423 protein-coding genes, 2 tRNA genes, 1 other RNA gene, 2 pseudogenes and 3 riboswitches (2 of these 431 cut by a window edge) are annotated in these 442,354 nt (G+C 66.5%); of the genes and pseudogenes, 192 read left to right on the forward strand and 236 right to left on the reverse strand.

Annotated features, from left to right (window positions below):
- Positions 1-1,422, reverse strand: partial view of a MocR-like pyridoxine biosynthesis transcription factor PdxR gene (gene pdxR, locus AC2IR1_RS18290; RefSeq protein WP_486473405.1) — the 5' portion only. The gene continues 54 nt to the left of window position 1, outside the view; the window shows 1,422 of its 1,476 coding nt (coding positions 1-1,422); it begins with the start codon at positions 1,420-1,422; its stop codon lies off the left edge, out of view.
- 56 nt (positions 1,423-1,478) lie between these two features.
- Here pdxR and AC2IR1_RS18295 point away from each other — a divergent pair, with 56 nt between their 5' ends.
- A complete protein-coding gene (locus AC2IR1_RS18295; RefSeq protein ID WP_486473406.1) occupies positions 1,479-2,147 on the forward strand; it encodes a pyridoxamine 5'-phosphate oxidase family protein in 669 nt (222 codons plus the stop codon).
- A gap of 85 nt (positions 2,148-2,232) precedes the next feature.
- Here the strand turns inward: AC2IR1_RS18295 and AC2IR1_RS18300 are convergent, their stop codons facing one another.
- From AC2IR1_RS18300 to ccrA, 4 genes are all read right to left on the reverse strand, one after another.
- Positions 2,233-2,952: an SDR family oxidoreductase gene (locus tag AC2IR1_RS18300; protein ID WP_486473407.1), complete on the reverse strand. Its 720-nt coding sequence runs from the start codon at positions 2,950-2,952 to the stop codon at positions 2,233-2,235.
- Positions 2,949-4,493 (reverse strand): ATP-dependent DNA helicase, encoded by a 1,545-nt coding sequence (locus tag AC2IR1_RS18305; RefSeq protein ID WP_486473408.1) that lies wholly within the window; start codon positions 4,491-4,493, stop codon positions 2,949-2,951. Before AC2IR1_RS18305 ends, AC2IR1_RS18300 begins: the two co-directional genes overlap by 4 nt.
- A 256-nt stretch (positions 4,494-4,749) precedes the next feature.
- On the reverse strand, positions 4,750-5,022 hold the full coding sequence (locus tag AC2IR1_RS18310) for a hypothetical protein (protein WP_486473409.1): 273 nt from the start codon (positions 5,020-5,022) through the stop codon (positions 4,750-4,752).
- Between the two features lie 98 nt (positions 5,023-5,120).
- Complete coding sequence (gene ccrA / locus AC2IR1_RS18315; protein WP_486473410.1) at positions 5,121-6,410, reverse strand: crotonyl-CoA carboxylase/reductase; 1,290 nt, start codon at positions 6,408-6,410, stop codon at positions 5,121-5,123.
- 393 nt (positions 6,411-6,803) lie between these two features.
- On the opposite strand from ccrA, the gene AC2IR1_RS18320 reads away from it, so the two are divergent.
- The 4 genes from AC2IR1_RS18320 (at position 6,804) to AC2IR1_RS18335 (ending at position 11,813) form a co-directional block, all read left to right on the forward strand.
- Positions 6,804-8,834, forward strand: coding sequence for a methylmalonyl-CoA mutase family protein (locus AC2IR1_RS18320; protein ID WP_486473411.1), 2,031 nt, complete (start codon positions 6,804-6,806; stop codon positions 8,832-8,834).
- Positions 8,835-8,982: 148 nt separating this feature from the next.
- Complete coding sequence (locus AC2IR1_RS18325) at positions 8,983-9,981, forward strand: hypothetical protein (protein ID WP_486473412.1); 999 nt, start codon at positions 8,983-8,985, stop codon at positions 9,979-9,981.
- 138 nt (positions 9,982-10,119) lie between these two features.
- Entirely contained in the window at positions 10,120-10,824 is a 705-nt protein-coding gene (deoD, locus tag AC2IR1_RS18330; protein WP_486473413.1) for a purine-nucleoside phosphorylase, read from the forward strand.
- On the forward strand, positions 10,821-11,813 hold the full coding sequence (locus AC2IR1_RS18335; protein WP_486473414.1) for an aldo/keto reductase: 993 nt from the start codon (positions 10,821-10,823) through the stop codon (positions 11,811-11,813). Before deoD ends, AC2IR1_RS18335 begins: the two co-directional genes overlap by 4 nt.
- Positions 11,814-11,829: 16 nt before the next feature.
- Here the strand turns inward: AC2IR1_RS18335 and AC2IR1_RS18340 are convergent, their stop codons facing one another.
- The 5 genes from AC2IR1_RS18340 to AC2IR1_RS18360 all read right to left on the reverse strand — a co-directional run bounded on the left by AC2IR1_RS18340 (position 11,830) and on the right by AC2IR1_RS18360 (position 16,167).
- Positions 11,830-12,672: an urea carboxylase-associated family protein gene (locus AC2IR1_RS18340; RefSeq protein ID WP_486473415.1), complete on the reverse strand. Its 843-nt coding sequence runs from the start codon at positions 12,670-12,672 to the stop codon at positions 11,830-11,832.
- Positions 12,673-13,064: 392 nt separating this feature from the next.
- The gene (locus AC2IR1_RS18345) at positions 13,065-14,243 is read right to left on the reverse strand and encodes a type III PLP-dependent enzyme (RefSeq protein ID WP_486473416.1); all 1,179 of its coding nucleotides are present in this window, start codon (positions 14,241-14,243) and stop codon (positions 13,065-13,067) included.
- A 397-nt stretch (positions 14,244-14,640) separates the two neighbouring features.
- Entirely contained in the window at positions 14,641-14,856 is a 216-nt protein-coding gene (locus tag AC2IR1_RS18350) for a hypothetical protein (protein ID WP_486473417.1), read from the reverse strand.
- Positions 14,857-15,066: 210 nt separating this feature from the next.
- A complete protein-coding gene (locus AC2IR1_RS18355) occupies positions 15,067-15,222 on the reverse strand; it encodes a hypothetical protein (RefSeq protein ID WP_486473418.1) in 156 nt (51 codons plus the stop codon).
- A 141-nt stretch (positions 15,223-15,363) separates the two neighbouring features.
- Complete coding sequence (locus AC2IR1_RS18360) at positions 15,364-16,167, reverse strand: hypothetical protein (protein ID WP_486473419.1); 804 nt, start codon at positions 16,165-16,167, stop codon at positions 15,364-15,366.
- Positions 16,168-16,408: 241 nt separating this feature from the next.
- Between AC2IR1_RS18360 and AC2IR1_RS18365 the strand changes: the two genes are divergently transcribed.
- Positions 16,409-17,896, forward strand: coding sequence for an inorganic phosphate transporter (locus tag AC2IR1_RS18365; RefSeq protein WP_486473420.1), 1,488 nt, complete (start codon positions 16,409-16,411; stop codon positions 17,894-17,896).
- Positions 17,897-18,018: 122 nt separating this feature from the next.
- Here the strand turns inward: AC2IR1_RS18365 and AC2IR1_RS18370 are convergent, their stop codons facing one another.
- The 10 genes from AC2IR1_RS18370 to AC2IR1_RS18415 all read right to left on the reverse strand — a co-directional run bounded on the left by AC2IR1_RS18370 (position 18,019) and on the right by AC2IR1_RS18415 (position 26,505).
- Positions 18,019-19,260 carry an aminopeptidase gene (locus AC2IR1_RS18370; RefSeq protein ID WP_486473421.1) on the reverse strand — a complete coding sequence of 414 codons (1,242 nt, stop codon included), beginning with the start codon at positions 19,258-19,260 and terminating at the stop codon, positions 18,019-18,021.
- Between the two features lie 286 nt (positions 19,261-19,546).
- The gene (locus AC2IR1_RS18375) at positions 19,547-20,326 is read right to left on the reverse strand and encodes a succinate dehydrogenase iron-sulfur subunit (RefSeq protein WP_486473422.1); all 780 of its coding nucleotides are present in this window, start codon (positions 20,324-20,326) and stop codon (positions 19,547-19,549) included.
- 12 nt (positions 20,327-20,338) lie between these two features.
- On the reverse strand, positions 20,339-22,144 hold the full coding sequence (gene sdhA / locus AC2IR1_RS18380) for a succinate dehydrogenase flavoprotein subunit (RefSeq protein ID WP_486473423.1): 1,806 nt from the start codon (positions 22,142-22,144) through the stop codon (positions 20,339-20,341).
- Positions 22,145-22,159: 15 nt separating this feature from the next.
- Positions 22,160-22,564 carry a succinate dehydrogenase, hydrophobic membrane anchor protein gene (gene sdhD, locus AC2IR1_RS18385; protein WP_486473424.1) on the reverse strand — a complete coding sequence of 135 codons (405 nt, stop codon included), beginning with the start codon at positions 22,562-22,564 and terminating at the stop codon, positions 22,160-22,162.
- Positions 22,565-22,578: 14 nt separating this feature from the next.
- Positions 22,579-22,968 (reverse strand): succinate dehydrogenase, cytochrome b556 subunit, encoded by a 390-nt coding sequence (sdhC, locus tag AC2IR1_RS18390; RefSeq protein ID WP_486473425.1) that lies wholly within the window; start codon positions 22,966-22,968, stop codon positions 22,579-22,581.
- A 356-nt stretch (positions 22,969-23,324) separates the two neighbouring features.
- Positions 23,325-23,726, reverse strand: coding sequence for a VOC family protein (locus AC2IR1_RS18395; RefSeq protein WP_486473426.1), 402 nt, complete (start codon positions 23,724-23,726; stop codon positions 23,325-23,327).
- Positions 23,727-23,783: 57 nt separating this feature from the next.
- Entirely contained in the window at positions 23,784-24,812 is a 1,029-nt protein-coding gene (locus AC2IR1_RS18400; protein ID WP_486473427.1) for a MaoC family dehydratase, read from the reverse strand.
- Position 24,813: 1 nt separating this feature from the next.
- Positions 24,814-25,017 (reverse strand): DUF1737 domain-containing protein, encoded by a 204-nt coding sequence (locus AC2IR1_RS18405; RefSeq protein ID WP_486473428.1) that lies wholly within the window; start codon positions 25,015-25,017, stop codon positions 24,814-24,816.
- Between the two features lie 6 nt (positions 25,018-25,023).
- The gene (locus AC2IR1_RS18410) at positions 25,024-25,575 is read right to left on the reverse strand and encodes an NnrU family protein (RefSeq protein WP_486473429.1); all 552 of its coding nucleotides are present in this window, start codon (positions 25,573-25,575) and stop codon (positions 25,024-25,026) included.
- Between the two features lie 78 nt (positions 25,576-25,653).
- On the reverse strand, positions 25,654-26,505 hold the full coding sequence (locus AC2IR1_RS18415; protein ID WP_486473430.1) for an HpcH/HpaI aldolase/citrate lyase family protein: 852 nt from the start codon (positions 26,503-26,505) through the stop codon (positions 25,654-25,656).
- Between the two features lie 448 nt (positions 26,506-26,953).
- Here AC2IR1_RS18415 and AC2IR1_RS18420 point away from each other — a divergent pair, with 448 nt between their 5' ends.
- Together AC2IR1_RS18420 and mdh are read left to right on the forward strand one after the other, a co-directional pair.
- A complete protein-coding gene (locus tag AC2IR1_RS18420; RefSeq protein ID WP_486473431.1) occupies positions 26,954-27,286 on the forward strand; it encodes a hypothetical protein in 333 nt (110 codons plus the stop codon).
- A gap of 511 nt (positions 27,287-27,797) precedes the next feature.
- A complete protein-coding gene (gene mdh / locus AC2IR1_RS18425; protein ID WP_486473432.1) occupies positions 27,798-28,760 on the forward strand; it encodes a malate dehydrogenase in 963 nt (320 codons plus the stop codon).
- Between the two features lie 90 nt (positions 28,761-28,850).
- On the opposite strand, the gene AC2IR1_RS18430 is transcribed toward mdh, so the two are convergent.
- Positions 28,851-29,687 (reverse strand): glycosyltransferase family 2 protein, encoded by an 837-nt coding sequence (locus AC2IR1_RS18430; protein ID WP_486473433.1) that lies wholly within the window; start codon positions 29,685-29,687, stop codon positions 28,851-28,853.
- A 270-nt stretch (positions 29,688-29,957) separates the two neighbouring features.
- Between AC2IR1_RS18430 and sucC the strand changes: the two genes are divergently transcribed.
- The 10 genes from sucC to AC2IR1_RS18480 all read left to right on the forward strand — a co-directional run bounded on the left by sucC (position 29,958) and on the right by AC2IR1_RS18480 (position 41,140).
- Positions 29,958-31,151, forward strand: coding sequence for an ADP-forming succinate--CoA ligase subunit beta (gene sucC, locus AC2IR1_RS18435; protein ID WP_486473434.1), 1,194 nt, complete (start codon positions 29,958-29,960; stop codon positions 31,149-31,151).
- Positions 31,152-31,155: 4 nt separating this feature from the next.
- Complete coding sequence (sucD, locus tag AC2IR1_RS18440) at positions 31,156-32,040, forward strand: succinate--CoA ligase subunit alpha (RefSeq protein ID WP_486473435.1); 885 nt, start codon at positions 31,156-31,158, stop codon at positions 32,038-32,040.
- Positions 32,041-32,218: 178 nt separating this feature from the next.
- Positions 32,219-32,728 (forward strand): DUF805 domain-containing protein, encoded by a 510-nt coding sequence (locus AC2IR1_RS18445; protein ID WP_486473436.1) that lies wholly within the window; start codon positions 32,219-32,221, stop codon positions 32,726-32,728.
- A 124-nt stretch (positions 32,729-32,852) separates the two neighbouring features.
- Positions 32,853-35,813, forward strand: a complete 2,961-nt coding sequence (locus AC2IR1_RS18450; RefSeq protein ID WP_486473437.1) for a 2-oxoglutarate dehydrogenase E1 component — start codon at positions 32,853-32,855, stop codon at positions 35,811-35,813.
- Between the two features lie 6 nt (positions 35,814-35,819).
- Positions 35,820-37,331 (forward strand): 2-oxoglutarate dehydrogenase complex dihydrolipoyllysine-residue succinyltransferase, encoded by a 1,512-nt coding sequence (odhB, locus tag AC2IR1_RS18455; protein ID WP_486473438.1) that lies wholly within the window; start codon positions 35,820-35,822, stop codon positions 37,329-37,331.
- 69 nt (positions 37,332-37,400) lie between these two features.
- The gene (locus AC2IR1_RS18460; protein ID WP_486473439.1) at positions 37,401-37,772 is read left to right on the forward strand and encodes a hypothetical protein; all 372 of its coding nucleotides are present in this window, start codon (positions 37,401-37,403) and stop codon (positions 37,770-37,772) included.
- Positions 37,762-38,151, forward strand: a complete 390-nt coding sequence (locus AC2IR1_RS18465; RefSeq protein ID WP_486473440.1) for an MAPEG family protein — start codon at positions 37,762-37,764, stop codon at positions 38,149-38,151. The genes AC2IR1_RS18460 and AC2IR1_RS18465 overlap by 11 nt, the downstream gene beginning before the upstream one ends.
- A 22-nt stretch (positions 38,152-38,173) precedes the next feature.
- Complete coding sequence (locus AC2IR1_RS18470) at positions 38,174-38,599, forward strand: MAPEG family protein (RefSeq protein ID WP_486473441.1); 426 nt, start codon at positions 38,174-38,176, stop codon at positions 38,597-38,599.
- 121 nt (positions 38,600-38,720) lie between these two features.
- Positions 38,721-40,115 (forward strand): dihydrolipoyl dehydrogenase, encoded by a 1,395-nt coding sequence (gene lpdA / locus AC2IR1_RS18475; RefSeq protein ID WP_486473442.1) that lies wholly within the window; start codon positions 38,721-38,723, stop codon positions 40,113-40,115.
- Positions 40,116-40,303: 188 nt separating this feature from the next.
- The gene (locus AC2IR1_RS18480; RefSeq protein ID WP_486473443.1) at positions 40,304-41,140 is read left to right on the forward strand and encodes a glycosyltransferase family 2 protein; all 837 of its coding nucleotides are present in this window, start codon (positions 40,304-40,306) and stop codon (positions 41,138-41,140) included.
- Here the strand turns inward: AC2IR1_RS18480 and AC2IR1_RS18485 are convergent.
- From AC2IR1_RS18485 to AC2IR1_RS18505, 5 genes are all read right to left on the reverse strand, one after another.
- Complete coding sequence (locus AC2IR1_RS18485) at positions 41,091-41,870, reverse strand: peptidase associated/transthyretin-like domain-containing protein (RefSeq protein WP_486473444.1); 780 nt, start codon at positions 41,868-41,870, stop codon at positions 41,091-41,093. The two genes, AC2IR1_RS18480 and AC2IR1_RS18485, sit on opposite strands and share 50 nt — an antisense overlap.
- A 171-nt stretch (positions 41,871-42,041) precedes the next feature.
- The gene (locus tag AC2IR1_RS18490; RefSeq protein ID WP_486473445.1) at positions 42,042-42,647 is read right to left on the reverse strand and encodes a pyridoxamine 5'-phosphate oxidase family protein; all 606 of its coding nucleotides are present in this window, start codon (positions 42,645-42,647) and stop codon (positions 42,042-42,044) included.
- On the reverse strand, positions 42,625-43,374 hold the full coding sequence (locus AC2IR1_RS18495) for a lysophospholipid acyltransferase family protein (protein ID WP_486473446.1): 750 nt from the start codon (positions 43,372-43,374) through the stop codon (positions 42,625-42,627). The genes AC2IR1_RS18490 and AC2IR1_RS18495 overlap by 23 nt, the downstream gene beginning before the upstream one ends.
- Positions 43,371-44,252 carry a cell division protein FtsX gene (locus AC2IR1_RS18500; RefSeq protein ID WP_486473447.1) on the reverse strand — a complete coding sequence of 294 codons (882 nt, stop codon included), beginning with the start codon at positions 44,250-44,252 and terminating at the stop codon, positions 43,371-43,373. The genes AC2IR1_RS18495 and AC2IR1_RS18500 overlap by 4 nt, the downstream gene beginning before the upstream one ends.
- A gap of 17 nt (positions 44,253-44,269) precedes the next feature.
- Positions 44,270-44,947, reverse strand: coding sequence for a cell division ATP-binding protein FtsE (locus AC2IR1_RS18505; RefSeq protein WP_486473448.1), 678 nt, complete (start codon positions 44,945-44,947; stop codon positions 44,270-44,272).
- Between the two features lie 170 nt (positions 44,948-45,117).
- On the opposite strand from AC2IR1_RS18505, the pseudogene AC2IR1_RS18510 reads away from it, so the two are divergent.
- Together AC2IR1_RS18510 and AC2IR1_RS18515 are read left to right on the forward strand one after the other, a co-directional pair.
- Positions 45,118-45,174 (forward strand): annotated as a pseudogene (locus tag AC2IR1_RS18510) (MJ0042-type zinc finger domain-containing protein); the annotation flags it as partial.
- Between the two features lie 189 nt (positions 45,175-45,363).
- A complete protein-coding gene (locus tag AC2IR1_RS18515; protein WP_486476463.1) occupies positions 45,364-46,083 on the forward strand; it encodes a zinc-ribbon domain-containing protein in 720 nt (239 codons plus the stop codon).
- Between the two features lie 123 nt (positions 46,084-46,206).
- On the opposite strand, the gene AC2IR1_RS18520 is transcribed toward AC2IR1_RS18515, so the two are convergent.
- Genes AC2IR1_RS18520 through argH form a run of 5 tightly spaced genes read right to left on the reverse strand, consistent with a single transcriptional unit; the run spans position 46,207 to position 52,037 of the window.
- Entirely contained in the window at positions 46,207-48,831 is a 2,625-nt protein-coding gene (locus tag AC2IR1_RS18520; RefSeq protein ID WP_486473449.1) for a TIGR02302 family protein, read from the reverse strand.
- Between the two features lie 33 nt (positions 48,832-48,864).
- On the reverse strand, positions 48,865-50,130 hold the full coding sequence (gene lysA, locus AC2IR1_RS18525; protein ID WP_486473450.1) for a diaminopimelate decarboxylase: 1,266 nt from the start codon (positions 50,128-50,130) through the stop codon (positions 48,865-48,867).
- 56 nt (positions 50,131-50,186) lie between these two features.
- Positions 50,187-50,501, reverse strand: coding sequence for a DUF2834 domain-containing protein (locus tag AC2IR1_RS18530; protein WP_486473451.1), 315 nt, complete (start codon positions 50,499-50,501; stop codon positions 50,187-50,189).
- 4 nt (positions 50,502-50,505) lie between these two features.
- On the reverse strand, positions 50,506-50,667 hold the full coding sequence (locus AC2IR1_RS18535; RefSeq protein WP_486473452.1) for a hypothetical protein: 162 nt from the start codon (positions 50,665-50,667) through the stop codon (positions 50,506-50,508).
- Complete coding sequence (argH, locus tag AC2IR1_RS18540; protein WP_486473453.1) at positions 50,646-52,037, reverse strand: argininosuccinate lyase; 1,392 nt, start codon at positions 52,035-52,037, stop codon at positions 50,646-50,648. Before argH ends, AC2IR1_RS18535 begins: the two co-directional genes overlap by 22 nt.
- Before the next feature lie 21 nt (positions 52,038-52,058).
- Between argH and AC2IR1_RS18545 the strand changes: the two genes are divergently transcribed.
- Complete coding sequence (locus tag AC2IR1_RS18545) at positions 52,059-52,682, forward strand: TlpA disulfide reductase family protein (protein ID WP_486473454.1); 624 nt, start codon at positions 52,059-52,061, stop codon at positions 52,680-52,682.
- Here AC2IR1_RS18545 and AC2IR1_RS18550 read toward each other — a convergent pair.
- From AC2IR1_RS18550 to AC2IR1_RS18560, 3 genes are all read right to left on the reverse strand, one after another.
- Positions 52,643-53,518 carry a transglutaminase family protein gene (locus tag AC2IR1_RS18550; protein ID WP_486473455.1) on the reverse strand — a complete coding sequence of 292 codons (876 nt, stop codon included), beginning with the start codon at positions 53,516-53,518 and terminating at the stop codon, positions 52,643-52,645. The genes AC2IR1_RS18545 and AC2IR1_RS18550 overlap by 40 nt on opposite strands.
- A gap of 3 nt (positions 53,519-53,521) precedes the next feature.
- Entirely contained in the window at positions 53,522-55,999 is a 2,478-nt protein-coding gene (locus AC2IR1_RS18555) for a circularly permuted type 2 ATP-grasp protein (RefSeq protein ID WP_486473456.1), read from the reverse strand.
- Between the two features lie 194 nt (positions 56,000-56,193).
- Complete coding sequence (locus AC2IR1_RS18560; protein WP_486473457.1) at positions 56,194-59,616, reverse strand: transglutaminase family protein; 3,423 nt, start codon at positions 59,614-59,616, stop codon at positions 56,194-56,196.
- A gap of 234 nt (positions 59,617-59,850) precedes the next feature.
- On the opposite strand from AC2IR1_RS18560, the gene AC2IR1_RS18565 reads away from it, so the two are divergent.
- Positions 59,851-62,202 (forward strand): Tex family protein, encoded by a 2,352-nt coding sequence (locus tag AC2IR1_RS18565; RefSeq protein WP_486473458.1) that lies wholly within the window; start codon positions 59,851-59,853, stop codon positions 62,200-62,202.
- 7 nt (positions 62,203-62,209) lie between these two features.
- On the opposite strand, the gene AC2IR1_RS18570 is transcribed toward AC2IR1_RS18565, so the two are convergent.
- The 10 genes from AC2IR1_RS18570 to AC2IR1_RS18615 all read right to left on the reverse strand — a co-directional run bounded on the left by AC2IR1_RS18570 (position 62,210) and on the right by AC2IR1_RS18615 (position 77,727).
- Positions 62,210-63,457 (reverse strand): TetR/AcrR family transcriptional regulator, encoded by a 1,248-nt coding sequence (locus AC2IR1_RS18570; RefSeq protein WP_486473459.1) that lies wholly within the window; start codon positions 63,455-63,457, stop codon positions 62,210-62,212.
- Between the two features lie 130 nt (positions 63,458-63,587).
- Positions 63,588-63,917: a hypothetical protein gene (locus AC2IR1_RS18575; RefSeq protein ID WP_486473460.1), complete on the reverse strand. Its 330-nt coding sequence runs from the start codon at positions 63,915-63,917 to the stop codon at positions 63,588-63,590.
- 175 nt (positions 63,918-64,092) lie between these two features.
- Positions 64,093-67,194, reverse strand: a complete 3,102-nt coding sequence (locus AC2IR1_RS18580; protein WP_486473461.1) for an efflux RND transporter permease subunit — start codon at positions 67,192-67,194, stop codon at positions 64,093-64,095.
- Between the two features lie 3 nt (positions 67,195-67,197).
- Positions 67,198-68,532, reverse strand: a complete 1,335-nt coding sequence (locus tag AC2IR1_RS18585; protein WP_486473462.1) for an efflux RND transporter periplasmic adaptor subunit — start codon at positions 68,530-68,532, stop codon at positions 67,198-67,200.
- Complete coding sequence (locus AC2IR1_RS18590) at positions 68,504-69,013, reverse strand: GbsR/MarR family transcriptional regulator (RefSeq protein WP_486473463.1); 510 nt, start codon at positions 69,011-69,013, stop codon at positions 68,504-68,506. Before AC2IR1_RS18590 ends, AC2IR1_RS18585 begins: the two co-directional genes overlap by 29 nt.
- Positions 69,014-69,169: 156 nt before the next feature.
- Complete coding sequence (locus AC2IR1_RS18595) at positions 69,170-69,862, reverse strand: TetR/AcrR family transcriptional regulator (RefSeq protein ID WP_486473464.1); 693 nt, start codon at positions 69,860-69,862, stop codon at positions 69,170-69,172.
- A gap of 44 nt (positions 69,863-69,906) precedes the next feature.
- Positions 69,907-72,978 (reverse strand): efflux RND transporter permease subunit, encoded by a 3,072-nt coding sequence (locus AC2IR1_RS18600; RefSeq protein WP_486473465.1) that lies wholly within the window; start codon positions 72,976-72,978, stop codon positions 69,907-69,909.
- On the reverse strand, positions 72,975-74,087 hold the full coding sequence (locus AC2IR1_RS18605; RefSeq protein WP_486473466.1) for an efflux RND transporter periplasmic adaptor subunit: 1,113 nt from the start codon (positions 74,085-74,087) through the stop codon (positions 72,975-72,977). Before AC2IR1_RS18605 ends, AC2IR1_RS18600 begins: the two co-directional genes overlap by 4 nt.
- Complete coding sequence (locus tag AC2IR1_RS18610; RefSeq protein WP_486473467.1) at positions 74,084-75,196, reverse strand: efflux RND transporter periplasmic adaptor subunit; 1,113 nt, start codon at positions 75,194-75,196, stop codon at positions 74,084-74,086. Before AC2IR1_RS18610 ends, AC2IR1_RS18605 begins: the two co-directional genes overlap by 4 nt.
- A gap of 560 nt (positions 75,197-75,756) precedes the next feature.
- Entirely contained in the window at positions 75,757-77,727 is a 1,971-nt protein-coding gene (locus AC2IR1_RS18615; RefSeq protein WP_486473468.1) for a TonB-dependent receptor plug domain-containing protein, read from the reverse strand.
- Between the two features lie 209 nt (positions 77,728-77,936).
- On the opposite strand from AC2IR1_RS18615, the gene AC2IR1_RS18620 reads away from it, so the two are divergent.
- The 5 genes from AC2IR1_RS18620 to AC2IR1_RS18640 all read left to right on the forward strand — a co-directional run bounded on the left by AC2IR1_RS18620 (position 77,937) and on the right by AC2IR1_RS18640 (position 84,175).
- Entirely contained in the window at positions 77,937-79,046 is a 1,110-nt protein-coding gene (locus AC2IR1_RS18620; protein WP_486473469.1) for a hemin-degrading factor, read from the forward strand.
- Positions 79,043-79,954 carry a heme/hemin ABC transporter substrate-binding protein gene (locus AC2IR1_RS18625; RefSeq protein WP_486473470.1) on the forward strand — a complete coding sequence of 304 codons (912 nt, stop codon included), beginning with the start codon at positions 79,043-79,045 and terminating at the stop codon, positions 79,952-79,954. Before AC2IR1_RS18620 ends, AC2IR1_RS18625 begins: the two co-directional genes overlap by 4 nt.
- A gap of 1 nt (position 79,955) precedes the next feature.
- Positions 79,956-81,059, forward strand: a complete 1,104-nt coding sequence (locus tag AC2IR1_RS18630; protein ID WP_486473471.1) for a FecCD family ABC transporter permease — start codon at positions 79,956-79,958, stop codon at positions 81,057-81,059.
- Positions 81,060-81,066: 7 nt separating this feature from the next.
- Entirely contained in the window at positions 81,067-81,855 is a 789-nt protein-coding gene (locus AC2IR1_RS18635) for a heme ABC transporter ATP-binding protein (RefSeq protein ID WP_486473472.1), read from the forward strand.
- A 175-nt stretch (positions 81,856-82,030) separates the two neighbouring features.
- Positions 82,031-84,175, forward strand: a complete 2,145-nt coding sequence (locus tag AC2IR1_RS18640; RefSeq protein WP_486473473.1) for a hybrid sensor histidine kinase/response regulator — start codon at positions 82,031-82,033, stop codon at positions 84,173-84,175.
- A 102-nt stretch (positions 84,176-84,277) separates the two neighbouring features.
- On the opposite strand, the gene AC2IR1_RS18645 is transcribed toward AC2IR1_RS18640, so the two are convergent.
- The 8 genes from AC2IR1_RS18645 to AC2IR1_RS18680 all read right to left on the reverse strand — a co-directional run bounded on the left by AC2IR1_RS18645 (position 84,278) and on the right by AC2IR1_RS18680 (position 92,816).
- Positions 84,278-84,712 (reverse strand): response regulator, encoded by a 435-nt coding sequence (locus AC2IR1_RS18645; RefSeq protein WP_486473474.1) that lies wholly within the window; start codon positions 84,710-84,712, stop codon positions 84,278-84,280.
- A gap of 169 nt (positions 84,713-84,881) precedes the next feature.
- Positions 84,882-86,633 (reverse strand): SulP family inorganic anion transporter, encoded by a 1,752-nt coding sequence (locus AC2IR1_RS18650; protein WP_486473475.1) that lies wholly within the window; start codon positions 86,631-86,633, stop codon positions 84,882-84,884.
- A gap of 211 nt (positions 86,634-86,844) precedes the next feature.
- Positions 86,845-88,524, reverse strand: a complete 1,680-nt coding sequence (locus AC2IR1_RS18655; protein ID WP_486473476.1) for a bifunctional protein tyrosine phosphatase family protein/NAD(P)/FAD-dependent oxidoreductase — start codon at positions 88,522-88,524, stop codon at positions 86,845-86,847.
- 244 nt (positions 88,525-88,768) lie between these two features.
- The gene (locus tag AC2IR1_RS18660) at positions 88,769-89,653 is read right to left on the reverse strand and encodes an MBL fold metallo-hydrolase (RefSeq protein WP_486473477.1); all 885 of its coding nucleotides are present in this window, start codon (positions 89,651-89,653) and stop codon (positions 88,769-88,771) included.
- 137 nt (positions 89,654-89,790) lie between these two features.
- Positions 89,791-90,225, reverse strand: coding sequence for a DUF6691 family protein (locus AC2IR1_RS18665; RefSeq protein WP_486473478.1), 435 nt, complete (start codon positions 90,223-90,225; stop codon positions 89,791-89,793).
- A gap of 3 nt (positions 90,226-90,228) precedes the next feature.
- Positions 90,229-90,660, reverse strand: a complete 432-nt coding sequence (locus AC2IR1_RS18670; protein WP_486473479.1) for a YeeE/YedE family protein — start codon at positions 90,658-90,660, stop codon at positions 90,229-90,231.
- A 237-nt stretch (positions 90,661-90,897) separates the two neighbouring features.
- Positions 90,898-91,578, reverse strand: coding sequence for a Crp/Fnr family transcriptional regulator (locus AC2IR1_RS18675; RefSeq protein ID WP_486473480.1), 681 nt, complete (start codon positions 91,576-91,578; stop codon positions 90,898-90,900).
- 212 nt (positions 91,579-91,790) lie between these two features.
- Positions 91,791-92,816, reverse strand: a complete 1,026-nt coding sequence (locus AC2IR1_RS18680) for a helix-turn-helix transcriptional regulator (protein ID WP_486473481.1) — start codon at positions 92,814-92,816, stop codon at positions 91,791-91,793.
- 273 nt (positions 92,817-93,089) lie between these two features.
- On the opposite strand from AC2IR1_RS18680, the gene AC2IR1_RS18685 reads away from it, so the two are divergent.
- Genes AC2IR1_RS18685 through AC2IR1_RS18695 form a run of 3 tightly spaced genes read left to right on the forward strand, consistent with a single transcriptional unit; the run spans position 93,090 to position 96,186 of the window.
- Positions 93,090-93,554 (forward strand): (2Fe-2S)-binding protein, encoded by a 465-nt coding sequence (locus AC2IR1_RS18685; RefSeq protein ID WP_486473482.1) that lies wholly within the window; start codon positions 93,090-93,092, stop codon positions 93,552-93,554.
- Between the two features lie 3 nt (positions 93,555-93,557).
- Positions 93,558-95,795 (forward strand): xanthine dehydrogenase family protein molybdopterin-binding subunit, encoded by a 2,238-nt coding sequence (locus tag AC2IR1_RS18690; RefSeq protein ID WP_486473483.1) that lies wholly within the window; start codon positions 93,558-93,560, stop codon positions 95,793-95,795.
- 19 nt (positions 95,796-95,814) lie between these two features.
- Positions 95,815-96,186 carry a hypothetical protein gene (locus AC2IR1_RS18695; RefSeq protein WP_486473484.1) on the forward strand — a complete coding sequence of 124 codons (372 nt, stop codon included), beginning with the start codon at positions 95,815-95,817 and terminating at the stop codon, positions 96,184-96,186.
- Between the two features lie 191 nt (positions 96,187-96,377).
- Here the strand turns inward: AC2IR1_RS18695 and AC2IR1_RS18700 are convergent, their stop codons facing one another.
- From AC2IR1_RS18700 to AC2IR1_RS18730, 7 genes are all read right to left on the reverse strand, one after another.
- Complete coding sequence (locus AC2IR1_RS18700; RefSeq protein WP_486473485.1) at positions 96,378-97,742, reverse strand: hypothetical protein; 1,365 nt, start codon at positions 97,740-97,742, stop codon at positions 96,378-96,380.
- Positions 97,743-98,369: 627 nt separating this feature from the next.
- On the reverse strand, positions 98,370-99,425 hold the full coding sequence (gene ugpC, locus AC2IR1_RS18705; RefSeq protein ID WP_486473486.1) for a sn-glycerol-3-phosphate ABC transporter ATP-binding protein UgpC: 1,056 nt from the start codon (positions 99,423-99,425) through the stop codon (positions 98,370-98,372).
- Positions 99,426-99,427: 2 nt separating this feature from the next.
- Entirely contained in the window at positions 99,428-100,276 is an 849-nt protein-coding gene (ugpE, locus tag AC2IR1_RS18710) for a sn-glycerol-3-phosphate ABC transporter permease UgpE (protein ID WP_486473487.1), read from the reverse strand.
- Between the two features lie 10 nt (positions 100,277-100,286).
- Positions 100,287-101,171 (reverse strand): sn-glycerol-3-phosphate ABC transporter permease UgpA, encoded by an 885-nt coding sequence (gene ugpA, locus AC2IR1_RS18715; protein ID WP_486473488.1) that lies wholly within the window; start codon positions 101,169-101,171, stop codon positions 100,287-100,289.
- A gap of 73 nt (positions 101,172-101,244) precedes the next feature.
- Entirely contained in the window at positions 101,245-102,567 is a 1,323-nt protein-coding gene (ugpB, locus tag AC2IR1_RS18720) for a sn-glycerol-3-phosphate ABC transporter substrate-binding protein UgpB (RefSeq protein WP_486473489.1), read from the reverse strand.
- A 314-nt stretch (positions 102,568-102,881) separates the two neighbouring features.
- Positions 102,882-103,469 carry a cupin domain-containing protein gene (locus AC2IR1_RS18725; RefSeq protein ID WP_486473490.1) on the reverse strand — a complete coding sequence of 196 codons (588 nt, stop codon included), beginning with the start codon at positions 103,467-103,469 and terminating at the stop codon, positions 102,882-102,884.
- 162 nt (positions 103,470-103,631) lie between these two features.
- Positions 103,632-104,249, reverse strand: a complete 618-nt coding sequence (locus tag AC2IR1_RS18730) for a response regulator (RefSeq protein ID WP_486476436.1) — start codon at positions 104,247-104,249, stop codon at positions 103,632-103,634.
- 579 nt (positions 104,250-104,828) lie between these two features.
- Between AC2IR1_RS18730 and AC2IR1_RS18735 the strand changes: the two genes are divergently transcribed.
- The 6 genes from AC2IR1_RS18735 (at position 104,829) to AC2IR1_RS18760 (ending at position 112,327) form a co-directional block, all read left to right on the forward strand.
- Positions 104,829-105,326, forward strand: a complete 498-nt coding sequence (locus tag AC2IR1_RS18735) for a putative pterin-binding protein (RefSeq protein WP_486473491.1) — start codon at positions 104,829-104,831, stop codon at positions 105,324-105,326.
- 27 nt (positions 105,327-105,353) lie between these two features.
- Positions 105,354-107,951 (forward strand): hybrid sensor histidine kinase/response regulator, encoded by a 2,598-nt coding sequence (locus AC2IR1_RS18740; RefSeq protein WP_486473492.1) that lies wholly within the window; start codon positions 105,354-105,356, stop codon positions 107,949-107,951.
- A gap of 414 nt (positions 107,952-108,365) precedes the next feature.
- Positions 108,366-108,656, forward strand: coding sequence for a hypothetical protein (locus AC2IR1_RS18745; RefSeq protein WP_486473493.1), 291 nt, complete (start codon positions 108,366-108,368; stop codon positions 108,654-108,656).
- Positions 108,656-109,567 (forward strand): glycosyltransferase family 2 protein, encoded by a 912-nt coding sequence (locus AC2IR1_RS18750; protein WP_486473494.1) that lies wholly within the window; start codon positions 108,656-108,658, stop codon positions 109,565-109,567. The genes AC2IR1_RS18745 and AC2IR1_RS18750 overlap by 1 nt, the downstream gene beginning before the upstream one ends.
- 192 nt (positions 109,568-109,759) lie before the next feature.
- Entirely contained in the window at positions 109,760-110,719 is a 960-nt protein-coding gene (locus AC2IR1_RS18755) for a glycosyltransferase family 4 protein (protein ID WP_486473495.1), read from the forward strand.
- Positions 110,720-110,887: 168 nt separating this feature from the next.
- Positions 110,888-112,327 carry an amidase gene (locus AC2IR1_RS18760; protein ID WP_486473496.1) on the forward strand — a complete coding sequence of 480 codons (1,440 nt, stop codon included), beginning with the start codon at positions 110,888-110,890 and terminating at the stop codon, positions 112,325-112,327.
- 108 nt (positions 112,328-112,435) lie between these two features.
- Here the strand turns inward: AC2IR1_RS18760 and AC2IR1_RS18765 are convergent, their stop codons facing one another.
- The 5 genes from AC2IR1_RS18765 to AC2IR1_RS18785 all read right to left on the reverse strand — a co-directional run bounded on the left by AC2IR1_RS18765 (position 112,436) and on the right by AC2IR1_RS18785 (position 118,125).
- A complete protein-coding gene (locus AC2IR1_RS18765) occupies positions 112,436-113,917 on the reverse strand; it encodes a tripartite tricarboxylate transporter permease (RefSeq protein WP_486473497.1) in 1,482 nt (493 codons plus the stop codon).
- A 9-nt stretch (positions 113,918-113,926) separates the two neighbouring features.
- A complete protein-coding gene (locus AC2IR1_RS18770; RefSeq protein ID WP_486473498.1) occupies positions 113,927-114,547 on the reverse strand; it encodes a tripartite tricarboxylate transporter TctB family protein in 621 nt (206 codons plus the stop codon).
- Positions 114,544-115,506 (reverse strand): tripartite tricarboxylate transporter substrate binding protein, encoded by a 963-nt coding sequence (locus AC2IR1_RS18775; protein WP_486473499.1) that lies wholly within the window; start codon positions 115,504-115,506, stop codon positions 114,544-114,546. Before AC2IR1_RS18775 ends, AC2IR1_RS18770 begins: the two co-directional genes overlap by 4 nt.
- Positions 115,507-115,603: 97 nt before the next feature.
- Positions 115,604-116,140, reverse strand: coding sequence for a hypothetical protein (locus AC2IR1_RS18780; RefSeq protein ID WP_486473500.1), 537 nt, complete (start codon positions 116,138-116,140; stop codon positions 115,604-115,606).
- The gene (locus AC2IR1_RS18785; RefSeq protein ID WP_486473501.1) at positions 116,137-118,125 is read right to left on the reverse strand and encodes a primary-amine oxidase; all 1,989 of its coding nucleotides are present in this window, start codon (positions 118,123-118,125) and stop codon (positions 116,137-116,139) included. Before AC2IR1_RS18785 ends, AC2IR1_RS18780 begins: the two co-directional genes overlap by 4 nt.
- Positions 118,126-118,264: 139 nt before the next feature.
- Between AC2IR1_RS18785 and AC2IR1_RS18790 the strand changes: the two genes are divergently transcribed.
- Complete coding sequence (locus AC2IR1_RS18790; protein ID WP_486473502.1) at positions 118,265-119,311, forward strand: AraC family transcriptional regulator; 1,047 nt, start codon at positions 118,265-118,267, stop codon at positions 119,309-119,311.
- Between the two features lie 323 nt (positions 119,312-119,634).
- Here the strand turns inward: AC2IR1_RS18790 and AC2IR1_RS18795 are convergent, their stop codons facing one another.
- The 6 genes from AC2IR1_RS18795 to AC2IR1_RS18820 all read right to left on the reverse strand — a co-directional run bounded on the left by AC2IR1_RS18795 (position 119,635) and on the right by AC2IR1_RS18820 (position 125,580).
- Positions 119,635-120,498 (reverse strand): MurR/RpiR family transcriptional regulator, encoded by an 864-nt coding sequence (locus tag AC2IR1_RS18795; RefSeq protein WP_486473503.1) that lies wholly within the window; start codon positions 120,496-120,498, stop codon positions 119,635-119,637.
- Positions 120,499-120,613: 115 nt separating this feature from the next.
- On the reverse strand, positions 120,614-121,636 hold the full coding sequence (locus AC2IR1_RS18800) for an ABC transporter ATP-binding protein (protein WP_486473504.1): 1,023 nt from the start codon (positions 121,634-121,636) through the stop codon (positions 120,614-120,616).
- The gene (locus AC2IR1_RS18805; protein ID WP_486473505.1) at positions 121,633-122,406 is read right to left on the reverse strand and encodes a glycerophosphodiester phosphodiesterase family protein; all 774 of its coding nucleotides are present in this window, start codon (positions 122,404-122,406) and stop codon (positions 121,633-121,635) included. The genes AC2IR1_RS18800 and AC2IR1_RS18805 overlap by 4 nt, the downstream gene beginning before the upstream one ends.
- Before the next feature lie 98 nt (positions 122,407-122,504).
- Complete coding sequence (locus tag AC2IR1_RS18810; protein WP_486473506.1) at positions 122,505-123,317, reverse strand: carbohydrate ABC transporter permease; 813 nt, start codon at positions 123,315-123,317, stop codon at positions 122,505-122,507.
- Positions 123,307-124,176 carry a carbohydrate ABC transporter permease gene (locus AC2IR1_RS18815; RefSeq protein WP_486473507.1) on the reverse strand — a complete coding sequence of 290 codons (870 nt, stop codon included), beginning with the start codon at positions 124,174-124,176 and terminating at the stop codon, positions 123,307-123,309. Before AC2IR1_RS18815 ends, AC2IR1_RS18810 begins: the two co-directional genes overlap by 11 nt.
- 144 nt (positions 124,177-124,320) lie before the next feature.
- Positions 124,321-125,580, reverse strand: coding sequence for an ABC transporter substrate-binding protein (locus AC2IR1_RS18820; protein ID WP_486473508.1), 1,260 nt, complete (start codon positions 125,578-125,580; stop codon positions 124,321-124,323).
- A 310-nt stretch (positions 125,581-125,890) separates the two neighbouring features.
- Here AC2IR1_RS18820 and AC2IR1_RS18825 point away from each other — a divergent pair, with 310 nt between their 5' ends.
- Entirely contained in the window at positions 125,891-126,967 is a 1,077-nt protein-coding gene (locus AC2IR1_RS18825; protein WP_486473509.1) for an endonuclease/exonuclease/phosphatase family protein, read from the forward strand.
- A gap of 523 nt (positions 126,968-127,490) precedes the next feature.
- Positions 127,491-128,348, forward strand: a complete 858-nt coding sequence (locus tag AC2IR1_RS18830; RefSeq protein WP_486473510.1) for a fumarylacetoacetate hydrolase family protein — start codon at positions 127,491-127,493, stop codon at positions 128,346-128,348.
- Between the two features lie 365 nt (positions 128,349-128,713).
- Here the strand turns inward: AC2IR1_RS18830 and AC2IR1_RS18835 are convergent, their stop codons facing one another.
- The 5 genes from AC2IR1_RS18835 to AC2IR1_RS18855 form a co-directional block, all read right to left on the reverse strand.
- Positions 128,714-129,565, reverse strand: a complete 852-nt coding sequence (locus AC2IR1_RS18835; RefSeq protein ID WP_486473511.1) for a formate/nitrite transporter family protein — start codon at positions 129,563-129,565, stop codon at positions 128,714-128,716.
- 58 nt (positions 129,566-129,623) lie between these two features.
- Positions 129,624-130,466, reverse strand: a complete 843-nt coding sequence (locus AC2IR1_RS18840; RefSeq protein ID WP_486473512.1) for an NAD(P)/FAD-dependent oxidoreductase — start codon at positions 130,464-130,466, stop codon at positions 129,624-129,626.
- 468 nt (positions 130,467-130,934) lie between these two features.
- On the reverse strand, positions 130,935-131,369 hold the full coding sequence (locus tag AC2IR1_RS18845) for an RrF2 family transcriptional regulator (RefSeq protein ID WP_486473513.1): 435 nt from the start codon (positions 131,367-131,369) through the stop codon (positions 130,935-130,937).
- 179 nt (positions 131,370-131,548) lie between these two features.
- Complete coding sequence (locus AC2IR1_RS18850) at positions 131,549-132,832, reverse strand: nucleotide disphospho-sugar-binding domain-containing protein (RefSeq protein WP_486473514.1); 1,284 nt, start codon at positions 132,830-132,832, stop codon at positions 131,549-131,551.
- The gene (locus AC2IR1_RS18855; RefSeq protein ID WP_486473515.1) at positions 132,832-133,761 is read right to left on the reverse strand and encodes a GntR family transcriptional regulator; all 930 of its coding nucleotides are present in this window, start codon (positions 133,759-133,761) and stop codon (positions 132,832-132,834) included. Before AC2IR1_RS18855 ends, AC2IR1_RS18850 begins: the two co-directional genes overlap by 1 nt.
- 197 nt (positions 133,762-133,958) lie before the next feature.
- On the opposite strand from AC2IR1_RS18855, the gene AC2IR1_RS18860 reads away from it, so the two are divergent.
- The 9 genes from AC2IR1_RS18860 (at position 133,959) to AC2IR1_RS18900 (ending at position 143,216) form a co-directional block, all read left to right on the forward strand.
- The gene (locus AC2IR1_RS18860; RefSeq protein ID WP_486473516.1) at positions 133,959-135,014 is read left to right on the forward strand and encodes a polyamine ABC transporter substrate-binding protein; all 1,056 of its coding nucleotides are present in this window, start codon (positions 133,959-133,961) and stop codon (positions 135,012-135,014) included.
- A 46-nt stretch (positions 135,015-135,060) separates the two neighbouring features.
- Positions 135,061-135,912 carry an ABC transporter permease gene (locus AC2IR1_RS18865; protein ID WP_486473517.1) on the forward strand — a complete coding sequence of 284 codons (852 nt, stop codon included), beginning with the start codon at positions 135,061-135,063 and terminating at the stop codon, positions 135,910-135,912.
- Positions 135,909-136,700 (forward strand): ABC transporter permease, encoded by a 792-nt coding sequence (locus tag AC2IR1_RS18870; RefSeq protein ID WP_486473518.1) that lies wholly within the window; start codon positions 135,909-135,911, stop codon positions 136,698-136,700. Before AC2IR1_RS18865 ends, AC2IR1_RS18870 begins: the two co-directional genes overlap by 4 nt.
- Entirely contained in the window at positions 136,697-137,779 is a 1,083-nt protein-coding gene (locus AC2IR1_RS18875) for an ABC transporter ATP-binding protein (RefSeq protein ID WP_486473519.1), read from the forward strand. The genes AC2IR1_RS18870 and AC2IR1_RS18875 overlap by 4 nt, the downstream gene beginning before the upstream one ends.
- A gap of 61 nt (positions 137,780-137,840) precedes the next feature.
- Complete coding sequence (locus AC2IR1_RS18880; protein WP_486473520.1) at positions 137,841-139,118, forward strand: nucleotide disphospho-sugar-binding domain-containing protein; 1,278 nt, start codon at positions 137,841-137,843, stop codon at positions 139,116-139,118.
- The gene (locus tag AC2IR1_RS18885) at positions 139,115-139,471 is read left to right on the forward strand and encodes a cupin domain-containing protein (RefSeq protein WP_486473521.1); all 357 of its coding nucleotides are present in this window, start codon (positions 139,115-139,117) and stop codon (positions 139,469-139,471) included. The genes AC2IR1_RS18880 and AC2IR1_RS18885 overlap by 4 nt, the downstream gene beginning before the upstream one ends.
- A gap of 12 nt (positions 139,472-139,483) precedes the next feature.
- Complete coding sequence (locus tag AC2IR1_RS18890; RefSeq protein ID WP_486473522.1) at positions 139,484-139,840, forward strand: cupin domain-containing protein; 357 nt, start codon at positions 139,484-139,486, stop codon at positions 139,838-139,840.
- Between the two features lie 59 nt (positions 139,841-139,899).
- Entirely contained in the window at positions 139,900-141,417 is a 1,518-nt protein-coding gene (locus tag AC2IR1_RS18895; RefSeq protein ID WP_486473523.1) for an aldehyde dehydrogenase family protein, read from the forward strand.
- Positions 141,418-141,905: 488 nt separating this feature from the next.
- Positions 141,906-143,216, forward strand: a complete 1,311-nt coding sequence (locus tag AC2IR1_RS18900; protein WP_486473524.1) for an SIP domain-containing protein — start codon at positions 141,906-141,908, stop codon at positions 143,214-143,216.
- Between the two features lie 115 nt (positions 143,217-143,331).
- On the opposite strand, the gene AC2IR1_RS18905 is transcribed toward AC2IR1_RS18900, so the two are convergent.
- The 16 genes from AC2IR1_RS18905 to AC2IR1_RS18980 all read right to left on the reverse strand — a co-directional run bounded on the left by AC2IR1_RS18905 (position 143,332) and on the right by AC2IR1_RS18980 (position 160,196).
- A complete protein-coding gene (locus AC2IR1_RS18905) occupies positions 143,332-144,006 on the reverse strand; it encodes an HAD family hydrolase (protein ID WP_486473525.1) in 675 nt (224 codons plus the stop codon).
- 66 nt (positions 144,007-144,072) lie between these two features.
- On the reverse strand, positions 144,073-144,726 hold the full coding sequence (gene fsa, locus AC2IR1_RS18910) for a fructose-6-phosphate aldolase (RefSeq protein WP_486473526.1): 654 nt from the start codon (positions 144,724-144,726) through the stop codon (positions 144,073-144,075).
- Between the two features lie 36 nt (positions 144,727-144,762).
- Entirely contained in the window at positions 144,763-145,488 is a 726-nt protein-coding gene (locus tag AC2IR1_RS18915) for an SDR family oxidoreductase (protein ID WP_486473527.1), read from the reverse strand.
- Positions 145,489-145,532: 44 nt separating this feature from the next.
- Complete coding sequence (locus AC2IR1_RS18920) at positions 145,533-147,146, reverse strand: FGGY-family carbohydrate kinase (RefSeq protein WP_486473528.1); 1,614 nt, start codon at positions 147,144-147,146, stop codon at positions 145,533-145,535.
- Between the two features lie 58 nt (positions 147,147-147,204).
- Positions 147,205-147,936: an SDR family oxidoreductase gene (locus AC2IR1_RS18925; RefSeq protein WP_486473529.1), complete on the reverse strand. Its 732-nt coding sequence runs from the start codon at positions 147,934-147,936 to the stop codon at positions 147,205-147,207.
- 71 nt (positions 147,937-148,007) lie between these two features.
- Positions 148,008-148,985 carry an ABC transporter permease gene (locus AC2IR1_RS18930; RefSeq protein WP_486473530.1) on the reverse strand — a complete coding sequence of 326 codons (978 nt, stop codon included), beginning with the start codon at positions 148,983-148,985 and terminating at the stop codon, positions 148,008-148,010.
- Positions 148,975-150,477, reverse strand: a complete 1,503-nt coding sequence (locus tag AC2IR1_RS18935; RefSeq protein ID WP_486473531.1) for a sugar ABC transporter ATP-binding protein — start codon at positions 150,475-150,477, stop codon at positions 148,975-148,977. Before AC2IR1_RS18935 ends, AC2IR1_RS18930 begins: the two co-directional genes overlap by 11 nt.
- Before the next feature lie 86 nt (positions 150,478-150,563).
- Entirely contained in the window at positions 150,564-151,475 is a 912-nt protein-coding gene (locus AC2IR1_RS18940) for an ABC transporter substrate-binding protein (protein WP_486473532.1), read from the reverse strand.
- A gap of 94 nt (positions 151,476-151,569) precedes the next feature.
- Positions 151,570-152,454 (reverse strand): AraC family transcriptional regulator, encoded by an 885-nt coding sequence (locus AC2IR1_RS18945; RefSeq protein WP_486473533.1) that lies wholly within the window; start codon positions 152,452-152,454, stop codon positions 151,570-151,572.
- Between the two features lie 248 nt (positions 152,455-152,702).
- Positions 152,703-154,154: a xylulokinase gene (gene xylB / locus AC2IR1_RS18950; RefSeq protein WP_486473534.1), complete on the reverse strand. Its 1,452-nt coding sequence runs from the start codon at positions 154,152-154,154 to the stop codon at positions 152,703-152,705.
- A 3-nt stretch (positions 154,155-154,157) separates the two neighbouring features.
- Complete coding sequence (locus tag AC2IR1_RS18955; protein WP_486473535.1) at positions 154,158-155,195, reverse strand: NAD(P)-dependent alcohol dehydrogenase; 1,038 nt, start codon at positions 155,193-155,195, stop codon at positions 154,158-154,160.
- A gap of 536 nt (positions 155,196-155,731) precedes the next feature.
- Positions 155,732-156,502 (reverse strand): ABC transporter ATP-binding protein, encoded by a 771-nt coding sequence (locus AC2IR1_RS18960; RefSeq protein WP_486473536.1) that lies wholly within the window; start codon positions 156,500-156,502, stop codon positions 155,732-155,734.
- A complete protein-coding gene (locus tag AC2IR1_RS18965; protein ID WP_486473537.1) occupies positions 156,499-157,506 on the reverse strand; it encodes a FecCD family ABC transporter permease in 1,008 nt (335 codons plus the stop codon). The genes AC2IR1_RS18960 and AC2IR1_RS18965 overlap by 4 nt, the downstream gene beginning before the upstream one ends.
- A gap of 189 nt (positions 157,507-157,695) precedes the next feature.
- The gene (locus AC2IR1_RS18970; protein ID WP_486473538.1) at positions 157,696-158,670 is read right to left on the reverse strand and encodes an ABC transporter substrate-binding protein; all 975 of its coding nucleotides are present in this window, start codon (positions 158,668-158,670) and stop codon (positions 157,696-157,698) included.
- Positions 158,667-159,731 (reverse strand): LLM class flavin-dependent oxidoreductase, encoded by a 1,065-nt coding sequence (locus tag AC2IR1_RS18975; protein WP_486473539.1) that lies wholly within the window; start codon positions 159,729-159,731, stop codon positions 158,667-158,669. Before AC2IR1_RS18975 ends, AC2IR1_RS18970 begins: the two co-directional genes overlap by 4 nt.
- Positions 159,732-160,108: 377 nt before the next feature.
- A tRNA-Ser gene (locus tag AC2IR1_RS18980) sits at positions 160,109-160,196 on the reverse strand.
- 228 nt (positions 160,197-160,424) lie between these two features.
- Here AC2IR1_RS18980 and AC2IR1_RS18985 point away from each other — a divergent pair.
- From AC2IR1_RS18985 to AC2IR1_RS19025, 9 genes are all read left to right on the forward strand, one after another.
- Entirely contained in the window at positions 160,425-161,456 is a 1,032-nt protein-coding gene (locus AC2IR1_RS18985) for an SPOR domain-containing protein (protein ID WP_486473540.1), read from the forward strand.
- Positions 161,457-161,558: 102 nt separating this feature from the next.
- Positions 161,559-162,767 carry a D-alanyl-D-alanine carboxypeptidase family protein gene (locus AC2IR1_RS18990; RefSeq protein WP_486473541.1) on the forward strand — a complete coding sequence of 403 codons (1,209 nt, stop codon included), beginning with the start codon at positions 161,559-161,561 and terminating at the stop codon, positions 162,765-162,767.
- Positions 162,764-163,414 (forward strand): dTMP kinase, encoded by a 651-nt coding sequence (tmk, locus tag AC2IR1_RS18995; RefSeq protein WP_486473542.1) that lies wholly within the window; start codon positions 162,764-162,766, stop codon positions 163,412-163,414. The genes AC2IR1_RS18990 and tmk overlap by 4 nt, the downstream gene beginning before the upstream one ends.
- A complete protein-coding gene (locus AC2IR1_RS19000; RefSeq protein ID WP_486473543.1) occupies positions 163,411-164,547 on the forward strand; it encodes a DNA polymerase III subunit delta' in 1,137 nt (378 codons plus the stop codon). Before tmk ends, AC2IR1_RS19000 begins: the two co-directional genes overlap by 4 nt.
- Positions 164,548-164,576: 29 nt before the next feature.
- Positions 164,577-165,386 carry a TatD family hydrolase gene (locus tag AC2IR1_RS19005; RefSeq protein WP_486473544.1) on the forward strand — a complete coding sequence of 270 codons (810 nt, stop codon included), beginning with the start codon at positions 164,577-164,579 and terminating at the stop codon, positions 165,384-165,386.
- Positions 165,386-166,183, forward strand: coding sequence for an MBL fold metallo-hydrolase (locus AC2IR1_RS19010; RefSeq protein ID WP_486473545.1), 798 nt, complete (start codon positions 165,386-165,388; stop codon positions 166,181-166,183). The genes AC2IR1_RS19005 and AC2IR1_RS19010 overlap by 1 nt, the downstream gene beginning before the upstream one ends.
- A gap of 15 nt (positions 166,184-166,198) precedes the next feature.
- Positions 166,199-167,131: an AEC family transporter gene (locus AC2IR1_RS19015; RefSeq protein ID WP_486473546.1), complete on the forward strand. Its 933-nt coding sequence runs from the start codon at positions 166,199-166,201 to the stop codon at positions 167,129-167,131.
- 89 nt (positions 167,132-167,220) lie between these two features.
- Positions 167,221-167,991 carry a hypothetical protein gene (locus AC2IR1_RS19020; RefSeq protein ID WP_486473547.1) on the forward strand — a complete coding sequence of 257 codons (771 nt, stop codon included), beginning with the start codon at positions 167,221-167,223 and terminating at the stop codon, positions 167,989-167,991.
- Positions 167,988-169,964: a sulfotransferase gene (locus AC2IR1_RS19025; protein ID WP_486473548.1), complete on the forward strand. Its 1,977-nt coding sequence runs from the start codon at positions 167,988-167,990 to the stop codon at positions 169,962-169,964. Before AC2IR1_RS19020 ends, AC2IR1_RS19025 begins: the two co-directional genes overlap by 4 nt.
- Positions 169,965-169,977: 13 nt before the next feature.
- On the opposite strand, the gene AC2IR1_RS19030 is transcribed toward AC2IR1_RS19025, so the two are convergent.
- Entirely contained in the window at positions 169,978-170,871 is an 894-nt protein-coding gene (locus tag AC2IR1_RS19030; protein ID WP_486473549.1) for a Hint domain-containing protein, read from the reverse strand.
- A gap of 296 nt (positions 170,872-171,167) precedes the next feature.
- On the opposite strand from AC2IR1_RS19030, the gene aroQ reads away from it, so the two are divergent.
- Positions 171,168-171,608, forward strand: a complete 441-nt coding sequence (gene aroQ, locus AC2IR1_RS19035; RefSeq protein ID WP_486473550.1) for a type II 3-dehydroquinate dehydratase — start codon at positions 171,168-171,170, stop codon at positions 171,606-171,608.
- Between the two features lie 34 nt (positions 171,609-171,642).
- On the opposite strand, the gene AC2IR1_RS19040 is transcribed toward aroQ, so the two are convergent.
- Positions 171,643-172,515, reverse strand: a complete 873-nt coding sequence (locus tag AC2IR1_RS19040) for a MurR/RpiR family transcriptional regulator (RefSeq protein ID WP_486473551.1) — start codon at positions 172,513-172,515, stop codon at positions 171,643-171,645.
- A gap of 136 nt (positions 172,516-172,651) precedes the next feature.
- Between AC2IR1_RS19040 and AC2IR1_RS19045 the strand changes: the two genes are divergently transcribed.
- The 8 genes from AC2IR1_RS19045 (at position 172,652) to AC2IR1_RS19080 (ending at position 181,226) form a co-directional block, all read left to right on the forward strand.
- Positions 172,652-173,443 (forward strand): N-formylglutamate amidohydrolase, encoded by a 792-nt coding sequence (locus tag AC2IR1_RS19045; RefSeq protein WP_486473552.1) that lies wholly within the window; start codon positions 172,652-172,654, stop codon positions 173,441-173,443.
- A complete protein-coding gene (locus AC2IR1_RS19050; protein WP_486473553.1) occupies positions 173,440-174,033 on the forward strand; it encodes a TRAP transporter small permease subunit in 594 nt (197 codons plus the stop codon). The genes AC2IR1_RS19045 and AC2IR1_RS19050 overlap by 4 nt, the downstream gene beginning before the upstream one ends.
- A 1-nt stretch (position 174,034) precedes the next feature.
- Entirely contained in the window at positions 174,035-175,360 is a 1,326-nt protein-coding gene (locus AC2IR1_RS19055) for a TRAP transporter large permease (RefSeq protein WP_486473554.1), read from the forward strand.
- A 60-nt stretch (positions 175,361-175,420) separates the two neighbouring features.
- Positions 175,421-176,458, forward strand: a complete 1,038-nt coding sequence (locus AC2IR1_RS19060; protein WP_486473555.1) for a TRAP transporter substrate-binding protein — start codon at positions 175,421-175,423, stop codon at positions 176,456-176,458.
- A gap of 72 nt (positions 176,459-176,530) precedes the next feature.
- Positions 176,531-177,892, forward strand: a complete 1,362-nt coding sequence (locus tag AC2IR1_RS19065; protein ID WP_486473556.1) for a glutamine synthetase family protein — start codon at positions 176,531-176,533, stop codon at positions 177,890-177,892.
- 2 nt (positions 177,893-177,894) lie between these two features.
- Positions 177,895-179,268, forward strand: coding sequence for an aldehyde dehydrogenase family protein (locus AC2IR1_RS19070; RefSeq protein WP_486473557.1), 1,374 nt, complete (start codon positions 177,895-177,897; stop codon positions 179,266-179,268).
- A gap of 16 nt (positions 179,269-179,284) precedes the next feature.
- Entirely contained in the window at positions 179,285-180,430 is a 1,146-nt protein-coding gene (locus AC2IR1_RS19075; RefSeq protein ID WP_486473558.1) for an iron-containing alcohol dehydrogenase, read from the forward strand.
- A gap of 187 nt (positions 180,431-180,617) precedes the next feature.
- Positions 180,618-181,226, forward strand: a complete 609-nt coding sequence (locus tag AC2IR1_RS19080) for a DUF4136 domain-containing protein (protein ID WP_486473559.1) — start codon at positions 180,618-180,620, stop codon at positions 181,224-181,226.
- Between the two features lie 96 nt (positions 181,227-181,322).
- On the opposite strand, the gene AC2IR1_RS19085 is transcribed toward AC2IR1_RS19080, so the two are convergent.
- A complete protein-coding gene (locus tag AC2IR1_RS19085; RefSeq protein WP_486473560.1) occupies positions 181,323-181,568 on the reverse strand; it encodes an accessory factor UbiK family protein in 246 nt (81 codons plus the stop codon).
- Positions 181,569-181,701: 133 nt separating this feature from the next.
- Here AC2IR1_RS19085 and lgt point away from each other — a divergent pair, with 133 nt between their 5' ends.
- From lgt to pgeF, 3 genes are read left to right on the forward strand one after another with little or no spacing between them, the layout of a single operon-like run.
- On the forward strand, positions 181,702-182,601 hold the full coding sequence (gene lgt / locus AC2IR1_RS19090) for a prolipoprotein diacylglyceryl transferase (protein ID WP_486473561.1): 900 nt from the start codon (positions 181,702-181,704) through the stop codon (positions 182,599-182,601).
- Positions 182,598-183,677, forward strand: a complete 1,080-nt coding sequence (locus tag AC2IR1_RS19095; protein WP_486473562.1) for a class I SAM-dependent methyltransferase — start codon at positions 182,598-182,600, stop codon at positions 183,675-183,677. The genes lgt and AC2IR1_RS19095 overlap by 4 nt, the downstream gene beginning before the upstream one ends.
- A gap of 40 nt (positions 183,678-183,717) precedes the next feature.
- On the forward strand, positions 183,718-184,473 hold the full coding sequence (pgeF, locus tag AC2IR1_RS19100) for a peptidoglycan editing factor PgeF (RefSeq protein WP_486473563.1): 756 nt from the start codon (positions 183,718-183,720) through the stop codon (positions 184,471-184,473).
- 126 nt (positions 184,474-184,599) lie between these two features.
- Here pgeF and AC2IR1_RS19105 read toward each other — a convergent pair whose 3' ends face one another.
- A complete protein-coding gene (locus AC2IR1_RS19105) occupies positions 184,600-185,100 on the reverse strand; it encodes an Lrp/AsnC family transcriptional regulator (protein ID WP_486473564.1) in 501 nt (166 codons plus the stop codon).
- A 208-nt stretch (positions 185,101-185,308) separates the two neighbouring features.
- On the opposite strand from AC2IR1_RS19105, the gene trxB reads away from it, so the two are divergent.
- From trxB to AC2IR1_RS19120, 3 genes are all read left to right on the forward strand, one after another.
- Entirely contained in the window at positions 185,309-186,250 is a 942-nt protein-coding gene (gene trxB / locus AC2IR1_RS19110) for a thioredoxin-disulfide reductase (RefSeq protein ID WP_486473565.1), read from the forward strand.
- A gap of 4 nt (positions 186,251-186,254) precedes the next feature.
- A complete protein-coding gene (locus AC2IR1_RS19115; protein WP_486473566.1) occupies positions 186,255-186,587 on the forward strand; it encodes a ribonuclease E inhibitor RraB in 333 nt (110 codons plus the stop codon).
- 342 nt (positions 186,588-186,929) lie between these two features.
- Entirely contained in the window at positions 186,930-188,642 is a 1,713-nt protein-coding gene (locus AC2IR1_RS19120; RefSeq protein WP_486473567.1) for a bifunctional sulfate adenylyltransferase/adenylylsulfate kinase, read from the forward strand.
- Between the two features lie 190 nt (positions 188,643-188,832).
- Here the strand turns inward: AC2IR1_RS19120 and AC2IR1_RS19125 are convergent, their stop codons facing one another.
- Entirely contained in the window at positions 188,833-189,072 is a 240-nt protein-coding gene (locus AC2IR1_RS19125; RefSeq protein ID WP_486473568.1) for a DUF1150 family protein, read from the reverse strand.
- A 26-nt stretch (positions 189,073-189,098) separates the two neighbouring features.
- Positions 189,099-189,512: an Hsp20 family protein gene (locus tag AC2IR1_RS19130; RefSeq protein ID WP_486473569.1), complete on the reverse strand. Its 414-nt coding sequence runs from the start codon at positions 189,510-189,512 to the stop codon at positions 189,099-189,101.
- Positions 189,513-189,675: 163 nt separating this feature from the next.
- On the opposite strand from AC2IR1_RS19130, the gene AC2IR1_RS19135 reads away from it, so the two are divergent.
- Positions 189,676-189,900 carry a YdcH family protein gene (locus AC2IR1_RS19135; protein ID WP_486473570.1) on the forward strand — a complete coding sequence of 75 codons (225 nt, stop codon included), beginning with the start codon at positions 189,676-189,678 and terminating at the stop codon, positions 189,898-189,900.
- A gap of 88 nt (positions 189,901-189,988) precedes the next feature.
- On the opposite strand, the gene AC2IR1_RS19140 is transcribed toward AC2IR1_RS19135, so the two are convergent.
- The 7 genes from AC2IR1_RS19140 to AC2IR1_RS19170 form a co-directional block, all read right to left on the reverse strand.
- A complete protein-coding gene (locus AC2IR1_RS19140) occupies positions 189,989-191,062 on the reverse strand; it encodes a 5-(carboxyamino)imidazole ribonucleotide synthase (RefSeq protein ID WP_486473571.1) in 1,074 nt (357 codons plus the stop codon).
- The gene (purE, locus tag AC2IR1_RS19145; RefSeq protein WP_486473572.1) at positions 191,055-191,543 is read right to left on the reverse strand and encodes a 5-(carboxyamino)imidazole ribonucleotide mutase; all 489 of its coding nucleotides are present in this window, start codon (positions 191,541-191,543) and stop codon (positions 191,055-191,057) included. Before purE ends, AC2IR1_RS19140 begins: the two co-directional genes overlap by 8 nt.
- A 423-nt stretch (positions 191,544-191,966) precedes the next feature.
- The gene (locus tag AC2IR1_RS19150) at positions 191,967-193,115 is read right to left on the reverse strand and encodes an alpha-D-ribose 1-methylphosphonate 5-triphosphate diphosphatase (protein WP_486473573.1); all 1,149 of its coding nucleotides are present in this window, start codon (positions 193,113-193,115) and stop codon (positions 191,967-191,969) included.
- A gap of 40 nt (positions 193,116-193,155) precedes the next feature.
- Positions 193,156-193,677, reverse strand: a complete 522-nt coding sequence (locus AC2IR1_RS19155; protein ID WP_486473574.1) for a GNAT family N-acetyltransferase — start codon at positions 193,675-193,677, stop codon at positions 193,156-193,158.
- Positions 193,678-194,039: 362 nt separating this feature from the next.
- Positions 194,040-195,689, reverse strand: a complete 1,650-nt coding sequence (gene groL, locus AC2IR1_RS19160) for a chaperonin GroEL (protein ID WP_486473575.1) — start codon at positions 195,687-195,689, stop codon at positions 194,040-194,042.
- Between the two features lie 65 nt (positions 195,690-195,754).
- Entirely contained in the window at positions 195,755-196,042 is a 288-nt protein-coding gene (groES, locus tag AC2IR1_RS19165; protein WP_486473576.1) for a co-chaperone GroES, read from the reverse strand.
- Between the two features lie 340 nt (positions 196,043-196,382).
- Positions 196,383-197,039, reverse strand: a complete 657-nt coding sequence (locus tag AC2IR1_RS19170) for a DUF2161 domain-containing phosphodiesterase (RefSeq protein ID WP_486473577.1) — start codon at positions 197,037-197,039, stop codon at positions 196,383-196,385.
- Between the two features lie 132 nt (positions 197,040-197,171).
- Between AC2IR1_RS19170 and AC2IR1_RS19175 the strand changes: the two genes are divergently transcribed.
- Positions 197,172-198,092, forward strand: a complete 921-nt coding sequence (locus AC2IR1_RS19175; protein ID WP_486473578.1) for a manganese-dependent inorganic pyrophosphatase — start codon at positions 197,172-197,174, stop codon at positions 198,090-198,092.
- Positions 198,093-198,207: 115 nt separating this feature from the next.
- Here the strand turns inward: AC2IR1_RS19175 and AC2IR1_RS19180 are convergent, their stop codons facing one another.
- A complete protein-coding gene (locus tag AC2IR1_RS19180) occupies positions 198,208-199,395 on the reverse strand; it encodes an MFS transporter (RefSeq protein WP_486473579.1) in 1,188 nt (395 codons plus the stop codon).
- 135 nt (positions 199,396-199,530) lie between these two features.
- On the opposite strand from AC2IR1_RS19180, the gene AC2IR1_RS19185 reads away from it, so the two are divergent.
- A complete protein-coding gene (locus AC2IR1_RS19185; protein ID WP_486473580.1) occupies positions 199,531-200,145 on the forward strand; it encodes a TetR/AcrR family transcriptional regulator in 615 nt (204 codons plus the stop codon).
- An 82-nt stretch (positions 200,146-200,227) separates the two neighbouring features.
- Positions 200,228-201,508: an O-acetylhomoserine aminocarboxypropyltransferase/cysteine synthase family protein gene (locus tag AC2IR1_RS19190; RefSeq protein WP_486473581.1), complete on the forward strand. Its 1,281-nt coding sequence runs from the start codon at positions 200,228-200,230 to the stop codon at positions 201,506-201,508.
- Between the two features lie 61 nt (positions 201,509-201,569).
- On the opposite strand, the gene AC2IR1_RS19195 is transcribed toward AC2IR1_RS19190, so the two are convergent.
- Positions 201,570-202,145, reverse strand: a complete 576-nt coding sequence (locus AC2IR1_RS19195) for a TetR/AcrR family transcriptional regulator (RefSeq protein WP_486473582.1) — start codon at positions 202,143-202,145, stop codon at positions 201,570-201,572.
- A gap of 428 nt (positions 202,146-202,573) precedes the next feature.
- Here AC2IR1_RS19195 and AC2IR1_RS19200 point away from each other — a divergent pair, with 428 nt between their 5' ends.
- The 3 genes from AC2IR1_RS19200 to AC2IR1_RS19210 all read left to right on the forward strand — a co-directional run bounded on the left by AC2IR1_RS19200 (position 202,574) and on the right by AC2IR1_RS19210 (position 205,229).
- On the forward strand, positions 202,574-203,446 hold the full coding sequence (locus AC2IR1_RS19200) for a TIGR01459 family HAD-type hydrolase (protein ID WP_486473583.1): 873 nt from the start codon (positions 202,574-202,576) through the stop codon (positions 203,444-203,446).
- A 237-nt stretch (positions 203,447-203,683) separates the two neighbouring features.
- Complete coding sequence (locus AC2IR1_RS19205) at positions 203,684-204,127, forward strand: MaoC family dehydratase (RefSeq protein WP_486473584.1); 444 nt, start codon at positions 203,684-203,686, stop codon at positions 204,125-204,127.
- Positions 204,128-204,344: 217 nt separating this feature from the next.
- Positions 204,345-205,229 carry a DUF817 domain-containing protein gene (locus AC2IR1_RS19210; protein WP_486473585.1) on the forward strand — a complete coding sequence of 295 codons (885 nt, stop codon included), beginning with the start codon at positions 204,345-204,347 and terminating at the stop codon, positions 205,227-205,229.
- On the opposite strand, the gene AC2IR1_RS19215 is transcribed toward AC2IR1_RS19210, so the two are convergent.
- Positions 205,180-205,557: a hypothetical protein gene (locus AC2IR1_RS19215; RefSeq protein WP_486473586.1), complete on the reverse strand. Its 378-nt coding sequence runs from the start codon at positions 205,555-205,557 to the stop codon at positions 205,180-205,182. The genes AC2IR1_RS19210 and AC2IR1_RS19215 overlap by 50 nt on opposite strands.
- Before the next feature lie 161 nt (positions 205,558-205,718).
- On the opposite strand from AC2IR1_RS19215, the gene AC2IR1_RS19220 reads away from it, so the two are divergent.
- From AC2IR1_RS19220 to AC2IR1_RS19230, 3 genes are all read left to right on the forward strand, one after another.
- Positions 205,719-206,483, forward strand: a complete 765-nt coding sequence (locus tag AC2IR1_RS19220) for an alpha/beta fold hydrolase (protein WP_486473587.1) — start codon at positions 205,719-205,721, stop codon at positions 206,481-206,483.
- 106 nt (positions 206,484-206,589) lie between these two features.
- Entirely contained in the window at positions 206,590-206,742 is a 153-nt protein-coding gene (locus AC2IR1_RS19225) for an entericidin A/B family lipoprotein (RefSeq protein WP_486473588.1), read from the forward strand.
- 74 nt (positions 206,743-206,816) lie between these two features.
- Positions 206,817-206,954 carry an entericidin A/B family lipoprotein gene (locus AC2IR1_RS19230; RefSeq protein WP_486473589.1) on the forward strand — a complete coding sequence of 46 codons (138 nt, stop codon included), beginning with the start codon at positions 206,817-206,819 and terminating at the stop codon, positions 206,952-206,954.
- Between the two features lie 360 nt (positions 206,955-207,314).
- On the opposite strand, the gene AC2IR1_RS19235 is transcribed toward AC2IR1_RS19230, so the two are convergent.
- On the reverse strand, positions 207,315-207,812 hold the full coding sequence (locus tag AC2IR1_RS19235; RefSeq protein ID WP_486473590.1) for a cytochrome b: 498 nt from the start codon (positions 207,810-207,812) through the stop codon (positions 207,315-207,317).
- 201 nt (positions 207,813-208,013) lie between these two features.
- On the opposite strand from AC2IR1_RS19235, the gene AC2IR1_RS19240 reads away from it, so the two are divergent.
- Complete coding sequence (locus AC2IR1_RS19240; RefSeq protein WP_486473591.1) at positions 208,014-208,565, forward strand: REP-associated tyrosine transposase; 552 nt, start codon at positions 208,014-208,016, stop codon at positions 208,563-208,565.
- Positions 208,566-208,619: 54 nt separating this feature from the next.
- Here AC2IR1_RS19240 and AC2IR1_RS19245 read toward each other — a convergent pair whose 3' ends face one another.
- Both AC2IR1_RS19245 and lepA read right to left on the reverse strand, forming a co-directional pair.
- Positions 208,620-209,741, reverse strand: coding sequence for a hypothetical protein (locus tag AC2IR1_RS19245; protein ID WP_486473592.1), 1,122 nt, complete (start codon positions 209,739-209,741; stop codon positions 208,620-208,622).
- A gap of 174 nt (positions 209,742-209,915) precedes the next feature.
- Positions 209,916-211,715, reverse strand: coding sequence for a translation elongation factor 4 (gene lepA, locus AC2IR1_RS19250; protein ID WP_486473593.1), 1,800 nt, complete (start codon positions 211,713-211,715; stop codon positions 209,916-209,918).
- An 821-nt stretch (positions 211,716-212,536) separates the two neighbouring features.
- On the opposite strand from lepA, the gene AC2IR1_RS19255 reads away from it, so the two are divergent.
- The 5 genes from AC2IR1_RS19255 (at position 212,537) to AC2IR1_RS19275 (ending at position 218,002) form a co-directional block, all read left to right on the forward strand.
- Positions 212,537-213,448: a hypothetical protein gene (locus AC2IR1_RS19255; RefSeq protein WP_486473594.1), complete on the forward strand. Its 912-nt coding sequence runs from the start codon at positions 212,537-212,539 to the stop codon at positions 213,446-213,448.
- Between the two features lie 415 nt (positions 213,449-213,863).
- A riboswitch (FMN riboswitch) is annotated at positions 213,864-213,994 on the forward strand.
- Positions 213,995-214,088: 94 nt separating this feature from the next.
- Entirely contained in the window at positions 214,089-215,003 is a 915-nt protein-coding gene (locus AC2IR1_RS19260) for a DMT family transporter (protein WP_486473595.1), read from the forward strand.
- 141 nt (positions 215,004-215,144) lie between these two features.
- The gene (locus AC2IR1_RS19265) at positions 215,145-215,684 is read left to right on the forward strand and encodes a hypothetical protein (RefSeq protein WP_486473596.1); all 540 of its coding nucleotides are present in this window, start codon (positions 215,145-215,147) and stop codon (positions 215,682-215,684) included.
- A gap of 237 nt (positions 215,685-215,921) precedes the next feature.
- Positions 215,922-216,962: a cytochrome-c peroxidase gene (locus tag AC2IR1_RS19270; protein WP_486473597.1), complete on the forward strand. Its 1,041-nt coding sequence runs from the start codon at positions 215,922-215,924 to the stop codon at positions 216,960-216,962.
- A gap of 263 nt (positions 216,963-217,225) precedes the next feature.
- Positions 217,226-218,002 carry an MBL fold metallo-hydrolase gene (locus tag AC2IR1_RS19275; protein WP_486473598.1) on the forward strand — a complete coding sequence of 259 codons (777 nt, stop codon included), beginning with the start codon at positions 217,226-217,228 and terminating at the stop codon, positions 218,000-218,002.
- A gap of 18 nt (positions 218,003-218,020) precedes the next feature.
- Here the strand turns inward: AC2IR1_RS19275 and AC2IR1_RS19280 are convergent, their stop codons facing one another.
- The gene (locus AC2IR1_RS19280) at positions 218,021-219,217 is read right to left on the reverse strand and encodes a Hint domain-containing protein (protein WP_486473599.1); all 1,197 of its coding nucleotides are present in this window, start codon (positions 219,215-219,217) and stop codon (positions 218,021-218,023) included.
- A 443-nt stretch (positions 219,218-219,660) separates the two neighbouring features.
- Between AC2IR1_RS19280 and AC2IR1_RS19285 the strand changes: the two genes are divergently transcribed.
- Complete coding sequence (locus tag AC2IR1_RS19285; protein WP_486473600.1) at positions 219,661-219,981, forward strand: hypothetical protein; 321 nt, start codon at positions 219,661-219,663, stop codon at positions 219,979-219,981.
- Positions 219,982-220,106: 125 nt separating this feature from the next.
- On the opposite strand, the gene AC2IR1_RS19290 is transcribed toward AC2IR1_RS19285, so the two are convergent.
- The 3 genes from AC2IR1_RS19290 to AC2IR1_RS19300 form a co-directional block, all read right to left on the reverse strand.
- Positions 220,107-220,508, reverse strand: coding sequence for a GFA family protein (locus tag AC2IR1_RS19290; protein ID WP_486473601.1), 402 nt, complete (start codon positions 220,506-220,508; stop codon positions 220,107-220,109).
- Positions 220,501-221,049, reverse strand: coding sequence for a DUF2087 domain-containing protein (locus AC2IR1_RS19295; RefSeq protein ID WP_486473602.1), 549 nt, complete (start codon positions 221,047-221,049; stop codon positions 220,501-220,503). Before AC2IR1_RS19295 ends, AC2IR1_RS19290 begins: the two co-directional genes overlap by 8 nt.
- A gap of 199 nt (positions 221,050-221,248) precedes the next feature.
- Entirely contained in the window at positions 221,249-221,701 is a 453-nt protein-coding gene (locus AC2IR1_RS19300) for a low molecular weight protein-tyrosine-phosphatase (RefSeq protein ID WP_486473603.1), read from the reverse strand.
- A 76-nt stretch (positions 221,702-221,777) separates the two neighbouring features.
- Between AC2IR1_RS19300 and AC2IR1_RS19305 the strand changes: the two genes are divergently transcribed.
- Positions 221,778-222,473 (forward strand): NAD-dependent deacylase, encoded by a 696-nt coding sequence (locus AC2IR1_RS19305; protein WP_486473604.1) that lies wholly within the window; start codon positions 221,778-221,780, stop codon positions 222,471-222,473.
- Positions 222,474-222,688: 215 nt separating this feature from the next.
- On the opposite strand, the gene rpmB is transcribed toward AC2IR1_RS19305, so the two are convergent.
- Positions 222,689-222,976, reverse strand: a complete 288-nt coding sequence (gene rpmB, locus AC2IR1_RS19310; RefSeq protein ID WP_486473605.1) for a 50S ribosomal protein L28 — start codon at positions 222,974-222,976, stop codon at positions 222,689-222,691.
- 243 nt (positions 222,977-223,219) lie between these two features.
- Complete coding sequence (gene hrpB / locus AC2IR1_RS19315) at positions 223,220-225,655, reverse strand: ATP-dependent helicase HrpB (protein ID WP_486473606.1); 2,436 nt, start codon at positions 225,653-225,655, stop codon at positions 223,220-223,222.
- A 99-nt stretch (positions 225,656-225,754) separates the two neighbouring features.
- Here hrpB and meaB point away from each other — a divergent pair, with 99 nt between their 5' ends.
- The 4 genes from meaB (at position 225,755) to AC2IR1_RS19335 (ending at position 230,141) form a co-directional block, all read left to right on the forward strand.
- Entirely contained in the window at positions 225,755-226,732 is a 978-nt protein-coding gene (gene meaB, locus AC2IR1_RS19320; RefSeq protein ID WP_486473607.1) for a methylmalonyl Co-A mutase-associated GTPase MeaB, read from the forward strand.
- Positions 226,733-227,206: 474 nt separating this feature from the next.
- Positions 227,207-228,394, forward strand: a complete 1,188-nt coding sequence (locus AC2IR1_RS19325) for an acetylornithine transaminase (protein WP_486473608.1) — start codon at positions 227,207-227,209, stop codon at positions 228,392-228,394.
- Positions 228,395-228,446: 52 nt separating this feature from the next.
- Positions 228,447-229,373, forward strand: coding sequence for an ornithine carbamoyltransferase (gene argF / locus AC2IR1_RS19330; RefSeq protein WP_486473609.1), 927 nt, complete (start codon positions 228,447-228,449; stop codon positions 229,371-229,373).
- Positions 229,374-229,565: 192 nt separating this feature from the next.
- A complete protein-coding gene (locus AC2IR1_RS19335) occupies positions 229,566-230,141 on the forward strand; it encodes a GcrA family cell cycle regulator (RefSeq protein WP_486473610.1) in 576 nt (191 codons plus the stop codon).
- Positions 230,142-230,249: 108 nt separating this feature from the next.
- Here the strand turns inward: AC2IR1_RS19335 and AC2IR1_RS19340 are convergent, their stop codons facing one another.
- Positions 230,250-231,425: a mechanosensitive ion channel family protein gene (locus AC2IR1_RS19340; protein WP_486473611.1), complete on the reverse strand. Its 1,176-nt coding sequence runs from the start codon at positions 231,423-231,425 to the stop codon at positions 230,250-230,252.
- Between the two features lie 169 nt (positions 231,426-231,594).
- Between AC2IR1_RS19340 and rimO the strand changes: the two genes are divergently transcribed.
- A complete protein-coding gene (rimO, locus tag AC2IR1_RS19345; RefSeq protein WP_486476437.1) occupies positions 231,595-233,001 on the forward strand; it encodes a 30S ribosomal protein S12 methylthiotransferase RimO in 1,407 nt (468 codons plus the stop codon).
- Between the two features lie 273 nt (positions 233,002-233,274).
- Here the strand turns inward: rimO and AC2IR1_RS19350 are convergent, their stop codons facing one another.
- The 6 genes from AC2IR1_RS19350 to AC2IR1_RS19375 form a co-directional block, all read right to left on the reverse strand.
- Positions 233,275-234,846, reverse strand: coding sequence for a cryptochrome/photolyase family protein (locus tag AC2IR1_RS19350; protein WP_486476438.1), 1,572 nt, complete (start codon positions 234,844-234,846; stop codon positions 233,275-233,277).
- A 398-nt stretch (positions 234,847-235,244) separates the two neighbouring features.
- Complete coding sequence (locus tag AC2IR1_RS19355) at positions 235,245-235,496, reverse strand: DUF6455 family protein (RefSeq protein WP_486473612.1); 252 nt, start codon at positions 235,494-235,496, stop codon at positions 235,245-235,247.
- 92 nt (positions 235,497-235,588) lie between these two features.
- Positions 235,589-235,846: a DUF6455 family protein gene (locus tag AC2IR1_RS19360; protein WP_486473613.1), complete on the reverse strand. Its 258-nt coding sequence runs from the start codon at positions 235,844-235,846 to the stop codon at positions 235,589-235,591.
- 155 nt (positions 235,847-236,001) lie between these two features.
- On the reverse strand, positions 236,002-237,774 hold the full coding sequence (locus AC2IR1_RS19365) for an SLC13 family permease (protein ID WP_486473614.1): 1,773 nt from the start codon (positions 237,772-237,774) through the stop codon (positions 236,002-236,004).
- 168 nt (positions 237,775-237,942) lie between these two features.
- Positions 237,943-238,707 (reverse strand): hypothetical protein, encoded by a 765-nt coding sequence (locus tag AC2IR1_RS19370; protein ID WP_486473615.1) that lies wholly within the window; start codon positions 238,705-238,707, stop codon positions 237,943-237,945.
- Positions 238,708-238,878: 171 nt separating this feature from the next.
- On the reverse strand, positions 238,879-239,505 hold the full coding sequence (locus AC2IR1_RS19375) for a MarC family protein (RefSeq protein WP_486473616.1): 627 nt from the start codon (positions 239,503-239,505) through the stop codon (positions 238,879-238,881).
- Between the two features lie 257 nt (positions 239,506-239,762).
- Here AC2IR1_RS19375 and AC2IR1_RS19380 point away from each other — a divergent pair, with 257 nt between their 5' ends.
- Complete coding sequence (locus AC2IR1_RS19380) at positions 239,763-240,503, forward strand: YebC/PmpR family DNA-binding transcriptional regulator (protein ID WP_486473617.1); 741 nt, start codon at positions 239,763-239,765, stop codon at positions 240,501-240,503.
- Positions 240,504-240,600: 97 nt separating this feature from the next.
- Here the strand turns inward: AC2IR1_RS19380 and AC2IR1_RS19385 are convergent, their stop codons facing one another.
- The 4 genes from AC2IR1_RS19385 to AC2IR1_RS19400 all read right to left on the reverse strand — a co-directional run bounded on the left by AC2IR1_RS19385 (position 240,601) and on the right by AC2IR1_RS19400 (position 244,455).
- Positions 240,601-241,134 carry a hypothetical protein gene (locus AC2IR1_RS19385; protein ID WP_486473618.1) on the reverse strand — a complete coding sequence of 178 codons (534 nt, stop codon included), beginning with the start codon at positions 241,132-241,134 and terminating at the stop codon, positions 240,601-240,603.
- Between the two features lie 132 nt (positions 241,135-241,266).
- On the reverse strand, positions 241,267-242,067 hold the full coding sequence (locus AC2IR1_RS19390; RefSeq protein WP_486473619.1) for a hypothetical protein: 801 nt from the start codon (positions 242,065-242,067) through the stop codon (positions 241,267-241,269).
- A 157-nt stretch (positions 242,068-242,224) separates the two neighbouring features.
- Positions 242,225-242,932, reverse strand: a complete 708-nt coding sequence (locus tag AC2IR1_RS19395) for a dienelactone hydrolase family protein (protein WP_486473620.1) — start codon at positions 242,930-242,932, stop codon at positions 242,225-242,227.
- Between the two features lie 23 nt (positions 242,933-242,955).
- Positions 242,956-244,455: an MORN repeat-containing protein gene (locus AC2IR1_RS19400; protein WP_486473621.1), complete on the reverse strand. Its 1,500-nt coding sequence runs from the start codon at positions 244,453-244,455 to the stop codon at positions 242,956-242,958.
- Between the two features lie 203 nt (positions 244,456-244,658).
- On the opposite strand from AC2IR1_RS19400, the gene AC2IR1_RS19405 reads away from it, so the two are divergent.
- From AC2IR1_RS19405 to AC2IR1_RS19420, 4 genes are all read left to right on the forward strand, one after another.
- The gene (locus AC2IR1_RS19405) at positions 244,659-246,317 is read left to right on the forward strand and encodes an NAD+ synthase (protein ID WP_486473622.1); all 1,659 of its coding nucleotides are present in this window, start codon (positions 244,659-244,661) and stop codon (positions 246,315-246,317) included.
- Positions 246,318-246,450: 133 nt separating this feature from the next.
- On the forward strand, positions 246,451-246,801 hold the full coding sequence (locus tag AC2IR1_RS19410) for a ScoMcrA-related endonuclease (protein WP_486473623.1): 351 nt from the start codon (positions 246,451-246,453) through the stop codon (positions 246,799-246,801).
- 123 nt (positions 246,802-246,924) lie between these two features.
- Complete coding sequence (locus AC2IR1_RS19415; protein WP_486473624.1) at positions 246,925-247,476, forward strand: 2OG-Fe(II) oxygenase; 552 nt, start codon at positions 246,925-246,927, stop codon at positions 247,474-247,476.
- Positions 247,477-247,684: 208 nt separating this feature from the next.
- A complete protein-coding gene (locus tag AC2IR1_RS19420) occupies positions 247,685-248,302 on the forward strand; it encodes an NAD(P)H-dependent oxidoreductase (protein WP_486473625.1) in 618 nt (205 codons plus the stop codon).
- An 896-nt stretch (positions 248,303-249,198) separates the two neighbouring features.
- Here AC2IR1_RS19420 and AC2IR1_RS19425 read toward each other — a convergent pair.
- Positions 249,199-249,906 (reverse strand): response regulator, encoded by a 708-nt coding sequence (locus AC2IR1_RS19425; RefSeq protein WP_486473626.1) that lies wholly within the window; start codon positions 249,904-249,906, stop codon positions 249,199-249,201.
- 181 nt (positions 249,907-250,087) lie between these two features.
- On the opposite strand from AC2IR1_RS19425, the gene mce reads away from it, so the two are divergent.
- Together mce and AC2IR1_RS19435 are read left to right on the forward strand one after the other, a co-directional pair.
- Positions 250,088-250,492, forward strand: coding sequence for a methylmalonyl-CoA epimerase (gene mce / locus AC2IR1_RS19430; RefSeq protein ID WP_486473627.1), 405 nt, complete (start codon positions 250,088-250,090; stop codon positions 250,490-250,492).
- Entirely contained in the window at positions 250,492-250,779 is a 288-nt protein-coding gene (locus AC2IR1_RS19435; RefSeq protein ID WP_486473628.1) for a DUF1467 family protein, read from the forward strand. Before mce ends, AC2IR1_RS19435 begins: the two co-directional genes overlap by 1 nt.
- A 161-nt stretch (positions 250,780-250,940) precedes the next feature.
- Here AC2IR1_RS19435 and AC2IR1_RS19440 read toward each other — a convergent pair whose 3' ends face one another.
- The 4 genes from AC2IR1_RS19440 to AC2IR1_RS19455 all read right to left on the reverse strand — a co-directional run bounded on the left by AC2IR1_RS19440 (position 250,941) and on the right by AC2IR1_RS19455 (position 254,446).
- Positions 250,941-251,648, reverse strand: coding sequence for an EI24 domain-containing protein (locus AC2IR1_RS19440; protein WP_486473629.1), 708 nt, complete (start codon positions 251,646-251,648; stop codon positions 250,941-250,943).
- Positions 251,633-252,211 (reverse strand): nitroreductase family protein, encoded by a 579-nt coding sequence (locus AC2IR1_RS19445; RefSeq protein WP_486473630.1) that lies wholly within the window; start codon positions 252,209-252,211, stop codon positions 251,633-251,635. The genes AC2IR1_RS19440 and AC2IR1_RS19445 overlap by 16 nt, the downstream gene beginning before the upstream one ends.
- Positions 252,212-252,683: 472 nt before the next feature.
- Positions 252,684-253,136 carry a hypothetical protein gene (locus AC2IR1_RS19450; RefSeq protein WP_486473631.1) on the reverse strand — a complete coding sequence of 151 codons (453 nt, stop codon included), beginning with the start codon at positions 253,134-253,136 and terminating at the stop codon, positions 252,684-252,686.
- A 173-nt stretch (positions 253,137-253,309) separates the two neighbouring features.
- Entirely contained in the window at positions 253,310-254,446 is a 1,137-nt protein-coding gene (locus tag AC2IR1_RS19455) for a class II histone deacetylase (RefSeq protein WP_486473632.1), read from the reverse strand.
- Between the two features lie 201 nt (positions 254,447-254,647).
- Between AC2IR1_RS19455 and AC2IR1_RS19460 the strand changes: the two genes are divergently transcribed.
- The gene (locus tag AC2IR1_RS19460) at positions 254,648-254,920 is read left to right on the forward strand and encodes a DUF167 domain-containing protein (protein WP_486473633.1); all 273 of its coding nucleotides are present in this window, start codon (positions 254,648-254,650) and stop codon (positions 254,918-254,920) included.
- A gap of 5 nt (positions 254,921-254,925) precedes the next feature.
- Here AC2IR1_RS19460 and AC2IR1_RS19465 read toward each other — a convergent pair whose 3' ends face one another.
- Positions 254,926-255,174, reverse strand: coding sequence for a hypothetical protein (locus AC2IR1_RS19465; RefSeq protein ID WP_486473634.1), 249 nt, complete (start codon positions 255,172-255,174; stop codon positions 254,926-254,928).
- 133 nt (positions 255,175-255,307) lie between these two features.
- On the opposite strand from AC2IR1_RS19465, the gene AC2IR1_RS19470 reads away from it, so the two are divergent.
- On the forward strand, positions 255,308-256,048 hold the full coding sequence (locus AC2IR1_RS19470) for a M48 family metalloprotease (protein WP_486473635.1): 741 nt from the start codon (positions 255,308-255,310) through the stop codon (positions 256,046-256,048).
- A gap of 213 nt (positions 256,049-256,261) precedes the next feature.
- On the opposite strand, the gene AC2IR1_RS19475 is transcribed toward AC2IR1_RS19470, so the two are convergent.
- Together AC2IR1_RS19475 and AC2IR1_RS19480 are read right to left on the reverse strand one after the other, a co-directional pair.
- Complete coding sequence (locus AC2IR1_RS19475) at positions 256,262-258,040, reverse strand: SLC13 family permease (protein ID WP_486473636.1); 1,779 nt, start codon at positions 258,038-258,040, stop codon at positions 256,262-256,264.
- A gap of 248 nt (positions 258,041-258,288) precedes the next feature.
- On the reverse strand, positions 258,289-259,110 hold the full coding sequence (locus tag AC2IR1_RS19480; RefSeq protein ID WP_486473637.1) for a TIGR00282 family metallophosphoesterase: 822 nt from the start codon (positions 259,108-259,110) through the stop codon (positions 258,289-258,291).
- Positions 259,111-259,326: 216 nt separating this feature from the next.
- Between AC2IR1_RS19480 and AC2IR1_RS19485 the strand changes: the two genes are divergently transcribed.
- Positions 259,327-259,998 carry a hypothetical protein gene (locus AC2IR1_RS19485; RefSeq protein ID WP_486473638.1) on the forward strand — a complete coding sequence of 224 codons (672 nt, stop codon included), beginning with the start codon at positions 259,327-259,329 and terminating at the stop codon, positions 259,996-259,998.
- 287 nt (positions 259,999-260,285) lie between these two features.
- On the opposite strand, the gene AC2IR1_RS19490 is transcribed toward AC2IR1_RS19485, so the two are convergent.
- The 5 genes from AC2IR1_RS19490 to AC2IR1_RS19510 all read right to left on the reverse strand — a co-directional run bounded on the left by AC2IR1_RS19490 (position 260,286) and on the right by AC2IR1_RS19510 (position 264,407).
- The gene (locus AC2IR1_RS19490) at positions 260,286-261,002 is read right to left on the reverse strand and encodes an N-acetylmuramoyl-L-alanine amidase (RefSeq protein ID WP_486473639.1); all 717 of its coding nucleotides are present in this window, start codon (positions 261,000-261,002) and stop codon (positions 260,286-260,288) included.
- Positions 260,986-261,762, reverse strand: a complete 777-nt coding sequence (locus tag AC2IR1_RS19495) for a hypothetical protein (RefSeq protein ID WP_486473640.1) — start codon at positions 261,760-261,762, stop codon at positions 260,986-260,988. The genes AC2IR1_RS19490 and AC2IR1_RS19495 overlap by 17 nt, the downstream gene beginning before the upstream one ends.
- A 112-nt stretch (positions 261,763-261,874) precedes the next feature.
- On the reverse strand, positions 261,875-263,362 hold the full coding sequence (gatA, locus tag AC2IR1_RS19500; protein WP_486473641.1) for an Asp-tRNA(Asn)/Glu-tRNA(Gln) amidotransferase subunit GatA: 1,488 nt from the start codon (positions 263,360-263,362) through the stop codon (positions 261,875-261,877).
- A 37-nt stretch (positions 263,363-263,399) separates the two neighbouring features.
- Complete coding sequence (gene gatC, locus AC2IR1_RS19505) at positions 263,400-263,687, reverse strand: Asp-tRNA(Asn)/Glu-tRNA(Gln) amidotransferase subunit GatC (RefSeq protein ID WP_486473642.1); 288 nt, start codon at positions 263,685-263,687, stop codon at positions 263,400-263,402.
- Between the two features lie 33 nt (positions 263,688-263,720).
- Positions 263,721-264,407 (reverse strand): ceramidase domain-containing protein, encoded by a 687-nt coding sequence (locus tag AC2IR1_RS19510; RefSeq protein ID WP_486473643.1) that lies wholly within the window; start codon positions 264,405-264,407, stop codon positions 263,721-263,723.
- Positions 264,408-264,495: 88 nt separating this feature from the next.
- On the opposite strand from AC2IR1_RS19510, the gene AC2IR1_RS19515 reads away from it, so the two are divergent.
- The gene (locus AC2IR1_RS19515; RefSeq protein ID WP_486473644.1) at positions 264,496-265,191 is read left to right on the forward strand and encodes a metal-dependent hydrolase; all 696 of its coding nucleotides are present in this window, start codon (positions 264,496-264,498) and stop codon (positions 265,189-265,191) included.
- A 46-nt stretch (positions 265,192-265,237) separates the two neighbouring features.
- Here the strand turns inward: AC2IR1_RS19515 and AC2IR1_RS19520 are convergent, their stop codons facing one another.
- From AC2IR1_RS19520 to AC2IR1_RS19545, 6 genes are all read right to left on the reverse strand, one after another.
- On the reverse strand, positions 265,238-265,585 hold the full coding sequence (locus AC2IR1_RS19520; protein ID WP_486473645.1) for an H-type lectin domain-containing protein: 348 nt from the start codon (positions 265,583-265,585) through the stop codon (positions 265,238-265,240).
- Between the two features lie 239 nt (positions 265,586-265,824).
- Positions 265,825-266,253 (reverse strand): F0F1 ATP synthase subunit epsilon, encoded by a 429-nt coding sequence (locus AC2IR1_RS19525; protein ID WP_486473646.1) that lies wholly within the window; start codon positions 266,251-266,253, stop codon positions 265,825-265,827.
- A gap of 12 nt (positions 266,254-266,265) precedes the next feature.
- Positions 266,266-267,687 carry a F0F1 ATP synthase subunit beta gene (gene atpD / locus AC2IR1_RS19530; protein ID WP_486473647.1) on the reverse strand — a complete coding sequence of 474 codons (1,422 nt, stop codon included), beginning with the start codon at positions 267,685-267,687 and terminating at the stop codon, positions 266,266-266,268.
- Positions 267,688-267,706: 19 nt separating this feature from the next.
- Positions 267,707-268,576, reverse strand: a complete 870-nt coding sequence (locus AC2IR1_RS19535) for a F0F1 ATP synthase subunit gamma (protein WP_486473648.1) — start codon at positions 268,574-268,576, stop codon at positions 267,707-267,709.
- Between the two features lie 17 nt (positions 268,577-268,593).
- Entirely contained in the window at positions 268,594-270,132 is a 1,539-nt protein-coding gene (gene atpA, locus AC2IR1_RS19540) for a F0F1 ATP synthase subunit alpha (protein WP_486473649.1), read from the reverse strand.
- Positions 270,133-270,693 carry a F0F1 ATP synthase subunit delta gene (locus tag AC2IR1_RS19545; RefSeq protein WP_486473650.1) on the reverse strand — a complete coding sequence of 187 codons (561 nt, stop codon included), beginning with the start codon at positions 270,691-270,693 and terminating at the stop codon, positions 270,133-270,135.
- Between the two features lie 536 nt (positions 270,694-271,229).
- Between AC2IR1_RS19545 and AC2IR1_RS19550 the strand changes: the two genes are divergently transcribed.
- Positions 271,230-272,981, forward strand: coding sequence for a hypothetical protein (locus AC2IR1_RS19550; protein ID WP_486473651.1), 1,752 nt, complete (start codon positions 271,230-271,232; stop codon positions 272,979-272,981).
- On the opposite strand, the gene AC2IR1_RS19555 is transcribed toward AC2IR1_RS19550, so the two are convergent.
- The gene (locus AC2IR1_RS19555) at positions 272,978-273,739 is read right to left on the reverse strand and encodes a class I SAM-dependent methyltransferase (RefSeq protein WP_486473652.1); all 762 of its coding nucleotides are present in this window, start codon (positions 273,737-273,739) and stop codon (positions 272,978-272,980) included. The genes AC2IR1_RS19550 and AC2IR1_RS19555 overlap by 4 nt on opposite strands.
- 59 nt (positions 273,740-273,798) lie before the next feature.
- Between AC2IR1_RS19555 and gloB the strand changes: the two genes are divergently transcribed.
- The 4 genes from gloB to AC2IR1_RS19575 all read left to right on the forward strand — a co-directional run bounded on the left by gloB (position 273,799) and on the right by AC2IR1_RS19575 (position 279,053).
- A complete protein-coding gene (gene gloB, locus AC2IR1_RS19560; protein ID WP_486473653.1) occupies positions 273,799-274,569 on the forward strand; it encodes a hydroxyacylglutathione hydrolase in 771 nt (256 codons plus the stop codon).
- A 167-nt stretch (positions 274,570-274,736) separates the two neighbouring features.
- Positions 274,737-277,070, forward strand: coding sequence for an ATP-dependent Clp protease ATP-binding subunit ClpA (gene clpA / locus AC2IR1_RS19565; RefSeq protein ID WP_486473654.1), 2,334 nt, complete (start codon positions 274,737-274,739; stop codon positions 277,068-277,070).
- Positions 277,071-277,254: 184 nt separating this feature from the next.
- Positions 277,255-278,079, forward strand: a complete 825-nt coding sequence (locus tag AC2IR1_RS19570) for an AAC(3) family N-acetyltransferase (RefSeq protein ID WP_486473655.1) — start codon at positions 277,255-277,257, stop codon at positions 278,077-278,079.
- The gene (locus tag AC2IR1_RS19575) at positions 278,076-279,053 is read left to right on the forward strand and encodes a M23 family metallopeptidase (protein ID WP_486473656.1); all 978 of its coding nucleotides are present in this window, start codon (positions 278,076-278,078) and stop codon (positions 279,051-279,053) included. The genes AC2IR1_RS19570 and AC2IR1_RS19575 overlap by 4 nt, the downstream gene beginning before the upstream one ends.
- A 28-nt stretch (positions 279,054-279,081) precedes the next feature.
- On the opposite strand, the gene AC2IR1_RS19580 is transcribed toward AC2IR1_RS19575, so the two are convergent.
- From AC2IR1_RS19580 to AC2IR1_RS19590, 3 genes are all read right to left on the reverse strand, one after another.
- On the reverse strand, positions 279,082-281,658 hold the full coding sequence (locus tag AC2IR1_RS19580) for a peptidoglycan -binding protein (RefSeq protein WP_486473657.1): 2,577 nt from the start codon (positions 281,656-281,658) through the stop codon (positions 279,082-279,084).
- A 3-nt stretch (positions 281,659-281,661) separates the two neighbouring features.
- Positions 281,662-282,876 (reverse strand): biopolymer transporter ExbB, encoded by a 1,215-nt coding sequence (locus AC2IR1_RS19585; RefSeq protein WP_486473658.1) that lies wholly within the window; start codon positions 282,874-282,876, stop codon positions 281,662-281,664.
- Between the two features lie 67 nt (positions 282,877-282,943).
- Positions 282,944-283,468 (reverse strand): gamma-glutamylcyclotransferase, encoded by a 525-nt coding sequence (locus AC2IR1_RS19590; RefSeq protein ID WP_486476439.1) that lies wholly within the window; start codon positions 283,466-283,468, stop codon positions 282,944-282,946.
- A 73-nt stretch (positions 283,469-283,541) separates the two neighbouring features.
- Between AC2IR1_RS19590 and AC2IR1_RS19595 the strand changes: the two genes are divergently transcribed.
- Entirely contained in the window at positions 283,542-284,537 is a 996-nt protein-coding gene (locus AC2IR1_RS19595; RefSeq protein ID WP_486473659.1) for a DUF2125 domain-containing protein, read from the forward strand.
- A gap of 6 nt (positions 284,538-284,543) precedes the next feature.
- Here AC2IR1_RS19595 and AC2IR1_RS19600 read toward each other — a convergent pair whose 3' ends face one another.
- The 10 genes from AC2IR1_RS19600 to uvrB all read right to left on the reverse strand — a co-directional run bounded on the left by AC2IR1_RS19600 (position 284,544) and on the right by uvrB (position 293,946).
- Positions 284,544-285,416 (reverse strand): extensin-like domain-containing protein, encoded by an 873-nt coding sequence (locus tag AC2IR1_RS19600; protein ID WP_486473660.1) that lies wholly within the window; start codon positions 285,414-285,416, stop codon positions 284,544-284,546.
- Complete coding sequence (locus tag AC2IR1_RS19605; RefSeq protein WP_486473661.1) at positions 285,413-286,327, reverse strand: prephenate/arogenate dehydrogenase family protein; 915 nt, start codon at positions 286,325-286,327, stop codon at positions 285,413-285,415. Before AC2IR1_RS19605 ends, AC2IR1_RS19600 begins: the two co-directional genes overlap by 4 nt.
- Positions 286,324-287,415: a histidinol-phosphate transaminase gene (gene hisC / locus AC2IR1_RS19610; protein WP_486473662.1), complete on the reverse strand. Its 1,092-nt coding sequence runs from the start codon at positions 287,413-287,415 to the stop codon at positions 286,324-286,326. Before hisC ends, AC2IR1_RS19605 begins: the two co-directional genes overlap by 4 nt.
- A 388-nt stretch (positions 287,416-287,803) precedes the next feature.
- Entirely contained in the window at positions 287,804-288,424 is a 621-nt protein-coding gene (gene rpsD / locus AC2IR1_RS19615) for a 30S ribosomal protein S4 (RefSeq protein ID WP_486473663.1), read from the reverse strand.
- 246 nt (positions 288,425-288,670) lie between these two features.
- Positions 288,671-289,738: a Hint domain-containing protein gene (locus AC2IR1_RS19620; RefSeq protein ID WP_486473664.1), complete on the reverse strand. Its 1,068-nt coding sequence runs from the start codon at positions 289,736-289,738 to the stop codon at positions 288,671-288,673.
- 246 nt (positions 289,739-289,984) lie between these two features.
- Positions 289,985-290,251, reverse strand: coding sequence for a hypothetical protein (locus AC2IR1_RS19625; protein ID WP_486473665.1), 267 nt, complete (start codon positions 290,249-290,251; stop codon positions 289,985-289,987).
- 2 nt (positions 290,252-290,253) lie between these two features.
- Positions 290,254-290,649 carry a RidA family protein gene (locus AC2IR1_RS19630; RefSeq protein ID WP_486473666.1) on the reverse strand — a complete coding sequence of 132 codons (396 nt, stop codon included), beginning with the start codon at positions 290,647-290,649 and terminating at the stop codon, positions 290,254-290,256.
- A gap of 247 nt (positions 290,650-290,896) precedes the next feature.
- Positions 290,897-291,085: a PLDc N-terminal domain-containing protein gene (locus tag AC2IR1_RS19635; RefSeq protein WP_486473667.1), complete on the reverse strand. Its 189-nt coding sequence runs from the start codon at positions 291,083-291,085 to the stop codon at positions 290,897-290,899.
- Between the two features lie 109 nt (positions 291,086-291,194).
- Positions 291,195-291,692: a YdcF family protein gene (locus AC2IR1_RS19640; RefSeq protein WP_486473668.1), complete on the reverse strand. Its 498-nt coding sequence runs from the start codon at positions 291,690-291,692 to the stop codon at positions 291,195-291,197.
- A gap of 55 nt (positions 291,693-291,747) precedes the next feature.
- The gene (gene uvrB / locus AC2IR1_RS19645) at positions 291,748-293,946 is read right to left on the reverse strand and encodes an excinuclease ABC subunit UvrB (protein WP_486473669.1); all 2,199 of its coding nucleotides are present in this window, start codon (positions 293,944-293,946) and stop codon (positions 291,748-291,750) included.
- A 156-nt stretch (positions 293,947-294,102) separates the two neighbouring features.
- Between uvrB and AC2IR1_RS19650 the strand changes: the two genes are divergently transcribed.
- Positions 294,103-294,414 (forward strand): ETC complex I subunit, encoded by a 312-nt coding sequence (locus AC2IR1_RS19650; protein ID WP_486473670.1) that lies wholly within the window; start codon positions 294,103-294,105, stop codon positions 294,412-294,414.
- 625 nt (positions 294,415-295,039) lie between these two features.
- A tRNA-Arg gene (locus tag AC2IR1_RS19655) sits at positions 295,040-295,116 on the forward strand.
- Between the two features lie 280 nt (positions 295,117-295,396).
- Here AC2IR1_RS19655 and AC2IR1_RS19660 read toward each other — a convergent pair.
- Positions 295,397-296,059, reverse strand: a complete 663-nt coding sequence (locus AC2IR1_RS19660; protein WP_486473671.1) for an ABC transporter ATP-binding protein — start codon at positions 296,057-296,059, stop codon at positions 295,397-295,399.
- Positions 296,060-296,062: 3 nt separating this feature from the next.
- Entirely contained in the window at positions 296,063-297,160 is a 1,098-nt protein-coding gene (locus AC2IR1_RS19665; protein ID WP_486473672.1) for a KpsE/RkpR family capsule polysaccharide export protein, read from the reverse strand.
- Positions 297,161-297,367: 207 nt separating this feature from the next.
- Between AC2IR1_RS19665 and AC2IR1_RS19670 the strand changes: the two genes are divergently transcribed.
- Entirely contained in the window at positions 297,368-298,180 is an 813-nt protein-coding gene (locus AC2IR1_RS19670) for an ABC transporter permease (RefSeq protein WP_486473673.1), read from the forward strand.
- Between the two features lie 7 nt (positions 298,181-298,187).
- Here AC2IR1_RS19670 and AC2IR1_RS19675 read toward each other — a convergent pair whose 3' ends face one another.
- The 6 genes from AC2IR1_RS19675 to rfbC all read right to left on the reverse strand — a co-directional run bounded on the left by AC2IR1_RS19675 (position 298,188) and on the right by rfbC (position 303,223).
- Positions 298,188-298,493: a hypothetical protein gene (locus AC2IR1_RS19675; protein WP_486473674.1), complete on the reverse strand. Its 306-nt coding sequence runs from the start codon at positions 298,491-298,493 to the stop codon at positions 298,188-298,190.
- A 10-nt stretch (positions 298,494-298,503) separates the two neighbouring features.
- On the reverse strand, positions 298,504-299,658 hold the full coding sequence (locus AC2IR1_RS19680; RefSeq protein ID WP_486473675.1) for a DUF2793 domain-containing protein: 1,155 nt from the start codon (positions 299,656-299,658) through the stop codon (positions 298,504-298,506).
- 154 nt (positions 299,659-299,812) lie between these two features.
- Entirely contained in the window at positions 299,813-300,742 is a 930-nt protein-coding gene (gene rfbA, locus AC2IR1_RS19685) for a glucose-1-phosphate thymidylyltransferase RfbA (protein ID WP_486473676.1), read from the reverse strand.
- Complete coding sequence (gene rfbD, locus AC2IR1_RS19690) at positions 300,739-301,623, reverse strand: dTDP-4-dehydrorhamnose reductase (protein WP_486473677.1); 885 nt, start codon at positions 301,621-301,623, stop codon at positions 300,739-300,741. The genes rfbA and rfbD overlap by 4 nt, the downstream gene beginning before the upstream one ends.
- Positions 301,620-302,663 (reverse strand): dTDP-glucose 4,6-dehydratase, encoded by a 1,044-nt coding sequence (gene rfbB, locus AC2IR1_RS19695; RefSeq protein WP_486473678.1) that lies wholly within the window; start codon positions 302,661-302,663, stop codon positions 301,620-301,622. The genes rfbD and rfbB overlap by 4 nt, the downstream gene beginning before the upstream one ends.
- A complete protein-coding gene (gene rfbC, locus AC2IR1_RS19700; RefSeq protein ID WP_486473679.1) occupies positions 302,660-303,223 on the reverse strand; it encodes a dTDP-4-dehydrorhamnose 3,5-epimerase in 564 nt (187 codons plus the stop codon). The genes rfbB and rfbC overlap by 4 nt, the downstream gene beginning before the upstream one ends.
- Before the next feature lie 417 nt (positions 303,224-303,640).
- Between rfbC and AC2IR1_RS19705 the strand changes: the two genes are divergently transcribed.
- The 4 genes from AC2IR1_RS19705 (at position 303,641) to AC2IR1_RS19720 (ending at position 306,786) form a co-directional block, all read left to right on the forward strand.
- Entirely contained in the window at positions 303,641-304,204 is a 564-nt protein-coding gene (locus AC2IR1_RS19705; protein WP_486473680.1) for a L,D-transpeptidase, read from the forward strand.
- A gap of 8 nt (positions 304,205-304,212) precedes the next feature.
- Positions 304,213-305,130, forward strand: a complete 918-nt coding sequence (locus AC2IR1_RS19710) for an alpha/beta fold hydrolase (RefSeq protein WP_486473681.1) — start codon at positions 304,213-304,215, stop codon at positions 305,128-305,130.
- A 1-nt stretch (position 305,131) separates the two neighbouring features.
- Positions 305,132-306,412, forward strand: a complete 1,281-nt coding sequence (locus tag AC2IR1_RS19715; RefSeq protein WP_486473682.1) for a geranylgeranyl reductase family protein — start codon at positions 305,132-305,134, stop codon at positions 306,410-306,412.
- A 167-nt stretch (positions 306,413-306,579) separates the two neighbouring features.
- On the forward strand, positions 306,580-306,786 hold the full coding sequence (locus tag AC2IR1_RS19720; protein WP_486473683.1) for a cold-shock protein: 207 nt from the start codon (positions 306,580-306,582) through the stop codon (positions 306,784-306,786).
- A gap of 60 nt (positions 306,787-306,846) precedes the next feature.
- On the opposite strand, the gene AC2IR1_RS19725 is transcribed toward AC2IR1_RS19720, so the two are convergent.
- Complete coding sequence (locus AC2IR1_RS19725) at positions 306,847-307,467, reverse strand: arylesterase (protein ID WP_486476440.1); 621 nt, start codon at positions 307,465-307,467, stop codon at positions 306,847-306,849.
- Positions 307,468-307,588: 121 nt separating this feature from the next.
- On the opposite strand from AC2IR1_RS19725, the gene AC2IR1_RS19730 reads away from it, so the two are divergent.
- From AC2IR1_RS19730 to AC2IR1_RS19745, 4 genes are all read left to right on the forward strand, one after another.
- The gene (locus tag AC2IR1_RS19730; RefSeq protein ID WP_486473684.1) at positions 307,589-308,314 is read left to right on the forward strand and encodes an ABC transporter ATP-binding protein; all 726 of its coding nucleotides are present in this window, start codon (positions 307,589-307,591) and stop codon (positions 308,312-308,314) included.
- Positions 308,311-310,830 carry an ABC transporter permease gene (locus AC2IR1_RS19735; RefSeq protein WP_486473685.1) on the forward strand — a complete coding sequence of 840 codons (2,520 nt, stop codon included), beginning with the start codon at positions 308,311-308,313 and terminating at the stop codon, positions 310,828-310,830. The genes AC2IR1_RS19730 and AC2IR1_RS19735 overlap by 4 nt, the downstream gene beginning before the upstream one ends.
- Positions 310,831-310,969: 139 nt before the next feature.
- Complete coding sequence (locus tag AC2IR1_RS19740) at positions 310,970-311,179, forward strand: hypothetical protein (RefSeq protein WP_486473686.1); 210 nt, start codon at positions 310,970-310,972, stop codon at positions 311,177-311,179.
- Positions 311,180-311,270: 91 nt separating this feature from the next.
- A complete protein-coding gene (locus AC2IR1_RS19745) occupies positions 311,271-312,275 on the forward strand; it encodes a DUF6976 family protein (RefSeq protein WP_486473687.1) in 1,005 nt (334 codons plus the stop codon).
- Between the two features lie 545 nt (positions 312,276-312,820).
- Here the strand turns inward: AC2IR1_RS19745 and gcvP are convergent.
- The 5 genes from gcvP to AC2IR1_RS19770 form a co-directional block, all read right to left on the reverse strand.
- A complete protein-coding gene (gene gcvP / locus AC2IR1_RS19750; protein WP_486473688.1) occupies positions 312,821-315,670 on the reverse strand; it encodes an aminomethyl-transferring glycine dehydrogenase in 2,850 nt (949 codons plus the stop codon).
- A 47-nt stretch (positions 315,671-315,717) separates the two neighbouring features.
- Positions 315,718-316,083, reverse strand: coding sequence for a VOC family protein (locus AC2IR1_RS19755; protein ID WP_486473689.1), 366 nt, complete (start codon positions 316,081-316,083; stop codon positions 315,718-315,720).
- 4 nt (positions 316,084-316,087) lie between these two features.
- Positions 316,088-316,447 carry a glycine cleavage system protein GcvH gene (gcvH, locus tag AC2IR1_RS19760; RefSeq protein ID WP_486473690.1) on the reverse strand — a complete coding sequence of 120 codons (360 nt, stop codon included), beginning with the start codon at positions 316,445-316,447 and terminating at the stop codon, positions 316,088-316,090.
- Between the two features lie 18 nt (positions 316,448-316,465).
- On the reverse strand, positions 316,466-317,599 hold the full coding sequence (gene gcvT, locus AC2IR1_RS19765) for a glycine cleavage system aminomethyltransferase GcvT (protein ID WP_486473691.1): 1,134 nt from the start codon (positions 317,597-317,599) through the stop codon (positions 316,466-316,468).
- Positions 317,600-317,675: 76 nt separating this feature from the next.
- A riboswitch (glycine riboswitch) is annotated at positions 317,676-317,738 on the reverse strand.
- Between the two features lie 3 nt (positions 317,739-317,741).
- A riboswitch (glycine riboswitch) is annotated at positions 317,742-317,830 on the reverse strand.
- A gap of 91 nt (positions 317,831-317,921) precedes the next feature.
- The gene (locus AC2IR1_RS19770; RefSeq protein ID WP_486473692.1) at positions 317,922-318,368 is read right to left on the reverse strand and encodes an RrF2 family transcriptional regulator; all 447 of its coding nucleotides are present in this window, start codon (positions 318,366-318,368) and stop codon (positions 317,922-317,924) included.
- Between the two features lie 148 nt (positions 318,369-318,516).
- On the opposite strand from AC2IR1_RS19770, the gene AC2IR1_RS19775 reads away from it, so the two are divergent.
- Positions 318,517-319,080: a gamma-glutamylcyclotransferase family protein gene (locus tag AC2IR1_RS19775; RefSeq protein ID WP_486473693.1), complete on the forward strand. Its 564-nt coding sequence runs from the start codon at positions 318,517-318,519 to the stop codon at positions 319,078-319,080.
- An 8-nt stretch (positions 319,081-319,088) separates the two neighbouring features.
- Here the strand turns inward: AC2IR1_RS19775 and AC2IR1_RS19780 are convergent, their stop codons facing one another.
- The gene (locus AC2IR1_RS19780) at positions 319,089-319,532 is read right to left on the reverse strand and encodes an ion channel (RefSeq protein WP_486473694.1); all 444 of its coding nucleotides are present in this window, start codon (positions 319,530-319,532) and stop codon (positions 319,089-319,091) included.
- Between the two features lie 46 nt (positions 319,533-319,578).
- Entirely contained in the window at positions 319,579-320,871 is a 1,293-nt protein-coding gene (gene guaD, locus AC2IR1_RS19785) for a guanine deaminase (RefSeq protein ID WP_486473695.1), read from the reverse strand.
- A 146-nt stretch (positions 320,872-321,017) separates the two neighbouring features.
- Here guaD and mgtE point away from each other — a divergent pair, with 146 nt between their 5' ends.
- The 3 genes from mgtE (at position 321,018) to gltX (ending at position 324,594) form a co-directional block, all read left to right on the forward strand.
- Positions 321,018-322,412 carry a magnesium transporter gene (mgtE, locus tag AC2IR1_RS19790; protein ID WP_486473696.1) on the forward strand — a complete coding sequence of 465 codons (1,395 nt, stop codon included), beginning with the start codon at positions 321,018-321,020 and terminating at the stop codon, positions 322,410-322,412.
- Entirely contained in the window at positions 322,409-322,978 is a 570-nt protein-coding gene (locus AC2IR1_RS19795) for a 5-formyltetrahydrofolate cyclo-ligase (RefSeq protein ID WP_486473697.1), read from the forward strand. Before mgtE ends, AC2IR1_RS19795 begins: the two co-directional genes overlap by 4 nt.
- Positions 322,979-323,268: 290 nt before the next feature.
- Complete coding sequence (gene gltX, locus AC2IR1_RS19800) at positions 323,269-324,594, forward strand: glutamate--tRNA ligase (protein ID WP_486473698.1); 1,326 nt, start codon at positions 323,269-323,271, stop codon at positions 324,592-324,594.
- Between the two features lie 105 nt (positions 324,595-324,699).
- Here gltX and AC2IR1_RS19805 read toward each other — a convergent pair whose 3' ends face one another.
- From AC2IR1_RS19805 to AC2IR1_RS19820, 4 genes are all read right to left on the reverse strand, one after another.
- Entirely contained in the window at positions 324,700-325,167 is a 468-nt protein-coding gene (locus AC2IR1_RS19805; protein WP_486473699.1) for a CAP domain-containing protein, read from the reverse strand.
- Between the two features lie 8 nt (positions 325,168-325,175).
- Complete coding sequence (locus AC2IR1_RS19810; RefSeq protein WP_486473700.1) at positions 325,176-326,531, reverse strand: 8-oxoguanine deaminase; 1,356 nt, start codon at positions 326,529-326,531, stop codon at positions 325,176-325,178.
- Positions 326,532-326,555: 24 nt separating this feature from the next.
- Positions 326,556-327,356: a histidinol-phosphatase gene (gene hisN, locus AC2IR1_RS19815; protein ID WP_486473701.1), complete on the reverse strand. Its 801-nt coding sequence runs from the start codon at positions 327,354-327,356 to the stop codon at positions 326,556-326,558.
- Between the two features lie 203 nt (positions 327,357-327,559).
- Positions 327,560-327,931 carry a helix-turn-helix domain-containing protein gene (locus AC2IR1_RS19820; protein ID WP_486473702.1) on the reverse strand — a complete coding sequence of 124 codons (372 nt, stop codon included), beginning with the start codon at positions 327,929-327,931 and terminating at the stop codon, positions 327,560-327,562.
- 325 nt (positions 327,932-328,256) lie between these two features.
- Here AC2IR1_RS19820 and AC2IR1_RS19825 point away from each other — a divergent pair, with 325 nt between their 5' ends.
- On the forward strand, positions 328,257-329,213 hold the full coding sequence (locus tag AC2IR1_RS19825) for an NADPH:quinone oxidoreductase family protein (protein ID WP_486473703.1): 957 nt from the start codon (positions 328,257-328,259) through the stop codon (positions 329,211-329,213).
- 33 nt (positions 329,214-329,246) lie between these two features.
- Here the strand turns inward: AC2IR1_RS19825 and AC2IR1_RS19830 are convergent, their stop codons facing one another.
- Positions 329,247-330,218, reverse strand: a complete 972-nt coding sequence (locus tag AC2IR1_RS19830; RefSeq protein ID WP_486473704.1) for a LysR family transcriptional regulator — start codon at positions 330,216-330,218, stop codon at positions 329,247-329,249.
- A 126-nt stretch (positions 330,219-330,344) separates the two neighbouring features.
- Between AC2IR1_RS19830 and AC2IR1_RS19835 the strand changes: the two genes are divergently transcribed.
- Both AC2IR1_RS19835 and AC2IR1_RS19840 read left to right on the forward strand, forming a co-directional pair.
- Complete coding sequence (locus tag AC2IR1_RS19835; protein ID WP_486473705.1) at positions 330,345-330,560, forward strand: DUF1127 domain-containing protein; 216 nt, start codon at positions 330,345-330,347, stop codon at positions 330,558-330,560.
- 465 nt (positions 330,561-331,025) lie between these two features.
- Positions 331,026-331,766: a Bax inhibitor-1/YccA family protein gene (locus AC2IR1_RS19840; protein ID WP_486473706.1), complete on the forward strand. Its 741-nt coding sequence runs from the start codon at positions 331,026-331,028 to the stop codon at positions 331,764-331,766.
- 158 nt (positions 331,767-331,924) lie between these two features.
- On the opposite strand, the gene AC2IR1_RS19845 is transcribed toward AC2IR1_RS19840, so the two are convergent.
- The 4 genes from AC2IR1_RS19845 to rnpB all read right to left on the reverse strand — a co-directional run bounded on the left by AC2IR1_RS19845 (position 331,925) and on the right by rnpB (position 334,401).
- Entirely contained in the window at positions 331,925-332,587 is a 663-nt protein-coding gene (locus AC2IR1_RS19845) for a GNAT family N-acetyltransferase (RefSeq protein WP_486473707.1), read from the reverse strand.
- A gap of 140 nt (positions 332,588-332,727) precedes the next feature.
- On the reverse strand, positions 332,728-332,895 hold the full coding sequence (gene rpmG / locus AC2IR1_RS19850) for a 50S ribosomal protein L33 (RefSeq protein WP_007799108.1): 168 nt from the start codon (positions 332,893-332,895) through the stop codon (positions 332,728-332,730).
- Positions 332,896-333,108: 213 nt separating this feature from the next.
- The gene (locus tag AC2IR1_RS19855; protein ID WP_486473708.1) at positions 333,109-333,804 is read right to left on the reverse strand and encodes a PRC-barrel domain-containing protein; all 696 of its coding nucleotides are present in this window, start codon (positions 333,802-333,804) and stop codon (positions 333,109-333,111) included.
- 184 nt (positions 333,805-333,988) lie between these two features.
- An RNA gene (gene rnpB, locus AC2IR1_RS19860) (RNase P RNA component class A) lies at positions 333,989-334,401 on the reverse strand.
- 180 nt (positions 334,402-334,581) lie between these two features.
- Between rnpB and AC2IR1_RS19865 the strand changes: the two genes are divergently transcribed.
- The 11 genes from AC2IR1_RS19865 (at position 334,582) to AC2IR1_RS19915 (ending at position 344,419) form a co-directional block, all read left to right on the forward strand.
- Positions 334,582-335,037: a universal stress protein gene (locus AC2IR1_RS19865; RefSeq protein WP_486473709.1), complete on the forward strand. Its 456-nt coding sequence runs from the start codon at positions 334,582-334,584 to the stop codon at positions 335,035-335,037.
- A gap of 240 nt (positions 335,038-335,277) precedes the next feature.
- Positions 335,278-335,838: a NifU family protein gene (locus tag AC2IR1_RS19870; RefSeq protein ID WP_486473710.1), complete on the forward strand. Its 561-nt coding sequence runs from the start codon at positions 335,278-335,280 to the stop codon at positions 335,836-335,838.
- Between the two features lie 7 nt (positions 335,839-335,845).
- Positions 335,846-336,469 carry a tRNA (adenosine(37)-N6)-threonylcarbamoyltransferase complex dimerization subunit type 1 TsaB gene (gene tsaB, locus AC2IR1_RS19875; protein ID WP_486473711.1) on the forward strand — a complete coding sequence of 208 codons (624 nt, stop codon included), beginning with the start codon at positions 335,846-335,848 and terminating at the stop codon, positions 336,467-336,469.
- A complete protein-coding gene (gene rimI, locus AC2IR1_RS19880; RefSeq protein ID WP_486473712.1) occupies positions 336,466-336,897 on the forward strand; it encodes a ribosomal protein S18-alanine N-acetyltransferase in 432 nt (143 codons plus the stop codon). Before tsaB ends, rimI begins: the two co-directional genes overlap by 4 nt.
- 156 nt (positions 336,898-337,053) lie before the next feature.
- Positions 337,054-338,061, forward strand: coding sequence for a BMP family lipoprotein (locus tag AC2IR1_RS19885; protein WP_486473713.1), 1,008 nt, complete (start codon positions 337,054-337,056; stop codon positions 338,059-338,061).
- Between the two features lie 88 nt (positions 338,062-338,149).
- On the forward strand, positions 338,150-339,769 hold the full coding sequence (locus tag AC2IR1_RS19890; RefSeq protein ID WP_486473714.1) for an ABC transporter ATP-binding protein: 1,620 nt from the start codon (positions 338,150-338,152) through the stop codon (positions 339,767-339,769).
- The gene (locus AC2IR1_RS19895) at positions 339,762-340,853 is read left to right on the forward strand and encodes an ABC transporter permease (protein WP_486473715.1); all 1,092 of its coding nucleotides are present in this window, start codon (positions 339,762-339,764) and stop codon (positions 340,851-340,853) included. Before AC2IR1_RS19890 ends, AC2IR1_RS19895 begins: the two co-directional genes overlap by 8 nt.
- Before the next feature lie 3 nt (positions 340,854-340,856).
- On the forward strand, positions 340,857-341,492 hold the full coding sequence (locus tag AC2IR1_RS19900; protein WP_486473716.1) for a LysE family translocator: 636 nt from the start codon (positions 340,857-340,859) through the stop codon (positions 341,490-341,492).
- A 3-nt stretch (positions 341,493-341,495) separates the two neighbouring features.
- Complete coding sequence (locus tag AC2IR1_RS19905; protein ID WP_486473717.1) at positions 341,496-342,458, forward strand: ABC transporter permease; 963 nt, start codon at positions 341,496-341,498, stop codon at positions 342,456-342,458.
- A 246-nt stretch (positions 342,459-342,704) separates the two neighbouring features.
- Positions 342,705-343,619 carry a sulfite exporter TauE/SafE family protein gene (locus AC2IR1_RS19910; RefSeq protein ID WP_486473718.1) on the forward strand — a complete coding sequence of 305 codons (915 nt, stop codon included), beginning with the start codon at positions 342,705-342,707 and terminating at the stop codon, positions 343,617-343,619.
- On the forward strand, positions 343,616-344,419 hold the full coding sequence (locus AC2IR1_RS19915; protein ID WP_486473719.1) for a TIGR02186 family protein: 804 nt from the start codon (positions 343,616-343,618) through the stop codon (positions 344,417-344,419). Before AC2IR1_RS19910 ends, AC2IR1_RS19915 begins: the two co-directional genes overlap by 4 nt.
- A 65-nt stretch (positions 344,420-344,484) precedes the next feature.
- Here AC2IR1_RS19915 and AC2IR1_RS19920 read toward each other — a convergent pair whose 3' ends face one another.
- From AC2IR1_RS19920 to AC2IR1_RS19950, 7 genes are all read right to left on the reverse strand, one after another.
- On the reverse strand, positions 344,485-345,372 hold the full coding sequence (locus AC2IR1_RS19920; RefSeq protein ID WP_486473720.1) for a lysophospholipid acyltransferase family protein: 888 nt from the start codon (positions 345,370-345,372) through the stop codon (positions 344,485-344,487).
- A gap of 70 nt (positions 345,373-345,442) precedes the next feature.
- Positions 345,443-345,721, reverse strand: a complete 279-nt coding sequence (locus tag AC2IR1_RS19925; protein ID WP_486473721.1) for an HPr family phosphocarrier protein — start codon at positions 345,719-345,721, stop codon at positions 345,443-345,445.
- Between the two features lie 30 nt (positions 345,722-345,751).
- Positions 345,752-346,150, reverse strand: coding sequence for a PTS sugar transporter subunit IIA (locus tag AC2IR1_RS19930; protein ID WP_486476441.1), 399 nt, complete (start codon positions 346,148-346,150; stop codon positions 345,752-345,754).
- 56 nt (positions 346,151-346,206) lie between these two features.
- Complete coding sequence (gene rapZ, locus AC2IR1_RS19935; protein WP_486473722.1) at positions 346,207-347,088, reverse strand: RNase adapter RapZ; 882 nt, start codon at positions 347,086-347,088, stop codon at positions 346,207-346,209.
- A 69-nt stretch (positions 347,089-347,157) separates the two neighbouring features.
- Positions 347,158-347,592 (reverse strand): HPr kinase/phosphorylase, encoded by a 435-nt coding sequence (locus tag AC2IR1_RS19940; protein WP_486473723.1) that lies wholly within the window; start codon positions 347,590-347,592, stop codon positions 347,158-347,160.
- A gap of 1 nt (position 347,593) precedes the next feature.
- Positions 347,594-349,321 (reverse strand): sensor histidine kinase, encoded by a 1,728-nt coding sequence (locus tag AC2IR1_RS19945; RefSeq protein WP_486473724.1) that lies wholly within the window; start codon positions 349,319-349,321, stop codon positions 347,594-347,596.
- A gap of 12 nt (positions 349,322-349,333) precedes the next feature.
- Positions 349,334-350,035, reverse strand: a complete 702-nt coding sequence (locus AC2IR1_RS19950; RefSeq protein ID WP_486473725.1) for a response regulator transcription factor — start codon at positions 350,033-350,035, stop codon at positions 349,334-349,336.
- A 449-nt stretch (positions 350,036-350,484) separates the two neighbouring features.
- Between AC2IR1_RS19950 and AC2IR1_RS19955 the strand changes: the two genes are divergently transcribed.
- The 3 genes from AC2IR1_RS19955 to rimK all read left to right on the forward strand — a co-directional run bounded on the left by AC2IR1_RS19955 (position 350,485) and on the right by rimK (position 354,272).
- Positions 350,485-352,083, forward strand: coding sequence for a phosphoenolpyruvate carboxykinase (locus AC2IR1_RS19955; protein WP_486473726.1), 1,599 nt, complete (start codon positions 350,485-350,487; stop codon positions 352,081-352,083).
- A 59-nt stretch (positions 352,084-352,142) separates the two neighbouring features.
- Positions 352,143-352,745 carry a DUF3859 domain-containing protein gene (locus tag AC2IR1_RS19960; protein WP_486473727.1) on the forward strand — a complete coding sequence of 201 codons (603 nt, stop codon included), beginning with the start codon at positions 352,143-352,145 and terminating at the stop codon, positions 352,743-352,745.
- Between the two features lie 144 nt (positions 352,746-352,889).
- Positions 352,890-354,272, forward strand: coding sequence for a 30S ribosomal protein S6--L-glutamate ligase (gene rimK / locus AC2IR1_RS19965; RefSeq protein ID WP_486473728.1), 1,383 nt, complete (start codon positions 352,890-352,892; stop codon positions 354,270-354,272).
- Between the two features lie 3 nt (positions 354,273-354,275).
- On the opposite strand, the gene AC2IR1_RS19970 is transcribed toward rimK, so the two are convergent.
- Positions 354,276-355,061, reverse strand: coding sequence for a sulfite exporter TauE/SafE family protein (locus AC2IR1_RS19970; protein WP_486473729.1), 786 nt, complete (start codon positions 355,059-355,061; stop codon positions 354,276-354,278).
- A 157-nt stretch (positions 355,062-355,218) separates the two neighbouring features.
- On the opposite strand from AC2IR1_RS19970, the gene AC2IR1_RS19975 reads away from it, so the two are divergent.
- Both AC2IR1_RS19975 and AC2IR1_RS19980 read left to right on the forward strand, forming a co-directional pair.
- Positions 355,219-356,907, forward strand: a complete 1,689-nt coding sequence (locus AC2IR1_RS19975) for an acyl-CoA dehydrogenase family protein (protein ID WP_486473730.1) — start codon at positions 355,219-355,221, stop codon at positions 356,905-356,907.
- A gap of 126 nt (positions 356,908-357,033) precedes the next feature.
- Positions 357,034-357,447, forward strand: coding sequence for an SH3 domain-containing protein (locus AC2IR1_RS19980; protein WP_486473731.1), 414 nt, complete (start codon positions 357,034-357,036; stop codon positions 357,445-357,447).
- Positions 357,448-357,542: 95 nt separating this feature from the next.
- Here AC2IR1_RS19980 and AC2IR1_RS19985 read toward each other — a convergent pair whose 3' ends face one another.
- Positions 357,543-358,118, reverse strand: a complete 576-nt coding sequence (locus AC2IR1_RS19985; protein WP_486473732.1) for a fasciclin domain-containing protein — start codon at positions 358,116-358,118, stop codon at positions 357,543-357,545.
- A 199-nt stretch (positions 358,119-358,317) separates the two neighbouring features.
- On the opposite strand from AC2IR1_RS19985, the gene AC2IR1_RS19990 reads away from it, so the two are divergent.
- Positions 358,318-359,154 (forward strand): 3-oxoadipate:acetyl-CoA acetyltransferase, encoded by an 837-nt coding sequence (locus AC2IR1_RS19990; protein WP_486473733.1) that lies wholly within the window; start codon positions 358,318-358,320, stop codon positions 359,152-359,154.
- Positions 359,155-359,270: 116 nt separating this feature from the next.
- On the opposite strand, the gene AC2IR1_RS19995 is transcribed toward AC2IR1_RS19990, so the two are convergent.
- The 6 genes from AC2IR1_RS19995 to AC2IR1_RS20020 form a co-directional block, all read right to left on the reverse strand.
- Positions 359,271-359,714, reverse strand: coding sequence for a MarR family winged helix-turn-helix transcriptional regulator (locus tag AC2IR1_RS19995; RefSeq protein WP_486473734.1), 444 nt, complete (start codon positions 359,712-359,714; stop codon positions 359,271-359,273).
- Positions 359,715-359,863: 149 nt separating this feature from the next.
- On the reverse strand, positions 359,864-361,186 hold the full coding sequence (locus tag AC2IR1_RS20000; RefSeq protein ID WP_486473735.1) for a TRAP transporter large permease: 1,323 nt from the start codon (positions 361,184-361,186) through the stop codon (positions 359,864-359,866).
- A complete protein-coding gene (locus AC2IR1_RS20005; RefSeq protein ID WP_486473736.1) occupies positions 361,183-361,773 on the reverse strand; it encodes a TRAP transporter small permease in 591 nt (196 codons plus the stop codon). The genes AC2IR1_RS20000 and AC2IR1_RS20005 overlap by 4 nt, the downstream gene beginning before the upstream one ends.
- A gap of 73 nt (positions 361,774-361,846) precedes the next feature.
- Positions 361,847-362,884, reverse strand: a complete 1,038-nt coding sequence (locus tag AC2IR1_RS20010; protein ID WP_486473737.1) for a TRAP transporter substrate-binding protein — start codon at positions 362,882-362,884, stop codon at positions 361,847-361,849.
- A 311-nt stretch (positions 362,885-363,195) separates the two neighbouring features.
- The gene (locus AC2IR1_RS20015; protein ID WP_486473738.1) at positions 363,196-363,549 is read right to left on the reverse strand and encodes a hypothetical protein; all 354 of its coding nucleotides are present in this window, start codon (positions 363,547-363,549) and stop codon (positions 363,196-363,198) included.
- A 180-nt stretch (positions 363,550-363,729) separates the two neighbouring features.
- Positions 363,730-363,978 (reverse strand): DUF6732 family protein, encoded by a 249-nt coding sequence (locus tag AC2IR1_RS20020; RefSeq protein WP_486473739.1) that lies wholly within the window; start codon positions 363,976-363,978, stop codon positions 363,730-363,732.
- Between the two features lie 268 nt (positions 363,979-364,246).
- Here AC2IR1_RS20020 and AC2IR1_RS20025 point away from each other — a divergent pair, with 268 nt between their 5' ends.
- Positions 364,247-365,221, forward strand: coding sequence for a glutathione S-transferase family protein (locus AC2IR1_RS20025; RefSeq protein WP_486473740.1), 975 nt, complete (start codon positions 364,247-364,249; stop codon positions 365,219-365,221).
- Between the two features lie 45 nt (positions 365,222-365,266).
- Here the strand turns inward: AC2IR1_RS20025 and AC2IR1_RS20030 are convergent, their stop codons facing one another.
- Positions 365,267-365,767, reverse strand: a complete 501-nt coding sequence (locus AC2IR1_RS20030; RefSeq protein WP_486473741.1) for a hypothetical protein — start codon at positions 365,765-365,767, stop codon at positions 365,267-365,269.
- Between the two features lie 320 nt (positions 365,768-366,087).
- On the opposite strand from AC2IR1_RS20030, the gene AC2IR1_RS20035 reads away from it, so the two are divergent.
- The 3 genes from AC2IR1_RS20035 to AC2IR1_RS20045 all read left to right on the forward strand — a co-directional run bounded on the left by AC2IR1_RS20035 (position 366,088) and on the right by AC2IR1_RS20045 (position 369,184).
- Positions 366,088-367,029 (forward strand): threonine-phosphate decarboxylase, encoded by a 942-nt coding sequence (locus AC2IR1_RS20035; RefSeq protein WP_486473742.1) that lies wholly within the window; start codon positions 366,088-366,090, stop codon positions 367,027-367,029.
- A complete protein-coding gene (gene cbiB / locus AC2IR1_RS20040) occupies positions 367,026-367,949 on the forward strand; it encodes an adenosylcobinamide-phosphate synthase CbiB (RefSeq protein ID WP_486473743.1) in 924 nt (307 codons plus the stop codon). The genes AC2IR1_RS20035 and cbiB overlap by 4 nt, the downstream gene beginning before the upstream one ends.
- Positions 367,950-368,014: 65 nt before the next feature.
- Positions 368,015-369,184, forward strand: a complete 1,170-nt coding sequence (locus tag AC2IR1_RS20045; RefSeq protein ID WP_486473744.1) for a lytic murein transglycosylase — start codon at positions 368,015-368,017, stop codon at positions 369,182-369,184.
- Positions 369,185-369,526: 342 nt separating this feature from the next.
- On the opposite strand, the gene smc is transcribed toward AC2IR1_RS20045, so the two are convergent.
- Positions 369,527-372,982: a chromosome segregation protein SMC gene (gene smc / locus AC2IR1_RS20050; protein WP_486473745.1), complete on the reverse strand. Its 3,456-nt coding sequence runs from the start codon at positions 372,980-372,982 to the stop codon at positions 369,527-369,529.
- Positions 372,983-373,255: 273 nt separating this feature from the next.
- Between smc and AC2IR1_RS20055 the strand changes: the two genes are divergently transcribed.
- On the forward strand, positions 373,256-373,726 hold the full coding sequence (locus tag AC2IR1_RS20055) for a GNAT family N-acetyltransferase (protein WP_486473746.1): 471 nt from the start codon (positions 373,256-373,258) through the stop codon (positions 373,724-373,726).
- Positions 373,727-373,748: 22 nt separating this feature from the next.
- Entirely contained in the window at positions 373,749-374,231 is a 483-nt protein-coding gene (locus AC2IR1_RS20060) for a GNAT family N-acetyltransferase (RefSeq protein WP_486473747.1), read from the forward strand.
- 13 nt (positions 374,232-374,244) lie between these two features.
- On the opposite strand, the gene AC2IR1_RS20065 is transcribed toward AC2IR1_RS20060, so the two are convergent.
- Positions 374,245-374,661 carry a hypothetical protein gene (locus tag AC2IR1_RS20065; protein ID WP_486473748.1) on the reverse strand — a complete coding sequence of 139 codons (417 nt, stop codon included), beginning with the start codon at positions 374,659-374,661 and terminating at the stop codon, positions 374,245-374,247.
- A gap of 135 nt (positions 374,662-374,796) precedes the next feature.
- On the opposite strand from AC2IR1_RS20065, the gene AC2IR1_RS20070 reads away from it, so the two are divergent.
- A complete protein-coding gene (locus AC2IR1_RS20070; RefSeq protein WP_486473749.1) occupies positions 374,797-375,567 on the forward strand; it encodes a FadR/GntR family transcriptional regulator in 771 nt (256 codons plus the stop codon).
- A 202-nt stretch (positions 375,568-375,769) separates the two neighbouring features.
- Here the strand turns inward: AC2IR1_RS20070 and AC2IR1_RS20075 are convergent, their stop codons facing one another.
- From AC2IR1_RS20075 to AC2IR1_RS20095, 5 genes are all read right to left on the reverse strand, one after another.
- Entirely contained in the window at positions 375,770-376,330 is a 561-nt protein-coding gene (locus tag AC2IR1_RS20075) for a F0F1 ATP synthase subunit B (protein WP_486473750.1), read from the reverse strand.
- A 5-nt stretch (positions 376,331-376,335) separates the two neighbouring features.
- On the reverse strand, positions 376,336-376,875 hold the full coding sequence (locus tag AC2IR1_RS20080) for a F0F1 ATP synthase subunit B' (RefSeq protein WP_486473751.1): 540 nt from the start codon (positions 376,873-376,875) through the stop codon (positions 376,336-376,338).
- Between the two features lie 92 nt (positions 376,876-376,967).
- Positions 376,968-377,204 (reverse strand): F0F1 ATP synthase subunit C, encoded by a 237-nt coding sequence (locus AC2IR1_RS20085; RefSeq protein WP_010142019.1) that lies wholly within the window; start codon positions 377,202-377,204, stop codon positions 376,968-376,970.
- 73 nt (positions 377,205-377,277) lie between these two features.
- On the reverse strand, positions 377,278-378,039 hold the full coding sequence (locus tag AC2IR1_RS20090) for a F0F1 ATP synthase subunit A (RefSeq protein WP_486473752.1): 762 nt from the start codon (positions 378,037-378,039) through the stop codon (positions 377,278-377,280).
- Positions 378,040-378,041: 2 nt separating this feature from the next.
- Positions 378,042-378,377: an AtpZ/AtpI family protein gene (locus tag AC2IR1_RS20095; RefSeq protein ID WP_486473753.1), complete on the reverse strand. Its 336-nt coding sequence runs from the start codon at positions 378,375-378,377 to the stop codon at positions 378,042-378,044.
- A 319-nt stretch (positions 378,378-378,696) separates the two neighbouring features.
- On the opposite strand from AC2IR1_RS20095, the gene AC2IR1_RS20100 reads away from it, so the two are divergent.
- Positions 378,697-379,044: an ArsR/SmtB family transcription factor gene (locus AC2IR1_RS20100; protein ID WP_486473754.1), complete on the forward strand. Its 348-nt coding sequence runs from the start codon at positions 378,697-378,699 to the stop codon at positions 379,042-379,044.
- A gap of 44 nt (positions 379,045-379,088) precedes the next feature.
- Here AC2IR1_RS20100 and AC2IR1_RS20105 read toward each other — a convergent pair whose 3' ends face one another.
- Positions 379,089-379,976, reverse strand: coding sequence for a DMT family transporter (locus tag AC2IR1_RS20105; protein WP_486476442.1), 888 nt, complete (start codon positions 379,974-379,976; stop codon positions 379,089-379,091).
- A 245-nt stretch (positions 379,977-380,221) separates the two neighbouring features.
- On the reverse strand, positions 380,222-381,109 hold the full coding sequence (locus AC2IR1_RS20110) for a LysR family transcriptional regulator (protein WP_486473755.1): 888 nt from the start codon (positions 381,107-381,109) through the stop codon (positions 380,222-380,224).
- A 224-nt stretch (positions 381,110-381,333) separates the two neighbouring features.
- Between AC2IR1_RS20110 and AC2IR1_RS20115 the strand changes: the two genes are divergently transcribed.
- From AC2IR1_RS20115 to AC2IR1_RS20185, 15 genes and pseudogenes are all read left to right on the forward strand, one after another.
- Complete coding sequence (locus AC2IR1_RS20115; RefSeq protein ID WP_486473756.1) at positions 381,334-381,507, forward strand: hypothetical protein; 174 nt, start codon at positions 381,334-381,336, stop codon at positions 381,505-381,507.
- A gap of 502 nt (positions 381,508-382,009) precedes the next feature.
- Positions 382,010-383,536, forward strand: a complete 1,527-nt coding sequence (gene ffh / locus AC2IR1_RS20120; protein WP_486473757.1) for a signal recognition particle protein — start codon at positions 382,010-382,012, stop codon at positions 383,534-383,536.
- A gap of 1 nt (position 383,537) precedes the next feature.
- Positions 383,538-383,738, forward strand: a complete 201-nt coding sequence (locus tag AC2IR1_RS20125; RefSeq protein ID WP_486473758.1) for a hypothetical protein — start codon at positions 383,538-383,540, stop codon at positions 383,736-383,738.
- On the forward strand, positions 383,735-384,292 hold the full coding sequence (locus AC2IR1_RS20130) for a GNAT family N-acetyltransferase (protein ID WP_486473759.1): 558 nt from the start codon (positions 383,735-383,737) through the stop codon (positions 384,290-384,292). Before AC2IR1_RS20125 ends, AC2IR1_RS20130 begins: the two co-directional genes overlap by 4 nt.
- Positions 384,289-384,837, forward strand: a complete 549-nt coding sequence (locus AC2IR1_RS20135) for a GNAT family N-acetyltransferase (RefSeq protein ID WP_486473760.1) — start codon at positions 384,289-384,291, stop codon at positions 384,835-384,837. Before AC2IR1_RS20130 ends, AC2IR1_RS20135 begins: the two co-directional genes overlap by 4 nt.
- The gene (locus AC2IR1_RS20140) at positions 384,834-385,388 is read left to right on the forward strand and encodes a GNAT family N-acetyltransferase (protein ID WP_486473761.1); all 555 of its coding nucleotides are present in this window, start codon (positions 384,834-384,836) and stop codon (positions 385,386-385,388) included. The genes AC2IR1_RS20135 and AC2IR1_RS20140 overlap by 4 nt, the downstream gene beginning before the upstream one ends.
- Complete coding sequence (locus tag AC2IR1_RS20145; protein ID WP_486473762.1) at positions 385,385-385,999, forward strand: GNAT family N-acetyltransferase; 615 nt, start codon at positions 385,385-385,387, stop codon at positions 385,997-385,999. The genes AC2IR1_RS20140 and AC2IR1_RS20145 overlap by 4 nt, the downstream gene beginning before the upstream one ends.
- Positions 385,992-386,291: a chorismate mutase gene (locus AC2IR1_RS20150; protein WP_486473763.1), complete on the forward strand. Its 300-nt coding sequence runs from the start codon at positions 385,992-385,994 to the stop codon at positions 386,289-386,291. Before AC2IR1_RS20145 ends, AC2IR1_RS20150 begins: the two co-directional genes overlap by 8 nt.
- A 240-nt stretch (positions 386,292-386,531) precedes the next feature.
- Positions 386,532-386,897 carry a 30S ribosomal protein S16 gene (rpsP, locus tag AC2IR1_RS20155; protein WP_486473764.1) on the forward strand — a complete coding sequence of 122 codons (366 nt, stop codon included), beginning with the start codon at positions 386,532-386,534 and terminating at the stop codon, positions 386,895-386,897.
- 285 nt (positions 386,898-387,182) lie between these two features.
- Positions 387,183-388,280: a tRNA-dihydrouridine synthase gene (locus tag AC2IR1_RS20160; protein WP_486473765.1), complete on the forward strand. Its 1,098-nt coding sequence runs from the start codon at positions 387,183-387,185 to the stop codon at positions 388,278-388,280.
- Positions 388,281-388,569: 289 nt separating this feature from the next.
- A complete protein-coding gene (locus AC2IR1_RS20165) occupies positions 388,570-388,704 on the forward strand; it encodes a hypothetical protein (protein ID WP_486473766.1) in 135 nt (44 codons plus the stop codon).
- A gap of 117 nt (positions 388,705-388,821) precedes the next feature.
- Positions 388,822-389,346: a ribosome maturation factor RimM gene (gene rimM, locus AC2IR1_RS20170; protein ID WP_486473767.1), complete on the forward strand. Its 525-nt coding sequence runs from the start codon at positions 388,822-388,824 to the stop codon at positions 389,344-389,346.
- 211 nt (positions 389,347-389,557) lie between these two features.
- Positions 389,558-390,385, forward strand: a complete 828-nt coding sequence (locus AC2IR1_RS20175; RefSeq protein WP_486473768.1) for a hypothetical protein — start codon at positions 389,558-389,560, stop codon at positions 390,383-390,385.
- A gap of 95 nt (positions 390,386-390,480) precedes the next feature.
- Positions 390,481-391,272: pseudogene (gene trmD / locus AC2IR1_RS20180) on the forward strand (tRNA (guanosine(37)-N1)-methyltransferase TrmD); the annotation flags it as partial.
- Between the two features lie 319 nt (positions 391,273-391,591).
- A complete protein-coding gene (locus AC2IR1_RS20185; protein WP_486473769.1) occupies positions 391,592-392,536 on the forward strand; it encodes a 2-hydroxyacid dehydrogenase in 945 nt (314 codons plus the stop codon).
- Here AC2IR1_RS20185 and AC2IR1_RS20190 read toward each other — a convergent pair.
- Positions 392,530-392,973, reverse strand: coding sequence for a bleomycin resistance protein (locus AC2IR1_RS20190; protein ID WP_486473770.1), 444 nt, complete (start codon positions 392,971-392,973; stop codon positions 392,530-392,532). The two genes, AC2IR1_RS20185 and AC2IR1_RS20190, sit on opposite strands and share 7 nt — an antisense overlap.
- A 272-nt stretch (positions 392,974-393,245) precedes the next feature.
- Positions 393,246-394,583 carry a proline--tRNA ligase gene (proS, locus tag AC2IR1_RS20195; RefSeq protein ID WP_486473771.1) on the reverse strand — a complete coding sequence of 446 codons (1,338 nt, stop codon included), beginning with the start codon at positions 394,581-394,583 and terminating at the stop codon, positions 393,246-393,248.
- Positions 394,584-394,736: 153 nt separating this feature from the next.
- Between proS and AC2IR1_RS20200 the strand changes: the two genes are divergently transcribed.
- The 4 genes from AC2IR1_RS20200 to AC2IR1_RS20215 all read left to right on the forward strand — a co-directional run bounded on the left by AC2IR1_RS20200 (position 394,737) and on the right by AC2IR1_RS20215 (position 400,397).
- Entirely contained in the window at positions 394,737-395,828 is a 1,092-nt protein-coding gene (locus tag AC2IR1_RS20200) for an AI-2E family transporter (protein ID WP_486473772.1), read from the forward strand.
- Between the two features lie 4 nt (positions 395,829-395,832).
- Entirely contained in the window at positions 395,833-396,531 is a 699-nt protein-coding gene (locus tag AC2IR1_RS20205; protein WP_486473773.1) for a DnaA/Hda family protein, read from the forward strand.
- A gap of 76 nt (positions 396,532-396,607) precedes the next feature.
- A complete protein-coding gene (locus AC2IR1_RS20210) occupies positions 396,608-398,788 on the forward strand; it encodes an RNA degradosome polyphosphate kinase (protein WP_486473774.1) in 2,181 nt (726 codons plus the stop codon).
- A 55-nt stretch (positions 398,789-398,843) separates the two neighbouring features.
- The gene (locus tag AC2IR1_RS20215; RefSeq protein WP_486473775.1) at positions 398,844-400,397 is read left to right on the forward strand and encodes a Ppx/GppA family phosphatase; all 1,554 of its coding nucleotides are present in this window, start codon (positions 398,844-398,846) and stop codon (positions 400,395-400,397) included.
- A gap of 144 nt (positions 400,398-400,541) precedes the next feature.
- Here AC2IR1_RS20215 and AC2IR1_RS20220 read toward each other — a convergent pair whose 3' ends face one another.
- From AC2IR1_RS20220 to AC2IR1_RS20235, 4 genes are all read right to left on the reverse strand, one after another.
- Complete coding sequence (locus tag AC2IR1_RS20220) at positions 400,542-400,958, reverse strand: hypothetical protein (RefSeq protein WP_486473776.1); 417 nt, start codon at positions 400,956-400,958, stop codon at positions 400,542-400,544.
- Between the two features lie 55 nt (positions 400,959-401,013).
- Positions 401,014-401,700, reverse strand: a complete 687-nt coding sequence (locus AC2IR1_RS20225; RefSeq protein ID WP_486473777.1) for a TerB family tellurite resistance protein — start codon at positions 401,698-401,700, stop codon at positions 401,014-401,016.
- A gap of 54 nt (positions 401,701-401,754) precedes the next feature.
- Positions 401,755-402,549, reverse strand: a complete 795-nt coding sequence (locus AC2IR1_RS20230) for a glycosyltransferase family 25 protein (RefSeq protein ID WP_486473778.1) — start codon at positions 402,547-402,549, stop codon at positions 401,755-401,757.
- A gap of 109 nt (positions 402,550-402,658) precedes the next feature.
- A complete protein-coding gene (locus tag AC2IR1_RS20235; protein ID WP_486473779.1) occupies positions 402,659-403,153 on the reverse strand; it encodes a GNAT family N-acetyltransferase in 495 nt (164 codons plus the stop codon).
- Positions 403,154-403,412: 259 nt separating this feature from the next.
- Here AC2IR1_RS20235 and AC2IR1_RS20240 point away from each other — a divergent pair, with 259 nt between their 5' ends.
- On the forward strand, positions 403,413-403,850 hold the full coding sequence (locus tag AC2IR1_RS20240) for a cupin domain-containing protein (protein ID WP_486473780.1): 438 nt from the start codon (positions 403,413-403,415) through the stop codon (positions 403,848-403,850).
- 29 nt (positions 403,851-403,879) lie between these two features.
- Here the strand turns inward: AC2IR1_RS20240 and scpA are convergent, their stop codons facing one another.
- The 9 genes from scpA to AC2IR1_RS20285 form a co-directional block, all read right to left on the reverse strand.
- On the reverse strand, positions 403,880-406,009 hold the full coding sequence (gene scpA / locus AC2IR1_RS20245) for a methylmalonyl-CoA mutase (RefSeq protein ID WP_486473781.1): 2,130 nt from the start codon (positions 406,007-406,009) through the stop codon (positions 403,880-403,882).
- Complete coding sequence (locus tag AC2IR1_RS20250) at positions 405,972-406,997, reverse strand: hypothetical protein (protein ID WP_486473782.1); 1,026 nt, start codon at positions 406,995-406,997, stop codon at positions 405,972-405,974. Before AC2IR1_RS20250 ends, scpA begins: the two co-directional genes overlap by 38 nt.
- A 303-nt stretch (positions 406,998-407,300) precedes the next feature.
- Positions 407,301-408,200, reverse strand: a complete 900-nt coding sequence (locus tag AC2IR1_RS20255; protein WP_486473783.1) for a hypothetical protein — start codon at positions 408,198-408,200, stop codon at positions 407,301-407,303.
- A gap of 3 nt (positions 408,201-408,203) precedes the next feature.
- Positions 408,204-410,249 (reverse strand): ATP-binding protein, encoded by a 2,046-nt coding sequence (locus AC2IR1_RS20260; RefSeq protein WP_486473784.1) that lies wholly within the window; start codon positions 410,247-410,249, stop codon positions 408,204-408,206.
- 168 nt (positions 410,250-410,417) lie between these two features.
- Positions 410,418-410,624 carry a hypothetical protein gene (locus tag AC2IR1_RS20265; RefSeq protein ID WP_486473785.1) on the reverse strand — a complete coding sequence of 69 codons (207 nt, stop codon included), beginning with the start codon at positions 410,622-410,624 and terminating at the stop codon, positions 410,418-410,420.
- Positions 410,625-411,048: 424 nt separating this feature from the next.
- Entirely contained in the window at positions 411,049-411,408 is a 360-nt protein-coding gene (locus AC2IR1_RS20270; RefSeq protein ID WP_486473786.1) for a hypothetical protein, read from the reverse strand.
- A 126-nt stretch (positions 411,409-411,534) separates the two neighbouring features.
- Positions 411,535-411,678, reverse strand: coding sequence for a hypothetical protein (locus AC2IR1_RS20275; protein WP_486473787.1), 144 nt, complete (start codon positions 411,676-411,678; stop codon positions 411,535-411,537).
- Between the two features lie 327 nt (positions 411,679-412,005).
- Positions 412,006-412,374 (reverse strand): hypothetical protein, encoded by a 369-nt coding sequence (locus AC2IR1_RS20280; RefSeq protein ID WP_486473788.1) that lies wholly within the window; start codon positions 412,372-412,374, stop codon positions 412,006-412,008.
- A gap of 24 nt (positions 412,375-412,398) precedes the next feature.
- Entirely contained in the window at positions 412,399-413,931 is a 1,533-nt protein-coding gene (locus tag AC2IR1_RS20285) for an acyl-CoA carboxylase subunit beta (RefSeq protein ID WP_486473789.1), read from the reverse strand.
- 284 nt (positions 413,932-414,215) lie between these two features.
- Here AC2IR1_RS20285 and AC2IR1_RS20290 point away from each other — a divergent pair, with 284 nt between their 5' ends.
- Positions 414,216-415,433, forward strand: a complete 1,218-nt coding sequence (locus AC2IR1_RS20290; protein ID WP_486473790.1) for a multidrug effflux MFS transporter — start codon at positions 414,216-414,218, stop codon at positions 415,431-415,433.
- Between the two features lie 63 nt (positions 415,434-415,496).
- Here the strand turns inward: AC2IR1_RS20290 and trxC are convergent, their stop codons facing one another.
- The 5 genes from trxC to AC2IR1_RS20315 form a co-directional block, all read right to left on the reverse strand.
- Entirely contained in the window at positions 415,497-415,925 is a 429-nt protein-coding gene (trxC, locus tag AC2IR1_RS20295; protein WP_486473791.1) for a thioredoxin TrxC, read from the reverse strand.
- A 126-nt stretch (positions 415,926-416,051) separates the two neighbouring features.
- The gene (locus AC2IR1_RS20300; protein WP_486473792.1) at positions 416,052-417,176 is read right to left on the reverse strand and encodes a sugar phosphate isomerase/epimerase family protein; all 1,125 of its coding nucleotides are present in this window, start codon (positions 417,174-417,176) and stop codon (positions 416,052-416,054) included.
- A gap of 23 nt (positions 417,177-417,199) precedes the next feature.
- Complete coding sequence (locus AC2IR1_RS20305; protein WP_486473793.1) at positions 417,200-418,021, reverse strand: amino acid ABC transporter permease; 822 nt, start codon at positions 418,019-418,021, stop codon at positions 417,200-417,202.
- Between the two features lie 5 nt (positions 418,022-418,026).
- Positions 418,027-418,965: an ABC transporter substrate-binding protein gene (locus tag AC2IR1_RS20310; protein ID WP_486473794.1), complete on the reverse strand. Its 939-nt coding sequence runs from the start codon at positions 418,963-418,965 to the stop codon at positions 418,027-418,029.
- A gap of 231 nt (positions 418,966-419,196) precedes the next feature.
- Positions 419,197-419,889: a GntR family transcriptional regulator gene (locus AC2IR1_RS20315; RefSeq protein ID WP_486473795.1), complete on the reverse strand. Its 693-nt coding sequence runs from the start codon at positions 419,887-419,889 to the stop codon at positions 419,197-419,199.
- 239 nt (positions 419,890-420,128) lie between these two features.
- Between AC2IR1_RS20315 and AC2IR1_RS20320 the strand changes: the two genes are divergently transcribed.
- From AC2IR1_RS20320 to AC2IR1_RS20345, 6 genes are read left to right on the forward strand one after another with little or no spacing between them, the layout of a single operon-like run.
- Positions 420,129-421,196, forward strand: a complete 1,068-nt coding sequence (locus AC2IR1_RS20320; RefSeq protein ID WP_486473796.1) for an ABC transporter ATP-binding protein — start codon at positions 420,129-420,131, stop codon at positions 421,194-421,196.
- Between the two features lie 3 nt (positions 421,197-421,199).
- The gene (locus AC2IR1_RS20325) at positions 421,200-422,234 is read left to right on the forward strand and encodes an ABC transporter substrate-binding protein (RefSeq protein ID WP_486473797.1); all 1,035 of its coding nucleotides are present in this window, start codon (positions 421,200-421,202) and stop codon (positions 422,232-422,234) included.
- 15 nt (positions 422,235-422,249) lie between these two features.
- A complete protein-coding gene (locus AC2IR1_RS20330) occupies positions 422,250-423,080 on the forward strand; it encodes an ABC transporter permease (RefSeq protein ID WP_486473798.1) in 831 nt (276 codons plus the stop codon).
- A complete protein-coding gene (locus AC2IR1_RS20335) occupies positions 423,073-423,888 on the forward strand; it encodes an ABC transporter permease (RefSeq protein WP_486473799.1) in 816 nt (271 codons plus the stop codon). Before AC2IR1_RS20330 ends, AC2IR1_RS20335 begins: the two co-directional genes overlap by 8 nt.
- A gap of 45 nt (positions 423,889-423,933) precedes the next feature.
- Positions 423,934-425,343: a M24 family metallopeptidase gene (locus tag AC2IR1_RS20340; RefSeq protein WP_486473800.1), complete on the forward strand. Its 1,410-nt coding sequence runs from the start codon at positions 423,934-423,936 to the stop codon at positions 425,341-425,343.
- On the forward strand, positions 425,340-425,996 hold the full coding sequence (locus AC2IR1_RS20345) for a flavin reductase family protein (RefSeq protein ID WP_486473801.1): 657 nt from the start codon (positions 425,340-425,342) through the stop codon (positions 425,994-425,996). The genes AC2IR1_RS20340 and AC2IR1_RS20345 overlap by 4 nt, the downstream gene beginning before the upstream one ends.
- 340 nt (positions 425,997-426,336) lie before the next feature.
- Here the strand turns inward: AC2IR1_RS20345 and AC2IR1_RS20350 are convergent, their stop codons facing one another.
- Both AC2IR1_RS20350 and AC2IR1_RS20355 read right to left on the reverse strand, forming a co-directional pair.
- Complete coding sequence (locus AC2IR1_RS20350) at positions 426,337-427,095, reverse strand: hypothetical protein (RefSeq protein WP_486473802.1); 759 nt, start codon at positions 427,093-427,095, stop codon at positions 426,337-426,339.
- 235 nt (positions 427,096-427,330) lie between these two features.
- Positions 427,331-429,799 carry a hypothetical protein gene (locus AC2IR1_RS20355; protein WP_486473803.1) on the reverse strand — a complete coding sequence of 823 codons (2,469 nt, stop codon included), beginning with the start codon at positions 429,797-429,799 and terminating at the stop codon, positions 427,331-427,333.
- A 409-nt stretch (positions 429,800-430,208) separates the two neighbouring features.
- Here AC2IR1_RS20355 and AC2IR1_RS20360 point away from each other — a divergent pair, with 409 nt between their 5' ends.
- Complete coding sequence (locus tag AC2IR1_RS20360) at positions 430,209-431,609, forward strand: helix-turn-helix domain-containing protein (RefSeq protein WP_486473804.1); 1,401 nt, start codon at positions 430,209-430,211, stop codon at positions 431,607-431,609.
- A gap of 39 nt (positions 431,610-431,648) precedes the next feature.
- Here the strand turns inward: AC2IR1_RS20360 and AC2IR1_RS20365 are convergent, their stop codons facing one another.
- Positions 431,649-431,897: an HP1242/YdcH family protein gene (locus AC2IR1_RS20365; RefSeq protein WP_486473805.1), complete on the reverse strand. Its 249-nt coding sequence runs from the start codon at positions 431,895-431,897 to the stop codon at positions 431,649-431,651.
- 129 nt (positions 431,898-432,026) lie between these two features.
- On the opposite strand from AC2IR1_RS20365, the gene AC2IR1_RS20370 reads away from it, so the two are divergent.
- Positions 432,027-432,464, forward strand: a complete 438-nt coding sequence (locus AC2IR1_RS20370) for a hypothetical protein (protein WP_486473806.1) — start codon at positions 432,027-432,029, stop codon at positions 432,462-432,464.
- Here the strand turns inward: AC2IR1_RS20370 and AC2IR1_RS20375 are convergent.
- Entirely contained in the window at positions 432,448-433,065 is a 618-nt protein-coding gene (locus AC2IR1_RS20375; protein WP_486473807.1) for a LysE/ArgO family amino acid transporter, read from the reverse strand. The two genes, AC2IR1_RS20370 and AC2IR1_RS20375, sit on opposite strands and share 17 nt — an antisense overlap.
- An 88-nt stretch (positions 433,066-433,153) precedes the next feature.
- On the opposite strand from AC2IR1_RS20375, the gene AC2IR1_RS20380 reads away from it, so the two are divergent.
- On the forward strand, positions 433,154-434,056 hold the full coding sequence (locus AC2IR1_RS20380) for a LysR family transcriptional regulator ArgP (RefSeq protein ID WP_486473808.1): 903 nt from the start codon (positions 433,154-433,156) through the stop codon (positions 434,054-434,056).
- A gap of 158 nt (positions 434,057-434,214) precedes the next feature.
- On the opposite strand, the gene AC2IR1_RS20385 is transcribed toward AC2IR1_RS20380, so the two are convergent.
- The gene (locus tag AC2IR1_RS20385; protein ID WP_486473809.1) at positions 434,215-435,081 is read right to left on the reverse strand and encodes a glycosyltransferase family 2 protein; all 867 of its coding nucleotides are present in this window, start codon (positions 435,079-435,081) and stop codon (positions 434,215-434,217) included.
- Positions 435,082-435,202: 121 nt separating this feature from the next.
- Between AC2IR1_RS20385 and miaB the strand changes: the two genes are divergently transcribed.
- The 4 genes from miaB to AC2IR1_RS20405 all read left to right on the forward strand — a co-directional run bounded on the left by miaB (position 435,203) and on the right by AC2IR1_RS20405 (position 438,892).
- The gene (gene miaB / locus AC2IR1_RS20390) at positions 435,203-436,528 is read left to right on the forward strand and encodes a tRNA (N6-isopentenyl adenosine(37)-C2)-methylthiotransferase MiaB (RefSeq protein WP_486473810.1); all 1,326 of its coding nucleotides are present in this window, start codon (positions 435,203-435,205) and stop codon (positions 436,526-436,528) included.
- Positions 436,529-436,755: 227 nt separating this feature from the next.
- Positions 436,756-437,343: an OmpA family protein gene (locus AC2IR1_RS20395; RefSeq protein ID WP_486473811.1), complete on the forward strand. Its 588-nt coding sequence runs from the start codon at positions 436,756-436,758 to the stop codon at positions 437,341-437,343.
- A 12-nt stretch (positions 437,344-437,355) separates the two neighbouring features.
- Positions 437,356-437,679 carry a hypothetical protein gene (locus AC2IR1_RS20400; RefSeq protein WP_486473812.1) on the forward strand — a complete coding sequence of 108 codons (324 nt, stop codon included), beginning with the start codon at positions 437,356-437,358 and terminating at the stop codon, positions 437,677-437,679.
- 184 nt (positions 437,680-437,863) lie between these two features.
- The gene (locus tag AC2IR1_RS20405) at positions 437,864-438,892 is read left to right on the forward strand and encodes a PhoH family protein (RefSeq protein WP_486473813.1); all 1,029 of its coding nucleotides are present in this window, start codon (positions 437,864-437,866) and stop codon (positions 438,890-438,892) included.
- On the opposite strand, the gene AC2IR1_RS20410 is transcribed toward AC2IR1_RS20405, so the two are convergent.
- Positions 438,868-439,248 (reverse strand): hypothetical protein, encoded by a 381-nt coding sequence (locus tag AC2IR1_RS20410; RefSeq protein WP_486473814.1) that lies wholly within the window; start codon positions 439,246-439,248, stop codon positions 438,868-438,870. The genes AC2IR1_RS20405 and AC2IR1_RS20410 overlap by 25 nt on opposite strands.
- 77 nt (positions 439,249-439,325) lie before the next feature.
- Between AC2IR1_RS20410 and ybeY the strand changes: the two genes are divergently transcribed.
- The 3 genes from ybeY to lnt form a co-directional block, all read left to right on the forward strand.
- Positions 439,326-439,859, forward strand: a complete 534-nt coding sequence (gene ybeY / locus AC2IR1_RS20415) for an rRNA maturation RNase YbeY (protein ID WP_486473815.1) — start codon at positions 439,326-439,328, stop codon at positions 439,857-439,859.
- 408 nt (positions 439,860-440,267) lie between these two features.
- The gene (locus tag AC2IR1_RS20420; protein WP_486476443.1) at positions 440,268-441,212 is read left to right on the forward strand and encodes a hemolysin family protein; all 945 of its coding nucleotides are present in this window, start codon (positions 440,268-440,270) and stop codon (positions 441,210-441,212) included.
- Positions 441,213-441,286: 74 nt separating this feature from the next.
- Positions 441,287-442,354, forward strand: the 5' portion of a protein-coding gene (lnt, locus tag AC2IR1_RS20425; protein WP_486473816.1) for an apolipoprotein N-acyltransferase. 450 nt of this gene lie beyond the right edge of the window; the window shows 1,068 of its 1,518 coding nt (coding positions 1-1,068); its start codon is at positions 441,287-441,289; its stop codon lies beyond the right edge, outside the window.

Genomic DNA, 442,354 nt, shown 5'->3' on the forward strand with positions numbered 1-442,354 from the left:
GGCAACGCCCGCGTCCAGCGCAGCCTCCGCAAAGGCGGCATGACCCAGGACCAGGCCGGAGAGCGTCGCGGGCGCCTCCGGGTAGGTCGAGAGGGCGCGCAGGCCGAGGCCTGCGGCACGGGCCATGGCCGCGACCTCCCGGTCCGGGGGCGTGCCAGGGCCCAGATCACAGACCAGATGCATGCCGGAAGCGATGTCGCGCGGGATCACGACCCCGGGCAGCGCCGCGTTCAGCGCAGCCATCAGGTGGCGTCGCCGCTGGCCGTAGAGCCTGCGCATGCGGCGCAGGTGGGTGGAGAAATCCCCCCGTTCCATGAAGCGTGCCAGTGCCGGTTGCGGCAGCAGCGACGCCTGCGGGGTGCTGCGCCGGATCAGCCTGGTCATGGGCGTGACCAGTGCCGGGGGCAGCACGATGTAGCCCAGCCGCAGCGAGGGCGTGAGAAGTTTCGAGAAGCTGCCGACATAGGCCACGCGGTCGGGCGCCAGCGCCGCGAGCGCGGGCAGCGGCGTGCCTTCGAAGCGGAATTCGCTGTCGTAGTCGTCTTCGATCACCAGCCGGTCGCCCTGCGCGGCCCAATCCAGCAGCGCAAGGCGGCGGGCGAGCGGCAGGGTCATGCCCTGCGGGTAATTGCGCGAGGGCGTGGTGATCGCGGCAGCGGCACGGCCCAGCCGGGCGGTATCCAGCCCGTCGGCATCGGTCGGCAGGGGCACGGGGGTATGTCCAGCGGCGCGCAGCCGGTCGAGGACGGGACCGTAGCAGGGTGCCTCGACATGGACCGGGCTGGCCCTGGGCAGCAGCCGGGCGAGCAGGTCGAAGGCCTCTGACGAGCCGGAGGTGATGATGATCTGCCCCGGCGCGGCAGAGAGCCCGCGCCAGGCGGAGAGGTGGGCCGCGATGGCGGCGCGCAGCGGCGGCCAGCCCAGCGGATCGGGCATTTGCAGCAAGGCGGGATCGGGGTGGCGCCAGGCGGCATCGAGGTGGCGGGCCCATTTCGCATGGGGAAAGGCCGCGAGATCAGGGAGGCCTGGGTGGAAGACCGGCACCGGCTGCGGCCCGGCAGGTTCGGGCCTGTCAGGTTCGGGCCTGCCAGTTTCCGCCCCGGGGACCTGCGCGGCCTGTTCCGGGCGCGGCGGCAGATCGGCCGCAACCCAGGTGCCAGCGCCCCGCCGTGCCTCCAGATAGCCTTCTGCCAGCAGCTGATCATAGGCCGTCAGCGTGGTGACGCGGGAAACCCCCAGCTCCTGCGCCAGCGCGCGGGAGGCGGGCAGCGGCGTACCCGAGGTCGCCCGCCCGTCGAGGATGAGCCCGCGCAGCGCTTCGGTCAGCTGGGCGTGGAGCGACACCGCCCCCGCCCGGTCGAGCGAGAGACCAAGCAGGGCGGCATCCAGATTGGCCTTATGTTTTTTCGGAGCATTGGTCATTTCAGGGAAGCCAATAGGCAGCGAGAAGGAGACAGACAAGATGAAAGGACAGTTCCATGGATGGCGCCCCCTCCTCCGCCCCGCTTCTGAAGACCGACCGCACGCGGCTGCGGCGCAGCCATACGCGCGGGTTCTTCGACCGCGAAACGGCCTATGCGATCCTCGATGCGCAGCCGATGTGCTCCGTCGGATACGTGATCGACGGCAAGCCCTATGTCACGCCGACGCTGCAGTGGCGCGAGGGCAACCACATCTACTGGCACGGATCCTCTGCCAGCCGGGCGCTGAAGGCACAGCGCGGGGTGGAGGTCTGCATGACCGTCTCGATCCTCGACGGGTTCGTCATGGCACGGTCGGGGATGCACCACTCCGTCAACTCACGGTCGGTCATGCTGTTCGGGGAGGCCTTCGTGGTGCCAGAGGAAGACAAGGAGCAGAAGCTTTGCACCTTCGTCGACACGCTCTGGCCCGGGCGGGCGGCGGCGTTGCGGCCCAATTCGGAGCAGGAGCGCAAGGCGACGATGATCCTCGGGATGGAGATCAAGGAAGGCAGCGCCAAGGTGCGCACCGGCGGGCCGAAGGACGACGAGGAGGATTACGCGCTGCCGATCTGGGCCGGGGTGATCCCGGTGCGGACGGTGGTCGGCCCGCTGGAAGCCGATCCTCGGAACCTGGATGGCCTGGAGCCGCCGGAGCATCTGACGGGGTTCCGCTATCCCGGGTGACGGGGTTGTCGGGGTTGGGAAGGATGGTGGGGGATGGCGGGCTGAAGCCCGCCTTACGGGGTCGCGCGCAGGGGGGGCGCGCGGCTTAGCCCCGGCCGATGTAGGGCATCTTGGTGGCCATCAGGGTCATGAACTGCACGTTGGCCGAAAGCGGCAGCTCCGCCATGTGGAAAACCGCCTTCGCGACCTCCTCCACCTCCATCACTGGGGGCGGGTTGTCGGGGGTGCGGGCGATGATGCCGTCCAGCAGGTCGGTGCGGGCATTTCCGATGTCGATCTGCCCGCAGGCGATGTCGAAGGGGCGGCCGTCGAGGCTGAGGCTCTTCGTCATGCCGGTGATCGCATGTTTGGTCGCGGTGTAGGAAATGGAGCCTTCGCGCGGGACATGCGCCGAGATGGAGCCGTTGTTGACGATCCGCCCGCCCATGGGCGACTGCCGCCGCATCTGGGCGAAGGCTGCGCGGGCACAGAGGAACATGCCGGTCAGGTTCACCTCGACGATACGGCGCCATTCGGCGACCTCGATCTCGTCTATGGAGGCCTGGGTGCCGAAGATGCCGGCGTTGTTGAAGAGCACATCGAGCCGCCCGGCCTGGGCGGCGAAACGGGCCACCGCCTCGTTCACCTGCGCTTCATCGGTCACGTCGGCGGGCAGGACGTGGGCGCGATCGTGATCGCCCGCCAGCTCTGCCAGCTTGTCGGCGCTGCGGGCCAGCAGGCCCACCGTCCAGCCCCGCGCCAGGAAGTGCCGCGCTGTGGCAGCGCCGATGCCGGCACTGGCGCCGGTGATCAGGATCGTGCTCATCGGAAATCGCTTTCTGCCTGGGCCTCCAGCTCCAGCTTGGGGGCGGCGGTGATGCGCAGGTCTTCGATGCCCAGCGGCTCCGTCGGTTTGGCCAGCCGGTTGCGGGTGACCCAGAGAAGCCGTTCCTCCGCTCGGGTGATCGCCACGTAGGCGAGGCGTTTCCACAGCGGCTGCCCGGCCTCGACCCGACCCATGCGCGAGGCGATCTCGATATCCGGGGCGAAGACCTGCACGTCGCGCCATTGCGAGCCCTGCGCCTTGTGGATCGTCACCGCCGCGCCATGCAGGAAGGTGGCGCCCATGCGGGCGGCATAGGGGATGAAGGGTTCTTCCTCGTCCGGTTTCTCGATCTTGACGATGGAGGCGGCGGAGACCTGCGGGTTCTCGGCCCCCACCACGTGCAGGCGGGAGAAGCCGCCGCGCTTGCCCGGCCCGAGGTAGATGACCTGTGCGCCCTTGATCAGGCCGCGCGCTTCGAGGTCGAGGCGCTTCTTGCGGTGCTTGAGCGGCAGTTCCAGGCCATCGCAGATCAGCGGTTCACCGGGCAGGAGCGCATCCTCCGGCGCACCGTGAACCTGGCGGAAGGCATTGATCAGACGGATCCGGGTCACGTTGCGCCAGACCAGCACGGGAGAGCGTGCCATGAGCTCCGCCTCGACCCGGCCGGCGAAGACGACGCGCTCATCCTGGCGGGCCTTTTCCTCCACCATGCGTTCGAAGGCGTAGAAGTCGACCATGGGATCGGCCAGGGCATGGGCGAGGTCGAGGATCGGGTTGTCCGCATCCTGCCGGTGGATCCGGGCGAGGTTCAGCAGCGCCGGTTCGGGCAGGCTTTCGAAGACCATCTTGCCGGACTGGCCGACGGGGGCCAGCTGCGCGGGATCGCCGAAGAGGATGAGGTTCGGGAAGATCTCCCTCAGGTCGTCGTACTGGCGTTCGTCCAGCATCGAGGCCTCGTCGATGAAACCCACGTCGAGCGGATCGTCGCGGCGCTTCCAGCCAGTGATGAAGTCGGAGCCACGCAGCCCCGCGACGGCAAGCGCCGCAGGGATCGATTTATTGATCTCGTAGCTGGCCTTGGCCCGTTCGAGGGCCTCGGGCGTGGCACCCTCGATCTCCGGCATCTCTCCCTGGCCTTCGAGCCATTCGGCGATGCTTTCGTAGACCGGATCGTAGACAGGCTTGTAGAGGATGCGGTGGATCGTGGTGGCAGGCACGCCGCGCAGACGCAGGACGGAGGCCGCCTTGTTGGTGGGCGCGAGGATCGCCAGCGTCCGGGCGTCGCGGTCACGCTTGGGTTCGTAATCGCCCGAGACGATCGACACGCCCGCCTCTTCGCAGGCCTTGTAGAGCTGGGCCAGAAGCATGGTCTTGCCCGAGCCGGCCTTGCCCAGGACGGCCAGCGAGCGCTGGCGTCCTTCCATCGGCGGTTCGGTGGTGCCGTTGACGAGGTCGATGCCCGCGCCCTTGAGGGTCTCGGCAATGCGATCCCAGGCCTCGGCCTGGTCGTCGGAGAAGGTAAGCGCGGGGGTCTGGGTCATGCGCGCAAGGCTATCCCGCGCCGCGACAGAGCGCCAGAGGCGGCAGCCGGTCGAAGGCGCCGTCAGCGCAGATTTCCGGGGAGGCTTCGTAGGGTGGGTGCAACCCACCTTCGGCCGGCGGGGCGGGGCGCGGAGGGACGTCAGCGCATGGCGCCCGGTTTGGTAACGGCCCGGTTTGGTGGGCGGGTTTTATGGGCCGCCATCCCGCGCGGGCAGGATCGGCAGGGATGGTGGATTTCATCCACCCTACGGGGCCTCAGTGCTTGCGCAGGGAGGGCATCTTGCCCTGATCGTAGGACGTCTGGAAGGCCGAGCGCATGCGGTCGATGCGCTTGCGCGTGATCTCGTTCTGCAGGGTCCGGCTGACCTGGGCGATCTTTTCCGCCGAGGTGTAGAGCTCCCTGTCGCGGGCCGCTTCGTGCAGATCCGCGAGCACGTCGATCATCCACTGGTCCGCATTCATCTTCGACAACAGGTATTCCGCCTCTCGCGGGTTGCCTGTCGGGTTTCCTCTGACCTGTCCTTGCATGCTGTTACTCCCGGTTTGGCTTCGGGCGGCAGGCACGAAAAGGCCGGCGCACCCGAAGGACTCGCCGGCCAGTATCCGTTCGGGACACTAAGAAGGTGTTAAGACCGCCCTGCCTCCAGCACGTCCTCGACCGTGCGCAGACCGACCCGGGGGGACTGGACGAGGACCGCCATATTGCCCGGCTTGTGCTGGTTCCGCAGCATCTTGGTGTGGGCCTGGGGAATGTCCGCCCAGGGGAAGACCTCTGACATGCAGGGATCGAGGCGCCGTTCCAGCATCAGCCGGTTGGCCGAGGCCGCCTGCTTCAGGTTGGCGAAGTGAGAGCCTTGCAGGCGCTTCTGGTGCATCCACATGTAACGGACGTCGAAGGTGCAGTTGAAGCCGGAGGTGCCGGCGCAGATCACGACCATCCCGCCCTTCTTGACCACCAGGGTGGAGACCGGGAAGGTCGCCTCGCCCGGGTGTTCGAAGACCATGTCGACGTTCACGCCCTTGCCGGTGATGTCCCAGATTGCCTTGCCGAACTTCCGGGCTTCCTTCACCCAGTCGTTGTATTCGGGCGTGTTGACCTTGGGCAGCTGGCCCCAGCACTTGAATTCCTTGCGGTTGATGACGCCCTTGGCGCCCTGATCCAGCACGAACTGGCGCTTGCTTTCATCCGAGATGACGCCGATGGCATTGGCGCCCGCCGTGTTGGCCAGCTGGATCGCGTAAGAGCCCAAGCCCCCGCTCGCACCCCAGACCAGGACGTTCTGCCCCGGCTTCAGTTCATGCGGGTGATGGCCGAAGAGCATCCGGTAGGCGGTGGCAAGCGTCAGGGTGTAGCAGGCGCTTTCTTCCCAGGTCAGGTGCTTCGGGCGCGGCATCAGCTGCTGCGCCTGGACGCGGGTGAACTGCGAGAAGGAACCATCCGGCGTCTCGTAGCCCCAGATCCGCTGGGTGGGAGAGAACATCGGGTCGCCGCCGTTGCATTCCTCGTCGTCGCCATCGTCCTGGTTGCAGTGGATGACGACCTCATCCCCGACCTTCCAGTTCTTCACCGCCGAGCCGACGGCCCAGACGATGCCCGAGGCGTCCGATCCGGCAATGTGATAGGGCTGCTTGTGCCCGTCGAAGGGCGAGATCGGCTGACCGAGGCCGGCCCAGACACCGTTGTAGTTCACCCCTGCGGCCATGACGAGGACCAGCACCTCGTGGCTGTCGATCTGCCAGGTATCGACGACTTCCTGCTGGAAGCTCTGCTCGGGCTCGCCGTGACGTTCGCGCCGGATTGCCCAAGCGTACATCTTCTTGGGGACATGGCCCAGCGGCGGCAGCTCGCCGATCTCGTAGAGGTCCTTCTCCGGCGCGTCGTAAGGTGCGATGCCGTTCTCAGTATCCAAAGCCATCACGGGGCCTCCTCCTTGACTACGTGCCGCGATGCAGAATCGCGGGGTGTGGAGGGAGAGATACATTTCGGCGCGCAACTTTTCAATGCCTGAAGTATGTTTTGGGTAATTTTCTGTCGCGCAAGATTATTGCCGTCGTGCGCCACCCAGGAAAATGGGCCTGTCGTACCAAGAAGATAGCCGGGGCTTTCGGGCGGGGAGCTGAGGAAGGCGCCGTTGCGTCACTTTGCAGATAGCTGGCGGATGTCTGGCAGAGCTGGAAAATCCATCACTTCGCCGCGACGCGGCGAATTGACACCGCCATATTGTTTCGCATATTTACGCATGAACGTAATTTAATTGCCGACACGATTCACCGCCCCGAAGGGGCCGTTCCGCCAGGGGGAGGCCATCATGACCGACCAGACGCAAATCAACCAGACGCATGTCAGGACGAAACCGGTTCAGGACGGACCTACGAAAAAGGATCGACCCTGGCTGTTCCGCACCTATTCGGGCCATTCGACCGCAGCGGCATCCAACGCCTTGTACCGGAGCAACCTTAAGAAAGGGCAAACGGGTCTCTCCGTTGCCTTCGACCTGCCGACCCAGACGGGATATGACAGCGATCACGTGCTGGCGCGGGGCGAGGTGGGCAAGGTCGGCGTGCCGGTCTGCCACCTGGGCGACATGCGCACCCTCTTCGACCAGATCCCGCTGGCGGAGATGAACACCTCCATGACGATCAACGCCACGGCGCCCTGGCTGCTGTCGCTCTATATCGCGGTGGCGGAAGAACAGGGGGCGGACCGTGCGGTGCTGCAGGGCACCGTGCAGAACGACCTGATCAAGGAATACCTGAGCCGGGGGACCTATATCTGCCCGCCGGAGCCCAGCCTGCGGATGATCGCGGATGTGGCCGAGTATTGTTATCGCGAGGTTCCCAAGTGGAACCCGATGAACGTCTGCAGCTATCACCTGCAGGAGGCGGGTGCGACGCCGGAGCAGGAGCTGGCCTATGCGCTGGCCACCGGCATCGCCGTGCTGGATGCCCTGCGCCCCCGCGTGCCGGCAGAGGATTTCCCCACCGTCGTCGGCCGCATCAGCTTCTTCGTCAATGCGGGCATCCGTTTCGTCACCGAGATGTGCAAGATGCGCGCCTTCGTCGACCTGTGGGACGAGATCTGCGAGACCCGCTACGGTGTCGAGGATCCGAAGATGCGGCGGTTCCGCTATGGGGTTCAGGTGAACTCGCTCGGCCTGACCGAACAGCAGCCGGAAAACAACGTCTACCGCATCCTGATCGAGGTGCTGGCGGTGACGCTCAGCAAGAAGGCCCGCGCGCGCGCCGTGCAGCTTCCGGCGTGGAACGAGGCGCTTGGCCTGCCCCGCCCCTGGGATCAGCAGTGGTCGCTGCGGATGCAGCAGATCCTGGCCTATGAAACCGACCTGCTGGAATATGGTGACCTGTTCGACGGCAACCCGGCGGTGGATGCCAAGGTCGAGGCGCTGAAGCAGGGCGCGCGGGAGGAGCTGAAGGTGCTGGAGGGCATGGGCGGCGCGATCGGGTCGATCGACTACATGAAGGCCCGGCTGGTGGAGAGCAATGCCGAGCGCGTGGGCCGGATCGAGCGGGAGGAGACCGTGGTCGTCGGCGTGAACCGCTGGACCGAGGCGGAACCTTCGCCCCTGCTGGGCGAGGACGGGGGCATCATGACGGTCGATCCGGCTGTCGAGGCGGACCAGGTGACGCGCCTCGGCCAGTGGCGGGCGGCGCGCGACGCCGACGCGGTTCGCGCGGCCCTCGATGGGCTGCGCGAAGCGGCCCGCCGGGGCGACAACATCATGCCGACCTCGATCATCGCCGCCAAGGCGGGCGTCACCACAGGGGAATGGGCCGAGACGATGCGCGAGGTGCATGGCCAGTATCGCGGCCCGACCGGCGTCGCGACCGGCATCTCCAACCGGGCGCAGGGGCTGGAAGGCTTGCGGGAGGAGGTCGATGCGGTCTCTGCCCGGCTGGGCCGCCGCCTGTCCTTCATGATCGGCAAGCCGGGCCTCGACGGCCATTCCAACGGGGCGGAGCAGATCGCCTGCCGCGCCCGCGACTGCGGGATGGAGATCCACTACGCCGGCATCCGCCTGACCCCGGAAGAGATCGTGACCCGCGCCCGCGACGAGAAGGTGCACGTGCTGGGCCTGTCGATCCTCTCGGGCAGCCATATGCCTCTGGTGGAGGAGGTGCTGCAGCGGATGCGCGATACGGGGCTGGGCCATATCCCGCTGATCCTGGGGGGTATCATCCCCGATGCCGATGCCGCCCGGCTGCTGGAAATGGGCGTCGCGCGGATCTACACCCCCAAGGATTTCGCCCTGAATGTCATCATGAAGGACGTTGTGACACTGGCGGATCCGGGCTCCACCTCGGGCGACGCGGCCGCCTGAAGACGGCCCGGGCCCGCACCGCCGGGCAGGATCAGCGGGCAAATATCAGCCGGTCTGATCGGGGGGAGGGGCTCGACGGAACTCTCTGGCCGCGCGATCATTGGGTCCCATGACCCGCTGGCCTTTCCTCCCCCCGAGGCGCGGCAGGATGCGCCGCCCGGCGCTGACCCTTTGCGCCCTTGCGGCCCTTGCCCCCCTGACCAGCCCTCGCCCCGCCTGGAGCGAGACCACGCTGTTGCGACCGCTGACCGGCTCCTACGCCGCCAGCGGATCCTACGGGATCGCGGCAAGCGACGACTGGCTGGACCTGAGCTTTTCGCTGTTCCGGCCCGACCGGGTGGCGCGCGACGGCGCCCGCTTCACCGAGCTGACCTTTGCCGGGGCGGGCGATGACGATGACCAGATGCTGCGCATGACCATCGGGCGCGCCTGGCGCCGCAACCTGGGCAAGGGCGAGGTGCTCGGCTTCAGCTCCTACCTGGATTTCGGCAAGCAGGCCGGGCTGCCGGACATGATGGGCCAGGCCAGTTTCGGGGTTGAATACGAACGCGCGCGGCAGGGGATCCTGACGAACTACCGTCTGAACCTGGGCAGCAACATCTACCTGCCCTTCGCCGATTACACCGACGACCGCTTCGGCACCGACGATGCCTATGTGCCCCGCGCCGGGCTGGATGGCTACATGGCCTGGACGCGCGAATTCGGCACCGGGCTGGAGCTGGGCGGGAGGCTGAGCCTGTTCCACTATCCCTCCACGCAGACCCGGCAATCCCAGGGGATCGGCACCATTTCCGTCACCGGGCGAATGACGCGCTACCTGCCGCCCGGCAGCGCGCTGGAAGCCGCCCTGGCCACCCGCTACCAGCGGGGGGAGGCCCCCGTGCCCAGCGTGAGCCTGACCTACAGCCGCGCCATTCCCCATGCCGGCAGTTCCGCCGCCGCACCGGTGGGGCCGATGAAGCCCGCCTCTGCCTGCCGGATCGTCCCCGATGCCGAGAACCAGAAGCGGCTGGATTGCGGGCCAAGCAACTATACCCCGCAGCGCCGGTACGAGGTTTACGGCCCGACCGGCGAGGCGCCGGAGGTCGCGGCCACGGTGCCTGCGCCGGAACGCAACCTGGGGTTCGGCACGCTTTGGGTGCCCTGACGGGGACGGGCGGTGTCCGCATGGCCGGTCGCACCCAGGCCAGCCCCGCCCCCGCCCTGCCCTCTTGTCCCTGCCGCTCAGGTGCTTAGTCTGGCGCGCGACGCGCATCCCGCGCCCTTCCCATCGCGAGGACCTTTCATGACCATCCATATCGGAGCCGCCCCCGGCCAGATCGCCGAAACCGTTCTGATGCCCGGCGACCCCTACCGTGCCCGCTGGGCCGCTGAGACCTTCCTGGACGACGCCGTCCTGGTGAACGAGGTCCGCGGCATGCTGGGCTTCACCGGCACCTGGAAAGGCAACCCGGTGACGATCCAGGGGTCCGGCATGGGCATGCCGTCGCTGTCGATCTACGCAAACGAGCTGATCCGCGACTACGGCGCCAAGACCCTGATCCGCATCGGTTCCTGCGGGGCGATGCAGGAAAAGGTGAAGATCCGCGACGTGATCCTGGGCGTTTCCGCCTCCTCGATCTCCACCCCGTCCACGGGGATCTTCAAGGAATTCAACTTCGCCGCCAGCGCCGATTTCGGCCTTCTTCACAAGGCCTTCCACGCTGCAGAGGCAAAGGGCACCCCGGTGCATGCGGGCGGCATCTACTCCGCCGATGTCTTCTACGACGAACGCCCCGACCTGAACGAACAGATGACCCGCCACGGCATCCTGGGCGTCGAGATGGAGGCGGCAGAGCTTTACAATCTGGCGGCCCGCTACGGCGTGCGCGCCCTGGCGATCCTGACCGTGTCGGACCACCTGATCACCCATGAGGCCCTGCCCTCGGAAGACCGCGAGAAGAGCTTTGGCGACATGGTGGAAATCGCGCTGGAGGCCGCATTCGCATGACTTTCAAACAGGTTGAACTGGGCCGCACCGGCATCATGGTGCCGCAGCTGGCCTTTGGCGCCATGTCCTTTGGCGGCATGTTCGGGCCGACGGACGAAGAGACCTCCTTTGCCTGCCTCGATGCGGCCGTGGCATCGGGGATCACCTTCTGGGACACCGCCAATATCTACGGCATGGGTGTCAGCGAAACGGTGATCGGTCGCTACCTGGCGGACCGCAAGCCCGAGGGCATCCGGATCGCCACCAAGGCCTCGATCATCGGCGGCGCGAACCGGCGGATCGACAACAGCTATGGCCACCTGAAAAGCGAGCTGGAACAGTCCCTTGGACGGCTGGGCCTGGACAGTGTCGACCTGTTCTATGCCCACCGGCACAACCAGGAGACCCCGATCGAGGAGGTGGCCGAAACCATGGGCCGCCTGATCGAGGAGGGGCTGATCCGCAGCTACGGACTGTCGGAGATCGCCCCCTACACGCTGCGCCGCGCCCATGCGGTGCTGCCCCCGGCGGCGGTGCAGAACGAATACTCGCTCTGGACCCGGCTGCCGGAACTGGGGCTGATCCAGGCCTGCGCGGAACTGGGCGTCAGCTTCGTCGCCTTCTCCCCCGTCGCACGCGGCATGTTCGGCGAGGTGCCGCTGAGCCGTGACGTGATGAAGGAGGGCGACTTCCGCCTGACCAACCCGCGTTTCTCGGAGCCGAATTTCTCCCACAATCTCAAGATGGTCGGTGCGTTCCGGGAGTATTGCCAAGGCAAGGGCTGGACCGTGGCGGGCACCGCGCTGGCCTGGGTCATGGCGCAGGGCGAGCATGTGATCCCGATCCCCGGCACCCGCACGGCGGCCCACCTGAGCGAATGGCTGGACGCCGCCCGGATCGAACTGGGCGCAAAGGAGATGGCCGAGATCGCGGAGATCCTGCCGGTGGGCTTCGCCTGGGGCGACCGTTACGGCGACCACCAGACGATTGCCATCGAGCGTTACTGCTGAAAACGGGCCGCGGGCGTCAGAGCCCGTGGCCCCCTTCGTAGCCGGAGCGGGCGGGGGAAACCCAGCCCGACAGCGCGCCCTCCGCCGGGGTCAGCACGTCGATCTCCAGCGGGTAGCAGGCGGCCGCATCCGAGCTGTGCTCGGACGAGCAATCGCCGCCCGGGCAGGCCGAAAGCGCCCCCAGAATATTGATTTCACTGAAGAATGTCAGGTAGTCGCCGGGCCGCACCGGGCTGGCCTTCATGAAGTATTGCCCGGTGTCGCGGGTGAAGCCGGTGCACATGAAGACGTTGAGCACGTCATGGACATGGGGCTCTGCCTCCGCCGCCGTCAGGCCGAGGTGCCGGGCCAGCGCCCGGGTCAGGTTGGAATGGCAGCAATGGTGGTACTGCCCGCCCGAGAGCAGGTTGTGCGTGTAGGGATCGCAGCGGGTGCCGATAACGTCATGCACCGAGCCGCCGTGTTCATCCATGCCGTACCAGCCGAGGCTGTCCTCCACGATCGTGGCCATGGGCCGGAAGGCGGGGAAGGAGGACCAGAGCTGCTGCCCCGCCGTGACGTGGGTGCCATGCAGGGCGCGCGTCTTGCCGGAGTAGAAGCGTTCCGAAATGTCGTTTGCATTCCAGAGGTTGAGATCCCCCACCTGCGGCCCGTCGACGGAGCGGATGCGGAAGAAGGAGCCTGCGGGGACCTCGAACACCGCCGCTTCGCGCGGGGCGGCGACGGTGGTGGAGGTGACTTGCGCCGTGGTCAGGGCGGCGGCATAGAGCGCCATGTCGGGCTTCGGCAGGGTCTCTGTCGGGTAGCAGATCACAGGCGGGATGGCACGGCGGGCGGCGGCATCGGGGGGCATGGTCATGGCGGTCTCCTTTCGCCGCAGGGAAACCGAGAACGGGGGGCGGAGGCAAGGACAATGAGAGAGGTGGGATCGGGGCGGGGTTAACCCCGCCCTACGGCGCCGTGCCCGACGTCGGTACTGCGGTGCAGCGACTCACACCGCCGGAGCCTTGGTTAACAGGGGTTTGGGGGCGAAATCGCAACGTCGGTATCACGTCGGTATTGCGTCGGTATCGCGGCGGTGCAGCATGGCCGGGAGGGCGCGGGTTAACGGGGCGCGCGGTGGGGGCTTGGTGGGGGGGCATGGTGGGGGGCATGGTGGATTTCATCCACCCTACGGGCGATGGCAACAGACGCAAAAGGGGGCCGCATCGCGGCCCCCTTTCGGATCATTGGAGATGAAGTTCGGCGGGATCAGTCCTGCAGGACGACCACATCCAGCGGGGGGAAGCCGTTGAAGCCGATCGACGCATAGGTCGAGGTATAGGCGCCGCAGTTGCGGATGATGAACTTGTCACCGGAGCGCAGGCCCAGCGGCAGGTCGACCGGGCGCTTTTCGTAGAGCACGTCGGCGCTGTCGCAGGAGGGGCCTGCGAGGATGCAGGGGCCGTGACCTTCGTGATCCCGCTCGGTCAGGAACTGGTAACGGATCGCCTCGTCCATGGTTTCTGCCAGGCCGGAGAACTTGCCGATGTCCAGGTAGACCCAGCGGTGCAGGTCGTTTTCCGACTTGCGGGAGACCAGCAGGACCTCTGCCGCGATGGCGCCGGCTTCGGCTACCAGGCCGCGGCCCGGCTCCGCCATGACATGGGCCACGTCGCCGAAACGTTCGGTGATGAGTTCCATGACGCGGGCGGCATAGGGGGTCGGGCCCTGGATCTCTTCGCCGTAGAAGGCCGGGAAGCCACCGCCGATGTTGAGCAGGGTCAGGTCGTGGCCGGCCTCGATGGCGGCGTGCCAGACGGCTGCAACCTGGTCCAGGGTGGCGGTCCACATTTCGGCGCGGCGGGTCTGGGAGCCGACGTGGAAGGAGATGCCGACCGGGGTCAGGCCCAGTTCCACGGCGCGGTCCATCAGGCCGATGGCGCCTTCACGGGCGATGCCGAACTTGCGCGACAGCGGCCAGTCCGCTTCGGAGGCATCCACGATCAGGCGGATGTAGACCGAGGCGCCGGGCGCGTTTTCGGCAATCTTTTCCAGCTCTTCCGGCGCATCGGCGGCGAAGAGGGTGACACCGGCATGCCAGGCAAAGGCGATGTCGCGCGGCTTCTTCACGGTGTTGCCGAAGGAAATGTGGGAGGGTTCCGCGCCCTGGGACAGGCACAGTTCGATTTCCGCGCGGGAGGCGGCGTCGAAGCCGGAGCCGAGGGCGACGAGGCGCTCGATGATCTCACGCTGGGGGTTGGCCTTCACAGCGTAGTGGATGCGGGCGCGGCCCAGGCCGGCGGAGAGCGCATTGTACTGTGCTTCCACGCGGGCAATGTCGAGGACCAGGGTCGGGCGCTCGAAATCATTCTGGCGGATGAAGGCTTCAACACGGTTTTGAGGGCGCACGGAGGCGCGGGCCGAGAAATCGGCGACGAAAGCGTTCATGGTCATCTCCAATAGACCGGGGCCTGGTTAGGGCGTCTGTTCCAAGTGGAGACGTTACCGTCGCTACATAACCTTAGAGGTTTCGCCTAGGTTCGGGACCGGTTTCGGCCCAGCGACCCAGAGGCTGCCCTTTCGACAGAGGCGCGTGCGTTGGCGTCTGAGCGGGCATATCGGGCCAAAAGAGGATTCGTGCAAGAGGGTTTTTCGGCGCTTGGCAAAAAAATTCTGACCGCCGCAGGTCGGTGCAAACCCCTGTAAATTTGAGCAAATTCCCAAGAGTCTGATCATGCTCGTTTTTTGGGTTTGGAGGGGGTCGCCCCTGCCCCCGAAGCCGGTGCGGCCTGGCCCGGCAGCAAGCGCAGCACAGCGGATATGGGCCGCGCCACTGGCCCGTAGATCAAGGTTGCGGCGCTTCCGTGCGGGCGCAGACCCGTGGCGATTTGCCATCGGCGGTGTAGCGCTGCGCCCCGCAGAGCGGACAGTGATAGAAGGTTTCGCCATTGCGATCGCGGGACCGGTCCATGCGCCAGCGGCACAGGCGCGTTTCCGACGGGCCCTTGAAATACATCCAGACCAGAAAGATCACGAAAGCGATGGGTACAAGTACGATCATGTATGGGGAATGGACCCGGAGGACGGGAAGTGCAAGCCCCTGACAAGTCAGGAATTCACCGGAAGGATCAAAAGAGCGGGATCACATGATCGGGGGGCGTTGCGGGGTCGCCCAGGGCGTCGCCGGGACAGTCCCTTAGATCAGAAACGAGAAACGCGCGGCCCGAGGGTGAGCCGCGCGTTTCGCTGCACCTTGCTGCGGGCCTGGGCCTCAGGCAGCGGCGGTGTAGGGCTCGTAGTCCCGGTTTTCCTCGCGGGTCGCGGAGACCAGGCGGGGCGCCGGGGTAAAGTATTCATAGGCCACGTTCAGAGCGTCCAGCGCTTCCTGGGCCTTGCGAAGCTCTGCGGAGCTCGGTGCGTTCTTCATCGGAGTGCCTCTTCGTCATCTGATGCGGCTCTCCTCCCTGCGGAGGTTATGGCACAGTTACGCATGCGGAAGGTCTGGCAGTTGCGAAGATGCGCTATGCTGCAGGTGCAAAGGTGACGCTGCGTTGCAGCTTTCGCGGGATCAGCCGGTGGCGGCGGGGAAGATCGCGGCGACCTCTGCCAGGAACCTGTCCCAGGAGAATGCGGCGCGATTGCCGGCGAGACCGTGGTAATGCGAGCGGCCGGAGGCATTGGGCAGACCCGCCCAGATGCGGGCGAGGTTGTTCATGAAGGCGGTCCGGGTGATCGCCCCTTCGAGGAAGGCGCCATAACCGGCATCGGAGAGCAGGACATGGGCCATGCGGTCCTGCAGATCGGGGCCGAAGCGGGCGTTGCCCGGCAGGGACATCCGCGATTGCAGGGCGCGCAGGGTCGCCGGCACGATCTGGTAGCGGCCGATCGCATGCTGCTGCCCCGGCGTGGCGGCGATCCAGGCGTGGATTTCGGAGAGGGTCATCGCGGTGGGGGCACGGGGCGGGGGCACCATCGCCTGGAACTGCACCGAGTCGTAGCCACGGGCCGGATCGGCCTCCACGCTGGCGATGAGATGCAGGAGCCTGTCGGTGGCGCCGCCGGGCCCGGCGTAGGGCGGCAGGCCCGCAGGGGCGGAGGAAGAGGGCCTGGGCAGGACCGGATCGAAGAGCGAGCCCGCGGCGCGGCCCCGGAACAGGCTGGGGGGAGACAGGCTGGAGGGGGACAGGCTGGGGGCTGCCGGGCCGCTGGCGGAGACCTGCAGCAGTGGCGCACCGGCGCCTGCAAGGGCAGGACGCGCCCCGCCTTCGGGCAGCAGGGTATAGGCGAAGGCCGCCTGCCCCCAGAAGGCCCCCTGCCCCCAGGGCACGGACAGGAAAAGAAGGAACAGGAGGGGCTTCTGCCACCGGGTCATGCGCAGCCTTTCGCAGCGAAGGTGAGCCGCAGACTGTCAGCCGGGGGTTAAGATGGGGTTCGCGACGCAGGGACGCGCAGGGCTGGCCGGGGGCGCGTGAGACGGGGCGGAGGGGCCCAGGGAGGGGGACGGCCGGGAAAAAGGGCCTAAAAGGCACGATCCTCCTCAAATGGCACTGTCACAAACTTGTTTCATTGGGCGCTTTTCCGGTAGGTGCGTGCAAACGCAACTGGAGGGGCGGATGTCCACGAACAGCAATCTAGACCCGAGCCACCTGGAAACCCTGGACCGTGACCTGGGCCGCCTGTCGACCCTGGAGCAGGCCACGGGATATGCCAGCCGTCCGCTGATGGGCATGGGGATCGCCCTGGTCTTCGTCGTTTTCGCCGCGCTGCTGGCGGCGCTGATCTTCGGCCATGCGGACAATGCCTTTGTCGTGGTGATCGCCGCGGCCTTCGGCGCCTACATGGCGCTGAACATCGGGGCCAACGACGTGGCCAACAACATGGGCCCCGCCGTGGGCGCGGGCGCGGTTTCGATGGGGGCCGCGATCGTCATCGCCGCCGTCTTCGAAAGCGCGGGGGCACTGCTGGCGGGGGGCGACGTGGTGTCGACCATCGCCAAGGGGATCATCGCCCCGGAAAGCCTGGGCACCTCGACCGCCTTCATCGCCGCGATGATGGCGGCCCTGCTTGCCTCTGCCCTGTGGGTGAACCTGGCCACCTGGATCGGCGCGCCGGTGTCGACCACCCATTCCGTCGTCGGCGGGGTGATGGGGGCAGGCATCGCCGCCGCGGGCTTTGGCGCCGTGAGCTGGGGCAAGATGGGCGCAATCGCCGCCAGCTGGGTGATTTCGCCGCTTCTGGGCGGGCTGATCGCGGCCGGCTTCCTGTGGTTCATCAAGGCCAACATCATCTACCGCGAGGACAAGATCGCGGCGGCGCGCCGCTGGGTTCCGGTGCTGGTGGGGGTGATGGCCGGTGCCTTTGCCGCCTACCTGGCGGTGAAGGGCCTGAAAAAGATCATCTCGATCGAGCTGGGCGCGGCCCTGCTTGTCGGCCTGGTGGTGGCCCTGGGCACCTGGCTGATCATGATCCCCGTTGTCCGGCGCCAGTCGCGCGGGCTGGAAAACCGCAACAAGTCGCTGAAGGTGCTGTTCGGCATCCCGCTGATCGTGTCGGCGGCCCTGCTGAGCTTTGCCCATGGCGCCAACGACGTGGCCAATGCCGTGGGGCCGCTGGCGGCCATCGTGCAGGCCTCTGCCACCGGCGATTTCACCCACGCGGTGAGCATCCCGCTGTGGGTCATGGTGATCGGCGCCCTGGGGATTTCCTTCGGGCTGTTCCTGTTCGGGCCGAAGCTGATCCGGATGGTCGGCAACCAGATCACCAAGCTGAACCCGATGCGGGCCTATTGCGTCGCCCTGTCGGCGGCGATCACGGTGATCGTGGCCAGCTGGCTGGGCCTGCCGGTGAGTTCGACCCATATCGCCGTGGGCGGGATCTTCGGCGTGGGCTTCTTCCGCGAGTGGGATACCGCGCGACGCATGCGCCGGGCCAAGCAGGCGGTCCCCGGCCTGCCGGAGATCGCCCCCGAAGAGCGCCGTCGCCGCAAGCTGGTGCGCCGGTCGCATTTCATGACCATCATCGCGGCCTGGGTCATCACCGTGCCCGCCGCCGCCCTGCTGTCGGCCGGGATCTTCCTGGTGATCCAGGGGATATTCGCCTGAATTCGGGCCTGATTTTGGGCCTGAAGTCGGATCTGATATCGGATCCAGGCTGACGCCGATCTGAAAACACGAAAGCCCCGGTCCATCGACCGGGGCTTTTGCTTGCGGCAGCGGTCACGCGGTCAGAGCGCCCATTCGCCCTTGCGGAAGACCGGCACCCGGGTGCCATCGGCGCGGATGCCGTCGATGTCGGTGTCCGGCCCGCCGATCATCCAGTCGACGTGGATCATGGAGCTGTTGCCGCCCTGGGCCGCGATCTGGTCGGCCGAGAGCGACGCCCCGTCCAGGAAGCACTTGGAATAGCACTGCCCCATGGCGATGTGGCAGGCGGCGTTTTCATCGAAGAGGGTGTTGTAGAACAGCAGCCCCGTCTGGGAGATGGGGGAGCTGTAGGGCACCAGGGCGACCTCGCCCAGGCGGCGGGCGCCCTCGTCGCTGTCCAGCATGTTCTGCAGCACGGTTTCGCCCTTGCTGGAACGCGCCTCGACCGCGCGGCCATCTTCGAAGCGCATCTCGATCTCTTCGATCAGGGCGCCGTTGTGCGACAGCGGCTTGGTCGCGCGGACGGTGCCGTTGACGCGCTGCGCATGCGGGGTGGTGAAGACCTCTTCCGTGGGGATGTTGGGATTGCAGACGATGCCGTTCTGCGCCTCGGAGGCGCCGCCATGCCATTCGTGGCCATCCGCCAGGCCGACGGTCAGATCGGTGCCCGGGCCGGTGAAGTGCAGCGCGTCGAAACGCTGTTCGTTCAGCCAGGAAGAGCGCGCCTTGAGCGCGGCGTTATGGGCCGCCCAGGCGGCGACCGGATCGTCGTTCATCACCCGCGAGGCGGCGAAGATCGCATCGGCGAGCTTGGCCACGGCCTCTGCCTCCGGCAGGTCGGGGAAGACCTGGCGGGCCCAGCCGGTGGTGGGATAGGCCGCGATGGTCCAGTTGATCGCGAAGGTGGAGACCTTTTCCAGCGCGGGCTTGTAGGCCAGGGAATTGGCCTTGTTCGCGCGGGAGACCTTTTCGGGATCCTCTGCGGCAAGCGCCATGGGATCCGCGCCGGCGATTGCCATGCGGGCCGCGCCCTTGTCGAAGGCCTCTGCCATGCCGCGATAGAGCCAGTCGGCGGCGCGGTCGAAGCTGGCGTCGGGGGCATTGCGGAAGCGGGCGCGGGCGACCTCGTCATCCGACAGCAGCGGGGTGACGACGCCGGCACCCGCGCGATAGGCGCTGGCGGCGATCTGGCGGACCAGCGGCAGGGCTTCGGCCGGGGCGGTCAGAACCAGGTCCTGCCCCGGTTGCAGGTTCAGCCCGACCTGCACCGCGACATCGGCAAGGCGGGACAGCAGGGCGGGATCGACGGGATGATCGGTCATGATGGCTCCTTCGGGTTTTCCGGTCAGGCGGCCCCGGGGGCGGCCTGCGCAGAGGTGGTGCCGGACAGGATCCGGCGCTTGCCATGGAAACTGCCGATCCGGGCGGCGAGTGCAAGGGGATCGGCCCGAAGTCGCGCGATTGTTTTGCCGCTTTCTTGCTGGGGGCCCGCAAGCGCCCTGCCCCCGAAGCTGCGCCCCGGCCCGTCCTGCGGCCCGTCCCATGGCAGGCACGAAAAAGCCCCGGTCCTGCGACCGGGGCTTTTCAACTCAGTGCTGAAGCGATGCCTCAGACGGTGCGTTCGACCATCATCTGCTTGATCGACGCGATGGCCTTGGCCGGGTTCAGACCCTTGGGGCAGGTCTTCGCGCAGTTCATGATGGTGTGGCAGCGGTAGAGCTTGAACGGATCTTCGAGGTTGTCCAGACGTTCGCCCGTGGCCTCATCCCGGCTGTCGATCAGCCAGCGATAGGCGTGCAGAAGTGCTGCCGGTCCGAGGTAGCGATCGCCGTTCCACCAGTAGCTGGGGCAGGAGGTGGAGCAGGACGCGCACATGACGCATTCGTACAGGCCGTCGAGCTTCTTGCGGTCCTCGATGGACTGCTTCCACTCTTTCGCCGGACGGTTCGTCTTGGTCTCCAGCCAGGGCATGATCGAGGCGTGCTGCGCGTAGAAGTGCGTCAGGTCCGGGATCAGGTCCTTCACCACCGGCATGTGCGGCAGCGGGTAGATGGTGACGTCACCCTTCACCTCGTCCAGGCCGAAGATACACGCCAGGGTGTTGTGCCCGTCGATGTTCATCGCGCAGGAGCCGCAGATGCCTTCACGGCAGGAGCGACGGAAGGTCAGGGTCGGGTCGATCTCGTTCTTGATCTTGATCAGCGCGTCCAGGACCATCGGGCCGCACTTGTCCATGTCGAGGAAGTAGGTGTCGACACGGGGGTTCTCGTCGTCATCGGGCGACCAGCGGTAGATCTTGAACTTGCGGACGTTGGTGGCGCCCTCCGGCTTGGGCCAGGTCTTGCCCGTGACCATCCGGGAGTTCTTGGGGAGAGTAAGCTGTACCATGTGGCGTCCTCCTTAGAACGTCCGCGCCTTGGGCGCGATTTTCTTGAGCGAGATGCCGCCCTCGTCTTCGGTCGTCAGCGGATCGTGGATGATCGGACGATAGGTGAGGTCGACCTTGTTGCCGTCCACGCGGGAAATGGTGTGGACACGCCAGTTCTCGTCGTCGCGTTCCGCGTAGTCCTCGTGGGCGTGGGCACCGCGGGATTCGTGACGCGCCTCGGCGCCGACGATGGTGGCCATCGCGTTCGGCATCAGGTTGGTCAGTTCCAGGGTTTCCATCAGGTCCGAGTTCCAGACCAGCGAGCGGTCGGTGACGGAGACATCGGGCAGCTTGGCCGCGATGGCGGTCATCTTCTCGACACCGTCCTTCAGGGTGTCGGAGGCGCGGAACACGGCCGCGTCGGCCTGCATGGTGCGCTGCATTTCCAGCCGCAGTTCCGCGGTCGGGATGCTCCCCTTGGCGTTGCGGTAGTAGTCGAAGCGTTCGAACGCCTTTTCGACACCGGCCAGGTTGGTCGAGGGGATCGCGGATTCGCGGTCGACGACTTCACCTGCGCGCAGGGCCGCGGCGCGACCGAAGACCACGAGGTCGATCAGCGAGTTGGAGCCGAGGCGGTTGGCCCCGTGCACCGAGGCACAGCCCGCTTCGCCCACGGCCATCAGGCCCGGCACGACGGCGGTCGGGTTCTCGGCGGTCGGGTTCAGGACCTCGCCGTGGTAGTTGGTGGGGATACCACCCATGTTGTAGTGCACGGTCGGCAGAACCGGGATCGGTTCCTTGGTCACGTCCACGCCGGCGAAGATCTTCGCGCTTTCGGAGATGCCGGGCAGGCGTTCCGCCAGGGCTTCTGCCGGAAGGTGCGACAGGTTCAGGTGGATGTGGTCGCCGTGTTCACCGACGCCGCGGCCTTCGCGGATCTCCATGGTCATGGAGCGGGAGACGTAGTCGCGGGGGGCGAGGTCCTTGTACTGGGGCGCGTAACGCTCCATGAACCGTTCGCCTTCGGAGTTGGTCAGGTAGCCGCCTTCGCCGCGCGCCCCTTCGGTGATCAGGCAGCCGGAGCCGTAGATACCGGTGGGGTGGAACTGGACGAATTCCATGTCCTGCAGCGCGAGGCCCGCGCGGGCCACCATGCCGCCACCGTCGCCGGTGCAGGTGTGGGCCGAGGTGGCCGAGAAGTAGGCACGGCCGTAACCGCCGGTGGCCAGGACGACCATCTTGGCGTTGAAGACGTGCATGGTGCCGTCATCGAGCTTCCAGCAGACGACGCCGGTGCAGACACCGTCGTCGGACATCAGCAGGTCGATGGCGAAGTATTCGATGTAGAACTCTGCGTTGTTCTTCAGCGACTGGCCGTAGAGCGTGTGCAGGATGGCGTGGCCGGTCCGGTCGGCGGCGGCACAGGTCCGCTGCACGGCGGGGCCTTCACCGTATTCGGTGGTGTGGCCACCGAAGGGACGCTGGTAGATCTTGCCTTCTTCCGTACGGGAGAAGGGCACGCCGTAGTGTTCCAGCTCGTACACGGCCTTGGGGGCCGAACGCGCCAGGTATTCCATGGCGTCGGTGTCACCCAGCCAGTCGGAGCCCTTGACGGTGTCGTACATGTGCCACTGCCAGTTGTCGGGGCCCATGTTCGACAGCGAGGCGGCGATGCCGCCCTGTGCCGCGACGGTGTGGGAGCGCGTCGGGAAGACCTTGGTCACGCAGGCGGTACGCAGGCCCTGTTCGGCCATGCCGAGGGTGGCGCGCAGACCCGCGCCACCGGCGCCGACCACGACCACGTCATATTCGTGCGTTTCGTATTCGTAAGCAGCCATTGGGAACCTCGGGTCTTAGACGTCGATCTCGATCGACACGCCGGAACCGGCGAGCGCGAGCTTGATCAGGGCGTAGGTGGCGGTGGCTGCGATGGCGTAGGCCAGGCAGGTCACGGCGATGATGGTGAGACGGCCCTTCACGCCGTGGATGTAATCCTCGATCGCCATCTGTGCGCCGTTCTTGAAGTGCAGCATGCCGACCCAGAAGGTCAGCAGGGCGACGATGGCCGGGAAGGGACGGGAATAGTAGGCGACGACTTCCTCGTAGGTTCCGCCCAGGGCACAGCCGAAGGTGAAGACGAAGAGGATGACGAGCGGGATCAGGGCGATGGAAGTGACCTGCATGGACCAGTGGTGTTCGGTCCCGGTCTTGGAGGCGCCCATGCCCACGGCGCGCTTGCGGTCGGTCAGATAACGCATGGCTGGCTTTCCTCTCAGACGATGATGATGGTCAGAAGGGTCAGGACGACGGATCCGATGACGATGCCCCAGCCGAGCTTGTCGGAGGTTTCGACATCAAGGCAGTAGCCGTTGTCCCACAGCAGGTGGCGGCAGCCGGCCAGCGCGTGGTACCACAGGCCCAGCGCGGAGAGCGTCATGATGAGATCGCCGATGAAGGAGGTCAGGACGAAGTCCGCCACGGCGAAGTAGTCCGGGCTCGTTGCAGCGGCCAGCAGCCACCAGGCACCCAGCAGCGCGGAGACGACCAGCGCATTGCCGGTGATCCGCGTCAGGATCGAGGTGACGGAGTTGAGCTGGAACTTGTAGTGCTTCCCGAGCATGAATGGAGAGAGCGGGCGGTTGCCCCGGTTCACATCAGCCATCGGCATGTCCTTTCCGGATTTCCCTTGGGCACGGGTTTAAGCCCGCGCGGGGGGCTTGTCATCCTCTGCGGCGCTAACAGTCCCGAGAATTTGACAAAACCAACGACTTCTTTTTGCCGATGTGATCACGGAATTCCAGCGTGTGATCACATTTTGATCAAAGCTGAAATCCGACTGATTTGCTTGGTTTTTTCAGTTGATTCTTCGCCGTCGCCGGTCGCCAGGCGGATTTGCGGCACCCCGGGCAGGAGGATTTGGCGCCCGGATATCGGGGGATAGGGCGCCCTGCCCCACCGGTGGAAGCGCCCCGTTTCGGGGCCGCGGGATCGGCCTTGGCGCCCCCTGCCCTCTGGCCGCTAGGCTTCGGGCGAATAGGCGTAGAGCGCCAGCTTGTTGCCCTGGGGATCGCGCAGATAGGCGACGTAGAAATTGGCGCTGTAGGCGGGGCGGAAGCCCGGGGCGCCTGCGTCGGTGCCGCCTGCGGCGAGGGCGGCGGCGTGAAGTTTGCGGACCTGGGCCTGATCGCGGGCCATGAAGGCCACCATGGTGCCATTCCCCGCCGTGGCCGGGCCACCGTTCTGCGGATGCTTGACGTAGAAATCGGCAAGGACCGGCCCCTCCCCCTCGCGCAGGGGCATGATGAAGTCGAGCCCCTCCGGGCCTTCCTCGAAGACATAGCCGAGGTCGATCAGGAAGGAGGCGTAGAAGTCGAGCGCGCGATCGAGGTCATCGGCGCCATAGGTGATGTACCCGATCATGGCGGGGTCCTTTGGCGGGCTCGGCCCGCTGGCGGGCGGGCGCGAGCGGAGCGGCGGTCAGCGCGGGATCAGCGCCCAGTAGTCGAGATCCAGCATAACGTGCGGCAGGTACTTGCCCGCCTCGTCCTTCAGGGTGAAGGGCTCCCCACCGGAGGTCGCCACCAGGCGCAGGCGCAGGGCGCCGACACCGGGGGCGGAGGTTTCGGCGCGGTCCAGCACCTCGGACCAGGCCTTGATCGTGGTGCCGGAGAAGCAGGGATTGGCATGGGCGCCGCCGTTCAGCGCGACGATCATCTGCGCATTGGCCAGCCCGTTGAAGGAGAGCGCGCGGGCCATGGAAATCACGTGGCCGCCGTAGATCAGCCGCTGGCCGTCGGGGCGGAAGGTGGCGTCGAAGTGGACCTTGGCGGTGTTCTGCCACAGGCGCGTGGCCAGCATGTGCTCCGCCTCCTCGACGGTGGAGCCGTCGACGTGGTCGATCACTTCCCCCACCTGGTAGTCGCCCCAGGCATGGGGTTCGCCCGCGAGGGTGAAGTCGTAGCCGGTGAAGTCGAGGCCCTGCGGCACCACGAGGTCTGTGGGGGCCACGACGGGGGAGAGATCCGGCACCTGGGTTTCGGGCGCGGGGGCATCCAGGTTGCCCTTCCGCACCATGACCCAGCGCACGTAGCTGAGGACCACGGTGCCGTGCTGGTTCAGCCCCTCGGTGCGGACCCAGACCACGCCGGTCTTGCCGTTGGAGTTCTGCTTCAGCCCGATCACGGTGGAGCGCGCCGTCAGCGTATCCCCCGGGTAGACCGGCGCCAGCCAGCGGCCTTCGGCATAGCCAAGGTTGGCCACGGCGTTGAGAGAGATGTCCGGCACGGTCTTGCCGAAGACCAGGTGGAAGGCCGCGAGGTCATCCACCGGCGCCATCGGCAGACCGCAGGCCCGGGCGAATTCATCGGAGGAATAGAGTGCCCCGCGCGCGGGGTAGAGCGCGTGATAAAGCGCGCGCTCGCCCCCGGAAACGGTGCGGGGCACGGCATGGGCGATGGTTTCGCCCAGCCGGTAATCCTCGAAGAAACGGCCCGGGTTGGTTTTCATGTCAATGCTCGCTCAACTTGGTTTCGGGGGTGTAGGTACCCTCCGCCTCCTTCACCACGGCCTGGCCGCAGCGCATGGTGCCATTGGCCGCGTCGAAGGCGTAGGTGGGGGAGCCGTGCAGCGCCCAGCCTTCGTTCAGGGCCTTGGTGACCTTGTGGCAAAAGGCGGAGGTGTCGTCTTCGGTCAGGAATCGGTAGAGCTTCATGGTGCCTCACATCGGGAGCGGATTGGGCCCGACCCAGCCGTGGATCAGGACGATGACGATGTAGACCACCACGGTGATGACCGCGAGGATCAGATCGCTTTTCAGCGTGCCGCCGCTGTAGGGCGTGTAATCGGGGTGGTTGCGGTTGGAGACGATCCAGCCCGCCACGGCCCAGACGATCATGCCGCCGAAGAGCAGGATGGAGGCCGCATCCCCCCGCACCAGCAGGTGGGAGATGCCCCAGAGGATAGTGCCGGAGAACATCGGATGGCGCACCCAGCCCTTCAGGTGGCTTTTCGAATTGGCCGCGCCGAACATCGCCACGGCGAAGAGCATCAGGAGGTTGTTGAGGTGCTGGCCCCAGGCAGGCGGGGCATAGACATAGGTGTAGTCGGCGGATCGGTAGCCCAGCACCATCAGGACGATGGCCAGGAGGGCGGCAAGGGCAACAATGGGTTTCGCCTTGCCCTCGCCCAGGCGCGCGCGCAGGGCGGGGGTGTATTCCTTCATGACGTGGGGCCAGGTGAAGAGGAGCAGGCCGAGCAATATGAGTGCCATGGGAGGTACCTTTCGGACAGGGAGATCGCGGGAGTCTATGCCGGGACCCTGCGCGCCCTGCCCTACCGATGCAATGGTCTAGGCTGCCGCAGCCGCGATCGCCTCTGCTTTGGCAAGGGTCTTGCGGGCGGTGTCGACGTGCAGGTTCTCGACGATCTTGCCGTCGACCACGGCGACGCCCTGGCCGGTCTGCAACACCTCTTCGAAAGCGGCGATCTGGCGGCGGGCGAGGTCGACCTCTGCCTCCGACGGGGCGAAGACGCGGTTGGTGGTGGCGACCTGGGCCGGGTGGATCAGGGTCTTGCCGTCAAAGCCGAGGTCGCGGCCCTGCTCGCATTCGGCCTCCAGCCCGGCGTCGTCCTTGAACTGGTTGTAGACCCCATCGGCGGCGATCAGGCCATGGGCGCGGGCGGCCAGCAGCATGGTCTGCAGCGCCATCTGCATCGGCAGGCGGTCGGGGCGGGTGCGGCAGTTCAGCTCCTTCGCCAGGTCATTGGTGCCGGCGACGAAGCCCTGCATGCGGGGATGGGCCGCGATTTCCAGCGCGTTGAAGATCGCCAGCGGTGTTTCCATCATCGCCCAGATCGGCACGTCGCAGAGCCCCGCCAGCAGGTCGATGTCGGCGGCGGAGTTCACCTTGGGCAGCAGGATCGCGTCGATGTCGGCGCCTTCCAGCGCCGCGACATCGCCCCGGCCCCAGTCCGTGTCCAGCCCGTTGATCCGCACGATCTTGGCCCGGGGGCCATAGCCGCCCTCCGCCAGGGCGGCGGTCAGGGTTTCCCGGGCGGGCACCTTTGCCTCGGGCATGACCGCGTCTTCGAGATCGAAGAGGATCGCGTCGACAGGCAGGGTGCGCGCCTTCTCCAGCGCGCGGTCCTTGGACCCGGGAATATAGAGAAGCGAACGGTAGGGGCGCAGCGTGGCATCCATGGGGCAACCTCGGGTGAGCAATTTTCTTGCGCAGGGATCGCATTGATTGAGCGATCATTTCAAGCCCAATCCTCACCCTGCCGCGATTTTTCGCTGCGTCGCCGCAACAGGGCGCCGCGCGTGGCGGAATTTTTTAGGGCCCAATGGCTTTGGGGGCCGAACGGTTTTGCAGGTCCTGCGGCCGTTTTGGCCGCAAGACGGGGGAGTCGCAGGCACAGGATAACGGAAAGGCGCGGCGCGTTAACCGAATTTCAGCGCCTCGGCGCGCAGGCTGAAGGCGCGACGATCCGGAACAGGGCGCGCAGGCATGGGGAAGGCCACGGGACCGGCAGCAACGCCGGTCCGGATTGCAACCCCCACGCCCGGCGGACCGGGCCGAACCGGGCCGAACCGGACCAGACCGGGTCCCCCGGACAGACCGGCAGCACCGGACGGAAGGAAGGCCAGTATGACTAGGAACGAGATCCTGCGCAGCGCCCTGACGGCAAGCCTGACCGCCGCGGTCTGGAGTGCCCTGCCCCATGGCGCGACAGCCCAGACCCAACGCACCTGCGCCCCGAGGGAGGTCGTCGTCGACCGCCTTGCCAGCGGCTACGGAGAGACCCGCCGGTCCATCGGGCTGGGCGCCAACAACGCCGTGGTGGAGGTCTTTGCCTCCGACGAAAGCGGCACCTGGACGATCACCGTGACCAGCCCGCAGGGAATCACCTGCCTGATCGCCAGCGGCCAGGCCTTCGAAACCCTGAAGGAAGCCTTGCCGGTGGATGATCAGGACGCCTGACGCAGGGGGCACGCCCCAGGGGCGCCACGCCGCCCCCCGCCACCGGCGGGAAGGCGGCAGCTAGGTTGCCACCGGCGCCGGGTTTCTGGTGCGCCTCGATCCGGAAGCCCGCCGGCTTGCAGGGATCTCCGTGGTGTCCCGGGGCTGCACTGGCGTCTTCCGCCCGCCCCGGCGGGAGCCATCCCACATCGCCTTCACGCTGCTCCGGCGCATTCACCATGCGATAATCCGGACCTTGACCTCGCCGGCCATGGCAGCGCTCCCATCATCGCGAGAAGAATCGCGGCAGCGCAGCATGTGCGCGCTAACATGCGCAGGCAAAGGGCATTCCGGCCCCGGAAGGGGCGGCGAAGAAGACCCGCGAGCAACATCACAACTGCCTGATTTCATGTAATTTCAGTGAATTTTCAACGGCCGCCTCCGGGCCTGATCCGCCGCTGCACCCTTGCGTCCCATCCGCAAACGGCCTACGCCATCCCTCGACGTTTCAACCGGACCGGAGAAAGAAACAATGGCCAGACCCAAGATTGCCCTCATCGGCGCGGGCCAGATCGGCGGCACTCTCGCCCATCTCGCAGCCCTGAAAGAACTGGGTGACGTTGTCCTTTTCGACATCGCAGAAGGCACCCCCGAGGGCAAGGCGCTCGACATCGCGGAATCCGGCCCCTCGGAAGGCTTCGACGCCAAGCTGAAGGGCACCCAATCCTACGCCGACATCGCCGGCGCGGATGTCTGCATCGTGACCGCCGGTGTCCCGCGCAAGCCGGGCATGTCCCGCGACGACCTGCTGGGCATCAACCTGAAGGTCATGAAATCCGTCGGTGAAGGCATCGGCGAATTCGCACCCGACGCCTTCGTCATCTGCATCACCAACCCGCTGGACGCGATGGTCTGGGCGCTGCAGAAGTTCTCCGGCCTGCCGACCTCCAAGGTCTGCGGCATGGCAGGCGTGCTGGACAGCGCGCGCTTCCGCCACTTCCTGTCGGTGGAATTCGACGTTTCCATGAAGGACGTCACCGCCTTCGTGCTGGGCGGCCACGGCGACACCATGGTGCCGTCGGTGCGCTACTCCACCGTGGCCGGTATCCCCCTGCCCGACCTGATCGAAATGGGCTGGACCACCCAGGAGAAGCTGGACGCGATCGTGCAGCGCACCCGTGACGGTGGCGCAGAGATCGTCGGCCTGCTGAAAACCGGCTCCGCCTTCTACGCGCCCGCGACTTCCGCCATCGAAATGGCCGAAGCCTACCTGAAGGACCAGAAGCGCGTCCTGCCCTGCGCCGCCTACTGCGACGGCGACCTGGGCGTGAAGGACATGTACGTGGGCGTTCCGACCGTGATCGGCGCTGGCGGCATCGAGAAGATCGTGCCGATCAAGCTGAACAAGGAAGAGCAGGAAGGCTTTGACAAGTCCGTGGACGCCGTCAAGGGCCTGGTCGAAGCCTGCAAGGGCATCGACGGCTCCCTGGCCTGATCCGCGCCAGTTCGAGAAACGGGAAACGGGCCGCATCGCGGCCCGTTTTTCTTTGCGCATCCCCAGGGTGCGAGGGTCTGCCGGGATCTGTCAGGTCCAGATGCCGTAGACGTCCATGAAATACTGCGCGCAGGCGATATTCGCGTCCCGCCGCCCCGCCCCGCCGATCCGCGCGAGGTAGAGGGGATCGACCTCGCTTCCGTCGCCTTCATCCAGCCGCAGGGCCCTGGCCTCCAGCCAGGGGGTGTGCCCCGTGCGGGCCAGATGCCCCGACAGCCACACATCATCGACCGCCCAGTGGCCATCGGGAATCTGCCAGGCTTCCGGGGGCAGCCAGTCCGGCCGGATCAGGATGCCGCCATAGCCTTCGGCGACATGGCAATGGCCGGACCGGGAATAGCGATTGCGCAGGGGGCGGACGAACCGGCGCAAGCCGAAGGGCGTGACCAGCCTGCGCAGGACCTGACCACGATGTTCGTCCCGATCGAACTCCTCCTCGTCGCGGTAGCCATAGCGTGGCTGCGGTACCTCTGCCGGCATCGGGAGTTCCAGGAAATGCATGTCGAAGCCCCCGGCGCAGATCGTCGCCTCCGGATGCGCCCGCCAGGCCCGCAGCAGCCTGCCGCTCCATTCCCGGCGGTAGATCCTGTCATCATCGCAAAAGAGCAGGCCGATATCCTGACCGCGCAGTTCCTCTGCCGCGTAGAGCACCTTGGTGGCGGGCCCCAGGTCTTCGTCGACGCGACAGATTTCCACGCCGCGCGGCACCTCGGGCAGGGTTCCGTCCCAGTCCGGAAAACGGCGGTAGCGGTGCGGGATGTAGAGGCGGATCGCCTCTGCGCGGCGGCGCTGTGCGAGGAGGCTTCGCAGCGGCGCGTCCAGCAACGAGAAGCGTGGCGGTATGCTGGACAAGCTGATGACATGCATGGATTTGACCCACTCGGATACTGACTTACGTCTGGGTCAACTACGGGGGTGCGGCGAAATGTACAATTCGGATACCGCGAATCTTGTCGGAGGGTGCCGCAAGCGCTGCAGCGATCAGCGCTTTCCGGTTTGTGATCACACGTTTTCCGGGCGTGATCACAAACTGCAAAAAATAGGCAGAAATTCTCCCACCCTCGCAAAAATTGGTTCATCGACAGGTAAGACTGTGCCACTACCGATGGCAATCGTAGCAAACGAGGGAAGAGGTTCATGAATATCCATGAATACCAGGCAAAGGCGATCCTGCGCGAATATGGCGCGCCGGTTTCCGACGGTCGCGCTGTCCTGAAGGCTGACGAAGCCAAGACTGCTGCAGGCGAGCTGGACGGCCCGCTGTGGGTCGTGAAGGCGCAGATCCACGCAGGTGGTCGCGGCAAGGGCAAGTTCGTCGAGGAAAGCGCCGGCGAAAAGGGCGGTGTCCGCCTGGCCAAGTCTGTCGAGGAGGCAGAGGCCGAAGCGAAGAAGATGCTGGGCAAGACCCTGGTCACGCACCAGACCGGTCCCGCAGGCAAGCAGGTGAACCGCATCTACATCGAAGCCGGTTCCGACATCGAGCGTGAGCTGTACCTGGCCCTGCTGGTCGACCGCGCCACCTCTTCCGTTTCCGTCGTCTGCTCCACCGAGGGTGGCATGGACATCGAGGACGTTGCCGCCTCCACCCCCGAGAAGATCCTGTCCTTCTCCATCGATCCGGCCACCGGCTATGCGCCGTTCCACGGCCGCAAGGTCGCCTTCGCCCTCGGGCTGAAGGGCGCCGCGATGAAGCAGTGCGTGAAGCTGATGGGTGACCTGTACCGTGCCTTCATGGACAAGGACATGGAACAGCTGGAGATCAACCCGCTGATCGTCATGCCCGACGGCAACCTGAAGGTGCTAGACGCCAAGGTCGGCTTCGACGGCAACGCCATCTACCGCCACCAGGACATCGCCGCCCTGCGCGACGAGACCGAGGAAGACGCCAAGGAACTGGCGGCCTCCAAGTACGACCTGAACTACATCGCGCTTGATGGCGAGATCGGCTGCATGGTGAACGGCGCAGGCCTGGCCATGGCAACGATGGACATCATCAAGCTCTACGGTGCCGAGCCCGCGAACTTCCTCGACGTCGGTGGCGGCGCCACCAAGGAGAAAGTGACCGAGGCCTTCAAGATCATCACGTCCGACAAGAACGTGAAGGGCATCCTGGTGAACATCTTCGGCGGCATCATGCGCTGCGACATCATCGCGGAAGGCGTCATCGCCGCCGTGAAGGAAGTCGGCCTGGAAGTTCCGCTGGTCGTGCGCCTGGAAGGCACCAACGTCGAGAAGGGCAAGGAGATCATCGCGACCTCCGGTCTGAACGTCATCGCGGCAGACGACCTGTCCGACGGCGCCGAAAAAATTGTTAAAGCAGTGAAGGGCTGAAACCATGGCAGTTCTCGTTGACGAAAACACCAAGGTCATCTGCCAGGGCTTCACCGGCTCTCAGGGTACCTTCCACTCTGAACAGGCGATCGCCTACGGCACCAAGATGGTCGGCGGCGTGACCCCCGGCAAGGGTGGCACCACGCACCTCGACCTGCCCGTCTTCGACGGCGTGGCCGAAGCGGTCGAGAAGACCGGCGCGAATGCCTCCGTCATCTACGTGCCGCCGCCCTTCGCGGCCGACTCGATCCTGGAAGCCATCGATGCCGAGATCCCTCTGATCGTCTGCATCACCGAAGGCATCCCGGTTCTGGACATGATGAAGGTGAAGGCCGCGCTGAAGAACAGCCAGTCCCGCCTGATCGGCCCGAACTGCCCGGGCGTCATCACCCCCGGCGCCTGCAAGATCGGCATCATGCCCGGCCACATCCACAAGCGTGGGTCCGTCGGCGTCGTGTCCCGTTCCGGCACCCTGACCTACGAAGCCGTGAAGCAGACCTCGGACGCGGGCCTTGGCCAGTCCTCCGCGGTTGGCATCGGCGGCGACCCGATCAAGGGCACCGAGCACCTGGAAGTGCTGGAAATGTTCCTGAAGGATCCGGAAACCGAGTCGATCATCATGATCGGTGAGATCGGTGGCTCGGCCGAAGAGGAAGCCGCACAGTTCCTGGCGGACGAGAAGAAGAAGGGCCGCTGGAAGCCGACCGCTGGCTTCATCGCCGGCCGTACCGCCCCTCCGGGCCGCCGCATGGGCCACGCCGGTGCCATCGTCGCCGGTGGCAAGGGTGGCGCGGAAGACAAGATCGAAGCCATGAAATCGGCCGGTATCGTTGTCGCGGACAGCCCTGCAGGCCTCGGTGAGGCCGTGCTGAAGGCCATCAAGGGCTGATCGGCCCCGCGGGCCCGGCCCGCACCACGCCAGACACGGGCGTGGGCCGTATCGCACAACGACGATACGGCCCTGTCCACATCCGTATGAAGCCCCCGTCCCGAAAGGGGGATAAGAGAACCGACATGCCACGCGAGCAAGCAGTCCCGGAGCCGTGTCAGCGAGAGGAGTTCATGAAATGAGCTTCTCCGACGCTATCCGCACCTGCCTGCGCAAGTACGTGACCTTCTCCGGCCGCGCGAGCCGCCCGGAATACTGGTTCTTCGTCCTGTTCAACATCCTTGCCTCCATCGCCCTGGGGATCATCGACGGCGTCGTCTTCAGCGCCTCCTCCGACGGGCCGCTTTCGGGGCTTTTCTCCCTTGCGATGTTCCTGCCGATGCTGGCGGCCGGCTGGCGCCGGATGCACGACAGCGGGCGCAGCGGACTGCACCTGCTCTACCCGATCATCGCCATCATCGGCACGCTCAGCTTCGCCGGTTTCGTGGGCGCGCTGAACTTTTCCGAGCCGGGCTTCCCCGGAGACGTCTTCGCGGGCATCGGAAGCCTTGCGCAGATCGTCCTGGTTCTGGCCATGATCGTCTGTGTCTTCTCTCCGCTCATCGTCCTGTGGTGGCTGACCCGCCCGACCGAGCCGCGCGAGAACCGCTGGGGCCCCGTCCCCACCAAGGGGGGCGCAACCGCATGACCTCCAGCAAGGCCAAAGTCCACTGCCAGAGCCCGCCTGCGGCCGCCCCGCCAGGCCGCACCCCCGCCGCCCACCCCGTTTCGTCGCAGACCGACGCTTTTCAGTTTCGTCCCCAGGTGACCAGATGACCGATCAGAGCCCTAACGACCTCTTCCACGCCTCCAGCTTCATGCAGGGGCACAACGCAGCCTATCTCGAACAACTCTACGCACGCTGGGCGAACGACCCGGCGGCCGTGGATGCCGCCTGGGCCGAGTTCTTCTCCAGCCTTGGCGACAGCGAGACCGAGGCGAAGAAGGAAGCCGAGGGCCCGTCCTGGAAGCGCACCGACTGGCCGCCGACCCCCAATGACGACCTGACCACGGCGCTGGACGGCATGTGGGCCGCCCCGGCCGAGGCCAAGGACGCGGGCAAGAAGATCAAGGAAAAGGCCTCCGAGAAGGGTGTTGCGGTTTCCGATGACGCCATCAAGCGCGCCGTGCTGGACAGCATCCGCGCCATCATGCTGATCCGCGCCTACCGGATCCGCGGCCACCTGGCCGCAGACCTGGATCCGCTTGGCATGAAGGACGCCGTGGCGCATCCGGAACTGGACCCGGCGTCCTACGGGTTCACCTCTGCCGACATGGACCGCCCGATCTTCATCGACAATGTCCTGGGCCTGCAGGTCGCCTCGATGCGGCAGATCGTCGACATCGTGAAGCGCACCTACTGTGGCACCTTCGCCCTGCAGTACATGCACATCTCCGATCCGGAGCAGGCCGGCTGGCTGAAGGAGCGGATCGAAGGTTTCGACAAGGAAATCAAGTTCACCCGCGAAGGCCGCCGCGCCATCCTGAACAAGCTGGTCGAGGCCGAGGGCTTCGAGAAGTTCCTGCACGTCAAGTACATGGGCACCAAGCGTTTCGGCCTGGACGGTGGTGAGGCGCTGATCCCCGCGATGGAGCAGATCATCAAGCGGGGCGGCAACCTGGGTGCCAAGGAAGTCGTGGTCGGCATGCCGCACCGCGGCCGCCTGTCGGTGCTGGCCAACGTGATGGGCAAGCCCTACCGCGCGATCTTCAACGAATTCCAGGGCGGCTCCTTCAAGCCCGAGGATGTCGACGGTTCCGGCGACGTGAAATACCACCTCGGCGCGTCTTCCGACCGTGAGTTCGACGGCAACACCGTCCACCTGTCGCTGACCGCCAACCCCTCGCACCTGGAAGCCGTGAACCCGGTCGTCCTGGGCAAGGCCCGCGCCAAGCAGGCACAGCTGAACGATCCGGAGCGCATCAGCGTGATCCCGATCCTGCTGCACGGTGATGCGGCCTTCGCCGGTCAGGGTGTCGTGGCCGAATGCTTTGGCCTGTCGGGCCTGGTCGGTCACCGCACCGGCGGCACGATCCACATCGTGGTGAACAACCAGATCGGCTTCACCACCGCGCCGCACTTCTCGCGCAGCTCCCCCTACCCCACCGACATCGCCCTGATGGTCGAGGCGCCGATCTTCCACGTCAACGGGGATGACCCGGAAGCCGTGGTGCACGCCGCCAAGGTGGCCACCGAGTATCGCCAGAAGTTCCACAAGGATGTCGTGATCGACATCTTCTGCTATCGCCGCTTCGGTCACAACGAAGGCGACGAGCCGATGTTCACCAACCCGATCATGTACAAGAACATCAAGGGTCACCGCACGACCCTGTCGCTCTACACCGATCGGCTGGTCAAGGACGGCCTGATCCCCGAGGGCGAGATCGAGGACATGAAGGCCGCCTTCCAGGCCCACCTGAACGAGGAGTTCGAGGCCGGCAAGGAATACAAGCCCAACAAGGCTGACTGGCTGGACGGCAAGTGGTCCGGTCTGGAGCGGGAAAAGGAAGACTACCAGCGCGGCGAAACCGCGATCAGCCCCGAGCTGATGGAAGAAATCGGCAAGTCGCTGTGCTCCGCCCCGGAAGGCTACCCGATCCACAAGACCGTCGGCCGGCTTCTGGATGCCAAGACCAAGATGTTCGACAGCGGCGAAGGCTTCGACTGGGCGACCGGCGAAGCGCTGGCCTTCGGCTCGTTGCTGACGGAGGGCTACCCGGTCCGCCTGGCGGGCCAGGACAGTACCCGCGGGACCTTCTCCCAGCGGCACTCGGCCTTCATCAACCAGGAGACGGAAGAGCGTTACTACCCGCTGAACAACATCAAGCCGGGCCAGGCGCGCTACGAAGTCATCGACTCGATGCTGTCGGAATACGCGGTGCTGGGCTTCGAATACGGCTACTCTCTGGCCGAACCGAATGCCCTGGTCGCCTGGGAAGCCCAGTTCGGCGACTTCGCCAACGGCGCGCAGATCATGTTCGACCAGTTCATCTCTTCGGGTGAATCGAAGTGGCTGCGGATGTCCGGCCTGGTGATGCTGCTGCCCCACGGCTACGAAGGCCAGGGGCCGGAGCACTCCTCCGCCCGCCTTGAACGCTTCCTGCAGATGTGCGGCCAGGACAACTGGATCGTCGCCAACTGCTCCACCCCTGCGAACTACTTCCACATCCTGCGCCGCCAGCTGCACCGCAGCTTCCGCAAGCCGCTGGTCCTGGTCACGCCGAAATCGCTGCTGCGCCACAAGATGGCGGTCAGCAAGACCGAGGACTTCGTCACCGGATCCAGCTTCCACCGCGTGTTGTGGGACGATGCGGAACGCGGCAATTCGAGCACCCAGCTGGCTGCCGACGACAAGATCAAGCGCGTCGTCATGTGCTCCGGCAAGGTCTATTACGACCTGCTGGAAGAGCGTGACGCCCGTGGCATCGACGATGTCTACCTGCTGCGTGTCGAGCAGTTCTATCCCTTCCCGGCGATTTCGCTGGTCAAGGAACTGGAACGCTTCAAGGGCGCAGAGATGGTGTGGTGCCAGGAAGAGCCGAAGAACCAGGGCGCCTGGACCTTCATCGAACCCAACATCGAATGGTGCCTCAACCGTATCGGCGCCACTCACAGCCGCCCGCGTTACGTGGGCCGCGTCGCATCCGCCTCGCCGGCCACCGGTCTGGCCAAACAGCATAAAGCCCAGCAGGAGTCGCTTGTCGACGAAGCGCTGACCATCGAAGGAAACTAAGGACCCATGAGCACCGAGATCCGTGTCCCCACCCTTGGGGAATCCGTTACCGAAGCCACCGTCGCAACCTGGTTCAAGAAGCCCGGCGATGCCGTCGCCGTCGACGAGATGCTGTGCGAGCTGGAAACCGACAAGGTGACCGTGGAAGTGCCCGCGCCCGCCGCCGGCGTCCTGGCCGACATCGTCGCCAAGGAAGGTGAAACCGTGGGTGTCGACGCCCTGCTGGGCATGATTTCCGAAGAAGGCAATGCAGGCCCGGAAGAGCCCGCACCCCGTCACCTCGACGCGCCCGCCGAGGAGCCCGCCTCCGCCGGTGGCGAAGCGATGCCGATCATGGTCCCCACCCTGGGTGAATCCGTGACCGAGGCCACCGTAGCCACCTGGTTCAAGAAGGAAGGCGAAAGCTTCGCCGCCGACGAGATGCTCTGCGAGCTGGAAACCGACAAGGTGTCGGTCGAGGTTCCCGCGCCTGCCGCCGGCACCCTGACCAAGATCCTCGCGGCCGAAGGCGAAACCGTCGAAGCCGGCGGCCAGCTGGCGGAGATGACCACCGGTGCCGGTGGCGCAGCCGCGGCCCCCGCCGCATCCGCCCCCGCTCCGGCTGCCGCACCGGCATCCTCCGGCGGCAAGGACGTCGAGGATGCGCCCTCCGCCAAGAAGGCCATGGCCGAAGCGGGCCTTTCGGCCTCTGCCGTGACCGGCTCCGGCAAGGACGGTCGCATCATGAAGGACGACGTGGCAAAGGCCCTGGCCGCTGCCAAGGCGGCCCCGGCGGCGCCCGCCGCTGCCCCGCGCGCACCGGTTCCGGCCGATGACGCGGCCCGCGAAGAGCGCGTCAAGATGACCCGCCTGCGCCAGACCATCGCCAAGCGCCTGAAGGACAGCCAGAACACCGCGGCCATGCTGACCACCTACAACGAGGTGGACATGACCGAGGTCATGGCCCTGCGCAAGCAGTACAAGGAAGAGTTCGAGAAGAAGCACGGCGCCCGCCTGGGCTTCATGTCCTTCTTCACCAAGGCATGCGTCCACGCGCTGAAGGAAGTGCCGGACGTCAACGCCGAGATCGACGGCACCGACGTGGTCTACAAGAACTACGTCCACATGGGCATCGCCGCGGGCACCCCGCAGGGCCTGGTGGTTCCCGTCATCCGCGATGTCGACCAGATGTCCTTCGCCGAGATCGAGAAAGCCATTTCCGAGAAGGGCAAGCGCGCCCGTGACGGCAAGCTCAGCATGGCGGAAATGCAGGGCGGCACCTTCACCATCTCCAACGGTGGTGTCTATGGCTCGCTGATGTCCTCGCCGATCCTGAACCCCCCGCAGTCCGGTATCCTCGGGATGCACAAGATCCAGGACCGTCCGATGGTCGTCAACGGCGAGATCAAGATCCGCCCGATGATGTACCTGGCGCTGTCCTACGATCACCGCATCGTCGACGGCAAGGGCGCCGTGACCTTCCTCGTGCGCGTCAAGGAAGCGCTGGAAGATCCCCGTCGCCTGCTGATGGATCTGTAAGACCCGGTTCGCGCGCCCGGCCACGGCCGGGCGCGCACCTCCCTTTTGCGAATTCCGGACCCGCCCCCGATGAAACTCGCCCGTCTCTCGTTCTGGCTCATCCTCGCCACCGGCGCGGCCGCCTTCGTTCTGACTGGCGCCCGGATCGGTGCGGGCAGGTCCAGCTTTGCCGACATGGGTCGGCTCCTGCTGCAGATGGCCCTTTGCGGTGGCATGCTGTTTGCGCTTTGTCGCGAGGCGCCGGGGCGGATCACCCGCCTGGCCGCTCTGCTGCTTTGCCTCGGCCTTTACCTCTATGCGATTTCCGGTGGGCTGATCTGGTCCAACCTCGGGCAGCTGATCATCGGCACCCTTGCCGTGGTTGCCGCCACCGACATCATCGTCACACGCAGCCGTTTCCATGCGGCGCAAACGCGTCTGGAGACCCGCAATGCATCCTGAACTGATCGCCCTTGCCGTGGTCGCGCTGGAACATGTCGTCCTCGTCGGCTGGTCCCAGTCGCTGCTGACCCGTGATGTCGGATCAGAGGCCAATGCCTCCCCCCGGGATGAGCTGCCGCCGCTGGCCAAGGATACGATGCGTCTGCGCCGCGCCCTGGCCAACCACACGGAGAACTTCCCCTTCTTCATCGGCGCCGTGGTCGTCGCGCTGCTGTCCGACGGTGGCAACGGCGTGACCGCGACCTGCGCCTGGATCTACGCCGTGGCGCGCGCCATCTACATTCCCGCCTATGCCTTCGGCTGGTCGCCCTGGCGGTCGATGATCTACATGTGCGGGTTCCTCGCCACGCTTGTCATGTACGTCGCAGCCTTCTTCTGAGCCGCCTTATTCCGAGGTCCACATGAACCCCGCCCTGCCCATCGAAGCGAAGATTCTCGGCCTTGCAGGCCTGCTGCAGGTGATCCAGATCGCCCTGATGGCCGTGCCCGCCAACCTGGAACTGGGCACGCGACTGACCATGGGCGCGCGGGATCCGCAGGATGTCGAGGGCGGCAATCCCTATCTGCTGATGTCGCGCCGCACCGGGCGGCTGCATCGCGCGATGAACAATCACTTCGAGGGGCTGATCCTCTTCACCATCGCCGTGGCGTTGGTGACCTGGGGCGGTGCCTCCTCCGCCGTGACGGTGACCTGCGCCTGGATCTACCTGGCCGCGCGGGTCCTTTACGTTCCGGCCTATGCCTTCGGCTGGGCGCCCTGGAGGTCTTACCTCTGGGCGCTTGGCCTGCTTGCCACCGTGATCATGATCTGCGCCGCGCTCTTTTAGATCATTCGACGGCCCGAAATACTCCGGGGGGCCGCGCAAGCGGCGGGGGCAGAGCCCCCTCCCCGGCCCGAAACGAAGCACTCCCGGCGCGGGACGCGCCACACGAAAGAAGGAGATACCCATGGCCCAATATGACGTCATCATCATCGGTGCCGGCCCCGGCGGCTACGTGTCCGCGATCCGCTGCGCCCAGCTCGGTCTGAAAACTGCCTGTGTCGAAGGGCGCGAAACCCTGGGCGGGACCTGCCTGAACGTGGGCTGCATCCCCTCCAAGGCGCTGCTGCACGCCACGCACCAGCTGCACGAAGCAGAGCACAACTTTGCCAAGATGGGCCTGAAGGGCAAATCCCCGAGCGTTGACTGGGACGAGATGAAGGCCTTCAAGCAGGGCGTCGTCGACAGCAACACCGGCGGGATCGAATTCCTGTTCAAGAAGAACAAGATCGACTGGATCAAGGGCTGGGCCTCCATCCCCGAGGCCGGCAAGGTCAAGGTCGGTGCCGAGGTCTACGAGACCAAGAACATCGTCGTCGCTTCCGGCTCCGTCCCCTCTGCCCTGCCGGGCCTCGAGGTGGACAACGAGAAGGGCATCATCGTCGACAGCACCGGCGCGCTGGACCTGCCCAAGGTTCCCAAGAAGATGGTCGTCGTCGGCGCCGGCGTGATCGGCCTGGAACTGGGTTCGGTCTATGCCCGCCTGGGGTCCGAAGTGACCGTGGTCGAGTTCCTCGACAAGGTCACCCCCGGCATGGATGGCGAGGTTCAGAAGAACCTGCAGAAGATCCTGGCCAAGCAGGGCATGACCTTCATCCTGGGCGCCGCCGTTCAGGGCGCCGAGACCACCAAGACCAAGGCCAAGCTGACCTACAAGCTGCGCAAGGACGACAGCGAGCACGTGCTGGACGCCGATTGCGTGCTGGTCGCCACCGGCCGCCGCGCCTTCACCGACGGTCTGGGCCTGAAGGAACTGGGCGTCGACATGACCGACCGCGGCGTCGTCAAGACCGACGCGCATTGGGCAACCAGCGTGAAAGGCGTCTACGCCATCGGTGACGCGGTTGCGGGCCCCATGCTGGCCCACAAGGCCGAGGACGAAGGCATGGCCGTGGCGGAAGTCATCGCGGGCAAGCATGGCCACGTGAACTACGATGTCATCCCCGGCGTGATCTACACCACCCCCGAGGTCGCCTCTGTCGGCAAGACCGAAGAGCAGCTGAAGGAAGAAGGCCGCGCCTACAAGGTCGGCAAGTTCTCCTGGATGGGCAACGCGCGGGCCAAGGCCGTGATGCAGTCCGAAGGCTTCGTGAAGATCATCGCGGACAAGGAAACCGACCGGATCCTCGGCTGCTCGATCATCGGCCCCTCCGCCGGCGACCTGATCCACGAGGTCTGCGTGACCATGGAATACGGCGGCTCCGCCGAGGACCTGGCGCTGACCTGCCACGCGCACCCGACCTTCTCGGAAGCCGTGCGTGAAGCCGCGCTGGCCTGCGGCGACGGCCCGATCCACATGTGATCCTTCCCGAGGATTGCTGAAAGAGATCGCCCGCCCCGAAAGGGGCGGGCGTTTTCGTGGGCAGGCGGCAAAACACGCGCCCGGTATCACGTACCGCGACCTTCCGCGCCTTTAAACATTGGTAAATTGCGCTAAACTTTCTGGAAGGTCCCGGCCTGCCGGGGCGCAAGCGAGAGGGAGGCAAGCGCATGGATCGTCCGGAAGTATCGGTGATCATTCCCGCCTACCGGGCGGAACGGACCCTGAACCGGGCCATCGGGTCCATCCTGAACTGTGGCCTGGCCCCCGATGTGGTGGAGATCGTCGTGGCCTCCGACGACGGGCACGAATACCGCCGTACGCTGCGGCCCGGTCCACAGCGGATCGTGACCGCGCCGGTCGGCGCGGTGCGCAGCGGCCCGGGCGAGGCGCGCAACCGCGGGCTGGCTGTCGCGCAGGGGCATTTCATCACCTACCTGGATGCCGATGACAGCTGGGAACCGGGTTACCTGTCGGCCCTGCTGCCGCTGGCCCGCCGCCAGGGCGCAGCCTTTGCCCGCACCAAGATCCTTGACCAGGAGGGGGAGGAGCTCATGCTTCTGCCGCCGAATGCGGATGTCCTGACGCTGACCCAGCTGGGCAAGACCGGCGCGTCCTACCAGCCGCTGCTCGCGCGGCGCCTGGCGCGGCCCTTCTGTCGCCTGCCGGCACAGGACGTCCGCCACGCGGCCGAGCTTCTGGCGCGCCTAGGCGGCTCCGCCCCACTTGGGCGCGCGTTCTACCAGCTGCGCCTGTCACAGAGGTCGTTGACGTCGGATCCGGAGTTTCCTCACAAGGTCGATGCCGCCTATGTCGCCCATACCGAGGATATCCTTGCCGGGGCCGGAGACATCGACGACGCGATGCGACCGGCCGTCGCCCAGGTCTTCCGCGACAAGGCGCGGCTGAATGCCGAGTACATCGCCGCCGGCGAAGAAGCCGGCAGCTTCTACCACTTCATGGCTGCGCGCCTCGCCCCCCGGAAGGCGTCTGCCTTGCGTCAGTGACCGGGCCTGGGGCTGCTGCTGGGGGAAAGTCCGCCTCCGGCACCGCATTCGCGAATTGCCAGTCGGGCCCGTCCGTGTCGACGCAGATCACCAGGCTGGCGAAGTAGCCGCCCGGCATTTCCTCGACCCGGGCAAAGGCATCATCCTGCCCCGGTGCGGGTCTGACACGCCCACGCGCGGCGCCGGCCCCATAGGCCATGTCGCTTTGCTGCAGGTAGGATGTGAGCACCTCCGGCAGCCGGATCATGCCGGTGACCATCGTCGCGTTGCCCGGAAAGAGCCTGTAGTGGATCCGGGAGACGCCACTGTCGCCACGCCCCGGATAGATCGTGCGGAAGCTGACGATGCCGCGATGATCGCTGAGCTGGAACCCACCCAGGGCAGACGCCCCTTCCCAGTCGTCGCCCCGTCCCGAGGCATCCGCGTGGCAGACATCGACCCGGGTATCGGCGATGGCGCGTCCTGCGGCGGAAACGACCTGCAGCGCCAGATGGAGGGGGCGCCCGGGCTGGCTGCCCGCGATATCGGTCCGGAACTCCTCAGGCTCGATGGCGAAATGCCCGCGCACCGGTTCGGCGCGCCTCAGGGCCACGTTGGGTGCGATCAGACCGGCGGTCATGGCCTGCATTCGGGTGGCACGGGCGAAACTGCCAACGCCTTGACGGGTTACGGGGGAGAGGGACAGGAAACGCAGAAGGCGGCTGCCGTCGGGGTCACTTGCATCGAGCATGGGGGAGGCCTCGTTCACGGGTATCATGCAGATGGGGTCATGATCCTGTTACGCAAGAGGCCGGGATTTCTTACGGGCATGCGGGCAAATAATGAGTGCCCCGGGCGGCACAGGCGAAAATCCGCCCTCGCACCGCCCAGGGCTGGCGGCGGGCCGCTCAGCCGGTGGTGATCACCACATCGTCTGGGCCGCGCGGGCCGGCCAGGACTTGTCGTAGTCGGCGCCACCGACCTCGCCGTTGGTCATGTTCGACAGGATTTCCCCCGCACTCGGCAGCTCCGCGCTTTCGTCCTTTCCTTTCCACAGCCCCGCGCGCATGACCGCCCGGGCACATTGGAAATAGATCTCTTCTATCTCGACGACGATGACCGTGCGGGGCTGCTTGCCATCCCGTTCGAAGGAGGCAAGCAAAGCCGGGTCCGCCGAAACGCGCCCGCGCCCATTGACCCGCACCACGTTGGTCGAACCCGGGACCATGAACATCAGCGCCATCCGCGGATCGCGGACGATATTGCGCAGGGTGTCGATGCGGTTGTTGCCACGCCAGTCCGGCAGGGCGAGCGTGCCCGGGTCCAGTTCGCGCACCACGGGGCCGTCGTCACCGCGCGGGCTGCCATCGGCGCCCTCTGGCCCGACGGTGGAGACGACGCAAAAGCGCGATGTCATGATCCACTTGCGATAATCCGGCGTCATCCGCCGTGCCACCTTCCGCGTCGCCGCCGCGACTGGGGTGCCATAGATCCGTTCCAGATCCTCAACCGTCTCCAGGTACTGCATGGGGATCGAACCCTCCTTCCAGCATGAGCGCGTCCGAGCGCGCCTCGATCACGCGTGCCAGTTCGGCACGGAATACATCGCGGGGAATTTGAGGCTGCATCGCGGGAAGGAATTCCACAACACCCAGACCGGGCTTGCGCAGGATGCCCTGCCGCGGCCAGAACAGCCCCACGTTGGTCGCGGCCGGAATGCAGCGCTGGCCGGTCTGTTCGTAGATCGCCGCCACACCGACCTTGTAGTCGGCCCTGGCCCCCGGCGCGACGCGGGTCCCCTGAGGATAGATGATCAGCTGCCCGGCCGGGGCATCGCCGCTGGTCACCGCGTTCATCATGTCCCGGATCGCCTCTGCCCTGCGGCCCCGCTTGACCGGCACGCAGCCGATGCGCAGGGCATAGAATCCGAGCACGGGAGCATAGCGCAGGCTGTCCTTCATGATGAACTTCGGGCGCGGCACCTCCGACACGATGAGGATGATGTCGAGGAAGCTCTGATGTTTGGACGCGATCAGGACCTCTTCGGTGGGCACCTGTCCGCGCACCTCGGTCCGCAGACCGCAGATGATGCGCAGGGACCAGCGCACGTAGCGGCTGTAGGCCCGCGCGCCCGTGTAGGCGCCGCGGCGGTCCAGCAGGGTCCAGGGCAGGAAGCAGATGCCGAAGATCGCCATGGCCAGGTACATCTGGGTGATGAAGATCAGCGAACGCAGGTATTGCCAGACCAGTTTCATGCGAGCCTCTGCAGCATGCGCCGCGCGGCGGAGCGCGTGGCAAAGAAGGATACGACGGCGGAAAGCGGCGGCAGGAAGAAGGGCCAGATCCAGTCCCAGCCGCGCAGGCCAAGGCCGGTCAGGAAGCCACCTTCGGGCGCCGCATCCGGCAGCGCCATCAGCGCGGCAAGCCCCAGCACGGTCCCGATGACTGCGCCCCAGAAGGCCCGGAAGGTGAAGCGCCGGACGAAGGCGCGCGCGATGAAATCATCCTTGGCCCCCACGAGCCTGAGCACGGTGATGACCTGCGCGTTGGCCGCCAGCGCGGAGTTCGCGGCAAGGGTGATCATCGCCGCCATGACGCCTCCGATCAGGAGAAGGGACAGCAGGCCAAGCGCCCTGATCCGCTCTGCCGCCTGCACGAGCGGACGCCGCCATCGGCCGTGATCGTCGAGCACCGCACCGGGCACCTCTGCCGACAGGCGCAGGCGCAGGCCCGCCGGGTCGTAGCCATCGGCATCCTCGATGATCTCGACCAGCTGCGGCACGGGAAGGGATTCGAGCGGCACGTCGGGTCCGAACCAGGGTTCCAGGAGGGACTTCTGTTCTTCCTCGGTCAGGGCGCGCGCCCGGGCGACGCCCTTGGTCGTCTGCAGCACCTTCAGCGCCTGTTCCGTCTGCGCCGCGATCTGATCCGCCGGGGCGGAAATCCGCAGGGTCGAACTGCGGGCAAGCTCCTGCGACCAGTTCGAGGCCATGCGCCCCGTCGCAAGGGAAAGCGCCAGGGCGAAGACCGCAAGAAAGGCCATGGCTGCAGCCGCAAAGAGCGTCAGCCGGGCGGTGAAGCCCGTGGGCGGGACCACGCGATCCGATTGCTTGTCACCCTTCAGCAGCGACATGGGAGAAAGGCCCAGGTTCAAAGGTCTGCCCCCGCAAGCTGCAACCGTCGCTTGGCAATGCGCAGCACCCGCGCCTGGACACGGGTCTTGGCTGCACGGATCAGAGTGAGGTCGTGGGTCGCGATCATCACCGTCTTGCCCATGCGGTTCAGCTCCACCAGCAGGGACAGCAGCCTTTGGGACATTTCCCAGTCCACGTTGCCCGTCGGTTCATCCGCCAGAATGACATCCGGGCTCATGATCACGGCGCGGGCCAGGGCCGCGCGCTGCCGTTCGCCGCCGGAAAGTTCGGGCGGGCGGGCGTTGGCCCGGTGGGCAAGGCCGCACCAGGCGATGAGCTCCTGCAGGTTGGCCTCCTCCCCCGCGATGTCGTGGCCCGACACCATGAGCGGCAGTGCGATGTTCTCCGTCACGGTCAGGTGGTCCAGGAACTGGCAGTCCTGGTGCACGACGCCGATGCGGCGCCGCACCTGGGCGATGTCGTCGCGCGACATCTCCCGCAGGTCCTTGCCGAACAGCGTGGCACTGCCCGCTGTCGGGACAAGCGCGCCATAGCAAAGCTTCAGAAAGGTGGTCTTCCCCGCGCCGGAGGGGCCCGTCAGGAAGTGAAAGGACCCGGGCGTCAGCCTGAGGGAGATGTCGCTCAGCAACTCTCCGCCGCCATAGGAATAGGCGAGATTGTCCAGTTCTATCACGTCGGCCCCCGGGGATGCCGTTTCCTTTTGCAGGATCGCTGCCGCCGTTGCAATCGGGCCGCCCGGCCGAAATAGCACTTTTCCGCGTTTCCTGAACCACATATGGTGGCGGAACTAGTTGAGGCCGGGCGCCGAGCCACCGGACCCGGCGGATCGGAAGATGGGGCCCGATGCGTCTAACCTGCCCGAATTGCGGTGCTCAGTACGAAGTGCCCGACGCGGTCATTCCGCTGTCGGGACGAGACGTGCAGTGTTCGAATTGCGGGGATACCTGGTTCCAGGCGCATCCCTCGCAAGAGGTTCCTGCATCGGACAGCCCCGCGCCGCGCGCTGAAACACCGGCTGTCGCAGCGTCCACGCCGGACAGCCACCCCCAGGAACGTGTCCGCCCAAGGCGGCCCCTGGTAGATCCGCAGATGGCACCTTCCTCCGACGGAGGCCCATCAGAAGAAGGCCAGCCAGAGGAAATCCCGTCAGAGGAAAGCCTGTTCGGGGCGGACCTGTTCACGGAAGACGATACTGCCGAAGCGGAAGAAGAGGACCTGGGCGAAGCCCCCGGGGCTGCCAATCTGCGCCGGCGGGAACTGGATCCTTCGATCAAGGAAGTGCTGCGGGAAGAGGCCGTGCACGAGATCGAGGCGCGCGCCAAAGAAAGCGGCAGCCTGGAAAGCCAACCGGACCTGGGCCTGGGCGAGCCGGAGGCCGAGCCTGAGCCCACCAAGCGGGAGCGCGAGGCGAAGGCAAGGGTTGCGCGGCTGCGGGGCAAACCTGCCCCAAGCGGGGATGCAGAAGCGGAAGAGGAACAACAGACGACCTCCCGCCGGGACCTGCTGCCCGACATCGAGGAAATCAATTCCAGCCTGCGCAGCCGCAACCAACGGGTTGAAGATGAAGAGGATTTCGATGAGCTGGATCCGGAGCGGCGGCGGAATTTCCGTCGCGGCTTCGCCTTGCCGGTCTTCATCGCGGCCATCGGCCTGCTGGTCTACTCCAATGCGCCGAAGATCGCCGACACCTTCCCCCAAACCGCGCCGGCGATGCAGGGCTATGTCACCGCAGTGAACGATGGCCGTGTCTGGCTGGATGAAAAGGTGCGGGTGCTGGTCGCCTGGATCGAGGAAAAGACGGCGAGCTGAGGCGTCTGCGCGCCGCCTTGCCTGATCTGAGCTTCGTAGGGCGCGCCGCCAATCCGTCAGGTCGGGACAGGGTGTCGTCACCCCGAGTCTGAAAGTCTCGCCGCCTCAGTCTCCTGACGGAGCCTAGAACCTGTCCAGCAGCCGCCGCAGATAGTCGCGTTCTTCTTCGGTCCGGGCCGTTTCACCGGAGCGGCGCCGTATCTCATCCATCAGGTCGCGGGCACGGTCCTGTGCCTCCAGATCCTGGAGCATCTGCCGGTCATTGCCGAGGGCGCCATTGCTGCCTTCCCCGCGGCCAAGCGGATCACGGCGCTGACCGGGCGTGTTGCCCTCCGTCTCGCCCTGGCCGCCGGCCATTTCACGGTCCTGCTGCGCCATGGCTTCGCCAAGGTTGCGCATGCCCTCTCTCAGTGCGTCCATTGCCTGGGACTGGCGGTCGATCGCTTCGGGCAGATCCCCCTCGCGCAGGGCCTCCTCTGCCCCGCGCATCGCACGGTCTGCGTTTTCCAGCGCCTCGCGTGCAGTCCGGCCCGCTTCGGTGCCGGCACCGGGCAGGTTGCCCCGCTGACGCTCCAACTCCTGGCGGAGGGCGCGCTGACGGTCCTCCAGGGTTCCGGCATCGGGGGCTCCCTGCCGCTCCCCGCCCTGGCCGCCCTGCCCGTTGCCGGCCTGACCGCCCTGCTGTCCTTCCTGTTGCCCGGGCTGCTGCCCCTGTTGGCCCTGCCCGCCCTGTTGCTGCCCCTGTTGCTGGCCTTCCTGCTGACCGGGCTGTTGCCGTGCGCCAGAGTTGCCATCGGAGTTGTACTGATCCTGCAGATCCCGGAAGGCGTCATCCGACAGCTCCTGCTGATCGCGCAGGGTTTCGCCCAGCCCCTCCATCGCCTGCTGCCCCGGGCTTTGCTGTCCCTGGCCGTTCTGGCTCTGGCTCATCTGCATGTTTTCAAGCAGCTGCTGCAGCTCCTCCAGCGCCTGCTGAGCCTCCGCCATGCGGCCCTCTTCCATGAGCTCCTGGATCTTGTCCATCATCCGCTGGATGTCGTCCTGCGTCATCTGAAGCGTGTTTTCCATGTCCATGGGCGGCTGGCCGGACTGCTGGGATTGCTCGCGTTGCTGCTGCTGGGCCAACTGACGCATGTAGTCCTGTGTCGCGTCGCGCAACTCCTGCATCAGGCGGGCGATTTCATCGGGAGACGCGCCATTGCGCATTGCTTCTTCGAGCCTGGCCCGCGCGCGTTCCAGCCGGGCGCGGGCATCCTCGAGGTCTCCGTCCTCGATCTCCACCGCCATGTCCCAGAGAGCCTGGGTGACGTCGGCCACCTGCGCGTCGCTCATCGGGGTATAGCGCACGATGGTTTCCATCTTCCGGATCAGCCGGTCGAGCCGCATGTCCAGCACTTCGGAGGGAAAGAGCCCCTGGCCATGCCAGCGCACGGCCCGCAGAACCTGCGCGACCCTGGTCGCGTTGTCGCGGTTCCAGAAGAGATCGCGCCGCATCTCGATGAGGGTCGCAGCTAGCGGGTCGAAGAAGCGCCGCGCGTCCAGCAGCATGCCGTAGCCGTCGCTCCGCCCCGATTGCCCAAGGGCGTCCTCCACCGTCAGGGACACCTTGACCGGAAGGTTGGCCCAGGGGTGTTCCGAAAAATCCTCCACCAACGCCTCGGTGAAATCCGCACGGGAGCCGGACAGGGGCATGGGCAGCGCGATGCGGATCGGGTCACGTGCTTCTGGCGGCAGCGCCAGTCCATAGCGACGGTCGACCGCATCCAGGTCGAGCGTGATCACGGCTTCTCCGCCGGCCACACCGTAGTCGTCATGGGCGGAAAACGGCATTGTCAGCACGCCCTCGCCATCCGCCTCCGCCGGACCGACGACAGAGGCCGAAGGCGCCTGGTCCGGTGTCATGGCGACTTGCCATTCGCGCCCTGCCGGGCCTTCGACCGCCAAACGGCCACTTTGGGCAATGCTGAATTCCTGAGCAGCGGAGGTGGCTGCAGGCAGGTCCCCCACCCGACCCGAAACCGATTCGGACAGTTCCAGGCGGCCCTCTGGCCCATAGAAGCGCAGCGTGACCACCGAGCCTTGCGGCGCGGACAGCGTCCCTTCGGCAATATCGCCGAGGTATAGCGTCGGAAGGCCGGTGTAGGCGGGGGGCGCAACCCACCCCTCCCACGACGGGCCGACGGCGGCTTGTGCGCCCCCGGGGCCCATTTCCCCCAGATCCCCAAACCGCCAGAGCGACCCGAAGATGATACCGACGCAGGCCAGGGTGAGCGCGACATAGCGCAGACCGTAGGAATCACGGCTGGACAGGCGAAGATCGGGTCGCACCCTGCGTGCGGCAGAGGCGCGTGCCGCCATGCGGGACTGGTGCGCGGCCCAAAGCGCACTGGTGCCTGCATCCGTCGCCCCGATGGCCTGCGTATCCCGCAGCGCCTGCAGGGGCTGCCCCTCCAGAGAGGCATCGAGGCGGCGGAAAGCGTCTTCGCGGCTGGGGATACGAAAGCGCCGCAGCCCCAACACGAGAAGCGCAAGCGCGGCGAGAGCAACAAGAGCCCCAAGCGCCCAAACCATCTCTGTCGGCAATGCCGAAACGATGCCGAGCATCACCAGCGCGAGACAACACAGAAGAAGCGACCAGAGCGGCCAGAACGCACGCGCCAATCGTTCCGCCAGCATTCCCACCCGGGTCTGGGCGAGTTGCCAGCGAATGCGGCGCAGGGTTTCGGTCAGTCGCGTCTGGTCAGCCATGCTCCGTCCCGTCAGGGCAGCGCGGGTGTCGCGCTACATCCACTCGGGTAGCGTATCGCGGTTAATGATTTCCTCATAGGAGGGTCTGCCACGGATGACAGCGAATTGATGCCCATGCACCAGAACTTCGGGCACGAGGGGGCGGGTATTGTATTCGCTGGCCATGACGGCGCCGTAGGCCCCGGCGGAACGGAAGGCCACCAGATCGCCCGATGCAAGCGGCGGCAGGTTGCGCCCCTTTGCGAAGGTATCGCCGGATTCGCACACCGGCCCCACGATGTCGTAGGGCGTCTGTTCCACGCCCGGCGCGGCCTCCACCACGGGCACGATGTCATGATGGGCATCGTACATGGCCGGGCGGATCAGGTCGTTCATCGCCCCGTCGAGGATCAGGAAATCCCGGCCCTCGCCATGTTTCAGGTAGATCACCTTCGACAGCAGGATCCCCGCGTTGCCCGCAATCAGGCGCCCCGGTTCGATCTCGATCTCGCAGCCGGTGTCGCCCAGCACTTCCTTCACCAGCGCACCGTATTCCAGCGGCAGCGGCGGGGCCGAATTGCCACGGTCGTAGGGAATGCCCAGCCCGCCGCCCAGGTCGAGGCGGATGATGTCGTGGCCGTCGGCCCGCAGCGCTTCGGTCAGTTCCTTCACCTTGGTGAAGGCCTGGCGGTAGGGTTCAAGGTCGGTCAGCTGGGAGCCGATGTGGACGTCGATGCCGACGGCCTTCAGCCCCGGCAGCTCCGCGATGCGGGCATAGACCTCCCGCGCGCGGGTGATCGGAATGCCGAACTTGTTCTCGGACTTGCCGGTCGCGATCTTGGCATGGGTCTTGGCGTCGACGTCCGGATTCACGCGGACGGTCACCGGGGCGACCAGGCCGAGGGACAGGGCGACCTCGTTCAGGACCTCCATCTCCGGCTCGGATTCGAGGTTGAACTGGCGCACCCCGCCCGTCAGGGCGGCCTTCATCTCTTCCGCGGTCTTGCCAACGCCGGAGAAGACGATCTTTTCCCCGGGCACGCCTGCGGCGACCGCGCGGGCGTATTCCCCGCCCGACACGACGTCCATCCCCGCGCCCAGAGACGCCATGAGTTTCAGGATGGCCTGGTTCGACGCCGCCTTCATGGCGTAGCAGACCAGGTGATCCATGCCCGCAAGCGCCTCGTCGAAGAGCGTGAAGTGACGGGTCAGCGTCGCGGTGGAATAAATGTAGCACGGCGTCCCGACCTGGGCCGCGATCTCGGCCACGGGGACATCCTCGGCGTGCAGCACGCCGTCACGGTAGAGAAAGTGATCCATGGAACCTCCGTCTGGTCGGGTCGCGGGGCCGCCGGGAGGGCGGGTGAACCCCTCGCTTACAACGGGCGCGAGCGGAGGAAAAGGTAGAGCGGCAAGCCGCAGCTGACGCCGATGCAAAAGGTGGCCGGAATGGCGATGAGACCAAGCCGGTCGCGACGCGCCCGGCAGTCGGCAACAACCCAGACCGTCAGCGCCACCGCAGAGATGACCAGATCCCAGAAGAGCGCAGCACTGGCCCAGCCGGAGCGCCATGCGGCAATCAACCCCGGCAGGGTCACGGCGTTTTCCGCGAACCAGGCAAAGATGAGCCCCAGCGGATGAACCGCCCCCCAGATCGCAAGTAACAGGTACAGGATCCGGAGCGGCGTCATCGTGTCAAACCTCGGTGTCCGAGGACGCCGGGGTCGCGGCTCCGGCCTCATCGCCGGTGGCCCCTGTCGCCCCCGGGGCAACGGGATAGCCATCGACACCGCAGCCTGCCAGCACGGCCAGCAGGGCCGCGGCGGCCATTAGTTTCAGTCCAGACGTGCTTTCCATGCGGCCACCTGTTCGCGTACCTGTGCGGGCGCCGTGCCCCCGTAAGACATACGGGAGGCGACCGAGTTGTGCACCCCCAGAACCGAATAGACTTCCTGATTGATGCGCGGTTCGACCTCGTGCATCTCTGCCATCGACAGGTCCTGCAGATCGCAGCCCTTGGCCTCTGCCTTGGCAACCAGGGAGCCGGTGACGTGGTGCGCATCGCGGAAGGGCATGCCCAGCACGCGGACCAGCCAGTCGGCCAGATCCGTCGCGGTGGAGAACCCGGCGCCAGCGGCGGCTTCCAGCGCCGGCACGTTGGCCTTCATGTCGCCGACCATGCCGGTCATTGCGGCCAGCGCCAGCATCAGGTTGTCGGCGGCGTCGAAGACCTGCTCCTTGTCTTCCTGCATGTCCTTGGAATAGGCCAGCGGCAGGCCCTTCATGATGGTCATCAGCGCCACGTTCGCCCCGAAGATCCGGCCGATCTTGGCGCGGATCAGCTCTGCCGCATCGGGGTTCTTCTTCTGCGGCATGATCGAGGAACCGGTGGAGAAGCGGTCCGACAGCGCCACGAAGCGGAACTGGGCAGAGGACCAGATCACGAGTTCTTCTGCAAAACGAGACAGGTGCATGGCACAGATCGAGGCAGCACCGAGGAATTCCAGCGCGAAGTCGCGATCAGAAACCGCGTCGAGAGAGTTCGACATCGGACGGTCGAAGCCCAGGGCCTTTGCCGTCATGTCGCGGTTCAGCGGGAAGGAGGTCCCGGCAAGCGCTGCGGCCCCCAGGGGCGACTCGTTCATCCGGGCGCGGGCGTCGGTGAAACGCCCCAGATCGCGGGAGAACATTTCGACATAGGCCATCATGTGATGGCCCCAGGTCACGGGCTGGGCCGTCTGCAGGTGGGTGAAACCGGGCATGACCCATTCCGCGCCTTCCTCGGCCTGGGCCAGCAGCTTGCCGATCAGCGCCTTCAGGCCGCCGATGGCCGCATCGGCCTGGTCGCGCACCCAGAGCCGGAAATCGGTCGCCACCTGGTCATTGCGGGACCGGCCGGTGTGCAGGCGTCCCGCGGGTTCGCCGATGATTTCCTTCAGACGCGCCTCCACGTTCATGTGGATGTCTTCCAGCGCGGTGGAGAATTCGAAATTGCCGGACTCGATCTCTGACAAAACGGTGAGCAGGCCTTCCCGAATGGCCTCTGCATCTTTATCGGTGATGATGCCCTGTGCTGCCAGCATCGCCGCATGGGCGCGCGAGCCTTCGATGTCCTGTCGGGCAAGGCGCTTGTCGAACCCGATCGAGGCATTGATCGCCTCCATGATCGCATCGGGGCCTTCGGCGAAACGTCCGCCCCACATCTGGTTCGCTTGGCTGTCGGTCATCGGGGACACCTCGGAGGAAAGATGAAAAAGCTGCTATCCGCGCTCGTTTATACAGGGTTCATGCTGGGTGCAATCTCCGCGCCGGCCATGGCGGCCCCTGAAGGCCTAGATGAGCTCCTGACCGGTGACATGCGCAAGCTTCAGGTGCTGGATACGCCCAAGCCCCTGGATACCACCATCGAATGGGTCGATGCGGACGGCAGTCCGGTCGGCCTGCCCGACTACGAAGGCAAGTGGATTGTCCTGAATTTCTGGGCCGTCTGGTGCGCGCCCTGCCGGGAGGAGATGCCGACGCTGGTCGCGCTGCAACACGGTCGCAACGCCGACGACTTCGCCGTGGTCACCCTGGCGTCCGGCCCCAATGCGCCAGAGAAGGTCGCCCAGTTCCTGGAAGAGGCGAATGCGACGACCCTGCCCCACTACCGCGACCCCAAGAGCGCGCAGGCCCGTGCCAGTGCCGTCTTCGGCCTGCCGGTGACGCTGATCGTCGATCCTCATGGCAACGAAGTTGCCCGGCTTGTCGGTGGCGCCGACTGGTATTCGGAAGAGGCCCGCAACGTGCTTGAATTCTTCCTGAACCAGCCGGGTGACTGCGATGACCCGGCTCAGGCGGCGACGACGTCCACCCCCTGCGAGGTGCGCTGACCGCCCGCCAGCCGCATGGAGCCCTTGACCGGCGCCACGTCGAAATAGTCCCGCCCCTTCGCGATCACGATGTGATCGGTACCGGCGAGCATGTCATTGGTCGGGTCGAATTCGACCCAGCCCATGTCCTTGCCGCACCAGGCGCGTACCCAGGCATGCATCGCGTCGGCCCCTTCCAGCCGCTGTTGCCCTTCGGGTGGCAGCGTGCGCAGAAAGCCCGAGACATAGCCCGCCGGAATCCCAAGCGCCCGCAGCGCGCAGATCTGGATATGCGTGAAATCCTGGCAGACGCCCCGGCGCCCCTCGAAGGCTTCGGCCAGCGGGGTGTCCACCATCGTGGCCGTGGAATCGAAGGTCATGTCCCGATGCAGGGCCGAGGTGACTGCCATCGCCTTGGCAAATACCGTTTCGACCCCTGCTGTCACCTCCCGAGCCCAGGCAGCGATGCCATCGTGACGCGGCACCCGGGGAGAGGGGGGCAGAAAGGTCTGCGGGGCATCGCCCGCGACGGAAGGGCGGAGCCCGATTTCCCGCGCAAGCCCGGAAACGTTGGGAGAAACATCAAGACCGGGGTCTGCCGCGAAACGCTCCACCTGTGCCTCCAGCAGGAACTCCGTCGAGGGCTGCGGATCGCGGTAGCCGACCTCGGTGCAGGTATTTCCGAAAAAGTCGACGCGGGTCAGTTGCTCTGCCGGGACGGGCCGGCATGACAGGCGCGCGTTCCGCACCGCCTGCACACCCGCGATATCCGCCGGAGAGACCCGGAGCAGCGTACGGCCCACATCTGCCGGGCTATCATAGTCGTAACGAATGCGCAGGCGAACCGAGTAGAGCATGGCTTACCTCAGGTAGGTATCGGACAGCAGACCGGAGAAACCGGCAGTCGCGGCGGAGATCTCCGCCAGGCGTTCGTTCGGGATGTCCTCGGCCTGGGTGGTCGCAAGTTCCGTCTGCAGTTTCAGCACCTCGCGCCGGATCGGCGTCAGCTTTCCCGACAGGTCGTGGGTGAGCTTTTCCAGGAAATCGAGGTGGCCCAGGATCTCCACCAGCTGGGCGAGGACGGAACGTGGGTAGTTTTCGTCAAGCAGGAGCAGGTCCAGCACCGTTTCGCGCGTGAAGGCTGCCGAAAAGCGCATGCGGTGGGTCATGATCGCATCCCCCACCTCTATCGCGATCTCGTAAGTCCCCCAGGGCCGGTCGGGACGGGCAAAATGCAGCAGCAGGTTGGAGGTGGCCCAGGCACGTTCGATCGCGCGCCCGAGGGCCAGGAAATGCCAGCCGGTGGCGTGGTACATGTTCTCGTGCACGAGGCCCGAGAAGCCGGAGATCTTGCGCAGCAGAACGGACAGCGCGCGCGCCGCGTCATCCCCCGGTTTCAGGCGGGGAGCAAGACGCCCGGCCGTGCGCCGCAGATCCGTGAGAGCGTTCCAGCCGTCGGTGGAGAAGCGGTCCCGAATGCGGCCCGCGCTGCCCATGGCCGCGTCCAGATCCTCCATCAGGCCGGGCGGCAGCGGCTGCGCGGGATCGACGCCGAGGGTCTGCAGGTACTGGCCAAGGTGGGTCACCAGCGGCAGATCATCGCGACCGTTTTCGGCAAGCCGCAGGTGATAGGCCCGTTGCAGGCGGATCTTGTGTTCGACCCTGTCGGAATAGCGCCCCAGCCAGAACAGGTTGTCAGCCGCCCGGGTCGGCAGTGCCGCAAGCTGCGGAAGCGAGGGCCGCTTGCCGGTGCTGGAGGACAGCAGCGTATCATCGGTGTGCGGCGCCTTGCCGACGACCCAGACATCGCAGACCGACCCGCCCCGCTGCATGGAGATATCGGCCGAGGTTTCCGAATGCCCGATGCGGGCGAACCCGCCGGGCATCACCTGCCAGCCCTGGGATGTACGGGCCAGGATCACCCGCATGGAGCAGGGCCGGGCGACCAGCTTGCCATCGTCGAGAGCCGGCGCCGTGGAAAGGCGCACGATTTCCTGGGCCGCCAGGCTGCCGGCCTCTGCATCTATGCGCGCAGGATCGAAGGGCGCCCCGGCCATCGTCTTGCCCGCGATCACCACGTCATCGGAATGGTCGAAGGGAAGGCTGGTGGACAAGGCCCTGTCGATGGTCATCCGCGCCGCGTTCTGCTTCACGTAGTTGCGTGCGCTTGCGGCGCCGCACCACCAGGTGGCGATGTTTGGCAGGGCCAGGTCCCGCCCAAGCAGGCGCCGGGCAATCGCGGGAACGAAGGCCATCAGCGCCCGGGTTTCCAGAACGCCCGACCCCGGCGCGTTGATCATCGTCAGCTGGCCGGACCGCATCGCGGACAACAGGCCTGCGGTCCCGATCTGGCTGTCCTCGCGCAGTTCGAGCGGATCGAGCCAGGCGGAGTCGAGCCTGCGCCAGAGAACCGAAATCGGCCGCAGGCCCCCGACGGTATGCACCATCAGCTTGCCGTCACGCACCACCAGGTCTTCGCCCTGCACCAGCAGGAAGCCCAGGTAGCGGGCGATGTAGGAGTGTTCGAAATAGGTGTCGTTCATCGGCCCCGGGGTCAGGATCGACACACGACTGTCGTCCTCGGTCCGGAGGGCGAGAAGGGCATCGCGGAAGGCACGGAAGAACCCGGCGAGGCGCGCCACGTTGCTTTGCGCCATCAGCGCCGGAAAGCTGCGGGCGGTGGCCATGCGCGTTTCCAGCGCAAAACCCGCACCCGACGGCGCCTGCGCCCGATCCCCCAGCACCCACCAATGGCCTTCGGGACCGCGGCCGATGTCGAAGGCCAGCATATGAAGGAAATGCCCGTCGCGGGGCTGCACCCCGACCATCGGGCGCAGCCATTCGGGATTGGCCGTCAGCAGCTCGGGCGGCAAGAGCCCGTCCGCCACCAGCTGGTTGGCCCCGTAGACATCCGCCATGATCCGTTCGAGAAGATCGGCACGTTCCACCAGGCCGGTTGCGATGTCCTGCCACTCGGCCTCGTCGATCAGCAGCGGCAGGTGCGACAGCGGCCACTCCCTCTCTTCCTGGCTGTCGGGGCCGTAGTGGCGAAAGAAAACCCCCGCATCGCTGAGGTACTGGCTGCCACGGGCGCAGGCCAGGTCGAGCTCCTGCCGCGGCATCGCCGCGAGCTTTCCCAGGAACGCCTTCCAGACCGGACGAACCGCCCCCGTCGCATCCAGCAGCTCGTCGGGGACCTGATCAAATGGACGGTAGTCGGAAAGCAGGGCCGAAAGAGGATCTGCAAAGGGCGCAGCCGGGCGGGCGCCCTGCGTCTGCGCGCCGGCTCCTTGCGACTGCACCTGTGCGCCTTGCTGCTGTTCGGCCGGATCCGACATCACTTCACTCCCCGGTCGGCAGTGTCGCATTGCCCGAGACAGGGCACAACAGCACAGAGCGAGGCCATTTCACCGCTCCGTTTCGGGCCCGTCTTCAGTTGGCCCGTCTTCAGCTGGCCTGCCTTCATCTGACCAGTCATGCGAGATCCTTCCGAAAGCCGCCCGGGCGGGGATCGCCCGGGGCCTGGATCTCTCTAGATGCCCGGACCGCGCCGCAAATCAAGGGTCATCGGGAATTCGCGATGCGGAATTTCCATCTTCGGCAGGTAGGCCCCCGGGTTGTGGCCAAAGGGTTCGAACCGCGCCAGGCGACGCGCCTCGGCCTCGTTGGAGTTCACGGGGAAAGTGTCGTAGTTGCGTCCGCCCGGGTGGGAGACGTGATAGGTGCACCCGCCGATCGCCCGACCCGACCAGGTGTCGAAGACATCCAGCGTCAGCGGAGCGTGAACCGGAATGACCGGGTGCATCGCCTCGGGCGGCTGCCAGGCCTTGTAGCGGACACCGGCGACCGCGACACCCGAATCCTCGGTCTTCGTCAGCGGCAGCCGGCGACCGTTGCAGGTGACGGCATAGCGGCCCGGATCGGCGGTGGTCAGTTTCACCTGCAGCCGTTCGGTCGAACTGTCGGTGTAGCGCACGGTCCCACCGATGGCGCCGGTTTCTCCCATAACGTGCCACGGTTCCAGCGCCTGGCGGAGTTCCAGGTGGACGCCCTCGTATTCGACCTCGCCGCAGAAGGGGAAGCGGAATTCCTGCTGTGCGACATACCAGTCGGGCCGGAAATCGAAACCATGGCGGCGCAGGTCGCCCAGCACATCCATGAAATCGGCCCAGACGAAGTGCGGCAGCATGAAGCGATCATGCAGCGTGGTGCCCCAGCGGGTGAACTCGCCCCCCTGCGGTGCATTCCAGTAGCGCACCAGCAGGGCACGGATCAGCAGCTGCTGGGCCAGCGACATCCGGGGATCCGGCGGCATCTCGAAACCGCGGAATTCGACAAGGCCGAGGCGGCCCGTGGGGCCGTCGGGCGAAAAGAGCTTGTCGATGCAGATCTCGGCGCGGTGGGTGTTGCCCGTCACGTCCACCAGCAGGTTGCGCAACAGCCGGTCGGTCAGCCAGGGCAGCGGTTGCAGCCCCTGCCCCGGTGCCGGGATCTGGGACAGCGCGATTTCCAGCTCGTAGAGGTTGTCGGCCCGCCCCTCGTCGACACGGGGCGCCTGGGAGGTCGGGCCGATGAAGAGACCGGAGAAGAGGTAGGACATGGACGGATGCCGCTGCCAGTGCAGCACCAGGGACTTGAGCAGGTCCGGGCGGCGCAGGAAGGGGCTGTCGTTGGTCGAGGCGCCACCGACGACGACGTGGTTGCCGCCGCCCGTGCCCGTGTGCTTTCCGTCGATCATGAACTTGTCGGCCCCAAGCCGGGTCAGCCGCGCCTCTTCATAGACACCTTCGGTGATCGAACGGCATTCGTCCCAGTTCGAGGCAGGGTGGATGTTCACCTCGACCACGCCAGGATCAGGGGCGACGCGGATCACGTTGATGCGCGGATCGTGAGGCGGGGCATAGCCCTCGATATGGACGGGAAGCCCGATGGCCTCTGCCGCGTCTTCGGCGGCGGAGAGCAGCTCCAGGTAGTCCTCTATCGTGGTGACCGGCGGCATGAAGACGCAAAGCCGGCCATCGCGCGGTTCGGCCGCCAGGGCGGTCCGCACGAAGCCCCCGATCGATTCGCCGACGAACTCCTGCTCGCGGACATCCTGGGTCTCCGCATCGGCGCGGAAGGAGGCGCGCGCCTGGTTCTTCTCGACGACCTCGTCCTTCGCTTCCAGCTTGGCCTGGATCGCCGCGCGCGCCTCTGCCCGCGCCTCCGCGCCGGAGGGGTGGCCGGTCCGCCGCGGGCGGCGTTCGAATTCGGGCAGGTCGCCGCGTTCGACCGTCGGGTCCGCGGGGTTGATGTAGGGATATTGAGCGGGCGCCACCCAGGGGAGCGAGTTCAGCGGCATCCGGTAGCCCACGGGGCTGTCACCGGGCACGAGGAAGAGATGGCCGCGCCGGAACTGCCAGAGTTCCGTCTGCCAGCGCCCCGAAGACGACCGCCCCTGCCAGCGCTGGATGGGAAGAACATACCCCGAAGCCTTGGTCAGGCCGCGTTCGAAAACCCGGGCGAGACGGTTCCGTTCCTCGGCGTCCTTAAGCTTGGAATTGGTCGGGCTGACATTGTCCGGAAGCTGGGCTTCCTTCAGGATCCATTCCGCCGGGTCTTCGTAGGCCGCCTGGACGCAACCGTCATCGACCCCAAGCGCCGCCGCCATTTCCTGCAGGAATTCCTGCGCCTTCTCTGGCGGAACATCCTGCTTGTCCTTTTCCTTCGCGATCAGGTCCGCATTCTTCCAGACCGGTTTCCCGTCCTTTCGCCAGTAGAGGGAGAAGGTCCAGCGCGGCAGGGTTTCCCCCGGATACCACTTGCCCTGGCCATAGTGCAGGAAGCCACCGGGTGCGAAGCGATCCCTGAGCCGGCGGATCAGCCCGTCGGCCATGCCACGTTTCATCGGCCCGACGGCTGCGGTGTTCCACTCGTCACTTTCGAAATCGTCGATGGAGACGAAGGTCGGCTCGCCGCCCATGGTCAGGCGCATGTCGGCCGCCGCGATCGCCTGATCGACCTTCCCGCCCAGGTCGTTCAGCGCGTCCCATGCCTCTTCCGAGAAGGGTTTGGAAATCCGCGGATGTTCGGCCACGCGGGTAACCGTCATGTCGAAGTCGAAATCGACCTCGGGCGGGCCGTCGGAGGTAAAACCGCCGGAGATCGGCGCCGCGTTGGAGAAGTGCGGAGTTGCAGCCAGCGGGATGTGGCTTTCCCCCGTCAGCAGGCCGGAGGTCGGATCCAGTCCGATCCAGCCGGCGCCGGGCAGGTAGACCTCGCACCAGGCGTGCAGGTCGGTGAAGTCGTGATCGGTGCCCGAAGGACCGTCCAACGCCTCCAGGTCCGGTTTAAGCTGAATCAGGTAACCGGACACGAAGCGGGCGGCGAAACCAAGGTGGCGCAGGATGTTGATCAGCAACCAGGAGGTATCGCGGCAGGAGCCCTTGCCGACCTTGAAGGTTTCCTCTGGTGCCTGGACCCCCGGTTCCATCCGGATGACGTAGCCGATCATGTTGGCCAGGTGGGCGTTGAGCCCGACCAGCATGTCGACAGTCCGCTGCTCCTTCCGGTCGATGGTCGACAGGAATTCCTTCATCCGCTTGCCCGCACGGATCGGCTTTCGGTAGATCTTCAGGTCTTCCGCGATCTCGGCCGGGTATTCGAAGGGCCAGGCTTCTGCCACCTCCTCGACGAAGAAGTCGAAGGGGTTGTACACGGACATGTCGGCAACGAGGTCGACCTCGATCTTGAACTCGCGCACGGGCTCCGGAAAGACGAAGCGGGCCTGCCAGTTTCCGTAGGCGTCCTGCTGGTGATTCACGAAGTGCTTGGTCGGCGAGACCTTGAGGGAGTGAGAGATCACCCGCGTTCGAGAATGCGGCGCCGGGCGCAGCCGGATGATCTGTGGGCCAAGGGTGACCGGCCGGTCGTACTGGTAATGGGTCAGGTGATGAATGGCCGCCTTGATCGACATGTGTCCGCCTTCTGGCAATTGAGATCCGTGGTTGCCTCACGCTTCCATGCTTTGCCGTTCCGTTGCAAATATTAGTGTCGGCGGGCGCAAATAGCCGCCATCAGCGTGTCTTTGCTGCCCGCTGGCGCAGCAGGCGGGGCGCCGCCCGAGGTTCGGGCCCGGCGCGGCTTCCCCCTTGGCGCCCCCTGCCCTGGGGGCTAGAAGGAATGTCCCGAACAGGAGAGGTCCCCAGCCGTGAGTTCCACCGTGCAAAACGACACCGCACCCCGCATCGCCCGCCGCATCGCGGGAGAGATCAACGCCCGGCCGGAACAGGTGACCGCCGCGGTGACCCTGCTGGACGAAGGTGCGACCGTGCCCTTCGTGGCGCGTTACCGGAAGGAAGTCACCGGCGGGCTGGACGATACCCAGCTGCGAAACCTGGCGGATCGGCTGGCCTACCTGCGGGAACTCGAAGACCGCCGCGCTGCCATCGTCAAGTCCATCGACAGCCAGGAGAAGATGACCGACGAGCTGGCCCTGTCGATCGCGAAGGCGGAAACCAAGGCAGAGCTGGAAGACATCTACCTGCCCTACAAGCCCAAGCGCCGCACCAAGGCGATGATCGCGCGCGAACGCGGGCTGGAGCCCCTGGCCGAAGCGATCCTGGCGGATCATTCGCAAGATCCCGCCAAGCTGGCCGAAGGCTATCTGGGCGAGGAAGTGCCCGACGCCAAGGCCGCGCTGGACGGGGCGCGCGACATCCTGACGGAACGGCTGGCCGAAGACGCGGACCTGCTTGGCTCTCTGCGGACCTTCATGCAGCGCGAGGCGGTGCTCTCGGCCAAGGTCGTGACCGGCAAGGAACAGGAAGGCGCCAAGTTCTCCGACTACTTCGATCATTCCGAGGGCTGGGCGAAAGTGCCCTCTCACCGGGCGCTGGCGATGCTGCGCGCGTCGAACGAAGGTGTGGTGACGCTGGAAATCGCGCCGCCGGAAGAGGCAGCAGACCGGCCGCTGGACATGATCGGCGCCAAGCTGGGCGCCGGCGGCACGGGGCCGGGCGATGCCTGGCTGCGCAAGGTCGCGGGCTGGACCTGGCGGGTGAAGCTGTCTCTTTCGATGACGCTGGACCTGCTGTCGGAGATGCGCACCCGCGCCCATGACGAGGCCATCGCGGTCTTTGCCCGCAACCTCAAGGACCTGCTGCTGGCCGCGCCTGCCGGGTCGAAGGCGACGCTTGGCCTCGATCCGGGGATCCGCACCGGGGTGAAGGCCGCCGTGGTCGATGCCACGGGCAAGCTGCTGGCGACCGATACGCTTTACCCCTTCCAGCCCAAGAACGACGTGCGCGGCGCGCAACAGGCCATCATGGCCCTGATCGCCAAGCATGGGGTGGAACTGATCGCCATCGGCAACGGCACCGCCAGCCGCGAGACCGAGAAGCTGGTGGCGGATACGCTGAAGATGATCCCCGACAGCGTGAAGAAACCCACCAAGGTGGTGGTGAGCGAGGCTGGCGCCTCGGTCTATTCCGCCTCGGAACTGGCGGCGAAGGAATTTCCCGGGCTCGACGTCAGCCTGCGCGGCGCAGTGTCGATCGCGCGGCGCCTGCAGGATCCGCTGGCCGAACTGGTGAAGATCGAACCGAAGAGCATCGGCGTCGGCCAGTACCAGCACGACGTGGACCAGCACCGTCTGTCGAAGTCGCTGGAAGCGGTGGTCGAGGATGCGGTGAACGCCGTGGGCGTGGACCTCAACACCGCCTCCGCCCCGCTTCTGTCGCATGTGTCGGGGCTGGGCATCGGCCTCGCGGAAAGCATCGTGTCGCACCGCGAGATGAAGGGCGCATTCCGCTCCCGGAAGGAGTTGCTGGACGTGGCGCGCCTCGGCCCCCGCGCCTTCGAGCAATGCGCGGGCTTCCTGCGCATCCGCGAGGGGGATGAACCGCTGGATGCGTCGTCAGTCCACCCCGAAGCCTATGACGTGGCACGCAAGATCGTCTCTGCCTGCGGGCGTGACCTGCGCCAGATCATGGGCAACGACCAGGCGCTGAAGGGCCTGCGGGCGGAGCAGTTCGTCGATGACCGCTTCGGCCTGCCCACGGTGCGCGACATCCTGTCGGAGCTGGAAAAGCCCGGTCGCGACCCGCGCCCCAGCTTCAAGACCGCCACCTTCACCGACGGGGTGGAAGAGATCACAGACCTCAGGCCCGGCATGGTGCTGGAAGGCACGGTGACCAACGTCGCGGCCTTCGGTGCCTTCGTCGATATCGGCGTGCACCAGGACGGGCTGGTCCATGTCAGCCAGCTGGCCGACCGGTTCGTGAAGGACCCGCATGAGGTGGTGAAGGCCGGCGACGTGGTGAAGGTCACGGTGACCGAGGTCGACGTGCCCCGCAAACGTATCGGTCTGACCATGAAGAAGGACGGCGGCGCCTCTGCCAAGGATGCCAGACGGGAACGCGACAGCGGGTTCCGGAATGGTCCGAAGGGTGGCAAACCGACGCGTGGCGGCCACGGCAGCGGGGCGAAGAACACCGGCGGGCGCAGCGATGCGCCGGGTGCCTTCGGCGCAGCCCTGCTCGACGCGATGAAGAAGAAATGAGCCGCGCCTAGCGGAAGAAGCCAAAGATCAGCGGTCCCGCGTAGTCCTCCATCAGGGCTGCGCGGGACGGCCACCTTGCGGCGCGGGGGGCCATGTCCACGGCCGAATTCACCAGCCCCATCAGGCATTGCGAGGCGATTGCCGGATCGACGGCACGCAGGCTGCCCTGGGCTATCCCATCCGAAAGCATGCCCGCGAAACGGCGGGCCAGCCTGTCCGACCTTGCGATCGCATCCGATCGCAGATCACCGGGCAGAGCCAGCAAGGCAGTATCGCGCAGCAGCGGTTGTTCATCACGCAGCTGGATGTCCAGCAGGTACGCCAAGGCAGAGGTCAGACGGTCCCAATCGTTGCACGGCAGCCCCGCCGCCGCATGCTGGGCCGCGGTCACGCGTGAAAACGACCGGTCAAAGCAGGCACGAACCAGGTCGTCCTTGCCGGACAGGTGATGATAGAACGACCCCTTCGAAAGCTGCAGCTGCCCCGCGATCCGTTCGACCGAGGCGCCACGGTAGCCGCGTTCATTGATCATACGCGTCGCCACCCTGAGGTAGGTATCGGCAGAAACGCCGGCGGCCAGGGGCGCATCGTCCCCCGGCACCGGAAGCGGCTGCGGCGTCCAGCGCCTCTCCGGCAGGGCGATCCCCTCTTCCAGCAGCGAGAGCAGGCGCGCTTCGACCCGGGGAAAATCTGCGACGGAATAGAGACGCAGCCAGGTCCGGGACCAGTGCAGCACATCGCAAAGAAGCTGCGCACGCGCCACCGCACGCGCCCTGGCCCGGTCCCCCTGCCCCTGTTCAAGACGACGTGCCAGCCGCGCGACCAGGCCGAAGTATTCCGCGATGAGGCGGGAACGCGCGGGTTCCTCCAGCGCGCGTAAATCGGACAGGACGGTCAGCGGCGCGGCCTCGTCCCGGCGGATGGCGGCGGCCTGGCGGAAGTTGCGGGCAACGACACCTCTCAGCAGCGCGCGGGGCGTCGCCTCTTCCGATTGCGGTTCCAGGATCCGGGCGAAACGCGAAAGCGCGTCTTCAACGGCTGCTTCCGCCAGGAGATCCTTGCGGCGGAAGTAATAGGTCACGGAGTTCGTGTTGAGCCCGACCATGCCGGCCACACCGACAAGGGTCAGCCCCTTCAGGCCGCGTTCGGCGATCTGCCGCGCGGCGGCACCGACGATTTCGTCGCGTTTCTGACGATAGCGATCCGTTTCGGCACCGGGCACCTGTGGCGGGACGGCGGGCTCTGAGAGGTCCATGCAATCTGGTTATCAGGCGGCACGGCGACTGTCACTTGAGGATGGGCACTTCTCAGGACCAACATTTCCCATGACCAACACTTGCCAGGACCAACACTCGCCCAGGTCTGGTCCGGGCGGGCCGAGAAGGTCAGCGCGGCATTCCCGAGGAGTAGCGCCCCGTGCGCGACGGGCCGGGGCGCGGCGGTGGCCCCGCCGGCGGGCCGGCGCGTAGAGCAAGGATGCCCAGGATCAGGGCAAGCGCAGGCGCGGCGAGGCAGTAGACAAGCACGGCACCGAGAAGCCCCACCCCGAACAGGTAGCTGACCACGGCGCAGACCAGACCCAGCAGGGCACCACCCCCCGCGATGATCAGGCCGCCCCCATGAACCGGATCACCCGGCCGCTCTGGCGGTGCCCCGTCACCGGGGGAGGAATAGCTGCGCCCGAAAGCAGAGTCGTGAAAGCGTCGAGGCTGCATGGGGAACCCTCCTGCTGCATGTGCGAACACTAGGCTGCGGAGTGTTAATACCGGGTAATAGCGCTGGAATTCTAAAGGCCGAAATGCACGCGCCATCGCTGTTCACACTCGTTAACCCACGGCGCGGCGGCCAATCCGGTTTCATGGCCGCCGCAAAGCTCTTGCAAATGTGACCTCAGGCGTGATCCGGCGCTTTCGGGAACAGCCCCGAAACACGCCGTCCGAGGCCGTCCATGTAGGTCAGGATCACAGGCACCACCACCAGCGTCAGCAGGGAGGAGGAGATCAGCCCGCCGATGACCGCATGGGCCATCGGCGCGTTCTGTCCCGACCCGCCATGCAGGTTCAGCGCCAGGGGCAACATGCCAAAGATCATGGCCAGCGTGGTCATGACGATGGGACGGAACCGGGTCGAACCGGCCTCCACCAGCGCATCGAAGAGATGCCAGCCCTGTCGCACGTGCTGGTTCGCATTGTCGACAAGCAGAATCGCGTTCTTCACCACGAGCCCCATCAGCATGATGAACCCGATGGCCGAGAACATGTTCAGCGTGGAGCCCCCGACCAGAAGCCCCAGCATCACGCCGATCAACGACAGCGGCAGGGAGGACATGATGGCGAAGGGTTGCAGGAACGACCCGAACTGGGACGCCAGGACAAGGTAGATGAAGACCACCGCCAGAAGCAGCGCCGTGCCTGCGGCGGCCCCGGTTTCGGCGATATCTTCGGCATCGCCGCCCATGGTGGCGCGGTAGCCCGGCGGTGTCTGCAGGGCATCGATCTTGGCCTGGATATCCGCCGTCACCTCCCCCGACTTCTTGCCATCTAGGTTCGCCGTGACCTTGACCGAACGCTGCCGCCCCTCCCGGTTGATCTCCCCCGGGCCCTCGATCCGTTCGATCTCCGCCACCTGGTCGAGCCGGATGACGCCGGTGGAATCGGAGGAGGCCGCAATCGGCAGGGAACCGAGGATGGTGACATCATCCCGGAAGGTTTCCGGCAGACGGATGGTCACGTCGACCGATTGCCCCTGTGGATCCGTCCAGTCGGAAATGGTCGAGCCGCCCAGCATCGGGTTCAGCGCATTGGCCACCTGCGCCAGCGAAACCCCCAGGTCGGAGGCCGCATCGCGGTCGATCCGGATGCCGACAGTGGGCTGCGGATCATCGAGCGATGTGCGCACGTCCACCAGGCCATCGACCGTCGACATGTCCTCTGCCAGTTCATCGGCCAGGTTGGCGAGGATATCCAGGTTGTCCCCGAAGATCTTGACCTGGATCGGTGCCTCCACCCCGCCGAGCCCCGTGTCCGCGGACACGATGTACTTGGCCCCGGGCACGGCCTTCAGCGCCTCCCGCACGGGACCGGTCAGCTGATCCGGGGTGCGTTCCCGGTCCTGCGGATTGCTCATCTTGGCATAGACGGTGGCGACATTGCTGGCAGAAGAGGTGCCTGAATTGACCGTGGCGTAGGTGCCCGTGATTTCAGGGAAATTCTGCCGCAGCACGGCATCGACCTGCGCGATCTTGTCCGCCGTCCGGTCGATCGTGGACCCGACAGGCGTGGTCACTTCGATCTGGATCTCGGAATTATCCGCAGGCGGCACAAACTCCGCCCCGACCATGGGCACCACCGAGATACCGCCGGCGAAGGCCAGCACCGCGATCAGCAGGGTCGTCTTGCGCCAGCGCAGGCAGGTCCGCAGCAGGCGGGCATAGCCCCGCCCGACCCATTCGAAGAAGTGGTCGAACTGTGCCACGGCCCGACCGATGAAGCCACGTTTGACCGAAGGGTCCGCCGAAGGGTCATACCAGACCGAGGACATCATCGGGTCGAGCGTGAAGGACACGAAGAGCGAGATCAGCACCGCCATGGACACGGTCACGCCGAACTGCAGGAAGAAGCGGCCAAGGATGCCGTCCATGAACGCGACGGGCAGGAACACCGCCACGATCGAAAGGGTCGTGGCCAGCACCGCCAGGCCGATTTCGTTCGTTCCGTCCAGCGCCGCCTGCACGTGGGTTTTGCCCATGTGCAGGTGCCGCATGATGTTTTCCCGCACCACGATGGCGTCGTCGATCAGGATGCCAACGGCGAGGGAAAGCGCCATCATCGACATCATGTTCAGCGTGAAGCCCAGGAAGTAGATCACCGCCATCGTCCCGATGATGGAAATCGGCAGGGTCAGCCCGGTGATCACCGTGGACCGCCAGGAGTTCAGGAACAGGAACACGATGGCCGTGGCCAGCAACGCGCCTTCGAGCATCATCGACTGGACCGAGTGGAAGCTTTCCTCGACCGGCTTGGCGTTGTCGCGGATGACCTCCATCTTCACGCCGTCGAACTGGCTTTCGAGGTTCATCTTTTCCAGCTCGTGCCGGATGGCTTCGGCCACGGCGACGGTATTGGCGCCTTGCGTCTTCACCACGTCCACGGCCAGCGCGCGGCGCCCGTCGAGCATTGCCAGGCTGTCTTCGTCCGCGATGTTGAGGCCGATGTCGGCCACATCGCCCAGGCGGACAGGCTGACCGCCGCGCCGGGCGATGATGACATCGGCAAAGTCACGCAGTTCGGGGATCCGTCCCTGGACCTGGACCGACTGGGAGCTCCCCCCCTCGGTGATTTCACCCGCAGGCAGATCGGAGTTGTCGGAAGACAGCGCCGAGATCACCTCCGACACGCCAAGGCCAAGCGCGGCCTGGCGGTCCGGATCGATCTGGATCTGCACCTCGCGCGGCAGGCCCCCGACCACGGACGCCCGACCGACACCGGAAATATTGGCAAGCCGGGTCGAGATCACGTCATCGGCCAGCCGCGTCAGCGTGGCCTGGGACAGCGCATCGGAGGAAATGCCGATGGACAGAACCGGAAGCTCGTTCGGATCGAAACGCAGGATCTGGCTTTCATCCGCCGCATCGGGGAAGTCGCCCTCGATCTGGGCGAGCTTATCCCGCACCTCCTGCGAGGCGGTGGCGCTGTCGACCTCCAGTTCGAAAATCAGCAGAACGAAGGAGGCGCCGGACTGCGCGGTGGATTCCACCGAGTCGAGGCCGGAGATCGTCGCGACCGCATCCTCGATCGGCTTGATGATATCGTTCTCCACCGCCTCGGGCGTCGCCCCCGGGTAGGAGGTGACGATGGCCACGACGGGGAAGTCGACATCAGGCAGCTGTTCCACCGGAAGGCGTTGGTAGGCGAAGAGGCCGATCACCAGCATCGCCACCATGACCATGGTGGCAAAGACCGGCTGACCCACGGAAATGCGTGTCAGGATCATGGCTTACTCTCCGACCACGAGGATCCGGGTGCCCGCGCGCAGCTGTTCCAGCTGCTGGGAAACGATCACGTCGCCCGTGGTCAGGCCGGAGGTGACCTCGGCCATGCGACCGCCTTCCCAGGTACGCGCGATCTTGACCGGCTGGCGAACCACCCTGTCGCCGTCGCGTTTCAGCACGTAGGTTCCCTCGTCATCCTCGCGCAGCGCATCGGCGGGTATGCCAAGCGCGTCGTCCTTCTGTTCCAGCACGATACGCCCCGACGCGAACATGCCGCCGCGCAGCATGTCATCGGGGTTCCCGATCAGGACATAGACCGGCAGCACCCGGGTGCCTTCGATGGCGACTGGGCTGATCCGTTCCACCGTCCCGGTGAAATCGCGTGCCCCTACGCCTTCGACGGACAGTTCCACCGGCTGCCCGGCTGCCAGCCGGGTGGTATAGCGCACGGGCACCGCCGCCTCGTATTCCAGGGTGGAGAGATCGACCACCGACATCAGGGCCGATCCGGTCGCCACATAGGTGCCGGGATCAACGTCGCGGGCAGAGACGACGCCGGTAAACGGCGCGGTCACGCGGGCGTGCTTGAGGTTTTCCTCGGCATTGGCAACGGCTTTTTCCTGCGCGGCAAGGCTGGCGGCCAGTTGATCGACATTGGCCTGGCCGCTGTCGAGCTCGCTCTCCGGCGTCAGACCGCGCCCGAGCAGGGACCGCGTTCTTTCCAGCTGGGTCTTGGCCAGGCGCAGCTGGGCGCGGGTCGCCTCCGCCGTCGCCTTTTGCTGATCGAGCTGGTTTGCGAGGCTTTCCACATCCAGCTGGACCAGCAGGTCACCCTGCTCCACACGGTCGCCGGGCCGTGCCAGGACTTCGGTCACGCGGGCCGACACCTCGGCCGAGATTTCGGCCTGGCGGGACGGCGACAGCGATCCCGTGGCCTTGACCGTTTCACGCAACCGCATGGGCGTCACTTCGGTCAGCTCTGACGGGAGGAGCTGCATCACCTGTTCGATCCGGCCGCCCTCTTCTGCCGGGGCGGTTTCAGTTGCGGGCGCTTCGCCGCCTGCGTCGGCCTCTTCGCCGTGCTTCAGTGCCGCGGCCCCGCCGTTGGAATACCACCAGCCGCCGCCGGCCAGCAGGACAAGCAGCACCAGCACGACAAGCCAGCCGCGCCGCTTGCGCGGGGGCAGGCCGGCCTCTGCCCGGGCCTTTGCCCGGCGTTCACGCCCATTCAGCGCCCAGTCCGGTTTCGCCGGTTCGGGCTTTGCCGCCGGGTGCTTCGCCGCCTCGGCTGCCGCCGTGCTGCCCGGTTCGTTATGGTCCGGTCCTGTCTTCGCTGCCATGTCCCCTGCCTTCCACGTCCGGGTCGCTGGCGTCCTTACAGCCGACCCGATCAATCCATTCGTCGATGAAGTCCGCGGAATTTCTGTAGAAATCCGCGAAGTCCTCGACTCTACGTCTGGCGGCCTCCATCCCTACGGGGAAGGCCGCGCTGGTTTCGCTGATCACGTCCGCGTTCTTGCGCATCCGTTGCGCGACCGTCTGGAGGATTGACTGGCTGGGATGCGGCACGGCAAGCCAGGCGTCCTGGCGAGAGCCTACCGGGTGAACCCGGCGCAACGTTCCCTTCCCCTCCAGCAGTCGCGCATTCGTCGAGGCGGAGCCCTTCGAAATCTTCAGCGCGTCACACATCTGCTGCAACGTTCGCGGCTCGCCTTCGATGATCAGGTAACCAAGGATCTGGCCCGCGATGCGCGGACCGCCCTCTGAATGCCAGAGCATGCCCATGGTCTGAATGAAGTCATCGGTTGGCGAGTCGGTCATGGAACCCTCGTGTCATGGGTGGGTACTTCATTCAATATGAAATGAACAAACTGAATGAACATAACGGTGTTCCATTATCCCCGCGCTGCGTTGCAGTGCAAGTTGGCGAGATCAAGTGATCGGGAGCGGCAGGGGCGACAGCCTTGCGGCAGCCGGTCAGTCGCGCTTGCGACGGCCGACCAGGCAACGGGTGCCACGGCGGGGCGTCGGATCCTTGCCGGCGGCTTCTGCCTCCGCGCGGATCGCCTCGGACCGGGCGATCAGGGATTCCGGCGGCGCGTCCAGGGCGACCCCGGGAAGGCGGCACAGCTCTTCCGACTCCGCCCGGCTGACGCCGAAACTGCGCAGGGCAGCGGCGACGGCCAGTTCCTCATCCTCCGGCGTGCAGTCGCCGGTGGTCCCGTACTTGATCTGCACCGCAAGCACGGAGGCCTTCAGCACATTGATGCCCAGCCACTTCGGCACATCGGCAAACCGGCCGGAGGCGATGCCATCCGGAACATAGTCCGGAATGAGGTCATCCATCAGATCCGACGGGCCCAGCCCCATGCGGGCGGAGAACCGACCGATGATCTGGTAACGCCGGCAGGTCTGCATGAAGGTACGCAGATCGCGGGCCAGTGCCACGGCGGGATCATCGGCCACACGATCCTGTGCCAGAACCATTGACAAAATCTCTCTGCCCAGTGCGAGCTTCGCCTCGTGCAGGAGTTCTTCCAGGGTGTCGTAGTACTTGTAGAAGCTGCCGCGAGACACGCCGGCCTCTGCCACGATGTCCTCGATCACCACCTCGCCGTGGGGTTTGGCCGCATAGACGAGCACCGCCGCCTCGATGAGGCGGAGGCGCATCTTCTCTCGTCGCTGTGCGGCGACGATCTTGCGGTGATCCGCGCTCACGCGCGGGTCACCCTGGTGGTGTCATCCCCCGGTTTCGGCCGCTTCACGCCAAAGACGGCGCAATAGAGGGCGGGCGCGAAGAGCAGGGTGATGAGCGTACCGGCGATGATGCCCCCCATCATGGCATAGGCCATGGGCCCCCAGAACACCTGGCGGGAGATCGGGATCAGCGCGAGAGAGGCCGCCGCAGCGGTCAGCAGGATCGGCCGGGCCCGGCTGTCGGAGGCTTCGAAGACCGCTTCCCAGCGTGTCCGGCCACGGGCCAGCAGGTCCTTCACCTCCTGGAACAGGATGATGGAGTTCCGGATCAGGATCCCGATCAGGGCCAGCACGCCGAGGATAGCCACGAAACCAAGGGGCGCGCCCGAAGGCAGCAGCGCCGCGACGACCCCGATCAGGCCCAGCGGGGCCACGGCCAGGACAACGAACATCAGCCGGAAGCTTTGCATCTGGACCATCACCAGGGTCAGCATGGCCAGCAGCATGATCGGCACGACCGCAACGATCGGCGCCTGGCTTTCGGCAGAGCTTTCGACAGTACCGCCCAGTTCGACCGAATAGGCCGCAGGCAGGGTGTCCCGGAACGCCTCGATGGAAGGTGCCAGCGCATTGACCACCGTATCGGGCTGATCATCGGTCGTGATGGCCGCCTTCACGGTCACGGTGGGCACGCGGTCTTCCTGGTGGATTGCTGGCTGTTCGGTTGTCCATTCAAGCCGGGCGAAGGCAGAGAGGGGCACCGGGGATCCGTCCTCGTTGCCGAACTGCAGGTTCTGCAGCGCCTCCAGGGTCGTACGGTCCGCCTCGACCCCGCGGGCCAGCACCGAGACGAGCTTGGTCCCGCTGCGCAGATCCGTGACGGAGGTGCCTTCGAACAGGCCATAGAGCGTCTTGGCCACGTCCGACTGGGTCAGGCCCAGTTGACGCAGGCGTGCCTGGTCCAGCACCACGCGCACCACGCGGGCCGGTTCGTTCCAGTCCAGCGAGATGGAGGTCAGACGCGGATCGGAGGAAATCACCGCAGCCAGGTCCCGGGCGTGATCGCGCAGCTCCTCGATATCAGGGCCGGCGACGCGGTACTGGACGGGCTTGCCGACCGGCGGGCCGAGTTCGATGTACTTGGGGAAGTATTCCGCCCGTGCACGGGTCAGATCGAACTCCCGGATCTTCGCCCGCAGCGCATCACGTTCCTCGTTGCTTTCGGTCATGATGACGACCTGGCCGATGTTCGGCGTCGCCGTCAGGCTGTCGAGGGTCAGGATGAAGCGCGGTGCACCACGGCCGATATAGGTGCTCCAGTAGCTTGCCTCCGGCTGATCGGCGAGCCAGTCCTCGAAGACCGACATTTCCTGATCGGTGGCATCGAAGTCGGCGTTCTGGCGCATGGTGACATCGACCAGGATCTCGTTCCGGTCGGAAGTCGGGAAGAACTGCTGTTCCACATGACCCAGGCCCACGACGGAGACCGCGAAGATCGCGATGGTGACGACGATGGTCACCCATTTGAACCGCATGGCATTGCGCAGCACGACGTGGAACCCGCGACGCACGCGACCGGCCTTGTGCTCTTCATGCTTCATCTTCTTGGGCAGGAACGTCGCGCCGAGGACCGGCGCAAAGAGCACCGCAACGACCCAGGACACCACGAGGGAGATCGCGATCACGAAGAAGAGCGAGCGGGTGTATTCCCCCGCCTGGGAGGAGTTCAGGCCGATCGGGATGAAACCCGCGACGGTGACCAGCGTCCCGGTGAGCATCGGGAAGGCGATCGAGGTCCAGGCATAAGAGGCTGCCTTGCCAAGACTTTCGCCCAGTTCGAGGCGGGAGATCATCGTCTCGATCGCGATCATCGCGTCATCCACCAACAGGCCGAGCGCGATGATCAGCGCCCCCAGCGAGATCCGCTGCAGGGTGATATCCATGGCGTCGAGGAAGATGAAGGTGATGGCCAGCACCAGCGGGATCGATAGCGACACCACCAGGCCCGCCCGCATGCCGAGCGAGACGAAGGACACCGCAAGCACGATCACCACGGCTTCGACCAGGGCCCGGACGAAGTGGTTGATCGAATGGTCCACCACTTCGGGCTGATCCGCGACAAGGTGCATCTCGATCCCGACGGGCAGTTCGGCGGCAACCTTGGCCATCAGCGCATGAAGATCCTCGCCGAAGTCGAGGATGTTTTCCCCTTCGCGCATCCCGATGGCCAGGGCGATGCCTTCCTTGCCCTTGTAGCGGAACAGCTCATCCGGGGGATCGTCGTAGCCGGAGGTCACATCGGCCACGTCGGCCAGGCTGAAATAGGTGTCGCCGGCGCGCAGCGGCGCATAGGCCAGATCATCGGCAGAGGAGAACTGCCCCGTCACCCGTACGAGGATCTGCTCGTCCCCGGTGTGAATGAAGCCGGAAGGCACGATGGCGTTCTGCGCCGCCAGCGTGTTCATCACGGTTTCCTTGTCGAGCCCCAGGGCAGCAAGGCGCGCGCTGGAGAACTCGATATGAACCACCGGGTCCCGCACGCCGATCAGTTCGACCTTGCCGGCCGCGTCGAGCTGCAGCACGGCGGAACGGACGTCTTCGACCCGGTCTTCCAGTTCCCGCGGGGAAAACCCGTCGGAAGTGAAAGCATAGATCGAGCCGAAGACATCGCCGAAATCATCGTTGAAGTAGAAGCCGCCGAATTCATCCGGCATGTTGCCCTGGATGTCGGACATCATGTTGCGGACCTTGAGCCAGGTCTGGTCCACGGCGTCGCCCCGGACCGTATCCACCAGGTCGACATAGACGATCGCCTGCCCCGGGTAGGTGACCGAACGGGTCGAATCCAGGGTGTCGAGTTCCTGCAGCTTCTTTTCGATCCGGTCGGTGACCTGGGTCAGGGTTTCCTCTGCCGTGGCGCCGGGCAGCGAGGCGGAGACCACCATGGTCTTGATCGCGAAGGTGGGGTCTTCTTCGCGGCCCATGGAGGCATAGGAGAAGGCCCCGGCAACCAGGCTGACGATCATCAGGAACCACACGAAGGAGCGGTGGTTCAGCGCCCAGTCGGAAAGGTTGAAACCCTTTTTCATTCTTCACGCTCCCCGACCGTCTGGCCGTCTTCCAAGGAATGCGCACCGCGCACCACGATCTCGTCCCCGACGGCGATGCCATCGCGAATTTCCAGGCGTTCCCCGACAGTTGCGCCGGTTTCCACCGCCACCTTGTGCACGGTCCGATCCCCCGGCCCGACACGCCAGACATAGGCCTGATCGCCCTCCCGCAGGATCGCCGCCGGGGGCAATGTCATCACCGGGCGCGCGTCGGCCATGTAGGTGGCCGAGATCAGGGAGCCGATGCGGAACGCTGTCTGATCCTCGATCGAGAGGCGCAGGCGACGGCCCCGCAGGGTGTCATCCGCCACCGGCTCGACCAGCCGCAGCCGGGCCGCCACCGCTTCCCCGCCGCCGATATGGCGGCGCAGTTCGAACCGGGCGTCCTTCGGCAGCACCGCAAGAAATTCAGTGGGCACGTCGATCACCGCTTCACGCCCGGTCAGGGCGGCTATGGTGACCACGGTGGTCCCGGCGGAAACGACCGTTCCGGCCTCTTCTGGGGTTTCCAGCACGACACCATCCATCGGCGCGGTCAGGCTGCCGTAGGTCAGCGCCTCCTGCGCGGAGGCAAGGTCGGCCTGGGCTGCAACGACCTGCGCGGCAGTGGCATCGCGATTGGCCAGAGCCTGCTCCACCGTCGCCTGGGTCGCGATATCGCGGTCGGCCAGGGCACGCGCGCGGGAGTAGCTCTGCTCCGCATAGGCGGCTTCGGCCTGGGCCGAGGACAGCGCAGCCTCCGCCGCGCGAACGTCCTCCTGCAGGCTGACCCGATCCAGCGCCGCCAGCTCATCCCCTTCGGAAACGACGTCGCCGGGAGAGACCTCCAACCGGGAGATCCGGCCGATGGTCTGGAACGCCAGATCGGCCTCATGCTCTGCCTCGACGGAGCCGGAAAAGGCGCGTTGCCGGGTCGGGTCGGCAGAGACGACCTCTGTCACCACGGGGCGCGGGCCGGCGGTTTCCGCGGCACTCTCGGTGCTATCTGAGGCGAATGAAATCAGCGGGTTGATTGCAAGGGCGCAGCAAAGAACCAGGCCCGAAACGGCCCCGCGCAGGGCACGGGAATTGGCGGTGAACGGCATCATTCCTGGCCCTCCAGCACGATGACACGGCGCCCGGGGAAGAGCGCATGGGACCCGTCCGCGATCACCCTGTCCCCGTCGCTGAGGCCGCTTGCGACCTCCACCAGGTCGCGGGTGAAGGCGTCGATCTCGATCGGGGTCAGGATGACACGGTCGCTGCCCGCAGGCAGCGTCCAGACGGCGGCGCCATCGGCATTTGAGGTCAGCGCGGACCATGGCACGGAAATCACCGGATCATCCGTCAGGGCCAGCTCCCCCACCACGGCCTCTCCGATGGTGAAGCCGCGCGCGGCCTCTCCGGTGATGGCCGCCTTGGTGGTGACGGTGCCGTTGTCGGCCACGACGGGGGAGACCTCCGTCACGGGTACGCTGATTTCGCCGCCGGTATCGAGGCCGGTATCGAGGCTGGTATCATCCAGCGGCCGGATCAGCACGTCCTGGCCCAGCACATCGGCCAGCCGGGGATCGTCCGGGGTCAGGAAAACCGCCTCCCGGCCTTCGAGAGAGGCGAGGGTGACGATGGTCTGCCCCTCCCCCACCACCTGGCCCGGTTCGGCGGAGCGATCGGTGACGATGGCATCATCCACGGCGGTCAGCACGGTGTCCTCCGAGGCGCGCTTGGCGGTGGCCAGCTGCGCCTCGGCCTGATCGCGGGAGGCCTTGGCCGTCAGGTAGGCCTCTGTCGCGGAGTCGAGATCCGCCTGGGTGCCGGAGCCCCGGTCAAGCAGTCCCTGCGCCCGGCTACGTGCCTGATCTGCCTGGGAAAGTGCCGCCTCTGCCGCATCGAGGGAGGCCTGGGCAGAGCGCAGGCTCGCATCGGTACGGGTGGGATCGACGCGGGCGATCTCGTCGCCCTTGCGAAGGATATCGCCGACATCGACCGCCACCGAGATGACGCGGCCCCCGTCGCGGAACCCCGCAGGGTAGCTGTCCTGCGCCTCTATCGTGCCGGTCAGGCGCATGGTGCGCCGCGGCGCGGCCGTCCGGGCGATGACAAGATGCACGGGCAGCCCCTGTGCCTCCTCCGACTGCTGCGCGGAGAGAGGCGCGGGCAGCACCAGGGCGAGACCGAAGAGCGCGGGGACCAGTCCGCAGGCCTTTGGCAGGATCATGGAAGCCTCCTGAGATCAGAGCTTTACCGCCCGCTACAGTCAAAGTGACAATGGTGTCAAGTTGACACTGATGTCATTTCGAACTGGCGGGTTCATTTTTGTCAGACTGTGGCGGGAAGCGCGATGAAGGTGGGCGCAGGAAGTTGAAATGCAGTTAAGGCTGCCCGCCGGGGAAGAGGTTTACGAGATCTGAGGGGCGCGAACCCCACGTCGGTACTGCAGCGCGGCGAATCGCGTCGCAAAGCCAAGGTTAACAGGGGAATGGGGCCAAAATCGCAACGTCGGTATCACGTCGGTATCACGTCGGTATTGCGGCGGTGCAGCAGAGCCGGAACGGGCCGGGTTAACGGCGCGCGCGGTGGGCGGTGTGGGGGGGCAAATTTGGAGGCGGGGAAATTGGGCGCCGGGGGAAATGGAGGGGGGATGGTGGATTGCATCCACCCTACGGCGCAAAGGAAAACCGGGCGTCCGACGAGGGGCGGACGCCCGGCAGGCACCCCGAAGGGCACCACCGGCGCCGGCCCCGGGAACAGGAGGGACCGGCGGAGGATCAGGTCAGATCAGAAGGTCCTGGCCAGGGAGACCTTGAAGGTACGCCCGGCGCCGGCCTCGCTCGACAGGTGGGGTTCGTAGTATTCATCGGTGACGTTCTCGACCGCGAAGCGGACCTCGGTCCCGTCCCACAGGCCCTGCTGCGGCTTCCAGGTGGCGCGCAGGTTGTGCAGGGTGTAGCCCTCCGACGGGGTGCTGGAGCGGCCCATGTCATCGACGAAGACCGCTTCGTAGGACAGGTCGAGCCGGTCGTTGATCTTCTTGCCCAGGGTCACGCGGACCTCATCCGCCGGGGCGCGTTCGGACCAGGCCCGGGTGCCGGAGGAATTCACGGTGCGCGAACGCATGAAGTTGGCATTGGCATCGACATAGAAGCCGTTGGCCATGGAATAGGCCGCTTCAAGCTCCAGCCCCCAGGTGTCGCCGCCGACGATATTGTTGATGATCGAGGTCATGTCCCAGTAGTGCTGGTCATAGGCCACGGCCTTCAGCGCCAGGGCATCGCCCTGGGCCAGCAGGTTGGCGCCGTCATAGGACAGGCCCAGCTGGATTTCCGTCGCCTTTTCCTCCTGCGTCATCAAAGCATCATCGTCGAGGTCGTCGATGATCGGCATGTTTTCCCCGTAGAAGGCGGAGCCGAGCAGGGAGAAGCCGTTGTCGAAGGCATAGAGCGCGCTGACCCCGGCGCTGGCGCCGGTGTTGTCGTATTCGTCGTAGCCGTAATCGGTGCCGTCGACGTGCTGGCTTTCCAGGCGGATTTCGGGCGACAGGGTCAGGTTGCCGAAGACCATGTCATCCGCGACGAAGAGCGCGGCGATGTCTTCCTCGCCCTGGGGCGCGGAGGAGACGTCATCTTCGGTGGTCCGGTCCGCGTGGGTGAATTCCAGCCCGGTGCGCAGGTTGTGATCCACCGAACCGGTCATGAAGCGCGCGGTGTTGACGACCCGGAACTGGGTGGTCTTCGTCGTGTAGGCGGTGTTGTTGAACCCGAAGTCGGTGCCCGAGACCAGGTCGTTGTCGATATAGAGGTCGGAGTAGGAGAAGGTCGCCTCGATATCCACCAGGTCGGTCGTGGGGCTGGTGTACTGGTAGGTCAGCGCCACGGTGTCGTCTTCGGTGTAGCGATCGACGTAGCCGTACCAGGTCATGCCGCCCAGCCCGTCGTAGGGCGTGTTCAGTTCCGTCGATTCGGTGTGTTGCAGCAGCAGTTTCAGCTGCTGTTCGTTGCTGTCCCCGAAGGTCAGTCTGCTGTTGAGCAGCCAGGACGTCTCATCATAGCCCTCGTCGTTGATGGCATCGCCGTTGCCATCCTCGATGATGCCCACGTCGCGGTAGGTGTAGTTGCCGAGGATCTCGATGTTTTCGGTCGGCTGCCAGGCGAAGGTGGAGGCCGAGGCCCAGTAGTCGTTGGTGCCGTATTCGAGCAGCTGGCGGAACTTGAACCCGGTTTCGCCGCCGGTCATGTCGGAGGCCTGGATCGGTTCCATCTGCACCAGCCCGCCAAAGAGGCCGGAGCCGTATTCCAGCGTCCCGGCGAGGCCACGGGTCACCGCGACTTCGCGGAAGAGCGCGGGATCGGTGAAGAGCTGCGTGCCCATGCGGTAGAGCTCATCCGCGCCCTTGGAGACGCCGGCGATCTGCACGCCGACGTGGTTGTCGGTCCCATAGGAGGACGTCGGGCCGAAGCCGCGGATGTTGATGCCGGAGCTGAGCGGGGTGGAGGCACCCACCACGGTCACGCCCGGGGCGGATTCCACCAGTTCGGCCACGGTAGAGGTCTGCCGGTCCGCGATCTCGTCCTGGTCGACGACGGTGAGGGAGTTGGCGGTGTCGGTCTGCACCTCCCGCTTGGACTGGACCGTGATGGGGGCCAGCAGGATGGTGTCTTCTTCGGACTCCTGTGCGCACAGAGGTGCGGACACGAGAATGGATGCGGCGCTGCACAGAAGCAGCGCACGCACGGAGGGTCGTGCGGTCATGGGATAGTCCCTTTGGCAAGATATTACGGTGGGAGGCTGGCCAAAGGGCTGGCTTGTATTCGAGCTGGACGTCGGACTCCCCTCCGACGGGCTCTTGCGCCGCCTATGGTATCTGATTATTTCTGTCAACTAACCAAGATGACGCCAGCCCGGCACTGTTGCGTGCGCGCCAGCCTCCCCTTCCCCCCGGGAACCAGAGAGGATTCCGCATGACAGAGATCGCCGCAGCCCCCGCCCGCGAAGTGGGCGGCACGCCGCCTTCGCCCGAGACGATTCGCCAGGCCCTGGCCGACACCACCCTGCGCCCGCGCGACCTGGCCGAGAGCCTGGGCCTGGGCGAGGCGAGCCTGCTGGCCGCCAGGGTGGATGGCGAAAACGTGGTGCGGATCGATGCCCACCCGGACCGGCTGCTGGCCGGGCTCTGCGATCTGGGGGAGGATGTCGGGCCGCTGATGGGGCTGACCCGCAACGAGAGCGTGGTGAGCGAGATCGAGGGGGTCTACGGCGGCTATCGCAATTCCGGCACCGTGGGCGTGGTCCTGAACGGGCGGATCGACCTGCGGTTCTGGCCCGCCCACTGGGTGCACGGCTTTGCCGTGGTGGCGCAGACGAAGGCCGGGCCGCGGCTGAGCTTCCAGGTGTTCGATGCGGCGGGGGATGCGGTGCACAAGGTCTACTTCCCCAAGGGTGCGGAGGCCGGTCCCTGGGAGGCGCTGCGCGACCAGCTGCGGCTGGAGGTGCAGTCGGACGAGGTGGCCTGCGGGCCGCGCGACGGGGTGGAGCCCGCCAGGGAGATCCCCGGCAAGGCAGAGGCCCTGCGCCGCGCCTGGGCGGAGATGGGCGACACCCACAAGTTCCCCGGCATCTGCCGGAGCCTGGGCACCAACCGCCTGGGCGCCTATCGCAGCGTCGGCGCGCCCTTCGCGCGCAGGCTGGAGGTCGCATCGGCCAGCCGCATCCTGCACCGGCTGGGAGAGACCGGCGTGCCCTCGATGATCTTCGTGGGCAATCAGGGCTGCATCCAGATCGTGTCGGGCCCGATCGGGCCGATCAAGGAGATGGGGCCCTGGCTGAACGTGCTGGACCCGGGGTTCGACATGCACCTGCGCGGCGATCACGTGGCCGAGGTCTGGGCGGTGGAGAAGCCGTCGCGTCGGGGGCCTGCGGTCTCGGTCGACCTGTTCGACGCGCGCGGCGGGCTGATCGCGCAGATCTTCGGCCATCGCACGGCGGAGGTCGATCACAACGCCGCCTGGATGGAGCTGGTCGAGGCAGAGATCGCGGCCTCGACCACCGCCGCAGAGGGGGTGAGCGCATGAGCCGGTTTGCCTTCACCCGTCGCCGCCTGATGTCCTCGATGCTCGCCGGGGCGGTGGCGGGGATGATCCCCGCCCTGCAGGCCCAGGCGCAGGAAGCGCCGCAGCGCATCGTCTCCATCGGGGGCGCGGTGACGGAGATCGTCTTTGCCCTGGGGCAGGAACACCGGCTGGTGGCCCGCGACACCACGTCGAACTACCCGCCGGAGGCCACCCTTCTGCCCGATGTGGGCTATATCCGCGCGCTGTCGCCCGAAGGCGTCCTGTCGGTGCGGCCCGACATGATCCTGACCGAGGACGGCGCCGGCCCGCCCGAAACGGTGGAGCTGCTGAAGAGTGCGGGCCTGCCCTTCGTGGTGATCCCGCAGGGCTATGACGCCGCCACCGTGCTGGCCAAGATCCGCGCCGTGGGCGCCGCGCTTGGCGTCGAGGCAGAGGCGGAGGCACTGGCCGAAAAGACCGATGCGGCGTTCAAGGCCGCCATGGCGGAGACCGGTGCGGAGACCGCTGGCACGGCAGAAGGCAAGCGGGTGCTCTTCGTGCTGTCCGTGCAGGGCGGGCGCATCATGGCCTCCGGCACGGGGACGGCGGCGGATGGCATCATCCGCATGGCCGGGGCGGAAAACGCCATCGCCGAATATCCCGGCTACAAGATGCTGACCGACGAGGCGGTGACCGCCGCCGCACCGGACGTGATCCTGCTGATGGAAAACGGCGGCGGCGACCATGCCGCCCTGCCGGAGAAGCTGATGGCGATCCCGGCCGTGGCCGCCACACCCGCGGGACAGGCGGGCGCCTTCGTTTCGATGGACGGCATGTACATGCTGGGCTTTTCCGTCCGCACCCCCGACGCGGTGCGCGACCTGGCCACGGCGCTGAACCACGCGCCCGATGCAGAGGCGGGGCACTGAGGTGGTCGCCCTGACCCGCCCGGATGATCACACCGATGATCGCCCTGATCCCGCCGCCACACCAAGGGGCCACGACCGGCGGCTGAGGGCACGGCGGCTGCGCTGGCTGCTTGTGGTGCTGCTGGTCGTCACGGCGACGGCCAGCCTGGCCACCGGCGCTGCAGGCACCAGCCTGTGGTCCGCCCTTGGCGCCGCCCTGCGCGGGGAGACCCTGCCCCTGGCCGACCAGATCGTGCTGTGGCAGATCCGGGCTCCGCGCACGCTGATGGGCATCGCCGTGGGTGCCGCCCTGGCGGTGTCGGGCGCCCTGATGCAGGGGCTGTTCCGCAACCCGCTGGCCGACCCGGGCATCGTCGGCGTCAGCGCCGGCGCGGGCCTTGGCGCCATCGCGGCAATCGTGCTGGGCGGGCTGCTGCCTGCCGGGATCGCCGCCGCGCTCGGCTTCTACGTCACCCCGGTTGCCGCCTTCGTCGGCAGCTGGATCAGCACGCTTCTGCTTTACCGGGTCGCCACGCGGGCCGGGCGGACATCTGTCGCGGTGATGCTGCTGGCGGGGATCGCGCTTGGCGCGCTGACCGGGGCCGCTTCCGGCGTGCTGGTCTACATGGCGGATGACAACCAGCTGCGCGACCTGACCTTCTGGTCGATGGGATCGCTGGCCGGGGCGACCTGGCCCAAGGTGGCGGCCGGGCTTTGCGTCATCCTGCCGGCCCTGGCCGCCGCGCCCTGGCTGGCGCGCGGGCTGAACGCGCTCTCCCTGGGGGAGGCCGCGGCCTATCACATGGGCATCCGCATCCAGCGGGTGAAGAACCTGGCGATCCTGGCCGTGGCCGGGGCGACGGGGGCCGCCGTCGCCATGTCGGGGGGCATCGGTTTTGTCGGGATCGTGGTGCCGCACCTGCTGCGCCTTGCCTCGGGCCCCGACCACCGGGAGCTGCTGCCCAATGCCGCCCTGCTGGGCGCCACCCTGTTGCTGCTGGCGGATGTGATCGCGCGCGTGGTCATCGCGCCCGCGGAACTGCCCATCGGCATCGTGACCGCCATCCTGGGCGGTCCCTTCTTCCTGTGGATCCTGCTGCGCCAGCGCGGCGTGCTGGACCTGTGAGGCGATCATGACCCTGACCGCAACGGACCTGAGCCTGACCCTGCGCCGCAAGACCATCCTGGAGTCGATCTCCTTTGCCGCCGAACCGGGGGAGGTCACCTGCATCGTGGGCCCCAACGGATCGGGCAAGACGACCCTGCTGCGCGCGCTGACGGGCGAAATCGCGGGACAGCTGGCCCCCGGCGCGCAGATCCGCATGGGCGGGCTGGACGTGACCCGCGCCGCCCCCTGGGCCCTGGCGCGCAGGCGGGCGGTGCTGTCCCAGCAAAGCGCGCTGGCCTTTCCCTTTACCGTCGAGGAGGTGGTGCGCCTGGGCGCGGAGGGGCCCGACGGCCCCGCCCGTGCCCACGACGCCCTGCGCGAAGTCGACCTGCAGGGGTATGGCGCGCGCTTCTACCAGGAACTGTCGGGGGGGGAGCAGCAGCGGGTGCAACTGGCCCGCGTTCTGGCGCAGCTTGATGCGCCGGTGGGCCCGCATGGCCCCCGCTGGCTGTTCCTGGACGAACCGGTTTCGGCCCTGGACATCGGTCACCAGCTGCAGGTGATGGAGATTGCCGCGCGTTTCGCCAGCGCGGGCGGCGGCGTGGTGGCGGTGATGCATGACCTGAACCTGACCGCCATGTACGCCCGCCGCGTCGTCCTTCTGGAACGCGGGCGCGTCCTGGGCGCGGGACGCCCCGAGGCGGTGCTGACCGATGCCCTGCTGGGCCGCGCCTACGGCTGCCAGCTGCGGGTCGGACATGCGCCGTCGTCCGGTGTCTTCCTGCTGCCGCAGGCTGCACGCCCAGGCGTCTGACGCTTAAAAATGCCGTAAGGTCACCTCCTCAAGTCCCCGTTACCGCTGACAAACTCTAAGTTGAGCGAATTGACTTCTGCTTTGCTTCCGGCATTCTTAACCTCGGGACAATAGTCGACATTGCAGGGTTCAGTCCGATGTCGACAGACCGGACTATTGGTCAAGGATGGGCGCCATGCCAACGCGTGAACTGAGGGAAGCCAGCGGTTGGCGGGGGCGGCTGTTTGCCCTTCTGCTGAATTCGAAGGTGCGCCTTCTGCTGGTGAGCCTGTCGGCCGTGGCGGTCCTGTCGATCCCGGTGAGCGCGGTTCTGGTCACCAGCGACAAGAGCACCCAGCGGATCGCCGCGGCAGAGCTGCCCGCGGCGCTGGAGGAACTGGAACGGGCCATCGGCTATTCCGGTTTCATCCACCATTTCAAGAACTTCGTCCTGCGCCCGGATGAGCCGAAGTACTATGATCTGGCCGATGAAAGCTACCATGACGCGCTGGAGGTTCTGGCGCGGGTGCACCTGCTGACCCGGGAAATCGGCCGCGACCTCGTCCTGGCCTCGTTGCATGACACGCTGGATGCCTACCGGCAGGAGCTGGACGTCGCCCGGGACGCGGCGGCGCGGGGCCTGTCCATCGCGGAGGTGGACGAGCTTGTCCGCCTGCCCGACGAGGAGGCGACGCGGGACCTGGCCCGGCTGCATGAAACCGTGCGCGAGGCGATCATGGACTGGCAGGCGCGCGACCGGCAGCACACCCGGTTGCTGCTGGCAGCGCTGACGGTGCTGCTGCTCTCCGTGGCGGGGGTCACCCTGTCCCTGCTGATCACCGCGCAGACCGCCGATGCCGCCCGCCGCCGCCGCGCGGAGGAGCTGAACGCGCGGCTGGATGCGCTGCGCACGATGACCGCCACCATGGCGCATGACGTCAACAACATGCTGGCGACGATCTACTACTCGGTCGAGCTGAGCCTGGGGGATGCGCCCTCTGAACGGTCGCGGCGGTTCCTGGAAAGCGCCCGGCAGGCGGTGACACGGGGCAAGTCGCTGACCGGGCGGCTGATGTCCTTTGCCCGGCCCAGTGCCGGGGCGCCGGAAGTGCTGCAGGTCGAAGGGGTGCTGCGCAACCTCGAAAGCCTGGCCGCGCCGCAGCTGGCCGAGAGCCCCGTCGTGCTGGAAACCCGCCGGATCGCCGGCGCGGGCGAGGTGCATTGCGACCAGGAGCTTCTGGAAGATGCGCTGCTGAACCTGGTGATCAACGCCCGCGACGCGATCCGCGACAGCGGCACCGGCGGGCGCATCATGGTCGAGGCGCGCCCCCTTGGCCTGTCCGAGGTCGCGCGGCCGGCCCGCAGCCGACATGGCGTGACGGGCGCTGCGGCCCAGCTGGACCCGGCGCGGCGCTACGTGCTGCTGACCGTGCGCGACGACGGCCCCGGCATGACCGCCGAGGTCCGCGAAAAGGCGCTGGAGCCCTTCTACACCACCAAGGATGCCGATCACGGCAACGGCCTGGGCATGTCCATCGTGCATTCCTTCGCCCGCCGCGCCGAGGGCGACATGCGGATCTATTCCGCCCCCGGCATGGGCACCGAGGTGCAGCTGATCCTGCCGATGCAGCCCGCAGGCGGCGTCCCGGTCCCGCCGGAGACGGAGGAGGACGCTGCAGACGCGGCCCCAGAGGCCGGAAACGCCCCCGCATCCGCCACCGCCACAGTATCGGCCGGCGCCCCCGAGACCACGACGCCGCCGACCAAGGCGCCCGCGCCGGAGGCCGCCCACAAGGCACAGGCCACCACGCCCCCCGCCCCCCAACCTGCCCCGGTTGCAGACCCCGCCCCGTCCAGCCCCGCCCCATCCAACCCGGCGCCCGAGGTCCCTGCGGCGGAGGCGATCGCCCCTGCGCCTTCCGACCAGGCACGCGGGACCGGCACCACCCGCGTCCTGCTGGCAGAAGATGAGGCCGGCTTGCGCGCGATGCTTCTGGCCACGCTGAAGGGCGCCGGGTTCGAGGTAACGGCGGCCGAACATGGTCTTGCCGCGCTGGACCAGCTGAAACAGGCCAGCCCGGAGCAGCCGATCGACCTGCTGCTGACCGACATCAACATGCCGGAAATGGACGGGTTCGTCCTGGCCCGGGAAGCGCGCCTGCTGCGTCCCGACCTGCCGGTGGTCTACCTGACAGGCTACACGGGCCATGTGCCTGAAAGCTCTCTCGAAAACGCGGTGAAGGCGCCGACACTGCGCAAGCCATGCCCGCCCGATATCCTGGTCCGGACCCTGTCCGAGGCCCTGTCCCCGCCGCCCGGAGGCGCCCAGGGCGCCGCCTGACAGGTAGCAGCGATAAGCCTTGGCAAGGGCGAGGTCTTTGGCAAGGTCCGGGCTCTGCCCGAGGTCAGTGCGTTTGGCGGGGAATGGCTGCGGGGGTCGTCCTCAGGGGTCGTCAGGCGCGGCCTCCGGCCCCAGAAGCTCCTGCAGGGCGGCATTCAGCTCTGCCGCGAAGATCGGTTTCTGCATCGTCTTGTCGGCGCCGAGGGCCAATGCCTGTTTCAGGAAGAAATCACGGTCGGCCCCGTAGCTGGCCCCGGTCACGGCGATGATCGGCACCGTCCTGGGCGTCTCCATCTGCCCCCCGGTGCGCGGCAGACGCACCGCCCCGATCAGGCGCAACCCGCCATCATTGGTGAGCACGTCGCGATCCCTGATGAAAAGGTCCGCGATGATCAGGTCGAAACATTCGCCGCGCAGCTGTTCGATCGCAGCGGAGGCCGTGCTGACGATTTCGACATCATGCCCGGAGGTGACCAGGAAATCGCGAAACAGCACGGCCTGATCGAATTCGTCCTCCAGCAGCAGAATTTTCACCATGCGGCTGTCCCCTCTCTCCCAACCATTCGGGCCAAGCTTCGGGCCGCCCGCGCGACTGCGGACATGGCTGCGCCCGCCACCAATGGTGACGGGCGCATACATACTTTTCAACCATTCAATCGGTAACGTGCCGGAACAGCGCGCGAGGCGGCGCGATGCGACGGCAAGGTCACTCCGCCGCGGCGGCGCTGACCCCGTCGGGCGTGCCGGGCGTGGCCAGTTCACACCAGGCCTCGTAGTGGGAGAGATAGACCTTGCCGTTCAGCGCCTCGAGGAAGTGGGTGGTCTTCAGGCGGTCCATGACGGGGCCCTTCACCTCTGTCAGGTGCAGGCCGATGCCCCGCCCCTTCAGCAGGTCGTTCAACGCTTCGAGGCTTTCGAGGGCGGAGTAGTCGATCTCGTTCACGGCGGAGCAGAGCAGGACGACGTTCTTCACCGGGCTGCCATCCGCGATGCGATCCAGCACGCAGTCTTCCAGGAAGCGGGCGTTGACGAAGTAGAGGCTTTCGTCGACCCGCAGGCTGAGAACGGCCGGATCGGTGGCGACCTGGTGGCGCTTCACGTTGCGGAAGTGGTGGGTGCCGGGAACAAGGCCCACCTCTGCCACATGCGGGCGGGAGGTTTTGAGCAGGTGCAGCAGGATCGACAGGATGACCCCGGCGGACACGCCGGATTCAACGCCGAAGCCCAGGGTCACCAGGATGGTGGCGGCCACGGCCCAGAAGTCGGCGCGGGAGTAGGCCCAGGTCTTCTTCAGGATCTTGAAATCGACGAGGCCGAGGACGGCGACGATGATGGTGGCGGCCAGCGTCGCCTTGGGCAGGTAGTGCACCAGCGGCGTCAGGAAGGCGGCGGCGATGGCCAGGCCCACGGCGGTGAAGGCGCCGGCGGCGGGCGTTTCGGCGCCCGCGTCGTAGTTGACGACCGAGCGGGAGAAGCCCCCGGTGACCGGGTAGCCGCCGGTGAAGGCCGCGCCGAGGTTGGCGGCGCCCAGGCCGATCAACTCCTGATCGGGGTCGATGCGCTGGCCCTTCTTGGCGGCGAGCGTCTGGGCGACCGAGATGGATTCGACAAACCCGATGATGGAGATCATCAGCGCGGGCACGGCCAGCTGCGCCAGCAACGCGGGGGAGAAGTCAGGCAGGGTGAAGGGCGGCAGGGCCTGGGGCACTTCGCCGACGATCTTCACGCCGTGCTGGTCCAGGTGCAGGCCCCAGGTGACGACCGTGGTGACGACGACGGCGGCGACGGGGCCTGCCTTGGCGGCGAAATCGGCGGCCATGGGCGAGAGGCCCATGCGGCGCAGGAGCGGCTTCAGCCCCTTGCGGACCCAGAAGAGGAAGGCGGTGGCGGCGACGCCGATGATGAGGGTGATGACATTGGTCTGCGCGATGGTGGCCAGCAGCGAGTGGACCAGTTCGATCAGCGTGTCCCCCCCGGCGCTGATGCCGAAGACATGGCGCAGCTGAGAGCCCGCGATCAGGATGCCGGAGGCGGTGATGAAGCCCGCAATCACCGGGTGCGACAGGAAGTTCGCCAGAAAGCCCAGCCGCAGGATCCCCATCAGCGCCAGCATGGACCCCGACAGGAAGGCCAGCGTCAGGGCGGCGGTGGCGTAGCCCATGGTCCCCTGTTCGGCCACCTGGGAGATGGCAGCGGCGGTCAGCAGGGAGACCACGGCGACCGGCCCCACCGCCAGCGCGCGCGAGGTGCCGAAGACGGTATAGAGCATGATCGGCACGATCGAGGCATAGATCCCCGCCTCTGCCGGCAGGCCCGCCAGGAGGGCGTAGGCCAGCGACTGCGGGATCAGCATGATGGTGACGATCACCGCCGCGACGAGGTCGTTGGACAGGGCGGAGCGGGAATAGCTGCGACCCCAATCGAGGATGGGGAGGTACTGGCGGAGGCTTTGCAACATGGGTCTTCATCCTCGGCAGGACCGGCGGGCGCCGGACCGGGTGGCATCGGGCGAAAAGGACACCGATGAAAAGGACAGGCGGGGTTGGGGGCCCCGCCTGCCAGGGTGATCCGGCCGGGACGCTGGCCGGAGGGTTGGGGTGCCCGGGTTCCGTGATCGGGAACGCGGATCCCGGGCGCCGGGGTGGGGTCCCCGGCCTGGCCGGCCTCGCTCAGGAGGCCGGGGCAGTCACTTCCGCGGGCTTGGCCATCCATTCACGGCCACGCAGCATGCCCTTCCAGTAGATCGGGGGCAGCATGCGTTCCTTCAGCAGCCAGGCCGCGCGGGTGGGCTTGGTGCCGTCGAGCAGGAATTTCGGGAAGGAGGGTTTGAGCACCCCGCCATAGCCGAATTCCGCCAGCACGATCTTGCCGCGTTCCACCGTCAGCGGGCAGGAGCCGTAGCCGTTGTATGCGGCCTTGGGCCCATGGCCCGCCATGTCGGCCACCATGTTCTCTGCCACCACGGGGGCCTGCATCCGGGCCGCCGCCGCCGTCTTGGCATTGGGCGCGTTCATCACGTCACCCAGGGACCAGATGTTGGCGTAGCTCTTGTGCTGCAGCGTGGTCTGGTCGACATCGACCCAGCCCGCCGCATCCACCAGGGGCGAGACGCGGATGAAATCCGGCGCGGTCTGCGGCGGCACGACGTGGATCATGTCGAAATCGACGGTGACCGTCTCCGGCTCGCAATCGGGCTTCTGCACCGTGAAGGTGGCTTTCTTCGCCGGACCGTCGATGGCCGAAAGGCGGTGGAAGAAGTTCAGATCGGCGCCGTATTTCTTCACGTAGCTTTCCAGCGCCGGGACATAGTCCTTCACGCCGAAGAGCACGCCACCCGCGTTCATGAAGCGGATGTCGATATCCTTCAACACGCCCTGGCGGAACCAGTGATCGCCCGAGAGGTACATCGCCTTCTGCGGCGCGCCGGCGCATTTGATCGGCATCGGCGGCTGGGTGAAGATGGCGGTGCCCTTCTTCATCTTGCTGACCAGCTCCCAGGTATAGGGCGCCAGGTCGTAGCGGTAGTTGGAGGTGACGCCATTGCGGCCCAGCGTTTCCTCCAGCCCCGGAATGGCGGCCCAGTCGAGCTTCAGCCCCGGGCAGACCACCAGCCGGTCGTATTTCACCACCCGGCAGCCGTCGAGGATGACAGCATTGGCATCGGGTTCGAAGGCGGCGACGGCGGCCTTGATCCAGGTGACCCCGCGCGGGATCAGCGACCCCATGGTCTTGGCGGTCTGGGCGGGGGTGAAGATGCCGCCGCCCACCATGGTCCAGCCGGGCTGGTAGTAGTGGATGTCGGCCGGGTCGATGATGGCGATCTCCAGATCCGCCTTGCGCGCCTTGAGGGAGGCCGCCACGGCGATCCCGGCGGCTCCGCCCCCCACGACAACCACCTGGTAGCTGGCATCGGCCTGGTCGGTGGGCGTCTTGCCCCCGTTGGCGATGCGCCGCGCCACGCCGTTCAGATCGTAGCCCGCGGCCTTCGCCATCCCGAGGATTTCCGAGACCGGGCGATCCTTCGCCTGCCCCAGGGCCCAGAGGGTCGAGCTGCGCGTGCCGGTCCGGCAGTAGGCCAGGCTGGGCCCGTGCAACTCGGTCAGGGCGGTGCGGAAGGCCTCTGCCGTTTCCTCGGTCACGATGCCGGGGGTCACGGGCAGGTAGCGGAATTCGAGGCCGAGCTCTGCCGCCTTCGCCGCCATCTCCTCCTGGCTGGGCTGGTCGGCGGCTTCGCCGTCGGGACGGTTGCAGATCACGGACTTGAAGCCTGCGGTCTTGGCGGCGGCGAGGTCTTCGAGGGTGAGCTGAGGGCTGACGGACAGGCTGTCGTCGATCTTGCGGATTTCCATGGTGTCTCCTCCTGAGGGCTGGGCAGACGATTGAGGTGGTCGGGGGCGCTGCCCCCGTCGGGCAGGCCCGACTCCCCCGAAGTGTTTTCCCGAGTATTTTCCCGGAGTATTTTTGGCGGGTTGAAGCAGGATCGGGACCCGGGTCTTCGGCCCGCCCTTCAACCCGCCCAAAATACTCCCGCCGGAGGCATCCGGCGGTGATGGCGCGCGGCGCGCCGGGGGTGAGGCGCGCCGCGAGGGTCTGTCAGAGGCCGTTGACGGGCACCTTGAGGAAGGTCTTGCCGTCCTTGTCCTTCGGCGGCAGTTCACCGCCACGCATGTTGACCTGCAGCGAGGGGATGATCAGCTTCGGCATGTCGAGCTGCGCATCGCGCTCGGTCCGGAACTTCACGAATTCCTCTTTCGTCTTGCCCTGGCCGACGTGGATGTTGTGGGCCTTCTCCTCTGCCACGGTGGTTTCCCACTGGATCTCCCGCCCGTTGGGGCCGTAGTCGTGGCACATGAAGAGGCGGGTTTCGTCGGGCAGCGCCAGGACCTTCTGGATCGAGTCGTAGAGCACGCCGGCGTCGCCACCGGGGAAGTCGGCCCGGGCAGAGCCGCCATCGGGCATGAACAGCGTGTCACCGACGAAGGCCGCGTCGCCCATGACGTGGGTCATGCAGGCCGGCGTGTGGCCGGGGGTGTGCAGCGCCAGGCATTCCATGCCGCCGATCGTGTAGGTATCGCCGTCATCGAACAGCTGATCGAACTGCGAACCGTCGCGCTGGAACTCGGTCCCTTCGTTGAAGATCTTGCCGAAGGTGTCCTGCACCACGGTGATGTTGCGGCCGATGCCGAGCTTGCCGCCCAGCTTGGACTGGATGTAGGGCGCGGCCGAAAGGTGGTCGGCGTGGACGTGGGTTTCGATCAGCCACTCCAGCTTGTAGCCATTGCCCTTGACGAAGCCGATCAGCTCATCCGCGGCGTGGTAGGAAATCCTGCCGGCGGCATAGTCGATGTCCATCACGGAATCGACGATGGCGACGCTGTCGGAATTCGGGTCCTTCACCACGTAGGAAATGGTGTTGGTGGCTTCATCGAAGAATGCGGTGACCTCGGGGTGCACCTCGGGGTGGGTCGTGTAGGACATGGAAGTCTCCTTTCTTCCGGTCACTGAGGTGGCGTCGGATCGCCACGGGTTGGGTCGGGTCTTGTTTCAGGATCGGGGGCCGCGGCGGGCGCGGCGCCCCGGGGATTGGTCTGATCGGTCGGATCAGGGCGTTCGGGTCAGGCGTGCTGGGTGCGGCCCGCCATCAGGTGACGGTAGAGCCGGACCAGCAGCAGGCCGGCGACGAAGGAGGCCCCGAAGAGCAGGACCTCGGGCTTGCCGGTGCCCAGGGCGGGCAGCGCGCCGCCGGGGCAGAAGCCGGCGATGCCCCAGCCGACGCCGAAGGTCAGCGAGCCCAGCACGAGCTTCTTGTCGATCAGCCGGGTATTGGGCAGCTGGAACTTCGCCTCAAACAGGGGCTTGGGCTTGCCCAGCACCAGGCGGTAACCGGGGATGGCCACCAGCAGGGCGCCGCCCATGACGAAGGCGAGGGACGGATCCCAGGTGCCCGCGATGTCGAAGAAGTTCAGCACCTTGGCGGGGTTGGCCATGCCGGCGGTCAGGATGCCGACGCCGAAGAGCAGGCCGATGAGGAAGGCGGACAGGATGCGCATGGCTCAGGCTCCGATCAGGTGGCGAATGACGAAGACGGTCACGAAGGCGCCGATCATGAAGGAGATCGTCGCGGTGATGGACCGCCGCGAGAAGCGGGCGTTGCCGCAGATGCCGTGGCCGGAGGTGCAGCCGCCGCCGAAGCTGACGCCGATGCCGACGATCACGCCGCCGATCACGATGGCGGGGAGGGACATCGGGATCTGGATGACCGGGCCGGTGCCGGTGACGAGAAGGATCAGCGTCGGCGCGACCAGCATGCCGATCAGCAGCGCGGCGCGCAGGGCCCAGTCGGCCTTGTCATCGAAGCGCATCAGCCCGCCGACAATGCCGGTGGCACCGAAGATACGGCCATGCAGCGCCATCAGCAGGACGGCGGCAAGACCCACCATCATGCCGCCGAAAGCGGACTGGAGGGGGGTGAAATCGGTGATCATGTGCGTGCCTCCTGCGTCGGGAGGGATGCGGAGAAACGGGTCATGGTAGTCTCCCAATCGGGGTTAGAGGGCAGTCCGTGAATCGGATCGACCATCTTATGGCACAGGTGGGAGGCATCTTTCCGTGACTAGGTCACACAAGGCGAAAAACACGTAGTGAATTCCGCCAATACATTGTTTGAAATGAATTTTTAATTCGAGGCATCGCCGCCGCAGGACCCCGGGCGGCGGCGCTCGTCAGGCGGTCCCGGCAGAGCGGGCGAGCCGTTCGAGCCCGGCGCGACCGGCGAGTCGCACCTCGCCGCGGGCAAGCTCGACCCAGCCGCGGCGCTGGAATTCCGCCAGGGTGCGGGAGATGACTTCCCGCGCGGTGCCCAGTTCATTGGCCAGCACCTGGTGGGTGGCATGAACCACGCCCTCCGCATCGGCCAGTTCCAGCAGGCGCGCGGCCAGGCGCACGTCCATCCGCTGGAAGACGATATCGTCGATCAGGGTGAACAGGTCCGTCATCCGCCGCGAGTAGGCCTTGAAGACGAAGGACCGGAAGACGGCGGAGCGCGCAACCAGGTCATCGAAGGTGCGGCGCGGGATCGCCACGGCGCGGATGTCGCTTTCAGCGATGCCATCGGCGGCGTAGTCTTCGAAGGCGAGCATGCAGGCGGTGGTCAGAACGCAGCTGTCCCCGGCATGGACACGGTAGAGGAAAACCTCCCTCCCGGTCTCCGATTTCTGCTGCACCCGCACCGTGCCGCGCAACAACAGCAGCAGGTTGTCGGCAGATTGCCCCGGCGCGAAGACCTGCGAGCCGGCCGGCATTTCGACGATCTTGCTGCCTTCGACGAGTTCCCGCTTCAGATCTTCCGGAAGCTGGTTCAGCCCTTCGAAGTTTTCGATCCAGTCGATGGTCTGCGTCGTCATGGCAAAATCCGTCCTTTCGGGGCGTCGGTCCCCGTAAAATGGCATCCACAGATGAAGGTTTCCAGCGCCAAGGCCGCGGAAAGCCCCGCCCCCGGCTGCGCAATAGTGCCGCGCCCTTCGACGGATCCCCCCGACGGATACCCCCATGTCGCAGTGCCTTTTTGATCCGCAGATTGAGCCTGCCGGATAAATTGGCCCGATAAGTTGGCCGATCAGTCCGCCCGCGCGCCCTGCCCGGTCAGGGCTATCCGCGCCCGGGCCGGGGTCGTCCCCGTCCAGGCCTGGAAGGCCCGGTAGAAGGAGTTCGGATCCCGGAAGGCCAAAAGGTAGGAAATCTCCTCGATGGAGAGATCCCCCCGCGCGAGGTAGAGCTGCGCCAACCGCGCCCTATGGCGGTCCAGCTCTGCCTGGAAGGAGGTGTCCTCGGCCTTCAGCCGCCGCTGCAGCGACCGTTCCGACAGCCCCAGCCGCCCCGCCGCCGCGCCGACGGAAACAAGCCCGCCCGGCAGGAGATCCTCGATCACGTGGCCCAGTCTCTCCGTCAGGGTGGCGCGGGTGCCTGCCGCCTCGTTTGCGGCAAGACGGTTGTGCAGCTCCCCCTTGATCATCGTCCAGAAGGCCGTGTCCTCCGATATCAGCGGGCGCAGGGCGTCCTCCTTCGAAATGGTCAGCGTCAGGCGGGGCCCCCTGCGGGGCATCATGCCCAGGACCCCGGCAACCCGGGGCGTGACCAGCGAGGGATCGGGCATGCGCAGATCCAGCGGGTCGATCCGGTGCCCCGAGAAGGACCGCGCGCAGGCAAGGAGGAAGACCGCCTCCACCGCGGCGATGACGGGCGGCAAAACCTGGGAGGGATCGGCGGAATCGCAGGTGAAGGTGAAGCTGTCCGCCGCCATCTGCCCCTGCATGCGGAAGGGACCGACCAGCGGTTTCAGCAGCGACAGGCGTTCGACGCCCGTGGCGATGTTCGGGCTGCAGGAAAAGGCCAGAAGGGCGGGCATGAAGGGGCCGCGGGCGGCCTCCTGCGCGGCCAGGATCAGGGTTTCGGCGCTGCCGGCCTCTGCCTCCACCGCGCGCCAGAGGCGAAAGACGGTCCCGGCCGAGACGTAGCGTTCCGGCCCTTCGAAGAAGTCGCATGACAGGCCGGAGCGCGACAGCACGCGCGACACCGAAACATCCAGCAGCGCGCTGGCCTGACGGATCGAGGCCCGTACGGGATACTTTCTGCCCTGGCTCATCATTTTGCCTTTCTCTGCGCTTAGGATACGGTTTGTAATAGGGTCTGACCAGCTTGCCGATTGCGCCGTTCGCGCACCAGTGCTGCGCTGTCGCCTGTCGGAACCGGTTGGTCGTTTGGCGCGATCGGCGGGTCATTTTCGAAAGGATCCCGGCGGGGGCCGCGTTACCCTGCCCCGGGGCCTGGCAGCCGGCGATGTGCCGGCAGCGGTCTGAATGGGCACCGGTCTGAATGAGCTCCGGCTCAGAAGCTGCCGGTGCAAGAGGATGGAACGATGAAAGTATCCTTCACGCTGAATGGCCAGGCGCAAAGCGTTGATGTTCCAGGGGAAATGCCGCTTCTCTGGGTCCTGCGGGACACCCTTGGGCTGACCGGGACGAAATATGGTTGCGGCGCGGCCCTGTGCGGCGCCTGCACGGTGCACCTGGATGGTGAGGCCGTGCGGTCCTGCCAGGTCTGGGCCGAGGACCTGGAGGGCGCCAGCATCACGACGATCGAGGGGCTGGGCACGCCGCAGGCCCTGCACGCGGTGCAGGAGGCCTGGGTGGAGCTTCAGGTGGCACAATGCGGGTACTGCCAGTCGGGGCAGATCATGCAGGCGGCGGCGCTGCTGTCGCAGGTTGCCGCCCCCACCGATGCCCAGATCGACGAGGCGATGTCCGGCAACCTGTGCCGCTGCGGGACCTATCCGCGCATCCGCGCCGCCGTCCACGCCGCTGCCGCCAAGCTGGAGGGCTGAACCATGTCGCAGGCCACCCGGATCACCCGTCGCGCCGTCCTGCTGGGGTCCATCGCCGTGACCGGCGGTGTCGCCTTCGGCATATGGGGGCTGCGCCGCGACTGGCCCAACCCGCTGAAGGAAGCGCTGCCCGAGGGTGCGGCCGCCTTCAACCCGTGGATCCGGATCACCGGGGACCGCGTGACCCTGGTGGCGCCGCATACCGACCTGGGCCAGGGCATCCGCCAGATGCAGGCGGCCCTGATCGCGGAGGAGCTGGACATCGACCTGGACGATCCCGCGCTGGAGGTGATCGCCGGCGCGCCGGACCCGGCCTATGGCAACCGTGCCTTCGGTGCGGAGAACGTTCCCTTCCCCACCCAGGACGACAGCATGGTGGCAGAGCTGGCCCGCGCCGCCGCCGACCGTCTGATCGGTGCCATCGGGTTCCAGGGGACGGGCGGGTCGACTTCCACCATGGACAGCTACGACAAGCTGCGCGAAGCCGGGGCGATGGCGCGGGAAACGCTGAAACTGGCCGCCGCGCGAGCCAACGGGCTGGAACCCCACCAGCTGAGCACCGGGGGCGGCGCGGTCAAACTGCCCGACGGGCGGGAGATCCGCTACACCGCGCTGGCCCGGGAGGCGGCGAAGGTGCTGCCCCCCAGGCAGGTGAGCCTGCGCGATCCCGCGCAGTGGCGCATCCTGGGCCGCCCCGTGGCACGGATGGACATGATCCCCAAGAGCACGGGCACCCTGGACTACGGCATCGACCTGGTGGCCGAGGGCATGGTGCATGCGACGGTGAAGCTGAACCCGCGCCCGGGCGGCATGCTCCTGTCCCATGACGACGCGGCGGCCCTGGCCATCCCGGGCGTGCAGCGGGTGGTGCCGGTGACAGGCGGGCTGGCGGTCATCGCCGACAGCACCTGGACCGCCTTCCAGGGGGCGGCCGCGCTGGATTGCGACTGGGGCCCGCCCCCCTTCCCGCCCGAACAGGACGCCCATTGGGCGGCCCTGGAAAATGCCCTGAACGAGCCGCCCGAGAAGGTCTGGCGCGATGATGGCGACGCCGCCCGCGCCAGCGCCGCCGCCGAGGCGCGCAGCTACCGCGCGCCCTACCTGGCCCACGCCCCGATGGAACCCCTGGGCGCGCTGATCCATGTCACCGAGGACCGCTGCGACATCCACGTGGCGCATCAGTTCCCGGGCCTCGCCGCCGGCAAGGTGGCCGCCATCACCGGCCTGCCGAAGGAGGCCGTGCACCTGCACAACCGCTATGCCGGCGGCTCCTTCGGGCATCGGCTGGAGTTCGAGAACGTCATCCGCGCGGCGCAGATCGGCCGCGCCCTGCGCGGCACGCCGGTCAAGCTGACCTATTCGCGCGAAGAGGACATGGCCCAGGACTTCCCCCGCCAGATCGCCATGGCCCGGGCCCGCGGCAAGGTGGCCGGCGGCCGGGTCGAGGCGCTGCACCTGGCCATCGCCGCACCATCGGTCGTGGCCTCCCAGGCCAGCCGCATCGGCCTGTCGGCGGCCGGGGCGGACAACCAGATCGCCGCCGGCGCCTGGGGCATGCCCTACGATCTGCCCGGGCTCTACGTCGCCGGACACCGCGCGCCGGACTTGGCGCCCGTCAGCTCCTGGCGGTCGGTCGGGGCATCCCACGCGGGGTTCTTTGCCGAAAGCGCCCTGGATGAGCTGATACACGAGGCCGGGGCCGATCCCATGGCGGAACGGCTGCGCCTGTGCAGCTACGCCCCCGCCCGGGCCTGCCTGGAAGCGGTGGCCGAAATGTCGGGCTGGGGCCGCGCCCTGCCGCCGGGCCGGGGCCTGGGGGTCGCCATGGTGCTGTCCTTCGGCACCCCCGTGGCCGAGGTGGTGGAGGTCGAGGACAGCGATGACGGCCTGCGCATCACCAGGGTCTGGGTCGCCGCCGACGTGGGCCGCGTGCTGGATCCGGTGAACTTCGAAAACCTGGTGCAGGGCGGGGTGATCTGGGGCCTGGGCCATGCCATCAACTGCGAGATCACCTATGCCGACGGCATGGCGGAACAGTCGAATTTCGACAGCCACGCCGGGCTGCGGATGTCCCAGTGCCCGCAGATAGAGGTGCGCGGCCTGGAAACCGGCGGCAAGCTGCGCGGGATCGGCGAACCGCCCGTGCCGCCGGCCGCGCCCGCCCTGGCCAATGCGATCTTCGCCGCCACCGGGCAGCGCCTGCGTGAAATGCCCTTCGAGAAGTTCGTCACCTTCGCCTGATCCGGACGGGAGAGAGCAGATGATCAAGAAAGACGACCTGGCCGGCTCCATCAGCGACGGCTATTCCCTGGCCGCCATGTGCTTTTACATCAGCGCCCTGCTGCACCTGGCCGTGATCCCGCTGAGCGTGGCGCAGCACCTCTGGTTCATGCTGGCGGCCGCACTGTTCTGGGGCACCCTGGCCACGGCGCTGCTGCGGCGGTTGCGGGTGCTGGGCTGGATCGGCTTCTTCGCCGCGCTTGGCGCCGGGCTGGCCGCGCTCTGGAACGGGATCCCCCTCGACAGTCTCGACGCGCGGGTCTTCCTGCTGATCACCCTGGTCAGCTGGCTGGGGGCCCTGTCACTGGCCGCGCACCTGTGGCGCTACCGCGGGCCGTTCCGCGCCCAGTAGCCCGCCACCGAACCTGTCACCGAACCTGTCACCGGGGATCCTGTCACCGGGGCCCTGCGGCCAGGTCCTGGTTGGCGGCCCTCCGGCCCTTCGCCTCGGTTCAGCCTGAACGAAAAGAGGCCCCGCTTGGCGGGGCCTTTCGCGGGGCCTCTGTCGCGGGGCCAGGGGGCTGACCGGAAGGGAAGAGCAGGTCAGAGAATGCGGAAATCGCGGTTCAGGTCGATCTCGCCCGCACGCAGCGATCCGTCGAGGAGAAAGCGCGCGCCCTCCCCCGCCTGGACCAGCACGCCCTCGGCGCTGTCGGTCAGGGTGATATCGCGCAGCGACAGGCCCGGCAGCACCAGGTCGATCACGTCGCGCCCGGGGGTGAAATCGCGGATCACCGGGCCGGTTTCTTCACTGGCCTTGCCGAAGATGAAGACATCGTCGCGCAGCCAGCCGATCATCTCATCCGCCTGGGCGGCGCCCATCAGCCGGTCATCGCCACGAACGGTGGCGGCAGAGGAGCGCGGAGCGCGGGCGACGCTTCCCGTTCCGCCGCCGCGCACCACCCGCATCGGCTTGCGGAGCTGGGAGCTACCCTCGCCGCCGAGCAGGAACGTGACCTCGACAGCCTCGTAGGGGGCCAGTTCGGTATCAAGCAGGGTGCCGTCCATCGACAGCTCTTCCAGCATCCAGGGCGCGGGTTCCGCGATACGCAGGGTGTTGCCCTGGCGCAGGGTCCGGCGGGCCGAGGGGGCGCCACCGATGCGGACCGCGCTGGCGATCACCCGGCGGCCTGCAGACAGGTCCTCTTGCAGGCCCTTCGGCAGGACCGAGGCAAAGTCGATGTCCAGCTGCATCGGTTCACCCAGGCGGGAGCGGACATAGGCGATGACGCGGCCCTCGCCCTCGTGAACGGAAACCTCGACCGCTTGCCGGGCTTCGGCCCCGAAGCTGGTGTTGACGAAGCGGGTCCCGGTCAGGCGTTGCTGCATGCGGGCGGCGATGGCGGCACGCACGGCACGGTCGGCGGCGCGATCCGCGGCCTCGGCGTCACGGTCTGCGTCGCGGGGGCCCTTCGGCGGGGTCGGCAGGGTGAACTGCACCATGATCTCGGGCCGGTTGTCGGCCTCCAACCCAATGGCATCCATGGCATTTTCAAGCGCGGCGATGGCCTTGCGGGCCTTGGCCGCATATTCGGTCGCGCCGATGGCGCCCCAGTGTTCATTGCCGATCTCGAAGGCGGCAATCACATCCCCGTAGCGGCGCAGCACCAGGGCGGTGAACAGCTCCAGCTCCCGGGTGAAGGTATCGTAGTCGGACAGCGCCAGGTGGCGGGTCGGGATGTTCAGGGTCAGCTTCTGGGCGGAAGCCCGGCTGCCATGCCCCTCCGGATCGCGGGCCCAGTCGAGGGCGACGAGCAGTTCCTCGCACAGGCGCGGTGCACCGTCGTCGCCACGACGCAGGCTGGTCACGTTCAGCCAGTCACGCCCTTCAAGCTCTGCCGGGCCGTCACCGAGGTGGGCCGGGAAGCGGAGCGTGTCGAGGCAGAGGCCATCAACCAGAAGGCGCATGTTGGGCGCCTCTTCCTGGGAACTGCTGCCCGAGGGACGGGCCGCATGCACCGGGCGTGCAGGGGTCGCAGCCTCGGTGGTTTCGTCGGATCCGTGGCGGCAAACCACATCAGTCCGAACCGTCGCCTGGTCCCACTCACGACGACGTTTAACATTGCGAAGAGTCCGGAAACCGCTGGAGACGGTCGCAAGTGCGACCCCTCTGCTACCAGATGCCTGACCCATTGCGGAAAGGGACAGCAACGCCATTACACACACTAAACACACCAGCTCCATGGAGCACCCCACTCAAAAATAGTTAAGTTGACACACACTGACTTTCGTCAAGGAAACGGTAACACGGATTAACCAAGTGGGAAGGGTTCGGACGCGCATGAACGTCAGATTCAGGCCCCTGAAAGGCGATTTCGGTAGCAAATCCGGCTATGCAAAAATCTCGAGTCGCCACAATTTAGACGCGAACAGCGGATTCTACCCTTTGGAATAGCTTGACCACCAACAATGCGCCCACGTCTGTTGACCGGTGATTCGATTTCCGCGACCGATACCGACATTGGTACCAATGAAAAATCCCGGCACCGCCGCGGCACCGGGATATAGATATACTAAAAGTACACCTTTCAGGTGTCAGACCGGAGTGGAAAGTCGCTGACCAGTCTCCGGATGGAACAGATGCAGCTCGGCGAGAGGCAGCTCAGCCGACATCTCTTCCGCCAGTTGCGTGGCGAGGTCGGTCTGGGCGATGACCTTCTGCCCGGCGATATGCCCGTGGACAATGCGGGAGCCGCCAAGCTCCTCCACATAGTCTATCCGGAAATTTCCGGCGCCGGGGGCGGGCTGCAGGCGGATCGCCTCGGGCCGGATGCCGGCGGTGACACGCCCCGCGGCAGAGGCGACCCCCTCGGCCAGGGCGGCGCCGGACATCATCAGGCGCCCTTCGGCCAGCTCTGCCGCCATCAGGTTCATCGCGGGCGCGCCCAGGAACCCCGCCACGAAGGTCGAGGCCGGTTCGCGGTAGAGGTCGAGAGGACGGCCCACCTGTTCGATCCGCCCGCCGTTCAGAACCACCAGCCGGTCGGCCAGGGTCATCGCCTCCAGCTGGTCATGGGTGACATAGACCGAGGTGGTGCCGAGCCGGTTGTGCAGCTGCTTGATCTCCCCCCGCATGTGCAGGCGCAGCTTGGCGTCGAGGTTCGACAGCGGCTCGTCGAAGAGGAAGGCGGCCGGATCGCGCACGATGGCACGACCCATGGCGACACGCTGCCGCTGCCCGCCCGAGAGCGCGCGCGGCTTGCGGTCGAGGTAATCGGTGATCTGCAGGATCGCCGCCGTCTCCTCGATCCGGGCGTCGATCTCCGCCTTGGGCATCTTGCGGTTCTTCAGCCCGTAGGACAGGTTCTGCCGCACCGACATATGCGGGTAGAGGGCGTAGTTCTGGAACACCATGGCGATGTCGCGGTCGGCCGGTTCGACGGTGTTCACAAGGCGGCCGCCGATGTGCAGCTCCCCTTCGGAGATGGTTTCCAGCCCGGCGATCATGCGCAGCAGCGTGGACTTGCCACAGCCCGAAGGCCCGACGAGCACGACGAATTCGCCATCGTTGATGTCCAGATCCACGCCCTTCACGGCTTCGACGCCGCCGGGGTAGATCTTCTTCACGGCGGAAAGGGTGATGCCGGCCATGATTACTTCTCCTGTTCCACGAGACCCTTCACGAAGAGCCTCTGCATGAGGACGACGACGAGCACGGGCGGCAGCATGGCAAGCATGGCCGAGCCCATGACGAAGTTCCATTGGGGGTCGCTGTCGGCCACGTCGGACATCCGCTTGATGCCCATGACGACGGTGTAGAACTTCTCGTCCGTGGTGATCAGCATCGGCCAGAGGTACTGGTTCCAGCCGTAGATGAAGAGGATGACGAAGAGCGCCGCGATATTGGTCTGGCTGAGCGGCAGCACCATGTCGCGGAAGAACTTCATCGGGCCGGCGCCGTCGATGCGGGCGGCCTCCACCAGCTCTTCGGGGATGGTCAGGAAGAACTGGCGGAAGAGGAAGGTGGCGGTGGCCGAGGCGATCAGCGGGATCGACAGGCCCGCGTAGCTGTTCAGCAGGCCGAGGTCGGCGACCACCTTGAAGGTGGGCATGATGCGCACCTCGACCGGCAGCATCAGGGTCACGAAGATGATCCAGAAGGCCAGCACCCGGAAGGGGAAGCGGAAGTAGACGATGGCGAAGGCCGAGAGGATCGAGATGAAGATCTTCCCGAAGGTGATGATCAGCGCCATGATCAGCGAGTTCTTCATCATCATCGTCAGCGGCGGCGCGCCCGACGCCTCCACCCCGTCGACGAGGATCGTCTTGTAGGTGTCCCAGAAATGGGTGCCGGGCCACATCGGCATGGCGCCGGACAGGAAGGTCGCCTGGTCATGGGTGGAGGCGACGAAGGCGATCCAGACCGGCAGGGCCACGAAGGCCACGCCGAGGATCAGCACGAGATGCGACAGGAATGTCAGCAGGGGGCGGTTTTCGACCATAGGGCGCTCCTCAGTACTGCACGCGCCGCTCGATGAAGCGGAACTGGATGAAGGTGAGGATCATGACGATGCCCATCAGGATGACCGACTGCGCGGCGGAGGACCCGAGGTTGAGGCCCTTGTAGCCATCTTCGTAGACCTTGTAGACGAGGATGGTCGTGGACTGCCCCGGACCACCCGCGGTGGAGGCGTCGATGGTCGAGAAGGTGTCGAACATCGTATAGTTGATGTTCACCACGAGCAGGAAGAAGGTCGTCGGCGACAGCAGCGGGAAGACCACGGTGAAGAAGCGCTTCACCGGCCCTGCCCCGTCGATCGCGGCGGCTTCGCGCAGGCTTTGCGGGATGGATTGCAGCCCGGCCACGAAGAACAGGAAGTTGTAGCTGATCTGCTTCCAGCTCGACGCGAGCACGACAAGGATCATCGCGTCGGTGCCCGAAAGCCGGTGGTTCCAGTCGTATCCCATCTGGTGCAGCGCATAGGTCAGCACACCGACGGAGGGGTTGAACATGAACCACCAGAGCACGCCCGCGATGGCAGGCGCCACGGCATAGGGCCAGACCATGAAGGTGGTGTAGACCTGGGCGGAGCGGATCATCCGGTCGACCGCCACGGCAAAGAGCAGCGCCAGCCCCATCGAAAGGCCCGCGGTGCAGACCGTGAAGATCACCGTCGTCTCGAAGGAGGCGAGGTATTCGGCACTGTGGAACAGCTTGATGTAGTTCTTCAGCCCGACGAATTTCGTGGAAAGGCCGAAGGGATCTTCCTGCAGGAAGCTCTGCCACACGGCCTGGCCCGCGGGCCAGATGAAGAAGATCAGCGTGATCGCCAGCTGCGGCGCGATCAGCAGATAGGGCAGCCAGGGGCTGCGGAAGGTCGTACGTTTCGTCTGCATCGGGAGCCCGGGGAGGTCGGGAAAAGGAAAGCAGGCCCGCGCGGATGCACGGGCCTGCCGGGGTGAGGCGGTCTTAGCCGTTGGCTTCGACGAACTCTGCGATCAGGGCGTTGCCGCGGGTGACCAGGTCATCCAGGGCTTCCTGCGCGGTCTTGTTGCCGGACAGCAGGTTTTCGAACTCTTCGTCGATCACGCCACGGATCTGGACGTAGTTGCCGAAGCGCAGACCCTTGGAGTTGGCGGTCGGTTCGTTCAGGGTCACCTGCTTGATGGCGATGTCGGCGCCGGGGTTGGCGTCGTAGTAGCCCTGTTCCTTCGACAGCTCGTAGGCGGCCGTCGTGATCGGCAGGTAGCCGGTGAACTGGTGCCAGTCGGCCTGGACCTCGGCGGAGGAGAGGTAGGTCAGGAAGTCGGCAACACCGTCGTACTCGGCGTCCGAATGGCCCATCAGGGTCCACAGGGTGGCGCCCCCGATGATGGAGTTCTGCGGCGCGCCTTCGACGTCGGCGTAATAGGGCAGCATGCCCAGGCCCAGGTCGAAGTCGGTGTTGGCCAGAACGCCCGCGCGCGAGGCGGAGGAGTTCATGTAGATGGCGCATTCACCGGAGTAGAAGGCCGGGGCCGCATCTGCGCCGCCGCCGGGGCCGCCGTACTTGAACAGGCCTTCGGACTGCCACTTGGCCAGGTTTTCCCAGTGACGGACCTGCAGCGGGCCGTTGACGGTCAGCTTGCTGTCGATGGAGCCGAAGCCGTTCTCGTTCGTGCCGATCGGCTGGTTGTGCCAGGCCGACAGGTTTTCCAGCTGCACCCAGGAGATCCAGCCGGTGGTGAAGCCGCAGGTGGCCGCGCCGCTGTCGACGATCTGCTTGGAGAAGGCTTCCATGTCCGCCCAGGTCTTCGGCGCCACTTCCGGATCCAGGCCGGCGGCTTCGAAGATGTCCTTGTTGTAGTACAGGATCGGGGTGGAGGAGTTGAACGGCATCGACAGCATGTTGCCGTCGGTGTCGGTGTAGTAACCGGCGACTGCGCCCAGGTAGGCGGAGGGGTCGAAGTTCTTGCCGTGGTCGGCCATCAGTTCATAGACCGGGTAGACGGCGCCCTTGGCGGCCATCATGGTGCCGGTGCCGACCTCGAAGACCTGCACCAGGTCGGGCTGCTCACCGGCGCGGAAGGCGGCGATGGCCGAGGTCATCGTCTCGGTGTAGCTGCCCTTGTAGGTCGCGGTCAGGTGGTACTTGTCCTGGGAGGCGTTGTAGTTGGCCGCGATCTCGTCGACCTTTTCGCCCAGCTTGCCACCCATGGCGTGCCACCAGGTGATTTCGGTCTGGGCCTGGGCGGCCATCGGGCTCAGCAGGGCGCCGGCGAGGGCCAGACCTGCAATCAGGGAACGCTGCATCGGAAACTCCGTTGGAAGAATGCGGGATGCCGGATTGCTAGGCAGCGTTCATGACAGTTCTGATTCACTCCTGTGAAGATCCGGTAATTTTGCTCTTTCAAAGCCATGACATCGCGCATCGAAGCATGCAGGCGCGCGCGCCATGCGCGAATGAGCATGCCGCCGCGCCGCCAAACTCTCGAACAGGCAGACGGCAGCGAAGGGTTCCCTCGCCGCATGGCAGGGGCATGACCGCGCGGGCCATCCCCTTGTAAATCCGTCACCTTGTCGGTGCGGCGCCAGTGCAGGGTCAGTGCAGGGTCAGTGCGGAAAAATCAAAGGTAGGGCGGTGTGCAGGCAGAGATCACGACGCAGCGCACCTCACCCGGGTTGCGGAACCGATGCGGGATGCGGCTGTCGAACAGGTAGCTGTCGCCGGGCTGCAGGATGCGCAGCTCCTCCCCCACCGTCAGCTCCAGCTCGCCTTCCACGACGTAGCCACCCTCGTTGGAGAAATGCTCCAACATGGTTTCCCCGGTGTCCGAGCCGGGCTCGTAGACCTCGTGCAGGATCTGCAGGTTGTGCCGGTGGGCATCGCCGATCTGGCGAAAGGCCACTCGGCCCACCACACCCGACGCGCCCGTCACCGGCAGTTTCGACGTCAGGTCCAGCAGGTCCCCGGGCCCGAAGAACGGCCCCTCGGGCGCCTTGCGTTCACTGTCGAAGAAATCGGCCATGCTCATGCCGAGCCCGTTCAGGATCTTCCGCAGGGTCGCGATAGAGGGAGAGGATTTGTTCTTCTCGATGATGGAGATCTGCGCATGGGGCACGCCCGCCCGTTCGGCCAGCTGGCGCTGCGACAGCTGCGCCGCCTTGCGCATCGCCAGAAGCCGCGCGCCGATGTCGAATGCCGCGTCGTCCATGACGCCTCTCCCTGCCCTTGAGGTGCCGAAAACTAACGCCTTTTTCCCGGGGGCACCAGTGGGGGCATGCCGCCTGCCCCGCAGGGCGGCGAGGGCGGATCGCTCAGGCAGGCCGCGCCACAGGGACCAGACGGAAAAAGAACGGCAGGGAGGAGGACCGGCTCAGAACAGCCCGGCTTCCTTGGCGATCATCGCCGCCTGGGTCCGGTTCGATGCGTTGATCTTCCGGTAGAGCGTCTTGACGTGCAGCTTGACCGTCGGCTCCCGGATATCGAGGTCGCGGGCGATTTCCTTGTTGGACTTGCCCTGGGTCAGACCTTCCAGCACCTGAAGCTCCCTCTGGGACAGAAGCTCCGCCAGGGGGTTGGCCGGGGCCTCTTCCGCGGGCGCGCGCATGAATTCCAGGGGCGCATACTGTTCGCCCATGGCCATGAAACGCACCGCGTTGATCAGCGACTTGGCCGACAGGGTCTTGGGCAGGAAGCCCGCCGCACCGGCGGCCAGGGTTTCCTCCGCGATCTCGCGGCTGGCGGTGCCCGAAATGATCGCGACACGGCTGTGACCGACCAGTTCCATCATCTCCCTCAGGCCATCAAGGCCCTGCATCCCCGGCATGGAGTAATCCAGCAGGACCAGATCGAACTGCTTGCCGGAGTTCACTTCCTCCACCGCGGCGTCGAAGGACGCGACAGTCGTGGCGACGAAACCGCCCTCGGCGTTCAGGAAGGCTTCAAGCGTGTCGCGCAACAGATCGTGGTCATCCGCGATCAGCACATGCATTCCACCGGACGTTGCGCCGCGCGGGTCCTGTTCCTTGATGGGGCCGGCCGTAATCACTTTTCGTTCCTGTCAGTTCGAATCACAAAAGGGGCTACCGTTAACCTGACTTCGATATTGTGTCGAAATAGGGGATTGCCAATATTTCAGGCATCCTACCCTTTCGGATAGTGCACCTAATCCCATGGATATTCCAGAGAAACTTCTCTGCTGACCGGCTTCCGGTCCGCCTGTAGTTGCACCAGCGTCACCTTCGTCGCTCCGGCCGTGTCATTCGCACCTGTCCGGGACCGCCCCTGCGAAACCGTTCGGCGCGGCAAGGCTTGCCACACAGGCGCAAGCGAGGGCAATCGCCAAGGTGACGTTAACGGCAGGTCAGGCCGAACTTTCCGCGTCACGGCCCCGTCACCGCCCAGTCGCTGACCACGGATTGCGGCATCTGCCCGGTCCGCAGGGCTGGCTGGCGGCCCCGCGACCGCGCCCGACCTATCCCACAGGGTAGGTGTGCCCTGCCAAAGCGCCCTCGCCCTCCGCGCGAAAACTGTGGCAGTTTTCAACATGAGTACTCAAGGAATCAATCAGATGCACCGTATTTCCACTCCAGCACGCCTCGTTGCGGCGGCAGGTCTCATGGTTTCGGTCTTCCTCGCGGAAGAAGCCCGCGCGGACTCTGCTCCCCTGCTCAGAATTCTCGACGCAGAAGGGACCGAGCTCGCCAGCTTCGACCTGGAGGAGCTGAAGGCCCTGCCCTCTGCCAGCTTCGAGACCTCGACCATCTGGACCGAGGGCAACCAGAGCTTCACCGGCGTCCCGCTGTCCGAACTCATGGCCGAAGTGGCCCCCGAGGCGACCGCGATCTTTGCCACCGCCATCAACGACTACAGCGTCGAGATCCCCTCGTCCGACTGGGCCACGCCCGCCGCGCTCCTGGCCTATGAACGCAACGGAGAGGAAATGTCGGTGCGGGACAAGGGCCCGCTCTGGATCGTCTATCCCTACGACAGCTCGACCGAGTTCCGCAAAGAGGTCATCTATGCCCGTAGCATCTGGCAACTCGACCGGATCAGCATTGTAGACTAACCTGCGCGAACACTGACAGGCGAACCGATGGCGATGCTTCCGACCGACCTACGCACCAGGATCTGGCATCAGCCGGCGGCGGCGATTGCCGCCCTGTTCCTTTGTGTCGCGCTGGTGGCGGGCATGGCCTGGGCCGTGCTGGAGGAGATCGAAACGCTCTCCTCCTCCAACTCCGACAACCTGCAATGGAGCCTGTCGCAGTCGGACGTTGAATTCCTGCGCTTCCGCCTGGCCCTGTCGGAGGCCCACGACACCGCCGCCTACGGTCATGGCGACCGTGACATGGACGTGCTGATGGACGAACTGCGGCAGCGGTTCGACGTCTTCTATTCGCGCATGAACACGATCAGCAGCGCCCCGGCCTTCCGGGCGCTGCGCGACGAGCCGGAGTTCGAGGAGCCGCGGCAGGAAGTCATCGACTTCATCAAATACGCCGCCACGGTCATCGACAGGCCCGATGAACAGGCGATCCCCGAACTGGGCAAGCTGATCGAACCCGCCATCGTCGCGGGCCAGGACGTGCGCAGCTTCTCCCTTGCCGCGCTGGATGCCTTCGCGCGGCTGGCCGACCAGCGGCAGGGCAGCCTGATTCGCAAGCTGGGCCTGATCGCCACGGTCCTGTTCCTCTTCATCGCAGGTCTTTCGGTACTGGCGCTGATCCTGATGCGGCTGGCCCGACAGGCCAAGTCCAGCGCGATGGAGGCGCAGGACCGCGCCGCCCGCATGCGCACCATCGTGGAAACCTCCCTCGACGCGATCGTCGTCACCGACGAGGAGGGACGCATCCGCGATTTCAACGGCGCGGCCGAACGCATCTTCGGCTACCCCCGCAAGGAGGCCGTGGGCCGCATGGTCCGCGACCTGCTGATCCCCGAAAGCGAGGTGCAGGACCTGCGCCAGATGGCCGACAGCGTGCTGGAGGCACGGGCACGCGGCGACCGCATCCTGCATCCGTTCGAAATCATCGCCAAGGATCGCTTCGGCCGCCGCTTCCCGGCGGAAATCTCCTTTGACCGGGCCGCGGACCGTGGCCACCTCTTCGTGTCCTTCATCCGCGACATTTCCCTGCGCAAGGCCCAGGAAGAGATGCTGACCCAGGCCCGCGACCGGGCGCTGGCCGGCGAACGCTCGAAGTCGGAATTCCTCGCCGTGATGAGCCACGAGATGCGCACGCCCCTGAACGGGCTGCTGGGGTCGATGCAGCTCCTGCGCGATCACGACACGACCCCGGCGCAGTCCGAACTGCTGCGCCTGATGCAAAGCTCCGCAGAGCTGCTGCTGAACCTGGTCAACGACGTGCTGGACCTGGCGAAGTTCGAATCCGGCAAGATGCGCGCCGAAACCGGGCCCTTCTCCGTCTCCACCCTGCTGGACGAGGTGGTCGAAAGCACCGCAAGCCAGGCCGCTGCCAACCGCAATGCGCTGAAGTGGTCCTGGGTCGGCCCCCCGCAGGACAACCTGACCTCCGACAGCCGACGCCTGCGCCAGGTCCTGCTCAACCTCGTGAGCAACGCGGTGAAGTTCACCCGCGACGGCACCATCGACATCGAGGTGGAGCTGACCGGGCCGGAACGGAACCAGCTGGAACTGCGCGTCATCGACAGCGGCCTGGGGATCGAGGACAGCGACCTTGAACGGATCTTCAACGATTTCGAGACGCTGGATTCCTCTTACGCCCGCCAGGCCGGGGGGACCGGGCTGGGCCTGGGCATCTCCCGCCGCCTGACGGAGCTGATGGGCGGCCAGATCGGCGCCGAAAGCGTGCCGGGCGAAGGCAGCCTGTTCTGGATCCGCATCCCCGTCACCCGCCCCAGCACCGGCAAGACGCAGCCGCCGACGCCCCTGCCCGGCTTTGCCACCGGCCAGGCGCCGTCGCTCAACGTGCTGCTGGTCGAGGACAACGAGATCAACCGCTTCATCGCGCGCCAGATGCTGGAGGCAGAGGGCCACCAGGTGACCGAGGCCGAAGATGGGCAGCAGGGGGTCACCGCCGCCACAGCCGACCACTTCGACCTGATCCTGATGGATATTTCCATGCCGGTCATGGACGGGACAGAGGCCGCCTGTGCGATCCGCGCGGGCCACGGCCCCTCCCACGAAACGCCCATCGTCGCCCTGACCGCCCATGCCCTGCCGGAAGAGTTGCAACGCTTCCGCAGTGCCGGGATGAACCACATCCTTTCCAAACCGATCGACCGCCAGCTGCTGCGCAGCTTCCTGGCCGATCTCGCCGCCGGCCGCCTGCCCCACGAAGACACCACCCCCGCCCCCGTGACCCCCGATCATTCGCTGATCGACGTGGCGCAGATCCGGAACCTCTTCGAAGGCACCGGGCCGGAAACCGGCCACAAGCTTCTGGAACGGTTCAGCGCCGAAACCGACGGCACCATCGCCGCGCTTGTTGCCGGGCCCGGCAACAAGGCCGATATCGCCCGCATGTGCCACGCCTGCGCCGGCACCTGCGGCACCTTCGGCCTGACCGCCATGCGCCGCGCCCTGACGGCGCTGGAAACCAAGGCCAAGCGCAACATCGATATCGAGCTCTCCGAACTCGAAGCGCTCGATCCCCTCTGGCGCGACAGCCGGGCGCAGCTGGATGCGCTCGACAAGCTCGTCGTGGCCTGACCCCAGACACGGTTTCCCGTCACGGTTTCCAGTCACAGCTTCAAGTCACAGCTTCCACTCCCTGCTGCCCGGCCCTATGTCGGCCCTGTGTCGGCCCTGTGTCGGCCCAGCCTGGTGCCTCTGCATTGGCCCCTGGTCCGGTCAGCCCTGCCGGCCGCCCAATGGCGCCCCCGGGGCCTGATCCCCGCCCGGCCCTGTCGCCCGCCCGTCGCGTGGCGCAAAACCACGCGGCGCAAAACATTCCCAACCGTCTGTTATAAAAGGCCTTTCCAGGCCCCTCAGGCACAGTGATCGCTATCCGAACGGATAGGATCCCAGCCTGTTGCGCCACCCAACTGTCCTAGGGTGAGGAAGAACCGGCGCGGGCCCGGGCGTATATTGGAGCGATCAAGACACCACTCACGGAGTCACGCCATGACCAGCCCTGCCCTCCGCAACGGTTTTTCGAACACGCGTTTCCCGCGCGTGCTTGCCATGGTCATGGCGGCCCCGCGTGGCGTCCTGCCGCTGGGCTTCGCGGGTGCGGCCACCATCGCCGCTTTCCCCACCGCGGCCCTGCTCCTGCTGCCCGCCGTGATCCTGGCCTCGCTGGCCGTGGCCCTCGCCTCCATGGCGACCGCCCTGCCGGAGCCGCGCCCCGCGCCCGTTCTGCGCCGCGACACCGGCCGCACTCCCGCCACCTTCCGCAACAGGTCCCGCATCTGATGCCCCGCTATTCCATCATCATCCCCGCCCGCAACGCCGCGCTCACCCTGGGTGCGGCGCTCGACAGCCTGATCGCGCAATGCGTCACCGACTGGGAAGCCCTGATCGTCCTGGACGGCGCGGACGAGGCGACCCGGACCATCGCCCAGGACTATGCCGAACTCGACCTGCGGTTCCGCGTTCTCGAAAACGTCGGCACCGGCGTGTCCCAGGCCAGCAACCTGGCCGCCGCCCTGGCCCGGGGGGAGATCCTGGCCTTCTGCCGTGGCGACCGCCTCTGGATGCCCGGGCGGCTGCGCCGGATGGACGAAGCCTTCACCGATGCCACCCTCGATGCCTGCTTTGGCCGGATCGCCCTGATGGACGACCTGGGCAGCTATACCCTGTCCAGCGTGCCCGAGGGGGATCTGACGATCGAGGCGCTGATGGCCGACAACCCGGCCGGCACGCTCAGCAACATTGCCGTGCGGCGCGATGTCTTTCACGCCACCGGAGGGCTCGACACGCGGATCAGCAGCGGGTCCAGCCTGGAATGGGCGCTGCGCCTGGTGGGCGAAGGGTTCCGCCTGCGCGGGATCGACGCCACCCTGACCATCCAGCGCGCCAGCAGCGCCGCCATGGTCGACCTGCCCGCGAAATGTGCCGGGCGCCTCGCCGCCCTGGTCACCGCCGCCCGCTATGCCGGGGCGCGCACGCCCCAACGGGACGCCCAGCTGCTACGCGCCATGACCCGCCGCGCGCTTGGCCGCGGCGCCCCGCGCGGCCTCGCCCTGCACCTGGCGATGCGCGGCCTGCGCGCCAGCCCCTCTGGCTGGTTCTCCGACCTGCGGCACGGCACGCTGACCCTCTCCGGAGCGCTGGTCGCCCCCATCCTGCCCGCCTCACTTCGAAAAACCCTGTTTGCAAACTAGACCACCGCGATTTGCAAACAGGTCCCCGCGCCACCGCCTGACCCGACAGGCATCCCGAAGGACCCGCCAATGCTTCGAATTGCGCATCTGATCGATGATCAGCCCGTCGAGGGGCTGGACCGGTACCTCGCCTTCCTGGGCAGGGCACCGGGCCCTTCGAATATGGGCCCTTCGAATATGGGCCTCTCGGATATGGGCCTAACAAATATGGGCCTGTCGGACATGACCCGGCACGAGGTGCACCGGATCTCCCTCTCGCGCCCCCTGCCGCAGCGGATAGAGGCGGATGTGATCGTCTCCCACCTGGCGCTGACCTGGCGTGGGATGCCGGGGCTCATGGCCCTGCGCGCGCGCAACTCCGCGCCGGCCTTCCTGCATGTCGAACACCATTATTCGGAGCGCTACCAGGCCCTGAACGTGCCCGCCAGCGCCCGGTTCCATACCCTGCTGCGCGGCGCCTACATGCTGTTCGACCGGGTCATTGCCACCTCTGCCGCGCAGGCCGACTGGATGCAGTCGGTCCGCCTTGCCGGGGCCGAACGCCCCTGCGTCATCCCGCCCGTGTCCGACCTGACGGACCTGCGCGCCCTGCCCGCCCCGCGCGGCCCCCTGCGGCAGCTGACCGCGATCGGCCGCTTCGACCGGCAAAGCGGCTTCGACCTGCTCGTGCGCGCCTTCCGCGACCTCCCCGGTCCGACCCTGCACCTGACCCTGCGCGGCGACGGCCCCGAACACACCGCCCTGCAGGAGCTTTCGGCCGGCGATCCGCGCATTTCCTTCGCGCCGCCCCCCGCCAGCCCGCTTTGCGCGATGGCTCATTGCGATGCCCTTCTGATGCCCGCGCGCTGGCAGCCCTCCGCCCTGCTGGCGGCAGAAGCCCGTGCCGCCCGCCGCGTGGTGCTGATCTCCGCCGCCGATGCCCCCGCCGGGCAGGCCCCGGCCGGCACCGTCATCGTGCCCGAACTCAGCGCGACACGCTGGACCGCCGCCCTGCGCCAGCTGGTCGAAGGCGAACCGCCCCAGGCCGGCGAGGGCCTGCGCGCCGACGACCAGGTCACCCTGGCCGCCTGGCGGCAGCTTCTGGGCGACCTGCATCCGCAGAACCAGGGCCAGCCCCAAGCCCTGCCGCTGCCGATGGCGCAACGCCACTGACCCGCCGCCGGGCCTTCGGGCGCCGGGACACCGTGCCAGCGCAACGGGCGCCAGCGCAACAGGGCCCAACACCAGCGGGCCCAACTCCACCGGATGCGGACGGCTTTGACATCCCGCGCCCTGCGGCCGAGGATGGGCGAAACGTCCCGCACCACAGGCACTTGCACCATGACTTCCCCCGCGCGTCCCTTCACCGGCCCCGACCTCTGCAAGCGGGAGGCGCATGAGGTCGTGGACCTCCTCCGCCGCAAGGAGGTCTCCCCGGAGGAGCTGCAGGAAGCCGCCTTCACCCGCATCGACCAGGTGGAACCGGCGATCAACGCCATGCCCACCACCTGCCGCGACCGGGCAGAGGCGGCGGCGCACCTTGCAGGCGACGCGGCGCATCCCGGCTGGCTGGCGGGGCTGCCCGTGGCGATCAAGGACCTGGCAGAGGTCGCGGGCGTGCGCACCACCTTCGGCACACGCGGCCTCTCGGGCAACGTGCCCGAAATCTCGTCGCCCATCGTCACCCGGATCGAGGAACGCGGCGGGATCGTCATCGGCAAGACCAACACGCCGGAATTCGGCGCCGGGGCCAATACCTTCAACGATGTCTTCGGTTATACCCGCAACCCCTGGAACACCCGGCTGAACGCCGGAGGCTCCTCTGGCGGGGCGGCGGCGGCCCTCGCGGCGGGAGAGGTCTGGCTCGCCCACGGCTCAGACCTCGCCGGGTCCCTGCGCACCCCCGCCGCCTACTGCGGCGTCGTGGGCTTCCGCCCCTCCCCCGGCATCGTGCCCGGCGCCCCGGCGCACTCCCGCTTCCATACGGAGGCACTGCAGGGCCCCATGGCCCGCTCGGTCATGGACACCGCGCTCTTCCTCGATGCCATGGCGGGGTTCACCCCGCGCGAACCGCTCTCCTACCCCGCGCCCGTCACGCCCTACCAGGAGGCAGTGCGCCGTGCCTCGGGCCGCATCCGCATCGCCTTCTCCCTCGACCTCAACGGCTTCGCGCCGGTCTCCGCCGCGATGGAGGCGCACCTGCGCTCCGCCCTGGCCCGGATCGAGAGCGCGGGCGCCACGGTGGCCGAAACCTGCCCCGCCCTGCCCGACCTCGACCGCACCTACCGCACGCTGCGCGGCATGCTCTGGGCCTCCGGCCCCGGCCGCGCCGACGCGCGCCTGCAACGCACCTACAAGCGGACGCTGCAGGAAAACATCGACTACGGCCGCGCGCTCACCATCGACGACGTGCTGGATGCGCAGCAGGCGCGCTCCCGCCTCTACGATGCCGTGGTGCGCTTCATGGAAGGCTTCGACGTGCTGGCCTGCCCCGTGGTCGGCCTGATGCCCGGCCCGGTGGAAGAGGAATACCCCACCCAGGTCGACGGCAAGCCGCTCACCGATTACATCGCCTGGCTGCGCTTCTCCTACCTCTCGCCCACGCTGGGCCTGCCCTCGGTCTCCGTCCCCGTGGGCCTCTCACCCGAAGGGCTGCCGGTGGACCTGCAGCTCATCGGCCCGCCGCGCGGCGAAGCGGCCCTGCTCGCCGCCGCCCGCGCCGTGGAACTGGCCTGCGGCGGACCGCTGGGCCCCATCGACCCGGTGACGCCCAACCGCTGAAACCCCGCTGACCCACCCCAGTACCGAGCCCCAGTACCGGGCGCCCTTCCCCCATTCGATGGCTGGAAATACTCCCGCCGGAGGCATCGCCCCGCAGGGGCGACCCCTTCATGTCTCGCGGTTGCGGTTCTCGCGGTAGATGCCCACGAAATGCAACGCCAGCAGCGCCACGATGGCCACGCCCAGGAAGGCCGCGATGGGACGGTCGAAGAAATCCCAGAAGACCCGCACCCGCGCCATGGCCGGGCGCAACTTCACTTCCATGATCCCGCCCAGCACCATGCCCAGCACGATCGGCACCACCGGCAGGTTCTGCCGCTTGAGCACCAGCCCCAGCACGCCGAACCCGGCGGCAATCGCGCAATCCACGACCGAGTTCCGCAGCGAGTAGACGCCGACGAAGCTCAGTACCAGGATCATCACGCCAAGGAACCGCGTCGGGATCCGGATGATCCTCAGCAGCCCGTTCGACGCCACCAGCATGAACAGGATGACGATCACGTTCAGCAGGATCATCGCGGAATAAAGCGCGTAGACGAAGTCGATCTGTCCCTGGAACAGCTGCGGCCCCGGGATCACGTTGTGCACGTAGAAGACCGACAGCATCATCGCCGTCAGCGCCTCCCCCGGGATGCCCAGGGCCAGCAGCGGGATCATCGCGGCGGCAGGCACGGCATTGTTGGCGCTTTCGCTGGCCACCAGCCCCTCGGGACTGCCCTTGCCGAAGTCATCGGGCGTCTTCGATGTCTTCTGCGCGTAGGTATAGCTCAGGAACTGCGCGGTGAACTCGCCCACCCCGGGGATCATCCCCATCAGCACGCCGAAGCCCGCGCCGACACTGCCGATCCGCCTGTATTTCCAGACCTCGGCCATGGCGCGGCCCATGTTGCCCTCGATCTTCTGGGCCTCGGGCGCGCTTTCCTCGCTCGACAGCAGGTCGAAGGCCTGGCTCAGCGCGAAGAGCCCCAGCACCACCACGATCAGGTCAAAGCCCGATCCCAGCCATTCCTGCCCGAAGGTGAAGCGCTGGGTGTATTTCACCGGTTCCAGCCCGACAGTGCCCAGGAAGATCCCGAAGGCCGCCAGCATGCCGGCGGCAAAGGTCTGCCCCCGATGCGCCAGCACCACCAGCACGAGGCCCAGAAGCGCCGCCAGGAAGATCTCGCGCGAGCCGAACATCGGCGCCACCTTCGCCAACACCGGCGACAGGAAGATCAGCGCCAGGATCGACAGGATGCCGCCCATGAAGCTGGCGCCATAGGCCAGGCCCAGGGCCCGCAGCGCCTCGCCCCGTTTCGTCATCGGGTGACCGTCGTAGGTGGTCAGCGCGTTCACGGCGGTGCCGGGGGTGTTGATCAGGATCGCGGGCAGCGCGCCGCCGAACATCGAGGACCCGTAGATGCCCAGCAGCATCGTCAGCCCCACCAGCGGCTCCATGGCGAAGGTCGCGGGCAGCAGGATGGCGATGGCAACCGCAGGGCCCACGCCCGGGATCGCCCCGATGATGACGCCCCCGATGGACCCCACCAGCAGCGCCAGCATCACGTCCCAGTGCATCAGCATCCCGATGCCGGAAAGAAGCATGTCCATGGGATGACCTCAGAAATGAACCATGACGAAGGTGCGGATGCCGTCGGGCAGGTACTCGTAGACCGCCCCCGCCGGGATCTTCACCTGCAGGAAGGATTTGAACACCACCACGACCGACAGGGCGAAGAGGGCCGAAATCCCCATCCAGCGCCAGCTGCGGTAGCCCAGCCGCCAGGCCAGGGCACAGGTGAAAATGACGGTGACCGGCAGGTAGCCGCCCCGGGGCACAAGCCAGACATAGACCAGGAACCAGCCCGCGAACTCCAGGCTGCGGGCCCAGCCCAGCACCTCCTGCTGCCAGCCGGGGCGGCGTTCGGACAGGAGCCCGCCCAGCAGGTGCCCCGCGCCGAACAGCACCATGCCGATGATCGCCACCCCGGGCCAGAAGGCGGGCTGCGCGTAAAGCTTAGTCCGCGCCACCCAGTCGGTCTGGAAGGGCAACAGCGCCAGCAGCAGCAGCGCCAGCCCCATGAAGCCCCCGGCAAAGATCAGGTCACCCGGCCGCCCGTAGCGCCCGAAAAGCGCCTGGAAATTGCGGATCCGGACGACGTTCTGAAAGCGCGACCCCGCGCGCGGCAGCCTTTCGGGCTGGCGCACGCGCGGGGTCTTCTTGCCTGGCTCACGGCTCATTCAAGCAGCTCGTTGATGGTGACCATCGTTGCCGCGTCGCTCTCGATCTGGGCTTCGGCCTCTGCCGCGTCCTGCCAGTAGATCAGCGCACCGGTATCCGCCGCCAGCTTCTTGGCCGCATCCGACTGCATCACCTTCACGGCCACCGCCTCGATCTTGTCGCGCGCCTCCTGCGGCACGTCGGCCTTCACGAACAGCCCGTTCCACAGGGCCATGTTCAGCTTGGGATCGACCTCGGCCACGGTGGGCACGTCGGGCGTCACCGGGATCCGCTCCGCCCCGATGGAGGCCAGGATCTTCACATCGTCGAGGCAGGGGAAGATCTGCTGCAGCGTGGTGTTCATCACGTCCACGTCGCCCGAAGCCAGGCTGTTGCAGTCCAGCGCGTCAAAGGCCGCCTCGAAGGCGAAATCGAACCCCTTGTCCTTGGCCAGGGCAAAGGTGATCTGCGTCGGCGTCAGCATCGCGCCGAAGTGGCCCAGCGCCACGTCGTGATCCTGGGCATAGGCCGCCAGCTCGTCGATGGTGCTGTAGGGCGCATCGCCCGAAGTGGCGATGACGAAGGGATAGGTGACGAAGACGCCGATCGGCTCGAAGGGGTTCGGGCTCAGCGCCGGGATGCCGATCTGCGGGCCGGTCAGCACCACGTCCGACACGAAGGAGCCGACGGTGTAGCCATCGGCGGGCGCATTGGCGACCTCGACCGCACCGGGGAAGGGACCACCGCCGCCACCGGGCTTGTTCACCACTGCGGCGGGCACGCCGTATTCCTTCTGGAACTCGTCGGCGATCATCCGGGTCAGGATGTCTTCAAGGTCGCCCGGCGGGAAGGGCACGACGAATTCGACGGGCTTCTCCGGCCAGTCGGCCAGGGCCATGGTCGGGGCGGCCAGCGGCGCCGCGACGGCCGCCAGGGCCAGGGCGTAGGGGGTCACTGAATAAAGCGGAAAGGTCTTCATGGGTTGCGTCTCCTGTTGGGTCATTTTTCGGTTCATTGGCCGTGGAAACTGTCCCCCGCCCCGCGCCACGGCACGCGAAGCGGCGGTGTCATGGCGCTCAGCTCACCCGCAGCGCCATGCCGAATGTCGCCGCCGTCATCGGCAGGATCTCCATCAGGCCGCCGGCCCGGCCCCGCCCGATCTCACGGTAGGAAACCAGCAGGCTCAGCCCGAGGTAGATCATCAGTCCCAGTGCCGTGACCTGCACGAAAAGCGCCGGTGCCCGGCTCATGGGCAGCAGGGTCACCCCCTCTGCCGTCAGAAGCGGCAGCGCGGCATCGCCGCAGATCCCCGCGCCGTTCAGCACGAAAAGCGCCAGCAGGACGGCGGCCATCGCCAGATGGCTCGCCCCCCGGTGCAGGCAAAGCGCGCCACCCGCACGCAGCCGCAGCCCCATGCGCAGCGCCAGCAGGCCCAGCGCCACCACCCCTGCGTAAAGCAGGGGCGCCGCGCCCGACATCGCCAGCGCCATGGCGCCCAGCGCCGCCAGCGCCTCGGCCCTTTCCGCGCCCCGGTCCGCACCCTGACAGGCGCGGACACAGGCCAGCGTGCCCAGGGCCGCAAGGCCCAGCAGGGACCAGTGGTAGGCGCTCACCCCTTGCTGCCGCAGCAGCTGCCGCCCTCTGCCGCACGGGTCTTGTTGGAATGGCAGCATTCCTTCCCGTTCGGATCCTCGGGCACATCCAGCGTCGGGTTGCGGTCAAAGAAGTTCTCGGGCCGGAAGGTGAAGCCCGCATAATCGACCGGCATGATCGGCCAGTCCTCGGTGCGCGGGAAGTGCGTCAGGCCGAAGGTGTGCCAGACGACGATATCCTCGCCATCCACGCTGCGGTTGCCCGCCGCATAGGCTGGCAGGCCCGCGCCGCCCGGATGCTGGTTCGGCGTATAGCCCGCCGCCCACAGCTCATCCCGGTCGAACTGCGTCACCCACAGGCTCTTGGTGGCAAACCCGGCCCGCTTGGTGATCGAGGCCTCGTCATCCGCCAGCAGCAGCGGCAGCCCCTCGGGCATCAGCAGGTAGGCCGGCGCTTCCCCCACCCAGTTCTTCGTCTCGGCCGAAGAGACACGCCAGGTCCGCATCACCTCGTTCCTGGCGCAACGCTGTGCCTCACCTTCGGTGCCCAGACGGGTGATCTCCCGGGTGAAGGCATTGCCCACCGGGTTGCCCTCGCCCATCTTCAGCCGCTTCACGTCGATCTCGTCGACGAAGTTCTTCTGCCCATCCACGGCCACGTCCAGCCGGGCCGAGAACATGTGCTGGTGCTGCGGCGCGCCCAGCCGGGGCGCCATCTCCGTCGCCCATTCGTAGTCCCCCTCCGGGCGGCCGGAGGTGAAGACGATCCCCGTCGCCTTGCACTCCAGCTCGATCTTCCCATCCAGGTAGAAGTACCAGTAGAACCCGTAATCGTAGTTCCCCACGGTGACGAAGAAGCTGACCACCAGCCGCCGCTGCCGCCGCACGTCCGAGCGCCCCGAGAAGACGCAGGTATGCTTCCACAGCGTGCCGAAGTCCTCTTCGTGAATGCAGATCGCGTTCTTCAGCTCCACCGGGTTGCAGAAGTCGTCCACCACCGTCGCATCGACATAATGGATCTCGCCCAGGCAGTCGCAGCCCAGCACGAGGGAATTGGCCAGCCGCCCGAACTGATACTCGCCCGCGTCGAAATAGTTCTGCCATTCATGGGTCGGCTGCGGTTCGCCATAGGGCACCACCATTTCCGACACGGAGGCGCGGTTCAGGATCGACCGCTTCCGCCCCCGGTCGTTGAAGCTGATATCGTGCAGCGTCAGCCCCTCGCGCCCGTTGAAGCCGACACGCACCTCCCAGTTCTGCCACTTCAGGATGTTGTCCTCCATGGTGAAGGAGGCACCCTGCGGCTGGGTGATGTTCAGCGGCTTCATGTCCTCGCGCAGGGGCCCGCCCAGATCGCGATCCATGTAGTCGCCGCTGGTCTCCGGGATCTCGGTATAGCCGGTATCGACAAACCGCAGCACCTCGCGCGACAGCAGGTCGACGTGGCAGACCACACCCTCGATCGGATGCGCCCAAAGCTCGTGGATGGCATCGGGGTTCGGCGCGTAGAAACTGAGGACGCGCAGCATCCGACGGCCCTCTTCGCCTTCCCAGCCGAACATGCCCGCCGACAGGGGGCAGCAGAACACCTGGTCCAGGTTGGTGATGCCGCGCTTGGCCAGCGCCTCGACGAACCGCGGATCCGCCTTGGAGATCTCTTCAGCCGCCACGTAGTCCTCGTCCAGCACCGGCCCCCAGCCGTCCTTCGCCGGATCCAGCACCTTGTCGACGATGATCGCCGCGCCCGGGATATCCACGACCATCTCCCGCAGGGTCTGCTCGACGATGTCCATCACCAGCACGCCGATCTCCCGCGGGATGGCGGCGCCGGGGGTCCAGGCGGCAAGGGTCGCGTGATCGGGTTCACGCAGCATGACGTAGCTGAACCGCTTGCTCTCCCCCTCGATCCCGGCGGCGGCCAGCACCTCTTTCAGCTTCACCACCTCTGCAGGTGTGATTGGATCCAGCGGGTGTTTCACATCCGCAGCAATGGTTCCCTCGGTCATCATCTGGCCCCTGTTCTCAACATGATCTCGCACGTCTTGCGTGCCTTGATCCTCAGGGTAAGGAGCGCCGCAGTTGCACCTATTGCCAACAACGCCAAAAATTCGATAATTCGCGCCAAAGTGTCGGAGATCGTCAGAAATGCCCCAGGAAGGCCGCAAAACCCGCCCGCTGCCGGATTCGCCGTCCCTGCGCGCGTCTGCTCTCGCGCCGGTTCTGGCGCATTTTGCCGACAAACCGGGCAGCATTGAAACGGTCCTGCTGGCCAACGGGGTTGATCCGGCCCGCGTGCGCGACCCCTACGAGGCGATTCCCCTGGCCGCCTATCTGCAGATCTTCGAAGAGGCGGCCGAACTGGCGGGTGATCCGGTGCTGGGCGCAAGGCTGGGCCAGCGCATCCAGGCGGGTGAACTGGGGCCCACCGGGCTGCTGCTGCTGCAATCGGGCACGCTGCGGCGCGGGCTGGAACGCTTCGCAGGCTCCCTCTCCGCGCTGCAGACGGCCACCGACATGCAGATGACCCAGGCAGAGGGGATCCTGTCGATCACCTATCACATCCGGTCACGCGCGGTGCGCCCGCAACCCCAGGACAGCGAGTTTTCCCTCTCCACCCTCGTCCGGTTGATCCGCTCCGCCTTCGATCCGCGCTGGCAGCCGCTGGAAGTGCACTTCGAACACGCGCCCTCGCGCCGGCCGGACCTGCTGCAACGCATGTTCCGCGCCCCCGTCCGCTTCGGCCAAAGCTCCAACAGGCTGGTCTTCGGGCCAGAAGGACTGGACCGTGAATACCGGGTAGAGGACGCGGGGCTGATCCTGGTGATCGAACGCCACATCGCGGACCTGGTGCTGGAACAGGATGCCGGCGCGGCGCTGCAGGACCGGGTGCTGTCGGTGGTGGTGCGCAACCTTGGCCAGCGCCCGGTGGAGCTGGAAGGCATCGCCGCCGAACTGGGCCTGGCCCCGCGCAGCCTGCAACGCGCCCTGGCCGATGAAGGCACTTCCCTGCGCGCCATCGTGCAGGCCCACCGGCAAAGCATCGCGGAAACCTACCTGGCCGATCCGCGTCTCAACCTGAAACAGGTGGCCCAGGCGCTTGGCTATTCCGACGCCACGGTCTTCTGGCGCGCCTACCGGGGCTGGACGGGCCAGCCCCCCTCCCACGCGCGCCCAGGCGGACAAACCCCGTAGGGCGGGAGCCATCCCGCCTTCCAACGCCCCGCGCCGCGCACCACCGTCGAAAAACACCCCCACCGGGATTTGGTACAGCGATGGTGGGCTTCACCCACCCTACGGCCCGGATCAGAACGCCCTAGCGCCCTCCCGCAACCGCCCGGGCGAACAAACCCGTAGGGCGGGAGCCATCCCGCCATTCCACGCACCGCGCTACGCACCACCGTCGAAAAACACCCCCACCGGGATTTAGCGCAACCATGGTGGGTTTCACCCACCCTACGGCCCAGATCAGAACACCCTAGCGCCCTCCCGCGCCCGCCCGGGCCGACAGCGCCGGATCAGAACGCGGTGGAGCCATCCCGCAGGGCGCGGAAACGGGCCAGGGCGCGCATCGTCCGCCCCTCGTCGATCAAGGCAAGATCCAGGATCACCGTGTTCGCCACGGTCATCGGCACGACGAGGGACTGGCTCTCCCCCGCCTCGCCCCGCGACGCGGTAATCTGCACCTCCGCCGGGGGATCGAAACGCACGCCGCGTGCATCGCCCAGGGCCAGCACCCGCGCGCCACGGTCTGCCGCCAGGCTCCGCAACTCCTGCAGCTTGGGATTGGGGCGGCGATAGTTGATCAGCCACAGCACGTCTCCGGCCCCCAGAAAGGCCGCCTGCTCCCAGATGCGGGCAATCTCTCCCGACAGGTCCACCGCGTCATAGCCCGACCGGCGCAGCCGCGTCGCCACCAGCCGCGACAGCACCGCCGCATGGCTCGACCCCATCACGTAGATCCGCCGCGCGCCCAGAAGGGCCTCGGAAAACCGCCGGATATCGGCATCCGCCACCGCCGCGCGCAGCGCCTCCAGCGCCGCCATCTCGCTGTCCAGAACAGAGGCCAGCAGCCCCCCTTCGCCCGCCCGCACCAGGCGTGCGGCAATCCGGGCGCCCGGGTCCTCGAACTCGCCTTCGACCAGGTGTTCCCGCAGGAAGGCGCGGAACTCCGGGTAGCCCTTGAAGCCCAGCCGCCGCGCCAGCCGCACCGCGCTGGCCGGGTGCACCCCGGCGCGGAAGGACACCTCCTTGCCGTTCTCCATCGCCGCCCGGATCGGGTCGCGCCGCATCACGTCCAGCAGCCGGGTATCCGCCTCCGTCAGCTTCCCCTCGTGGCGGGAGATCAGCTCGCCCAGGAAGGGCGGTGTATCGCGTGTCATCTCATCCCCTCCTGTCGCCGGTACGGGCGTGCCACCCCGGGCCGCCCCATGTCGCCCCCGCAGGAGTAGCCCGCCCGGGCTACAGCGTCCACGCCCTCCCGGCGCGCAGGTCCGGTCACAGCCGGGCGCCGCTCCGGGCATCGAAGAGATGCGCGGCGCCCGCGTCATATTCCAGCCAGACGGTCTCCCCCTGTTCCGGCAGCCCCTGCGCCCGGCTGGCCACGGCCGCGATCCGCCCCGTGGGTGCTTCGCAATGCAGGACGAAATCGGCGCCCGTCATCTCCGTCAGGGCCAGCCGCGCCTCGATCGCCGGGGCCTCGGGCCGCACCCGGTGCAGGCCCAGCGCCTCGGGCCGCAGGCCCACCTCCACCCCGGCCGGCCCCTGCCAGCCGGGCAGCGTCGCGGCGGGGAAGAAGTTCATCACCGGCGCCCCCATGAAGGCGGCGACGAAGCGGTTGGCGGGCCGGTCGTAGATCGCCGCGGGCGTATCGAACTGCTGCAGGTGGCCGTCCTTCATCACCGCGATCCGGTCCGCCAGGCTCAGCGCCTCGGTCTGGTCATGGGTGACGAAGACGATGGTGGCGCCCAGCTGGCGGTGCAGGTCCTTGATCTCTGTCCGCATCGAGACCCGCAGCGCATTGTCGAGATTCGACAGCGGCTCATCCATCAGGAAGGTCGAGGTATCGCGCGCCATGGCCCGCCCCATGGCGACCCGCTGCCGCTGCCCGCCCGAAAGCGCACCGGGCTTGCGGCCGAGGTAGGGCGTCAGCTGCAGCATCTCCGCCACCGCCCGCGCCCGCGCCTCCCGCTCCGCCTTGGGCACCTTCCGCAGCTCCAGCCCGAAGGCGATGTTCTGCAGCACGCTCATATGCGGGTAGAGCGCGTAGTTCTGGAAGATCATCGCGATGTCGCGGTCCTGCGGTGCCAGCGCATTGGCGCGCTGCCCGTCGATGCGCAGCTCGCCGCCGGTGATCTCCTCCAGCCCGGCAATCAGCCGCAGCAGGGTCGACTTGCCACAGCCCGAAGGCCCGACGATCACCACGAATTCCCCCGCCGCGATCTCCATGTCGACGCCGTGCAGCACCTCGGGACCCTTGGCATAGGCCTTGCGGATCCCCTCCAGCGTGATCGAACTCATTGCCCTGCCTCCGCGCTGCGTGCCCGTTCGAAGGCCGCGCGCCGGGCAATCGCCAGGCTCGGCCGGTCGGTGGTGAAGACCTTCACCCCCATCTCCAGCGCCCGGTCGATCTGCGCCGCGCGATGCGCCCCCCAGCAGCCGAAGGCCAGCCCCGCGCCGCGCAGCTCCGTCATCAGCTCCGGCGTGGCGGTGTCGATGTTCACGCCCACCTCGGCGATGCCATGGGCAGTGCAGACCCTGATGACCCCCCGCGCGCCCAGCTGACCCAGCACCGCCGGGCTGACCAGCCACAGGCAGGGCCGGTCAGAGGCCCGCAAGAGCGCCACCACCGTCTCCAGCAGGAAGGAGGAAAACCCGGTGCGCGCCAGCATCCCGCCCTCGGCCAGCGCTGCCACCACCTTTGGCGCAAAGCCCGGATAGGCCCCCGCCAGCCCCGGCTTCAGCTCGCAGCGGAAGCCGACGCGACTCTCGCGGTAGATCGCGCAAAGCTCGTCGAGGCTGATCGGATGCCCGCCCGCGCCATAGTCGATGACGGCGGCCCGCACCTCCGCCTCGGTCAGCGCGGCGATGGCGCCGGTCCGGTCGGTGGTGCGGTCCAGCGTGGCATCGTGATGCACCATGATCGCCCCGTCGGCGGTGGGATGGACGTCGAACTCCACCTCCTCCAGCGCCATCCGGGCCGTGGCGCGAAAGCCCTGCGGGGTGCTGTCGCCGTATTCCAGCGTGCCGCCCCGGTGGGAGGCGATGCGGGTGAACGCGTATCTCGTCATGTCGTTGTCTCTCGTTCGGAAATCTCGGCGCGGCCCTGCAGGGGCCAGCAGGTCAGGGACCGGCAAGTCAGGCGGCCTGCCCGATGGGGCCCTGCGGCTCACTTCACCGCGCCCATGGTGATGCCGCGCACCAGGTGGCGCTCCACCAGGACGAAGCCCAGCAGGACCGGCAGGATGGTGATGGTGGAGGCGGCCATGACCAGCGGCCAGTCGATGACATCCTCGCCCGGGTTGATCCGGTAGAGCCGCGCAAGGCCGATCTGCAGGGTATAAAGATCCTCCTTGCCGATCGCGACCAGCGGCCAGATGTAGTTGTTCCATTCGCCGATGAAGATGTTCAGCCCCATGGAATAGATCGCCGGGCGCGAGATCGGCACGATCACCCGCCACAGCACCTGCAGGTGGGTCGCGCCGTCCATGTAGGCGGCCTCGTCCAGCGCGCGGGGGATGCCCCGGATGTACTGGCGCAGGAAGAAGGCGGCGAACCCGCTGCTGATCGCGGGCAGGATCAGCCCGGCGTAGGTATCCAGCAGCCCGGCCCTGGCCAGCGTCAGGTAATTGGGGATCAGGGTGATGTGGCTGGGGATCATCAGCGTCGCCACCACGGCGCCGAACATCAGGTTGCCGCCCCGGAACTCGAACCGGGCAAAGGCATAGGCCGCCGTCACCGCCACGGCCAGCCCGCCCAGGGTGACCACCCCCGACACGAAGACCGAATTCAGCAGGTAGCGGGCGAAATTGTACTGCATCACCGCCACCTCGTAGTTGTCGAGGGTGAAGGACAGGCCCCCGGCGTAATAGGCATCGGCAGTCTGGAAGCTCATCCAGATGGAATAGAGCACGGGCGACAGGAACAGCAGCGACAGGACAAGGGTCGCGACCTTGGCGCGCGGGGACATCTCAGGCTTCATAATGGACCCTCCGGCCGATGACGCGCGCCTTGACCACGGCCAGCACGATGAGGAAGACGAAGAGCATGACGGCCAGCGCCGACCCCTGCCCGATGTCGAACAGCGTGAACCCCACGCGGTAGAGCAGGTTGACGATCATGTCGGTGGCCCCCGCCGGGCCGCCCTTCGTCATGACGTTGACGATGGTGAAGACCTGGAAGGCGTCGATCACCGAAACGACCAGCAGGAAGTAGGTGGTCGGCATGACCAGCGGCATGGTCACCCGCCGGAACACGTGCCAGCGCCCGCCGCCGTCGACCTTGGCGGCATCGTAAAGCTCTTCCGGCACCGCCTGCAGGCCCGCCGTGTAGATGATGATGTCGTACCCCAGCTGCTTCCAGGTGTTGACGAAGATGATCACCCACAGCGCCAGCGCCGGGTCCTGCATCCACATCACCCGGCCGATGCCGAACCAGCCCAGCACGGCGTTGATCATCCCGTAATCGGTGGAAAAGACCCAGGAAAAGACCACCGCGATCGACACGGTGGAGGTGACGGAGGGCAAAAACAGCGCCCCGCGCGCCAGCCGCGACACGAAGGTTTCCCGGATCAGGTAGCTCGCCACGCCCAGTGCCAGCGCCAGCCGCAGCGGGACGGAGATGACGGCGAAGATCGTCGTGACCTTCAGCGCGTTCCAGAAATCGTGGGAGGACAGCAGCAGGCGGTAGTTGTCCGTGCCGACCCAGGGTTTCGTGGGCGACATGAAATCCCATTCACGGAACGACAGGTTCACGCTCTGCAGGATCGGGATGTAGGTGAAGACCGCCATGAAGGCCATCAGCGGCAGCACCAGCAGGTAGGGGGTCAGTTTGCGCAGCATCGTTTCATCGACAGGGATGGGGGGCGGAAGCAGGGAACAGAAACGGGGGGCGGGACGGTTTCCGCAGGGCCCCCGGAAGGGCCCCGTCACCGCAGCGGAGGAGGGCCCGGCCATGCCGGACCCCCTTTTCCCGTCGGGCGGGGTTTACTTGGCCAGCCGTGCGGCCTCGGCCCGGGTGCGGGCGGCGAAGTCGTCCAGGGTCTCGTCGACCGGACGCTGACCCAGCGCCATGGCCTGCCACATGTCGTACTCGGTGGCGCGCATCCAGGTGACGACCGGCGGGCGCGGACGGCCCTTGGCAACCGGCAGCTGGTCGATGGCCACACGGATGCCCGGCTCGGTCGCCAGCGCCTCTGCGGCCAGCGGCTGGGCGGCGGTGCCCTTGTTGATCGGCATGTAGCCGGTGCCGGCGAACCAGATCGCATTGGCCTCGGCCGATGCGGCGTAGGAGATGAACTTCCACGCGGCGTCCTTCACCTCCTGGTCGGCGGTGGACAGGATGCCGATGCCGGCGCCGCCGATCGGCGTGCGGCAGACCCTGTTGCAGGGCATCGGCAGCACCACCAGGTCGTCACCCAGGGCCGCCTTGGCCTTGGTGTAGCCGCCGGTGGAATTCATCATGATCCCCACCTTGCCGGCCAGGAAGGCATCGCGACCGCTGTCTTCCTCGGTCACGCCATCGACGGATGCGACGTGGTACTCATGCACCAGCGAGGCCATCCATTCATAGGCTTCGCGGGTCTTGTCGCTGTCCAGCAGGATCTCCCCCGTGACGCTGTCGATCATGTCGCTGTCATTGCCCATGATCAGGCCCCAGCGCGCGAACTGGCCCGGCGATGCGATGCCGAAGATGCCCTCGTCGCCCAGCTTCTCCTGCACCTGCTGCGCCACCGCCAGAACGTCGGCATAGGTCTCCAGCTTCGGTTCCTCGGGCACGCCGGCCTGCTCCAGGATCGCCTTGTTGTAATACAGGACCGGGGTGGAGCTGTTGAAGGGCACGATGTAGTTCTTGCCCTCGTAGACGCCGACCTCGCGGGCGAAGTCGAACAGCTGGTCCTTCAGCGGATCGGCGTCCAGGTAGCCGGTCAGGTCGGTCAGGATGCCCCGGTCTGCAAACAGGCCGTAGCGCGTGACCTCCATGATCACCGCGTCGGGCTCGCGGTGCGCGGGGATCGCCGCCTGCAGCTTGGCCACGATGTCGTTGTAGTTGCCGATGTGCTGCGCGTCGATGTGGATGCCGGGGTTGGCCGCCTCGAAATTCTCGACGATCTGGGTCAGGGCGTCGCCCTTGGACTTGCCGAAGCTGTGCCAGAATTCGACCGTCACGTCGGCCAGCGTGACGGAGGTGGAGCCGAGAAGGGCAACCAGGCCCAGGCCCGCCAGTCGGGGAAGTTTCGCAACCATGTCAGGGTCCTTTGCAATTGCGATTGCAGTTAAGTCCCCCGCCGTCTAGGCGCGCAGTGTGACAGCCGCCCGAAACGCCCGTGAACCTTTCGTGACGCCGCGCCCATCACCTTTCTTCACAAGGAAATAACTACAAACCCTGACACCACCCCACCGGCCACGACATCATGCAATTTATGTTGCAATCCCGATATCTTCCGCCCCAAACCCCCGCCCCATCGTCATCGCGCCGTGGCCTGCGCCATGCTATCCTGCACCCGGGCAGCCTGCATTTTCAGCCCCATCCCGCATTTCAGCACCAGAGGTTTCCATGGCCTTCTACCGTTCCCTCAAGAACCCCAACCGCTATCCGCCCGGGCGTGCCGCCCCCGGCCAGTCCGGCTGGATCGCCGACCGCCTGCTGCGCCTGCGCGCCCTGCTCAACGGCCAGATCACCGCGCGCCGGCAACCCAACTCCCTCATCATCGGCTCCTGGAACATCCGCCATTTCGACGGCGGCCGCCCCCGCCTGCGCGAAAGCTTCCACTACATCGCAGAGGTGATCGACCACTTCGACATCTGCGCCGTGCAGGAGGTGAAGAGCCAGGAGGCGGTGGAGGACCTGATGAAGCTCCTCGGCCCCAACTGGGACTACTTCATCAACGACAGCTCCGGCGCGGGGCGCGGCAACTACGAACGCATGGCCTTTCTCTACAACCGCAACCGCGTCCGCTTCCGCAACCTCGTGGGCGAACTGGTCTTCCCGATGGATGCCCTGCCCGGCGGCGAACAGATCGGCCGCACCCCCTTCTTCGCCGCCTTCCAGGCCGGCTGGTTCCGCTTCACCCTCTGCTCCGCCCATATCGTCTTCAAGGAAGAGGCAGGCCGCCCCCTCCGCCAGGATGAGATCGGCGCCATCGCCGCCGAAATGGCCAAGCGCGCCGGGGAGCAGGACGAGGTGCACATCTTCCTGGGCGACATGAACATCGAGGACCGCACAGATGCCGGCATGCAGGCCCTGCTGTACCACGGCTTCAACGTGCCCGATCTCGGGCCGACCTCGCTCACCGGCAACCGTCACTACGACCAGATCGCCTTCGTCGGGCCCGACCTGAAAACCCGCATGCTGGAACGCGGGGTGATCCACTGGGAACAGGCCGTCTTCACCGAGGCAGAGGCCCCCGATTACGAGCAGATCGCCCAGCTGATGCGCGTGGCCAGCGATTCCGACGACCTCGCCCGCCTGCTGCGCGACGCCCCCGACAGCGGCACCCCCTATGCCAACTGGCCCAGCACCTACCGGTCCTGGCGGACCCATGAAATGTCCGACCACCTACCGATCTGGATGGAGCTGGAGGTGGATTATTCCAACGAATACCTCAATGGGGTCAGCGAAGGCAGGGACTGACCCGAAACGCCCCCGAAACGGCCAGTCAGACAGACATGGGGAATTGCAGACCTGGGGAATTGCAGACCCGGGGAATTGCGAAACCAACCCGCAGCCGCAATTCCCCATTCCCTCCGATCCGCGCCACGCCACTCCCCGAAGTCAGGCCCCTAAGTCAGGCCTCGAAATCCGACACGACCACCACCGGCCCGCCGGTGGAGGCGGGCACCTTCGCCACCCTCGCCCCGCCCTGACCGGCCCGTCCCCCCGCTGACCGGCGATTCTCTGACGCCCCCCGGGCCGCCGCACACACCCCGCCCCGACAGCCCACAGGCCGAGACCCGCCGCCCCTCCACCGCCCCATCGGCAGTCTTTCGCGCGAAATATTCTTTCCTCCTACGACTTTCGCCTCATTTCCGCGACACAGCCCGCCTTTGACGCCGAACAGAGGCTTGCAATGAAGGGGCACCCTTCCGACAAGAAGATCGGGCCCGGCGCTGCACTCGCGCGCCAGGGGCCTGATGGGTGAACGGAGAATACGGCGATGAAACTGATGCGGATCGGTGATCCCGGGTCGGAACGGCCCGCGATCCTGCATGACGACGGCACATGGCGCGACCTCAGCACGGTGGTGGATGATATCGCGGGCGCGGCCCTGACCAATGCAGGCCTGTGGCGCATCGGCACCGTCGATCCGCTCTCCCTGCCTGTACTCGACCCTGCCTCCCGCATCGGCCCCTGCGTGGGGCGCGTGGGGAAATTCCTCTGCATCGGCCTCAACTACGCCGACCACGCCGCGGAAACCGGCATGCCGATCCCCGAGGAACCGATCCTGTTCATGAAGGCCACCTCCGCCATCTGCGGGCCGAACGACCCGCTGATCATTCCGCGCGGCAGCCAGAAGACCGACTGGGAAGTCGAACTGGGCGTCGTCATCGGCACCCGTGCCCGCTACGTCGACGAAGCCGAGGCGATGGAACATGTGGCGGGCTACTGCCTCGTCAACGATGTCTCCGAGCGGGCCTTCCAGATGGATCGTGGCGGCCAGTGGGTGAAGGGCAAGTCCGCCGACAGCTTCGGCCCCATCGGCCCCTGGATGGTCACCCGGGACGAGGTCGAGGATCCCCAGGACCTGACCATGTGGCTGGAGGTTGACGGCCACCGCTACCAGGACGGCTCGACCCGGACGATGATCTTCGGCGTGGCCCAGCTGGTGTCGCACCTCAGCCAGTTCATGACGCTGGAACCGGGCGACGTGATCACCACCGGCACGCCGCCGGGCGTCGGCATGGGCCAGCAGCCCGCGCCGGTCTACCTGCGCCCCGGGCAGGAGGTCCGCCTCGGGATCGAGGGTCTGGGGGAACAGCGCACCACCACCATCGCCTGGGACGCCGCCGACTGACCCTGCCAACCGCCTCGTAGGGTGGATGCAATCCACCACCCGACACCCTCCCCTTCAAGCCCCCATCACGGCCCCCTTCAAGCCCCCCATCACGGGGCGCCCACCACCGCGCGCCCCGTTAACCTGCGCCGTTTCGGCCCTGCCGCACCGCCGCGATACCGACGCAATACCGACGTGATACCGACGTTGCGATTTCAGCCCGAAAGCCCTGTTAACCAAGGCCCGGGCCAGGTGAGTCGCCGCACCGCAGTACCGACGTTCGAAACGGTGCGGCAAGGTTTGATAAAGATCTCCCCGACGCCCCGGCATGAAAAGGGGGCCCCGTTGCCGGGACCCCAAGGTCAGGGAGGTAATTATTGAGGTTCTTATTCCGCCGGCGTGACCGACATGTCGTCATTGCGCGACAGGCTGGCGTTGCGCTTCGGCGATTCCCGGAAGTGGGTGGCGTAGATCATGGCGCCGACGAAGGTCAGCCCGCCCACCAGGTTGCCCAGCACCACGGGGATCTCGTTGTACATGAAGTAGTCAGCCCAGGTGAACTGGCCGCCCAGCATGATCCCGCTCGGGAACAGGAACATGTTCACGATGGAATGCTCGAAACCCAGGTAGAAGAAGACGATGATCGGCATCCACATGGCCATGATCTTGCCGGAGGTGGAGTTCGACATCATCGCGGCGACGACACCGGTGGACACCATCCAGTTGCACATCACGGCGCGGATGAAGACGGTCAGCAGGCCGGCGCCACCGGCAGCGGCATAGCCCAGGGTCCGGGCCTCACCGATCTTGCCGATCTTCTCGCCGACGGCGTTCGGATCCTGGCTGAAGCCCATGGTGAAGATGACCGCCATCATGACGGCGGTGGTCATGGCACCTGCGAAGTTGCCGCAAAAGACCAGGCCCCAGTTGCGGAACACGCCGCCCCAGGTGCAGCCCGGGCGCTTTGCGATGACCGCCAGCGGCGCCAGGGTGAAAACGCCGGTCAGCAGGTCGAAACCCATGAGGTACAGCAGGCAGAAGCCCACGGGGAAGAGCAGCGAGGCGACAAGGAAGTTGCCGGTCTGCACGGCGATGGTCACGGCAAAGGCCGCCGCCAGGGCCAGGATGGCGCCGGCCATGAAGGCGCGGATCAGCGTGTCCTTGGTGGCCATGAAGATCTTGGATTCGCCGGCATCGACCATCTTGGCCGCGAATTCCTTGGGAGCAACATACGACATTATATCAGTCCTTTCATGAGGTTATGGTCATAAGGTTCTGGTTATTGGATTCTGGTAATTAGATTCCGGGGCCTGCTCTCAGGCGCCCTGATTCAGGTGAAGGAAGATTGCGCGGCCCTCGATACGGACCGGGAAGGCGCCAGTCGCGCCTTGGTCCGCCCCCTGCCCTGTGCAGGTCCCGCAGGAGGCGGCGGCCTTGGCATGCGCCCGCACCTCGGACAGCGCAGGCCATTCTCGGTGATGGCCTGACTGATCTGGCCCTTGCAGATGCCGTTGCAGCCGCAGATTTCCGCGTCATCGGGCAGCTTGGCGATGGCTGCCGGTGGGTCCGCCCCGCCGCGGGATCCAGCTGGCGTTCCATCAGCGAGGGCATCAGGTGAAGCACCGTCACCTCCATGCCCTGCGCCTTCAGGCCGGCGGCGGCCTCCAGCCCCAGAAGGCCGCCGCCGATGACCACGGCACGGCCGCCGAGGGCAGCAGCCTTTTTCATGCCGTGGACGTCATCCGGGTCCCGACAAGCCAACACACCTGGCAAATCGTGACCCGGAACCGGGATGGTGAAGGGGGACGATCCCGTGGCGATGACCAGCGTGTCATAGGCGGCGGTGAGGCCCCCTTCGCTGGTCACGGTCCGGGCGGCGCGGTCGATCTCCACCACCTCCCGCCCCCGGTGCAGGGTGATGCGTTGATCGGCGTACCATGCGTCCCCGTGAATGATGATATCGTCAAAGCTCTTCTCGCCCGACGGGACCGGCGACAGCATGATGCGGTCGGTGTTCACCCGCGGCTCGGCGTTGAAGATCGTGACGTCACAGGCATCTGGCGCAGGGGCGAACAGCCCTTCCAGCATTCGGCTCGGGGCCATGCCATTACCAATGATTACAAGACGTTGCCTGGACATGATTCATCTCCGGTCGCGTGCTTACATGCGGATACCGGAGGGTCCGGGCCGCGGCGATTTCGGTCAGGGAGGGATCCGGAAAGGAAACGCGCTCCCGCGGTCCGGACGGGCCGGATCGTGAAGCAGCTGCGTCGCTGCCGGCCCATTCGGGCATCTGACGGAAATTGCCGCGCCGTTGCGGCGGGATCGGGGACATTCCCGATCGCTTATTCATTCAGGTATTTGGAATGATAATTTGAAGCAAGATTTTTGTTTCGCCCTGGCGTCATATCCGGATTTCAGGGCGGTCTTGGGGCGGTTTTCAGGATTTTCTGCGCAGGCAGCATGCAGTTTCGCCCCAAAATGCCGAAAACCTGAGCGAAAGAAGATTGCCGAAACGCCACCCCAAACGGATGAAACAACCTCACTCGAACCGCTGCACAGGGCGCCTGACGCCCCTTTCGAAGCACCTCCGCACCGGAATGCGACTCACCTCGCCCCCGGTATCTCCCCCAGCAGAATCGGCAGGGTCCGGGGGTGGGCCGACAGCGCATCGGCCAGGCTGAACTGATCCAGGAAGGCGTAGAACCCCCGCTTGGCCTCCTCCAGCGCGCGGGTCAGCCCGCAAGAGGCCCGCAGCACGCAGGTGGAACAATCCACCATCGGCGGGTTGCCCTCCATGTAATGTGCCACCCTGCCGACCAGGATATCCCCCGGCGCCCGTGCCAGCCGCACCCCGCCGGACCGGCCACGGGTGCTCAGAAGGAAGCCGCCGTCGACCAGCTGCTTGACCACTTTCATCAGGTTGGGATGGGAAATTCGATGGGCCTCGGCGATCTCGGCGATCGACACCAGCCGGCCTTCGTGGGCCGCCAGATAAAGACAGACCCGCAGGGAATAATCTGTGAACTTTGATAAATGCATGGGACCTGAACACTCGCAACAGGGTCAGTCAGACAGAGACGTGACCCGAGGTCAATCCTGCACCGCCCCCGCGCCGCACCGCCCGGCCCCGTCGCACAGGGCAAGGGCACAAGGTCAGCATGAGAGGCCAGAACAGGGGCCAGCATCAGGGGCCAGAACAGGGCCACACAGGCCCCCGCTCAGCCCTCCAGCCGCGCCAGGATCGCCTCGGCCGCGCGGCGGGTGCCGGGCGCCACCTTCATCCCCGCCGAAACCTCTGCCAGCCGCGCCTTCATCGCGCCATCTTCCAGCAACGACAGGCAGGCCGCCCGCAACTCTTCCGGCGCCCAGCCCGCGCGGTCCATCCGCAGGCCCGTCCCCGTGGCCTCAGCCCGCTGCGCATTGTCGTGACCATCCCAGCAATAGGGCATCACCAGGCTCGGCACGCCATGGTACAGCGCCTCGCAAAAGCTGTTGTTGCCGCCGTGGTGGATGAACAGCGCCGACTGCGCCACCACCGAAGGCTGCGGGAACCAGCTGCCGAGGTAGACATTGTCCGGCACCCGGTCATAGGCCTCCAGGAAGCCGCCCACGTTGATCAGGAACCGCGCGGGCAGCGTCGCGAAGACCTCGATCATCCGGCCGATCAGCCCGGTGTCGATGGCGCCCAGGCTGCCGAAGGACATGTAGACCAGCGGCCCCTCGTCCGCCGGGAAGGGCGGTGGATCGAACCGCGTTTCCCGCCGCACGCAGCCTTCGAGGAAGACGAACCGCTCCGGATCCAGCGCAACCTCCCGCACGTGGCGCACCGCCGAAGGCGCCAGCAGCAGGTTCAGGTCCTCCGAAGGCTCCAGGAATATCCCCGGCGGCAGCGGCGACAGGCCGTTGGCCCGGCGCAGGGCGTTATAGCGGCGGTGGCTGGCCCGGGTCGCCGCCAGGTAGGCCGCCTCGAAGGCCGCCCGTTCCGGCGCATCGGCGGCCAGCCCCGACAGGTAGGGCGGCACGCCCGCGTCCGGGATCTCCGTCTCGGCGCAGGACACGATCCGCACCCAGGGGCAGCCCGCGTTGGCGATGGCCGGGAACATGATCACGTTGTCCAGCACCACCGCGTCGGGCTTCACCCGCGCCAGGATCTCCCTCAGGCCGGCCTCCGCCGCCTCCGCCGTGTCGACGATCGCCTCCCAGGTGGGGGCCACGTAGGTCGCCAGCTGCGCCAGCGGGTCCTGGTCGAAATGCGGCAGGTGGGTGGTGATGAAGCTCTGCCAGTCGTCCTCGACCCTGGCCGCGCTTTCGCGCCCCGGCAGGTGGTATTCCCGGAATCCGTATTCCGCGAAGACCCCCGTGAAGCCCGGGTGACAGATGAACACCGGCTGCGCCCCCATCGCGCGCAGCTCCTGCGCGATGCCGACGCAGTTCAGCGCCGCGCCAAAGCTCGCCTCCGGGAACAGCGCGATCACCGGCGCCGCATTGGACCTGACCGCCATCAGCGCACCCCCCGCATCAGCGGGCTGATGCCCCGGTTCGCCGCCGCCGGGCGCCGCACGCGCGACCGCCGCAGATGCAGGACCATCTGGTCCGCCGCCAGGTCGAACTGTGACCCTTCAAGGCTGTCGAGTATCTCCAAGTGTTCCTCGATGGACTGGCGAATGCGGAAATCGGGGATCGAGCTATCCTTCTGCGTCGCCCGGCGCAACCTGTGATGGGTCAGCAGCGTCCCGCGCAGGAAGCGGTTTCCCGAACATTCCGCGATGAAGCCGTGGAAGTCCGTGTCGATGCGCTGGAACCCCGCCGCGGTGATCCGCCCTTCCCGGGTCTGCAGCACCTCCTCCATCTGGTCGCGCAGCACGCCCGCGCGGCTGCTGTCCAGCCGGAAGCCCCCGGCCAGGATCGCCTGCGGTTCCAGCACCAGGCGCATCGCCAGGCTCTCGTCGATGGCGCGCGGCGAATCCAGCATCGGCTGAAAGGCCCAGGCCCGGCCCGGCAGCTGGGTCACGATCCCGTCCCGGGCTAGTATTTTTAATGCAAGCAGTACCATGTTGCGCGACACGCCATATCTGCGGGTCAAAGCGCTCACGGATTGCACATCCTCGATCCGCCGTTCCGCCCGGTCCGACAGGATCCGCGCCGCCAGGCTGTCTTCCAGATCATCCAGCCGCCGCGCCGCCTCGTGCAGCTCGTCGGCCTCACCCAGGGCAAGGAAGTATCCCTCCTCCTCCCGCCACTCCAGGATCTCCTTTTCCTCCAATATCTTGAAGGCAGACCGCATGGGCGTCCGCGATACCCCGCAGGCCTCGGAAAAGCTCTGCTCCGGCAGGTGATCCCCCGCCCCCATGCCGCGTTCCAGCGCCAGGGCAAGGACCTGCTGCGCCAGCGCCAGGTGATTGTGTCGCGATGATCGACGAGGGGCCGCCATGGTCAGGGGAATTCTCCGGTCATTTCCGCCCCCGAAACCCGGCACCAGACCGAAACCCCCGAAGAACAGTGAATACAGATTGACGTATTTTTACCGTCAACAATACTCGAACCATAACGGTCAACAAGAGCCGTGCCAAGAATACACCGCGTGGCGCAAGGCCGGCGGATCCAACAGAGAGATACGGAGGTTCGGAGATGATCCGACAGAAATACGCCCCCCGCGCCCTGCTGGGCGCCGGCCTGACGCTGGCCGTCACCCTCGCGGCCCCCATGGCCCAGGCCGAAGACCTCGTGGTGTCCAACTGGGACGGCTACATGGACCCCGACGCGATCGACGCCTTCAACGCCGAGACCGGCAATACCGCCGAACTGGTGCTGCACGCCACCAACGAAGAGATCATGGGCAAGCTGATCGCCTCGAAGGGCAAGGGCTACGACGTCGTCTTCGTCTCCTCCCCCTTCGCGGAAGTGCTCCACAACCTCGGCCTGACCGAGGAGCTGGACCATGCCAAGATCCCCAATATCGCCAATCTCTACGACGCGGCGATGCAGCTGGAATACGATCCCGGCAACACCTTCTCCCTGCCCTATGCCTGGGGCACGACCGGCCTGTGCTACCGCTCCGACCTGACGGCGGAACCGACCTCCTGGTGGGACCTTCTGACCCCTTCCGAAGAGGTCACCGGCAAGACCACCATGCTGGCCACCGACCGCTGGCTGCTGGCCGCCGCGCAGCTTGCCGAAGGCTACTCGGTCAACACCACCGACCCCGACGAACTGGCCAAGGTCAAGGATGACCTGATCGCGGCCAAGTCCACCCTGCTGGCCTATGACGACACCACCTTCTACGCCAAGCTCGTCTCGGGCGAGGCGGAGTTGGTCCATGCCTGGGACGGCTGGTGCAACTACGGCATCGCCGAGAACGCCGACATCAAGTACGTCGTGCCCGAAGAAGGCTCCGACCTCTGGGTCGACACCATGGTCATCCTCAAGGCGTCCGAGCACAAGGACGCGGCCTATGCCTTCGTGAACTACATCCTCGGCGCCGAAACCCACCGCTGGGCGGCCGAAAACATCCTCTACAAGGTGCCGAACCAGGCCGCGATGGAAGGGCTCGACCCCTCCCTGATCGAAGCCTTCCCCAACATGGGCATGACGCCCGAGGAGCTGCTGGGCTACGAGCAGCTGCGCGACGTGGGCGAAGCCACCCGCGACTACGCCCGCGTCGTCTCCGAAGTCATGAGCAACTGATCCAGACGGCCCGGCGCACCCCGCGCCGGGCCACCGGAAGCCCCCGATGCAAGACCGTCGCCCCCTCTACCTGATGACGCCCGCGCTGGCCTGGCTCACGGCCTTCATGGTCGTGCCCTGCCTGCTGATCCTGGCGCTGGCCTTCTTCCGGCGCGGCATCTACGGCGGCATCGAATACACCTTCACGCTGGAAAACCTCGCGCTGGTGATCGACCCGCTCTACGCGGGCATCTTCCTGAAATCCGCCTGGATCGCCGGGCTCTCGGCCGCCATCGCCGTGGTCATCGGCTATGCCGCCGCCTTCGCCATCGCTTCGCGCCCCCGCGCGGCCCAGCCGATGCTGCTCTTCTTCGCCGTCCTGCCCTTCTGGTCCAACTACCTGGTCCGCACCTACGCCTGGATCGTGCTGCTGAACCGCGAAGGGCTGATCGCCACCCTCGCCCATGCCCTTGGCTTCGAAGGCGAACTGCCGAAACTCCTCTATACCGAAGGCGCCGTGGTCGTGGGCCTGGTCTACAACTACCTGCCCTTCGTCATCCTGGCCTGCTACGCCCCGCTGTCGCGCCTCAACCCAGAGGTGGCCGAGGCCTCGCTCGACCTCGGCGGCTCCCGCTGGACCACCTTCCGCCGGGTGATCCTGCCGATGACCGTGCCCGGCATCGCCACCGGCTTCACCTTCGTCTTCGTCCTGTCGATCGGCAATTTCGTCACCCCCGCCCTGCTGGGCGGCGGGCAATTCCAGATGATCGGCTCTCTCGTCTACAACCAGTTCCTGAAAGCGAACGACTGGCCCTTCGGCGCCGCCATCTCCATGGTGCTGATCGCCATCATGATGGTGCTGCTCACGGCCCAGACCTTCGCCACCGAACGGGCCTCCGGCGCGCGGAGGCAGGAATGACCGTCATCGCCCCCGCCCGCCTGATGCTGCTGATCCTCGCCGCCGTCATGGCCTTCCTCTACCTGCCGATCTCGGTCCTGCTGGCCCTGTCCTTCAACGACGGCGGCCTGCCCACGGCCTGGACGGGGTTTTCCACCAAATGGTACGGCGCGCTGCTGGCCAATGACGACATCCTGCATGCCGCGCTCAACACGCTGATCGTGGCGCTCGTCTCCACCCTCTTCGCGACGCTTCTGGGCACGCTTCTGGCCGTCGGCGTGGAAATCCGCCGCCGCAAGGGCCGCTTCCTGGAAACCGTGATCTTCGCCCCGATGATCATCCCCGACATCGTGCTGGCCATCGCGCTGCTGTCGTTCTTCTCGCTGCTGAACGTCACCATGGGGCTGCACACGATCATCGTCTCCCACGTCGTCTTCAACCTGGCCTTCGTCTGCTCCGTCGTCCGCGCCCGGCTGAAAACCTTCGACTGGTCCATTGTAGAGGCCTCCGCCGACCTCGGCGGCTCCACCTTCACCACCCTGCGCCGGGTCGTCCTGCCCGTCCTGGCCCCCGCCATCACCGCCGGCGCCCTGCTGGCCTTCACCCTCTCGGTGGACGAATTCATCATCGCCTTCTTCACCGCCGGCGCCGGCCGCGCCTCCATCACCCTGCCGATGCAGATCTTCGCCATGATCCGCTTCGGCGTGACCCCCGAAATCAACGCGCTGTCGACCATCATCATGGGCGTCTCCGTCCTGGCGCTGGCCCTGTCGCAGCGCCTCAATCGCGGAGGTCTCCCCGGCCAATGACCGCCCCCCTCCTCTCCCTCAAGGGCGTCCGGAAACGCTTCGGCACCGTTCCGGCCGTCGACGGCATCGACCTCGACATCGCGGAAAACGAGTTCTTCGCCCTCCTCGGCGCCTCCGGCTCCGGCAAGACGACCCTCCTGCGCATGCTCGCGGGCTTCGAACTGCCCACCGGCGGCACCATCACGCTGGATGGCCAGGACGTCACCCAGACGCCCCCCAACCGCCGTCCCGTGAACCTGATGTTCCAAAGCTACGCGCTCTTCCCCCACATGACCGTGGCCCAGAACGTGAGTTACGGGCTGGAGATGGAGCGCCTGCCCAAGGCCGAGGTCACCACCCGCGTGGGGGAAATCCTCGAAACCGTGCAGCTGGCGCACCTGGCAAAACGCAAGCCCGACCAGCTGTCGGGTGGTCAGCGCCAGCGCGTGGCGCTTGCCCGCGCTCTGGTCAAACGCCCCCGCCTGCTGCTGCTCGACGAACCGCTGGGTGCCCTCGACAAGAAGCTGCGGTCCGACATGCAGCTGGAACTGAAGCGCATCCAGGCCGAATTCGGCATCACCTTCATCGTCGTCACCCACGATCAGGAAGAGGCGCTGGTCATGGCCGACCGCATCGCCATCCTGAAGGACGGCAAGCTACTGCAATGCGGCACGCCCCATCAGATCTACGAACACCCCGAAACCCGCTTCGCGGCCGACTTCATCGGCTTGATGAACTTCCTGCCGGTGATCAACACCGACGGCCGCCTGCTCGCCTCCGACGGCAGCCGCATCGCCGCACCGATCCCCGACACGCTGCCCACCGGGCAGGCCGTCGCCGCCATCCGCCCCGAACGCCTGCGCCTGGGCGCCACCGAAGGCCCCACCGAAGGCTCCACCGGGGAAAACACCCTCACCGGCACGCTGACGGCCATGGCCTATCACGGTCTCGACCTGCAGCTGCACGTCGCCACGCCGCTCTCCCCCCGGCCCGTCATGGTCCGCGTCACCGCCGATCAGGCGGAGGGGCAGGATCTGGCGACCGGCACCCCCCTCACCCTTTCCTGGGCCGCGAAGGACACCCGCGTCTTCGCCGCCTGACCCGACCTCACTCACGGAACCATCTCAAGGGCCGATCAGAGCCCACCACAGGGAGACCCAGATGACCCAGAAAACCTTCGCCTTCTTCCCCGAAGCGGCCTTCGGCCCCGCGCTGAACTCGGTCGGCATCGCCCAGGCGGTGGAACGCATGGGCCACAAGGCCGTGTTCCTCTCCGACCCGGGCTTCGTCGATGTCTACAAGGGCTACGGGTTCGAGGCGCACCCGGTGAACCTGTCGGAACCGATGCCGCCGGAACAGATGGCGAAGTTCTGGGAAGACTTCATCAACGGCCACATCCCCAACTTCCGCAAGGCGCCCATCGACCAGCTCGACAACTACGTCAAGGAATGCTGGGAAGCGATCGTCGACAGCGCCAAGTGGGCGCAAATGGACCTCCCCGCCATCCTGGCCGACATCAAGCCAGACGTGATCTCCGTCGACAACGTCATCCTCTTCCCGGCGATCAAGCAATTCGGCGTGCCCTGGGTCCGCATCATCTCCTGCTCGGAAAACGAGATCGAGGATGACGCCATTCCCCCGCACCTGTCGGGCATGTCCGAAACCGATACCGCAGGCCACGCCGCCTTCCGCGCGAAATTCGAAGAGGTGATCAAGCCCATCCACGACGACTTCAACGCCTTCCTTAAAACCACCGGCGAAGCCCCCTACCCCCTCGGCCAGTTCTTCGAAGCCTCGCCCTTCATGAACCTCCTGCTCTACCCCGAGCAGGTGAAATACACCCGCGCCGCCCCCCTCGACCCGGCGCAATTCCAGTACCTCGAAGGCTGCGTCCGCCAGGATGCCCCCTACGAGGTGCCGACCTTCAAGGCCAACAACGACGGCCCCCTGCTCTACATCTCCTTCGGCTCCCTCGGCGCCGGTGACACCGACCTGCTGAAGCGCCTGATCGCGCTGATCGGCAAGACCCGCTACCGCGCTCTGGTCAACGTCGGCGACTACAAGGACGAATATACCGACATCCCCGACAACGTGATCATCGACAGCTGGTTCCCCCAGCCCTCGGTCATCCCGCAGGTCGATGCGGTCATCCACCACGGCGGCAACAACTCCTTCACCGAATGCCTCTACTTCGGCAAACCCGCCATCATCATGTCCTACGTCTGGGACGGCCACGACAACGCCATGCGCGTGCAGGAAACCGGCCACGGCTTCCGCTCCGAACGCTACGACTGGACGGATGAAGAGATGATCGCAAAGATCGAAGCCTGCCTGACGGACGAGGCCATGGCCGCGAAACTGGCCGCCACCTCCGCTCACATGCAGACCCAGAACGGGCAGGAGAAGGCCGCCAAGATCCTCGTGGGCCTCGCCGGATGAGCCTGCAATCCACCGCGCCCCATATCCACGATGCCGCCACCTACGACGACCTCATGGACTGGGGCGATCAGCCCGACATGATCGAGGGGCAATCCCATTCCTCCGGCCGGCTCCTCTTCAAGGGTCCGGACAACTCCCCCGAAACCGGCCTCTGGATCTGCACCCCCGGCACCTGGCGCCTCTCGATCCCCCGGGACGAGTTCTGCCACTTCCTCTCGGGCCGCGCGACCTACACCTCCGACACCGGAGAGGTGATCGAGGTCACCCCCGGCACCTGCGTCCTCTTCCCCGCCGGCTGGGCGGGGCAGTGCCAGATCCACGCCACCACCCGCAACGCCTACATGCTCGCCTGAAAGGCCGCTCCCATGACTGCCCCCACCAAGACCCCCGTGTTCCACAAGCCCCTCGACATCACCGACCTCACCGACTGGGGCACCATCCCCACGATGATCGAAGGCACCAGCCATGTCTCGGGCAAGCTCCTGCACAAGGGCCCCGAGGGGCAGAGCGAATGCGGCCTCTGGATCTGCACCCCCGGCACATGGGCCTGCCACGTCACCCGGGACGAGTTCTGCCACTTCCTTCAGGGCCGCGCGACCTACGTGCATGAGGACGGCGACGTGATCGAGATCACCCCCGACACCGCCGCCTTCTTCCCCCAGGACTGGAAGGGCACCTGCACCGTCCACGAGACCATCAAGAAGGTCTACATGATCCGCTGACGGCAGCGCCCACCCCACCCGTTTCCCCACCAGACCTCCGGCCAGACGAAAGTCCCCAGATGACCGCCACGCCCGACACCTCCGCCCGCTTCTACCTCTCCCCCGGCTACCGCAGCGCCCCCGCGCCGGAAATCGACGTGATCGATCCGGCCACGCTGGCGAAGGTCGGCACCCGCTACGACCTGCCGCCCATGGCAACCGTGCCCGTGCTGGCACAGCTCAACACCGCGCAACGCGGCTGGGCGGCGCTGGATGCGAAATCCCGTGCCCAGGCGCTGCACCGGCTGGCGAACCGGATCGAGGCGACCGACATGACCGACTGCGCCCTGCTGATGTCGCGCGAGATGGGCAAACCCTACCCCGAGGCGATCGGGGAGGTCGCCAACTGCGCCTCCGTCTTCCGCTACTACGCCGAAATGGCCCGGGACGAGGCGGGCAAGGTCGCGGGCACCACACAGGCGGGCAGCTTCCAGTACGCCCGCTACGAACCGCTGGGCGTCTCCGCCCATATCATGCCCTTCAACTTCCCCATCCTGCTGATGTGCTGGACGGTCGCCGCCTCCCTCGCCGCGGGCAATGCCTGCGTCATCAAGCCGGCCGAGGCCACGACCCTGTCGACCCTCAAGTTCATGGAGGTCTTCGACGCCCTCCCCGCCGGCCTGATCGCCTGCCTGCCCGGCGGGGCGGAGCTGGGCCGCGCACTGGTGGACAGCGACATGACCCATGCCGTGGCCTTCACCGGCTCGGTCGCCGCAGGCCGCGCCGTGGCCGCCGCCGCGGGCGCAAAGATGAAACCGGCGGTGATCGAGGCGGGCGGCTCCGACCCGATGATCATCACCGATCACGCGCCGCTCGACATCGCCGCCGCAGGCGCGGTGACCGGCGCCTTCCACATGTCGGGGCAGGTCTGCACCTCCACCGAACGGCTCTACGTGGTGGATGCGATCCACGATGCCTTCATCGCGAAATTCGTCGCGGAAACCGCCCGGCTGCGCATCGGCAACGGCCTCGACAAGGCAGAGATCGGCCCGCTCGTCTCCGAAGCGGCGCTGCAGAAGGTCCAGCGCCTCGTGGGGGACGCCGTGGCCAAGGGCGCAACCGTCGCCTGCGGCGGCAAGATGCCCCAGTCACAGCAAACCGGCTGGTTCTACGAGCCCACCATCCTGACGGGCTGCACGCCCGAGATGGACATCCTGCATGAAGAGGTCTTCGGCCCCGTCGCCTCCGTCGTCCGGGTGCCCGATTTCGACACCGCCATCGCCATGGCCAATGACAGCCCCTTCGGGCTCGGCGCCTCGATCTTCACAACCGACCTGGGCGAGGCGCATGAGGCCTCCGAACGGCTGCAGGCCGGCATGGTCTGGGTCAACAACCCGATGATCGACAACGACGCCCTGCCGTTCGGCGGCTGGAAGGCCTCGGGCATGGGGCGCGAACTGGGCCGCATGGGGCTCGACACCTTCCGCCGCTCGAAGATGGTGATCCTCGACCACAAGCCGATCCGCCATGACTGGTGGTATCCCTATCCGGACGAATGGTTCTACGACGCCGAAGGCGGCGGTCGGAAACACGTCTGAGCGGCCCCGGACGGTGGATTTCATCCACCCTACGGGACGTGGCACATCCGCCGACCCGTGGTGCCCCTCGGATCCGCCACGTCTGGCGGGATCCCCCCCATAAGGTGGATTTCATCCACCCTACACCCGTAGGGCGGGGTTCACCCCGCCGCCCCAAGGCGTCCCCCCGCCCTCCCAAGGGCTTCACCCCGCCGCCCCAAGGCGTCCCCCTTCCAATTCCTTACCGCACGCTCCCTGCGCACGCTGCCTTAACCCGGCCCTTTCCCGGTTTCCGCACCGCCGCGATACCGACGTAATACCGACGTTGTACCGACGTGCCGAAATCGCCCGTTTTCCCCTGTTAACCGCCGTTTTCCGCCCCGATTCGCTGCACCGCAGTACCGACGTTCGAAACGATGCCCCAAGGTTTCGGCAAGGCCGCGTTAACGCGCACCGCCGCATTTTCGATATATCTTGTTTTTCGATATATCGAATGTTACGTACTCCCCATGAAACACGCCGATCACCCGATGAAGGGCCGCCGGGAGGGGCCGCGCCGCGCCCGTCGCCCCTTCGACAACGGCACCCTGCGCCTGCTCGCCCTGCAGATGATCGCCGAGGCCCCGCGCCACGGATACGAGATCATCAAGGCGCTGGAGGAACGCTCCGCCGGCACCTACAGGCCCAGCCCCGGGGTCATCTACCCGACCCTCGCCTGGCTCGAAGAGCAGGGCTACATCCACAGTCAAACCACTGACGGGAAAAAGAAACTCTGCACCATCACCGCAGAGGGAGAGAGCTACCTGGGCGCCAATGCCGCCACCCTGCGCGACCTCTCCTCCGGCGGGCCGCGCGGTGGCCGCTACTGGCGCTCCCGCGCCCCGTCCGAGATCACGCAGGCCATGGACAGCCTGAAGTCCGCCCTCCGCCGCGCCTTCGAGGCAGAGCTTTCGCCCCAGGCCATCACATCCATCGCAGAGGCCGTCGCCCAGGCGGCCCGCACCACCGAAACCCAACTGGCTCAGCCAGACGGATCCCCTTCCCCTCCGTCAGCGACCGCCTCCCCCAAGGAGACCCCCATGAACCAGGTCATCACCCGCCACCGGCATGAGCTGCACCGCCGCGAACTCACCGTCCGCGAGGTCACCCAACTGACCCCGCACATGCTGCGTATCACGCTGGAAGGAAACGATCTTTCCAACTTCGTCAGCCTCGGCTTCGACGATCACATCAAGCTTTTCCTGGGCGATGCCGAGGCCCCCGAGATGCGCGAATACACCCCCCGCGCCTTCGATACCGAGGCCGGCACCCTGACCCTCGATTTCGCCGTCCATGACGCAGGCCCGGCGACCCAATGGGCGCTGGATGCCAAGCCCGGCACCACCCTGCGCCTCGGCGGGCCGCGCGGCTCCACGGTGATCAGCTCCAACATGGACTGGCACCTGCTGATCGGGGATGAGACCGCCCTGCCCGCCATCGGCCGCCGCGCCGAAGAACTTGAGGCAGGACAACGGGTTATCACCCTCGCCGCCGTGGTGGACGAGGCCGAACACCAGGTCTTCGACGCCGCGGCCTCGGTCGAAAGCCACTGGGTGCACCGCCCGCTGTCCGCCGCCGCCGACCCCGCGCCGCTGCTCGCCGCGGCAGAGGCCCTGCCCCTGCCCGAAGGCCGCGGTTTCATCTGGATCGCGGCAGAGGCCCGCGTCGCCCGCGCCCTGCGCGACGCCTTCATCGCCCGGGGCCACCCGAAGGAATTGCTGAAGGCCGCAGGCTACTGGACCGAAGGCAAGGCCGACGCTGCCGACAAGGCCCTCGACTGAGTGGCTGGCTGAGGGCCTGACTGAGGGCCTGTCTGTTCCAACCACCTGTCCGCAAAAGAAAAACGCCCGGGCTTCACGGCCCGGGCGTCTTGCTGTTCCCTCCTGCCAGGCAGGCTCAGCCGGTGCCCAGCAGCGCAGAAAGCTCCTCCAGCCGGGTCAGGACGACCTCGGCCCCCGCGGCGCGCAGCACCTCGGCATGGGCCTCCTGCTGGCCCTCAAGATGGCTGCCGCCGACAAAGCCCACGGCCCGCATTCCGGCGGCCCGGGCGCCCTTCACCCCGTGCGGGCTGTCCTCGAAGACCAGGCAGTCCCCGGGCGCCACGCCCAGCCCGTCAGCGGCGAACAGGAAGATATCGGGCGCCGGTTTGCCCCGCGCCACCTGATCCGCGCTGTAGCGATGCGGCCCGAAAAACCGTTCCATGTCAGTGACCTGCAGCGTCTTCCCCATGCGCCGGATCGACCCGCCCGTGGCAATCGCGCGCGGCAGCCCCGCTGCCTCCAGCCCCTCCAGCAGGGCGCTTGCCCCCGGAACCTCCCGCAACTCGGTCTCGTATCGGCCCAGCAGATTGTCCTCGAAGGCCTGGTCGAACTCGGTCCCGCAGGGCCGCCCGGTCTCCGCCGCGATATCCTCCCGCACCCGGCTCAGTGACATGCCAAGGTAGCGCCCGCGCAGCTCACGCCAGTCATGTTCCAGCCCCAGCCGCGCCATTTCCTGCACGATGGTGGTCAGCGACAGGACCTCGCTGTCCACCAGGCATCCGTCCAGATCGAAAATTACCGCGCCAACCATATGTTTTCCCTCATGAAAAGACCCGCACCCCATGGGCGCGGGCCAAAGCCGTCTGCAGGGGACAGCTTACAGGATCGATTGCCCGGTGGAAGCCCAGTCCTTCGCGAACTGCTCCAGCCCCTTGTCGGTCAGCGGATGCGCGGCCAGCCCCTTGATCACCTTGGCCGGGATCGTCGCCACATCCGCCCCCGCCAGCGCCGCATCCTTCACGTGGTTCGCGCTGCGGATCGAGGCCGCCAGGATCTCGGTCCCGAACCCAAAATTGTCATAGATCTCGCGGATATCCCGGATCAGCTCCATCCCGTCGATGTTGATATCGTCCAGACGCCCGATGAAGGGGCTGATGAAGCTCGCCCCCGCCTTGGCCGCCAGAAGCGCCTGATTGGCCGAAAAACAAAGGGTTACATTGGTCCTGATCCCCTTGTCCGTGAAGTGCCGGCAGGCTTTCAGCCCGTCCAGCGTCAGCGGCAGCTTGATCACCACGTTGTCCGCGATCGTCGCCAGATGCTCGCCCTCGGCGATCATGCCGGCGGCATCCAGCGCCGCCACCTCTGCCGAAACCGGGCCGTCGACCATGGCGCAGATCTCGGCGATGACCTCCTTGAAGTCACGCCCCGACTTCGCGATCAGCGAGGGGTTGGTCGTCACCCCGTCCAGCAGTCCGTAGTCGTTCAGCTCGCGGATTTCCTCCACCACGGCGGTATCGACGAAGAATTTCATGTCGTTCTCCTGAAAGGGTTTTTCGGGGTCAAAAGCTCAGACGGCAAGGAAGCCGCCGTCGATCGGCAGCACCGTTCCGGTCAGCATCCGCGCGTCCTCGGACAGCATCATGGCGATGGCATCGGCCACCTCCTCGGCTTCGGCGAAGCGGTTCATCGGGTGGCGCACCATCATGGGGCCGGACTTCACCGGGTCGGACCAGGCCTCCGCCGCCAGCTCCGTCAGGGTGATCGTCGGCGCGACGCAGTTGACGCGGATGCCATGCGGCCCGAATTCCTTGGCCAGCACGCGGGATGCACCCTCCAGCCCGGCCTTCGACGCGGCGTAGCACAGATGCTCGGTAAAGCCCCGGTGCCCGGCGATGGAGGTGATGTTGACGATGGCCCCGCCGCCGCCCGCCGCGACACGCGCCCGCCCGAACTCCTGGCAGGTGATCAGCGCGGCCCGCAGGTTGATGCCCATCACCGCCTCGTAGCCCGCCTCGGTCATGTCAAAGGCGCTCTCCAGCACGTTTATCCCAGCGGAATTGATCAGGAAATCGGCCTGGCCCGCCTCTGCCATGGCCGCCCGGGTGGCCGCCGGATCCTGCATGTCGACGCGGATGGACCGGCAGCCGATCTCCGCCTCCAGGCTGTCCAGATCGGCCTGGGTCCGGGTCAGCGCGATGACCTGCGCGCCGCGCGCCGCCATGGCCAGCGCGCAGGCCCGGCCGATCCCCTTGCCCGCGCCGGTCACGATCACGGATTTTCCTTCGAATTGCATGGGCTTGTCCTCTGTCCCCCGGGCGCGCGGCCCGCTGTTCCTGCTCAGGCGTCCAGCGACGCCATGCTCTCGCGGATCTCCCGCGTGGTCCGTTGCAACGCCAGGAAGGCGCGGTAGCGGGCGTCATGCAGCGCCGCCCAATCCGCCGACGGCCGGCAGCGCAGGGCGACCCGCGACATCGCGGGCATCGCCGCCTGCAGCGTCCCGAAGGCGCCGGAGGCCACGGCCCCCAGCATCGCCGATCCCAGCAGCACCGGCTCCGCGCAATCCGTCACCTCAACCACGCGGCCCGTGGCATCCGCCAGGATCTGCCGCGTCAGCGGATGCGCCCCGGCCCCGCCCGAGACCGAGATCGTCTCGACCGGCGCGCCGTGGGCCTCCTGCGTCTCGATGATCTGCCGCAGGCCGTAGCCCAGCCCGCAAACCCCCGCGACATAGAGCGCGACAAGACTGTCGACGCCCTGTTCCATCCCCTGCCCCGCGATCACCGCCCGGGCCTCCGGATCGGCAAAAGGTGCCCTGTTTCCAAGGAATTCCGGCACCACCTGCAGGGTACGGGCCAGCCCGACAGCGGCAGAAGCCTCCCCCGCAAGCGCCAATGCGCGGTCGGCGAGGAAGGGCACCAGCCCCTTGTCCCCTGCCAGCCGCTCCGCCTCCGCCGTGGCGGGGTGCAGGGTCACGAGATGCGCAATCGCGGCGCCGGCGGCGCTCTGCCCGCCTTCGTTCAGCCACATCCCCGGCACCATGGCCGAATGGTAGGGCCCCCAGACGCCGGGCACGAAGGCCGGTTCGGCGGCGGTCGTCATCGTGCAGGAGGAGGTGCCGAAGACATAGCCCAGGCATTTCGTGGCATCCCCTGCCCCGCCCTGCGCCGCGACGGTGCCGATCCCGCCCGCATGGGCGTCGATCAGCCCCGCGGCCACGGCGGTGCCGGGGCGCAGCCCCAGCCGCTCTGCCGCTTCGGCTGTCAGCCCCTGGCCAAGGGCCGTGCCCGGATGCACGACGCTCTGCCCGATCCGGGCAAAGCCCTCCTCCGCCAGGTCGCCAAGGCCGATGGCGTGGAAATACGCCGGGTCCCAGCGATCTTCGTGGGCCAGGTAGGTCCACTTGCAGGTCACTGTGCAGGCAGAGCGGTCGATGGCCCCGGTCGCCCGCCAGGTCAGGTAGTCGGTCAGGTCGAAGAACTGCCAGGCCCCGGCGTAGACCTCCGGCCGGTTTTCCTTCAGCCAAAGCAGCTTGGGCGTCTCCATCTCGGGTGAGATCCGCCCGCCCACGTAGTTCAGCACCTCGTGGGTGCCTTCATTGATCCGGGCGGCCTGCGGCAGGGCGCGGTGGTCCATCCAGACGATGATGTCGCGTTCGGGATGGGCGGGATCGCCCACCGGCAGCCCGCCGTCCGGCCCGCGCACCACGAGGGAACAGGTGGCATCGACACCGATGCCCTTCACCCTCTCGGGCACGACATCCGCCACGGCCTCGCGGACACAGGCGCAGACGGCCGCCCACACCTGGTCGGAGCTCTGCTCCACATGGCCCGCATCGGTGCGGTGCATGTCGATGGGGCGCTTCGCGATGGCAAGCAGCCGGCCTTCGGCATCGAAGAGGCCCGCCCGGGCCGACCCGGTGCCGACGTCCACGCCGATGTAGAGATCGGACATCCTGCTGATCCTTCTCGTCTTTCTGCGGATGCCCCGGCGGGCGGGGCACCCTGCGGGGTCACATCCGTTCGAAGGCGGTCGGCATGATGATGATGTCGCGCGCGGTCACCTGCCGCTTGCGCGTCAGCATGAATTCGAGCGCCTCGGCGACCTCTTCGGGATCCATCAGCGCACCGGCCTCCTTGGCCTTGCGCAGGTTCTCCTCCGGCCAGTCGGCCAGAAGGGCGGAGACGACGGGACCGGGGGACACCTGGGCCACCTTCACGCCATAGGGGATCATCTGGCGGCGGATCCCCTGCATGAAGCTGGTGATCGCCCACTTGGACCCGGAATAGACCGGCTCCCAATAGGCCGGGTAATGGCCCGCGATGGAATTGGTGACGATGATGTCCCCGGTCTTGCGCTCCATCATGTGGGGCATGACGGCATTGACGTTCTTCATCACGACATTGACGTTGAGATTCAGCATCTTGTCGATGGTGGCCGCGTCGGTTTCCCAGAAGTCGCCGCCGATGTAGGTGCCTGCGTTGCAGTAGAGGATGTCGATGTGATCGACCTTCTGCAGGATCTCGGGCACCATGGCGTTGCAGCTGTCAAAGTCGAGCAGGTTGGTCACCTGGGCCACGGCCTTTTCGCCCAGCTCCGCCACCAGCGCCTCCAGCGCCTCGGCGTTCCAGTCCACCATGACCACGGTGGCGCCGTTGCCCAGCAGCATCTTCACGGCGGCCAGGCCGATGCCCGAGGCCGCGCCGGTCACCACGGCGATCTTGCCGTCCAGCTTTTCAGACATTCAAATTCTCCAAACTTTCAAACTGTTCCGAGGGGAGAAAGCGGCCCGGAGGAGGCTCCGGGCCGAACCGGTCACCATTCGCGGCCGATGTAGATGGCCAGCAGGATGATGCCGCCCTTGATGACGTCCTGCAGGTAGGGGTTGATCCCCATCAGGTTCAGGCCGTTGTTGAGGATGCCCAGAAGGACCGCACCGATCAGCGTGCCCAGGATCAGGCCGCGCCCGCCGGCAATCGCCGTACCGCCCAGGACGACGGCGGCGATGGCGTCCAGTTCGAAGCCGACCCCCGCATTGGGCTGCCCCGACATGAGCCGCCCGGTCAGGATCACGGCCGCCAGGGCAGAGGTCAGGCCGGAGATGCCGTAGACGGCCAGCTTGACCCACTGGGTCTTCACGCCCGAAAGCTTGGCGGCCAGCTCATTGCCGCCGATCGCATAGACGTGGCGACCGAAGGGGGTCCGCTGCAGAAGGATCCAGGCCAGGGCATAGATCACCACCATGACGATGACGGGCACCGGGATGATGCCCACGCGTCCGATGCCGAACCAGGAGATCCACGACGGGATGCCGGAGATCGGGTAGCCGCCGGAGTAGAGCAGGCCCAGGCCCCGGGCGATGCCCATGGTGGCCAGCGTCACGATGATCGCGGGCATCCGGCCCCAGGCGACCATGGCCCCGTTGAAGAGGCCCAGGCCAAGGCCCACGCCCAGCCCCGCCAGAAGGCCGATCCAGGCCGGCACCCCCATGTTGACCATCAGGCCCGCGCTGATCGTGCCTGCCAGCGCCATGACCGCCCCCACCGACAGGTCGATCCCGCCCGTCAGGATGACGAAGGTCATGCCCACGGCCAGGATCGCCACGATGGACACCTGCCGCAGCACGTTCATGATGTTGGAAACGGAGAAGAAGTTCTCCGATGCGAAGCCCATCAGGATCGAAACGACGATCAGGCCGATCAGCGGCAGCGCCAGCGGCGACTGCAGGATCCAGCGAAGGCTGAACCCGCCGCCGCTCTTCGCGGTCTCTGCGGTTTCGGAATTATGCGACATTCTGGACTCTCCCGGTCGTGGCATGGGTCATGATTTCCTCGGAATTGATGCTGTCGCCCTCGACGGTGGCGACGATGCCCCCCTGTCGGAAGACGCAGACCCGGTCGGACATGCCGATCACTTCGGGCAGTTCGGAGGAGATCATGATGATGGCATAGCCCTGCGCGGTGAACTCGCGCATGAGCTGGTAAATCTCGGCCTTGGCACCGACGTCGATGCCCCGGGTGGGTTCATCGAAGATCAGCACCTTCATCTGGTGGTTCAGCCAGCGCGCAATGACGACCTTCTGCTGGTTGCCGCCCGACAGCGTGTCGACACGGGCCTTGGCGCCCTGTGCCTTCACGCGGACCTTGGCCATGACGTCTTCGGCGCAGGCCAGTTCCTTCTTCATGTCGATGAACCAGTGGTGCTTGCGGTACTTGCCATAGTTGTTGATCGAAATGTTCTGCAGGATGGAGAAGCTGGTGATCAGCCCCTGTTCCTTGCGGCTTTCCGGCAGCAGGCCGATGCCATGCGCCAGCGCTTCGGCAGGTTCCTTGAAACGGGTTTCCGCCCCGTCCACCAACACCTTGCAACGGCTGGAGGGATGGGCGCCCAGCATGGCGAGCGCGGTTTCCGTCCGGCCGGAACCGACGAGCCCCGCAAAGCCCAGGATCTCCCCCTCCCGCAGCTCGAAGGAGGACAGGGGCCCGCCCTTGCGCAGCTGCACTTCCTCGCATTCCAGCAGAATCTTCGCACCGGTACCTGGGCCGGTCTTCGGCGGGAAGGAGTTCTCGATCCGGCGACCCACCATCATTTCGACCAGCCGGTCGTTATCGACGTCTGAGACATTGCAGTCGCCCACGTACTCACCGTCCCGCAGCACGGTGATCCGGTCGCAGATCTCGAAGATTTCTTCCAGGTGGTGGGAAATGAAGATGATCGCCACCCCCTGCTTGCGCAGCTCGCGCATGACCTTGAACAGGTGCTCCACCTCAGAGGGCGTCAGGGTCGCGGTAGGTTCATCCAGCACGAGGATCCGCGCGTTCAGCGACAGCGCCTTTGCGATCTCGACAAACTGCTGTTCGGCAACGGACAGCTTGGAAATCGGCACATCCAGCGGCAGGTCGACGTCAAGCTGGGCCAGGATCTCCTTCGCGCGCTTGTTCATCGCCTTGCGATCCAGCAGGCCGATCTTCGAGCGCATCTCGCGGGCGAGGAACATGTTTTCCACCGCGTTCAGGAAGGGGATCAGGCTGAATTCCTGGAACACGATGCCGACACCGGCGTCGATCGCCTCGTCGTAGTCGTCGAACTGCATCTCCTTGCCGTCGATGCGGATTGTCCCTTCGGTCGGGCGAAGGATCCCGGAAAGGATCTTCATCAGGGTGGACTTGCCGGCGCCGTTCTCGCCCAGAAGGGCGTGAACCTCACCTGCCTGCACATGCAGGTCGACGCCGTGCAACACCTGGATGTGCCCGAACTTCTTCTTGATGCCGGTCAGTTGCAGCATGGCGCAAATTCCTTGGACTTGGGGGCCTTACGGGGAAGGCCGCCCCCGCGCGTGGCGCGGGAGCGGCCCGAACTTCTGTGATCAGCTTACCAGCTGAAGCCTTCGGCGTTGGACGCATCCACCACCGCGACATCGATCGGCACCTCGGAAGGAACCACGCGGGCGCCCCACTTCTGGGCCAGGGCCATGGCCAGGCCGACGCGGACCTGATCGCGCGGGAACTGCGCCGTGGTCTCGATGAAGGGCGTGCCTGCCGCGATGGCATCGACCGCTTCGGGCGCACCGTCGACGGAGGTCAGCTTGATGTCCTTGCCGGACCCCTGGATCGCCGCCAGGGCGCCCATGGCCCCGCCGTCGTTGACCGAGAAGATACCCTTCAGGTTCGGGTTGGACTGGATCATGTTCTCCACCACGCCAAGCGCGACGGAACGGTCCTGGCGGCCGTTCTGGGTGGTGACCAGGTTGATGCCGTCATACTCTTCGAAAGCCGCCTTGCAGCCTTCGACGCGCTGCAGGATCGGGACCACCGGGATACCGTCCAGGATGGCCACGTCGCCCTCGCCACCCAGCTCCTCCGCCAGGTACTTGCAGGACTGGTAGCCCGCGTCGCGGTTCTTGGACCCGACGAAGGTATCCACCGGCCCGTTTGCATTGGCATCAACCGCCACGACGATCACGCCCTGGGCCTTGGCCATGTGCACGGCCGCCTCGATACCGGCGCTGTCCGTCGGGTTCAGCAGGAGGATGTCGATGTCCTGCTGCAGCATGTCTTCGACGTCGGAAATCTGCTTGGCCACATCGTGGCCGGCGTCAGTCACGACCACCTCGGCGCCCAGGGCGTCGGCGGCTTCCATCAGCGCTTCCTGCATGGACACGAAGTAGGGGTTGTTCATTTCCTGGAAGGTCATGCCGATCTTCAGCGCGTCCTGCGCGGAAGCCGGTGCAGCCAGGGTCATTGCGAGTGCGGCAGCAGAGGCCGCGCCAAGGTATTTGTTCATAAGAGTTCCCTCCCAAGTTTGCGGCAGGCAAAAGCTGCCGTTTTCCGGGCGACACCCTGCCGCCCGAATTCGTGAAAACCGATATCTGCCGTTCCTAGTTCGTCGCCGAGAACACTCCGTTCGCGGCAAAGGTTGCCCTGAACTGCGAGGGCGACATTCCTTTGAGTTTCAGGAAATGGCGGTTGAAATTCGAGAGGTTGGAGAAGCCGACGTCATAGCAGATTTCGGCCACCTTCGCCTCCGGTCGGGTCAGGAGCATCTGGCAGGCCAGATCCACCCTGAGCTGGTTCTTGTAGCGAACGAGGGTCGATCCCGTGTGCCGCTTGAAGGCACGCGAGAACGCGCTCTGGCTCTGGCTGACCAGGTCTGCCAGGTCTTTCTCGTCGATGTTCTCCGTCAGGTTTTCGCGCAGGTAGGCGATCGCCCGGTTCACACCGCTCTCGTTCAGCTCCGCCAGGTCCAGCTCGTAGCTGAGCGAGGCAAGCACTTCGGGCTCGGGCGCGCGGGCCAGGACATCCAGCACCTGCCAGAAGAGCGCGAGGCGGCGCAGCCCCGTCGCCTCGATCAGCTCTATCATCAGCGGCTTCACCCGGGCGCCGGTCGCATCATCGAAGAGCAGGCCACGGTGGCTGCGATCCAGCAGCGGCCGGATCGCCTCCATCTCGGGCATTCCGTCGATGGCGTTGTCGATGAAGTCTTCCGGGAACTGGATCACGAGGGAGCGGGTCGCCACGACCTCATCCGGGGCCACCTCGGAGATCCAGTTTTGCGGCAGGTTGGGACCCGTCATGATCAGTTGGCCGGGCCCGAAATCACCGATGTGATCCCCGATGTAGAAGGTCCCGCGCGTATCCACGACAAGGTGGATTTCATACTCGGGGTGGTAGTGCCAACGGACCGTCCGGAACGGGTAGCCGTGCATCCAGGCGGCGAAACTCTCGCCCTTGCGGATGTGAACCAGCTCCAGATCGGGTTGCATTTCGTCTCCTCCGTCGTGCCCGACCGCCCCTCCTCCGAAGCGTGCTGTCGGTGAACGGACGGTAGCCCCCGGATGGCGCGACCTCTACCTCAGAACGAAATCTTAACCGATACTTTTTTGACTCACCATTTCCGGGAACTGAGCAGGTGCAGAAACAACGGGCGCCGCAGTGCCAAAAAAATCCTGCCGCAACGCAGCAGGATCTTGTTGATTTCAAAAGACAGATCAGCCCTGAACTAATTGAAAAATCAGGACATGATACCGCTAACAGCAGGGTAGGAAGCCAAGTGGGCCTCATACTTTTTCGCGTAGCGATCAGTCAATTTAGGGTCAGGCAAAATGACCTCTCCGACCTTCGGTTGCCCGAAAACATCTTCTCCGACCCGTCCGGTCGCCGCGGCCGCCGCAAGTTTGGCGGCACCGAAGGCCGCTCCGAAGTCGCCTTCCTCCGGCACAAGCAGCTGCAGCCCGGTGACGGAAGCCATGATCCCCAGCCAGGCACGAGAGCGGGCCCCGCCACCAACCGCATAGGCCGCCTCGACCTCCGTGCCCGCCTTGCGCAGGACGCGCACGCAGTCGGCAAAGGCCATGGCCACGCCCTCCATCACCGCCTGGACCATCTGGGGCAGATCCGCATCACGCCGCAGGTTCAGAAAGGCGCCCGCCGCCGCCGGGTCATTGAGTGGGGTACGCTCCCCCGAAAGGTAGGGAAGGAAGGCCACGGGAGAGGGCGCATCTATCACCTCGGGCACGAGGGACGCCAGCTCGGGCACCGGTGTTCCGGTGATTTCCGACAACCATGTCATCGAATCGGTCGCCGACAGGATCACCCCCATCTGATGCCATGTGTCCGGCACTGCGTGGCAGAAGGTGTGCACGGCATCGCCGGTGTTCGGCTGATAACGATCAGAGGCGGCGAACAGGACGCCGGAGGTCCCGAGCGACAGGAAGCCGGTCCCGGGCCGCATCACGCCCATGCCACAGGCCGTCGCGGCATTGTCGCCCGCCCCGCCAGCCACAGGCACCTGCGGCACCCCCCACTTCCGCGCCAGATCCTTCCGCAGGATACCGGACACTTCGGAGCCCTCGACCAGCCCGGGCATGTGGTCGCGGGTCAGGCCCGTCGCTTCCAGCAACGGATCCGACCAGTCGCGCTTTCCGACATCCAGCCAGAGCGTACCGGCAGCATCGGACATTTCCGACATGTGCTCGCCCGTCAGCCAGAGCCGCAGGTAATCCTTCGGCAACAGAACCTTCGCGGTCTTCTCGAAGATCTCCGGCTCGTTCTCCGCCACCCAGAGAAGTTTCGGCGCCGTGAAGCCCGCCATGACGAGGTTTCCGGCGATCCCGTGAAAATCGGCACGCGCCGTCAGCGTGTCGCACTGCGCGCCGGAGCGGCCGTCGTTCCACAGGATGCAGGGGCGAAGCACCTTGTCGGCACTGTCGAGAAGCGTGGCGCCATGCATGTGCCCGGACAGGCCGATGCCCTTCAGGCCAGCCATCTGTGACGCATGGGAGGCGTGCAACTGCGCCAGCACCGCCTCCGTGGCCGTGATCCAGTCCTCCGGCGCCTGCTCCGACCAGCCAGTGCTGGGCCGGGAAACGGTGAGCCCGGCATGGGCCACGGCAACGGTTGCGAAGCTGTCATCCACCAGCATCGCCTTGATGCCGGAGGTTCCAAGATCAATCCCCAGGTACATGACTTACTCCGGCATCTCGATCTGCAGCTTCACGTCCGTATCACGCGCCTCGACCGCACGATCGAACCCGGCGATGCTTTCCTCGAATGGAATGGTTCCGGAAATCAGCGGCTTCAGATCCACCTTGCCGGACGCCATCAGTGCGATCGCACGGTCATAGACATTGGCGTAGCGGAAAACCGTTTCGACCCGCAGTTCCTTTGCCTGGAGGCCGACGATATCCACCGGGACCGGATCCACCGGCATGCCGACCAGCACGATGGCTCCGCCCGGGCGCGCCAGTTCCGCCATCCCGAGGACCGCCGGCGCCGCACCGGAGCATTCGAAGACCACGTCGGCACCCCATCCATCCGTCGCCTCGGCCACGGCCTCTGCGGCGGGGGTATTTCTGATATTGACCGTCTCGATCCCGTCGTAGGCGCCGATGATGTCCAGCTTGGGTTGTGCCAGGTCCGCCACGATCACCTTGGCGCAGCCACCGGCAAGCGCGGCAAGCGCCACCATCATGCCGATAGGTCCCGCCCCGGTCACCACCGCGATATCGCCCGGCTGGATCCGTGCCCGCAGTGCCGCCTGCATGCCGATGGCAAAGGGTTCGACCATGGCACCTTCGGCAAAGCTGACCGCCTCCGGCAGCTTGTAGGTGAATGCGGCAGGATGAATGACCTCGGGCGTCAGGCAACCGTGGATCGGCGGCGTCGCCCAGAATTCAACGGCCGGATCCACGTTGTAGATGCCCAGCTTCGACGCGCGCGAACTGGGGTCCGGAATCCCGGGCTCCATGCAGACGCGATCCCCCGGCTTCAGATGGGACACCTCGGCCCCGCAGGCCACGACCGTGCCGGAGGCCTCATGCCCCAGCACCATCGGCGCATTGACGACGAAGTGACCGATCTTGCCGTGGGTGTAGTAATGCACGTCAGAGCCGCAGATCCCGACCGTATGGGTCTTGATGCGCACATCCTTCGGCCCCATCGAGCCGGGAATATCGAAGTCGCGCAGGGACAGCTTGCCCTTCTCCTCCAGAACAAGAGCTTTCATGCCAGTCTCCTCCCTTCCGAGTCAGTTCAGTCGGGGCCGGGGTGGCCCCGCACCCAAGTGCTGGCCCCCATCGGAAGGGATGTAAACGAAAACCCGCAGCCTTGCGCATCTTTTGCGCTGCAGCGGAAAATTCGTATCAGCCGTAAGAAGAGATCAGCCCAGAAGGCCTGAGTTGTCAGAGATTTGCCCCCGGAATGCACCGATAGGAATGGTACGATTCGGACGCACATCGGCGCCCCGGGCAGGACGCCGGATGCGGCTGCCTTGCCAGATGCCGGCAAGTGGCGAAAGAGGTGCCCGGGCCACACCCAAGACACTGACTTGAATTACAAAAAAGTCTTGAACCCATATGCACCCTACAAGCGCATAGCCAACTGCACGATGCTTTCACTTGCCTTCGCCTGGCCCAACGAATTCGCAGCCTAACAATATCTCCCCCGCGCTAAGTGGAGAGAGGTTCGCGAACCAATTGCTTGGGCTCGTCTGACCAGCCCGAACCCTTTCACCCGAAGAGAGCATTATCCCAGGCGGCAGGCCTATGATGGAAAGACCCATAGTGTCCCCAGTCGGGGATGGACTCCGATCGTGGCCTCCAGTCCGTAGACCTCGCGAAGTCGCCCCTCCGTCAGGACTTCTTCCGGCCTGCCCTGTGTCACGATGCGTCCCTCCGCCATCAGGCAAAGCCGGTCACAGAACATGGCCGCCAGATTGAGGTCATGCAGCGCCGCGATCACGGTGACGCCCATGTCCCGAACGAATTTCAACAGCGCCATCTGGTGATGGATATCGAGGTGGTTGGTCGGTTCGTCCAGGACCAGAACCCGCGGCTGCTGCACGATCGCCCGCGCCAGCAGAACCCTTTGACGCTCCCCACCGGACAGGGTCCGGAACGGGCGATGCGCCAAGTCTTCCAGCTGCAGCAAGGTGAGTGCCGCCCCGATCAGGGCTGCGTCATGGGTCGTATCCGGTTCAAGGATCTTCTTGTGCGCCGATCGTCCCATCGCGATGACGTCCCGCACCGACAGGGGAAATTCCGCGGGCATATCCTGCAGGACCGCCCCCACATGTCGCGCCGCCCAGGAGGCGGGCCGCTGCCACAGGTCCTGCCCCTGCACCTTCACCTGTCCGCGCTGCGGCCTGTTCATACGATAGACCGTGCGCAGCAGGGAGGACTTGCCCGCCCCATTCGGCCCCAGCAGCCCCAGGAATTTCCCCGGCCCCACGCTCAGGGACGCGTCCCGGACCAGCTCACGCCCCCCGGCACTCACCGTGACATTCTCGATCTCGAGGGTCCCCGGCGCGATCATGCCGGCCCCGCCAATCCCCGTGCGTCACGGCGCAGCAGCCAGATGAAGAACGGCCCCCCGACCAGGGCCGTTACGATTCCGACCGGCAATTCCAGCGGGGCAATGACCGACCGGGCGACCAGATCCGCCGCGATGGTGAAAGCGGCACCCGAAATGGCCACCGCCGGCAGCGCCCGACGATGATCCGCACCGACCAGCATGCGCACGATATGCGGCATGATCAAACCGACGAACCCGATCACACCAGCCACGGCGACAGCCACGCCCGTCAGCCCGGCCGTCACGATAAACATCGTCCGCCGGAACCTCTCGACATCCAGACCAAGCGCGGCGGCGCTCTCGTCCCCGACCATCAGGAGGTTCAGCCGACGCGCCTGCAACAGCATGAACCCAAGCCCGAAAGCGAGGGTGACCACCGGCAGCGGCAACAGTTTCCACTGCGCAGCGCCGAACCCGCCAAGGGTCCAGAACAGAACCCGGGCGGCCAGCTGCGGATCGGGCGAGGTCAGCACCAGCAGACTGGTCAGTGCACTCAGCACGGCGCCCAGGGCGACACCGGAAAGCACCAGCCTGGTCGGTGTCATCTGCCCACCCGTGCGCGCGATCCAGAACACCACGCCAAGCGCAGCCAGGGCCCCCGCAAAGGCCGCCAGATGCAGGGTAAATGCGCCCAGCACGACAAGACCGAACCGCATGACCACGACTGCTCCGGTCGCCGCCCCCGATGAAACGCCAAGGATCGACGGCCCGGCCAGGGGGTTCCGGACAACCGCCTGGATCACCATCCCCGCGGTGCCCAGGCCCGCTCCCACGACAGCAGCAAGGATGACGCGCGGGATGCGGGTCTGCACGATGATGATCTCATGGGCCTCGCGCCAGTTTCCATGCCCCAGCATCCCACCCGACAGCCAGTGCACCACAATGGCGATCGCGCTTCCCGCCGGGATCCGGACCGAGCCCAACATCAGCCCGCCCAGTGCAGCCGCGCAAAGCAGCAGCAGCATGCATCCCGTTACAAGCAGGAAACGACCCCGACCGGGCGCCGTTGCCTTCTCTAGCGGAAAACGGCCTTCGCCCCGGCCCGCAGGCTGCCCGACGGCATCCGCAGGCGTCGACAGCAACCGCAGCAGTGCCGCACGGTCAACATCGCCTGTTCGGCCCCCCGTTCGGGTGTCGTCAAGCATGTCGCCCCGTCACTCCGCGAAGGCGTCCGGATGGAAGGTCCGTGCCAGCCGTTCCAGCGCATCCACGGAACTCGGGCCGGGTTGCCCCTCCACCGAGGACACCAGGACGTAATTGCCCCGCTCCACGGCCGGAACTCCCTGGATGACCGGATTGGCCTTCAGGACGTCCACCCGCGCCTGGCCAAGGTTGGCCCCCGGGTTCGCGACGACCTTCCCGCCGGAGGTACCGGAATAGAACACGACGATGTACTCGGGCGCCTGCGCGACAAGCTGCTCCCACGAGGTGCTGCCATAGCGGCTGTCAATGTTCCCAAGAATGTTCTTCCCCCCGGCCGCTTCGACCACCGCGTTCAGCATGGTGTTGCCCAGCACGGCCCGCGGCGTGTCTTCCCCGCCGTTGTAGATAAAGACCGGGACGACTTCGGTGCCCTGCAGCTGCTCTTCGACGGCGGCAACCCGCCCTTTCATCTCCGCGATCAGGGCCTCCCCCCGATCCTGCACACCAAAGATCCCGGACAGCGAACGGACCTCGTCATAGAGTTCCGGAAAGCCGAACCTTCCCAGGTTGCAACCCTCGGTGTTCAGCCGGGTCTTCATGCCCAGATCTTCAAGCTGGGTGCGGGTGTGCCGGCTTTCGGAGAACCCGTCGGGATAACCGGAATAGACGAAATCGGCACCTACATCGATCAGTTGCTCGGTCGTCGCAACCAGCGGTGACAGGATTGGAACGGCCTCATAAGCCGCCTTGTATTGCGGGCTGATTTCCAGGTTCGCCATGTAGGATGTCCCCACCATGTGATCCTCAAGGCCCAGTGCCAGCATCAGCTCGGTCGCATTGTTGGATAGCGTCACGGCCCTCTCGGGCGGCTGGGTGTAGACCGTGGTCACGCCACAGTTCACATCCGTGTAGGGAAAGCCGTCCTGTGCGGCCGCATAAGAGGCAAGGACCGACAAGGCGGCTCCAAGGAAGAGAGATTTGTTCATGTCTCGGCAATTTCCAATTGTGTTTCGGGGATTTGCGGAATGTCGACACCTTCAAAGGCAGGCATGACTTCCGCCGAGAAAAGGCTCATCGCCGCGGAGGCCTCGGCCAGGGGGATCAGGCCATTGGCATCGAAGAGGCAGCGCAGGTTGCGGCAGCCGGTCCGGGCGATCAGCGCCTCGATCTGGCTGCGGCAGGCAGCGGGCGTACCCGCAATGGCATAGCCGGCCAGCATCTCGTCCGGGCTGCGCCGCGCCGGGATCGGCGCCCCCCGGGACCGCGCGCGTTCCGCCCGCCGCTGGTTAAGCCGGTCCGTCAACCTCAGTAGCGAGCGCTCCGCCTCTTCAGGAGTTGCTGCCACGATGACGTAGCGCGCCAGCGAAGACGCCGACATCGGAGCCGTCCCTCCGCCGGATCGCCGCAGGGCCTCTCGCAGTACGTTGATCTGTCGGCGTTCGTTGGGCTCCAGGCTCAGCAGCAGCGGAAAGCCCAACCGTGCCGCTACATCAACGGTTTCGGGCGACACGCCTGCGATCCAGATGGGCGGATGCGGGCTTTGCACCGGCTGCGGACCGACCTCTACATCCGTGAAGGGCCATGTGGGATCGGTGGAGGAAACGCGCTCGCAGGTCCAGGCCCGCAGCAGAATATCCAACGCGACATCGAACCTATGACGCGCCTCGGTCTGCGGGATGCCCAAGGCTGTGAAGGTCGCGGGTTCGGTCCCCCGCCCCACCCCGACATCGACACGCCCGCCGCTCTGGAAATCAAGCTGGGCGATCTGCTCCGCCAGCATCAGCGGATGATGGATCGGCAGCACCAGAATGGAGGTTCCAAACCGCAGCCGTTCCGTGCGCGCAAGGATCTCGGCCCCAAGCATCAGCGTGTGCGGATAGGGTGTAGTTTCGCGATGAAAGTGGAACTCGTTGAACCAGATGGCCCCGAAGCCCAGCCTGTCAGCGCGCGTCACAAGCCCCATGAGCGCGGCATGATCGCCCAGCTCTCCGCCACGCGCGAACCCGGCGAGATCGAAGCGAAGGCACTGCCCCTGGGGACTTGTCATACGCGCCCCCGGAACAGACCTTTCCCAGCCATCAACCACACGGCCAGACCGGGGCCGGGACGGGCCGGCGATAGGGCTGATCGAAGGAAAGCAGGTTTCTTAGGCAGGAGCATGCAGCAGACACCGGATGAGGACTCTTTCGGCTCTAGTATGTTATGTTATTACATTACGCAATCTCGTAATTTGCCTCCGATCGCGCTCGCGTGGCAAGGGAAGTACACTTCGCTTCGTCCAAGACGGCGCGCGTGACCGGTCGCGGCGTGACCCTCAAAAGGCCGCTTGCAGGCGCAGGGACGCGCCCGGCGCCACCAATGCCCTGACCATCAAAGAAAAAGGCCGCCCAGGGCGACCCATTCAAAACCAGGATATAAGCATGATGGCGGAAGAGGTGGGATTCGAACCCACGGATGGTTTCCCATCGCCGGTTTTCAAGACCGGTGCAATCGACCACTCTGCCACTCTTCCGGTCCGACAGCCTCTAAACAGACCCTCTTGATTCTGGAAGACTTTCCGGACGGGTCGTGGATTGCCCGGGCCGGGTGCAATCCCGCCACTGCCACGCGGCGGGCTTTCCTTGCAGGGGGCTTCACGCTAGTATCTTGCCAAGTATAAAGCCGGGACTACCGGTGCAGGACAACGGCCCGACAGGGCCCGCGCGGGCCCGAGCTCGCCGAGGCAAGAGCAGGAACAACGATGCAGGCCAAGCATTTCATGGCGACCCGCCGGGGCCGGACAGGCTCCGTGCTCGCGGCAACTCTGATACTGGCCCTGTCCGGCTGTCAGGAGGGCGGTGAGCTTCAGCTTTTCAAGTCCTCGCAGGAAGAGCCGCAGGGCACAGCCGCCGGACAGTCCCGTTCCACCAAGCTGATCGAACGGGACATCGAGGCGCCGGATGTCTTCCAGGTGACCGAAGCAGGCCTGTGGGACGGCCGCCCCTCTCTCGGTGGCGTATGGGTCGCGCATCCGGATGTGACCGAGCCCGAGAGGGTCCTGATCCGCAACACGGCCAATGACAATTTCGTCATTGGCGCCCTCTTCCGGAGGGAGACGATGGGCTCCGGTCCGCGGCTGCAGGTGTCCTCCGATGCAGCAGCTGCCCTGGGGATGCTGGCCGGCGCACCGCAGCAGCTGAACGTCACCGCATTGCGCCGGGAAACCGTCGATCCCGCCCCGGCGGAGCCCGCGCCGCTACCCGCCGCAGCGGCCGTCCCCGCCGCCGCCGGCGTGGCAACCCAAGAGCTTGACCCGATCGCATCCGACACAACCGAGGTGCTGGCTGCAACGGCCCCGTCGGCCCCTGCCGCAGCGCCAGAAGCTCCGACCGAAGCGCCTGCACGGAAAGGCCTTTTCGGCTGGCTTCGCAAGGGATCCGACGACACCGCTACACCCGATGCGACCGCCGAAGGCATCGCGACGGCAGAGGTCGCAACGGCCCCCTTGGACAGCCCGGCAGCCGCGACACCGCCACCGGCGCCCAAGCCGCAATCGAGCCTGGAAAAGCCCTACATTCAGCTGGGCATTTTCAGCATCAAGAAGAACGCCGAGAACACGGCGACCGCCATGCGCCAGCGCAAGCTGCAGGTGGAGGTCCTGACCCATGAAAGCCAGGGCAAGACCTTCTACCGGGTGATCGCCGGTCCCGCCCTGTCCCTGTCCGAGCGCGAAACCATGCTTGAGGTCATCAAGGGGGCTGGCTTTACCGACGCCTACCCGGTTACGAACTGATCCGCCCCGTGATAAAACGGGCCCGAGCAGACAGGGGCGCCGGCCAGCCGGAAACGGCAGGTCAAAAGGCGCGCCCGACCGCGTAGCAGGAGTGACCCAAAAATGCCAATCCGCCCGATGCGAGCCGTATTCGCCGCTGTGACCGCCGCCCTGGTTGCGGTCGCGGCGATACCGGCCCAGGCGTTCGACACCCGCGCCCGCGCCGCCTTTGTCGTGGACATCACCACCGACACCGTGCTGCTGGCCAAGAATGCCGACGAGGCGCTGCCCCCGGCTTCCATGTCCAAGCTGATGACGCTTTACGTCGCCTTCGAGGCCATCCGTGACGGCCGCCTGCGGCTGGACGAGGAGCTTCCGGTGTCGCAACACGCCATGAACTACGGCGGCTCCACCATGTTCCTGGACACCACCGACCACGTGAAGGTGTCGGACCTGATCCAGGGCATTATCGTGCTGTCGGGCAATGATGCCTGCGCCGTGATTGCAGAGGCGCTGTCCCCCGATGGAACCGAGGCCGGTTTTGCCCGCTACATGACACAGCGCGCGCATCAGCTGGGCATGACCAATTCGACCTTTGCCAACTCCAACGGCTGGCCCGACCCGATGCAGCGCATGTCGATGCGCGATCTGGCGCTGCTGGCGACCCACCTGATCGAGGACTTCCCGGAAGAATACCACTTCTTCAGCGAGAAGGAGTTCCACTTTGATGGTCGCGCGCCCCAGAACGTCCACAATCGCAACCCCCTGCTGTCGATGGACATCGGCGCGGATGGCCTGAAGACCGGGCACACCCAGGAAGCTGGCTACGGCCTGGTAGGCTCCGCGAAGGACGATATCTCCGGTCGTCGCATCGTCTTCGTCTACGCCGGGCTGGACAGCATGCAGGCACGGGCCGAGGAAGGCCGGTCGATCATCAACTGGGCCTTCCGCCAGTTCACCGAAAGCACCCTGCTGAAGGCAGGCGACGTTCTTCCCGCACGTCTGCCGGTCCATGAAGGCGCAGCCGCCGACGTCGGCCTGACCGTGGCCGAGGACGTGACGACGCTGGTGCCGGTGCTGTCGGCCGAGGGCGTGTCCTCCGAAGTGGTGGTGAACGGCCCGGTCATGGCGCCGATCACGCGCGGACAGGAGCTGGGCGAGCTTGTCATCCACCCTGAAGGCCTGCCCGAGAAGCGCGTGCCCCTGGTTGCGGCCGAGGCCGTGCCGCACGGCGGCTTCCCTGCCAAGATCAAGAGTGCCGCCCGCTACCTGCTGCGCCGCATCAACGAAGGGCCCGAGACCGCCGCTGCCGCGCGGGAGGCCAACTCTTGAGCAGCGGAGAGGGCCTTTTCCTCTCTTTCGAGGGCATCGACGGCTCCGGCAAGTCGACCCAGGCACGACTGCTTGCGGACAGGCTGCGCGCCCAGGGGCGGGAAGTCGTGCTGACCCGCGAACCGGGAGGCTCCCCCGGAGCGGAGGAGATCCGCGCGCTGGTCCTGAACGGCGACCCCGACCGCTGGTCTGCGGAAACGGAAATCCTTCTGTTCACCGCTGCGCGCCGTGACCATCTGGAACGCACCATCCAGCCCGCGCTGGAACGGGGCGCGGTCGTGATCTGTGACCGTTTCGCCGACAGCACCCGCATGTACCAGGGCCTGTCCCGCGGCGATCTGCGTGATGTCGTGGACCGGCTGCATGCGCTGATGATCGGCAGGGAGCCGGACATCACCCTGCTGATCGACATGGATCCCGAAGAGGGCCTGTCCCGCGCCCTATCCCGTGTCGGCGCCGAAGCCAGGTTCGAAACGTTCGGCCTAAACCTCCAGCGTGCGATGCGGCAGGGCTACCTGGACTTGGCGGATGCCTATTCGGACCGGTTTCGTATCGTCGATGGATCCGGCACGCCCGAGAGCGTGCAAAGCCGCCTGATGGCCACCCTGCCGGAGTTCTTCGCCGCAACCGAAGGCCAGGCAGGATGAGCGACGAGGATCACCCGGAACCGGACCGGATCGAGGGCGCCCCCCACCCCAGGGATACGCTGCGGCTTTTCGGCCAGGCGGCGGCAGAGGCGGAGTTCCTCGATGCCTTCCACAACAGCCGGCTGCACCACGGCTGGATGATCACCGGCCCCCGCGGAACCGGCAAGGCCACGCTTGCCTGGGCTATCGCGCGTTTCCTACTGGCCACCCCGGATCCTTCCGAGGATGACGGCGGCATGTTCGGAGATGCCATTGCCCCCGCCCGGGCCGACAGCCTTGCCATCTCGCCCGATCACCCGGTGTCGCGTCGCATGGCCGCAGGTGCGGAACCCGGCCTCTTCGTTCTCAGGCGCGGTGTGAGCGACACCACGGGTAAGCTCAAGGCCCAGATCACGGTGGACGAGGCGCGCCGGCTCAAGAACTTCTTCTCCCTCTCCTCCGCCGACGGCGGGCGGCGCGTCGTCATCGTCGATGCCGCGGATGAGCTGAACACCTCCGCCGCCAACGCCCTTCTCAAGGTGCTGGAGGAACCCCCTGCGCGAACGACGCTGCTGCTTGTCACGCACCAGCCTTCAGCCCTGCTGCCGACCATCCGCTCTCGATGCCGGGTCCTGCGCCTTCGTCCACTTGACGATACCGACATGGACGCCGCCCTGTCACAGGCCGGCATTGCCGTAGACGACCCACAGAAGCTGTCGGCACTGGCAGAAGGGTCGGTCGGGGCCGCTGTCAGGCTGGCAAACCTGAAGGGGCTCGCCCTCTACGCGGAATGGATCGCGATCCTGGGCTCCCTCCCCAGACTGGACCGTGCACGCGCGCAGGCCCTGGCCGATGCTGCCGCAGCCCGGGGCGCAGAGGAACGGCGCGCCCTTCTCCTGGCCCTTCTCGACCAGGCGCTTGCACGGCTTGCAAGAACCGGCGCCACGGGCCGTGCTCCGTTCCCCGAGGCCGCGAACGGAGAGGCGGAGACCTTTGCCAGACTGGCACCCACCCCGCACGAGGCGCGTCTTTGGGCGGCAGAAGCGCAGGAGATCGGCGCGCGGCTGCGGCACGGGACGGCGGTCAACCTTGACCCTGCCGCGCTCATCCTCGATACGGTCTTCAGGCTTTCGAAAGCCGCAGGCGGAGGCTAGTCGCCCCGCGCAAGACCATCAGGACAGACATGACCGACGCACCCCAGATCACCGACAGCCACTGCCACCTCGACTTCCCGGATTTCGATGGCGAACTGGACCAGGTGATCGCCCGGGCCCACGAGGCCGGGGTGACGCGCATGGTGTCCATCTGCACCAAGACGGCATCCATTCCCAAGGTCCGGGCGATCGCCGAGGCCAACGCGACGATCTTCTGGGCCTTCGGGCTTCATCCGATGTCCGTCGCGGAACAGGAGCCGGTCACATTCGATCAGCTGGTCGAACTGGCAAAACACCCGAAGCTCGTGGGCATCGGCGAAACCGGGCTGGACTACCATTACACTGCCGACAGTGCCGAGGCACAGAAGGTCAGCCTGCGCCTGCATTGCGCGGCCGCAGCGCAAACCGGGCTGCCGCTGATCATCCATTCCCGGGACGCGGATGAGGACATGGCGCAGATCCTTGAAGAGGAATACCGCAACGCGCCCTATTCCTGCGTGATGCACTGCTTCTCTTCCGGTCCGGATCTGGGCCGCAAGGCGCTCGACCTCGGGTTCTACCTTTCGATGTCCGGTGTGACGACCTTCAAGAAAAGCCAGGAACTGCGCGATTTCTTCGCCACCGTGCCTGCGGACCGTGTCCTGGTGGAAACCGATAGCCCCTACCTCGCGCCGCCGCCGCATCGCGGCAAGCGGAACGAGCCCGCCTACTCCGCCCTGACGGCAAAGGTCGGCGCAGAGGTCTTCGGCATGGACTATGCCGCCTTCGCCGCCCAGACCCAGGCGAACTTCGACCGGCTCTTCACCAAGGTCCGCACCTGGCAGGAGGAAGCCGCCTGATGGGCACCCTGCGCTTCACGATCCTCGGCTGCGGATCTTCCGGCGGGGTTCCCCGCCTGGGCGGCCACTGGGGCGATTGCGACCCCGAGAACCCCAAGAACACACGCCGCCGCTGCTCCCTTCTGGTTGAGCAGGAGCGGGACGGCGGCACGACCCGCGTGCTGATCGACACCTCCCCCGACATGCGCGGGCAGCTTCTGGATGCCGGCATCGGGGAGCTGGATGCCGTGGCCTATACCCATGCGCATGCCGACCACGTGCATGGCATCGACGACCTGCGTCAGGTGGTCTTCAACATGCGCCGCCGCCTGCCGGTATGGGCCGATGGAGACACCCAGGATGCCCTGCTCAGCCGGTTCGGCTATGTCTTCGTGCAGCCTGCCGGATCGCCCTATCCGCCGATCCTGGAACTCAACACCATCGAGGGCGCCTTCACCATCGACGGCGCCGGCGGCCCCATCACCCTGCTGCCTTTCCGCGTGAACCATGGTTCCATCGACGCGCTCGGTTTCAGGATCCGTGACCTGGCCTACCTTCCGGACGTCGCCAAGATGTCCGATGAAGCCTGGGAAGCCTGCGCCGGGCTTGACTGCTGGATCCTGGACACGCTGCGCCGCGATCCTCATCCGACGCATTCGCACCTGGAACAATCGCTGGCCTGGATCGAACGGGCGGCGCCGGATCGCGCCGTCATGACCAACATGCACATCGACCTCGATTACGAGACGCTCTCGGCGGAGACGCCCGACCACATCGTGCCGGCCTACGACGGCCTGCAGATTTCCTATGACATCTGATCGGCGGGATCCGCGGTGAGCGCGCTTTTCAACATCATCCTGCCGATCTTCCTCGTGCTCGGCGCCGGATATGTGACGACACGGTCGGGGCTGCTGAAGATTTCGGTCTCCGAAGCGCTGATGTCCTACACCCAGAACGTCGCCTTCCCCTGCCTGCTCTTCCTCGCCATCAGCACCTTCGATCTGGGAGAGCAGTTCCACGCCCCGCTGCTGCTGAGCTTCTACGTCGGCGCGACGGCCTGCTTCTTCCTGGGTCTGATCGGCGCGCGGCTCATCGGCCGAAATCCGGAGGATGCGGTGGTCATCGGCTTCTGCTGCCTCTTCTCCAACTCGATGATGCTGGGCGTGCCGATCACGGAACGCGCCTTCGGCCACGGTGCGCTGGACGGGAACTTCGCCATCATCGCGATGCATGCGCCCTTCGGCTACACCCTGGGGATCGTCGCGATGGAGCTGACGCGGGCCGGAGGCCAGGGCCTTGCCGTTGGCGCGCTGGTCAAGCGGATCCTCCGCCAGATCTTCACCAACCCGCTGGTCATCGCCCTGCTCTGTGGCTTCGTCGTCAACCTGTCCGGCCTCTCCATCCCGCAGCCGGTGGATGACGCGATGCAGATCATTGCCCGCTCCGCCCTGCCTGCCGCGCTCTTCGCGGTCGGCGGCGTCATGGTTCAATACAAGATCGAGGGCGACTGGCGCCTGATCGGCATGATCTGCGTGCTGACGCTGATGGTCCACCCGGGCATCACCTGGGCGCTCGGAAAGTGGTTCGATCTCTCGACGGCCAGCCTGCGCTCCGCCGTGCTGACCGCCTGCGTCGCACCAGGTGTCAACACATACGTCTTTGCCAGCATCTACGACCGGGCCAAGCGCTCTGCCGCCTCGGGCCTGCTGATCGCCACCGGCGTCTGCCTCTTCACATCCTGGTTCTGGCTCAGCGTGCTGCCCTAGGCCGCAGGGTGCAGGCATCTGAAATCCTTGCGTGAAGGGGGCGGACGGGATACCCATTCTGCCAACGCGCCCGCTGCGGAGGAGACCCCATGGACATTACCGTCACCTATCAGCGCGGCCCCACCGACCCCGGTTCCGGCCCGGTGAAAATCGGCTGGCTGCTGGGCAAGACCGATGCCCCCGTCATCTACGAACCGCCGCGCCGGGTTCACTCCCGCGACGCGCGCCGCGACCATGCCAAGTCCGCCTCTCGCTGTCCGGCCGTGGTCGGGCTGGAAAGCCGCTATTTCGAGGTGCTCTGCCCCTTCGACGTGAACCTGGGCTTCACCCGCAACAAGGATGAAAAGCCGGTCCTGCGAAACCTGTCCGGTGACGCATCCTCCATCCGCGGGTCCACCCTGGGCAAACGCATCAGCTTGGTGAGCGAAAGCGAGTGGCGCTATCCGGATCGTCCGATCATCCAGCTGAAGCTTCCGTATTACTTCATCACCGATGAACCGGTCTATCTGACCCAGCTCGAAGCCTACATGTACTACCGGAAGACCCCACTGCCCGGGACGATCTTCGGCGGGCGTTTTCCGATCAACCTGTGGCCCCGGCCGTTGATGTGGGCCTTCGAATGGCATGACACCACGAAGCCGATCGTCATCCGGCGCGGCGACCCCCTGTTCTATTGCCAGTTCGAGGCCGATGGCCCCGATCGCACCGTCCAGATGGTCGAGGCAGAGCTGACCGAGGACCTGCAGACCTACATGGATCACATCGGCGGGGCTGTGAACTACGTGAACCAGACGTTTTCCCTGTTCGAGGCAGCAGAGCGGGTGCGCCCCGCGAAGCTGCTGAAAGTGAAAGACAGATGAGCGACGGCCCGGCCGTCACCAAGAAGAGGCGTCGCCCCCCCGAACCGGCAGAGCAGCTCAAGTCGGCGCAGGCGGCCTTTTCCTCCGGGCGCATATCGCAGTGCTGGGATCTGATGCTGCCCTTGCTGAAGACGCGTGCCCAGCTGACGCCATCCCAGGCCGATGCGCTGGATTACCTGCGCCTCGCCTGCGCTCTCTACCAGGTCGGGGATCTGCAGGCCGCGCGGCAGCTTAACCGGGAGATGGCCACCCACCGTCACGCCCCCATGCGCTACAGGTTGTCCTTGCGGCTGCGGGATCCGGCCCAGGCAAAGCGACTGCGAATGGATCCGTCGAACGGGACCCGGGAACTGGCCGATTTCCGCACCTCCGCAGGCCTGCACGAGATCTGGGCACACCGCTACGGCATGGGCTTTCCCCTTTATGCAGAACGCTGGCGCGCGATCAATTTCCCCAAGGTTCTGCCAGACACGGTGCAACACGCCCCGCTCGGCCCGGATCCGTCGACGGACGCAGGGTTGATCGTGCTGGAACAGGGCCTGGGTGACGTCCTGTTTCACCTGGCCCATGTGAAGGCAGAGGGCGCCCATGAACGATCCGCCTTCACTGGCCTTCCGAAGTACGGCCCGCTCGTGCGGCGATACTTCCCCGACGCAAGCTTTACCCCTGCCGGCAGGCTGTCGACCGAACTTGGCAAGCCACGGGGCCACCTGGCCGCCGATTTCGTGGCGCGCGGCTACCGGCGCACGGGAAAGGTCTCCCCGGGCATCCAGCTGGACCGGCCGACACGACATGCCTTTGACACCCCGGTATTCGGTCTGTGCTGGCGGGGCGGATCCGGTCAGAACAGGCGGGAGGAACGCCACATCCCGTTGCGCTTCATGCTGGACATGCTGCCGCTGGATGCGCGCTTCCTGGCCTTGCAGTTCGACCTGACCGAGGCAGAGCGCAAGATCCTCCTGGCCGATCCGCGGTGCCAGATCCCGCTGGCCGATATCACGGCCAATCCGATCGAGACCATCGACATGATCCGCCCTCTTGCCGGCGTCATTTCCGTCGACAGTGCAAACTGGCACATGGCCGGGTTTGCCGGTGTGCCTGTTCTGGCAATCATGAACAGGACAGCCCACTGGTTCTGGGGCCCGACCGAAGACGCCGGATCCGTCTTTCCCTCCGCCACAACGATCCGCAAGGAGGAGCTGTCGGCGGGCGCGGTCACCGACTGGATTGCAACCGCCAGAACCTCCTGGGCCAGCCGCCCGGCAGAGGCCCTGCCCACCCGACACAGGACACCGCCCCAGGATACTCCGCCGGCGTTGCGTCCCCTGTTCATGACAGGTCTGCCGCGATCGGGCACCTCGATGACCATGCGGGTGCTGGCCGCGCTTGGCCTCTGGGTCGGCGAGACCATCCCCGGCAACGCGGACAACCCCGAAGGCTACTTCGAGAACCGGCGGCTTCGCGAAACCCAGCTGAAGCCGGTGCTGAGCGCCCTTGGCGCCGATCCCCGAGGCGTGGCCCCCCTGCCCCGAACGGAGTCCCTGCCGCCCTGCCCCGCGCTAGGCCGCCGCATGCTGAAAGCCCTGAAAGAAGAAGGTTACGACGGTCGAAGCCCCTGGGGGTACAAGGACCCGAAGCTGACGCTGCTCTGGCCGCTTTTCGCACGGGCCTTCCCTGCGGCCACTTGGGTCATCGTCACCCGCGAACGCGACGCGGTGCTCTCCTCGCTCTCCCGCGCGAGTTTCATGAGGCAGCACTCCACCAGTCCCGAATTCTGGAAACCCTTCTGCAACTGCTACGCTGACCGGCTGAACGCGCTCCGCCGAAGCGGGATCACCGTGTTCGAGATCGCCGCAGAAGACCTGATGGCAGGAAGAGTGGGCAGCCTGGCGCCGGTCTGCTCCGCCCTGGGCCTTGCCTTCGACGAAGAGGAAGCACTTTCGGCCCTGACAAGGATCGCGCGCACCCGCTGAAGGGATGTGACCGTCAGCCCGCAGGAACGGGAGAGGGCCGAAACCGGCCGAAGCTTTGCACAAGGTCCTCGGCGGACATCATGGCGCGCAGGAGCCGGCTTTCATACCCCGTCAGGCCGATCCGAACGCTGCGCGCCGTCTGCAGGCTCACCTGCTTGCCCCCTGCGCCGCGGCGCCTGGCCTCTGCCTGCTCTTCGGCCGTCAGTTCACAAAGCGCGACAGGCGCTGCGCATTCCAGCCCCATGTCCCCCAGGTCCAGGACCTGGTAGTCCCGAAACAGCAACAGGACGAGATCCAGATCCCCTGTCGGCTTGCGGGTCACCCTGTCGCCGTCCAGCAGATGCCGGGCGGTGACCACCGCCTGGTCCCTGCCGAAGAGCAACCGGATTGCCTGATCAACCAGGACAAGATGCTGGGACGGCGCAAGCAAGGCTGCGGTATGGTTCCCGATGGCTCCAGGCCGCAGGAGGATTGGCGCGCTCTTTCCCTGCCCCGCCACCTTTCGGCGCCCGGCCCACAGCAATTTCTGGGGTCCGTTGTCGAGCGTATTCACCTCATCGCCCGGGCGCAGGCTTTCAATCCGGCGCATCCCGCGCGGGGTACCCACCATGGTACCGGGCATGAAGGAGGTCGCATGATCCACGGAAAACAGCCTGAGCCGCCCGTCGACCCGCATGGTCCCGACACGGCGGCCAGCAAAAGGGCTTTCGGTCTCTGCAACGGGGCCCTCTGCATCGAAGGCGAGCCTGCGATCCAGACCGCCGCCATCCACGCCTTCCAGGCATCTGCGCAAGGGCTTGGCAACGTAGTCCCAGGGTTGAGGCGCGGCACCATAGCCGGACTGTCCCTCATGAGCGGATCCGAAGACCCGCGCGACTCCCGCGCAGGGGTTTCCCCAGCTTTTCATTCCGTCTACCCCCTGTGGCTTTGCGCCAGTCTGGTCGGAGCCTCTTTGGGCCGTTGGGGGGATCATAACCATTCCGCGATGGCCAAAATGGGTGGGCTTGCGGGTCAATGAGTGGCTCAATTGTGGCGAAAACCGGGCACCGACACCTTAATGTCGCCTCAGAAGATTGACCGACGGATCAAAACCCGCAGAAGGCGAACGCGGCGCCAAATGGCGGCGCGACTTGCGGTCCCGCGCCCGGAACTCTAGGGAAGTGCAGGCACCACGGCATCCGTGGCTCGGCAAGGAGGACCCACATGGCGGCGAAGATCCAGATCATCAACGGCCCGAACCTCAATCTCCTCGGCAAACGCCAACCGGAGATCTACGGGCATGAAACGCTCGACGACATCGCCCGCGACTGTGAAGCAGTGGCGGCCGACCTGGGTCTGGAGCTGGACTTCTACCAGTCGAACCACGAAGGCGGCATCATCGACTGCATCCATGCCGCGCGCGGCACCTGCGAAGGCATCGTCATCAACCCCGGTGCCTACACCCATACCTCGGTTGCCATCCTCGATGCCCTGAATGCCTTCGAAGGCCATGTGATCGAGTGCCATATCTCCAACGTGCACAAGCGGGAAAGCTTCCGCCACCACTCCTACGTGTCGCTACGTGCGGACGGGGTGATCGCGGGCTTCGGCACCCAGGGCTATCAACTGGCACTCCGGCGCCTTGCGGTGCTGACCGCGGGGTGACCCAATTGCGGGGCGTTGCCTGACCCAGACGGGGTCAGGGCCCCGACCTGAAGACCCGGGTGGTGGAGAACATCGCCTCAAGTTCATCCAGGCGTTCCCGGCTTTCATCCCAGCGTTTCGCCTGAACCTCGGCGATCAGCGCTTCGACCACGGCCATGATCGCGATCGTGCTGTCCCAGTTCGACGGCGCTTCGACCTGCAGGTGGAAGACATGGCTGGCGACCCGGCCAATGGGCGATCCCCACTGATCGGTGAAAAGAACGATGGTGGCACCCCGTTCCTGCGCCAACTCCGCAAAGCGCAGCAGGTCCTTTTCATAGCGGCGGATGTCGAACAGCACGAGCACCGCTTCGGCCCCCATGTCCAACAGGTAGTGCGGCCAGACGTTCGGGCCCTGATCCAGCAGGGTCACACCGGCCCGGATGATCTGCATGTGATTGTGGAAATAGGCCGCCACGGATCCGGTGATACGCCCGCCGAGGAAGTAGGCAGGCCGCTCCGTATCCGAAAGCAGATCCGCCACTTCGTCGAAGGTCGCGGGGTCCATCCTTTCCAGTGAGCGGGTGAGGTTGCCGATCACCGCATCGGCGAAGCGATGCAGCACATGCCCGTCCCCGCCGCGCGCGTCCCGCTTCAACGCGGGCGCCTTGATCCTGTCCGCCACCTCGTCCCGCAGGGCATTCTGGAATTCGGGATAGCCTTCGAAACCAAGCTTTCGCGCCATCCGAATGACCGTAGGCGTAGAGACATGCGCCTGTTCCGCCAGCTTGGTGACCGATTGCATCCCGGCCATCGGATAGTCCTTCAAAAGGACCTCGCTCACCCGCAGTTCCGCAGCCGTCAGATGCAGCGTGCCCGAGGTTATGAGCTGCCGGACAGAGGGGGGCTCCTCCCGCGTTCGGGGCATCCGAGCATGATCTGCCTGCTTATTGCCCAAGGTCTCCATCCGGCTCTGTAGCAATAACTACAAACTAGCCACGACCTGTAGTCATGTCTACAGAAATGAATTGACAGGTCGGTGCGCGCGCGGTTTCCCTGCGCCCATGGTGGGCAATGACTCTCATATCCTGGACACGTCCTTCGGACCCGCGGCAGAGGTGATCCTCCCCGAGGGGACCGGACCTATCGTGCTGAGCTGCGAACACGCGAGCCCGGCCATCCCCGCATCGCTGAACGGCCTGGGCCTGTCCGAAGAGGACAGGCTGAGCCACGCGGCCTGGGACCCGGGCGCGCTGGCCCTGGCGCTGGAGATCTCGGACCGGATGGGTGCGCCGCTGGTCGCCTCCCGCGTGTCCAGACTTGTCTACGACTGCAACCGCCCTCCCTCCTCCGACAGCGCGATGCCGCAACAGTCCGAGGTGATCAGGGTGCCCGGCAACCAGGACATGTCCCAAGAGGAACGCGATGCGCGCGTGTCCGAGGTCTATCGCCCCTTCCAGGAGGCGCTTGGCACCACCCTGGACCGGCACGGCGGAGCCCTGGTGACCATCCACTCCTTTACGCCCACCTGGTTCGGAACTCCGCGGTCCACCGAAATCGGTCTGCTGCACGACAGCGACGCGCGACTGGCACTGGCCCTGATGGAAAGCTGGGATGGCCCCTGCAAGGCAGAGCTCAACGCCCCCTACTCCGCGACCGATGGCGTAACCCACACCCTGCGTGAACATGCGATCGCCCGCGGCCGGCTCAACGTGATGATCGAAGTCCGCAACGACCTGATCGCCGATGCAGATGGCGTGGCCGCAGTGGCAGAGCAGCTCTGCGCGGCGCTGAGCCGTTCGCTGGCAAAGCTGGCGACCTGCGAAGGCCCGGCAGAGACCGGAGCGCAGGCATGAAACTGATGCGTGGCTACATTCGCTGGATCGATGGAATGAACTGGCTCATCGGCCGCATCGCCATGTTCGGCCTGTTCGTGCTGATGGGGATCCTGCTGTGGTCCTCGATCTCCAAGACCTTCTTCCTGCCGTCCCTCTGGACGCTCGAGATGGCCCAGTTCGTCATGGTGGCCTACTACCTGATCGGGGGCCCCTACTCGATCCAGCTTGGATCCAACGTGCGGATGGACCTGATCTATTCGGAGCTGTCGGACCGCAGGAAGGCCTGGCTCGATGCCTTCACCGTGTTCTTCCTGATCTTCTACCTCGGGGTGATGATCTACGGCGGCCTGGCCTCCCTCGCCTATTCCCTCGGCAACTTCATGGATCCGCCCCTGCAATGGTTCGCCGGGCTGATCGGCGCCTTCTTCAGCGGCGGACCCGATGCTGCTGCCGAAAAGCTGGGCTACCTCGAACGCTCCCCCTCCTCCTGGAAACCAATCATGTGGCCCATCAAGCTCATCACCGTCATCGGCCTGTTCCTGATGCTGCTGCAGGTCCTGTCGGAGTTCTTCAAGGACATCCTGCGCCTGCGCGGCGAGGAGATCTGAGATGTCCTATGAACTGATCGCCCTTCTGATGTTCTCCACCATGATGCTGATGCTGCTGACTGGTCAGCGTGTCTTCGGCGCAATCGGTTTCGTCGCCGTGGTCGCGGCGCTGCTGCTCTGGGGGGACAGGGGCGGCTACGACCTGGGCTACGGGGCCCTCATGAAGCTCATGAAGTGGTACCCGATGCTGACGCTGCCGATGTTCGTCTTCATGGGCTACGTTCTGTCCGAGAGCAAGATTGCCGACGACCTCTATCGCATGTTCCACGTCTGGATGGGCGGGGTGAAGGGAGGCCTGGCAATCGGCACGATCGGCCTGATGGTTCTCGTCTCCGCCATGAACGGGCTGTCCGTGGCCGGCATGGCCATCGGCTCCACCATTGCGCTGCCGGAGCTGCTGAAGCGGGGCTACGACAAGAAGATGGTGACCGGGGTGATCCAGGCGGGATCCTCGCTCGGGATCCTCGTGCCGCCTTCCGTGGTGCTGGTCCTCTACGCCATGATCGCGCGTCAGCCCGTGGGCCAGCTCTGGCTCGCCGGCGTCGGCCCGGGCCTGATGATGGCCGCGCTTTTCATCCTCTACATCGTCATCCGCTGCCACCTGAACCCGACCCTTGGCCCGACCCTTTCGGAGGACGAACGCGCCGAAGTCACCCGGGCGGAAAAGATGCGCCTGCTGCGCGCGGGCCTGCTGCCCGTCGGCATCTTCGCCGTGATGATGATCCCCTTCGTGAAGGGCTGGACCTCTCTGGTCGAGGCCTCCGCCATTGGCGCGATCGCCGCCTTCCTTGCCGCCGTGCTGAAGGGGCGGATGTCCTGGAAGATCTTCGAAACGGCGACCCGGAACACGCTTGGCATTTCCTGCATGTTCATGTGGATCATCCTGGCCGCCCTCGCCTTCGGCGCCGTCTTCGACGGGTTGGGCGCGGTCAAGGCGATCTCCTTCCTCTTCACCGACAAGCTGGGCCTCAGCCCCTGGATGATCCTGATCATCATGCAGCTGAGCTTCCTGGTGATGGGCTCGTTCCTCGACGATACGGCCATGCTGGTCATCGTGGCGCCACTCTACGTGCCGCTGGTGGGCGAACTGGGCTTCGACCTGGTCTGGTACGGCGTGCTCTACACGATCACCTGCCAGATCGCCTACATGACGCCGCCCTTCGGCTACAACCTCTTCCTGATGCGCGCCATGGCGCCGCCGGAAATCTCGCTCAAGGACATCTACGGCTCCATCGCGCCCTTCGTCAGCGTGATGGTGCTGGCGCTGATCATCGTGATGATCTTCCCCGAGATTGCCACCTGGCTGCCAAACTACGTCTACCAATAACAAAACCAGACCCCGCAATCGAAGCGGGGCGTTCGATCAACCTCAATAGGGAGTACCCACATGACCAACAGACGTTCCTTCCTCCGCGGCGCCGCCATGGCGGCTCCCGCGGCCCTGGCCGCGCCGGCCGTCCTGCGCGCCCAAGAAGCCATCAAGTGGCGCTTCCAGACCTACGCCGGTTCGGCCCTGGGTCAGGAAGTCACCAAGCCCGCCATCGACGCGATCAACGCCGCGGCACAGGGCGAGCTGGAAATCGAACTCTACTACGCCGACCAGATCGTCCCCACGGGCGAGCTGTTCCAGGCGCTGCAGCGCGGCACCATCGACGGCGTCCACTCGGACGACGACTCCATGGCCTCGCCGACCCCGCTGCGCCAGTTCGGCGGGTACTTCCCGCTGGCCACCAAGCACGCGCTCGACGTGCCGGTCCTCTTCAAGCAGTACGGCCTGGCGGAGATCTGGGAAGAGGAATACGCCAAGGTCGGCGTCAAATGGCTCTCCGCCGCGGGCCAGGACCCGTGCAACTTCAACACCAAGAAGGAAGTCACCTCGCTGGCCGACCTCGAGGGGCTGAAGCTCTATACCTTCCCGACCGCCGGTGAATTCCTGTCGCAGTTCGGCGTGGTGCCGGTGAACATCCCCTACGAGGACGCACAGGTCGCCGTTCAGACGGGCGAGCTGGACGGCATGGCCTGGTCGGGTATCACGGAAGACTACACCGTGGGCTGGGCCGATGTGACCGACTACTTCCTGACCAACAACATCTCGGGCGCCTGGATCGGCTCGTTCTTCGTGAACCAGAAACGCTGGGCCGACCTGCCGGAGCATCTGAAGGTCATCGTCTCCTCCTGCATCGAAGCCTCGCACACCTACCGCAACCAGTGGTACTGGGGTGGGGAAGCCCGCCTGCGTGCCCAGGGCGACAAGCTGCAGCTGCGTTCGATCCCCGCCGAGGAGTGGAAGCAGGTCGAAGATGCCGCTGTCACCTTCTGGGACGAGATGGCGGAGCAAGGCGAAGTGGCCGCGAAGCTGGTGCAGATCTTCCGCGACTACAACGACGTCATCTCGAAGGCAGGCCCGCCCTACACCTTCGGCTGATCGCCGCTTCAGCGATGGAATATCGAGGCGGCCCTCCCGGGCCGCCTCTTGCAGGTCAGGAGGAATGAGAAAATGGCTGCGCTGACATTCGAGAAACTGAAGGAGCAGGTGACCGCGGGGGAGATCGACACGGTTCTTGCCTGCGTCATCGACATGCAGGGCCGCCTGATGGGCAAACGGTTCCACGCGGCGCATTTCATAGGCTCCGCCTGGGAAGAAAGCCATTGCTGCAACTACCTGCTGGCCACCGACCTGGAGATGTACACCGTCGAAGGCTATGCCGCGACCAGCTGGGCGGGCGGCTACGGCGACTACGTGATGAAGCCGGACCTGTCGACGCTGCGCCCCGCGCCATGGCTCGACGGAACCGCGATCGTGCTTTGCGACATCCAGGATCACCACCACCACGCCCCGGTGCCCCACTCCCCCCGCGCCATGCTGAAGGCACAGATCGCCCGGCTGGAGGGCATGGGCTATGCCGCCAAGATGGCAACCGAACTGGAATTCTTCCTGTTCGAGAAGAGCTTTGACGAGATCCGCAAGTCCGGGTTCAAGGACCTGGAAACCCTGTCTCCCTACAACGAGGATTACTCGATCCAGCTGTCCCTGCGGGACGAAGTCGTCCTGCGGCCCGTGCGCAACGCGCTCTATGCCATGGGGATCCCTGTCGAGAACACGAAGGGGGAGGCCGAGACGGGCCAGGAAGAGCTGAACATCCGCTACGACGAGCCGCTCCTCGCGGCCGATTACCATGCGCTGGCGAAACATGTGGTGAAGGACGTCGCCCTGCTGAAAGGCCATGCCGCCAGCTTCATCCCGAAGTGGCACCCGCAGAAAGTCGGCTCCTCCGCGCATATCCACCAGTCGCTCTGGAAGGACGGCACCAGCGCCTTCTACGATCCCGAGGACAGCCTTGGCATGTCCGCCCTGATGAAGAGCTACTGCGCCGGCATCATCAAGTACGCGCCGGAGTACACCTTCTTCCTTGCCCAGAACATCAACAGCTACAAGCGCTTCCAGGCGGGGAGCTTCGCGCCGACCAAGGCAGTCTGGTCCGTGGACAATCGCACCGCGGGCTTCCGCCTGTGCGGCGAAGGATCCAAGGCCGTGCGCATGGAATGCCGGATCCCCGGCTCCGACGTGAACCCCTACCTGGCCATGGCGGTGCAGCTGGCGGCCGGCATCAAGGGTATCGAAGAGGGGCTTGAACTGGCCCCGCCGGCGACCGGCGACGTCTACGAACAGGGCGCCGTGCCCGAGGTTCCTTCCACGCTGCGGGCCGCCCGCGAAACCATGACCAACTCTACCTTCCTGCGCGAAGCCTTTGGCGACGCGGTCGTCGATCACTACACCCGCGCCGCCGACTGGGAGCAGGAGGCCTTTGACGCGGTCGTGACCGACTGGGAAATTCAACGCGGATTCGAAAGAGCATGACGATGAGCAAAGTGGACCTGATCTCTCCCATCGACGGGTCGGTATACCTGACGCGCGACTACCTGAGCGAAGAGGCCGCCCGTGCGGTGGCTGCAGCGGCCCGCGCCGCGCAACCCGCCTGGGCCGCCATGCCGCTGTCCGAGCGGACCGACAGGGTGATGAAGGCCGTCGCGATCATCGGTGAACAAACCGACCGGATGGCAGAGGAACTGGCACACCAGATGGGGCGCCCGGTGCGCTACGGCGGGGAATTCGGCGGTTTCAACGAACGCGCCAGCTACATGGCCTCCATCGCCGAGGACGCCCTCGCCCCCCTGGTGATCGAGGAAAGCAACGCCTTCACCCGCAAGATCACGCGCGAGCCTCATGGCGTGGTCTACGTGATCGCGCCCTGGAACTACCCTTACATGACGGCGATCAACACGGTGGCCCCCGCCCTGATCGCAGGCAATACCGTGGTGCTGAAGCACGCCACCCAGACCCTGAAGGTCGGCGAACACCTGGCAGAGGCCCTGCATGCCGCCGGCGTGCCCGCCGAGGTGTTCCAGAACATCGTCATCAGCCATGACACAAGCTCCGCCCTGCTGGCGGACAAGTGCTTCGACTTCATCAACTTCACCGGCTCCGTCGCAGGCGGCCGCGCGGTGGAACGCGATGCGGCAGGCACCTTCACCCCCGTCGCGACGGAACTGGGCGGCAAGGATCCGGGCTACGTCCGCTCCGATGCCGACCTGGACGCGGCCGTGGACGGGTTGATGGACGGGGCCATGTTCAACGCGGGCCAGTGCTGCTGCGGGATCGAACGGATCTACGTGCACGAAAGCCTCTACGACGCCTTCGTCGAGAAGGCCGTCGCCTGGGTGAAGGCACAGAAGCTGGGCAATCCGCTGGATGCCGAAACCACCATCGGCCCGATGGCCAACGTCCGGTTCGCAGGCACCGTGCGGGCACAGATCCAATACGCCGTGGCCGAAGGCGCCAAGGCGCTGATCGAGACGATGCCCGCCGACGATGGTGGCGCCTACTTGACGCCGCAGATCCTGACCGGCGTGACCCATGACATGGAAGTCATGCGCGAAGAAAGCTTCGGCCCCGTCGTCGGCATCATGCCGGTGAAGGACGACGAAGAAGCCATCGCGCTGATGAACGACTGCCAGTACGGCCTGACCTGCGCCGTCTTCACCAGGGACGTCGAGGCGATGAACGCCATCGCACCGCGCCTGCAGACCGGCACGGTTTTCATGAACCGCTGCGACTACCTCGACCCGGCGCTCTGCTGGACGGGGTGCAAGAACACCGGCCACGGCGCCGGCCTGTCGGTGCTGGGCTTCCAGGCCCTGACCCGTCCGAAGTCGCATCACTACCGCAAATCCTGAGTATCGGAGCCACACCATGTCTCTTACCGGTAACTGGTCCTACCCCACCGCCATCCGCTTCGGCGCCGGTCGTATCGCGGAAATCGCCTCGGCCTGTGCGGCCGCGGGCATCAAGAAGCCCTTGCTGGTGACCGACCGTGGCCTCGCCACGATGGCGATCACCACGAACACTCTCGACCTGCTGGAGGCTGCGGGCCTTGGCCGGGCGATGTTCTCCGGCGTGGATGCCAACCCGACGGAAAAGAACCTCGACGAGGGGCTGAAGGTCTACCGCGAGGGCGGCCATGACGGCGTGATCGCCTTTGGCGGCGGCTCGGGCCTCGACCTGGCGAAGATGGTCGCCTTCATGTCCGGTCAGACCCGCCCGATCTGGGACTTCGAGGACATCGGCGACTGGTGGACCCGCGCCGACCCGGCGGGCATCGCGCCCATCGTCGCCGTGCCGACAACCGCCGGCACCGGATCGGAAGTGGGCCGCGCCTCGGTCATCACCAACTCCGAAACCCACGTGAAGAAGATCATCTTCCACCCGAAGGTCCTTCCTGCGGTCGTGATCTGCGATCCGGAGCTGACCGTGGGCATGCCGGGCTTCATCACCGCGGGCACCGGGCTTGATGCCTTCGCCCACTGCGTCGAGGCCTTCAGCAGCCCCCATTACCACCCGATGTCCCAGGGCATCGCGCTGGAGGGCATGCGGCTGGTCATCGACTTCCTGCCCCGCGCCTTCGAGGACGGCACCGATATCGAGGCCCGTGCTCAGATGATGTCAGCCGCAATGATGGGCGCCACCGCCTTCCAGAAGGGGCTTGGCGCGATCCACGCGATCTCCCACCCGGTGGGCGCGATCTTCAACACGCACCACGGTACCACCAACGCCGTCTGCATGCCCGCCGTCCTGCAACTGAACGCCGACAAGATCCGCACCCGCTTTGACGAGGCGGCGCCCTACCTTGGTATCGAAGGCGGTTTCGATGGCTTCTGCAACTACGTGCAGAAACTGAACGACCGCCTGGGAATTCCGCGCAAGCTGTCGGACATGGGCGTGGACGCGGCACGGATCGACGACATCGTCGCCATGGCGCTGGAGGATCCTTCCTGCGGCGGCAACCCGGTGCCGCTGACCGCCGAAAACCTGAAACCGGTGGTAGAAGCCTGCATCTGACCCGTCCAGGATGGACACCAGAACGCCCGCCACCCGGCGGGCGTTTTCGTTTGGCAGCAAGGGCCGTTTGGCCACCCCGGCCCGATCGGCCAAAGATGGCCGATCGGCAAATGCATGCCGGTCATGCGGTTTCAATCGGCGACATCCCCCTTACGTTGGACAGCGACAGATATCGGAAGTTCCCACCATGAAACCACTACGCTTGATTGCCGCAGGCCTTGCCCTGTCGCTGGTCGCGGCCTGTTCCACCGTATCCTCCAATACCCAGGGCTATTCGGCCATTCCGGCGGACATCACGCCCCGGACCGTCCACATCGCCGCCGCCGACTGGATGGACGGCGACAGCCTGTCCTTCCAGAGCAATGCAACACTCCTGGCAGGCGTCCTCGCGGAGCGGGGCTTCACCTCGGTCCCGGCCTCTGACGCACGACTTCTGGCAAGCTTCAGCTACCAGACGCATCCCGCCATCACCAAGACCTACGTCACCCGCGAACCCGTGCGGCGCATCACGACCGAGTCGGTCTCCGACGGCCACGGCGGCACGACGGACAAGCGCGTGACGGAAACGGTGGGCTATCGCACCGTTCGGCACGAACAACTGGTCTACCCCCGGGTCGCACGTCTGACCATGACCGACGCGCAGAGTGGCAAACAGGTCTACGACGGCAGCGTCACGAGCGAGGACAACTGCACGCAGGATCCTCTGGTCTACAAGCTGATGCTGGAATCCTTGCTGAAGGACTTCCCGGCGGCCCAGCACGGGCGGGTCAGCATGACCGCGAAGGACAGCTGCTGATCGCGGCGGCGACGCCGCAGGATCCGCCAGCAAGAATGCAAAAGCCCCGCCGGATCGGCGGGGCTTTCCTTTTCGGATTCGGATCTAGATCCGGGCTTATTCCGCCTTGCCTTCCAGCGCATCGAGCCGCGCTTTCAGCGCCTCGTTCTCCTCACGCGCTTTCTGAGCCATGGCGCGCACGGCGTCGAATTCCTCACGCGTGACGAAATCGCGATCGGCAAGCCAGCGGTCCACCATGGAATTGAAAGCGGTCTCGGCTTCGTCCTTGGCGCCCTGGGCCACGCCCATGGCATTGGTCATCAGCTGCGACATGTCGTCGAAGAACTTGGAACGGGTCTGCATGGGTCTCTCGCATCTCGTGTTGGGTTACCTGCAATATGGTCCCTGCGGCGCCCGGCCTCAACCCGTCGTGATCAGATCACCTCTGCGCGCAGCCGCTTGACAGCTGAACCTGCCCACGGGCAGATAAGCCCCGATGCGAGCCGTGATCCCCTTCCCCGACATCTCCCCCGAGATTTTCTCCGTGCAGCTTTTCGGCATGGAATTTGCCCTGCGCTGGTACGCGATGGCCTACCTTGTCGGGCTGATCCTCGGCTACCTGATTGCCCGCGCCGCGCTTGGCCGCGGGCGGCTCTGGCCACAGGACACCGCGCCGATGAAGCGCGAACAGCTGGACGACCTGCTTACATGGATGGTGGTGGGCATCATCCTGGGCGGGCGCCTGGGCTATGTGCTGTTCTACCAGCCTGCCTACTACCTGTCCCACCCGGCAGAGATCCTGCAGATCTGGCAGGGGGGCATGTCCTTCCACGGTGGTTTCCTGGGTGTCTGCGTGGTGGCCCTCATATTCTGCCGACGCGGGGCGATTCCCCTGGGATCCCTGGCCGACATGCTGGCGCTGTCGACGCCGTCGGGCCTGATGCTTGGCCGGATCGCGAACTTCATCAACGGTGAGCTCTGGGGGCGGCCTTCCGACGCGCCCTGGGCCGTGATCTTCCCCGGCCAACTGGCCCAGACCTGCCCCGGCTTTGCCTCCCCCTGCGCCCGCCATCCTTCGCAGCTTTACGAAGCCGGGCTGGAGGGCCTTCTGCTGGGCCTCCTTCTGATCGCCCTGGCCTTCGGCACCCGGACCCTGAAGGCCCCGTGGCGCCTGACCGGTGTCTTCCTGACAGGCTACGGGATCGCCCGTTTCGTGGTCGAGTTCTTCCGGCTGGCCGACGAACAGTTCATCACGCCGGACAATCCGCATGGCCATGTCCTCAGCCTGACGGACACCATCGGGATCACCATGGGCCAGGCCCTGTCGCTGCCGATGATCCTCGCCGGGCTCGTCATCATCGCCCTGACCTTCCGCAAGGCAGCGCCGGGCGCATGACGGCACTGGCCCTCAGACTGGCGGAGCGTATCAGGAAGGAAGGCCCGCTGACGCTGGACGCCTACATGCGTGCCTGCCTGCTGGACCCCGACGACGGTTACTACACGACCCGCGACAGTATCGGCGCCACGGGCGATTTCACCACCGCCCCCGAGATCAGCCAGATGTTCGGCGAATTGCTTGGCCTGACGCTGGCGCAGACCTGGCTGGACCAGGGGCGCCCCTCCGCCTTCGTCCTGGCCGAGCTTGGCCCCGGGCGCGGGACGCTCATGGCCGATCTCCTGCGCGCAACCGCAGGCGTTCCGGGCTTTCACGACGCCATGACGCTGGTCCTGGTCGAAGCATCGCCGCGCCTGCGCGACCTGCAGCGGGAGCGGCTCTCCGGCCATGCCGTCCAGTGGACGAGCGACCTTTCCGACCTGCCGGCGCTTCCCCTGTTCCTGGTCGCGAATGAATTCTTCGACGCCCTGCCGATCCGACAGTTCCGCCGCGCCTCCGGGCCCCACTGGGAAGAGCGTCAGGTCGTCGCCTCTGCCCAGGGGCTGCAGCCCGGCTGGGGCCCTGCAGGCCCCCGACCCGACCTGGACTACCGGCTGGGCGACACAACCGAAGGCGACATCGTGGAAACCTCTCCGGAGGCGCCCGCCTGGATGGCGACTATAGGTCAGCACCTTGCCCGTCACGGTGGGGCGGCGCTGATCCTCGACTACGGCGACTGGCGCTCGGGCGGAGATACCTTCCAGGCGCTGCGACACCACGGCTACGCCGATCCCTTCGCCGCCCCCGGCGAGGCGGACCTGACCGCGCATGTCGATTTCGCCGAACTGGCCCGAGCCGCCCTGCCGGCCCAGGCAACCCGGCTGGAAACCCAGGGCGTCTTCCTGGAAAGGCTGGGCATCACGGAACGCGCAAGAGCCCTGGCCGGGCACCTGAGCGGCCCTGCGCTTGACGCGCACGTGACCGCACATCGCCGCTTGACCCACCCCGATGAAATGGGGACGCTCTTCAAGATTCTGGCGCTCGTCCCGCCGGGGCAACGCCCGCCACCCGGCCTGCAACCCGGCGTCAGCTTCTAACCCCGCAATGACCGTCCCAAGAGCCGATCGACCCGAGACCATGACCCTGGAAATCCTCACGTCCCCGCTCCTGCGCCCTGTGCGGCACGGCTTCTTCACTCGCAAGGGAGGCGCGTCCTCCGGCATCTTCGCGGGGCTCAACTGCGGCAGCGGATCTTCCGACCAGGCAGAGATCGTGGCGATCAACCGGGCGCGCGTCGCCCAGGCGATGGAGGTCGCGCCGGACGCGCTGACCGGTGTGCGCCAGGTCCATTCTGCCTGCGTGGTCCCTGTCACTACCCCAATGTCGCCCGCGCCGGAAGCCGATGCCATGGTCACCGCCACCCCGGGAGTCGCCCTAGCCGTCCTTACCGCGGATTGCCAGCCTGTCCTCTTCGCGGATGCGGAGGCGGGCGTGATCGGCGCGGCCCATGCCGGCTGGCGCGGGGCCATCGACGGCGTGCTGGAGGCCACCGTGGATGCCATGGTCGATCTCGGGGCCGAGCGCGGCAACATCCGCGCCGTGATCGGGCCCACCATCAGCCAGCGTGCCTATGAGGTCGGTCCGGAGTTCCTGGATGACTTCATGATCGAAGATCCGGACAACAGCCGCTTCTTCATCAATGGCGAGGGCGACCGCTACCAGTTCGACCTGCCGGCCTTCGGCCTTCACCGCCTGCGCTCTGCCGGTATCGGCGACGCTGAGTGGACCCGCCACTGCACCTATTCCGACCCGGAGCGGTTCTTCTCCTACCGGCGCTCCTGCCACGCGGGCGAGGCCGACTACGGGCGGCTGATCTCCGTCATCCGCCTCTGATCCGGAAAGACCGCCGCGACCGCCTGCAACCGGAACCCGGCCCGGGATCGCCGCGCCAAAACGAGAAAGCCCCGCTCGATGCGGGGCTTTCTCGTGTCTGCCTTGCACTGCGAGTGCGTCGTACCGTCAGGCGTCGCGCGCCAGGCGCTCTTCCAGGATGTCGAAAGGCACCCCGGGTTCATCCTTCGCGCCACGGATCACCAGAGAGGTCTTCACGCTCGCCACGTTCTCCGCCGAGGTAAGCTGCCCTGTCAGGAAGCTCTGGAAAGTCGAAAGATCGGGTGCCACGCATTTCAGGATGAAATCCACTTCGCCGTTCAGCATGTGGCACTCCCGGACCAGCGGCCAGGACCGGCAGCGTTCCTCGAAGGCGACGAGATCCGCCTCTGCCTGGCTCTGCAGCCCGACCATGGCGAAAACCTGCACCTCGAACCCCAGTTCCCGCGCATCCACCTCGGCGTGGTAGCCACGGATGTAACCGGCCTCTTCCAGGGTGCGGACGCGGCGCAGACAGGGCGGCGCCGAAATGCCGACACGCTTTGCCAGCTCCACATTGGTCATGCGGCCGTCCGCCTGCAGCTCGGCCAGGATTTTTCTGTCGATTGGGTCCAGTCTGGTTCCAGGCATTCTCAACTCCGGGAATTTGCAATTCTTATAGCACCCGCGGGAGCGTGCGCAATAAAGTTTCCCAACCGCGCAAGATAAGGTCGCGGCAGATGCTGCTCATGCAGCATTGATGAGCGGACTGCAAGCACCGCTGTGCGTCAGTGGCATCCTTGCGCCCACAGGGGGCGGCGACTAAGTAGGCAGAAGCTTTTTTGAAGGGGATGCCGCCATGTCCGAGACGCGCAAGACCAAGGTTCTGATCATCGGCTCCGGCCCGGCCGGCTACACCGCCGGCGTCTATGCCAGCCGTGCCATGCTGGAACCGATCCTGGTGCAGGGGATCGAACCCGGTGGCCAGCTGACCACCACCACCGAGGTGGAGAACTGGCCCGGCCAGACCGAGGTTCAGGGCCCTGACCTGATGATGAACATGGAAGCGCACGCCCGCGCCATGGGGACCGAGATCGTGTCCGACATCATCACCGACCTCGACCTGTCGAACCGGCCCTTCGTGGCCAGGGGCGACTCGGGCACGGAATACGTGGCCGATGCCGTGATCCTTGCCACCGGCGCCCGCGCCAAGTGGCTGGGCCTCGAGTCCGAGGAAGCCTTCAAGGGCTTCGGCGTTTCCGCCTGCGCCACCTGCGACGGTTTCTTCTATCGCGGACAGGAAATCGTGGTGATCGGCGGCGGCAACACCGCGGTCGAAGAGGCGCTCTTCCTGACCAACTTCGCCTCCAAGGTGACGCTGATCCACCGTCGGGACGAGCTGCGGGCCGAAAAGATCCTAATCGATCGCCTGATGAAGAACCCCAAGATCGAACCGCTTTGGAACCACCAGCTGGAAGAGGTCGTGGGCGAGGACAATCCCAAGGGCGTCGAATCCGTGAAGGTCAAGCACGTCCAGACCGGCGAAATCACCGAGATCCCCTGCAAAGGTGTCTTCGTCGCCATCGGTCACGCACCGGCATCCGAACTGGTCAAGGACCAGCTGGAGCTGCACAACGGCGGCTATGTCGCGGTGAAGCCCGGCTCGACCGAAACCTCCGTTCCGGGTGTCTTTGCGGCCGGCGACCTGACCGACCACAAGTACCGCCAGGCGGTGACCAGCGCCGGCATGGGCTGCATGGCCGCTCTCGACGCGGAACATTTCCTCGCGGCGCAGGACTGACACCGTGACGCACGACTTCGACGCCCAGAAGGCCGAAACCCGCGCGGTCTATTCCGAGCTGCAGGCCGAACACGACCTGCCCGACATGGCAGACGTCGATTACTTCTTCGTCCCCGGCTCGGAGGAGGCCGACTGGCGTCCGCTGGCCGAAGCCCTGACCATTCAGGGCTTCGACTGCCTCTACTACGATGAGGACGAGGGCGAACCGCCCTACCTCTGCGCGACGCTGCCCGATCAGGCGATTTCCGCCGACGGAATCTGGATCGGCGAGGAAACCGCCACCCGGACAGCGCTTGACCACGGCTTCCGCCCGGATGGCTGGGGACTGGAAGCCTGAGCGCGTAGCGCGCCCGGATTTTCCGCGTCTGACTGAACGGACAGGCGCACCGACCACCTCAAGTTGCAGCCCGGCCCCCGACAAGGGGCCGGGCTGTTGCGTTTCGCCACCCGGCGAAAAACCGCTGTTCCATGTCGGACGCCCAAGAGGAAAATCGCCCTTTAGTTGACCACCAATTGGCGGAAAATCGTCTGACATAGCGCTGCAGTGCGGCACGATCGCTTTGATTATACGCCATCGAACAACTGAGTGTTGAATTCCTCGCTCGCTCCGGTCTAGTTGCGGAATTATCGCCGTGTGGTCCTTCACGGCCATTTACACCTTCAAAAACAAGGTACATTCATGCCCACGTCCAATCTCGCTCCGATCCCCGAGCTATTCGTTTCTTATGACTCCGCTCAGAAGCTTAAGGTCGAAGCCGCCGACCTCGTCTCCTGGGATCTGACCCCGCGACAGATCTGTGACCTGGAACTGCTGATGAATGGCGGTTTCAACCCGCTGAAGGGCTTCCTGACCGAGGAAGACTACAACGGCGTTGTCGAGAACATGCGCCTGGCAAACGGCTCCCTCTGGCCGATGCCGATCACCCTGGACGTGTCCGAGGAATTTGCCTCTAAGCTGGAAGCTGGCCAGGACATCGCCCTGCGCGATCAGGAAGGCGTCATTCTCGCCACCATGACCGTCACCGACAACTGGACCCCGAACAAGGCCGTCGAAGCCGAAAAGGTGTTCGGCGCCGACGATGAGGCCCACCCCGCAGTGCACTACCTGCACAACGTCGCCGGCAAGGTGTACCTGGGCGGCCCCGTGACCGGCATCCAGATGCCCGTGCACTACGACTTCAAGGCCCGCCGCGATACGCCGAACGAACTGCGCGCCTACTTCCGCAAGATGGGCTGGCGCAAGGTCGTGGCCTTCCAGACCCGCAACCCGCTGCACCGCGCGCACCAGGAACTGACCTTCCGCGCCGCCCGCGAAGCCCAGGCCAACCTGCTGATCCACCCGGTTGTCGGCATGACCAAGCCCGGTGACGTCGATCACTTCACCCGCGTGCGCTGCTACGAAGCTGTCCTGGACAAGTACCCGGCTGCCACGACCTCCATGTCGCTGCTGCCGCTGGCCATGCGCATGGCGGGCCCGCGCGAAGCTGTCTGGCACGGCCTGATCCGCAAGAACTACGGCGTGACCCACTTCATCGTCGGCCGCGACCACGCCGGCCCCGGCTCCAACAGCCAGGGCGAAGACTTCTACGGCCCCTACGATGCGCAGGAGCTGTTCAAGGCGAACGAAGAGGAAATGGGCATCCAGATGGTGCCGTTCAAGCACATGGTCTACGTGCAGGAACGCGCCCAGTACGAGCCCAACGACGAGATCGCCGACAAGGACAAGGTCACGATCCTGAACATCTCCGGCACGGAACTGCGCCGTCGTCTGGCCGAAGGCCTGGAGATCCCCGAGTGGTTCTCCTTCCCCGAGGTCGTGGCCGAGCTGCGCAAAACCAAGCCGCCGCGTTCCAAGCAGGGCTTCACGGTGTTCTTCACCGGCTTCTCCGGCTCCGGCAAGTCGACCATCGCGAACGCGCTCATGGTCAAGCTGATGGAAATGGGCGGCCGTCCGGTGACCCTGCTTGATGGCGACATCGTGCGGAAGAACCTGTCGAGCGAGCTTGGCTTCTCCAAGGAGCACCGTGACCTGAACATCCAGCGGATCGGCTACGTCGCATCCGAGATCACCAAGAACGGCGGTATCGCCATCTGTGCGCCGATCGCCCCCTATGCCGCCACCCGCCGCATCGTGCGCGAGGGTATCGAACAGTATGGCGCCTTTGTCGAAGTGCACGTCGCGACCTCCATCGAGGAATGCGAAAAGCGTGACCGCAAGGGTCTCTACAAGCTGGCGCGCGAAGGCAAGATCAAGGAGTTCACCGGGATCTCCGACCCCTACGATGTGCCCGAGCACCCCGAGCTGCGCCTGGAAACCGAAGGCACCGAGGTCGACAACTGCGCGCATCAGGTTCTTCTGAAGCTGGAAAGCATGGGCCTGATCAGCGGCTGAAGCCCCTGAAATCGGTTGAAAATCTGAACGCCCCGGTCCTTTGGCCGGGGCGTTTTCGTTGGGCCTGAGAAGCGTCCCCTACCCTGCCGCCCCAGTAGAGCGGCTCGGGACAGGACCGGACAAAACAAAAGGCCCGCCGTTCACCGGCGGGCCGCGTTCTGTCGTCTTCAGGCCCCCATGGGGCGGAGGTTCAGTGTACCGTCACCGGCGCCAGGTCATTCTGGCGCGCCAGGATGAAGGCCAACTCCCGGTCCTTCACCAGTGCCAGCCGCTCACCCGAGGCATTGTGCACCGCAAAGAGCGTATCCACGCCCGGAACCTGCTCACGCACTTCCTCGGGCAGTTCCGCCGCGGCAACCGGGCGGACATAGACGATGTTTGCGGGCTCTGCACCGGCTGCGCCGTCTTCGAATTCGTACTTGGTATTCATGGCTTTACCCCTTTCTACGCTCGACCTCAGCCACGCCGGATCGAGATCTGCTGGATCACCCGCTCCGGTTCTGCCCGGCTGAGATCCACATGCAGCAGACCGTTTTCCATCACGGCCTCGCCGACTTCGACGCCCTCTGCCAGCACGAAGCTGCGCTGGAACTGCCGCGCCGCGATCCCCCGGTGCAGGAAGATGCGGCCGTCACCATCCTCCCCCTGTCGCCCCCGGATGACCAGCTGGCGGTCCTCCAGCGTGATGGCCAGGTCTTCTTCGGCGAAGCCCGCCACGGCGAGGGTGATGCGGTAGGAATTCTCGGATGTCTGTTCGATGTTGAAGGGCGGATACCCTTCGTTGCCGGACTTGGCGCTGCGTTCCAGCAGCCTTTCCAGCTGTTCGAACCCGAGGAGATAGGGGTGCGACCCCAGGGTCAACTTGCTCATTTCAAAGCGTCCTTGGCTTTAAGCGACGACTCTGCATGGTCCCCCGATCGCGGCAGGACCTGCCCTTCCAATATGGGGAGCAGCCCAGTGCCCTGCAAGGCTTTTGCGAATTCGGCGCTTTGCGATATCCTGAAGATCCGTGCCACCGCAGAGCGAATCAGCCATGAATGCCTTCACCGACATCTCCATGAAGACCGACGAGGTGCTGCGGATCGAGCTGGAGGTCTTCCGGAGGGAACACCGCGACCTGGACGAGGCGATCAAGGCCCTGGAAGAACAGACCTTTCCCGACCGGCTGATGGTGCAGCGGCTGAAGAAGAAGAAGCTGATGCTGAAGGATCAGATCGCGGTCATCGAAGATCGCCTGACCCCCGACATCATCGCCTGATCCCGGCGCATCCGGCCAGACGACAAAAGGCGCCCCGGTTTCCCGAGGCGCCCTTTTCATGTCTGGATTTGCCCGCTCTGCCCGTGGGTTACCCCAGGGGCTTCACCAGGTTCACATGGCCCATCTTGCGGCCGGCGCGGGTTTCGGCCTTGCCGTAGAGGTGCAGCGCGGCGCCGGGGCGGGCGGCCAGTTCGGGCACGCGGTCCATGTCGTCGCCGATCAGGTTTTCCATCACCACGTCGGAATGGCGCTGACCATCGCCGAGCGGCCAGCCGGCCACGGCGCGGATGTGCTGCTCGAACTGGTCAACGGTGCAGCCATTCTGGGTCCAGTGGCCGGAATTATGCACCCGGGGCGCGATTTCGTTCACCACAAGCCCCTGCGGCGTCACGAAAAGTTCCACCCCCATGACGCCCACGTAGTCCAGCGCGCCCAGGATCTTCGCCGCCAGCAGAACCGCATCGGTCCGCAGCCGCGCCGGCAGGGAAGAGGGCACGGTGGTGGTCCGAAGGATCCCGTCGCCGTGGACATTCTCCCCCGGGTCGAAACAGGCCACGGCACCGTCAAGCGCACGCGCACCGATCACCGAAACCTCTGCGCTGAAGTCCACGAAACCTTCGAGCACCGCGGGGGCGCCGTTGAGCTCTGCCAGGGCCTCTGCCGCGTCTTCGGGGGTCTTGATGCGAACCTGCCCCTTGCCGTCATAGCCGAAGCGGCGGGTCTTCAGGATGGCCGGCGCGCCGAAGTCTGCCAGCGCGGCCCGCAGCGATGCCAGGTCGGTGATATCGGCGTAAGGTGCTGTTTTCAGGCCGAGATTCGACAGATAGTCCTTCTCCGTCAGGCGGTCCTGCGACACGCGCAGCGCCTCCCGGCCGGGACGGATCGGGCGGATCGCCTCGATCACGTCAAGGGCGGAGGTCGGGATGTTCTCGAACTCGTAGGTCACCACATCGACGGCTTCGGCGAAGGCGCGCAGGGCCTCGGCATCCTCGTAGCTGGCGGTGGTGACGGCATGGGCAACATCGCCCGCGGGCGGGTTGGCGCCCGGTTCGAAGATATGTGCCTTCAGCCCGAGGCGGGAGGCCGCGACGGCGAGCATGCGGCCCAGCTGGCCACCGCCCAGGATGCCGATGGTGGAACCGGTGGGAAGGGCGTCAGTCATCGGAAGGCTCATCGGGAATGGAGGCCGAAAGCGCCTCGCGCCAGGCGTCGAGACGGGCGGCAAGTTCAGGGTCGGAGATCGCCAGGATGCCCGCGGCCATCAGCCCCGCATTGGCGGCCCCGGCGGCGCCGATCGCCATGGTGGCGACGGGAAAACCCTTTGGCATCTGGACGATAGAGTAGAGGCTGTCGACACCGGAGAGCGCCCGGGTCTGCACCGGAACGCCGATCACCGGCACCCGCGTCTTGGAGGCCATCATGCCCGGCAGGTGCGCGGCACCGCCGGCACCGGCGATGATCACGTGCAGCCCGCGGTCCGCCGCGGCCTTGCCGTAGGACCAGAGCCTGTCCGGCGTGCGGTGCGCCGAGACGATCTTCGCCTCGTAGGGCACGCCCAGCTCATCCAGGATGTTGGCTGCTTCCTTCATCGTGGGCCAGTCGGACTGGCTGCCCATGATGATACCGACCTTGATAGCACTCATCTGCTGCCTCCACAGGGGATCCGGAGACGAGACTTATAGAGGTTTTGCGCCCGGGAGCAATGCGGGGTGAAGGAGAGATGAACCCGGCGAACACAACGTCGGTACTGCAGTGCAGCGAATCGACCGGCGGGAGCCATGGTTAACAGGGGTTTCGGGGCGAAATCGCAACGTCGGTATCACGTCGGTATTACGTCGGTATCGCGGCGGTGCAGCGCGCGGCGAAGCGCCCGGGTTAACGCGGCGCACGCAGGGGATCGGCGCAGGGGATCGGCCTTGCGGCCGATGGCCTCCGGCGGGAGTATTTTCAGCCGTCGAATGGGGCAGGGTCGTGCAGGAAGGCGCGGCGTTGCGGCTTTTTCCGGCCGGAACCGTGCGGGGGGACGCCGGGGGGGTGGGGGACGGCCCCCTGCCCCCGGCCTCGGGTCAGGCGAAGAAGCGGGGGGCGAGGTCGGCGCCGAGCCAGGCGAGGCGGCCCGCCGCGAAGGTTGCGCCGATGCGGCCCGTGGCCGGGTCCAGCACCACGAGATCGGCGCGCTTGCCGTCTTCCAGCGTGCCGCGATCTGTCAGCCCCAGCAGCGCGGCGGGACCGGCGGAGACCAGCGCCCAGGCGGCTTCGATCCCCAGGCGGTCGGCCAGTTTCAGCGCCGCCTGGCGCGGGGCGGGGTAGTGGTAGTCGGAGGCCAGCGCGGTGCAGAGCCCTTCGGCCACCAGATCGGCGGCGGAGACCTTGCCCGCGTGGGAGCCGCCGCGCACCACGTTGGGCGCGCCGAGGATCACCGGATCGCCTGCAGCGGTGGCCTCTGCCGCCGCGGCGCGGGTTTCGGGGAATTCGGAGATCGTCGCGCCAAGCGCGCGCCAGTGCTGGCGATCTTCCACGGTGGCGTCGTCGTGGCTGCCGAAGCGCAGGCCGGGGTGGGCGGCGATGAAGGCGCGGACCGCTGCGGGCATTTCCGGCAGGCGGGCGTGGAGGGCCTGCATCAGGGACAGGTGCGCCTCCGGACTGCGGCCGGATTTCAGCGCCTGCCCGGCGAGGCGGGGCGGTTTGCGGCCAGTGGCGAGCCGTTCGTGCGGCAGGTGGTCGTTGAAGACGACATAGCCGATGTCGTGGGCGGCGATCAGCGCGGCGGCGCGGGGGTAATCGTCGATCAGCGCGGCTTCGAGCCGGAGTTGCAGCCGCAGGTCGAGCGGCTGGGTGGGGGTGAAGCGGGCATGGGCCGCGCACATCGCCTCGGCGAAGTCGGGACTGCGCATGCCGCCTTCCCAGGAGAAGAACTGCGCCAGCATGGCGGTGGTGATGCCGTTGGCCGCCAGTTCGGCGGCAGCCATGGCCAGACCGTCTTCGAGGTTCGATAGCGCACCGCGCCGGGGCGCCAGGTGGCGTTCGAAGCCGTCGCCATGGGGGTCGACGATGCCTGGCAGGACCCACCAGCCGGAGAGGTCGACCGCACGGCCGGGGGCACCGGGCACGCAGAGGCCACCGGCCAACCCCAGGGGCGCGTCGGAAAACCCGCCGGGCCGCAGGACGCGGGCGCCGGTGAGGTGCAGCGGGGAAAGGGGCGCAGGAGCGGTCATGCCGCCCGGGTTAGCGCCCCCGCGCCGAAAGCGGAAGGGGTCAGTTGGTGGGCTGCAGGCCCAGTTCGTGGAAGGCCGGCGGGTAGACCAGGTGCTCCGTCGCGAAGGCGGTGCCCGGCGCGATCGGGTAGAGCAGCGTGTTGGAGGCGTCGTAGGGCGTGGTCAGGTTTTCCGCCGACTTGTAGGTGAAGCCGAAGCGCTGGTAGTAACGCCCGTCGCCCAGCACGGTGATCGCCTTGGCCCCGGCGCGGCGGGCATAGTCCAGCCCGTAGCGCACCAGGTCGGCGCCGATGCCCTTGTCGCGCCAGGTCGGCAGCACGCCGAGCGGCGAGACGGCGAACCAGCCTTCGGGCGACAGGTGCTTGCAGAAGCCGATGTAGCCCACGACATGGCCGTCGTGCAGGCCCACGAGTTCGACCCCCATGTGCCCCGCCCGGCGCAGCGCCTGGACAAGCTGGGCCTGGGCCGGCCCTTCGTAGGCCAGGGTCAGCAGGTTGCCGACACCAAGGTCATTGGACGGCGTGTAGAGCTGGTGAGTGATATCCGGTTTGCGGCGGGCCATAGGAGCTCCATCGGGAGGGAGGTGGGGTTCCCGGGTCGGGGAGCGGGGGTGCCGCCCGGCCAACCAGTTGCTTCCAGTTAGCCACAGGGGCCCGAGGTTGTCAGGAGCGCGCGGGGAGCGATGTTGAAATTTCACAATTCCGCCAATTTCTGCCGAAATTTTGGACAGATAGGGCTGTTGCCGCCAGGGAGCCGTGCAACTGCGATGGTCCGGTGCGGCCCGGGCGGGGGCGCGGGGGGCCTGACGGCGCCTGCCTGGGCTGCTGGTCGCGGCCCCTGCCCCTCCGCCAGGCCAGGAAAAAGGGGGCCATGAAAAAGGGGGCCCGAAGGCCCCCTTTCCCGTCATTTCCGCGGTGCGGCAGATTACATCATGCCGCCCATGCCGCCCATGCCGCCCATGTCGGGCATGCCACCGGCAGGCGCGCCATCCTTGGCGGGCTTGTCGGCAACCATGGCTTCGGTGGTGATCAGCAGGCCGGCGATGGAAGCAGCGTCTTCCAGCGCGGTGCGGGTCACCTTGGCGGGGTCGATCACACCGAAGGCGAACATGTCGCCGTATTCTTCGGTCTGAGCGTTGAAGCCGAACTTCAGATCGTCGGATTCCTTGATCTTGCCGGCCACGACAGCGCCGTCGACGCCTGCGTTTTCAGCGATCTGGCGCAGCGGCGCTTCCAGCGCGTTGCGGACGATCTTGATGCCTGCGTCCTGGTCGGAGTTTGCACCGGTCAGCCCTTCGAGAGCCTTGGTGCCCTGGACCAGAGCGACGCCACCGCCGACGACGATGCCTTCCTGGACAGCGGCGCGGGTTGCGTTCAGGGCGTCATCGACGCGGTCCTTGCGCTCTTTCACTTCGACTTCGGTCAGGCCACCGACGCGGATGACGGCAACACCGCCTGCCAGCTTGGCAACGCGTTCCTGCAGCTTCTCACGGTCGTAGTCGGAGGTGGTTTCCTCGATCTGGGTACGGATCTGGGAAACGCGGGCCTCGATTTCGGCCTTGTCGCCAGCACCGTCGACGATGGTGGTTTCGTCCTTGGTGATGGTGATGGTCTTGGCGGTGCCCAGCATGTCCATGGTGACATTTTCGAGCTTCATGCCGAGGTCTTCGGAGATGACCTGGCCGCCGGTCAGGATCGCGATGTCCTGCAGCATGGCCTTGCGACGATCACCGAAGCCCGGTGCCTTGACGGCAGCGATCTTCAGGCCGCCACGCAGCTTGTTCACGACGAGGGTCGCCAGGGCTTCGCCCTCGACGTCTTCGGCGATGATCAGCAGCGGCTTCTGGGACTGGATGACCTGCTCCAGCAGCGGGACGAGCGGCTGCAGGGAGGAGAGCTTCTTCTCGTGCAGCAGCACGAGGCAGTCGTCCAGCTCTGCGACCATCTTGTCGGCGTTGGTCACGAAGTAGGGGGAGAGGTAGCCGCGGTCGAACTGCATGCCTTCGACGACTTCGACTTCGGTTTCCATGCCCTTGTTTTCTTCGACGGTGATGACGCCGTCGTTGCCAACTTTCTGCATGGCTTCGGCGATCATCTTGCCGATGGCGTCTTCGCCGTTGGCGGAGATGGTGCCGACCTGGGCAACTTCACCGGAGTCGTTCACCGGGCGTGCCGCGTCCTTGATCGCCGCGACGACCTTGGCGGTTGCCAGGTCGATGCCGCGCTTCAGGTCCATCGGGTTCATGCCCGCTGCGACCGACTTCATGCCTTCCTTGACGATGGCTTGCGCCAGCACGGTTGCGGTGGTGGTACCGTCACCGGCTTCGTCGTTGGTGCGGGAAGCGACTTCCTTCACCATCTGGGCGCCCATGTTCTCGAACTTGTCTTCCAGTTCGATTTCCTTGGCGACCGAGACACCGTCCTTGGTGATGCGGGGCGCACCGAAGGATTTGTCGAGAACCACGTTGCGGCCTTTCGGGCCCAGGGTCACCTTCACCGCATCGGCGAGGATGTTCACACCCTTCAGCATCTTGTTGCGTGCGTCGGTGCTGAATTTGACGTCCTTGGCAGACATATCGTCTCTCCTGACTATTCGTTGATTTTAAAGGGAAGCGTTGGGTCTTCTCACCGATCCGGGGATCAGGAGATGATGCCCATGATGTCGCTTTCCTTCATGATCAGCAGTTCCTTGCCTTCGAGGGTGATCTCGGTACCGGACCACTTGCCGAAGAGAACGCGATCGCCTTCCTTCACGGACATGGCGATGAGCTCGCCGCTGTCCTTGCGGGCGCCCTCGCCCACGGCGACGATCATGCCCTCGGCGGGCTTTTCCTTGGCGCTATCGGGGATGATCAGGCCGCCGGCGGTCTTAGCTTCGCTTTCGACGCGCTCGACGAGCACACGGTCATGCAGCGGTTTGAATGCCATCTTCGAGGCTCCTTGGCTCAAAGTTTTCTATCCCTGGCCCGCCCGGAGGCGGGTATTAGCACTCAGCTCTCCCGAGTGCTAACGGCACGGAGATAGGCAAGCCCCGTGAGTGAGTCAACAAGGGCCTTCCAGAAAATTTGGAAGCCCGAGGCCGAAATTGAAGGGGTCCGGAGGATTGCCCGGCAATTGCCCGGCGTTTCGGCGGAGCCCGGCGCAGGGCGCGGCCGGGACCGGCGGGAGATGGCCCAGTGAAGGCGCGGGGGGAGGGGCGTGGGGGAGGCAGGTTGGCGGGCGGGGCGCGGGGGAAGGTGGGTTGGCACCCACCCTACGGCGGTGTCCTTCAGGCCTCTTCGCCCGCGCCCTCTGCCCGGCCCTTTTCGGTCAGGTCATAGACCCCGGTGGCGATCTTTTCGAACCAGCCATAGTGGTTGTCACGCATCAGGGTGGTCGCACGATCAACACCGGTGGCTTTTTTCACCATCGCGCCCCGGGATGCCCCCTGTTGAGAAAGATAAACAGCGCAACGCACCGCATCCTGCCGGTAGGCGGTGACGATCTGTCCCGCCGCCCCGCCCCGGTTCGGATCCCCGTCGCGCCGCTGGAATTCCCGCAGCAGCCGACCGGCCCGGGCCCTGACCCGGCGGGGCGCATAGGGCCCGGGATCGCACTGCGCCTCCACGAAGCCGTCCTTCAGCCGGACGGTGAGCAGACCCAGCCCCAGCCGCCGACAGAGCGCAACATGGCGCGCCAGGGTCTTGCGCCCCTTCACCTGCGGAATGGCAAGGTAGACAAAATCGGTGATCTTCAGCCGTTCCAGCGCCTGGTTCAGCAGCTGCAGGGACATCGCCAGCTTCAGTTCGACGATCACCGGATCGGGATCATCGGCGCGCAGGCCCACCACGTCGGCCCCCGCCACTTCGGCCTTTACCTCGTAGCCCTGCCCCTGGAGGAAGGCCTTCACGGGCGGGTAGAGATCTGTCTCCTGCGGGGCTTTCATGAGCAAGGCTTAGCCGCCGCCCCCGCCCGCGGCAAGCATTCACCGAAATGCCGCATTGCAGCGGGTGACAGGGCCGTGCGCGGCCACTATAACACGGCCGAAATTGCCACTTTCCAAGGACGGATGCATTCCATGACGATCAAGGTCTTCGGCCACAAATCCCCCGACACCGATTCCACCGGCTCCCCGCTGATCTGGGCCTGGTACCTGTCCGAAGTGAAGGGCACCCCGGCCGAGGCAAAGCTGCTGGGCACGCCGAACACCGAAGCGGCCTTCGTGGTGGAGAAATGGGGCTTCGACACGCCGGAAATCATCGCCGAGGTGAGCGCGGAAGATGACGTGGTCATCGTCGACACCAACAACCCGGCAGAGCTGCCGGCGGCGATCAACGATGCCAACGTCATCCAGATCATCGACCACCACAAGCTGACCGGCGGGCTGGAAACCAAGGGCCCGATCGACATCACGATCAAGCCGCTCGCCTGCACCGCCACCATCATGTACGACCTGATGGGCGAGGATGCGGCGAAGATGCCCGACAACATCAAGGGCGCGATGCTGTCCTGCATCCTGTCCGACACGCTGGAATTCCGCTCCCCCACCACCACCGACCACGACAAGGCCCTGGCGCTGAAACTGGCGTCGGAACTGAACCTGGATGTCACCGCCTATGCGTCGGAGATGTTCGAGGCGAAGTCCGATATCTCCGCCTTCTCGGACGCCGAGCTGATCCGCATGGACAGCAAGGAATACGCCGTCGACGGCACCAAGTTCCGCGTCTCCGTGCTGGAAACCACCGCGCCGAAGCTGGTGCTGGACCGCAAGGCGTCGATCATGGAGAGCTTCAAGGCCGTGGAAGCCGAGGATGGCGTCGACCAGGTGCTGCTGTTCGTCGTGGACATCCTGAACGAGGAAGCCACCCTCTTCGTGCCCAACGAGCTGGTGAAGACCGTGGCCGAGAAGAGCTTTGGCGCGACGGTCGAGGGTGACCAGGTGGTGCTGCCGGGCGTGATGTCGCGCAAGAAGCAGATCATCCCGGCGCTGAAGGTCTGAGGACCGCAGGGCATGTGGCGCCGGGCCGGAAGGCCCGGCCATGAAGACGCAAAAGGCGCCCCGCAGGGCGCCTTTTTCATTTGGATCAGGGCCAAGTCGGGCCGCGCGGGCCCGCTCAGGCCTGCACCGGGATCCCCACCCGGCGGCGGTAGATCACCAGCGCGCAGAGCGCGCAGCAGGCCAGCACGACGGCATAGACCAGGAAGGTCGTGGCAAAGCCGAAGTGCGACACCAGCGGCAGGCTGACGAAGGGGGAGATGAACTGCCCGAGGAAGATCGCCATGGTCAGCGCCCCCGCGGCCATGCCCCGGCGCGACGCCGGCGCCAGTTCCAGCGCGACGGAGAGCATGGTGGGGAAGATCAGCCCCGCGCCCGAGCCCATGATCAGGATCGAGCCCGCCGCCGGCGCCAGGTGCTGCGCGAAGCTGAGCACGACGAAGGCCAGCGCCATCAGGCCGAAGCCCAGCCCCATGATCCGCGCCCGGCCCAGCCAGTGGCGCAGCCGCCCGTAGGTGAGCGAGGTCATCCCCGCCGCGAAGGTCATGGACACCATCAGCAGCGCCGCCGAGCCCGGGTCGTCATAGCCGATGGTGGGCAGGTAGAAGGCCGATTGCGTCGGCACGATGTAGAAGGTGACGAAGGTCAGCGCCCCCAGGATCACGCTGGCGACCAGCAGGCCGACCCAGCCCGGCTCGCCACTGCTGCCCGGGACCGCGCCATGGGCGCCCGCCCCGCTGCGGTCCGGCTCCGTCAGGGCGATCACCAGGAAGGGCAGGAAGAGCAGCGCCACGCCGTAGAGCATGAAGGGCAGGAAGGGCCCGTGGTTGGCCAGCCAGCCCGCGCAGGCGATCAGGATCAGCCCCCCGAAGTTGGTGGCCGCCATCTGCAGGCCCATGAAGCGGCCTCGGACCTCCCCTTCGAAGTAGTCGCCGACCAGCGCGGTCTGCGCCGTCATGATCATCGCCACCCCCAGGCCCAGGATCAGGCGGCTGGCAAACAGCATGTACATGTCCGGCAGCCAGAACCCGGCGGAGCCGCAGATGCCGAAGATCCCCACCCCCAGCAGCAGCTGCCGCCGCCGGCCGAAGCGGTCGGCCAGCATGCCCGCGAAGGGCGCGAAGAGCGCCACCAGAAGCGAGGGCGCCGCGACCAGCAGCCGGGTGAGGAGTTCGACGTTGGGCGTTTCGGAATAGGCGTCCTGAATGCCGGGCAGCGCGGGGCTGATGATGGCATTGGACATGACAGTGAGCGTCGACGACAGCAGCAGGGCCACTGCGCGACGGTCCCGGAAGATGGACCACATGGGAGAGCTACCTTCGAAGTGAAGAGTGTGACGGGAAGCTACGGAGAGCTGGGAGGCTGTAGGGGAAATTTACAATTTACAAAATCTGTAATCTGTAGGAAACGGATTGGCAAGGGGGACCGCCGGGAGACTGATATGCCGAGAACGGGACTGTCAGCGGATGAGCTGAAACGACGCGCGGTGGAGATCGCCCACGAACGGATCACCGCCCTGGGCTATGAAAAGCTGCGGGTGACGGATGTCGCGGCGGAGCTGGGGATCAGCCATGCCGCGCTCTACAGCCACTTTTCCGACAAGGCGGGGCTACTGGATGCGGTGGTGCGGCACTGGCTGTCCTGCACCGCGTCCGAGCTGGCGCGCATCGTCGACACGCCCGGCAGCGCAGAGGACCGGCTGGCGAACTGGCTGGTCGGGCGCCTGCGTCTGAAACGGGCCACGGCGCGCCGCGACCCGCATCTGTATGAGGCCTATTGCGCCGCGACCAGCCGCCTGCGCCCCGTGGTCCAGTCCTACCTGGATCAGACCCTGGTCCTTCTGGCGCGGCTGCTGGAGGACGCGGTGCCGGGGCTGTCGGGCCCGCAGGCGGAAGAGGCCGCGGATATGCTGCGCTCCGCCATGGCCGCCTACAGCTATCCCCAGCTGGTGATCGATTACATCGACGTCCCGGATGCGGCGATGGAGGCACAGCTGCGCGACATGCTGGACTGCCTGCTGCGCGGCCTGCGGGCGCGGGTGGCGGAGGCCGGCTGACCGGACGCAGGCGTATCGCAAAGCTTTCCTGCGCCCGGCGAACCTGCTCTACCTGTGCGCATCACAGATGGAGGAGATTTCAATGACCCAGGGTTTCGACACGCTGCAGATTCACGCGGGCACCGAACCGGATCCGGCCACCGGCGCGCGACAGGTTCCGATCTACCAGACCACGGCCTACGTCTTTCGCGACGCCGATCATGCCGCCGCGCTCTTCAACCTGCAGGAAGTGGGCTTCATCTACTCCCGCCTGACCAACCCGACGGTGGCCGCGCTGCAAAACCGCATCGCGGCGCTGGAGGGCGGCGCGGGGGCTGTCTGCTGCTCCTCCGGGCATGCGGCGCAGATCATGGCGCTGTTTCCGCTGATGGCGCCGGGGTGCAACATCGTGGCCTCCAACCGGCTTTACGGCGGGACGATCACGCAGTTCAGCCAGACCTTCAAGCGCTTCGGCTGGTCCTGCACCTTCGTCGATCTGGATGACGAGGCCGCGGTGGCCGCCGCCATCGACGACAACACCCGCGCGATCTTTTGCGAGACGATCGCCAATCCCGGCGGCTATGTCACCGACATCCCGGCCATGGCCAGGATCGCCGATGCGGCGGGGATCCCGCTGATCGTCGACAACACCTCTGCCACCCCGGCGCTGGCGCGGCCGATCGAGATGGGGGCGACGCTGGTGGTGCATTCGATGACGAAGTACCTGACCGGCAATGGCACGGTCACCGGTGGCTGCGTGGTGGATTCGGGGAAATTCGACTGGTCCGCCAGCGACAAGTTCCCCTCGCTGTCTGCGCCCGAGCCTGCCTACCACGGGCTGACCTTCCACGAGACCTTCGGCGCGCTGGCCTTCACCTTCCATTCCATCGCCATCGGGCTGCGGGATCTGGGCATGACCCTGAACCCGCAGGCGGCGCATTACACGCTGATGGGGATCGAGACGCTGTCGCTGCGCATGGCGAAGCACGTGGCCAATGCGCGGGCCCTGGCGGAGTGGATGGAAGCCGATCCGCGCATTGATGAGGTCACCTGGCCCGGCCTGCCGTCGAGCCCCTACCATGCCCGCGCACAGCAGATCGTGCCGCAGGGGGCCGGGGCGCTTTTCACCGTGGCGGTGAAAGGCGGCTTCGAGGCCTGCGTGAAACTGGTGGGGGCGCTGAAGCTGTTCAGCCACGTGGCGAACCTGGGCGACACCCGGTCGCTGATCATCCATTCCGCATCGACCACGCACCGGCAGCTGACCGAGGACCAGCAGCGCGCCGCCGGGGCCGCGCCGGAGGTGGTGCGCCTGTCGATCGGGACGGAAGACGTGGCGGACCTGATCGCGGACATGGACCAGGCGCTGACGGTGGCGACCGCCTGACGCGACGCCAGGCCCTGAACCGGGACCTGAACCGGCGCCGGGTTCCGCCAACAGCCGGGCTTCAGGCCCGTTCGAGCAAATCGAGGAAGGCGCGGGTGGCGAGGCGCGCCCGCGCCTGCAGCTTTTCCTCGCCGGGCAGATCCAGCGTGCCGATCACCCGGCGCAGCTGCGCATCCCCCGTCAACAGGGTGAGGTAGAGATCCGCCGCCGCCTCTGCCCGGGCGATGCCGGCGCCCTGCAGGACAGGCACCAGCCGCCGCAGCAGCGCCTGGCGCCCGGTATCGGCCAGGGCCTGCGCCAGCGGCCCCCCGGGCGTCACCGCCGCGGCCCGCAGGAGGGAGATCACCCCCTCCCCCAGCAGATGCGACAGGACCCGGACGCCGATGTCGCAAAGCATCTCTTCGAGGGGACCTTCGGGAGGATCCTGCGGCAAGGCCAGGGCATCGGCCTGACGCCGGACAATTGCCAGGCAGAGCCCCTCCTTGTTGCCGTACCAGCGATAGAGCGTCTGGTTGGAGGCCCGGGCCGCCCGCGCGACCGAGAGCATCGACATGCCGCCATAGCCCTTTTCGGCCAGCAGGCGGGCCGCGATCCCCTCTACCTCCGCCCGTCGAGCGTCATCGGATGTCCGCGCCATGAAATTACCCCCGAAATCACCCGCCAGAAGCCGCCTAGGAAGCTCCCGCAGGGAAGGGTACATCCGTGTACACCAACTGCGAAATGGGCCAAAGGTCCCGGTCCGGGCAGGTCGCGGTGGGGTAGGATCGGGCAGCATCAGGACCGGCCGAGGGCAAGGGGCGTACAGGTCTGTACGCCTGTCGGAATTTAGGAATACGGGGGCGATTTCGCTGCACATCTCGGGCCAATCTCGGCGCAGGTGCCCGCTCTGTCCCCTTCCCGCCCCCTTCCCCGCCGCCTTTGCGGGACAGCTCTGCCCAGAAGGCGCGCGCAACCGCTGCGAAAGTGACAATCGGATGACGCAAGCCCACGGCGGGCAACTACCTCTGGCCCGCCCAGTCCTTCTGCGCCATATGTAGCGAAACGCCCCAAGCCAGCGGAGCCTACATGACCCGGATCGTCCCGACCCTTGCCGAAATCGCCGCCGATTACGATGCCTTCTTCGTCGATCTGTGGGGCTGCGTGCACAACGGCGTCACCGCCTTCCCCGATGCGGTGACCGCACTGCAGAAGGTCCGCGCCATGGGCAAGCACGTGGTCCTGGTGACCAATTCGCCCCGCCCGCGCGCCCAGGTGGAAATCCAGCTGGAGAAGTTCGGCGTGCCCACCGACGCCTGGGACACGATCGCCACCTCGGGCGACAGCGCCCGCGCCGCCATGTACAACGGCATCGTCGGCAACAAGGTGTTCCACATCGGCGAACCGCATGACGACCCGTTCTTCCACCCCCTGCACATCCAGGAAAACCCGGTGGAAATCACCCGCGTGCCGCTGGACGAGGCAGAGGGCATCGTCTGCACCGGCCCGTTCGACGCCATGGCCGACCCGGAGGTGCTGCGCCCGGAACTGCTGCTGGCCAAGACCCGGGGGCTGAAGCTGCTCTGCGCCAACCCCGACATCATCGTCGACCGTGGCGAGGTGCGCGAATGGTGCGCGGGCGCCGTCGCCAAGCTCTATTCCGAGATGGGGGGCGAAAGCCTCTACTTCGGCAAGCCGCATCCGCCGATCTACGACCTGGCCAAGATGCGCCTGGCGCAGATCGGCACCGTGCCCGCAGACAGCCGCATCCTGGCCATCGGGGACGGGATCCACACCGATATCCAGGGCGGCCTGGGGGAAGGCATCGACACGCTGTTCATCACCGGCGGGCTGGCACTGGAGGAGACCAGGACCACTGATCAGCCGGATCCCGCCGCGCTGGAGGCCTTCATCGAGGCACAGCAGATGACCCCGACCTACGCCATCGGCTTCCTGCGCTGAGGCGCGCCACCACGACAAGACGCGCGACGACAGGCCCCACCGGGGCCTGTTTTCGTTTCGGCATCCCGTGCAGGCAGGCCAGAGACCGCGGCGCGCCTCCGGCCTTGCTTTCGCATTCGCAGCGTAATATTATTTCCCAGCCGACGCGACGTTGGCCAGTTTATTACACTCCGGATTCGCGGCCTCAGCCAACCGCCCAGGCCGGGGACCGGACCGGGCCACCGGATGGAGGGGTGAATGTTGGACAATTTCCCGCGCGGCACGATCTGCATCGAGGATATCGAGATGGGCATGACCCGCCACCTGCGCAAACAGGTGACGGACGAGGATATCGAGATGTTCGCCCAGGTCTCCACCGACCGGAACCCGGTGCATCTGGATGATGCCTATGCCCGGGACACCATCTTCGAGGGGCGCATCGCCCATGGCATGCTGACCGCCGGTCTGATCTCTGCCGTGATCGGGGAGCAGCTGCCGGGCCACGGCACGGTCTACATGGGCCAGACGCTGAAATTCCTCGCCCCCGTGCGGCCCGGCGACATGGTAACGGCCGAGGTCGAAGTGATCGACATCGACCACGCCAAACGCCGGGTGAAGCTGGATTGCCGCTGCGTGGTGGAGGGCAAGAAGGTGCTGATGGGCGAGGCCATGGTACTGGCGCCGTCGCGCAAGTTCGACTGAGGAAGGGGGCTTTGCCCCCCGCTGCGCTCCCCCCAGAGTATTTTCAGCCATCGAATGGGAGAAAGAACGCGGCCGCCCGGCGGGACGCAACCCGCTTCCATTCGACGGCCACAAATACTCCCGCCGGAGGCAACGCGCCGCAGGCGCGTCCCCTGCTGCCGGCCCTCTTCCCGGGGCCGCCGCTGGACAGCCCGGGCGTTTCGCGCAAGATGGCGCCATGCCCGATCTGCCCCTTCCCGAGCTCAGCCTTCCCAAAGACGCCGCGACCCTGGCGCGCAGCCCCCTGCCCGGCTGGGCGCAGTCGCTGCTGCTGTTCCTGTCGCGGCAGGCGCGGGCGGGGCTTTTCGCCGGGATCATCCTGGCCGCGCTGATCCTGACCGCGCAGGTCTGGCAGCCGGGCTGGGCGCTGGCGCGCTACGACTTCCTGGTGCTGCTGGCCGTGGGGGTGCAGGTACTGCTGATCGCCTGCAAGCTGGAGACCTGGGACGAGGCAAAGGTGATCCTGCTGTTCCACCTGACCGGCACGGTGATGGAGTGGTTCAAGGTCCATGCCGGGTCCTGGTCCTACCCGGAACCGGGGGTGCTGAAGCTCTTCGATGTGCCGCTGTTCACCGGGTTCATGTATGCCAGCGTGGGCAGTTACATCGCGCGGGCCTTCCGGCTGTTCGATGCCGTTTTCGCGCCCTATCCGCCCTTCGGGGCCTCTGTCCTGCTGGCCGTGGCGATCTACGTCAATTTCTTCGCCCATCACTGGCTGCCCGATATCCGGCTGGCGCTTTTCGCCGCCACGCTGCTGCTGTTCGGGCGGACGCGGATGTGGTTCCGGCTGCGCGGCTGGCATTGGATGCCCTTCCCGGTGGCCGCGCTTGCCATCGCCTTTGCACTTTGGGTGGCCGAGAATATCGGCACGTTTTCAGGCACATGGATCTATCACAACCAGCGCGCCTTCCAGTTGGTGCCGCTGTCGAAGATGGGATCGTGGTACCTGCTGTTCTTCGTCAGCTTCGCCACCGTCACGCTGGTGATGCGCCAGAGCCTGCGGCGCGGGCCCTTCAGCCCTTCCAGTGCAGGAAGGCCGCCAGAAGCACCCCGAAAAGCATGATGTTGAAAGCGTAGCCCGCCAGCGCGTTCAGCCACATGTTGCGCCGCCGCCGTGCCGGGTTCCAGGCGGCCACGGCGCGGTCCAGCCTGCGGAACGAGCCGGAGAGCGCGCCCGGGTCCATGCGCACCGCAAGGCGGGGATTTTCCATCTGCGCCCGGGTGTCGAGGATCTTCTGCGCGTCGCGCCGGGCCCCGCGCGGCAGGTCGCGCCCGGCACGGCCCATCAGCTTGTCCAGGGTTCCGCTGCGCAGGGGACGGCGGCCGCCCAGCTTGCGCCGCAGCGCCTTTTCACTGCGCCCGACCTTCCTGTCCAGCTTGTCGGCGGCCATGGCATTGCCCTTTCCATCGTCCGGTGCGGTGCATCCGCAGGGCGCCACCCTAGCACCTCGCCCCGGGCAAGCCAAATCACTTGACCCGCGACGGCGCACTGCAAGGCCGGCCCCTGCAGGAGGCGCTGGCGCCGCGCGGGCCTTCGGGATATGGATCGGCCATGCTGAACACGATCCGCCAGGACGGCCCCGCCGACGCGACACCGCTGCTCATCGCCCACGGGCTTTTCGGTTCGGGGCGGAACTGGGGTGTCATCTCCAAACGCCTCTCTGTCGCGCGGAGCGTCATCGCGGTGGACATGCGCAACCACGGCAGCTCGCCCTGGACCGAGGTGCATGATTATCCCGCCATGGCCGCCGACCTGGCCGAGGTTATCGAGGCCGAGGGCCGGCCCTGCCATGTTCTGGGCCATTCTATGGGGGGCAAGGCCTCCATGGCGCTGGCGCTGAGCCGGCCGAAGCTCGTCTCCCGCCTGATCGTGGCCGATATCGCGCCGGTCGCCTATGGCCACACCCAGCAGGAATTCATCGACGCCATGCGTGCGGTGGACCTGGAGAAGGTCACCCGCCGCTCCGACGCGGAAGAGCAGCTGGCCGCCGCCGGGGTGGAGCGCGCCCTGCAGAGCTTTTTCACCCAGAGCCTTGATGTCACCGGGAAGAAGTGGCGCCTGAACCTGGACACGCTGGAGGCGGAGATGGCCAATGTGCTGTCCTGGCCGGAGGCGCTGACCGGGCCGTTCGAGGGGGAGACGCTGTTCCTGTCGGGCGCCGAGAGCCGCTACGTGAAGCCCGAGTACCGCGAGAAGATCCGCGCGCTTTTCCCGCGATCCCATTTCGCCAAGATCCCCGGCGCCGGCCATTGGCTGCATGCCGAAAAGCCGCGCGAATTCGAAGCGGCCGTGGCCGCCTTCCTCTCTGCCGGGTGAGCCTGGGGGCCTGTCGGTCACATTCCGTAGCGAAAATGGACCGGGCCGGAACCCGGCGTCCTGTCGTTGCGTTGGTTGTCCGTAAAGCGACAACCGGAGGATCGAGATGACCCGCACCACCCTGACCCGCACCGCCGCCTGCCTTGCAGCCCTTCTGGCCCTGTCTGCCTGCGAGACCGTCAAGGGCGCCGGCCAGGACATCCAGAACGCCGGCCAGACGATCGAGGGCGAAGCCGCCGAAACCCAGGCCGAGATGTAAGCCATACGTTCTGGACGGCAGTCCGCGCTGCGCCTAGATTTGCCCGGCGGATCAACATGCTGTCGAGGAACAAGATGATCAGAGTTGCGATTTGCCTGCTGGCGCTGGCCGGGCTTTCGGCCTGCGAGACCGTGAAGGGCGCAGGGCGGGATATCCAGAAGGCCGGCGCCGTGATCGAGGGCGAGGCCAACAAGACCCAAACCAACATGTGACGCCCCTTCCGGGCGTCATACCTACCGGAAACCCAACCGGGAGACCGGTACCGGGCCGGCCGCCGCAGGGCGCGCCGGCCTTTCTTTTGCGCTGCGGTCCTTGGCTTCGGTCCCTTGACTGAGGCGGGGCGGATGAGGCGAGAGGTGGGGGCCTGGTGGCGGTACGGGCAGCGGGGCGGTGGGTCAGGGCGGCGGGGTGAACCCCGCCCTACGGGCCCCGCCACATCATTATGACGTCTGTATCGCGACTGGCGCGACAGGTTGACGGGGCGCAGGGTCGCGCCCCGTGTCGTCTTCAATGGCCTGCGGCGGCGGCCGCCCGTTTCGGGACAGCATCTTCAGCAAGCCGTCCTTCCGTGTTCAGCTCTTTGGCCCGCCGTGGGGCGACATCCGTGCGAGGATATTGGTCTTCAGCACAAACTGCTGATAGAGCGCGCCCCCGACATGGAGCAGGATGAAGGCCCAGAGGAGCTTCGTCATCAGTTCATGCAGCCCACCGGCCGGGCCGACCATCCCGAACCAGGCCACCATGCCGGACACCGGGATCAGCAGCAGCACGGCGTAGAACCCCCAGTGAACGACATGGGCCACCAGCTGCAGCTGTCTGGATTCTTCCTCCGGCAGGGCCGGGGCGCCACGGGTCAGGCGGAGCGCCAGACGCAGCAGGGTCAGGACGAGCACGGCAATGCCGGTGAAGACATGGACAGGGGCCGTCCCGGGATCGGTCAGGGTGCCATCCATCGCCTGATGCCATGCGCGGCCGATGTTCATGTCGAACAGGAGCTGGAAGAAGACGAGCAGCACGATGAGCCAGTGAAGGTAGATCTGCGGTTTGGAGTAGGAGCTTGGCGTGGACATGGGAGACCTGCGGGGCTGTTGGACACTGATACCTTAACGCGGCAGCCTATGGTTTCCGGCGCGACGGATCGGCGCGGGCAGGGGCACCGTAGGGTGGATGCAATCCACCGATCCCGGCCAGGCGGATGCGATCGGTGGATTTCATCCACCCTACGGCTGCGGGAAACCTTGCGTTAACCATGGCCCGGCCAATCTGGGGGCATGTCACGCTACCTTCGCCCCCGCCAGCCCGGCGCCACCATCTTCTTCACCGCGAACCTGCGCCATCGCGGGTCCGACCTGTTGCAGCGGGAGGTCGCGGCGCTGCGCGAGGCGGTCATGGTCGAACGGATGCGCCGCCCCTTCGCCATCGACGCCTGGGTGGTCCTGCCCGATCACATGCATTGCCTCTGGACCCTGCCGGAGGGCGATGCGGATTACCCGGTGCGCTGGCAGGCGATCAAGGCGGAGTTCAGCAAGCGGGTGAAGGACCGGGTGGCGTTAAGCCCCGGGCGCTTGCGGCGCGGCGAGCTGGGGATCTGGCAGCGGCGGTACTGGGAGCACCATATCCGGGGGGATCGGGATTACGAGGCGCACCTCAGCTATTGCTGGGGGAACCCGGTGAAGCATGGGTTGGTGGCGCGGGCGGTGGACTGGCCGTTTTCCTCGATCCATCGGGATATCCGGGAGGGGCGGGTGGAGGCCGATTGGGCAGGCGCGGTACCGGAGGGGAGTTTCGGGGAGCGGGAGGGAGACGGCGGGGTGTTGGTGTAGGGTGGATGCCAATCCACCTTTGGGGAGGAGATGGAGGGTGGATCGGGGTTCGACCTATGCCAATTTCGCCAACAATTCTGCCTCGAAGTGCGCCCAGTGGAACTCGATAAGATCAGAACAAGTCATATCTTTGAGCTCCACCGTCGAAGGCCCATCAGGATGTGCCCTTCTCCCGGCACCACTGCCCACGCCTCTCACAAGACTTCCGACCACCCTTCTCTTCGTCCGATCGAGGGTTTCAGAAGACATTCCGAGAGCAGTACCAAGAATGCGGCCGGGAAAATATCTCTGCTCACCAAACAACCTACGCATGTTCAGGTCGAGATAGCCGAAGCCAAGGAAAGCCACCGTGCTGGCATCCTGCAAGCACGCTGCAGACCTGTCTCCAAATTCGGTCGCCGCGCTTTCGGTGAAAGTTCTGATGCCCTCTGCTGCTTCGCGTAGATACGTCGTTTTAAGTGAGCCAAAGACTTGCGTGTCCGGTGTGAAGCGATACCTCCGTAGCGCGCCATAGGGCCGTATGATTTCCAATTCTGCGATGAGTTTCTCCACTTCCTCATGCGGACGATCAAAGTAGCTCCGGATCGCAAATGCGAGAAACTGCTCTATGCAGCTATCGTAATTGAAACAGATAAATTTGATCCGTTTCAACGCATCGCAGAACTCCTCGTAGCCGCGGCCCGAAACAAGCAGCCAGAAGATCTTTCCCAACCAGCTCCTTCCGGGCGCCGAAGCTCTCAGGGCTGGATTAAGGTCCGTCGGCGACTTCTTGGGTTCTAGAAGTGGTTCGCTGAACGAAATCCTGAACTCTTCACTAGCCCTGTTCCTGTTAGCGAAAAGACTGCTTCGCTTCTCCGCCAAGCTCAAGGCAAGTGCGATCATTGCTTTCCCAGCCATTTTGACTGGCTCGTTCATTTGATGGGTATGAAGAAAGTTGTCTATTGACGGAGCGAGCGCCATGTTTCGCGCCACAAATGTCGTCGCGGCCTGCATTCTGTCGGGCCCTAGGCCCTGCGCTCTTAGGACATCTCGGAGCTCGGCAGGCCCGCTAAAATGGTCGTTACTCCACCGCACTGCCAAACCTTCAATTTGCCCCATGAGTTCCGCGCCGGTCGGCATACCGAATTCGCGGCTGGCGCCAGCCCCGACAATGAAGACAGTATCAGATCCATTCATGCGCGGATGGTATCGACGAATTGCGCGCGTTGTCTATTGCGTAAAGCCATGGTGGATTGGCATCCACCCTACGCCCCTCGGCACCCGTAGGGTGGATGCAATCCACCGTCCAACAGGCCACCGCCCAAACCCACCTCCCCAAACGAAAAACCCGGGCTCTCGCCCGGGTTTCCCTCAATTGTCCATCTTCAGGGCCGAGATGAAGGCCTCCTGCGGGATGTCGACCTTGCCGAACTGGCGCATCTTCTTCTTGCCCGCCTTCTGCTTGTCCAGCAGCTTCCGCTTCCGCGTCGCGTCGCCGCCGTAGCACTTGGCCGTCACGTCCTTGCGCATCGCCGACAGGGTTTCGCGCGCGATCACCTTGCCGCCGATGGCCGCCTGGATCGGGATCTTGAACATGTGACGCGGGATCAGGTCCTTCAGCTTCTCGCACATGGCCCGGCCGCGCATCTCTGCCCGGTCGCGGTGCACCATCATCGACAGCGCATCGACAGGCTCGTCATTCACCAGGATCTGCATCTTCACCAGGTTGTCCTGACGATAGCCCGTCAGGTGGTAGTCGAAGGAGGCATAGCCCTTCGTGACCGATTTCAGCCGGTCGTAGAAGTCGAAGACCACCTCGTTCAGCGGCAGGTCGTAGACCACCAGCGGGCGGGTGCCGGCGTAGGTGAGCTCCTGCTGGATCCCGCGGCGGTCCTGGCAGAGCTTCAGCACGTCGCCCAGGTATTCGTCGGGCACCATGATCGTCGCCTTGATGCGCGGCTCCTCGATATGATCGACATAGGTCATGTCGGGCATGTCGGCGGGGTTGTGCAGCTCCTCCATCGTGCCGTCCTTCATGTGGACGTGGTAGACCACCGAGGGCGCGGTGGTGATCAGCTCGATATCGTATTCGCGTTCCAGGCGGTCGCGGATGACCTCCAGGTGCAGCAGGCCGAGGAAGCCGCAGCGGAAGCCGAAGCCGAGGGCTGCGGAGGTCTCCATCTCGTAGCTGAAGGAGGCGTCGTTCAGGGCCAGTTTCTCGATCGCGTCGCGCAGGTCCTCGAACTCCGCCGAGTCGACGGGGAAGAGGCCGCAGAAGACCACGGGGATCGAGGGTTTGAAGCCCGGCAGCGGGGTTTCGCAGCCCTTCTTCTCGTGCGTGATCGTGTCGCCCACCTTGGTGTCGCGCACCTGCTTGATCGAGGCGGTGATGAAGCCGATCTCACCCGGGCCCAACTCGTCGACGTTCTGCATCGCGGGGCGGAAGACGCCGATCCGGTCGATCTGGTGGATCGTGCCGTTGCGCATGAACTTCACGCGTTCGTTCTTCTTCATCACGCCGTCCATGATGCGGACGAGGACGACAACGCCCAGGTAGGGGTCGTACCAGCTGTCCACCAGCATGGCCTTGAGCGGCGCATCGCGGTCGCCCTTGGGCGCCGGCAGGTGGTGGCAGATCGCCTCGAGCGTTTCGTGGATGCCAAGGCCCGACTTGGCGGAGACCAGCAGCGCCTCGGAGGCGTCGATGCCGATCACGTCCTCGATCTGCTCCTTCACCCGCTCGGGTTCCGAGGCGGGCAGGTCGATCTTGTTCAGCACCGGGATGATCTCGTGATCCGCGTCGATGGCCTGGTAGACATTGGCCAGCGTCTGCGCCTCCACCCCCTGGGTGCTGTCCACCACCAGCAGCGAGCCTTCGACGGCGTGCATGGAGCGGGAGACCTCGTAGGCGAAGTCGACGTGACCGGGGGTGTCGATCAGGTTGAGGATGTAGAGCTCGCCATTGTCGGCGATGTACTCGATCCGCACCGTGTTGGCCTTGATGGTGATCCCGCGCTCGCGTTCGATATCCATCGCGTCGAGCAACTGCTCCTTCATCTCGCGTTCGGAGACGGTGTTGGTGGATTGGATCAACCGGTCGGCCAGGGTGGATTTCCCGTGGTCGATATGGGCGACGATGGAGAAGTTACGGATATGCGCGAGATCGGTCATGATCGGCAGCATATGCGGGGGGAAAGGGCGTTTGGCAAGGGGGCGCGCGCCGGTCCAGCGAAGATGGCGATTGATCCGGGGGATGGAGTGAGGGGTGGGTAGGCGGAGCCCCGGGTTTGCATGCAGGGTTGAGCGAGCGGAGGGCAGCTGTAAGGTGCCAGCAGCAAAGTGAGCAGGCACAGATGAAACCGACAAGTGAAGAGCAATTTCAAATGTGGCTTAAAAAGAAGCCCTCGGCGATCTGCGCCGTGATTGCTCAACGTGCCGCTCTCTATGTCTTGACAAACATTCAGTCAACCAACGGCGGAATGCCGCTTGACGCCAAATCTCAAGCCTTGGCTTTGCGTTGTGCACTAGTCGCTGGGGTTGCGGCTAATGCCTCCTCTGACGAAACAAGGCTCGCGGCAACGTCTGCAAGCGTCTCAGGCGATGCTATCCGAGGAACTGGAATTGGAGCACTTGCAGCAAGTGCCGCTATCGCAGCAAGCGCCGCTGCGGGTGCAAATACAAAACCATCCGTAGAGATCCACACAACCGCCGCAGTTTCCCACGCTGCCGCATGCGCAGCCAGCGTTGCACACGCCAAGGGAGCGGACCCAAAGGACAGGGGCGCAGCAAGAGCAGCAGCATCGAGCCTAAGAGGCTATTTCTTACAAGAGATCTCTTTTGACCATAGCGATGAATCTCTACTAAATGGCCACCTGTCGATATCTGACGGACTATCCCCATTTCATTCGGGAACCGACTATTCTCAAGAAAGGCCATTGCCATTTCCAAGGTCACGTCCATGGTCCTTCTGGTCCCGCTGGTACGAGCGCGCGATGGCGGGCGATCCCCTCCCCTGGGATCTCCAGCGCGCGGTCGCCCTGATCCCCGACGATATCTGGCAGCAAGGCGCCGAAGCCGTGGCCGAAGAGATCGAGAAGATCGAGGCCGCCTACCTCGCCCGCACCACCCAGCTTGCCGAAGACGTCACGCTCAACCGCGAGACCGGTACCTTCTCCGTCGCCCCGCGCCCGCTGGCAAACGTCCCGCTCATCTCGGCGATGCTGTCCCGAACAGAGGATGCGCTGGACGATGCCCTGCACGGACAAAACGGATTACGCGAGGACATGCGCGCAGTGCGGACCCTGCGTCGAACCCATCAGCGCTATGGCAATGACCCGCAGCGGATCGAGCTGGATTACACCTCGGTCGCCATCACCCTGCGCCGCGAGATCCGCGAGACCCACGAACTGGCGGAGACCGAAGACAATCTCGCCCTTTTGGAGGCGGTCGAGGAAGGCGCGCTGGCGATCCGCGCCCAGCATCCGGAGATCGCCGAGAATCGCCTGCGGATCGCCAAGCAGAAGCTGCGGGAGATCGAGAAAGAAGACCTTGCGGTTCTGGAAGCCGTACAGCCAGTGCTCGTGGCCCTGAGCGAAGGTGGGATGGCCGAGGACTTTGCGCGGGACATCCCGCAACTGATCAACGACGCCTTGACACCTGTGCCCTCCGGCGCGCCGCCGCTTCCGGGCTTGGATGAAAGCCTGCGGATCTTCCATCGCACCTCTCGGATGAAGGTCATTATGAACGGATTGGTCGACAAAGGAGCAAGTCTCTTTGACAGCAAGGAGAACAAGGCGATCCGGCTTCTGTTGCAGGGCGTCGGAGGCGTTGGTCTCGCGGTCTCAGGGATCGAACTGATTTGGCGCGTCGTCGAGATTGGCCTCAGGCTTTTCGGCGTCCTCTAAAGCGCAGAGGGCGGCGCCCGCCCGTAGGGTGGATGCAATCCACCGTTACCCCGCCGATCCCGTGAGCGGTGGATTGCATCCACCCTACGCGGCCCACTTCCCGATCAAGGCTGGCACCATGCACTCGGCAATCAGCGCGCCAGCAAAGCAACTTCATTCCAGCGCAACACGACATCACCGATGCGCGCACCCAAGGGACGGTTTGAGTGCCAAACGCGCGCAGCGCGCCGACGCGTCGGGCGAAACCTTTGCCCCCCGCTCCCCCCTCCCCCATCCGACGGCCCGAAATACTCCGGGGGAGTCGCCAGGGGCGACGGGGGCGGAGCCCCCTCCCCGCCCTGCACCCCGGTTCTGCATCCCCGCACCTTGCGCGCCCCTCGACCTGCGCCTAGGTTCGCATCGCGGCCAGTCAGGCCGCTGTTCTCAGGGCGGGGTGAAATTCCCCACCGGCGGTGACAGCCCGCGAGCGCCTTTCGCAACGAAAGGGACAGCAGATCCGGTGGAACTCCGGGGCCGACGGTATAGTCCGGATGGAAGAGAACGGGAGGGCTGCGGCCTGCCCTGGCGATGCCTTTTGGCAAGGCCCGGGCGGGGCTGGCCGTCCCCGACTGCCTTGGGTTGTGCGAAAGGAAAGGACCGCATGACTCTCTCCCCCAACCAGCGCCCCACGCGGGGCGCGATGATGATGATCGGCGCCGGTGCGCTCTTTGCCATCTACAACACCCTTACACAGTACATCGCCATGGGGCTGGGCCTGACCGGGCCCACCATCGCCTTCTGGCAATACCTGACCGCCACCGCCCTGGCCCTGCCCTGGGCGCTGTCGCGATCGCGCGATGCCTGGGCGATGAAACAGCCCTGGCTGCACCTGGCGCGGGCGGGCTGCGCCGTGGCGGGCGTGCAGCTTTGGGTCGCCTCGCTGGCCTTCGTGCCGATCTGGCAGGCCTCGGCGCTGATCCTGCTGTCGCCCTTCTTCGTCACCCTGGGCGCGGCGCTGCTGCTGCGGGAGGCGACGCCGCCGCGCCGCTGGCTGGCAGTGCTGGGCGGGCTGGCGGGGGGCATGATCCTGCTGGCGCCCTGGTCGGATGCCTTCACCCCCGCGGCGCTGATGCCGGTGGGGGCCGCCGCGCTCTGGGCCGGGACCTCGCTTCTGACCAAGCGGATGACGGCGCGGGAAGCCCCCGAGAGCCTGACCCTGCACCTGCTGCTGCTGCTGACGCCGGTGAACGCGGTGCTGGCCGTTCTGGCCCTGCCCGCGGGCGCGGGGCTGGGGGCGCTGCTGCCCGGGGCCTGGGCGCTGGCGCTGCTGGTGCTGGCCGGGGTGATGACGGCGGTGGCGCAATATGCCATCGCCCGGGCCTACAGCCTGGCCGACGCTGGATTCCTGCAGCCCTTCGATCACGTGAAACTGCCGCTGAACGTGGGCCTGGGCTTCCTCGCCTTCGGCTTCGTCCCGCCGGGCAGCATGTGGGCCGGTTCGGCGCTGATCGTCGGAGCATCCTTCTACCTGCTGGATCAGGAGCGGCGCGCGGGCGGCGCGACACAGGCGGCCTGAGGCTGACCCTGGGTCGGTAAAGGGGGGCGTTGCGCCAGGGGCGCAGCGCCCCCGATCTTTTCGCCCCCCGGGCCGCGCAGGCTATCACCGGGCCACGGCGCTGCTAGTCTGGGGCAAAGTCGACGCCCGCCGGAGAGACCGATGACCCACCTGCCCTGCCCGCCCGCCGCCCGCGCCCTCCTTCTTGCCGCCGCCCTGCTGGGCACCCAGGTGAGCGCGGGAGAGGCGCAGACCCCCACGATCCGCTACGAGAACCCGCGCTTCGGCTTCACGCTGGAGGTCGCGGACCTGCGGGGTGCCGGGGGCGGAGCCTGGGCCGGGCCCTTCATCGGGCAGGCCACCGACGGGGCGCGCTACCGGATGGAAGGCCACAAGGTGGAGCTGATCGCCTCTGGCGCCTACCTCTGGCAGGACAGTTTCGCCCAGGCCTTCGAGCTGGCCCAGCAATTCGAGAAGGACGATGGCGGGACGGTGACCTATGCGACCTCTGGCGCGGATTGGTTCGTGGTGAGCGGGCTGACCGCCGACGGGCAGATCTACTATCGCCGCAGCCTGCTGACGAAGGATTGCTTCGGTGATGCCCTGGTGGTGACGGCCGTGCTGACCTACGGCCAGGATGAACGCTGGATCGACGGATCGGTGGGTGCGATCACCCGGGGCATCGCCGGGTGCAAATCCTGACGCAACTCCGGCAGCCCACCGAAAACCCATTGGCATTCCCAGCATCCCCCCCGGGCGCGCATGCGCATCGAGACCCGAGGGCGCGCGTGACGGATCGGGGGACAGCGGGAGGGCGATAAGGCGCGCCTCAGATTCAAATTAGAATAATTATAAGTAACTGATCCAGATCAAACCGCCCCGCACCATACGGGAGCAGACTGTCCCTGCGCGAACTCCAGCCCCAAAACGGAGACGATTATGCGTACCCTGACAGCCCTGCTCGTGGCGAGTACGGCCCTGGCGCAGACGGCTGCGGCCGACGAGCTGCGCGATTATGCGACCGATTTGTTCAGCCCCCTGCCCTCCACCATTCCGGCGGTGGCGGACAACCCCGTGACCGACGAGAAGATCGAGCTTGGCAAGATGCTGTTCTTCGATCCGCGTGTGTCCCTTTCGGGCGTCTTCAGCTGCTATTCCTGCCACAACCTGACGACCGGCGGCGACGACAACCTGGAAACCTCTGTCGGCCATGGCTGGCAGAAGGGCCCGCGCAATGCCCCCACGGTCCTGAATGCCGTGCTGAACGAGGCACAGTTCTGGGACGGCCGGGCGGAGGACCTGAAGGCCCAGGCCAAGGGACCGGTGCAGGCCGGGGTGGAGATGGCCAATACCCCCGACAACGTGGTGGTGATGATGACCTCCATGCCGCAATACGTGTCCCTGTTCGAAACCGCCTTCCCCGGAGAGGACGCGCCCGCCACCTTCGACAACATGGCCAAGGCGATCGAGGCCTTCGAGGCGACGCTGCTGACGCCTGCGCCCTTCGACGCCTGGCTGAACGGCAATGATGCGGCGATGACCGAGGCGGCGAAGGAGGGGCTGGGCCTCTTCATGGATCTCGGCTGTGTTTCCTGCCACTCGGGCGTGAACGTGGGCGGGCATGGCTACTACCCCTTCGGCCTGATCGAGAAGCCCGGCGCCGATGTCCTGCCGGAAGGCGACAAGGGCCGTTTTGCCGTGACCGAAACGGTGGATGACGAATACGTCTTCCGGGCCGCCCCCCTGCGCAACGTGGCCCTGACGGCGCCCTATTTCCATTCCGGCAAGGTCTGGGATCTGAAGGTGGCCGTGCAGATCATGGCCGAAAGCCAGCTGGGCGAGGAACTGTCGGATGAGGACGCGGGCAAGATCGTGGCCTTCCTGGACAGCCTGACCGGCGAGATGCCGGAAGTCACCCTGCCCACCCTGCCGGCAGAGACGGCGGCCACGCCCCGGCCGCAGCAGGCCATCCTGCCCTGAGGTCGGGCGTAAGCTCGGAACCTGGCCCAGGGCGCCATACCGGCCCCGGCCATGGATGATCGCGGCGCGCCTCCTGCCCGGGGCGCGCCGCAGTCGTTCCCCGCCGCCGGGGGCGGGCCAGGTCGGCTGCGGGTCGCCACCGGCGGGCCTGACGGGAAAGTGAGCGGGACTTGCCGGGTTCGGGCGCTACCCTTCCGGACAGGCGTCCTGTGATGGTTCAGCGGCGCCGTTTCAGTTGTTGCCAGCCTCCGAGGAGAGAGATCATGCTGACACGCCGAACGATGATGACCACCGCACTGGCCGCCGGCACCGGCGCCAGCCTGCTGCGCCCCTTCGCCGCCATGGCGCAGAACCTGACGGGAGACAGCTACGACACCGCCACCGGCAAGCTGTCGATCCACCCGGTGTCCCATGCCAGCTTTGTCATGGATACGCCCGCGGGGCGGGTCTACGTGGATCCGGTCGGCGGGGCCGCCGCCTACGAGGCGCTGCCGCCGGCGGATGCCATCCTGATCACCCACCATCACGGAGATCACTTCGACCCCGAAACCCTGGCGGGCCTGGTGGACCGCGCGGGCGGATCGGTGCCGAAGATCACCAATCCCACCGTCGCCGAAAGCCTGCCGGAGGCGCTGGCGGCGCAGAATACCGTCATGTCGAACGGCGACAGCGCTACCCTGCTGGGCATGCCGGTCGAGGCGGTGCCCGCCTACAACATGACCGAGGACCGCCTGCAGTATCACCCGCAGGGGCGCGACAACGGCTATGTCCTGGACGTGGACGGGCTGCGCATCTACATCGCCGGCGATACCGAGGACACCCCGGAAATGCGGGCGCAGTCCGATATCGACATCGCCTTCGTGCCCTTCAACCTGCCCTACACGATGACCGAACAGCAGGCCGCCGACGGCGTCGCGGCCTTCGCGCCCCGGGTCGTCTACCCCTACCACTACAAGGGGTCCGACACCGATCTGTTCACCCGCCTGCTGGCCGAGAACGGCGCCGGGACCGAGGTGGTGATCGGCGGCTGGTACAGCTGACCGGGGCCGCCGGCGCGATCAGGCGCTGCGCAGGCGCAGGGGGATCCCCTCGAACCCAGTGGCAAGGAGATCCTCGTACTGGCGCGGCTTCAGGAAGCGGGGCTTGCGCCCCATGACCGGCAAATGTCGCAGGGCGCGCGGGGTCAGCGGGCGCGGACTGCGCCCCTCGTCCCCGGCCGCGTCGCGCAGCTGGCGCAGTTCTTCACAGAGCCTGCGCGCCTCGCCGACCCGCAGAAGCCGCGCGGCAGGCGTGCCGTAGGCAGAGGGCCCGTCCTCCGCCAGGCCGGGGATTGCCGCGTGCACCGCCCGGCGCATCAGCGGCTGCAGGCGCTTCATGCCCTCGACCCCGGGCCAGAAGCTTTCGACCGGGGTGCCTTCGGCCAGCACGACGTCATGGCGATCCAGCAGGACGGACACGTAGACCTCTGTCCGGCGGCCGCGCATGACGCGGACCCCGCGCAGGGGCAGCAGGCCCCGGGCGGGCGCCAGGACGCGATCCTCGCCGAAGCGGCGCCGCACCTCCGCCCCTTCCAGCAGTACCCGATGCTGCGGCGACAGGCGCAGGTCGCGCGCCGGCATGCCACCCCCGAAACAGCCCGCCCGGAACAGGATCGGCTTCTGCGCGTCCTCTGCCGGGCTGAAGGTCATGTGACCGTGACCGACCCAGAGCACCCGGCGCAGCGCCCCGGAGACCGAGGGCAGCCGATCCCCCGGTTGCAGGGTTTCCACCGCGCGGGGCCCGCGCAGCGTTTCCACCCGGCTGCCCGCCGCGATGCAGACGAAGGCGGAGGCATCGGTCCAGTCGAATTCGCCGTCGTTGTCGCCCAGCTTGCCATTCGCACGCTCGGCCGAGGGATTGATCCTGTAGGTCGAGGTCCCTTCGGAGAAGCCCGCGTAATCGATCAGGAAGTTGGACTGGGTGAAGAGCATGTGCTCATCCCCGCCGGCGAGGCCCTGTTCGGCATCGGGGTTCACCCCGCAGCGCGACATGACAACATTGCCGGCGGAATCGTAGATCGTCACGAACTGGCCGTTGCGGAATTCCGTCGTGCCGTCGCTCACCTGTTCGACGACCACGGTATAGACCTCGTCCGCGGTGCCGATGGCCTGCACGCCTTCGACCGTCACGACCCGGGAATTGCCGTTTCCGTTGCCATAGTAGGATGAATAGGTCGCGATCTGATCGCCCCTGAGGGTGAAGCTTACCACTGCCATCTGCCTGCCCTTCCCCGTCGCCCGGATTCTTTGGGGCAATGCGCCCGCGTCCGGTGTCAACTTTTCGTGCCAATTTACCGGGGGTTAAACAAGATGCCGGGAAAGTCCGAACGGTTTCGCAGGGAGAAAAAGAGCCGGATCGCGGGACTTTTGCGGTTCCTTTGCAGGGCTATCCGCCGGGGATTCGGGCGGAAACCCGCCGCGCAAGCGCATTGCCTTTCCCCGCGTTCAAATGAGCCGACTCTTGCCGTTTCTGCCAAAACCCGGGCAGAGACTCGTTGTCGATTAACCGATTTTTTGCCAATATTTGCTGGGCTGGCACCGTGCACCTCTGATGGGCGACCTCTGGTGCAACAGACGGGCCGGGCCCGAACCGACAGGACAGCGGACCGGACCACGGGGGATCAACCTCCGGACCGGCGGTAACGATAGGCAGTGACGACATGATCAAGACATACCGGGCGGCCCTGGCCGCGGCGGCATTCGCATCCCTCACCAGCTTTGCGGGCACCGCAAGCGCCGGACCGATCAGCGAGGCCTGCATGGCTTCCTCCCGCTCGGTCAGCTACCAGCTTTGCGGTTGCATCCAGAACGCGGCGAACCTGACGCTGAGCGGCCGCGACCAGCGGCAGGCGGCGAAGTTCATCCGCAAGCCGGACATGGCGCAGGACGTGAAGATGTCCAAATCCCGCAACGACGAGATCTTCTGGGAGAGATATTCCCAGTTCGGCACGCTGGCTCAGGAAACCTGCAGCGCCGGCTGAGCCCGCGCGCATCGCGGAGGGACAATACCCCGCGCCCGGGAGGGCACGGGGTTGTTTCCATGTCCGGAGGCAGACGTCGCAACTGACCACCGGGACCTGTCACTGGGGACCGTTACTGGGACCTTTCACTGGGCGTTCTGCGGCAGCCCGTCGGTGATCTCGTAGTAGTCGCCCTTGTCGGCGGTGAAGATATGCAGCGCCATGCGCGCGCCAGTGGGGCCGTCGAAGGCCCCCATGCTGATCCCGAACCATTCCCCGTGCGCCGGCACGAAGAAGAGCGAGCTGCCGCAGGTGCCGCAGAACCCGCGCCGCGCCTTCGGGGTCGCGGCATGCCAGCGAAGCGCTGCCTCCCCCTCGATCGTCACCGCCTCCGCTGCGACCTCGCAGCTGGCCTCGTAATGGCCGCTGGCCTTGCGGCAGCGGGAGCAGTGGCAGGCGGTCACATCGCCCAGCGGGCCCGCCACGGTGAAGCGGACGGCGCCGCAGAGGCAACTGCCCGCGTGGCATTCGGACGACCGCTCACTCATGGGGCTGCGCCGCCCGGGCAGCCAGAAGGCGGATGAGGGCCAGCGCCTCCGGCCCCGGCGCACCTTCGACCCGGCGATAGTCGGAGCCGTCGCGGTTGCGGGTCAGCAACTGGTCCTCGACCATGCCGCGACGGAGCTGGGCCACGTCCCCGAAGCTATGCAACCCGGCCAGCGCGGCATTCACCTGCTTTTCGGTCATCGAGGTCGCGGCGGGCAGCTGCGACCAGAGCGCCCGCAGGCAGAGAGTGCGGACCTGCCGCCGCCCGGGCCAGCGCAGCAGGCGGCCCGCAGGGTCGAAATGCTGCAACGCGCGTTCAACCAGCCGGTGATCGGTGGGCATGGCAGGCACCGGGGCCAGCCGCGCCTGGGCCGCATGGGCCGCGCGCATGTGCTGGTAATTCCGGTATCCGGCAGAGCGCGCCAGCATGTTCATCAGTGACAGGTGGGACGGGGTCCCCCCGGCCGCCGAAAGCTGGCGGGAAAGGGTCCGTGCAAAGGCGGAGATATCGGGGGTCGTGAGGGGAATCAGGGGTCTGGACATGTCAGCTCCGTCGGGCGTGCCGGGAATGTCGTGTGCCGCCGGGTCACGACAGGCACGCGGGGCGAAACTGTCGGATGTCTGGAACGGACCCTTGCGGGACCGGGCAGGTTTAGCCTCCCCTCTCGGGGCAGCGGGCCTCGGTGTCTGCCGACCGTACCCGAGGGTAGGCGAGGCGGCGCGCCGGGGCAAGGGCCGGGTGTCAGGTGATATCGGCCAGCAGGCCATCCGCGCAGTCCTCGATCAGGCGCAGGGCGCCGTCGAAATCGCGGGTGTAGTAAGGGTCCGGCACTTCCGTCGCGCCGGCGAAGGCGCTGGCATCGGGCAGGTAGTCGGTGAAAAGCCGCACGGGCGTGGCGTTGCCCGCCGGGCGCTGATCCTCGATGTCCGAGAGGTTCTGGCCGTCCATGGCGAGAATCAGGTCGAAATCGTCGAAGTCGGCGCGCCGGAACTGGCGGGCGCGCAGGTCCGACATGTCGTAGCCCCGGGCGCGGGCAGCCTGCTGCATCGGGCCGTAGGGCGGCTCTCCCGCATGCCAGCCGCCGGTGCCCGCGCTGTCGAGAGAGAGGCCCGGCGCCCGGGCGCGGGTCACGGCCTCTGCCGAGGGCGAGCGGCAGATATTGCCCAGGCAGACGAAAAGGATCCTGGTGGTCATGGGGGCTCTCCCGGGTCTAAGGTCGGTCACGGTCCGGTCAGAGGCTAGGGCCGGGAACAGCCAGGGAAAAGGGCAGATGGAGAAAATCGTCATCCTGACCGGCGCCGGGATCTCCGCCGAGAGCGGGCTGGGCACCTTCCGCGACGCGGGCGGGCTGTGGGAGCAGCACCGAATCGAGGATGTGGCCACGCCGGAGGGGTTCGCCCGCGATCCGGACCTGGTGCACCGGTTCTACAACGCCCGCAGGCAGGCCGCGGCCCAGGCCCGGCCCAATGCCGCGCACGAGGCGCTGGCACGGCTGCAGCGCGACTATGCGGGCGAGGTGGTGCTGGTGACCCAGAACGTCGACGCCCTGCACGAGGCCGGTGGCGCGGCGCGGGTGATCCACATGCATGGGGAGCTGGCCTCGGCCCTCTGCGCGGCCTGCGGCCACCGCTGGCCCGCCCCCGACACGATGCACCCCGGAGAGCCCTGCCCTGCCTGCGCCGCCCCTGCGGGCCGCCCCGACATCGTCTGGTTCGGCGAGATGCCCTACCGGATGGAGGAGATCATGGAACACCTGGAAAGCTGCACGCTTTTCGCCGCCATCGGCACCTCCGGGCAGGTCTACCCGGCGGCGGGATTCGTCCAGATGGCCGATGACGCGGGCGCCCATACGGTGGAGCTGAACCTGGAAGCCTCTTCGGTCCGCAGCGATTTCGCCGAGGCGCGGGTGGGGCCGGCGACAGAGGTCGTGCCGCTCTGGGTGGCGGAACTCCTGTCGGGGCGCTGACGGGCGAGGCCGCAGGCAAGGCTTTGTTTTCATGCAGGAACGGGCGCAGCGGGGGTTCCCCGGCGACGCGCCCCTATCGGGCCCTGCCCCGGCAGGTGCGGCTGCACCCGGCGGGCGGGGCGAGGGGCCTTGCCCGCGGCCCCAGCCTCTGCGTCAAAGCAAAACGGCCCCGCCGGAGAGGCGAGGCCGTTCGATTCGTCGAAAGGATCGGGCGATCAGGCTTCTGCCTGGGCCTTTGCGATCTCTTTCTTGATCTTCAGAGCGGCGTCCGACAGATCCGTGTCCTTGGCCTTGGCCAGGAACTTGTCCAGACCACCGCGGTGGTCGACGGAGCGCAGGGCGGAAGCGGAGATGCGCAGTTTCACGGCACGGCCCAGGGTTTCCGAACGCAGGGAAACGTCGTTCAGGTTGGGCAGGAAACGGCGGCGGGTCTTGTTGTTGGCATGGCTGACGTTGTTGCCAGTCATCGGGCCTTTACCGGTCAGTTCGCAGCGGCGCGACATGGGTCTATCCTCGTCTGGTCTGAAGGGCAGTTCGCGCCCCGTTCAATACAAACGGGCACCGCACTGGGCGGCGCCCTGAATCTCGTTGCGCGTCTTTACGCGTGAGCGGAAGGGAGGTCAAGTGTTTCGGGACAATGACAGGACGGCAAGGGCGCGGCCGCCCGTCGCTGCCCGATCCGGGCTCGTTCCGGGCTCACTGACGACGCTTGACGCGCAGGGTCGGGCCCGCTTTGCGCGGATCCATTACCCCTGCCTGCGCTTGACGCGCAGGGTCGGATCCGCTTCGCGCGGATCCTCGGGCCACGGATGCTTGGGATAGCGCCCCCGCATGTCCTTGCGCACATCGGGGTAGGAATTGGTCCAGAATCCCGGGATGTCGCGCGTCACCTGCACCGGGCGGCCCGCAGGTGACAGCAGGGTCACCACCAGCGGGCGGCCGGCGACGGAGGGGTGAACGGTCTGGCCGAACATCTCCTGCAGGCGCAGCTGGATGCCCGGGTCCTCCCCCGAGTAGTCGATGGCGATCTCGCGTCCCAGCGGCGTGGTGAAACGCGCGGGCACCGCCCGGTCCAGCCGCTGCTGCTGATCCCAGTCCAGCCGGGCGCGCAGCGCGGGCAGCAGGTCGAATCGCTTCCAGTCCTCGGCCGACCGCACGCCCCCCAGATGCGGCAGAAGCCAGTCCGAGAGGTCCGCCATCAGCGCGGCGTCGGAATAATCGGGGAAGGTCGCATCCCCGGCCTGCATCAGCCGGGCGCGGGCAAGGAAGAGCCGCGCGGGTTCGGAGGGCAACAGCCCCAGCTCCCGCACCCCGTCCAGCATGGCGCGGGCGACATCGGCCGGATCGGCTTCCTTCCAGGCGCGATCCGACAGGGCCACGGCGCCCAGGCGTTCCTGCACCCGGGCCTGCACGCGGCGATCACGTTTCGACCAGTCGCAAAGCTGCTGTTCGGTGATCTCTGCGGCAAAGAGCGCCCGCACCTCGCCCTCGGTGATCTGCACCGCCTGGCGGATGCGCGCCTCCCTCGGGTCGCCGTCCAGATCCGTCGCAACGATCAGCCGGGCGCCTGCCAGCGGATCCTCCTGCGGCAGCACGGCGCCCTTGCCGCCCGACAGCAGGTAGCGCGGCGCCTCGCCCGGGCGGCGCAGACCGATGCGGTCGGGGTAGGCCAGCGCGGCCATCTCCGCCAGTTCCAGCCCGCGTTCAGGCCCGGCGTCGCGGGCCAGCCGCTTCGCCTCGGTCCGGATGCGGGCCAGCGCGCCCGGATCTGCGCGGCTGTCGCGATCCCCCTTCAGCGCCCTGATCCGCAGGTGCAGATCCACCGGCGCGCCGCGCGACATCGGATCACGGTCGGCCAGCAGGGCGGCGAGCGGCGCGGCCGACGGCCCGGCCATGGCCAGCATATGCGCCAGCCGCGGGTGCAGCGGCAGCCCCGCCAGCTTGCGCCCATGTTCGGTGATGCCCAGGTCATCCACCGCGCCCAGCATCTGCAACAGCGCCGAAGCCTCGGCCCAGGCGCCTTCGGGGGGCGGTGTCAGGAAGGCCAGCTGCCCCGGCCCGGCGCCCCAGAGCGCCAGTTCCAGCACGAGGCCCGACAGGTCCGCCGCCTCGATCTCCGCCGGGGGGAAGGCGGGCAGCGCCCCCTCCTCGCCCTTCGTCCAGGCGCGGTAGCAGCGGCCCGGCGCGACACGGCCCGCCCGGCCCGCCCGCTGATCGGCCTCCGCGCGGGAGACCTTTTCGGTCACCAGCCGTGACATGCCCGATCCGGGATCGAAGCGCGCCCGGCGCGCCTGGCCCGCGTCGACCACCGCCCGCACGTCGGGAATGGTCAGCGAGGTTTCCGCGATCGAGGTCGCAAGCACCACGTTGCGCCCCTGCGCCGCAGGCTCCAGCGCGGCGCGCTGATCGGCGAATTTCATCGCGCCGTAGAGCGGGCGGATATGGCAGCCCTTCGGCAACCTCCCCTCCAGCGCCTGGCTCACCCGGGCGATCTCCCCCGCGCCGGGCAGGAAGACCAGCACGCCCGCCTCCGTCTCGGCCACGGCACGTTCGACCAGCGCCGCGACATCGGCCCAGGCGTCCCGCCCCTTGCGCAGGGGCCTGTCGGCATGGACCAGATCGACGGGGAAGGCGCGGCCTTCGGAGGTGACCATGGGCACATCGCCCATCAGCGCCGCCACCGGCGCCGCATCCAGCGTGGCGGACATGGCGACAAGGATCAGATCCTCGCGCAGCGCCCCCGCGATTTCGAGGCAGAGCGCGAGGCCCAGATCGGCGTTGAGCGAACGCTCGTGGAATTCGTCGAAGATCACCGCGCCCACGCCCGTCAGTTCCGGATCGGACTGGATCATGCGGGTCAGAATGCCTTCGGTCACCACCTCGATCCGGGTGGCCTTCGACACCTTCGCCTCGCCCCGCACGCGGTAGCCCACCGTTTCCCCGGCACGTTCACCCAGGGTGGAGGCCATGCGTTCAGCGGCAGCCCGGGCGGCCAGGCGGCGGGGTTCCAGCATCAGGATGCGGCCCTGCGTCAGCCCCGTTTCCAGCATGGCCAGCGGCACGCGGGTGGTCTTGCCCGCCCCCGGCGGCGCCTGCAGCACGGCGCGGCCCGTGGCCTTGAGGGCCACCAGAAGCTCCGGCAGGGCGTCGTCGATGGGCAGGGGAAAGGCGGTGCGGCTCATGGCCGCCCTTATGCGCCGGGAGCAGGGACGAGGTCCACTCCCCCTTGGCACCACCCGGCGGGGGCGGCTACACCCTTGGGCAAGCAGCAGGAGTGCCTGATGGATATCGAGACGATGGCCGAAAAGATCCTGTCCGGCGACCGCCGGGCGCTGAGCCGGGCGATCACGCTGGTCGAAAGCTCCCGCGCGGATCACCGGGCGGAGGCGGCGCGGCTGCTGCAGATGCTGGCGGGATCGGGGCGGCAGGCCCTGCGGATCGGGCTGTCGGGGACACCGGGGGTGGGCAAGTCGACCTTCATCGAAAGCTTCGGCATGATGCTGATCGCGCAGGGGCTGCGCGTGGCGGTGCTGGCGGTCGATCCGTCCTCGGCGCGCACCGGCGGGTCGATCCTGGGCGACAAGACGCGGATGATGATGCTGTCGCGCGAACCTCATGCCTTCATCCGCCCCTCCCCCAGCCAGACGCACCTGGGCGGCATCGCCCGCCGCTCCCGCGAAGCGGTGGCGCTGTGCGAGGCGGCGGGCTTCGACGTGGTGCTGGTGGAAACGGTGGGCGTGGGCCAGTCCGAAACCGTGGTGGCGGAGATTTCGGACATCTTCCTGCTGCTGTTGGCCCCTGCCGGCGGGGACGAACTGCAGGGCGTCAAGCGCGGCATCATGGAGATGGCCGACATGATCCTGGTGAACAAGGCCGATGGCGACCTGAAGCCGGTGGCGACGCGCACCTGCGCCGACTACGCAGGCGCGCTGCGGCTGCTCCGGAAACGGCCGCAGGATCCGGAAGGATTTCCGAAGGCGATGACCGTTTCGGCGTTGGAAAGGCACGGGCTGGAAAAGGCCTGGGAAGAGATGACGGCGCTCGCCGACTGGCGCCGCGCCGAAGGGCATTTCGACCAGGCCCGGGCGGCGCAGGCCCGGTTCTGGTTCCGCGAGGACGTGAAACAGGCCCTGCTGGCAGAGCTGGACCGCGGCGCGGCACGGGGCCGGATGGCGGCCCTGACCGAAGAAGTCGCCACCGGAGTGAAGACGCCGACGCTGGCCGCCGAGGAAATGCTGGCCGCGCTGCGCGGGATCTGAGGGAGGGGGCGCCGCCCCCTCTTGAGCCGTGCCGGCTCAATTCACCCCGGAGTATTTTTGGCCCAGTGAGAGAGCGGGACGGGGCCCGGAAAGGCGGCGTCCTTCTCCCTCCCTCGCGTGCCACGCGCAAAGACGGAACGCAGTCGCCTCCTGGGCATGGCCAGCTCTTTCACTGGGCGGAAATACTCCCGCCGGAGGCAGTGCAACCGCACCACAAACGCACCGGCCCGCATGGGGCCGCGCGTTTTCCTCTGGGCAAGCGGGCCGACTCGTCCTATGTCAGCGGTCATGATCGTACGCACCGCAGATATCCGCCGACGCCGACGCGCCTGAGGATCCGCCTCCCCCAAGGGAGAGCGGTGGTTGCCGATCTTGCGCCCAAAATGTCGCGGCGCGCCTTTCACAGCCTCGAAAACTTGACTTGGCCCGAGCCCGCATGCTCATTCAGGGCCTCCGTATTGCGAAGGACATCAGATGATCCCTCCCGTTCTGCCGACCTACAACCGCGCGCCGCTTCACTTCGTGAAGGGCGAAGGCTCCTGGCTGATCGAGGAGGACGGGCGCCGATTCCTCGACCTGGGCGCGGGCATCGCCGTGAACGCGCTCGGCCATGGCGATCCGGACCTGGTCGCCGCGCTGACCGAGCAGGGGCAGAAGCTCTGGCACCTGTCCAACCTTTACGAGATCCCGCAGCAGGAAGAGCTGGCGCGGCGGCTGGTCGATGCGACCTTCGCCGACACCGCCTTCTTCACCAACTCCGGCACGGAAGCGATGGAACTGGCCGTGAAGATGGCCCGCAAGTACTGGTACGAGAAGGGCAAGCCCGAGAAGGTGGAGATCATCGCCTTCGACGGCGCCTTCCATGGCCGGTCCTCTGCCGCCATCGCCGCCGTCAACACCGAGAAGATGGTGAAGGGCTTTGGCCCGCTGCTGCCCGGCTTCAAACAAGCCAAGTGGGGCGACTGGGATGCGCTGGACGCGATGATCGGGGACGAGACCGCCGCCGTGATCCTGGAGCCCGTGCAGGGCGAAGGCGGCATCCGCCCGATCCCCGATGCCGATCTGAAGGCGCTGCGCAAGATGTGCGACGACAAGGGCTGCCTGCTGATCCTGGACGAGGTGCAGTGCGGCGTGGGCCGGACCGGGCACCTGTTTGCCCATGAATTCGCCGGCATCACCCCCGATATCATGATGGTCGCCAAGGGCATCGGCGGCGGCTTCCCCCTGGGCGCCGTGCTGGCCACCGAGGAAGCGGCCTCCGGCATGGTCGCGGGCACCCATGGCTCCACCTACGGCGGCAACCCGCTGGGCTGTGCCGTGGGCAATGCCGTGATCAGGAAGATCGCCGACGAGGCCTTCCTGGAAGAGGTGCGCCGCAAGGGCGGGCTGTTCCGGCAGAAGCTGGAAGGCCTCGTGGCCGAGAACCCCGATGTCTTCGAAGGCGTGCGTGGCCTGGGCCTGATGCTGGGCCTGAAGTGCAAGATCCCGGCGGGCGACGTGGTCAAGGCCGGCTACGACGTCGAGGTGCTGGCCGTGCCTGCCGCCGACAACGTGGTGCGCGTCCTGCCCGCACTGACCATCACCGACGAGGAAATCGGCGAGGCCGTGACCCGGCTGGACCTGGCCGCCAAGGCCGCTCTTGAACAGACGAAAGCGGGCTGAGCCCGGTACGAGCATGAAAAGGGCGGGTCCTGCCGGGACCCGCGAGACAACGATGAACCACTTCCTGGATATCCACACCACCGATCCCGAAGACGTCCGGCACATGCTGGAAGAAGCCCGCGCCATGAAGGTGGCCCGCGACGGCCGCCCCAAGGGCATGCCGGACGACTACCAGCCGCTGGCCGGTCGCATGGTCGCGCTGATCTTCGAGAAGCCTTCCACCCGGACCCGCGTCAGCTTCGACGTGGGCGTGCGCCAGATGGGCGGCCAGACGATGGTGCTGTCGGGCGGCGAGATGCAGCTGGGCCATGGCGAGAGCATCGCCGACACCGCCCGGGTGCTGTCGCGCTACGTCGACATGATCATGATCCGGACCAACGAGGAAACGATCCTGCACGAGCTGGCCGAATATGCCTCCGTGCCGGTGATCAACGGGCTGACCAACGAAAGCCACCCCTGCCAGATCATGGCCGACGTGCTGACCTACGAAGAGCACCGCGGGCCGATCAAGGGCAAGAAGGTGGTCTGGGTCGGGGACGGCAACAATGTCTGCGCCTCGATGCTGCATGCGGCGGGGCAGCTGGGCTTCGACGTCACCTTCTCGGGTCCGATGCAGCTGGATCCCGATCCCAAGGCCGTGGGCTTTGCCCGCGACAAGGGCTCCGACGTGGTGATCGAACGCGACGTGATGCGCGCCGTGGAAGGCGCCGACATCGTTGTCGCCGATACCTGGGTGTCGATGCATGACGCCCAGAGCACCCGCGAGCGGCGCCACAACATGCTGCGCCCCTACCAGGTCAACGATGCGCTGATGACGGCGGCAGGCGAACAGGCGCTGTTCATGCACTGCCTGCCCGCGCACCGGGGCGAAGAGGTGACCTCTTCGGTCATGGACGGGCCCCAGTCGGTGATCTTTGACGAGGCGGAGAACCGCCTGCACGCCCAGAAGGCCGTCATGCGCTGGTGCCTGGGCCTGTAATCCGGGCGCTTTCCCCTGCGGGCAAGGGGGCCGGTGGTGGCAGGGTCAGCGATGATACCTTGTAACTCCGCGCTCCATGCTTAGTATGGGGGTCTGAATTTCGGGACGGGGCCGCTGCACTGGCAGACGGCCCCGTGGCCCGTGACCTCAGGTGAAGGCCACCTGCGGCGAAAGGGAAGATGGAGAGGCGGAATGTCCTGGACCGACGAACGCGTCGAACTGCTGAAGAAGATGTGGGGCGAAGGCCAGTCTGCGAGCCAGATTGCCAAGGAACTGGGCGGCGTCACCCGTAACGCCGTGATCGGCAAGGTGCACCGGCTGGGCCTGTCCAACCGCTCCGGCGGGGCGGCGCAGCAGCCGGCGGCGGCCCCGGCCAAGGCCGAGGCGAAACCGGCCAAGCCCGCGCCTAAGCGCGAGGCCGCCCCGGCGGCGGATCCCAAGCCCGAACCGCAACCGGCCGCGGCAGCCCCCGCGCCGACCCCGGCGCGCAAGGCGATCATTCCCGCCGGCCAGCCGCTGCCGCCGCAGCCCTCGGCCAACGAGATCTCTCCCGAGGCGCTGGCCAAGGTCAGCGAGATCGAGAAGAAGGCCAAGAAGCTGACGCTGATGGAACTGACCGAGCGGACCTGCAAATGGCCCGTGGGCGACCCGGCGACCGACGATTTCTGGTTCTGCGGCCTGCCGACCCAGGCCGGCAAGCCCTACTGCGAGGCCCATGTCGGCGTGGCGTTCCAGCCGATGTCGTCGCGCCGCGATCGCAAGCGCTGACAGCACCGGATCGCGAGATTGCAAAAGGGGGCCGAACGGCCCCCTTTTTCGTGCCCACGGCTAAGGGCGAAACCGACGGCGCGGCCGCCTTCCGGCCAGTTCCGCGGCCTATTCCACGGTATGCCCGCGCCCGCCCTCGCTTTCCGGTACCGCGTCTTCGGGCACGCCGGAGCCCACCGGATTGCGCACGCGCCAATCCTGCCGGGGGCGCGGGGCTGCGCCTTCCACCATCTCTCCGCGCAGCCGTGGCAGGGCCGAGGGGTGTTCCCGTTGCAGCCATTCCACCATGGCCTCCCGCAGCTCGCAGCGCAGGTCCCAGGCCTGCGGAGAATTGCGCGCGCTGACCAGGCCGCGAATGTGGATCACCTTCTCGTCCGTCTCGATCACCTGCAGGACGTTAACGTTGCCATCCCACAGCTTCGACCGCCCCAGGATCTTCGTCATCTGGTCCCGCATCTCGTGGACCGGGGCGGTCCAGTCCAGGTACCAGGTGACCTGCCCGATGATCGAGGTCGTGTCGCGCGTCCAGTTCTGGAAGGGTTTCTCGATGAAGTAGCTCAGCGGCACCACCAGGCGGCGCAGGTCCCAGATGCGCACGACGACATAGGTCGCCGCGATCTCCTCCACCCAGCCCCATTCGCCTTCGACGATGACGACATCCTCCAGCTTGATCGGCTGGGTCAGGGCGATCTGGATACCGGCGATCAGGTTGGCCAGCAGGGGCCGCGCGGCAAGACCCAGGACCAGGCCCGCCGCCCCGGCAGAGGCCAGCATCGAAACACCGAAATTGCGCACCGCCTCGAAGGTGGCCAGTACCGCGCCGGTGGTCAGCAGGATGACGACCAGCCGCGACAGCCGCTGCAGCACGCGCACCTGCGTCACCTGCTTGCGCCCCGCCGCATCAGCATCGCTGACCGCCTGCAGCTTGCGGGTGAAACGCTCCGCCCAGACATCCATGGCGATGATGATCATCCAACCCAGCAGGATCACCAGCATCACCAGCGCCGCATGCTGCAGCCCGTCGCGCCAGACGGAGGGCAGCGTCGCGGCTTCCAGCAGGACGGAGGCCGCCCCCACCAGCACGATCAGCCGCGTCGGCTTGCGCAGGCGCCGCACGATCCGCACCGCCAGCCCCGAATGCCCGCGCGAAACCCGTTCGACCGCGCGCCACAGCATCGTGTGCAGCCCCAGGGCAACCAGGGTCCCCAGGATCACGATGAACCAGGGCCAGATCGACGGCGGGACTTCCTGCTGCACTTCGGTCAGGACATTTTCCAGATCCATGGGCCCTCCTGCCCGGCTGTTTCGATCTCTTGCGATGGCCCAACAGCTAGTGCTGCGCTGCGGCATGACCAGAAATGCCCGCCAGCCCGCCGGACTTGTGCCGAAATGCCCTTTGCTCTATGGGCTGACGCTTGGCCCCGTTGCCCTTCTGCCCGCCACAGGTGTCTTCATGTCCCAGAGCCCGCTCAACCCGCCGAACCTGCGCCCCGACCTGGCCCCCGCGCCCGACTTCGGCGCCACGCGCCGCCGCGATGATCAGCCCTCTCTCGGCATGGTCTCCCTCGGCTGCCCCAAGGCGCTGGTGGACAGTGAACGGATCCTGACCCGGTTGCGCGCCGAAGGCTATGCGATCAGCCCCGATTACACCGGCGCCGATGCGGTGATCGTGAACACCTGCGGCTTCCTGGACAGCGCCAAGGCGGAAAGCCTGGAGGCGATCGGAGAGGCGCTGAAGGAAAACGGCCGCGTGATCGTCACCGGCTGCCTGGGCGCGGAGCCCGAGTATATCACCGGCGTGCACCCCAAGGTCCTGGCCGTCACCGGCCCGCACCAGTACGAACAGGTCCTGGATGCCGTGCATGCCGCGGTGCCGCCCGCGCCCGATCCCTTCGTGGACCTGCTGCCGGCGACGGGGGTCTCCCTCACGCCGCGCCACTACAGCTACCTGAAGATTTCCGAGGGCTGTAACCACAAGTGCAAGTTCTGCATCATCCCCGACATGCGCGGCCGGCTGGCCTCTCGCCCCGCGCATGCCGTGCTGCGCGAAGCGGAGAAGCTGGTCGAGGCCGGGGTGAAGGAACTGCTGGTCATCAGCCAGGACACCTCTGCCTACGGAGTGGACCGCAAGCATGACAGCCACCCCTGGAAGGACGGCGAGGTTCGCTCCCACATCACCGACCTGGCGCGGGAAATGGGCAAGCTCGGCGCCTGGGTACGCCTGCACTACGTCTACCCCTACCCGCATGTGCGCGACCTGATCCCGCTGATGGCCGATCCCGAAAGCGGCCTCCTGCCCTACCTGGACATCCCCTTCCAGCATGCCCACCCGGACGTGTTGAAGCGCATGGCCCGGCCTGCCGCCAGTGCCAGGACCCTGGACGAGATCGCGGCCTGGCGCGCGGCCTGCCCCGACATCACCCTGCGGTCGACCTTCATCGTCGGCTACCCCGGCGAGACGGAGGAGGAATTCCAGTACCTGCTCGACTGGATGGACGAAGCGCAGCTCGATCGCGTCGGCTGCTTCCAGTACGAAAACGTCGAGGGCGCCCGGTCGAACGACCTGCCCGACCACGTGCCCGATGCGGTCAAGCAGGACCGCTGGGAACGCTTCATGGCAAAGGCCCAGGCCATTTCTGAGGCCAAGCTGGAAGCCAAGGTCGGCAAGACGCTTCAGGTCATCGTCGACGAGGTCGATGCCGACGGCGCCACCTGTCGCAGCTGGGCCGATGCGCCCGAGATCGACGGCAACCTCTTCATCGACGAGGACTTCGAGGATCTGAAGCCCGGCGACCTGGTGATGGTGGAGGTCGACGAGGCCTCCGAATACGACCTCTGGGGCAAGCGCCTGCGGGGCTGACGGGCCAGTCACACGAGCCAGTCACACGGGCCAGGGGCCCTGCGTCCCATCCGTCTCCCCCGACTAGCCTGTTTCGCCGGCAAGCGGCAGCCTGCCGCGCCTCCTTCGCGGCCTACGTAAGCAAAAGGCGCGTGACGCCTTGCGACCTCCGGTGCGACGCCGCCGCGCTGGCACCGACCTGCTGCTTCAACCCGCCGAAAATACTCCGGGGGTGAATTGAGCCGCAGGCTCAAGAGGGGGCAGCGCCCCCTCCCCCCCAGAACCGGCTTCCCCCTAAACCGTTTCCCCCGCCTCCATCCGCTCCAGGAAGCGACCCGCCTCCGACAGGATGGTCTCCCGCTTCTTCGGGTCCATCCGATCCCAGCTGGCATAGATCCGGCCCATGCGGTGGTTGCCCTCGAACCTCTCCCGGTGGCGCAGCAGGAAATCCCAGTAGAGCAGGTTGAAGGGACAGGCCCCCTGCCCCGTCTTGGTGGTGGCGGAATAGTCGCAGCCCCGGCAGTAGTCCGACATCTTCGCGATGTAGTTGGCGCTGGAGACATAGGGTTTCGACGCGATGACGCCGCCGTCGGCAAACTGGCTCATACCGAGGGTATTGGGCGCCTCGACCCATTCGAAGGCATCGACATAGACCGAAAGATACCAGTCGTGCACCTCGGCCGGGTCCACCCCGGCCAGCAGGGCGAAGTTGCCCGTCACCATCAGCCGCTGGATGTGGTGGGCATAGCCCAGCTGCCGTGTCTGGCCCACGGCGGCAGAGAGGCAGGCCATCTTCGTCGGCGCGCCCCAGTAAAGCGGGGGCAGCGCCCTGTCATGGCCCAGCACGTTCCGCCCGGTGTAATCCCGCCCCTCCAGGAAGTAGATGCCGCGCACGTATTCGCGCCAGCCGATCACCTGGCGGATGAACCCCTCGGCCGAATTCAGCGGCACCTTTCCCGCCTCCCAGGCGGCCTGCACGGCATCGCAGACCTCCTGCCAGGTCAGCAACCCCAGGTTCAGCGCGGGGGAGATCAGCGCATGGTTCAGGTAGGGATCATCGGTCAGCATCGCGTCCTGGTAGCGGCCGAAATCCGGCAGGCGGCTGCGGATGAAATGCGCCAGCGCCTGGCGGGCCTGGGCCCGGGTGACCGGCAGGTCGAAGGGCTCCAGGTCACCGAAATTGTCGCCGAAGCGATCCCAGACCAGGGCCAGCACCTCGCGTGTTGTCCCGTCAGGGGTGAAATGCATCGGCTCTGCTCGGAAAAGGTCGGGCCCGCCCCGGGGCGGCGGTTCACGGTTCGCCGCATCGAAGTTCCAGGCGCCGCCCGCGGGCTGGTCTCCCTCCATCAGGTAGCCCGTTTCCCGCCGCATCTCGCGGTAGAAATACTCCATCCGCAGGGCCTTGCGCCCCTCGGCCCAGGTTTCGAACCGGGCGTGGGAGGCAAGGAACCGGTCATCTTCCAGCATCTCCAGCCGCAGCGGCAGATCCCGCAGCGCGTCGATCAGGCGCCACTCCCCCGGCTCGGTGGCAAGCACGCGGTCCGTCCCGGCCTCCTGTGCCCGGCGCAGCAGTTCGCCGGGGATCGACCCCGCGTTGTCGGGGTCCTCCAGGCGGGTGTAGGCCACCTGCCAGCCCTCCGCGCGCAGCTCTTCGGCGAAGTGCCGCATGGCCGACAGGACCAGGGCGATCTTCTTCGGGTGATGCGGCACATAGCCGGTCTCCTCCGCGACCTCGGCCATGACGAGGATATCGCGGGCGCGGTCCGCGGCCCGCAGGGCGGCAAGCCCGTGGCAGAGCTGGTCGCCCAGGACGAGGACAAGGCGGCGCGGGCCAGTGGCGGAATTGTCAGTGTCGGAAACGGTCATGCGGGGAGTACGCACCAGCCTGCCCTGCGGTTCACCCATGTCAGCCAGGGGCGTACCTTTCCCGCAGCGGCCCAAAGCAAGCGAAGCCCGAACGCACAGGGCCTGAAAACGTGAGCGCCGGCGCGAGAACATGTCTCGCACCGGCGCCTGTGCCGCGGGTTCCGATCGCCATGACCCTGCCAGCTTCGCGCCCTCCTGCGTCGCTGGCAGCTGATCGGTTCCTCTCGCGGCTATCCCCTCGGCGGCCCCTTCCCCAAGAAACCACCTAATCGGGATTGCTGTAGTCTGTCGGGGCGCGGGCTGGCGATTGAGCTTGCCCATCTACCCCGGGTCGTCTTCGGCGTGCCGAAGCGCGCCCCACCCTCCGGCGTCAGCCGCCGGAATTCCTTTGCGGCGGATTATTTCTCCGCCAGGGCTTCGAACCAGCCGGCGTTGCGGCAGTAGTTCGGCGTATGATCCGCATGGGCATGCTCTTCCTGCCACTGGGCGCAGGCGCCCGCTTCGCGGCAGGTGGCGCAGCGCAGGACCGCGCCGCGATAGCCCGCGGCCACGCTTTCATTCGTCATTTCCTCGGACAGGTCGATGCCGACCCGTTTGGCCATGCCACCCATCAGGTCCATGTGCTTGTCGAGTTTCGTGAAAAATCCCATCTCGCGTCTCCTTGGGCGGTACCGTGGCGGGGTCATTCCGCCGCCTGCCCTATCCTTTCGTTCCCGGCCGCCATCGGGGCGGTCGCCGTCGTTCACATCGTGGCGAAGACCAGCGCGTTCTCGCAGCCTTCGATGGCCTCGGCGCGGGGCGCCTCCTCCAGTTCGGCCCGGTTCAGCCAGAGCTTGCAGGCGCAGGTCACCTGGCAGCCGCGGCAGCGGGTCACCATGTCGGACCATTCGGAGGCATCGAGCCGGCCATCTTCCATGGCCCGCGCCGTGTCGCAGCCCAGCGTTTTCGCCATCCGCTGCACCAGCCAGTAATGTTCCCTCTGGTCGCCCATCGGTTTCATCGCGCTGTCTCCTTCAGGTCACCCTTTCATTCCGTCCCGGTGTTCCCCGGGTATGGGGGGAGGTTTAGACTCACCTTCGCCGAGTCTCCTTGATCTCGATCAAGTTGACATTGACAATCATATTTAGGGAGATCACCCCCGACCCGGCCCGGGTGTCACAGAGGCCAGAACAGCAGGATCAGCGGGATCGAAACGGCCACCACCAGAATCTCCAGCGGCAGGCCCATGCGCCAGTAGTCGCCAAAGCTGTAGCCGCCGGGGCCCAGGATCAGGGTGTTGTTCTTGTGACCGATGGGCGTGAGGAAGGCCGAGGAGGCCGCAACGGCCACCGCCATCAGGAACGGATCGGGGGAGACGCCGAAACTGGCCGCCATGGAAATGCCGATGGGCGCGGCGACGATGGCGGTGGCGGTGTTGTTGAGCACATCCGACAGGGTCATCGTCACCACCATCAACGCGGTCAGCACGGCCCAGGCCGGCCAGCCGTCCGTCAGTTCCACGAGGGCGTTGGCGATCAGCTCGGTTCCGCCGGAACTTTCCAACGCGGATCCCAGCGGGATCATCGACCCCAGCAGGACCACCACCGGCCATTCGATGTGATCGTAAAGCTCCTGCAGGGGCACTATCTTCAGCAGCAGGTAGGCGATGACGACGAAGCCAAGGGCGATCGGCAGGTGCAGCAGGCCGAAGCTGGCTGCGGCCACGGCGGCGGCGAACAGGCCTATGGCGGCCCAGGTCTTGGAATTCTGCGTCACCGCCAGGCCGCGATCGGCCAGGGTCAACGCCCCCAGGTAATCGGCCACGGTGCCGCCGGTGTCCTTGGGCACCAGCAGCAGCAACAGGTCGCCGGGCTGGATCGGCGTGCGGCGCACACGCTGGGTGATCCGCCGCCCCTGACGCGAGATCCCCATCAGCACGGCCCGGTGCCGCCAGCTGACCCCGACGGCCTGCGCCGTCTTGCCGACGATGCGTGCATCGCGGGGCACCACGACCTCAAGGATATCCAGGCCCGCGCCCTCTGCCTGCAGCTTCTCCTCCCGCTCCTTGTCGGAGAACGACAGGTTCAGCGCGCTGCGAAACTCGTCCAGCGCCTCCGGCACCGCTTCCAGCACCAGCGCGTCGCCCTCGCGCAGCGCCACGTTGCGGGACTGCCCGTAAAGCCGTTGCCCGTCCCGGATCAGGCCCAAGACGGCGACGTCGCATTTCTCCGCCTCGGCGTAGGTCTCTCCCAGGCGGCGGCCGATCCACTTGCTGCCCTCGGGCACCGTCAGCTCGGCCACGTATTGCGCCAGCTCCGCTTCCGACAGGGGGCCGCCTTCGGGCTGCGGGATCAGTCGCCAGCCGACAAGCGCGACGAAGGCCAGCCCGGCCAGCGCCGTCAGCCCACCCACCGGGGCGAAATCGAACATGGCGAAGCTTTCGCCAAGGCTGTCCGCGCGGATCGCGGCGATGATGATGTTGGGGGGCGTGCCGATCAGCGTCGCCATGCCGCCCAGGATCGTCGCGAAGCTGAGCGGCATCAGCGACAGCCCCGGCGCCCGGCCCGCCTTCTTGGCGGTCTGGATGTCCACCGGCATCAGCAGGGCCAGCGCCGCCACGTTGTTCATGAAAGCCGAAAGCACACCGCCAATGCCCCCCATCAGCGCGATATGCGCCCCCAACCCGCGAGAGGCATCCACCAGCGTCCGCGTGATAAGGTAGACCGCCCCCGACCGGACCAGCCCGGCAGAGACCACCAGCACCAGCGCCACGATGATCGTGGCCTCGTGCCCGAAGCCGCTGAAGGCCTCCTCGTAGGGGACAACGCCGGTCGCGACGCCGGCCATCAGCGCGCCGAAGGCCACGAGGTCATAGCGGAAGCGCCCCCACAGGAGCAGGGCGAAGACGGCGAAGAACAGGCCGAAGAGGATCATCTGGTCGGTGGTCATGAAGCGACAATAGCGCGCCCGCGCCTCAGGTCACGCGCGACCTCACCCGCACCCCACCCGCACGGGCTCGGATCCGCTCATCCTCCGCCCAGGGTCCGGCCATCGCCCGGCGACTTGGGCGCGCCGACGCGCGTCATGCCCTTGCGGTTTCCCCGGGATGGGTGGCCATCAGCAGGACAGCAATACCCCCGGTTTCGACAGGTCCCAGGGATAGAAGCGGGCAAACTTGTAGCTGTGCCGCCCCTCAACCCGGACCCTCAGGTCGTCGCCGCCCCAGGTCCTGGGCTTGCCACCCGAAATGGGGTTGGTGGTGCGGGCGTAATAGTAGATTTCTGCATCCGCGGCCATCGGCCCCAGCAAGGCCCCGCCCGGCGGCAGAAGTTCCCAGGCGACTTTCTCCCAGGCGCCACCGGCCCCGCGGAAGAACCAGGCCACGTTGATGTTGTCGTCGCAGTTGCTGAACAGGCGGCCCCGGAACCGAAGCTCGCCCGCGCTATCACAGATCACACGGGCGGTGGGCCCCTGCTCACTGATCGAGCGATGGATATAGGGCAGATCGTGTTCGCCCCCAGGCGCCAGCGCCATGCTGTCCGCGGACCAGGTGCGCCCCTGATCATAGGCGTAGAAGTAGTAATCATCGCCATTGGTGGTGAAGGGGCCGATCCGCTCACCCGGATTGGCCGCATGATAGCGCGGGGTGACATAGCCACCGTCAAGATCGCTGTAGATCAACGCGATACGGATCGGGTCGGTACAATCGTTAGTGAAATAGAGGTCACTGGCCGCCCGCCCCTTACCCGCCCCCGCGATCAGCACGAGCAGACCCAGGGCAAGGCAGGCCAGTCGAAAAGCCAGTCTGCGGGCGGTGGTTCGGCGGGCCATCATGCCCGGCAAGCTGCGAATGGATCCGGGGGCGAAAGAACGGGCGGTCATCTCAACTCCGACAGGAAAGGGATTGGGGATAATGATCAGGGATATGCCCAAGCAAAGCGAACTGTGCAGGACCGCGCAAGCCGCTTTCCCGTCAAGCCGGCCCGCATCGCCCCACAGGCCCCCGAACTGCCCCATTCCGCCGCAGCAGGGACCAGGCCGCACCGCGATGGCCTACATCGCCCCTGACGCCCCCGGCCCTTCGCGCACGATCTGGAAGATCGCCTCGATCACGTTGTCGGTGGCCACCGCGGCCAGCACCATCCCCATGACCCGCCCCACGATGGCGGCGCCGCCCTGTCTGATCACCCGCAGGATCGGCCCCGCCGCCAGCATGCACAAGAAGGCGCAAAGCAGGACCGACAGCATGACCGCGGCCGTCACCGCCTGTTCTGGCACGGAAAAGCGGTTGTTGTCGGTCAGAAGCACGATGGCCAGCATCGCCCCCGGCGATGCGAGCGAGGGCACCGCCAGCGGATAGATCGCCGGGTTGTGCCCATCCGCCAGCTGATCCGAGCGGTCGCCCTGGCCGAAGATCATGGTCAGCGCGAAGAGGAACAGGATCATGCCCCCCGCGATCTGGAAGGCCGGCAGGCTGATGCCCAGGGCATCGGTCAGGAACTGCCCGAAGACCAGGAAGAACAACAGCACCCCCGCCGCCCCGAGAGAGGCCTGGACCGCCGCCCTGCGCCGGGCGGCTGCGGCCATCCCCGCCGTGACCGCCACGAAAACCGGGATGGTCCCGATCGGGTCGATCACCACCCAGAGGGTCACGAATTGTTCGAACAGGTCGTCTGTCATGCAGGCGGCACTCCGGGGGCTGGATGCGGGTGGGGAAGGCACCCCCGGCAGGCCGGGCGCACTTCTCTCTATGTGGCCCGTCGGGCAGGCGGAACAACCCCTGCCCGCCACCCGCCGCACAGCTGCGCCCTGCCCGCATCACCCCACGCCCGCGCATGTCCCGCGCGAAGCGGCGCAGGCACCTTGCAGGCAGGTACTGCTCTCGCGTATAGAGGCGCGAATTCAGACATACGCAACGACCGAGACCGGAGGCACCGATGGCCGGCCACTCTAAATGGGCGAACATCCAGCATCGCAAGGGACGCCAGGACGCGGCCCGTTCGAAGCTCTTTTCGAAACTGTCCAAGGAAATCACCGTGGCCGCCAAGATGGGCGACCCGGATCCGGACAAGAACCCCCGCCTGCGCCTGGCAGTGAAGGAAGCGAAGTCGAACTCCGTCCCCAAGGACGTGATCGACCGCGCCATCAAGAAATCCCAGGCCGGTGAAGGTGACGACTACGAGGAGATCCGCTACGAGGGCTACGGCCCCAACGGCGTGGCGATCATCGTCGAGGCAATGACCGACAACCGCAACCGCACCGCGTCCAACGTGCGCTCCACCTTCTCCAAGAACGGTGGCAACCTGGGCGAAACCGGCTCCGTCGGCTTCATGTTCGACCGCAAGGGCGAGGTCGTCTTCCCCGCCTCCGTGGGCGATGCCGATGACGTCATGATGGCCGCCATCGAGGCCGGCGCGGAAGATGTCGAAAGCTCCGAAGAAGGTCACGTGATCTACTGCGAGGACACCGACCTGGCCGCCGTGGCCGCAGCGCTGGAAGAACAGCTGGGCGAAAGCGAGTCGACCAAGCTGATCTGGAAGCCGACGACCACGACCGACATGGACCTGGAAAACATGCAGAAGCTGATGAAGCTGATCGACGCGCTGGAAGACGACGACGACGTCCAGCGCGTGACGGCCAACTTCGAAGCCTCCGACGAGGTGATGGAACAGCTCTGATCGGGCCCGCTCCACACCAAAGGACATGAAACCGCCCCGCAGCCAGCCTGCGGGGCGGTTTTGCTTTCCACGTACTCAGGGGCTCAGGATCAGGGGATCAGGTAGGCGCATCCGTGCCGCCGCCATCGGTCCCTCCATCGGTCCCGCCGCCGCCTCCCCCGTCGCTGCCCCCGTCACTGCCCCCGTCACTACCGCTGTCGGAACTTTCCGACCGCTCCTCGTCCTCCCTGCGCAGATCGGCCTGCAGGCGGTCATTGCGTTTGACCGCCGACAGCAGCCGAGAGAACTTGCTGAAGAGGACGTAGGGGGCGCTCAGGTCCAGGTCCTCCGGGATCGGCACGGTCTGCTCCGGATCCTCGCCCCAGGCCACGCCGCGCTCCAGATCGAAGTCGAAGCATTCGCCGTTGTAGCACTGCACGTCGTTCGGCTCGAGGTAGATGATCAGCGTTCCGTCATCCAGCCAGGTCATGCGGTTTGTCTGGGGCCCGACGGTCACGCAGGCGCCAAGGGGAAGGCCCAGGATCACCCCCAGGGTCAGGGCGGTCCGCACGGGACGCAGGGCGCGCCCCCGGAACAGGTTGTTGAACGACGGGCGGGAGGCTCCGGACGGGAGCCGCGGGGAAGAGATCATGAAATGCATCCTGAAAACGCGAACTGACTGAAATGCCGATCAAAACGACCGGCTGCGGGTTAAAGGACCCAAGTTAGCGAAGGCCAGGCACAGGTCAAGGTCGCGCCGCCGGGGCGCAGGCCGGGCTGCTGGTCAGCGGTCCGGTGCGGGACAGTCAAGCACGGTCGCGGGCGCATCGGGCAGGGTCCTGCCATCCCCCCGGGCAAGATCGAACAGGCGCATGCGCAGGACCCGGGAGTCGAGGGTCACATCCTTCCAGTTGCGCCGCGACCTGGCGATGCTGGCGTCTACCTCTCCCTGGATCACCACCTGGGCCATCTGCCCCCCGTGGAGATAGGGTCCGGTTTCGGCATAAAGGTAGAAGCCGCCCCGCTCCGTTGCGCCCAGGTCCATCAGCGCGCCCGGCTTGATCTCTTGCCAGTAGCTCGGCGGATTGCGGCTGCCCTCCGGCAGGACCGAAACGAGGAAGGGCCGGTGGCAAGTGTTGATCACCCGGATCCGGGTCGCCCCGCCGCCCCCTTCGCAGGGAAGGTCGATGGTCTGCGGCCCGGTTCCGGGGCTCAGCCGCAGGGCGACGGCGGGCAGGATCACCCGGCCCGCCGGGCTGCGCAGCGGGCTGCGCGGCTGTTCCAGGGTGACCCCGGGTTCGGACCAGGTTCCGCTGCGCGCCAGAACCGCGACCCGAAGGTCGCGCCGGCGGGCGTCGATCAGAAGGCCGGTCTCTCCCGGTTCGATCCGCACGAAGTCCCCGCCCCGGAACGGCCCGTGATAGGCGCCCTCCGCCGCCACCGCGTGAACCGGTTCCCGGCAGAGGTTGCGCAACCGCACCTCTGTCGCGGCTGCGGGACCACCCGCCCAGGACAGCAGGCAGGCCAGGAGGACCGGGATCAGGGCCGGATGGAAAGGGATACGGCTGGGAAGACGACAAGACATGCGGCAAGCGTAGAAAGCATGTCCCGGCGGATCAAATGAAATGGGCTGTCATCGCGGCCCGGAGTCCCGGGCCAATGGGTGCGGGATGGCGGGCGGGGCGAGGCCCGCAGGGCGAGCGGCGCCAACCATCCCGCCAGCCAATCAGCCATGCGCGCCCTCAGGCCAGCTTCTCGGCAAAGAAGGCTTCCAGCCCGGCCCAGGCCCAGCGCGCGGCAGTTTCGGAATACCGCATTCCGGCGGCATTCGCGGCCGGGTTGGTAAAGGCATGGCCGGTATGGCCGAAGGCATGGATCTGCCAGTCATCGCAATGCGCGGTCAGCTCGGCCGCAAGGGCGACGGCGGCCTCGGGCGGGGCCAGCGGATCGTCCCAGCCATGCATCACCAGAAGCGCGGCCTGCATCTTGCGCGACCCGGCAGGTGGTGCGTCGAAGATGCCATGGATCGGCACGCCCGCGCGGAACTCGGCGCCCGAGCGCGCCAGGTCCAGAACCCCCTTGCCCCCCAGGCAAAATCCCATGGCCCCAAGGCGGTCTTCCTCCACCCGTGCCAGGCCGCCCAGCGCCGCCAGCGCATCCTGCATCCGTCGCGCGAACTCCGGCCGGTCGGCCATCAGCGCGGCCATCCAGCGCCCGGCCTCGGCGCCATCACGCGCCCGGGCGCCGCCGCCGTAGTAATCCGCCGCCAGCGCGGCATAGCCCAGCCCCGCCAGCCGGTCCGCGGCATCACGTTCGAAATCGGACAGCCCGCCAAAGGCCGGGGCGATCAGCACCCCCGCACAGGGTGCCTCGCCCTCCGGCATCGCCAGGTAGCCCAGGCTCTCCACCGCACCGCCGCGATAGGCGAAGGCCCTGCCAGACCGGCTCATCGCGGTCTCCTCACGCGGTTTCCTCACTGGCCTGGGGCCTCTTCGCTCGTTTCATCCGTGGCAGCGGCGTCAGCACCAGAGTCGCTCTCCGGCTCCGCTGCATCGTCCCCGGTGGCCGCAGTGCCGTCCTCAAGAACGCCGTTGACCCACTGGCCCGACAGGACCTCGCCGGAGGCATAGGTCAGCGTGCCCTGGCCATGGCGCCGGCCCTCGACGAAATCGCCTTCGTAGACATCGCCGTTGGTATAGGTCGCGACGCCCTTGCCGGTCATCTCGCCCTCTTTCCAGTCACCTTCGTAGGTGAAACCGTCGGGCATGGTGATCGTGCCGGTCCCGTCGCGCTTGCCCGCCTTGAAGCCACCCTCGTAGACCATGCCGTCGGGATAGGTCGCCTTGCCCTGCCCCTCGCGCTGGCCGGCGACCCAGTCGCCTTCGTAGACGAAGCCATCGGCATCGCGCATCACGCCATAGCCGTCGTTCTTGGCATCCTTGAAGCCGCCCTCGTAGGTCAGGCCAGAGGCAAAGACGGCCTTGCCCTGCCCCTCGATCACGCCCTGCGACCAGTCGCCTTCATAGGTGGCGCCGTCGGGATAGGTGATCTTGCCCTTGCCGTCGGCCACGTCATCGGCGAACTGGCCTTCGTAGACGGAGCCGTCGGGATAGGTCACACGCCCCTCACCGGCGATCTTGCCCGCCTCCCACTGGCCCTCGTAGCGATAGCCGTCGGCACCGGTGAAGACGCCCTGGCCCTGGCGCTGATCCTCGGCGAAACCGCCCTCGTAGACGTCGCCGTTGGCATAGGTGACCTTCCCCTCGCCCTGGCGCTTCCCGGCCACCAGCGTGCCCTGGTAGATGTCGCCGTTGGGCTGGGTCAGCTTGCCCGTGCCTTCGATCTGGCCATCGACCCAGTCGCCTTCGTAGGTCAACCCGTCCGCCATGATCAGCGTGCCGGTGCCCTGGCGCTTGCCGCCCTTGATCTCGCCTTCGTAGGAGGTGCCGTCGGGATAGGTGATCTTGCCGATCCCCTCCTTCACGCCGTTCACCCAGTCGCCATCGTAGATATAGCCGTCGGGGTTCTCCATCCGGCCGCGCCCGTCGTGCATCGCATTGCGGAAGCTGCCTTCGTAGCGCACGCCATTGGCATATTCGGCGATCCCCTTGCCGGTGATCTTGCCGTCGGCCCACTCCCCCTCGTAGGTGCCCCCGTCAGAGAAGGTGATGCGCCCGATTCCCTCGGGCTTGCCCTTGGCGAATTCGCCCTCGTAGACGGAGCCGTTGGGGAAGACAGCGCGCCCCTGGCCGCGGATCTCTCCCGCCACCCAGTCGCCGCTGTACTCATACCCGTTGGGCAGGCGGTAGGTGCCGTAGCCGTCCTGCAGCCCGTCCTTGAAGGTGCCCTCGTAGACCCCGCCATCCTCGTATTGCTTGGTCTGGACCAGGTTATCCTGCGCGGTCACCCCGCTGGCGACAACCGCCAGCCCGAGGCTGCCCACTACCAGAAAGCTTTTCAGAACCTTGCTCATGGTTACTCCCTGAACCGCCGCGTCGCTTCTTCGTCGCTGGGTCCGAACCCTGCGTTCGGCGGCCTTGCTGGTCTGGCGAAAACCTATGCGACCGGAACAGGGGGGGCAACGCCTTTCGCCAAATCGTCTTTCCCTCGGCGGGTCTGGCCGTTAAGCAGGCGAAGACCCCCGAAAGGGGCCACACTGCTCAAGGGAAACAGGACATGGCGGACAGGTTCTCGATCTGGCTGGCACAGCTCAACGCAACCGTGGGCGATCTGAAAGGCAATGCGGACAAGGCCTTCGCGGCCTGGGAAGCGGGTCGCGACGCGGGCGCCGACCTCGTCTGCCTGCCGGAGATGTTCATCACCGGCTACCAGACCCAGGACCTGATCCGCAAACCGGCCTTCTACCTGGATGCCATCGCCGCGATCGACGCCCTGGCGCTGCGCTGCGCCAAAGGCCCCTCGCTGATGATCGGCGGGCCCCATGTCGAAGGGACCGAGCTTTACAACGCCTATCACCTGCTGCGCGGCGGCCGCGTGATTTCCCGCGCGTTGAAGCACAACCTGCCCAATGACACCGTCTTCGACGAGGTGCGCCTTTACGACAGCGGCCCGCTGGGCGGTCCCATCGCCGTGGGCAATGCCCGCGTCGGTTTCCCCGTCTGCGAAGATGCCTGGCACCCCGAAGTCTCCGAGACCCTGGCCGAAACCGGGGCGGAGTTCCTGGTGGTGCCCAACGGCTCCCCCTATGCGCGGCACAAGATGGACATCCGCTTCAACCACATGGTCGGCCGGGTGGTCGAAACCGGGCTGCCGCTGATCTACCTCAACCTCGTGGGCGGCCAGGATGACCAGGTCTTCGACGGCGGCTCCTTCGGGCTGAACCCCGGGGGCGAACTGGCCTTCCAGATGCCCGTCTTCGACGAGGCACAGCAGATGATCACCCTGGAACGCGGCCCCGACGGCTGGCGGATCACCGCCGGCGAAAAGGCCCACATGCCCGATGAATGGGAGCAGGATTACCGCTGCATGGTCGAATCCCTGCGCGACTACTGCGGCAAGACCGGCTTCCGCCGTGTCCTGCTCGGCATGTCGGGCGGCATCGATTCGGCGCTGGTCGCCACCATCGCCGCCGATGCCCTGGGCCCTGACAACGTGCGCTGCGTCATGCTGCCCTCCGAATACACCTCCCAGCACAGCCTGGAGGATGCGGAGGCCTGCGCCAACGCGCTCGGCTGCGCCTACGACTACGTGCCCATCTCCGGCCCCCGCGCCGCCGTGACCGAGGCACTGGCGCCGCTCTTCGAAGGCACCACCCCGGACATCACCGAGGAAAACATCCAGTCCCGCCTGCGCGGCCTGCTGCTGATGGCGCTGTCGAACAAGTTCGGGTCGATGCTGCTGACCACCGGCAACAAGTCCGAGGTCGCGGTCGGCTACGCCACGATCTACGGCGACATGTCCGGCGGCTACAATCCGATCAAGGATCTCTACAAGACCCGCGTCTTCGAGACCTGCCGCTGGCGCAACGCCAACCATCGCGACTGGATGATGGGCAACGCGGGGGAGGTCATCCCCGACCGCATCATCACCAAGCCGCCCTCGGCCGAACTGCGCCCGGATCAGAAGGACAGCGACTCGCTGCCCGACTACCCGGTGCTCGACGGGATCCTGACCATGCTGGTGGATGACGAACGCTCCGTCGCGGACTGCGTGGCCGAAGGCTACGACCGCGACGACGTGAAGAAGGTCGAACGCCTGCTCTACCTGTCCGAATACAAGCGCTTCCAGGCCGCCCCGGGCGCCCGTCTGACGCAGGCCGCCTTCTGGCTCGACCGGCGCTATCCCATCGTCAATCGCTGGCGCGACCCCAGCTGAACCGCCACTTTGCCCCCACCGGGCGCGCGCCCCTGCCCGGTGCGGGGGCGGACGCCGCCCAACGGGCAGGGGCGCGGCGCCAGGCTGATCCTTTTGCCTGTCCAAAGGCGCGCGCGCCCCTTACCCCTGTCCCATGCCCACGACCCAGCACACCCGCGATCCCCTCTCCCGCGCCTTCGCCCGGTTCACCCGGCAGGACGTGCTGGATGCCATCGACTTGATCGACCACTACGGAGAGGCCTGGCTGCGGGACCGCACAGGCCGCAGGCGTCAGGCCAACGCGATCCTGATCTTCGAAGGGCGCCCCTACCCGGCCAAGGCCACCGGCTATCTCGCCGCGCAACTCTGCGCGGGCATCGCCCAGGTCGAAGGAACGCCGGTCAAGGTCGACCGGGTGCTGCGCGCGCTGACCCGCTGCGGCTTCGAGATCAGCGAAGACACCCCTGGCCCCCACGCCGACACCACGCCCTGCCGCGAAGAATAAGTCGAACACCCCGACCCCTGACCGACGGTTCATCGCGCAAAAACGACATGCGTGCGGTCGCGAACAGCGCAGAATACAGGACCCCGGCGCGCTAGCACGCGCTACCTTTTCGATGGGTCCACCATGCTTGCCTTTCACGCCATCCCCGATGCCTTCTCTCCCGCCGAATGCGCCCAGCTGACCGAAATCGCCCGGGCCGCGCCCTCCCGCGATGCCGGTCTCGTGCGGGCCACGACCGAACACAACCTGCGCCGCGCCGATCTCGTCTGGCTGGACGAGGTGACGGATACCGACTGGGTGATGGACCGGCTGATCGACCTGGTGCGCATCGCCAACCGCGAAGTCTTCGACTTCGACCTCGCCGACTTCTCCGAATCGCCGCAGATCGCCCGTTACGGGGCCGAACGCGAAGGTCACTTCACCTGGCATTCCGATATCGGCGAAGGCCGCCTGGCCGCCCGTCGCAAGTTGACCCTTGTCACGCAGCTGTCCGAACCCGGTGCCTATGCCGGCGGCACGCTGGAGGTCTGGATGAACACCAACCTCGCCACTGCGCCGCTGGCCCCCGGAACCGCCGTGCTCTTCCCCTCCTTCGCGCTGCACCGTGTCCTGCCGGTCACCGAAGGGGAACGCTTCTCCCTCACCGTCTGGGCCCACGGCACGCCCTTCCGCTGACCCTCCGCAGGACAGGACACCTGCCCCTTGCGTCATTCACCAACATTCGCGTGACCTGCGTTCGGACGCGCTCCCTTTGGCGCGCCTTCGCCGACATCCGTGCATCCACGCACATCCAGTAGCGCATCGAATGGCATTCTGTCCTCCCGGCCGCGGGACTATTTTAGTTGCAAAACACAACTCAGTTTTCGCAACGCAGGAGCTCGCAATGTCCGCGCCCAAAATCGCAATCGTCTACTACTCGACCTACGGCACCAACCACGCCGTCGCCGTCGAAGCCGCCCGCGCGGCCAAGGAAGCCGGTGCCGAAGTCCGTCTGCTGAAGGTCGCCGAAACCGCGCCCCAGGCCGTGATCGACACCCAGGAGGCCTGGAAGGCACATCAGGAAGCCACCGCCGACATCCCCGTCGCCACCCCGGCGGACATGGAATGGGCCGATGGCTTCTTCTTCTCCTTCCCGACCCGCTTCGGCGGTGCGCCGTCGCAGTTCCGCGCCTTCATCGACACCCTGGGCGGTGTCTGGGCGTCCGGCGGCCTGGCCAACAAGACGGTGACCGCCTCCACTTCCACCGGCAACAACCACGCCGGGATGGAGAACACGATCCTTGGCTTCTACCCGACCGCGATGCACTGGGGCGCCATTGTCGTGGCTCCGGGCTTCACCTCCGATGCGGTCCCGGCGGCTGGCGGTAACCCCTACGGCTACTCCGCCATCGCGGGCAAGTTCGACGAGGCTGGCAAGGCCGCCGTCGCGCACCAGTCCACCCGCCTGGTCGAAGTCACGGCCAAGCTGATCGGCGCCAACGCGGCAGCCGCCGCAGCCTGATACGGGAAATCGGGCCGGGGACGTGCGGAAACAGATCAGCACCGCCCGATACGGGGCAGACTGATCCCCCCCGCAGGTCCCGCCCCCCCCCTGCCCCGGCGGACCCGCTCACGCAGGTGTCTCGGGACAGGTTTCTCGGCAATGGCTTCCCCGGCCAACTGGTCGGGGCAGCCTGCTGCGCTCCCCCCGGCCCGTGCGTCCTGATCATGGGCCACTGAAGCGGGTCGGTCCCCGGCAGGTGATCCGCCGCTGCTCCAGATCCCCCACACGCGCCGGGCAAATCCTGGCGCCGGTCGGGGGACGGATCGAAGCACGGCCCCACGTCCGGCGCCACCTTGGCGGCGGCGTCTTCTCCAACGGGTCAGGCGAACCAGTTTCGCCCAGCCCGGACAGCGACCGGATCACAAATGGGTCCGGCACGGTCCGCGACGGTGAAACCTGGCCCTTGGCCAGGTCTCTGATGGCCCTTCCGGCCTTCTTGAGGCAAACCCCGACCCGCGCCCTTCCCTCCGGGGCGCCGGGGCCGTCTGCCCCCTGATCGCCGGCGTCCACCGGCACACCCCATACAGGCCCGGGCCCACGCCCGGCCTGTGCCGGGCGCACCTCTCGCGCCCGAAGGCCCCGCGCATCGCTCCCCCGATGCGCCCCCGGCGCCGACCCGCGGCTCTCCCTGGCGGTGTCGGCCCGGGGTTGGCCCAAGGCTTGCAAGGTTGGCCCGGGGTTGGCACAGGGTTAGCAAGGTTGGCACAGGGTTGGCGCGGGGTATGCACAGGCTTGACCCGCCGTTGGCCTGAGGGTTGGCCTGGTCCTCTATCCACCGGCCTCCACATGCCGCACCTTCAGGCCGGGGCACGCCCCACAGCCCCTTCCGGCACCATCCTCGCGCGGCGCCATGTTCAGATCGCCAGACGCTGCCCGACCCTTTCCTGCAACAGCCCGGCAAGCTGCGCCAGGGTGCTGCGCAACGGCTCCCGCGCGGCGCGGCGCCGTTCCAGTGCCGCTGCCGCCGCTTCCAGCGGGCCATCCCCGGCGCAATGGGCCACGCCGCGCAGGAACTGGCCGAGGTAGGCCAGCATCTCGTCATCCGCGCCCTCCTGCAGCAGCTCCGCCGCATGGGCCATGTCATCCTTGTAGGCCACCGGATCCGGCTCGATCTCGTCGGTGGTGACGGGGCGCGGGCCCGAAAGGCGGTATTCCGGCGGCATCAGCGCCAGGATCTCTCGCTGGAACAGGGCCAGGCTGGTCATCGGCTTCTCGAAGAAAAGCTGCGCCCCGGCCTCCATCGCGGCCTGTTCAGCCCCCGGATCCCCCGACATCGCCGCCACGACGCCCAGCTTCGGCCCGCCCCGGGTCAGCTCCCGGATCAGCTCCGCACCGGAGCCATCGGGCAGGCCAAGGTCGACCACCGCCACCGAGGGCCTGTAGACCTGCAGGTGGCGCCGCGCCGATCGCAGGCAATCCGCACGCCGGATGCGGGCGCCGGACCGAAGACACAACAGCCGAAGCGCCTCCGACGCGTAAAGACTGTCCTCGACCACCAGGATCGTCAGCCCGAGCATCGGGCGGCTGGCAGTCGGCGAAGCGAAGGTATCAAGGGGTTCCATGGCATTTTCCTGGGTCAAGGGGCCGTTCGGGCCTGCCCCACGCTAGGCGCAGGAGGATGAACGCCACGTTAATCCCGCCGCACGGCCCCAGGTCGCAGCGCCCCCTCCGCTGCGACGCCGCGCCCCTTGCGCGGGGGCCATCCCGCGGGCGATAGTCCCGGCAGAGGAAGAGGAGTCCCCCATGATCGGCCGCCTGAACCACGTCGCCATCGCCGTCCCGGATCTGGAAGCCGCGGCGGAGCAATACCGCAGCACGCTGGGCGCCCAGGTCGGCGCACCGCAGGACGAACCCGATCACGGCGTCACCGTGGTCTTCATCACCCTGCCCAACACCAAGATCGAACTGCTCTACCCGCTGGGCGAGAACTCCCCGATCCAGGGCTTCCTGGACAAGAACCCCGCAGGCGGCATCCACCACATCTGCTACGAGGTCGAGGATATCCTGGCGGCCCGGGATCAGCTGAAGGCCTCGGGCGCCCGCGTCCTGGGGACCGGAGAGCCGAAGATCGGGGCCCACGGCAAGCCGGTGCTCTTCCTGCATCCCAAGGATTTCAACGGCTGCCTGGTGGAGCTGGAGCAGGTCTGATGGGCATCACCTCCGCCATCGTTCTCTACACGGTGATCTGGTGCATGACCCTGCTCTGCATCGCACCGCTGAAGCTGAAGACCCAGGCAGACGTGGGCGATGTCCTGCCCGGCACGCAGTCCGGCAGCCTGGCGGAACATCACCTGAAGGCCAAGGCGCTGATCACCACCGGCATCGCCACGGTGCTTTTCGCGGTGATCGCGGGGATCATCCTGTCCGGCTGGATCTCCGTCCAGGACCTCGACTGGTTCGGCCGCATGGCGCCGCCTGCCTCCACGTCCTCCTGACAGCCGCCCCTTTCGAGTCTGTACCATCCCCGCCGGTGGCCCGGCGCCCCGGCGGCGCGCCGGTTGAACGACCGGCACGGGACATGGCCCTGCGGGCCATTGCCTCCGGCGGGGATATTTGACGCCAGCAAATGAACAGGGCGCGGTGCCCCGCCCCCTGCTCAGGCGCGGGGTTTCATGGTGCCGTGGAAGATATGGGTGAAGGTCGCAGCCCCCAGGATCGGCACCACCAAGTTCAGGATCGGCACGGTCAGCGGCACCGCCATCAGGATGCCCGCCGCCCAGATCGTCAACTGGTTGTCGCGGCGCAGCTTCTCCGCCCCTTCGCGGCCCAGCCTGCGGATCGCGGCCAGGGTGAAATATTCCCGGCCCAGAAGGTAGCCGTTCAGCCCCCAGAAGATGAAAGGCGCCAGCGGCGCAAGGAAGATGTAGAAGACCAGCGCCACGAGGTTGGCCACGATGATCACGCCCAGGAAGCCGAAGGTGTCCTTCAGCCCCTCCCAGAAGCTCGCGCCCTCCACCGGCGGGAACTGCGGGTAGTGGCGTTCCTCCACCGCCTCCGCGACCTCGTCCAGGTACATGGAGGTGATGGCCGAGGCGACGGGGATCATCAGGAAGACCGAGGCGATCATCGTGGCGATCAGCCCGCCCGCGGCGGCCAGGCTGCCCAGCCAGTGCACCTCTCCGATCAGCGGCAGCGTGGCGTCATCGCCCACCAGCCAGCCGGTCACGAACCACACCAGCCAGCAGGCCCCCACCAGCAGGACCACCGTCAGGCCCACCCCGATGCCCAGCACCCGGCGGAACCGCGGATCACCTGTCTGGCCCAGCGCCCGGGTGAAGGCGGAAACGATCAGGCCGAGATCCACGTCGTGATCTCCTTCAGATCGGGCCGGGGGCGTTCGGGCGGGGTGACCTGTTCGGTGCCGAAGTAGATCAGGCCCGCGATGCTTTCCTGCGGCGCCAGCCCCAGGCCCTCCTCGACGAAGCCGCGATCGAAGCAATGCCACCCGGTCAGCCAGCTCGCACCCCAGCCGGAGGCAAGGCCCGCGTTCAGTGCCGCCAGGCAGACGGCGCCGGCGGAATAGGTCTGTTCGATCGCCGGCACCTTGTCCGAGGCCTTGGGGCTTTCCACCACGGCGAGGCAGACCACCGCGTCATCGAACTGCTTCACGCTCTTGGCGATGTCGTTGTCGTCCTTGCCCAGCGCCGCGCCACGTGCACGCACCAGCTCTGCCAGCCGGGCAAAGGCTGCGCCTTCCAGGACGATGAACCGCCAGGGTTCCAGCTTGCCGTGATCGGGGCTGCGGGCGGCGGCGGTCAGGATGACCTCCAGCTCTTCCCGCGTGGGGCCGGGGGCGGCCAGCGTCTTGGCCGGGCGCGAACGGCGGGTCAGCAGGAAGTCCAGGGCGGCCTGGTTTCTCTCGGGCATGGGTCTCTCCGTTTGTCCCCCGATATGTCGGCCCTTGGGGCCGGGGTTTCAACCGGAAAGGCAAGGCGGGCGGGGGTTTGACCGGGAGTTTATCGGGAGTTGCCCGGTGGGTTGCCCAAGGTGTGCAGGGCGTGTGAGCGGCATTTGGCCAGAGACGATGGCGGCCCTTCGGCCCGGGTTCCGTCAGCGGACGTGGGCCTGAGCGCAACAAACGTGAGGCTTCCCTCGCTTGCCTCCTTGGATCACCACAGGTGAATTTCAGCAACCATGGTGCGTTTTTCCCGCAGGTTTCGCCGGTTCAGGCCAACTCGACCCTCGGCGCACCTTCCGGCCGATCTGGGGCATGGGCGTCCCCTCCCGCATGCAGACCATCGCGCGTCAGGACATGTCAGCCGGAACGTTCCCCGCCACGGGCCTGACGCCTGCCCCCTTGGCGCGGGGTTTCATCACGCAGCCGGGGCGGCACCCTGCCTTACAGGTCCTGCACCAGCAGCGGCCCCTTCGGCACGAAGGACGACAGGTAGGGCTTGCGGGCCGAGAACCCCTTGAAGCGGTTCATCGGTATGGCCGCTTCCTTCGACAGCTGCGTCAGCTGCACGACCTCCCAGAAGACGATCCAGTGATCGAGGTTGTCCGCCTGGTTCTTCTCGGTGGAGGCAGGGCGATAGGCCATGCCATCGGGATGCGCCCCGGCCTTGGCCTCGACAAAGCCCATGTACCTGGCCTTCCAGCGCACCTTGGGCAGGCCGAACTTGCTGGACTGGGACGCGTAGAGGTAGACATTCACTGCCTGCGTCCGCCCCAGATCGTTGAGGTTCCGGAAAACCTCCCAATCCGTTGATCCGAAAGCCACCTTTCCCGCCTCGCGGGTCTTTTCCAACCCGGAAACCAGGTGTTCCTCGGGAACGGGTGCGAGCAGCGCCACTCCAGTCATCTTTGCCTCGACAGACTTGTATTTTCATCGGGCGCCAGATGCACTCCTGCGGCCGGGGCATGCAACCCTGACAGGCGGATTATCGGGGGATATCTCTCAGGGAATTCCCCGTGGCACGCCGCCTTCCCCCGCACCCCGAACCTGCCCCCAACCTCCGATACGCGCTACCCCTTCAGCGCCACCGCCATCTCGCCCACCAGGCCGGAGAAATACCCCACCAGCCCCGCATTCGGCTGCCGCGTGGCATTGGTCGCGGCCATGGGATCGGGCACGTGGATCTCAGTGCCCGACATGACTTCCAGCACCCGGTGCGCGCAGAAGGGCACGTAGACCTCCGAATAGCCGCCCTCGTGCACCATCAGCAGGCGCCCCTCGCACAGCCGGTCCGCCGCCGCCATCACCCGCGCCGTCATGTCGCCATAGGTCTCCGGCGTGCACAGCATGCGCGAGATCGGGTCGAAGATCGCCGCGTCATAGCCGCAGGCGACCACGATCACATCCGGGCGGTAGGCCTCCAGCGCGGGCAGCACGATACGGTCCATCACCTCCAGGTAGGTGGCATGCCCGGCGCCCGGCGGCAGGGGGATGTTCATGTTGAACCCCTCCCCCGCGCCGCGCCCCCGGTCCTCCACCGCGCCGGTGTCCAGCGGGTAGTTCGCCTCCTGGTGGATCGAGATCGTCAGCACGTCGTCGCGCTCGTAGAAGATATGCTCGGTGCCATTGCCGTGGTGCACGTCCCAGTCCAGCACGGCCACCCGGGCGGCCTCGCCCCGCGCCTTCGCCGCCTCGATCGCCACGGCGATATTGGCCAGCAAGCAGAACCCGTTGGGCCAGTCCGGCAGGCAATGATGCCCCGGCGGCCGCGACAGCGCATAGGCGTTCTTCACCCGCCCCGCCATCACGTCGGCCAGCGCCCGTTCCGCCAGCCCGGCCGAGAGCGCGGCGATCTCGTACCCGCCCTGCCCGAAGGGCGTTCTCAGGCCAAGCTCACCGCCACCCGCATCCGACATCGCCTTGAAGGCATCCAGGTAGGCCGCCGGGTGCACCCGCTCCAGCGCCTCGCGGCTGGCCTCGGGCGCGGTCTGCTGCGCCAGCTCCTTCATCAGGCCCGACACGTCCAGCAGGTTCTTCAGCCGCCGCTTCGTCTCGGGACTTTCCGGCAGGCCGCCCGCCGCCAGGGGCTGCACGTAGCCACCCACGGGCAGGGTCAGGGCGTAGTTGCCGCCCGAGTGCCAGAAGCACCGCTCATCCCAGTAGAATCCCGTCTGTTCGCCGCGCGGTCCGGTTGGCTCCGTTGACATGGCCTGCCTCCTCGTGTCTCACCTTTGGTGTCGGATCGGCGCAGACTGGTCCGGCGACCGGCGGGTTGCAAGGCCCCCATCCATGTCCCCATCCACGGCCCAAGATCACAGCCCCGAACCAAGGCCCGAACCAAGGCCCGAACCAAGCCACCCCACCAAGACCTCCGGCCATCTTGCCGACCGCTGCGTGAAAGGATCCCCATGGCCCCCCGCCATCCCGACCTCGGCCACCTCGCCCGACCGGGAACCGAAATCGCCACCCGCGTGACGCCGAAAGCCTCCCGCGACCGGATCACCCTGGAACCGGACGGCAGCCTGCGCATCTACGTCACCACCGTGCCCGAAGACGGCAAGGCGAACGAAGCGGTACGGAAATTGCTGGCAAAGGCCCTGGGCGTGGCCAAGACACGGCTCACCCTGCTGCGCGGGCAAACCTCTCGCGACAAGGTCTTCCGGCTGGAGGACGACGGGTGACCCCTTCAGATCGCCTTCGTCGGTGCCGGCCGCAGGGTATAGGATCCCTCCGGCAGGTTCAGCGCCGCCGCCAGGTCCTGGACCTGCGCCAGCGACAGGGTGATGCGAACCACCTCATCCGTGCGCATGTCGTATTGCTCCACCGTGATGCACTCGGCAAAGGCATTGACCGAGACATCTTCCTGAAGCGGCGCCGGACCGTCATCGACAAGGGTCACGACCGTGCAGTCGAATTCGTGTTCTATCGTAAACATGGGTTCAAAGCTTATCCGCTTGGCTCGGATCCTCAAACCGGGCATTTTGACAAAGGCGCCTTCGCGGACCTGTCCCGCCTTCACGCTTGCACTATATTGAAACGGCCCCCCGCGGCTGAAGTCAGGTTGTAGAATGCAATACCCCCACATCCTGAGCGTGTTCCGCACCGCTCTTTCCGGCCTTTTCCTGCTTGTCCTCGCGGGCTGCGCCCTTCCGCCCCCCTCCATGCCCAGCGATCCTGCCGTCCCGGCCGAAGGATCGCAGCGGCTCAGCGCCGACGCGGCGGCGCGACAATTCGCCCAGGTCGTCAAGACGGTGGAGCCGGTGGCGGAAAAGGTCTGCCACGAACGGCGCAAGGATGATCGCTGCAATTTCAGCATCGCCATCGACCCGCGCCCCCGGCGGCCCGCCAATGCCTTCCAGACGCTGGATGAAAACGGCCAGCCGGTGCTGATCTTCACCCTGGCCCTGATCGCGGACATGCAAAACCCCGATGAGCTCGCCTTCGTGATGAGCCATGAGGCCAGCCACCATATCCTCAACCACCTCGCGCGGCAGAAGACCTATTCCGATGCAGGTGCCAAGGCCTATGCCGAAGCGGCGGCCAAGGCCGGCGCCTCCCGGGCGCAGGTGCGGCGCGCCTCCGAAAAGGGGGCCGATGTGGGCGCCCGGTCCCACGCCAACCAGTTCGAGCTGGAGGCCGACGCCCTGGGTGCGCTGATCGCCCGCGAAGCGGGGTTCGATGCCCTGCGCGGGGCGCAGTACTTCAACCGCATTCCCGATCCGGAAGAGGAATTCCTGGGCAGCCACCCGCCCAATGCCGCCCGGATGCAGAACGTGCGCCGCGCCCTGGCCACCGGCACCGTGTCCTGACGCGGCCCTTCCGACACCTGCCTGCCCCGGGTCGCGAGACGCGGGCAGGCGGATCAGCCACCGGCCCCCTGCACCGGCACCGGCACGGCTGACCTGATCAGCCCGGCGCCACGTGCCGACAGGCACCGGCCCCCGGCGCACCCCGGAAAATCGGGCAAGCCCCGGGCGTCCAATGCCCCGGGGCTCCCCGGATCAGCGCCCTGCGGTCAGGGCTCAGAGAGGCCAGAAAAGCGGGATTGCCAGGCTCACCACGACCCCCATGGACAGGTTCAGCGGGATGCCGACCTTCATGAAATCGGTGAACTTGTAGCCCCCCGGCCCGTAGACCAGCATGTTGGTCTGGTAACCGATGGGGGTGGCAAAGCTGGCCGAGGCGGCGATCATCACCGCTACCACCAGCGGGCGCGCATCAATGCCCATGGCCCCGGCCAGCCCCACCGCGATGGGGGTCATCACCACGGCGACGGCGTTGTTCGACACCAGCTCCGTCAGGACCGAGGTCAGCAGGTAGACCGCCCAGATCACGATGAAGGGCGGCAGCTTCGACATCACCGGGGCGATGGTGCGCACGATCATCTCCACCGCGCCGGTGTGTTCCAGTGCCGCGCCGATGGCCAGCATGGAAAAGATCAGCGACAGCAGGCGTCCGTCGACGAATTCAAAGGCCTCGTCCGCGTCGATGCAGCGCGTCACCAGCACCAGCGCCACCGCCATGACCGACAGCATCAGGATCGGCGCCACGCCCAGGCCCGCCAGGGCCACGATGGCCAGGATCGACAGGATCGCGATCGGCGCCTGGGACCGGCGATAGGCCCGCTCGGTCGGCGTGGCGACGTCGACCAGCTCCATTTCCTTGGCCAGCCGCTTGATATCCTCCGGCGCGCCTTCCAGCAGCAGGGTATCGCCCACCCGCACCACCAGCTGGTCCAGCTGCTGACCGATGTTCTGGTTCCGCCGGTGCACTGCCAGCGGATAGACCCCGAACCGCCGCCGCAGCCGCAGGGACCCCAGCTCGCGCCCCACCATCTTGCAGCCGGGGGTGATCAGCACCTCCACCGTGGTGGTCTCCACCGCGCTCACCTGGTCGACCCGCTTCAGGCTCTTGTTGCGCTGCAGGCTCAGCAGTTCCGAAATCTGGCTACGCAGCACCACCCGGTCGCCCACCTGCAGGGTCACCGCGCTCAGGTCGCGCCGCAGGCTGCGGTCGCCGCGCACCACGTCGATCAGGCGCACGCCCTCGCGCTTGAACAGCTGCACCCCCGTCACCTCGCGCCCGACCAGGTTCGACTCGGGCGGAATGACGGCCTCGGTGAAGAACTTCATCTTCTTCTTGTTCGACAGCATGGAGGCCATGGAATCCCGCTCCGGCAGCAGGAACCGCCCCACCGTCAGCAGGTACAGCATCCCCCAGCCCACCACGATCAACCCGATGGGCGTCACCTCGAAGATGCCGAAGGGTTCCAGGCCCTGGGCGCGCGCCACGCCATCCACCAGCAGGTTCGTCGAAGTCCCGATCAGGGTCAGCGTCCCGCCAATGATCGCCGCATAGCTCAGCGGCATCAGCAGCTTGGACGGAACGATGTTCAGCGTCTTGGCCATCTGCACGAAGATCGGGATCATCACCACGACCACCGGCGTGTTCGACACGATGGCAGAGGCCGCGACGACGAAGGCAAAAAGCCCGGCCAGCGCCAGCCTGGGCCGTTTGCCCGCCTGGGCCGTGGCCAGCTGGGTGAAAGCCTCCAGCGCGCCCGTGCGCACCAGCGCCCCCATGACGATGAACATCGCCCCGATGGTCCAGGGCGCCGGGTTCGACAGCACCGGCAGGGCCAGTTCGTAGGGCAGCAGCCCCAGCACCATCAACACCCCCACCCCGGAGATCGCAACGACCTCCGCCGGATAGGTCTCCCTCACGAAGAAGAAGAACATCGCCACCACCACCGCGAGTGTCAGGAGCGCTGCGGTCGTGTCCGAAAATTCGATGGCCAGCATGTCTTGGCCCCCTGCCCTTAGGTCTCTTCGCCAGCCGATCTAGGCCGAGCCTCAACCCGCTTGCAAGTGCACAGTTCGCCTCCCGCTGTGGTGGAAGAAGCTCTGCACAGGGTGCGGGCACAGATACGGCCCGACCGGGTCAAACCGTGCAATGGTTTCAAAAATTCGCCTGAAGCAGGGCCGCGACCGGCCTGTAACCCGCCTGCAACCGGCCCCGGCCAGACAGATCCCGTTCAGATGGGCCCCACTCAGACCGGCGCCGGTCCCGCCGGCGACAACCGCCCGCCCTGGCGCACCATCTCGACCCGGGTGGCCTTGCCGGTGCGGTCGTCGGTCTCGACGTAAAGCCCGCTCACCGTCGCGGGACCCTCCGCCGGGGTGAACCGGCCCTTGGCCATGCCGGTGACAAAACGGCGCATCGGCTCGGTCTTCTCCATGCCGATGACCGAATCGTAGTCCCCGGTCATCCCCGCATCCGACTGGAAGGCGGTGCCGCGTGGCAGGATCTGCGCATCGGCGGTCGGCACATGGGTATGGGTCCCCACCACGACAGAGGCACGCCCGTCGCAGAAATGCCCCATCGCCATCTTCTCGCTCGTCGCCTCGCAATGCATGTCGACCAGCGCCGCCTGCACCATGCCGCCCAGCGGGAATTTCCGCAGCACCGCGTCGATGTGGCTGAAGGGATCCTCGAAGGGCCGTTTCATGAAGACCTGGCCCAGCACCTGCGCCACCAGGACCTTGCGCCCCTGCGTCGCCTCGAAAACACGGGCGCCCACGCCGGGGCATTCCTTGGCAAAGTTCAGCGGCCGGATGATCCGCTTTTCGCCCTCGATCGCGCTCAGCATGTCCTTCTGGTCGAAGGCGTGGTCGCCCAGGGTCACCACATCCGCACCGGCCTGCAGGAACTGCTTGGCATGGGCGCCCGTCAGGCCCGCGCCGTGGCTGGCGTTCTCGCCGTTGACCACGACGAAATCCAGCCGCCAGGCCGCGCGCAACTTCGGCAGCCACTCCTCGATGGCGGCACGCCCCGCGCGCCCCATCACGTCTCCAAGGAACATCATTCGCATGGCACTTGCCCTATGCCTCCCGGCCACGGCTGGCAAGCCTTTCGGCCACAGCATGCCCGCGCCCCGCCAGCTCTGCCCTCGCGGCCCTGTTGACAGACGCCCCCGCGCCTGCCCCTCTGGCGGCCGCAGAAGATCGGCCCGAAGCAGAAGACAGGCCCGCAGCAAAAGACCGGCCCGAAGCCGCAGCCGCCGCACCGCAACCAGGGATCCGCCACCATGACAGAACCGCTCATCGCCCTTGGCCTGACCGCCACGTCAGAGGCCACGATGACCCGTTTCCCCATGCGCGCCCGCCTCGACCGGCCCTCCAGCCTGCTCAAGAAGATGATCGTCCGGCCAGAGGCGGTGGCCGGCAGGGCGCTCAACCCGCATGACATCCCGCTGAAACCGGGCTTCACCCAGCTGCGCCCCAATGGCCGGCCTGCGGTGCTGCACGCCGAAAAGCCCGGGCGCACCGCCGAGGCAGACTGGACCGGCTTCCGGCTCAACCACTACACCACACGCTCCTGGGTGGAGTTCCTGCACCGCAAGCTGCCGCGCGGCCTGGGGGATCACGATGGCTACCAGAGGCACCGCAACTTCTTCGTGCGGCACGACATCAACGACGAAAGCGACCCGCCGCCGGACTGGATGCTGGCCCGCTGGCAGGCCCGCCGGGCAGAGCTGCTGCAACGCGCCGGCCCCGAGATCGCCGCCCGCATGCAGGAGGCCGAAGGCAGTCTCAATGCGCTTGAGACGACCGAAGCCCCGCCGGAGCGCGAGGAAGATGGCATAGGCACCGCCCACGCCGTCGCGGGTCCTCAGGCGATGGCCCCGCGCAAGCTTCGGCAGGTGCTGCACTGGCAACAGCGCCGCCGCCGGTTCTTCTACCACCCACCCCTCTGGTAAGGCCCCTTTGACAGGTCCCATCCCGGGTCGTCTCCATGTCCCGGTTCTTGGCCTGCCCTGCCACCGTACGCTGCCTTAACCGCAGCTGTTTTCCGGTTCTCCCACCGTCGCGATACCGACGTAATACCGACGTGATACCGACGTGCCGATTTGGCCCCGAAACCCCTGTTAACCAAGGCTCCGCCGCCCTGAGTCGCTGCACTGCAGTACCGACGTTCGAAACGATGCCGTAGGGCGGGGTTAACCCCGCCTTCCGCGCCATCCCCCTCACCGTCCCGCTCCGGCGCCTATCCCGCCGTCCCGCCAAAGGGCCACCGCGCCGCCAGCGCCGCCGCGACCTGCCGGTCCTCGGGCTCTTCCGCGCGGCCCAGGGCCCAGGGCCGGAACCGCATGCGGAAGGCCTCCCGCACCGCTTCGGGGTCATCCACCGGGTAGCCGAAACGCGCCAGGCTCTCCATCAGCGGGGTCCCGGCATCCGCCGCCGCCAGATCCTCCGGCCAGACCGAAAGCCCCTGCCGCGCCAGCCGGCGCCAGTCGAACTTCGGCCCCGGGTCGGCCTTGCGGCCCGGCGCCATGTCCGAATGGCCGATGACCCCCTCGGGCGCGATGCCCCAGCGGGCAAGCAATTGGGAAAGCAGGGATTCCAGCCGCGCCATCTGCGGTTCGGCAAAGGGGTTGGGTGCCGGGTTGGCCAGCTCGATCCCGATGGAGCGGCTGTTGACGTCCCCCGCGCCGCACCACTGGCCCACCCCGGCATGCCAGGCGCGGTCCTCTTCCCGCGCCAGCTGCCACAGGCGGCCATCCTCGGCGATCACGTAGTGGCAGGAGACGGGAAAAGCGGCCTCGCCATCGCAAAGCCGCTCCAGCGCCGCCTCGGCGCTTTCCATACCGGTGTGGTGGATCACGATCAGTTCGGGCCGCAGTTCATCCCGCCGGGCCCCGACATTGGGGGAGGGGCGCCACAGCGCCCCCTCCACCTCGGGCGTCTTATTCAGAGCTGCCAAGGGCCGCCTTGCGGAACGGGGTCGGGTCCCAGGTACAGGCAAAGCCGTCGCCATCGGGGTCCAGCCCCATCCGGTCACGCTCCGGTCCGCCCTTCGACAGGAAGTCCGCCTGCGCCAGGTCCGGCGAGGGATACTTCGCACAGTTCTTCACGTAGCGGTTCTCGGCGTTCAGGCCCATCCGGCTGTAAAGCGGCGTGCCGACCGATTGCGTCGCCTGCAGGGCGTAGGCCGCCAGGTTCGGGCCGGTCTCGGTCCGCGCAGGCAGGGCCTCGGGCTGCACCTGTTCGTAGCGCTGGCGATTTTCCGCAATGAATTCCTTATCTTCCTCGATCGAGCGCTGCTCGCCCACGGCGTCAAAGTTGTTCTCTTCGGAAATGCCCAGGGCATTGACCGCCTCGGGCGGCGGGTTCGTCGGGCTGGCCTGAAGCGGCGCCTCGCCGGAGTTGGCGGCGGCCAGCGCGGCCTGGGTATCGGCAGCGAGAGAGGCTGCGGAATCCCCTTCGGAGGTCCCGGCCGCGGTGGTTTCAGCCCCGCCCGGCATCGTCGAAATGGCCGAAAGCGGCTCGGAACTGACGGCGGAAGGCGCCGCCAGCGTGCCCGTGCCGGACCCCGTACCGGAGGCCCCCGCGATCAGCTCCGCCTCGCGACGTTGCTGATAGGTCTTGTAGTCGCCAAAGCCCACGCCGGCGGCACTGTCCGGCACGGCCGGCGAACAGGAAGCGAGGCCCAGCAAGGCCACGGCAAGCATCATCTCGCGCATCGGAAACTCTCTGTTTTGCCCGATCAGCCCCATCTTGTCCCGGGTCGGCGCGCGCCGCAAGACGCGCCCTGCCCCCGGAAGCCTGTGAAGGAGGCCCTTTTGAACGCGGGTGTTACCACCATTTCGCAGGCTTGGAAACAAAGCCCGCCGCCTGCTCCAGCGCATAGGCGGTGTTCAGCAGATCCGCTTCTTCCCAAGGCTTGCCGATCAGCTGCAGCCCCAGCGGAAGCCCTTGTTTATCAAGCCCGGCCGGCACCGAGACCCCCGGCAGACCAGCCAGGTTGACCGTCACGGTGAAGACATCGTTCAAATACATTTGAACGGGGTCCGCGCTGGCCATTTCGCCCAGTCCGAAGGCAGCGGAGGGGGTCGCGGGCGTCAGGATCGCATCGACCCCGGCGGCAAAGGCCTCCTCGAAGTCGCGCTTGATCAGGGTCCGGACCCGGCGGGCGCGGTTGTAATAGGCATCGTAGAAGCCAGCCGACAGCACGTAGGTGCCGACCATGACGCGGCGCTGCACCTCGGATCCGAAGCCTTCGGCGCGGGTCTTCTCGTACATCTCGGTGATGCCGTCGCCTGCGGCCAGCTTGGCACGGTGGCCATAGCGCACGCCGTCATAGCGCGCCAGGTTGGACGAGGCCTCGGCCGGTGCGATCACGTAGTAGGCCGGCAGGGCGTACTTGGTGTGCGGCAGGCTGATGTCGACGATCTTGGCGCCGGCATCCGCCAGCATCTCCTTGCCGCGGGTCCACAGCTGGTCGATCTCCTCGGGGATGCCCTCCAGCCGGTATTCCTTCGGGATACCAATGGTCTTGCCCCGGATATCGCCGGTCAGCGCGGCCTCGAAATCCGGCACCGGGAAATCGACGGAGGTCGAATCCTTCGCATCGTGCGAGCACATGGACTGCAGCATGATCGCGCTGTCGCGCACGTCCTTGGTCATCGGCCCGGCCTGGTCCAGCGAGCTGGCAAAGGCCACGATCCCCCAGCGGGAGCAGCGCCCGTAGGTCGGCTTGATGCCCGTGATGCCGGTGAAGGCCGCGGGCTGCCGGATCGACCCGCCCGTGTCGGTGCCGGTGGCGCCAAGGCACAGGTCGGCGGCCACGGCCGAGGCGGAGCCGCCGGACGACCCGCCAGGCGTCAGCGCGGTTTCATCGTTGCCGCGCCGCCAGGGGTTCACCGCATTGCCGTAGGCCGAGGTCTCGTTGGAAGAGCCCATGGCGAATTCGTCCATGTTGAGCTTGCCCAGCATGACCGCGCCATCGGTGAAGAGATTGTTAGTAACCGTCGATTCATACTCGGGCTTGAAACCGGCAAGAATGTTCGACGCAGCCTGGCTCGGAACGCCCTTGGTGCAGAACAGGTCCTTGATGCCCAGCGGGATGCCGCAAAGCGCAGGGGCCTCACCACCCTTGATCCGCGTATCGGCGGCCTGGGCCTGCTCCATCGCGATCTCGGGGGTCTTGTGCACGAAGGCGTTCAGGGCGCCCGCGCCCTCGATGGCGCCCAGGCAGGCCTCGGTCAGCTCGACGGAGGTCACCTCGCCCGCCTTCAGCGCGTCGCGGGCGGCAGCAATGGTAAGTTTGTTCAGCTCGGTCATGTCGTCTCGCCTCTCCGTCGGGCGTTTGTCTCGGGTCTTATTCGACCACCTTGGGCACGGCGAAGAAGCCTTCGCGGGCGTCGGGGGCATTGGCCAGGATCTTGTCCTGCTGGTCGCCCTCGGTCACCACGTCCTCGCGCCGCTTCAGCCGCATCGGCGTGACGGAGGTCATGGGCTCCACGCCCTCCACGTCGACCTCGTTCAGCTGTTCGATGAAGCCGAGGATGTTGTTGAACTCCTCCGCCAGCGCGGGGAGGGCATCCTCTTCCACCTTGATACGGGCCAGTTTCGCGACCTTGGCCGCGGTTTCCTTGTCGATCGACATCGGCTGCCTCTTAACTCTGGATTGCCGACGGGTTTAGCGTCCGCGCGCCTTGCCCGCAAGCATCTGCGGGCCGCTTTCCCGGGCAACCGCGTGACGGCGCCAGACCTCGATCATCCAGGCCAGCATCACGGCGTTCAGCAGGTGCCACATCGTATGAGTGCCCAGCCCGCCCGTGGCCGCGCACAGCGGCATGTCCAGCGACCGGAAGGTCAGCGAAATCAGCAGCAACGCGGCCCCGATGCCCAGCCCCCGCGCGGTGGCAGGGGCCCTGCGCCGCAGGATCACCGCGTAGACCGCGATCAGCAGCGGCACCGGCATGTAGCCCGCGCTCGCGCCATAAAGCGGCAGCTTCGCGAAAAGCGGCGCGGTCAGCGCGGCAAAGGGCAGGAACCCCACCGTCACCAGCCCTGCCTGCCAGCCGGGCCGGTGCAGGAAATCCCGCGTTGCGGCAAAGATGTAGGCCAGGATGAACAGCAGGATCGGCAACGTGTCCGCCAGCCCGGACCAGCGGTTGGCCAGGGTATGAAAGAGCCCCGACCCCACCCCGATCACGAAGAGGAGAGCCGCCAGCACGCGCCCCGTCACCCGCCCCTTCACCCGCGGCCAGACCCAGAGCGCGGCAGCGATAAAGGCAAGGTTTGTCAGTGCGTTGAGAGGTTCTGCCCAAAGCCCGGGCCCCAGCCTCTCGCAATATCCGTCGACGCTTTCTGTCCAGTCCAAGGGGGGTTTCCTTCGCCGCTTGTCACGCTAGGCTCTGCCCGGACGGCCGGGCGATTGCAGGCTCGGCCCTAATTCCTGGAGGTTCAAGATGAAACTGATCTGGCTCGGCCACGGGGCCTACCGCATCGAAATCGCCGACAAGGTCCTGCTGATGGATCCCTGGGTCGATACCAACCCGGTCTTCCCCAAGGACCGCCGCGAAGAGGCGCTGAAGGGCGCCACCCATATCTTCATCACCCACGGCCATGAAGACCACACCGCGGACCTGCCCACCATCGGCAAGGAAACCGACCTGGAGGTCTACGGCATCGTCGAACTGGCGGCCTATTTCGAGGCCAAGCACGGCCTGAAGACCGTCGGCCTGAACATGGGCGGCACCATCGACCTGGGCAACGTCAAGGTCACCATGGTCCGCGCCCTGCACTCCTCCTCGGTCAATGACCCCGAGCTCGGCAAGGTCTACCTCGGCACCGAGGCAGGCTACATCATCGAGGGCGAAGGGCACACGATCTACTACTCCGGCGACACCGCGATCAACGCCGACATGGAAGTCATCGGGGATTACTACAAGCCCGACATCGGCATCCTTTGCGCCGGTGGCCATTTCACCATGGACATGAAGGGCGCGGCCTACGCGTCGAAGAAGTACTTCGATTTCAAGACCGTGGTGCCCATGCACTACCGCACCTTCCCGCTGCTCGAACAGAACGCGGACGTGCTGAAGGCCGGTCTGCCGGGCGTCGACGTGATCGAGCCCGAAATCCTCGACCCGATCGAGATCTGAAAATGAAGCGGGGGGCCCTGCCCCCCGTTCCACCTGGCGGGCCGTTTCAGACGTCCCAGCCTTCCTCGTCGCGCACGGGGCCGATGGCCATCCATCGCAACCGGGCCCGGGCCACGCGGGAATCACCCCAGGTCTTGAAGATGGCATCGAAACCGTCCGTCCCGATGTTCTCCGTCACGACATCGCCGCGCAGGTTGGTGCCGTTGTCCATGTCCCACATGGACAGAGAGACATGCACCGAAGGTGCGGCAAGATAGGGTTCGGAGAAGGTCACGCGACGGCGGCGTTCGCGCGGGCCGCGCCCCGTCCACATCTCTCCGCCATCCTGGAAATCGGAGAACAGGACGATCTCTCCCTCGTCCACCCCGATGCTGTGGGTCGTCAATTTCTTCATGTATTCGGTCTTTCCTCGGAACCACTATCCTGACGCTTTCGGGCAGAAATTGGGATCGGGCAGGGAAAAAACACGGCCCTGCGTGCCTGCCTCGCCACATCTGTTTCCTTTCCCCCGTAAAGACACGGGGTTGAGAAAGGGTTTGGACGCAGTGATCGCGGAAAGTTCAACGAAAAAGGCCCCGGCACTGCCGGGGCCCTTTATGAACTCTGTGCGGGGCACCCTTGGGCGCCTCCGGATCATTCCACGTAGTTGGCGTGGTTCGGATCCAGGCCGATGTGGGTGCCCATGGCAACCATGTCGGCCAGCAGCTTGGCACCGCGGGCGACAGCATTGTCGTCGGTCGCGTCTTTCCAGGCCTTGTGAGCTTCCTGGACCCAGTCGTTCAGGACGTCCTGGGTCATTTCCTTGCTGTGCAGCGCACGTTCGGCCAGGACGCTGACGCCCTCGGCCGAGATCTCGGCGAAACCGCCGGAGACGACGTAGTCGTCCTCCCCGTCCGGTCCCTTCAGGTGCAGGACACCCGGGCGCAGGGTGGTGATCATCGGCGCATGCCCGGGCATGGCCGTCAGATCCCCTTCCTCACCCGGAATCTGCACCTCGCTCACCGGGCCGGAGACAAGGCTCCGTTCCGGTGAGACAAGGGAGAAGTCCATCGTGTTTGCCATCAGATCAGCCCCTTACGCGGCTTCTGCTGCGAGTTTTTCGGCCTTGGCGATCACTTCGTCGATGCCGCCAACCATGTAGAAGGCCGCTTCGGGAAGGTGGTCGTATTCGCCGGCGACAACCGCCTTGAACGACTTGACCGTGTCTTCCAGCTGCACCTGCACACCATCGGAGCCGGTGAAGACCTTCGCAACGTCGAACGGCTGGGACAGGAAGCGCTGGATCTTCCGGGCGCGGGCCACGGTCAGCTTGTCCTCTTCCGACAGTTCGTCCATCCCGAGGATCGCGATGATGTCCTGCAGCGACTTGTAGCGCTGAAGGATACCCTGCACGTCACGGGCCACGTTGTAGTGCTCTTCGCCCAGGATCAGCGGATCCATCAGGCGCGAGGTGGAGTCGAGCGGGTCAACGGCCGGGTAGATACCCAGTTCCGAGATCGCACGGTTCAGAACGGTCGTCGCATCGAGGTGCGCGAAGGTCGTTGCCGGTGCGGGGTCGGTAAGGTCGTCCGCGGGAACGTAGACGGCCTGGATCGAGGTGATCGAACCGTTCTTGGTGGAGGTGATCCGTTCCTGCATCGCGCCCATGTCGGTCGCCAGCGTCGGCTGGTAACCCACGGCGGAGGGGATGCGGCCCAGCAGTGCGGACATTTCCGAACCGGCCTGGGTGAAGCGGAAGATGTTGTCCACGAAGAACAGAACGTCGGTCCCGGTCGCGTCGCGGAACTGCTCGGCCATGGTCAGGCCGGTCAGGGCGATACGGGCACGGGCACCCGGCGGCTCGTTCATCTGGCCGTAGCACAGGGCGATCTTCGATTCCGGCAGGTTGTCGGGGTTCAGAACGCCGGATTCGATCATCTCGTGGTAGAGGTCGTTCCCTTCACGGGTCCGCTCACCCACGCCGGCGAACACGGACAGACCCGAGTGCACCTTTGCGATGTTGTTGATCAGTTCCTGGATCAGAACGGTCTTGCCGACGCCGGCGCCGCCGAACAGGCCGATCTTGCCGCCCTTGGCGTAGGGGGCCAGCAGGTCGATGACCTTGATGCCGGTCACGAGGATTTCCGCCTCGGTCGCCTGCTCGGAGAAGTCCGGAGCGGCGGCGTGGATCGGGCGGTACTCGTCCGCTTCAACCGGGCCCTTCTCGTCGACGGGCTCGCCCACGACGTTCATGATCCGGCCCAGGGTGGCGGTGCCCACGGGCACCGAGATCGGTGCGCCGGTGTCTTCCACGGCCTGGCCACGGACGAGACCTTCGGTCGCGTCCATCGCGATGGTGCGGACGGTGTTCTCGCCCAGGTGCTGCGCAACTTCCAGAACCAGCTTGTTGCCGTTGTTGTCAGTGTTCAGCGCGTTGAGGATGGCCGGCAGGCCGTCTTCGAACTGCACGTCCACGACGGCGCCGATGACCTGGGTCACTTTGCCTTTCATTGCCATGTCGTTGTCTCCGGTTCCGTTAGAGCGCCTCGGCGCCCGAAATGATTTCGATCAGCTCGTTGGTGATGACCGCCTGACGGGTACGGTTGTACTCGATGGACAGCTTGTCGATCATCTCGCCAGCGTTGCGGGTCGCGTTGTCCATGGCGGACATCCGGGCACCCTGCTCCGAGGCAGCGTTTTCCAGCAGGGCCGCGAAGATCTGCGTTGCCACGCCACGCGGCAGCAGGTCTTCGAGGATCTCGGCCTCGCCGGGCTCGTAGTCGTAGTCGATGGCAGGCGCTTCGGTTTCCTCGAACTCGGCGGGGATAACCTGCTGTGCCGTCGGCTTTTGCGACACCACGTTCTCGAACTTGCCGTAGAAGATCGTCGCCACGTCGAACTCCCCTTCCTCGAAGGAGGAAAGCAATTTCGCCGCGATGGCCTGGGCATCGACGTAGCCCACGTTCTTCACGCCGGACAGGTCCACGTGATCGACGAAGAGGTCACCGTAAGTACGCTTGAGCTGCTCGCGGCCCTTCTTGCCGACGGTGAGGATCTTCACCGTCTTGCCTTCGGACTTGAGCTTCTCGATCTGCGTACGGGCCAGCTTCACGATGTTGGTGTTGAAACCGCCGCAGAGGCCGCGTTCCGCGGTCATGACGACCAGCAGATGCACGTCTTCCTTGCCGGTGCCTTTCAGCAGGAGCGGCGCGGTATCGGACCCGCCCACCGAGGATGCAAGCTGGGCGAGCACCGCGTTGAAACGATCCGCGTAGGGACGGGACGCTTCGGCGGCCTCCTGCGCGCGGCGAAGTTTCGCCGCGGCAACCATCTGCATGGCCTTGGTGATCTTGCGGGTCGACTTGACCGACGCGATCCTGTTCTTGAGGTCCTTCAGAGAAGGCATGTCGTACCTCCCTTACCTCAGGCGTAGTCTTTGACGAATTCGTCCAGAACTGCCTTCAGCTTGTCCGCGGGCTCACCCTTGATCTTGGGATCGTCCTTGGTGATCCACTCCAGGATGTCTGCCTTCTTGCTGCGCAGGAAGGACAGAAGTTCCGCTTCGAACTTGCCGACCTCGGAAACCGGAACGTTGTCCAGGTAGCCGTTGGTGCCGGCGAAGATGACGCAGACGATTTCCGCGTTGGTCAGCGGCTTGTACTGCGGCTGCTTCATCAGCTCGGTCAGGCGGGCACCGCGGTTCAGCAGACGCTGGGTTGCGGCATCCAGGTCGGAGCCGAACTGGGCGAAGGCCGCCATCTCGCGGTACTGGGCCAGCGACAGCTTGACCGGGCCTGCCACGGAGGACATCGCCTTGGTTTGCGCCGAAGAGCCAACGCGCGAAACCGACAGACCGGTGTTCACGGCGGGGCGGATGCCCTGGTAGAACAGTTCGGTTTCCAGGAAGATCTGGCCGTCGGTGATCGAGATCACGTTGGTCGGGATGAAGGCCGACACGTCGCCGCCCTGGGTTTCGATGATCGGCAGGGCCGTCAGCGAACCGGAGCCGAAGTCTTCGTTCAGCTTGGCCGAACGTTCCAGCAGGCGGGAGTGAAGGTAGAAAACGTCGCCCGGGTAGGCTTCACGCCCCGGCGGACGGCGCAGCAGCAGGGACATCTGGCGGTAGGCCACGGCCTGCTTGGAAAGGTCATCGTAGATGATCAGGGCGTGCTTGCCGTTGTCACGGAAGTACTCGGCCATCGCGGTTGCGGTGTAGGGGGCCAGGTACTGCATCGGCGCCGGGTCGGACGCGGTTGCGGCAACGACGATCGAGTATTCGATCGCGCCGGTTTCTTCCAGCTTCTTCACCAGCTGCGCCACGGTGGAGCGCTTCTGACCAACGGCCACGTAGACGCAGTAGAGCTTCTTGCTCTCATCGTCGCCGGCGGCTGCGTTGTAGGAGGCCTGGTTCAGGATCGCGTCCAGTGCCACGGCGGTCTTGCCGGTCTGACGGTCGCCGATGATCAGTTCCCGCTGGCCACGGCCGATCGGGATCATGGCGTCCACGGACTTCAGGCCGGTGGCCATCGGCTCGTGAACCGACTTACGGGGAATGATGCCCGGTGCCTTGACGTCGGCCACGCGACGCTCGGACCCTTCGATCGGGCCCTTGCCGTCCAGCGGGTTGCCCAGGCCATCGACGACGCGGCCCAGCAGGCCTGCGCCCGCGGGAACGTCCACGATGGAGTTGGTGCGCTTGACGGTGTCACCTTCCTTGATGTCCTGGTCGGTCCCGAAGATCACGACACCGACGTTGTCCTTTTCAAGGTTCAGCGCCATGCCCATGATGCCGCCCGGGAACTCGACCATCTCGCCGGCCTGGACATTGTCGAGGCCGTAGACACGGGCGATACCGTCACCGACGGAGAGCACCCGGCCGACTTCGGCCACCTTGGCCTCCTGGCCAAAGTTCTGAATCTGCTCCTTGAGGATCGCAGAAATTTCAGCTGCTTGGACTCCCATTTATCCGACCTCTTTCATGACATTCTGGAGAGAGTTGAGTTTCGAGCGGATCGAGGTGTCGACCATCTTCGACCCAACTTTAACGACGAGACCGCCGATGAGGCTTTCATCGACGGCAGTATTCAGGACCACCTGCTTGCCGATCGACTCGGCCAGCGTGGCGGCAATCTTCTCCTGCTGCTCGGCAGAGAGCGGAGCGGCGGAGGTAACCTCGGCCGTCACTTCGCCCTTCTCCTCGGCAATCAGCTCCAGCATGCGCTGGCAGAACTGCGGCAGGGTGAAGAGGCGACGCTTCTGGGCCATCAGACCCAGGGCGTTCTTCGTCACGGGTTTCAGGGCAAGCGCGTCGGCAATGGCCAGGATCGCTTTCTCCTGTTCCTCGCGCGAGTAGATCGGCGAAGCGATCATCGCGCTCAGCTCGTCGCTGGCTTCGATGGCCGCGGCAAGATCCGTGATGTTGGTTTCAAGCTCTTTCAGCTTTCCGTTTTCGCGAGCGATATCGAAGACGGCCTGAGCATAGCGGGATGCGATGCCATAGGAGATCGAAGCTGGTTCGGACACGTCCACCCTTCCGATTTTCGGCCCCGCTCCCACCGATTGGCCGGTGCGGGGGGTTTGCAGCCCTAGCATAGCAGAGCATCAAAATCGGTGGGGGTGTAGCAGAGCCCTCTGCACCCATCAACCCGCTTGAATCCGTTATCGCAAACCGCAACCGCCTTGTTTTTCAGTGCCTTCGCAGCATCCGGACCGATTTGAAGGCACCCCCTGCGACAACCCGTGCAACAAAGCACAAGTATTTGTTCACCTTTTTGGGATTCGCATCTGCAGCGAGCCTATGCATAGTCAACGATTCGGCTTCGAGTCGCTCGCGGATATGTTTTTGCCAGGCGGCTCCAGATTCCCGGTGCGCCCGCCAAAACCACTCCCGGACCCGCCATACGTGGCCGCGAGGCACCACTTCCTGCAAAACAAGGCGCAAAGGGCCCGAGAACGGAGTGTTTCCGCCCCGGTTGGACCCTGTCTGGGGAAGAATGTCACGGCGGTCCGGCCCTTCCGGACGAATTGTCACACCATTCAACCGGCACAAGAGGCAACGAATGGAACTTCTGGCTCTTTTCCTGCTCCCGCTTCTTGCCGGGGCCTTGCTCTGGGACAGCTCCGACGCGGAGCAACTGGATGACGAGGAGGATGACGACGACCTGTTGCCCGACAGTGGCGATGACCTGCTCTCGCCCGGGGGGGCCGGGACGGACGACGAGGATACCGCAGAGGGCGAGGACGCTCAGGTTTACTACGGCACCGCCGAGGCGGACAGTTTCGCGATCTCCGGCGATGACAGCTACCACGCGGGGGCCGGTGACGACGACGGGACCGCGACCGGATCCTCCTTCGCGGCGCTGGAAAGCGGCGACGACACGATCACGACATACGACGAGGCGGTGGCACGGGGCGGCAGCGGGGATGACGTGCTGCATGCCGGTGGCTGGCAGGGCCTGGGCGACGAGAGCGGGGAAAGCGTCGTCTACGGCGGGCCCGGCGCCGATACGCTCTTTGCCGGCGGCAGGGCCCAGGCCTACGGCGGGCTGGGGGAAGATGCCCTGACGGGGATCGGCGAAAGCTCCCTCTACGGCGGCTACGGCGAGGACGATCTGAGCGGCTCCGAAAGTGCCCGGCTTTTCGGGGGCGCGGGGGCGGACAGCGGCACGGCCACCGGCAATGCAGTGCTTTCTGGTGGATCGGGAGATGACTCGCTTGCCGGGTTCGAGGAGACCGAAGTCTACGGCGATGCGGGCGACGATACGCTGCACGGCGGCTACTCCCAGACCACGGGCGCCGCGGACGACGAACCGGGCGGCACCGCAACGCTCTACGGCGGGTCGGGCAGCGACTGGATCTCCGCGACCGATTCCGTCGTGGGCGAGGGCGGCACAGGGGCGGACACGCTCATCGCGGAGGACGCCTCCACGGTCTACGGGAACTCCGGTGAGGACCTGCTCACCGCCTATGACACCGCAACCGCCTATGGTGGCAGCGGAGACGACAGCCTGCAGGCCTACGACCAGGCAACCCTACGCGGGGGCGACGGCATGGACACGCTCGCCGGTGGCAGCTCTACCGACTTCGGCTTCGCCTCCGATGCGGACGGGGGCGAGGCCGTGCTCTACGGCGGCAACGACGCGGACTACATCTATGCCAATGACAGCGTCACCGCCTACGGGGGCATCGGAGACGATTCTCTGGTGGGCGAAGACAATGCGACCCTCGATGGCGCCTATGGCTCCGACGCCCTGATCGGCTACGACGCGACCGAACTCTTCGGCGGCGCGCAGTCCGACCTCCTGGCCGCCTACGATTCGGCCACCGCCTACGGCGGGGAAGGCGACGACTGGTTGCAGGTGACCGACAGCGCCGAAGGCTACGGCGGGTCGGGCGACGACACGCTGTTCGTCTTCGACGATGCGCTGGCCTATGGCGGGGACGGAGCGGATGTCTTTGCCGTCAGTTCCGTTTCCCTGGTCGATCCGGATGCGATCGAAGCCGGCAGCAACGAGGAAACCTTCCAGGAGCTCGGCTTCATCGAGGATTTCGACGACGAGGAAGACACCCTGCAGATCGCCGACACTGCCGACGACGGGTCCACCGTGTCCGGCATTTCCGTGGTTTCGTCGTCGACTGACGGTTACGTCGATGTGGAGATCACCCTGCAGAACACCAGCGGAGAGGACTTCGTGAAGACGATCAGTGTCGCCGGCGACAGCAGCACGATCAGCCTCGACGACATCTACCTAGTTTCCAGCGACGGCACCCTGACGCAGGCCTCGACCGTCTACGGGACGGGATCGGCCTAAAGCCCGCGCGCGCGCGCAGTTTCCGGCGTGGGGGCGGCCAGGCCTTCCAGGACCCGCAGGCCGGACCCGGACCGGACACGTTCGCCCGGACCGGAAGACGCCTGCACCCGCTTCGTTGCCTCCACCATCAGGACGCCACCGGACAGCACGTAGGACACGCGCCCCCCCATACGTTCCCAGAAGCCGGCCGTCTTGCGCCAGAAGCGACGCGACGAGGGCGGCTGGTACAGCGCATGCTGATGCCGCTCCGGCAGGAAGGCATGACGTTTCAACTGCGCCTCAAGCTGGCCCTGGCTGTAGGGACGGCCGTAACCGAAGGGCGTCCTGTCGGAGCGAGACCACAGCCCGGACCGGTGCGGCACGATGAACATCGCCTTGCCCCCCGGCCCCAGCACGCGGAAGCATTCTTCCAGCACCTCGCTGGGGTGTTCGGAGGTTTCCAGCCCGTGCATGACCACCAGCTTGTCCACCAGACCAGTGTCGATCGGCCAGAAGGTTTCCTCGCACAGGACGGAGACATTGGGCATGGCGGCGGGCCAGGACATGACCCCCTGGGGCGCGGGCATCAACGCGATGACGCGTCTCGCATCGGCCAGATAAGGACGCAACAGCGGGGCTGCAAAACCGAAGCCAAGCACCGTTTGCCCCTTAGCCTCGGGCCAAAAGTCCAGCATTCTCGTACGGATATTGGCCTGCGCCGCGCGACCCAGGGTCGAACGGTAGTAGAAGTTCCGCAGATCCTGCACGTCCAGGTGCATTGCAAGCGTTCCCGCGATCGGTTTCACTTTGGACAATAGCAAGTGTGAAGGAAATGACCATGGCCCTCGCCCTCGTCACCATCCCCTGTCTGTCCGACAACTACGCCTACCTGTTGCATGACGACAATTCGGGCGAAACCGCCGTGATCGATGTGCCCGAAGCCGCGCCGATCCTGAAAGCCCTGGCTGAACGCGGATGGACCGCCTCACAGGTCTGGCTTACCCACCACCACCCCGATCACGTGCAGGGCCTGGATGAGCTACTGGCAGAACACCCCAAGGCGCAGGTCTACGGCGCCGATGCGGATGCGCACCGCCTGCCCCGCCTCGATGTCGCGCTGAAGGAAGGGGATCACCTGACCCTGGGTGGCGAAAAGGGCAACGTGCTGGATGTCTCCGGCCACACTGTCGGCCACCTGGCATTCCATTTCCCCGAAAGCGACCTGGCCTTCACGGCGGACAGCCTGATGGCCCTCGGCTGCGGCAGGGTTTTCGAAGGGACCTTCGACCAGATGTATTCCAGCCTGCAGAAGCTCGCGGCGCTGCCGCCCCGCACCGTGATCTGCTCAGGCCACGAATATACCCTGGCCAACGGGAAATTCGCCCTGTCGATTGAACCGGAAAATCCCGACCTTATATCAAGGGTCGCAGCTGTCGAAGCCGCCCGGGCCGAGGGGCGCCCCACCGTTCCCTCGCGACTCTCCGAAGAACTGGCAACCAACCCCTTCCTGCGCGCCGACCGGGACTCGGTCGCGCAATCCGTCGGCCTCCCCGGAGCTGCTCCGGCAGAGGTCTTTGCCGAGATCCGGCGTCGCAAGGACGCCTTCTGAATGACCGTTTCGTGACACTTCGCGCCACCCGGGCCGCGAAATGTGAACAGCCGGTCGAAGAAAAGCCTTGAAGAACCGTCGGGATCGACCAAACTTTAAGACTAAGAGGCCATGGTTGGAACTGGGGCCCGTCCCCGCTCCGACACAGATCGAAAAGGAGCACCACAGTGCCTTCATTCTCGACCACCCTGGAACAGGCGATCCACGCGGCCCTGGCTCTGGCCAATGCCCGACGCCATGAATTCGCGACGCTCGAACACCTCCTGCTCGCCCTCATCGACGAGCCGGATGCCGCCCGGGTGATGAAGGCCTGCTCCGTCGACATGTCGGAACTTCACCAGACCCTCGTCGAATTCATCGACGAAGAGCTGGCGAACCTCGTCACCGACGTCGACGGATCCGAAGCGGTCCCGACCGCTGCCTTCCAACGCGTCATCCAGCGCGCGGCGATCCACGTCCAGTCCTCGGGCCGGACCGAAGTGACCGGGGCGAACGTCCTGGTCGCCATATTTGCCGAGCGCGAATCGAATGCGGCCTATTTCCTGCAAGAGCAGGACATGACCCGCTACGACGCGGTCAACTTCATCGCCCATGGTGTTGCCAAGGATCCCGCCTACGGCGAGAGCCGCCCGGTCACCGGCGCGGAGGAAGAGCAGAAGCGCGCCTCCAGCCAGAACACCGCGCAGCCCGAAGGGGACGGCAAGGAATCCGCCCTCGACAAGTACTGCGTGAACCTGAACGCCAAGGCGCGTGAAGGCGACGTGGACCCCCTGATCGGCCGCGGCCACGAGGTGGAGCGCTGCATCCAGGTGCTTTGCCGCCGGCGCAAGAACAACCCGCTGCTCGTGGGCGACCCCGGCGTCGGCAAGACGGCCATCGCCGAAGGCCTGGCGCGCAAGATCATCCAGGGCGAAACGCCCGAGGTGCTGGCGAACACCGTCATCTTCTCGCTCGACATGGGCGCGCTGCTGGCCGGCACCCGCTACCGCGGCGATTTCGAAGAGCGTCTGAAATCGGTCGTGACCGAACTGGAAGCGCATCCCGACGCCGTGCTCTTCATCGACGAAATCCACACCGTGATCGGTGCGGGCGCCACCTCCGGCGGCGCCATGGATGCCTCCAACCTGCTGAAGCCTGCGCTTCAGGGCGGCAAGCTGCGCTGCATGGGCTCCACCACCTACAAGGAGTTCCGCCAGCACTTCGAAAAGGACCGCGCGCTGAGCCGCCGGTTCCAGAAGATCGACGTGAACGAGCCTTCGGTCGAAGATGCAGTCAAGATCCTCAAGGGCCTCAAGCCCTACTTCGAGGAACACCACGGCATCAAGTACACCAATGATGCGGTCCGCACGGCGGTCGAACTGTCTGCGCGCTACATCAACGACCGCAAGCTGCCCGACAAGGCCATCGACGTGATCGATGAGGCTGGTGCCGCGCAGCATCTGGTGGCCGAATCGAAGCGTCGCAAGACCATCGGCGTGAAGGAGATCGAGGCCGTCGTCGCCAAGATCGCCCGCATCCCGCCGAAGAACGTTACCAAGGACGATGCAGAGGTTCTGAAGGATCTCGAAGGGTCGCTCAAACGCGTGGTCTTCGGTCAGGACAATGCCATCGAGGCGCTCTCCTCCGCCATCAAGCTGGCCCGTGCGGGCCTGCGCGAACCGGAAAAGCCCATCGGCAACTACCTCTTCGCCGGGCCGACCGGTGTCGGCAAGACCGAGGTCGCCAAGCAACTGGCGGATACCCTCGGCGTGGAACTGCTTCGCTTCGACATGTCCGAGTACATGGAGAAACACGCGGTCTCCCGCCTGATCGGCGCGCCTCCGGGCTATGTCGGCTTCGACCAGGGCGGCCTGCTGACCGACGGCGTCGACCAGCATCCGCATTGCGTGCTGCTCCTTGACGAGATCGAGAAGGCGCACCCGGATGTCTACAACATCCTGCTGCAGGTGATGGACCATGGCCAGCTGACCGACCACAACGGCCGGACGGTGAACTTCCGCAACGTGATCCTGATCATGACCTCCAACGCGGGGGCTGCGGAACAGGCCAAGTCGGCCATCGGCTTCGGTCGCGACCGCCGCGAGGGCGAGGATACCGCCGCCATCGAGCGGACCTTCACGCCGGAATTCCGCAACCGTCTGGACGCCGTGATCAGCTTCCAGCCCCTGCCCAAGGAAACCATCCTGCAGGTGGTGGAGAAATTCGTGCTGCAGCTGGAAGCCCAGCTCATGGATCGCGGTGTGACCATCGAACTGACCAAGCCCGCTGCCGAATGGCTGGCGGACAAGGGCTACGACGACAAGATGGGCGCCCGCCCGCTGGGTCGCGTCATCCAGGAGCACATCAAGAAGCCCCTGGCGGAAGAGCTGCTCTTCGGCAAGCTGTCCAAGGGTGGCGTCGTGAAGGTCGCGCTGAAGGGCGATGCGCTTGATCTGCAGATCAAGGGGCCGGACAAGCTTCGCCTGTCCGGGAACAAGCCCCCGCTGCTGACTGCGGACTGATCCGCGATCACGGTCTGGAACCTCTGAAAGGGCGGGGATTTTCCCCGCCCTTTGACTTTGCCCGACATAGCGATCGACGCGTGCCCCGGGCATCAGGCGCGCGCCTCGCTTGTCGCGAGGTCCCCCGTTCCGCTACACCGGACATGCCCGCGGGCCGACGCCCCCCAGACCGGATCAGGACCAGATGACCGAAGCCGCCGCCATCGCCGCAAGTGACGCCCCCGCAACGCGGGAAAGCCTGTCACAAGACCTGCGGCGCGTCCTCCGCCCGGGAGAATTGCTGATCCTGCACAGCTCGCTGTCTGCCCTGGGCTGGATTTCCGGCGGCGCGGTGACACTGATCGAAGCGGTCCTGGATGTGCTTGGCCCCGCCGGAACACTGATGATGCCGGCGCAGAGCTCCCAGCTCACCGATCCCGCGGGATGGGCGCATCCGCCGGTGCCCCGGGACTGGATCGCGCCGATCCGGGACAGCCTGCCCGCCTTTTCCACCGCGACCACGCCGACGCGCGGCCTGGGCCAGGTCGCAGAGCTGTTCCGCACCTGGCCCGGCACCCTGCGCAGTGACCACCCCCATGTCTCTTTCTGCGCCAGGGGTCCCCTGGCGCAGGACCTCCTGGCGCAACACGCCCTCGAAGATCCCTTTGGCGCCGCGTCCCCGCTTGCCCGCGCCCTGTCGCTCCGGGCGCGCGTCCTGCTCGCAGGCGTCGGATTCGATTGTTGCACGCTGCTCCATCACGCGGATCGCCTCTGCTTTCCCGATGCCCCGACCGAAGCACAGGGGGCGCCTCTCCTTGTTGACGGGGTCCGCCGCTGGGTGCCTTTCAATGAACCTGAACTGATCGACGACAGCCATTTCCCGGCCATAGGCGCCGCGATGCAGGCTGCCGGAACCGCAGAACAGCTGCCCCTTGGGGCAGGCACGGGCACCCTCTTCTCTGCGTGCGATGCCGTCGCCATGGCCCGCATCACCTGGCGCGACGGCAGGCCCGGGGCACCTGCGGCATGATCCGGCTCCTGCTGGCGGTCCTCCTCTCGACATATGCCGCACAGGCTGGCGCGCAGACCCTGCCGCAGCTTTCCCTGCCGCTCGACTGCACCCCGGGGCGGGACTGCTTCATCCAGAACTACGTCGATGACGATCCGGGCCCCGGTGCCCGTGATTTCGCCTGCGGTGCCCTGACCTACGATGGACACAAGGGCACCGATTTCGCCCTGCCCTCGATTGCCGCGATGCAGGATGGGGTTGATGTCCTGGCAGCCGCCGACGGCGTCGTAACCGGGGTCCGGGATGGCATGACAGACCGCATCTGGACCCCGGCAGAGGCCGAAAGGATCGCCGGGCGGGACTGCGGAAATGGCGTCGCCCTGGATCACGGCGAGGGCTGGAAGACGCAATACTGCCACATGCGCCAGGGCTCCGTCCGGGTGACGCAGGGCCAGGTGGTCCAGGCGGGCACGCCGCTGGGTCAGGTCGGCCTGTCAGGCAAGAGCCAGTTTCCCCACCTGCATATCTCCCTGAGCCATAATGAAGAAACCGTGGACCCGTTCGCTCCGGACGGCAGCGGATCCGCTTGCGATGGCGACACGCGAACCTCGCTCTGGCAGCCGCCTTTGCCCTATGTCGCCGGGGGCTTCATCTCCGCAGGTTTCGCAGATGCCCTGCCCGATTACGACACGATCAAGCAGGGGCAGGCCACCGCGAAGGCACTGCCCGCCGACAGTTCGGCGCTTGTCTTCTGGGCCCATGCCTTCGGGCTGCGCACGGGCGACAGGATGGAACTGGCGATCACCGGACCGACGGGCGCCTTCATCCGGCAAGAGGTCGAGATGGAGAAGACACAGGCGCGGGCCTTCCGTGCGGCGGGCAAACGGCTGCGCACCGCGCTGGCGCCCGGGCTCTACTCCGGGCGGGCAACGCTGCTACGGAATGGCGTGGCAATCGCCCGCACAAGCACGACCGTGATGATCACCGCCCCCTAGGCTACGCGCCCGGATCGCCCGGCGGGCTTCAGCGTTCGGTCAGCTTCAGCTCGATCCGCCGGTTGGCAGCCAGGGCCTCCGGGCTGTCGCCATCGTCAATCGGCTGGAATTCCCCGAACCCGTTCGCCGACAGGTGATTGGGCGGGATTCCCAGTTCGATCATGTAGCGGACGACGGACAGGGCGCGCGCCTGGCTCAGCTCCCAGTTATCCTTGAATTCGCCATCGCCCCGCAGCGGGATCTTGTCCGTGTGACCGTCAACACGAATGATCCAGTCGATACCGCTGGGGATCTCGGCTGCGACCTCCTTCAGGATCCCTGCGATGTCCGCGATCTGGGCGCGCCCTTCGTCGGAAAGCTCCGCCTTCGCCGGGGCGAAAAGAACCTCGGAAGAGAAAACGAAGCGGTCGCCGACAATACGCACGCCATCCCGGCCCGCCAGGATCTGACGCATCCGGCCAAAGAAGTCGGAGCGATACTGCGACAGTTCGTTCTTCTCCTCCTCCAGCCGCTTTGCCTCGGCCTCCAGGCGGCGTGCCTCTTCTTCCGCCCGCTGGCGTTCCTTGCGCTCCAGCGCGGCGGCCCGTGCCAGCGCCGCGTTCAGGTCGTGGCCAAGGCTCTGGATCTGCACCTGGCTGGCACTTTCCCGTGCCTTGTAGTCATCCAGGAGGCCCTGCAGGGAGGCAAGCTGACTGCGCAGTTCCGCGACCTGCTGGTTCAACAGCGCGGCACGGCGCTGGCTCTCGGCCGATTTCGCCTCTTCCTGCTCAAGCGTCTTGTTGGCCTGCGCCAGCAGCGCCTGGCGCTGCTCGGCTTCGGTCATCTGGTCTTCGGCATCCTGCTCCGCCTTCAGCTTCGCGGCCAGGGCTGCAGCCAGTTGCCGGCGCAGTTCCTCGCGATCGACCTGCGCGGTCTCGGCGGTTTCCTTGGCGGCCAGGGCTTCGGCCAGGCGGCGTTGCAGGCTTTCCAGCGCCTCCCCATGGCGCGTTTCCGCATCGGCCATTTCACCCTGGGTGCGCGTCAGTGTCTCTTCCAGCGCGCGCAATTTCTCCTGCAGCTCACCGATGGTCGCCTGGCGCTGCTGCGCGGTATCGCGCAGCTCTGCAACACTGGCTTCCAGCGCGGCCTTGTCGGCCTGCAGCGCGGCGGCCTGGTCGGTGGTGTCCAGCGCCCCATCCAGACGGTCCTGCAATCCGGCCTTTTCCTGCTCCGCCCGTGCCAGCGCCGCCTCCAGGGCAACGATGCGCAGCCGGACCGCCTCCAGTTCGTCCACCTGGCCAGAGGCCTCCTGCTGCGCTGCATCAAGCTTCGCCGTCAACTCTGCCTCCCGCGAGGCGGCATCGGCTTGCAGCTGGTCGATCTGGGCCTGCATTTCCTCCCGCGCGGTCCGGGTTGCGGCAGCGGCGCGATCTGCCGCCGCTTTCGCATCATCTGCTTGCTGCTGGGCCGTTTCCAGCTGGCTTCGCAGGCTTGCCACATCGCTGCGTGCCGCATCCCGCTCCCCCTCGGTTCCGGAAAGCGCCTTTTCAAGAACGCCCAGCCGGGCATTCAGCTCCGCCAGCTTCGCCTCGCGATCCTCGACATCGGCCAGGGCATTGGCCAGCGCCGCTTCCAGCCGGGACAGCTGGCCAAAGCTGGCCTGGCGCCCGGCCTCTGCCTCTGCCAGCCGGTCCTTCGTGCGCTGCAACTCGTCAGAGGTCTGGCCCACCTGCGCCTCTGCCTCTTCCCGTGCGAGGACGGCCGCCAACAGCTGATCGTCCAGATCGTCTTTCGCCGCTTCCGCCGCCGCCAGAAGGGTCAGCGTATCCTCTGCCTTCTTGCGCTGTTCTTCCAGCGCCAGCGTCATCGCCGTCAATTCGTCCTGAGAATCCTTCAGCTTCTCCCGCAGGGCCTGCGCCGCGGCGGCCTCGGCCAGCTTCGCGGCCTCTTCATCCGACAGCTGCGCCTGCAGGTCCGTCACCTGGGCAGACAGGGCGCCACTCTGGCTCTCCGCATCGGCCTTTTCCGACTTCAGGTTCTCGATCAGCGCCTCCAGCGCCTCGCGCCGGGCCGCGGCCAACCGCGCCTGCTCGGCCTGGTCGTCGATCTCCGACCGGGCCTGCGCCAGCGCAAGTTGCAGCGCCTCCTGCTCCCCGATCAGCCGCTGCTGTTCCGCCTGAAGGTCCGATATCTGGCCCTGCGCCTGCTCCTGCTGCGCCAGAAGGCCCGCCACCTGGGCTTCGAACTCGGTGATCCGCCCCTGTGCCGCGTCCAGATCCGACTGCGCGGTATCGCGTTGCTGGGTGAGCGAGGCGATCAGGGCCGCCTGTTCATCCAGGCGCTGCTGCCGGTCGTCCAGCGTCGCGTTTAGGGAACCGACCTCATCCGTCAGTTTCGCCGTCCGGTCCCGTTCAAGGCCCAGGGCCTGGCTCAGCGCCGCAAGGTCCGCAGTCAGGTCGTCCAGCTCGTTTTCCTGGCCGGTGATGGTCTCCTGCAGGGTGAACTGCACGATCATGAAGATCGTCAGCACGAACATCAGTACCATCAGCAGCCCGGTCATCGCATCGACGAAACCGGGCCAGATATTGGCCTGCAGCCGCGCGCCGGATCTGCGGGACAGCGCCATGGATCAGACGTCCTGTTCCGGGTGCGCCGCCTTCGCGCGTTGCCCCTGGGCGATCAGGCGCGACAGCGCGGCGATATCGGTCCGAAGCTCCGCCATGGTCTCGTGTCGGCCGGCGCTGATCTCTTCGAGGATGCGCAGCAGCTGCACGTCCATCGACCGCAGGCGCATGCGGCTTTCGGCATCCAGCCCCTCGGCCATGCCCTGTTCCACCAGCTTTTCGATCAGGGTTTCCTGTTGATCGGCCAACCGGGTCATGGCGTCCGCCACCTGGTTGCCGGAGGCGTTCTGCGCCGCCATCCGGTCCGTCAGCCTTTCGATGGTATCGGCCAGCGTCGACAGTTTCGCATCCACCTCGGCCCGCGCCGTGTCGGAACGGGCAAACATCTCCTGCATGCGGGCCATCTGCTCGCCCATGTTGTCCAGCACGGCGACCAGCATGGAATCGTTGGCCCCACCCTCCCCGTCGGACAGGCCGACACGGGTGATCGTCGAAAGCCATTCCTCCAGCTCACGGTAGAACCGGTTCTGGCCATGCCCCGCGAACAGCTCCAACAGGCCGACGACGAGAGACCCCGCCAGACCGATCAGGGAGGAGGCAAAGGCCACCCCCATGCCGCCCAGCTGCGCCTCAAGCCCGGTCATCAGGCGATTGAAGACCGCAGTCCCCCCCTCGCCCTCGCCCGGTGCCAGGGACCGGATGGTGTCGACCACGGCAGGCACCGTCGTCGCCAGGCCATAGAAGGTGCCCAGAAGGCCCAGGAAGATCAGAAGGGAGGTCAGGTAGCGCGTGATTTCCCGCGCCTCGTCGATCCGGGTCGCGACGGATTCAAGGATCGACGTCGCGGAGGAGGACGAAATCTGCATGCGCTTGTCGCGCTGTCCCAGCAGGGTCGCCAACGGGGTCAGCAGGCGCGGCGCGCGCGCGGCGACCTCGCCCTTGTCTCCCGGCTGCTCGTCACGATCGACGGCGGTGAAGCGTTCGATCCACCGCACGGAGGAGATCAGCTGCGCCACCTGCCAGAAGCAGGCCAGGACGCCGATGACGAAGACGATCGCGATGAACCCGTTCAGGTAGGGGTTCGCCTCGAACACGGGAAGCAGCTTGGGCGCAACGAAGATGCAGCCGGCGACGCACAGGCCAAGCACGATCAGCATCAACAGGATCTGGCGAATGGGCTGGGAGAACTGCGGGGCTGCCTCGCCCTCACCGTGAGCCATCAGGACGGTCCCAAAGTTTGTTTTCGTTGGCCCGACCTTAGGATCAATCGCTTTTCAGGAAAAGGACTTATGCGCGCAAATTCCTCACGCGGGCGGCCAGCCAGGTCAATTCTTCGTCGCCCAGCCCCAGCTCTTCCAGGTGTGCGGCGGTATTGAACAGATAGTCGGCATTCGGCCCCATCCCGCCCTGCGCCCGGGCGATGACCTGGGCCTGCTCTTCCAGGGGAAGACCCCCGCAATACTGCCGATGCGCGGGGTCGATCACATAGGCCAGCGCTTCGACCTGGCGGCCATCGACCAGGTCGAGCGGCAGGCGTCGCTCGATGTAAGCCGAAGAAATCAATTCCCTCTCCCGCAGGTAGGCCAGCACGGCCTCCTGCTCCGCCTCGGCCACGCGCAGGGCAAGCCCGGTACAGCCCGCACCCTGCTCCGCGTCGAGCGCAAGCACCAGCCCCGGTTCCTCCTCGCTGCCGCGATGGTGGATCGACGTCATGCAGAAGGATCGGCGGAAGCCCTGCAGATGGGCCACCACCCGTTCTGCCGGCTCAAAGCCGGGGTTCCAAAGCAGCGATCCATAGCCGAAGACCCACATATTGATGACTTCCCCTTTTCCGACCCCATTTATAAACACGACGCCGGAACCGAGGTGAAGGGGGTGCGCCGGAATGAAACGATTGCTCTGGGTGATCATTGCCGCAGCCCTGCTGTGGTCGGGCTACTGGTTCGCCGGGGCCAGCGGCGTTCGGCGCGGCATCGAAGGCTGGATGCAGGACCGCCGCAGCGAAGGCTGGCAGGCGGATTATTCCGATTTCTCGGTCCGGGGCTTCCCCAATCGCTTCGACGCCACCTGGCAGAACCTGGCCCTGGCAGATCCCGACACCGGCTTCGCCGTCGAACTGCCGATGTTCGGCCTCTACGCACTGTCGTGGAAACCTAACCACCTGATCGCCGTCTGGCCGGATCGTTTCGCCTTCCGCACCCCCCTCACCCGCCATGACCTTGCCAGCCAGGATCTGCGCGCCTCGCTGCGCGTCGCGCCCGGGCCACTGCTGGAACTGCGGCGCGCCCAGGTCTCGGGCAACGATCTGGTGCTGCAGGGGGATCTGCCCGGCGGCATGAAGACCCTCAGCCTCGCGATGGCGCAGTCCGAGGAGAGCGACAGCGCCTACCGCCTCGGCCTGCGGGCCGAGGGGATCACCCTGCCCCCGGCGCTGGCCGGCCACCTTGCCGGGGACGGCAGCCTGCCCGACACGATCAGCGGGCTGCAGCTCGATGCGGATGTCACCTTTACCCGCCCCTGGGACCTGCGCGCGATAGAAGACAGCCGGCCACAGCCGCGGGCGATCGAGCTGCACCTCGCCCGGGCCAGCTGGGGCGACCTGATGCTGCAGCTGTCGGCGGACCTGGAACTGGATGACGACGGCATTCCCAGCGGCACCGCCCAGGTCCAGGCGCGCAACTGGCGACAGATGCTGCAGGTGGCCGTCGCCGCGGGGGCACTGGACGCCCGCTCGGCCGAAGCCGCCGAAAAGGCTCTGGATCTGCTGGCCGGATTCAGTGGCAACCCCAACTCCCTGGACCTGTCCCTCACCCTCAAGGGCGGCGTGATCTGGGCCGGCCTCGTACCGCTCGGCCCCGCGCCTGCCCTGCACCTGCGCTGACAGTTCCTAGCGGCAGTAGGCACCGCTGCGATAGCTGGCCGTATCGAAGTGGAAGTGATCGCGGTGCAGCGCATTGGCTTCCGGGCCCAGGACCGTGCCAAAGGGACCGCAGGCGGCATCATGGGCACGGCGCAGGATCCGCCCTTCCCTCCCTCGGCTCCAGTCTTCCAGCACGACGAGGTCCTTGCCATCCACCAACCGGATCGCGGCGATGTCGATGGCCTTGCCCTTGCCGTGTTCGGAAACCTTGGCCCCCTTGCGGTTGTTGCGGGGGCGACAGGCGTAGTGGGCCACGACCCGCAACTCTTTCACCCCGCCGCCATATCCCTTGACCGCGGGACGCAGCCCGGTGTCGATCCAGGTCTTCAGCGCCCGTGCCGTGGTGCAGTCCATGACCGCGTGGGTGGAAAGGGCAACGCCCGACACCGAGCGGATCCGCACCGCGCTGGCCACGCCGCATCCGGGCACGGCCCCTTCGACGCGTCCGATCTCCACCCCCTGGATGGCGATATCGCCACAGACAGCGCCATTTCGGCGGATTGCCTCGGCGGCGCGCGCCTGCTGCACCACGGTCGCGGGGCGTGGCCTGGGGCGTAGCGAACGGGCCACGGCGGTATCCGGGTCCGGGATCCGCCGGGACACACCCAGCGTCTCTGCCCGGTCGGTCCGACGGCTGGCCGACTGCGCCTGAATGGCAACCTCGGTCGCGATGTCGCGCTGAACGAAAAGATCTGCCGGAAGGATGACACCCCTGACGACCTGCCCCCGGGCAACCGGCCGCAGCGAACGTTCGGGGGCCAGATCCGCGGCGGCAACAGGCAGCGTCCCCGGCAGGCAAAGCGCCAGAAGCGCAGTGGCCAGCCGGCGGGCGCGCCTCATTTCCGCGCGGCGCCGCGCCCGAAGTCGGGCGCGTCGGTATCCTGCCCCGCCTCGATGATATTGCGACGGATCGCGCGGGTCCGGGTGAAGTAATCGAACAGCAGGTCGCCGTCATCCCGCCGGATTGCCCGCTGCAGGCGGAACAGCTCTTCGGTGAAGCGCTGCAGGATCGACAGGGTCGCTTCCTTGTTGGAGAGGAAGACGTCGCGCCACATCGTCGGATCCGACGCCGCGATCCGGGTGAAATCCCGGAAGCCCGCGGCGGAATACTTGATGACCTCGCTGTCGGTCACCCGCCGCAGGTCATCGGCCACGCCGACCATCGTGTAGGCAATCAGGTGCGGCGTGTGAGAGGTCACCGCCAGCACAAGGTCATGATGATCCGGGTCCATCTCGTCCACGTTGGCGCCCAGCCCCTCCCAGAAGCTGCGCAGCCCCGCCAGCGCATCGGTATCCGTCCCGGCAACGGGAACAAGCAGACACCAGCGGTTGTCGAAGAGTTCGGCGAAACCGGCGGTCGGGCCGGAATGCTCCGTCCCGGCCAGCGGGTGCGCAGGAATGAAATGGACGCCCTCGGGCACATGCGGCCCGACGCTGGCCACCACCGATCCCTTGACCGAGCCGACGTCAGACAGCACGGCACCCGGCTTCAGGAAAGGTGCGATCTGCTCCGCCACGCCGCCCATGGCCCCCACGGGCACGGCGAGGATGACCAGGTCCGCCCCGGTCACCGCCTCTTCCAGCGTGTCGCAGATCCGGTCACCCAGCCCGATCTCCCGCGCGGTGGCGCGAACCTCGGGCGAAATGTCGTAGCCGCGGATCTCGCCTGCCAGCCCGCCACGTTCCGCCGCGCGGATGATGGAGGAGGCGATGAGGCCGAGGCCGACAAGGGTGACCGTGCCGTAGGTCATTCCACGTCCCCGGCCTTGAACTGGCCGATCGCATGGGCGACCCGGCGGCAGGCCGACTCGTCCCCGATGGTGATCCGCAGGCAGTTCGGCAACTTGTAGCTGCTGACCTGTCGCACGATCAGGCCGCGCGACTTCAGGTAGGCATTGCAGGCTTCCGCCTCTTCGGCGCTTTCGAAGCGGGCGAGGATGAAGTTGGTGTGGCTCGGATCCGACGGCACGCCGTGTTCGGCCAGTGCCCCGGCCAGCCACTCCCGCAGGCGGGCGTTCTCGCTGCGCGAACGGGCCACGTGGGCCTGATCGTTCATTGCCGCCGTCGCCGCCGCCAGCTGCCCGTTGGACAGGTTGAAGGGCTGACGGATGCGGTTCATCACGTCGATGATTTCCTGCGGCGCATAGGCCCAGCCGATCCGCAGGCCGCCCAGACCGTAGATCTTGGAAAAGGTCCGGGTCATGATCACGTTGTCCCGCGCCTCGACCAGGGCAGCGCCGCCGTCGAAGCCCTGCACGTATTCGGCATAGGCCCCGTCCAGCACCAGCAGGGCACCTTCGGGCAGGCTGTCGGCCAGCCGCGCCACCTCGTTGCCGCCGATCATCGTACCGGTCGGGTTATTGGGGTTGGCGATCATGACGATCTTGGTGTTCTCCGTCATCCCCGCGATCAGGGCATCCACGTCGGTCACGCGATTGCGCTCCGTCACCTCGACCGGTGTCGCGCCGACCGCGTTGGCAAGGATGCGGTACATGCCGAAACCATGTTCGGTGAACAGGACCTCGTCGCCCTCGCCCGCATAGGCCTGGCAAACCATCTGCAGGATCTCGTCGGATCCGACGCCGCAGATGATCTTGTCCGGGTCCAGCCCGTGCTGCGCGCCGATCGCCTGGCGCAGCTCTGCGTGATCCGTCGACGGGTAGCGATGCAGTTCGTGAACCGCGCGGGCGTAGGCATCCTTGGCAGCCTCGCCGGCCCCGTAGGGATTCTCGTTGGACGAGAGCTTCACCACGTCACTCACACCCTCGACCTTGGAAGCACCGCCCACGTAGAGCTCGATTTCCATGATCCCGGGTTGCGGTTCAATCTTGTTGTTCATCACATCACCTCTACACAGCGGCCCTTCTAGCTGCGGCGGGAATACATGGGAAGATGAAGTTTGAATGAAAGCTGACGGCGATGCCATCCGTGGCATTATGTCCGCGCGGCACCGGGTTTTCCGCCCCTCGCCCGCGGCGTGAAGAGCCAGGGCAGGCAACATCCGACGCCCCCCGCAGAACGGCGCCCCCATCGCCCAGGCAGGCCTTCCACCGACAGACGCACGGGCCAACGCAGGCCCCGCCGCCACCGTGCAGGAGCTCCGGGCGACGCGACCGCCGCGCCCCGTCGGACCGCGCCGTCTGCACGCACTAACGCCCCAATGACCACACATGCGAAAAGGGCCGCACCTCTCGGTACGGCCCCTTCGTATCGGTCGGCTCTGAACCTTAGTTCTGAGCGTAGTATTCGATCACCAGGTTCGGTTCCATCTGCACCGGGTACGGCACGTCGGACAGGCCCGGGGTACGAACGAAGGTCGCGGTCAGCTTGGAGGTGTCGACTTCCAGGTAGTCGGGAACGTCACGCTCGGGCAGTTGGACGGCTTCCAGGATGGCGGCCATCTGCTTGGACTTCTCGCGAACCTCGATCACATCACCTTCCTTCACGCGGTAGGAGGGGATGTTGACGCGCTTGCCGTTCACCAGGACGTGGCCGTGGTTGACGAACTGACGGGCTGCGAAGACGGTCGGCACGAACTTGGCGCGGTAGACGACGGCGTCCAGGCGGCGCTCCAGCAGGCCGATCAGCAGCTCACCGGTGTCGCCCTTGCGACGTTCGGCTTCACCGAAGATGCGACGGAATTGCTTTTCGGTCAGGTCGCCGTAGTAGCCCTTCAGCTTCTGCTTTGCGCGCAGCTGCAGGCCGAAGTCGGACATCTTGCCCTTGCGGCGCTGGCCGTGCTGGCCGGGGCCGTATTCGCGGCGGTTCACCGGGGACTTCGGACGGCCCCAGATGTTTTCGCCCATGCGGCGGTCGATCTTGTACTTGGCAGACGTGCGTTTGGTCACGGCTGATCTCCTTCGTTAGGGTGCCGCCTTCGGACCATCCGCGGTCCTTGACGGCTGTGAAGGGCGTTGTCCTCTACCCGGACCCGCCCCATCGGACAGGCCACCCGGGTTGACAGGAATCCCCTTGCGGGGCCCACCAACACCAATGAAGCCGCGCTTATAGCGGCTGCCTTGGGGGAGTCAATCAGCTCTGCAGGGCATTTCCCCGAATTCTGCAGGACTTTCGCACCAAAGACGACGCGGGGGTCAGGCGACGCCGCGCTGCAGGATCGCCGCCTCGGGGCGCGACAGGTTGCGACGGGCATAGGCCCCGTAGTGATGCGGATCGTATTCCAGCTCCGGCATGCCATTCAGCAGGCGATCCCGATCGGCCGGGGTCAGGGCCGTCAGCGCCGCATTCGCGGGGTGGAAGCTTTCCGTCTCGACCCCGTTGGCAAAGACGATCTGATGCGCATCCAGCAGCAGGTGAACATAGGTGACCTCGGCCACCGTCAGATCCTGCACGATGGTGCCCCCGTTCACCAGGTCCCGCGCGGTGACCAGCACCTCGTGGGCGTTGAACAGCTCCCTCGCGACAGGGCCGGACACCAGCATCCGGTGCTCCGGCGAGACCAGAAGGCTTTCCTCCGGACGGCGAATGCCGAAAGCACCGGGACGAATGCGGATCGGGCGCAGATGCGGCATGGAATAAAGCCGCGCCCCGGTCATGCGCCGGGCCCCGATCCACTGCACCTGCTGCGGACCGTTGTCCTTGGTCAGAACCCTGTCCCCCTCCCACAGATCCTCGACCGCGCGGGGGCCATGCGGGGTCGAGATCCGTGTCCCATGGGTGAAGCAGATCACGCCACCGGCCGTTTCCTCCGCCCGCTGCGGCACGCCATCGCGTCGCAACGCCTCGTGCACGATCCAGAAATCCCGGCCGGCTTCGGGCATGGCATCCAGGAACATCAGCAAGGGCTGGGCCCTGGGACCGACCTCGATCAGGGTGGCCGCATAGGTCCGGAGGCCATCGGTCAGGACGAACCCGGCTTCGAACAGCGGGTCTTCGATCCCGGCCCGACCGGGCTCCGCCTCGTCCCGGGTTGCGGCGCCGATCAGGCGGCGCACCATCCGGGCGGCACTGCGGCGCATGTTGCCGTCATCCGGCTGCGGCACCAGGCTCAAAAGTTCGACCGGCCCATCGACACGCACCGCTTCGCCGGACCAGGTCCAGGTCGCGCCGACCCTCACACCGTTCAGCGGCCCGGCCACCAGCCCGTCCAGTTCGGTCTGCGACCAGGAAATCACGTAGGTTCCAACATTGCGGTTGCGCATCTAACGTTCCTCCCCAAATCCGTCCGTATCCGAATGCCGCAAAAATTGGGCAATCTTGGGGCATTTCCCGCTTAGGGAGAGCGCGGCAGGCATTTCATTCATTTTTGACCTACCTTCTTGCAACCAAAGCGCCCGACAGGGACGCGGGCCCGGCAACCGTACCGAATCGGTGGCGTATGGCATAGCACCTGCCCCGCCACGCCCGGGCGCTGTTGCGCGAAGGTTTCAGGAAGCCGAAAGCGCTTTTCAGCGCTTCAGCCGTGCCCGGATCCGCACATCCGCGCCCTCCCCTTCGACCTGCCAGACCTTCGCGACGATCCCCGTGCCCGCCGTGGTGCGATAGGCCCCGACCGAAAGCACATCCCCCCTCAGATCCGCGTCCGCGGTGCTGCCATCCGAAAACAGGATCAGGACCGGCCCATCCGCACTTTCTCCTACCCTCAGCGCCCCCTGCCGCCAGCGGCCACGGGCACCCGGGTAGAGATGACTGTGAAAGACCTCCAGCTCCGCCATGTTCAGCCCGGACGACGGGCGACGCAGTCCACTTCGACCAGCGCTCCCACCGCCAGCGCGGTCACACCAACCGTTGTGCGGGCCGGGCGCCGGTCCGCCGGAAAATAGCTTTCGTAGGTGCTGTTGAAGGCAGCGTAGTCCCGCTCGAACTCCGTCAGGAAGCAGCGGCACTGCACCACGTGGGAAAAATCCAGACCCAGTTCCGCCAGGATCAGGGCCAGGTTGTCCATCACCCGGGCCGTCTGCGCCTCGATCCCCTCAGGCAGGGGCGCATCCGGGGCAGCCGGGTCCGTGGGCATTTGTCCCGTCAGCATGACCCAGCCATCGACCTCCACCGCGTGGGAAAAGGGCGCCACCGGGCGGGGCCCGCGATCGAAGAGGTGAAAGAGCGGGTCCATGGGCCGGGTCCTTTTCATGACATTGCAGGGCTGAACTGCCGCCACCCTACGCCCGGCGTTCCCCGGTGCAAGGGCCCCGCTGCAAGGGCCCCGGTGCAAGGGCTGTGCAAGGGCATGTACTGGGACCGGGGCGAGGTCGGAAACGACAGCGAGCCCCCGAACCGGCCCCCAAGTGGCAAGGGGGCCGCTGCACTCCCATGCAGCGGCCCCCGGCCATTATCTGTCACCATGTTCTGCCTTGGTCGGCTCAGATCCGAACGGAGCGGCCGCCGCGCGGGCCTGCCACCAGCCAGATGATGAAGCCCAGCACGGGCAGGATAAGGATCAGCAGGGTCCACAGGATCTTGGCCGCGCCCGATGCGGCAGAGGTCAGCACCTGGTAGATTGCGTAGATATCAGCGATGAGGATGATCAGTCCGAGAATACCGAATTCCATTGGTCAGCTCCGTCATTACGTCCGTTTAAGGTCTGCAGTGGAAACGCCCGAAACGGCCAATTCGTTCCCTCCCGCCTGCCCTTCCACCCAGCCGGGCCCACCCTTCCGCTCAGCCGAGCTTGTGTCCCGTCGCCATCCAGATCCCGATCTTGAGCATCGCGGCCGCCTCCCGCAGGCTGGCCCGGGCCAGCCGCACCCGCCCCAGTTCCTCGGGGTAGTCCGGGCTCGACGACCGCGCCCGCAGGCCCAGGTGGCGGGCGATCACCCGCGCCCGGGGGCCGTGATACAGGTCCGTGACCAGAACCACGTCACGCATCTGCGGATACAGCGCGCAGGCATTGCTGATATTGCTGATCGTGTCGGTGGACCGCTCTTCCAGCAGCAGGGCAGAGGCTGGCACGCCCTCCGCCTCGATCAGCTGCGCCATGACCCGCGCCTCTGAGGGCGGATAGCGCCCCACGCCGCCGCACAGGACGGCCCGGTCGACCTCCCCCCGCAACAGAAGCCCCGCCGCATGCAGCGCGCGCCGCCGCAGCGCGGGCGATGGCTCGCCGCCGGGCCAGACCCCGGCCCCCAGCACCAACGCGGTCTGCAGGGCGGTGCTCACCGGCGCACCTTAGGGGCCGCGCGCAGGCATGGCCCGGCACCGGGCGTCCGCCGCCTCACCGCTTGCGCCGCTTCACGTTGCCGCCACGCTGCCCCGGGCGCCCGGCGGTCGACCGGCCCCGGCTCTTCGTCGCGGCCTCTCCCGCGGCCTCGATCGCCGATTGCCGGGCCATCGGATCGTCGCCCACGGCCAGGTCCACCGCTTCAAGCCGCTTGATCTCGTCGCGCAGCCGCGCGGCTTCCTCGAACTCCAGGTTCTCCGCCGCCTTGCGCATCTCGTCGCGCAGCCCGTCCAGATGCGCCTGCAGGTTGGCCCCCATCAGCGGCTTCTCGACCTTGGCCGTCACGCGGCTCTGATCCGTGTCGCCCTGGTAGAGCCCCGCCAGGATGTCCTCCACGTTCTTCTTGACCGTGGCCGGCGTGATCCCGTGTTCCTCGTTGTAGGCGATCTGCTTCTCGCGCCGCCGCTCGGTCTCCGCCAGGGCACGTTCCATCGACCCGGTGATCCGGTCGGCATACATGATGACCCGACCGTCAGCGTTCCGCGCCGCCCGCCCGATGGTCTGGATCAGCGAGGTCTCGGACCGCAGGAACCCTTCCTTGTCCGCATCCAGGATCGCCACCAGCCCGCATTCGGGAATATCCAGCCCTTCGCGCAGCAGGTTGATGCCGATCAGCACGTCGAAGGCCCCCAACCGCAGGTCGCGCAGGATCTCGATCCGCTCGATCGTGTCGATGTCGGAGTGCATGTAGCGCACCTTGATGCCCTGTTCGTGCAGGTATTCCGTCAGGTCCTCCGCCATCCGCTTGGTCAGGGTCGTCACCAGCGTCCGGTAGCCGTCGGCGGTGACCTTGCGGATCTCGTCCAGCAGGTCGTCGACCTGCATCTCCACCGGCCGGATCTCCACCTGCGGATCCAGAAGACCCGTGGGGCGAATGACCTGCTCGGTGAAGACACCGCCGGTCTGCTCCATCTCCCAGGCGCCGGGCGTCGCGCTGACATAGACGGACTGCGGCCGCATCGCGTCCCACTCCTCGAACTTCAGCGGGCGGTTGTCCATGCAGCTGGGCAGGCGGAACCCGTGTTCGGCCAGGGTGAACTTGCGCCGATAGTCACCCCGGTACATGCCGCCGATCTGCGGCACGGAAACGTGGCTTTCATCGGCAAAGACGATGGCGTCGTCGGGAATGAACTCGAACAGCGTGGGCGGCGGCTCTCCGGGGGCGCGGCCGGTCAGGTAGCGCGAATAGTTCTCGATCCCGTTGCAGACGCCCGTCGCCTCCAGCATCTCCAGGTCGAAGTTCGTCCGCTGCTCCAGCCGCTGCGCTTCCAGCAGCTTGCCTTCGTTCACCAGCTGGTCCAGCCGCTGGCGCAGCTCCTTCTTGATGCCGATGATCGCCTGCTGCATCGTCGGCTTCGGCGTCACGTAGTGGCTGTTGGCGTAGACCCGGATCTGGGTGAACGTGTCGGTCTTTTGCCCCGTCAGCGGATCGAATTCGGTGATCGCTTCCAACTCCTCCCCGAAGAACGACAGCTTCCACGCCCGGTCTTCAAGGTGCGCCGGCCAGATTTCCAGGCTGTCGCCCCGCACCCGGAAACTGCCCCGCTGGAAGGCTTGGTCGTTGCGCCGATACTGCTGCGCCACCAGGTCCGCGATGACCCCGCGCTGATCGTACTGGCCGCCGACCTTCAGATCCTGGGTCATCGCGCCATAGGTCTCGACGCTGCCGATACCGTAGATGCAACTGACCGAAGCGACGATGATCACGTCGTCCCGCTCCAGCAGAGCCCGCGTGGCCGAGTGGCGCATGCGGTCGATCTGCTCGTTGATCTGGCTTTCCTTCTCGATATAGGTGTCCGACCGCGCCACGTAGGCCTCGGGCTGGTAGTAATCGTAGTAGCTGACGAAATACTCGACCGCGTTGTCGGGGAAGAAGCCCTTGAACTCCCCGTACAGCTGGGCCGCCAGCGTCTTGTTGGGCGCCAGGATGATCGCCGGGCGCTGCGTCTGCTCAATCACCTTCGCCATGGTGAAAGTCTTGCCGGTGCCGGTAGCCCCCAGCAGAACCTGGTCGCGATCACCGTCCTGCACACCCTGGCACAGCTCCGCAATCGCCGTGGGCTGGTCCCCGGCGGGTTCAAATGTGGTCTGCATGACCAACCGCTTGCCACCTTCCAGCTTCTCCCGCGACTTCACGTCGGGGGCTGGGGCATGCAGCATCGCGGGCAGCTTGTCGTTATGGGCGTAGGCCATGGGGGCTCCGATCCGGTTTGTTCCAGATTTGTCCTCTTTTTGCGCGGGTTCAACCCCGGCTGCCGCCGTGCTGCTGACAGTTTTCCGCAAGAACCTGCCACGCTTGCGGATCGTCAAGAAATTCCGGATAAGGAAAGAACGATTCAGGAGGTTTCCATGCGCGCACGAATCTATCGCCCGGCCAAGACCGCAATGCAGTCCGGCACCGCGAAGACCCACAATTGGGTACTCGAATATTTCCCCGAGTCGGCCCGCGAAATCGACCCCCTGATGGGCTGGACCTCTTCCAGCGACACCCAGAGCCAGGTGCGCCTTCGCTTCGAAAGCAAGGAAGCCGCGCTGGAGTACGCGAACGAACACGGAATTGATGCCGTCGTGACCGAACCCCAGGAACGCAAGCACAACGTACGTCCCTTTGGTTACGGCGAAAATTTCTCGACCAACCGGCGTGGCGCCTGGACCCACTGATGCCCGCCTGACAGGTTGCCATCGGCAACCTATACATTTGACAGTTGTTTAAACTCTGCTATAGGCAACCCTGTAGCGAGCTGATGAACTTCGTTCCTAGCCCTCACGCCGCATCGGGATGATGTGTAATGCAATCAACATCTTGATTGCGTTTTCCATGTCTTGCGGCTGAAGACTTCGTAGCGAAAAGATATTTCGCAGGATGCTTAAATTGTCACAATTTTTGCGCCTCACGACGCCACCGAACGGTTCAGACGCCAGCACACCACGCTTTAAAGTTGCGAGCTCTGCAGTGCAGCAGATAGGGTAACTAGGGGACGAAAACATCGGGCAATTTCAGGCCCGCGCGAACGGATTGGGGAACATCCGACGATGACTTTGAGAGTATTCGTCTGCAAGGACTGCGGACACAAGATGCGGCTTTCAGGCAGTAACTGTGGGAAGTGCTACGCCCGAAAGGCGCCGTACCAGATGCCGACGCTGTGGTACGCCATTGCCGCGATCGTTGTCATTCTGCTTATCGTAGGGGGGATTTCCGCTCTCGCTTCGGTTGCCTGATCGCAGGCAGCCGACAGGTTGATGCGGGCTTGCCAAGCGCGTCGCTTTCCGGGACAAGGCGACCCATGGCCCCGTAGCTCAACTGGATAGAGCAGCCGACTTCTAATCGGCAGGTTGAGGGTTCGAGTCCTTCCGGGGTCGCCATACCATCCTTCACCTTCACCCTCGGGCACATATGACAGGTCTTCCGGAGGCCGCGCGCCACGCCTGCGCCCCGACTGCTGAAGACCTCATGCCAAGATCGACGAAAGGCCCCCGTCCGGTGCGGATCGGGGGTCTTTCTTTCGTCGTGCCAAGCCGCCCTGCGTGCACCCGGGCTTTTCACACACGGATCTGGCTGACACGGGCCTGTCTCACACGGGCCTGTTTCATCCGGGCCTGACACGGACCGCACCTGGGGACTCACCGGGGGCCGCCCCGGGTCTCAGGCCGCCCGGGCCATGTTGGCCTGGTGGAGGTCGATCGCCTCCTCCACATCGTCGAAGATCATCAGCCGGCCGCGATCCAGCACCGCCCCCATGTCGCAAAGCTCCTTCAACTGCGCCATCGCGTGGCTTACCACGATGGCACCGGAGTGCTGCAGCCGGTCCCGGAAAAGCTCGGAACTGCGCCGGCGGAAGGCCGCATCGCCAACCGCGGTGACCTCATCCACGAGGTAGGTATCGAACCCGAGCCCCATCGACAGGCCAAATGCCAGCCGCGCCCGCATGCCGGAAGAGTAGCTGCTGAACGGCATGCGGATCTGCGGACCCAACTGCGCGAAATCCTGCACGAAATCCAGCAGGGCATCACTGTCCACGCCATAGATCCTGGCCACGAAGCGCACGTTCTGCACCCCCGACAGACGGGGATGGAACCCGCCGGCAAAACCGACCGGCCAGGAAATCGTGCCGGTCGACACGATGCTGCCCGCGCTCGCCTCCTCGGTGCCGGCGATCATCTTCAGCAGGGTCGATTTGCCCGCACCGTTCCGCCCCAGCAGGGCCACCGACCGGCGTGCCGGAAAGGTGGCGCAGATCCCGTCGGCCACCAGCACCTTCTGGCCATGGCGCCGGTATTCCTTGCGCAGGTCCTGCAGCCGGATCATCCCCTACCCCCGGTCCCGCACCGCATAGACCCCAAGCACCGAGATCGACCAGCCAAGCAGCAGGAACAACCCAACGTAAAGCAGCAGAAGCCCCCGTTCCGGGTAGAGAGAGGTCTCGGCCCGAGTCGGCTGGATATGCGCGGCCAGATAACGGCTCTGGCGTCGTGCCTCCGCCAGGGCGGTGTCGAAACGCGCCAGGGCGGCACGGTGGGTCACCTCGGCGAATTCCCGTTCCACGGCCAGTTCCTCGAAGGCGCCGACCAGCGTCGCAAAGGCCTCCTCGTCGCCCTCGGGGGCGCCCAGGCCCAGCCGGCCGCGCTCCACCGCGATCCGCCGCTCGATCATCTCCACCTTCTGGCGCAGGTTCAGGGTCTGGATGTCATTGCGCGATGGCCGCGCCTCCAGCAAGTCCAGCTCCACCTGCGCTTCCACCAGCTGGCCCTGCAGATCGCCCAGAAGGTCCACGCGCGCCTGCAGTTCCACCCCGGGGTCAACGATCTGGTGACGGTTGCGGAACTCCGTCATCGCCCGCCGCGCCGCCTTCAGCCGGTCCAGCGTCAGGTCCACGTCCTCCCGCGCGTAACCGATCGCGTCTTCCCGCGCCGCATCCGAGAGGGAGTTGATCATGGCGGAGCTCTTCTCGCGGATCTGCTCCGCGACCGCCGTGGCATCCTGCGGCGTGAAGGCCATGACGCGCAGTTCGATCAGGCCCGCGCTGCCGTCGTAGTAGATCTTCACCATGCGGTTCCAATGGGTCACCAGGTCCTCGATCGGGGCATCGGGGGCCAGGGCGAAGACCGGATCGCCATCGCGCCATCCGACCCCCGGGCGTGACCAGATCGCGCGCAGGTCCAGATCCGCCTGGATGGCTGTCACCAGGTCCTGGCTCTTGAGGTAGCTGTAAAGGATATCGCTGTCGGACGAATGGCTGCCCGACAGCTCCGACAGGCCGCCCAGCAATTCCAGCGTGGGGGCCTGTTCCTCCGACCGGACGGTAAAGGCGAGGGAGGAGGTATACTGATCCGCCGCCCGCACCCAGAGGTACCACGCCGCCACCGCAAGAGGCGCCAGCACGCAAACTGCGAAGCTGAGCAGCACCATGCGCCGTCGGCGCCGGCCACGTGTCACGGCGGGGCGCGCCGCCCGCACCGAGTCAGGCTTCGGGCCGGGCGCCGTTCCGGGTGGGGCGACCGGCGCCACGGATGCCACACTTGCGGCAGGGGCGGCGGCGCGAATGCTGTTTGCGGTTTGTTCATTCATATGGCCGAGGCTAGGCCCGAAACCGTCAGAAAAGGGTTAACACAGAAGGTGTCAGAGACGAGATTTCACCCGCCTCCGCTGCCCGTTCGCCTGCGGTCGCGCCAGGGAAGCTGGCGCGTCATCCTGGCGCTCATGCTGCGGGAAATGGCGACAAGCCATGGTCGCACCCCGGGCGGCTATCTCTGGGCCGTGGTGGAACCGGTCGCGGGCGTGGCCCTGCTTTCCGCCGTGTTCTCCGTCGCGCTGCACAAACCGGGGCTGGGGGTGATCTTTCCGCTGTTTTACGCCACCGGCATGCTGCCCTTCACCATGTTCGGACACCTGACGGGCAAGCTCGCCCAGTCTATGGAATTCTCCCGCCCGCTCCTGTCCTTCCCGGGCGTGAGCTGGCGCGATGCGCTGGTGGCGCGCTTCCTGCTCAACATGGCGACCCAGCTGATGGTCAGCTACCTTGTCCTGGCCGGGATCCTGTTGTTTTACCGCACCCGGGCCATCCTGGATTTCAGCGCGATAATAGAGGCTTATGCCCTGTGCGGCCTGCTCAGCCTGGGGATCGGCACGCTGAACTGCCTACTGCAGGGGCTCTTTCCCATCTGGATCCACCTCTGGTCGATCCTGATGCGACCGATGTTCATCATCTCCACCATCTTCTTCCTGTTCGAATCGGTGCCGCAGCCGTTCCGCGACTGGCTGTGGTGGAACCCACTGGTTCATGTCATCGCCATCCTGCGGCGCGGGATCTACCCCAGCTACGATGCCAGCTGGGCCTCGCCCGCCTATGTCGCGCTGCTGGGGCTTTCGACCCTGGCGGCGGGGCTGCTCTTCCTGCGTCACCACCACCGCGACATCCTCGGCCGATGATCCGCGCCTAAAAGCGCCGGGCCAGTGCGGCGAAGCCCCCGGGCGGGTCCGGCCAGTCGCCGCACCGCCCCGGATCCGCCGCCCGCGCCCGCGCGCTGCGCTGCATGTCCAGGATCCACTCCTGCCCTTCGCGGAACAGCTCCGCCTCCTCGAATCGCAGCAGGCCCGCCAGCGCCGCCCCCTGCAGGTTCACCTGCGCGGGCAGGTCGATGACCGCGCGGATGCGATTGCGGCACTCCGCCTTGGCGCGGGCCCGCCGGGCCTGCGGCTCCTCCCGGTCCACCGGCAGAAGGGGGTCGCGATCCATGTGCATGGCGGCCTCCTCAGAACCAGCGCCCGATCTTCAGCTTGCCGCTGTCGATCGAAACCGGCGTCCCGGCAAAACTCGCGGGATCGGTGGAAATCGCGCTGCCGCCGTTGGTGCAGATCTGCGTGCCGTCGGCCCAGCGGGTGTATTCGCCGTTGGCATTCGATCCGCTTTCGATCACCGCGCCCGTGGGCACCCCGCCCGACTGCGCCACCGTGCCCACCACGCTGGCCTGGGTGAAGAGCTCCGACCAGCTGCCCCAGCTGCTGCCATCGTGGCTGCGGCTCCAGGTGCGGCCATCCTGGTCGGCGAAGACCTGGCGCGTGCCGCTGCCCGCCGGCAGGGCCAGCAGCGCCGCCCCGGAAGGATCGCCCACCGGGCAATTGGCGCCCGAGGCCGTCAGCGCATAGACCCCGCCCAGCGTGCAGCCATCCGCATCATCGCCCGGCGCCGCCACCGCCGCACCGCCCAGGCCAAAGGCCCCCACGGTCATCAGCCGGCCCGCCGTCGTGTCGCCCGCATCGCCCTGCACCGCCGCACCACTGGCCAGCCCGCTGCCCCCCGCAAAGCTGAGCGCGGTCACCCAGGCACTGCCGTCGGCCGATACCTTGATCGAGAAGTCGTCCTCCCCCGCCAGGCCCATTTCCGCCCGGCCGCTCCAGTTCGACTGGTAGAGAAGGCTCGCCGTATCGCCGGTCGCCGCCTTGTTGATTTTCAGCTGGTGCCCGTTGCCCGCATGGGTCAGCAGGCTTGCCTGGGCGGCCACGGCCAGCCGGTTCACCGCGTCGGAGGCCGTGTTCACCCCCAGCTGCGACACTTCCAGCGGCAGGCCGGACTCATCCTGCCAGGATCCGCTCCGCCAGGTCAGCAACCGGTCCTCGTCCACGACCCAGGCGCGCCAGCCGGGCTGCGGCGCCAGGAAGATCCAGGCCGTACCGTCGAAGGTCGCAAGCGCCCCCGCCTGCCCGGCCCAGTCGCCGGTCGCACCGGCGGCAACGATGTAGCGATCGCCCTCTGCCGGGCTCCCCGGAGGAGAGGTCAGATCCCGGTCCGCGACCGCCAGCTGCACCAGCGCGTCAAGGATCAGCAACGCCTCGTTGTGGGTCACGTGTTTCTGCGCCTGCGAGGGCTGCATGTAGGGCAGGGAAAGGCTGGCAGAGGTGTCCGGCATGGTCTGGCTCCTGTCAAAAGGCCCGTCAAAAGGCTCCTCCAGACGCTATGCCTTCCGCCGTTAACCAGCCTTCACCCCACCGTACGCTGCCCCCCGCCCTCCCCCACAGGACCTATCCAGCAGGCCCTATCCCGCAGGCCCTATCCCACCGGCCCTAACCGACAAGGCTGCGCAGGTAGCGGCCGTAGGCGTTCTTGCCGAAGAGTTCGGCCCGCGCCAGCAGGGCCGCATCGTCGATCCATCCCGCCGCATGGGCGATCTCGTCCGGCGATCCGATCTGCTGGCCCTGACGTTCCGACAGGGTGCGCACGAAGTTCCCCGCATCCAGCAGGGACCCATGCGTCCCGGTGTCCAGCCAGGCATAGCCGCGCCCCATCTGCTGCACCGTCAGCAGGCCCTCGGCCAGGTAGCTTTCCAGCACCGACACGATTTCCAGTTCCCCCCGGGCAGAGGGCGTCACCGCCCGCGCCCGCGCCGGCGCCGTCCCGTCCAGGAAGTAGAGCCCCGTCACCGCGTAGCGCGACGGCGCCACCTCCGGTTTCTCGACGATGGCGCGCACCGTGCCGTCGGCGGCGAAATCCACAACCCCGTAACGTTCCGGATCGGACACCTGGTAGCCAAAGACACAGCCCCCCGCGCCGCGCGCATCCGCCTCCGCCATCAGCTCCGGCAGGCCGTGACCGAAAAACAGGTTGTCGCCCAGCACCATGGCCGAAGGCGCCCCGTCCAGGAAGTCTTCCGCCAGCAGGTAGGCCTGGGCCAGGCCGTCCGGGCTGGGCTGTTCCAGCCAGCAGAACTCCAGCCCCCACTGGCTGCCGTCGCCCAAGAGGCGGCGGAACTGCGGCTGATCCTCCGGCGTGGTGATGATCGCGATCTCCCGGATGCCGGCCAGCATCAGCACCGACAGCGGGTAGTAGATCATCGGCTTGTCGTAGATCGGCACCAGCTGCTTGGAAATCGCCATGGTGATCGGGTAAAGCCGCGTGCCCGACCCGCCCGCCAGGATGATCCCCTTGCGGCCCGTCCAGGCAGTCGTACCGGCAGTCGTCCCGCCATCCTGCTCGCCTGCCTTCCGTTCGCTCATGCCATCGCCCCCAGTTCTTCCAGCACCGCATCCAGCCCGGCGCGCCAATCCGGCCGCGCGATCCCGAACTCTGCCTGCAACCGCTGGCAATCCAGCCGCGAATTGCGCGGCCGCGCGGCGGGGGTCGGCCAGGCTTCGGTGCCGATCTCCGTCACCGCCACCTCGCGCCCGGCGCGGGCAAAGATCTCCCGCGCGAACCCGGCCCAGCTGACATCGGGCGCCCCCGCGTAGTGAAAGAGGCCCCCCGGCGCGCCGGCGCGCATCTGGCGGGTCATCTCCAGCAGCGTGTCGGCGATCGCGGCGGCGGGCGTCGGCCCGCCCAGCTGGTCGCCCACGACGGACAGCGCATCGCGGCTTTCCGACAGCCGCAGCATGGTCTTCACGAAATTCGCCCCGTGGGCGGAAAACACCCAGGAGGTGCGCAGCACCGCCCAGTGCCCGCCGATGGCGGCGATCATCCCCTCCCCGGCCAGCTTGGTGGCGCCGTAGGTGTTGCACGGCGCCGTGCGGTCCCCCTCGGTCCAGGGGCGGTCGCCGCTGCCGTCGAAGACATAGTCGGTCGAAACCTGCAGGAAGGGGATCCGCAGGGCGGCACAGGCCAGCGCCATTTCCCGCGGCGCCGCGGCGTTCAGGCGATGCGCCAGGGCGGCATCGCTTTCGGCCTTGTCCACGGCGGTATAGGCGGCGGCGTTGATCACCGCGGCGGGATGCATCTGCGCGATCGCCGCCCCCGCAAGGCCCGGCTTGGCCAGGTCGATCTCTGCCCGGCCAAGGCAGGTGACATCGCCCCGCCGCGCCAGCTCCGTGGCCAGCTGGCCGCTCCGCCCGAAGACAAGGACCGACCCGATTCCGCCCGCATTCCCGCTGATGGTCCCGTTCATGCCAGGCCCAGGCGCTGACCGACGCCTGTCCTTTCCTGCAGGGCCTGCCACCAGTCGGGGTTTTCCAGGTACCAGTCCACCGTCTTCATCAGCCCCTCCATCAGGGTCACCCGCGGTTCCCAGCCCAGTTCGTCGCGCAGCCGGGTCGCGTCGATGGCATAGCGGCGGTCGTGGCCCGGGCGGTCGGTGACGAAGGTGATCAGATCCTCGTGCGGCCCATGGGCCGGGCGGCGGCTGTCCAGGATCCGGCAGATCTGGCGCACCAGGTCGATATTGCGCGCCTCGGCATTGCCGCCCACGTTGTAGCTCCGCCCCACGGCGCCCCGGGTCACGATCTCCAGCAGCGCCTCCGCGTGATCCTCGACGTAAAGCCAGTCGCGCACATTGGCCCCGTCGCCGTAGACCGGGATCGGCCGGCCCGCCAGCGCGTTCAGGATCACCACCGGAATCAGCTTCTCGGGGAAATGGAAGGGCCCGTAATTGTTGGAACAATTCGACAGGACCACCGGCAGGCCATAGGTCTCGTGCCAGGCCCGCACCAGGTGATCGGACGCGGCCTTGGACGCCGAGTAGGGCGAGTTCGGCGCATAGGGCGTCTCTTCGGTGAACTTCTGCGCCGGATCGTCGGGCAGCGTGCCGAAGACCTCGTCGGTGGAAATGTGGTGGAACCGGAACGCCTCCGGCCGGCCCTGCCCTTCCCAGTAGGCCCGCGCGGCCTGCAGCAGGGTGCAGGTGCCCATCACGTTGGTATCCACGAAGGTGCCCGGTCCATCGATCGACCGGTCCACGTGGCTTTCGGCGGCCAGGTGCATCACCGCATCGGGCGCATGGTCGCGGAACACCCGCGCCAGCGCCGCACCATCGCGGATGTCGGCCTTCTCGAACCGGTAGAGAGGGCTTTCCTCCACGCTCGCCAGGTTCTCCAGGCAGGCGGCATAGGTCAGCGCGTCGAGGTTCACCACCTCATGCCCGTGCGCCACCGCCAGCCGTACCACGGCCGACCCGATGAATCCGGCCCCGCCGGTGATCAGAAGCTTCATGCCGCGCCCTCCCATTCAAAGGGGCTCTCGGCCCCGGCCAGCAGCGGCGCCGCCGCATCCTTGTCCGACAGCACCGGGTCTGAAACGCCCCAGTCGATGCCCAGGTCCGGGTCGTCCCACCGCACCGCGCCCTCGGTCTCCGCCGCGTAGAAATCCGTGCACTTGTAGCAGATCTCGGTCTCCGCCTCGCGGGTGACGAAACCATGCAGGAACCCCGGCGGGATCCACAGCTGCCGCCCGTTCTCGAAGCTCAGCTCGACGCCGACCCACTGTCCGAAGCGCGGCGATCCGCGCCGGAAATCCACCGCCACATCCCAAAGCCGCCCGCGCCCGCAGCGCACCAGCTTGCCCTGGGCATGGGGCGGCGCCTGGTAATGCAGGCCGCGCACCGTGCCCGCCTGGGCCGAAAAGGAATGGTTGTCCTGCACGAAATCCAGGTCCAGCCCCGCCTGCGACATGCGGGCCGCGTTCCAGGTCTCGCTGAAAAAGCCCCGTGCATCGCCAAAGCGGCGGGGGGTCAGGATCAGGACCTCCGGAAGGTCGGTCTGTGTCACGTCCATTCTGGTCACGTCCCTCTTGGTCGCTTGCGCGCCGTTCCCTGCCCGACCGTGGACAGCACCCGCTGCCGGATTTCCCCGGTCACGCAGGCCCTCCCCGTTGCACCAGGCTTCCCCGTCAAGCCCGACTGCCCAGCCCGACTGCCTTGCCCGACTGACCTGTTAGGCCAATCCCCTCTGCGGCACCATGGCCCGGAAACAGCTCCGGTGATACTCCCCGAAGCGTTGATTTTTCCTTGTGAAAGATCAAGTGAAGCTCTTCGGCGTCAGGCCCCTTTTGGCGACTGCCGCCGGGTCGCGCGTGTCCTATCGGCAACAGGCCCGAAGGGAGTTGGCCGCGCGCCGGAACGTGAACGACCCTGTCAGAGTTTGGTAAGTTCAATCGGACACAGGTTTTTCGTGATTCTCCGGAGGTACCCCATGACGACCCGCCGCAGCTTCCTCGCCGGCGCCCTTGCGGCCCCGGCCCTCGTTTCCCTTTCGGGACCCGCCTTCGCGGTGCAGGGGCCGCCGATCCTCGCCCCGCGAGAGGTCAGCATTTCCTCCGATTACCAGCCCGGAAGCATCGTCATCCTGCCGCGTGCCTATTTCCTCTACCACGTCACCGCGCCCGGCCGCGCCATGCGCTACGGCATCGCCGTCGCCCGCCCCGGGCTGGGCTTCACCGGCAACGCGGTCATCGCGCGCAAGGTCGAATGGCCCTCCTGGCGTCCCACGCCAGAGATGATCAAGCGCGATCCCGCGATCTACGGCAAGTTCGCCGGCAACAGCGACCGCATGCCGGGCGGGCCGAACAACCCGCTGGGCGCCCGCGCGCTCTACCTCTACCAGGACGGCCGCGACACGGCGATCCGGATCCACGGCACCACCGATCCCAACTCGATCGGGCGCAACGCCTCCTCCGGCTGCTTCCGCATGCGCAATGAAAACGTCATCGCGCTCTACGACCAGGTGCCCGTGGGCACCCCGGTCACGGTGCTCTGACCCGTCCCATGCGCGCGCTCCACGTCACGCCAGGTGCCCTCCGGCGCCTGGTGGCCCTCGTCCTGCTGCCGCTGCTCGCCGCCTGTTCGGCCCTGCCCGGCCCGGACCAGGCAGGCGCCTTTCCCCTGGTCGAGGATGGCCATGCCCGCCCCGGGGTGAAACGCGCCATCGTGCTGATCCCCGGCGCCTTCGCCTCGGTCAACATCTTCGCCCCCGTGCTGGACTGGAAGGTCCCCGACAGCACCGTCGTGGCCTATCGCTTCCCCGGGCTGGACGGGCTGCCGCTGGACCACCGCGTCTCCATCGACGGCTCGGCGCAGGTCATCGCCGACTACATCAACGACCTCGCCCCCGAGGAAGTCTACCTGCTCGGCTATTCCACCGGCGGCCCCATCGCGATCGAAACGGCGGAACGGCTGAACACCTCCGATGTCTCCATCGCCCTGATCTCCACCGCGGGGCCCTTCCCCTCGGCAGAGCTTTCCTCGATCCGTTCCGGGGTGGAGGTGCTGCGCGCCATGACCCGCGCCGGCAGCGCCGATCCGAAGGACGCCTGGGCCGAGAACTACCGCACCCTGCTCTACGGCGATGCGGGCCTTGCCGACCCGTCCAAGGCCGCCGACAGCGCCGCCCGCGCCGCCGCCCAGCACGACAGCATGTCGACGCCCTCGATCCGGCGCACCATGGCCCATACCGCCTCGCTCATGTACTGGACGCTGGATCGCCCCGGCGCTCTTGCCGATGCCCATATCGGCGTCTTCCACGGGACGGAGGACACGGTCTTTCCCGTCGATCCCACCCTGCGCTTCGTGCGGCGCCTTCCGGCGGACCGGATTAGCCTCTATGAAGGCCAGGGCCACCTGCTTTTCGTGACATCCAGGCGGCTCTTCGACGATATTCATGCCTTCTTCTTTGACGAGCCCTGATTTGACCGCGCCCCTTTCCGCCGCCCCCGCGGCCCATTCCGCCCCCGCCCATTCCACCCCCGCCGATACTGCTCATGCCGGGGCACGGACGCATTTCGATGTCATCGTCCTGGGGGCCGGGCCGGCCGGGGCTGCCGCCGCCTTCACCGCCCGCGCCCGTGGCCTCTCCGTCGCGCTGATCGACAAGGCCACCTTCCCCCGGCAAAAGCTCTGCGGTGGGGGCTTCACCGGGCGCAGCTACGCCTATTTCGAAGAGATCTACGGCGAACCCGTCCCGGACCGGCTGATCGAAACCCACGGCGCGGTGGATCTCTACTGCGACGGGCAATCGCTCGGCCAGCTCTCCGACATCCCCCCGGTCCACCTCGCCATGCGCTGGGACCTCGATGCGGAAATGACGCGCCGCGCCCTGGCCGCCGGGGCGGCCGACTTCACCGGCCACCGGGTGACGGCCCTGGACACGCAAACCCCCGCCCTCACCCTCGACAACGCGCAGCGCCTGACCGCCGGGGTGCTGATCGGCGCGGACGGGGTGAACTCCCAGGTGGCCCGCGCCCTCTTCGGGCAGGCCTATGACCGCGACCAGATCGGCTTCGGCCTGGAGGTGGAGGCAGAGCCCGACGCCGACAATGAAACCCAGCCCCTGCGCATCGACTTCGGCGCGGCGGAATGGGGCTATGGCTGGCATTTCCCGAAGAAGGCCAGCTCCACCATCGGGATCGGCGGCGTGCTGTCGCGCAACGCCGACATGAAGGCCTCCATGGCCGCCTACCTGGCGCTTCTGGGGCGTGACCCGGGCCTGCCCTGCAAGGGGCACCACCTGCCCTTCGGCGAAGTGCGCAAAAGGCCCGGACGTGGCGCAGTTCTGCTGGCCGGCGATGCGGCGGGGCTGGTCGATCCGATCACCGGCGAAGGCATTGCCTATGCGATGAAAAGCGGCCAGCAGGCCGCCCTTGCCGCCGCCGATGCGATCGCCACGCGCAGCCCGGCCCGGGCGCTCGACCTCTACCGCGGCCGGATCGCGCCCGTGCACCGTGCCATGCGCCAGGCCCGCGCGATTCGCGTCCTGCTCTTCTCCGACACCTTCCGCCCCGCCTTCATCGCCGCCTTCCGCAAGTCGGGCAGCCTGCGCCACCTCTACATGCGCCTGCTGGGCGGAGAGGTCGAATACGGCGACATGGCCCGCGCCACCCTGCGCCGCCTGCCATCCTTCCTTGCAGCGACCCTGCGCAGCCGCCTGCCCGGCGGCAAATCTGCGCGTACCGGTGATCAAACCAGTTGATCCGGGGCGGAATTCTGCCAAGATCAATCCGCAACGGTACAGCAAGCGACCGGCTGGCCCCTCCGGCTCACCCCCGGCGGACCTACCTCGAAAAGCCGCAAACCGCGCCCGGTCTGCCCGCCATGGGCCGGCCGCGCCGGAATGTCCGACAAAGGATATGTGACGCCATGATGAGCGGAACGGTGAAGTGGTACAACGAGACCAAGGGCTATGGTTTCATCGCCCCCGAAGGCGGCATGAAAGATATCTTCGTGCATATCAACGCCCTGGCCCAGTCCGGCCTGCCGGGCCTCTCCGACAACCAGCGTGTGCGGTTCGAACTGAAGGAAGGCCGTGACGGCCGCATGTCGGCCATCAACCTGACGCTGGAATGACGTGACGCGGGCCCCTGGCCCGCTCCATGCTCCCCCAAATACTCCCCTGACGGGCCCGGGTTACTGCGCCGCCTGCGCCAGCAACGCCTCCACCTCCGGGCCCAGCGCCTCCACGATCCGCGTGACCCCTTCCGCATTGGGATGGATCCCGTCGGCCTGCAGCCATTTCGCCGCCCCCGCCAGGTCGGGCGCCGAAGGATCGCCCAACACCGGCGCCATCAGGCTGGGCAGCAGCAACGCCCCCCGCGCCTCCGCCAGCTCCGGATAGATCGCATCGAACTGCGCCTTGTAGTCGGCGCCGAAATTCCCCGGCGCCTGCATCCCCACCAGCAGCACCGGCAGGCCCCGCGCCTGCACCTGTTCCAGGATCCCGTCGAGGTTCGCGCGCGTGTCCGCCGGGTCGATCCCCCGCAACAGGTCATTGCCGCCCAGCGCCACCATCACCGCATCGACCTCCGGCGTCAGCGACCAGGCGACCCGGCTCAGCCCGCCCGCGCTGGTATCGCCCGACACGCCGCCGTTGATCACCCGGACCTCGTGCCCGTGATCGCCCAGCCAGCCCTCCAGCTGCGGCACCAGCCCGTCGCCCTGCTCCAGCCCGTAGCCCTGGGTCAGGCTGTCGCCCAGCGCCAGCAGCACCTGGTCTTCGGCCTGTACCGGCGCCGCGGCCCCCAGCAGCATGAGAAATGCAGCCAATGCGCCGTATCTCCGGCCCCGCTGCCCCTTGCTCCCGGCGCCCGCGCGCCCATATCGAAACCTGCGCCCCCTCCGCAAAAGACCTGCAAGACCGGAAAGCCTGCCAATGCCCACGTCCTCCCCCGTCGTCGCGCCAGAGTCCGACCCCGTGATCGAATTGAAGGGCGCCGCGCTGACGCTCGACGGCAATGCCGGACGTGTCGAAATCCTCCACGGCATCGACCTCTCCGTCGCGGCGGGGGAAACGCTGGGGCTCATCGGGCCTTCGGGATCGGGCAAGTCGTCGCTCCTCATGCTCATGGGCGGGCTGGAACGCGCCACCGGCGGCTCCGTCACGGTAATGGGGCAGGAGATCACGGCCCTGTCCGAAGACGCGCTGGCCCGCCTGCGCCGTCAACATATGGGGGTGGTGTTTCAAAGCTTCCACCTCATCCCCACCATGACCGCGCTGGAAAACGTCGCCACCCCGCTGGAACTGGCGGGCGCCCCCGATGCCTTCGACCGCGCGGCGGAAGAGCTGGAACGTGTCGGCCTCGCCCATCGCGGCGGGCACTACCCCTCGCAGATGTCGGGCGGCGAACAGCAGCGCGTGGCCCTGGCCCGCGCCGCAGCCCCGCGCCCCGCGATCCTGCTGGCCGATGAACCCACCGGCAACCTGGACGAGGCGAACGGCGCCGCCATCATGGACCTGCTCTTCGACCTGCGCGACCGCCACGGCTCCACCCTCGTCATGGTCACCCATGCGCCCGAGCTCGCGGCGCGCTGCGACCGGGTGCAGCCGCTGCGCGACGGGCGGCTCGCCCCTTCCGAAACGGCGGCCCATCCCGCATGACCTCTCTCTCCCTCGCCCTCCGCTTCGCCGCGCGCGAACTGCGCGGCGGCCTGCGCGGCTTCCGCCTGCTGATCGCCTGCCTGGCCCTCGGCGTTGCCGCCATCGCCGCCGTAGGCTCCGTCCGCGCCGCGATCGAGGCCGGGCTTGCCGCCGAAGGTGCCGCCATGCTGGGGGGCGATGCGGAAATCTCCCTCACCTACCGCTTCCCCACCGACGCGGAAGGTGACTGGATCGCCGCCCGCGCCGCCGCCACCTCCGAAATTGCCGAATTCCGTTCCATGGTGGGCACCTCCGACGACCGCGCCCTGACGCAGGTGAAGGCCGTGGACGCCGCCTATCCTCTGGTGGGCCGCGTCACCCTCGACCCGGCCCAGCCCCTGTCGCAGGCGCTGGCGGGCGCGGACGGCCTGCCCGGCACGGTCATGGCCCCCGCCCTCATCGCCCGGCTCGGCGTGCAGATCGGCCAGCAGGTCGAAATCGGCGGCACCCCCTTCCGCCTCATGGCCGCGATCACGAAGGAACCCGACGCCAACGCCTCCGGCTTCTCCCTCGGGCCGCGCACCATGGTCGCCCGCGCGGCGCTCGACGGCACGCCGCTCCTGGCCCCCGGCACGCTCTTCGACAGCCGCACCCGGCTGACCCTGCTGCCCGGCGCCGACCTCGCCACGCTGAAGTCCGAGGCCCAGGAACGCTTCGCCGACAGCGGGCTGCGCTGGCGCGATGCCCGCGACGGCGCGCCGGGGATCTCCAGCTTCGTCGAACGGCTCTCGGCCTTCCTCGTCCTCGTCGGGCTGGCGGGGCTGGCCGTGGGGGGCGTCGGCGTCTCCTCCGCCGTGCGCGCGCACCTCGGCGCCAAGATCGGCATCATCGCCACGCTGAAGACGCTGGGCGCCACGCGCCGGGTGATCTTCCTCACCTACTTCCTGCAGATCGGCGCCCTGGCCCTGCTGGGCATCGCCCTCGGCCTCGTCCTCGGCGCCGCCCTGCCGCTGCTGGCCGCCCCCTTCCTGGCGCAAAGCCTGCCGATCCCCGCGCTCTTCGGCCTCTACCCCGCGCCCCTGGCCCAGGCCGCGCTCTACGGCACGCTGACGGCCCTGCTCTTCACCCTCTGGCCGCTTGCCCGGGTGGAAGAGGTCCGCGCGGCCCAGCTCTTCCGTGGCGCGACCACCGCACCGGGCCGCCTGCCCCGCTGGCCCTTCCTGCTGGCCCTCGCCCTGCTGGCGGCCGCGCTCGCAGGCGCCGCCGCCGCCTTCTCGGGCGCCTGGGCGCTGACGCTCTGGGCCTTCGCGGGCATCCTCGGCGCGCTGATCCTGCTGGCCGCCTCCGCCACCCTGCTCCGCCGCGCCGCAGCCCCCCTTTCCCGCGCCGCCCGGGGCCGCCCCGCGCTCCGCTGGGCCGCCGCCGCCATCGCCGGACCGGGGACGGAAGCCCTGCCGGTGGTGCTCTCCCTCGGCCTCGGCCTCTCTGTCCTGGCCTCGGTGGGCCAGATCGACGGCAACCTGCGCGCCGCCATCGCCGACGAACTGCCCGACCGCGCCCCCGCCTTCTTCGCCCTCGACATCCAGCCCGACCAGGTCGCGCCCTTCCTCGCCCTGACCGAAGGCGACCCCGCCGTCACCCGCGTCGACCGCGCGCCCATGCTGCGCGGCGTCATCACCCGCATCAACGGCCAGCCCGCCCGCGAGGTCGCCGGCGATCACTGGGTCCTGCGCGGCGACCGCGGCGTCTCCTATGCCGATGCCCTGCCCGACAACACCACCGTCACCGCCGGCACCTGGTGGCCCGAAGGCTACACCGGCGCGCCCCAGGTCTCCGTCTCCGCCGAGGAAGGCGCCGAACTCGGCCTGCACCTGGGCGACACCCTCACCGTCAACATCCTCGGCCGCGACATAGAGGCAGAGGTGACCTCCTTCCGCGAGGTCGACTTCTCCTCCGCCGGCATGGGCTTCATCCTGTTGATGAACGCCGCCGCCCTGCAGGGCGCGCCCCACAGCTGGATCGCCACGGTCTACGCGCCCGAAGAGGCCGAACCGGCCCTGCTCCGCAGCCTCGCCCGCGACTTCCCCAACATCACCGCGATCTCGGTCCGCGATGCGGTCACGCTGGTCTCGGACCTGCTGGGCTCCATCGCCGCCGCGACCTCCTGGGGGGCGGCGGCCACGCTGGTCACGGGCTTCCTGGTGCTGATCGGCGCGGCGCTCTCGGGCGAACGCGCCCGCAGCTACGAAGCGGCGGTGCTGAAGACCCTGGGCGCCACGCGCGGCCAGATCCTGCGCAGCTTCGCGCTCCGTGCCGGCCTTCTGGGCGCGGGCGCCGGGCTGGTGGCGCTGCTGGCCGGGATCCTCGGCGCCTGGGCCATCTGCCACTTCCTGCTGGAAGCGGACTACCGCGTGATCTGGCCCAATGCCCTGGCCGTGGTGCTGGGCGGGCTGGCGCTGAACCTCGCGGCGGGGCTCGCCTTCGCCTGGCGCCCGCTCTCGGCCCGACCCGCCCGCATCCTGCGCGCCCGGGACTGACGCCGAAAGCCCCCTGTCCCTCGCGCGGGGCGCGCCTCGGGGCCGCCCCCGTTCCCCCCCCCGATCAGACCCGGGGGCATGAAACCACCCGTTAGCACTTCTCCCGGATCCTCCGCCCGAAACAGTGGAAGGACCGCAGATGATTCCCGCCTCGAACGACCCCAAGTGGAGCCGTGCCCTCACCGGCAACGCGACCCCGGCCAATGCCTCCCTCGGCACGCGCATGCTGCTGTCGCGGCTGCGCACCCAGGTGATGCTGGACCCCGGCAGCATGTCCAGGGCCATCGCCGAGCTGCGCGAATACTTCGCCCGCAATTCCGCCGCCCAGGCCGACCTCGCCCATATCTGACCGCCGGCCGCCCCCGGCCCCCGGCCCCAGTTCCAGTTCCTGCTCCTGCTCCGGTTTCAAGGCACCCGCTGCCGTTCGAAAGGAAGACCCGATGAAAAACGCCATGCTCACCCCCGAAGCCACGGCCGCGCTGATCCGCAGCGGTGCCACGCTCCTCATCGCGGGGGAGGAATCGCTGCTGCGCGCCCTGCCCGCCGGCAACTGGATCGGCGGCACCTCCGTCTACTTCCTGACCGAAGAGGGCGGCTGCCACGACACCGCCCGCCTGCACTGCACCCAGATCGAAGCGGCGACCGACAGCGTCATCCGCCACCTCGACACCGGCGCCCTGCAGACCCTGACCCAAGGCCGCTTCGACGGCGGCATGTCCCTGGTGCTGATCCCCGCCTTCTCCGAGGCGCACAGCCGCTTCGCGCTCGAAGCTCCGGCCTTCCCCGGCCTCTTCGAACAGCCGCTGATGGGCTGGATCACCGGCGTCGCCCTGGACGAGATCGGCACGAAACTCCCCGCCGTGATCGACGGCAGCACCGGCGCGCTCCATACCGAAGGCGCGGTGGTCATGCACCTCGAACTGCCCATGGACCGGCAGCCGGACATCGACATCCTCAACCTCTTCGAACAGGACATGGATCCGGCGCGGCACTTCACCTTCGACCAGACCGGCTTCACCGCCACCACGGCGACGGTGAACGGCCAGACCGTACGCCTGGCGGATTACATCGCGGAACAGGGGATCGACACGGCGCTGCCGCTGGTGGCCGATTACGCCGGCGCCATGGTCAACGTCTCCTTCCAGTCGGTCGATGCGGCCACGGGCGAAGTGCGCTTCTACGCCCCCGTCGTCTCCGGCGTCGACTACCGGCTGGCCAGACCCCTGCCCGACTATGCCGCCACCTTCGTGCAGCGCGCCTCGGGTGACGGCACCCGGCAGATGTCGTGCAACTGCATCCTGAACTACCTGCACGGCCAGCTCGAAGGAAAGACCACCGGAAGCTACACCGGCCCCGCCACCTTCGGGGAAATCGCCTACATGCTGCTGAACCAGACCATGGTGCGGGTGGACCTCAAGGCCGCCAGCACCTCCGCCGTCGCCTGACCGCGCGCAACCGCGGTCCCACTCACGGACGCGACAGCCCCCGCCCTCACCGGCGGGGGTTTTTCATGCCCACCGCCCGCAACGGGCCAAGGGAAGGGGGCTCCGCCCCCGCCTCCTTCGGAGACTCCCCCCGAAGTATTTCAGGCCCAGTGAAAGAGCGGGGCAGTGCCCGGCAAGGCGGCCGCCTTTCGCAAGAGGCGCGTGCCACGCGAGGGAAGGAGAAGGACGGCGCCCCGCCGGGTGCCCCTCCCGCTCTTTCACTGGGCCCAAAATACTCCCGCCGGAGGCGATCGGCCGTCAGGCCGACCCTTGATCCATCGACAGCGTACGCAGCCTTAACCCGACCGATCCGGGCCATGCCGCACCGCCGCGATACCGACGCAATACCGACGTGATACCGACGTTGCGAAAACGGCCCGAAACCCCTGTTAACCATGGGTCCGGGCCGCTGAGTCGCTGCACTGCAGTACCGACGTTGGAAACGGTGCGCTAACGCTTTCGTAGGGCGGGGTTAACCCCGCCTTCCCCACCTTCCCGCTCTCACCTCACTCCGCCGCTTCGGCGTAGTCCGACATCGGCGGGCAGGTGCAGGTCAGGTTGCGGTCGCCCCAGGCGTTGTCGACCCGGTTCACCGGCGGCCAGTACTTGTCCACCCGGAAGGCCCCCGGGGGGAAGCAGCCCTGTTCGCGGCCATAGGCGCGATCCCAATCCTCGGCCACCAGGTCCTCCACCGTGTGGGGGGCGAACTTCAGCGGCGCGGCATCGGGCGCCATCCGGCCTTCCTCCACCTCCGCGATCTCCGCCCGGATCGCCAGCATGGCATCGCAGAACCGGTCCAGCTCCGCCTTGGTCTCGCTCTCCGTCGGCTCCACCATCAGGGTGCCGGGGATCGGGAAGCTCATCGTCGGTGCATGGAAACCGCAGTCGATCAGCCGCTTGGCGATATCGTCCACCGTGATCCCCGCCGACTTCTCGAAGGGCCGGGTGTCGAGGATGCATTCATGCGCCACCCGCCCCGTCGGCCCCTTGTAAAGCACGTCATAGGCCCCCTTCAGCCGCGCCGCGATGTAGTTGGCATTCAGGATCGCCACCCGGGTCGCCTGGGTCAGGCCCTCGCCGCCCATCAGCAGGCAATAGGCCCAGCTGATCGGCAGGATGGAGGGCGACCCGTAGGGCGCCGCCGACACGGCCCCGGTGGTGCCATCGGCCACATGGCCCGGCAGGTGCTCCGCCAGGTGGGCGCCGACGCCGATGGGGCCCATGCCGGGGCCGCCGCCGCCATGCGGAATGCAGAAGGTCTTGTGCAGGTTCAGGTGGCTGACATCGCCGCCCAGGTCGCCGGGCCGCGCCAGGCCGACCATGGCATTCATGTTGGCACCGTCGATGTAGACCTGCCCGCCGTGATCATGGGTGATCTTGCAGACCTCGCGCACCGTCTCTTCGAACACCCCGTGGGTGGAGGGATAGGTGATCATGCAGGCCGCCAGGTCGTCGGCGTATTTCTGAGCCTTTTCAAGGAAGTCGCCCAGGTCGATATCGCCGTTTTCCCGCGCCTTCACCGGCACCACCTTCCAGCCCGCCATCTGGGCAGAGGCCGGGTTGGTGCCATGGGCAGAGGTCGGGATGAGGCAGATGTTGCGATGCCCCTCGCCTCGGGCCGCGTGATAGCGACGAATGGTCAGCAAGCCCGCATATTCCCCCTGCGCGCCCGAATTCGGCTGCATGGAAAACGCGGCATAGCCCGTCACGTCGCACAGTTTCGCGGACAGATCCTCGATCAGCTGGGCATAGCCCGCCGCCTGTTCCTTCGGCGCGAAGGGATGCAGCGCGCTGAACTCCGGCCAGCTGATCGGCTCCATCTCGACGGCGGCGTTCAGTTTCATCGTGCAGGACCCCAGCGGGATCATCGCCCGGTCCAGCGCCAGGTCGCGGTCGGCGAGGCGGCGCATGTAGCGCGTCATCTCGGTCTCGGCCCGGTTCATGTGGAAGATCTCATGCTCCAGGTACGTGGTTTCGCGCACGAAACCATCGGGGATGCGGTACTCGTAGGGCGGGATTTCATCCCGCCGCGCGATCCCGAAGGCCCGCCAGACCGCATCGATGGTCTCCTGCCGGGTGCATTCATCCAGCGCGATGCCGACCTTCGTCTCGCCCACGGCGCGCAGGTTCAGCCCCTCGTCGCGGGCCGATTTCAGCACCGCCGCCTGCAGCGCGCCGACCTCCACATGGATGGTGTCGAAGAAGGCCTCGGGGCCGACCTCGAAGCCCGCCTGCTCGAAACCCTTCGCCAGGCGCACGGTCTTGCGGTGGATGCGCTGCGCGATGCCCTTCAGCCCGTCGGGGCCATGGAACACCGCGTACATCGAGGCCATGACGGCCAGCAGCGCCTGCGCCGTGCAGACGTTGCTGGTGGCCTTCTCGCGGCGGATGTGCTGTTCGCGGGTCTGCAGCGCCAGCCGGTAGGCGCGGTTGCCCCGCGCGTCGATGCTGACGCCCACGATCCGGCCCGGCATGGACCGCTTGTAGGCATCGCGGCAAGCCATGTAGGCCGCATGCGGGCCGCCGTACCCCAGCGGCACGCCGAAGCGCTGCGTGCTGCCCACGGCGATATCCGCGCCCATGGCACCCGGCTCCTTCAGCAGGCACAGCGCCATGATGTCGGCAATCACCACGCCCACGGCCTTGGCAGCATGCAGGGCCTCCATCTGCGCGGTGAAATCGGTCAGCCCGCCATGGGTGCCCGGGTACTGGAACACGGCGCCGAAGACCGCCCCGGCGTCCAGATCCTCGGGCGCGCCGGTGATGATCTCGATCCCCAGCGGCTCGGCCCGGGTGCGGATGACGTCGATATTCTGCGGGTGGCAGTTCTCATCGACGAAGAAGGCCTTCGCCTTCGACTTGGCGACCCGCTGCGCCATGGTCATCGCCTCGGCCGCCGCCGTCGCCTCGTCCAGCAGGCTGGCGTTGGCAATGTCGAGGCCGGTCAGGTCGCTCACCATGGTCTGGTAGTTCAGCAGCGCTTCCAGCCGGCCCTGGCTGATCTCGGGCTGGTAGGGGGTGTAGGCCGTGTACCAGGCGGGATTTTCCAGGATGTTGCGCTTGATCGCCGGGGGCGTGATCGTATCCGCATAGCCCTGCCCGATGAGCGAGGTGAAGACCTGGTTCTTCGCCGAAACCCCGCGCAGGAACTTCAGCAGGTCCGCTTCCGACAGCGCCGGGCCGAAGGACAGCGGATCGTCCTGCCGGATGCCCTTGGGCACGGTCTGATCGATCAGCGCCTCCAGGCTCTCGGCGCCGGTGACGGCCAGCATCTCCTCCATCTCCTTCGGAGAGGGGCCGATGTGGCGGCGGTTGGCGAAATCATAGGGGCGGTAATCGGTAGGCGTGAAGGGCAAGACGATTTCCTCGTTATCCGGCGGCCAGGGGCACGCCACGTCAGGATTTATTGCGCAGCTGCAAGGTGTTGCATAACGTTCAGCAGACGTCCGCCGGGATCGCGCAGCATGACGCGACGCACGCCCCAGGGTTCATCCACGGGACCGTATTCCAGCGGGATCGACTTCAGCCGGGCACGGGCGATCACCGGATCAAGGCTCTCCACCTCGATCGACAGATGCGGCACCGGCGTGCCGCTGCCCCCGTCAGAGGCCAGCGACAGCTGCACGGGCTGGGTCCCCTCGCCCCCCAGGAAGGTGATGAACCCCATGTCCATCACCACCTCGAGGCCGAAGAGGTCCTGGTAGAACGGCTGCAGGTCCATCGGGTCCGCAGCGGCAAGGTTTGCAACGATGCGGCGGACCCGGGTCATCGGATCAGCCGATGTAGGCGAGGTAGGCGGCCTCGTCCATGTACTCGTCCATCTGGGACGGGTCGGACGGGCGGATCTTGAAGAACCAGGCCTCGCCCGCCGGATCCTCGCCCACCTTGCCCGGATCGTCGACCAGCGGCTCGTTGACCTCGACGATCTCGCCGTCGATGGGCGCCAGGATGTCCGAGGCGGCCTTGACGCTTTCGATCACGACCACTTCGTCGTCCTTGTTCACCTGGGTGCCGACCTCGGGCAGTTCGACAAAGACGATGTCGCCCAGCTGTTCGGCGGCATGTTCGGTGATGCCCACGACGATCAGGTCATCTTCGGGGCGCAGCCATTCGTGTTCTTCGGTGAATTTCATGTGCTGGATTCCTTCGGGTCAGCGTTTGAAGTTGGCGGGAAGGAAAGGCAGGCTGGCCACCTTCAAAGGTTGGAGACGCCCCCGCAAGGCCCCCTCCACCATAGTGCCCGGGGCCGCCAGGGCCGCGGGCAGATATCCCATGGAAACAGGCGCCTGGACCGAGGGGCCGAAGGCGCCGGAGGTGATCGTGCCCACCTCCTCGCCGCCCGCGTGCAGGGTCACGCCCTCGCGCATGGGCGCGCGGCCCTCGGGCGAGAGCCCCACGCGCAGACGCGCCGGGCCGGTTTCCAGTTCTTCCAGGATGCGTTCGGCCCCGGGGAAGCCGCCGGCGCGGTCGCCCCCCGCCCGGCGGGCCTTCTGGATCGACCACTGCAGCGCGGCTTCGACCGGGCTGGTGGTCTCGTCGATGTCGTGCCCGTAAAGGCACAGCCCCGCTTCCAGCCGCAGGCTGTCCCGCGCGCCCAGCCCGATGGGCAGCACGGCGTCATCCGCCAGCAGCGCCCGCGCCACGGCCTCGGCCGCCTCGTTCGGGATGGAAATCTCGAACCCGTCCTCGCCGGTGTAGCCGGAGCGCGAAATCCAGCACTCCGCCCCTTCCAGCGTGACGTAGCCCACGTCCATGAAGCGCATTTCGGCAACCTTCGGCGCCAGTTTCGCCAGCGCGGCTTCTGCCCCGGGGCCCTGCAGCGCCAGCAGGCAGCGGTCGGTGATCTCCTCCACCTCGATACCCGGCAGGTTCGCGCGCATATGGGCGATGTCGGCGGCCTTGCAGGCGGCGTTGACGACGACGAACAGGTGATCGCCCCGGTTGGCGAACATCAGGTCATCCAGGATGCCCCCCGCCGCATTGGTCAGCAGGCCATAACGCTGGCGGCCTTCCTTCAGGCCCAGCACGGCGGCGGGCGTCAGGCTCTCGAAAGCTTCCGACAGGGTGGCGATATCGGCCCCCTTCAGGATCACCTGCCCCATGTGGCTGACGTCGAAGAGGCCGGCGGCGGCCCGGGTGTGCAGATGTTCCTTCATCACGCCGGCGGCATATTGCACCGGCATGGAATAGCCCGCAAAGGGCACCATCTTGCCGCCCAGCTCACCATGAAGCCCGGCCAGCGGCAGATCGAAAAGGTCTTCGGTGGTCGTCACGTCGGCGGCCATCCCTTACTCCCTGGTCTCCTCCCGGGCGGGACGCGCCGGGACATCACGCGCGGGGTTGCCCGCGCCTTGATGCCCCCTCTGTTCTGCTGCCTGAGATCGCTATCCCTTCGGCGGGCCCGCGCGGGGCCACTCTCCAGAGTTTAGATGTCGGGCGGTCCTGAAGCCTGAGAGTTTCCGGGGCGGTTGCTCCTTCGGCACTGGCGCGAAACCAGTTCTCCCGTTCCGACGAATCCCGGATACAGGCAAAGCCGCGCGTCGCGCAAGCCCCCGAAAGCGTCGATTTCCGACCGCCCCGGGAAATGCCGCGAAAAGCCGCGGAAACTCAGGCCGGGCAGGCGATCGGGGTCAGAAGTTTGGCAAGTCCCGGGTTTTCGCAGACCAGCTCGTTCAGCGTGACCTCGTCCAGGGAATGATAGAACGCCTCGGTCGCCCGTTCGATCGCCTCGCGCAGACGGCAGGAATTGACCAGCGGGCAGGTGTTCACCTCATCCGCGAAGCATTCCGCGATCGGCACCGGCCCCTCGACCGCGCGGAAGACGTCGCCCACGCGGATCTCCGTCGGCGGATGGCCCAGGGTCATGCCGCCGTTGCGGCCCCGCTGGGTCATCAGGAAGCCCAGCTGGCCCAGCCGGTTGATCACCTGCGCCAGGTGGTTTTCCGAAATGTTGCAGGCCTCGGCGATCTCGGCCTTGGTGACGAGCCGCCCCTTGTTCACCGCGCAGTACATCAGCACCCGCATGGAAATGTTGGTCCGTTTCGTAAGCCGCATGTTCCGCCCTCTCACCTGGGTTTCGGGGCTCTCCCCTCGCACAACAACCAGACGGCAGCCGTACCTGCGGCGCCGCATGTCCCGCGCAGCTTGGATCACCTCCCTGCAAGGTGTATTTGACCCACATCAAAGGGAGCCGGAATTCCTCATGAAAGACCCGTTTTTCTTCGGTTATGGCAGCCTGGTGAACCGCAGGACCCATGGCTATGGCCAGATCCGCCACGCCACGGCGCGCGGCTGGCGCCGCACCTGGCGGCACACCGCGCATCGTGACATCGCCATCCTGACGGCCGAACCCGCGCCGGGGGTGGAAATCGCGGGCCTCATGGCCTCGGTGCCCGGGGCCGACTGGGCCGCGCTGGATGCACGCGAAGCCTTCTACGACCGCGTCCCCTGCGCCCCCGACCTCGGCCTGGGCGACAGCGGGCTCGACATCGCGATCTACACGATCCCGGCCACGAAACACCCCGCCGCCACGGCCCCCTGCCACATCCTGCTGTCCTACCTCGACGTGGTGGTGCAGGGCTACCTGGATGAATTCGGGCCCGAGGGCGTCTCCGCCTTCTTCGCCACCACGACGGGCTGGGACACGCCGGTCCTCGATGATCGCGCGGCCCCGCTCTACCCCCGGGCGCAGAGCCTCTCCGCCACCGAAACCGCGCTGGTCGACGATCACCTGGCCCGGCTGGGCGCGCACCGCCGCCCCGCCTGACCTGTCCCCTACAGGTGGCTGGCCATCTGGTTGCGCCGGACGTAGCGGATGACCTCCAGCACGATGGCGGAAATCATGCCGATGTTGAGGAACCCGTTCACCGCCGTCATGCCCCCCAGGATCCGCCACCGCTCCGGCGCCAGCAGGTCGCCGAAACCCAGCGTGGTAAAGCTTTCCAGCGCGAAGTAGAGCGATTCCTCCAGCCCGTCGAAGACGCCCAGCCACAGGAAGGCCAGGGCCCAGATCCAGACGCTGATGGTGATCATGCCCAGGGCACCCACCACGGTGGACACCAGCACCAGCGCCAGCTTCGGCCGGTGGGGCGGGCGCATCAGCCAGCGGTGCGACCGCGCCACCAGCGCCTCCAGCACGACGAAGATCATCGCCGAAACCAGGACGGAAATGATCACCAGGACCGATCCGATCCAGATCTGGTGAAACAGCGATGCCATTGTCGTCGCGCGCCCCCTAAGTGCCCAACCTCCCCAAATGCCCGGCCTAAAGCGCCTGCCGTCCGCCGATCCAGACCGCCTGCACCGCCCGGTCATCGCCCATCATGATGGTGGGGAAGACCGCCTCCCAGATATCGCCCGCCAGCGCGCTGCGCTGCGCGATCGCCGGGGTGGAAGCGAGGTCCAGCACCACCACGTCCGCCTCGGACCCGGGCGCCAGGGTGCCGATCCGGTCGGTCAGCCCAAGAGCATCCGCCGACCCGGCCGTCGCCAGCCACAAAAGCTGCGCCGGATGCAGCGGATTGTGCCGCAGCTGGCCGATTTCATAGGCCGCCGCCATGGTCCGCAGCATAGAGAAATCCGACCCCCCGCCGGTGTCCGTGGCCAGGCCCACCCGGATGCCCGCGCCCTTCATGCCCGCCATGTCGAACAGGCCCGACCCGATGAAGGTGTTCGACGTCGGGCAATGCACCACCGCCGCGCCGACCTCGGCCAGCCGGTCGACCTCCCTCGGTTCCATGTGGATCGCGTGGCCGTAGAGGCCGCCCGCCCCCAGCAGCCCGTACCGCTCGTAGGTGTCCAGGTAATCCCGCGCCTCGGGGTAAAGGCCCTTCACCCAGGCGATCTCGTCCACCTGCTCGCTCAGGTGGGTCTGCATCAGGCACTCCGGATGCTCGGACCAGAGCGCGCCCAGGGCCTCCATCTGTTCCACCGTCGAGGTGGGGGAGAAGCGCGGCGTGATCGCATAGCCGATCCGCCCCTGCCCGTGCCATTTCTCCAGCAGGGCCTTGGACAGGTCATAGGCGCTCTTCGCGTCGTCGCGCAGCCCGTCGGGGGCGTTGCGGTCCATGCAAGTCTTGCCCGCCACCACCCGCTGCCCACGCTTCGCCGCCTCGGCAAAGAAGGCCTCCACGCTGCCCGGATGCACGGTGCAGAAACTCACGATCGAGGTGGTGCCATTGGCCGTGGTCAGGTCCAGGTAGCGCGCCGCGATCTCCGCCGCGTAGTCGGTGCTGGCGAATTTCATCTCCTCGGGGAAGGTATAGCTGTTCAGCCAGTCGATCAGCCGCTTGCCCCAGCTGGCGATCATCGCGGTCTGCGGATAATGCGCATGGGCGTCGATGAAGCCCGGCAGGATCAGGCCCTGGCCATAATCCGTCACCACCGCCTGCGGATGCGCCGCCTTCAGCGCCTCTGCCGTGCCCCGCGCCGCGATCTTGCCGTCGCGCAGCAGCAGCGCACCATGCTCCTCCACCAGGACGCATTCGTCCCAGGGCCGCACGAAGGGATCTCCGGTGAAATCCAGCAGACGTCCCGTCAGCAGCTGATCCTCGGCCATTGCGCCCCTTCCTTTGCACAGCGCCGCGCAGCCCGCGGCCATGGGGCAGACTATCTGCCCGATCCGCACCGGTAAACTGTGCCTCTGCCATTGTTCTCCGGCCGCCGCGTCACATATGGTCAGCACGAACGACAAGGGGCGGGCCCATGACCGAGATCGAGCAGGAAATCGACCACGAAACCCTCCCCGAGGAGCAGGAGGATTACACCCTGGACCGCAAGACGGTCTCGGCGATTCTCTTTGCCGTCGATACCGGCGACCGCGACCAGCTGGTCGAACTGATGGAACCGCTGCACGCCGCCGACATCGCCGACGTGCTGGAACAGATCAATTCCTACGACCGCCGCCGCCTGATCGAACTCTACGGCCGCGAATTCGACGGGGAAATCCTCTCGGAACTGCACGACAGCATCCGGGAGGAGGTCATCCACCTGCTGACGCCCGACGTGCTGAAGGAAGCCGTGCGGGAACTCGATTCGGACGATGTCGTCGACCTCGTCGAATACCTGGAGGAACCGCAGCAGCAGGAAATCCTCGAAGCGCTGGAAATCTCCGACCGGGTCGCGGTCGAACAGGCCCTCACCTACCCAGAGGAATCCGCCGGCCGCCTGATGCAGCGGGAGGTCGTGGCCGTGCCCGAATTCTGGAGCGTCGGCCAGGCCATCGACATGATGCGCGAACGCGAGGACCTGCCGGAACAGTTCTACCACGTCATCCTGGTGGATCCGAAGATGCGCCCCGCGGCCCATGTCACCCTGGGAAAGCTCATGGCTTCCCCCCGCCGCACCCCGCTGTCGGAGATCACCGAACCCGGCTTCCGCACCTTCTCCGCCCAGCAGGACGAAGGCGACGTGGCCTATGCCTTCAACCAGTACCACATCATCTCCGCCCCGGTGGTGGACGATGACGACCGGCTGGTCGGCGTGATCACCATCGACGACGCGATGATCGTGCTGGACGAGGAACACGAGGAAGACATCCTGCGCCTGGCCGGTGTGGGCGAAGGCTCGCTCAACGACCGGGTGACCGAAACGGTGAAACAGCGCCTGCCCTGGCTGGCGGTGAACCTGGGCACGGCGGTGCTGGCCTCCCTGGTGATCTCGCTCTTCGAAGACACCATCGCGCAGTTCGTGGCCCTGGCCGTCCTGATGCCCATCGTCGCCTCCATGGGCGGCAACGCCGGCACCCAGGCCCTGACGGTCGCGGTGCGCGCCATCGCCACCAAGGACCTTACCGGCTCCAACGTCTGGCGGGTGCTCAGACGCGAAATCATGGTGGGCTTCGTCAACGGGCTGGCCTTTGCCGTGATCATGGGGATCGTCGGGCTGGTCTGGTTCGGCAGCCCCGCGCTCGGCCTCGTGATCGCGGCGGCCATGGTGATCAACCTCGTGGTGGCAGGGCTCGCCGGCATCGCGGTACCCGTCGTGCTCGACCGGCTGAAGATCGACCCGGCGCTGGCCTCCGGCACCTTCGTGACCACGGTGACCGACGTTGTGGGCTTCTTCGCCTTCCTCGGCCTCGCCGGGGCGGTGCTGCTGTGACGGCCGAAGCGCTGGCCGCCGCCAAGGCGCAGGCGCGCAGGGCGGCCTTTGCCCGCCGCAAGGCGGCGCACGAGACCCACGACCCCGGCCGCGCCGGCCTGCTGTCCTCGGTGCTGGCGGGCTATCGCGGCGTGCCGCTGGCAGGCTACTGGCCCATCCATTCCGAGATCCCGCCCACCCCCGCGATGGAGGAAGCCGCGGCCCATGGCCCCGTCGGTCTGCCCGTGATCACCGGCAAGGGCGAACCCCTGCGCTTTGCCCGCTGGGACCCTGACACCGAAATGACCGAGGGCCCCTTCGGCGCCGCCGTGCCCGCCCGGCTGGACTGGATGACCCCGGAAATCCTGATCGTGCCGCTGGTGGCCTTCGACCGCGCGGGCACCCGTCTGGGCTATGGCGGCGGCTTCTACGACCGCACCCTGGCCCAGCTGCGCGCGGCCCGCGCCACCCTGGCCATCGGCTTCGCCTATGCCGCGCAGGAGGCCGAAAGCCTGCCGCGCGAAGACACCGACCAGCCCCTCGACATGATCGTGACCGAGGCCGAGATCCTGACCTTCACCGCCTGATCCCTGCGGCAACGGCAGGGGGGGCTTTGCCCCCCGCTTCGCTCCCCCCAGGATATTTCTGGCCAATAAATGGAAGCAAGGGGGACAGCGCCTTTCCGGGTGCCGGACTTTGGCCGTGAGAGCGTCCAAGCTCTCCATGGCAAAAGGAGGGAGCCTTCCCGGGCACCCTCCCCCATGCTTCAACCCGCCCCAAATACTCCCGCCGGAGGCATCGCCCGGCACGGGCGACCCTTCGTTTTCTGGACAATCGCCGCCGAAGGTGCTTAGACCGCGCCCAACAGGAGTTCGCCATGACCACCACCCGTTTCGCCCCCTCGCCGACCGGCTACATTCACGTCGGCAACCTGCGCACCGCGCTGTTCAACTATCTGATCGCCCGCAAGTCCGGCGGGACCTTCATCCTGCGCATCGACGACACCGACCAGGAACGCTCGAAGCAGGAATACATCGACGGGATCATGGAAGACCTCGAATGGCTGGGGCTCGGCTGGGACAAGGTGGAATACCAGTCCAAGCGCCTCGACCGTTACCACGATGCCGCCGACAAGCTCCGCGAGATGGGCCGCTTCTACGAAGCCTTCGAAACGCCGACCGAACTGGACCTGAAGCGCAAGAAGCAGCTCAACATGGGCAAGCCGCCGGTCTACGACCGCGCCGCCCTGGCGCTCTCGGACGAGGAAAAGGCCAAGCTGCGCGACGAACGCGGCCCCGGCGTCTGGCGGTTCAAGCTGATCCAGGAACGGATCAACTGGGAAGACGGCATCCTGGGGGAGATCTCCATCGACGCCGCCTCCGTGTCGGACCCGGTGCTGATCCGTGCCGACGGGCAGATGCTCTATACCCTCGCCTCCGTCGTCGATGACGTGGAGATGGGCGTGACCAACGTGGTGCGCGGCTCCGACCATGTCACCAACACCGCGACCCAGATCCAGATCATCGAGGCGCTCGGCGGCACCGCGCCGGCCTTCGCGCACCACTCGCTGCTGACCGGCCCGCAGGGCGAGGCGCTGTCCAAGCGCCTGGGCGTGCTGTCGATCCGCGACCTGCGCGCCGCGGGCGTCGAACCCATGGCGCTGCTCTCGCTGATGTCGCGCCTGGGCTCCTCCCAGCCGGTGGAGGTCTTCTCCTCCATCGAGGAGCTGGCAGAGGGGTTCGACCTGTCGACCTTCGGCTCCGCGCCGACCAAGTTCGACGAGAAGGACCTCTTCCCGCTGACCGCGCATATCCTGCAGCAGCGCCCCCTGTCCGACGTGGCCGAAGCCGTGGCCGCCGCGGGCGTGCCCGAGGACAAGGCCGAAGCCTTCTGGATGGTGGTGCGCGACAACGTCACCACGCTGAACGACCTGCCCGCCTGGTGGAAACTCTTCACCGAGGGGGCCGAGCCGATGATCGACCCCGAGGACGAGGCCTTCATCGCCGAAGCCATGGCCATGCTGCCCGAAGGGCCCCATGACGAAACCACCTGGGGCACCTGGACCAAGGCGGTGAAAGAGGCGACGGGCCGCAAGGGTCGCGGGCTCTTCATGCCGCTGCGCAAGGCCGTGACCGGCATGGACCACGGGCCCGACATGTCCCAGGTCCTGCCGCTGATGCAGGTGATCCGCGCCCGGGGCTGATGCGGGGGTGATACGGGGCCCCATCCGCCGGGACCCATGAACATGCGAAGGCCGGGGTGCAGGCAGCACCCCGGCCTTTCCCGTTCCGCACCCGGCCATTGCCGATCAGCAGCGTTCCATGAAGACGGCGACCCAGGTCTCGCCCTCCCGGGCGGTGCCGACGCGGCTGTAGCCGCCCAGGATGTTGCGCCGGTGGCCCGGGCTGCCCATCCAGTCCGACACGACCTGGCGCGCGCTCTGCTGGCCCTGTGCCACGTTCTCCGCCACCCGGCACCAGACCAGCCCTTCGCGGGCCACCCGGTCGCCCACGGTGCTGCCGTCCGAACCCGCGTGGCTGATGCGGTTCGACCTTTCCAGGTCCTGGGCGTGGCGGTCGGCCGCGCTCTGCAGCAAGGCGTCACTGGCCAGCGGGGCCAGGCCCGCCCGGGCGCGGGCGCGGTTGATCAGCTCCGCCACCTCCTGCGGGGGCGCGGTGCCCGTGGCGGCCAATGGCTCCGGATCGGAGGTCACGCAGCCCGCCAGCAAGAGCAGCAGCCCCGCCAACCCTGCCGATACGGCCCTGCTCGGACGCATCACCGCCCTCATGCCATCAGCCCCTGCACCAGCGCGTTCTGACGCCGGACCACCGCCGCCAGGTCCAGCCCCGGCATCTGCCCGTCGCGCACCACCTGGCGGCCCTCGACCAGCAGATGCTTCACCTTCACCGGCCCCGCCAGCAGGAAGGCCGCCGGATCCCAGCTGCCCGCGCTTTCGATGCCCGAAACATCCCAGATCGCGATATCGGCCCGCTTGCCCGGCGCCAGCCGCCCGCAATCGGGACGGCCCAGCACATCGGCCCCGCCGCGCGTCGCGATCTCCAGCGCCTCGCGGGCGCTCATCCCGTTGCCGCCCTGGACCACGCGCTGCAGCAGCATGGCCTGGCGCGCCTCGCCCACCAGGCTGCCGCTGTCGTTGCTGGCCGATCCGTCGACGCCCAGCCCCACGCGCACGCCCGCGTCCCGCATCGCCCGCACCGGCGCGATGCCCGATCCCAGGCGACAGTTCGAACAGGGGCAATGCGCCACACCGGTGCCGGTGCGCGCAAAGAGCCGGATCTCATCGGCGTCCAGCTTCACGCAATGGGCATGCCAGACGTCACTGCCGGTCCAGCCCAGCTCCTCTGCATACTGCCCCGGGCGGCAGCCGAAGTTGGCCAGGGAATAGGCGATATCCTCGTCGTTCTCCGCCAGATGGGTGTGCAGCATGACACCCTTGTCGCGGGCCAACAGGGCGGCATCGCGCATCAGCTCCCGCGAAACGGAGAAGGGCGAACAGGGCGCGATCCCGATCCGCAGCATCGACCCTTCGCGCGCGTCGTGATGGGCGTCGATCACCCGGATGCAATCCTCCAGGATCGCCGCTTCCGGCTCCACCAGGCTGTCGGGGGGCAGCCCGCCCAGGCTCTCCCCGATGGACATGGCGCCGCGCGTGGGATGGAACCGCAGACCCACCTCCGCCGCCGCCTCGATCTCATCCTCAAGGCGGCTGCCGTTCGGAAAGACGTAAAGGTGATCGGAGGTCAGCGAACAGCCCGACAGCGCCAGTTCCGCCAGGCCCACCGTGGCGGCCACGCGGGTTTCCTCGGGGCCGAACTTCGCCCAGATCGGGTAGAGCGTCTTCAGCCAGCCGAAGAGCAGCGCATCCTGCCCGCCGGGCACGGCCCGGGTCAGGGTCTGGTTCAGGTGGTGATGGGTGTTGACCAGCCCGGGCGTCACGACCGAGCCGCGCGCCTCGATCACCTCGGCCCCCAGCTCTGCCGCGGCGTGGTCCAGCCCGGGACCGATGGCGCGGATCACCCCACCGGACACCAGGATGTCGGCCCCCGACAGTTCCGTGCGCGCATCATCCATCGTCAGGATGTGGTCCGCGTTGCGTATCAGGTAACTCTGGCCGGTCATGGTGCCCCTGGTATGATCAAGGCGTCAGCATGTATCGCAATTGGCCAGGATTGCCAGCGCCGCGGCATGCAGATCCGGGCTTGCAGCGGCAATCACGCGCCCGCCCTGCAGGGCCGGGCCCCCGGTCCAGTCGGTGACGATACCGCCTGCCGCCTCGATCACGCCAAGCGGGCCCTGGATGTCGTAGGGGTTCAGCCCCGCCTCGATCACCAGGTCCACCTGCCCCGCCGCCAGCAGCGCATAGGCATAGCAATCCATCCCGTAGCGGGTCAGCTTCACCTGCTCCGACACCGCGCGGAAGGCCGCGGCCTCCGCCTCGGTGCCGACCTCGGGGAAGGTGGTGAACAGCACCGCCTCCGACAGACTGCGCCCGCCGCGCACGCCCAGGTCGGCCGGGCCCATCGGGCCGGTCATCCGCGCCGCGCCGAAGCCGCCCCAGAACCGTTCCTGCGTATAGGGCTGATCCACCATGCCCATCAGCACCTGCGCCCCGTCGTTGACCGCGATCAGCACGCCCCAGGTCGGCGTGCCGCTGACAAAGCCGCGCGTGCCGTCGATCGGATCCAGCACCCAGGTCAGGCCGCTGGTGCCCGCGCTGGTGCCGAACTCCTCCCCCAGGATCGCATCCTCGGGCCGGCGCCGCGCCAGTACGGCACGCATCGCCTGCTCCGCGGCGCGGTCCGCCTCGGTCACGGGGTCATAGCCACCGTCCAGCTTGTTGTCTTCGGAAAGGGTCGTGCTGCGGAAGTAGGGCAGGATCGCCTTGCGGGCCGCATCCGCCAGTTCATGTGCCGTGTCGAGGATTTCGCTGCCATCGGGCCGCATCGCCAGGTTCTCCGCTGCCGCTAGTATGGAGCGAGGCCTAGACCCGGACCCGGCATGAGGCAAGCCTTGTTACGGCCTGATCTGCGGTCTGGGACCGGAACCGCGGGCTATCCGGGCCTGCGTTCCGGGAAGTCTGCGGCCGTTCTGGCCGCCATGCCGGTTCCGCCACCCACGGAACCGCCATTGTGGGTGTGCTACGGGCCTCAGGCCACGTCGCTCAGCACGCGTGCCAGTTCGAACAGGCGACGGCGCTGGTTTTCGGGGATTGCATAGTAGGACCGGATCAGGTCCAGGGCTTCCTTGTCGCCCATCACGTCCGCCGGCATGGCGGCCGCAGGTGCAGCTTCCGCACCTTCACCTTCCAGCCCTTCGAAGAAGAAGCTGACCGGCACTTCAAGCGCATCCGCAATATCCCAGAGGCGGGAAGCGCTGACGCGGTTTGCGCCGGTTTCATATTTCTGGATCTGCTGGAATTTGATACCAACACGTTCCGCCAGTTGCTGCTGGGTCATCCCCACCAGCCAGCGACGATGACGGATACGTTTACCCACGTGCACGTCGACCGGATGAGTCATTCGCGGCTCCTGTCATACCCGATAGCTCCGCGCGATGCTCACTCGACGCAGAGAGGACGGGAATCGATTTCGTTTTAACACGCTGCACATCCCTACAGCGTGGAAGGATCGTAACAATTTTCAACTTTTACGCAACTGGTTCGCTCCCGAAAGAGCAGACTGACGAAATGGTTAACTCAATTCACAGATGTGTATCAAGCTTCCACGTTTCACAATCTTGCACGAACCGCCGCGTTGCAGCAAGAATCGACAAGCTGAGCCGTATGGTCGAAATTGTTTTTGAGCAAACTATCTGCCCGTAATTGCACGACAATAGGAGGAAAAGATGCGCGCCTGGTGCTGTGATAAAACGCACAGTCAGCCTCAACTGACACAGATAGCCGCAGAACGTCCCGGTCCCGGGGAAGTGATGATTGAAACGCGGGCATGTGGCCTGAACTTCGCCGATTTGCTCATGATCGAGGGGCGATATCAGGAAAAACCGACTCACCCGTTCACTTTAGGGATGGAGGTTTCGGGCCTCGTCAGCGCCGTCGGAGAGGGCGTAAATATCACAACCGGAACGAGAGTGGCGGCCTTTCCCGGAATTGGCGGTCTTGCCGATTACGTCAACGTCCCGGCAGATCGCGTCGTGCCGCTGCCGCAGGCGACGGGCTTCGCCGAAGCGGCGGCACTGCAGATCGCCTATGGCACCTCCCACCTTGCCCTGGATCACCGCGCCCGCCTGGCGCCGGGGCAGACCCTCCTGGTGCTCGGCGCCACCGGCGGCGTCGGGCTGACGGCGGTGGAGATCGGCAAGCTCATGGGCGCCCGCGTCATCGCCGTGGCCAAGGGCCCCGGGAAGGAGGCGATCGCCCGCGCCGCCGGGGCCGACATCTACCTCGACAGCGAAACCGCCGACATCCGGACAGAGGTAAAGGCCCTCGGCGGGGCGGATGTCGTCTATGATCCCGTCGGCGGCGACCTGGGGGAGGCCGCCTTCCGCGCCTGCAATCCCGAGGCGCGCTTCCTCGTCATCGGCGCCGCCTCCGGCCGCCCGGCGGAGCTGAAGACCAACCACATGCTGGTGAAGAACATCGACGTGATCGGCTTCTACTGGGGCGCCTACTTCCGCTTCCGGCCCGAGATCCTGACCGCCTCCCTGGCGCAGCTCTTCGCCTGGCAGGCAGAGGGGCGGATCCGCCCGCACATCAGCCACCTCCTGCCGCTGGACCGCGCGATGGAGGGGCTGGAGCTGCTGCGCAACCGCGCCGCCACCGGCAAGGTCGTCATCACAATGTAACCCCTCCCCGGCGCGCGCGCCGGGGAACCGGCCTCAGATCGCCGTCGCCGGGCGCTTGCGGGCGCGGCTCAGCTCCTGGCGCCAGGCGTAGCGGCCCAGGTTGCCGCCGCGGCCCTGCCCGGCCTCCCCGCCGCCACCGGGGCGGGTCAGCCCGGCGCCGCTGGTGTAGCCGATGCGCAGCATTTCGGCCATGCGCTCCATCACCTCGCCCGCGCCGCGATCCTGGCGGTACATGCAGATCTTCTGCATGCCCAGCTCCGGCAGTTCGCCGGAATGCTCGATGATCGACAGCTGCGGCGGCTCGGTCCCCGCGATCATCGCCGAAACGGCAAGATCCGCACTGACCGTCGCCTCGACCGTGCGGTCGCTGGCGGTGTCCACGGCGTTTTCCCAGTCGACCCCGTTTTCCTCCATCACCCGGATGACCAGCGGGCGGAACAGGCAGTTGCGGCCGGAGGCATAGCGCAGCGGCCGCTGCCGCCAGACCTGACCACCCGGCGCCCCGATCCAGGCCAGCGGGCGTTCATCCAGGATCTCGCCCCGCGCGTCGGGCTCGGCTTCCGTGGTCAGGATGATATCCGCCTCGCCCCGGTCAAAGCTCTCCTTCAGGCTGCGCGTATAGGCCGAGACGAGCTGCACTTTCATGCGCGGAAATTCCTGCGCGAACTGCTGCAGAACCTGCGGCACCACCGGGTAGACGATGTCATGCGGCACCCCCAGCACGATTTCCCCCTCGTAGCTCTTGCAGGTCAGCCGGGTCAGCGCCTCATCATTCATGTCGATGATACGTCGCGCATACCCCAGAAGCTGTTCGCCCGCCGGGGTCAGGTCGATCCGCCGGTTCGACCGGTCCAGCAGGGCAATGCCCAGGGTTTCCTCCAGCCTTTTCAACTGCATGGACACCGCGCTCTGGGTGAAATTCAGCATGCCGGCGGCCTTGGTGACCCCGCCGTGATCGGCCACAGCCACGAAGCTGCGCAGCGAGGTCATGTCGAGATTTCGCATATCATCAATCTCCGTGATGCTAATCGTCAGGAACATTCATTTCCAATATTGATCATAGCGCCGCATATACATCAACAGAAATCATGAAGACCCCGACTCGCATCACCAACCCGAAAGGACAGACAGATGAGCTCGCATTCCCTGGCCCCCGCCGTCGCATGCCCCCAGCGCGCCTCTCGCGCGCCTTTCTCCCGCCTTGCCAACCTCCTGGCCGTCTACCGCGAACGTCGCGCCCTGCGTGAGCTCGACCCCTCGCTGCTCAACGACATCGGCCTGACCCGTGAACAGGCGCACCTCGAAGCATCCCGGCCGATCTGGGATACCCCCGCGCGCCCTTTCTGATCGGGCCGATGGCCTGACAGGCGCCTAGCTCTGAGGGCGCCTGACCTTGGCCTGACCGCCCCCCCCGGGACCGCCCCGCTGGTCCCACCTCCGGGCAGCCCGCCCCCGATCGGGCTGCCCGCCTCATTTCGTCATCTCCCCGTGGCCGTGCTCCCCGCGCGGCCCGCGACTGGCCTCACACCCGGCCACCGCAGCCACGGTTCCCCGCCACGCGCCTTCGGGCGCAGGCCAGGCACGCCGGGCTGCGGATCTTTTTTACCTGACTTTTCAATGCACTTTCCCGGCGCCGTCCCTTTGTCGTCAGGGGGTTGGCCGATCCGCGTCGCCGCGGGGCCGCACGCCACCGTGAAGGATCCCGCTATCTGCGTGATTTTGCGCGTGAAAATCTTGAAATGCCGGCCCGAGTTCCCGATATTGAGCGCAGACCCCCATCCCGGGGGAAATGTTTCATTCCTGGAGGAACCCATGGCTGACTACAGAACCATGCAGCATACGGCGGCAGGTAGCCGGTCCGCCGCAATCGACGAAGGGCTTCGCGCCCACATGAACAAGGTCTACGGCACCATGTCCGTAGGCACCCTTCTGACCTTCCTCGTGGCCTGGGCCGTCGGCTCCTCGCCCGAACTGCTCAGCGTGTTCCGCGATCCCATCACCCTCCAGCCGAACATCCTCGGCTATGTCATCATGTTCGCGCCCCTGCTGATGGTCTTCGGCTTCGGCGCCCTGCTCAGCCGCATCTCCGCGGCCGGCGCGCAGCTGTTCTTCTACGTCTTCGCGGCCGTCATGGGCCTGTCGCTGTCCTGGATCTTCGTGGCCTTCACCGGCATTTCGATCGCCCAGGTCTTCCTGGTGACCTCGATCGCCTTCGCGGGCCTGTCGCTCTGGGGCTATACCACCAAGCGGGACATTTCCGGCTGGGGCGCCTTCCTGATGATGGGCGTGATCGGCATCCTGGTGGCCTCGATCATCAACATCTTCCTGGGTTCGCCGGCGCTCTACTTCGCGATCTCCGCGATCGGCGTGCTGATCTTCGCAGGCCTCACCGCCTACGACACCCAGAACATCAAGACGACCTACCTGCAGCACGCGCATGCGATGGATCAGGAATGGCTGGGCAAGTCCGCCATCATGGGCGCCCTGCAGCTCTACCTGGACTTCATCAACCTGTTCATGTTCCTGCTGCAGTTCCTCGGCAACCGCGAGTGATCGCGGACCGGGGCCCGGGACTTACCGCCCGGGGCTCAGGCCAGAAAGACGAAAGCCGGTCCCGCGGGACCGGCTTTTTTGTTGGGACATTGGCGCCCGGCTTCGGCCATGGCGGCGGAAGGTGGGTTGGCACCCACCCTACGGCCGGCAGGATCGGCTCAGGCGGTCCAGCGCATCTGCACCGCCGGGAACAGGACCCCGTTGGGCAGGCGCAGCTCGATCTCCGCGCGCGGTTCGAACCCCAGCGACATGTAGAAGGGCACGGCGGTCAGCGTGGACTGGCAGTGCAACAGCTCCACCCCCGCCGCCTGGGCGGACCGGATGACCTTGCGCATGACACGGGCCCCCAGCCCCTGCCGCGCGGCATCCGGATCGGTGGCGACGTGGCGCACGTGGCCCTCACCCGGTCGCCCCGGCGCGCCCCAGGGCGTCGTATCGGTCCAGCCACCGGCGGCCAGCACCCGTTCCTCCGATCCGTCCAGCGCCAGGAAGTAGGTGCCGCAGGTCAGCAGGCCGGGCCGTGGCCGCTTCAGGAAGGGCAGCGCCTCCCGCAGGAGCTCGGTCGGGTAGTCCGGCGCCAGCAGCGCCCGGTAGGACCGCGCCAGCATCCGGTTCACCGCCTCGGTGTCCGCCGGCAGGCCGGGGCGCAAGTGGATCTCGGGGATGCCGGCGGCCTGGCCTGGCCCTCCTCCGGCAAGGGTCCCCGCGAGGGGCGCCGCAACGGAGGGGGCAAGGGACCCCGGGCTCAGCAGCGCACTACTGCCGCAGTCGGGGTCATCAAGGCAATCGGGGGGCGTATCTTCGCCGGAAGAGAGGGGCATCGGAATGGTCCTTGTCTCGATCCCCGGCCTGCAACGCATGGTCCGGGGCTTCTGGGGGAGGGGGAGACAGGGCGCGGCCCGAAAAGAAGAAAGCCGCGCTCTGCGGCGCGGCTTGCATGGTCTTCAAGGTTTTTCAGATCTTACTTGATCTTGCCTTCCTTGTACTCGACATGCTTCCGCACCACGGGATCGTACTTTCGTACGGTCATCTTTTCGGTCATGGTACGCGCGTTTTTCTTGGTCACGTAGAAATGGCCCGTGCCCGCGGTCGAGTTCAGACGGATCTTGATGGTCGTCGGCTTCGCCATTGTGCTTCTCCTACAGCAGGCGCACTCCGGGCCGCCCGCGAAATCTCATGAAGCCTGCCTTTTACCGAGGCGCGCTCATGAGTCAACACGGGAATCGACAAAAAAGCGGAATCCGCCCGGGAAAGATGAAAAAGGGGTGGCCCGCAGGCCACCCCCACTGCCGAAACCCCGGCAGGATCCCCGAAGGGGCGATCGAAACACCGGTGCGGAGACTTACTCCACCGGCACTTCGCTGCCGCCGGTCGTGTCCGACTGCATCTTCAGGGCTTCGGCGTCCCGGGCCTGCTGCTCGGCCGTCACGAAGGCGGGCGCGGCCTCCAGGTCGGTCTTGGTGGCACTCGTCACCAGGCGCGGCGCGCCGCTTTCGGTCTCGCCGACGTCAAGCATGGCCATCTGCACGGCCACGTCCTTCTCGCCCATGCCCAGGAAACCGCCGACACCGATCACGACACCTTCCACGCCCCCGTCGAGGGAGATGATCAGGTCGTTGATGTCGCCGACCTTCTGGTCGCCGCTGTTGAACACCGGGGCGCCCAGCAGGTCATCGGCCAGGATGGTGTTCTCGGTCTGCATGGTGATCTGGCCATCCACCGGCTTGGCCGGCTCCGCGGCATCGGCCATGTCGGTCTCGCTGGCCATCGGATCGGTCACGTCGGGCTCGGCGCTCATGTCGTCGGCCATCTCGGTTTCCGTGCCGTCCGCCGGCACGGTGGTATCTGCGGTAGCATCGGCCGTGGCCTCACCGTCCTGCATCAGCAGCGGATCGGTGGCCTCTGTCTCCGTCCCGGTCGTTGTCCCGGTCGTGGCGCTCGCATCCTGGGCGATGGCCGAAACCGGGGCGGCCAGGGGCGCGGCTGCGACGATGGCGATCAGGGCGGCGCGGCTGGTGGTCTTGAAAAGGGTGCTCATGGGTCTTCCTCCTCTTGCACATCCCCGCGCTCTGCGGGGGTCATGTCCCCTCAACACGCGCCCTCACGATCCCGTTCCCTGCCGCCTTCCCCGCCCCGCCCCGGATGCGCGGGTTCGAGCGCGCGGCACCGCAGCATCTGCGCGGGTTCCCTCCTGTCCGGCGGGTCAGTGAAATTGGGCGGATATGCGCGGAGGGCCTGTAAGCCGGATTCTGTTCCCCGGCTCGCGCCGGTTCGACGACCATTCATCTGGGACGCCGGTCACCCGACGCCTCAAGCTGCCAACCCGAACCTCCGGGCCAAGGCGGCCCTGCGGTGACGGTTTCGGTTGCCCGACCTGCCCCGCGCGAGGTTCCTATTCGGCATTGCTCCCGGTGGGGCTTGCCTTGCCGGTCCTGTTGCCAGTCCCGCGGTGCGCTCTTACCGCACCGTTTCACCCTTACCCGCGAACCGAGGGGACGCGGGCGGTCTGTTCTCTGTGGCGCTTTCCCTGGGGTTGCCCCCGCCGGGCGTTACCCGGCACCGTTGCCTTGTGGAGTCCGGACTTTCCTCGGAAGCGCCGTTTCCAGCCTGCCCCCGCGGCCATCCGGCCCTCCGCGCGCTGTGCCCATAGCCGCAGCGCCCCCGCCGGTCAATCACCCGACGCGGGAACGGCGCGGCCATCACCCCGTGACAAGCAGACCGGCAACCGTCCCCGGCCCCCTCAGCGGGCCTCCCGCAACCGGCCATTGCCCCTCCCGGCGCCATACGCCATGATCTGCCACAAAAGGGGAAACTCATGCGCAAGTTCCTGGTCATCCTCGACGACAGCCGCGAATGCCTCAACGCCATGCGCTTTGCCGCCATGCGTGCGGCCCACAGCGGCGGGGGCGTCACCATCCTGTCCGTCATCTCTCCGGAGGAATTCAATCACTGGATGGGCGTTGCCGACATCATGCGCGCCGAAGCCCGCGAACGGATCGAGGCCCACTTCGAGGTGTTCGCGAAATGGATGCGCGACCGGCAGGGCATCGACCCTGAACTGGTGATCCGCGAAGGCGAGGCCTACGAACAGATCCTTGGCCAGATCCGCGAGGATTCCGAAATCGGCGTCCTGGTCCTGGGCGCCGCCGCTGGCAAGAGCGGCCCGGGCCCCCTCGTCACCCAGATGAGCCGCAACGCCGGCAGCCTGCCGGTGCCCATCACCATCGTGCCCGAGGACCTGTCCAAGGAACGGCTCGAAGCGATCACCTGAAACGGCGCCGCCCCTGCGGCCGCCCCGCCGCCCCGCCCAGATGGCCCCGGTCGCGCCCAGAAAGATCAACGCACGGGGCGTTAATACGCACCGACGCTATACCGACGTGATACCGACGCGATACCGACATGGCTTTTCGCCGGTTTTCACGGGCTTCGCCGGGAACTTGGAATGGTTCCAAATATTGACAGTTGGCCCCCGAAAGCGCATATCGAGGGCCTGACAAAGAAAGGTCCGCCGATGTTCATCCAGACCGAATCCACGCCGAACCCTGCCACGCTGAAATTCCTGCCCGGCCAGTCCGTGCTCGATGCTGGCACCGCCGACTTCCCCTCTGCCGAAACGGCGGAGAAATCGCCGCTGGCCAAGCGTCTGTTCTCGGTCGACGGGGTGACGGGCATCTTCTTCGGCACCGATTTTATCACCGTGACCAAGCGTGACGGGCTGGAGTGGGACCATCTGAAGCCGGCCCTGCTGGGCGCGATCATGGAACATTACCAGTCGGGCGAACCGGTCATGGGCGGCGCCGAACAGGCGACGGGCCATGCCGATCACGACGGTCCGGATTCCGAAATTGTCGTTCAGATCAAAGAGCTTCTGGATACCCGCGTGCGTCCCGCCGTGGCCCAGGACGGGGGTGACATCACCTTCCACGGTTTCGACCGTGGCGTGGTCTACCTCTACATGCAGGGCGCCTGCGCCGGTTGCCCCTCCTCCACGCTGACGCTGAAGATGGGGATCGAAAACCTGCTGCGCCACTACATCCCCGAGGTGACCGAGGTCCGGCCCGTTGCCGTCTGACGCGCCGATGCCACCTCTGATTCTGGCCTTCGACACATCGGCCGCGCATTGCGCGGCCGCTTTGCTGTCCGGTGACCGCATCCTTGCGGAAGAACGGCAGGAAATGGCCCGTGGCCAGGCCGAACATCTCGTGCCCCTGCTCGAAGGGGTTCTGGCGGGTGCAGGGCATGACTGGGCCGATCTCTCGGCCCTGGCCGTTGGCGTAGGTCCCGGAAATTTCACGGGAATCCGGATTTCCGTCTCCCTGGCGCGCGGTCTGGCCCTGGGGTTGAAGATCCCCGCCATCGGCGTCTCCGGCTTCGACGCGCTGGCCTTCGGGCAGCCGCGCCCCCTTCTGGTGACCCTGCCCGCGCCCCGCGATCAGGTCTACGCCCGGCTGCTGACGGACGACCACGCGGGCGAACCAAGGCTCGTCCCCGCCGCCGACCTCCCGGCGGAGCTGACGCCGGAGGGCTGCCTGCTGCTGGGCTGCCTGCCCGGGGCCCGGCCCGCCCCCGAAAACCCCGCGCCGGCCATCGCCCGGGTCGCCGCGACCCGGCTCGCCTCCGCGACCGAGGCGCCCGCCCCCTTCTACATGCGTCCCGCCGATGCCGCCCCACCGCGCGACGCCCCGCCCCGGATCCTGCCATGACCGCGTCTGAAAGCTATGACGCCCAGGCGCTTGCCCGCCTCCACGCCGCCTGTTTCGAGACCCCCCGCCCCTGGTCGGCGGAAGAGATCGATCGCCTGATCCACGACCCCGCCTGCTTCCTCGTGCTGCGCCCCGGCGGGTTCCTCGTCGGGCGGACCATGGTCGATGATGCAGAGATCCTGACCCTCGCCGTCGATCCCGCCCGGAGGCGACAGGGCATCGGGCGCCTGCTGGTCGAGGAATTCGAGAAGGTCGCGCATCAGCGCGGCTCCATTTCCGCCTTCCTGGAAGTGGCCGAGGACAACGCGGCGGCCATTGCGCTCTACTCTGCAGCAGGCTTCATCCGCGCCGGTCGCAGGCCGCGCTACTACCGCGCCCCCGACGGACGGATGAAAGACGCTGAAATCATGGGCAAAGGTATCGGCTGACCTCAGGGTCAATCACGATTTCCCCTACCAAATGGTCAGAGAATGCTATTGACCGTCCTGACCCGCTCTGTCCTAAATCGGTCGATCGCAAAGATCTGCAAAGCAGTGGCCGCGCAACCGGGGACGGACAGACGGCCAAGCAACTGGGAGACCCAAATGACCCTGATGACCAAGATCCTGGGCGCCGCCGCTACCGGCCTGGCGCTCTCCGCCACCGCAGCGCTCGCCGATCCGGCGCTGATCTACGACCTGGGCGGCAAGTTCGACAAATCCTTCAACGAAGCGGCCTACAACGGTGCCACCGCCTGGGCGGAAGAAACCGGCGGCTCCTTCAAGGATCTCGAAATCACCTCCGAAGCTCAGCGTGAGCAGGCCCTGCGCCGCTTCGCCGAACAGGGCTTCACCCCGGTCATCACCACCGGCTTCTCCTTCTCGACCCCGATCGCAAACATCGCGGCCGACTATCCCGACACCAAGTTCGTCACCATTGACGGCTGGGTCGACCCGGCAGAACACCCCAACGTCCTGTCCATCGACTTCGCGGCGGAACAGGGCTCCTACCTGGTCGGCATGCTGGCAGCGATGAAGTCCGAGACCGGCACGATCTCCTTCGTGGGCGGCATGGACATCCCGCTGATCCGCAACTTCGCCTGCGGCTACGCCCAGGGCGCCAAGGCCGTGAACGCCGACATCGTGGTGCTGCCGAACATGACCGGCACCGACCCGACCGCGTGGAACGACCCGGTCAAGGGCTCCGAGCTGACCAAGGCCCAGATCTCCCAGGGGTCCGACGTCGTCTTCGCCGCGGCCGGCGCAACCGGTCTGGGCGTGCTGCAGACCGCAGCCGACGAAGGCATCATGGGCATCGGCGTCGACAGCAACCAGAACTACCTGCACCCGGGCAACATGCTGACCTCCATGCTGAAGCGCGTGGACGTCGCCGTGGCTGACGCCATGGCCGCAGGCGAGGATCTGGACACCGCCCCGATGACCATGAGCCTGGCCGATGACGGCGTGGGCTACGCCCTCGACGAGTTCAACGCCGACCTCATCACCGACGAGATGAAGGCCGCAGTCGAAGACGCCAAGGCCAAGATCATCGCCGGTGAGATCACCGTCGTGAACTACAACACCGACAATTCCTGCCCGGCGCTGGAATTCTGATCGGATCCGGCGGGGCCCAACCGCCCCGCCCCACTTTCACAGGGGCCGCGACCCGCGGTCCCTGTTTCCTTTGACGGGAACGCCGCACATGAACGAGACAGCCTCCGGGACAGTCCATCCGGCCATCGAGCTGAAGGGCATCTCGAAAGCCTTCGGCCCGGTCCAGGCCAACAAGGACATTTCCATCCGCGTCATGCCGGGCACGATCCACGGCATCATCGGCGAGAACGGCGCGGGCAAGTCCACCCTGATGTCGATCCTCTACGGCTTCTACAAGGCCGACGCGGGCGAGATCTTCATCAACGGGCAGAAGACACAGATCCACGACAGCCAGGACGCCATCGCGGCCGGCATCGGCATGGTCTTCCAGCACTTCAAGCTGGTCGAGAATTTCTCGGTGGTCGAGAACATCATCCTCGGCGCCGAAGAGGGAGCTTCCCTGCGTCCCTCCATCGCGAAAGCGCGCAAATCGCTGAAACAGCTGGCCGATGAGTACGAGATGCACGTCGATCCCGACGCGCTGATCGAGCATCTCTCGGTCGGGCACCAGCAGCGGGTGGAGATCCTGAAGGCGCTCTACCGCGAGGCCAACATCCTGATCCTGGACGAGCCCACCGGCGTGCTGACGCCGGCGGAGGCCGACCACCTGTTCCGGATCCTCGACAACCTGCGGCGCGAGGGGAAGACGATCATCCTGATCACCCACAAGCTGCGCGAGATCATGGAGATCACCGATACCGTCTCCGTCATGCGGCGCGGCCAGATGACCGCCACCGTCAAGACGTCGGAAACGAACCCCGAGGAACTGGCAGAGCTCATGGTGGGCCGCAAGGTCCTCCTGCGGGTCGACAAGACGCCCGCGACGCCGGGCGACGTGGTGCTCTCGGTCAAGGACCTGAGGGTCGTTGACGACAAGGGCGTCGAGCGGGTGAAGGGCATTTCCTTCGACATCCGCCGGGGCGAGATCCTGGGCCTTGCGGGCGTTGCCGGCAATGGGCAGTCCGAACTGATGCACGTTCTGGGCGGCATCATGGACGGCACGGGGGAAATCACCATGCTGGGCGCGCCCCTGCCGCTCTCGGGGCCCGGTTCCGACGGGGCGGCCCGGCGCAAGGCCTCCATCGGCAACGTGCCGGAGGACCGCCAGCACGAAGGCCTGATCATGGAGTTCACCGCCTGGGAGAACACCGTCTTCGGCTATCACCGCGACCCGAAGTGGCAATCCGGCCCGCTGATGAACAATGCCGCGATCCAGAAGGAAGCGGCGGCCAAGATGGAACGTTTCGACGTGCGCCCGCCGGACCCCAACCTCTCTGCCAAGAGCTTCTCGGGCGGCAACCAGCAAAAGGTCGTCCTCGCACGGGAGATCGAGCAGCACCCCGACCTGCTGCTGGTCGGTCAGCCGACGCGGGGCGTCGACATCGGCGCGATCGAATTCATCCACCAGGAAATCGTACGCCTGCGCGACGCGGGCAAGGCCGTGCTGCTGGTCTCGGTCGAACTGGACGAGATCATGTCGCTGTCCGACCGGATCGCGGTGATGTTCGACGGGCAGATCATGGGCTTCCGCGACCCGGCCGAAACCGATGAACGCGAACTGGGCCTCTTGATGGCCGGCATCTCGGGCGAGCCCGACACCGAAGACTACAAGGCGGTCGAAGAGAACATGGCAGCCGTCGAAAAAGGAGAGGCGCCGAGCCATGGATAAGATGCCCGTCTGGGCCGATGTGGTCCTGATCCCGCTGATTTCGCTTCTGCTGGCAGCGCTGCTGTCTGCCGTGGCCATCTGGGCCATCGGTGAAAACCCCTGGGAAGCCTTCTCCCTCATGGTCGACGGGGCGCTGATGCGGTCCTCCGGCTGGGGCTACACGCTCTACTACGCGACCAACTTCATCTTCTGCGGCCTTGCCGTTTCCGTGGCCTTCCACGCCAAGCTGTTCAACATCGGCGGCGAAGGTCAGGCGGTCATCGGCTCGCTCGGCGTGGCGGTCTGCTGCCTGTTCATTCCCTGGCCGCACTGGTCGCTGGCGCTCATCGGCTCCACCGTCTTCGCGGCGCTTTTCGGCGCGGCCTGGGCGTTCATCCCCGCCTACTTGCAGGCCAAGCGCGGCAGCCACATCGTGATCACCACGATCATGTTCAACTTCATCGCCGCGGCGCTGCTGAACTACGTGCTGGTCAACTTGCTGAAGCCGGTGGGTTCGATGGAGCCCGCCTCCGCCGTCTTCCCCGCTGCAACGAACCTGCCCACCTTCCGCGACATCTTCGCCGGGGGCGAAGGGCCGCTGTTCCGGGGCGCCCCTGCAAACGTGTCCTTCTTCCTGGCGATTGCCGCCTGCGTGCTGGTCTGGCTGCTGATCTGGCGCACCAAGCTGGGGTATGAGATCCGCTCCCAGGGCTTCTCGGAATCCGGCGCGAAATACGCCGGGATCTCCCCCGTGCGGATCGTCATCGTCGCCATGCTGATCTCCGGCGGGCTGGCCGGGCTGATGGGGATCAACGTGACCCAGGGCGAAAGCGAGCGCCTGATCCTGAACTCCGCCGAAGGCGCGGGTTTCATCGGGATCGCGGTGGCGCTGATGGGGCGCAACCATCCCTTCGGCGTGCTGCTGGCCTCGATCCTCTTCGGGTTCCTCTACCAGGGCGGTGCTGAACTGGCGATGTGGACGTCGATCCCGCGCGAACTGATCGTGGTCATCCAGGCCCTGGTGATCCTGTTCACCGGCGCGCTGGACAACATGGTCCGCTGGCCGCTGGAACGGGTCTTCATGTCCCTGCGCAAGGAGGGCTGACAGGTGGATGAGCTGATCACCTACCTGCCCCGCTTCGTCGCGGCCTTCTCGATCCTGGCCTTCGCGGCGATCTCTCCCGGTCCGGCGGTGGCCTTCCTGCTGGGCGTTTCCGCCGCACGCGGGCGCGGTGCGGCCCTGGTCGCCACCACGGGCATCGCCGCCGGGTCCTCCACCATCAACGTGCTGACGCTGGTCGGCGTGGGCCTGCTGCTGAGCCAGGTCGCCTGGGCGATGGAGCTCCTGCGCTTGGTCGGGGCGACATACCTGGCCTGGCTGGCCTATGGGGCCTTCCGCAAGGCCCTGAACCCGCCGCAGGTGGTGGCCGCCATCGTCTCGCCCGCGAAGGCGCACCACCTCTTCGCCTCGGGCTACCTGATGCAGGTCACCAACCCCAAGGCCATCGCCTTCTGGCTGGCCATCGCGGCGGTCGGCGCGACGGAGGGCGGATCCGCCCTGGTCGTCGCGGCCTTCATCGCCTGCTCCTTCGTCATTTCCTTCACCTGCCACGCGGCCTGGGCGCTTGTCCTGTCCTCTGCCCCCGTCCGCCGTGCCTATGCCGCCGGACGGCGCTGGATCGAAGGGGCGCTCGGCGCCTTCTTCGGTTTCGCCGCCTGGAAAATCGCCACATCGGAGAGCTGACCCATGGACCTGATCACGATCATCCAGATCCTCGATTCCACCGTCCGCCTCGGCACGCCGCTTCTGCTGATGTGCCTGGCCGGGCTCTTTTCCGAACGCGCGGGCGTGGTCGACATCGGCCTGGAAGGCAAGGCGCTCGCCGCGGCCTTCTTCTCCGCCGCCTTCGCCTATTACTCCGGCTCCCCCTGGGTCGGCCTGCTGATGGGGGTCATCGCCTCCATGGCATTCTCCGGCATCCATGGCCTGGCCTCGATCACCTTCCGGGGCAACCAGCTGATCTCCGGCGTGGCGCTGAACTTCCTGGCCTCGGGCCTGACGGTGCTGATCGCCCAGACCTGGTTCGCCCAGGGCGGCCGCACGCCCTCCCTGACGACCGAGCGGTTCTCCAACATTACCCTGCCCTTCGCCGAAAGCCTGCGGGACGTGCCGCTGATCGGCCCGATCTATTACGAGCTGATCTCGGGCCATTCGATCCTGGTCTACGTGGCCTTCCTGCTGGTGCCGCTCAGCTGGTGGGTGCTCTACCGTACCCGCTTCGGCCTGCGCCTGCGGGCCGTGGGGGAAAACCCCGCAGCCGTGGACACCGCCGGCATCTCGGTCGTGCGCATGCGCTTTGCTTCCATCGTGATCGCGGGCCTGCTCTGCGGTCTCGCCGGCAGCTACCTGGCAACCAGCCTGCAGGCCGGCTTCGTGCGGGAGATGACGGCAGGGCGCGGCTACATCGCGCTGGCCGCGCTGATCTTCGCCAAGTGGCGGCCCTGGTACTGCCTGTCGGCCACGATGCTCTTCGGGCTGCTGCAGGCGATCGCGCTGCGCTACCAGAACATCGACGTGGGCGCATTCGTCATCCCGGTGCAGTTCATGAACGCGCTGCCCTATATCCTGACGATCATCATCCTTGCGGGCTTCGTCGGCGCGGCCATCCCGCCGCGCGCCTCGGGTGAGCCCTACGTCAAGGAACGCTGACCCTCCGCCCCGGCCCGGCCAACGGGCCGGGGCACAGCGCCGGCAGCGCCCGGCGCGCCCCTCCCCTCCCCTCGAAACCGGCCAGACTGTGGCCATGTCGTACCGGTCCCGGTCCACGGGGGCCGTCTGGCCCTGCACGCACGACGAAGCGATTTGCCAATCGCCCTCTACCGTTGCAAGATCGGGTCAAGCGCTGCGGACAATCGGCATCTTCGCGGCGTTGCGGCAGTCGAGCTAGGAGAGGCCATGCAGATATACCTCCCCATCGCCGAGGTTTCCGTGAACATCTTCCTGCTGCTTGGTCTTGGCGGGGTGGTGGGGATCCTCTCTGGGATGTTCGGGGTTGGCGGTGGCTTCCTGATCACCCCCCTGCTGTTCTTCGTCGGCATTCCGCCCACGGTCGCGGTTGCTACCTCCGCGAACCAGATCATCGCCTCCTCCGTCTCGGGGCTGTTCGCCCACCTGAAGCGACGAAACGTCGACCTGCGCATGGGTGCGCTGCTGCAGGGTGGCGGGGTCGTGGGGGCCGGACTGGGGATGATCCTCTTCAACTGGCTGAAGCAACTCGGCCATGTCGATCTGCTGGTCAACCTCTGCTACGTGGTCTTCCTGGGGGCCATCGGCTCCCTGATGTTCATCGAAAGCCTCTCTGCCCTCAGGAAATCCCGCAGGGGCGGCGGCGTGGTGAAACCGCGCAAGCAGCGCGGCTGGGTCCATACCATGCCCCTGAAAATGCGCTTCCGCACCTCGGGCCTCTATATCTCCGTCATCCCGCCTTTCCTGGTCGGCGCGGCGGTCGGGGTCCTGTCGGCCATCATGGGGGTCGGCGGCGGCTTCATCATGGTGCCCGCCATGATCTACCTGCTGCACATGCCAACCAAGGTCGTGATCGGCACCTCGCTGTTCCAGATCATCCTGGTTGCCGCCGTCACCACCTTCCTCCACGCGGTCACCAACCATTCCGTCGATATCGCCCTCGCGCTCTTCCTGCTTATCGGCGGGGTCATCGGCGCCCAGATCGGCACGCGGATCGGCGCGAAGATGAAGGCGGAGCAGCTGCGCATCCTGCTGGCCCTGCTGGTGCTGTCCGTCTGCTTCAAGCTCGGCCTCGACCTGGTCCTGCCGCCCTCCGAAGTCTACTCGCTGACGGAGCTGAATTGAGACGCGCCGCGCATATCCCGGCCCTTCTGACGGCCCTTTTCCTGGCGCTGCTGCCGCTTGCCACCCTGGCACAGGACAGCACCGATGCAGCGACCGAAGAACTGGTGCTGGGCCTGTCACAGGCCCGCGTGTCGATCACGGCGAATTTCGACGGATCGGAAATCCTGATCTTCGGGGCCGTCAAACGGCAGAGCCCACAGCTGCCCGAAGATGCCGATGTGGTCGTCACCGTCGCCGGGCCCACCGAACCCATTTCGGTCCAGCGCAAGGAACGACGTGCAGGGATCTGGGTCAACACCGATCAGGTCATCATCCGCCAGGCGCCAAGCTTCTACGCTGTCGCCACCTCCGCCCCCCTGGAAGAAATCCTTTCGGCGACGGAAGATCTGCGTCATCGCATCTCCATCCCCCGGGCCATCCGCTCCATCACCTCGCGCGATGACGTGACGGACGAAGACAACTTCGTCGAAGCCCTGATCCGTCTGCGGCAGAAGGCCGGGCTTTACCAGATGCGGGAAGAGACGGTCGAATTCGACCAGCAGACCCTGTTCAAGACCAAGGTCCCCCTGCCGTCGAGCCTCCCCGTGGGAGAATACAAGGTCAACGTCTACCTGCTGCGCGAAGGCGCCGTCGCGGCGACCCATGAAACGTCGATCCGGGTCGGCAAGGTGGGGATGGAACAGTGGCTCTTTGGCCTGTCGCGCGAACACGGGGTGAGCTACGCCCTTCTGGCGATCTTCATCGCCATCGCCGCCGGCTGGGCCGCGTCAGAGATCTTCCGCCTGCTGCGCAACCAGTAGCTACGCCCGACATGAAAAAGCCGCCCCGGGGGCGGCTCTTCGTGCAGATGCATGCGCGGCCCGGGTCAGACCGTGCTGAGAGACAGGGTATGTTCGCGCAGCCAGGCCATGAACCCGCGCGGATCCTTCTGCAGAAGCGCCATGTGCCCTTCGTCCACCACATCGCCCACGATCGGGGCCTGCGCCTTGTTCAGGGAATGGACGATCTCGTGGATCAGCAGCCCCTGCCGCAGCGTGGCCGACAGCTTGTTGGCAACGTGATACCAGCGGGAGTTGCCGCCGGTGAAATGAATCGGCACCACCCGTGCGCCCGACCGGCGGATCATCTGCGCGGTGAAGACGTTCCATTCCGCTTCGATCGCCGGGCCGAAATAGGTTTCGGAGGCAGCAACCACGCCCGACGGGAAGAGCGCCACCAGGCCCCCTTCCTTCAGATGCGCCATCGCCTTGGCCCGCATCTCGATCATCTTCTTCTGCGCTTCCGGATCGTGGGGGAAGGGCACAGGGATCATGTAGGAGGAGGCGACCTCGTCGATGCCGGTCAGCACCGAGCGCGTCAGGATCTTGTAATCGAGCCGCCGGCGGCCCACCAGCTCCGCCAGGATCATCCCGTCCACCATCCCGTGCGGGTGGTTCGCGACGACCACGACCGGACCGTCGCTCGGGATCTTCTGCAGCTGCTCTTCGGGGGTGACGACGGGAATGCCCATCACGTCCAGACAAGCCTTCCAGAAGGCCTGGCCCTGCGGCGCGCCCTGACGTTCGAACTTCCGGATCAGGCGCAGGATGGTCAGCTTGCCGGTCAGCCATTCCATGCCCAGGATCGCGTTCCGCTGGAACGGGTTGTCGAAGGTGTTGGAATAGGTCAGCGAGCGCCGGTCGTACTTTGTGTAGGCGACCGGGTCATGCGCAACCTGGGCACGCGTGACATGATTTTCTGTCGAGTCTACCACTGAAAGTCACCTGTCCGTCGTCTTCCGCGCAAGGCTTGGGGTATTACGCGGTCTGTCAGAAGTTCCGTCGCTACATATCTTCCCCGAAGCGGTCCGCCACGAGTCGCTCTAGAGCATCGGCAAGGGCATCGGCATCGGGACCCGAGGTTTCAACCTCAATAGTGCTTCCCTTCCCGGCTGCCAACATCAAAAGGCCCATGATCGAGTCGCCGCCGGTGGACATGCCGTCGCGGCTGACCTCCGCATGCGCGTCGAAGGCTTCGACGACCTCCACGAACTTGGCGGAAGCCCGGGCGTGAAGCCCCTTCTCGTTGATGATGTCAAAATGCCGTGTCACAGCTGCGCTCATACCCGTCCCATTCCGTCACTCGGCCGGTGCTCAGGAAGGCCCTGCACTCAGGTTCCGGCTGTCGATGTACTTGCGCCCCGCTTCCGTCGCGACACGCACCGCCTCCGGGAGCGATTTATGCCGCGATTTTGCCAACTTGATCAAGGCCGGAAGGTTCACACCATAGAGAATGCGCCGATCGTCCGGTCGACAGGCCAGCAGGGACAGGTTGCTGGGGGAGCCGCCGAACATGTCGGTGACCACGACGACGCCCTGCCCCTGGTCGACCTCGTTGGCCGCCGTGCAGATTTCCAGCTCCTTGCCGGAGCGGTCGCAGTTTACGTCGATCGAAATGGCGGTGATGCCAGGCTGGGGGCCGACGACATGCTCAACCGCTGCCTTGTACTCCCGGGCCAGCCCGCCATGTGCGACGATGACAATTCCGATCAAGGCGGGTGTTCCCTTGGGTCTCTGCTTATCCTGCGCGCCCGGAGCGGCATCGATTCTCATCGAGGCGCCTCCCCGGCTTTGCGCCGTTCCTGTTCGCGATGCCTAATTGACACTTGCCAGCCGGCCTCCGCAAGGGCCCGACCAAGGCTTTCGGCCAAAGTGACGGAACGGTGTTGACCGCCGGTACAGCCGAATCCGATGGAAAGATGCGCCTTGCCTTCATCTATATAGGCAGGAAGCAGCATCAGCGTGAGGTCGGTGACCTTTTCGAGGAAGGGTTTGTAGCGGGGATCGGCCGAAACATAGGCCTGAACCCGCTCGTCCGTGCCGTCGAAGGCCCGCAGGGACGGCTCCCAGTAGGGATTCGCCAGGAAACGCACGTCGAAGACCATGTCGATTCCCCGCGGCAGGCCCCGCTTGTAGCTGAAGGAATGCAGCGAAACCGCCAGGCCCTGGCCCTCTTCCGGGGCGAAGTGGCTGTCCACCTCCGCCCGCAGGTCATGGACGGTCATCTCCGAGGTGTCGATCAGCACATCGGCCCGGGCCCGGATCGGCCCCAGAAGGTCGAACTCCCGCATGATGCCATCCTCGGGGGTCTCTCCCGGGGCCATGGGGTGGCGGCGGCGGGTCTCGCTGTAGCGGCGCGACAGGACGTCGGCGCGCGCATCCAGGTAGAGCAGCTCCAGCGGCACCCCCTTGATCTGACGCAGGGAATCCAGCGCCTCGATCAGGGCCGTGGTGGAAAAATCGCGATTGCGGGTATCCAGCCCCAGGGCCAGGGGCCGTTCCAGCGGCGGCCCTTCCAGCAGGCGCGGCAGCAGCGACAGCGGCAGGTTGTCGATCGCCTCGAAGCCGAGATCCTCCAGCACGCGGATCGCGGTGGAGCGGCCAGCGCCGGACGGCCCTGTCACGAGGACGAGGCGTGGGCTCTGTCTCATCTGATCTTCGGCGGTGGCCATGGCTGCCGTCGGTCTTGAAGGGTTGGCAAAAGATCGCGCAACGCGTGCCTACGCGCGACGTCCTTCACGCAGATATTGCAGAATCGCCGCAGCGAACGCTGCGGTTCCACTATTGTGAAGGAAGGTTAAGGAAACCCCCAGCAAATTCGTGCTGCGCTGCGGCGGGAGCCGTGCATCCTCGGGTGTGTCAAGATCGACCACCAGGGCAATCGGCGTCGGACCGGCGGGTTTCGCCCCCAGAATCCCCACGCCACGCGCCTCGATCATTCCCTCCAGCGTCGGCGGCACCGAGGCCAGGATCACCGTCCCCTGCCGTTCCACCACGGTCCGGTCATCCGCGACCAGCAGCGCCCCGCGCGACAGCATTTCCAGCGCGAGGGAGGACTTGCCACTGCCCGATGCGCCGGTGATCAGAACCGCCCGCCCGCAGACCGCGACGCAGCTTGCGTGGATCACCCGGGGGCCGCTGTCTTCCTCCGCCATCTCAGATCGGCAGGCCGACGACGAAACGCGCCCCCAGCGGGTCGGAGGTGATGTCGGCATCCGTGGGCCGGATGTTTTCCGCCCAGATGACGCCGCCATGGGCTTCGACAATCTGCTTGGAAATCGCCAGGCCAAGGCCGGAGTTGTTGCCGAAGTCCGACGCGGGCCGGTGCGAGTAGAAGCGCTTGAAGATCTTCTGCAGCGACTGGTCCGGGATGCCCGGGCCGGTGTCCTCCACCACGATCAGCACGCGATTTTCGCGCCGACGCGCCCAGACCCGGATCGCGTCGCCTTCCTCGCAGAAGGAAATCGCATTGGTGATCAGGTTGACGAAGACCTGCGCCAGCCGCGCTTCCAGGCCGCTCAGCACCAGCTTTTCGTCCGGCAGGTCGGTGATGAAGTCGATGCCTTTGCCCGCCGCCTGTTCGCCCAGGTAATCCGTCAGGCTGCCCAGCATGCGCAGGACGTCGAATTCCTCTTCCTCTTCCTTCACCAGCTCACTGTCGAGCCGCGAGGCGTTCGAAATGTCGCTCACCAGCCGGTCGAGGCGCCGGACATCGTGTTCGATCACATCCATCAGCTGCTCTCGCTGATCGTCGCGCTTCGCCACCCGCAGGGTCCCCACGGCGGACCGCAGACTGGCCAGCGGGTTCTTGATTTCATGCGCCACGTCTGCGGCGAACTGTTCGTTTGCGTCGATCCGGTCGTAAAGTGCGGAAACCATCCCGCGCAGCGCCCCTGACAGCCGACCGATTTCATCCGGTCGCGCCGTCAGATCGGGGATCCTGACCCGCGACGGCTTGGGCCGGGAATTGCCCCGGTCTCCCCCAAGCTCTGCCGCGGCAGCGAGGTCCGACAGCGGGTTCGCAATGGTGGATGCCAGCACCAGGCTGAGCCCGACGGACACGAGCGTGGCGATGATGAACATCTGCAGCACCCTCTCACGCTCCTGCCGCACCATCAGGTCGATCTCTCCGACGCTGCCGGCCAGGGCGATGGCCCCCACGACACTGCCGTTCGCCTCGATCGGCGTCAGGGCCGTGTGGAAACGCCCCTCGTCTCCGCGCGCGGTCGATGTCTCCTGCCCGTCCGTTCCATTCGCGGAAATCAGGCGTCGTGCCTCTTCCTCCACGCTCGTGGTAGGCTGCGGCACCCGCCCCGAAGAAAAGACCGAAGCGAAACCGTTCCACACGGTCGTCAGGAAATCGGTGACATAGGTCGGCGTGTGATCCGGCGAGGGGTCAGGCGCGGCGCCGGAACGGCGGGCCACCAGGTTGCCCTCGGCATCGAAGACCATCAACGTCAGCCCCGACCGCAGGTCGAGCCCGGACAGGGTGCCGGCCACGTCCACGCCACGGCTTCCCCGCAAGTCGACCTCTGCCCCCGGGGCGATCTGCGCCTCGAAGACATCGGCGACCAGGTCGGCCTCGCTCACCAGCGCTTCCTGGCGCTGCGTCAGCAGGCTTTCGCGAGAGGAATTCAGATAGAGGATCCCCGCCACGAGGACGTTCAACGCAATAAGGTTGAAGATGATGATCTTGCGGGTGAGGGGCGAGGCCTTCAGCGCGAAAAGGCCACGCCTTTCGCGGCGTTCGCGGAACTCCTCGTCCACGACCGTCCCCGGTGCGACGAACTCCTCCCCCAGCACGACATCGCCGCGTCGTCCCGCGCCGCGTCGTTTTGCCCTGGAGGTATCGTCCTGCAAGCTGATCCTTTCGGCGAGCGCCATGGACGGTATCCGTTACTCTTCGTTGTAACGATACCCGATCCCGTAGAGTGTCTCGATGGCGGAGAACTCCTGGTCGACCGAGCGAAGCTTCTTGCGGAGCCGCTTGATGTGGCTGTCGATGGTCCGGTCATCGACGTAAACCTGATCGTCATAGGCCACGTCCATCAGCTGATCCCGGCTCTTCACGAAGCCGGGGCGCTGTGCAAGGGCTTGCAGCAGAAGGAATTCGGTCACGGTCAGGGTCACGTCCTGGCCCTTCCAGGTGACCGAGTGGCGCAGCGGATCCATGCGCAGATGGCCACGCTCCATCACCTTGGTATCGTCCGTTTCGGCCACGACCTCACCCGACTGGGCTTCCTGCCGGCGCAGCAGGGCGCGGATCCGGGCCACCAGAAGGCGTTGGCTGAAGGGCTTCTTGACGTAGTCGTCGGCGCCCATGCGCAGGCCCAGGACCTCGTCGATCTCGTCATCCTTCGAGGTCAGGAAGATCACCGGCATCGTCGTCTTCTGCCGCAGCCGCTGCAACAGGTCCATGCCGTCCATGCGGGGCATCTTTATGTCCAGTACGGCCATGTCCGGCAGGGCCTTGTTGAAGGCCTCGAGCGCGGCCTGGCCGTCGGAGTAGGTTTCCACCTCGAACCCTTCGGCCTCGAGCGTGATGGCGACCGATGTCAGGATGTTTCGGTCATCGTCCACGAGCGCGATCTTGGACATGGTGTTTCCCTTCAGTACTGCTCTCTGCCCCGGCCCGGTACCGTCTGTGCCCCGCGAAGGGGCCGCGTCCTTGTGGCCTGTAAAGGAGTCTTATCGACATGATTTTGCCGCAATACTCTCCTGTCCGCACGGTTCAGGCAATCCAGAAACGCGAATCGTTCCGGGCCTGCGGCAGAAATGTGGCGAAAATGTCTTAGGATGGCCTGAAATTTTCCTTGCACCGCAGAGACCTGCCGCCGGTTGAGCAATGGACGGCAAGTGGTTGCGCTAAACGGGAAATGGTTGCGCTAACCTCCCCCGTCGCCCTGTTCACTTTCAAATGCGACGTGATAAGAGGCCAGATATCGAGGCGTCCCGCCCCGGTTCCGCCGCCTGCATCTTTGGATGTAAATTAGGACGGCGACGGATTGGAGGACTGCCGCACCTACGCGGCTACAGGAGTGTTAGATATGGCATTTGGACGGGTGAACCCGCACTTCCGGCTCGAAGATCAGGGGATCGAAGGGCTCGGCAATGTCTATTACAACCTTATGGAGCCCGCGCTGATCGAAGCCGCCCTCAAGAAGGAAGAAGGCAAGCTCGGCAAGGGGGGCACCTTCCTCGTCACCACCGGCAAGTACACCGGCCGTTCCCCGAAGGACAAACACGTCGTGAAGACCCCCGACGTGGCCGAGAAGATCTGGTGGGAAAACAACGCCGAAATGTCCCCCGAAGCCTTCGACGTGCTGCATGCCGACATGCTGGCGCACATGAAGGGCAAGGACTACTTCGTGCAGGATCTCATCGGTGGCGCCGACCCGGCCTATTCGATCAACGTCCGCGTCGTCTCCGAACTGGCCTGGCACAACCTGTTCATCCGGCACCTGCTGCGCCGCCCCTCGCGGGAGTCGCTGGACGCCTACGTGTCCGACTTCACCATCATCAACTGCCCCAGCTTCCAGGCGGATCCCGCCAAGCACGGCTGCAAGTCCGAAACCGTCATCGCGCTGAACTTCGCCAAGAAGATCATCCTGATCGGCGGCACCGAATACGCCGGCGAGAACAAGAAGTCGGTCTTCACCCTGCTCAACTACATGCTGCCCGACAAGGGCGTGATGCCGATGCACTGCTCGGCCAACCACGCCAAGGGCAACCCCGTCGACACCGCGATCTTCTTCGGCCTGTCGGGCACCGGCAAGACGACCCTGTCGGCCGACCCGTCCCGCGTGCTGATCGGTGACGACGAACATGGCTGGTCCGACCGCGGCACCTTCAACTTCGAAGGCGGCTGCTACGCCAAGACCATCAACCTCTCCGCCGAGGCAGAGCCGGAAATCTACGCCACCTGCTCCATGTTCGGCACGGTGATCGAGAACATGGTCTACGACGAAGAGACCTTCGAGCTCGACTTCGAGGACGACAGCCTGACCCAGAACATGCGCTGCGCCTACCCGCTGGAGTATATCTCCAACGCGTCGGACACCGCGCTTGGCGGTCACCCGAAGAACATCATCCTGCTGACCTGCGACGCCTATGGCGTGCTGCCCCCGATCAGCCGCCTGACGCCCGCGCAGGCGATGTACCACTTCCTGTCCGGCTTCACCTCCAAGACCCCGGGCACCGAACGTGGCGTCGTGGAACCGATCCCGACCTTCTCCACCTGCTTCGGCGCGCCCTTCATGCCGCGTCGTCCGGAAGAGTACGGCAACCTGCTGCGCGACAAGATCGCCAAGCACGGCGCAACCTGCTGGCTGGTGAACACCGGCTGGACCGGCGGCGCCTATGGCACCGGCTCCCGCATGCCGATCCGCGCCACCCGCGCCCTGCTGACCGCAGCGCTGGACGGCTCGCTGAACGAGGCAGAGTTCCGCAAGGACGCCAACTTCGGCTTCGAGGTTCCGGTCTCCGTGCCGGGCGTGGCCGATGTCCTGCTGGATCCGCGCCGCACCTGGGAAGACGAAGCCGCCTACGATGCGCAGGCCGCCAAGCTGGTGGGCATGTTCTCCGAGAACTTCGAACAGTACATCCCCTACATCGACGACGATGTGAAAGCCGCCGCGATCGGCTGACGGAGTTGGCGATCCTGCGATCCCTTTCGAAAAGACGCCCTGCCGGTTCCGGCGGGGCGTTGCCGCATCTGCCCCGCCGCCACCGGGTCGGCCGGGTCGGGGTCGGCAGGGTCGGGGCGCTGCTGGCCGCCCTGGCGCTGCTCTGCCAGCCTGTCGGCCTGCGGGCGGAGGTCACCTCCCCCTTCCCGGGCGACATCGCCCTCTCCCCGATCGAACTGGACCAGGCCGGCATCTACTGCCCCACGGAACACGTCAGCAAGGAACCCGCGCCCAACACGGAATCGGGCTACATCCTGCTGACCGAAGGCAACCCGGAACTCGTGACCTCCAGCCGCCTGGTGCCTGCCTACCTGGGCATTTCCTTCGGCGTGCGCATCCGCCTTGCAGAGGGCACGGAACCCGGCATCTACACCTTCATCGTCAGCCATCCGCCCATCGGCCCTCGCCAGGTCACCCGCGAAAGCTGGGACCCGGGCCTGTCCACCAACTGGGGCGTGCGCAGTTTCAATTTCGAATTCGAACGTGAACTGGTCACCGGCACCTGGACATTCGAGGTGCTGAAGAACGACGAGGTCCTGATGCGGCAAAGCTTCGAGGTGGTGCCGCCGATGGCCGCCCCCGACGCCATCGACCTTTGCTTCGGCGATACCTTCGTCTCCTGACGGCCGGCGCCGGGCGCGGGCTGCGCCTCTCTCCCGCCGCCTCTCCGAATGGGCCATTGCACCCGGCCCCACCCCTCCTTTATGGCGCCGTTACAGGTGGGGCATACATCCCGCGAACAGGCCTCGGTCCGGAAAGGAGCACATATGGCGCAGTTCACTCTTGGTTGGGAAGAATGGCTCTCCCTCCCCGATCTCGGCCTGCCGGCGATCCGCGCCAAGGTGGACACCGGCGCGAAGACATCGGCCCTGCATGCCTTCGCCATCGAACCCTTCGGCACCGCCGAAAAGCCTATGGTGCGCTTCGCCATCCACCCGGACCCGTCCGACGAGTCGCTGGAGATCATCTGCTCCGCACCGCTGAAGGACCGCCGGGAGATCACCTCCTCCAACGGAGAGACCGAGCTGCGCTTCGTGATCGAAACGCAGGTCACCATGGGCGATCGCACCTGGCCGATCGAAGTGACCCTGACCGATCGCGGGTCCATGGCCTACCGCATGCTGCTGGGGCGTTCGGCCATTGCCGAAGACATGATCGTCTCCCCCGCGCAAAGCTGCTGCCAGCCGCCGCTGTCCTACGAGGCTTACCAGGACACCCCGCGCCTGAAGAAACACCGCCGCGCCCTGCGCCTGGCGATCCTGACCCGTGAACCCGGCAACTACTCGACCGGGCGCCTGATCGAGGCCGCCGAAAAGCACGGCCATACGCTGGAAGTCATCGACACCTCCCGCTGCTACATGAACATCCGCGCGGTCGGGGCCGAAGTGCACTACGACGGGCGCCGCCTGCCGCACTACGACGCGGTGATCCCGCGCGTCGGGGCCTCCATCACGAACTACGGCACCTCCGTCGTGCGCCAGTTCGAAAGCATGGGCACCTACTCCCTGGCCGGTTCCGAAGGCATCGCCATGTCCCGGGACAAGCTGCACGCGCACCAGATCCTTGCACGGCATCGCATCGGCATGCCCACCACGGCCTTCGCACGCAGCCCGAAGGATTCGATCAACGTGATCGAACTGGTCGGCGGGGCGCCCCTTGTGCTGAAGCTGCTCGAAAGCACCCAGGGCAAGGGGGTCGTCCTGGCGGAAACCAAGAAGGCGGCTGAATCGGTGATCTCTGCCTTCCGGGGCCTGAAGGCCGACTTCCTGGTGCAAAGCTTCGTCAAGGAAGCCGCGGGGGAGGATATCCGCTGCCTCGTCGTCGGCGGCAAGGTGGTCGCCGCCATGCGCCGTCGTGGCGCGCCCGATGACTTCCGGTCCAACCTGCACCAGGGCGGCACGGCCGAACCGGTGCGGATCACCAAGACCGAACGCGACACCGCCCTTCGCGCAGCCCGTGCGATGAAGCTCGATTTCGCGGGAGTCGACCTGCTGCGTGGCGACGACGGGCCCAAGGTGCTGGAGGTCAACTCCTCCCCCGGGCTCGAAGGGATCGAGAAATGTTCGCGCAAGGACATCGCCGCTCTCGTGATCCAGCATATCGAGGCAAAGGTCGCCCCGCGTTCGCCGCGCAGCCGTCGCAAGAGCTGACGATCAGACGATCAGCGCGCGCCGCATCAGGTTCAGACCGGCCACCAGCAGCACCACCAGCGTGGCGCGGCGGAAGGTGGTCTGGTCGATCCTGTCATGCAGGCGGAACCCGGCCCACATGCCGACCAGCGCGAGCGGCACCATGATCAGCGAAAAGGGCAGCGTTTCGGCCCGCAGCACGCCCGATCCCAGGTGCGCGAACAGCAGGGACACGGCGCCCAGCCCATAGATCACGCCCTGGATCTGCACCTGCTCCCGCTTGGGCGTTTCCAGCGCAGTCAGGTAGGCCACGGTGGGCGGCCCCCAAACGCCGGAAAACCCGCCGATGAAGCCGGCAAACAGCGCCACCCCGAATTCCACGCTGCGCCTTGGCGGATGCCCAAGCCGCAGCTGCCGCCCCATCAGTTGCGTCACCGCGAACAGCACGATCGGCCCGCCGATCATCAGCAGCATCAGGCCCTGGGGCAGCACGCTGACAAGTTGCGCCGAAGCCATCAGCGCCACGAAGGCGACCGCCAGGAACAGCCGGAACCGCTTCACGACCTCCCAGGCCGCACGCGGACCTGCGCGCAGCGCCTGCCAGCCATTGGTCACCAAGGTCGGCAGGATCAGCCCGGCCAGGGCCCAGTCCGGCCCGACGATGCTGCCCAGCCCCGACACCATGATCATTGGCATGGCGAATCCCACCATGCCCTTCACCAGCCCCGCCAGCAAAGCGACGCAGCAGATTGCGACCCAGGCGGCAGCGCTCAGGTCCGGCAGTCCGAGGATCTGGAAAAATTCCATCATTCCCGATCCCTACACCGCCCGTGCCCCTGCCACGAGAAAAATCCGTTACGTAATTTTAAATCCTACAGGTGTCATTTTGCGCAAACATATTGCGCTGCAACTGCAAAATGGCTATGTCACTGGCAGAGAGATGAGCCTTGGAGGAGGAGGCAGTCCCATGCCCCACGACGGACAGGACCCGATGATGACCGAAAGCGCCATTCTGCCCGATCTGCTGACCCTGACAGCCGCCGCCATTTCCCCGGCGGAAGATGTCCTGTCCGCGGCCCGCGACACCGTGCGCGACCGCGTCGTGAGAGAGGGGCGCGTGTCCGCTCGCCCGGTGGAGGCGGAACAGACCGCAACCCACGGCCTTGCCTGGCTCGCAACCTACGTGGAGGCCCTCCGCCAGATGCAGGCCTGGGCGGAAAAACTCTCTGCCGATGGCCAGTTCGGAGAGCTGGAGAGCCTGATCCACCAGATCGCCTTCGGCGAATACCTGGGGCAGATCGCCGGTGGCATCCAGATGTCCCAGCAGGAAATCGTGCGCCTGCATGACCTGGGCCTGCCCGCCGATAGCGCGATCCGTTTCACCTCCGGCGCCGTGGCCACACTGATTGCCAACGGCAACAGCCAGTCTGCCCGCGCCCGCCTGGCGGAGCTGATGATCGAACGGCAGGGCGCCGGTCTCTTCGGCGCCACCGGCCTGGACGAGGAGCTGGAGATGATCCGCGACCAGTTCCGCCGTTACGCGGCCGAAAAGGTCGCCCCCTTCGCCCATGAATGGCACCTGAAGGACGAACTGATCCCGATGTCGGTGATCGAGGAGCTGGCCGAAATGGGCGTCTTCGGCCTGACCATTCCAGAGGAATACGGCGGCTTCGGCCTGTCCAAGGCCTCCATGGTCGTGGTCTCCGAAGAACTCTCTCGCGGGTATATCGGCGTGGGCTCCCTGGGCACGCGCAGCGAGATCGCGGCAGAGCTGATCCTTTGCGGTGGCACCGACGCCCAGAAGGAAAAGTGGCTGCCCGTCCTGGCCTCCGGGGAGATCCTGCCCACGGCGGTCTTCACCGAACCCAACACCGGGTCCGACCTGGCCGCCCTGCGCACCCGCGCGACGAAGGGGGACGATGGCGACTACCGGATCACGGGCAACAAGACCTGGATCACCCACGCTGCCCGCACCCACGTGATGACGGTCCTCGCCCGGACAAACCCCGACACGACCGATCACACCGGCCTGTCGATGTTCCTGGCCGAGAAGACCCCCGGCACCGACGAAGACCCCTTCCCCACGCCCGGCATGACCGGCGGGGAGATCGAGGTCCTGGGCTATCGCGGCATGAAGGAATACGAGCTCGGCTTCGACGGCTTCCACGTGAAGGGCGAAAACCTTCTCGGCGGGGAAGAGGGCAAGGGCTTCAAGCAGCTCATGCAGACCTTCGAATCCGCGCGCATCCAGACCGCCGCCCGCGCGATCGGCGTGGCCCAGGCTGCCCTCGACACCGGCCTGCAATATGCGCTCGACCGGAAGGCTTTCGGCGGGCCGCTGGCGCAGTTTCCCCGTGTCTCGGGCAAGCTGGCGATGATGGCCGTGGAAATCATGGTGGCGCGACAGCTGACCTATTTCGCCGCCTACGAGAAGGATCACGATCGTCGCTGCGACCTGGAAGCGGGCATGGCAAAATTGCTGGGCGCGCGCATTGCATGGGCCTGCGCCGACAATGCGCTGCAGATCCACGGCGGCAATGGTTTCGCGCTGGAATACGTGGCCTCCCGCCTGCTTTGCGATGCGCGGATCCTGTCGATCTTCGAAGGGGCCGCTGAAATCCAGGCCCAGGTCATCGCCCGCCGCCTTCTGGCCTGATCCGGCGGCCTGCTCGTTGCGGGCCGCTCCTTCAATTTCGTGACGAATGCCTTGGGGAATTCATGTGACGTGACCCTTTCCTGGCCCTAGTGCTGTCCCCGGCGGCTTCCCCGCCCGGAGAGTGCAATGCCGCAAACGTCCACGATGATCGCCGTGCTCTGCGTTCTCGGCTTTTCAGGTGCAACGGCAGCCCTGGTGGTGCGCGCGGCCGCCATCGAAGGGCTGACAGGCCCCGCCGACGAACCCGTCTACGAATTTCCCAGCGAGGCGCGACGCAACTGCAGCCCCGCCGTCTACGTCGATGAAAGCGGCCGGGGCGACGGCCTGCTGACGGTGCGCGGCGGGCCGGGCATGGAATACCGCGTGCGCCAGGAGCTTTCCCACGGCGACACCTTCCTGGTCTTCGAATACCGCGGGGCCTGGGCCGGTATCGTCTACGGGCACAACCGCGAAGTCTGCGGCGCCCGGACAAAGCGGCAGGTTGCCGCCCCGCGCCAGGGCTGGATCCCCGCCGCCGGGATCACCTACATGCCGGGCTGACCTGCAGACAGGGCTGACCTCCGGGCCCGACAAAGGAAAACGCCCCGCCGGTCTCCGGCGGGGCGCATGCTCCTGACAGAGCGATGATCCGGGGATCAGCCAGCCTGGCCCGCGGGCAGGATCACGCGGTCGATGACATGCACGACGCCATTCGACTGATCGACATCCGCCGTGGTCACGGTCGCGACGCGGCCGTTCTCATCCTTCAGCTTCAGTTCGCCGTCTTCCATGTAGGCTTCCAGCTGGCAACCGCCGACGGTCGGAACCGTGTGCATACCGCCATCATCTTCGATCATGCCAGCGATGTCGGTCGAAAACGCTTCGGCCGCCACGACGTGGCAGGTCAGGATCTGCGTCAGCTGGTCCTTGTTCTCCGGCTTCAGCAGGGCTTCGAGCGATGCATCGTCGATCATGCCGAAGGCATCATTGGTCGGCGCGAACACGGTGAAGGGGCCGTCGCCCATCAGGGTGTCCACCAGGCCCGCAGCCTTCACCGCAGCAACCAGAGTGGTCAGGTTCGGCGCAGCGGAAGCATTCTCGGCGATGGTCTTGTCGGCGAACATCTCTGCACCGCCAACCATCGGGTTTTCACCGGACATGTGGTCGTCGGCCAGGACCGGCGCGGTGGACAGGGCAACAATGGCGGCACCAAGGGTCAGGATCTTTTTCATCTTCATTCCTCCAGTTACTGGTTAAACGCGTTGGTCACTTCCTTCGCGTTGATGGGGTTACGGGCCCTTTCCCACCGCGGTTCAGTTTCATTGCCGCTTTCTGAGTCACGGCTGCGTGACCCGGTTGTGAAGTCCGCTCCGCGAACCCCTCCGATCAGCCGTGTTGACAAGTTTTCCCACCCGGCGCCTAACTGCTTTCATGGATCCCAAACCCTGCATCATCTGCGTCGCCATCACCGGCTCGCTGCCCCGCAAGAGCGATAATCCGGCGGTCCCCGTGACCGTGACCGAACAGATCGAATCCACCCAGGAAGCCTTCGAGGCGGGCGCGACGATCGTCCATGCCCACGTCCGCAACGACGACGAAACCCCGTCCTCGGACCCGGAAAAATTCGCGGCCCTGAAGGAGGGCGTGGAAAAGCACTGCCCCGGGATGATCATCCAGTTTTCCACCGGCGGACGTTCCGGCGCGGGTCAGACGCGCGGTGGCATGCTGCCGCTGAAGCCGGACATGGCCTCTCTCTCCGTCGGATCCAACAACTTCCCCACCCGCGTTTACGAGAACCCGCCGGATCTGGTCGACTGGCTCGCCTCGGAGATGAAGACCTACGGCGTCCGGCCGGAGATCGAGGCCTTCGACCTGTCCCACATCCATCAAGCCGCGAAGATGTACGCCGACGGGCGCCTGGTGAAGTCGCCCTACGTGCAGTTCGTCATGGGGGTAAAGAACGCCATGCCGATCGACCGCGATGTCTTCGACTACTACCGCGCGACGATGAAGCGCCTGCTCCCCGACAGCGAATGGTGCGCCGCCGGCATTGGCGCCGGGCAGATCACGCTGAACGAATGGGTCGTGGAATCCGGGGGGCATGCCCGCTGCGGGCTGGAGGACAACATCCGCCTCGACAAGACCACCCTTGCACCGTCGAACGCGGCCCTGGTGTCCCGTGTCACCGCCCTGTGCGAGAAATACGAACGCCCCGTCGCCACCTGGCAACAGGCGCGGGAGATCCTGGATATTCCCCTGACCGCCTGACACGCAGCGGCCTGACAGGTGAAGACCTGACACCTGATGGCCCGGCCCCCGGTTGCGGCACCGCTTCGGCGGTGTCCGCAGCGATCCCCCTCACCGGGACGGAATCCAGGGCAGGCTCAGGGCAGGCCACCGCCGGAGGGCCCACCCTTCGGCGGGTCGATCTTGCGAAGCAGGCTCAAAAGGCGCGCCCGCTCTCGCGTGGTGAGGGACTTCAACGCGTGATCCTCCTGTGCCGCCACCAGGCGATTGGCCCGCGCACAAAGCGCGCGCCCCGCCTGGGTTGGCCGCAGCGCCAGGGCACGACGATCCTGCGCCTCGCGTTCGCGCTGGATCAGGCCCGCGGCTTCCAGCGTTTCCACAGTCACCACGGTATTGGACTTCTCGGCGCCCAGCAGTTCCGCCAGCTGGCTCAGACGCAGGCCGGGCCGGTCACAGATCACCGACAGGGCGGCATAGGTCGCCCCCCGCAGGCCGAGCGGTTCCAGCTCTCGCCCAACCTCGGACTGAACAAGGTGGTGTATCCGCTTCAGCGCCGGCCCCGTCAGGCGGCGCAGATGCATTTCCCTGTCCTCGGAAATGCCCCCGGAATCGCTCGTAATTCTGCTGGCCAAACGTAGCCTCCTCGCACGCAACCTTCCCTGCCGCATGGTAAAGACCAATGCCGCAGCGCGGAACCCCCGCGCCCCCCGCAACGGCAGGGATCAGGCCCTCAGTACACCAGTCTGAGGAGGAAGAGCGAGAGTCCCGGGAAGGCCACGAGCAATGCAACCCTGAGGATATCCGATGCCACGAAGTACATCACAGCCTTGTATGTCTGGGATATCGGCGTGTCCCGGTCCATCGAGTTTATGACGAAGAGGTTCATCCCCACCGGCGGCGTGATCAGCCCGACTTCCACCACGATAAGCACGATTATGCCGAACCAGATTGCCACTTCTTCAGCGTCCATCCCGAAGTCGAGCGCAGAGATGATGGGCCAGAAGATCGGAATGGTCAGCAGGATCATCGACAGCGAATCCATCACGCAGCCCATTACGAGGTACAGCAGCAGGATGAGCACCAGGACCATCCATGGGCTGAAGCCCTGCCCCCCGACCCACTGCGACAGTTCCTGCGGCACCTGCGTCAGCGCCAGGAAGCCGTTGTAGAACCCTGCCCCCAGCACGATGAAGAAGATCATCGCGGTGGACCGTGCCGTGGCGTAGAAGCTTTCGAACCAGGCCCGCCCCCGCAGGCCACCGTTGACGATGGCGATCAGCCCGGTGCCGAAGGCCCCCACGGCCGCCCCTTCCGTCGGGGTAAAGACGCCCAGATAGATCCCGCCGACGACTGCCAGGAAGACCAGAAGCACCGGCCAGACCTCCAGCAGGGCGCGCAGCCGGTCGGCCATGGGCATCGGCTCCCGCGTGCCGGCCGCGCGCGGGTTGATCCGGACATAGACCATGATGGTCAGCATGTAGCCAAGCGCCGCCAGGATGCCCGGCACGAATGCCGCCATGAACAGCTTGGCGATGTTCTGCTCCGTCAGGATGGCGTAGATCACCAGGATGACCGAGGGCGGGATCAGGATGCCCAGCGTCCCCCCCGCGGCCAGCGTCGCCGTGGCAAAACCACCGGAATAGCCATAGCGGCGAAGCTCCGGCAGGGCGACCTGGCTCATCGTGGCCGCCGTCGCAAGGGAACTGCCGCAGATGGCCCCGAACCCGGCACAGGCCCCGACCGCCGCCATGGCCACCCCGCCCCGCCGGTGCCCCAGAAAGGCCTCCGCCGCGCGGAACAGCGCCTGGCTCATCCCGCCCAGGGTCGCGAAATGCCCCATCAGAAGGAACATCGGCACGATGGACAGCGAATAGCTGGAAAAGGTCGAGTAGGTCTCCAGCTTCAGCTTGGAAAGAACGACCGTGGTGCCCCCGGTGACCCAGCTCAGCCCCGCGAAGCCCACGGCGAACATCGCCAGGCCGATGGGCATGCGAAGGAAGATCAGCAGAAGCAGGACAGGGAAGGACCACAGCCCGATGGCGAATTCGCTCACTGTTCCGCTCCCCGCTCCGCCGGCATCAGGGGCCGGCCGGTGATCGCCTCGCCCAGGCGGGCGATCGCGACATAGGTCCCAACCACCGCCGCCACGCTGGCCGCACCGAAGGAGGCGGCGAAGGCCCACCAGACAGGGAATTGCAGCAGGAAGGTCGTTTCATTGTAGCGCATCTTGCCCTGCATCCCTTCGTAAAGCCGCCAGGCGATAACGATCAGCGCCACCGCGAAGACCAGCTCCCACAGCGCCACCAGAACGCGGTTCACGCGCTCCGACAGGACCGAGGTGAACAGGTCGACCGTGGCATGGGCCCCGCTGACATGGGCCAGCGGCAGAAAGGCGAAGATGGTAAAGGCGATGCCCGCCTCCACCAGTTCGAAGTCACCAAGGACGGGGCCGATCCCGCTGTCCAGCAGGCGCTGCGCGGGGCCCGCGGCCAGGGCCTGCACCCAATTCAGATGCAGCACGCCGTTCAGCGCCCGGCCGGTGACCGACACGACGGTCAGCAGAACCAGCGCCGTCAGGACAAGCCCACCCAGGATCGCCATGATCCGGGCCAGCCAGAGAAACAGGGGATGAAATCTCAAATCACGCTCCGGACAGACAGGAGTAGCGCGACGCCCCGCCGGGGCGCCGCATGGCCGGCGTCACACCCTGGCCTCACTGGGCCGCGTACTTGGCGATCAGCGCCCTGGCCTCCGCCACCATCGCCGCGCCGTCCAGGCCCCGGGCATCCATCTCGGCGATCCAGGTGGCCTCGACCTCGGCTGCGGTTTCCTTCCAGGGCGCGATCTGCTCCGGCGTCAGCTGGATGATGTTGTTGCCGTGATCCACCGCCAGCTGCCTGCCGACCTCATCCCCCTGTGCCATCACGTCGCCCGCGAAACCGGACAGCTCCAGCCCGGAATTCGCGTCGATCACCGCCTTCAGATCATCGGGCAGGCGGTCATAGCTGCGCTGGTTCATCGCCAGGAACATCGTGGCGACGTAAAGCGCCTGTTCCCCCGGGAATTCCGTGTGGTTCGACACCAGTTCGGAAATCTTGAGAGATGTCGTCACCTCCCAGGGCAGCACGGTGGCGTCGATCACGCCCTTGGACAGCGCTTCGGGCACCGCGGGCACGGGCATGCCGATGGGCGTCGCCCCGACCGCGCCGAAGTACATGTTCGTCACCCGCGACGGCGCCCGCAGCTTGACCCCGTTCAGATCGGCCGGGCTTGTCACCGGCGCCTCCGAATGGATCACCCCGGGGCCATGCACCCAGAGGCCAAGCATCTTCATGCCCTCGAATTCCTCCATGGAGTAGGTCTGGGAATACTCCCAGAACGCCTTGGAGGTCGCCTCCGGCCCCGCCGCGATGAAGGGCAGCTCGAACACTTCGGTCGAAGGGAAGCGGCCCGGGGTGTAGCCCGGCAGGGTCCAGATGATATCGGCCACGCCGTCGATCACCTGGTCGGCCAGCTCCGGCGGGGTGCCGCCCAGCTGCATCGACGGGAACTGCTGGATCTTGATCCGCCCGTCGCTCTCCGTCTCGATCTTGTCAGCCCAGACCGCCAACGCCATTTTCGGCACGATGGCCTGCGGCGGCAGGAAATAGTGCATCTTCAGGGTCACGTCCTGCGCCAGACCGCCCGCAGCGGTCCCGGCCAGCAGGGTGCAGGCGGCAAGGCCCCTGAGGGCCGCTTTCATCAAGGTCATGTTTTCCTCCCGTTTTGATCCCGCCTGTCGGATCCGGCATCTGGAACGGACCATCCTCCCGGTCCGCCTCCCCCCATTCAACGCCGTTGCGGCGCCACGCCGGATGCCGCCAGCGGCATCTTGAAACAGCAGGATGCAAGGCACCGCCAGCCGTGTCAAACAAGCGATTATCCGTATAAGGACCGCTATTTGCAGAAAAATCAGCGCCGACCGTCAGACCCTGTCCCTGAACTGTTCCTCAGCTGCCCTTGAGCAGGGCAGGCCAGCTCCGGTCGCCCGGACAAGGTCGGATCCGACAGCGTCAGACCATGTCAGTCCGCGCGCCCCAGAAGCGCGACGGGGGCGTCCGCTGCCTGCTGGAAATCCACCGGCGCCTTGTCGCGCGCGGGCGTCGCCCATTTGAACTCGTACCGCATGACGCCCGGCTCCTCTGCCGAGGCGACGATCAGGCAGGTCAGCAGGAACCGGCTCCCCTCGAACAGGTCGACATGGCCCCGCAGGGCCGGCACGACGTCGGTATCCACGGAAAAACCGGTCTCCCAGCGTTTCAGAACGGGATAGCTCTTGCCGTCCGCCTCGACCCGCAGACGGGACGACGCCTTTGCGCGCAGCTTCTGGGCTTCCTGAAGCCCCTCCGCCAGATCTTTCGGAAGAAAAGTCGTCATCGTGATCCCCACCCTGCTCGGCCCGGTGCATCACAATTGGACCGAAAATAGTTCACGGCAAGTTAAGCACGATTCTCCCCCGACCGCAGGAGGGTGCGGGAAAATCCCCTTGGGGTTGTGTCTTCAAGGTCAAGGTTGACGATCGGGCTTCCGCGTCGGTTTCCCGATCAGGCAGCCTGGTCAGGCTTCCTGCAGCTCCTCGCCACCCTCGTCGGCGGCCTCTTCGGTCGCCTTTCCGGCCCGCGCCCTGTCGCGCAGCCCCTTCCACAGCCCGATGGCAATGGCGGCACCAAGGGCTGCGGCGCCAAGCCAGTGATCATGGCCTGCCACATCCGCCAGATGCCCGGGATGTGCCGCCGCGGGCAGCGGCAGCAGCGCGGCCACCGTTGCAGTGGCGGCCAGCAGGCGAAGGGGGGCAAGGCGGGTCATCGGCGGCTCCTTTCGGTCTCGGATCCGGGGCGGTGCAGAGGCACCGACCGGACCCTCCCCCTGTTAACGCAGGCCGCCCCCCACAGGCAATCACCCCACCGCGTCGCAGCCCCCCGGCCCGTGCCAAGCGGGCGCAAACAGGGCGCGCTGTGCAGGGTTGCACGAAAGTTGCGCGGTCATCGCGGTTCTCAGAAGCGGGCGCACAGACTAGCTGAACTGAAAGCGCGACGCATGCGTTGACCGGATACAGCCAGGAAAGGAACCCAGCATGGGTCTGCTCGTCGACGGCAAATGGAGTGACAAGTGGTATGACACCAAGAGCACGGGCGGAAAGTTCGTGCGCACCGAAGCCCAGTTCCGCAACTGGGTGACGGCGGACGGCAGCGCCGGCCCCACGGGCACCGGCGGGTTCAAGGCCGAAAGCGGTCGCTACCACCTCTACGTCTCCTATGCCTGCCCCTGGGCGCATCGCACGCTGATCTTCCGTCAGCTGAAGGGCCTTGCCCCGCACATCGACGTCTCGGTCGTGCATCCGGAAATGCTCTCCGACGGGTGGGAGTTCCGCACCGATTTCGATGGCGCCACCGGCGACACCCTCTTCGGGCTGCCCTTCATGCGCGACATCTACCTGAAGGCCGATCCCCAGGTGACCACACGGGTGACGGTGCCCGTCCTGTGGGACAAGCAGACCGGCACCATCGTGTCCAACGAAAGCGCAGAAATCATCCGCATGTTCAACTCGGCCTTCGACGGGCTGACCGGCAACAGCGATGACTACTGGCCGGAAGAGATGCGCGAACCGATCGAATCGATCAACGCGCGGATCTACGACACCGTGAACAACGGGGTCTACAAGGCCGGTTTCGCCACGACCCAGGACGCCTACGACGAAGCCGTGCGGCCGCTCTTCGACAGCCTGGACTGGATCGAAAGCATCCTGTCGGAAAACCGCTACCTGCTGGGCGACCGGATGACAGAGGCCGACTGGCGCCTGTTCACCACGCTGATCCGGTTCGACAAGGTCTATCACACCCACTTCAAGTGCAACCTGAAGCGGATCGTGGATTACCCCGCCATCTGGGCCTACGTGCGGGAGCTCTACCAGGTGCCCGGCGTGGCGGAGACGGTCCACTTCGGCCATATCACGCAGCACTATTACTACAGCCACGACACGATCAATCCGCACCGCATCGTGCCGATCACGCCCACCCTGGACCTGATGGCACCGCACGGGCGCGGCTGACCCCGCGCCCCATCCCGGATCGTCCCTACCACCGGCGCGCGCGCTTCAACCGCCGGAGCGTTCCGCCCCGGGACGGTCCCACCCCGACCAGGCATCATCGCCGTCGGGGCGCGGCGCGCTGCCGAAATGCTCGACCATCGCGGCAAGATCCTCTGCCGGGGCATCGCTGTGCATCAGGGCGCAGGCATTGGCCGCGTGGCGAAAGATCGACCCGTCGGAAAAGAACCTGGTATTGGTCACGAAGATCACCTTGGCTGCCGGCTGGCGGTAACTGGCGAAATCGGCAATGGCCAGGGCCGACCCCGTTTCCAGAACCAGGTCCATCACGATCACCTCGAAGGGCAGACGCTGCAGGAAGGCGATGGCCGCCTCCTGGCCGTGGGCGAGACAAGTCTGCATTCCCATCCGGTCCAGATGCCGTTTCCACATCCAGCCAAGGTTCGGCTCGCTCTCCACGATCAGCGCGTGGATACGACCCTTCGCCCAGCTGTCCATCACCTCTCTCGGGTGCGGCGATTTGCCGATCATGTCCAGAAGCTCGCCCATGTTCAGGCCTTCTTGTCCGCCCGTCCCAGGTGCCTTGGTCTATCTGCCACGGGCCAGGCAGATGCTCATTGGCATCATCCGCCTCAATACCTAACGAATAGTTAATATTTGCAGACGTTGGTTAATGGTTGGGGCGCGCGATTGCGGGTCCATGGTTGCGGCACCCGGCGGGCACGACTGGCTGCGGATCATGGGCCAATCCTGCAGGGCATTTGCATTTCGCCACGGCTGTGGTGAAACGTCCGGGACCAGGTACCAAAGGACGTGACCATGCCGCACCGACCGAACTCCCAAACGCCGCGCAGCACGATCCCTGCGGCATGAACGACATGCCCCGCGACCATGGCGGAGATCTCGATGCGGCCTGTGCCACCTACGGCGGCGACCGGGCCGGCTGGATGGACCTCTCAACCGGCATCAACCCGGATCCCTACCCCCTGCCGTCCTTCACGCCCGCGGACTGGGCAGCCCTGCCCGATGCCGCCGCGCGCAACGCCCTGGTCGAGGCCGCCCGCCGCTTCTGGTCGGTGCCCGACGATGCGGCGATCCTGCCCGTTCCCGGTGCCTCTGCCGCCATCGCGCAGATCCCGCGCCTGGCACCGCCCTCCCGCGTGCATATCCCCGGGCCGACCTACAACGAACATGCCGCCGCCTTCGCCCGCCACCGCTGGCACGTCACCGAAGGGGCACCGGCCCGCGCGACAGTCCTCGTGCACCCCAACAACCCCACCGGCACCTTCCACCCGGCTCCGATGCCCCACGGGCTGACGGTGATCGACGAAAGCTTCTGCGACATCGCGCCGGAACGCTCCCACGTGCCGCTCTGCCCGCGCTTCGACCTGCTGGTGCTGAAAAGCTTCGGCAAGTTCTGGGGCCTCGCCGGGCTGCGCCTGGGCTTCGTCATCGGCAGTGCGAAACCGCTCGCGCGGCTGGAAGAGATGCTGGGCCCCTGGGCCGTCTCCGGTCCGGCGCTGAAGGCGGGCACCCTGGCGCTGTCGGATCCCGACTGGGCCCGGACAACCCGCCTGCGCCTCAGCCGTGACGCTGCCCGTCTCGACGGGCTGATGCAGGGCGCGGGCGCCAGCCTCGCCGGTGGCACGTCACTCTTCCGCCTGTACGAGACTGACAGCGCCGCAGCCCTGCAAGCCCGCCTTGCACGGCACCACATCTGGTCGCGCACCTTCCCCTATTCCACCCGATGGATCCGTCTGGGCCTGCCGCCTGCCTCCGGCTGGGACCGCCTGGAAGCGGCCCTGGCATGAGCACCGCGCTGATCCTTTCGCTGGCCCTGCTGCTGGATGCCGCTCTGGGGGAGCCCCGCTGGCTCTGGTCCCGGGCGCCGCATCCGGCGGTGCTGGCGGGGCGTCTGATCGGCTGGGCCGACACCCGCTTCAACACCGGGACGGCACGCAGGCTGAAAGGCCTGCTGCTGGTCGCGGGGCTGGTGCTGCTCGGCTGGGGCTTGGGCACGCTGATCGCGGCCTTCGGCTGGCTGCCGCAGGTCATCGTCGCAGCGATCCTGCTGGCGCAACGTTCCCTCGTCGATCACGTCCGCGCCGTGGCGACCGGGCTGCGCCGCTCCCTGCCCGAGGGGCGCCGGGCCGTCGCGATGATTGTCAGCCGCGACACCGCCACGATGACCCCCGATGCCGTGGCCCGCTCCGCCATCGAAAGCGGGGCGGAAAACGCCTCCGACGGGGTGGTGGCGCCTGCCTTCTGGCTGCTTGTCGGCGGGCTGCCCGGCATCCTGATCTACAAGCTGATCAACACCGCCGACTCGATGATCGGCTACCGCACGCCGCGTCACCAGGCCTTCGGCTGGGCCGCCGCCCGCAGCGACGACCTGCTGAACCTGATCCCCGCCCGCCTGACCGCGCTGCTCCTTGCCCTGCTTTCCGGCCACCTCGCCGACCGGCGCGCCATCGTGGCAGAGGCGCGGCGCCACCGCTCCCCCAATGCCGGCTGGCCCGAGGCGGCCATGGCCCGCGCCCTCGACACCGCGCTGTCGGGTCCGCGCGCCTACGACGGGGTGATGCGCGACTACCCCTTCGTCCACCCGGCAGGCCGCCGCCATCCCGGCGCGGCGGAAATCGAGGCCTGCTGCGCCTGGCTCTGGCGTCTCTGGGCGGCGCTGCTGGCCCTTGCCATGCTGACCTCCCTGATCACGGCCCCTCTGGCATAGGTCCTTCTGCCCATTGCCGGATTCCCTGCACCTGCTAGGTTGCCGCTGAACCAGAAGGAGTTCCCATGTTCCGCGCCATCCTGCCGCTCGCGCTCGCCCTCGCCCCCCTGCCCGCCCTTGCCCAAAGCTGCGGCGGTTCCTTCGCCGGCTTCGTCGACGGCCTGCGCCAGGAAGCCGTGCAGCGCGGGCATGACCCGGCGACCGTCCAGCGCTTCTTCGCCTCCGCCCGCTACGACCAGAAGGTGATCGACGCCGACCGCCGCCAAGGGGTCTTCCAGCTCGACTTCACCGCCTTCGCCCGCCGGCTGATCTCCCAGAACCGGATCGACAACGGCGCGGCCAAAGAACGCCAGTACGGCACCACCTTCGACCGGATCGAACGCGAAATGGGCGTGCCCCGGGGCATCCTGCTGGCCTTCTGGGCCTTCGAGACGGACTACGGCGGCTACCAGGGCGACTTCAATACCGCCAACGCGTTGATCACGCTCGCCCATGACTGCCGCCGGCCAGAGCTGTTCCGGCCCCAGGTCTTCGCGGCGCTCGAACTCTACGAACATGGCGACTTCGACCCGGCCACCACCACTGGCGCCTGGGCGGGGGAAATCGGCCAGGTGCAGATGCTGCCCGCCGATATCATCGAGAACGGCGTGGATGGCGACGGCGACGGACATGTCCTGCTGAAAACATCCTCTCCCGATGCGCTGATGTCGGGGGCAAAGATGCTGCGCTCGCTCGGCTGGTCGCCGAACCAGCCCTGGCTGCAGGAGGTGACGGTCCCCGACCAGATGGACTGGAGCCGCGCCGGCCTCGCCACTCGCCTTTCCCCCGCCGACTGGCAGAAGATGGGCGTGGCCCCCCGCTCGGGCCGCTGGCAGGCCGACCTGCCCGCCTCCCTGATCCTGCCGCAGGGCCGCTTCGGCCCGGCCTTCCTGGCCTACCCGAACTTCTCCGTCCTCTTCGAATGGAACCAGAGCTTCACCTACGTCCTCACCGCGGCCTATTTCGCCACCCGGCTGGAAGGCGCGCAGGTCTTCGACGCAGGCAACCCCGAACCGGGCCTCGACGGGCCGCAGATGAAGCTGCTGCAGAAGAAACTGGGCGCCATGGGGCATGACGTAGGGGACATCGACGGCATCCTCGGCGCCGGCACCCGGGACGCGGTCCGCAAGGCACAGGCCGAACTGGGTCTGCCGGTGGACGGCTGGCCAACGCCCGCGCTGCTGAACCGCCTCTGACGGGGCTCTTCCCGGTCTTTGCGCGGTCTCTGCCCGACAACCCGACAGTCTGCCGAAGTCCCTGCTGCGCCAATCCCCTGCCACGGGGGTGAGGGGGCTCTGCCCCCGTCGCGGCAGGCCGCGACTCCCCCGGGATATTTATGGCCAAAAAATGGGAGAGGGCATGCACCCGGCAAGGCGAACGTCGTGCCTGCTGGACGGGCGCGGGCGCCCTGTGGCGAAAGGAGGCCACTTCGGTCCGAAGCCGCCCCCGGTTCATCTGGGGCGCCAGCCTCCATCCATTTTCTGGCCCCAAATATCCCCGCCGGAGGCTGCCGGCCATGGGCCGGCAAAACGGTCGCATCACGCGACCAGCTGCTCGGCCTTCTTCAGGTCCACGGAAACGAGCTGGCTCACGCCCTGTTCCTGCATCGTCACGCCAAAGAGACGGTCCATCCGCGCCATGGTCACGGCGTGGTGGGTGATGATCAGGAAGCGCGTTTCGGTCCGGCGGCACATCTCGTCCAGCAGGTCGCAGAAGCGCGTGACGTTGGCATCGTCGAGCGGCGCGTCGACCTCGTCCAGCACGCAGATCGGCGCCGGGTTGGCGATGAAGACGGCGAAGATCAGCGCCATCGCCGTCAGGGTCTGTTCGCCCCCCGACAGAAGCGACAGCGTCGACAGCTTCTTGCCCGGCGGCTGGCACATGATCTCCAGCCCGGCGTCCAGCGGGTCTTCGCTTTCCACCAGCACCAGGTTCGCCTCGCCGCCGTTGAAAAGGTGCCGGAACAGGTTGGAGAAGTTCGCATTCACCTGTTCGAAGGCGGTCAGCAGCCGCTCCCGGCCTTCCCGGTTCAGGCCCGCGATGCCGTTGCGCAGCTGGCGGATCGCCTCTTCCAGGTCAGACTTCTCGGTCACGAGGGAGCCATGCTCCTCCCGCACTTCCCGCGCGTCTTCCTCGGCCCGCAGGTTCACCGCGCCTAGCGCGTCGCGCTGACGCTTCAGCCGGTTCACCTCGGCCTCCACCTGGTCGGAGGGCGGCATCGACTCGACATCCGTCTCCAGGCTTTCCAGAAGCTTCTTCGGCGTGGTTTCCATCGCCTCGGCAATGCGTTCGGCGGCATGGGTCACGGCCTCGGCGGCGCTTTCGGCGCGCGCCTCGGCCCGGGCCCGGGACTCGCGCGCCTCGGATGCGGTCCGCTCCGCGTCGCGTTCCTGCGCCACGGCCTCGCGCAGCGCGGCCTCGGCCTCGGCCAGGGCATCCGCCGCGATGGTGCGCCGTTCCTCGGCCTCCTCGATCGCCTCGGTCAGCTCCTCGCGCTTGATCTCCAGCTCCTCGGGCTCGGCTGCGGCCTCCTCCAGCTGCTCCTCGGCTTCCGCGCGGCGCTCGTCCAGTTCGGCGATCCGCCGGTCCGCGCTTTCCAGCCGGTGACGCCAGCCGGAGATCTCCTTGGTGACCTCCTGCCGCCGCCGCGTGCGGGCCTCGCCTTCCCGGCGGATCTCGTCGTGGCCCGCCCGGCGGGACATCATGGCCATCCGGGCCGATTCCACCGCCATGCGGATCTGCTCGATCCCCGCGCGCGCCTCGTCGAGATCTTCAAGGTCCTCGACCGCCGCCTCTGCCTCCTTGACCCGGGCGCGGGCCTCCATCGCCTCTTCCTCGTGGCGCTGCACCGCCATCGAAAGGTTCTCCACCCGGCTCGCCGCCAAGCTCTTCTCGCTCTCCGCACGGCTCAGCGCGCGGCTCGCCTCGGCCAGTTGCCGGTCCGCCTCGGCCCGGGCCTGGCGCGCGGCCTTGTCGGCCGCCGTCAGCGCCGAAAGCTGTTCCGACAGCGCCTCATGCGCTTCGCGGGCGCCCTCGGCGCGCTCCTCGGCCTCTTCCAGGTCGCGGCGCATTTCGTCCAGGCGGTTCATCTGTTCCAGCCGCAGCGCGGCGGCCGAAGGCGCATCTTCCGCCCCGGCCCGGAAACCGTCCCACCGCCAGAGGTCGCCCTCGCGGCTGACCAGCCGCTGACCGGGCTTCAGCCCCGCCTGCAGCGCCGCCCCCTGCGCCGCATCCACGACGCCGATCTGGCTCATCCGGCGGCCCAGCACACCCGGCACGCGCACCTTCGCCGTCAGCGGTTCGGCGCCCGCGGGCAGCGGCTGCGCCGCGTCATAGCCCGGCAGTTCGACCCAGCCAGAGGCCATGTCGCCGCCCACCACGGGCGCGCGCAGGTCATCGGCCAGGGCCGCGCCAAGCGCCTTTTCGAAGCCCGGATCAACCCGCACCGCGTCCAGCAACTGATCGCCATCGCCCGCATCCCGGCTCACCAGCCGGGCCAGCGCACCGACCTCCGCCTGCAGGGCCTTCACCTCGCCCTCGGCCGAAGACCGCGCCGCGCGCGCATCCGCCTCGCCCGACTGCGCCTCGGCCCGGGCGGCCTCGGCCTCGGCCAGGGCTTCCTCGGCGGCCTCCACGGCACCACGGGCGATCTCCTCGCCCTCCTCGGCCGCCTCGAAGGCCTCCACCGCCGCAGCGGTCTTGCCGCGTGCCTCGGCCACGGCCTCCCGGGCGCGTCCGGCCTCGGCCTCGCTGCGCGCCTGGGTCTTGCGGCTGTCTTCCAGCAGACGATGCGCCGACTGGTGACGGGCCGCCAACCGCGCCACATCTTCGGTCAGGGTCGACAGATCCGCCTCCCGGTCCGACAGGACAGAGGCCGCCTCGGTCGCCAGCTCCGCGGCTTCGGCCAGGCGCTCGTCATGGCCTTCATTGGCCTTCACCAGCTCGCGCTGTTCCCACTCCAGCCGCTCGATCGTCTCGCCTGCGTCCTTGTTCAGGCCCGCCTCGCGCTCCCGGTCGCGCATCAGCTGCTCGATCCGGTTGCGCAGCGTCAGGATGGTCTGCAGAGCGCGCTCCTTCTGCTCGCCCAGGGCATCGCGCTGCACCGTCAGCCGCTGCAGCACGGCGGCGGCAATGGCCTCCTCCTCGCGCTTGGGCGGCAGGCCCTCTTCCAGCTTCACCCGCTCGGCCTCGGCGGCCCGCGCCGCGCGCTCCGCCTGGCTCGTCCCGGTCGCGCGTTCGCGCAGCAGCGCCAGCGCCTCGTTGCGCGCCAGCTCAGCTTCCAGCCAGCGCCGGTAAAGCAGCATGCCCTCCGCCTGCCGCAGCTCCGAACCAATGGCACGATACCGCGCCGCCTGCCGCGCCTGCCGGTCGAGCGAGGCAAGCTGCGTCGCCAGCTGGTCGATCACGTCATCGACCCGGGTCAGGTTCTGTTCCGCCCCCTTCAGCTTCAGCTCGGCCTCGTGGCGCCGCTGGTAGAGGCCGGAAATCCCCGCCGCCTCTTCCAGGATCCGCCGCCGGTTCTTCGGCTTGGCGTTGATCAGTTCCGAAATCTGCCCCTGACGCACCAGCGCCGGGGAATGCGCCCCGGTGGAGGCATCGGCGAAAAGCATCTGCACGTCGCGCGCCCGCACGTCCTTGCTGTTCGCCTTGTAGGCCGATCCCACGTCCCGGGTGATCCGCCGGACGATCTCGATCTGGTCCTCGTCGTTGAACCCCGCAGGCGCCAGCCGCTCCTGGTTGTCGATATGCAGGCTCACCTCGGCGTAGTTCCGGGCCGGCCGTGTCGCCGCACCGGCAAAGATCACGTCTTCCATGCCACCGCCGCGCATCGCGGTCGGACGGTTTTCCCCCATGACCCAGCGGAGCGCCTCCAGCAGGTTCGACTTGCCGCAGCCGTTCGGCCCCACGACACCGGTCAGACCCGAATTGATGATCAGGTCCGTCGGGTCCACGAAGCTCTTGAAGCCGGTCAGTCTCAGTCTGGAGAAATGCAAATCGCCTCGCCTCAGCTTGTTTTGCAGTGATTCCGCGTCAGGTCAGCATGGTGCGAAGCCCAGCGATCCGAGTCAACGGCGCGCCCGCATCATCTGGGGATGCAACCTGGGGTTTTCCACAAGATATTGCGGAACTCAACGTATCCACCCTGTCCTCGGCGCCCTTCCGCCGGGAGCCAGCCGCCGATCCTGCTTGACCTGCGCCGCCGCACCGCCAGAATTGCCTGTGGCGCGACACGCCCGCCCCCTTCCCGCCGAAACGGACCTGCCGACATGCCCCTGACGATCTCCCCCGCCAATCCCCTCTCGCCCGAGGCATCGGCCCTGCTCGATGCCTCCCAGACGCTGATGAAGACGCTCTACAATCCCGAAGAGAACAACTTTCTCTCGCATGAGGCGCTCTGCGCCCCCTCCGTCCGTTTCTTCACCGCCTCCGACGGGCCAGAGGTGCTGGGCTGCGGCGCGCTGCAGATCAAGGGAACCTACGGCGAGGTCAAAAGTTTCTACGTGACCGAGGCGGCCCGTGGCCGCGGCGTGGGCACCGCCCTGCTGCACCACATCGAAGAGACCGCCCGGGCCGAAGGCCTGACGGAGCTGAAGCTGGAAACCGGCGACCTCCTCGCTGCCGCCTGCCGCCTCTACGAGGCGAACGGCTTCACCCGCTGCGGTGTCTTCGGTGACTACGACGACAATGGCGTTTCGGTCTTCATGACCAAGTCGCTCGCCCCCGAAACCGCGGCCTGACCGCCTGCAGAAAGCGCGCCTCTTGGTTCCATCCGCCCCCCAGCGTCTCTCCCCCGATGCGGACATGCACCCGGTGCATGCGCTCCTGCTCGAAAGTTTCGCCTACATGGACGGGCGGATCGACCCGCCCTCGTCGCTGCACCGCATGACCATCGCGACCCTGGCCGAGGAGGCCGCCCGGAACGAGCTCTGGATCCTGCCCCCCGACAGCGCGCCCGCCGCCTGCATGCTGCTGAGCGTCAAACCGGGGCACCTCTACCTGGGCAAGCTCGCCGTCTCGCCCGTCTATCGCGGGCAGGGGCTGGCGCGGCGGATGATCGACCACGCACTGGACCGTGCCGCGCAGCTTGGCCTGCCGGACCTGCGCCTGCAGACCCGGGTGGAACTGGTGGAAAACCACGCCACCTTCCTCAACCTCGGCTTCTCCGAAGTCGGCCGCACCGCGCACCCGGGCTTCGATGCGCCGACCTCCCTCACCTTCTCGCGCGCAGTCGCGGCGGGCTGATCGACGGCGGACCTCATACCCGCGTGCAATCCAGCACCAGCGCTTCTTCCTGCCCGCCCATCTGGCGCCAGCGTTCCAGGATCTCGCAATCTTCCGGCGGCAGCTTTCGACGATCCTCAGGACGGCCGCCGCGCCCACCCCCGCCACAGTCGAGGATCCCCAGGACCATCGCGGCATCGCCCCGGATCTCCTTCACCCGGCAACCGGAAACGACCTGCATCGCCAGCGCCGCGCGCAGTCCCACCGGCCCCATCCGCGGCGCATAGCGCGGGTTCCGCCGTACCGCTTCTGCCAGCCGCCCCAGCACCCGCACGTCGAAGGTATCGCCCTGCAACACGACCCGCACCGCCGGCACATCGCGGAAGTGCGGATCAGGCTGGCCGCAACCCGCCATCGCCGCCAGCAGGATCAGGCAAGACAGTGCACGCATGGCCTACCCTGCCAAAGCGGTGGTTAACCAAATGCTAACACCGCCCCGCCCTCCACCGCCCCGCCCGCCACCACACTTGCGCCGGATCGCGGGCGGTCATATTTTCTGACCAATCATCCAGCCAGTCGAGTACCCATGCCCTTCCAGCCTATCCCAGCCGAGAAACGCGCCGACGCCGTGGTGCGCCAGATCGAACTGCTGATCCTGCGCGGCATCCTGCGCCCGGGCGAACGCCTCCCGGCGGAACGCGAACTCGCCGAACGGATGGAGGTCTCCCGCCCCTCGCTGCGCGAAGCCCTGGCCGACCTCCAGGGCCGTCACCTGCTGGAAGCCCGGGCCGGATCAGGGGTCTATGTCGCCGATGTGCTGGGCGCGGCCTTCTCGCCTGCGCTCGTCGCGCTCTTCCAGCGCCACGGCGAAGCGGTGCTCGACTACATCTCCTTCCGCCGCGACCTGGAGGGACAGGCCGCCGAACGCGCCGCCTGCGACGGCACCGATGCCGATCTCGAACTGGTCGACACCATGTTCCGGAAGATGGAGGCCGCCCACGGCAAGACCGATGCGGCGGAAGAAGCCCGCCTCGACGCCGGTTTCCACATGTCGATCCTGGAGGCGAGCCACAACATCGTCCTGCTGCACATGATGCGCTCCATGCTCGACCTGCTGCGGTCCGGCGTGTTCTACAACCGCGACATCATGTTCGACGCCAAGGGATCGGCCGACCTCCTGCTGGACCAGCACCGCGCGATCAACACCGCCCTGCAGCAGCGCGACCCCCAGGGCGCCCGCGCCGCGATCGAAGCGCACCTCGACTTCGTACGTGCCGCCTACCAGGCGCACCTGGATGCCGGACGGCGGGAAGAGGTGGCACGGATGCGGCTCGACCGGGAGCTTTCGCGCGACTGACGGCTGGGATCCGGGGCCCTTGGTGGCCGTTGCGACCGGAAGGGGGGCCTTGCCCCCCGTCTCCGTGCCGGAGACTCCCCCCAGGATATTTCAGGCCAAAAAATGGGAGGGACCGTGGCGCAGCATGTCACCGGTGCACCCAAAGAAAAACCCCGGCACCAACCAGGGCCGGGGTTTGACATAGACTTTCAGGCGGGGCGGCTCAGTTCAGGCGCGCCTTCACCTCGTCGATGGAGCTGTCCAGCAGACCGGCGGCCTTGGCCTCGGTCATCTGCTTGGCGATGATCTCCTTCGAAGCGGCAATCGCCACGGAGACGGCACGGTCGCGAACTTCCTTCACGGCGGCCTTCTCGGCAGAGGCGATCTGCTCCTCGGCGGCGGCAAGGCGACGCTCGATCGTCTTCGCCAGGTCCAGCTTGGCCTGTTCCGCGGCCGCGGCGGCCTCGGACTTGGCGCCTTCGACGATGCGATCTGCCTGGGCCTGCACTTCCTTCTGCTTGCGCTCGTAGGAGGCCAGCAGGGTCTGAGCGTCTTCACGCAGGGCCTTGGCCTCTTCCAGCTCGCCCTTGATGCCTTCGGCGCGCTTGTCCAGCATGCCGCCGATCAGGCCGGGCACCTTGAAGTAGACCAGCACGGCGATGAACACCACGAAGGCGATCAGCACGATGAAGTTCGTGTTGCCGAGAGAGAAGAACGGGCCGGTCGCGGCAAAGGCGGGCGATGCCGTCAGGGCCAGGGCGGCGGTCAGGGCGAGTTTCTTCATGGTCCTCATCCTTTCAGCCGGCTGGACACGGCGGCGTCCACGTCTGCCTCGGGGGCGGTGAAGCCCAGGGCAGCCACGACTTCCGCGGTGGTGTCCTTGGCGACGGTCTCGGCCGCGGCCAGGGCACCTGCGCGGATCTCTTCGAGAACCTTGGCGCTTTCGGCGGCCTTGGCGGCAATCTGTTCATCGGCCTTGGCGGTGGCCGCCTTCAGCTCCGCGCCGATCTCGGCACGGGTGGCCTCGACGATGCGGGATGCCTCGGCGCGGGCGTCGGCGAGGGCCTTGTCGTAGGCGGCTTCCGCTGCCTTGGCCTTCTCCTTCAGCTCTTCCGCTGCGGCGATGTCATTGGCGATCGTCCCCGCCCGGTCGGCCAGGACGGCGCCCACGCGGGGCAGCGCAACCTTGGACAGGATCAGGTAGATCACGACCAGCGTGACGATCAGCCAGAAAATCTGGTTGCCCCAGGTCGAAAAGTCGAGCTGCGGCATGCCGGCAGAGCCTGCTTCAGCAGCGTGACCTGCGGCTTCGTGCGTTTCGGTCGCCATCTCTGCGAACTCCCGGGAACTGGATCTTTAGTCAAGTTACCACGGGTGGACCACAGGGGCCCACCCGCGCGTAAGGATCTGTTCCGGCAGTCTTAGACGGCGAACATCAGCAGCAGAGCGACGAGGAACGAGAAGATCCCCAGGGCTTCTGCGAAGGCCATGCCGATGAACAGCGTGGCGGTTTGGGACGCGGCTGCGGAGGGGTTGCGGAGCGCGCCGGACAGGAAGTTGCCTGCCACGTTGCCCACACCCATGGCTGCGCCGCCCATGCCGATGGCGGTCAGACCAACACCGATGTACTTGCCCAGTTCTGCGATATCGCCTTCCATCTCGTTTTCTCCTTACGTTGGAATTGGCTGGATTGGATCGCAAGGTGGATTGGCATCCACCCTACGGATGTTCTTAGTGAGCCGGATGCAGCGCGTCCTTCAGATACACGCAGGTCAGGATCGTGAAGACATAGGCCTGGATGAAGGCCACCAGGATCTCCAGCCCGTACATGCCGACGATGGCGATGATCGAAACGGGCGAGACCGCGGCAATGGCTGCGAAGCCGGCGAAGACCTTGATGACGGCGTGGCCGGCCATCATGTTGCCTGCAAGACGAATGGAGTGGCTGACGGGCCGCACGAAGTAGGAAATCACCTCGATCAGCGCCAGCAGCGGCCGGACGGCCAGCGGCGCGGAGGAGACCCAGAAGAGGCCGAGGAACTGCGCACCGTGCAGGACGAAGCCCACGATGGTCACGGTCAGGAAGACGGCCAGCGCCAGCACGATCGTCACGGCGAAGTGCGACGTGGTGGTGAAGGACATCGGCAGCAGGCCGAGCAGGTTCGAGAAGACGATGAACATGAACAGCGTGAAGACATAGGGGAAGAAGCGCACCGCGTCCTTGCCCGTCACGTCCTCGATCATCTTGTAGACGAAGCCGTAGGCCATTTCCGCCATCGACTGCCCGCGGGAGGGAACCCGGTTGCGCCCGGAGGTGGCCAGCACCATCAGCGCCACGATCGCCAGCACGGTGATCGCCATCCACAGCGTCACGTTGGTGATCGTGTACCAGTGAACCTCGGTCCCGCCGAAGAGCGGTTTCACGATGAACTGGTCCATCGGGTGGAAGACCAGGCTGGAACCTTCTTCTGCACCGTGCGCTTCAGTCGCCATGCTTATCCCTCGTCATCGTCACCGGACGTCGTGCCGGTCGGTTTTTCCTGCAGCTCCTGAGCGGAGCGCATCATCGTCTTCATTCCGGCCACGAAGCCGAGGAGGGTGAAGAGGATCATCATGGCCGGCGCAATGCCGAAGAGCCAGTCCAGCCCGTATCCGATCCCGAAGCCCAGCAGCAGACCCGCCACCAGTTCCGTCACCATCCTCCAGCCCACCTGGGCAGCGGAGTAATGTTCCTGTCCGTGCGAGGCGCCCTCTTTCTGCTGTCCGCCCCTGGCCGCGGCGATCCGCGCTTCCAGATCCGTCAGGGATGTCCGGTGATCCGGGTCGGGCATGGCAGAGAGGTCCCCGCTTTGGTTAGCCACTTGCTACGGCCCGGGGGGAGGCGAGTCAACGCTTTGTGAAGCATGGGCCAGGGCCGCCCCAAGGACCTGAAAACAAACAATAACGACAGGCGCATTCCGTGACAGATCAAGGGGTTTTCCCGGCAACCCCGCACCGGAGGCGCCAAAAGCCATTCTCAACCTTTCGGTTGAACATGGTTTTCCGGCCTTTTCAGGGGGTTCCCGGGGGCGCCGGGGCGGGGCGACGCTCAACTCCCCGGTTGAGCTTTCTGCGTTGACCGCGCGGGCCTCCGGGGCGTACCTCCTTGGCATGACGCCCTCGCTCGACACCATCTTCGCGGCCCTCTCCGATCCGACCCGTCGGGCGATCCTGTCGATGCTGCTCGAAGACGACATGGCCGTCACCGACGTGGCGGACCCGTTCGAGATGTCGCTGGCGGCGATCTCCAAGCACCTCGTGATCCTGGCCAACGCGGGGCTGATCACGCAGGAAAAGCGCGGCCGGGTGAAATGGTGCAAGCTGCAGCCCGACGCCCTGCGGGAGGCCAGCATCTGGATGCAGGGCTTCGGCCAGTTCGAGGCAATCAACCTCGACGCCTTCGAACGTTTCCTGGAAACGGAACTCTCGCCGGAAGACACGTCCGAAGAGGCGCCCTAACCTACAGGCCTCCTGCCCCACTGACCGCCTGACCAACAGGCCCGTCAGTCCTTCAGCAGGATCAGCAGCGCCACCACCGTCAGGGCCACGCCGCCAAAGATCGCCAGCGGGGGCAGGCCGTGACCCAGCAGCGCCTGCCACAGGATCACCCAGCTGGGCGTCAGGTAGGTATAGGCCATCACCTTGGCCGATGGCAGCCGGAAGGAGGCGAACTGCAACAGCGTCCCGGTGACGGCCGTGGCGCCGACGGCCACGTAGACCAGGGTGATCCAGACGATCGGCGGCAGGCTGGCCCAGTCGGTCGCCAGGATCTGCGGCAGGGCCCAGCCGATCATCAGCAGCGCCCCCGCCACCAGCGTGCCGAAGGTGAAGGCCAGCGCCGGCTCCCCCCGGTTCAGCCGCGCCACCAGCGGGGTATAGATGCCGTGGGCCAGGCAGCCGATGAAATAGATCTGCTCCCCCCGCCCCAGGTGGAACCGCAGAAGGGCGCCGGGATCACCCCGGAAGATCACCCAGACGGCCCCCGCCCCGCCGATGCTCAGCGCCAGTGCGATGCGCCCTGTCACCACCTGCCGCAGCATCAGGTAGCCAAAGCCCGCCGACAACAGCGGCACCAGCGTGAAGACGGCAGAGGTCGATACCGGGTCGGCCGTCCGCAGCCCCTCGAACATCAGGGCGAAGTAGGCGGCGAAAAGCCCGCCCAGCAGCAGGTAGCGCCAGGGCGACCGGAACTGTGCCCGGCGCAGGCCCGGCCCGGCCAGGGCGACGCCGCCCACCACAGCCGCCGCAAGCACCAGACGCAGGGCCGTCAGCGCGGCCGGATCGACAAAGGGGGTCGCCATCGCGCCCAGGGGGAAACTGCCCGCGACGATCGCGGAAAAGGCCAGCATCGCCAGGTGGCCGCGCCGCCGCTCCGCCGGATCCGCCCGCAGGTCCGGCCGCGGTTTCGACCGTGACCCCGACCCTGACCCCGTCTGGGCCTGCGTCACTGCATTCGCTCTTGCTGTCACGGGTCCGGCTTCCTCTCCCCAGGCGTCCCTGCCGCCGGCAGATGCCGGGATCAGTCCGCCGGGGCGCCGACGCAGACTGCCCGGATGCGGTATACGCTTCCGGACAGCAGCTCAATCCCGCGCGCGCCGCCGCCCCCGATCAGGTACAGCGGTTCAGGTTCGCCGGATCAGAGCGCGACATCGCGCAGATGGCTGGTGTGATCTTTCAGGTACTTCAGGAAGGCCTGCACCTTGGTCGTGCGGTGCAGGTCCATGTGGGTGACCAGCCACAGACGGCTTTCCCATTCGGGCAGCGGGGGATGGACCTCGACGATATTGTTCGCCTCGGCGCATTCGTAGGTCCCCAGGAAACCCAGGCCCACGCCCGACAGAACCGCCTGCCGCACCGCCCGCGTGTCGCCGGAACGGAAGACAACCTGGTGGCTCGGCACGGTTTCCCGCATCCACTGCTCGAAGGGCGCGCGGCTCATCGGGTCGTCATGGCCGACGAAACGGTGCCCCGCCATGCGGTTCGGGATATCGGGCATGCCGAAGCGTTCGATGTAGTCCTTGCTGCCGAAGATGGCCGACCGCAGCGCCAGGAAGGGTTGCACGACGTTGTCGGGCTGCTGCGGCGGGCTGCCGGCCCGGATCGCCACATGAGCCTCGCCATATTCCAGCCGGAACAGCCGCATCGAGGTCAGGTAGCGCAGCTGCACATCCGGATACTCGGCCTGGAAGCCCGCCAGGATCGGCACCAGAAGCTGGCTCAGCCCGCCGATGGTCGTGACCACCAGTTCGCCCGACACCTCGTTGCCCCGGCCCTTGATCCGCGCCGACAGCTGGCTGAACTGGTCATCGGTCGCCTGGGCCACCCGCAACAGGTCCTGCCCGGCCTCGGTCGCCGTGTAGCCGCGCGTGTGCCGCTGGAACAGCTTCACGCCCAGGCGCTTTTCCAGCGCGTCGATGTGGCGGATCACCGTCGCATGGTGCACGCCCAGCACTTCCGCCGCCCCCGACACGGTGCCCAGGCGCGCCACCTGGTAGGCAGTCCGGATCTCATCCCAGTTGTCCATCGCTCTCCAACTCGTCTTGCTGTGCAGAGAATAACTTCACTACACACTCCAAGCCTCTCGCGTGCGAATTTGCAATAGGTAATGCGCAAATGGGCAGGGCGATCGTGCCGTGACGCACGTCATTTTACCTATGGTTGATCCACCTCAAGGATTTCGGGGCCCGCTCTGCTATACTCGGGACTGTCCGGGGAGGTCCAATCCCCCGGATGTTGGGAGGAAAGACCATGTTTGCCTTCTATCCGGCATTCACCCCGGCCCAGGCCGCTGCCTACACCTGGATGGCAGGAATGACGCTCTGGGCTTCGGCGTTCGAAATGAACGCCGCCATCCTGCGCGGGATGCACGCCAACGACATGACGACGCCGCGCCGCCGCAGGTATCACAGCACTCCGGTCTGAGGGCCCGCCCTCTCGCCGGGGGCCCCGCCGGGCAGGCCGCCCCTGCCCGACGTCGCGCAGAAGGGAGGGCAGAGGGAAGACCGGGGATCCGGACGCGATCCCGAGACGGCCGGGCCAGCCCCGCCGCCGCGATTTTACCGTGCCCTCTCCGCGTCCTCTCTGCACCTTCCATGCGCCCCGGATCGTGACGGCTCCTGCCGGCTCTCTCGCCACGGCACCCCCCATTTACCACCTGTATTTGCTGCGCCTTCCCGCCCTCTGCCGGCCTGCCGCGCTTGACTCCCCCGCCCTGCCCGCGTAAACGCGCGCCAGTATTCCCGGAGTCTGCACGATTCCGGTCCCATCGCCTCATGCGGGGATCGCCACCAGTCAGCGCGTTGCGCCCACTGGTGCGCTTGGCCTTTGTGCCGCGCCCGTCATTGCCCGCCCGAGGTTGAGCCGGTCACCTCCCCCACCCACATGGGGGGCAACGCATTCACGAAGGCCTAAGGAGGGCCGGGGCATGTTTGAAAATCTATCCGAACGCCTCTCCGGCGTCTTCGACCGACTGACCAAGGCCGGCGCCCTCTCCGAAGAGGACGTGAAAACCGCCCTGCGCGAAGTGCGCGTCGCCCTGCTGGAGGCCGACGTCTCGCTGCCCGTGGCGCGCTCCTTCATCAAGGCGGTGGAAAAGAAAGCCACCGGCGCCGCCGTCACCAAATCGGTGACCCCGGGCCAGCAGGTCGTCAAGATCGTCCATGACGAACTGATCGGCGTGCTGGCGGGCGAAGGCGAGCCCGGCAAGCTGAAGGTCGACAACCCGCCCGCGCCGATCCTGATGGTCGGCCTGCAGGGCGGCGGTAAAACGACCACCACCGCCAAGCTGGCCAAGCGCCTGAAGGAGCGGGACGGCAAGAAGGTCCTGATGGCCTCGCTTGACGTCAACCGCCCGGCGGCCATGGAACAGCTGGCGATCCTCGGCACCCAGATCGGCGTCGACACCCTGCCCATCGTCAAGGGCGAAGACCCGGTCGCCATCGCCAAGCGCGCCAAGACGCAAGCCTCCCTCGGCGGCTATGACGTCTACATGCTCGACACCGCAGGCCGCTTGTCCATCGACGAAGAACTGATGGCCCAGGTCGAGGCGGTCCGCGACGTGGCGAACCCGCGCGAAACCCTGCTGGTGGTCGACGGCCTGACCGGCCAGGACGCCGTGCACACCGCACAGAACTTCGACGACCGCATCGGCATCTCCGGCGTGGTCCTCACCCGGATGGACGGCGACGGTCGCGGCGGCGCCGCGCTTTCGATGCGCGCCATCACCGGCAAACCCATCAAGTTCGTCGGCCTGGGCGAGAAGATGGACGCCCTGGAAACCTTCGAACCCGACCGGATCGCCGGACGGATCCTCGGCATGGGCGATATCGTCGCCCTGGTCGAAAAGGCCCAGGAAGTCTTCGAGGCCGAGCAGGCGGAGCGCATGATGAAGCGCTTCACCAAGGGTCAGTTCAACATGAACGACCTGAAGATGCAGCTCGAACAGATGCTCAAGATGGGCGGCATGGACGGGATCATGGGCATGATGCCGGGCATGGGCAAGATGGCCAAGCAGGCCGAGGCCGCCGGCATGGACGACAAGATCCTGCACCGCCAGATCGCCCTGATCCAGTCGATGACCAAGAAGGAACGTGCCAATCCGCAGCTCCTGCAGGCCTCCCGCAAGAAGCGGATCGCGGCCGGTGCCGGGCTCGAAGTGTCCGACCTGAACAAGCTTCTGAAGATGCACCGTCAGATGGCGGACGTGATGAAGAAGATGGGCAAGATGGGCAAAGGTGGCATGATGAAACAGGCCATGAAGCAGATGATGGGCAAGGGCGGCGGCCTGCCCGAAGGCATGGACCCCTCCCAGATGGACCCGAAGGCGCTGGAAGAGGCGGCCAAGGCCATGGGCGGCAAGATGCCCGGCGGTCTCGGCGGCATGGGCAAGCTGCCCGGCCTCGGCGGCGGCGCCCTGCCTCCCGGCCTCTCGGGCTTCGGCAAGAAGAAGTAACATGTCCGGCGCGCTCCTCATCTCCTGCGACCGCTTCGCGTCGCTCTTCGTCACCCCGCATCGGGTGACACCGGCCGCGCACCTGCGCGTGTCGGGGGCCGCGCGCCTGCGCGTGTCCGGAGATGACCTGCGCGGCCTGCTCTCCCGCGCCGCCAACGGCGAGGGCGACAACGGCGCCCCCGGGCGGGAGGACGCCGCATGATCGCCTCCACCACCTCCGAATGGCCCGTGATCGAGACCGAGCGCCTGCGCCTCGTCTCCCCCGCCTCGCCGGGCTTCGATGCGAAGGCCGCCTACCTGATGCCCGGCGCCCGTCGCTTCGTCGACCAGCACCCGGACGAGGAAGCCGCCTGGTGGTCCATCGCGACCATCATCGGCCACTGGCACCTGCGCGGCTACGGCCATTTCGCCGTGATCGACAAAGCCACCGGCCTCGACGTCGGGCTGGTCGGCCCCTGGTACCCGCGCGGCTGGCCGGAACCGGAACTGTCCTGGCAGCTGCTGGACGGGGCAGAGGGCAAGGGCTACGCCACCGAAGCGGCACGCGCCGTGCTCGACTGGCTGTTCCAGGACAAGGGCTGGGCCTCCTGCATTTCCCTCGTGGATCCCGAAAACGACCGCTCGGTCGCCATGGTGGAACGGCTGGGCGCACGGCCCGAAGGGATGTTCCACCACCACATGACGGGCGATCTGCGGATCTGGCGCCACCTGCCGCGCACCGCCGCCGGTCGCCGGCTGCTGGAGGGGCTGCAATGACCATGCGCATCCCCACCCTGTCCACGCCCCGCCTGACCCTGCGCGCGCCCGGCCCGCAGGACATCGACATCCTCGTGGCCTTCTACGCCTCCGACCGCTCCGCCTTCGTCGGCGGGCCTAAGACCCGCGCCATGGCCTGGCGCCAGCTGGCGACCGAAATCGGGCACTGGCACCTCAACGGCTATGGCCGCTGGATGGTGGATCTGACGGAGACCGGCGAAACCGTCGGCATGGTCGGCCTGTGGAAACCGCTGGAATGGCCCGAAGCCGAAATCGGCTGGGACCTCTTCGAAGGGTTCGAGGGCAAGGGATACGCGACCGAGGCGGCCGAGGCGGCCCGCGCGTACGCCTATGACGTGCTGGGCTGGACCACCGCGATCTCCCTCGTGGATGCCGACAACCACGGCTCCGCCGGGGTGGCCCGCCGCCTTGGCGCCACGCCCGATGGCATGGCCACGCCCCCGGGCTACGACACGCCCGTGCATGTCTACCGTCACCCGGGGCCCGACGCCCTGGAAGAAGGCGGCGCGGAGGCCTACGCATGACCGCCATCGGCCAACGCACCCACGATCTGCCGATCCCCGTTCTGGAAACCGAACGGCTGATCCTGCGCGCGCCCGAGGCCCGCGATTTCGAACCGCTGAAGACCTTCCTGGCCGACGCGGACCGCACCCGCTTCCTCGGCGGCACCGAAACCGACGAACACCAGGTCTGGCGCGGCTACCTCTATACCATCGGTCACTGGATGTGGCGCGGCTACGGCATCTGGACGCTGGAAGACCGCGCGACCGGCGCCACCGCCGGCCGCATCGGCGTGATCAACCCGCTGGCCTGGGACGAACCGGAACTGTCCTGGCACGTCTACGAAGGCTTCGAGGGCCGTGGCCTTGCCTTCGAGGCGGCCCAGGCCGCGCGCCAGTATGCCGCCGACACCTGGGGCCTCGACCGGCTGATCTCCTACATCGATCCGGTCAACACCCGCTCCCGCGCGCTGGCCGAACGGCTGGGCGCCACCGTGGAACGCGAAAAGACCGAGTTCTTCGGGGAAACCGTCTACGTCTACCGCCACCCCTCGGTGGCCGGAGGTGCGGCATGACCGGTCTGCCCCTGTCCGATATCCCCGTGATCGAGACCGACCGCCTGATCCTGCGCGGCCCGACGCCCGATGCCTACCCGGATTTCAAGGCCACCTTCAGCTCCTACCGCTCGCGCTTCATGGGCGGGCCGCTGAACGCCTATGAAACCTGGATGCTCTACGCCGCCGAAATCGGCCACTGGCAGATCCGCGGCTACGGCATGTGGATCATGCACGACAAGGCGACGGACAAGCCCCTGGGCATGGCCGGCGGCTGGAAACCCGCGACCTGGCCCGAACCGGAACTGGCCTGGATCATCTGGCCGGAAACCGCCGGCCACGGCTACGCGCTCGAAGCGACCCACGCCGCGCGCCACTACTTCTACGAAACCCTCGGCTGGGACGGGGCGGTGTCCTACGTGGACCCCAAGAACCTCGCCTCCATCCGCCTGTGCGAACGCCTCGGTGCCACGCGCGATACCGCCGCCGCCACCGTCGATGGCAATGAGCACTGCTACCGCCATCCCTCCCCCGCGACCCTGCGGTCGGGACAGATTGCCGACGGGATCGAGATGGAGATCCGCTCCTACTCCGATCCCCTCTTCAAGCCGAAAGGATACGCCCTTGACTGATGATGTCACAGCCCGCGCCGCCCAGGTGCTGAAGGAGCACCGCGCCTCCATCGACCGGCTGGATGCGATCCTCGTCTACACCCTGGGGGAGCGGTTCAAGCACACCCAGGCCGTGGGCAAGCTGAAGGCGGAACACGACCTTCCGCCCTCCGACCCCAACCGCGAGGAGGAGCAGATCGCCCGCCTCGAAACCCTCGCGACAGAAGCGGATCTCGATCCCGAATTCGCGAAGAAATTCCTGAATTTCATCATTCAGGAGGTGATCCGGCATCACCGGCAGCACCAGGGCTGACGCCCACACCGGGCAGGCGGGATGAAATCCCGCCCTACCGGAGAAGACCCGGCGGAGGCAACTCCGCCTTCCAACCCGGCAAGGCCCGTAGGGCGGGGTTCACCCCGCCGCCCTGCGGTCCCCGCCAAACCTACCCGGCACGGCCCGTAGGGCGGGGTTCACCCCGCCGCCCCGGTCCCGCCACCCAGAACCCCGCGGCCCCGGCCGCAGCACAGAACGCCATTACAAGGAGAAATACCAATGGCCATGAAAATCCGTCTCGCCCGTGGCGGCTCCAAGAAGCGCCCCTTCTACCGCGTCGTCGCAACCGACAGCCGCATGCCGCGTGACGGCCGCTTCATCGAGAAGCTGGGCACCTACAACCCGCTGCTGCCGAAAGACAGCGAAGAGCGCGTGAAGCTCGACATCGAGCGCATCCAGTACTGGCTCGGCCAGGGCGCCCAGCCGACCGACCGCGTTGCACGCTTCCTCGAAGCCGCCGGCATCGTCGAGAAGAAAGAGCGTTCCAACCCCAAGAAGGGCACCCCGGGCAAAGCCGCCCAGGAACGCGCAGAAGCCAAGGCCGCCAAGGCAGCCGAAGCTTCCGAAGAAGCCGCAGCGGAGTAATCCCGCGCCTGCGGTCCCCGGATCGCATCGGTTTTCGCACCGCCCGGCCCTCGTGCCGGGCGGTCGCATTTCCGGGCCCCGCCTTCTGGCCCCACCTTCTGTCCGGGCCGCCGCAGGCCCCGCCCGGGGCCATGCGCGCCCCGTTTCCCCCGCTTCTGCACATGTTTCGATCAACAGGTGCCGGTTGACGTTGCGCAATCGCCCTCCAACCCGGTCACGCCCACGGAATTCTTGACTGTTTGGTAAAAAGCCCGTTCCCTTTTCTCAAACCTAAGGGGAAGAGACATGCCGATTTCGCTCAAGACGACCTTTACCGGGCTCGAATTCGTAAATCCGTTCGTTCTGGCCTCCGCGCCGCCGACCGAAAGCAAGGCCAAGATCATGCGCGCCTTCGACGCCGGCTGGGGCGGCGTCGTCACCAAGACGATCGGCCTTCACCCGGTCGAAAACGTCGCCGGGCCCAAGACGATCTACCAGCGCACGAGCGAGGAAAAGCCCTACGTCTCGCGCAACAAGCGGCCCGATACCGTCTCGCATTCTTCGTGGAACTGGGAACTGATCTCGGACCAGCCGCTGGACCAATGGCTTCCCGACCTGAAGGAGATCAAGGAAACCTACCCCGATCGCATGGTCATCGCCTCGATCATGGCCGGTGCCGGCAGCGAGGAGGAAATGCGGAACTGGCAGAAGCTGGCCACCGCCGTCATCGGCGTGGGCTGCGATGCGCTGGAACTGAACCTGTCCTGCCCCCACATGGACCGCAAGGACATGGGCGCCCATATCGCCAACGACGAAGAGGTCATCCGCTCGATCCTCAAGGCGGTGAAAGAAGTCGTCGATGTGCCGATCTGGGTCAAGCTGACCCCCTCCACCTCTTCCTTCGTCGAAGCGGCGGGCGTGGCCTATGACGCCGGCGCCTCCGCGATCTCCCTTTGCAACACCTTCCCCTCGCTGCCGCTGATGGATCCCGAGACCCTGAAATTTGAGGTGGAGGTCGACGGCCTCGTGACCTCCGGTGGCCAGGGCGGCCTGGCGATCCTCAACCAGGCGCTGCAGCGCGTCTCCTCCCTGAACAAGGCCTATCCGGATCAGGCAATCTCCGGCATCGGCGGCATCAAGGGCTTCCGAGAGGCCTTCAACTTCATCGTCCACGGCGCCGGCAACCTGCAGGTCTGCACCGCCGCGATGGAGGAAAAGGGCAGCGGCGGCGTCGGCATCAAGATGATCCAGGAACTGAAGACCGACCTGGCCGATTACCTGGAACGCAAGGGCCACACCTCGATCGAGGATTTCCGCGGCATCGCCCGCGACCGGATCGTCGAACATTCGCAGGTCCGCCGGAAGAGCGACGCCTACAACGGCGGATACGAGAAAACGGCCTGACGGCCCCACGCGTGCCGCCCCGGCGGCCCATGCATCAGGGCGGCGGCCACCAGTGCCGCCGCCTCGACGCCCCTCAAAAGCCTCCGATCCGGGCCCACATCCCGGATGGCGGGCAACCGACAAGCCTTTGTGCCTGTCTGACTTTTCGCAGTCCCGCCTTTTCGCACCTCACCGGCGCCCTGCCACTTTTCCGTCCAGATTCCGGACTATCTGAACACGTAGGACGACCGCTCCGGTCAACCTGCGCGGCAGTACCGCCGCGCACCACGCGGACAATTCGGGACCTGGGATGCTGTTTCGCCTCTTCCGCCTGCCGATCCTCCTCTGCCTCGCCTTCCTCGCGGGGATCGTTTACGAGCGGGACCGCGTCGCGCAGGAATGTCTGGACAACCCGGAGCTTTCGTCGGACATCCTCTGCGAATAAGATCACCTGCAGGATCTCTTGTCAGATCGCTGAAACCCGTTCCCTCCGGCCGCATCCGGCGACCGGCATCCGCCTCCGCAGCCCGCTGCGGGGCGCCGCATTCCAGGCCCGAACCACATGTCCGATCCCGAAAGCCCCAGCCCCGACCTCATCTGCCTCGGCGCCATCGCCGGCGCCTTCGGCGTGCGGGGCGAAGTGCGGCTGAAAAGCTTCTGCACCGATCCCGAAACCATCGCCGACTACGCGCCCCTGACGACGGAGGACGGCAGCCGCAGCTTCTCCCTCACCGTGACCCGCGCGATCAAGAACGGCCTGGCCGTGCGCCTGTCCGGCGTGGAAACGAAAGAGGATGCCGATGCGCTTAAGGGTCTGCGCCTCTTCGCGCCGCGCGACCGTCTTCCGGCGCTGCCCGATGATGAATTCTACCACGCCGACCTGATCGGGCTGGAAGTGGTGGACACCGGCGGCACCGTCCTGGGCCGGATCCGCGCGGTGATGGATCACGGCGCGGGCGACCTGCTGGAAATCGCCGGGCCGGGGCTGAAATCCACCGTGTTGCTGCCCTTCACCCATGATGCCGTGCCCACCGTCGACCTGGACGCGGGCCGCATCGTGGCCGACCCGCCCGAAGGCCTGTTCTGATCGACTTGTCCTGATTGCCCGGTTACTCTTCGGCTTGTTTCTGTCTGTCTCGTTACCGAGTGCCGTGTGAAAGGGTCCCGCAATAGACGGTCGCCGACGCCTGATAGTTCATCCGGGGTTCCACAAGACCGGCACCTCCACCGTGCAACGGATGCTCTGGCGCGGGCGCAGGCATCTGGCACGCGTTGCCCGTATCCTTCTGAAGGACGACATGCAGGATCTCTGCGCGGCCGCCCGCGCGGCGGCAAAGATCGCCAGCCGGGGCCCGGATGCCGCGCGCGATCCGCCCGCGCCCCCGGCCACCCGCTCCGTTATCGTCACCTTCGATGACCCGCCGATCCCCGGCCAGCCCCCCGCGCCGCCGCCCGCGTCCAAGGCCGCTCCGCCACCCGTGCCCGAAGACGAAGCCACCACCCGGGCGCTCGACCAGGTGGAGGAGGAAGCGGCCCGGCTTTTCGCCACCCTCGACCCCGACGATCCGCGCTGCCTGCTGATCAGCGCCGAAGACCTCTCCGGGCTGATCCCCGGGCGCGACGGCCGCCTGGGATATCCCCTGGCCGGGCCGCTCCTGTCGCGACTGCGCGCCGGCCTCTGCCACGCCTGGCGAGAGGCCCCCACGGAAGAGATCTACTATTTCTCCACCCGCGAAGCCGACCCCTGGGTCCGCTCCTGCCACGCCCACCACCTGCGCCACACCCGCATGACGCTGGACCTGTCCGACTACGCCGATCAGCAGCACCCCGGCGCCGACCTGCAGGCGCACCTGGCAGAGATCGCCCGCCACCTGCCCGGCGCCCGCATCCTCTCCCGCCCGCTGGAGGCGCTTGCGGACCTGCCCCTCGGCCCCGCCACACCGCTCCTCGACCTGATCGAAACGCCCCCCGCCCTGCGGGACCGCCTGCACCGGGTAAAGCCCCGCAACCGCGCCTTCCCGCCCGACCTGCTGGACCAGTTCCTGCAGATCAACCGGGCCGGCGGATCGCGGCAGCAGCTGGAGAGACGCAAACAGGCATTGATCGACGCCACCCGCAGGGGGTAGACCGCGCGCCGACGACAAAGGAACGCAGCATGACCCAGACCCCCGATGATCCGCAGGACGGCAGCCCCAGGGCTTCGGCGCCGAAGGCTCTGGGCATGAAAACCCACGCCCCCCTTTCGGGCGAGCTGAAATCCCATGGCCGCAAATCCATCTCCGCCTCGCTGAAACCGCGCAGCCTGATGGATGAACCCGAAACCCTCGCCGGGGTCTGGACCGCGCAGATCATCACCCTGCTGCCCGACGCCTTCCCCGGCCTGCTGGGCGAAAGCCTCACCGGAAAGGCCCTGCGCGACGGGCTCTGGCAGCTGCAGAAGATCGCCCTGCGCGAACACGGGCTGGGCAAGCATCGCAATGTCGATGACACGCCCGCCGGCGGCGGCGCGGGCATGGTCCTGCGCGCCGATGTCATGGGCGCCGCCATCGAAGAGGCGCACCGCCTCTTCCGCGCGCCGCGCCCGCTGGTCTACCTGTCCCCCCGGGGCCGCCGCTTTGATCAGCAGATGGCCCGCGACTGGGCCCGCGCGCCGGGTGTCACCCTGATCTGCGGCCGCTTCGAAGGCCTCGATGAACGGGTGCTGCAGCACTACCGCATCCAGGAAGTCTCCCTTGGCGATTTCGTCATGACGGGGGGCGAACCGGCGGCCCAGGCCATGCTCGACGCCACCGTGCGCCTGCTGCCCGGCGTCCTCGGCAATGCCGATTCCACGGTGGAGGAAAGCTTCTCCGACGGCATGCTGGAACACCCCCAGTACACCCGGCCGCCGGAATGGAACGGCCTGAAAATCCCCGATGTCATCATGTCCGGCAACCACGGCGCCATCGCCAAATGGCGGCAGGAGATGTCGGAACGCATCACCCGCACCCGCCGTCCCGACCTCTGGGCGGCCTCCCGCGAAGGGCTGCTGGACGACGCGGTGCGAGAGGTCAGCGATGCCGCCACCCTCGCCACCTATATCGAGGCAGAGGCGCCCGACCTCGCCCCCCTCGCCCGGGCCCTGCGCGACCGGGAAGACGCCGCGGCCCTGCCCGCCAACCCCTTCCGCGCCCTGGCCCAGCTGCTGCGCCTCGGGCGCCGCTGATCCGCACGCCCCAGACCCGAGCCCCGGACCCGGGCCCCAGCCCCGAGCCCCTGACGCGGGCCGCAACCTGTTTGGCATCCCCGCGGCACGCTGCTAGCCTCCGCGCTCAGTCCAAGGGGAGCCTTCCATGACCACCGTCCTTTTCGCCGCCACCGATCAGCGCTGGACCGAATACGAAGCGCCCCTGCGTCAGGCCTTCGCCGATACCGGGCGCCAGGTGACCCTGACCGCCGATATCGCGGGCACGGACCCGGCAAGCGTCGATTACATCGTCTACGCGCCCAATTCCCCGCTGCAGGATTTCACCCCCTACACCCGCTGCAAGGCGGTGCTGAACCTCTGGGCCGGGGTAGAAGCGATCACCGGCAACCAGACCCTGACCCAGCCGCTCTGCCGGATGGTGGATCACGGGCTGACCCGGGGCATGGTCGAATGGGTCACCGCCCACAGCCTGCGCCACCACATGCGGATCGACCATTTCCTGGCCCATCAGGATGGCGACTGGGAGGCGGCGAAACTGGTCCCGCCCCTGGCAGAGGAACGCCCCGTCACCGTGCTGGGCCTGGGGGAGCTGGGCGCCGCCTGCGCAGGCACCCTTGCCTCCCTCGGCTTCCCCGTCACCGGCTGGTCGCGCACGCAGAAGGAGGTCGAAGGCATCACCTGCCTCGCAGGCCCCGAGGGCCTCGATCAGGCGCTCTCCACCGCGCAGATCCTCGTGCTGCTGCTGCCGCTGACCCCGGAAACCACCGACCTGCTCGATGCCGCCCGACTGGCGCAGCTGCCCCGGGGCGCGGTGATCCTCAACCCCGGGCGCGGGCCCCTCATCGTGGACGAGGCGCTCATCGCCGCGCTCGACAGCGGCCATCTCGACCATGCCACCCTCGATGTCTTCCGCGAAGAGCCCCTGCCCGCCGATCACCCCTTCTGGGCGCATCCGAAGGTCACGGTCTGCCCGCATATCGCCTCGGAAACCCGCGCGCTGACGGCCTCCCGGATCATCGCGGAAAACGTCGAACGTGGCGAGGCGGGCGAACCCTTCCGCTTCCTCGTCGACCGCAGCCGGGGTTACTGACCCGGCTCAGTCCCGGGCGCCGCGGGCCTCCGCCCCATGTCCTCGAAGAAGCGCAGCAGGTAGCCATCGGGATCCGCCACGACGAACTGGCGGTTCCCGCCCTCCTCGGCGCCCACCCGGTACCACCGCTCCTCCGGGCCAAGGAACAGCGCCACCCCCGCGCCCTCCAGCGCCGCCAGCATCGGCGCCAGCGCAGTGACCTCGATCTGCAGGTTCACCCCCCGCCCGAAGGGCCGCGCCCCGGGCATGTGCCCGTCGTCGAAATCCCGCCCTGTCCCGATCTGGTCCAGCATGATTTCCGCCCCCTCCCGTTCGAGGTAGCAAAACCCCTCCTCCGGCCGGGCGTAGCGCACCGCGAAGCCAAGCAGCTCGCAATAGAACCGCATCGAGGCCGCGCAATCCGTCACCGACAGTTCCGGCACCAGCGCATTCGACATTCCCGTTCCTCCCACCGCGCGTTGCGCGGGCTTTCCGGCCCGCTGCCGCGCGCCCTGTTAACCTTCACCCCGGGCAAATGACCCTACCGCCGTGATACCGACGGAATACCGACGTTAAACCGACATCCCGTCCGGTCCTCGGCCAAAGCCTTAACCTTTGCTGACAAAACCTTGCCAGATGCGAAAAGGGCGGCGCATCGCGGCACCGCCCTCCCATTTTCTGGCCCAAATATCCCCGCCGGAGGCTCCCCCGGTCGCGGACGGAACGGGCGTCAGAGGTTGGCGTAAACCGCCACCACCTTCTCGATGGCCGCTTCCGGTGCCATCTCCTCGCTCTCGCCCGTCCGGCGGCAGGTCAGCTCGACCACGCCGTTCTTGAGGCCCCGCGGGCCGACGGTGATGCGCCAGGGCAGACCGATCAGGTCCATGGTGGCGAACTTGCCGCCCGCGCGCTCGTCGCGGTCGTCGTAAAGCGGCTCCAACCCCTTCTTTTCAAAGGCCTTGTAGATCTCCTCGCAGGCCGCATCGGCCTCTTCGTCGCCGGTCTTCAGGTTCACGATGCCGACGTGGAAGGGGGTGACACCCTCGGGCCAGATGATGCCCTTGTCGTCGTGGTTGGCCTCGATGATGGCGCCGATCAGGCGGCTGACGCCGATCCCGTGGGAGCCCATGTGGACCGGCACCTGCTTGCCGTCCGGCCCCTGCACCGTGGCGCCCATGGCCTCGGAATACTTGGTGCCGAAGTAGAAGATCTGGCCCACTTCGATGCCCCGCGCAGTGCGGCGGCGCTCCTCGGGAACCTCGGCGAAGATGGCTTCGTCGTGGGTCTCGTCGGTGCGCGCGTAACGGCTGGTGAACTCCTCCAGAACCGCCTGACATTGCTCGACATTGTCGTAATCAATCTCACGGTCGCCAAAGGTCAGATCGGTGATTTCCGCATCGTAGAAGACCTCCGACTCGCCCGTGTCGGCCAGCACCAGGAACTCATGGGTGTTCTCCCCGCCGATGGGGCCCGAATCGGCGCGCATCGGGATCGCCTGCAGGCCCATCCGCTCGTAGGTGCGCAGGTAGCTCACCAGGTGGCGGTTGTAGGCGTGCAGCGCATCTTCCTTGGTCAGGTCGAAGTTGTAGCCGTCCTTCATGTAGAACTCGCGGCCCCGCATCACGCCGAAGCGCGGGCGGATCTCGTCGCGGAACTTCCACTGGATCTGGTACAGCGTCAGCGGCAGGTCCTTGTAGGACTTCACGTAGCTGCGGAAGATGTCGGTGATCGCTTCCTCGTTGGTCGGACCATAGAGCATGTCACGGTCCTGCCGGTCGCGGATGCGCAGCATTTCAGGGCCATAGGCATCGTAGCGGCCCGATTCCTTCCACAGGTCGGCAGATTGCAGCGTCGGCATCTGCAGCGGGATATGGCCCGCGCGCTGCTGTTCCTCGTGGACGATGTTTTCCAGCTTCCTCAGGATCTTGAAGCCCATCGGCAGCCAGTAGTAGATGCCGGCGGAGGCCTGCTTGATCATGCCGGCCCGCAGCATCAGGCGGTGGCTGGCGATCTGCGCCTCGGCAGGCGTCTCCTTGAGCACGGGCAGGAAGTAGCGGGACAGACGCATGGTGGCCTCTCTATCATGGATCGGCCCTGATTTATTGAATGCGGGGCGGCCCGGCAATGCCCCACAGGCGGATCCACGCGCTATTCTCGCGGTTCTTCGCTTGAAAAATGCCCGTTTCAGGGCGAGATAGAGCTAAACCGTCCGGAGGAGTCGTTGGCCTTGCCCGTCCGCAAGCAGCTCAAGTACTGGGGCATCGCCGCGGCGGTGTTCCTCTTCGCGCTCTGGTGGCTGGGCAACGTCATCATGCCCTTCCTGCTGGGCATGGCCATCGCCTATTTCCTCGACCCGGTCGCGGACAAGCTTGAAAAACTGGGCGCATCGCGTGCGCTGGCCACCGCGATCATCACCATCGGCGCGCTGGTCATCTTCATCCTGGCGGCGCTGCTGGTTCTGCCGATGGCGATCAACCAGTCGCTCGACCTGTTCAACACCGCCCCCGACCTGTTCCAGAACCTGCAGACCTTCCTGACGGAGCGATTCCCCCAGTTGCTGGAAACCGACTCGGTCCTGCGGCAGTCGCTTTCCGCCGTCGGCGAAACAATCAGCTCGAAGGGCGGCGAACTGCTCAATACCGCGCTGGCCTCCGTGGGCTCGCTGATCTCCATCGTGACGCTCTTCGTCATCGTGCCCGTCGTGGCCTTCTACCTGCTGTTCGACTGGGACAACATGGTGGCCGAAATCGACAGCCTGCTGCCCCGCGATCACGCCGAGACGATCCGCGCCCTGGCCGGCGAAATCGACCGCACCCTTGCGGGCTTCATCCGCGGCATGGGCTCCGTCTGCCTGATCCTGGGCACCTACTACGCTGGCGCGCTGATGCTGGCGGGGCTGAACTTCGGCCTGGTGATCGGCGCCGTGGCGGGCCTGCTGACCTTCATCCCCTATGTCGGCGCGCTGACCGGGGGCGTGCTGGCCATCGGGCTGGCCTTCTTCCAGTTCTGGGGCGACTGGCTACACATCGGCATCGTCATCGGCATCTTCGTCATCGGCCAGGTGGTCGAGGGCAACTTCCTGACGCCCAAGCTCGTCGGATCCTCGGTGGGCCTGCACCCGGTCTGGCTGATCTTCGCCCTTTCCGTCTTCGGCTCCCTCTTCGGCTTCGTCGGCATGCTGGCCGCCGTGCCCCTGGCCGCGGCCATCGGTGTGCTCGCCCGCTTCATGATCCGCCAGTACCGGCAAAGCAGCCTGTATCGCGGCGTCAGCGACCGGCCCTGGGATGATGCTCCGGCCGAGCAGCAGGACTGAGGGCATGACGCAGGAGCAGAAACCCCTCGACCTGCGGATCCCGCCGGGCCGCATGACGCGCGAGGATTTCATCCTCGGAACGTCCAACCAGGTCGCCTTCGCCATGCTCGAAAGCTGGCCCGACGGATGGTCCGCCCGCAAGATGGCGCTGACCGGGCCCAAAGGGTCCGGCAAGACGCACCTGACCCACATCTGGGCCGAACGCGCCCGCGCCGCCGTCATCTCCGCCCGCGATCTTGCCTGCGTCGACGTGCCCGCGCTGGCGCGTGGCTGCGTCGCCGTCGAGGACGTGCCGATGATCGCCGGGGATGCCCAGGCCGAAGAGGCGCTCTTTCACCTGCACAACCTGACCCTGGCAGAGGGCAACATGCTGCTGGTCACCGCGCCCACGCCGCCCTCCCGCTGGCCGCTGGCCCTGCCCGATCTCGCCTCCCGCATGCAGGCCTGCCCCACCGTCGGCCTACAGGCCCCCGATGACGAGCTGCTGGGCGCCCTGCTGACCAAGTTCTTTGCCGAACGGCAGGTGATCCCCGGCCCAGACGTGATCCCCTTCCTGCTGAAGCGGATCGAACGCTCCTTCACCGCGGCCCGCGCCATGGCCGCCGCGCTCGACGCCCAGTCGCTGGCCGAAAAGCGGCCCGTCACCCGCACCATGGCCGCAAAAGTGCTGGAGCGTCTGGAAGCTGCCTCCGGGAAGGCGTAACCTCGGACCGTCCGAAAGGCCGGATACCGTTTTTATGCCTTAAGAAACCGTTACGTTTTTCCCCCATTCAGGCGACATGATCGACTCCGACTTCCTCAACCGTCCCGCCCCCGCCCCGGTCTCCATGCCGGAGCTCGACTCCAGCAGCCCGCAGCGGTTCCACAACCGTGAACTCAGCTGGCTGGGCTTCAACTGGCGGGTCCTGGAAGAGGCGGAAAACCCGGCGGTGCCCCTGCTGGAACGGCTGCGCTTTTTGTCGATCAGCGCCACCAACCTGGATGAATTCTACACCGTCCGCGTCGCCGGCCTGCGCGAACTGGCCAAGGCCGGCAACACCAACCCGGCGGCCGATGGCATGACCCCGGCCGAACAGCTGGTGAAGATCAACGAGGACGCCCGGAACCTGATGCTGCATCAGCAAAAGGTGCTCGAAGACCTCAACGGGCTGATGACGGCGGAAAACATCTTCATCCTGCTGCGCGACCAGCTCACCGAAGAGGACCTGACCCACCTCGACCGGATCTTCCTGACGCGGATCTTCCCCGTGCTGTCGCCGCTGGCCATCGACCCGGCGCACCCCTTCCCCTTCATCCCGAACCTGGGCTTCTCCCTCGCGCTGCAACTGGAACGCAAGCGCGACCGGCGCCCCCTGCAGGCGCTGCTGCCGATCCCGCATCAGATCGACCGCTTCCTGCGCCTGCCCGCCCCCGAAGGCGCCCTGCGCTTCGTCCCGCTGGAAGAGGTCCTGCTGGTCTTCCTCGACCGGCTCTTCCCCGGTTACCGCGATGTCGGCCACTGCACCTTCCGCGTGCTGCGCGACAGCGACCTGGAGATCGAGGAAGAGGCCGAAGACCTGGTGCGGGAATTCGAAACCGCCCTGAAACGCCGCCGCCGCGGCGAGGTGGTCCGCCTGAAGATGTCCTCCGGCGCGCCGGAGCAGCTGACCCGCGTGATCAAGCACGAGCTGCGCGTCACCGGCGACGAGGTGATAGAGGTCGACGGGCTGATCGGCATGTCCTCCCTGTCGGAACTGGTGGTCGACGACCGGCCCGACCTGCTCTGGCCCAAGTTCACGCCGCGTGTGCCCGAACGGGTCACCGACCACGAAGGCGACATGTTCGCGGCGATCCGGCAAAAGGACATGCTGCTGCATCACCCCTATGAAACCTTCGACATGGTGATCCGCTTCCTGACCCAGGCGGCGCAGGATCCCGACGTGGTGGCGATCAAGCAGACGCTCTACCGCACGTCGAAGAACTCTCCCATCGTGGCCGCCCTGTGCGAGGCAGCGGAGGAGGGCAAATCCGTCACCGCCCTGGTGGAACTGAAGGCCCGCTTCGACGAGGCCGCCAACATCCACCAGTCGCGGCGCCTGGAACGCTCCGGCGCGCATGTGGTCTACGGCTTCGTCGACTGGAAGACCCACGCCAAGATCAGCTCCGTCGTCCGGCGCGAGGGGGACGAACTGGTGACCTATACCCACTACGGCACCGGCAACTACCACCCGATCACCGCACGGATCTACACCGACCTGTCGTTCTTCACCTGCGATGCGGAACTGGGCCGCGATGCCACCCGGGTCTTCAACTACCTTTCCGGCTATGCCCAGCCTGAGAGGCTGGAAAACCTGTCGATCTCGCCGCTGACGATGAAAGCCGACCTGATCCGCATGATAGGGGAGGAGGCCGAGCACGCCCGCGCCGGACGCCCCGCCGCCATCTGGGCCAAGATGAACTCCCTCATCGAACCGGACGTGATCGACGCGCTCTATGCCGCGGGCCAGGCGGGGGTGAAGATCGACCTGGTGATCCGCGGTATCTGCGGCCTGCGCCCGGGAATCGCGGGTCTGTCGCCCAATATCCGCGTGAAATCCATCGTCGGCCGCTTCCTGGAACATTCGCGCATCGTCTGCTTCGGCAACGGGCGCGGCCTGCCCGCCGCCGATTGCCGGGTGTTCTTCTCCTCCGCCGACTGGATGGGGCGCAACCTCAACCGCCGCGTGGAAACCCTGGTGGAATGCAAGAACCAGACGGTGAAGGACCAGATCGTGCGCCAGATCATGGCCGCCAACCTGCACGACACCGAACAAAGCTGGGTCATGCAGCCCGACGGCCGCTTCCTGCGCGCGGATCGCCCCACCGATGGAACCGCCTTCAACTGCCACCGGTTCTTCATGGAGAACCCGTCGCTCTCCGGCCGCGGGTCTGCCGGTGCCGCGGATGTTGTGCGGCTGACACACGATCAGTCCGCAGGTTGACCGCGGCCCCCGGCTTTGCGCATATGGGATGAGACTACCCGGAGGGGCACCGCTCATGGATGGGGACAACCTTCCTGCCACTGCCGAATGGGGGCCCTTCGGCCGCCCGCTCTTTGACGATCCCGAAGCCCGCGCGCTCAGCCGCGTCGGCGTGGTGGATGTCGGCTCGAACTCCGTCCGGCTCGTCGTCTTCGACGGGGCGGCACGCAGCCCGGCCTATTTCTTCAACGAAAAGATCATGTGCGGCCTGGGCGCCGGCCTGTCCGAAACCGGCAAGCTGAACCCCGAAGGCCGCCGCCGCGCCCTGGCCGCGATCCACCGGTTCCAGCTGCTGGCCCACGGGATGGATGCGACCCCGCTGTCCGCCGTGGCCACCGCCGCCGTGCGCGATGCCGAAGACGGCCCCGAATTCGCCAGCCTGGTGGAACGCGAAACCGGGCTGAAGCTCCATGTCATCGGTGGAGACGAAGAGGCCCGCCTGTCGGCCCAGGGTGTCCTGCTGGGCTGGCCCGGCGCCTATGGCCTGGTCTGCGATATCGGCGGCTCCTCGATGGAACTGGCGCGGATCATGGATGGCCAGGTGGGCGACCGCCAGACCTCGCCCCTGGGGCCGCTGAAACTGGCCGACATCAAGGGCGGCAAGAAGGGCCGCCGCGCCTACATCAAGGCAGAGGTCGACAAGCTGGCAGAGGTGATCCCCGCGGACCGCAACCGCCTGTTCCTCGTCGGCGGGTCCTGGCGTGCCATCGCCCGGATCGACATGGAACGACGCGGATATCCCCTGCACGTGCTGCACGAATACCGGATGACCGCCAAGCAGGTGCGCGACACCGTCGCCTGGATCGCGGATCAGGACCTGGACGCCCTGCGCAAGCGTTGTTCGCTGTCCTCCACCCGGATGGGGCTGGTGCCACTGGCCTCCGAAGTGCTGCTGGAAGTGGTCAAGCGCTACAAGCCTCACGACATCGCCGTGTCCTCCTACGGGATCCGCGAAGGCCTGCTCTACGAACAGATGCCGCAGAAGCTGCGCGACCGCGATCCCCTGATCGAAAGCTGCCGCTTCGCCGAAAAGAAGGACGCCCGCCTGCCCGGCTTCGGCCGCACGCTCTACGATTTCATCCTGCCGCTCTTCAAGTCCTGGAAGCCGGAGCGCCTGCGCCTGGTCAAGGCCGCCTGCCTGCTGCATGACGTGACCTGGCGCGCCCACCCCGATTACCGGGCAGAAGTCTGCTTCGACAATGCCACCCGCGCCAACCTGGGCGGGCTGAAACATTCCGAACGGATCTTCCTGGGCCTCGCGCTGCTGCATCGCTACCGCAACCGGCGGGAAGGCACGAAGTACGACGATCTCTTCTCGCTGCTGACCGATGACGAGAAGCTGCAGGCGGAAATCCTCGGCAAGGCCATGCGGTTCGGCGCGATGATCTGGCCCGAGAAGGACACCGAAATCGGCCTGCTGCGCTGGTTCCCCAAGAAAAAGGTGCTGGAGCTGCAACTAACCGAGGGGCACTGGCCGCTTTTCGGTGAAGTCGCCGATGCGCGCTTCCGCTCGCTCGCCTCCTCGCTCAAGGCAGAGGTTTCGCTGAAGCTCGGTGCCACGCGGAGTTGAATTGGCGCTGATCTGGCGCTGATCTGGCGCTGATCCGGAACCGGATCGCCGGTGGAGAGGCCGGGGGCTGCCTGCCCCCGGACCCCCGGGGATATTTTCAGCCATAAAATGGGAGGGGGACGGCGCCTCGCCGGAAATCGGGCGTTACAGGTCGACCGAACCGTCTGGATTGCTGCCCTCGACCGGGGGCAGGTAATCCGGGGCCTCTTCCTTGCGCTTGATCAGGATGTCGCCGTTGGGCAGCACGACCGGGGCCTCGTAATTGGCCAGATCCCCCACCTTGCCGAGCGCCTCGATCAGCGCGGGCCCCATGCGGGCCACGAAGTCCCGCAGCTTCGGGGCGGCGTCGCGGGCGGCTTCGTCCATGCCGTCCAGCGTTTCATCCAGCCCGCCCGACAGACCCTCGAACAGCAACCGCAACCCGTCACGCATCTTGGTGGTATTGTCGGCCTCGGCCTGCGGCGCCCCAGGTGTCTCGGGCGTCTCTGGCGCCTCGGCCAGGGCCGGAAGCGGGGCGGCAAGGGTCAGGCAGACCAGCGGGGCAAGGATCATCCGTTTCATGCCCCAGATATAGGGCGCGGCGGCCCTTGCGCAAAGCCCGGCCACGGGCTGGTGATCACTGCACCGGCTGGCGCCCGCTGATCTCTTCCCAGGCGCGATTGACGTCGATCATGCGCTTTTCGGCCATCTTCACCGCCTCTTCCGGCAGGCCCCGTGCGATCATCCGGTCCGGGTGGCTTTCGCGCACCGCCTCGCGCCAGGCGGCGCGGGCCTGCTCCACCGTCGCATCGGACCCCAGGCCCAGCACCGCATAGGGATCGGGCCGCGCATCGGGCACGAAACGGGACCGGGCACGGCGGAACTGCGCCTCCGACAGGCCAAAGATCTCCCCCACCCGGCGCAGGAAGGCATCTTCCGCCTCGTGGTACTCGCCATCTGCCACCGCGATGGCAAACAGCCCCTCCATCAGATCGCAGAGCACCGGGCTCTGCGGGCCGAACATCTTGGCGATGCGGGCGGCGTAATCCTCGTAACCCGCCACGTCCTGCCGGGCCATGTTGAAGACCCGGGCGGCGCCGGCCTCTTCCTGCGGCGGGATCTGGAAGACCTCGCGAAAGGCCGTCACCTCGTTGCGGGTCACCAGCCCGTCCGCCTTGGCCATCTTGGCGCCAAGGGCGATCACCGCGATGGTGAAGGCAACGGACCGTTCGGGCGGCGTGCGCAGCCGGTCGAAGACGGCAGAAAGCGCCTCTCCCTTCGCAAGCGCCTGCAGCGCCTCAAGTATGCGGGACCAGATGGACATGGGGAAACCCTATCGCCTCGTCGCTCTTGTGTCGTCTCTCGTGTCCGGACAGCCCTAACCGGCGTAGCCCGGATCCATCATCCGCGCCCGTCCGAGCGCCATCAGGCAAAGCTGCTGCGGCAGGCGGTTCACCTCCGTCACGCTGCGGCGCAGATCCGTCTTCCAGGTCCGCGCCGACTTCCGGTCCGCCGCGATGTCGGAGGGGTTGTCCCAGGTCTGCGTGGCCAGCGCGGGCGTGACGATGGCCACCCCCGCCCCGGCGAAGACGGGGGAGACATTGGGCGAGAACAGCAGGTGATCGGCCGGGAAGCGCACCTCGAAACTGCCCTCGACGATCTGGCGCATCACCCGCCGGCGGATCCAGAAGGCCGCCGCGCCCCCGGTGCGCATGTGCAGCGGGCGCAGATCGCGCGGCACCTCGGCCCCCGGCAGGGAGGCCACGGGGTTGCCAAGCAGTTTCAGCGGCTTGCGTTCCTGCCACTTCTCCAGCTGCACCAGGCCGATCTCTTCGGGGATCCAGCTGTCATCGGCGCAGAAGCGGGCGAAATCGCCCGACAGATGCACATCGTCCTGCAGCATGACCACCGCATCGCTGTCCTCGCCCGGCTGCGACAGCAGGGTTTCGAAGCAACGCAGCATGGAGGCCGCATAGGCCTGGCTGCCACGGCCCATGGAAATCACGTGGCCCTCGGTCACCACGCGGGGATGCAACCGCCCCTCGGGCTGGGCCTTGGCGTCCACCGCGGACACCCGCTCCCAGGGCAGGCCCGCAGCGTTCAGGACGGCGCCCATGACCTCCAGCCTGTCGGGGCGGCGGTCAAGGTTCACAAGGTAGATAGGCAGGGTCATCGGGCTCTCTCGGTCATTGCTCTTCGGGCGCGGCGGGCCTTCTGTCCCTCTCGGCGGTCGCCCGGTCCCGGGGCCACCGGCCCCCTTCGGTCACCTGATCCCTCCCGGGTCACAGGATCTTCTGCATCAGCACCAGGTCGTGCCACTGGTCGAACTTGCGCCCCACCTGCGGCATCCGTCCCACCACCTCATAGCCCAGGGTCTCGTGAAAGGCGATGCTGGCCTGGTTGTCGGCCGTGATCGCGCCCACCATCACATGCTGCCCCCGGGCGCGGGCGTGGTCCTCCACCGCCTGCATCAGCGCCCGCCCGGCGCCGCGTCCGCGTGCCTCGGGGCTCAGCATGATCGAATGTTCCATCGTGTGGCGATAGCCGTCGTTGGGGCGGAACTGGTCATAGGTCCCGTAGCCCAGGATCACCCCGTCCTCCTCCGCCAGGAAACTGCCGCGCCCCAGGGCATCCCGCCCCTCGAAATAGGCGCGCATCATCTGCGTGTCCTTCTCCACCGCGCTCAGCGACACCGTGGTATTGCGCACGTAATGGCCAAAGATCTCCGCAAGGGCTGCGTGATCGCGCGGTTCGACGGGGCGGATGGAAAGAGGCATGGGAACTCCGGCACTGGTCGGTCGCAATCTTTCTCGCCGCAGCGCGGAACGCAAGAGCAGATGACCCTGCCACCGCCCGGGGCACGCCGCCCCGCCCTTTGACAAAAGTCGCCTGCGCAACAGCGCTTTTGCGCGAAAATGCCTTTCCTCGCCCGCCACGCTGGGTCTTTCTCGGACCATACGGTCAGGTTTCGGTCAAACCCGGCCGAAAGACAGCGCGGCGCCCCGGACAGGTGACCCGCGCGCAAGGGGGACAGACATGACAACCGCACGCGACCTGATCGACGCGCTGCAGCTGGCGCCGCATCCCGAAGGCGGCTGGCATCGCGACACCTGGCAACCAGACTGGACCGGGGGGCACCGCCCCGGCGTCTCTGCCATCTACTACCTGCTGGAAGAGGGCCAGACCTGCGCCTGGCACCGCATCGATTGTGACGAGACCTGGTACTTCCATGCCGGATCGCCCCTGCGCTGCCTTGTGGCGGACACCGACACCGATGATCCCTGCGAAAGCTGGCTCGGCGCCGACGTTCTGGCGGGCCAGCGGCCCAGCCACTTCATCCCGCGTCACCGCTGGCAATCCGCCGAAGCGGTGCGCGGCTGGACACTGGTGACCTGCCTGGTTTCACCCGCCTTCACCTTTGACGGCTGGGAACTGGGCAGCCCCGGCTGGGCGCCGGGACCGCACAACTTCTGACGCCGGCTTCCCCGGCGCGCCCCGCGCGCTCAGGCGCGCGCCTGGCGGATCAGCTGCAGGATCTCCTGCGCGGCCGCCGGGATGTTGGTGCCCGGGCCGAAGATCGCCTTCACCCCGGCCTTCTTCAGGAACTCGTAATCCTGGTGCGGGATCACGCCGCCGCAGATCACCAGGATATCGCCCGCGTCCTTGGCCTTCAGCGCCTCGATCAGCTGCGGCGCCAGTGTCTTGTGCCCCGCCGCCTGGGAGCTGATGCCCACCACGTGCACGTCATTGTCGATGGCATCCTGCGCGGCTTCCTCGGGCGTCTGGAACAGCGGGCCCACATCGACGTCGAACCCGATGTCGGCAAAGGCGGTGGCGATCACCTTGGCGCCCCGGTCGTGACCGTCCTGGCCCATCTTCACCACCAGCATCCGCGGACGCCGCCCCTCTTCCTCGGCGAAGTCCTCCACCGCCTTCTGGATGGCGGCAAAGCCCTCGTCGCCCTCATAGGCGGCCCCGTAGACCCCGGCCAGTGTCTTGACCTCAGCCTGGTGGCGGCCGAATTCCTTCTCCATTGCCATGCTGATCTCTCCGACAGAGGCCCGGGTGCGGGCGGCTTCGACGGCGGCTTCCAGCAGGTTGCCGCCCTCCTTGGCGCGGCGCGTCAGCTCGTCCAGAGCCGCCTGACAGGCAGCTTCGTCGCGGCTGGCGCGGATTGCCTCCAGCCGTGCGATCTGGCTTTCGCGCACCTTGACGTTGTCGACATCTAGGATGTCGATCGGGTCTTCCTTGTCCTTGCGGTACTTGTTGACCCCGACGATCACCTCTTCGCCCCGGTCGATCATCGCCTGCCGCCGCGCGGCGCTTTCCTCGATCCGCAGCTTCGGCATCCCCGAGGCCACGGCCTTGGTCATACCGCCCATCTCCTCGACCTCCTGCATCAGCGCCCAGGCCTTCTCGATCAGCTCGTTGGTCAGGCTCTCGATGTAGTAGGAGCCCGCCAGCGGATCGACCACATTGGTCACGCCGGTCTCTTCCTGCAGCACCAGCTGGGTGTTGCGGGCGATCCGGGCGCTGAAGTCGGTGGGCAGGGCGATGGCTTCGTCCAGCGCGTTGGTGTGCAACGACTGGGTGCCGCCCAGAACCGCGCTCATGGCCTCATAGGCGGTGCGGATGACGTTGTTGTAGGGATCCTGCTCCTGCAAGCTCACGCCCGAGGTCTGGCAGTGCGTCCGCAGCATCTTGGACCGCTCCGACTTGGCGCCGAACTCGGTCATGATGCGGTGCCACAGGGTGCGCGCCGCCCGCAGCTTGGCGATTTCCATGAAGAAATTCATGCCGATGGCAAAGAAGAACGACAGACGGCCCGCGAACTTGTCCACGTCCATCCCCGCATCCATGGCCGCGCGCACGTACTCGCGCCCGTCGGCCAGGGTGTAGGCCAGCTCCTGCACCAGGTTCGCGCCCGCTTCCTGCATGTGGTAGCCGGAAATCGAGATGCTGTTGAACTTCGGCATCTCGTTCGAGGTGTACTCGATGATGTCCGAGATGATGCGCATAGAGGGTTCGGGCGGATAGATGTAGGTGTTCCGCACCATGAACTCTTTCAGGATGTCGTTCTGGATCGTGCCGGCCAGCAGCGCCTTGTCATGGCCCTGCTCCTCACCGGCCACGATGAAGCTCGCCAGGATCGGGATCACCGCGCCGTTCATCGTCATCGAGACGGAGACCTTGTCCAGCGGGATGCCGTCGAACAGGATCTTCATGTCCTCGACGCTGTCGATGGCCACGCCCGCCTTGCCGACATCGCCCACCACGCGGGGGTGGTCGCTGTCATAGCCCCGGTGGGTGGCCAGGTCGAAGGCGACCGAGACCCCCTGCTGACCGGCGGCCAGGTTGCGGCGATAGAAGGCGTTGCTCTCCTCGGCGGTGGAAAAGCCCGCGTATTGCCGGATGGTCCAGGGACGGCCCGCGTACATCGTCGCCTTCACGCCCCGGGTGAAGGGTCCGAAACCGGGCAGGGAGCCCATGTGCGGCAGATCCTGCGTATCCTCCTCGGTATAGAGCGGCTGAACCTCGATGCCTTCCAGCGTCTTCCAGGTCAGATCCTCCAACGGGCGGCCGCGCAGCTCCTTTTCAGCCAGCTTGACCCAGTCTTCCTTCTTCGAAGTCATCGCCTTGTCCTCTTCTCCTGAGACGCGCGCGCGGGTCTATCCTGCCCGGTGTCGCGGCGCCGTTTTCTCCCGTTTGCTGCGGCTCCGGGGCGGTGGCCCCGGGGTGCGGTCCCGGCCTGGCCTGCTGCCCCATCCAGGGGTCCGGGGCCAGCCGGGCAAGCCCCTCTGCCCCGGCATGCAGCCAGAACAGATCGTCTTGCGAAATCTCCCGCAACGCGGCGCATTGGCTGGCGTCGAAGGGCTGCCATTGCCGCCCCGCCTCGCCGGGGGGCATGCCACGCTCCGCCATCAGCGTCGCGGCATCCGGCGCGCGGTTGCGCCAGTGCCGGGCATGGGTCAGCGGCAATCCCTCGACGCTGTCCCGTCCCAGCATCCGTGCCAGCCGGTGTTCCGGCAGGCCGGCGTAGCGTTCGTGCGGCAGCACCAGGATCTCGACCCCCGGCGCGACCTTGCGCAGCGCCTCCGCCAGGTCGCAGATCACCTCCCGCCAGCTGCGCGGCTGGGTCACCAGCCGGTCCAGCAGTTCGCCCTGTGGCCAGGCATGGCCGCGCGCCACGGCAAAAGCCAGGACCGACCGCCAGTACTGCTCCAGCGAGCGCACCGACAGGACGACCCGCGTCAGCCGCCCGTCGAAGGCCGCCGCGAAAGCCGCCATGCGCGGCCCCGCATCGGCGTAAAGCCGCTGCCGACGCAGGTTTCCCCGCGGGCTGCCCAGCACGTTTTCCTCGCTGATGACCAGCTGCCGCACCCGCCCGGCCTCTGCCTTGGCCAGGTTCAGCGCGATACGCCCCCGGGCGCGTTCGAACTGGCGCGCGGGGCTCAGCGGGCCCGGCGCCGGGATCACCCCGGTCAGCACCCCGCCCCGCACCCGGCGCGGCCCCCAGAACCCGATCCCCGTCCCGGCCAGCGCGGGGGCATTGTCCCGCATGTAGCCCTGGAACGAGGTCGTCGCGGTGCGATGCGCACCGATATGCAGGATCACGTCCATCGACCCGGCCCCCTTTCCCTTCGTTCAACCCGCGCCGCTTATCGGCGGCAGGGATGACAAAGCGCTTAAAGGGCGGATTCACCGCGAATTCGTGGAAAACCCCTGGCGCCTTTGCGGGGGGCAACCAGTCGATTTCCCTTGTTTTCTTGACTTTCCGTGCAAGACTGCCTAGATAAACCCGTCCGACAAGAGTGGCAAAGCCAGAGCAGGAAGCCTCCGATGAACAATCAGCCCGACTTCTACCCCACCGGACCGGTCCAGGGAGAGGAAAATCCCCTGATCTGAGGGCTTTGATAAAGGCACTCATCCCGCAAGATCCGTATTGGACGCCTGGGCAGCCCGGCTTTGCTCAAAGACCTTCGTCTGCTCCGTGACAACCTTGTTCAGATTGTCCGCGTGTTTCGTCTTGCCAAGCGCTCTCAGTGCCTTCTCCACGATACCGGGCAGCGTCGACAGCCTGTCGTAATACATGAAGACCGCGTTCATGCGCCGCGTTGCCGGCAGCTCCCGGAACAGCTCTGAATCCATGCGCGCTTCCATTTCCTGCAGCCTGCGCAGGGTCTGGTACAGATCCATCATCGCGTCGATCTCGCCCTGACGCAAAATCTCCACCTGTTCGATCAGCCGGTTCAGCGTTCCGAAGTCACGCCCGAAGAAGACGAAGACCTTGTAGTCGGCGTCATCTTCGAAGGCCTTCTCGATCTGGGCCTTGACCGTCACCACGTCCAGGCGCGCGGCAAAGTCGCCGTTCTTCAGCATTTCCAGCGCGGTCGCCTCGATCATGTCGCGGCGGCGTTCGGCCTTCTCCTCGTTACGGCGCAGTTCCTGGGCAATCGGCCCGGCGACCCAGCCGAAGGCCACCACGATGGCCCCGATGGCCGCCGGCAAAAGCCGCCCGGCCATCCCCGCCGTGCCCCCCGGGGCGGCGCTCCCGGTGTCGGGCATGAACAGCAACACCCCCGCAATCAGCAGCGCGGCAAGGCTGGCCAGCGGCAGCAGGACCAGCAGGACGATCTGCAACAGGGGCCGGATTTGCGCCCGCTTCCAGGTCGCCAGAAGGCCAAACCCCACCAGGACGAAACAGGCCCCGTGCCCCACCAGGATCAGGTGCTGGGGCAGATGGGGCGCCGCGAAGACAAGCAGGACGACCCCGGCAATCGTGGCGACCAGGCCGCCGCGCCGATATGTCCCGTCCTGCCCCATGGCTCATTCGAACTCCATGATCACTTCGTCCACGGCCAGGCTGTCGCCGGGACCTGCGTTGATCTTGGTCACCATGGCCCTCTTCTCGGCGCGCAGGATGTTTTCCATCTTCATCGCCTCGATGGTGCAAAGGGCCTGGCCCTCCTGCACTTCCTGGCCTTCCTCCACGTCGATCTTCACCACCAACCCCGGCATCGGGCAAAGCAGCAGCTTGGAGGTATCCGGCGGCAGCTTCTCGGGCATCAGCTTCGCCAGTTCCGCCTGGCGCGGGTTGCGCACATGCACTTTCAGGTCCGCCCCGCGCGACCGGATGCGGAACCCGCCCGTCACGTAGTCGACCTTCAGCACCAGCCCGGTGCCCCCCACGACCATCCGCGCAAGGGTGTCGCCCGGGGTCCAGTCGCCCTCGACCCGCAGGACCTCTCCCTGCCCGAAGTCGACCGAGGCGCCCTCGTGGTCGGCGCCCACGGTCACGGCGAAATCGCTGCCCTGCAGGCTGACGACCCAGTCGCTGCCCACCACGCGCTCATGGTTGCTCATCCGCCCGGTGATCCGCGCCTTGCGGATCTCGGCCACCCGGTTCATCGCCGCGCAGGCGGCCGCGATACGCTTCAGCTCGGGCGTGCCAAGGGTGACCCCCTCAAACCCGTCGGGATATTCCTCGGCGATGAAGGCCGTGGTCATCGCGCCGGAGGTGAAGCGGGGGTGATCCATCACCGCCGACAGGAACGGCAGGTTGTGCCCGATGCCTTCCACCTCGAACCCGTCCAGCGCATCGCGCATGGCCTCGATGGCGGCCTCCCGCGTCGGCGCCCAGGTGCAGAGCTTGGCGATCATCGGGTCGTAGTACATGCTGATCTCGCCACCGTCGTAGACGCCGGTGTCATTGCGCACCGCGTGATCGCCCACCGGCGCCTCGCCCTGCCACTTGCCATTGCCCAGAAGCGGGCCCGCGGCCATCTCCGCCGGCGGGCTGTAACGCGTCAGCCGCCCGATGGAGGGCAGGAAGTTCCGGTACGGGTCTTCCGCGTAAAGCCGGTTCTCGATCGCCCAGCCGGTCAGGGTCACGTCGTCCTGGGTCATGCTCAGCGGCTCGCCGTTCGCGACCCGGATCATCTGCTCCACCAGGTCGACGCCGGTGATCAGCTCCGTCACCGGGTGTTCCACCTGCAGGCGGGTGTTCATTTCCAGGAAGTAGAAGTTCTTCTCGCCGTCCACGATGAATTCGACGGTCCCGGCGCTGGCATAACCCACGGCTTTGGCCAGGGCCACGGCCTGCTCGCCCATGGCGCGGCGGGTCTCCTCATCCAGGAAGGGGCTCGGCGCCTCTTCGACAACCTTCTGGTTCCGGCGCTGGATCGAGCACTCCCGCTCCCCCAGGTAGATCCCGTTGCCATGCGCATCGCAAAGCACCTGGATCTCGATGTGGCGCGGCTGGGTCACGAACTTCTCGATGAAGATCCGGTCATCGCCGAAACTGTTGGCTGCCTCGTTCTTCGACGACTGGAAGCCCTCGCGCGCCTCCTCGTCGTTCCAGGCGATCCGCATGCCCTTGCCGCCGCCCCCGGCAGAGGCCTTGATCATCACCGGATACCCGATCTCGCCGGAGATCTTCACCGCCTCATCCGCATCCTCGATCAGACCCATGTAGCCCGGCACGGTCGACACCCCGGCCTCCTGGGCAATCTTCTTCGAGGTGATCTTGTCGCCCATCTTCTCGATCGCACCGACCGGCGGGCCGACGAAGGCGACACCGGCGGCAGACAGGGCCTCGGCGAACTTGGCGTTCTCGGACAGGAAGCCATAGCCCGGGTGCACGGCCTCTGCACCGCTCTCCTTGATCGCCGCCATCACCTTGTCGATGACGATGTAGGACTGGTTCGCGGGGGGCGGACCGATGTGCACGGCCTCGTCGGCCATGGCCACATGCAGGGCATTGCGGTCGGCATCGGAATAGATGGCGACGGTCGTGATGCCCATCTTGCGCGCGGTCTTGATGACGCGGCAGGCGATCTCGCCCCGGTTCGCGATCAGGATCTTCTTGAACATGTCTGTCCCCTTCCCCGAGGTCGTTTTAGGTCAGTCACCGCGCCCGCGACCGGGGTGGCGGCGCATACGAAAAGCCCCCCGTCACGCAGACCGCGCGACGAGGGGCTGAAAGCCGTTTCGAATTGGCAGGCGCCACGGGCCATGCGGCCCGGGCGCGCGGCGCTCAGATCAGTTGCAGGCGCCGGGGTTGGACTGGCAGTAGGCCACGTTGCCGGCTGCGCCGACCAGGGCGCCCGTGCCCGCGCTGCCACCGGTGACGGCTGCGGCGCCAACGCCTGCTGCACCACCGATGAGGGCCTGCTCGCCCATGGTGTCGCCGCATGCGGCCAGGCCGGAACAAACGATGGCTGCTGCGATCCAGGATTTCTTGAACATGTGTCTCTACCTTCTTTGAATACCTTCCTGCGGTATGTAACGCGAAGGTGCCGCAAAGGTTCCCGGCTGTTAACAGCCCTCTGCTTGACGCGGGGGTTTTCCGCCGATGCCGGCAGATCCCCGCCGCGCGCGCCGGCCCGGACGGTCAGATGCACCGCCCCCGAAGAAATGGTGGCCGACGGAATTCCAACCGATGGAATGGCGGGCAAAACAGCAGGCAAAAGAACGGGCGACCGCGTATAGGGGACAAGCGGCCGCCCGGAAAGGGAAGGGTAACGGTATAGACAAGTCACCGCCGCCGACAGGGCGCAGGCGGGGGCGACGGGATCCATGCTGCCTGCCCGACCCGACCGCGCAAGGGCGCATACCGCGCCCCCCGCGATCCCGGCCGTTTTCCGCTCGGCAACCATGGACCCCGGCAGGTTCACGCCCAGTCCTCCTCTTCGAAGGCGCCCGGAAATGCGGCACGGGCCGCGGCCTCGTCCAGCACCAGCAGCGCTTCGTAGCTCTCCGGATCAAAGGGCTCCTCCGCCGGCAGAACCTCCCGCTCGAACAGCCAGCTCAGCCGCCCGGCGTCCAGGTTGCCCCGCTCGAAGGGCTGATCGCCAAAGGCCTGCCACAGGGCCGCAACGAACCCCTCGTCCGCGCGCTTGTCGGGCGCGCGACGGTCACGGTAACGCTCGCGCCGGATGATCGGCGTGATCCCCTTGGGATTGGCGCGGCGGATGGTGAACTGGAAGTCCGTACCCGGAAGACGGCCCGGGAAACCGCGGTGCTTCAGCATGCTGCGCCCTCCGTCCGAAGGATCGCAGCGCCCGGGATCGGCGACCCGTGGCAGGCACGGGTCATGGCCCCGGCAATGGCACCGGTCAGGAGGGCAGGCGCAGCCCGCCCCCCGGCCCGCAGGCGCTTACTTGTACTTGCCGGTGTAGACCGGCTCGGACGAGATCGGCTCGGGCTGGACGACGACGTAATCGTCTTCCGCCGGCTTGGAGCAGGCTGCAACGCCGGCGACGAAAGCAACGGCGAGGGCGAAGTGGATGCTCTTGGACATGTGAGGTTTCTCCTGTGATGCCTCTCGCAGGACCGGGGTTCCTCGAACCCTTTGGAAACGGTTCCCGCGACTTGGGCCGATACGTAGCGGCCTCTGGGGCCAAGTCTAGCCGAGGTGCGGGAGTTTTCATATCTGGGTGCTGTCATGGCCTGTGCCTGTGCCCTTCCCTGTGCTCCGAAAAGCTCAGGCTGATAGACAGCTGCGCAGCCTGCCGCAACATCTTGTTTCACAAGGCTGCACGACCCAAGATCCGGACCCGGCGCCAGGCCCCTGTCGGGCCCGGAAACCATGCAGATCAGGGCGCCCTGCCCGGCGCTTCGGCGGAAATCAGCCATTGGCCCGCCTCCCCGCGAAAGTGATCCAGCGTGCGCGCTTGGCCGGATTCGCCAGCAGCGCCGCCAGCGCCTCCCGGTGGCGGGCAGAGACGGGCCCGGCGACCTCGCCCCCCGCGCGCAGCAGCACGAAACCGGCCTTCTGCTCCACCCGCACGGCGGGGGCAAAGCCGCGCAGCCCCTGCAGGGCGCGCCACATGTCCTGCCGCACCTGGTGGGCGACACGGGTCAGGCTAAGCTCCCCCGCGCAGGGCAGCTCCGCCTCGACCGCGAAGTCGAAACGCACGGGCAGACGGCGCGCGATCGTGACCGCGTCCTCCTCCCTCACCCTGTGCCAGCCGCCCCGGCTCTTGCCCCGCGCCATCTCATGCTCCTCCCGACAACGCCCTCACAGCGGGATGTTGTCGTGTTTCTTCCAGGGGTTCTGCAGCTTCTTGCCGCGCAGGCTCGCAAAGGCGCGGGCCACCCGGCGCCGGGTCGACCGGGGCTGGATCACCTCGTCGATGAAGCCGCGTTCGGCGGCAACGAAGGGATTGGCGAAGCGGTCCTCGTAATCCTTGGTGTGCTGCGCGATCTTCTCCGCATCGCCCAGGTCGGCACGGTGGATGATCTCGGTCGCGCCCTTGGCGCCCATCACCGCGATCTCCGCCGTGGGCCAGGCGTAGTTGAAATCGCCGCGCAGGTGTTTCGAGGCCATCACGTCATAGGCACCGCCATAGGCCTTGCGGGTGATCACCGTCACCTTGGGCACCGTCGCCTCGCCATAGGCGAACAGCAGCTTCGCGCCATGCTTGATCACCCCGCCGTATTCCTGGCCCGTCCCCGGCAGGAAGCCCGGCACGTCGACAAAGGTCAGGATCGGGATCTCGAAGGCATCGCAGAAGCGCACGAAACGCGCCGCCTTCCGGCTCGAGTCGATGTCCAGGCAGCCTGCCAGCACCATCGGCTGGTTCGCCACCACGCCCACGGTCTGCCCTTCCAGGCGGATGAAGCCGGTCAGGATGTTTTTCGCGAAATCTTCCTGGATCTCGTAGAAATCGCCCTCGTCCGCGACCTTCAGGATCAGCTCCTTCATGTCATAGGGGCTGTTGGCGTTTTCCGGGATCAGCGTGTCCAGGCTGCCCTCGATGCGGTCGACATCATCGAAGAAGGGCCGCACGGGCGGCTTTTCACGGTTGTTCAGCGGCAGGAAATCGACCAGGCGGCGGACCTCCTCCATCGCTTCCACGTCATTCTCGAAGGCGCCATCGGCAACGCTGGACTTCTTCGTGTGGGTGCTGGCCCCGCCCAGCTCCTCGGCCGTGACCACCTCGTTGGTGACGGTCTTCACCACGTCGGGGCCGGTCACGAACATGTAGCTGCTGTCCTTCACCATGAAGATGAAGTCGGTCATTGCAGGGGAATACACCGCGCCACCCGCGCAGGGGCCCATGATCACGCTGATCTGCGGCACCACGCCAGAGGCCATGATGTTGCGCTGGAACACGTCGGCGTAACCGGCGAGGGAGGCGACGCCCTCCTGGATCCGCGCACCACCAGAATCGTTCAACCCGATGACCGGCGCGCCGTTCTGCACCGCCATATCCATGATCTTGCAGATCTTCTGCGCGTGGGTCTCGGACAGGGAGCCGCCGAAGACGGTGAAATCCTGGCTGAAGACATAGACCATCCGACCGTTGATCGTGCCCCAGCCGGTGACGACGCCGTCGCCGTAGGGGCGCTGCTTCTCCATGCCGAAGTCGGTGCAGCGATGCGCGACGAACATGTCGAATTCCTCGAAACTGTCCGCATCCAGCAGCAGTTCGATCCGCTCCCGCGCGGTCAGCTTGCCCTTGGCATGCTGCGCCTCGATGCGTCGCTCGCCCCCGCCAAGGCGGGCCGTCTCGCGCCGCTGGCGCAGCTCTTCCAGGATATCCTTCATCGCGCTCTCCCTCCATGTCGGGCCCCGCCGGGCCCATCGGGGACGGGCCTTCCGGACGGCCCCTCCCTCCCGTGCAGATCCCGTCCCGGTCCCGCCCGGCCGCGCCGGACTCACCCGGCCAGCCCCGCGAAGTCCCAAGGACCATAATCGCCCCAAACCCCCGCAGGAAAGGAAAAAGGGGCAAATTTGCAAACTATTGGCCGCGCCTCATCTGCAAATTGCAAAACAGCAAACTACGTGCAAACCGCATGGACATGCACGTTTCACGCGACTAGCAGAATTGCATGACAAATCCCCAAGCCCGCCGATTTCTGGATCGGACCACGCCGCCCAACCTGACGACGCTGATCCTTCTTGCCGGGATCGGGGCGATGACGATGAATGTCTTCCTCCCCTCCCTGCCAAAGATCGCCGCGCATTTCGAGGTCGATTACAAGCACGTCCAGCTTGCCGTCGCGGGCTACCTGGCGGTTTCGGGCTTCCTGCAGATCTTCATCGGGCCGCTGGCCGACCGGTACGGGCGCCGCCTGGTGCTGCTGTGGTCGCTGTCGATCTTCATCGTGGCGACCTTCGGCTGCCTGCTGGCGCCCAACTTCACCCTGTTCATGGTGTTCCGCCTGACCCAGGCCACGGTGGCGGGCTGCATGGTGCTCTCGCGCGCGATCGTGCGCGACATCAACACGCCGGACCGGGCGGCGGCGATGATGGGCTATGTCACCATGGGCATGTCCATGGTGCCGATGTTCGCCCCCGTCCTGGGCGGGATGCTGGATGAACTCTTCGGCTGGCAGGCCTCCTTCTGGGTGCTCTTCGCCTTCGGGATCGGCATCTTCGCCCTGACCTGGGCCGACCTGGGCGAAACGGCCAAGCCCTCCTCCCTGTCGATCCTGCGCCAGTTCGGCGAATACCCCGAGCTGCTGAAATCCCCGCGCTTCTGGGGCTATTCCATGGCTTCCGCCACCTGTTCGGGCGCCTTCTTCGCCTATATCGGCGGCGGGCCCTTCGTGGCGACCAATGTCTTCGGCCTCTCGCCCACGCAGTTCGGCATCTTCAACGCGGTCTGCGGCATCGGCTACTTCGCCGGCAACTGGTTCACCGGTCAGCAGGCCGCGCGCATCGGCACCAACCGGATGATCGTCGGCGGCGGCGTCATCGTCTCCGCCGGGATGATCCTGTCGCTCGTACTGGCCTACGCCGGGATCGGCGGCCCCTACAGCTTCTTCGGCGCGATGATCTTCGTGGGCTTCGGCTCCGGAATGACGATCCCCTGCGCCAACGCCGGCATGCTCTCGGTCCGGCCGCACCTGGCGGGCACCGCTTCCGGCCTGGGCGGGGCCATGATGATCGGCGGTGGCGCGGCGCTCTCGGCCTTTGCGGGCTCGCTGCTGCACCCCGGCTCCGGAGCCTTCCCGCTGATCTGGCTGATGCTGGCCTGCGGCCTCGTCTCCCTGCTCTTCATCGGCATGGTCATGCGCCGCGAACGCCGCATCGGCCTGGCCTGATCCACGAACTCCCAGAAAGCACCCCCGGGGGCCGCGCAGCTTTCCCGCACGCGGCCCACGACCTCAGACGCTTTTCACCCAGCTGACGATATCCGCACTGCGTTGCGCCCCCGACTGTCGGCGCCGCTCCTTGCCCTGGGCGAAGGCGACCATCGTCGGGATGCCCCGGATGCCATATTTCGCCCCGGCGGCCTGATGGTCCTGGGTGTTCAGCTTCACCAGCCGCGCCTGGCCGTTCAGCTCGCTCGCCGCGCGGGCAAACTCGGGGGCCATCATCCGGCAGGGGCCGCACCAGGGCGCCCAGAAGTCCACGACCAGCGGCAGATCATCGTTGCGCGCGGCCTTCTGCAGGATCGCGGGATCGACCTCCGACACCTTGGCACCGGTCAGCTTGGCACCGCAGGTGCCGCATTTCGGCCCCGCCGACAGGCGCTCCGCGGGGACGCGGTTCACCTGACCACACTCCAGGCAAGTCACTTTCATTCCGGCCATCACGTGCCCTCCTGCTCTTTGCTCCAGATATATTCATGCAGCAGGCAGGCGCAAAGTCCCCGGGGGCCTGAATTTCGCGCCCCGGGGTGTTGCCCTTCGCCACCCAGGCCCCCATCAAAACCCGGTTCAGACCAGATCGGGAAGCGGGAGGTCAATCGCCACGCCGGACCGCGCCGCGCAGGCCTTCACATGGTCGGCCGAGCGCCGGATGTAGGCGCACGCCTCGGCATAGCGGTAGCTCCGCTTTTCATAGGTCGGATAGCCGTAGTTGCGGGCTTCATAGGTGGCCCAATCCTCGATCTCTCCGCGCTCGATGCGGGCCTCATACCCATCCACCAGCACCATGTAGGCCTCGTATTCTTCTGCCGTCAGGTCGGGATGCACCGCGCGCCAGATGGGATCGTCCAGCTGGATGCACTGGCGCGGGTTGGCGGCGCGGGGCTTGTCGTCGCAAGACGCGGCCATCTCCAGCGACAGGTTCAGATCGGGGTTCGCCCTGGCCAGGATCGGCAGGATCGCGTCGAAATCCACCACCCCTTCGCCACAGGCACGACCCTGGAAGTCGAAGCCGCCGGGCGCGCGGGCCACGTAGGCGTCCTTGATATGGGTCTGGCGGATGTAGGGGGCCAGGCGTTTCGCGGCCCATACCGGGTGCTCGCCGCGCTGCAGCCCGTTGGCGGTGTCGAAGACGGCACCGGTCACGTCCTCGCCCACGGCCTCGATCAGGCGCAGAATCTCGAAGGAGGTGATCTCGTCATGGGTTTCCATGTTCATGTGGCTGCCATGGGCGCGCAGGACCGGGGCGAGCCGGTGCATGATCTTCTCCATCGCCGCCAGCTGGTCGGCCCAGTCGATGTCGGTGCGGAAGCGGTCATTGGCAAGGCGGCCCGGGAACTGGCCCTTGAAGTTGCCAGGCGAAATCCAGAGCTCGTGCAGGCCGATCTCGGCCGCGACCTCGATCATCCGGGTCAGGCCCGCGAGGATGTCACCATTGCCGGCGGCGCGCAGCTCGGGCGCTTCGGCGGAACAGAAGGGGTTGATCTTGCCCAGCCCCCCTTCAAGGTACATCCCCATCCCGTCGGCCTTGGCCTTCAGCTCGGCCAGGAACCCCCGGTCGAGGCTGGGCGACATGTCGAGCATGGTGGGGAAGAAGATCCCCGACAGGCCCATCTCCGCCACGTGATCCAGGCTTGCCATCTGGCCACGCGTCAGGGCTTCCGGCAGTTTCTGCCAGTCGATTCCGAGTTTCATGTGGGTGATCCTTCAGTCGGGTGTCAGGCGTTGTGCCCCTTGGGCGCAAAGCGTTTTTCAAGGTAATGCTGGCCCACCTGCGCCACCGTCGTGATGGCGAGGTACCAGATGGAGGCCACGAAGAGCAGTTCGATGACCAGGAAGTTGGCGGAGTAGATCTGCTGCGCCATGGTCAGCAGGTCCCGCATCCCGATGACCGAAACGATGGCACTGGCTTTCAGCATGCCGATCGCCTGGTTGCCGGTGGGCGGGATCACCAGGCGCACAGCCTGGGGCAGGATGATGGTGCGCATGATCTGCAGTGGCTTCAGGCCGAGGGCCGATGCCGCCTCTCGCTGGCCCCGGTCGACGGCGCGCAGGCCCGCGCGGATGATCTCGGACATGTTGGCGGCCTCGTGCAGGCCCAGGGCCAGGAAGCCCGCGATGGCCGGGGTGATCAGCATGTTGATGTCCCAGGGGCCGACGTAGGGCACGAAGAGGCCGATGTTGAACCACAGGAAGATCTGCACGATCAGCGGCACGCCCCGGAACCACCAGACGAAGGCGGCGGCGATGGCGCGCAGCACCGGGTTGTCGCTGATCGCCATGGCGGCCATGACCGCACCCACCACGATGCCAAAGACCATGGCCCCCACCGTCAGCTCCAGCGTCAGGACGATGCCGTTCAGGATGCGCGGATCGAAGAGGTAGCCGGGGATCTCGCCCCACTGGATGCTCTGGCTTTGCGCCACGACCCAGACCATCGCGGCGATCACCGCCAGGGCGGCACCACCGGTCAGGACTTGCCCCCATCGGATCTTCAAGGCGGCGGGAGGGGCGCTCGAGATGCTGTCGATGGGGGCCATGTGCTTTACTCCAGGGGCATGGAAGCTGCGTCGTTGACCTTCACGGTCTCGACGGCGAGCGGGCCAAGGCCCCACTTCTGCATGATCTGGGCGTAGCCGCCTTCATCGACCATCTGCTGCAGGGCCGCGACCACGGTGTCGCGCAGCTCGGGATTGTCCTTGGAGGTCAGCATGCCGAGGTAGCCCACGGCAAGGCGGATGTCGGGCAGCGCCTGCAGGCCGACGCCCTTACCCACCTGCTTTTCGGTGGTGTAGACGCTGGTTGCATAGCCATTGACCGTTGCATCGGCACGCTTGGTGCGCACGGCCTGCAGCACGTCGGGCATCTTGGGCAGGGACATGATCTGCATCGGCTCGGTGCAGCTTTCGGCGAACTTGGTCACCAGGCGGTTCTGGAAGGTCCCGACGGGCACGGCGACGCGCTTGCCGCACAGATCGTCCATGGAGGTGATGTTCAGCGGGTTGCCCTGCAGCACCATGATGGTGGTCGCGTCATACATGTAGTCGATGACATCGACCTGCTTTTCCAGCTCGGGATCGTCGTTGATGCCGGAAATGGTAATGTCGAAACGCTTGGAGAGGATCGCGGGAACGATGCCAGCGCCTGCGCCCAGATCGGTCATCTGCACTTCCACGCCCAGGATCACGCCCAGGGCGGCGGCGATATCGGCGTCGATGCCCACCAGCTTGCCCTGGTCGTCGTGGAAGCTGATCGGCGGGGTCAGGTCGGTCGCCACGCGCAGGACGCCGGCGTCGCGGATCGCGGCGGGCAGCTGGGCTGCCAGCTCGGGATTGGCGGTGACGCCGGGCAGGGCTGCGGTCTCGTCCGAGGCGGTCATCGTCTCGGTCATGCCCTGCGCCTGAGCACCGGATGCGGCGAGGGTCGCGGCAAGCACCGGCCCAAGGGCAAACTTGGTGAGGGTAGACTTGAAGAAGCTGTTCATGAGGAGGATCCCTGTTGTCAGGCGCGCCGTTGCTCGACGCTGCAGGATCACGATTCACCTCACGAACAAACTTTCGCAAGTTTATTCGAAACTTTTGCCGCAGGATTTCCGGATGAAAATGAAAAGGCGCCCTGCCTCGCGGGCAGAGCGCCTGATTTGTGATCGCTTTGGCGCAATCCTGAGCGGTGCAAGAACGCCTCCGGGGAATCAGTCCCCGCTTATGGCCCCATTTCAGGCCTTGGCCGTCATCCGTTCCAGGATGGCGAGGAATTCGTCCTTCTCCCCATCCACGCCCTCGAACGCGATGCTGCTCTCCATCTCTTCCAGATGTGCGGCCATGGCGGTGCGGGCGGCGTCGAAATCGCCGCGCTTCAGGTGGTCGACGATCGCCTCGTGCTGGGCCACACCACTGCCGCAGCCCTGCTCCCTGTCATAAAGCGCATTCACCAGCGACAGCCGCGTCAGCACGTTCTGCAGCATGGCCATCAACACGCCATTCCCGGTGAAACCCGCCAGAATATGGTCGAAATCGCCTGCAATCCGCTTCTTTGCAGTAAAGTCGTCACCCGCGTGCACCCGGCGCTCGACCTCCACGGCGGCGTCCAGCGCCTCAAGTTCCTTCTTCCCCAGACGTCCGGGCAGGGCATCCATCACTGCAAGCTCCAGCACGCGGCGCGTGCTCAGCAGGTTCTTCGCCTCCTCCGCAGTAGGAGAGGCGACGAAAGAGCCGTGGTTGCGTCGCCGTTCCGCCAGGTTCTGCTGCGCCAGCAGCGACAGGGCCCCCCGCACCACCGTGCGGGACGCACCGAAATGCTTGGCCAGGATGTCTTCCTTAAGCTTGTCGCCGGGCTTCAGCGCCCCTTCGAAGATCGCGGCGCGCAGGGTTGCGCAGATCACTTCGGAAATGTCGTCGGACAGAATCATGTCGTCTTTCATGGAAGGCGCGCCCCGCAAGCTGGTCCTGAAAACTGCCTTGGATTTAGCGGTGGGGACTCGAAAAGCGCAAGTTTTCGTTTTCATAACGCTCATACGCGCGCCATGTCGACAGTTCTTGCTCAAATATTTCGCGAACAAACTTTCGCAAGTATTTGCGTATTGATTTGCAAACGCCCTCGCCACATGAGTCGTCTCACACCAGCCGCAACCGCCGGAGACCACGCCCCATGGCCAAGACAGGATTGCAGATCAGAGACGTCAATCACAGCTACGAGGACAAGCAGGTCCTTCATGACGTGAGCTTCGACGTCGCAGACGGCAAGGTCGTCGCCCTGCTGGGGCCTTCAGGTTGCGGCAAATCCACCATCCTGCGGGCCATCGCAGGTCTGATCACCCCGGACAATGGCCGGATCGAACTGCAGGGCCGTGACCTGACCCGCGTGCAGGTCCGTCACCGCAAGCTGGGGATGGTGTTCCAGAACTTCGCACTCTTCTCCCACATGACCGTGGCCGAGAACGTGGCCTACGGCCTGGCCCACCTGCCCCGCGCCGAACGCAAGGAACGTGTCGCCCGCCTGCTGGAGCTGGTGCGCCTGACCGCCTTCGCCGACCGTTTCCCGCCCAGCCTGTCGGGCGGCCAGCAGCAGCGGGTCGCCGTGGCCCGGGCGCTGGCCACCGATCCGGCGGCGCTGCTGATGGATGAACCCTTCGGCGCCCTCGACCGCGCCCTGCGCGCCGAACTGCAGGCCGAGCTGGTCCGCATGCAGGATGACGTGGGCATCACCACCGTCATGGTCACCCACGACCAGGAAGAGGCGCAGGCCGTCGCAGGCCAGCTGGTCGTCATGAACGACGGCCGGGTCGAACAGGTGGGATCGCCGGAAGAGATCTACGACAATCCCGCCAGCCTCTTCGTCAACGGCTTCATCGGCCATGCCAACAAGATCGCCGCCACGGTGACCGGCCCCGCCAGCCTCAGGGCGCAGGACGGCACCGAGGTCGCGATGACCCGCCCCGTCAACTTCATCCCCGGCACAGAGGTGATCGTCACCTCCCGCCCCGAGGATCTGAGCCTTTCGCTCACCGCCCACCCCGGCGCCTTCCCGGCGCGCTTCGACCGGGCCGTGGTGATGGGCCAGTTCCTGACCATCGACGCAACCCTGTCGGACGGCACCGCCGTCAAAGCGCAAGTGCTGCGCGACGGGGGCGCCCGACCCGCCAAGGGCGACGCCATCTGGCTGATCCCGGACACGACCCGACTGCACGTCTTCCCCGCATCCCCGAAAGGAGCCTGACCCATGACTACCCTGTCCCGCCGTGCCTTCACCATTGCCGGCCTTTCCGCCCTCGCCGCCCCGGCCCTGATCCGTCCGGCGCAGGCCGCTGGCGGCAAGGTCGTCGCCGCCACCTTCCCCGGCAGCTGGGAAGATGCCTACCGCACCATCCTGGGCCCGATGGTCAAGAAATCCGGCTTCGACCTGACCATCGCGCCCTCGCTGGCGCAGGACCAGATCGCCCGCCTGATGGCCAGCCCCGGCCAGCCGCCCTATGACGCGCTGCTGGTCTCCCCCGGCCAGACCGACATCCTGATCCAGCAGGGCCTGATCGAGAAGATCGACACCTCGCGCCTGAAGAACTGGGACAAGCTGAACCCAGCCGCCCAGAACGAATGGGGCCCCTACGTCACGATCGAAGTGAACGGCATCGCCTACAACCCCGAGGTCGTGGACAAGCCCGCCGGCTACAAGGCGCTCTTCGAGGACGAACAGTATGACGGCAACCTCGCCCTCATCGGCTTCGGCTCCAACACCGCGACCATGGCCTACACCGAGATCAACAAGGCCTACGGCGGCACCTACGACAACATGAAGCCGGTCTTTGACCTGCTGGAAGCCTACCTGCCCAAGATCGGTGCCATCGCGACGTCGGGTTCCAACCAGATGACGATGTACCAGCAGGGCGAGATCTCGGTCTTCATGGCCTCCACCGGCAACGTCGCCAAGCTGCGCGAACTGGGCATGCCCTGCGAGTTTGCCCATCCCGAAACCGGCTCCCCCTCGGTGCCCGTCTCGATCCACATGGTGAAGGGCGCGTCCAACCCCGATGGCGTCTACGCCTACATGGATGCCGCCATCGACGCGGCCGCCCAGACCCAGCTGGCCGAGCCGCCGACCGCGATGATCCCGACGAACCTGGATGTGCCCTACTCCGAGGTCGTCTCGCAGTTCGTCACGCCCGAGCAGGTCGCCAATGCCGTCTATCCGGACTGGCAGGCCATCAACAAGCACCGCGCCGAGTGGACGGAGACTTTCGACCGTCTCGTCGCACGCTAACCCCGGGAGGTCGCGATGATCCGGAAAGATACCCTGCTGTCCTGGCCCATGATCGCCTTCATGGTGGTGTTCTTCATCTCGCCGCTGGTCCTGCTGGCCGGGATCAGCCTGAAAGGTGCCGACGGTGGTTGGGGCCTTGGGAACTTCGCGACCTTCCTTTCCGATCCCTTCGCGCGGGGCGTGCTGACCGGCACGCTGGCGCTTGGGGCGAAGGTCACGGCCTGCGTGTCACTGGCGGCGCTGCCGCTGGTGATGCTCTACTGGCACGGCGGCAAGCGGCTGCGCAGCGTCATCATCATCTGCACGCTGCTGCCGATGCTGACCGCCAACGTGGTGCGCACCTTCGCCTGGGTCGTGCTGCTGGGCCGCAATGGCCCCATCAGCCAGTCGGCCCTGGCACTTGGCCTGACCGAAAAGCCCTTCTCCCTGCTCTTCTCCGAAACCGGGCTGATCATCGCGCTGACCCAGATCGAGCTGCCTCTGCTGCTGCTGCCGGTCTTCGCGGTCCTGAACCGCGCCGACCGCCGCACCCTTGAAGCGGCCGAGGTGCTGGGCGCGGGGCGCTGGCGCGCCTGGTTCTCCTCCATCTTCCCGCAGATCATTCCCGCGGTGCTGGCCGGCTGGGTGCTGGTCTTCGCCTCCGCCACCACCTCCTACGTGACGCAGAGCGTCATCGGTGGCGCGCGCCTCATCTACCTTCCGCAATTCGTCTACCGCGAGGTCGGGGTGCTGTTCCAATGGCCGATGGCCGCGGCGATCTCGATCCTTCTTCTGGCGTCGACCGGCGTCATCATGCTGGGCCTGACGATGCTGGCCCGTCACGAAAGGCTGCAGGGACATGCTTGATACACGCTCGAAGATTTCCACCGCGCTCTACTGGACCTTCGTCTGGGGCGCAGGGCTGGCAGTGCTGGCCTTCATGATCGGCCCGATCCTGCTGGCACTGCTAATGTCGTTCAACGCGGGCTCCACCCTGCGCTTCCCGCCCGAAGGCTTCTCGCTCCGCTGGTACAAGCTGCTGTTCGATCCCATCGCGTCCGAGCCGATCCATACCGCAGCCAGGAACTCGATCGAGGTGGCGCTGTGCACCGTGGCGCTGGTGACGCTGATCACCGCGCCCGCCGCCTGGGCACTGGCCCGCGCGCCCAAGCGCTTCTCCGGCTCGGTCGAGCCCATCCTGCTGGCACCGCTCGTCCTGCCCAGCCTCGTCTATGCGCTGGCGGCCCTTCTGGCGCTGTCGCTGATGGGCCTCGGCCCCTCCTTCATCGCGGTACTTATCGGCCATGCGGCGGTCTTCGCGCCGCTGATGTTCCGCACGGTGCTGGGGCTGGCGCAGCGCCAGAACCCGGCGCTGGAAGAGGCCTCCGCTACCCTAGGCGCCAGCCGCGGCCGCACCTTCCTGAAGATCAGCCTGCCGGGGATCCTGCCGGGCATCTTCGCCGGGGCCTTTTTGGTCTTCATGCAGTCGCTCGACAACGTCTCGGTCACGCTTTTCCTGGGCGATCCGGGCCGCACCATGCTGCCGCTGCGCCTCTTCGCCATGCTGGAGGAAAGCCTTGATGGCCGCGTCGCCGCCGTCTCGGGCGTGCTGATCCTGGCGGCAGGGCTGCTGCTGATCGTCCTCCAACGCTTCGGCGCGCGCGACGCGCGCTGACCCCTCACACACTCACGGAACTTCCCTTTCGGAAAGGACATCCCCATGAACGCGCATATTTCCCGCACGGTCCCGTCCATAGAACGCCTGCTGGGCGACTTCGAACCCGACTTCGACTTCACCCCGGCGATGCCGCTCCCGCCCTCGGAATACGCCGAACGCATGCGCAAGCTGAAGCGCGAGGCGGTCTCCGCCGGGCTCGACGCCGTGGTGGTGCATTGCGACAGTGTCGGCTGGTTTCACGCGGCCCATGCCTACCTGCGCTACCTCTGCGACTGGATGCGCGAAGGGGTGCTGATCGTGCCCGTGGACGAGGATCAGGATCCGACCCTTCTGTCCTTCTTCACCCAGTCCGTGATCCTGCCGCCGGGCGGTGAACCTGTCGGCGTGGACCGCATCCTGCAGATCGGTGCCGTGGGCCGCGAATATGCGGACATCCCCGGCGACTCCGGTGCCCTGACCATGAAGGCGCTGGTGCAGATCCTGAAGGATCTCAAGGCCGACAACATCGGCTTCATCGGCGACAAACGCTCCGCCGCCTTCCGCGCGGGGCTGGTGGCCGAGATGCCGAAAGCGCGGATCTCCGACCAGCACGGCATCCTCGACCGGATGCAGCGCAACCGCACCCAGAACGAGATCGCCCAGTTCCGCACCGCAGCGCAGCTGATCTCCATCGCAACGCAGGCGGCCTATCATGTCGCGCGGCCCGGCGTGACGGATTACGAGATCTACGCGGCCTTCACCATGGCCCAGATGGCCCGCGGCGGCGAGACCGGCGATGGCTACCAGATCGGCGCGAACCAGTGGGGCACCCATTGCGGCAAGCCCTACGGCCACGTCATGCGCAAGGGGGATCTGGCGAACCTCTATGTCTCCAACGTCACCTATCAGGGCTACACCGCCCAGACCGCCCGCATGTTCGCCTTCGGCGCGCTGACCCACCGGCAGGAACTGGTGCTTGAGGCCTGCACCCGTGGCGTCAAGGCCGCCGAAAAGCTGATCAAGCCCGGCACCCTCATCCGCGACCTGAACAACGCCGCCTTCGAGTCGTACATCGACGCCGGCATGCTGGCCGACGCCGAGGCGCGCACCATGCCCTACAACTGGCGCACCGCCGACGATGGCGGCCCGCGCGAGATCCCGCGCCAGTATGTGCCGGACGCCGACTACGAGGCGCAGGGCCGCAAGCTGATGCACGTCTACCCGGCGACCTTCGGGCCCCATAACCCCAACCTTGGCCATTCGGTCGGCATGGCGGGCGGGCAGAACGCCTTCAACATCTCCTCGCACAACTACGACAAGCTGGAAGAGGGCATGGTCTTCGTCCTGCACACCCAGTGGCTGGAACCGCAATCGGCAGGGGCCAACATCGGCGACATGTACGTGGTCACGGCCGACGGGTTCGAAAACCTCTCGCGCCACACCCCCCTCGAAACGCATCGGATCGAGGCATGAGCGAGACCATGAAGAGCCGTTCCTTCGACTTCGCCGAACTGACCCCCAAGGAGCGCTACAAGCTGCTCATCGGCACCGTGATCCCGCGTCCCATCGCGCTGATCACCACGGTCTCCGAAGACGGCACGCCAAACGCGGGGAGCTTCAGCTTCTTCAACATCCTCACCCATGATCCCGCGATCATGGCCGTGGGGATTGAACACAAGCCCGACGGCACCCCCAAGGACACCGCCGCCAACATCCTGGCGACGGGCGAATTCACCGTCCATATCTCGGATCAGGCGCTGGTCGACGGGATGGAGATCTGCTCGATCAAGTTCCCCGCCGACGTGGACGAGCTGGCCATCGCGGGCCTCGAAACGGCCCGCGGCGAAACCGTCCGCTGCCCCCGCATCACCGCGGCCCCGGCGGCCTTTGAATGCCAGCTGATGCAGACCGTCCCGGTCAGCCCCGCCCGCACCATCGTGCTGGGCCAGGTCAAACGCATGTTCGTGCGCGAAACGCTGGTGGATCCGGAAACGCTCTACATCGACCAGATCGGCATCGACGCGGTCGGCCGCCTCGGCGGCCACCTCTACGCCCGCCAGCTGGATCAGTTCGAAAGGGTGACACCGACGGTGGAGCAGTTCATGTCGGCCACGAAAGCGAGTTGACGCGATTGCAGATCGGCAAGGGCCCCGTCCAGGGGCCCCGCCTCCGCCCCGCGCTCGCGGAGACCGCGCCCCGCAATGCCCCTCGCAGGCCATCACCGGCATGCCCCGCCTGTCGCGACAGCGTCACCTCCCGCTGAAAGCAGGGCGTACCTTGCCGGGCAATGGCGTGGCGCCAAGGGCCAGCAGCCCTGCGCGCCGGCGCGTGACTGCACCGCCCCTTGCTCCTTGATAACGCAGGGGCAGCTTTTCGTGGACGCAGACAGGATGTTCTGTAAACGGCCCATTCCGGACATCCAGCAAGCTTGCATCATTCTGTGGTGCGGCCTACCGCACCGGAGATTCAGCGCTTGTAGCAATAGTCGATGATTTCGGAGAACCCCACCTCTTCTCGGGTCAGCCTCGCCTCCAGTTCGTTGAGTTGTTCGACGTTAGGAAGTTTGTCGGTTCCAGATATTGCAACACCAAATTCGGCGTTGTATTCTTTGCCGACCCTTGAAAGCTCAGCACTAAGCTGCCTCAAGATATCGTCCCTTAGTATCAATTGGTTTCGACGGAACCGGATCAGCCGGTGACAATCGAAAAAGTCGGAACGCTTGGATGAATCAAATTGTCTACCGTTCCAACCGGTGCCGCGCGTAGATCGATACAAAGCGTGCTCTTGCGAATCTTTCCAAACACGAAAATCAAAATAATTGGTCGGATTTGGGTTCTCGTGCGTGGCCTGAGGATGAAAATCGGTTACCCTTAGCTGGTGTTTGTCAAGGGCCGCCAACGTTCTACCCTGCGCAGAAATCATACGCCTGGTTGCTTTTGGAGTCTTGAATCGCATTATTTTCGCCGCATCCAAGATCCGAATTTCTCTTGGAATTTCTTGGTCACCTCGACCCCAGTGCCTCTCCGTTCGATTTGGCACCCACTGAATATGCACACCAAAGATACGCACAACACCAGCCGAACCGAACGAAGCTACGTGGATCTCCCCATCCTCAATATCGCCATGAATGAAGTAGTAAGCCTTCCCAAACCAGACAAGTGATCGAGCAATTTCCCCCACCAACTCACGTATTGTTTCGTCTAGCGAATGCGGCGCGTATCTCATTCTTATGTTCCCAAGCAACCGTTGCGTGAGCTCGTCGTCACTCGACCAGACCTCGAAAAGATCGTCGCTCCGACGGCTCACGGACCGAAACAAATTCGCGAAGTCCTCATTGAACATCCGCTGATTGAAATCAGGCCGCTTCCGCTCGCCTTTAATGAATGGCCGATCAACCAGCCCAATACGCAAGTCGTGAAGGTGAGGCTGATGCATTGGCTTAGCTCTAAGTACTCTCACGCTAGACCTCCTCTTCATCCAGGCGGCGAGCAAGATCTATGATGTGGTAGTCTACCTCGAAGTCGATGGGATCGAGTTGCGGTAAAATATGCTCTGCAAAGAACAAGTGAGATGCATCCGAAAAATTGTTTAATAATTCTCGTACAATTTTATTTCGGTGCGGCACTCCACCTTCCATGCCCATCCGATCACCAAACCCATCGTTCCTAGCACGTTGTTCGAACGAGATTTTCCAATTAATCCGAATCAATCCTCTCGGAGAAGCGCTCATACTGAAGCTATGCGGGTCCGAAAGGAGTATCATCCTCTTCAGGTATAGCTGCTTGTCAGCGGCATGACGAAGCCAAGCATCGAACTTTTCAAGAGCGCCCTCTGACAGTTTGTCGTTTTCGAAGTATGCCCCATAGAGGATGGCAAAGCCGCAGACGGACGCTAAATCATTAATTACCGTCGAGATGAGATGAAGCCGGAACTCGTCATCTATATCAAGCGACGGGTCCGCAAACCTCGAGTCCGCCGCCAGAAAAGCTAGGGACATGAACATTGGTAGAACCTTGTCCAGCTTACCTTCATCGTTTTCTTCAAGCGCGCTTAAGCATGCCTCAGCTAGTTCGAAATAAATTTGTCCAAAATGATCCGGCAGCTCATCGTTGTTTCTTGGCTCAAAGATGTGCCCAACCATAGCGCCGCTGCCAAGCATAGAAAGCGCGTTATCTCGCAAAACAGAAATCTGCTTCGACAGCTCAACGACGTCTACACATGCCAGCTCGTATTGCTTCTCGGCGTAGTGCTCATACTCATGATAACGACCCATTAGCTGTTCGAGTTCGTCGAACCAACGCGGCAGCTTCCAATGGCTATGTAAGCTCGCCAGGACGACCTGCGTTGCAGCCTCATACATCTTCAAATCCTTCAGAGAGGACGCAAAATCTGGAACCAATATTTTGTAGAAGCTGCAAACTTCAGGCAGGACTTTTGCGTAGTGCTGCAACAACTTCTGAACCACCAACTGTTGGACGTATTTTGGCTTGGATAGGCGCCGTCCTTCGATCTTTTTTTCAAATTCAATACGTTCGACAATGAAAGATAGCTCTACTTGCAGAAAGGCGGGCAGACTGCGCAGGGACTCTTCGCTCCACTCGTCTAAATCGAAGAACTTTTTCAATTCTTCCTCAAAAGTCATCATTCTTCGCAGAGTTTCCAAGCAGAGGCTGCTACCTAGTGCAGCCCATGTATCTGCTATGCTAATCTTTATCATCCCCGTTTCGTCATCCGCCAAAGCGTCCGGGGTGGCAAAAGCCGCTTCAATGATCTCTTTAAGTCTTTTGAGCTCTTGCATGCCGACGTTGAACTGAAACTGAGCTGCATAAGCTGGTATTCGGGTGGAAAAGCGACTGAGGAGCTTCAGTGCAAGGTTGAAGTCACCAACTTGAAATGCGAGTTCAATATGGCTTGCTAACCTTTTGACGACCTCGCGTTCAAGCCATTGGTAGTCGGTATTTTCTTCAATCAGCATTTCCTGGCTGCTAGTCTGCAACGCCATAGACGTCGCACTGTCTCCGGCAAAAAACCATTGTTTATGCCTGCTTCGCCTTGGAAACCAATAGCTTTCTTTATCGATTGTGTGTTTCTGCTGGAGGTAGTAAAGAAGCAAAGCAGTATAGTCGTCGGTCAAGGCAGGCAGGTTGTCTTCAAGGCCCTGCTCATCAGCTCTTACGCGATCATCAATATACGAGAGTTGATCAAGGGCGTGCCGCGCTGCCTTGGAGTGATGGTTGGCCAATGAAGACGAGTTCTTGCGGTTCGCTGCACCTTCGATGTGTCGTGCAATGCTGGGAAGTATCTCGCCGCGAACAAGCACATTCAGATCAAAGAAATTGAACAACCTCTGGCCCAATGGAAACAAGGCTAAAGCACTTAACAAAGTCAAAACCGTGCCAACAAAATAGACGAACAGTCCTGGTTCAAAACCAAACATCGGCAAAGTCGTTGCCGCCAAACAGAACATCGCTGCAAGCACCAAAACCCGAGAGTACACGCTGCCCACCTGCTCGTTGGTGAGCATATGGATGATGTCGCGGCGAAGTCTGGTGTAGCCGGCACTCAAAATGATGCCAATCGTAGCGAAGTAGATCGAGAAAATCGCAGTGAGCAGTTCAGCGTACAGCCTGAGTTGATCAACATTGAATTCTTTGTCGTCAGCACTGAGCGGCGTGAGCCAAGACTGCTTGTCCCTTACATAGTCTTCAGCAGAGATTAAGGCGGCCAGCCCCAAAACGACCCAAAATAGGCTTTTAACTCCAACCCATGTAAACGAGCCGATAACGCGGGCGCTTGCCTTGGCTTTGGTGACTGAGGTGCCCCTATTGTATGCACTTCGCTCGAATAGAAACCCAATCCTAGCAACCCTTGTGCGGAACCTCCAAAACCAAGGTTTGGAGCCAAGCCAGATTTTCAGCCGATCAATCAAAGAACTACACACCTTCGTTGGTTTGCGCGCAACATATAGTAGCATTCTATAACAATTACGAGTGGTAGGGGGAGGGGAGGCTACAAACGCGCTTCGCGGATTGCTGATTTTTAAGCGGCAGTACGACGCGTAAATGACCGCATAGGCCGCGCCCGGCAATCAAGTATCACTCGCAGTGAATTTCCGCCATCCGCCCGTTCCTGTAGGTGAAGCAGGGTTCCGCGGTGCGATCCTGGCGGAATGTCCGCTTCCGTGGTCTGACAGGGCTCGGCTCGCACGCGCAGAGAAGGTCCGCTCCCCGCCCTATCCCCCCCTACCCTCCCGCTCAAACCCCTTGTTAACCGCAGTTTGCAAAGTTAGCGTTTGCGCGGGCAAAGCTGCAAACCGCAGCTGCCCAGGGGAGGGGGACATGTCCGCACAAAAGCTCTACGCCGGTGCCAAGCTGCGGGAAACGCGGCAGAAACTTGGGCTGACCCAAAAGGATTTCGCCGCGAAGCTCGGCATTTCCCTGCCCTATCTCAACCAGATGGAGAACAACAACAGGCCGGTCTCGACCTCCGTCGTGCTCTCCCTGGCGCAGGAATTCGGCTTCGACGTGACCGAGCTTTCGACCGGCGACAGCGAACGGCTGGTCTCCGACATGCGCGAGGCCATGGCGGACCCGGTGCTGGCCGATCTCTCCCCGCCGCTGGCGGACCTGCGGCTGACGGCCTCCAACGCGCCGGCGCTGGCCCGCGCCTTCCTGCACCTGCACCGCGCCTACCGCCAGACCCATGAACGCCTCGCCTCCCTGGACGAGGCGCTCGGCCGCGACGATGCCCGCGCCACGCCCTCCCCCTGGGACGAGGTGCGCGACTTCTTCCACTACTGCGACAACTACATCGACGCCGTCGACCGCGCTGCCGAACGTTTCGCCACCCCGGTGCGCAATGAAAACAACATCCGCGTCCGCGCCGTCTCCGCCCTGGGCAACCTCGGCGTGCGGGTGAAGTTCGACGACATGGAACAGCTGCGCCGCTTCGATCCCGCCCGGAAGGAGCTGACGCTCTCGCTGCGCGCCGCGCCCGAAACCCAGACCTTCCAGCTGCTGCTGCAGGTCGCGCTGCTGGAGCAGGACAAGCTGCTGGAAGCCACGCTGGACCTCGCCCGGTTCCAGTCCGACACCGCCCGGTTGATCGCCAAGATCGGGCTGGCCAACTACTTCGCCGGGGCCGCGCAGATGCCCTACACCCGCTTCCTCGAAGCCGCCCAGGATACCCGCCACGATCTGGAGCTTCTGGCCATGCGCTTCGGCGCCTCGATCGAACAGGTGGCCCACCGGCTTTCCACCCTGCAGCGGCCCGGCGCCAAGGGGATCCCCTTCTTCTTCGTCCGCGTCGACCAGGCCGGGACGATCACCAAGCGCCACTCCGCCACCCGGCTGCAATTCGCCCGCTACGGTGGCGCCTGCCCGCTCTGGAACGTGCACCGCGCCTTCGAAACCCCGGGCCGTTTCCTGCGCCAGCTGGCGGAAACGCCCGACGGGCACCGCTATGTCTCCCTCGCCCGCGATGTCTCGAAACCCGGGGGAAGCTGGGGCGCCCCGGTGCGCCGCTACGCGATCTCGCTGGGATGCGAGGTCGCCCATGCCGACCGTCTGGTCTATGCGGACGGGCTCGACCTTTCCAGCCCGCAGGCCTTCGAACCCATCGGCATCTCCTGCCGGATCTGCGAACGCGAGCGCTGTCACCAGCGCTCGGTTCCGCCTCTTGAACGGCGCCTGACCATCGACACCAACGCCCGCGGGACCCTGCCCTACGAGGTCGGCTGACGGGACAGGCGCCCATCAGCCACCATCCAGGGCCCCTTTTCAGGCAGCCTGGGCCGCCTTCAGCGCGACAAAGATCTCGTCCTTCAGGACGCCACGCTGCTTGCGCGCCTCCACCATCGCCAGGTCTTCCATGGGCTCGATGTTCGACTCCCACAGGTGGATCTTGTCGTTGATCGCCTCGTAATCTCCGGCCAGCTTTGCGAAATGCGCGTCAGCGGCCTTCAGGGTGTCGATGGTGGCCACGAATTCCGGGAATTCCTGGTCGAGCGTATGGGGGGTATGCGACATCTTTCCGGTCCTTTCACTACATTTCCCGCAGCAGAGACTATTGATGATTCCACGCCGCGACTTTGACCTTGATCAAGCCGACATACGCCACCGCTTCCCCGCCCCCTCCGTGCCCGCGACCCTGCCGTCATGTACCGCCTGAAACCCGGCATCAAACGCGATCCACAGCGCCGCTGGCAGCTGCCCGACCGGATCTTCTTCGGCCATGGCGCCTGCCATATCCTGGCCGGGGTCTTCCTCTCCGATCCGCCACGGCCGGGGTTTCACGCCGAACGGATCATCCCCGGCGAGGGCTTTGCCGGGAACCACATCTTCGTCACAGACGGCACGATCGCCTTCGACTTCCACGGCTGCAGCTGCCGCACCCGGCTGCTGCGCCACCACACCGGCCAGTGGTCCGAAGCCTCCGCCCCGGGCTGGCACTGCAGCCTCGAACGGGTCACCTTCGACCTGCTAGAAACAGCCGAGCTCAACGCGCGCAAGATGCTGGGGCCCGACCAGTACCTGCATGACCCGCGCCCCCGCGCCCAAGCCTTTATTGCCCGGGCCTTCAAGCCCCGCCCCTGACGACCTCAAGCACCAGCGACAGCGCCACCGCCCACATCACCAGCGCCACCAGCGCGTCCAGCACCCGCCAGGCCACCGGCCTGCGGAACAGCGGCACCAGCAGGCGCGCGCCATAGGCCAGGGTGAAGAAGAAGAAGAAAGAGGCACAGATCGCCCCGGCGCCAAAGGCCCGCGCCGCGCCGAACCCCGCCGAGACCGTGCCCAGCAGCACCAGCGTGTCCAGGTAGACATGCGGATTGGCCCAGGTCAGCGCGGCGCAGGTGGCCAGCACCCGGCCCAGCGGCGCGGCCTCCGCCTCCGCCGCACGCAGGCTCTGCCCGCCGCGCCAGGCGGCCCACGCGGCCCGCGCGCCGTAGATCCCCAGCCAGACCGCCCCGCCCAGCGCCACCAGCCGCATCAGCCCCGGCACCGCCTGCGCCAGCGCGCCGGCGCCCGCCACGCCCGCGCTGATCAGCACCGCATCCGAAACCGCGCAGAACAGCGCCACCGCAAAGACATGGCGACGCAGGATCCCCTGCCGCAGCACGAAGGCGTTCTGCGCCCCGATCGCCAGGATCAGCGACAGCCCAACCCCGAATCCCGCCCGAAAAGCCTCTTCCATCCATCCACTCCTTGGTCACGCCGCTTGGCCTAAGCCCCCGGCTACGATAGATCCAATGAATGTTCCTGCATGATCATTAGAGAAACTGATGCAGCTCGACCGCGCCCAGCTTGCCACCCTCTCCGCCATCCTCCGCCTCGGCTCGTTCGAGGCGGCGGCGGCCGAACTGGGCCTGACGCAATCCGCCGTCTCCCAACGGCTGCGCGCGCTGGAGGAACGCATCGGCACGCCGCTGGTCCGGCGCGGGCCGCCCGCCCGGCCCACCGACACCGGCGCCCGCCTCGCCCGCCACGCGGATGAGGTCGCCCTGCTGGAGGCAGAGACCCTGCGCCACCTGGGCCATGCCCCCTCCCCCGGGCAGATCCGCATCGCGGTCAATGCCGACAGCCTCGCCACCTGGGTTCCCGCCGCCCTGGCCCGCGCGCAGGCGGACATGCCCGGCACCACCTTCCAGGTGGAGATGGACGACCAGGACCATTCCGCCCGCTGGCTGCGCGAAGGGCAGGTCTCCGCCGCGATCACCGCCAGCACCGCCCCCCTGCCCGGCTGCGATGCCTTCCCGCTGGGCCAGTTGCGGTATCACGCCGTGGCCAGCCCCGCCTTCCGCGCCCGCCATTTCCCGCAGGGCGTGACGGCAGAGGCGCTGGCCCGGGCACCGATGCTGGTCTTCAACGAAAAGGATGCGCTGCAATCGGGCTGGCTGGCGCGCCTGCCGGGCGGCGCCGGGCTGCACCCGCCCGCCCATCGCCTGCCCTCGACCGAAGGCTTCACCCTCGCCGCCCTCTCGGGCCTCGGCTGGGGCATGAACCCCGAAGCGCTGGTGGCGCCCCATCTCGCCTCCGGCGCGCTGGTCGAACTCGTGCCGGGCGCGGCCTTCGACACGCCGCTCTGCTGGCAGGTCTCCCGCCTGCTGGCGCCCGCGCTGGCACCGCTCACCACGGCGCTGCGGCAGGGCGCAATGGGCGCGCTGCACCCGATCTCGACCGCCTGAAACGCACCGTCGCGTTACCGCCGCGATACCGACGTAATACCGACGTTAAAAACGCGCCTTTTCAGCCGCTTCCGCGATCTGTCCCGTGCTGTGATGAAAGGTATCCTGACACCTCCGGCAGGCGTCTGGAGGGCGTCTGGCGGGGGCGGCTCAGCGCCTCAGAACCACTGCCCGGGTTCCATCAGGCCCAGGTCCATCAACTGGCGCGAATGCCATTCGAACTTCTCCGAATTGTGCCAGTAGTAGCTGCCGATATCATAGCGCGATCCGGGGTTGGATTTCAGCGCCTTTGCGGTGCGGAAGGAGCAGACGCAGGCGGTCAGGTTGTGGTGCCATGGGCAGGAATAGGTGTTATATTCCTGGTCGTTGAACAGGTAGTTCTCGCCCAGCATCAGGCCCGGCCGGGCACGGAACAGCGACACCCGATCGATCTTCCGCTTCGCCTCGGGAATGTGTTCCTCGTAGCGCCAGCGCAGCCCGCCGTGGAAATCCAGCTGCCGCTCGCGGGCATTGCCCCATTCGTCATTGCGCGCCAGGGCGTAGTAGCCGGCCCGGTCCAGATGCGCCCGCTCGATCGAGACGGCCAGGGGAAACTGTTCAAGATCATCGGCATAGAGGTCGATGACATAGGTCAGCATGGCATCGCGCCGCTCCTCCGTGTGGAAGGTCAGCAGCTCCCCCACGGTGCGGGTCTCGCAGAAGGGATGGAACAGGAATTCGGAATTGTAGCAGTAGTACAGCCATGTTCCCGGCGGCGCGGCCTCGTTCACCAGGTTGACCGCGTTCATCAGCGCCTTGCGCGGCGCCATGGAATAGCGGATCCGGTGCACGTCCGCCTTCAGGTCATCGGGCAGCGGAAACTCGTCCGGCGCCAGCAGCAGCACCTGCCGGAACCCCGCGTCGCGGTGATGGCGCAGGGTGGTGTCCAGCTCCACCTGGTCCTCGGCGAAGATCATCGCGATCGGGCCCTTGGCCAGCAGGTCCTTGCCCCGCCTCAGGAAGCTGTCCAGCCCGTCGAAATGCATCCGTCATCCTTTCCATCCGCTGCCGCAAGGAAGCCCCGATCCTCTGCGGATTGCAAGGGGGGCGGCATCTGGTGTAGGACCAGCCCCTGATCCCCGAATGACCGCCCGGAGGCAGAGCGCCATGTCCAGCCCCAAGAAGCTCTTCATCAAGACCTACGGCTGCCAGATGAACGTCTACGACAGCGAGCGCATGGCAGAGGCCCTGGGCCCCTCCGGCTACACCGAGGTCTCCTCCCCCGACGAGGCGGACATGATCCTGCTGAACACCTGCCATATCCGTGAAAAGGCAGCGGAAAAGGTCTATTCGGAGCTGGGCCGGTTCAAGCATCTCAAGGCCGCGAAACCTGATCTGAAGATCGGCGTCGCCGGCTGTGTCGCGCAGGCGGAAGGGCAGGAAATCATGCTGCGCCAGCCCATGGTGGACATGGTCGTCGGCCCGCAAAGCTATCACCGTCTGCCCGAGATGGAGGCAAAGGCCGGGCGCGGGGAGAAGGTGCTCGACACCGAATTCCCCGAGGAAGACAAGTTCGAGAAGCTGAAGCAGCGCCCCAAGGCCCGCCGCGCGCCCGCCGCCTTCCTCACCGTGCAGGAGGGCTGCGACAAGTTCTGCGCCTTCTGTGTCGTGCCCTACACCCGCGGGGCAGAGGTCTCCCGCCCGGCGGATCGCGTGCTGACCGAAGCGCGTGAGCTGGTGGACCGTGGCGTGCGCGAAATCACCCTGCTGGGCCAGAACGTGAACGCCTACCATGGCGAAGGCCCCGACGGCCGCGACTGGGGCCTGGCACGTCTGATCCGTACCCTGGCAGAGATCGACGGGCTGGAACGCATCCGCTTCACCACCTCGCACCCCAACGACATGGAAGACGACCTGATCCGTGCCCATGGCGATTGCGAAAAGCTGATGCCCTACCTGCACTTGCCCGTGCAGTCCGGCTCCGACCGCATCCTGAAGCGGATGAACCGCAGCCATACCCGGGACAGCTACATGGCCGTGATCGACCGCATCCGCGAAGCCCGCCCGGACATCGCGCTTTCCGGCGACTTCATCGTCGGCTTCCCTGAAGAAACGGACGAGGACTTCCGCCAGACCATGGATCTGGTCGAGCGGGTCAACTACGCCTCCTGCTTCTCCTTCAAGTATTCCTCCCGCCCCGGCACCCCGGCGGCGGAACGCGGCGGGCAGGTCGCGCCGGTGGTTGCCTCCGAACGCCTGACGGAACTGCAGGCGCTGCTGAACCGGCAGCAGACCGACTTCATGCATGCCATTGTCGGGCGCGAGGTCGGCGTGCTGTTCGAAAAGCCGGGCCGCCACCCCGGACAGATGGTCGGCAAGTCGGACCACCTGCATTCCGTGCATGTCGACGCCCCCGATATCGCTGTGGGAGAGCTGCGTCGCGTGCGGATCACCTCGGCCGGGCCGAACTCGCTCTCCGGCACCCTGGTCTGAGCCGCCGGGAAGGGCACTTTTACCCGCCGGACGCGCATCAATCCCGCCGAAATGGCCAGATTTGGTGGCCGGACTGCAACCAATGGCCAGACTTGGGTCTCATGCGGGGCTGAACTCTCTTCACAAGAGGGGTCTTCTGCTGCAATGTGAAAGCGCAAAATATTGCCGGGCCCCGGAAAAATCGGTTGCAAGCCGGTCGGGTCCGACCGTGGGGGACAGAAAGGACATTGGTTGTGGTAGAGACTTTTGCGGAAATCGCCCGGCGCAGCATTCGCGCGCTCGCGGCGGCTGCGCTTGGCCTGGCCGTGCTGCTGACCGGTTTCTCCGGTGCCGCGCAGGCCCAGGGCAAGGGATGGAACGAACCCTATGTGCCGACGATCTGGGTTGACCCGGACGGCTGCGAGCACTGGGTGATGGATGATGGTGCAGAGGGCTACATGACCCCCCACCTGACCCGGGACGGCCTGCCGGTCTGTCGGCGCCAGAACGTCTGCGGCGTCCTGCCGTCCGACCAGTTCTTCGCCACCGACAAATACGCGATCAACGCCGCCAACCGTCGCCGCCTGGAAGACTTCTTCCGCAATGCCGGCGCCACGTCCTACATCATCATCGGCCACACCGACAGCCGGGCGTCCGACGCCTACAACCTGCGCCTGTCGATGAACCGCGCCAATGCCGTGGCACAGATTGCCTCGGCCACCGGGGCGCGGATCGCGGATGTGCGCGGCTACGGGGAACGCTACCCCGCCCAGCCGAACACCACCGCCGCCGGCATGGCCGCCAACCGGCGCGTCGAAATCATCTGCATCCGCTGAGGGGGACCAGCCATGCATCTCATGAAAGCCGCATCCGGCGTTCTGGTTCTGGCCAGCCTGGCCGCCTGTACGCACCCTGCCAACGTGCCGGGGGACAAGAGCATCGACTACGGGATCAACTCCCACCACCTCTCGACCATGAAGGCCGGGATCTGGGTCGATCCCGAAGGCTGTGACCACTGGATCATCGACGACGGCCTGGAAGGCTACGCCGATGCCCGCCTGGACAAGTACGGCAAGCCCGTCTGCTCCGGCATCGCGCCGCCGAACACCGCCACCGGCGGGTTCAAGCGGGGCTCCGGCATTCCGGATCCGACCCAGGCCCCCGGGACCTGATCGCTTGCCCGCCCGGATCCTCCGCGCGAAACGACCTGCAATGCCGCAAGCCTCCGCTTGCGGCATTTTCCGTCCCAAAGGGGGCAACGGGGCATTCCGCTCTTGCCGGATCCCTCCGCCCCTGCCACGCTGAACCCATGGCACGCCGGTGCCGCGCACCGGCCACGACTTGAAGGAGCGCTACTTGGCCACCAGCCTGCTGACCCCGAACATGGATGACAACACCACCATCTCCGAAGCCTCGGTCGAATTTCCCGACAACCTGCTGCTCATCGAGCTCTGCGGCGAATTCGACAAGAACCTGGCTTACCTGGAACAGCAGCTCGGCACACAGATCCTGCGACGCGGCAACCACCTGGTTGCCCATGGCGACGAAGCCGCCGCGCAGGAAACCGTGTCCGTCCTGCGCGCGCTCTACGCCCGGCTGGAAGCCCACCGGGAAGTGACCCAGGCCGATATCGACCGCGAACTGCGCATGAAGGATCCCGCCCTCCTGGCCCCGGCCTCCCCGACGCCGGACGGCACGGATCAGCTTGAAATGTTCCGTGGCGGCGATGTGGAGATCAAGACCCGCCGCAAGATGGTGGAACCCCGCACCGAGGCGCAGAAGCAATATGTGCAGAACCTCTATGAGCACGAGCTGAGCTTCGGCATCGGCCCGGCGGGGACCGGCAAGACCTACCTGGCCGTCGCCGTCGCGGTGAACCACTTCATCGAAGGCAATGTCGACAAGATCATCCTCTGCCGCCCCGCCGTCGAAGCGGGGGAGCGCCTGGGCTTCCTGCCCGGCACGCAGGAGGAAAAGGTCGATCCCTACATGCAGCCCCTCTATGACGCGCTGAACGATTTCCTGGGCGCCAAGGACGTGGGCAAGCTGCGCGAGGCCAAGAAGATCGAAATCGCGCCGCTGGCCTTCATGCGGGGCCGCACCCTGTCCAACGCCTTCGTGGTGCTGGACGAGGCGCAGAACGCCACCACCATGCAGATGAAGATGTTCCTGACCCGTCTGGGCGAGGGGTCGCGCATGGTCATCACCGGCGACCGCAGCCAGGTCGACCTGCCGCGCGGCGTGCAATCGGGCCTGCGAGAGGCCGAACGCCTGCTGGGCACGATCCCCGACATCAGCTTCAACTACTTCACGGCCAAGGACGTCGTGCGCCACCACCTGGTCGCCAAGATCATCGAGGCCTACGAGGCAGACGAAGCGAGCTGAGGCGCGACCCAGCCGAACCAGCTCAGCACCAGCCCCATCAGGCTGAGGGCCCCGGTCCAGACCCAGGTTGCCGGACCGGGCTCCGCCTGGGGTGCCGTCGGGAAATAGAGCCTGTAGGCGCCCCCCGCCGTCAGCATCCAGCCCGCCAGCGTGACCAGCAGGGTCCAGTCCGCCCGCCATCCGGCGTGAAAGGCCAGCACGCCGACCCCGGCTGCCAGCAATATCATCCCGTTCATGTGCACCTGCGCGGGCGTGATGCCCTTCCAGATCCCGAAGTGGAGCACTTCGGAACTGGTGACGGCAAAAAGCACCGGCCCAAGCAGGCGCGCAATGATCTCGGCGGTGGTCAGGGTCATGTCGCGGGTTCCCCGATGCGATGGCCCGGCGGCCTATGGGACTTGGCGCGCGGCCCGGGCTGGGATATGGGCGCAGCATGACCCAATCCGCCGCCCCTGTCGCCCCACTCGTCGATTGCGTGATCGAAGACCCCCGCTGGGATGAAAGCGGGCTGGAGGCGCTGTCCGAAAAGGCGGCGAAGGCCGTGCTTGCGCACCTGGATCTGGGCACGGCGGGCTACGAGATCTGCGTCATGGGATGCGACGATGCACGCATCGCCACCCTGAACACCGAATTCCGCGGCAAGCCGGTTCCCACCAACGTCCTGTCCTGGCCGGCAGAGGAACTGGCGGCGGAAGAGGAAGGCGGCGCGCCCGAGCTGCCCCCGGAAGGGGAAGACGACGGCCCCTTCGGCCCGGTGGAGCTGGGCGATATCGCGATATCCTGGGATACCTGCGCGCGGGAAGCCGCCGAAAGCGACAAGCCGTTCGAGGACCACGTGACGCACCTGGTCGTTCACGGAATCCTTCATTTGCTGGGGTACGACCACATTCGCGACGGCGATGCCGACCTGATGGAAGGTATCGAGACGGAAATACTTGGCAAACTGGGCATCCCTGACCCATATTAGACAAGGCCGCATGGTGCGGCCGGTTACTGGAAAGGAACAATGGGCGACAGCATAGACGGGTCTTCTAACGCGGCGCAGCGCGCGCGTTCCATGACCCCGGACCCGGCACCGCGCAGCGCGGTGCGACTGGTCGAGACGGAGATCCCTGCAACACCGGCGGCGACGCCCCCGGCAGAACTGCGGACCTCCCACGCCTCAGGCTCCTCTCGGGGCCTGTCCGTGAATGGCTCCCCCATGAACGGTTCCATCCCCCCCAGCGGCATGCAGCCGAACGGGCACCAGGCGGCTGCCATGGCCACCGGCGGTGCCCGGCAGATGTCTGCGGCCAAGATGACTGAGGCCCAGATGTCTGCCCCGGTGTCTGCAGCCCAGGCCCCGGGAGCCCCGGGAACCCTGAACGGCTCCGCCATGCCGAGCGCACCGGGTGCGGGCAGCACGGTTGCGACCAACGCGCCGGGCGGGCAGCCCGCTTCGGCACCTGTCGCGCCCTCCACAGCGCCGCCGGCATCGAAAGCCCCGGGCGACAGCCCGCACCGGCCCGGCTTCCTGCGCCGTCTGCTTGGCGGCGCAAGACGGACCGAAGGCGGTCCGCAACAGGCGCCGAACGCCGGGACACCGGATCAGAAAAGCCCCCGCCGCCATTCGCTTCTGAACCTGCGCAACATGCGGGTCGAAGACGTGGCGATCCCCAAGGTCGAAATCGTCGCGGTGCCCAACACCATCAGCCAGGATGACCTGGTCGATGTCTTCCGTGAAAGCGGCATGACCCGACTGCCCGTCTACGAGGAAACGCTGGACCGGCCCAAGGGCTTCGTCCACCTCAAGGATTTCGCGCTGAAACATGGCTGGAACACGGCCTCCGTCTTCTCCCTGCCCGAACTGCTGCGCCCGCTGCTCTTCGTGCCGCCCTCCATGCCGATCGGCGTCCTGCTGCAGAAGATGCAGACCGAACGCAGGCACATGGCGCTGGTGATCGACGAATACGGTGGCGTGGACGGCCTTGTGACGATCGAGGACCTGATCGAGCAGGTCATCGGCGAGATCGAGGATGAGCACGACGTCGACGAAGACGCGCTGTGGACGCGGGAACCCTCGGGCAACTACCTGGCGCTTGCCAAGGCCCCGCTCGAAGATTTCGAGGCCGCCATCGGCCGGTCCCTGACCGAAGACGACAGCGTCGACGAGGAGGAGATCGACACCCTTGGCGGGCTGGTCTTCATGCTGGCAGGTCGCGTGCCTGCGCGGGGAGAGGTGGTGGAGCACCCCGCGGGCCACGAATTCGAAGTCGTGGACGCCGACCCCCGCCGCATCAAACGCCTGCGCGTCCGCCTTGCCGATCCGCATCAGGACTAACGCCCCTTCGCGTGACCGGGCCCGCCCGGTCACGCCCCCGCCGGCCAAGGGCCCCTTCCCCGAATGAGCAGAAGATGACCCGTCTCAAGCGTCTCGTTTGTCTCTGGCCCCTTGCGGCGGGCGTCCTGGCGGCTGCCGGGCAGGCGCCGCTCTATGCCTGGCCGCTGTCGATCGCAGGCTTTGCGCTGTTGTTCGTCGCTGTGCAGGATGCGCCCCGCCCACGGCGCGCGGCGCGCGCCGGGTGGCTGTTCGGCTTCGGCTATTTCGCGGCGGCGCTCGCCTGGCTGGTGGAACCCTTCATGGTGGACATCGCCCGCGATGGATGGATGGCGCCCTTTGCGCTGATCCTGATGGCGGGCGGGCTGGCCCTGTTCTGGGGTGGGGCGCTCTGGCTGTCGACGCGGCTGGCACCGCGCGGCCTGCCCGCCGTCCTGGCGGCCGCTTCCGCGCTGACGCTGGCGGAAGCGCTGCGCGGATGGATCTTCACCGGCTTCCCCTGGGCGCTGATTGGTCACAACCTGATCGGATCGCCCCTTCTGCCACTGGCGGCCCTTGCGGGGCCGCACGGCCTGACCCTGCTTCTGCTGCTGCCCGCCTTCGGGCTGGGCTGGACGCTGCGGGCCGACCGCCGGGCATGGCCGGCCGTGCTGACGCTGGCGGTCGCCCTGCTGCCCCTGACGCTGGCGCTTGCGCTGCCGCCCCGCGCTCTCCCCGCAGGCGAGGACGCACCGACCCTTCGGCTGATCCAGCCCAATGCGGCACAGCGCCAGAAGTGGGATCCGGAGATGATCCCCGTCTTTTTCCGGCGCCAGCTGACCTATACCGCAGCGGACACCGCAACAGGCGAACGACCGGACCTGATCATCTGGCCCGAAACCTCTGTCCCCTACCTGCTCAACGAAGGGACCGGCCTGACCGACATCCTGGCCGAGGCGGCACAGGGATCCCCGGTGGCCTTCGGCATCCAGCGGATGGAGGGTGACGCCTATTTCAACACGCTGGCGCTTCTGGATGGCAATGCCGACCTGGCCGATACCTACGACAAGCATCACCTGGTGCCCTTCGGGGAGTACCTGCCCCTTGCGCCCCTGCTCGGGCGGCTTGGTCTTGGCGCGCTGGCGGATCAGTTCGGCTCCGGCTAC

The organism is Pseudooceanicola sp. NS-SX8, from assembly GCF_057380755.1.

Excerpts from the sequence above, each read along its gene's own strand:
- AC2IR1_RS18955 (WP_486473535.1), bottom strand. The coding sequence starts at position 155,195 with ATGAAAGCTCTTGTTCTGGAGGAGAAGGGCAAGCTGTCCCTGCGCGAC.
- AC2IR1_RS18320 (WP_486473411.1), top strand. The coding sequence starts at position 6,804 with ATGACCGACCAGACGCAAATCAACCAGACGCATGTCAGGACGAAACCG.
- AC2IR1_RS19445 (WP_486473630.1), bottom strand. The coding sequence starts at position 252,211 with ATGCCCGAGAGAAACCAGGCCGCCCTGGACTTCCTGCTGACCCGCCGT.
- AC2IR1_RS19200 (WP_486473583.1), top strand. The coding sequence starts at position 202,574 with ATGACCCGGATCGTCCCGACCCTTGCCGAAATCGCCGCCGATTACGAT.
- AC2IR1_RS20400 (WP_486473812.1), top strand. The coding sequence starts at position 437,356 with ATGCATCTCATGAAAGCCGCATCCGGCGTTCTGGTTCTGGCCAGCCTG.
- AC2IR1_RS18965 (WP_486473537.1), bottom strand. The coding sequence starts at position 157,506 with ATGCTGCTGCTGCTTTGCGCGGCTGCACTGGGCGGGCTGATGTTGGGC.
- AC2IR1_RS18590 (WP_486473463.1), bottom strand. The coding sequence starts at position 69,013 with ATGACCGACTCGCCAACCGATGACTTCATTCAGACCATGGGCATGCTC.
- AC2IR1_RS20070 (WP_486473749.1), top strand. The coding sequence starts at position 374,797 with ATGCCCTTCCAGCCTATCCCAGCCGAGAAACGCGCCGACGCCGTGGTG.
- AC2IR1_RS19550 (WP_486473651.1), top strand. The coding sequence starts at position 271,230 with ATGGAACTTCTGGCTCTTTTCCTGCTCCCGCTTCTTGCCGGGGCCTTG.
- mgtE (WP_486473696.1), top strand. The coding sequence starts at position 321,018 with ATGACCGAGATCGAGCAGGAAATCGACCACGAAACCCTCCCCGAGGAG.
- AC2IR1_RS18940 (WP_486473532.1), bottom strand. The coding sequence starts at position 151,475 with ATGAACAAATACCTTGGCGCGGCCTCTGCTGCCGCACTCGCAATGACC.
- AC2IR1_RS18680 (WP_486473481.1), bottom strand. The coding sequence starts at position 92,816 with ATGAGCCAGGGCAGAAAGTATCCCGTACGGGCCTCGATCCGTCAGGCC.
- AC2IR1_RS19570 (WP_486473655.1), top strand. The coding sequence starts at position 277,255 with ATGACCGAAGCCGCCGCCATCGCCGCAAGTGACGCCCCCGCAACGCGG.
- AC2IR1_RS18445 (WP_486473436.1), top strand. The coding sequence starts at position 32,219 with ATGAGCTTCTCCGACGCTATCCGCACCTGCCTGCGCAAGTACGTGACC.
- AC2IR1_RS19235 (WP_486473590.1), bottom strand. The coding sequence starts at position 207,812 with ATGTCCACGCCAAGCTCCTACTCCAAACCGCAGATCTACCTTCACTGG.
- AC2IR1_RS18945 (WP_486473533.1), bottom strand. The coding sequence starts at position 152,454 with ATGCAACCCGATCTGGAGCTGGTTCACATCCGCAAGGGCGAGAGTTTC.
- AC2IR1_RS19425 (WP_486473626.1), bottom strand. The coding sequence starts at position 249,906 with ATGGAACCCCTTGATACCTTCGCTTCGCCGACTGCCAGCCGCCCGATG.
- AC2IR1_RS18365 (WP_486473420.1), top strand. The coding sequence starts at position 16,409 with ATGTCCACGAACAGCAATCTAGACCCGAGCCACCTGGAAACCCTGGAC.
- AC2IR1_RS18990 (WP_486473541.1), top strand. The coding sequence starts at position 161,559 with ATGCCAATCCGCCCGATGCGAGCCGTATTCGCCGCTGTGACCGCCGCC.
- AC2IR1_RS19205 (WP_486473584.1), top strand. The coding sequence starts at position 203,684 with ATGTTGGACAATTTCCCGCGCGGCACGATCTGCATCGAGGATATCGAG.
- AC2IR1_RS18930 (WP_486473530.1), bottom strand. The coding sequence starts at position 148,985 with ATGTCGCATAATTCCGAAACCGCAGAGACCGCGAAGAGCGGCGGCGGG.
- AC2IR1_RS20310 (WP_486473794.1), bottom strand. The coding sequence starts at position 418,965 with ATGAACAGCTTCTTCAAGTCTACCCTCACCAAGTTTGCCCTTGGGCCG.
- AC2IR1_RS18355 (WP_486473418.1), bottom strand. The coding sequence starts at position 15,222 with ATGAAGAACGCACCGAGCTCCGCAGAGCTTCGCAAGGCCCAGGAAGCG.
- AC2IR1_RS19865 (WP_486473709.1), top strand. The coding sequence starts at position 334,582 with ATGCGCAAGTTCCTGGTCATCCTCGACGACAGCCGCGAATGCCTCAAC.
- AC2IR1_RS20100 (WP_486473754.1), top strand. The coding sequence starts at position 378,697 with ATGACGCCCTCGCTCGACACCATCTTCGCGGCCCTCTCCGATCCGACC.
- AC2IR1_RS19705 (WP_486473680.1), top strand. The coding sequence starts at position 303,641 with ATGACGACCCGCCGCAGCTTCCTCGCCGGCGCCCTTGCGGCCCCGGCC.
- AC2IR1_RS18335 (WP_486473414.1), top strand. The coding sequence starts at position 10,821 with ATGACTTTCAAACAGGTTGAACTGGGCCGCACCGGCATCATGGTGCCG.
- AC2IR1_RS20315 (WP_486473795.1), bottom strand. The coding sequence starts at position 419,889 with ATGATTCTGTCCGACGACATTTCCGAAGTGATCTGCGCAACCCTGCGC.
- odhB (WP_486473438.1), top strand. The coding sequence starts at position 35,820 with ATGAGCACCGAGATCCGTGTCCCCACCCTTGGGGAATCCGTTACCGAA.
- AC2IR1_RS18740 (WP_486473492.1), top strand. The coding sequence starts at position 105,354 with ATGGCGATGCTTCCGACCGACCTACGCACCAGGATCTGGCATCAGCCG.
- AC2IR1_RS19385 (WP_486473618.1), bottom strand. The coding sequence starts at position 241,134 with ATGATCTCTTCCCCGCGGCTCCCGTCCGGAGCCTCCCGCCCGTCGTTC.
- AC2IR1_RS20210 (WP_486473774.1), top strand. The coding sequence starts at position 396,608 with ATGATCGACTCCGACTTCCTCAACCGTCCCGCCCCCGCCCCGGTCTCC.
- AC2IR1_RS18555 (WP_486473456.1), bottom strand. The coding sequence starts at position 55,999 with ATGTCGGATCCGGCCGAACAGCAGCAAGGCGCACAGGTGCAGTCGCAA.
- AC2IR1_RS19620 (WP_486473664.1), bottom strand. The coding sequence starts at position 289,738 with ATGCGCAACCGCAATGTTGGAACCTACGTGATTTCCTGGTCGCAGACC.
- AC2IR1_RS19060 (WP_486473555.1), top strand. The coding sequence starts at position 175,421 with ATGACCAACAGACGTTCCTTCCTCCGCGGCGCCGCCATGGCGGCTCCC.
- AC2IR1_RS19635 (WP_486473667.1), bottom strand. The coding sequence starts at position 291,085 with ATGGAATTCGGTATTCTCGGACTGATCATCCTCATCGCTGATATCTAC.
- AC2IR1_RS18685 (WP_486473482.1), top strand. The coding sequence starts at position 93,090 with ATGAAAGTATCCTTCACGCTGAATGGCCAGGCGCAAAGCGTTGATGTT.
- AC2IR1_RS19270 (WP_486473597.1), top strand. The coding sequence starts at position 215,922 with ATGCGTACCCTGACAGCCCTGCTCGTGGCGAGTACGGCCCTGGCGCAG.
- sucC (WP_486473434.1), top strand. The coding sequence starts at position 29,958 with ATGAATATCCATGAATACCAGGCAAAGGCGATCCTGCGCGAATATGGC.
- rpsP (WP_486473764.1), top strand. The coding sequence starts at position 386,532 with ATGGCCATGAAAATCCGTCTCGCCCGTGGCGGCTCCAAGAAGCGCCCC.
- AC2IR1_RS20190 (WP_486473770.1), bottom strand. The coding sequence starts at position 392,973 with ATGTCGAATGCGCTGGTGCCGGAACTGTCGGTGACGGATTGCGCGGCC.
- AC2IR1_RS18310 (WP_486473409.1), bottom strand. The coding sequence starts at position 5,022 with ATGCAAGGACAGGTCAGAGGAAACCCGACAGGCAACCCGCGAGAGGCG.
- AC2IR1_RS18850 (WP_486473514.1), bottom strand. The coding sequence starts at position 132,832 with ATGGCGGTCAGGTCCAATGCGGCGCCGGTGATCGCGCTGTTCCCGGAG.
- AC2IR1_RS20185 (WP_486473769.1), top strand. The coding sequence starts at position 391,592 with ATGACCACCGTCCTTTTCGCCGCCACCGATCAGCGCTGGACCGAATAC.
- AC2IR1_RS20350 (WP_486473802.1), bottom strand. The coding sequence starts at position 427,095 with ATGAGATACGCGCCGCATTCGCTAGACGAAACAATACGTGAGTTGGTG.
- AC2IR1_RS19360 (WP_486473613.1), bottom strand. The coding sequence starts at position 235,846 with ATGAAACCGATGGGCGACCAGAGGGAACATTACTGGCTGGTGCAGCGG.
- AC2IR1_RS18775 (WP_486473499.1), bottom strand. The coding sequence starts at position 115,506 with ATGAAGACCTTTCCGCTTTATTCAGTGACCCCCTACGCCCTGGCCCTG.
- AC2IR1_RS18805 (WP_486473505.1), bottom strand. The coding sequence starts at position 122,406 with ATGACGAGATACGCGTTCACCCGCATCGCCTCCCACCGGGGCGGCACG.
- AC2IR1_RS18640 (WP_486473473.1), top strand. The coding sequence starts at position 82,031 with ATGCCAACGCGTGAACTGAGGGAAGCCAGCGGTTGGCGGGGGCGGCTG.
- AC2IR1_RS19480 (WP_486473637.1), bottom strand. The coding sequence starts at position 259,110 with ATGCGAATGATGTTCCTTGGAGACGTGATGGGGCGCGCGGGGCGTGCC.
- AC2IR1_RS18810 (WP_486473506.1), bottom strand. The coding sequence starts at position 123,317 with ATGAAGCCTGAGATGTCCCCGCGCGCCAAGGTCGCGACCCTTGTCCTG.
- AC2IR1_RS18600 (WP_486473465.1), bottom strand. The coding sequence starts at position 72,978 with ATGAAAAAGGGTTTCAACCTTTCCGACTGGGCGCTGAACCACCGCTCC.
- AC2IR1_RS18570 (WP_486473459.1), bottom strand. The coding sequence starts at position 63,457 with ATGGACCTCTCAGAGCCCGCCGTCCCGCCACAGGTGCCCGGTGCCGAA.
- AC2IR1_RS20140 (WP_486473761.1), top strand. The coding sequence starts at position 384,834 with ATGACCGCCATCGGCCAACGCACCCACGATCTGCCGATCCCCGTTCTG.
- hrpB (WP_486473606.1), bottom strand. The coding sequence starts at position 225,655 with ATGAGCCGCACCGCCTTTCCCCTGCCCATCGACGACGCCCTGCCGGAG.
- AC2IR1_RS19140 (WP_486473571.1), bottom strand. The coding sequence starts at position 191,062 with ATGACTGACGCCCTTCCCACCGGTTCCACCATCGGCATCCTGGGCGGT.
- AC2IR1_RS19855 (WP_486473708.1), bottom strand. The coding sequence starts at position 333,804 with ATGAGCACCCTTTTCAAGACCACCAGCCGCGCCGCCCTGATCGCCATC.
- AC2IR1_RS18395 (WP_486473426.1), bottom strand. The coding sequence starts at position 23,726 with ATGATCGGGTACATCACCTATGGCGCCGATGACCTCGATCGCGCGCTC.
- AC2IR1_RS19525 (WP_486473646.1), bottom strand. The coding sequence starts at position 266,253 with ATGGCAAACACGATGGACTTCTCCCTTGTCTCACCGGAACGGAGCCTT.
- rimI (WP_486473712.1), top strand. The coding sequence starts at position 336,466 with ATGACCGCGTCTGAAAGCTATGACGCCCAGGCGCTTGCCCGCCTCCAC.
- AC2IR1_RS18400 (WP_486473427.1), bottom strand. The coding sequence starts at position 24,812 with ATGAAAACCAACCCGGGCCGTTTCTTCGAGGATTACCGGCTGGGCGAA.
- AC2IR1_RS18935 (WP_486473531.1), bottom strand. The coding sequence starts at position 150,477 with ATGCTGCAACTGACCGGCATCAAGAAGAAGTTCGGGCACATCCAGGTG.
- AC2IR1_RS19595 (WP_486473659.1), top strand. The coding sequence starts at position 283,542 with ATGAAACGATTGCTCTGGGTGATCATTGCCGCAGCCCTGCTGTGGTCG.
- argH (WP_486473453.1), bottom strand. The coding sequence starts at position 52,037 with ATGACCGACAGCCAAGCGAACCAGATGTGGGGCGGACGTTTCGCCGAA.
- AC2IR1_RS19380 (WP_486473617.1), top strand. The coding sequence starts at position 239,763 with ATGGCCGGCCACTCTAAATGGGCGAACATCCAGCATCGCAAGGGACGC.
- AC2IR1_RS18900 (WP_486473524.1), top strand. The coding sequence starts at position 141,906 with ATGAAACACGCCGATCACCCGATGAAGGGCCGCCGGGAGGGGCCGCGC.
- AC2IR1_RS20115 (WP_486473756.1), top strand. The coding sequence starts at position 381,334 with ATGTTTGCCTTCTATCCGGCATTCACCCCGGCCCAGGCCGCTGCCTAC.
- AC2IR1_RS18755 (WP_486473495.1), top strand. The coding sequence starts at position 109,760 with ATGGGCCTAACAAATATGGGCCTGTCGGACATGACCCGGCACGAGGTG.
- AC2IR1_RS19055 (WP_486473554.1), top strand. The coding sequence starts at position 174,035 with ATGTCCTATGAACTGATCGCCCTTCTGATGTTCTCCACCATGATGCTG.
- AC2IR1_RS19970 (WP_486473729.1), bottom strand. The coding sequence starts at position 355,061 with ATGATGGAATTTTTCCAGATCCTCGGACTGCCGGACCTGAGCGCTGCC.
- AC2IR1_RS18865 (WP_486473517.1), top strand. The coding sequence starts at position 135,061 with ATGCAAGACCGTCGCCCCCTCTACCTGATGACGCCCGCGCTGGCCTGG.
- AC2IR1_RS18745 (WP_486473493.1), top strand. The coding sequence starts at position 108,366 with ATGACCAGCCCTGCCCTCCGCAACGGTTTTTCGAACACGCGTTTCCCG.
- AC2IR1_RS18305 (WP_486473408.1), bottom strand. The coding sequence starts at position 4,493 with ATGACCCAGACCCCCGCGCTTACCTTCTCCGACGACCAGGCCGAGGCC.
- AC2IR1_RS18670 (WP_486473479.1), bottom strand. The coding sequence starts at position 90,660 with ATGATCACCGATTTCACCCCCCTCCAGTCCGCTTTCGGCGGCATGATG.
- AC2IR1_RS19390 (WP_486473619.1), bottom strand. The coding sequence starts at position 242,067 with ATGTCTTGTCGTCTTCCCAGCCGTATCCCTTTCCATCCGGCCCTGATC.
- AC2IR1_RS19080 (WP_486473559.1), top strand. The coding sequence starts at position 180,618 with ATGAAACCACTACGCTTGATTGCCGCAGGCCTTGCCCTGTCGCTGGTC.
- AC2IR1_RS19240 (WP_486473591.1), top strand. The coding sequence starts at position 208,014 with ATGTCACGCTACCTTCGCCCCCGCCAGCCCGGCGCCACCATCTTCTTC.
- AC2IR1_RS20080 (WP_486473751.1), bottom strand. The coding sequence starts at position 376,875 with ATGGCGACCGAAACGCACGAAGCCGCAGGTCACGCTGCTGAAGCAGGC.
- AC2IR1_RS19835 (WP_486473705.1), top strand. The coding sequence starts at position 330,345 with ATGAGCTCGCATTCCCTGGCCCCCGCCGTCGCATGCCCCCAGCGCGCC.
- AC2IR1_RS19335 (WP_486473610.1), top strand. The coding sequence starts at position 229,566 with ATGTCCTGGACCGACGAACGCGTCGAACTGCTGAAGAAGATGTGGGGC.
- AC2IR1_RS20145 (WP_486473762.1), top strand. The coding sequence starts at position 385,385 with ATGACCGGTCTGCCCCTGTCCGATATCCCCGTGATCGAGACCGACCGC.
- rfbD (WP_486473677.1), bottom strand. The coding sequence starts at position 301,623 with ATGAACGGGACCATCAGCGGGAATGCGGGCGGAATCGGGTCGGTCCTT.
- AC2IR1_RS20175 (WP_486473768.1), top strand. The coding sequence starts at position 389,558 with ATGCAGGATCTCTGCGCGGCCGCCCGCGCGGCGGCAAAGATCGCCAGC.
- AC2IR1_RS20385 (WP_486473809.1), bottom strand. The coding sequence starts at position 435,081 with ATGCATTTCGACGGGCTGGACAGCTTCCTGAGGCGGGGCAAGGACCTG.
- AC2IR1_RS18870 (WP_486473518.1), top strand. The coding sequence starts at position 135,909 with ATGACCGTCATCGCCCCCGCCCGCCTGATGCTGCTGATCCTCGCCGCC.
- AC2IR1_RS18820 (WP_486473508.1), bottom strand. The coding sequence starts at position 125,580 with ATGGTTGCGAAACTTCCCCGACTGGCGGGCCTGGGCCTGGTTGCCCTT.
- scpA (WP_486473781.1), bottom strand. The coding sequence starts at position 406,009 with ATGACTTCGAAGAAGGAAGACTGGGTCAAGCTGGCTGAAAAGGAGCTG.
- AC2IR1_RS19185 (WP_486473580.1), top strand. The coding sequence starts at position 199,531 with ATGCCGAGAACGGGACTGTCAGCGGATGAGCTGAAACGACGCGCGGTG.
- AC2IR1_RS18375 (WP_486473422.1), bottom strand. The coding sequence starts at position 20,326 with ATGGTACAGCTTACTCTCCCCAAGAACTCCCGGATGGTCACGGGCAAG.
- AC2IR1_RS18415 (WP_486473430.1), bottom strand. The coding sequence starts at position 26,505 with ATGGATGCCACGCTGCGCCCCTACCGTTCGCTTCTCTATATTCCCGGG.
- gatA (WP_486473641.1), bottom strand. The coding sequence starts at position 263,362 with ATGACCGAGCTGAACAAACTTACCATTGCTGCCGCCCGCGACGCGCTG.
- lgt (WP_486473561.1), top strand. The coding sequence starts at position 181,702 with ATGCGAGCCGTGATCCCCTTCCCCGACATCTCCCCCGAGATTTTCTCC.
- xylB (WP_486473534.1), bottom strand. The coding sequence starts at position 154,154 with ATGTACCTGGGGATTGATCTTGGAACCTCCGGCATCAAGGCGATGCTG.
- AC2IR1_RS18620 (WP_486473469.1), top strand. The coding sequence starts at position 77,937 with ATGACAGAGATCGCCGCAGCCCCCGCCCGCGAAGTGGGCGGCACGCCG.
- AC2IR1_RS20085 (WP_010142019.1), bottom strand. The coding sequence starts at position 377,204 with ATGGAAGGCGATATCGCAGAACTGGGCAAGTACATCGGTGTTGGTCTG.
- AC2IR1_RS19745 (WP_486473687.1), top strand. The coding sequence starts at position 311,271 with ATGAAAAACGCCATGCTCACCCCCGAAGCCACGGCCGCGCTGATCCGC.
- AC2IR1_RS20255 (WP_486473783.1), bottom strand. The coding sequence starts at position 408,200 with ATGGGGCAGGACGGGACATATCGGCGCGGCGGCCTGGTCGCCACGATT.
- AC2IR1_RS18970 (WP_486473538.1), bottom strand. The coding sequence starts at position 158,670 with ATGAACAAATCTCTCTTCCTTGGAGCCGCCTTGTCGGTCCTTGCCTCT.
- AC2IR1_RS20240 (WP_486473780.1), top strand. The coding sequence starts at position 403,413 with ATGACAACCGCACGCGACCTGATCGACGCGCTGCAGCTGGCGCCGCAT.
- AC2IR1_RS20045 (WP_486473744.1), top strand. The coding sequence starts at position 368,015 with ATGTTCCGCGCCATCCTGCCGCTCGCGCTCGCCCTCGCCCCCCTGCCC.
- AC2IR1_RS19820 (WP_486473702.1), bottom strand. The coding sequence starts at position 327,931 with ATGACTCATCCGGTCGACGTGCACGTGGGTAAACGTATCCGTCATCGT.
- AC2IR1_RS18625 (WP_486473470.1), top strand. The coding sequence starts at position 79,043 with ATGAGCCGGTTTGCCTTCACCCGTCGCCGCCTGATGTCCTCGATGCTC.
- AC2IR1_RS20380 (WP_486473808.1), top strand. The coding sequence starts at position 433,154 with ATGCAGCTCGACCGCGCCCAGCTTGCCACCCTCTCCGCCATCCTCCGC.
- AC2IR1_RS19905 (WP_486473717.1), top strand. The coding sequence starts at position 341,496 with ATGGACCTGATCACGATCATCCAGATCCTCGATTCCACCGTCCGCCTC.
- AC2IR1_RS20215 (WP_486473775.1), top strand. The coding sequence starts at position 398,844 with ATGGATGGGGACAACCTTCCTGCCACTGCCGAATGGGGGCCCTTCGGC.
- AC2IR1_RS19770 (WP_486473692.1), bottom strand. The coding sequence starts at position 318,368 with ATGCGGCTTACGAAACGGACCAACATTTCCATGCGGGTGCTGATGTAC.
- AC2IR1_RS19895 (WP_486473715.1), top strand. The coding sequence starts at position 339,762 with ATGGATAAGATGCCCGTCTGGGCCGATGTGGTCCTGATCCCGCTGATT.
- AC2IR1_RS18750 (WP_486473494.1), top strand. The coding sequence starts at position 108,656 with ATGCCCCGCTATTCCATCATCATCCCCGCCCGCAACGCCGCGCTCACC.
- AC2IR1_RS19600 (WP_486473660.1), bottom strand. The coding sequence starts at position 285,416 with ATGAGGCGCGCCCGCCGGCTGGCCACTGCGCTTCTGGCGCTTTGCCTG.
- AC2IR1_RS19625 (WP_486473665.1), bottom strand. The coding sequence starts at position 290,251 with ATGGCGGAGCTGGAGGTCTTTCACAGTCATCTCTACCCGGGTGCCCGT.
- AC2IR1_RS19130 (WP_486473569.1), bottom strand. The coding sequence starts at position 189,512 with ATGAGCAAGTTGACCCTGGGGTCGCACCCCTATCTCCTCGGGTTCGAA.
- AC2IR1_RS19365 (WP_486473614.1), bottom strand. The coding sequence starts at position 237,774 with ATGACCACCGACCAGATGATCCTCTTCGGCCTGTTCTTCGCCGTCTTC.
- AC2IR1_RS18465 (WP_486473440.1), top strand. The coding sequence starts at position 37,762 with ATGCATCCTGAACTGATCGCCCTTGCCGTGGTCGCGCTGGAACATGTC.
- AC2IR1_RS18730 (WP_486476436.1), bottom strand. The coding sequence starts at position 104,249 with ATGCATGTGCTGATCGCGGATGACCACGATCTGTTGCGCGACACGCTT.
- rfbB (WP_486473678.1), bottom strand. The coding sequence starts at position 302,663 with ATGAAGCTTCTGATCACCGGCGGGGCCGGATTCATCGGGTCGGCCGTG.
- AC2IR1_RS19465 (WP_486473634.1), bottom strand. The coding sequence starts at position 255,174 with ATGTTTACGATAGAACACGAATTCGACTGCACGGTCGTGACCCTTGTC.
- AC2IR1_RS18655 (WP_486473476.1), bottom strand. The coding sequence starts at position 88,524 with ATGGAAATCCGCAAGATCGACGACAGCCTGTCCGTCAGCCCTCAGCTC.
- aroQ (WP_486473550.1), top strand. The coding sequence starts at position 171,168 with ATGGCGGCGAAGATCCAGATCATCAACGGCCCGAACCTCAATCTCCTC.
- rimK (WP_486473728.1), top strand. The coding sequence starts at position 352,890 with ATGGCGCAGTTCACTCTTGGTTGGGAAGAATGGCTCTCCCTCCCCGAT.
- AC2IR1_RS18845 (WP_486473513.1), bottom strand. The coding sequence starts at position 131,369 with ATGCATTTATCAAAGTTCACAGATTATTCCCTGCGGGTCTGTCTTTAT.
- deoD (WP_486473413.1), top strand. The coding sequence starts at position 10,120 with ATGACCATCCATATCGGAGCCGCCCCCGGCCAGATCGCCGAAACCGTT.
- AC2IR1_RS19350 (WP_486476438.1), bottom strand. The coding sequence starts at position 234,846 with ATGACCGTTTCCGACACTGACAATTCCGCCACTGGCCCGCGCCGCCTT.
- AC2IR1_RS18925 (WP_486473529.1), bottom strand. The coding sequence starts at position 147,936 with ATGTCTGAAAAGCTGGACGGCAAGATCGCCGTGGTGACCGGCGCGGCC.
- AC2IR1_RS18770 (WP_486473498.1), bottom strand. The coding sequence starts at position 114,547 with ATGAGCCGTGAGCCAGGCAAGAAGACCCCGCGCGTGCGCCAGCCCGAA.
- AC2IR1_RS18830 (WP_486473510.1), top strand. The coding sequence starts at position 127,491 with ATGAAACTGATGCGGATCGGTGATCCCGGGTCGGAACGGCCCGCGATC.
- cbiB (WP_486473743.1), top strand. The coding sequence starts at position 367,026 with ATGAGCACCGCGCTGATCCTTTCGCTGGCCCTGCTGCTGGATGCCGCT.
- AC2IR1_RS19575 (WP_486473656.1), top strand. The coding sequence starts at position 278,076 with ATGATCCGGCTCCTGCTGGCGGTCCTCCTCTCGACATATGCCGCACAG.
- AC2IR1_RS19410 (WP_486473623.1), top strand. The coding sequence starts at position 246,451 with ATGCCCACGACCCAGCACACCCGCGATCCCCTCTCCCGCGCCTTCGCC.
- AC2IR1_RS19220 (WP_486473587.1), top strand. The coding sequence starts at position 205,719 with ATGCTGAACACGATCCGCCAGGACGGCCCCGCCGACGCGACACCGCTG.
- AC2IR1_RS18765 (WP_486473497.1), bottom strand. The coding sequence starts at position 113,917 with ATGGACATGCTTCTTTCCGGCATCGGGATGCTGATGCACTGGGACGTG.
- AC2IR1_RS20340 (WP_486473800.1), top strand. The coding sequence starts at position 423,934 with ATGAACGCGCATATTTCCCGCACGGTCCCGTCCATAGAACGCCTGCTG.
- AC2IR1_RS19725 (WP_486476440.1), bottom strand. The coding sequence starts at position 307,467 with ATGCTGCTGGGGGCCGCGGCGCCGGTACAGGCCGAAGACCAGGTGCTG.
- AC2IR1_RS20420 (WP_486476443.1), top strand. The coding sequence starts at position 440,268 with ATGCCGAGCGCACCGGGTGCGGGCAGCACGGTTGCGACCAACGCGCCG.
- AC2IR1_RS20075 (WP_486473750.1), bottom strand. The coding sequence starts at position 376,330 with ATGAAGAAACTCGCCCTGACCGCCGCCCTGGCCCTGACGGCATCGCCC.
- AC2IR1_RS20230 (WP_486473778.1), bottom strand. The coding sequence starts at position 402,549 with ATGACCCTGCCTATCTACCTTGTGAACCTTGACCGCCGCCCCGACAGG.
- AC2IR1_RS20365 (WP_486473805.1), bottom strand. The coding sequence starts at position 431,897 with ATGTCGCATACCCCCCATACGCTCGACCAGGAATTCCCGGAATTCGTG.
- AC2IR1_RS19150 (WP_486473573.1), bottom strand. The coding sequence starts at position 193,115 with ATGACCGCTCCTGCGCCCCTTTCCCCGCTGCACCTCACCGGCGCCCGC.
- AC2IR1_RS19890 (WP_486473714.1), top strand. The coding sequence starts at position 338,150 with ATGAACGAGACAGCCTCCGGGACAGTCCATCCGGCCATCGAGCTGAAG.
- AC2IR1_RS20165 (WP_486473766.1), top strand. The coding sequence starts at position 388,570 with ATGCTGTTTCGCCTCTTCCGCCTGCCGATCCTCCTCTGCCTCGCCTTC.
- AC2IR1_RS18905 (WP_486473525.1), bottom strand. The coding sequence starts at position 144,006 with ATGGTTGGCGCGGTAATTTTCGATCTGGACGGATGCCTGGTGGACAGC.
- gatC (WP_486473642.1), bottom strand. The coding sequence starts at position 263,687 with ATGTCGATCGACAAGGAAACCGCGGCCAAGGTCGCGAAACTGGCCCGT.
- AC2IR1_RS19660 (WP_486473671.1), bottom strand. The coding sequence starts at position 296,059 with ATGATCCGGCTGCAGGACCTGCGCAAGGAATACCGGCGCCATGGCCAG.
- AC2IR1_RS19050 (WP_486473553.1), top strand. The coding sequence starts at position 173,440 with ATGAAACTGATGCGTGGCTACATTCGCTGGATCGATGGAATGAACTGG.
- AC2IR1_RS18300 (WP_486473407.1), bottom strand. The coding sequence starts at position 2,952 with ATGAGCACGATCCTGATCACCGGCGCCAGTGCCGGCATCGGCGCTGCC.
- AC2IR1_RS18615 (WP_486473468.1), bottom strand. The coding sequence starts at position 77,727 with ATGACCGCACGACCCTCCGTGCGTGCGCTGCTTCTGTGCAGCGCCGCA.
- AC2IR1_RS19845 (WP_486473707.1), bottom strand. The coding sequence starts at position 332,587 with ATGCCCCTCTCTTCCGGCGAAGATACGCCCCCCGATTGCCTTGATGAC.
- AC2IR1_RS20300 (WP_486473792.1), bottom strand. The coding sequence starts at position 417,176 with ATGAAACTCGGAATCGACTGGCAGAAACTGCCGGAAGCCCTGACGCGT.
- AC2IR1_RS18605 (WP_486473466.1), bottom strand. The coding sequence starts at position 74,087 with ATGATGCCGTTCACCGCCAATTCCCGTGCCCTGCGCGGGGCCGTTTCG.
- rpmG (WP_007799108.1), bottom strand. The coding sequence starts at position 332,895 with ATGGCGAAGCCGACGACCATCAAGATCCGTCTGAACTCGACCGCGGGC.
- sdhC (WP_486473425.1), bottom strand. The coding sequence starts at position 22,968 with ATGGCTGATGTGAACCGGGGCAACCGCCCGCTCTCTCCATTCATGCTC.
- AC2IR1_RS20320 (WP_486473796.1), top strand. The coding sequence starts at position 420,129 with ATGGCCAAGACAGGATTGCAGATCAGAGACGTCAATCACAGCTACGAG.
- AC2IR1_RS19395 (WP_486473620.1), bottom strand. The coding sequence starts at position 242,932 with ATGAGCCGGTCTGGCAGGGCCTTCGCCTATCGCGGCGGTGCGGTGGAG.
- AC2IR1_RS18785 (WP_486473501.1), bottom strand. The coding sequence starts at position 118,125 with ATGACCGAGGGAACCATTGCTGCGGATGTGAAACACCCGCTGGATCCA.
- AC2IR1_RS19085 (WP_486473560.1), bottom strand. The coding sequence starts at position 181,568 with ATGCAGACCCGTTCCAAGTTCTTCGACGACATGTCGCAGCTGATGACC.
- AC2IR1_RS19810 (WP_486473700.1), bottom strand. The coding sequence starts at position 326,531 with ATGACCGGCCAGAGTTACCTGATACGCAACGCGGACCACATCCTGACG.
- AC2IR1_RS18430 (WP_486473433.1), bottom strand. The coding sequence starts at position 29,687 with ATGCATGTCATCAGCTTGTCCAGCATACCGCCACGCTTCTCGTTGCTG.
- AC2IR1_RS20335 (WP_486473799.1), top strand. The coding sequence starts at position 423,073 with ATGCTTGATACACGCTCGAAGATTTCCACCGCGCTCTACTGGACCTTC.
- AC2IR1_RS19925 (WP_486473721.1), bottom strand. The coding sequence starts at position 345,721 with ATGAGCGCAGCTGTGACACGGCATTTTGACATCATCAACGAGAAGGGG.
- AC2IR1_RS19950 (WP_486473725.1), bottom strand. The coding sequence starts at position 350,035 with ATGTCCAAGATCGCGCTCGTGGACGATGACCGAAACATCCTGACATCG.
- AC2IR1_RS19460 (WP_486473633.1), top strand. The coding sequence starts at position 254,648 with ATGGCCCCCCGCCATCCCGACCTCGGCCACCTCGCCCGACCGGGAACC.
- AC2IR1_RS18880 (WP_486473520.1), top strand. The coding sequence starts at position 137,841 with ATGACCCAGAAAACCTTCGCCTTCTTCCCCGAAGCGGCCTTCGGCCCC.
- gcvT (WP_486473691.1), bottom strand. The coding sequence starts at position 317,599 with ATGGCCGCCGACGTGACGACCACCGAAGACCTTTTCGATCTGCCGCTG.
- AC2IR1_RS19840 (WP_486473706.1), top strand. The coding sequence starts at position 331,026 with ATGGCTGACTACAGAACCATGCAGCATACGGCGGCAGGTAGCCGGTCC.
- uvrB (WP_486473669.1), bottom strand. The coding sequence starts at position 293,946 with ATGGCCTACGCCCATAACGACAAGCTGCCCGCGATGCTGCATGCCCCA.
- AC2IR1_RS18580 (WP_486473461.1), bottom strand. The coding sequence starts at position 67,194 with ATGATCCTGACACGCATTTCCGTGGGTCAGCCGGTCTTTGCCACCATG.
- lysA (WP_486473450.1), bottom strand. The coding sequence starts at position 50,130 with ATGGATCACTTTCTCTACCGTGACGGCGTGCTGCACGCCGAGGATGTC.
- atpA (WP_486473649.1), bottom strand. The coding sequence starts at position 270,132 with ATGGGAGTCCAAGCAGCTGAAATTTCTGCGATCCTCAAGGAGCAGATT.
- AC2IR1_RS19535 (WP_486473648.1), bottom strand. The coding sequence starts at position 268,576 with ATGCCTTCTCTGAAGGACCTCAAGAACAGGATCGCGTCGGTCAAGTCG.
- AC2IR1_RS20065 (WP_486473748.1), bottom strand. The coding sequence starts at position 374,661 with ATGCGTGCACTGTCTTGCCTGATCCTGCTGGCGGCGATGGCGGGTTGC.
- AC2IR1_RS19325 (WP_486473608.1), top strand. The coding sequence starts at position 227,207 with ATGATCCCTCCCGTTCTGCCGACCTACAACCGCGCGCCGCTTCACTTC.
- AC2IR1_RS19260 (WP_486473595.1), top strand. The coding sequence starts at position 214,089 with ATGACTCTCTCCCCCAACCAGCGCCCCACGCGGGGCGCGATGATGATG.
- AC2IR1_RS20055 (WP_486473746.1), top strand. The coding sequence starts at position 373,256 with ATGCCCCTGACGATCTCCCCCGCCAATCCCCTCTCGCCCGAGGCATCG.
- AC2IR1_RS20375 (WP_486473807.1), bottom strand. The coding sequence starts at position 433,065 with ATGGAAGAGGCTTTTCGGGCGGGATTCGGGGTTGGGCTGTCGCTGATC.
- AC2IR1_RS18360 (WP_486473419.1), bottom strand. The coding sequence starts at position 16,167 with ATGACCCGGTGGCAGAAGCCCCTCCTGTTCCTTCTTTTCCTGTCCGTG.
- rfbA (WP_486473676.1), bottom strand. The coding sequence starts at position 300,742 with ATGAGCGAACGGAAGGCAGGCGAGCAGGATGGCGGGACGACTGCCGGT.
- AC2IR1_RS19720 (WP_486473683.1), top strand. The coding sequence starts at position 306,580 with ATGATGAGCGGAACGGTGAAGTGGTACAACGAGACCAAGGGCTATGGT.
- AC2IR1_RS19210 (WP_486473585.1), top strand. The coding sequence starts at position 204,345 with ATGCCCGATCTGCCCCTTCCCGAGCTCAGCCTTCCCAAAGACGCCGCG.
- AC2IR1_RS18690 (WP_486473483.1), top strand. The coding sequence starts at position 93,558 with ATGTCGCAGGCCACCCGGATCACCCGTCGCGCCGTCCTGCTGGGGTCC.
- AC2IR1_RS19520 (WP_486473645.1), bottom strand. The coding sequence starts at position 265,585 with ATGAAGAAATTGACGACCCACAGCATCGGGGTGGACGAGGGAGAGATC.
- AC2IR1_RS20410 (WP_486473814.1), bottom strand. The coding sequence starts at position 439,248 with ATGACCCTGACCACCGCCGAGATCATTGCGCGCCTGCTTGGGCCGGTG.
- AC2IR1_RS18760 (WP_486473496.1), top strand. The coding sequence starts at position 110,888 with ATGACTTCCCCCGCGCGTCCCTTCACCGGCCCCGACCTCTGCAAGCGG.
- AC2IR1_RS19285 (WP_486473600.1), top strand. The coding sequence starts at position 219,661 with ATGATCAAGACATACCGGGCGGCCCTGGCCGCGGCGGCATTCGCATCC.
- rpmB (WP_486473605.1), bottom strand. The coding sequence starts at position 222,976 with ATGTCGCGCCGCTGCGAACTGACCGGTAAAGGCCCGATGACTGGCAAC.
- argF (WP_486473609.1), top strand. The coding sequence starts at position 228,447 with ATGAACCACTTCCTGGATATCCACACCACCGATCCCGAAGACGTCCGG.
- AC2IR1_RS19495 (WP_486473640.1), bottom strand. The coding sequence starts at position 261,762 with ATGCGCGAGATGATGCTTGCCGTGGCCTTGCTGGGCCTCGCTTCCTGT.
- AC2IR1_RS18665 (WP_486473478.1), bottom strand. The coding sequence starts at position 90,225 with ATGCGCATCCTGTCCGCCTTCCTCATCGGCCTGCTCTTCGGCGTCGGC.
- rapZ (WP_486473722.1), bottom strand. The coding sequence starts at position 347,088 with ATGAGACAGAGCCCACGCCTCGTCCTCGTGACAGGGCCGTCCGGCGCT.
- AC2IR1_RS19305 (WP_486473604.1), top strand. The coding sequence starts at position 221,778 with ATGGAGAAAATCGTCATCCTGACCGGCGCCGGGATCTCCGCCGAGAGC.
- AC2IR1_RS19830 (WP_486473704.1), bottom strand. The coding sequence starts at position 330,218 with ATGCGAAATCTCGACATGACCTCGCTGCGCAGCTTCGTGGCTGTGGCC.
- trxC (WP_486473791.1), bottom strand. The coding sequence starts at position 415,925 with ATGGCCGGAATGAAAGTGACTTGCCTGGAGTGTGGTCAGGTGAACCGC.
- AC2IR1_RS20275 (WP_486473787.1), bottom strand. The coding sequence starts at position 411,678 with ATGTCCAAGAGCATCCACTTCGCCCTCGCCGTTGCTTTCGTCGCCGGC.
- AC2IR1_RS19280 (WP_486473599.1), bottom strand. The coding sequence starts at position 219,217 with ATGGCAGTGGTAAGCTTCACCCTCAGGGGCGATCAGATCGCGACCTAT.
- AC2IR1_RS18405 (WP_486473428.1), bottom strand. The coding sequence starts at position 25,017 with ATGAAGCTCTACCGATTCCTGACCGAAGACGACACCTCCGCCTTTTGC.
- AC2IR1_RS19215 (WP_486473586.1), bottom strand. The coding sequence starts at position 205,557 with ATGGCCGCCGACAAGCTGGACAGGAAGGTCGGGCGCAGTGAAAAGGCG.
- AC2IR1_RS19990 (WP_486473733.1), top strand. The coding sequence starts at position 358,318 with ATGGATCCCAAACCCTGCATCATCTGCGTCGCCATCACCGGCTCGCTG.
- AC2IR1_RS19025 (WP_486473548.1), top strand. The coding sequence starts at position 167,988 with ATGAGCGACGGCCCGGCCGTCACCAAGAAGAGGCGTCGCCCCCCCGAA.
- AC2IR1_RS18645 (WP_486473474.1), bottom strand. The coding sequence starts at position 84,712 with ATGGTGAAAATTCTGCTGCTGGAGGACGAATTCGATCAGGCCGTGCTG.
- AC2IR1_RS19245 (WP_486473592.1), bottom strand. The coding sequence starts at position 209,741 with ATGAATGGATCTGATACTGTCTTCATTGTCGGGGCTGGCGCCAGCCGC.
- pgeF (WP_486473563.1), top strand. The coding sequence starts at position 183,718 with ATGACCCTGGAAATCCTCACGTCCCCGCTCCTGCGCCCTGTGCGGCAC.
- purE (WP_486473572.1), bottom strand. The coding sequence starts at position 191,543 with ATGAGTGCTATCAAGGTCGGTATCATCATGGGCAGCCAGTCCGACTGG.
- AC2IR1_RS20035 (WP_486473742.1), top strand. The coding sequence starts at position 366,088 with ATGAACGACATGCCCCGCGACCATGGCGGAGATCTCGATGCGGCCTGT.
- AC2IR1_RS19515 (WP_486473644.1), top strand. The coding sequence starts at position 264,496 with ATGAAACTGATCTGGCTCGGCCACGGGGCCTACCGCATCGAAATCGCC.
- sucD (WP_486473435.1), top strand. The coding sequence starts at position 31,156 with ATGGCAGTTCTCGTTGACGAAAACACCAAGGTCATCTGCCAGGGCTTC.
- AC2IR1_RS18890 (WP_486473522.1), top strand. The coding sequence starts at position 139,484 with ATGACTGCCCCCACCAAGACCCCCGTGTTCCACAAGCCCCTCGACATC.
- AC2IR1_RS18370 (WP_486473421.1), bottom strand. The coding sequence starts at position 19,260 with ATGACCGATCATCCCGTCGATCCCGCCCTGCTGTCCCGCCTTGCCGAT.
- AC2IR1_RS19675 (WP_486473674.1), bottom strand. The coding sequence starts at position 298,493 with ATGCACATGGATCGCGACCCCCTTCTGCCGGTGGACCGGGAGGAGCCG.
- AC2IR1_RS18695 (WP_486473484.1), top strand. The coding sequence starts at position 95,815 with ATGATCAAGAAAGACGACCTGGCCGGCTCCATCAGCGACGGCTATTCC.
- fsa (WP_486473526.1), bottom strand. The coding sequence starts at position 144,726 with ATGAAATTCTTCGTCGATACCGCCGTGGTGGAGGAAATCCGCGAGCTG.
- AC2IR1_RS18795 (WP_486473503.1), bottom strand. The coding sequence starts at position 120,498 with ATGACACGCGATACACCGCCCTTCCTGGGCGAGCTGATCTCCCGCCAC.
- AC2IR1_RS19265 (WP_486473596.1), top strand. The coding sequence starts at position 215,145 with ATGACCCACCTGCCCTGCCCGCCCGCCGCCCGCGCCCTCCTTCTTGCC.
- AC2IR1_RS19275 (WP_486473598.1), top strand. The coding sequence starts at position 217,226 with ATGCTGACACGCCGAACGATGATGACCACCGCACTGGCCGCCGGCACC.
- miaB (WP_486473810.1), top strand. The coding sequence starts at position 435,203 with ATGTCCAGCCCCAAGAAGCTCTTCATCAAGACCTACGGCTGCCAGATG.
- AC2IR1_RS18520 (WP_486473449.1), bottom strand. The coding sequence starts at position 48,831 with ATGGCTGACCAGACGCGACTGACCGAAACCCTGCGCCGCATTCGCTGG.
- AC2IR1_RS18485 (WP_486473444.1), bottom strand. The coding sequence starts at position 41,870 with ATGCTCGATGCAAGTGACCCCGACGGCAGCCGCCTTCTGCGTTTCCTG.
- rimO (WP_486476437.1), top strand. The coding sequence starts at position 231,595 with ATGTCCCAGAGCCCGCTCAACCCGCCGAACCTGCGCCCCGACCTGGCC.
- AC2IR1_RS20360 (WP_486473804.1), top strand. The coding sequence starts at position 430,209 with ATGTCCGCACAAAAGCTCTACGCCGGTGCCAAGCTGCGGGAAACGCGG.
- AC2IR1_RS20260 (WP_486473784.1), bottom strand. The coding sequence starts at position 410,249 with ATGTTCAAGAAGATCCTGATCGCGAACCGGGGCGAGATCGCCTGCCGC.
- AC2IR1_RS18735 (WP_486473491.1), top strand. The coding sequence starts at position 104,829 with ATGCACCGTATTTCCACTCCAGCACGCCTCGTTGCGGCGGCAGGTCTC.
- AC2IR1_RS18490 (WP_486473445.1), bottom strand. The coding sequence starts at position 42,647 with ATGCAGTACCTGGAGACGGTTGAGGATCTGGAACGGATCTATGGCACC.
- AC2IR1_RS18450 (WP_486473437.1), top strand. The coding sequence starts at position 32,853 with ATGACCGATCAGAGCCCTAACGACCTCTTCCACGCCTCCAGCTTCATG.
- groES (WP_486473576.1), bottom strand. The coding sequence starts at position 196,042 with ATGGCATTCAAACCGCTGCATGACCGTGTGCTCGTCGAGCGCGTCGAA.
- AC2IR1_RS20265 (WP_486473785.1), bottom strand. The coding sequence starts at position 410,624 with ATGTTCAAGAAATCCTGGATCGCAGCAGCCATCGTTTGTTCCGGCCTG.
- AC2IR1_RS19585 (WP_486473658.1), bottom strand. The coding sequence starts at position 282,876 with ATGGCTCACGGTGAGGGCGAGGCAGCCCCGCAGTTCTCCCAGCCCATT.
- AC2IR1_RS19005 (WP_486473544.1), top strand. The coding sequence starts at position 164,577 with ATGACCGACGCACCCCAGATCACCGACAGCCACTGCCACCTCGACTTC.
- AC2IR1_RS20305 (WP_486473793.1), bottom strand. The coding sequence starts at position 418,021 with ATGGCCCCCATCGACAGCATCTCGAGCGCCCCTCCCGCCGCCTTGAAG.
- AC2IR1_RS19485 (WP_486473638.1), top strand. The coding sequence starts at position 259,327 with ATGACAGAACCGCTCATCGCCCTTGGCCTGACCGCCACGTCAGAGGCC.
- AC2IR1_RS19175 (WP_486473578.1), top strand. The coding sequence starts at position 197,172 with ATGACGATCAAGGTCTTCGGCCACAAATCCCCCGACACCGATTCCACC.
- AC2IR1_RS19910 (WP_486473718.1), top strand. The coding sequence starts at position 342,705 with ATGCAGATATACCTCCCCATCGCCGAGGTTTCCGTGAACATCTTCCTG.
- AC2IR1_RS19470 (WP_486473635.1), top strand. The coding sequence starts at position 255,308 with ATGCAATACCCCCACATCCTGAGCGTGTTCCGCACCGCTCTTTCCGGC.
- AC2IR1_RS19735 (WP_486473685.1), top strand. The coding sequence starts at position 308,311 with ATGACCTCTCTCTCCCTCGCCCTCCGCTTCGCCGCGCGCGAACTGCGC.
- hisN (WP_486473701.1), bottom strand. The coding sequence starts at position 327,356 with ATGCGGCCCGATGGCAGCGAAATCCTCGACACGGCACATGAACTGGCG.
- AC2IR1_RS18410 (WP_486473429.1), bottom strand. The coding sequence starts at position 25,575 with ATGGCACTCATATTGCTCGGCCTGCTCCTCTTCACCTGGCCCCACGTC.
- gloB (WP_486473653.1), top strand. The coding sequence starts at position 273,799 with ATGGCCCTCGCCCTCGTCACCATCCCCTGTCTGTCCGACAACTACGCC.
- AC2IR1_RS19135 (WP_486473570.1), top strand. The coding sequence starts at position 189,676 with ATGAATGCCTTCACCGACATCTCCATGAAGACCGACGAGGTGCTGCGG.
- AC2IR1_RS19975 (WP_486473730.1), top strand. The coding sequence starts at position 355,219 with ATGCCCCACGACGGACAGGACCCGATGATGACCGAAAGCGCCATTCTG.
- AC2IR1_RS18460 (WP_486473439.1), top strand. The coding sequence starts at position 37,401 with ATGAAACTCGCCCGTCTCTCGTTCTGGCTCATCCTCGCCACCGGCGCG.
- AC2IR1_RS18700 (WP_486473485.1), bottom strand. The coding sequence starts at position 97,742 with ATGCGCCTTCTGGTTGATGGCCTCTGCCTCGACACGCTCCGCTTCCCG.
- AC2IR1_RS19455 (WP_486473632.1), bottom strand. The coding sequence starts at position 254,446 with ATGTCAACGGAGCCAACCGGACCGCGCGGCGAACAGACGGGATTCTAC.
- AC2IR1_RS20020 (WP_486473739.1), bottom strand. The coding sequence starts at position 363,978 with ATGACCCGCCTTGCCCCCCTTCGCCTGCTGGCCGCCACTGCAACGGTG.
- AC2IR1_RS19125 (WP_486473568.1), bottom strand. The coding sequence starts at position 189,072 with ATGAATACCAAGTACGAATTCGAAGACGGCGCAGCCGGTGCAGAGCCC.
- AC2IR1_RS20270 (WP_486473786.1), bottom strand. The coding sequence starts at position 411,408 with ATGCTGAAGCACCGCGGTTTCCCGGGCCGTCTTCCGGGTACGGACTTC.
- AC2IR1_RS19420 (WP_486473625.1), top strand. The coding sequence starts at position 247,685 with ATGTCCGCGCCCAAAATCGCAATCGTCTACTACTCGACCTACGGCACC.
- AC2IR1_RS20135 (WP_486473760.1), top strand. The coding sequence starts at position 384,289 with ATGACCATGCGCATCCCCACCCTGTCCACGCCCCGCCTGACCCTGCGC.
- AC2IR1_RS19065 (WP_486473556.1), top strand. The coding sequence starts at position 176,531 with ATGGCTGCGCTGACATTCGAGAAACTGAAGGAGCAGGTGACCGCGGGG.
- AC2IR1_RS19940 (WP_486473723.1), bottom strand. The coding sequence starts at position 347,592 with ATGGCGGAGGAAGACAGCGGCCCCCGGGTGATCCACGCAAGCTGCGTC.
- AC2IR1_RS18480 (WP_486473443.1), top strand. The coding sequence starts at position 40,304 with ATGGATCGTCCGGAAGTATCGGTGATCATTCCCGCCTACCGGGCGGAA.
- AC2IR1_RS19605 (WP_486473661.1), bottom strand. The coding sequence starts at position 286,327 with ATGACCTACGGCACGGTCACCCTTGTCGGCCTCGGCCTCATCGCCTCC.
- AC2IR1_RS19780 (WP_486473694.1), bottom strand. The coding sequence starts at position 319,532 with ATGGCATCGCTGTTTCACCAGATCTGGATCGGATCGGTCCTGGTGATC.
- mdh (WP_486473432.1), top strand. The coding sequence starts at position 27,798 with ATGGCCAGACCCAAGATTGCCCTCATCGGCGCGGGCCAGATCGGCGGC.
- rfbC (WP_486473679.1), bottom strand. The coding sequence starts at position 303,223 with ATGGACGTGACACAGACCGACCTTCCGGAGGTCCTGATCCTGACCCCC.
- AC2IR1_RS19375 (WP_486473616.1), bottom strand. The coding sequence starts at position 239,505 with ATGACAGACGACCTGTTCGAACAATTCGTGACCCTCTGGGTGGTGATC.
- AC2IR1_RS20330 (WP_486473798.1), top strand. The coding sequence starts at position 422,250 with ATGATCCGGAAAGATACCCTGCTGTCCTGGCCCATGATCGCCTTCATG.
- AC2IR1_RS20160 (WP_486473765.1), top strand. The coding sequence starts at position 387,183 with ATGCCGATTTCGCTCAAGACGACCTTTACCGGGCTCGAATTCGTAAAT.
- AC2IR1_RS19230 (WP_486473589.1), top strand. The coding sequence starts at position 206,817 with ATGATCAGAGTTGCGATTTGCCTGCTGGCGCTGGCCGGGCTTTCGGCC.
- AC2IR1_RS19290 (WP_486473601.1), bottom strand. The coding sequence starts at position 220,508 with ATGAGTGAGCGGTCGTCCGAATGCCACGCGGGCAGTTGCCTCTGCGGC.
- AC2IR1_RS18985 (WP_486473540.1), top strand. The coding sequence starts at position 160,425 with ATGCAGGCCAAGCATTTCATGGCGACCCGCCGGGGCCGGACAGGCTCC.
- ugpC (WP_486473486.1), bottom strand. The coding sequence starts at position 99,425 with ATGGCCGGCATCACCCTTTCCGCCGTGAAGAAGATCTACCCCGGCGGC.
- AC2IR1_RS18920 (WP_486473528.1), bottom strand. The coding sequence starts at position 147,146 with ATGTCCGATCTCTACATCGGCGTGGACGTCGGCACCGGGTCGGCCCGG.
- AC2IR1_RS18800 (WP_486473504.1), bottom strand. The coding sequence starts at position 121,636 with ATGAGTTCGATCACGCTGGAGGGGATCCGCAAGGCCTATGCCAAGGGT.
- gltX (WP_486473698.1), top strand. The coding sequence starts at position 323,269 with ATGACCACCACCCGTTTCGCCCCCTCGCCGACCGGCTACATTCACGTC.
- proS (WP_486473771.1), bottom strand. The coding sequence starts at position 394,583 with ATGCGTCTGTCCCGCTACTTCCTGCCCGTGCTCAAGGAGACGCCTGCC.
- AC2IR1_RS19400 (WP_486473621.1), bottom strand. The coding sequence starts at position 244,455 with ATGAGCAAGGTTCTGAAAAGCTTTCTGGTAGTGGGCAGCCTCGGGCTG.
- AC2IR1_RS19730 (WP_486473684.1), top strand. The coding sequence starts at position 307,589 with ATGCCCACGTCCTCCCCCGTCGTCGCGCCAGAGTCCGACCCCGTGATC.
- AC2IR1_RS20290 (WP_486473790.1), top strand. The coding sequence starts at position 414,216 with ATGACAAATCCCCAAGCCCGCCGATTTCTGGATCGGACCACGCCGCCC.
- AC2IR1_RS20025 (WP_486473740.1), top strand. The coding sequence starts at position 364,247 with ATGGGTCTGCTCGTCGACGGCAAATGGAGTGACAAGTGGTATGACACC.
- AC2IR1_RS18825 (WP_486473509.1), top strand. The coding sequence starts at position 125,891 with ATGGCCTTCTACCGTTCCCTCAAGAACCCCAACCGCTATCCGCCCGGG.
- AC2IR1_RS19120 (WP_486473567.1), top strand. The coding sequence starts at position 186,930 with ATGCCCACGTCCAATCTCGCTCCGATCCCCGAGCTATTCGTTTCTTAT.
- trxB (WP_486473565.1), top strand. The coding sequence starts at position 185,309 with ATGTCCGAGACGCGCAAGACCAAGGTTCTGATCATCGGCTCCGGCCCG.
- AC2IR1_RS19805 (WP_486473699.1), bottom strand. The coding sequence starts at position 325,167 with ATGCGTCCGAGCAGGGCCGTATCGGCAGGGTTGGCGGGGCTGCTGCTC.
- AC2IR1_RS20235 (WP_486473779.1), bottom strand. The coding sequence starts at position 403,153 with ATGCCTCTTTCCATCCGCCCCGTCGAACCGCGCGATCACGCAGCCCTT.
- AC2IR1_RS20125 (WP_486473758.1), top strand. The coding sequence starts at position 383,538 with ATGTCCGGCGCGCTCCTCATCTCCTGCGACCGCTTCGCGTCGCTCTTC.
- AC2IR1_RS18350 (WP_486473417.1), bottom strand. The coding sequence starts at position 14,856 with ATGATCGTACTTGTACCCATCGCTTTCGTGATCTTTCTGGTCTGGATG.
- AC2IR1_RS18815 (WP_486473507.1), bottom strand. The coding sequence starts at position 124,176 with ATGCTGCGCAAACTGACCCCCTACCTGCTGGTGCTGCCGCTGATGGCC.
- AC2IR1_RS20110 (WP_486473755.1), bottom strand. The coding sequence starts at position 381,109 with ATGGACAACTGGGATGAGATCCGGACTGCCTACCAGGTGGCGCGCCTG.
- AC2IR1_RS18560 (WP_486473457.1), bottom strand. The coding sequence starts at position 59,616 with ATGTCGATCAAGGCGGCCATTCATCACCTGACCCATTACCAGTACGAC.
- AC2IR1_RS19170 (WP_486473577.1), bottom strand. The coding sequence starts at position 197,039 with ATGAAAGCCCCGCAGGAGACAGATCTCTACCCGCCCGTGAAGGCCTTC.
- sdhA (WP_486473423.1), bottom strand. The coding sequence starts at position 22,144 with ATGGCTGCTTACGAATACGAAACGCACGAATATGACGTGGTCGTGGTC.
- ffh (WP_486473757.1), top strand. The coding sequence starts at position 382,010 with ATGTTTGAAAATCTATCCGAACGCCTCTCCGGCGTCTTCGACCGACTG.
- ybeY (WP_486473815.1), top strand. The coding sequence starts at position 439,326 with ATGACCCAATCCGCCGCCCCTGTCGCCCCACTCGTCGATTGCGTGATC.
- AC2IR1_RS19590 (WP_486476439.1), bottom strand. The coding sequence starts at position 283,468 with ATGTGGGTCTTCGGCTATGGATCGCTGCTTTGGAACCCCGGCTTTGAG.
- meaB (WP_486473607.1), top strand. The coding sequence starts at position 225,755 with ATGGATATCGAGACGATGGCCGAAAAGATCCTGTCCGGCGACCGCCGG.
- AC2IR1_RS19370 (WP_486473615.1), bottom strand. The coding sequence starts at position 238,707 with ATGACCGCCCGTTCTTTCGCCCCCGGATCCATTCGCAGCTTGCCGGGC.
- AC2IR1_RS18535 (WP_486473452.1), bottom strand. The coding sequence starts at position 50,667 with ATGGAAAGCACGTCTGGACTGAAACTAATGGCCGCCGCGGCCCTGCTG.
- AC2IR1_RS19650 (WP_486473670.1), top strand. The coding sequence starts at position 294,103 with ATGCGCGCACGAATCTATCGCCCGGCCAAGACCGCAATGCAGTCCGGC.
- AC2IR1_RS18325 (WP_486473412.1), top strand. The coding sequence starts at position 8,983 with ATGCGCCGCCCGGCGCTGACCCTTTGCGCCCTTGCGGCCCTTGCCCCC.
- AC2IR1_RS20285 (WP_486473789.1), bottom strand. The coding sequence starts at position 413,931 with ATGAAGGATATCCTGGAAGAGCTGCGCCAGCGGCGCGAGACGGCCCGC.
- AC2IR1_RS20010 (WP_486473737.1), bottom strand. The coding sequence starts at position 362,884 with ATGACCTTGATGAAAGCGGCCCTCAGGGGCCTTGCCGCCTGCACCCTG.
- AC2IR1_RS19010 (WP_486473545.1), top strand. The coding sequence starts at position 165,386 with ATGGGCACCCTGCGCTTCACGATCCTCGGCTGCGGATCTTCCGGCGGG.
- AC2IR1_RS20030 (WP_486473741.1), bottom strand. The coding sequence starts at position 365,767 with ATGGGCGAGCTTCTGGACATGATCGGCAAATCGCCGCACCCGAGAGAG.
- groL (WP_486473575.1), bottom strand. The coding sequence starts at position 195,689 with ATGTCTGCCAAGGACGTCAAATTCAGCACCGACGCACGCAACAAGATG.
- tsaB (WP_486473711.1), top strand. The coding sequence starts at position 335,846 with ATGCCACCTCTGATTCTGGCCTTCGACACATCGGCCGCGCATTGCGCG.
- AC2IR1_RS19095 (WP_486473562.1), top strand. The coding sequence starts at position 182,598 with ATGACGGCACTGGCCCTCAGACTGGCGGAGCGTATCAGGAAGGAAGGC.
- AC2IR1_RS18295 (WP_486473406.1), top strand. The coding sequence starts at position 1,479 with ATGGATGGCGCCCCCTCCTCCGCCCCGCTTCTGAAGACCGACCGCACG.
- AC2IR1_RS18545 (WP_486473454.1), top strand. The coding sequence starts at position 52,059 with ATGAAAAAGCTGCTATCCGCGCTCGTTTATACAGGGTTCATGCTGGGT.
- atpD (WP_486473647.1), bottom strand. The coding sequence starts at position 267,687 with ATGGCAATGAAAGGCAAAGTGACCCAGGTCATCGGCGCCGTCGTGGAC.
- AC2IR1_RS18725 (WP_486473490.1), bottom strand. The coding sequence starts at position 103,469 with ATGGACGACGCGGCATTCGACATCGGCGCGCGGCTTCTGGCGATGCGC.
- AC2IR1_RS19070 (WP_486473557.1), top strand. The coding sequence starts at position 177,895 with ATGAGCAAAGTGGACCTGATCTCTCCCATCGACGGGTCGGTATACCTG.
- AC2IR1_RS20345 (WP_486473801.1), top strand. The coding sequence starts at position 425,340 with ATGAGCGAGACCATGAAGAGCCGTTCCTTCGACTTCGCCGAACTGACC.
- AC2IR1_RS18340 (WP_486473415.1), bottom strand. The coding sequence starts at position 12,672 with ATGACCATGCCCCCCGATGCCGCCGCCCGCCGTGCCATCCCGCCTGTG.
- AC2IR1_RS19870 (WP_486473710.1), top strand. The coding sequence starts at position 335,278 with ATGTTCATCCAGACCGAATCCACGCCGAACCCTGCCACGCTGAAATTC.
- AC2IR1_RS19740 (WP_486473686.1), top strand. The coding sequence starts at position 310,970 with ATGATTCCCGCCTCGAACGACCCCAAGTGGAGCCGTGCCCTCACCGGC.
- AC2IR1_RS19155 (WP_486473574.1), bottom strand. The coding sequence starts at position 193,677 with ATGGCCCGCCGCAAACCGGATATCACTCACCAGCTCTACACGCCGTCC.
- AC2IR1_RS19980 (WP_486473731.1), top strand. The coding sequence starts at position 357,034 with ATGCCGCAAACGTCCACGATGATCGCCGTGCTCTGCGTTCTCGGCTTT.
- ugpB (WP_486473489.1), bottom strand. The coding sequence starts at position 102,567 with ATGCAGCGTTCCCTGATTGCAGGTCTGGCCCTCGCCGGCGCCCTGCTG.
- AC2IR1_RS19435 (WP_486473628.1), top strand. The coding sequence starts at position 250,492 with ATGGGCATCACCTCCGCCATCGTTCTCTACACGGTGATCTGGTGCATG.
- AC2IR1_RS19040 (WP_486473551.1), bottom strand. The coding sequence starts at position 172,515 with ATGCCCCGAACGCGGGAGGAGCCCCCCTCTGTCCGGCAGCTCATAACC.
- AC2IR1_RS19020 (WP_486473547.1), top strand. The coding sequence starts at position 167,221 with ATGGACATTACCGTCACCTATCAGCGCGGCCCCACCGACCCCGGTTCC.
- AC2IR1_RS20015 (WP_486473738.1), bottom strand. The coding sequence starts at position 363,549 with ATGACGACTTTTCTTCCGAAAGATCTGGCGGAGGGGCTTCAGGAAGCC.
- AC2IR1_RS18635 (WP_486473472.1), top strand. The coding sequence starts at position 81,067 with ATGACCCTGACCGCAACGGACCTGAGCCTGACCCTGCGCCGCAAGACC.
- rimM (WP_486473767.1), top strand. The coding sequence starts at position 388,822 with ATGTCCGATCCCGAAAGCCCCAGCCCCGACCTCATCTGCCTCGGCGCC.
- AC2IR1_RS19030 (WP_486473549.1), bottom strand. The coding sequence starts at position 170,871 with ATGAAAAGCTGGGGAAACCCCTGCGCGGGAGTCGCGCGGGTCTTCGGA.
- AC2IR1_RS18975 (WP_486473539.1), bottom strand. The coding sequence starts at position 159,731 with ATGACAAGTCCCCAGGGGCAGTGCCTTCGCTTCGATCTCGCCGGGTTC.
- AC2IR1_RS19180 (WP_486473579.1), bottom strand. The coding sequence starts at position 199,395 with ATGTGGTCCATCTTCCGGGACCGTCGCGCAGTGGCCCTGCTGCTGTCG.
- AC2IR1_RS20280 (WP_486473788.1), bottom strand. The coding sequence starts at position 412,374 with ATGGCGCGGGGCAAGAGCCGGGGCGGCTGGCACAGGGTGAGGGAGGAG.
- AC2IR1_RS19255 (WP_486473594.1), top strand. The coding sequence starts at position 212,537 with ATGGCGGGCGATCCCCTCCCCTGGGATCTCCAGCGCGCGGTCGCCCTG.
- AC2IR1_RS18500 (WP_486473447.1), bottom strand. The coding sequence starts at position 44,252 with ATGTCGCTGCTGAAGGGTGACAAGCAATCGGATCGCGTGGTCCCGCCC.
- AC2IR1_RS18550 (WP_486473455.1), bottom strand. The coding sequence starts at position 53,518 with ATGCTCTACTCGGTTCGCCTGCGCATTCGTTACGACTATGATAGCCCG.
- AC2IR1_RS19225 (WP_486473588.1), top strand. The coding sequence starts at position 206,590 with ATGACCCGCACCACCCTGACCCGCACCGCCGCCTGCCTTGCAGCCCTT.
- hisC (WP_486473662.1), bottom strand. The coding sequence starts at position 287,415 with ATGAACAACAAGATTGAACCGCAACCCGGGATCATGGAAATCGAGCTC.
- AC2IR1_RS20225 (WP_486473777.1), bottom strand. The coding sequence starts at position 401,700 with ATGTCCATCTGGTCCCGCATACTTGAGGCGCTGCAGGCGCTTGCGAAG.
- guaD (WP_486473695.1), bottom strand. The coding sequence starts at position 320,871 with ATGGCCGAGGATCAGCTGCTGACGGGACGTCTGCTGGATTTCACCGGA.
- AC2IR1_RS19045 (WP_486473552.1), top strand. The coding sequence starts at position 172,652 with ATGGTGGGCAATGACTCTCATATCCTGGACACGTCCTTCGGACCCGCG.
- AC2IR1_RS19000 (WP_486473543.1), top strand. The coding sequence starts at position 163,411 with ATGAGCGACGAGGATCACCCGGAACCGGACCGGATCGAGGGCGCCCCC.
- AC2IR1_RS18860 (WP_486473516.1), top strand. The coding sequence starts at position 133,959 with ATGATCCGACAGAAATACGCCCCCCGCGCCCTGCTGGGCGCCGGCCTG.
- AC2IR1_RS19755 (WP_486473689.1), bottom strand. The coding sequence starts at position 316,083 with ATGACCCGGGTCCGCCGCATCGTTGCAAACCTTGCCGCTGCGGACCCG.
- AC2IR1_RS19985 (WP_486473732.1), bottom strand. The coding sequence starts at position 358,118 with ATGAAAAAGATCCTGACCCTTGGTGCCGCCATTGTTGCCCTGTCCACC.
- AC2IR1_RS19195 (WP_486473582.1), bottom strand. The coding sequence starts at position 202,145 with ATGGCGCGGACATCCGATGACGCTCGACGGGCGGAGGTAGAGGGGATC.
- AC2IR1_RS18650 (WP_486473475.1), bottom strand. The coding sequence starts at position 86,633 with ATGTTGCAAAGCCTCCGCCAGTACCTCCCCATCCTCGATTGGGGTCGC.
- AC2IR1_RS19075 (WP_486473558.1), top strand. The coding sequence starts at position 179,285 with ATGTCTCTTACCGGTAACTGGTCCTACCCCACCGCCATCCGCTTCGGC.
- AC2IR1_RS19995 (WP_486473734.1), bottom strand. The coding sequence starts at position 359,714 with ATGCATCTGCGCCGCCTGACGGGGCCGGCGCTGAAGCGGATACACCAC.
- AC2IR1_RS19190 (WP_486473581.1), top strand. The coding sequence starts at position 200,228 with ATGACCCAGGGTTTCGACACGCTGCAGATTCACGCGGGCACCGAACCG.
- AC2IR1_RS18675 (WP_486473480.1), bottom strand. The coding sequence starts at position 91,578 with ATGACGACGCAGACCATCGACTGGATCGAAAACTTCGAAGGGCTGAAC.
- AC2IR1_RS19405 (WP_486473622.1), top strand. The coding sequence starts at position 244,659 with ATGGCGGACAGGTTCTCGATCTGGCTGGCACAGCTCAACGCAACCGTG.
- AC2IR1_RS19825 (WP_486473703.1), top strand. The coding sequence starts at position 328,257 with ATGCGCGCCTGGTGCTGTGATAAAACGCACAGTCAGCCTCAACTGACA.
- lepA (WP_486473593.1), bottom strand. The coding sequence starts at position 211,715 with ATGACCGATCTCGCGCATATCCGTAACTTCTCCATCGTCGCCCATATC.
- AC2IR1_RS19295 (WP_486473602.1), bottom strand. The coding sequence starts at position 221,049 with ATGTCCAGACCCCTGATTCCCCTCACGACCCCCGATATCTCCGCCTTT.
- AC2IR1_RS20325 (WP_486473797.1), top strand. The coding sequence starts at position 421,200 with ATGACTACCCTGTCCCGCCGTGCCTTCACCATTGCCGGCCTTTCCGCC.
- AC2IR1_RS18660 (WP_486473477.1), bottom strand. The coding sequence starts at position 89,653 with ATGTCCTACACGACCCACCCCGAGGTGCACCCCGAGGTCACCGCATTC.
- AC2IR1_RS18855 (WP_486473515.1), bottom strand. The coding sequence starts at position 133,761 with ATGGCGGCCCCTCGTCGATCATCGCGACACAATCACCTGGCGCTGGCG.
- AC2IR1_RS19945 (WP_486473724.1), bottom strand. The coding sequence starts at position 349,321 with ATGGCGCTCGCCGAAAGGATCAGCTTGCAGGACGATACCTCCAGGGCA.
- AC2IR1_RS19355 (WP_486473612.1), bottom strand. The coding sequence starts at position 235,496 with ATGGGATTTTTCACGAAACTCGACAAGCACATGGACCTGATGGGTGGC.
- AC2IR1_RS20370 (WP_486473806.1), top strand. The coding sequence starts at position 432,027 with ATGTACCGCCTGAAACCCGGCATCAAACGCGATCCACAGCGCCGCTGG.
- AC2IR1_RS19300 (WP_486473603.1), bottom strand. The coding sequence starts at position 221,701 with ATGACCACCAGGATCCTTTTCGTCTGCCTGGGCAATATCTGCCGCTCG.
- AC2IR1_RS18610 (WP_486473467.1), bottom strand. The coding sequence starts at position 75,196 with ATGATCCTGCCAAAGGCCTGCGGACTGGTCCCCGCGCTCTTCGGTCTC.
- AC2IR1_RS18885 (WP_486473521.1), top strand. The coding sequence starts at position 139,115 with ATGAGCCTGCAATCCACCGCGCCCCATATCCACGATGCCGCCACCTAC.
- AC2IR1_RS18495 (WP_486473446.1), bottom strand. The coding sequence starts at position 43,374 with ATGAAACTGGTCTGGCAATACCTGCGTTCGCTGATCTTCATCACCCAG.
- AC2IR1_RS19710 (WP_486473681.1), top strand. The coding sequence starts at position 304,213 with ATGCGCGCGCTCCACGTCACGCCAGGTGCCCTCCGGCGCCTGGTGGCC.
- AC2IR1_RS19885 (WP_486473713.1), top strand. The coding sequence starts at position 337,054 with ATGACCCTGATGACCAAGATCCTGGGCGCCGCCGCTACCGGCCTGGCG.
- AC2IR1_RS19415 (WP_486473624.1), top strand. The coding sequence starts at position 246,925 with ATGCTTGCCTTTCACGCCATCCCCGATGCCTTCTCTCCCGCCGAATGC.
- AC2IR1_RS19775 (WP_486473693.1), top strand. The coding sequence starts at position 318,517 with ATGAAAGACCCGTTTTTCTTCGGTTATGGCAGCCTGGTGAACCGCAGG.
- ugpE (WP_486473487.1), bottom strand. The coding sequence starts at position 100,276 with ATGGTCGAAAACCGCCCCCTGCTGACATTCCTGTCGCATCTCGTGCTG.
- AC2IR1_RS18915 (WP_486473527.1), bottom strand. The coding sequence starts at position 145,488 with ATGCAATTCGAAGGAAAATCCGTGATCGTGACCGGCGCGGGCAAGGGG.
- AC2IR1_RS18790 (WP_486473502.1), top strand. The coding sequence starts at position 118,265 with ATGCCCCAGGAAGGCCGCAAAACCCGCCCGCTGCCGGATTCGCCGTCC.
- AC2IR1_RS18420 (WP_486473431.1), top strand. The coding sequence starts at position 26,954 with ATGACTAGGAACGAGATCCTGCGCAGCGCCCTGACGGCAAGCCTGACC.
- AC2IR1_RS18345 (WP_486473416.1), bottom strand. The coding sequence starts at position 14,243 with ATGAACGCTTTCGTCGCCGATTTCTCGGCCCGCGCCTCCGTGCGCCCT.
- AC2IR1_RS19680 (WP_486473675.1), bottom strand. The coding sequence starts at position 299,658 with ATGCCGGACACCTCTGCCAGCCTTTCCCTGCCCTACATGCAGCCCTCG.
- AC2IR1_RS19475 (WP_486473636.1), bottom strand. The coding sequence starts at position 258,040 with ATGCTGGCCATCGAATTTTCGGACACGACCGCAGCGCTCCTGACACTC.
- AC2IR1_RS20090 (WP_486473752.1), bottom strand. The coding sequence starts at position 378,039 with ATGGCGACTGAAGCGCACGGTGCAGAAGAAGGTTCCAGCCTGGTCTTC.
- AC2IR1_RS18875 (WP_486473519.1), top strand. The coding sequence starts at position 136,697 with ATGACCGCCCCCCTCCTCTCCCTCAAGGGCGTCCGGAAACGCTTCGGC.
- ccrA (WP_486473410.1), bottom strand. The coding sequence starts at position 6,410 with ATGGCTTTGGATACTGAGAACGGCATCGCACCTTACGACGCGCCGGAG.
- AC2IR1_RS19340 (WP_486473611.1), bottom strand. The coding sequence starts at position 231,425 with ATGGATCTGGAAAATGTCCTGACCGAAGTGCAGCAGGAAGTCCCGCCG.
- sdhD (WP_486473424.1), bottom strand. The coding sequence starts at position 22,564 with ATGCGTTATCTGACCGACCGCAAGCGCGCCGTGGGCATGGGCGCCTCC.
- AC2IR1_RS19555 (WP_486473652.1), bottom strand. The coding sequence starts at position 273,739 with ATGCACCTGGACGTGCAGGATCTGCGGAACTTCTACTACCGTTCGACC.
- mce (WP_486473627.1), top strand. The coding sequence starts at position 250,088 with ATGATCGGCCGCCTGAACCACGTCGCCATCGCCGTCCCGGATCTGGAA.
- AC2IR1_RS20205 (WP_486473773.1), top strand. The coding sequence starts at position 395,833 with ATGACGCAGGAGCAGAAACCCCTCGACCTGCGGATCCCGCCGGGCCGC.
- AC2IR1_RS19105 (WP_486473564.1), bottom strand. The coding sequence starts at position 185,100 with ATGCCTGGAACCAGACTGGACCCAATCGACAGAAAAATCCTGGCCGAG.
- AC2IR1_RS18575 (WP_486473460.1), bottom strand. The coding sequence starts at position 63,917 with ATGCAGCCTCGACGCTTTCACGACTCTGCTTTCGGGCGCAGCTATTCC.
- AC2IR1_RS20220 (WP_486473776.1), bottom strand. The coding sequence starts at position 400,958 with ATGAAACGGATGATCCTTGCCCCGCTGGTCTGCCTGACCCTTGCCGCC.
- AC2IR1_RS18515 (WP_486476463.1), top strand. The coding sequence starts at position 45,364 with ATGGCACCTTCCTCCGACGGAGGCCCATCAGAAGAAGGCCAGCCAGAG.
- lpdA (WP_486473442.1), top strand. The coding sequence starts at position 38,721 with ATGGCCCAATATGACGTCATCATCATCGGTGCCGGCCCCGGCGGCTAC.
- AC2IR1_RS19665 (WP_486473672.1), bottom strand. The coding sequence starts at position 297,160 with ATGGTGCTGCTCAGCTTCGCAGTTTGCGTGCTGGCGCCTCTTGCGGTG.
- AC2IR1_RS20130 (WP_486473759.1), top strand. The coding sequence starts at position 383,735 with ATGATCGCCTCCACCACCTCCGAATGGCCCGTGATCGAGACCGAGCGC.
- AC2IR1_RS18895 (WP_486473523.1), top strand. The coding sequence starts at position 139,900 with ATGACCGCCACGCCCGACACCTCCGCCCGCTTCTACCTCTCCCCCGGC.
- AC2IR1_RS18585 (WP_486473462.1), bottom strand. The coding sequence starts at position 68,532 with ATGGCAGCGAAGACAGGACCGGACCATAACGAACCGGGCAGCACGGCG.
- AC2IR1_RS19580 (WP_486473657.1), bottom strand. The coding sequence starts at position 281,658 with ATGGCGCTGTCCCGCAGATCCGGCGCGCGGCTGCAGGCCAATATCTGG.
- ugpA (WP_486473488.1), bottom strand. The coding sequence starts at position 101,171 with ATGCAGACGAAACGTACGACCTTCCGCAGCCCCTGGCTGCCCTATCTG.
- AC2IR1_RS20250 (WP_486473782.1), bottom strand. The coding sequence starts at position 406,997 with ATGGACGTGATCCTGCATATCGGTGCGCATCGCACCGCGACGACCTCG.
- AC2IR1_RS18470 (WP_486473441.1), top strand. The coding sequence starts at position 38,174 with ATGAACCCCGCCCTGCCCATCGAAGCGAAGATTCTCGGCCTTGCAGGC.
- AC2IR1_RS18840 (WP_486473512.1), bottom strand. The coding sequence starts at position 130,466 with ATGTCCAGGCAACGTCTTGTAATCATTGGTAATGGCATGGCCCCGAGC.
- AC2IR1_RS19955 (WP_486473726.1), top strand. The coding sequence starts at position 350,485 with ATGGCATTTGGACGGGTGAACCCGCACTTCCGGCTCGAAGATCAGGGG.
- AC2IR1_RS18960 (WP_486473536.1), bottom strand. The coding sequence starts at position 156,502 with ATGATCGCGCCGGGGACCCTCGAGATCGAGAATGTCACGGTGAGTGCC.
- AC2IR1_RS18835 (WP_486473511.1), bottom strand. The coding sequence starts at position 129,565 with ATGTCGTATGTTGCTCCCAAGGAATTCGCGGCCAAGATGGTCGATGCC.
- AC2IR1_RS18595 (WP_486473464.1), bottom strand. The coding sequence starts at position 69,862 with ATGCGCCTCCGCCTCATCGAGGCGGCGGTGCTCGTCTATGCGGCCAAA.
- AC2IR1_RS18530 (WP_486473451.1), bottom strand. The coding sequence starts at position 50,501 with ATGACGCCGCTCCGGATCCTGTACCTGTTACTTGCGATCTGGGGGGCG.
- AC2IR1_RS20095 (WP_486473753.1), bottom strand. The coding sequence starts at position 378,377 with ATGCCCGACCCGGATCACCGGACATCCCTGACGGATCTGGAAGCGCGG.
- AC2IR1_RS19630 (WP_486473666.1), bottom strand. The coding sequence starts at position 290,649 with ATGGACCCGCTCTTTCACCTCTTCGATCGCGGGCCCCGCCCGGTGGCG.
- gcvH (WP_486473690.1), bottom strand. The coding sequence starts at position 316,447 with ATGAAATTCACCGAAGAACACGAATGGCTGCGCCCCGAAGATGACCTG.